The organism is Mycetocola sp. Y442 (assembly GCF_056898615.1).
Genome location: NZ_JBXHBV010000001.1, coordinates 1027802 through 1406594, shown reverse-complemented (window position 1 = coordinate 1406594; position 378793 = coordinate 1027802). Strand labels below are relative to the sequence as shown.

General features: G+C 65.0%; 349 protein-coding genes, 6 tRNA genes, 1 rRNA gene and 1 riboswitch (1 of these 357 only partly in view). Of the genes, 246 read left to right on the top strand and 110 right to left on the bottom strand.

The window, feature by feature from the left end:
- Together rrf and AC1X6S_RS06675 are read left to right on the top strand one after the other, a co-directional pair.
- Positions 1–116: ribosomal RNA gene (rrf, locus tag AC1X6S_RS06680) — 5S ribosomal RNA — on the top strand.
- A 219-nt stretch (positions 117–335) separates the two neighbouring features.
- On the top strand, positions 336–830 hold the full coding sequence (locus tag AC1X6S_RS06675) for an FBP domain-containing protein (protein ID WP_483404948.1): 495 nt from the start codon (positions 336–338) through the stop codon (positions 828–830).
- 7 nt (positions 831–837) lie between these two features.
- Here the strand turns inward: AC1X6S_RS06675 and AC1X6S_RS06670 are convergent, their stop codons facing one another.
- The 3 genes from AC1X6S_RS06670 to AC1X6S_RS06660 form a co-directional block, all read right to left on the bottom strand.
- Positions 838–1614 (bottom strand): DNA-formamidopyrimidine glycosylase family protein, encoded by a 777-nt coding sequence (locus tag AC1X6S_RS06670; protein WP_483404947.1) that lies wholly within the window; start codon positions 1612–1614, stop codon positions 838–840.
- Positions 1607–6376 carry an Lhr family ATP-dependent helicase gene (locus tag AC1X6S_RS06665; RefSeq protein WP_483404946.1) on the bottom strand — a complete coding sequence of 1590 codons (4770 nt, stop codon included), beginning with the start codon at positions 6374–6376 and terminating at the stop codon, positions 1607–1609. Before AC1X6S_RS06665 ends, AC1X6S_RS06670 begins: the two co-directional genes overlap by 8 nt.
- Positions 6377–6438: 62 nt before the next feature.
- Entirely contained in the window at positions 6439–7080 is a 642-nt protein-coding gene (locus AC1X6S_RS06660) for an alpha/beta hydrolase (RefSeq protein ID WP_483404945.1), read from the bottom strand.
- A 67-nt stretch (positions 7081–7147) separates the two neighbouring features.
- Between AC1X6S_RS06660 and AC1X6S_RS06655 the strand changes: the two genes are divergently transcribed.
- Positions 7148–7717 (top strand): NUDIX hydrolase family protein, encoded by a 570-nt coding sequence (locus AC1X6S_RS06655; RefSeq protein ID WP_108391831.1) that lies wholly within the window; start codon positions 7148–7150, stop codon positions 7715–7717.
- Positions 7718–7737: 20 nt separating this feature from the next.
- Here AC1X6S_RS06655 and AC1X6S_RS06650 read toward each other — a convergent pair whose 3' ends face one another.
- From AC1X6S_RS06650 to AC1X6S_RS06640, 3 genes are all read right to left on the bottom strand, one after another.
- Positions 7738–8253: a GNAT family N-acetyltransferase gene (locus AC1X6S_RS06650; RefSeq protein WP_483404944.1), complete on the bottom strand. Its 516-nt coding sequence runs from the start codon at positions 8251–8253 to the stop codon at positions 7738–7740.
- Positions 8254–8441: 188 nt separating this feature from the next.
- Positions 8442–10034, bottom strand: coding sequence for a DEAD/DEAH box helicase (locus AC1X6S_RS06645; RefSeq protein WP_483404943.1), 1593 nt, complete (start codon positions 10032–10034; stop codon positions 8442–8444).
- A gap of 146 nt (positions 10035–10180) precedes the next feature.
- Entirely contained in the window at positions 10181–10780 is a 600-nt protein-coding gene (locus AC1X6S_RS06640; protein WP_483404942.1) for a hypothetical protein, read from the bottom strand.
- 79 nt (positions 10781–10859) lie between these two features.
- Between AC1X6S_RS06640 and AC1X6S_RS06635 the strand changes: the two genes are divergently transcribed.
- From AC1X6S_RS06635 to AC1X6S_RS06625, 3 genes are all read left to right on the top strand, one after another.
- The gene (locus AC1X6S_RS06635; RefSeq protein ID WP_483404941.1) at positions 10860–11318 is read left to right on the top strand and encodes an EVE domain-containing protein; all 459 of its coding nucleotides are present in this window, start codon (positions 10860–10862) and stop codon (positions 11316–11318) included.
- A 50-nt stretch (positions 11319–11368) separates the two neighbouring features.
- A complete protein-coding gene (locus AC1X6S_RS06630) occupies positions 11369–11911 on the top strand; it encodes a 2-phosphosulfolactate phosphatase (protein WP_483404940.1) in 543 nt (180 codons plus the stop codon).
- A 92-nt stretch (positions 11912–12003) separates the two neighbouring features.
- On the top strand, positions 12004–12306 hold the full coding sequence (locus tag AC1X6S_RS06625) for a DUF427 domain-containing protein (RefSeq protein ID WP_483404939.1): 303 nt from the start codon (positions 12004–12006) through the stop codon (positions 12304–12306).
- On the opposite strand, the gene AC1X6S_RS06620 is transcribed toward AC1X6S_RS06625, so the two are convergent.
- From AC1X6S_RS06620 to AC1X6S_RS06610, 3 genes are all read right to left on the bottom strand, one after another.
- Positions 12296–12886 carry a CGNR zinc finger domain-containing protein gene (locus tag AC1X6S_RS06620; RefSeq protein ID WP_483404938.1) on the bottom strand — a complete coding sequence of 197 codons (591 nt, stop codon included), beginning with the start codon at positions 12884–12886 and terminating at the stop codon, positions 12296–12298. The two genes, AC1X6S_RS06625 and AC1X6S_RS06620, sit on opposite strands and share 11 nt — an antisense overlap.
- Before the next feature lie 177 nt (positions 12887–13063).
- Complete coding sequence (locus tag AC1X6S_RS06615) at positions 13064–13720, bottom strand: SAM-dependent methyltransferase (protein ID WP_483404937.1); 657 nt, start codon at positions 13718–13720, stop codon at positions 13064–13066.
- A 5-nt stretch (positions 13721–13725) separates the two neighbouring features.
- Complete coding sequence (locus tag AC1X6S_RS06610) at positions 13726–14793, bottom strand: NAD(P)/FAD-dependent oxidoreductase (RefSeq protein ID WP_483404936.1); 1068 nt, start codon at positions 14791–14793, stop codon at positions 13726–13728.
- Positions 14794–14862: 69 nt separating this feature from the next.
- On the opposite strand from AC1X6S_RS06610, the gene AC1X6S_RS06605 reads away from it, so the two are divergent.
- Positions 14863–15456, top strand: a complete 594-nt coding sequence (locus AC1X6S_RS06605) for a helix-turn-helix domain-containing protein (RefSeq protein ID WP_483404935.1) — start codon at positions 14863–14865, stop codon at positions 15454–15456.
- Between the two features lie 494 nt (positions 15457–15950).
- On the opposite strand, the gene AC1X6S_RS06600 is transcribed toward AC1X6S_RS06605, so the two are convergent.
- The 7 genes from AC1X6S_RS06600 to AC1X6S_RS06570 form a co-directional block, all read right to left on the bottom strand.
- The gene (locus AC1X6S_RS06600; protein ID WP_483404934.1) at positions 15951–17087 is read right to left on the bottom strand and encodes a hypothetical protein; all 1137 of its coding nucleotides are present in this window, start codon (positions 17085–17087) and stop codon (positions 15951–15953) included.
- Positions 17088–17137: 50 nt separating this feature from the next.
- A complete protein-coding gene (locus AC1X6S_RS06595) occupies positions 17138–17695 on the bottom strand; it encodes a DUF1697 domain-containing protein (protein ID WP_483404933.1) in 558 nt (185 codons plus the stop codon).
- A 26-nt stretch (positions 17696–17721) separates the two neighbouring features.
- Complete coding sequence (locus AC1X6S_RS06590; RefSeq protein WP_483404932.1) at positions 17722–18216, bottom strand: SprT-like domain-containing protein; 495 nt, start codon at positions 18214–18216, stop codon at positions 17722–17724.
- Positions 18217–18259: 43 nt separating this feature from the next.
- Positions 18260–18790 (bottom strand): hypothetical protein, encoded by a 531-nt coding sequence (locus tag AC1X6S_RS06585; RefSeq protein WP_483404931.1) that lies wholly within the window; start codon positions 18788–18790, stop codon positions 18260–18262.
- Between the two features lie 48 nt (positions 18791–18838).
- Positions 18839–20008, bottom strand: a complete 1170-nt coding sequence (locus AC1X6S_RS06580) for a PQQ-dependent sugar dehydrogenase (protein ID WP_483404930.1) — start codon at positions 20006–20008, stop codon at positions 18839–18841.
- A gap of 1 nt (position 20009) precedes the next feature.
- Positions 20010–20885 carry a spermidine synthase gene (locus tag AC1X6S_RS06575; protein ID WP_108391820.1) on the bottom strand — a complete coding sequence of 292 codons (876 nt, stop codon included), beginning with the start codon at positions 20883–20885 and terminating at the stop codon, positions 20010–20012.
- 174 nt (positions 20886–21059) lie between these two features.
- Positions 21060–21269 carry a hypothetical protein gene (locus AC1X6S_RS06570; RefSeq protein ID WP_483404929.1) on the bottom strand — a complete coding sequence of 70 codons (210 nt, stop codon included), beginning with the start codon at positions 21267–21269 and terminating at the stop codon, positions 21060–21062.
- 377 nt (positions 21270–21646) lie between these two features.
- Between AC1X6S_RS06570 and rpoB the strand changes: the two genes are divergently transcribed.
- The 71 genes from rpoB (at position 21647) to AC1X6S_RS06215 (ending at position 99824) form a co-directional block, all read left to right on the top strand.
- On the top strand, positions 21647–25138 hold the full coding sequence (rpoB, locus tag AC1X6S_RS06565; protein ID WP_483404928.1) for a DNA-directed RNA polymerase subunit beta: 3492 nt from the start codon (positions 21647–21649) through the stop codon (positions 25136–25138).
- A 45-nt stretch (positions 25139–25183) separates the two neighbouring features.
- Positions 25184–29065 carry a DNA-directed RNA polymerase subunit beta' gene (locus tag AC1X6S_RS06560; RefSeq protein WP_108391817.1) on the top strand — a complete coding sequence of 1294 codons (3882 nt, stop codon included), beginning with the start codon at positions 25184–25186 and terminating at the stop codon, positions 29063–29065.
- A 205-nt stretch (positions 29066–29270) separates the two neighbouring features.
- Positions 29271–29996, top strand: a complete 726-nt coding sequence (locus AC1X6S_RS06555; RefSeq protein WP_483404927.1) for a hypothetical protein — start codon at positions 29271–29273, stop codon at positions 29994–29996.
- A gap of 154 nt (positions 29997–30150) precedes the next feature.
- A complete protein-coding gene (locus AC1X6S_RS06550) occupies positions 30151–31821 on the top strand; it encodes a GspE/PulE family protein (protein ID WP_483404926.1) in 1671 nt (556 codons plus the stop codon).
- A gap of 76 nt (positions 31822–31897) precedes the next feature.
- Positions 31898–33451, top strand: a complete 1554-nt coding sequence (locus AC1X6S_RS06545; RefSeq protein WP_483404925.1) for a type IV pilus twitching motility protein PilT — start codon at positions 31898–31900, stop codon at positions 33449–33451.
- Positions 33452–34681: a type II secretion system F family protein gene (locus tag AC1X6S_RS06540; RefSeq protein WP_483404924.1), complete on the top strand. Its 1230-nt coding sequence runs from the start codon at positions 33452–33454 to the stop codon at positions 34679–34681.
- A 178-nt stretch (positions 34682–34859) separates the two neighbouring features.
- Positions 34860–35363 (top strand): type IV pilin protein, encoded by a 504-nt coding sequence (locus AC1X6S_RS06535; protein ID WP_483404923.1) that lies wholly within the window; start codon positions 34860–34862, stop codon positions 35361–35363.
- 166 nt (positions 35364–35529) lie between these two features.
- A complete protein-coding gene (locus tag AC1X6S_RS06530) occupies positions 35530–36942 on the top strand; it encodes a hypothetical protein (protein WP_483404922.1) in 1413 nt (470 codons plus the stop codon).
- Complete coding sequence (locus tag AC1X6S_RS06525) at positions 36939–37637, top strand: PilW family protein (RefSeq protein ID WP_483404921.1); 699 nt, start codon at positions 36939–36941, stop codon at positions 37635–37637. The genes AC1X6S_RS06530 and AC1X6S_RS06525 overlap by 4 nt, the downstream gene beginning before the upstream one ends.
- Complete coding sequence (locus tag AC1X6S_RS06520; protein ID WP_483404920.1) at positions 37634–39427, top strand: hypothetical protein; 1794 nt, start codon at positions 37634–37636, stop codon at positions 39425–39427. The genes AC1X6S_RS06525 and AC1X6S_RS06520 overlap by 4 nt, the downstream gene beginning before the upstream one ends.
- Positions 39424–40278 (top strand): prepilin peptidase, encoded by an 855-nt coding sequence (locus tag AC1X6S_RS06515; RefSeq protein WP_483404919.1) that lies wholly within the window; start codon positions 39424–39426, stop codon positions 40276–40278. The genes AC1X6S_RS06520 and AC1X6S_RS06515 overlap by 4 nt, the downstream gene beginning before the upstream one ends.
- A 21-nt stretch (positions 40279–40299) precedes the next feature.
- The gene (gene pilM / locus AC1X6S_RS06510; protein WP_483404918.1) at positions 40300–41349 is read left to right on the top strand and encodes a type IV pilus assembly protein PilM; all 1050 of its coding nucleotides are present in this window, start codon (positions 40300–40302) and stop codon (positions 41347–41349) included.
- Positions 41346–42089: a hypothetical protein gene (locus AC1X6S_RS06505; protein WP_483404917.1), complete on the top strand. Its 744-nt coding sequence runs from the start codon at positions 41346–41348 to the stop codon at positions 42087–42089. The genes pilM and AC1X6S_RS06505 overlap by 4 nt, the downstream gene beginning before the upstream one ends.
- A 2-nt stretch (positions 42090–42091) precedes the next feature.
- Positions 42092–42793, top strand: a complete 702-nt coding sequence (locus AC1X6S_RS06500) for a hypothetical protein (RefSeq protein ID WP_483404916.1) — start codon at positions 42092–42094, stop codon at positions 42791–42793.
- Positions 42794–43295: 502 nt separating this feature from the next.
- Positions 43296–44975 carry a DUF222 domain-containing protein gene (locus tag AC1X6S_RS06495; protein ID WP_483404915.1) on the top strand — a complete coding sequence of 560 codons (1680 nt, stop codon included), beginning with the start codon at positions 43296–43298 and terminating at the stop codon, positions 44973–44975.
- Between the two features lie 517 nt (positions 44976–45492).
- Positions 45493–46308, top strand: a complete 816-nt coding sequence (locus AC1X6S_RS06490) for an amino acid ABC transporter substrate-binding protein (protein WP_483404914.1) — start codon at positions 45493–45495, stop codon at positions 46306–46308.
- Between the two features lie 25 nt (positions 46309–46333).
- Positions 46334–47068: an amino acid ABC transporter permease gene (locus AC1X6S_RS06485; RefSeq protein WP_483404913.1), complete on the top strand. Its 735-nt coding sequence runs from the start codon at positions 46334–46336 to the stop codon at positions 47066–47068.
- A complete protein-coding gene (locus AC1X6S_RS06480) occupies positions 47055–47843 on the top strand; it encodes an amino acid ABC transporter ATP-binding protein (RefSeq protein WP_483404912.1) in 789 nt (262 codons plus the stop codon). The genes AC1X6S_RS06485 and AC1X6S_RS06480 overlap by 14 nt, the downstream gene beginning before the upstream one ends.
- A 90-nt stretch (positions 47844–47933) precedes the next feature.
- Entirely contained in the window at positions 47934–49112 is a 1179-nt protein-coding gene (locus AC1X6S_RS06475) for a hypothetical protein (protein WP_483404911.1), read from the top strand.
- A gap of 34 nt (positions 49113–49146) precedes the next feature.
- Positions 49147–49578: a hypothetical protein gene (locus AC1X6S_RS06470; protein WP_483404910.1), complete on the top strand. Its 432-nt coding sequence runs from the start codon at positions 49147–49149 to the stop codon at positions 49576–49578.
- Between the two features lie 65 nt (positions 49579–49643).
- The gene (locus tag AC1X6S_RS06465; protein WP_483404909.1) at positions 49644–54134 is read left to right on the top strand and encodes an FtsK/SpoIIIE domain-containing protein; all 4491 of its coding nucleotides are present in this window, start codon (positions 49644–49646) and stop codon (positions 54132–54134) included.
- Between the two features lie 111 nt (positions 54135–54245).
- On the top strand, positions 54246–54542 hold the full coding sequence (locus AC1X6S_RS06460) for a WXG100 family type VII secretion target (RefSeq protein ID WP_483404908.1): 297 nt from the start codon (positions 54246–54248) through the stop codon (positions 54540–54542).
- 91 nt (positions 54543–54633) lie between these two features.
- A complete protein-coding gene (locus AC1X6S_RS06455) occupies positions 54634–54966 on the top strand; it encodes a hypothetical protein (protein ID WP_483404907.1) in 333 nt (110 codons plus the stop codon).
- 39 nt (positions 54967–55005) lie between these two features.
- The gene (locus tag AC1X6S_RS06450; RefSeq protein WP_483404906.1) at positions 55006–56373 is read left to right on the top strand and encodes a putative T7SS-secreted protein; all 1368 of its coding nucleotides are present in this window, start codon (positions 55006–55008) and stop codon (positions 56371–56373) included.
- A 19-nt stretch (positions 56374–56392) separates the two neighbouring features.
- A complete protein-coding gene (locus AC1X6S_RS06445; protein ID WP_483404905.1) occupies positions 56393–56992 on the top strand; it encodes a hypothetical protein in 600 nt (199 codons plus the stop codon).
- Entirely contained in the window at positions 56989–57612 is a 624-nt protein-coding gene (locus AC1X6S_RS06440; RefSeq protein ID WP_483404904.1) for a hypothetical protein, read from the top strand. The genes AC1X6S_RS06445 and AC1X6S_RS06440 overlap by 4 nt, the downstream gene beginning before the upstream one ends.
- Complete coding sequence (locus tag AC1X6S_RS06435; protein WP_483404903.1) at positions 57605–58459, top strand: hypothetical protein; 855 nt, start codon at positions 57605–57607, stop codon at positions 58457–58459. The genes AC1X6S_RS06440 and AC1X6S_RS06435 overlap by 8 nt, the downstream gene beginning before the upstream one ends.
- Before the next feature lie 93 nt (positions 58460–58552).
- The gene (locus tag AC1X6S_RS06430) at positions 58553–59065 is read left to right on the top strand and encodes a hypothetical protein (RefSeq protein ID WP_483404902.1); all 513 of its coding nucleotides are present in this window, start codon (positions 58553–58555) and stop codon (positions 59063–59065) included.
- A complete protein-coding gene (locus AC1X6S_RS06425) occupies positions 59062–59970 on the top strand; it encodes a hypothetical protein (protein ID WP_483404901.1) in 909 nt (302 codons plus the stop codon). The genes AC1X6S_RS06430 and AC1X6S_RS06425 overlap by 4 nt, the downstream gene beginning before the upstream one ends.
- 1 nt (position 59971) lies before the next feature.
- A complete protein-coding gene (locus AC1X6S_RS06420) occupies positions 59972–61561 on the top strand; it encodes a hypothetical protein (protein WP_483404900.1) in 1590 nt (529 codons plus the stop codon).
- On the top strand, positions 61558–62100 hold the full coding sequence (locus AC1X6S_RS06415; RefSeq protein ID WP_483404899.1) for a hypothetical protein: 543 nt from the start codon (positions 61558–61560) through the stop codon (positions 62098–62100). The genes AC1X6S_RS06420 and AC1X6S_RS06415 overlap by 4 nt, the downstream gene beginning before the upstream one ends.
- Before the next feature lie 97 nt (positions 62101–62197).
- Positions 62198–63031, top strand: a complete 834-nt coding sequence (locus tag AC1X6S_RS06410) for a PP2C family protein-serine/threonine phosphatase (RefSeq protein ID WP_483404898.1) — start codon at positions 62198–62200, stop codon at positions 63029–63031.
- Positions 63032–63038: 7 nt separating this feature from the next.
- Positions 63039–64370 carry an FHA domain-containing protein gene (locus tag AC1X6S_RS06405; protein WP_483404897.1) on the top strand — a complete coding sequence of 444 codons (1332 nt, stop codon included), beginning with the start codon at positions 63039–63041 and terminating at the stop codon, positions 64368–64370.
- A 1-nt stretch (position 64371) separates the two neighbouring features.
- Positions 64372–66021: a protein kinase domain-containing protein gene (locus AC1X6S_RS06400; protein ID WP_483404896.1), complete on the top strand. Its 1650-nt coding sequence runs from the start codon at positions 64372–64374 to the stop codon at positions 66019–66021.
- Positions 66009–66821 (top strand): hypothetical protein, encoded by an 813-nt coding sequence (locus AC1X6S_RS06395; RefSeq protein WP_483404895.1) that lies wholly within the window; start codon positions 66009–66011, stop codon positions 66819–66821. Before AC1X6S_RS06400 ends, AC1X6S_RS06395 begins: the two co-directional genes overlap by 13 nt.
- A 139-nt stretch (positions 66822–66960) precedes the next feature.
- Positions 66961–72195: an Ig-like domain-containing protein gene (locus AC1X6S_RS06390; RefSeq protein WP_483404894.1), complete on the top strand. Its 5235-nt coding sequence runs from the start codon at positions 66961–66963 to the stop codon at positions 72193–72195.
- Positions 72196–72218: 23 nt separating this feature from the next.
- Complete coding sequence (locus tag AC1X6S_RS06385; RefSeq protein WP_483404893.1) at positions 72219–73187, top strand: AAA family ATPase; 969 nt, start codon at positions 72219–72221, stop codon at positions 73185–73187.
- A gap of 14 nt (positions 73188–73201) precedes the next feature.
- On the top strand, positions 73202–74569 hold the full coding sequence (locus AC1X6S_RS06380) for a DUF58 domain-containing protein (protein WP_483404892.1): 1368 nt from the start codon (positions 73202–73204) through the stop codon (positions 74567–74569).
- Positions 74566–77169: a transglutaminase TgpA family protein gene (locus AC1X6S_RS06375; RefSeq protein ID WP_483404891.1), complete on the top strand. Its 2604-nt coding sequence runs from the start codon at positions 74566–74568 to the stop codon at positions 77167–77169. Before AC1X6S_RS06380 ends, AC1X6S_RS06375 begins: the two co-directional genes overlap by 4 nt.
- Positions 77166–77891 carry an FHA domain-containing protein gene (locus tag AC1X6S_RS06370; RefSeq protein ID WP_483404890.1) on the top strand — a complete coding sequence of 242 codons (726 nt, stop codon included), beginning with the start codon at positions 77166–77168 and terminating at the stop codon, positions 77889–77891. The genes AC1X6S_RS06375 and AC1X6S_RS06370 overlap by 4 nt, the downstream gene beginning before the upstream one ends.
- A gap of 60 nt (positions 77892–77951) precedes the next feature.
- On the top strand, positions 77952–78434 hold the full coding sequence (locus tag AC1X6S_RS06365; RefSeq protein WP_483404889.1) for a hypothetical protein: 483 nt from the start codon (positions 77952–77954) through the stop codon (positions 78432–78434).
- Positions 78435–78452: 18 nt separating this feature from the next.
- The gene (locus AC1X6S_RS06360) at positions 78453–79091 is read left to right on the top strand and encodes a spermidine/putrescine ABC transporter substrate-binding protein (RefSeq protein ID WP_483404888.1); all 639 of its coding nucleotides are present in this window, start codon (positions 78453–78455) and stop codon (positions 79089–79091) included.
- A gap of 163 nt (positions 79092–79254) precedes the next feature.
- A complete protein-coding gene (locus tag AC1X6S_RS06355) occupies positions 79255–80769 on the top strand; it encodes a zinc ribbon domain-containing protein (protein WP_483404887.1) in 1515 nt (504 codons plus the stop codon).
- 400 nt (positions 80770–81169) lie between these two features.
- Positions 81170–81544, top strand: a complete 375-nt coding sequence (gene rpsL / locus AC1X6S_RS06350) for a 30S ribosomal protein S12 (RefSeq protein ID WP_108391783.1) — start codon at positions 81170–81172, stop codon at positions 81542–81544.
- Positions 81544–82014, top strand: a complete 471-nt coding sequence (gene rpsG, locus AC1X6S_RS06345) for a 30S ribosomal protein S7 (RefSeq protein WP_108391782.1) — start codon at positions 81544–81546, stop codon at positions 82012–82014. The genes rpsL and rpsG overlap by 1 nt, the downstream gene beginning before the upstream one ends.
- An 84-nt stretch (positions 82015–82098) precedes the next feature.
- Positions 82099–84213: an elongation factor G gene (fusA, locus tag AC1X6S_RS06340; protein WP_483404886.1), complete on the top strand. Its 2115-nt coding sequence runs from the start codon at positions 82099–82101 to the stop codon at positions 84211–84213.
- Between the two features lie 126 nt (positions 84214–84339).
- Positions 84340–85533: an elongation factor Tu gene (gene tuf, locus AC1X6S_RS06335; protein WP_483404885.1), complete on the top strand. Its 1194-nt coding sequence runs from the start codon at positions 84340–84342 to the stop codon at positions 85531–85533.
- A gap of 673 nt (positions 85534–86206) precedes the next feature.
- Positions 86207–86515 carry a 30S ribosomal protein S10 gene (rpsJ, locus tag AC1X6S_RS06330; RefSeq protein ID WP_022895514.1) on the top strand — a complete coding sequence of 103 codons (309 nt, stop codon included), beginning with the start codon at positions 86207–86209 and terminating at the stop codon, positions 86513–86515.
- An 8-nt stretch (positions 86516–86523) separates the two neighbouring features.
- Positions 86524–87180: a 50S ribosomal protein L3 gene (gene rplC / locus AC1X6S_RS06325; RefSeq protein ID WP_108391779.1), complete on the top strand. Its 657-nt coding sequence runs from the start codon at positions 86524–86526 to the stop codon at positions 87178–87180.
- A gap of 4 nt (positions 87181–87184) precedes the next feature.
- Positions 87185–87883 (top strand): 50S ribosomal protein L4, encoded by a 699-nt coding sequence (gene rplD / locus AC1X6S_RS06320; protein WP_483404884.1) that lies wholly within the window; start codon positions 87185–87187, stop codon positions 87881–87883.
- A 2-nt stretch (positions 87884–87885) separates the two neighbouring features.
- The gene (gene rplW / locus AC1X6S_RS06315) at positions 87886–88185 is read left to right on the top strand and encodes a 50S ribosomal protein L23 (RefSeq protein WP_108391777.1); all 300 of its coding nucleotides are present in this window, start codon (positions 87886–87888) and stop codon (positions 88183–88185) included.
- 18 nt (positions 88186–88203) lie between these two features.
- Positions 88204–89043 carry a 50S ribosomal protein L2 gene (rplB, locus tag AC1X6S_RS06310; protein ID WP_416279217.1) on the top strand — a complete coding sequence of 280 codons (840 nt, stop codon included), beginning with the start codon at positions 88204–88206 and terminating at the stop codon, positions 89041–89043.
- Between the two features lie 12 nt (positions 89044–89055).
- Complete coding sequence (gene rpsS, locus AC1X6S_RS06305; protein WP_108391775.1) at positions 89056–89337, top strand: 30S ribosomal protein S19; 282 nt, start codon at positions 89056–89058, stop codon at positions 89335–89337.
- A 25-nt stretch (positions 89338–89362) separates the two neighbouring features.
- Positions 89363–89728: a 50S ribosomal protein L22 gene (rplV, locus tag AC1X6S_RS06300; RefSeq protein ID WP_108391774.1), complete on the top strand. Its 366-nt coding sequence runs from the start codon at positions 89363–89365 to the stop codon at positions 89726–89728.
- Positions 89728–90483, top strand: a complete 756-nt coding sequence (gene rpsC / locus AC1X6S_RS06295; RefSeq protein ID WP_108391773.1) for a 30S ribosomal protein S3 — start codon at positions 89728–89730, stop codon at positions 90481–90483. Before rplV ends, rpsC begins: the two co-directional genes overlap by 1 nt.
- Before the next feature lie 2 nt (positions 90484–90485).
- Positions 90486–90905 carry a 50S ribosomal protein L16 gene (gene rplP, locus AC1X6S_RS06290; RefSeq protein WP_108391772.1) on the top strand — a complete coding sequence of 140 codons (420 nt, stop codon included), beginning with the start codon at positions 90486–90488 and terminating at the stop codon, positions 90903–90905.
- Positions 90905–91231, top strand: a complete 327-nt coding sequence (rpmC, locus tag AC1X6S_RS06285) for a 50S ribosomal protein L29 (RefSeq protein WP_483404883.1) — start codon at positions 90905–90907, stop codon at positions 91229–91231. The genes rplP and rpmC overlap by 1 nt, the downstream gene beginning before the upstream one ends.
- Positions 91231–91536, top strand: a complete 306-nt coding sequence (gene rpsQ, locus AC1X6S_RS06280) for a 30S ribosomal protein S17 (protein ID WP_108391770.1) — start codon at positions 91231–91233, stop codon at positions 91534–91536. The genes rpmC and rpsQ overlap by 1 nt, the downstream gene beginning before the upstream one ends.
- Positions 91537–91571: 35 nt before the next feature.
- Positions 91572–91940, top strand: coding sequence for a 50S ribosomal protein L14 (gene rplN, locus AC1X6S_RS06275; protein WP_108391769.1), 369 nt, complete (start codon positions 91572–91574; stop codon positions 91938–91940).
- 2 nt (positions 91941–91942) lie between these two features.
- Positions 91943–92302 carry a 50S ribosomal protein L24 gene (gene rplX / locus AC1X6S_RS06270; protein WP_108391768.1) on the top strand — a complete coding sequence of 120 codons (360 nt, stop codon included), beginning with the start codon at positions 91943–91945 and terminating at the stop codon, positions 92300–92302.
- Positions 92302–92889: a 50S ribosomal protein L5 gene (gene rplE / locus AC1X6S_RS06265; protein ID WP_108391767.1), complete on the top strand. Its 588-nt coding sequence runs from the start codon at positions 92302–92304 to the stop codon at positions 92887–92889. Before rplX ends, rplE begins: the two co-directional genes overlap by 1 nt.
- Positions 92890–93114: 225 nt before the next feature.
- On the top strand, positions 93115–93513 hold the full coding sequence (gene rpsH, locus AC1X6S_RS06260) for a 30S ribosomal protein S8 (protein ID WP_483404882.1): 399 nt from the start codon (positions 93115–93117) through the stop codon (positions 93511–93513).
- 6 nt (positions 93514–93519) lie between these two features.
- On the top strand, positions 93520–94056 hold the full coding sequence (gene rplF, locus AC1X6S_RS06255; RefSeq protein ID WP_108391765.1) for a 50S ribosomal protein L6: 537 nt from the start codon (positions 93520–93522) through the stop codon (positions 94054–94056).
- Positions 94057–94058: 2 nt separating this feature from the next.
- Positions 94059–94418, top strand: coding sequence for a 50S ribosomal protein L18 (gene rplR, locus AC1X6S_RS06250; protein ID WP_108391764.1), 360 nt, complete (start codon positions 94059–94061; stop codon positions 94416–94418).
- Positions 94415–95131 (top strand): 30S ribosomal protein S5, encoded by a 717-nt coding sequence (gene rpsE / locus AC1X6S_RS06245; protein ID WP_416046393.1) that lies wholly within the window; start codon positions 94415–94417, stop codon positions 95129–95131. The genes rplR and rpsE overlap by 4 nt, the downstream gene beginning before the upstream one ends.
- The gene (gene rpmD / locus AC1X6S_RS06240; RefSeq protein WP_108391763.1) at positions 95131–95313 is read left to right on the top strand and encodes a 50S ribosomal protein L30; all 183 of its coding nucleotides are present in this window, start codon (positions 95131–95133) and stop codon (positions 95311–95313) included. Before rpsE ends, rpmD begins: the two co-directional genes overlap by 1 nt.
- Positions 95313–95981 carry a 50S ribosomal protein L15 gene (rplO, locus tag AC1X6S_RS06235; RefSeq protein WP_483404881.1) on the top strand — a complete coding sequence of 223 codons (669 nt, stop codon included), beginning with the start codon at positions 95313–95315 and terminating at the stop codon, positions 95979–95981. The genes rpmD and rplO overlap by 1 nt, the downstream gene beginning before the upstream one ends.
- Before the next feature lie 160 nt (positions 95982–96141).
- Positions 96142–97464, top strand: a complete 1323-nt coding sequence (gene secY / locus AC1X6S_RS06230) for a preprotein translocase subunit SecY (RefSeq protein WP_483404880.1) — start codon at positions 96142–96144, stop codon at positions 97462–97464.
- Positions 97461–98048 carry an adenylate kinase gene (locus tag AC1X6S_RS06225; protein WP_483404879.1) on the top strand — a complete coding sequence of 196 codons (588 nt, stop codon included), beginning with the start codon at positions 97461–97463 and terminating at the stop codon, positions 98046–98048. The genes secY and AC1X6S_RS06225 overlap by 4 nt, the downstream gene beginning before the upstream one ends.
- Before the next feature lie 41 nt (positions 98049–98089).
- Positions 98090–98917 (top strand): type I methionyl aminopeptidase, encoded by an 828-nt coding sequence (map, locus tag AC1X6S_RS06220; protein WP_483404878.1) that lies wholly within the window; start codon positions 98090–98092, stop codon positions 98915–98917.
- Between the two features lie 28 nt (positions 98918–98945).
- Positions 98946–99824, top strand: coding sequence for an aminodeoxychorismate lyase (locus AC1X6S_RS06215; protein ID WP_483404877.1), 879 nt, complete (start codon positions 98946–98948; stop codon positions 99822–99824).
- Positions 99825–99826: 2 nt separating this feature from the next.
- Here AC1X6S_RS06215 and AC1X6S_RS06210 read toward each other — a convergent pair whose 3' ends face one another.
- Entirely contained in the window at positions 99827–101743 is a 1917-nt protein-coding gene (locus tag AC1X6S_RS06210; protein ID WP_483404876.1) for a BglG family transcription antiterminator, read from the bottom strand.
- 225 nt (positions 101744–101968) lie between these two features.
- Between AC1X6S_RS06210 and AC1X6S_RS06205 the strand changes: the two genes are divergently transcribed.
- The 16 genes from AC1X6S_RS06205 (at position 101969) to glmM (ending at position 114557) form a co-directional block, all read left to right on the top strand.
- Positions 101969–102328: a PTS sugar transporter gene (locus AC1X6S_RS06205; protein ID WP_483404875.1), complete on the top strand. Its 360-nt coding sequence runs from the start codon at positions 101969–101971 to the stop codon at positions 102326–102328.
- On the top strand, positions 102321–102587 hold the full coding sequence (locus tag AC1X6S_RS06200) for an HPr family phosphocarrier protein (protein WP_108391756.1): 267 nt from the start codon (positions 102321–102323) through the stop codon (positions 102585–102587). Before AC1X6S_RS06205 ends, AC1X6S_RS06200 begins: the two co-directional genes overlap by 8 nt.
- A 27-nt stretch (positions 102588–102614) precedes the next feature.
- Positions 102615–104309, top strand: a complete 1695-nt coding sequence (gene ptsP, locus AC1X6S_RS06195) for a phosphoenolpyruvate--protein phosphotransferase (RefSeq protein ID WP_483404874.1) — start codon at positions 102615–102617, stop codon at positions 104307–104309.
- On the top strand, positions 104306–105829 hold the full coding sequence (locus tag AC1X6S_RS06190; protein ID WP_483404873.1) for a PTS mannitol transporter subunit IIBC: 1524 nt from the start codon (positions 104306–104308) through the stop codon (positions 105827–105829). Before ptsP ends, AC1X6S_RS06190 begins: the two co-directional genes overlap by 4 nt.
- A complete protein-coding gene (locus tag AC1X6S_RS06185; RefSeq protein ID WP_483404872.1) occupies positions 105826–106266 on the top strand; it encodes a PTS mannitol transporter subunit IIA in 441 nt (146 codons plus the stop codon). Before AC1X6S_RS06190 ends, AC1X6S_RS06185 begins: the two co-directional genes overlap by 4 nt.
- The gene (locus AC1X6S_RS06180) at positions 106263–107408 is read left to right on the top strand and encodes a mannitol-1-phosphate 5-dehydrogenase (RefSeq protein ID WP_483404871.1); all 1146 of its coding nucleotides are present in this window, start codon (positions 106263–106265) and stop codon (positions 107406–107408) included. Before AC1X6S_RS06185 ends, AC1X6S_RS06180 begins: the two co-directional genes overlap by 4 nt.
- Before the next feature lie 149 nt (positions 107409–107557).
- The gene (gene infA, locus AC1X6S_RS06175; protein WP_108391751.1) at positions 107558–107779 is read left to right on the top strand and encodes a translation initiation factor IF-1; all 222 of its coding nucleotides are present in this window, start codon (positions 107558–107560) and stop codon (positions 107777–107779) included.
- A gap of 93 nt (positions 107780–107872) precedes the next feature.
- A complete protein-coding gene (gene rpmJ / locus AC1X6S_RS06170) occupies positions 107873–107986 on the top strand; it encodes a 50S ribosomal protein L36 (RefSeq protein ID WP_108391750.1) in 114 nt (37 codons plus the stop codon).
- 152 nt (positions 107987–108138) lie between these two features.
- Entirely contained in the window at positions 108139–108513 is a 375-nt protein-coding gene (gene rpsM, locus AC1X6S_RS06165; protein WP_108391749.1) for a 30S ribosomal protein S13, read from the top strand.
- A 44-nt stretch (positions 108514–108557) separates the two neighbouring features.
- Positions 108558–108956, top strand: a complete 399-nt coding sequence (gene rpsK, locus AC1X6S_RS06160) for a 30S ribosomal protein S11 (protein WP_108391748.1) — start codon at positions 108558–108560, stop codon at positions 108954–108956.
- 128 nt (positions 108957–109084) lie between these two features.
- Positions 109085–110077: a DNA-directed RNA polymerase subunit alpha gene (locus AC1X6S_RS06155; protein ID WP_108391747.1), complete on the top strand. Its 993-nt coding sequence runs from the start codon at positions 109085–109087 to the stop codon at positions 110075–110077.
- 47 nt (positions 110078–110124) lie between these two features.
- Entirely contained in the window at positions 110125–110664 is a 540-nt protein-coding gene (rplQ, locus tag AC1X6S_RS06150) for a 50S ribosomal protein L17 (RefSeq protein ID WP_483404870.1), read from the top strand.
- Between the two features lie 479 nt (positions 110665–111143).
- The gene (gene truA / locus AC1X6S_RS06145; protein WP_483404869.1) at positions 111144–112070 is read left to right on the top strand and encodes a tRNA pseudouridine(38-40) synthase TruA; all 927 of its coding nucleotides are present in this window, start codon (positions 111144–111146) and stop codon (positions 112068–112070) included.
- A 135-nt stretch (positions 112071–112205) separates the two neighbouring features.
- On the top strand, positions 112206–112652 hold the full coding sequence (rplM, locus tag AC1X6S_RS06140) for a 50S ribosomal protein L13 (protein WP_108962888.1): 447 nt from the start codon (positions 112206–112208) through the stop codon (positions 112650–112652).
- 30 nt (positions 112653–112682) lie between these two features.
- Entirely contained in the window at positions 112683–113168 is a 486-nt protein-coding gene (gene rpsI, locus AC1X6S_RS06135) for a 30S ribosomal protein S9 (protein ID WP_483404868.1), read from the top strand.
- Between the two features lie 27 nt (positions 113169–113195).
- Positions 113196–114557 (top strand): phosphoglucosamine mutase, encoded by a 1362-nt coding sequence (glmM, locus tag AC1X6S_RS06130; RefSeq protein ID WP_483404867.1) that lies wholly within the window; start codon positions 113196–113198, stop codon positions 114555–114557.
- Positions 114558–114660: 103 nt separating this feature from the next.
- Here glmM and coaA read toward each other — a convergent pair whose 3' ends face one another.
- Complete coding sequence (coaA, locus tag AC1X6S_RS06125; protein WP_483404866.1) at positions 114661–115617, bottom strand: type I pantothenate kinase; 957 nt, start codon at positions 115615–115617, stop codon at positions 114661–114663.
- Between the two features lie 35 nt (positions 115618–115652).
- Here coaA and glmS point away from each other — a divergent pair, with 35 nt between their 5' ends.
- The 10 genes from glmS to AC1X6S_RS06075 are packed head-to-tail and all read left to right on the top strand — an operon-like array spanning position 115653 to position 124260.
- Positions 115653–117503, top strand: a complete 1851-nt coding sequence (gene glmS, locus AC1X6S_RS06120) for a glutamine--fructose-6-phosphate transaminase (isomerizing) (RefSeq protein ID WP_483404865.1) — start codon at positions 115653–115655, stop codon at positions 117501–117503.
- Between the two features lie 53 nt (positions 117504–117556).
- Entirely contained in the window at positions 117557–117970 is a 414-nt protein-coding gene (locus AC1X6S_RS06115; protein ID WP_483404864.1) for a holo-ACP synthase, read from the top strand.
- Positions 117967–119079, top strand: a complete 1113-nt coding sequence (gene alr, locus AC1X6S_RS06110; protein WP_483404863.1) for an alanine racemase — start codon at positions 117967–117969, stop codon at positions 119077–119079. The genes AC1X6S_RS06115 and alr overlap by 4 nt, the downstream gene beginning before the upstream one ends.
- A 41-nt stretch (positions 119080–119120) precedes the next feature.
- Positions 119121–119654 (top strand): tRNA (adenosine(37)-N6)-threonylcarbamoyltransferase complex ATPase subunit type 1 TsaE, encoded by a 534-nt coding sequence (gene tsaE / locus AC1X6S_RS06105; protein WP_483404989.1) that lies wholly within the window; start codon positions 119121–119123, stop codon positions 119652–119654.
- A 9-nt stretch (positions 119655–119663) separates the two neighbouring features.
- Positions 119664–120284: a tRNA (adenosine(37)-N6)-threonylcarbamoyltransferase complex dimerization subunit type 1 TsaB gene (gene tsaB / locus AC1X6S_RS06100; protein WP_483404862.1), complete on the top strand. Its 621-nt coding sequence runs from the start codon at positions 119664–119666 to the stop codon at positions 120282–120284.
- Positions 120281–120775 carry a ribosomal protein S18-alanine N-acetyltransferase gene (rimI, locus tag AC1X6S_RS06095; protein WP_483404861.1) on the top strand — a complete coding sequence of 165 codons (495 nt, stop codon included), beginning with the start codon at positions 120281–120283 and terminating at the stop codon, positions 120773–120775. The genes tsaB and rimI overlap by 4 nt, the downstream gene beginning before the upstream one ends.
- Before the next feature lie 11 nt (positions 120776–120786).
- The gene (gene tsaD / locus AC1X6S_RS06090) at positions 120787–121845 is read left to right on the top strand and encodes a tRNA (adenosine(37)-N6)-threonylcarbamoyltransferase complex transferase subunit TsaD (protein WP_483404860.1); all 1059 of its coding nucleotides are present in this window, start codon (positions 120787–120789) and stop codon (positions 121843–121845) included.
- Between the two features lie 24 nt (positions 121846–121869).
- A complete protein-coding gene (locus AC1X6S_RS06085) occupies positions 121870–123114 on the top strand; it encodes a DUF4190 domain-containing protein (RefSeq protein WP_483404859.1) in 1245 nt (414 codons plus the stop codon).
- Positions 123115–123118: 4 nt separating this feature from the next.
- Positions 123119–123451: a hypothetical protein gene (locus tag AC1X6S_RS06080; protein WP_483404858.1), complete on the top strand. Its 333-nt coding sequence runs from the start codon at positions 123119–123121 to the stop codon at positions 123449–123451.
- Positions 123452–123453: 2 nt separating this feature from the next.
- Positions 123454–124260 carry a nitroreductase family protein gene (locus AC1X6S_RS06075; RefSeq protein ID WP_483404857.1) on the top strand — a complete coding sequence of 269 codons (807 nt, stop codon included), beginning with the start codon at positions 123454–123456 and terminating at the stop codon, positions 124258–124260.
- A 57-nt stretch (positions 124261–124317) separates the two neighbouring features.
- Here AC1X6S_RS06075 and AC1X6S_RS06070 read toward each other — a convergent pair whose 3' ends face one another.
- Both AC1X6S_RS06070 and AC1X6S_RS06065 read right to left on the bottom strand, forming a co-directional pair.
- The gene (locus AC1X6S_RS06070) at positions 124318–124791 is read right to left on the bottom strand and encodes an SRPBCC family protein (RefSeq protein ID WP_483404856.1); all 474 of its coding nucleotides are present in this window, start codon (positions 124789–124791) and stop codon (positions 124318–124320) included.
- A 122-nt stretch (positions 124792–124913) separates the two neighbouring features.
- Positions 124914–126110, bottom strand: a complete 1197-nt coding sequence (locus tag AC1X6S_RS06065; protein WP_483404855.1) for a class I SAM-dependent methyltransferase — start codon at positions 126108–126110, stop codon at positions 124914–124916.
- Between the two features lie 144 nt (positions 126111–126254).
- Here AC1X6S_RS06065 and groES point away from each other — a divergent pair, with 144 nt between their 5' ends.
- From groES to AC1X6S_RS06030, 7 genes are all read left to right on the top strand, one after another.
- Positions 126255–126551: a co-chaperone GroES gene (gene groES / locus AC1X6S_RS06060; protein ID WP_108391728.1), complete on the top strand. Its 297-nt coding sequence runs from the start codon at positions 126255–126257 to the stop codon at positions 126549–126551.
- A gap of 99 nt (positions 126552–126650) precedes the next feature.
- On the top strand, positions 126651–127709 hold the full coding sequence (gene rarD / locus AC1X6S_RS06055; protein ID WP_483404988.1) for an EamA family transporter RarD: 1059 nt from the start codon (positions 126651–126653) through the stop codon (positions 127707–127709).
- A 141-nt stretch (positions 127710–127850) separates the two neighbouring features.
- Entirely contained in the window at positions 127851–129128 is a 1278-nt protein-coding gene (locus tag AC1X6S_RS06050; protein WP_483404854.1) for an ABC transporter substrate-binding protein, read from the top strand.
- 221 nt (positions 129129–129349) lie between these two features.
- Positions 129350–130690, top strand: a complete 1341-nt coding sequence (locus AC1X6S_RS06045) for an ABC transporter substrate-binding protein (protein ID WP_483404853.1) — start codon at positions 129350–129352, stop codon at positions 130688–130690.
- Positions 130687–131628: a carbohydrate ABC transporter permease gene (locus tag AC1X6S_RS06040; protein WP_483404852.1), complete on the top strand. Its 942-nt coding sequence runs from the start codon at positions 130687–130689 to the stop codon at positions 131626–131628. Before AC1X6S_RS06045 ends, AC1X6S_RS06040 begins: the two co-directional genes overlap by 4 nt.
- Entirely contained in the window at positions 131625–132557 is a 933-nt protein-coding gene (locus AC1X6S_RS06035; RefSeq protein ID WP_483404851.1) for a carbohydrate ABC transporter permease, read from the top strand. The genes AC1X6S_RS06040 and AC1X6S_RS06035 overlap by 4 nt, the downstream gene beginning before the upstream one ends.
- Positions 132554–135676 carry a glycoside hydrolase family 2 TIM barrel-domain containing protein gene (locus tag AC1X6S_RS06030; protein WP_483404850.1) on the top strand — a complete coding sequence of 1041 codons (3123 nt, stop codon included), beginning with the start codon at positions 132554–132556 and terminating at the stop codon, positions 135674–135676. Before AC1X6S_RS06035 ends, AC1X6S_RS06030 begins: the two co-directional genes overlap by 4 nt.
- A gap of 78 nt (positions 135677–135754) precedes the next feature.
- Here the strand turns inward: AC1X6S_RS06030 and AC1X6S_RS06025 are convergent, their stop codons facing one another.
- Genes AC1X6S_RS06025 through AC1X6S_RS06010 form a run of 4 tightly spaced genes read right to left on the bottom strand, consistent with a single transcriptional unit; the run spans position 135755 to position 139783 of the window.
- A complete protein-coding gene (locus tag AC1X6S_RS06025; RefSeq protein ID WP_483404987.1) occupies positions 135755–136486 on the bottom strand; it encodes an ABC transporter ATP-binding protein in 732 nt (243 codons plus the stop codon).
- A gap of 8 nt (positions 136487–136494) precedes the next feature.
- Positions 136495–137493 carry an ABC transporter ATP-binding protein gene (locus AC1X6S_RS06020; protein WP_483404849.1) on the bottom strand — a complete coding sequence of 333 codons (999 nt, stop codon included), beginning with the start codon at positions 137491–137493 and terminating at the stop codon, positions 136495–136497.
- Positions 137483–138463: a branched-chain amino acid ABC transporter permease gene (locus AC1X6S_RS06015; protein WP_483404848.1), complete on the bottom strand. Its 981-nt coding sequence runs from the start codon at positions 138461–138463 to the stop codon at positions 137483–137485. The genes AC1X6S_RS06020 and AC1X6S_RS06015 overlap by 11 nt, the downstream gene beginning before the upstream one ends.
- 9 nt (positions 138464–138472) lie before the next feature.
- Positions 138473–139783, bottom strand: coding sequence for a branched-chain amino acid ABC transporter permease (locus AC1X6S_RS06010; protein WP_416046392.1), 1311 nt, complete (start codon positions 139781–139783; stop codon positions 138473–138475).
- A gap of 268 nt (positions 139784–140051) precedes the next feature.
- On the opposite strand from AC1X6S_RS06010, the gene guaB reads away from it, so the two are divergent.
- Positions 140052–141554, top strand: coding sequence for an IMP dehydrogenase (gene guaB, locus AC1X6S_RS06005; RefSeq protein ID WP_483404847.1), 1503 nt, complete (start codon positions 140052–140054; stop codon positions 141552–141554).
- Positions 141555–141733: 179 nt separating this feature from the next.
- The gene (locus AC1X6S_RS06000; protein WP_483404986.1) at positions 141734–142852 is read left to right on the top strand and encodes a GuaB3 family IMP dehydrogenase-related protein; all 1119 of its coding nucleotides are present in this window, start codon (positions 141734–141736) and stop codon (positions 142850–142852) included.
- Between the two features lie 30 nt (positions 142853–142882).
- On the opposite strand, the gene poxB is transcribed toward AC1X6S_RS06000, so the two are convergent.
- Entirely contained in the window at positions 142883–144613 is a 1731-nt protein-coding gene (gene poxB / locus AC1X6S_RS05995; protein ID WP_483404846.1) for a ubiquinone-dependent pyruvate dehydrogenase, read from the bottom strand.
- Between the two features lie 274 nt (positions 144614–144887).
- On the opposite strand from poxB, the gene AC1X6S_RS05990 reads away from it, so the two are divergent.
- From AC1X6S_RS05990 to guaA, 6 genes are all read left to right on the top strand, one after another.
- Positions 144888–146615 (top strand): glycerol-3-phosphate dehydrogenase/oxidase, encoded by a 1728-nt coding sequence (locus AC1X6S_RS05990; protein ID WP_483404845.1) that lies wholly within the window; start codon positions 144888–144890, stop codon positions 146613–146615.
- A 121-nt stretch (positions 146616–146736) separates the two neighbouring features.
- Entirely contained in the window at positions 146737–147267 is a 531-nt protein-coding gene (locus tag AC1X6S_RS05985) for a cation:proton antiporter regulatory subunit (protein ID WP_483404844.1), read from the top strand.
- A 5-nt stretch (positions 147268–147272) separates the two neighbouring features.
- Positions 147273–148652, top strand: coding sequence for a cation:proton antiporter (locus AC1X6S_RS05980; RefSeq protein WP_483404843.1), 1380 nt, complete (start codon positions 147273–147275; stop codon positions 148650–148652).
- Positions 148609–149475, top strand: a complete 867-nt coding sequence (locus AC1X6S_RS05975) for an SURF1 family protein (protein ID WP_483404842.1) — start codon at positions 148609–148611, stop codon at positions 149473–149475. Before AC1X6S_RS05980 ends, AC1X6S_RS05975 begins: the two co-directional genes overlap by 44 nt.
- A 9-nt stretch (positions 149476–149484) precedes the next feature.
- The gene (locus AC1X6S_RS05970; RefSeq protein ID WP_483404841.1) at positions 149485–149952 is read left to right on the top strand and encodes a DUF3817 domain-containing protein; all 468 of its coding nucleotides are present in this window, start codon (positions 149485–149487) and stop codon (positions 149950–149952) included.
- A complete protein-coding gene (gene guaA / locus AC1X6S_RS05965; RefSeq protein WP_483404985.1) occupies positions 149948–151531 on the top strand; it encodes a glutamine-hydrolyzing GMP synthase in 1584 nt (527 codons plus the stop codon). The genes AC1X6S_RS05970 and guaA overlap by 5 nt, the downstream gene beginning before the upstream one ends.
- 392 nt (positions 151532–151923) lie before the next feature.
- Here guaA and AC1X6S_RS05960 read toward each other — a convergent pair whose 3' ends face one another.
- Complete coding sequence (locus AC1X6S_RS05960) at positions 151924–152910, bottom strand: EamA family transporter (RefSeq protein WP_483404840.1); 987 nt, start codon at positions 152908–152910, stop codon at positions 151924–151926.
- Between the two features lie 94 nt (positions 152911–153004).
- On the opposite strand from AC1X6S_RS05960, the gene AC1X6S_RS05955 reads away from it, so the two are divergent.
- Complete coding sequence (locus AC1X6S_RS05955) at positions 153005–153562, top strand: CGNR zinc finger domain-containing protein (RefSeq protein WP_483404839.1); 558 nt, start codon at positions 153005–153007, stop codon at positions 153560–153562.
- A 42-nt stretch (positions 153563–153604) separates the two neighbouring features.
- Here the strand turns inward: AC1X6S_RS05955 and AC1X6S_RS05950 are convergent, their stop codons facing one another.
- A complete protein-coding gene (locus AC1X6S_RS05950) occupies positions 153605–154216 on the bottom strand; it encodes a pentapeptide repeat-containing protein (protein ID WP_483404838.1) in 612 nt (203 codons plus the stop codon).
- A gap of 148 nt (positions 154217–154364) precedes the next feature.
- On the bottom strand, positions 154365–155159 hold the full coding sequence (locus tag AC1X6S_RS05945) for a Bax inhibitor-1/YccA family protein (protein WP_483404837.1): 795 nt from the start codon (positions 155157–155159) through the stop codon (positions 154365–154367).
- Positions 155160–155315: 156 nt separating this feature from the next.
- On the opposite strand from AC1X6S_RS05945, the gene AC1X6S_RS05940 reads away from it, so the two are divergent.
- The 3 genes from AC1X6S_RS05940 to panD are packed head-to-tail and all read left to right on the top strand — an operon-like array spanning position 155316 to position 159226.
- Entirely contained in the window at positions 155316–156368 is a 1053-nt protein-coding gene (locus AC1X6S_RS05940; RefSeq protein ID WP_483404836.1) for a glycerophosphodiester phosphodiesterase family protein, read from the top strand.
- A 48-nt stretch (positions 156369–156416) separates the two neighbouring features.
- Positions 156417–158804 (top strand): ATP-dependent helicase, encoded by a 2388-nt coding sequence (locus AC1X6S_RS05935; protein ID WP_483404835.1) that lies wholly within the window; start codon positions 156417–156419, stop codon positions 158802–158804.
- A 5-nt stretch (positions 158805–158809) separates the two neighbouring features.
- Positions 158810–159226 carry an aspartate 1-decarboxylase gene (gene panD, locus AC1X6S_RS05930; RefSeq protein ID WP_483404834.1) on the top strand — a complete coding sequence of 139 codons (417 nt, stop codon included), beginning with the start codon at positions 158810–158812 and terminating at the stop codon, positions 159224–159226.
- A gap of 313 nt (positions 159227–159539) precedes the next feature.
- Here the strand turns inward: panD and AC1X6S_RS05925 are convergent, their stop codons facing one another.
- Positions 159540–161111, bottom strand: a complete 1572-nt coding sequence (locus tag AC1X6S_RS05925; RefSeq protein WP_483404833.1) for a hypothetical protein — start codon at positions 161109–161111, stop codon at positions 159540–159542.
- Positions 161112–161256: 145 nt separating this feature from the next.
- Positions 161257–162033 (bottom strand): oxygenase MpaB family protein, encoded by a 777-nt coding sequence (locus AC1X6S_RS05920; protein ID WP_483404832.1) that lies wholly within the window; start codon positions 162031–162033, stop codon positions 161257–161259.
- Positions 162034–162196: 163 nt separating this feature from the next.
- On the opposite strand from AC1X6S_RS05920, the gene sucC reads away from it, so the two are divergent.
- The 8 genes from sucC (at position 162197) to AC1X6S_RS05880 (ending at position 173214) form a co-directional block, all read left to right on the top strand.
- Positions 162197–163360, top strand: coding sequence for an ADP-forming succinate--CoA ligase subunit beta (gene sucC / locus AC1X6S_RS05915; RefSeq protein WP_483404831.1), 1164 nt, complete (start codon positions 162197–162199; stop codon positions 163358–163360).
- Between the two features lie 16 nt (positions 163361–163376).
- Entirely contained in the window at positions 163377–164264 is an 888-nt protein-coding gene (gene sucD / locus AC1X6S_RS05910) for a succinate--CoA ligase subunit alpha (RefSeq protein WP_483404830.1), read from the top strand.
- A gap of 106 nt (positions 164265–164370) precedes the next feature.
- Entirely contained in the window at positions 164371–165633 is a 1263-nt protein-coding gene (locus AC1X6S_RS05905) for a cell division protein PerM (RefSeq protein WP_483404829.1), read from the top strand.
- Positions 165634–165673: 40 nt separating this feature from the next.
- Positions 165674–166255: a phosphoribosylglycinamide formyltransferase gene (gene purN / locus AC1X6S_RS05900; RefSeq protein ID WP_483404828.1), complete on the top strand. Its 582-nt coding sequence runs from the start codon at positions 165674–165676 to the stop codon at positions 166253–166255.
- Between the two features lie 50 nt (positions 166256–166305).
- Positions 166306–167898, top strand: coding sequence for a bifunctional phosphoribosylaminoimidazolecarboxamide formyltransferase/IMP cyclohydrolase (purH, locus tag AC1X6S_RS05895; protein WP_483404827.1), 1593 nt, complete (start codon positions 166306–166308; stop codon positions 167896–167898).
- A gap of 56 nt (positions 167899–167954) precedes the next feature.
- The gene (ddaH, locus tag AC1X6S_RS05890) at positions 167955–169166 is read left to right on the top strand and encodes a dimethylargininase (RefSeq protein ID WP_483404826.1); all 1212 of its coding nucleotides are present in this window, start codon (positions 167955–167957) and stop codon (positions 169164–169166) included.
- Positions 169167–169510: 344 nt separating this feature from the next.
- The gene (locus AC1X6S_RS05885; RefSeq protein WP_483404825.1) at positions 169511–171400 is read left to right on the top strand and encodes an ABC transporter ATP-binding protein; all 1890 of its coding nucleotides are present in this window, start codon (positions 169511–169513) and stop codon (positions 171398–171400) included.
- Complete coding sequence (locus AC1X6S_RS05880) at positions 171397–173214, top strand: ABC transporter ATP-binding protein (protein WP_483404824.1); 1818 nt, start codon at positions 171397–171399, stop codon at positions 173212–173214. Before AC1X6S_RS05885 ends, AC1X6S_RS05880 begins: the two co-directional genes overlap by 4 nt.
- Positions 173215–173306: 92 nt before the next feature.
- On the opposite strand, the gene AC1X6S_RS05875 is transcribed toward AC1X6S_RS05880, so the two are convergent.
- The gene (locus AC1X6S_RS05875; protein ID WP_483404823.1) at positions 173307–173618 is read right to left on the bottom strand and encodes an MGMT family protein; all 312 of its coding nucleotides are present in this window, start codon (positions 173616–173618) and stop codon (positions 173307–173309) included.
- 3 nt (positions 173619–173621) lie between these two features.
- Positions 173622–174071, bottom strand: a complete 450-nt coding sequence (locus tag AC1X6S_RS05870) for a GNAT family N-acetyltransferase (protein ID WP_483404822.1) — start codon at positions 174069–174071, stop codon at positions 173622–173624.
- 172 nt (positions 174072–174243) lie between these two features.
- On the opposite strand from AC1X6S_RS05870, the gene AC1X6S_RS05865 reads away from it, so the two are divergent.
- Positions 174244–175428: a PucR family transcriptional regulator gene (locus tag AC1X6S_RS05865; protein WP_483404821.1), complete on the top strand. Its 1185-nt coding sequence runs from the start codon at positions 174244–174246 to the stop codon at positions 175426–175428.
- Between the two features lie 97 nt (positions 175429–175525).
- Positions 175526–176740: an NADP-dependent isocitrate dehydrogenase gene (locus AC1X6S_RS05860; RefSeq protein ID WP_483404820.1), complete on the top strand. Its 1215-nt coding sequence runs from the start codon at positions 175526–175528 to the stop codon at positions 176738–176740.
- 66 nt (positions 176741–176806) lie between these two features.
- Here AC1X6S_RS05860 and AC1X6S_RS05855 read toward each other — a convergent pair whose 3' ends face one another.
- Positions 176807–177226 carry a hypothetical protein gene (locus AC1X6S_RS05855; protein ID WP_483404819.1) on the bottom strand — a complete coding sequence of 140 codons (420 nt, stop codon included), beginning with the start codon at positions 177224–177226 and terminating at the stop codon, positions 176807–176809.
- 172 nt (positions 177227–177398) lie between these two features.
- Here AC1X6S_RS05855 and nagB point away from each other — a divergent pair, with 172 nt between their 5' ends.
- Together nagB and AC1X6S_RS05845 are read left to right on the top strand one after the other, a co-directional pair.
- Positions 177399–178178, top strand: coding sequence for a glucosamine-6-phosphate deaminase (gene nagB / locus AC1X6S_RS05850; protein ID WP_483404818.1), 780 nt, complete (start codon positions 177399–177401; stop codon positions 178176–178178).
- Positions 178163–178969 (top strand): hypothetical protein, encoded by an 807-nt coding sequence (locus AC1X6S_RS05845; protein ID WP_483404817.1) that lies wholly within the window; start codon positions 178163–178165, stop codon positions 178967–178969. The genes nagB and AC1X6S_RS05845 overlap by 16 nt, the downstream gene beginning before the upstream one ends.
- A 162-nt stretch (positions 178970–179131) precedes the next feature.
- Here AC1X6S_RS05845 and AC1X6S_RS05840 read toward each other — a convergent pair whose 3' ends face one another.
- From AC1X6S_RS05840 to purU, 3 genes are read right to left on the bottom strand one after another with little or no spacing between them, the layout of a single operon-like run.
- A complete protein-coding gene (locus AC1X6S_RS05840; protein ID WP_483404816.1) occupies positions 179132–180484 on the bottom strand; it encodes an FAD-binding oxidoreductase in 1353 nt (450 codons plus the stop codon).
- Positions 180481–180834 carry a YrdB family protein gene (locus tag AC1X6S_RS05835; protein WP_108962855.1) on the bottom strand — a complete coding sequence of 118 codons (354 nt, stop codon included), beginning with the start codon at positions 180832–180834 and terminating at the stop codon, positions 180481–180483. The genes AC1X6S_RS05840 and AC1X6S_RS05835 overlap by 4 nt, the downstream gene beginning before the upstream one ends.
- Positions 180835–180886: 52 nt before the next feature.
- Positions 180887–181759, bottom strand: coding sequence for a formyltetrahydrofolate deformylase (gene purU, locus AC1X6S_RS05830; RefSeq protein ID WP_483404984.1), 873 nt, complete (start codon positions 181757–181759; stop codon positions 180887–180889).
- A 190-nt stretch (positions 181760–181949) separates the two neighbouring features.
- Between purU and AC1X6S_RS05825 the strand changes: the two genes are divergently transcribed.
- The 7 genes from AC1X6S_RS05825 to mnhG are packed head-to-tail and all read left to right on the top strand — an operon-like array spanning position 181950 to position 189522.
- Positions 181950–183206, top strand: coding sequence for an MFS transporter (locus AC1X6S_RS05825; RefSeq protein WP_483404815.1), 1257 nt, complete (start codon positions 181950–181952; stop codon positions 183204–183206).
- Positions 183207–183242: 36 nt separating this feature from the next.
- A complete protein-coding gene (locus AC1X6S_RS05820) occupies positions 183243–186161 on the top strand; it encodes a Na+/H+ antiporter subunit A (protein ID WP_483404814.1) in 2919 nt (972 codons plus the stop codon).
- A complete protein-coding gene (locus AC1X6S_RS05815; RefSeq protein ID WP_483404813.1) occupies positions 186158–186691 on the top strand; it encodes a sodium:proton antiporter in 534 nt (177 codons plus the stop codon). The genes AC1X6S_RS05820 and AC1X6S_RS05815 overlap by 4 nt, the downstream gene beginning before the upstream one ends.
- A complete protein-coding gene (locus AC1X6S_RS05810; RefSeq protein ID WP_483404812.1) occupies positions 186688–188250 on the top strand; it encodes a Na+/H+ antiporter subunit D in 1563 nt (520 codons plus the stop codon). Before AC1X6S_RS05815 ends, AC1X6S_RS05810 begins: the two co-directional genes overlap by 4 nt.
- Positions 188247–188828, top strand: coding sequence for a Na+/H+ antiporter subunit E (locus AC1X6S_RS05805; RefSeq protein ID WP_483404811.1), 582 nt, complete (start codon positions 188247–188249; stop codon positions 188826–188828). Before AC1X6S_RS05810 ends, AC1X6S_RS05805 begins: the two co-directional genes overlap by 4 nt.
- The gene (locus tag AC1X6S_RS05800; RefSeq protein ID WP_483404810.1) at positions 188828–189091 is read left to right on the top strand and encodes an MrpF/PhaF family protein; all 264 of its coding nucleotides are present in this window, start codon (positions 188828–188830) and stop codon (positions 189089–189091) included. Before AC1X6S_RS05805 ends, AC1X6S_RS05800 begins: the two co-directional genes overlap by 1 nt.
- Positions 189088–189522, top strand: a complete 435-nt coding sequence (gene mnhG, locus AC1X6S_RS05795; RefSeq protein ID WP_483404809.1) for a monovalent cation/H(+) antiporter subunit G — start codon at positions 189088–189090, stop codon at positions 189520–189522. The genes AC1X6S_RS05800 and mnhG overlap by 4 nt, the downstream gene beginning before the upstream one ends.
- A gap of 54 nt (positions 189523–189576) precedes the next feature.
- Here mnhG and AC1X6S_RS05790 read toward each other — a convergent pair whose 3' ends face one another.
- From AC1X6S_RS05790 to AC1X6S_RS05750, 9 genes are all read right to left on the bottom strand, one after another.
- Positions 189577–190308, bottom strand: coding sequence for a hypothetical protein (locus AC1X6S_RS05790; protein WP_483404808.1), 732 nt, complete (start codon positions 190306–190308; stop codon positions 189577–189579).
- A gap of 80 nt (positions 190309–190388) precedes the next feature.
- Positions 190389–190988, bottom strand: coding sequence for a DinB family protein (locus tag AC1X6S_RS05785; RefSeq protein WP_483404807.1), 600 nt, complete (start codon positions 190986–190988; stop codon positions 190389–190391).
- Between the two features lie 126 nt (positions 190989–191114).
- Positions 191115–192281 carry an N-acetylglucosamine-6-phosphate deacetylase gene (gene nagA / locus AC1X6S_RS05780; protein WP_483404806.1) on the bottom strand — a complete coding sequence of 389 codons (1167 nt, stop codon included), beginning with the start codon at positions 192279–192281 and terminating at the stop codon, positions 191115–191117.
- Complete coding sequence (locus AC1X6S_RS05775; RefSeq protein WP_483404805.1) at positions 192278–193066, bottom strand: DeoR/GlpR family DNA-binding transcription regulator; 789 nt, start codon at positions 193064–193066, stop codon at positions 192278–192280. Before AC1X6S_RS05775 ends, nagA begins: the two co-directional genes overlap by 4 nt.
- Positions 193053–193922: a class II fructose-bisphosphate aldolase gene (locus AC1X6S_RS05770; RefSeq protein ID WP_483404804.1), complete on the bottom strand. Its 870-nt coding sequence runs from the start codon at positions 193920–193922 to the stop codon at positions 193053–193055. The genes AC1X6S_RS05775 and AC1X6S_RS05770 overlap by 14 nt, the downstream gene beginning before the upstream one ends.
- Positions 193919–194881: a 1-phosphofructokinase family hexose kinase gene (locus AC1X6S_RS05765; protein ID WP_483404803.1), complete on the bottom strand. Its 963-nt coding sequence runs from the start codon at positions 194879–194881 to the stop codon at positions 193919–193921. The genes AC1X6S_RS05770 and AC1X6S_RS05765 overlap by 4 nt, the downstream gene beginning before the upstream one ends.
- Positions 194878–195855 (bottom strand): ROK family protein, encoded by a 978-nt coding sequence (locus AC1X6S_RS05760; RefSeq protein WP_483404802.1) that lies wholly within the window; start codon positions 195853–195855, stop codon positions 194878–194880. Before AC1X6S_RS05760 ends, AC1X6S_RS05765 begins: the two co-directional genes overlap by 4 nt.
- A complete protein-coding gene (locus AC1X6S_RS05755; RefSeq protein WP_483404801.1) occupies positions 195852–196748 on the bottom strand; it encodes an SIS domain-containing protein in 897 nt (298 codons plus the stop codon). Before AC1X6S_RS05755 ends, AC1X6S_RS05760 begins: the two co-directional genes overlap by 4 nt.
- Positions 196749–196836: 88 nt before the next feature.
- The gene (locus AC1X6S_RS05750) at positions 196837–198393 is read right to left on the bottom strand and encodes a family 20 glycosylhydrolase (protein WP_483404800.1); all 1557 of its coding nucleotides are present in this window, start codon (positions 198391–198393) and stop codon (positions 196837–196839) included.
- A gap of 136 nt (positions 198394–198529) precedes the next feature.
- Positions 198530–198667: riboswitch (ZMP/ZTP riboswitch) on the top strand.
- A gap of 40 nt (positions 198668–198707) precedes the next feature.
- Here AC1X6S_RS05750 and glyA point away from each other — a divergent pair.
- Both glyA and AC1X6S_RS05740 read left to right on the top strand, forming a co-directional pair.
- Positions 198708–199979 (top strand): serine hydroxymethyltransferase, encoded by a 1272-nt coding sequence (glyA, locus tag AC1X6S_RS05745; protein ID WP_483404799.1) that lies wholly within the window; start codon positions 198708–198710, stop codon positions 199977–199979.
- A gap of 3 nt (positions 199980–199982) precedes the next feature.
- Entirely contained in the window at positions 199983–200864 is an 882-nt protein-coding gene (locus tag AC1X6S_RS05740) for a bifunctional methylenetetrahydrofolate dehydrogenase/methenyltetrahydrofolate cyclohydrolase (RefSeq protein WP_483404798.1), read from the top strand.
- A gap of 104 nt (positions 200865–200968) precedes the next feature.
- Here the strand turns inward: AC1X6S_RS05740 and AC1X6S_RS05735 are convergent, their stop codons facing one another.
- The 3 genes from AC1X6S_RS05735 to galT form a co-directional block, all read right to left on the bottom strand.
- Positions 200969–201424, bottom strand: coding sequence for a hypothetical protein (locus tag AC1X6S_RS05735; protein ID WP_483404797.1), 456 nt, complete (start codon positions 201422–201424; stop codon positions 200969–200971).
- A gap of 154 nt (positions 201425–201578) precedes the next feature.
- Entirely contained in the window at positions 201579–202751 is a 1173-nt protein-coding gene (gene galK, locus AC1X6S_RS05730) for a galactokinase (protein ID WP_483404796.1), read from the bottom strand.
- On the bottom strand, positions 202748–203869 hold the full coding sequence (gene galT, locus AC1X6S_RS05725; RefSeq protein WP_483404795.1) for a galactose-1-phosphate uridylyltransferase: 1122 nt from the start codon (positions 203867–203869) through the stop codon (positions 202748–202750). Before galT ends, galK begins: the two co-directional genes overlap by 4 nt.
- Positions 203870–203971: 102 nt before the next feature.
- Between galT and AC1X6S_RS05720 the strand changes: the two genes are divergently transcribed.
- The gene (locus AC1X6S_RS05720) at positions 203972–204781 is read left to right on the top strand and encodes a DeoR/GlpR family DNA-binding transcription regulator (protein ID WP_483404794.1); all 810 of its coding nucleotides are present in this window, start codon (positions 203972–203974) and stop codon (positions 204779–204781) included.
- Between the two features lie 57 nt (positions 204782–204838).
- Positions 204839–205768: an aldose 1-epimerase family protein gene (locus AC1X6S_RS05715; protein WP_483404793.1), complete on the top strand. Its 930-nt coding sequence runs from the start codon at positions 204839–204841 to the stop codon at positions 205766–205768.
- 25 nt (positions 205769–205793) lie between these two features.
- Here AC1X6S_RS05715 and map (AC1X6S_RS05710) read toward each other — a convergent pair whose 3' ends face one another.
- From map (AC1X6S_RS05710) to AC1X6S_RS05700, 3 genes are all read right to left on the bottom strand, one after another.
- Entirely contained in the window at positions 205794–206573 is a 780-nt protein-coding gene (gene map, locus AC1X6S_RS05710; protein ID WP_483404792.1) for a type I methionyl aminopeptidase, read from the bottom strand.
- A gap of 67 nt (positions 206574–206640) precedes the next feature.
- Positions 206641–207132, bottom strand: a complete 492-nt coding sequence (locus AC1X6S_RS05705) for an FBP domain-containing protein (protein ID WP_483404791.1) — start codon at positions 207130–207132, stop codon at positions 206641–206643.
- Positions 207133–207376: 244 nt separating this feature from the next.
- Positions 207377–208543: a methyltransferase gene (locus AC1X6S_RS05700; RefSeq protein ID WP_483404790.1), complete on the bottom strand. Its 1167-nt coding sequence runs from the start codon at positions 208541–208543 to the stop codon at positions 207377–207379.
- 240 nt (positions 208544–208783) lie between these two features.
- On the opposite strand from AC1X6S_RS05700, the gene AC1X6S_RS05695 reads away from it, so the two are divergent.
- From AC1X6S_RS05695 to AC1X6S_RS05685, 3 genes are read left to right on the top strand one after another with little or no spacing between them, the layout of a single operon-like run.
- Complete coding sequence (locus AC1X6S_RS05695; protein WP_483404789.1) at positions 208784–209521, top strand: hypothetical protein; 738 nt, start codon at positions 208784–208786, stop codon at positions 209519–209521.
- The gene (locus AC1X6S_RS05690) at positions 209518–211086 is read left to right on the top strand and encodes a DNA polymerase Y family protein (protein WP_483404788.1); all 1569 of its coding nucleotides are present in this window, start codon (positions 209518–209520) and stop codon (positions 211084–211086) included. Before AC1X6S_RS05695 ends, AC1X6S_RS05690 begins: the two co-directional genes overlap by 4 nt.
- 23 nt (positions 211087–211109) lie before the next feature.
- Positions 211110–214535 (top strand): error-prone DNA polymerase, encoded by a 3426-nt coding sequence (locus AC1X6S_RS05685; protein ID WP_483404787.1) that lies wholly within the window; start codon positions 211110–211112, stop codon positions 214533–214535.
- Here AC1X6S_RS05685 and AC1X6S_RS05680 read toward each other — a convergent pair.
- A complete protein-coding gene (locus AC1X6S_RS05680; protein WP_483404983.1) occupies positions 214449–215399 on the bottom strand; it encodes an EamA family transporter in 951 nt (316 codons plus the stop codon). The two genes, AC1X6S_RS05685 and AC1X6S_RS05680, sit on opposite strands and share 87 nt — an antisense overlap.
- 83 nt (positions 215400–215482) lie before the next feature.
- Here AC1X6S_RS05680 and AC1X6S_RS05675 point away from each other — a divergent pair, with 83 nt between their 5' ends.
- Positions 215483–215641, top strand: a complete 159-nt coding sequence (locus AC1X6S_RS05675) for a hypothetical protein (protein WP_162924983.1) — start codon at positions 215483–215485, stop codon at positions 215639–215641.
- A 308-nt stretch (positions 215642–215949) separates the two neighbouring features.
- Here the strand turns inward: AC1X6S_RS05675 and AC1X6S_RS05670 are convergent.
- A tRNA-Lys gene (locus AC1X6S_RS05670) sits at positions 215950–216022 on the bottom strand.
- 103 nt (positions 216023–216125) lie between these two features.
- On the opposite strand from AC1X6S_RS05670, the gene AC1X6S_RS05665 reads away from it, so the two are divergent.
- Both AC1X6S_RS05665 and AC1X6S_RS05660 read left to right on the top strand, forming a co-directional pair.
- A complete protein-coding gene (locus AC1X6S_RS05665) occupies positions 216126–216755 on the top strand; it encodes a DNA-directed RNA polymerase subunit beta (RefSeq protein WP_108962910.1) in 630 nt (209 codons plus the stop codon).
- A 60-nt stretch (positions 216756–216815) separates the two neighbouring features.
- On the top strand, positions 216816–218378 hold the full coding sequence (locus AC1X6S_RS05660; protein WP_483404786.1) for a phosphatase PAP2 family protein: 1563 nt from the start codon (positions 216816–216818) through the stop codon (positions 218376–218378).
- A 146-nt stretch (positions 218379–218524) separates the two neighbouring features.
- Here AC1X6S_RS05660 and AC1X6S_RS05655 read toward each other — a convergent pair whose 3' ends face one another.
- Complete coding sequence (locus AC1X6S_RS05655; protein WP_483404785.1) at positions 218525–219181, bottom strand: fasciclin domain-containing protein; 657 nt, start codon at positions 219179–219181, stop codon at positions 218525–218527.
- Between the two features lie 221 nt (positions 219182–219402).
- Here AC1X6S_RS05655 and AC1X6S_RS05650 point away from each other — a divergent pair, with 221 nt between their 5' ends.
- The 3 genes from AC1X6S_RS05650 (at position 219403) to AC1X6S_RS05640 (ending at position 222744) form a co-directional block, all read left to right on the top strand.
- Complete coding sequence (locus tag AC1X6S_RS05650; protein ID WP_483404784.1) at positions 219403–221127, top strand: cytochrome c biogenesis protein DipZ; 1725 nt, start codon at positions 219403–219405, stop codon at positions 221125–221127.
- A gap of 127 nt (positions 221128–221254) precedes the next feature.
- Positions 221255–221842 (top strand): ECF RNA polymerase sigma factor SigK, encoded by a 588-nt coding sequence (gene sigK / locus AC1X6S_RS05645; RefSeq protein ID WP_483404783.1) that lies wholly within the window; start codon positions 221255–221257, stop codon positions 221840–221842.
- The gene (locus tag AC1X6S_RS05640) at positions 221839–222744 is read left to right on the top strand and encodes an anti-sigma factor (protein ID WP_483404782.1); all 906 of its coding nucleotides are present in this window, start codon (positions 221839–221841) and stop codon (positions 222742–222744) included. The genes sigK and AC1X6S_RS05640 overlap by 4 nt, the downstream gene beginning before the upstream one ends.
- Positions 222745–222853: 109 nt before the next feature.
- Here AC1X6S_RS05640 and pstB read toward each other — a convergent pair whose 3' ends face one another.
- From pstB to AC1X6S_RS05600, 8 genes are all read right to left on the bottom strand, one after another.
- Complete coding sequence (pstB, locus tag AC1X6S_RS05635) at positions 222854–223633, bottom strand: phosphate ABC transporter ATP-binding protein PstB (protein ID WP_108391659.1); 780 nt, start codon at positions 223631–223633, stop codon at positions 222854–222856.
- Between the two features lie 20 nt (positions 223634–223653).
- Entirely contained in the window at positions 223654–224712 is a 1059-nt protein-coding gene (gene pstA / locus AC1X6S_RS05630) for a phosphate ABC transporter permease PstA (RefSeq protein ID WP_483404781.1), read from the bottom strand.
- A complete protein-coding gene (gene pstC, locus AC1X6S_RS05625) occupies positions 224712–225707 on the bottom strand; it encodes a phosphate ABC transporter permease subunit PstC (RefSeq protein ID WP_483404780.1) in 996 nt (331 codons plus the stop codon). Before pstC ends, pstA begins: the two co-directional genes overlap by 1 nt.
- 73 nt (positions 225708–225780) lie before the next feature.
- The gene (gene pstS, locus AC1X6S_RS05620) at positions 225781–226869 is read right to left on the bottom strand and encodes a phosphate ABC transporter substrate-binding protein PstS (protein ID WP_483404982.1); all 1089 of its coding nucleotides are present in this window, start codon (positions 226867–226869) and stop codon (positions 225781–225783) included.
- A 130-nt stretch (positions 226870–226999) separates the two neighbouring features.
- Positions 227000–227935: an NUDIX hydrolase gene (locus AC1X6S_RS05615; RefSeq protein WP_483404779.1), complete on the bottom strand. Its 936-nt coding sequence runs from the start codon at positions 227933–227935 to the stop codon at positions 227000–227002.
- Complete coding sequence (locus tag AC1X6S_RS05610) at positions 227932–230106, bottom strand: RNA degradosome polyphosphate kinase (protein WP_483404778.1); 2175 nt, start codon at positions 230104–230106, stop codon at positions 227932–227934. The genes AC1X6S_RS05615 and AC1X6S_RS05610 overlap by 4 nt, the downstream gene beginning before the upstream one ends.
- A gap of 74 nt (positions 230107–230180) precedes the next feature.
- A complete protein-coding gene (gene mshD / locus AC1X6S_RS05605; protein ID WP_483404777.1) occupies positions 230181–231038 on the bottom strand; it encodes a mycothiol synthase in 858 nt (285 codons plus the stop codon).
- Between the two features lie 7 nt (positions 231039–231045).
- A complete protein-coding gene (locus AC1X6S_RS05600; RefSeq protein ID WP_483404776.1) occupies positions 231046–231735 on the bottom strand; it encodes a response regulator transcription factor in 690 nt (229 codons plus the stop codon).
- Between the two features lie 108 nt (positions 231736–231843).
- Between AC1X6S_RS05600 and AC1X6S_RS05595 the strand changes: the two genes are divergently transcribed.
- From AC1X6S_RS05595 to ygfZ, 3 genes are all read left to right on the top strand, one after another.
- Positions 231844–232134, top strand: a complete 291-nt coding sequence (locus AC1X6S_RS05595; protein WP_483404775.1) for a hypothetical protein — start codon at positions 231844–231846, stop codon at positions 232132–232134.
- Positions 232135–232272: 138 nt separating this feature from the next.
- Positions 232273–232872, top strand: a complete 600-nt coding sequence (locus AC1X6S_RS05590; RefSeq protein ID WP_483404774.1) for a nitrobindin family protein — start codon at positions 232273–232275, stop codon at positions 232870–232872.
- The gene (gene ygfZ / locus AC1X6S_RS05585) at positions 232869–233987 is read left to right on the top strand and encodes a CAF17-like 4Fe-4S cluster assembly/insertion protein YgfZ (protein ID WP_483404773.1); all 1119 of its coding nucleotides are present in this window, start codon (positions 232869–232871) and stop codon (positions 233985–233987) included. The genes AC1X6S_RS05590 and ygfZ overlap by 4 nt, the downstream gene beginning before the upstream one ends.
- Positions 233988–234004: 17 nt before the next feature.
- Here ygfZ and AC1X6S_RS05580 read toward each other — a convergent pair whose 3' ends face one another.
- Positions 234005–234814 carry a class I SAM-dependent methyltransferase gene (locus AC1X6S_RS05580; protein WP_483404772.1) on the bottom strand — a complete coding sequence of 270 codons (810 nt, stop codon included), beginning with the start codon at positions 234812–234814 and terminating at the stop codon, positions 234005–234007.
- Between the two features lie 110 nt (positions 234815–234924).
- Between AC1X6S_RS05580 and AC1X6S_RS05575 the strand changes: the two genes are divergently transcribed.
- Positions 234925–235674 carry a phosphoglyceromutase gene (locus AC1X6S_RS05575; RefSeq protein WP_483404771.1) on the top strand — a complete coding sequence of 250 codons (750 nt, stop codon included), beginning with the start codon at positions 234925–234927 and terminating at the stop codon, positions 235672–235674.
- 84 nt (positions 235675–235758) lie between these two features.
- Here AC1X6S_RS05575 and phoU read toward each other — a convergent pair whose 3' ends face one another.
- On the bottom strand, positions 235759–236418 hold the full coding sequence (gene phoU / locus AC1X6S_RS05570) for a phosphate signaling complex protein PhoU (protein ID WP_483404770.1): 660 nt from the start codon (positions 236416–236418) through the stop codon (positions 235759–235761).
- A gap of 198 nt (positions 236419–236616) precedes the next feature.
- Here phoU and AC1X6S_RS05565 point away from each other — a divergent pair, with 198 nt between their 5' ends.
- Positions 236617–237834, top strand: a complete 1218-nt coding sequence (locus AC1X6S_RS05565) for a sensor histidine kinase (protein ID WP_483404769.1) — start codon at positions 236617–236619, stop codon at positions 237832–237834.
- A complete protein-coding gene (locus tag AC1X6S_RS05560; RefSeq protein ID WP_483404768.1) occupies positions 237812–238495 on the top strand; it encodes a response regulator in 684 nt (227 codons plus the stop codon). The genes AC1X6S_RS05565 and AC1X6S_RS05560 overlap by 23 nt, the downstream gene beginning before the upstream one ends.
- A gap of 9 nt (positions 238496–238504) precedes the next feature.
- Here AC1X6S_RS05560 and AC1X6S_RS05555 read toward each other — a convergent pair whose 3' ends face one another.
- Positions 238505–238978: a hypothetical protein gene (locus AC1X6S_RS05555; RefSeq protein WP_483404767.1), complete on the bottom strand. Its 474-nt coding sequence runs from the start codon at positions 238976–238978 to the stop codon at positions 238505–238507.
- A 163-nt stretch (positions 238979–239141) separates the two neighbouring features.
- On the opposite strand from AC1X6S_RS05555, the gene AC1X6S_RS05550 reads away from it, so the two are divergent.
- From AC1X6S_RS05550 to rlmB, 4 genes are all read left to right on the top strand, one after another.
- A complete protein-coding gene (locus AC1X6S_RS05550) occupies positions 239142–239624 on the top strand; it encodes a CarD family transcriptional regulator (protein WP_483404766.1) in 483 nt (160 codons plus the stop codon).
- A gap of 70 nt (positions 239625–239694) precedes the next feature.
- Positions 239695–240903, top strand: a complete 1209-nt coding sequence (gene ispD, locus AC1X6S_RS05545; RefSeq protein WP_483404765.1) for a 2-C-methyl-D-erythritol 4-phosphate cytidylyltransferase — start codon at positions 239695–239697, stop codon at positions 240901–240903.
- Positions 240904–240906: 3 nt separating this feature from the next.
- Positions 240907–242328, top strand: coding sequence for a cysteine--tRNA ligase (gene cysS, locus AC1X6S_RS05540; protein ID WP_483404764.1), 1422 nt, complete (start codon positions 240907–240909; stop codon positions 242326–242328).
- Entirely contained in the window at positions 242315–243340 is a 1026-nt protein-coding gene (gene rlmB / locus AC1X6S_RS05535; protein WP_483404763.1) for a 23S rRNA (guanosine(2251)-2'-O)-methyltransferase RlmB, read from the top strand. The genes cysS and rlmB overlap by 14 nt, the downstream gene beginning before the upstream one ends.
- Positions 243341–243379: 39 nt before the next feature.
- Here the strand turns inward: rlmB and AC1X6S_RS05530 are convergent, their stop codons facing one another.
- Both AC1X6S_RS05530 and AC1X6S_RS05525 read right to left on the bottom strand, forming a co-directional pair.
- Entirely contained in the window at positions 243380–244681 is a 1302-nt protein-coding gene (locus tag AC1X6S_RS05530) for a DUF4032 domain-containing protein (protein WP_483404762.1), read from the bottom strand.
- 60 nt (positions 244682–244741) lie between these two features.
- Entirely contained in the window at positions 244742–245845 is a 1104-nt protein-coding gene (locus AC1X6S_RS05525) for an ABC transporter ATP-binding protein (protein ID WP_483404761.1), read from the bottom strand.
- A 280-nt stretch (positions 245846–246125) separates the two neighbouring features.
- Here AC1X6S_RS05525 and AC1X6S_RS05520 point away from each other — a divergent pair, with 280 nt between their 5' ends.
- On the top strand, positions 246126–247112 hold the full coding sequence (locus tag AC1X6S_RS05520) for a DsbA family protein (RefSeq protein WP_483404760.1): 987 nt from the start codon (positions 246126–246128) through the stop codon (positions 247110–247112).
- Here the strand turns inward: AC1X6S_RS05520 and AC1X6S_RS05515 are convergent.
- Positions 247109–248449, bottom strand: coding sequence for a threonine/serine exporter family protein (locus AC1X6S_RS05515; RefSeq protein WP_483404759.1), 1341 nt, complete (start codon positions 248447–248449; stop codon positions 247109–247111). The genes AC1X6S_RS05520 and AC1X6S_RS05515 overlap by 4 nt on opposite strands.
- 158 nt (positions 248450–248607) lie before the next feature.
- Between AC1X6S_RS05515 and AC1X6S_RS05510 the strand changes: the two genes are divergently transcribed.
- Positions 248608–248681, top strand: a tRNA-Thr gene (locus AC1X6S_RS05510).
- Positions 248682–248736: 55 nt separating this feature from the next.
- Complete coding sequence (locus AC1X6S_RS05505; RefSeq protein WP_483404758.1) at positions 248737–249720, top strand: DMT family transporter; 984 nt, start codon at positions 248737–248739, stop codon at positions 249718–249720.
- Here AC1X6S_RS05505 and AC1X6S_RS05500 read toward each other — a convergent pair.
- Both AC1X6S_RS05500 and msrB read right to left on the bottom strand, forming a co-directional pair.
- The gene (locus tag AC1X6S_RS05500) at positions 249704–250240 is read right to left on the bottom strand and encodes a nitroreductase family protein (protein ID WP_483404757.1); all 537 of its coding nucleotides are present in this window, start codon (positions 250238–250240) and stop codon (positions 249704–249706) included. The genes AC1X6S_RS05505 and AC1X6S_RS05500 overlap by 17 nt on opposite strands.
- 2 nt (positions 250241–250242) lie before the next feature.
- Positions 250243–250644, bottom strand: coding sequence for a peptide-methionine (R)-S-oxide reductase MsrB (gene msrB / locus AC1X6S_RS05495; RefSeq protein WP_483404756.1), 402 nt, complete (start codon positions 250642–250644; stop codon positions 250243–250245).
- A gap of 228 nt (positions 250645–250872) precedes the next feature.
- On the opposite strand from msrB, the gene AC1X6S_RS05490 reads away from it, so the two are divergent.
- The 4 genes from AC1X6S_RS05490 (at position 250873) to groL (ending at position 254360) form a co-directional block, all read left to right on the top strand.
- Positions 250873–251151 carry a DUF3263 domain-containing protein gene (locus tag AC1X6S_RS05490; RefSeq protein WP_483404981.1) on the top strand — a complete coding sequence of 93 codons (279 nt, stop codon included), beginning with the start codon at positions 250873–250875 and terminating at the stop codon, positions 251149–251151.
- A gap of 68 nt (positions 251152–251219) precedes the next feature.
- Positions 251220–251789, top strand: a complete 570-nt coding sequence (locus AC1X6S_RS05485) for a LytR C-terminal domain-containing protein (protein ID WP_483404755.1) — start codon at positions 251220–251222, stop codon at positions 251787–251789.
- 256 nt (positions 251790–252045) lie between these two features.
- Positions 252046–252249 carry a cold-shock protein gene (locus AC1X6S_RS05480; protein WP_108391633.1) on the top strand — a complete coding sequence of 68 codons (204 nt, stop codon included), beginning with the start codon at positions 252046–252048 and terminating at the stop codon, positions 252247–252249.
- A 491-nt stretch (positions 252250–252740) separates the two neighbouring features.
- On the top strand, positions 252741–254360 hold the full coding sequence (groL, locus tag AC1X6S_RS05475; RefSeq protein ID WP_108391632.1) for a chaperonin GroEL: 1620 nt from the start codon (positions 252741–252743) through the stop codon (positions 254358–254360).
- 158 nt (positions 254361–254518) lie between these two features.
- Here the strand turns inward: groL and AC1X6S_RS05470 are convergent, their stop codons facing one another.
- The 3 genes from AC1X6S_RS05470 to AC1X6S_RS05460 form a co-directional block, all read right to left on the bottom strand.
- On the bottom strand, positions 254519–254863 hold the full coding sequence (locus AC1X6S_RS05470) for a WXG100 family type VII secretion target (RefSeq protein ID WP_483404754.1): 345 nt from the start codon (positions 254861–254863) through the stop codon (positions 254519–254521).
- Between the two features lie 87 nt (positions 254864–254950).
- Positions 254951–256675, bottom strand: a complete 1725-nt coding sequence (locus AC1X6S_RS05465; RefSeq protein ID WP_483404753.1) for a sensor histidine kinase — start codon at positions 256673–256675, stop codon at positions 254951–254953.
- Between the two features lie 12 nt (positions 256676–256687).
- A complete protein-coding gene (locus AC1X6S_RS05460; RefSeq protein ID WP_108391630.1) occupies positions 256688–257377 on the bottom strand; it encodes a response regulator transcription factor in 690 nt (229 codons plus the stop codon).
- Between the two features lie 120 nt (positions 257378–257497).
- On the opposite strand from AC1X6S_RS05460, the gene folP reads away from it, so the two are divergent.
- Both folP and AC1X6S_RS05450 read left to right on the top strand, forming a co-directional pair.
- Complete coding sequence (gene folP, locus AC1X6S_RS05455) at positions 257498–258418, top strand: dihydropteroate synthase (RefSeq protein ID WP_483404752.1); 921 nt, start codon at positions 257498–257500, stop codon at positions 258416–258418.
- Positions 258411–259202, top strand: a complete 792-nt coding sequence (locus AC1X6S_RS05450; RefSeq protein ID WP_483404751.1) for a pyrimidine reductase family protein — start codon at positions 258411–258413, stop codon at positions 259200–259202. The genes folP and AC1X6S_RS05450 overlap by 8 nt, the downstream gene beginning before the upstream one ends.
- Positions 259203–259204: 2 nt before the next feature.
- On the opposite strand, the gene AC1X6S_RS05445 is transcribed toward AC1X6S_RS05450, so the two are convergent.
- Genes AC1X6S_RS05445 through AC1X6S_RS05435 form a run of 3 tightly spaced genes read right to left on the bottom strand, consistent with a single transcriptional unit; the run spans position 259205 to position 263034 of the window.
- Complete coding sequence (locus tag AC1X6S_RS05445; protein ID WP_483404750.1) at positions 259205–260845, bottom strand: DNA repair helicase XPB; 1641 nt, start codon at positions 260843–260845, stop codon at positions 259205–259207.
- Between the two features lie 44 nt (positions 260846–260889).
- Entirely contained in the window at positions 260890–262740 is a 1851-nt protein-coding gene (locus tag AC1X6S_RS05440) for a helicase-associated domain-containing protein (protein ID WP_483404749.1), read from the bottom strand.
- Positions 262741–262755: 15 nt separating this feature from the next.
- Positions 262756–263034, bottom strand: a complete 279-nt coding sequence (locus AC1X6S_RS05435; protein WP_483404748.1) for a multidrug ABC transporter ATPase — start codon at positions 263032–263034, stop codon at positions 262756–262758.
- Positions 263035–263201: 167 nt separating this feature from the next.
- Here AC1X6S_RS05435 and AC1X6S_RS05430 point away from each other — a divergent pair, with 167 nt between their 5' ends.
- The gene (locus AC1X6S_RS05430) at positions 263202–263585 is read left to right on the top strand and encodes a cold-shock protein (protein WP_483404747.1); all 384 of its coding nucleotides are present in this window, start codon (positions 263202–263204) and stop codon (positions 263583–263585) included.
- A 47-nt stretch (positions 263586–263632) separates the two neighbouring features.
- Complete coding sequence (locus AC1X6S_RS05425; RefSeq protein WP_483404746.1) at positions 263633–264610, top strand: DUF3027 domain-containing protein; 978 nt, start codon at positions 263633–263635, stop codon at positions 264608–264610.
- A gap of 63 nt (positions 264611–264673) precedes the next feature.
- Here the strand turns inward: AC1X6S_RS05425 and serC are convergent, their stop codons facing one another.
- Complete coding sequence (gene serC / locus AC1X6S_RS05420) at positions 264674–265786, bottom strand: phosphoserine transaminase (RefSeq protein WP_483404745.1); 1113 nt, start codon at positions 265784–265786, stop codon at positions 264674–264676.
- Between the two features lie 119 nt (positions 265787–265905).
- Here serC and AC1X6S_RS05415 point away from each other — a divergent pair, with 119 nt between their 5' ends.
- The 4 genes from AC1X6S_RS05415 (at position 265906) to AC1X6S_RS05400 (ending at position 268719) form a co-directional block, all read left to right on the top strand.
- Entirely contained in the window at positions 265906–266601 is a 696-nt protein-coding gene (locus tag AC1X6S_RS05415) for an iron-dependent transcriptional repressor DtxR (RefSeq protein ID WP_483404744.1), read from the top strand.
- Positions 266602–266875: 274 nt separating this feature from the next.
- A complete protein-coding gene (locus AC1X6S_RS05410; protein WP_483404743.1) occupies positions 266876–267742 on the top strand; it encodes a C40 family peptidase in 867 nt (288 codons plus the stop codon).
- Between the two features lie 329 nt (positions 267743–268071).
- Positions 268072–268572: an HNH endonuclease gene (locus AC1X6S_RS05405; RefSeq protein WP_483404742.1), complete on the top strand. Its 501-nt coding sequence runs from the start codon at positions 268072–268074 to the stop codon at positions 268570–268572.
- Positions 268573–268644: 72 nt separating this feature from the next.
- A tRNA-Arg gene (locus AC1X6S_RS05400) sits at positions 268645–268719 on the top strand.
- Between the two features lie 411 nt (positions 268720–269130).
- Here AC1X6S_RS05400 and AC1X6S_RS05395 read toward each other — a convergent pair.
- Positions 269131–269976 carry a DUF1295 domain-containing protein gene (locus AC1X6S_RS05395; protein ID WP_483404741.1) on the bottom strand — a complete coding sequence of 282 codons (846 nt, stop codon included), beginning with the start codon at positions 269974–269976 and terminating at the stop codon, positions 269131–269133.
- A gap of 179 nt (positions 269977–270155) precedes the next feature.
- The gene (locus AC1X6S_RS05390; protein ID WP_483404740.1) at positions 270156–270449 is read right to left on the bottom strand and encodes a hypothetical protein; all 294 of its coding nucleotides are present in this window, start codon (positions 270447–270449) and stop codon (positions 270156–270158) included.
- A 423-nt stretch (positions 270450–270872) separates the two neighbouring features.
- Here AC1X6S_RS05390 and AC1X6S_RS05385 point away from each other — a divergent pair, with 423 nt between their 5' ends.
- The 3 genes from AC1X6S_RS05385 (at position 270873) to AC1X6S_RS05375 (ending at position 275465) form a co-directional block, all read left to right on the top strand.
- Complete coding sequence (locus AC1X6S_RS05385; RefSeq protein ID WP_483404739.1) at positions 270873–271217, top strand: hypothetical protein; 345 nt, start codon at positions 270873–270875, stop codon at positions 271215–271217.
- 166 nt (positions 271218–271383) lie between these two features.
- A complete protein-coding gene (locus AC1X6S_RS05380; RefSeq protein WP_483404738.1) occupies positions 271384–275184 on the top strand; it encodes an AAA family ATPase in 3801 nt (1266 codons plus the stop codon).
- 5 nt (positions 275185–275189) lie between these two features.
- Complete coding sequence (locus AC1X6S_RS05375) at positions 275190–275465, top strand: hypothetical protein (RefSeq protein ID WP_483404737.1); 276 nt, start codon at positions 275190–275192, stop codon at positions 275463–275465.
- Positions 275466–275496: 31 nt separating this feature from the next.
- Here the strand turns inward: AC1X6S_RS05375 and mscL are convergent, their stop codons facing one another.
- The 3 genes from mscL to AC1X6S_RS05360 are packed head-to-tail and all read right to left on the bottom strand — an operon-like array spanning position 275497 to position 276897.
- Positions 275497–275901 carry a large conductance mechanosensitive channel protein MscL gene (gene mscL, locus AC1X6S_RS05370; RefSeq protein WP_483404736.1) on the bottom strand — a complete coding sequence of 135 codons (405 nt, stop codon included), beginning with the start codon at positions 275899–275901 and terminating at the stop codon, positions 275497–275499.
- Between the two features lie 14 nt (positions 275902–275915).
- Complete coding sequence (locus tag AC1X6S_RS05365; protein ID WP_483404735.1) at positions 275916–276266, bottom strand: FmdB family zinc ribbon protein; 351 nt, start codon at positions 276264–276266, stop codon at positions 275916–275918.
- A 52-nt stretch (positions 276267–276318) separates the two neighbouring features.
- Positions 276319–276897: a 5-formyltetrahydrofolate cyclo-ligase gene (locus AC1X6S_RS05360; RefSeq protein WP_483404734.1), complete on the bottom strand. Its 579-nt coding sequence runs from the start codon at positions 276895–276897 to the stop codon at positions 276319–276321.
- Positions 276898–277030: 133 nt separating this feature from the next.
- Here AC1X6S_RS05360 and galU point away from each other — a divergent pair, with 133 nt between their 5' ends.
- The 5 genes from galU (at position 277031) to AC1X6S_RS05335 (ending at position 280258) form a co-directional block, all read left to right on the top strand.
- The gene (galU, locus tag AC1X6S_RS05355; RefSeq protein ID WP_483404733.1) at positions 277031–277924 is read left to right on the top strand and encodes a UTP--glucose-1-phosphate uridylyltransferase GalU; all 894 of its coding nucleotides are present in this window, start codon (positions 277031–277033) and stop codon (positions 277922–277924) included.
- Positions 277925–277954: 30 nt separating this feature from the next.
- On the top strand, positions 277955–278620 hold the full coding sequence (locus AC1X6S_RS05350) for a GNAT family N-acetyltransferase (RefSeq protein WP_483404732.1): 666 nt from the start codon (positions 277955–277957) through the stop codon (positions 278618–278620).
- 77 nt (positions 278621–278697) lie between these two features.
- Entirely contained in the window at positions 278698–279645 is a 948-nt protein-coding gene (locus tag AC1X6S_RS05345; protein ID WP_483404731.1) for a large exoprotein, read from the top strand.
- A 42-nt stretch (positions 279646–279687) separates the two neighbouring features.
- A tRNA-Ala gene (locus AC1X6S_RS05340) sits at positions 279688–279760 on the top strand.
- A gap of 57 nt (positions 279761–279817) precedes the next feature.
- Positions 279818–280258: a hypothetical protein gene (locus AC1X6S_RS05335; RefSeq protein ID WP_483404730.1), complete on the top strand. Its 441-nt coding sequence runs from the start codon at positions 279818–279820 to the stop codon at positions 280256–280258.
- A gap of 51 nt (positions 280259–280309) precedes the next feature.
- Here AC1X6S_RS05335 and AC1X6S_RS05330 read toward each other — a convergent pair whose 3' ends face one another.
- The 5 genes from AC1X6S_RS05330 to AC1X6S_RS05310 form a co-directional block, all read right to left on the bottom strand.
- A complete protein-coding gene (locus tag AC1X6S_RS05330; RefSeq protein ID WP_483404729.1) occupies positions 280310–282334 on the bottom strand; it encodes a glycosyl hydrolase in 2025 nt (674 codons plus the stop codon).
- 1 nt (position 282335) lies between these two features.
- Positions 282336–283067: an HlyD family secretion protein gene (locus AC1X6S_RS05325; protein WP_483404728.1), complete on the bottom strand. Its 732-nt coding sequence runs from the start codon at positions 283065–283067 to the stop codon at positions 282336–282338.
- A complete protein-coding gene (locus AC1X6S_RS05320) occupies positions 283064–284752 on the bottom strand; it encodes a glycosyltransferase family 2 protein (RefSeq protein WP_483404727.1) in 1689 nt (562 codons plus the stop codon). The genes AC1X6S_RS05325 and AC1X6S_RS05320 overlap by 4 nt, the downstream gene beginning before the upstream one ends.
- 184 nt (positions 284753–284936) lie before the next feature.
- Entirely contained in the window at positions 284937–285362 is a 426-nt protein-coding gene (locus AC1X6S_RS05315) for a DUF1801 domain-containing protein (protein WP_483404726.1), read from the bottom strand.
- Between the two features lie 85 nt (positions 285363–285447).
- Complete coding sequence (locus tag AC1X6S_RS05310) at positions 285448–286713, bottom strand: DUF445 domain-containing protein (RefSeq protein WP_483404725.1); 1266 nt, start codon at positions 286711–286713, stop codon at positions 285448–285450.
- A gap of 250 nt (positions 286714–286963) precedes the next feature.
- On the opposite strand from AC1X6S_RS05310, the gene AC1X6S_RS05305 reads away from it, so the two are divergent.
- Positions 286964–287584 (top strand): NADPH-dependent FMN reductase, encoded by a 621-nt coding sequence (locus tag AC1X6S_RS05305; protein WP_483404724.1) that lies wholly within the window; start codon positions 286964–286966, stop codon positions 287582–287584.
- Positions 287585–287611: 27 nt separating this feature from the next.
- Here AC1X6S_RS05305 and AC1X6S_RS05300 read toward each other — a convergent pair whose 3' ends face one another.
- Positions 287612–288820: an MFS transporter gene (locus AC1X6S_RS05300; protein WP_483404723.1), complete on the bottom strand. Its 1209-nt coding sequence runs from the start codon at positions 288818–288820 to the stop codon at positions 287612–287614.
- 386 nt (positions 288821–289206) lie between these two features.
- Between AC1X6S_RS05300 and nrdH the strand changes: the two genes are divergently transcribed.
- The 4 genes from nrdH to nrdF are packed head-to-tail and all read left to right on the top strand — an operon-like array spanning position 289207 to position 293016.
- Complete coding sequence (gene nrdH / locus AC1X6S_RS05295; RefSeq protein ID WP_108391604.1) at positions 289207–289440, top strand: glutaredoxin-like protein NrdH; 234 nt, start codon at positions 289207–289209, stop codon at positions 289438–289440.
- A gap of 38 nt (positions 289441–289478) precedes the next feature.
- Positions 289479–289880, top strand: a complete 402-nt coding sequence (gene nrdI / locus AC1X6S_RS05290; protein WP_483404722.1) for a class Ib ribonucleoside-diphosphate reductase assembly flavoprotein NrdI — start codon at positions 289479–289481, stop codon at positions 289878–289880.
- A 14-nt stretch (positions 289881–289894) separates the two neighbouring features.
- Positions 289895–292012 (top strand): class 1b ribonucleoside-diphosphate reductase subunit alpha, encoded by a 2118-nt coding sequence (gene nrdE / locus AC1X6S_RS05285; RefSeq protein WP_483404980.1) that lies wholly within the window; start codon positions 289895–289897, stop codon positions 292010–292012.
- 29 nt (positions 292013–292041) lie between these two features.
- Complete coding sequence (nrdF, locus tag AC1X6S_RS05280) at positions 292042–293016, top strand: class 1b ribonucleoside-diphosphate reductase subunit beta (protein WP_108962271.1); 975 nt, start codon at positions 292042–292044, stop codon at positions 293014–293016.
- A gap of 165 nt (positions 293017–293181) precedes the next feature.
- Here the strand turns inward: nrdF and AC1X6S_RS05275 are convergent, their stop codons facing one another.
- Both AC1X6S_RS05275 and AC1X6S_RS05270 read right to left on the bottom strand, forming a co-directional pair.
- Positions 293182–293397, bottom strand: coding sequence for a transcriptional regulator (locus AC1X6S_RS05275; RefSeq protein WP_108391600.1), 216 nt, complete (start codon positions 293395–293397; stop codon positions 293182–293184).
- 86 nt (positions 293398–293483) lie between these two features.
- Complete coding sequence (locus AC1X6S_RS05270; protein ID WP_483404721.1) at positions 293484–294485, bottom strand: serine hydrolase domain-containing protein; 1002 nt, start codon at positions 294483–294485, stop codon at positions 293484–293486.
- Between the two features lie 443 nt (positions 294486–294928).
- Here AC1X6S_RS05270 and AC1X6S_RS05265 point away from each other — a divergent pair, with 443 nt between their 5' ends.
- Positions 294929–295981: a M23 family metallopeptidase gene (locus AC1X6S_RS05265; protein ID WP_483404720.1), complete on the top strand. Its 1053-nt coding sequence runs from the start codon at positions 294929–294931 to the stop codon at positions 295979–295981.
- Between the two features lie 20 nt (positions 295982–296001).
- Here the strand turns inward: AC1X6S_RS05265 and AC1X6S_RS05260 are convergent, their stop codons facing one another.
- Positions 296002–296379, bottom strand: coding sequence for a DUF2255 family protein (locus tag AC1X6S_RS05260; RefSeq protein WP_483404719.1), 378 nt, complete (start codon positions 296377–296379; stop codon positions 296002–296004).
- A 205-nt stretch (positions 296380–296584) separates the two neighbouring features.
- Between AC1X6S_RS05260 and AC1X6S_RS05255 the strand changes: the two genes are divergently transcribed.
- Genes AC1X6S_RS05255 through AC1X6S_RS05245 form a run of 3 tightly spaced genes read left to right on the top strand, consistent with a single transcriptional unit; the run spans position 296585 to position 299201 of the window.
- Positions 296585–297466 carry an ABC transporter substrate-binding protein gene (locus tag AC1X6S_RS05255; RefSeq protein ID WP_108391597.1) on the top strand — a complete coding sequence of 294 codons (882 nt, stop codon included), beginning with the start codon at positions 296585–296587 and terminating at the stop codon, positions 297464–297466.
- Positions 297467–297471: 5 nt separating this feature from the next.
- Positions 297472–298437, top strand: coding sequence for an amino acid ABC transporter permease (locus tag AC1X6S_RS05250; protein ID WP_108962268.1), 966 nt, complete (start codon positions 297472–297474; stop codon positions 298435–298437).
- Positions 298434–299201 carry an amino acid ABC transporter ATP-binding protein gene (locus AC1X6S_RS05245; protein ID WP_483404718.1) on the top strand — a complete coding sequence of 256 codons (768 nt, stop codon included), beginning with the start codon at positions 298434–298436 and terminating at the stop codon, positions 299199–299201. The genes AC1X6S_RS05250 and AC1X6S_RS05245 overlap by 4 nt, the downstream gene beginning before the upstream one ends.
- Before the next feature lie 48 nt (positions 299202–299249).
- Here the strand turns inward: AC1X6S_RS05245 and hrpA are convergent, their stop codons facing one another.
- Positions 299250–303086, bottom strand: coding sequence for an ATP-dependent RNA helicase HrpA (hrpA, locus tag AC1X6S_RS05240; protein WP_483404717.1), 3837 nt, complete (start codon positions 303084–303086; stop codon positions 299250–299252).
- A gap of 134 nt (positions 303087–303220) precedes the next feature.
- On the opposite strand from hrpA, the gene AC1X6S_RS05235 reads away from it, so the two are divergent.
- The 4 genes from AC1X6S_RS05235 to AC1X6S_RS05220 all read left to right on the top strand — a co-directional run bounded on the left by AC1X6S_RS05235 (position 303221) and on the right by AC1X6S_RS05220 (position 307402).
- On the top strand, positions 303221–304060 hold the full coding sequence (locus tag AC1X6S_RS05235) for an aldo/keto reductase (protein ID WP_483404716.1): 840 nt from the start codon (positions 303221–303223) through the stop codon (positions 304058–304060).
- A gap of 14 nt (positions 304061–304074) precedes the next feature.
- Positions 304075–304890 carry a DUF1684 domain-containing protein gene (locus AC1X6S_RS05230; RefSeq protein WP_483404715.1) on the top strand — a complete coding sequence of 272 codons (816 nt, stop codon included), beginning with the start codon at positions 304075–304077 and terminating at the stop codon, positions 304888–304890.
- 63 nt (positions 304891–304953) lie between these two features.
- Positions 304954–305550, top strand: a complete 597-nt coding sequence (gene msuE, locus AC1X6S_RS05225) for an FMN reductase (protein WP_483404714.1) — start codon at positions 304954–304956, stop codon at positions 305548–305550.
- A 49-nt stretch (positions 305551–305599) separates the two neighbouring features.
- Complete coding sequence (locus tag AC1X6S_RS05220; protein ID WP_483404713.1) at positions 305600–307402, top strand: thioredoxin domain-containing protein; 1803 nt, start codon at positions 305600–305602, stop codon at positions 307400–307402.
- Between the two features lie 45 nt (positions 307403–307447).
- On the opposite strand, the gene AC1X6S_RS05215 is transcribed toward AC1X6S_RS05220, so the two are convergent.
- From AC1X6S_RS05215 to AC1X6S_RS05195, 5 genes are all read right to left on the bottom strand, one after another.
- Positions 307448–308812, bottom strand: coding sequence for an L-serine ammonia-lyase (locus AC1X6S_RS05215; protein WP_483404712.1), 1365 nt, complete (start codon positions 308810–308812; stop codon positions 307448–307450).
- Between the two features lie 138 nt (positions 308813–308950).
- Complete coding sequence (locus AC1X6S_RS05210) at positions 308951–309517, bottom strand: CoA-binding protein (protein WP_483404711.1); 567 nt, start codon at positions 309515–309517, stop codon at positions 308951–308953.
- A gap of 3 nt (positions 309518–309520) precedes the next feature.
- On the bottom strand, positions 309521–310810 hold the full coding sequence (locus tag AC1X6S_RS05205) for an O-acetylhomoserine aminocarboxypropyltransferase/cysteine synthase family protein (protein ID WP_483404710.1): 1290 nt from the start codon (positions 310808–310810) through the stop codon (positions 309521–309523).
- A 70-nt stretch (positions 310811–310880) separates the two neighbouring features.
- Complete coding sequence (locus tag AC1X6S_RS05200; protein ID WP_483404709.1) at positions 310881–311912, bottom strand: YeiH family protein; 1032 nt, start codon at positions 311910–311912, stop codon at positions 310881–310883.
- A 4-nt stretch (positions 311913–311916) separates the two neighbouring features.
- Positions 311917–313554, bottom strand: coding sequence for a dolichyl-phosphate-mannose--protein mannosyltransferase (locus AC1X6S_RS05195; protein ID WP_483404708.1), 1638 nt, complete (start codon positions 313552–313554; stop codon positions 311917–311919).
- 170 nt (positions 313555–313724) lie between these two features.
- On the opposite strand from AC1X6S_RS05195, the gene rsmI reads away from it, so the two are divergent.
- The 6 genes from rsmI to AC1X6S_RS05165 all read left to right on the top strand — a co-directional run bounded on the left by rsmI (position 313725) and on the right by AC1X6S_RS05165 (position 320910).
- A complete protein-coding gene (rsmI, locus tag AC1X6S_RS05190; protein WP_483404707.1) occupies positions 313725–314543 on the top strand; it encodes a 16S rRNA (cytidine(1402)-2'-O)-methyltransferase in 819 nt (272 codons plus the stop codon).
- 109 nt (positions 314544–314652) lie between these two features.
- Positions 314653–316248, top strand: a complete 1596-nt coding sequence (gene metG / locus AC1X6S_RS05185; RefSeq protein ID WP_483404706.1) for a methionine--tRNA ligase — start codon at positions 314653–314655, stop codon at positions 316246–316248.
- 45 nt (positions 316249–316293) lie between these two features.
- The gene (locus AC1X6S_RS05180; protein ID WP_483404705.1) at positions 316294–317220 is read left to right on the top strand and encodes a TatD family hydrolase; all 927 of its coding nucleotides are present in this window, start codon (positions 316294–316296) and stop codon (positions 317218–317220) included.
- Entirely contained in the window at positions 317217–318077 is an 861-nt protein-coding gene (gene rsmA, locus AC1X6S_RS05175; RefSeq protein WP_483404704.1) for a 16S rRNA (adenine(1518)-N(6)/adenine(1519)-N(6))-dimethyltransferase RsmA, read from the top strand. Before AC1X6S_RS05180 ends, rsmA begins: the two co-directional genes overlap by 4 nt.
- Before the next feature lie 47 nt (positions 318078–318124).
- The gene (locus AC1X6S_RS05170) at positions 318125–319063 is read left to right on the top strand and encodes a 4-(cytidine 5'-diphospho)-2-C-methyl-D-erythritol kinase (protein WP_483404703.1); all 939 of its coding nucleotides are present in this window, start codon (positions 318125–318127) and stop codon (positions 319061–319063) included.
- 32 nt (positions 319064–319095) lie between these two features.
- Positions 319096–320910 (top strand): ABC-F family ATP-binding cassette domain-containing protein, encoded by a 1815-nt coding sequence (locus tag AC1X6S_RS05165; protein WP_483404702.1) that lies wholly within the window; start codon positions 319096–319098, stop codon positions 320908–320910.
- A 181-nt stretch (positions 320911–321091) separates the two neighbouring features.
- Here the strand turns inward: AC1X6S_RS05165 and AC1X6S_RS05160 are convergent, their stop codons facing one another.
- Complete coding sequence (locus AC1X6S_RS05160) at positions 321092–321295, bottom strand: cold-shock protein (RefSeq protein ID WP_090712708.1); 204 nt, start codon at positions 321293–321295, stop codon at positions 321092–321094.
- 333 nt (positions 321296–321628) lie between these two features.
- Between AC1X6S_RS05160 and AC1X6S_RS05155 the strand changes: the two genes are divergently transcribed.
- The 7 genes from AC1X6S_RS05155 to AC1X6S_RS05125 all read left to right on the top strand — a co-directional run bounded on the left by AC1X6S_RS05155 (position 321629) and on the right by AC1X6S_RS05125 (position 329033).
- Entirely contained in the window at positions 321629–322723 is a 1095-nt protein-coding gene (locus AC1X6S_RS05155) for a fatty acid desaturase family protein (protein ID WP_483404701.1), read from the top strand.
- Positions 322724–322829: 106 nt separating this feature from the next.
- Entirely contained in the window at positions 322830–324173 is a 1344-nt protein-coding gene (locus AC1X6S_RS05150) for an extracellular solute-binding protein (RefSeq protein ID WP_483404700.1), read from the top strand.
- A 56-nt stretch (positions 324174–324229) separates the two neighbouring features.
- Positions 324230–325129, top strand: a complete 900-nt coding sequence (locus tag AC1X6S_RS05145) for a carbohydrate ABC transporter permease (protein WP_483404979.1) — start codon at positions 324230–324232, stop codon at positions 325127–325129.
- Positions 325126–326028 (top strand): carbohydrate ABC transporter permease, encoded by a 903-nt coding sequence (locus AC1X6S_RS05140; protein ID WP_483404699.1) that lies wholly within the window; start codon positions 325126–325128, stop codon positions 326026–326028. Before AC1X6S_RS05145 ends, AC1X6S_RS05140 begins: the two co-directional genes overlap by 4 nt.
- Before the next feature lie 338 nt (positions 326029–326366).
- Positions 326367–327269: a MetQ/NlpA family ABC transporter substrate-binding protein gene (locus tag AC1X6S_RS05135; protein ID WP_483404698.1), complete on the top strand. Its 903-nt coding sequence runs from the start codon at positions 326367–326369 to the stop codon at positions 327267–327269.
- 73 nt (positions 327270–327342) lie between these two features.
- A complete protein-coding gene (locus AC1X6S_RS05130; protein ID WP_483404697.1) occupies positions 327343–328371 on the top strand; it encodes a methionine ABC transporter ATP-binding protein in 1029 nt (342 codons plus the stop codon).
- Between the two features lie 2 nt (positions 328372–328373).
- Entirely contained in the window at positions 328374–329033 is a 660-nt protein-coding gene (locus AC1X6S_RS05125) for a methionine ABC transporter permease (protein ID WP_483404696.1), read from the top strand.
- Here AC1X6S_RS05125 and AC1X6S_RS05120 read toward each other — a convergent pair.
- On the bottom strand, positions 329020–329538 hold the full coding sequence (locus AC1X6S_RS05120; RefSeq protein WP_483404695.1) for a MarR family winged helix-turn-helix transcriptional regulator: 519 nt from the start codon (positions 329536–329538) through the stop codon (positions 329020–329022). The genes AC1X6S_RS05125 and AC1X6S_RS05120 overlap by 14 nt on opposite strands.
- Before the next feature lie 85 nt (positions 329539–329623).
- Here AC1X6S_RS05120 and AC1X6S_RS05115 point away from each other — a divergent pair.
- From AC1X6S_RS05115 to AC1X6S_RS05105, 3 genes are all read left to right on the top strand, one after another.
- Positions 329624–329695 (top strand) — tRNA-Gln (locus tag AC1X6S_RS05115).
- Positions 329696–329776: 81 nt separating this feature from the next.
- Entirely contained in the window at positions 329777–331222 is a 1446-nt protein-coding gene (gene glmU, locus AC1X6S_RS05110) for a bifunctional UDP-N-acetylglucosamine diphosphorylase/glucosamine-1-phosphate N-acetyltransferase GlmU (protein WP_483404694.1), read from the top strand.
- 45 nt (positions 331223–331267) lie between these two features.
- Complete coding sequence (locus tag AC1X6S_RS05105) at positions 331268–332245, top strand: ribose-phosphate diphosphokinase (RefSeq protein WP_108391572.1); 978 nt, start codon at positions 331268–331270, stop codon at positions 332243–332245.
- Positions 332246–332496: 251 nt separating this feature from the next.
- Here AC1X6S_RS05105 and AC1X6S_RS05100 read toward each other — a convergent pair whose 3' ends face one another.
- From AC1X6S_RS05100 to gndA, 3 genes are all read right to left on the bottom strand, one after another.
- Positions 332497–332745 (bottom strand): hypothetical protein, encoded by a 249-nt coding sequence (locus tag AC1X6S_RS05100; RefSeq protein WP_483404693.1) that lies wholly within the window; start codon positions 332743–332745, stop codon positions 332497–332499.
- A gap of 64 nt (positions 332746–332809) precedes the next feature.
- Complete coding sequence (locus AC1X6S_RS05095; RefSeq protein WP_483404692.1) at positions 332810–333637, bottom strand: CPBP family glutamic-type intramembrane protease; 828 nt, start codon at positions 333635–333637, stop codon at positions 332810–332812.
- Positions 333638–333779: 142 nt separating this feature from the next.
- Positions 333780–335228 (bottom strand): NADP-dependent phosphogluconate dehydrogenase, encoded by a 1449-nt coding sequence (gene gndA / locus AC1X6S_RS05090; RefSeq protein WP_483404691.1) that lies wholly within the window; start codon positions 335226–335228, stop codon positions 333780–333782.
- A 394-nt stretch (positions 335229–335622) separates the two neighbouring features.
- Between gndA and AC1X6S_RS05085 the strand changes: the two genes are divergently transcribed.
- From AC1X6S_RS05085 to AC1X6S_RS05070, 4 genes are all read left to right on the top strand, one after another.
- The gene (locus tag AC1X6S_RS05085) at positions 335623–336468 is read left to right on the top strand and encodes a sugar phosphate isomerase/epimerase family protein (RefSeq protein WP_483404690.1); all 846 of its coding nucleotides are present in this window, start codon (positions 335623–335625) and stop codon (positions 336466–336468) included.
- Positions 336465–337508: a Gfo/Idh/MocA family protein gene (locus AC1X6S_RS05080; RefSeq protein ID WP_483404689.1), complete on the top strand. Its 1044-nt coding sequence runs from the start codon at positions 336465–336467 to the stop codon at positions 337506–337508. Before AC1X6S_RS05085 ends, AC1X6S_RS05080 begins: the two co-directional genes overlap by 4 nt.
- Positions 337505–338671 carry a Gfo/Idh/MocA family protein gene (locus AC1X6S_RS05075; protein WP_483404688.1) on the top strand — a complete coding sequence of 389 codons (1167 nt, stop codon included), beginning with the start codon at positions 337505–337507 and terminating at the stop codon, positions 338669–338671. The genes AC1X6S_RS05080 and AC1X6S_RS05075 overlap by 4 nt, the downstream gene beginning before the upstream one ends.
- A 128-nt stretch (positions 338672–338799) precedes the next feature.
- On the top strand, positions 338800–339870 hold the full coding sequence (locus tag AC1X6S_RS05070) for a LacI family DNA-binding transcriptional regulator (RefSeq protein ID WP_483404687.1): 1071 nt from the start codon (positions 338800–338802) through the stop codon (positions 339868–339870).
- A gap of 78 nt (positions 339871–339948) precedes the next feature.
- On the opposite strand, the gene AC1X6S_RS05065 is transcribed toward AC1X6S_RS05070, so the two are convergent.
- Entirely contained in the window at positions 339949–340809 is an 861-nt protein-coding gene (locus AC1X6S_RS05065; RefSeq protein WP_483404686.1) for a sugar phosphate isomerase/epimerase family protein, read from the bottom strand.
- A gap of 165 nt (positions 340810–340974) precedes the next feature.
- On the opposite strand from AC1X6S_RS05065, the gene uxaC reads away from it, so the two are divergent.
- The 12 genes from uxaC (at position 340975) to hisS (ending at position 357383) form a co-directional block, all read left to right on the top strand.
- Positions 340975–342387 (top strand): glucuronate isomerase, encoded by a 1413-nt coding sequence (uxaC, locus tag AC1X6S_RS05060; protein ID WP_483404685.1) that lies wholly within the window; start codon positions 340975–340977, stop codon positions 342385–342387.
- Positions 342384–343808, top strand: a complete 1425-nt coding sequence (locus AC1X6S_RS05055) for a mannitol dehydrogenase family protein (protein ID WP_483404684.1) — start codon at positions 342384–342386, stop codon at positions 343806–343808. Before uxaC ends, AC1X6S_RS05055 begins: the two co-directional genes overlap by 4 nt.
- Before the next feature lie 390 nt (positions 343809–344198).
- The gene (gene uidB / locus AC1X6S_RS05050; protein WP_483404683.1) at positions 344199–345674 is read left to right on the top strand and encodes a glucuronide transporter; all 1476 of its coding nucleotides are present in this window, start codon (positions 344199–344201) and stop codon (positions 345672–345674) included.
- Between the two features lie 57 nt (positions 345675–345731).
- Positions 345732–346970 carry a D-mannonate dehydratase ManD gene (manD, locus tag AC1X6S_RS05045; protein WP_483404682.1) on the top strand — a complete coding sequence of 413 codons (1239 nt, stop codon included), beginning with the start codon at positions 345732–345734 and terminating at the stop codon, positions 346968–346970.
- 16 nt (positions 346971–346986) lie between these two features.
- Positions 346987–347559: a gluconokinase gene (locus tag AC1X6S_RS05040; protein WP_483404681.1), complete on the top strand. Its 573-nt coding sequence runs from the start codon at positions 346987–346989 to the stop codon at positions 347557–347559.
- A gap of 293 nt (positions 347560–347852) precedes the next feature.
- Positions 347853–348455 carry a 50S ribosomal protein L25/general stress protein Ctc gene (locus AC1X6S_RS05035; RefSeq protein ID WP_483404680.1) on the top strand — a complete coding sequence of 201 codons (603 nt, stop codon included), beginning with the start codon at positions 347853–347855 and terminating at the stop codon, positions 348453–348455.
- A gap of 111 nt (positions 348456–348566) precedes the next feature.
- Positions 348567–349181 (top strand): aminoacyl-tRNA hydrolase, encoded by a 615-nt coding sequence (gene pth / locus AC1X6S_RS05030; RefSeq protein ID WP_483404679.1) that lies wholly within the window; start codon positions 348567–348569, stop codon positions 349179–349181.
- Between the two features lie 50 nt (positions 349182–349231).
- A complete protein-coding gene (mfd, locus tag AC1X6S_RS05025; protein WP_483404678.1) occupies positions 349232–352870 on the top strand; it encodes a transcription-repair coupling factor in 3639 nt (1212 codons plus the stop codon).
- Positions 352871–352946: 76 nt separating this feature from the next.
- Positions 352947–353822 (top strand): SDR family NAD(P)-dependent oxidoreductase, encoded by an 876-nt coding sequence (locus AC1X6S_RS05020; protein ID WP_483404677.1) that lies wholly within the window; start codon positions 352947–352949, stop codon positions 353820–353822.
- A complete protein-coding gene (locus tag AC1X6S_RS05015) occupies positions 353819–355249 on the top strand; it encodes an aldehyde dehydrogenase family protein (protein ID WP_483404676.1) in 1431 nt (476 codons plus the stop codon). Before AC1X6S_RS05020 ends, AC1X6S_RS05015 begins: the two co-directional genes overlap by 4 nt.
- Positions 355246–355995 (top strand): nucleoside triphosphate pyrophosphohydrolase, encoded by a 750-nt coding sequence (locus tag AC1X6S_RS05010; RefSeq protein WP_483404675.1) that lies wholly within the window; start codon positions 355246–355248, stop codon positions 355993–355995. The genes AC1X6S_RS05015 and AC1X6S_RS05010 overlap by 4 nt, the downstream gene beginning before the upstream one ends.
- A gap of 71 nt (positions 355996–356066) precedes the next feature.
- Positions 356067–357383, top strand: coding sequence for a histidine--tRNA ligase (gene hisS / locus AC1X6S_RS05005; RefSeq protein WP_483404674.1), 1317 nt, complete (start codon positions 356067–356069; stop codon positions 357381–357383).
- 65 nt (positions 357384–357448) lie between these two features.
- Here hisS and AC1X6S_RS05000 read toward each other — a convergent pair whose 3' ends face one another.
- Complete coding sequence (locus AC1X6S_RS05000) at positions 357449–359404, bottom strand: beta strand repeat-containing protein (RefSeq protein ID WP_483404673.1); 1956 nt, start codon at positions 359402–359404, stop codon at positions 357449–357451.
- Positions 359405–359878: 474 nt separating this feature from the next.
- Between AC1X6S_RS05000 and eno the strand changes: the two genes are divergently transcribed.
- The 9 genes from eno to AC1X6S_RS04955 all read left to right on the top strand — a co-directional run bounded on the left by eno (position 359879) and on the right by AC1X6S_RS04955 (position 367331).
- Positions 359879–361159: a phosphopyruvate hydratase gene (eno, locus tag AC1X6S_RS04995; RefSeq protein WP_483404672.1), complete on the top strand. Its 1281-nt coding sequence runs from the start codon at positions 359879–359881 to the stop codon at positions 361157–361159.
- Positions 361160–361252: 93 nt separating this feature from the next.
- Positions 361253–361768 (top strand): FtsB family cell division protein, encoded by a 516-nt coding sequence (locus tag AC1X6S_RS04990; protein WP_483404671.1) that lies wholly within the window; start codon positions 361253–361255, stop codon positions 361766–361768.
- Positions 361769–361775: 7 nt separating this feature from the next.
- Positions 361776–362306, top strand: coding sequence for a DUF501 domain-containing protein (locus AC1X6S_RS04985; RefSeq protein WP_483404670.1), 531 nt, complete (start codon positions 361776–361778; stop codon positions 362304–362306).
- Between the two features lie 4 nt (positions 362307–362310).
- The gene (locus AC1X6S_RS04980; protein ID WP_483404669.1) at positions 362311–363573 is read left to right on the top strand and encodes a S8 family serine peptidase; all 1263 of its coding nucleotides are present in this window, start codon (positions 362311–362313) and stop codon (positions 363571–363573) included.
- Between the two features lie 45 nt (positions 363574–363618).
- Positions 363619–365031, top strand: coding sequence for an NAD(P)/FAD-dependent oxidoreductase (locus tag AC1X6S_RS04975; RefSeq protein WP_483404668.1), 1413 nt, complete (start codon positions 363619–363621; stop codon positions 365029–365031).
- Between the two features lie 98 nt (positions 365032–365129).
- Positions 365130–365202, top strand: a tRNA-Leu gene (locus tag AC1X6S_RS04970).
- A 70-nt stretch (positions 365203–365272) separates the two neighbouring features.
- Complete coding sequence (locus AC1X6S_RS04965; RefSeq protein ID WP_483404667.1) at positions 365273–365830, top strand: GNAT family N-acetyltransferase; 558 nt, start codon at positions 365273–365275, stop codon at positions 365828–365830.
- A 119-nt stretch (positions 365831–365949) separates the two neighbouring features.
- Positions 365950–366513: a GrpB family protein gene (locus tag AC1X6S_RS04960; protein ID WP_483404666.1), complete on the top strand. Its 564-nt coding sequence runs from the start codon at positions 365950–365952 to the stop codon at positions 366511–366513.
- 257 nt (positions 366514–366770) lie between these two features.
- Complete coding sequence (locus AC1X6S_RS04955) at positions 366771–367331, top strand: dihydrofolate reductase family protein (RefSeq protein WP_483404665.1); 561 nt, start codon at positions 366771–366773, stop codon at positions 367329–367331.
- A 30-nt stretch (positions 367332–367361) separates the two neighbouring features.
- On the opposite strand, the gene AC1X6S_RS04950 is transcribed toward AC1X6S_RS04955, so the two are convergent.
- Entirely contained in the window at positions 367362–368264 is a 903-nt protein-coding gene (locus AC1X6S_RS04950; RefSeq protein ID WP_483404664.1) for an NADP-dependent oxidoreductase, read from the bottom strand.
- 103 nt (positions 368265–368367) lie between these two features.
- On the opposite strand from AC1X6S_RS04950, the gene AC1X6S_RS04945 reads away from it, so the two are divergent.
- On the top strand, positions 368368–368871 hold the full coding sequence (locus AC1X6S_RS04945; RefSeq protein WP_483404663.1) for a MarR family winged helix-turn-helix transcriptional regulator: 504 nt from the start codon (positions 368368–368370) through the stop codon (positions 368869–368871).
- On the opposite strand, the gene AC1X6S_RS04940 is transcribed toward AC1X6S_RS04945, so the two are convergent.
- Together AC1X6S_RS04940 and AC1X6S_RS04935 are read right to left on the bottom strand one after the other, a co-directional pair.
- Positions 368868–369653 (bottom strand): alpha/beta fold hydrolase, encoded by a 786-nt coding sequence (locus tag AC1X6S_RS04940; protein ID WP_483404662.1) that lies wholly within the window; start codon positions 369651–369653, stop codon positions 368868–368870. The two genes, AC1X6S_RS04945 and AC1X6S_RS04940, sit on opposite strands and share 4 nt — an antisense overlap.
- A 46-nt stretch (positions 369654–369699) precedes the next feature.
- Positions 369700–370725, bottom strand: a complete 1026-nt coding sequence (locus AC1X6S_RS04935) for a zinc-dependent alcohol dehydrogenase family protein (protein ID WP_483404661.1) — start codon at positions 370723–370725, stop codon at positions 369700–369702.
- A gap of 202 nt (positions 370726–370927) precedes the next feature.
- Between AC1X6S_RS04935 and AC1X6S_RS04930 the strand changes: the two genes are divergently transcribed.
- A complete protein-coding gene (locus AC1X6S_RS04930) occupies positions 370928–371407 on the top strand; it encodes a nucleotidyltransferase domain-containing protein (protein WP_483404660.1) in 480 nt (159 codons plus the stop codon).
- A 94-nt stretch (positions 371408–371501) separates the two neighbouring features.
- Here AC1X6S_RS04930 and AC1X6S_RS04925 read toward each other — a convergent pair whose 3' ends face one another.
- On the bottom strand, positions 371502–372494 hold the full coding sequence (locus AC1X6S_RS04925) for a CPBP family intramembrane glutamic endopeptidase (RefSeq protein WP_483404659.1): 993 nt from the start codon (positions 372492–372494) through the stop codon (positions 371502–371504).
- 177 nt (positions 372495–372671) lie between these two features.
- Between AC1X6S_RS04925 and nhaA the strand changes: the two genes are divergently transcribed.
- The gene (gene nhaA / locus AC1X6S_RS04920; protein ID WP_483404658.1) at positions 372672–374555 is read left to right on the top strand and encodes a Na+/H+ antiporter NhaA; all 1884 of its coding nucleotides are present in this window, start codon (positions 372672–372674) and stop codon (positions 374553–374555) included.
- A 96-nt stretch (positions 374556–374651) separates the two neighbouring features.
- Positions 374652–375491, top strand: coding sequence for a class I SAM-dependent methyltransferase (locus AC1X6S_RS04915; protein WP_483404657.1), 840 nt, complete (start codon positions 374652–374654; stop codon positions 375489–375491).
- 7 nt (positions 375492–375498) lie between these two features.
- On the opposite strand, the gene AC1X6S_RS04910 is transcribed toward AC1X6S_RS04915, so the two are convergent.
- Positions 375499–377196, bottom strand: coding sequence for a bifunctional 3'-5' exonuclease/DNA polymerase (locus AC1X6S_RS04910; protein WP_483404656.1), 1698 nt, complete (start codon positions 377194–377196; stop codon positions 375499–375501).
- Between the two features lie 63 nt (positions 377197–377259).
- A protein-coding gene (locus AC1X6S_RS04905) for a hypothetical protein (protein WP_483404655.1) crosses the window boundary here: on the bottom strand, positions 377260–378793 show its 3' portion. 611 nt of this gene lie beyond the right edge of the window; 1534 of the gene's 2145 nt are visible here — the last part of the coding sequence; the start codon falls outside the window, past its right edge; its stop codon occupies positions 377260–377262.

Sequence of the window (378793 nt, the reverse complement as noted above, 5' to 3'; positions counted from 1 at the left end):
TCGGCGGCCATAGCAAGAGGGAAACGCCCGGTCACATTCCGAACCCGGAAGCTAAGACTCTTTGCGCCGATGGTACTGCAGGGGGGACCCTGTGGGAGAGTAGGACACCGCCGGACTTAACTTAGAAGAGCCCACCCCTCGGGGTGGGCTTTTCGTCTTTAACCCACCATCTTTATAACCCACCTCCGACGACACACAACGAGCCCGCCCACCAGCGGGCTCTTCGTATTTAACCGACAGAACACGGCCTTCGGGAGCAGGGGATCTCCGCCCGTCGCTTGAGGGCGACGCGGAGTGGCTCGTAGGCTGGAGGGGCGACACTGGGAAGGGGATCCATGCGCGAGCTGAGCGAGATCGACATCCGTACGTCCTTCATGAATTGCTCGAAGGGCGAGGCGTTTCGCATCATGGTCCCTGTCGGGCTGGAACACCTCGACTGGGAGCGCCGCGACTACCTGGGCTGGCAGGACCCCAAGGCCCCGCAGCGCGCGTACCTCGTGACCTGGCGCGGTGATGAGCCCGTTGGCATCGTGCTTCGCCGCGCCGACCCTGTGGCCTCCCGGGCCCGTTTCCAGATGTGCTCGCTCTGCCAGACGCCTCAGCCGGCCGACAACGTCGCCCTGTTTGTCGCTCCGCGCTCGGGCGACGCAGGCCGGAACGGAAACACGATAGGCACCTATCTCTGTGCTGGCCTGAACTGCTCAGCGCACGTCCGGGTCGAGCCACCGGTATCCGAGATCCAGCCCGATCCATCGGCAGTCGTCGCCTCGAAGATCGAGGGGCTGCTGAGCCGACTGGACGGGTTCCTCGCGAAGGTCGACAGCGTCTGACCCAGTCTCAGGACTGGCAGCGGGGGCACCAGTAGGTGTCGCGCAGACTCAGTTCGTCCTGGCCGAGTTTGCCCGCTCGGATACGGGTGCCGCATCGCAAGCATGCTTTGCCGGCGCGGCCGTAGACCCAGACCTTGCGGCCGGGACGGGTGTCTCCCGTCGTGGTTCGTTCGACGCGATCCCTGTTGGCGAGAATGAGCCGGGACGAGAGGGCGACCATCGCCGGAACATCCGTCTCGCCGATGGGGCGGCTGGGCAGAATTCCGCGGAGGAAGCACAGTTCGTTCGCGAAGACGTTTCCGAGGCCCGCCAGATTCCGCTGGTCGAGGAGTGCGACTGCGGCCGGCACCTCGGGGGCAGCCGTGAGGCGAGCGATCGCCTCATCGGAATTCCAGTCTGCGCCGAGGAGGTCGGGGCCGAGGTAACCCACGACGGTCTCTTCCTCTGCCCGGGGAACGAGCTCGACGACGCCCAGATCGAAGCCCACGCTCACCCAGTCCGCGGTGGTGACGACCGCGCGTGCCTGGAACGCCGGGCGCTTCCACGGTGAGCCCGGCCGGTACAGGTGCCACGACCCCTCCATTTTGAGGTGGCTGTGCAGGGTGAAGTCCCCGACCCGGTGGAGCAGGTGTTTGCCGCGGCTGGCGACGCCCTCGATGCGTTCACCGGTGAGGTCGGATGTCGCAAAGGCCGGGACCCGGATGTCCCAGCCGGTCACGGTCGCGCCCTGCAAAGCCTGATTGAGATGGAAGGCTTCGCGGTAGACGGTGTCACCCTCAGGCATGTCGCATCCGGAGGCCCCGTGGCGTCTCGCTGAAGCCAGCCTCGCGCAGCGCGGCAGCGACGGGCGTGCCGAGGAGGAACTCACCGTTCACCTTCTCGATGGCGAGCTTGTCGATCGCGCCGCGCTTCACCAGAGTTCCGACGGATGTCGCCGCCACGGTGAGTGTGTCCTGGTCGTCAGAGAACGCGAGAAGAGTCTTGCCGCCACGCTCGAAGTACAGGACGAGCTCACCATCGACGAGCGTGACCAGCCCGCCCGCTTTCCTGCCCGGCCTGTGCTTGGTGCCGCTGGTCTCGAGCGCCGGCCATGGAAGTGCTGCGCCGTACGGGTTGGCGGGGTCACTCGCGGCGAGGGTGACGACCTCCGACGGTGCGCGCTTGTCGTCGTCGTCGGGCCGAGTGAAGGAGCGGAGGCGGTCGACCGTGCCCGCCAGGGAGAACTGCGCGGCTCCCAGTCCGTCGATGAAGTAACCACGCCGGGCGCGGCCGGAGTCCTCGAACCCGCTCAGCACACGGTAGGTCAGGGCGAATCCGCCGGGCACACCCTCGGCCATAACGGATCCCCGGGTCACGACGCCGTAGCGCTCGAGCAGTATCTCGGCGGTGGCCGCAGCGCGCACCGTGGAATCCTGCTCGGCGAGCGGCAGGATCGACCAGCGGCCGCCGAGGATCGGGGCGCCGACCCTGGTGGCCATCGTCGCGGGGCGGAGCGGCCGCCCGCGGTACATGCGTGACCTGGGCTGAGCACGGGTGGTCCGGTGTGCGCCCTTTCCGTGGCCGGTGAGTGTGCGAAGCGGCGCGAAGGTGTCGTTGGTGATCAGCCCAGCCCAGACCAGTTCCCACAGCGCGGTGACGAGCGACGCATCGTCGCGAGCACCGGTCGCCTCCGCCAGCTGGGGGAAGAAGTACGCGCCACCACCACCCAGGGCGAGGAGTACCTCGCGCTGGAGTTCGTCGGTGTCGGCGTCAGCCGGGATCGGCAGGGTAAGAGGCGCGGTCTCCGCGAGATGCAGGGTGACCCAGCCATCGTTTCCGGGGAGCGAGCCGGCGCCAGCCCAGACGACTTCACCCGTCGCAGTCAGCTCGTCGAGCATCGCCGGCGAATAGTCGGACACTCGTTGCGGCAACACGAGGGATTCCCACGCGGATGCCGGAAGGGAGACACCGGCGAGCTGGTCGATGACCGCGGCAACACCGTCGACGCCCCGGAGTCGGCTTCCGACCTGCTGCCAGACCGGGAGGAACCGGGCGAAAGCGGCCTGCTCGACCGGCTCGACCTCGTGCCGAAGAGCCGCCAGCGAACGCACACGGAGGCGACGGAGGACCTCGCTGTCGCACCACTCGGTGTTATCGCCGATCGCTTCCCTGCCCGTGGCGAGGAACTCACCGCGGACAACTCGGCGAGCGTCGGCAAGCCGGGTGAGGGTGTGCGCCGCGACGGCGCTGCCGAGCCCGAACCTGTCGGCCACCTGCTGGGTGGTGAACGGACCGTGGGTGCGTGCAAAACGGGCGACGAGGTCGCCGACGGGATCGGCCACCGGCTCGATGAACGCGAGCGGGACGCCGATGGGCAGGGGCACGCCGAGAGCATCGCGCAACCGTGCCGAATCCTCGATCGCCGCGAACCAGCTCTTGCCGGCGAACGAGACGGCAATGGCCCGTTTCGTGGCGGTGAGCGTGTCGAGGTGGGCGGCGGCAGCGTCGAGGCGTTCCGCGTCGATGGGCCCCGACGTGCCGTGTGTGTCAGCGGGTGCGGATGCCGGCGCGCCGTCAGCGGCGGCGGATTCGTCTGCTGCGTCGGCAGAGTGGCCGTCGCCAGGGACGTCTCCGGTACCGGCAGCGTCTCCGGTGCCGACCGGCTCCAGCCGCTCCGCGACCTCCTCGACGGTGAGTGGACCGAGCATCCGCAGCAGGTCGGCGACCCCCTCGAGGCCACGAGCCCGGCGGGACTCGGCCAGTCGCTGGAGCTCGGCTTCGGTGCGTGCGATGACGCCCGGGTCGAGCAGCTCGCGGAGCTCCACCTGCCCGAGCAGCTCGGCAAGCAAAGCGCTGTCAATCGTCAGCGCCGCTGCCTTGCGCTCGGCGATCGGGCTGTCGCCCTCGTACATGAAGGCACCGACGTAGCCGAAGAGGAGCGACTTTGCGAAGGGTGACGGCAGATCGGTGGTGGTTTCCACGATGCGGATGGCGCGGCCGGCGAGCTTCTTCGTGATGTCGAGGAGTGCGGGAAGGTCGTACGCGTCCTGAAGGCACTCCCTCACAGTTTCGAGGATGATCGGAAAGCTCGGGTACTTGCGCGCAACGTCGAGCAACTGCGCCGAGCGCTGGCGTTGTTGCCACAACGGTGCCCGTTTTCCGGGGGAATAGTTCGGCAGCAACAGTGCGCGGGCCGCGCACTCGCGGAACCGTGACGCGAACAGCGCCGAGCCGCCGACCTGCTCGGTGACGAGGGCCTCGAGTTCGTCGGCGTCGAAGACGAACAGCTCGGCACCGGGTGGTTCTGCCTCGGTGTCGGGAATCCGCACGATGATGCCGTCATCGCTCGCGACCGACGCGCCGTCGAGGCCGAAGCGCTCCTGAACCCTGGCGCTCACCGCGAGCGCCCACGGTGCGTGAACTTGCATGCCGTATGGGGAATGAAGGATGACCCGCCAGTCACCGAGTTCGTCTCGCGTGCGTTCGACGACGAGCGTCTTGTCTGAGGGGATGTGCCCGGTGGCCGTTCGTTGTTCGGTGAGGTACGCCACGAGGTTCGTTGCCGCGCGCGAATCGAGCCCGGCGCCGCTCAGCCGCGCCGCGGCATCCGCTTCGCTCGCCCCGTCGATCTCACGGCGGAACGCGCCGACCGCTTCACCGAGTTCGGCTGGCCTGCCGAGGCTGTCACCCTTCCAGAACGGGAGTCGGCCCGGCTGGCCGAACGCCGGCGTGACGAGCACACGATCGTGGGTGATCTCCTGGATTTTCCAGCTGGTCGCGCCGAGCGCGAAGACGTCGCCGACACGGGACTCGTAGACCATCTCCTCGTCGAGTTCGCCGACGCGGGACCCCGGCGTCGCGTCGCTCGACACCATGTAGACGGCGAAGAGTCCCCGGTCGGGGATGGTGCCTCCGCTCGTCACCGCCAGCCGCTGCGCACCGGGGCGACCGGTGAGCGTACCGGCGTCACGGTCCCAGACGATGCGCGGGCGCAGCTCCGCGAACTCGTCGCTGGGGTAGCGGCCCGCAAGCAGGTCGAGGGTCGCTTCGTAGGCAGACCTGGGCAGTCTCGAGAACGGGGCGCTGCGCTTCACCTGCTCGAACCACTCCTCGACGCCGATGGGCTCAAGCGCGGTGGCGGCGACGGTCTGCTGGGCGAGGATGTCGAGTGGGTTCGTGGGGACGGCGAGTGACTCGATGCGGCCGGCGACCATGCGTTCGGCTGCCACGGCCGAGTTGACGAGATCGGATCGGTGCTTCGGGAACAGCACGCCGCGCGAGATCTCACCGACCTGGTGGCCGGCGCGGCCGACACGCTGAAGACCGCTCGCGACCGAGGGTGGCGACTCGACCTGCACGACCAGGTCGACCTCACCCATGTCGATGCCGAGTTCGAGGCTCGAGGTGGCGACGACGCAGCGGAGTCGGCCCGACTTGAGGTCATCCTCGATGAACGCGCGTTGTTCTTTGGACACGGACCCGTGGTGTGCCCGGGCGAGCTGTGGTGCATCGGGCGCGGAGCCCTGGGTCTGGCCGCTTCCGCCCATCAGGGTGGCCGGCGGGCGTGCAGGAGAGCCGACGGCAACGGCCGTGCCGACCGGTTGGGCTTCTTCGACGCGGGACTCCGGATTGAGCCGCTCTTCGTAGATCTCGTTGAATCGGGCGGTGAGCCGCTCCGCCAGTCGTCGCGAGTTCGCGAAGACGATGGTGGATCGGTGGTCGAGGATGCGGTCGACAATGGCTTCTTCGACGTGCGGCCAGATCGATCCGGTGCGTTCGCCGTCGAGTGCGCCAGAGGTCGAGCCCTCGGGAATGAACGGGGCGCCCGATGCGAGGTCGGTCATGTCGTCGACGGGGACGATGACGCTGAGGTCGAACCGTTTTGACGCGGGCGGCGCGACGATTTCGACCGGCGAGGAGCCGCCGAGGAAGCGAGCCACTTCTTCGCGCGGTCGAACGGTCGCCGACAGGCCGATGCGCTGTGCCGGTTTCTCGAGCAGTGCATCGAGACGTTCGAGGGAGAGCGCGAGATGTGCGCCGCGCTTGGTCGCGGCAACGGCGTGGACTTCGTCGATGATCACCGTCTCGACCGAGCGGAGGGTGTCTCGCGCGGCCGACGTGAGCATGAGGAAGAGCGATTCAGGCGTCGTGATGAGGATGTCTGGCGGGTTCTTGGCGAGTGACCGGCGGTCGGCGGCGGGGGTGTCGCCGGAGCGGACACCGACCGAGATGTGGGGCGGCTCTGCGCCGAGGCGCAGCGCGGTCTGGGTGATGCCGGTGAGCGGGGCGCGGAGGTTGCGCTCGACGTCGACACCGAGCGCCTTGAGCGGAGAGATGTACAGGACGCGGGTTCCTGTGTCGTCGGTCCGCGGCGTTGCCATCAGCCGGTCGAGTGACCACAGGAATGCCGACAGCGTCTTGCCTGACCCCGTCGGGGCTACGACGAGGGCGTGCGAACCGCGCGAGATGGCGTCCCACGCACCGATCTGGGCGCCGGTGGGCTCGGCAAACGCCCCGCTGAACCACTCACGGGTGGCGGGGGAGAACCTGTCGAGGACATCTCGCACGTTTCCATCCTGCCTGACGCCACCGACAGCATCCGCCCCCGCAGGTTAAATGCCCGGCGGATTTACAACTGGCGTTCGATGAACGCGCGGATGTCGGCGAGTTCCTGTTGCGAGATCGAGTGGTCGAGTCCCTCGTAGATGCGCCCGGCGAGCTTGGAGTGTGTGGGCAGCCAGTCCACGGTCCGGGTGACAGCCGAGAGGGGGATGACCTGGTCATGGGTACCGCGGCCCCAGAACACCGGGGGACGGCGCTCGGCGAGCACCGCGTCACCGGGGACGACGCCAGGTGGCACGTAACCGGAGAGATTGACGGCGTAGGCGAAGCGCTCGGGAGCGTGCCTGAGCAGCTGCATCGCCATCGCTCCGCCCTGCGAGAAGCCGAGCAGGCCGATCGTCGATGGCTGGTTCGGCAGCGAGTCCAGCCACTCGAGCACGGCCTCGGCGGCCAGGTCGACCCCGGACTCGTCCGGCTGGCCCGGTGAGTCGATCGGGTACCAGGAGAAGCCGTCGATGGGCCAGGGGGCGATGAGCGGTGCGCGAAGGGACGCGATCACCGGTTCGAGCGGCAGGTACGGCGCCAGTCCGAAGAGGTCGGCTTCGTTCGAGCCGTAGCCGTGCATCACGATCAAGAGGGACCTGTCGTCCTGATCCTCCCCGGTTGCCGACCAGAGGACGGCGTCGTGGTCAATCATGGGCTTTGTCATCCGGCGGTTCTCTCTCATTCGGGACTTCGATCAAGCCTACAGAGGTGAACGCTGGTAAGAATGGATCATGAGCGTTCGCACTCCCGACCCCGACCAGCCGCAGGAACCGTCATCGAACCCGACCCCGGGCTGGCTCAGCGACGTTGAGCTTGCTGAGGTTCGCCAGAGGCTGCCGCTGCTGTACGTGGAGGCGGTACCGGTTCGTGTCGACGGCCTCGGAATCGTCACCGAGGTGGGAGTGCTGCTCCGCGCGACGTCGACGGGGCAGATGACCCGCACGCTGGTGTCCGGGCGCGTGCTCTACGGCGAGACGCTGCGCGACGCGCTGTTCCGCCACCTCGAGAAAGACCTCGGACCCATGGCGTTCCCGCTGCTCCCAGCGTCGCCGACCCCGTTCCACGTGGCCGAATACTTCCCGATGCCGGGGATCTCCGCGTACACCGATGACAGGCAGCACGCGGTCGCCCTGGCCTACGTCGTCCCCGTCACCGGGACCTGCGACCCGCGTCAGGACGCACTCGAGATCACCTGGATGACCCCTGAGGAAGCGCAGTCGGATGCCGTCAGCGACGAGATGGAAGGCGGACGTGGCACCCTGCTTCGGGTCGCGCTCGCATCGGTGGGACAGCTGAGGTAGCGCTCGCGGCGCTCGAAGCGCTACCGGACGTAGCGGACTTCGTGGATCTCCTCGCCGAGGAACGGCTCCGTGTGCTCGGCGCCATCCGCGATGAACCCGTTCTTCTCGTAGAAGTGGCGCGCGTGGGTGTTCGCCGACGACACCCAGAGGTACGCCGGAGCGTCGCCGATCGCAGCGTCGAAGAGCTTCTGGCCGGTACCCGTGCTTCGGAACTCGGCGAGCATGTTGATGAAGTACAGCTCCCGATGGCGGGGCGCGTCGGCGTCACGGGCGGGGCCTGAACCGGAGAACCCGATGATGTCTCCGTCCAGCACGGCGGCGAACTGAAGGTACTCGGGCCCCTGGTTCATCCAGTGGGTCCAGAGCTCGGCCATGCGGCGGGGGGAGAGGTGCTCGAGCGCTGCTTTCGAGATGATCTCGTCGTACTGCTCGTGCCAGCACTGTGCGTGGACTCGACCGAGTGACTCCGCGTCGACATCGCGGACGGGGCGGACAATAACGTCGCGGATCGGGGTGACGGTGGCTTCGCTGCTCATACCGTGACGATACCCTCTGGTCCCGCTGCCGTGAAATCGGGTGACGGCATCCGCTCATTACCGGTGCATCCGGGTGCCAGGAGGTCAGAAGTCGGCGAGGGCGGATGCCGGGGCAACCGTAAAAACCGGCCGGCCTGCGTTCCAGAAACCTGGAACGCGGACCGGCCGGTATTCAGCTCAGAAGGCTGTTAGCTTCCGCTGGAAACGCGGCGGTTCGTGCGCTGTCCACCGGAGGATGCGCCACCGGAGGATGCCGGACGGGCGGAACGCTCGGGGCGAGCCTGGGCGGGGCGAGCCTGGGCCGGACGGCCCGATGCTGCACCCTCGTGGCGGCGACCCGTTGTTCCTGCCGACGACGTGGAGTAATCGCGTGAACCGGAGCCTGAACGTGTCCGTCCAGCGCCCTGTCCACCCTGGCCGGCGCGCTTGCGCTGGGCGTTGGCGCCCTGTGAGCGTCCACCGCCCTGGGCCTGAACGACGCGGGGGAGCGGCTTGACGTACGCGGCGACCTCACCGACGAGGGCTGCGACCTCGGGGCTCTTCGACGTGACGGCAACCGGGGTCACCTTGATCTCGGCCTTGCGGAGAAGAACGGCGAGGTCCTTCTTCTGGGTCGGGAGGCAGATGGTGACGACGTCACCGGCGCTGCCGGCACGGGCGGTACGGCCCGAACGGTGCAGGTATGCCTTGTGCTCCATGGGCGGGTCGACGTGGATGACGAGTTCGACGTCATCGACGTGCACGCCGCGAGCCGCGACGTCCGTTGCCACGAGAACGCGGGCGGTTCCATCACTGAACGCAGCGAGGTTGCGGTCACGCTGCGGCTGCGAGAGGTTACCGTGCAGGTCGACGGACGGGATGCCCGAGTCGGTGAGCTGCTTGGCGAGCTTCTTCGCGTGGTGCTTGGTGCGCATGAAGAGGATGCGGCGACCGGTGCCCGATGCGAGGGTCTCGATGAGGTCCTTCTTGGCGTCGGGGCCGGAGACCTCGAACACGTGGTGGGTCATCGCGGAGACGTGGCTGGTGGCCTCGTCGACACTGTGCAGGACCTCGTTGTGCAGGAAGCGTCGGACGAGCTTGTCCACTCCGTTGTCGAGCGTTGCCGAGAAGAGCAGGCGCTGTCCGTTGGACGGCGTCTTGTCGAGGATGCGTGTGACAACCGGCAGGAAGCCGAGGTCGGCCATGTGGTCGGCCTCGTCGAGCACGGTGATCTCGACGGCGTCGAGGTTGACGAAGCCCTGCTTCATGAGGTCTTCGAGGCGACCGGGGCAGGCAACGACGATGTCGACGCCGGCCTTGAGCGCCGTGACCTGGCGGGTCTGGTTGACCCCGCCGAAGATGGTGGTGGTGTTGAGGCCGTACGCAGCGGCGAGCGGGGTGAGCACAGCCGAGATCTGGGTGGCGAGTTCACGGGTCGGTGCGAGCACGAGACCGAGCGGACGGCCCGGGCGGCGCTTTCCACCGGCGAGCTTGCCGCCGAGGCGTGCGGCCATCGGGATGCTGAACGCGAGGGTCTTGCCCGAGCCGGTCTTTCCGCGGCCAAGAACGTCGCGGCCACCGAGGGTGTCGGGGAGCGTGTCGACCTGGATCGGGAAGGCGAGGGTCTTGCCGTCTGCGGCGAGAGCCGAGACGAGCGCGGCGGGGACGCCGAGTTCAGCGAAAGTGGTGTCTGGGACAGTTTCTGACAAAGTGGTGCCTTTCGGGGCAAAGCATCCCGTACGGATCTCGACAGGCGAAATCGCTGGAGCGGGAGCAAGTGGCGAAGGTGGCAGAGGCCACATCCGTTCGCCGTATGAAGAGTCATCGACCCGAGTTTCTCGGGGAGAGAGGAAGCGTTCTACGACGCAAGGGGCACGATTATGGGCCCGCAAGTTCCTTCAGTCTAGCGGATGCTCCGAGGTAACGTCTGGCAGGACGCCGTGAGCGCCTACTCCTGGCCGGTTTCTGTGTCGGTTTCCGGGCCGGTTTCTGTGTCGGTTTCCTGGCCGGTTTCTGCGTCGGTTTCCGGGCCGGTCTCTGCGTCCACCGGAGCGTCCGGCTGCACCGGCTGCACCGGTTCGAACGCCCAGTTCGGTGCCATCTGCGTGAGGCGCAGCCCGCGCCACTGCCACATCGTCCATAGCGGCATCCAGAGTGCGACGGCAGCGGGTCCCGTGATGTCGAGCCGGTCGCGGTAGAGGGTCTTGCCGGGCTGGCCAGGGGCCGGCGCGACGGCCATGCGGTGGTGCCAGCTGTCGAGAAGGGCGAGGGGGCCGCTCAGCGGTCGACCGTTGTCGACAAGAATCCGCACGCCGGGCATCCGCTTGAGATCGAAGTCAAGGTCGAGCAGCTGACGCCCGACGGACACGACGCCAACACCCTTCATGGTCACCTGCATCGCGCCCGGTTCCCAGAGCGTCGGCATCGGTGAGTCGGGGGCGAGGGAAAGCAGCGGCCCGTAGAGCTCCTGCAGCACGGTGGGCGAGCGCAGCGCTCGCCACGCGTCGTCGGGCTCGCAGTCGAGGATGAGCTTCAGTTGAACTCGCATATGCCCAGTATGGAGGTGTTTATGCGACGGGACGCCGCGCGCGACCGGTGGAGTCGGCGGAATGCGCTAAACAGGGGGGATGGCGATTCGGTACTGGCTGGCTGTGGCGTCGCGTGACCACGTCCGGAATGCCGTCGATCTCGGGATCGCCCAGGTGAACCACGGGCAACGCGGCGGACTCGACGCGATGGGCGAGGCGGATGGCATCGTCTGGTATTCGCCGAAGACCGAGTATCCCGACGGGGAGCCGTTGCGGGAGTTCACGGCGATCGGTCGAATCGCCTCGGGGACGCCGTACCAGGCGCTGTCGCTTGACCGGCGGCCGTGGCGTCGGCGCGTGGATTACGAGCGGGATGCCGAGCCGGCACCGATCCGTCCGATGCTCGGCATGCTCGATCTGACTCGTGACACACCACAGTGGGGCTACCAGCTGCGCCGCGGGCTGCTTGAGATCTCACGGTATGACTTCCATCTCATCAGGGAGGCCATGCAGCGGCCGAGTGCCGATGATCGCCGCTACCCCGAGCACCGCCGTTAGACGGCGTAACAGTAGAGCCGGCATCCGGATGCCGCAGCTAGCCTTGATGCATGCCTGAACTTGCCACCCGAAACCTGCCGACCACCCAGTCGAAGTACCAGGTGCGGTTCGACGTCGGTATTGACGGCCTCGCGCGAATCGGCGACGCCGACATCGTGGTGTGGGTCGACTCGCTCGCGCTCGCCGGGGCGGACGCTGCGCTCAAGTCGCTGGGGGACTCGACCAGCGCCGTCGCGGCGAACCTCACCAACCGCAGCGCGGTCGCCGCGTGGCTGCTCGAGCAGCAGGTCCAGCGGGGGCGCCGGGTCTCGATCGCTGTGGTTGCTGCGGGGCTGGATGGCGGCTTCGCGAGCAACGACCTGCTCGCGGCCGGGGCTGTCATCGATGCGCTCACCACGCTCGGAATCGACTTCACCTCGCCCGAGGCCGCTGTCGCCTGTGCGGCATTCGGTGGACTGAGGAACGCGGTCGGACACCTGTTCACGGCATCCGTCGCCGGCCAGGAACTGATCGCGGACGGCCACCGCGACCGGGTTGTCGCCGCCGCCCGGCTGGACTCGACGGACTCGGTCGACGTGTTGCGTCTGGTCTGAGCCGGCGCGGGAACGTGCAGGCATCCTGATAGCTCTCTGCGAACTCTCGCAAGCGATGGTTTCGGGCGGATGCCGGGCGTATCGTCGGCCCCATGAAGGCTACGTATCAGGACACAGTAATCGCCGATTCTCCGACCGAAGACCTCGTCAAGATCGAGGGGAACTGGTATTTCCCGCCGTCGAGCATCGCCGAGGGCCTGTTCTCCGAGAGTCCCACTCCCTACACCTGCCCGTGGAAGGGAGCGTGCCAGTACTGGAACGTCACGGTCGACGGCACGGAGAAGAAGGACCTGGCCTGGAGCTACCCGGAGCCGTACCCGACCGCGTTTGACAGGGTCGGAAAGGACTTCTCCGGGTACGTGGCGTTCGACCGCTCGGTGACGATCAGCGAGTAGCCGCCTCCCGCGCCCGGTGGGCGCGAACCTTGTGCCGGTTTCCGCAGCGCTGCATCGAGCACCAGCGGCGGTTGCCGGCGCGCGAGGTGTCGAGGTAAATGAGCGCGCAATTGTCGCCGTCGCACCGGCGGATGCGACCGAGCGTCTCGCCGGAGAAGAGCGCGACGGCGTCGCGGGCCACAGTGGAGAGCGCCTGCCCGGTCCGCGGCTCTGTGCGCCCGGCCTGCACGGTGCCGCCGGCAAGGCGCGGCGGGATATCCGGGGTTGCCGCGTACAGGTTGAGAAGGTCGATGTCCCGGGCCTCCGGATCGCGACCGGCGCTCGCCGCAAGCGCGAGCCTCGCGATGGCCCCGCGGAGCATGTGCGCGTCCTGCAGATCGCGGTCGGTGGCCGGGGCACTGGGCAGCCTGGTCTCGAGCCAGGATGTGAGGTCGTCCGGACGGAGGAGAGTCTCCTCGTCCTCCGCGCTCTCAGATGCAGCATCCACGCCGACGTGACCGGTGTATGCGAAGTCCAGGGCGAGCGAACCCGTGTCAAACCACCAGCGGGTGCCCTCGGAGACGAGCCACTGGCCTGTCATGCCCGCCACAGCTCCGTGGCCCCGAGCATCGTGCATTGCGTTGGTCCGGGGTCCGGGTGGCGTGCTGAGTGCAGAGGGATTCTGCGGCGTGGGGTGCATGTGACCATGGTACTGAGCACCCGGTTGAGCCAGCCCCGGGGCCTGCCGGCGAGCGGGGCTGGTCAGCGGACAGCCCGGCTAGCTCCGCCGCACCCGCAACACGGAGTCGACCAGCGTGAGGCTTGTTCCGTCCGTCCCCGTGACCGGTCTGTCGACGAGCGCACTGGTCTCGACGACCCAGCCGCCAGGCAACTCGAGCGACGCCAACACGGCGTCCGGTGTCGGCAACGGTGGGGCGTCGTGGTTGTCGGCGTGGTCGTGGCTCGCCCCCGGTGGAAAGGCCGCGTGCCCGACAACAAGGAGCCGACCGCCAGGCGCAACCGCGGAGGCCGCGCGACGCAGGATGTCCTCGCGGGGGAGTTCGACGGGCGAGTGGAGGAACGCCGCAGTCACTAGGTCGAACTCGGTTGACGGATGCCACGTGGCGAGGTCAGCCTGTACCCAGCTGATGCGGTCGGCCAGGCCGCTGTCGGCAGCTCTGGCTGCTCCGACGGCCAGCGCGGTCGCCGAGATGTCGACGGCGGCCACGTCCCAGCCGTGTGCGGCGAGCCACAGCGCGTCGCCACCCTCGCCGCTCCCGAGTTCGAGTGCAGTGCCAGGGGTCAGGCCAGACACCTCGTGTTCGACCGTCGCGTTGACGCGACCGCTCCACATCCCTCCGTCGTGGCCGCGATTGGAGACATAGCGAGCCTCCCAGAAAGCGGCCGGATCGGTGATCGGTTTCTCGGAACTCATCGCCGTCACTTTCCGACCGCGTCGGAGATGGACGCGAACTCTCGGCCGACTGGGAAATCATTCGAGGGGTGAGAAGTGAGTGTGGTGACGCGTTCTGTAGCTGCAGCGACGTCCTCGGCCACGAGTTCACCGTTGATGGCGAGGGCGGCGGTCGCGCCTGCCCCGGCAGCGATGGGAACCAGCGCACCCGGGTTGGCAGAGTTGCCGACCGCCCACACGCCCTGGACGCTGGTCTTGCCGAACGCGTCGACCGCTGTCCACGGGCCGAAGGGAGTGTCGCTGCGGTCGGCGCCGAGCTGCCTCAGCGGCTCGTCCAGTGCGATGGGTGTCGGTTCAGCGAACACGACATCAATGGGCGCGACGGTGCCGTCCGCGAGGGCGAGCCCGGTCATCGTCTGTCCCTCAGCGACAACGTGTGTGACGGGGCGATCCTCCAGCCGAATGCCGCGCTGGTGGAGTACGCGCCGGTCGATGTCGGGGATGGGGCCGACGAGTGCAGTGAACACGGTGATATCGCTCGAGTACGACCGCAACATGTGCGCCTTGTGCAGGCCCATTACGGAGCTGGCCAGCACTCCGATAGCCCGACCGGTCGCCTCGTAGCCGTCGCAATACGGGCAGGCCACCACGCCGCGCCCCCATTGTTCCGAGAGGCCGGGGATGTCCGGAAGTTCGTCGCGTGTTCCAGTCGCGACGATGAGGCGGCGCGCGGTCGCACGGACACCGGCGTCGGTGACGAGTTCGAATCCGTCGGGCGTCGCACGACTCTGGGTGACACGGGCGTTCTCGATCACCCCGTCGACAGCGCGCACTTCGCGGTAGCCGTCGGCGACGAGATCGAGCGGTGAGTAGCCGTCTCGACTCAACACGCCGTGCATGTGGGCTGCGAATCGATTGCGGGGCTCCTGCGCGTCGAAGACGAGTACGCGGCGGCGGGCGCGAGCCAGGATGAGAGCGGCGCTGAGTCCGGCGGCGCCGCCACCGATGATGATGACGTCCCAGTGCTCGTTCGAAATCGAGGGGCTCGAGGAGTCGGGGGTGGCTGGGGCGGAGAGGTGGTCGTTGTTCGTCATGCCCCCAGCGTGTCTCCGTGCTAACGTGTTGGCAACTATCGGTGCCAATTTGGCAAGAACGGAGTTCCCGTGCCCGACCACTCTCTCGCCCTCATCGGTCCACGACTCAAGAGCTGGCGCGAAAAGCGCAGTATGACTCTCGCCGAGCTTTCGGAGACCACCGGAATCTCGTCGAGCACACTCTCGCGACTCGAGGCGGGCAAGCGCGCTCCGAACCTGGAGCTTGTGGTGCCAATCGCGCGGGCGCTGAGACTGGGGCTCGATGACATAGTTCCGCGTGCCGCACCCAGCCCCCTGGTAAAGCGAACAACGAAGCGGGTCGGTGAGGTGCAGTTCGAAACGCTCTCGCCGGAGTCGAGTCCTGTGCAGACCTATAAGGTCACATTTCCCGCCAACCCGGCGGGTGTCGCCGCCGTGCCTGAGCCACGAGTGCACGAGGGGCACGAGTGGCTCTACGTGCTCTCGGGGCATTTGCGCCTCGTGCTCGGTGAACAGGACGTGACCCTCGGGCCTGGAGAGGCTGCGGAGTTCGACACGCGCATTCCGCACTGGCTGTCGGCGACCGGCGCCGGCCCCGTCGAGATGCTGTCGATTTTCAGCAAAGAGGGTAAGCGCATCCACCTCCGCGCCCGCCCCTCGACGGGCACGTCCTCGGCGCGCTGACCGCTCGTCATCTCGGGCGGACGATCGTGGGGGTCAGGGCCTCTGCGTGCCTCGGCCCCGGGTTTGTCCTCCCGAAACTCTGCCGTGTGGCAGCCGTGTGTGCTCGGGTCCCTGGTTTTCCCTCCCGAAACTCTGCCCGGTGGTGCCCCTCGCCCGTGCGTGGCCGGACTGTGCTCGGGTGTCGGTTGGTTGGCGCCGCCGGGCGGGACTCTGGTCGCGCCCGTCGTTTCGGGCGGAGGATCGTGGGGGCCAGGGCCCATACGTGTATCGGCCCCGGGTTTTTCCTCCCGAAACTCTGCCCGGTGGTGCCCCTCGCCCGTGCGTGGCCGGGCTGTGCTCGGGTGTCGGTTGGTTGGGGTCGCCGGGCGGACTGTGGTCGTGCCCGTCGTTTCGGGCGGACGATCGTGGGGGCCAGGGTCTCTGCGCGCCTCGGCCCCGTGTTTGTCCTCCCGAAACGCTGCTGTGAGGCACCGATGCGTGAACGTGGGCGCGGACTACCAGCCGTCGACGATCGACATGAACCCGGCGAAAGCGAAAACCCCCGGCACCACATAGAGGAAGGTGAGAAGGGCCAGCCAGCCGGCCGCACGCAGACCCCACCGGGCGCTGTTGGCCCGATCGCGCAGAGCGAGGCGGCGCCCATCGGGTCCGATGCGCGCCTCCCGGGCGACGTACCGCACGTCCGGCGCATCAAGCTCGGCGCGGATGCGCGTGACGAGGCGAGACGTGTCCTGCCCGGGAACGCGTTCGTCGAGATACCGGGCGGCTTTTGCGGTGATGCGGGGCACGACGGTGGTGAGGATGGCGCCGAAGCTGTGCCACGAGGCGGGGTCAGCGAAGTCGGCCCCCGGCCTGGTGAAGAAAATTATTGACGTGTCGCGGATCTCCACGTTGAAGCCCCAGGCGTGGTCGATGAGGTCGGCCATCACATCGGGCGTCAGGACATAGAGGGCCTCCGTGCCGTACTCCGTCGGTGAGTAGACGCGGAACCAGTTGTCGAATTCCCCACCAACCGACAGCCTCTGCTGCTGATCAATACCCTCGGGCAGGTCGCTCGTGAGTCCGTCGTTGACTGTCGCGTCAAGGACGAGGTGGGGCAGCGGCGCGGGAAGTGCCACGCGCAGGTACCGCCACTCGCCGGCCCGCGGGCCATATGGAGTGGCGTTGCCGAACTCGACCCCGGGCGCTTCGAAGCGCGGAAACTGTTCCATCGGACGCCCGTCGGCGCCGAGGAGGGAGGAGAACTGAGCGACCGATCGGGGTCGTGGCTCAAAGCCGTTGGCGAGGGCGGTCAGGTCCTGCCGCCACTGCCGCAGTTGTGCTCGCGGCGTGGGCGGTCTGGCCGCCCACCGCGCCAGCCATACCGTTCCCGCGAGCCAGGCCGCAAAAACGACCATGCTGCCAACGATGTCGAGAACGTCCGTGCCCGTGACCTGACCGCCCTGATACCCATCCACACGGATGCCGAACGTCATGAAGACGATGCAGAGGTACCAGAGCAGGAGGCAGTTGTTCACATGAACGAGAACCTGCCGTTTGTTCGGTACCCAGGCGGGGCGGGAATCACGACGGAGGGCCGCTACGGCGGCACCAACGTCAGCGTCGGATGCGGTTAACCAGCGGATGTCCACAGTTCATTCTGGCGTAGCTGGGCGTCGCCGCTGACCGCGCGCGAGGGCGCTCAGAGCAGCTTGCGCAGCGTCCGCAGATTGCGGGTTGTCGTCACGGCCGTACTCTTCACTTTGGCAGTCCGCTTCGCGAAGGCGCTGTCGGTGGACAGTCCCCGGCTCACCTCCCAGTACAGCACGCCGTCCCCGCGGGCGACGCGCTCCACGGACTCATCGAGCAACTGATGATCAAGGCCGTCGAACACCGCGGGATCACTGGCGAAAATGACGTAGGGGTGCTTGTCGTCGACCTCATCAAACGGATAGGCAGAAGCGACTTTCTCAAGTGTGTCCTGCGCGACGACAATGACCCGTGCTGCATAACCGAACTCATCGGTCAGGGCCTTCTCGATTCGAACTGCCAGCGCCGCAGCGTCCGTCTCGGGCGTCGTGAAGAGCACGTTGCCCGACGCGAGCACCGTCTTCACGTCGTCGAAGCCGAGCGCACGGAAAACTTCGGCGAGAGGCGCAGACTTCACGGTGATGCCGCCGACATTGACGCCACGCAGGAGAGCGACCCAGCGTCGCGGGGCGTCCTTTGGAGTGCCGGAGGTCATCACTGGTCCCGTCACTGTTCGTGGGTTCGTGGGTTCGTGGGTTACGGGGTCGCCGCAGCCGCGCGCCGCCGCATCGACGGCGTGATCTCGCGATGTTGCCACGTGATGGTGAACTTCGGGTCGAAGGTCCGCGAGCACACACCGCAGCTCGTCACGTGCCTGGGCTTGCGGTGGCGATAAAGGGTGTGCCCGCTCGGGCATGCCCCCACCCAGGGTGCGAGCTCGTCGGCGGTCTCGCCGTTGTGAAGCCTCGAGCCGACGTAGCCCAGGTCTTCGGCAACCCGTCGCCAGGCAGGACCATGCCCGGCCCGCTGGCCGGCCAGCGCGTGGGCAACCTCGTGCAGCAGGATCTGGTGGACGTCATCGTCGTCGTATCGAGCAGCGAGGTAACGCGACACGGTGATCCGGTGCGTTGTGAAGTTGCAGAGGCCTGCGCGGCGCTTGGCGTTGTCGAAGCCGAACGACCAGACGGAGGGGTCGAGATGCAACCTGATCAGAGAATCGGCCCACAGCCGAACCTTTACCAAATCTGACATGTCATCACGTTAGCGGCAGCCTCCGACATTCAGGCACTTTCAGTCAAGCCCGCTGACCGACAAAGGACTCGGTGACGGCGACAGCGATGAGCGCCGACTCGATCTGGTCATCGGATGCTCCGAGTTCGGTCCGCAGGGCAACCGCGGCCCTGAAGTCCGCAAGCGCAGGCTTGAACTCGCGCTGGTCGAAGTACACCTTGCCGCGGTGCTGGAGCGCGAGCGCCTCGTGCAGCTTCCACTCGTGAGTGTGTGCTTCGTCGATGAGGGAGGACAGTTCGTGAATTGCCTCGTCGAAAGCGCCACGGAACTGCAGTACCTGTGCGCGAAGCATCCGTGGCTGCATCAGCCCTTTACGGTCGCCCGTGAAGCGCGCGAGCCGCACGCACTGGTTGGCGACGTCGAGTGCGTCGTCGAGCTGTCCGGCGACCTTGTACAGCCACGCCTTCTCGCAGAGGGCGCTGAGGCTGCGCATGTCGCCGAGTTCCTCGAGGCGTTCTCCAACGGCCTTGAGGTCGACTTTTTCGCGCAGTGTTTTGGCGTCATAGCCAAGAATGATGCTCAGGGTGTACTCCAAGGGTGGTGCTGCCCGGTGTCGCCGATTTCCCCGGGGCTACTGTCGACTTTAACCCTCGACGAGCGGGGAGAGCGTGACCTCGACCAGCCTGTCGTCATCCGGGGTCGGATTTCCTCTGCCGTCAGTGTTGTTCGTGATCATCCAGAGCGAGCCGTCGGGGCCGGGCGCCACATCGCGGATGCGCCCGAACTCCCCGTCGAAGAACGGGTGGGCCGAAATAACGCCCTCAAGCCCGACACTGCCCTCGGGGACATGGACGCCGTCGAGGATCGACCAGAGCTTCTCGCCGCGAAGGGCCGCCATGAACAGGGTGTTGTCGACAACGGTGAGCCCGCTCGGGCTCGCATCGCTGGTCGACCACTGGAAGACGGGGTCGACGTAGTCTGCGTTGGCTGCGGCGCCCTCGACGGCCGGCCAGCCGTAGTTCGAACCTGGTTCGATCAGATTGAGTTCGTCCCAGGTGTTCTGCCCGAACTCGCTGGCCCACAGGCGTCCGTCTTCGCTCCACGCGATGCCCTGCGGGTTGCGGTGACCGAGCGAGTACACCGGAGAGCCGGGGAACGGGTTGTCCTGCGGGACCTCGCCGACCGGCGTGAGTCGGAGGATCTTGCCGTTGAGCGAGGCCTGGTCCTGCGCGTTGTCCGGGTCACCCGCGTCGCCGACCGTGACGTACAGCATCCCGTCGGGACCGAAAGCGATGCGGCCGCCATTGTGGTTGCCCGCTTTCTCGAGCCCGGAGATGACGACCTCAGCGGTGCCGAGCGCGAGGGAGCCGGGCGAGCCGTCCAACGGCATCCGTATGACGCGGTTGTCAGAAGCCGTGGTGAGGTAGGCGTAGACCCACCTGGTGTCGCCGACCGTGCGGGAGGCCAGGCCGAGCAATCCGCCCTCTCCCTGGGCTTCGACGTCGGGAAGGACGACGGCCTCGCGGAGGTCTCCGGCGATCGTCAACTCCATGATCTGACCGGTGTCGCGGTAGCTGATCAGGGTGCTGTCGCCGAGGGGCAGGATCGACCACGGTGCCTCGAGGCCGGTGGCGAGTACCGTCGTCTCGCCGGTCGGGCCGACGGGACCGGTGCTCGTCGGAGCGGGAGCCGGGGTGGTCGCTGGCGAACCGGATGGCGCGCCGGGCGCCTCGGGGGCGCTCGCCGTGCATCCCGTGAGAAAAGCCGTCGCGACCAGCGCGATGGCGGTGCCCAGCTGCGTGCGACGTGCCATGTCAGCTCCCGGACTTCACCTGGAAAATACTCTTGGCCGGCGGGGGAGACGGGATCGCTGTCGCGTCGGTCATCACCGGAGCGCCCGCGACGAACTGCTTGAGTTCGCTGCCGTAGACGGCCTTGGCAGGGTGCGGTCCGCCGGCGAGAAGCCGGGGGATGAAGTCCATCGGCAACTCGGCGTTCGAACCGACGAGGACGAGGTTGCCGAAGCGCCTGCCCTTGAGGATCTGCGTCTCGGCGAGCACGGCGACGGAGGACACCGCGGCGTTCAGCGTCGCCACCTGGTTGCGGGCAAAGGCCAGCCCGGGGCCGTCGGCGACGTTGACTACGATGATGCCATCTGGGGCGAGAAGAGCGGATGCTGCGCGATAGAACTCGAGGCTCGTCACGTGGGCCGGGGTGCGGGCACCGGAGAAGATGTCGACAACGACGAGGTCGACGGTGCCGGCGAGTCCACCCGGCAGTCGGCCGAGGACCTCGCGGGCATCGCCGTACCTGACCCGGATCGCGGCCCGCTTGGGCCACGGCAGGTGTTCGCGGACGAAGTCGACGAGGTCCTGTTCGATCTCGATGACCTGCTGGCGGCTGCCAGGGCGGGTGGCCTCGATGTAGCGGGGAAGGGTGAGTGCGCCAGCGCCGAGGTGAACCGCGGTGATCGGCTTGCCAGGATCCCGGAATTCGTCGATGACGTGGCCGATGCGCTGGATGTATTCGAAGAAGAGCTGGCTCGGGTCATCGAGATTGACGTGCGACTGCGGGGTGCCGTCGACGACGAGCTGGAAGCTCCCCGGGTTGAAGCGGTCGGCCTCGATCACAGCCTGGAAACCGCTCAGGGCCAGTTTGATGCTGGGGTTGTCGGTCTCGCGCGATGCCATGGTTCGAGCCTACCTTTGCTCCCTCACGCGAGTTGCTGGGTTTGCACGGGTGCGGCCCGCTCGTTGAGCAGCTCCAGCGCTCGCCGAGGGATCTTGACGCCGCGCTGTCCCGTGCACGCAGAAAAAACCGGCTGACGGCATCCGCAGGTTAACAGCGGCACACAGCTCGCGGTTTCACCGCTGATGAGCCGAGAAGACCTGCCGCCAGTCCGCCGCGGAAACAGGATCGTGAACGGGAGGAGCCGCTGGCGTGCGGATGCCGGAGAACGGGTGCGCGAGGTCGCCTTCGGCCAGCCGTGCCCGGCTGACTCCAAGCGCCCGCGCCTGGGCCACGGTGAATGGGCGACCGGTGAGCTCGTGGGGAAGAGGTTTGCGCGCGGTCATCCGCCCAGCATGGTTGGAGCGTTTTCGGCGGCCGGGGCTGAACAAGTTCTGTGAATCACCGAACCGCCCCTGTGGCCGGTTGAGGACTGTTTCGTCCCCTCAGGGCACGGCTTTCCGGGGTTCCTGGGACGGGGGAGCGGCGGCGGGCGGTCTTTATACCGCAGCAGCGGATGCCAGTCAAGGCGAAGCACTGGACAGGGGAGTTAAGAAGACATATAGTAGACCTTTGCGCTCCCAGACGTTTCCATGCCTTCATATTGCGGTCGGCCCAAGTGTTTCTTTCTCAAGAAAGACGCACCATTTTTGATGGCGTCTGACGAGTTCTCCATTACTACCAGTAACTAGAGCCTGTACGAGGGCCCACGGAGGTTATTTCCTTGGCTGTTGCGCGCAACGCATCCACCAACTCACCCAAGAACGGCCGCGACGCATCGCGTCTGTCGTTCGCGAAGATCACCGACACCCTGACGGTTCCGGATCTGCTTGCTTTGCAGACCGAGAGCTTCGACTGGCTCGTGGGCAACGACGTGTGGAAAGCACGCGTCGATGAAGCCACCAAGGCCGGCCGTCAGGATCTGCCGACTCACTCCGGCCTCGACGAGATCTTCGAGGAGATCTCACCGATCGAGGACCTCGGCGAGACGATGCAGCTGAGCTTCACCAGCCCCTTCCTGGAGCCGGAGAAGTACTCGATCGATGAGTGCAAGGAGCGTGGGAAGACCTACGCTGCTCCGCTCTACGTCGAGGCCGAGTTCATGAACCACCTCACCGGTGAGATCAAGACTCAGACCGTGTTCATGGGCGACTTCCCGCTCATGACCGAAAAGGGCACGTTCATCATCAACGGCACCGAGCGTGTCGTTGTGTCGCAGCTCGTCCGCAGCCCGGGTGTGTACTTCGACCGCAACCAGGAAAAGACATCCGACAAGGACATCTTCTCCGCTCGCATCATCCCGAGCCGCGGTGCATGGCTCGAGTTCGAGATCGACAAGCGCGACCAGGTCGGCGTTCGCATCGACCGCAAGCGCAAGCAGTCGGTCACCGTGTTCCTCAAGGCCCTCGGCCTGACCAGCGAAGACATCCTCGAGCAGTTCAAGGGCTTCGAGTCGATCGAGCTGACCCTCGAGAAGGACACCATCCTCACGAAGGAAGATGCGCTCCGCGACATCTACCGGAAGCTCCGTCCGGGAGAGCAGGTCGCCGCTGAGGCTGCCCGCGCACTCCTCGACAACTTCTACTTCAACTCCAAGCGTTACGACCTCGCCAAGGTCGGTCGTTACAAGATCAACAAGAAACTCGGTCTTGAAGCACCGCTCAGCGACAGTGTGCTGACCGTCGATGACATCGTCGAGACGATCAAGTACCTCGTTCGCCTGCACTCGGGTGAGACCACCTTCACCGGTCTCCGCGATGGCAAGAAGGCGGAGATCCGCCTGGACATCGACGACATCGACAACTTCGGTAACCGTCGTATCCGCGCCGTCGGCGAGCTCATCCAGAACCAGGTCCGCACCGGTCTGTCCCGCATGGAGCGCGTCGTTCGCGAGCGCATGACCACGCAGGACATCGAAGCGATCACCCCGCAGACCCTGATCAACGTGCGCCCCGTCGTCGCCGCGATCAAGGAGTTCTTCGGCACATCGCAGCTCTCGCAGTTCATGGACCAGAACAACCCGCTCGCTGGCCTCACCCACAAGCGTCGCCTTTCGGCGCTTGGCCCCGGTGGTCTGTCGCGTGAGCGTGCAGGTGTCGAGGTTCGAGACGTTCACCCGTCCCACTACGGCCGTATGTGCCCGATTGAGACGCCTGAAGGCCCGAACATCGGTCTGATCGGCTCGCTCGCATCGTTCGCACGCATCAACGCGTTCGGTTTCATCGAGACCCCGTACCGTCGCGTCGTCGACGGACTCGTCACGAAGGACATCGACTACCTCACGGCGATGGAAGAGGACGACTACATCGTCGCCCAGGCCAACGCACCGTTGAACGACGATGGCCGCTTCACCGAGGACCGCGTCCTCGCCCGCCGCAAGGGCGGAGAGGTTGACCTCTTCCCCGCGTCGGAAATCGGCTACATGGATGTTTCGCCTCGCCAGATGGTTTCCGTCGCGACGAGCCTCATCCCGTTCCTCGAGCACGACGATGCAAACCGCGCACTTATGGGTGCCAACATGCAGCGCCAGGCAGTTCCGCTGCTTCGCTCGGAGTCGCCGATCGTCGGAACCGGTATGGAGGGCTACGCAGCCATCGACGCCGGTGACGTGATCACCGCCGAGAAGTCGGGTGTTGTCGCCGAGGTTTCCGCCGAGGTCGTCACCATCCAGCTCGACGAGGGTGGAACCCAGGAGTACTACCTCCGCAAGTTCGACCGCTCCAACCAGGGCACCAGCTTCAACAACCGCGTCATCGTCTCAGCGGGCGACCGCATCGAGGCCGGCGAGGTCATCGCTGATGGTCCCGCAACGGAGAACGGCGAGCTCGCACTCGGAAAGAACCTCCTCGTGGCATTCATGTCATGGGAGGGTCACAACTTCGAGGACGCGATCATCCTGAGCCAGAACCTGGTGAAGGACGACACCCTCTCCTCGATTCACATCGAGGAGTACGAGGTCGACTCTCGCGACACCAAGCTGGGTAAGGAAGAGATCACCCGTGACCTTCCGAACGTCAGCCCGGAGCTGCTGAAGGACCTCGACGAGCGCGGCATCATCCGCATCGGCGCCGAAGTTCGCCCCGGCGACATCCTCGTCGGAAAGGTCACGCCGAAGGGCGAGACCGAGCTTTCCGCCGAAGAGCGTCTGCTCCGTGCGATCTTCAACGAGAAGAGCCGCGAAGTTCGCGACACCTCGCTCAAGGTTCCCCACGGTGAGCGCGGCACGATCATCGCCGTCAAGGAGTTCAACTCCGAAGATGGCGACGACGAGCTCGGCTCGGGTGTCAACCGCCGCGTGGTCGTCTACATCGCCCAGAAGCGCAAGATCACCGAGGGTGACAAGCTCTCCGGTCGTCACGGCAACAAGGGTGTCATCTCGAAGATTCTGCCTGTCGAAGACATGCCGTTCCTCGAAGACGGAACCCCCGTCGACATCATCCTCAACCCGCTCGGTATCCCGGGTCGAATGAACTTCGGCCAGGTCCTCGAGCTTCACCTCGGCTGGATCGCTCAGCAGGGCTGGAAGGTTGAAGGCAAGCCGACGTGGGCGAAGAACCTGCCGGCAGAGGCACACAGTGCTCCCGCCGGAACCAAGGTTGCGACCCCCGTGTTCGACGGTGCTTCCGAGGAAGAGATCGCAGGTCTCCTCGACTCGACGACGGTCACCCGCGATGGCGACCGCCTCATCGGATCAAGCGGTAAGGCCCGCCTGTTCGATGGTCGCTCCGGTGAGCCGTTCCCGATGCCGATCTCGGTTGGCTACATGTACATCCTCAAGCTGCACCACCTCGTCGACGACAAGATCCACGCTCGTTCGACCGGACCGTACTCGATGATCACCCAGCAGCCGCTCGGTGGTAAGGCACAGTTCGGTGGACAGCGCTTCGGTGAGATGGAAGTGTGGGCGCTCGAAGCTTATGGAGCCGCTTACGCGCTCCAGGAGCTGCTGACGATCAAGTCCGATGACATCCTTGGCCGCGTCAAGGTGTACGAGGCCATCGTCAAGGGTGAGAACATCCAGGAGCCCGGCATCCCCGAGTCCTTCAAGGTTCTGATCAAGGAAATGCAGTCTCTCTGCCTGAACGTTGAGGTCCTGTCAGCTGACGGAACTGTCGTCAGCCTTAAAGACACCGACGACGACGCCTTCCGCGCTGCGGAAGAACTCGGCATCAACATTTCCTCCAGGTTCGAGTCCTCGTCAATCGACGAGATCTAAGCCTGGCCAACTGAAGACCTCAGAGAACTTTCTTTAGGAGAGAAATTGCTCGACGTAACAACTTTTGATGCGCTTCGCATTGGCCTGGCTACAGCCGACGACATTCGTCGTTGGTCGTACGGCGAGGTCAAGAAGCCTGAAACAATCAACTACCGCACCCTGAAGCCCGAGAAGGATGGTCTGTTCGGTGAACAGATCTTCGGCCCGAGCCGTGACTGGGAATGCTCCTGTGGCAAGTACAAGCGTGTCCGCTTCAAGGGCATCGTTTGTGAGCGCTGTGGAGTGGAAGTCACCAAGTCGTCCGTGCGCCGTGAGCGCATGGGTCACATTGAGCTCGCTGCCCCCGTCACCCACATCTGGTACTTCAAGGGCGTTCCGTCGCGCTTGGGTTACCTGCTCGACATGGCACCGAAGGACCTCGAAAAGGTCATCTACTTCGCGGCATACATGGTCATCTCCGTTGACGAGGAAGCTCGCCACGAAGACATGCCAGGCCTTGAGAACGAGATCCGTCTCGAAATCAAGACCCTCGGCGACCAGCGCGACACCCGCATTGCGGACCGTCTGAAGAAGCTCGAAGACGACCTCGCTGCCCTCGAGGCAGAAGGCGCCAAGGCTGACCAGAAGCGTCGCACCAAGGACGCCGCTGAGAAGGAGATGAGCCAGGCCCGCAAGTCGTACGACGAGCAGATCGCTCACCTCGAGCGCGTCTGGGATGACTTCCGCAGCCTGAAGGTCGGAGACCTGAAGCCTGAGGATGCCGTCTTCCACGAACTGCAGGACCGTTTCGGCCTGTACTTCGAGGCGTTCATGGGCGCAGAAGCGATCCAGAAGCGACTGCTGAGCTTCGACCTCGCGGCTGAGTCCGAGCTGCTGCACACGCAGATCGCCGAAGGCAAGGGTCAGAAGAAGATCCGCGCCATCAAGCGCCTCCGTGTCGTCAACTCGTTCCTCTCGACCGGCAACTCGCCGGCCGCGATGGTGCTCGAGGTTGTCCCGGTTATCCCGCCGGAACTGCGCCCGATGGTGCAGCTCGACGGTGGCCGCTTCGCGACATCCGACCTCAACGACCTCTACCGTCGTGTGATCAACCGCAACAACCGTCTGCGTCGACTGCTTGACCTCGGTGCCCCCGAGATCATCGTCAACAACGAGAAGCGCATGCTTCAGGAGGCTGTTGACGCTCTGTTCGACAACGGTCGCCGTGGTCGTCCGGTTACAGGAACGGGAAACCGTGCCCTCAAGTCCCTGAGCGACATGCTCAAGGGTAAGCAGGGTCGTTTCCGTCAGAACCTGCTCGGAAAGCGCGTTGACTACTCCGGTCGTTCGGTCATCATCGTTGGACCGCAGCTCAAGCTGCACCAGTGTGGTCTGCCGAAGCAGATGGCTCTCGAGCTGTTCAAGCCGTTCGTGATCAAGCGCCTGATCGACCTGAGCCACGCTCAGAACATCAAGGCAGCAAAGCGCATGGTCGAGCGCAGCCGTCCCGAGGTCTGGGACGTTCTCGAAGAGATCATCCGCGAGCGTCCGGTCATGCTGAACCGTGCACCTACGCTCCACCGCCTCGGAATCCAGGCGTTCGAACCTCAGCTCGTCGAGGGTAAGGCCATCCAGCTTCACCCCCTCGTCTGTGCTGCATTCAACGCTGACTTCGACGGTGACCAGATGGCTGTTCACCTGCCGCTCTCGGTTGAGGCGCAGGCTGAAGCTCGCATCCTGATGCTCGCATCGAACAACATCCTCAAGCCGTCTGACGGACGCCCGGTCACCCTGCCTACGCAGGACATGATCATCGGCCTGCACCACCTGACCACCCTCAAGGAGGGTGTCGCCGGTGAAGGTCGCGCGTTCTCGTCGATCGCGGAAGCAATTCTCGCGTTCGACCAGAAGTCACTCGACCTCAACGCCAAGGTGCGCATTCGTCTTCACGACATCACCTTTGCCAAGGGCGAGGGCCCAGAGGGCTACGAAGGTTCCGGAGTTGTACTCGTCGAGACCACACTCGGTCGCGCGCTGTTCAACGAAGCCCTTCCGGACGACTACCCGTACGTCGAAGCAGTTGCCGACAAGGGCCAGCTCTCCGCGATCGTCAACGACCTCGCAGAGCGCTACCCGAAGACAGTTGTGGCCGCGACCCTTGACAACATCAAGGACGCCGGTTTCCACTGGGCAACCCGCTCAGGCGTCACCGTTGCACTCAGCGACGTTCTCACCCCGCCGAACAAGCGCGAGATCGTCATGGGCTACGAGAAGCTCGCCGCGAAGGTGCAGGGCCAGTTCGACAAGGGTCTGACCACCGACGCCGAGCGTCGTCAGGAGCTCATCAAGATCTGGACCGAGGCGACCGAAAAGGTTGCTGAGGCGATGCGCGCCAACTTCCCCGAGGACAACACGATCAACCGCATGGTGTCGTCTGGTGCTCGTGGTAACTGGCTGCAGATCCGCAACATTGCGGGTATGCGAGGCCTGGTGAACAACCCGAAGGGTGAGATCATCCCTCGCCCGATCATCTCGTCCTACCGCGAGGGACTGTCGGTTGCCGAGTACTTCATCGCAACCCACGGTGCTCGTAAGGGACTTGCTGACACGGCGCTTCGTACGGCCGACTCGGGTTACCTCACACGTCGACTCGTCGACGTGTCGCAGGACGTCATCATCCGTGAAGAAGACTGTGGAACGACCAAGGGCCTCGAGCTCGCGATCGCCGCTGTCGACTCCACCGGAACCCTCGTCCGTGACGCCAACGTTGAGAACTCCGTGTTCGCTCGTTCACTCGCTGCAGACGCCATCGACCCGAAGGGCACCGTTGTTGCGGAGGCCGGTTCGGACGTCGGAGACGTTCTCATCGACAAGCTCGTCGAGGCAGGTGTCGAGAGCATCAAGGTGCGCTCGGTCCTGACTTGTGAGTCCGCTGTCGGTGTCTGTGCAGCCTGCTACGGCCGTTCACTCGCAACCGGAAAGCTCGTCGACATCGGAGAGGCCGTCGGCATCATCGCGGCCCAGTCGATCGGTGAGCCAGGAACGCAGCTCACGATGCGTACGTTCCACACCGGTGGTTCGGCATCAGCAGACGACATCACGCAGGGTCTTCCCCGCGTCCAGGAGCTCTTCGAGGCCCGTACCCCCAAGGGTGCGACGCCGATCGCTGAAGCTGCAGGTCGCGTCAACATCGAAGACACCGACCGTAGCCGCAAGATCATCCTCACGCCGGACAACGGCGACGAGCCAGTGATCTACCCGGTTCTCAAGCGCGCGACCCTCCTCATTGAAGATGGTCAGCACGTTGAGCTCGGTCAGCCTCTGCACCTCGGTGCCGTCGACCCGAAGGAAGTTCTCCGGGTTCTCGGTGTTCGCGAAGTTCAGAAGCACCTCGTTGGTGGCGTCCAGGGCGTTTACCGCTCGCAGGGTGTACCCATCCACGACAAGCACATCGAAGTCATCGTCCGCCAGATGCTCCGCAAGGTGACAGTGGTTGACCACGGTGACACAGGCCTCCTGCCTGGTGAGCTCGTCGACCGGATGAAGTACAACGAGCTGAACCGCGCTGCGCTGACCGAAGGCAAGAAGACGGCATCCGCTCGTCAGGAAGTCATGGGTATCACCAAGGCTTCTCTCGCGACCGAGTCGTGGCTCTCTGCCGCATCGTTCCAGGAGACGACCCGCGTTCTCACGCAGGCCGCCATGGAGGGCAAGAGCGACCCGCTTCTTGGCCTCAAGGAGAACGTCATCATCGGTAAGCTCATCCCGGCCGGAACCGGACTCGGAAAGTACCGCAACGTCACCGTTGAGGCAACTGACGAGGCCAAGGCCGAGCGTTACCCGAACCGTATCTTCGCAACGGATGGTGCATTCGATGAGGCCGACCTCGGCTTCGTTGACTTCGACACCTTCTCGAGTGACGATTTCACCCCCGGTACCTACAACTAGGTAGCAGGCACAGTCGCTTCGGCGGCTGACACGAAAGGCCCCGACTCTTGAGTCGGGGCCTTTCGTCGTTAACGGGTGCCTGCGGCCGCGTTCGCGACGCGCTCGACAGCATCCGTTCGGAGATTGTCCAAATCGTGACCGGATGTTGCGGGATGAGTGGTCGGCAGCGCGGTAGCTTGGGGGCCTGCCTCGCGAAAGGACAGCCATGTCGGACCAGTTCGGAATCCCCGGTGAAGAAACCCCCGTTCCGGCGGACGACGGTCAGCGACGTCGGCGCCTCATCCTGTGGATCTCGGTCGGGCTCGTGGTTGCCGTCGTGATCGCCCTGGTGGTGTTCTGGGCGGTCCGTGATGGTGCGGAGACCGGCGGCGAACCGACGCCGACGCCGACTGCGACGCGGACAACGACCGCCACGCCGACTCCGAGCCTTACGCCGACGCCGACGCCGACGCCGACGCCGACACCGACACCCGAAGACCCCGACGCGATCTCTCTGCCGTCGGAGTGCTCGGCGGTCTACAGCCCCACGTTCTTCGAGGGTCTCAGCGCGTCCGGTATGCCGCTCAATGATGAAACTCTTGCCGGTACTGCGCCAACCAAATCGGAGAGCGCGGAAGCGATCCGCGAGACCCTGCCATCCATCGACTGCGATTGGGGAGTGGCAAGCGAGGTCGGGATCGGGACCGCGGTGAATATCGTCGACGCGGGCCAGATCACTGCGGCGATTGAAGCGCTCACCGCTGACGGTCACAGCTGCGTCGAGTGGATGGGCGGCACGCACTGCACGATCCTGTGGGTCGACGAATCCGGTGAGTACGGGCCGGCCGGGGAGTCCCATTACTTCCGGAGCAACGGGTGGGTGTCCACGCACTGGACCCAGGTGGATTTTGCCGGATACACGGAAGACATTATCGCGACGCTCTGGGGATAGCCTGCCGGGCGGATGCCGTCACGGAGCGGGGAGGCAACGACGCGTCACGTGAATGGGGGCGCCGAATCCCCAACGGGGGACTGTGGCCATCTGGCACCTGGACTGTAGCGTGACAAGGCTGCCAAGCACTGACACGATCCGGGGGGTGATCTTCGTGCCATCCATTATGGAGACACTGATCCTCCAGGGGATCCTCCCGTTCGACCAGCTCGAGCGGGTCAGCCGCAACCAGGCCGATGACGAGGTCGCACTCGGCGCGCTGCTCGAGCAGAAGATGGTCACCCCTGTGCAGCTCGCGCGAGCGCGGGCGACGCAGGCCGGGATCGGCTTCGTCGAGTTGCTCGAGTATCCGGTGGACCGCACGGCTGTCGCGCTCGTGCCTGCCACGCTCTGCCGGCGGCACTCGGTGCTGCCAATCGGGCTCGTCGACGGCGTGCTTCAGCTCGCCATGGTCACGCCGGGTGATGTGTTCGCGATCGACGATGTGCGCGCGGCAACCCACCTGAGGGTTGAGAAGGTGCAGGCGGAGCAGGGCGACCTCCTCGCCGCCATCGATCGGTATCTGCGTGCTGATGACGAGCTCAACGACCTGACGAGCACGCTCGAAGAAGAGTCAACTCCGCAGGATGCCGGACTCGGCATCGCGGACAACAGCGATGACGATGCGCCGATCGTGCGGTTCGTCAACCTTCTCGTGTCGCAGGCGATCCAGGACAGCGCCTCCGACATCCATATCGAACCTGGCGAGCACGAACTCCGGGTGCGATACCGCATTGACGGCGTGCTCCATGAGATGCAGAGCGCGCCCAAGAGCATCCAGAACGGCGTGATCTCGAGGCTCAAGATCATGAGCGATATCGACATCGCCGAGCGGCGTAAACCGCAGGACGGCCGGATGTCGGTGAGCCACGGCGGGCGCAAGATCGACCTGCGCGTGGCGACACTGCCCACCGTGTGGGGCGAGAAGGTCGTCATGCGAATTCTCGACAACTCGAACACGAGCCTCGACCTGCGCGACCTGCAGTTGCTCGATCGCAACTTTGAGGCGTACAAGAAGTCATATACGAAGCCGTACGGCATGATCCTCGTCACCGGTCCGACCGGTTCGGGAAAGTCGACGACCCTCTACACGACCCTCAACACGGTTGCGCGTCCCGAGATCAACGTCATCACGGTCGAAGATCCCGTCGAGTATCGGATGGCGGGCATCAACCAGGTGCAGGTCAATCCGAAAGCGGGGCTCACCTTCGCGAGTGCGCTGAGGTCGATCCTCCGTTCGGACCCCGATGTGGTGCTGCTCGGCGAGATCCGTGACCATGAAACCGCGCAGATCGCGATCGAGGCGTCGCTCACCGGCCACCTCGTGCTGTCGACCCTGCACACGAACGATGCGCCCAGCGCCGTCGTCCGGCTGACGGAGATGGACATCGAACCCTTCCTCGTCGGGTCCGCACTCGACTGCGTCGTCGCCCAGCGTCTCGCGCGGCGCCTTTGTGACCGGTGCAAGGCGCCGGCTGAGCACACGGCCGATGACCTGCTCCGGATGAAGTTTCCGCAGGTGCCGGTTAGCCGCCGGATGCCCGGAATCTTCCGTCCGGTCGGCTGCAACCAGTGCTCGAACACCGGGTACCGCGGCCGGCTCGCGATTCATGAGGTCATGAGTATCTCCGAAGAGATCGAGCGGATGGCCGTTGCCCGCGCATCGAGTGCGGACATCGGAAGGGTGGCTCGTGAGCAGGGGATGCTCACGCTCCGCGAAGACGGGTACACCAAAGCCACCATGGGGCTCACGAGCCTCGAGGAGATTCTGCGGGTCGTCGTCTAACGGCGCTCGCGGCAGGGACGGCAGGTGCCGGACCCGGACATTCACACAGCAGAAAGCACATTTGAGGGAGTGACGCTTGAGCGATCCAATCTATGAGATTCCGATCCTGCCGCCCGGCGCGAACGTTGGCGGCTGGACGCCGGGAATCAAGCCGCGAACGGATGCCGGCACCGGCGTTCCTGCTGCGGACGCACCGGATCCTTTGGTCACCAGCGCGACCTCCGATTCTGACGCCAGGGGCATCGATGTCTTCGACGAGCTCGCGCCGCCGTTCGCGCCGCGTGCCGGGTTGCAGTTCAGCGATGCGTCTCCGTCGATGGCTGCGTCGCCGCCGGTGGCTGCGTCACCGCCCCTGACGACGGCGGTTCCGCAGGCGGCCCCGCCGATGACCCGCAGCGAGGCCAACCGTATGGCCCAGGCCGCTGCGGCGGCACGCGCTGAACGAAACGGGGGTGAGCAGGCCGCGCCGCAGGCAGAAGCCGAGATCTCCCTCGCCGAGGCTCTCTCCGCTGTGGTCGCCCTCGGGGCATCCGACCTGCACGTCACTGCTGACGCTCCGCCGATGATCCGCGTCAACGGTGGGCTGAAACCGATCGACGGCGCAGCGCCCTGGAGCCGCGACAAGGTGACGGCGGAGCTCGCCGCCATCGTGACCGACAAGCAGCGCGAGATGTTCTATGAGCACCTGGAACTCGACTTCGCGCACACCCTCACCGCGGATAGCCGGTTCCGGGTGAACTACTACATGCAGCGCGGGGCGATCGGGGCGGCGTTCCGGTTGATCCCGACCGAGATCAAGCGGCTCAGCGACCTTGGAGTGCCCGACTCTGTGAGTCGATTTGCTGCGCTGCCGCGCGGCCTGGTGCTGGTAACCGGTCCGACCGGTTCGGGAAAGTCGACCACGCTGGCCGGGCTCATCGACCTCGTGAACCGTACCCGCGCCGACCACATCGTGACGGTGGAAGACCCGATCGAGTTCATGCACAAGAACCAGAAGTCGATCGTCAACCAGCGAGAGGTCGGTGCAGACACCCACAGCTTCGCGAACGCACTCAAGCATGTACTGCGTCAGGACCCCGACGTCATCCTCATCGGTGAGCTCCGCGACCTCGAGACGATCTCGGTGGCGCTGACCGCTGCCGAGACCGGTCACCTCGTCTTCGCGACGCTGCACACGCAGGATGCCGCGCAGACGATCGACCGTGTGATCGACGTCTTCCCGTCGCACCAGCAGGACCAGGTGCGCACGCAGCTGTCCGGTGTGCTGCAGGGCGTCGTCTGCCAGACCCTCGTGCCGAAGGCGAGTGGGTCGGGGCGTGTGGTGGCGACCGAGGTGATGGTGATCACGCCGGCGCTGTCGAACCTCATCCGTGAGGGCAAGACCTACCAGATCCTCTCGGCGATGCAGGCGGGTAAGGAACTCGGCATGCACACGATGGATCAGCACCTCGCTGAGCTCGTCAACTCAGGCAGGGTGACCCGCCAGGCCGCGGAGGCGAAAGCCCACGACCCAGAGGGGTTCTCACGGATGCTCAGCGGTGTTCAGTCGCCGACCGAGGCATCGACTCGTGCGATGCAGGCGTCGGAAATCGACTTCGGCGATTCGTTCTCGAACAGGCTGGAGCGGTAAGTGCCAACTACCCTCGCCTATGCCTACAAGGGACGAGACGCAGCGGGCAAGATCGTCAAGGGCAAAGTCGAGGCCTCGAGCGAGTCGGCCGTTGCCACCCGTCTTCGATCGATGGGGCTCTCGCCGGTTTCGATTGAGGCAGCTCCGGATGGCACGGGGCTGAGTAAAGAGATCACGATCCCCGGATTCTCGAAGGGTGTCGGGCTCAAGGACCTGGCGATCATGAGCCGGCAGATGTCGACGATGGCCAGTGCTGGGTTGTCACTCATGAAGACGCTGACGATCCTCGCGGACCAGACCGAGTCCAAGCCTCTCGCGAAGATTCTCGGAACCGTGCGTGACGACGTTGAGACTGGTTCGTCGCTGTCGGATTCCATGCGGAAGCACCACAAGGACTTCCCGCCGATCATGATCAACATGGTTAAGGCGGGGGAGACCGGCGGGTTCCTCGACAAAGCGCTCGACACGGTCGCGACGAACTTCGAGAAGGAAGCGGCGCTCAAGAACAGCATCAAGAGCGCCATGACCTACCCCGTTGTCGTGGTCGGAATGGTCGTCCTTGCGGTAGCCGGAATGCTCATCTTCATCGTGCCGGTGTTCAAGGACATGTTCGAGGGGATGGGTGGCAGCCTGCCGCTGCCGACCCAAATCCTCGTCACGCTCTCCGAGCAAATGATCTGGCTCGGACCACTGATCCTCGTGCTCTCCATTGCCGGAACCGTGTGGTGGAAGTCGCACAAGAACGACGAGAACGTGCGCAAGTTCCTCGACCCGCTGAAGCTCAAGATGCCGGTCTTCGGCCTGCTCATGAAAAAGCTGGCCGTTGCGCGATTCTCGCGCAACTTCGCGGACATGATCGGCGCTGGTGTTCCCATCCTGCAGGCGCTCCAGATCGTGGGCGAGACCTCCGGAAACTACGTCATCGAGGAGGCGCTCAAGAAGGTCGCGGATTCGGTGCGGCAGGGCAAGTCGATCGCAGGGCCGATGGCCGAGGAAGACGTCTTTCCGCCGATGGTCGTGCAGATGGTCTCGGTCGGCGAAGACTCCGGTGCGATGCAGCAGATGCTCGAGAAGATCGCCGAGTTCTACGACCAGGAGGTGCAGACCATGACCGACAGCCTGACCTCGCTGATAGAGCCGCTGCTCATCGCTTTTCTGGGAATCGTCGTCGGCGGCATGATCGTCGCTCTGTACCTGCCGGTCTTCAACATTGCCACATTGATGCAATAGCTGAGATTTACTCACCTTATTGCGCAGCCGCCCCCGCTCTGGGGTGGCGAAATGCCCAAGTCACCCCTGTTTGCGTGTCCAGCCTGAGCCCTTCCTTCGCATACTGTCATAACCCGGTGGGTCCCGTGAGGCCGATCCCGACGCCGGCTAGTACACCTCAATCACAAAGGAAAGCCTCATGGTTTCTCGCATCACTGCCGCGCTCGCGGCTCGCTACAAGGCCATTCAGGAGAAGGAAAAGGGCTTCACCCTGATCGAGCTCCTGGTCGTCGTCATCATCATCGGCGTGCTCGCCGCGATCGCCATCCCGATCTACCTGGGCGTGCAGAACAACGCGAAGGACAGCGCCGTACAGTCCGACCTTTCCAACGTGAAGATCGCCGTCGTAGCCGCGTACACCGACGACTCGACATTCGCTCCGACGGGCACCCTGAGCACGGTCACTCCGGTCGGCACTAAGAAGCTGGCTGACCTTGGTGCGACCGCCAGTGGCAAGTATGGAACTGCCGTGAACGGTGCGTTCGTGGTCAAGGGCAAGGCGACCGGAAGCGGTACAGCGACTGGCGCCGATTTCTGCATCGAAGCCACCAGTAGCGAAACGAATAGCAGCTTCCACATCACGTCAACCGCCGGTGTGAAAAAGGGTCTCTGCTACGGGGCCACGACGCCTGCAGCTGGATAAATGAGAACGAGAAACCCGTAGCCGGCACCACGCGAAATCGGCCGTGGGCGGCACCCCGCGGGTCGCAAGGGTCCTGAGGGCTAATCACTAAGAACGATGTCCGGAGCTCACCGTTAGATTGAGCGCCGGACATCGCCTTTTCGTCGTTCCGGAAGAGGTGACCGCAATGCGAAGCATCCGCGCGGGTGTTGTCCAGGAGGACCGCGAGGGCGGTCTCTCCCTGATCGAACTCGTGATCGCCCTGATGGTCTTCGCAATCATCGTCGTGGGGATCTCGATGTCGATCACGAGTGTTCTCACCATGACCTCGGGGTCGCGCGCTCGAGTCGCTGCCACCAATCTCGCTGCCAGCGACATTGACCTCGTCAGATCGAAAGACGATGTGTTTGACGTGCTGACGACTACGTATGAGCGGGAAATAGACGGCACGGACTTCACCATCAGTCGTGCCACGTCGTGGATTTCGACGGCGGGCACAGATGTGCGGTGCGACAGCGCCGGTGGGGCGCTCCAGTACAAACGTGTCAACGTGACCGTGACTTGGCCGGGGAACAGGGCGACCGAGGTTCGGGCAGACACCATCCTCACTCCGGGAAGCAGGATCAACGACCCCGAGACGGGCACCATCCTCGTCTCGGTGAAAGACGCTTCTGGCGCGGGTAGCCCTGGCGTGAAGATCACGGCAACGTCGACCTCAGACGATGGTGCGATCACTGAAACTCCTCCGCTGACCGACGCTGATGGCTGCAGCTACCTGCTCAAAGTCGTACCAGGAACGTACTCGGTCAAGCTCGAGAAGACGGGCAGTGTCGACAACCTGCACAATCCCAGCCCAGAGAGCGTCGTTACCGTGCTGAAGGGCCAATCGACGTCGGCGTCGTTCGCGTATGACACTGCAGCCAAATACACGGTCGCCTATACCGCAACGCCCGCTCCAGGGGCCCCATTGCCCAATCCCATCAGCGTCCCGTCGAACATGGAAGCTAGCGTGCTCGGCAGTGGCCTCCCCGTGGTTCGCCCGCTTTCATCGACAATGAACCTGTTTCCAGCGGGTGCTGGTTACCAAATGCTCGCGGGCGCGTTCGTTGCCGAGACCATCGCGGAACCAGGGGGAGCGGCGGTGCCGGAGTCTTGTGCTGTCGTAGATCCGACCTCCTGGCTTGACGACGTATCCGTTTCGCCGCCAAGGGTAGGGCAGCTACCCTCCCTCATTGCGGCCGTCCCGCCGAAAAGTGCCGCCATCTCGGTCCCGGTCGGCGTGGTAACAATAAGTGGCGACTCCGACAAACGATGGCTCTTCGCCGAACGGGTCACCACGCCGAAGATATCTCCTACGGGTCAGCCTGCTTGCACCGAAGCCGTAACATACGCCTTCGATAGCGCCGTGGTCCCCCAGGGAGCGAATAAAACGGTCACCGTTGGCCTTCCTTTCGGCACCTGGAAGTTCTATACGAAAGCGAGCCAAAACGGGGGAACAGCAACGGTTCTCGATACGACGCGGGTTACGGTTCGTACGTCTGCGCCACCACCGACCGGCTCTAAGACGTTCACGCTCGATCCGCGCACGGTGCTCCCGTGACGGGAATCGCCAATCGGGCTGCCCGTACCAGAGGAGAGTTCGAACGTGGGCTTACCCTGGTAGAGCTCCTCATCGCGATGCTCCTGTTGTCGATCGTAACAACCATCGTGGCCGCGCTTCTTATCAACATCACCAACGCCGCGACCATGAGTCGCGGAATCGACGCGAGCAGCAAGACGGCATCCAATGCGATGAATGAACTCGCCCTCGTTGTTCGGAACGGCTCGAGCGTTCCCGTGAAGAACAACATCATGCCTCTCGGCGCCTTCGTCGCGGCTAGCCCCGAATCGTTGACGATCCACTCGGTTCTGGGCGGTTCTGGTTTGTCACTCTCTCCGGTGAAAGTGACGTTTACCGTCAACGCGAAGCGCCAGCTCATCGAACAGCGGTGGGCAGCGAAGGTGACCGATGGTTATTTCTCCTGGCCGGCGGCTTCCGCTATGACTTCTCGAAACCTCAGTGGTTCGTTGCTCATTCCGAAAGGCGACGAGCGGCCTCTTTTCACCTACCTCAACGAGGAGAGGAAGCCGATGGATATGGGCGACGGGAACAAGCTGTCGGTCGTGGACCTCGGTAGAGTCCGCTTCGTGTTGATCACGATGCGCGTCGAAGCCGAGGGTGGCGCGAAGGGCCAGATCATCGAACTCGAGAACACCGTCGGCGTTCCTAACCTCGGAGAGGTCAGTGCAGAATGACACACGCCGTCGGTCGATTTCTAAAGCTCAAAGGAGAAGGCGGAGCGGCCCTCGTCATGGTCATCGTCCTGGGAGCGGTGATGGTGATGGTCGCGACGACAGCCGTCACTATCGCCGTCAGTGGCGCGCGAAGTTCCAAGTCGAGCGAAGACTGGAATGCTGCCCTGGCAGCGGCGTATGCGGGGGTCGATGAGTACCAAAACCGACTGGCAAACGACAGCACCTACAGCAAATACGGCAATCCGGAGTCGATTTTTTCGACGGCATCCGGAAGCGCTGTGACGCTTCCGACGAGTCCTGAGAACCCGGCTTTCGGCACAGGAGTCGATGGAGCGTGGGGAACGGTGCCTGGGAGCGACGGTCGAGCCTCGTTCCGATACGAGGTAAACAATGCGAAATACACCGCGAATGGTGTGCTAACCATCCGTTCAACTGGTCGGGTCGGATCGGCGACCCGGACCGTTGTCGCTGATCTCAAACAGAAGGGTTTTATCGACTTCTTGTACTTCACCGACTATGAGGTCAGAGATCCGAGCCAGGGCGGCAAGAACTGCACGCCGACCTACAGCTGGAAGGCAGGGAACTCGTGCGACACCATTCAGTTTTCTTCCACCGACGTCATGGATGGCCCCATGCACTCGAACGATACGCTTCGGCTGTGCGGACGGTTCAAGGGCGAAATAACCACTGCCAACAACAAGACGCCGAAGAACTACGAAAATGCCTGCTCGAATCCCGTATTCGATGCCGGTGCCCCAAAGACCAGCCAGACCATCGGAATGCCGCCCACGAACGCGGAAATGAAACGCGAGACGCGGTCCGACCTGAAGCAGGACGTCCCAAGGCCTGGATGCCTCTACACCGGACCCACCCAGATTTCCCTCAACGGGGCGACGGGGAAGATGACGGTTAAGTCGCCATACACGCAGTTCACGAACACCGCCGGTGACGACTCCGCGGTCGGATCTAACCCGGACCAATGCGGAAGGCCGGGAACGGAACCCGGTGGGCTCGGGTCGGCAACAGGCGCGACGATCGATGTCCTCGATCAGAACCTCCTTTACGTGCAAAGTGTGCCGTCTGTCGACACCGACGAGAACTACACCCAGCCCGGTACCTATCCGGCGAATTTTGTGTGCTCAAACGGCGATTCCAATACAACCAAAGGCGGTTGGGTGTTCTCGTCGGACAGCACCGTCTCCCAGTATCCGATGAAAAACGAGATTGCGCCGGCGGCCGTCAAGCCCGCCCATTATGGGTGCCGCAACGGTGACGTGTACGTGGCCGGGCAGCTCAAAGGAGCAATGACGATCGCTGCGCAGAACTATGCCTACGTCGTGGGCGACCTTACTTATACGGATGCAGGGACAGACATTCTTGGTCTGGTCGCGAACGCGGTCTGGGTTTGGAATCCGATCGAATGCACCCAATATGAAAAAAAGAAGAACGGTCAAACCACTACGACCTGTGAAAAGTCGAAGTTCGCGCTTGGGCAAGATCGGACGATCAATGCTGCACTCCTCGCCGTGACGAACTCGTTCTCTGTTCAGAACTACGACAAGGGCTCAAGTAAGCGCGGCACGCTCACGGTGAATGGCGCCATTGCGCAAGTATTCCGCGGGCCTGTGGCGACAACGGGCAGCACCGGCTATGACAAGAGCTACCACTATGACCGACGACTGCGAACGACGGCGCCACCCAAGTTCCTCTCGCCGACGTCGACGACGTACGGCGTCAGTCAGATCGGAAGTGTTGGCACGGCCTTCAACGCTGACGGGTCGACCCCATGACCCCCGCCGATCTGACCGTCCCGCTGACGTTTCTGACGGTTGTGGTCGGCATCCTCGGCCTCCTCGTCGGCTCCTTCCTCAACGTCGTCGTCTATCGGATGCCGAACGGCATGTCCGTCGTCGCGCCACCGAGCGCATGCCCCGGGTGCGGCTCACAGATCAAGCCGTACGACAACGTGCCTGTGCTGTCCTGGCTCGCGCTCCGCGGTAAGTGCCGAAACTGCAAAGAACCGATCTCGGCGCGGTACCCGCTCGTCGAAGCCGGCGTCGGCGTGTTCTTCGCCGTGGTCGCCGTGTGGTGGTGGCTGGTTTCCGGCGCGTCTGCGACATCGACCAGCGGCATCGTCGCAAACGTGCTCGTGCTCTTCGCGTTTCTCTGGCTTGCGGGGGTCAGCGTTGCTCTCGCGCTGATCGACCTGGATACGCACAAGCTCCCCAACGCGATCGTTCTGCCGAGCTACCTCGTCGGCGGAGTTCTGCTGGCGGCCGCCGGCATCCTGAATTCGGATCCTGATGCTCTGATTCGCGCTGGTGTCGGCATGGGAGCGATGTGGCTCGCGTACTTCCTGATGGCGATGCTGTACCCCGGCGGCATGGGGTTCGGTGACGTCAAACTCGCTGGCGTGCTGGGCCTGTACCTCGGTTTCGTCGGCTGGGGTGCGCTCCTCGTCGGCGCATTCGCTGCCTTCTTTCTTGGCGGGCTGTATGCGATCGGGCTCATGCTCGCACGCAAGGCGGGTCGCAAGAGCGGTATCCCGTTCGGACCCTGGATGCTCATCGGCGCCTGGACCGGCATTTTCTTTGGCACCGCGCTATGGAATTCCTACCTCTCGCTGCTCGGTGTGGCGTAGGCAGAAAGTAAGAGGAGAAGCATGTCAGCAACAATCGTGGGTATCGACATCGGTAGCGTCGCCATCCGCGCCGTCGAGCTGAAGGACGCCGACAAGGCACGCCCAACTCTCCTGCGCTTTCACGAGCTTCCGCTGCCCACAGGTGCGGTGAACCGTGGTGAGGTGATCGAGCCGAGCACCGTGTCATCCGTGCTCAAACGGCTGTGGTCGACCGGCGGGTTTAAGAGCAAGAACGTGGTTATCGGCATGGGCAACCAGCGGGTGCTCGCGCGCGACCTGACCCTTCCGCGGATGTCACAGGAACGTATCCGCGAAGCCCTCCCGTACCAGGTGCAGGAACTGCTTCCTGTTCCGGTGGGCGACGCCATGCTCGACTTCTATCCCGTCTCCGAAGGCCAGTCAGACACGGGCCCGGTTGTGCATGGGCTCCTCATCGCGTCGATCAAGGAAGCGGTGATGGGCAACGTCCGCGCCGTGGAGAAGTCGGGACTGACGACGAAGGAAGTCGACCTCATTCCGTTCGCCCTTGCCAGGGCGCTGCTTCGAGGGGACCAGGCGAACGGGACCGTCGCAATCGTCGACATCGGGGCATCCGCCACCACGATCGTGATCGCAACGAACGGGGTGCCGCAGTTTTTGCGCATCATCCCGGCGGGCGGCGATGACCTGACGACGGCGCTCGCGCAGCGGCTGGAGATCGCCCCCGAGCAGGCAGACGGGCTCAAGCGAGCGCTTGGGCTCCGAACGAGGGTCGATGACCCGAAATACCAGTACCCGATGGAAATCATCAACGAGGTGACGAGTGAGCTGCTCATCAGTGCTCGCAACACGCTGGAGTATTACAGGGAGTCGCGGCCGCAGGCATCCGTCGACCGCATCCTGCTCACCGGCGGAGGAGCCAGCCTCAGCGGGCTGCCTGACGCGCTCGCCGAATTGACGCGCAGGCCCGTGGTTCAGGCCGACCCGTATGCCAGCATCTCGGTCGCCAAATCGTTCAACACCGATGACCTGCGCGCTCGCCAGTCTGCGATTCTCGTGGCTCTCGGACTCGCGCTGGGGAGCAAAGCATGAGCAAGAGTACAGAGACGCTGGTCATCGGCGGGGTGCCGCGGGCGGATCTGCTTCCGCTGGAGATCCGCGCGGTGCACCGGGGCAAGCGCACCCTGCGATCGATGATCTACGCGACGCTCGGCGCTGTGCTGCTCGTGTTTGTCGCGACCGGGGCGTCCTTCTATTACGCCCTCACCGCGCAGATTGCACTGGTCGCGGAGCAGAACCGCACGAGTGAGTTGCTGCTCGAGCAGCAGAAATACGCGGATGTACGCGTCGTGCAGGACGCGCTCGCCACGGTGAAGGCAGGCCAGATGGTCGGGTCGGCGACGGAGGTCGACTGGAAGGCGTACCTCGATCAGGTCCAAGCGAGCCTGCCGGAGAACGTCGAAATCACTGAGGTCACCATCGACGGAGCGTCGCCGCTCGTCGATTACACCCAGCCGAGTGCGCCTCTTCAGGGTATGCGGGTCGCGACACTGACCTTCGGGGCGAAGACTTCTGCGCTGCCCGATACTGATGCGTGGCTCGTTGCGCTGGCGAAACTGCCCGGGTATGCGGACGCGAATCCCGACTCGATCACCCTCGAGGAGGACACCGGTCAGTACACGACGGTCGTGACCATGCATATCGGTGAGGGCGCCTGGTCGCAGCGTTTCGTGCCGGAGGACCAGAAGGTGGATCCGAACGCGGATGCCGATGGCTCGGTTGATGCGGATGCTGATGGCACCGATGCGGCTAACGGAGAGGGAGGCGAGTAGTCATGGATAAGTACAAGCTCTGGGTCCTCGGCCTCGCCGTCGTTATGGTCGGCATCCTCGCGATGGGCTGGTTCGTCGGCGTGGACCCGCAACTGCAGGCGAAGGCCGCGGCCGACGAGCAGCGGATTTCTGTGGAAGCGCAGAACGACGCGACAGTTCTGGCGATCGCCAAGCTCAAGGGTGACTTCGAGAGCATCGACGCGCTGCGAGCCGAGCTTGCGGGGCTGCGCAGCTCGATCCCCGCGAACGGAGACCTGCCCGCCTTCCTGACCCAGCTCGACACCCTGGCGAGCGAGAGCGGCACGACGATCACGGCGCTGACCGTGGCCGAGGCCATCGAATATACGGCTCCGGAAACGTCGGTTGTCGCGCCCCCGGTGGAGGCACCGGCTGAGGAATCCGGTGAGGAACCGACCGAAGGTGACGATGCTGCTGAAACGGATGCCGCGGCATCCGAACCGGAGGGCCCTGAAACTCCCACGGTCATCACCGACGCTCGCATTTCGGCTGAGAATTTTGTCGTGATCCCGATCACGGTGAACGTGCAGGGGGATCACGACGGGGTGTGGTCGTTTGTCGACAAGCTGCAGCACGGGTCCCGGCTGTTCATGGCGACGCAGATGACGAAGATGCCGAATGAGGAAGTGCCCGGGCAATTCGACGCGACGGTGACCGGGTATATCTACACGTTGTTGGAGAAGTAGGGCTGCGGGCTTTGATGGCGTAAATATGTTCGAATTTCTTGCGTAAAACCCTTTTCTAATATCGAATCTCTTGGTATCATGAAGTATGGCAAAGGTGTCCGAGCAGATTCGAGAGGTCGCCCTTCGGGTGTGCGACCAGATCGCTCGGTATGAGGACGCCATCGAGGCCGTTGGTCGTGCGGCGGGGGATGCCGCGGGGCCGGAGCCAGCGTCTGGTCCCGAACCTGCGTCGGGCCCTGAACCGGTATCGGGCCTGCAGGTTTCGGGCAAGGGAGGCTCTTCGTCTGCAGTGTCTTCGCCTGCAGCGGTTTCGACCGGCATCACCAAGTTCGGTGGTGCCGGTTCGTCGTTTAAGCGGCCGCGATTCGTGCCGGTGGAGCCGGAGCCGGAGCCGGAGCCGGAGCCGTTGAGCACTGGGCGTGGTGCTGGTGCGGATGTTGGGGCCGCTGGTACGAGCCCGAGTACGGGCGCGGGCACGGGGGCAACACCTGCAGGTTCCGCCGTGGACACTGGTCTGCCGTTGTCGATGGTGTTGGAGCGGGCGGCGAACGTCGAGCTGGAGGAATTGCTCCGCAACGCGGCGCGAGCAAAGTCCGAGTTGGACGCGGTGATCGCTGCGGGGGCGGGTGTGGCGGCGAAACGGTCGGCGCGTGACCTGGGTTACTCGGGGTGGGCTCAGTCGACCGGAGACCGCACGGCGGTGAACCTGGTGCAGCGGTTGACCGGGTCGACCAAATCCGAGGCGTTCCGTCAGGTGCGGCTCGGTGAAGCGATGGGTGAGGCGGACGCCGCTACCCACCCGACCGGGTTCGCACCGGGCGCCGATGGCCCTGATGAACCGGGTGGCGATGGCGGTGACGACCCGCTGATCGATCTTGACGGCAAGATTCTGGTCGACCCTGACGCTGACCCTGATGCGCGGGTGTCGGTGTTGCGTCCGGTGCCGGTGGTGCCGTGGCATGAACCCATCTCTCGGGCGGCGCGGGAGGGGGTGATCCGGTCCGAGGCGGTGACGATCATCATGCGCGGGCTCGGGCAACCGAACGACCGGGTGGATGTGGAGATGCTGCGGGCCGCGGCGGTGGAGATCATCGCGGACGCTGCCGGGGTGAACGCTGACGAACTCGGGGTTCGGGCGCGGCATTTGCGGGACCGGATCGATCCGGCTGGGGTGCAGTTGAGGTGGGATGAGCGGTATGCGAACCGGAAGTGGCGGTTCGGCCGCAATGAAGACGGCACGAAGACAGCGTATGTGGCCTTCGATGAGGAAGGCGCTGCGTGGGTGGAGTCGATCGTGGGGGCGGCGTTGCGGCCGCGCCGCGGTGGGCCGCGGATGGTGGACCCGGTCGAAGCGGAACGGGCCGAGAAACTCCGGGTGGATGAGCGCAGTAACGACCAGATCGTGTACGACATTCTGATGGGTGCGATGCGGACCGGGGTGCAGGCCGACCCGACAACGACGTATGGGTCACGCCAACCCGGGATCCGGGTGGTGATGACCGAAACCAACCTCGACAACCGTGCCACCGACAGCGAGGGTGCGGAGCACCTGGTCGGTACCGGGTATCTCGAAGACAGTAAAGACGCGGTGCCGGGCAGTGTGATCGAGAAGCAGATCTGTATCTCCGGGATCTCCCCGATCCTGATGGACACCTCCGGCACGATTCTCGACGTGGGCCGGGAACAACGCTTGCACACCCGGAAGCAGCGGGTGGCGATGGCGGTTCGTGACGGTGGCTGTCGGATCGAGGGGTGTGAGTGTCCACCGTCGATGACGGAGGCGCACCACATCAACGAATGGGCCGCCCACGAAGGCTGCACTGATCTCGCGGACGGGATCCTGTTGTGTCCGTATCACCACACTCTGGTGCATACGTTTGGCTATCGGGTGGTCCGGATCGAGGGTGAGTATTACCTGATCCCACCACCGGGGGAGAACGGGGAACGGATCCCGATCCGGATGCCATCGAAGTCACCGTTGGAGAAGGAACGACTCCGCCTGGCCGGGATCAAGGCCGCAACCGACGCCGCGGACGCCGCCGCACGAGCCGCAGCCGCCGGGAACAACGGTGCCGGGGCCGACAGTGCCGATGGCGGCGGTGACCGGTCAGGCAGACGAGGCGGACAGGGTCCAGGGGAGAACTCGGCCCACCCATCGGCCCAACAGACCAGGACCGCGTAGTCGGGGGCCACGGGAGAACTCCGCCTTCCCGTCGGCCCAACAGACCCGGACCGCGTAGTCGGGGGCGAGGGGAACTCCGTTCTCCCTCGGCCGAACAGAGCCGGACCGCGTAGTCGGGGGTTAGTGGAGACCTCAGTCCTCCCACGAACCGACAGACCCGGGCCGCGTAGAGCCCGCTCGGAAAGGGCGCCACGTCCCATTAACAATCGGGAGTCTGAAGGCTCGCATCATGCCGAAGCATCAGCATTGCATCGCCCCTTTTCAGTTGAGTGCAGTTGCGGAATTCGAGCGGGAACCGGAGTTCGAGGCGCGAATATCAAATAAAACAGCTGGCACCGGCATAAATGCGAGCAGTCGTCGGTTCTATTCAAAGTAATAAACAGTCCGTCACGTCAGAGTAATTGTCCGTCACGCGAATTTGCCTGCCGACCGAGGCCATCTAGGGTCGTAAGTCGGGGCATCCGCTGGATTGATTGATCGCGATGCCTCCACAAAGTTGAAAGGTAACACCCACGTCATGAACTCACGCCGTCTCACCACTGTCTTCGCAGCAACCATCATTGCCGGTCTCGCCCTTTCGGGATGCTCCGCAGATGCAGGTGGAGGATCCGCCAAGGAACCCAGCGGAAGTGCACTCGAGCGCGTGACCGAAGCCGGGACTCTCGTGGTCGGAACCGAGGGAACGTACAAGCCGTACAGCTACCACGAGGGTGGAGCGGGTGAGCTCACCGGGTACGACGTGGAGGTTGTAACTGCTGTCGCCGACAAGCTCGACCTCGAGGTGAGCTTCGAGGAGACCCAGTTCGACGGCATTTTCGCCGGTCTCGAGGCTGGCCGTTTTGACATCATCGCCAACCAGGTGTCGATTAGCCCGGAGCGCGAAGAGCAGTACACACTCACCGAGCCGTACACGGTCTCGCCCGGAGTCGTTATCGTCGCGAAGGACAACACCGACATCACCTCGGTCGCGGACCTCAACGGCAAGACCACTGCGCAGTCGCTCACGAGCAACTGGTACACCATCGCTGACGAAGCGGGCGCGAACGTCGAAGCCGTTGAGGGCTGGGCGCAGGCTGTCGAACTGCTTGAGCAGGGCCGCATCGACGCGACGGTGAACGACAAGCTCACCTACATCGACTACGTCGGTGAGCACCCGGACGCCGCTATCAAGGTTGTCGCGGAGACCGATGAGGCTTCACGCAGCGCTTTCGCGCTCAAGAAGGGCAGCGATGACCTCGCGGACGCCATCAACGAGGCGCTCGTTGAACTGAGCGAGGATGGCACCCTGACCGAGCTCTCCGAGAAGTACTTCGGCGAGGACGTCAGCAAGTAGCCGCCGCGGCTGCGATACTGCCCCCATGACCGAGTGGCATTTCTTGAGCCCGTCGCTGTCGGCCGCCGCGCCGACGGCGACGAGTGACGTGGTCACAGAGTCGAGCTGGGACCTATTCGTCAGCTCGTTCTGGCCCCTGGTGTCTGGCGCGATAACTGGCACGATCCCACTCGCGCTGATCTCCTTCGCGATCGGGCTTGTCCTCGCGCTGTTCGTCGCGATCATGCGGCTCTCGCGCAACCGCATCGCGTCGAGCATCGCGCGGATCTACATCTCGATCATCCGAGGGACGCCACTGCTCGTCCAGTTGTTCGTGATTTTCTACGGACTGCCATCAATCGGCCTCACTATCGACCCGTGGCCGAGCGCGATCATCGCCTTCTCGCTCAACGTCGGCGGGTATGCGGCCGAAGTAATTCGGGCAGCGATTCTTTCGGTGCACCAAGGCCAGTGGGAAGCCGCGTACACAATCGGTATGTCACGCGGACGCGCGCTGCGCCGAGTGATCCTGCCACAGGCAGCCCGGGTGTCCGTGCCACCGCTGTCGAACACATTCATCAGCCTGGTGAAGGACACCTCGCTGGCGTCGCTCATTCTCGTCACCGAACTGTTCCGCCAGGCACAGAAGATCGCGGCGTTCACCTCAGAATTTATGCTGCTGTACCTCGAAGCGGCTCTCATCTACTGGCTGATCTGCCTTGTGCTCTCGTCGGGCCAGAGCCTGCTTGAAAAGAGGTTGGACCGCTATGTCGCCCACTAACACCGGCCAGGATGCCCCTCTCCTCGAGGTGACCGGCCTCTGCAAGAAATTCGGCGCACATGAGGTGCTTCGGGGCATCGACCTGTCCGTCGACCGCGGCAAGGTTCTCGTGCTCATCGGGCCATCCGGCTCCGGCAAGACCACAGTGCTTCGCTCTATCAACGGCCTGGAGATCCCGGAGGCCGGTGTCGTCACCGCGGCAGGCGGCATCCGCGTGGACTATGCAGCAAAGCCGGCGAAGAAAGACATTCTCGCGCTCCGCGACCGCACGGCCATGGTGTTCCAGCACTACAACCTGTTCCCGCACATGACGGTGCTCGAGAACATCATCGAAGGCCCGGTTCAGGTCAAGGGTGTCCGGAAGGCGCAGGCGATCAGCGAGGCCGAAGCCCTGCTCGAACGCGTCGGCATGGCGGAGAAACGTGACGTTTACCCGTTCCAGCTGTCTGGGGGCCAGGCGCAACGTGTTGGTATCGTCCGTGCTCTGGCTCTCAAACCCGACCTGCTCCTGTTCGATGAGCCAACGAGCGCTCTCGACCCCGAACTCGTCGGAGACGTACTCGTGGTCATGAAGGAACTCGCCGACGAGGGCTGGACGATGCTCGTCGTCACCCACGAACTCGCTTTCGCGCGACAGGTCGCGGACGAGGTCCTCTTCATGGACGAGGGCGTCATCATTGAGCGTGGCGCGCCGAGCCAGATGTTCTCGGCACCGAGGGAAGAACGAACCAAGCAGTTCCTGCACCGGGTTCTCCACCCGCTGGATGACGACTAACCCCCGCGCGTTAGGGCTTCGCGCGAGCCTCCTCGCGCTACAGTGACCACAAAGGGGGCACTGTACGCCCCGAGCAACGAGGAGCGTCACATGAGCAACACCACCCCGGAACCTGGCCACGAGATCCACGACGGATCGACCCCGGAGTCGCACGCTGCCGACGAGTCGCCTCGCGAGGGTGACACGGCTGTTGCGCCCACTGTCGACCCGGCCGACGACCGCGAGATCGTGATCGACTACGGTTCCGCCGTCGACCCCGACTACGTCGAGCCGGAATATGTCGAGCGCCAGCACGTTGAGCCTGCGTCCGTTGACGCCGCTCACGTCGACGCCGCCAGCCCGGCAGAGTCCGACGCGCGGGTCTCGTCATCGAACGAACCGAGCGTGCTGACCCAGGCCGACCTTCGCGAAGACGAAATCCGTGCCGCCGAGGCGGGAACCGGTGCGGTCCCCGCCGAGCAGACCGTCGCGCAGCGCCTCGCAGCCGAGCGTGAAGCAGCACATGCAGAAGCAGAACGCGCTGAGGCCGCGCGCGCCGAAGCAGAACGCGCGGCAGAACGCACCGCCGCCGCTCGTGCAGAGGCAGAGGCAGAGGCAGAGCGTAAAGCGCAGGCCGACCGCGACCGCTCTGACCGATCCGACCGGGGCTCCAACGACAGCGACGAGCGACACACCGCCACCGCGACCGCCACCGCTCCGGCCACCGCCACGGCCGCCAGCGTTCGCCAGCCGATCTACGTGCAGGCGCCGTCGAAACCGAAGCCCAAGAGCAACCGCGGCTTCGGGATCGCGGTCTCACTCCTCGCGACCGCCGTGTTTGCCGCCCTTTACGCGGGCATCCTCGCCCTGATCCTCATCGCCAACAACGGTTCCGTCGACATCCTCGGCGAGGTTCTGGCCAAGGCGCCGTACTGGGTTCCCGTGATCTTCTTCTTCCTCGCGATGGTCCTGCTGGTCGCGGTCGTCAACCGTGGCGGATGGTGGGCGTACGTGCTCGGCGGTTTCGCCGTCGCTGTGATCGTCTACGCGTCGTACCTCGGTGGAGTGCTCATCGACCAGGCAAACAACATCACCCCAAATCAGGTGTCAGAGACAGTCGGCCAGGCCTTGCTTTCGCCCGCCGCCATCATCTCGTTCCTCGTCGCACGAGAGGTTCCGATCTGGTTCGGTGCGTGGATCGCGTCGCGCGGACGCAAGGTGAGAGAGCGCAACGCTGAGGCTCAGGCCGAGTACGAGCGCATCCTTGAGCAGGGGCCCGTTGTCGCCTGATCGTGAGGCGGATCGCTCGTCATCCGAGGGTTCTGTGGCATCCGCTCCGACGCGTCTTCGCGCAGCTCTCATGTCCGCAGGCGGGCTGACCGTAGCCCTCGCGATCGGCGCCTCGCTGGTCGGTTCCCGTATTTCCCTGACGAACACGGATGCCGCTGGCTGGCTTTTGGTCGCGATGCTCATCGCGTCCGTCGCCGGCTATCTCGGCGTCCTGTTGCGGCTCAGCACCGCATCGGGTCTTGTGGCGACCATCGTCTACCCGACGCTTGGCGCTGTCGCGGCGTTCCTGATCGCCGGGGGAGTCCTGTATGGGCTTGGAACGGGCGACCCTTTCCGCGGCCCCGCCTTCGCGCTCGGCCAGTTCTCGGCCCCCGGCTTATACCTCGTCACGGCACTCGCGGCCTGCGCCGCAGCTGCTTTTCGCATGGGCACTCCTCCACCTCGCACCGGCCCCGACAGCCGGTAGGGTAAGGAATCTCATCGGTCCTGGCGATTCGTCGCCGGGACCGACCTGTGTGAGTAAGGACGAAAATGCGCCTCAAACTGACCCTTGCCCGACCGTCGGGTGCCCGCGACGACATCATTGTCACAACGGATGCCGGTGCCACGATCGCCGAGGTCGCCTCGACAATTGCGCGGGTCGATCCGGCGGAGTCTCTGCCGCGGGACGGTAACTACACGCTTCAGGCAGCGTTGCCAGGGCACTCCGAGTGGCTCGCGCTTCCTCCGGACGCGCCGGTGGGCGAGTCGTGGATCGGTTCCGGGGCCACAGTGCACATTTCGGATGCCGGCAAGTACTTCTCGCAGGCGAAGACCGGTCACGCACCAACGCTCGCGACGATCACAGTCCTCTCTGGGCCGGAGGTGGGTCGCAGCATCCCTCTCACCGCCGGAAGCTACACCGTTGGTCGCGATGAGTCCTGCGAGATCACGCTCGACGACAAGATGGTGTCGAAGAAGCACGCGCGAATCGAGGTCGGCGACGCCGTCGACGTCGTGGACCTGGGCTCGGCGAACGGTGTAGAGGTGGACGGCGGAATCGTTGCCCGCCTCCACGTCACCGAGACCGAGACGGTGCGCCTCGGCGACACCGAGTTGAGAATCGCATTGCACGAGTCCGTCGCCGAAGCCGGCGTCGCCCCCAAGGCCGGCCCGATCTTCTTCAACCGTTCGCCTAAGGTCGAGCAGCGCTACGCCGGCCAGGAGTTCACGGCTCCCGAGGTCCCCGCCGAGAAGGAACCGCAGCCGTTCCCGCTTCTCGCGATGCTGACACCCATGCTCATGGGTGGCGCCCTGTTCATGCTCACGAAGAACCCGATGTCGCTTCTCTTCATCGCGATGACTCCGATGATGCTCATCGGTAACTACATCACGGGCAAGCGTCGGGACAAGAAGGCGCTCAAGAAGGCCATCGCGAAGTTCGACAGCCGACTCGCCGACCTGGACGAGCGGCTGCAGAAGGAGAGCGTCACCGAGCGCATCCTCCGCCTCGCCGAAGCTCCCTCCACCGCTGAAACGCTCGACGGCGCAATGCGCCGTGGGCCGATGCTGTGGACCCGACGCCCCGAGCACTGGTCGTTCCTCAACGTCCGCCTCGGTGTGGGATCGATGACGTCCCGCAACACAATCAAGTCGAGCGAACACGGCGACCTGCTGCCCAAGTTCCAGGAACGGCTCGAGCTGCTCATCGAGAAGAACAAGTACGTTGCCGGTGTTCCGCTTATCGACAACCTCCACGACTCGGGGGCGCTCGGTATTGCGGGATCCCCGTCGGCAGCGATCGGTTCGCTCAACTCAATCCTCGTGCAGCTCACCGCCCTCCACTCCCCGGCTGAACTCACCGTTGCCGCCATGGTGACCCCGCAGTGGTCCGACCAGCTGGCCTGGCTCAAGTGGATTCCGCACACGTCGTCCCCGCACTCGCCGATCGAGGGCATCCACCTCGCCGACAGCGCGGCAAGCGCGGCCAACCTCATGTCTGCCCTCGAAGAGATCATCCACTCGCGCGTTGCCGAGCGGAAGGCGAAACTGCAGCGCCGCGGCGCGATGGCCCAGAAAGCTGCAGCGCTCGAACGCGGTGCCGAGGTCGGCGAATCGAGCGACGAAGGGTTCCAGGCTCCACTTCCTGCGATCGTCGTGCTCATCGCTGACGACGTGTCCGTCGACCGCGCGCGGCTCGTGCAACTTGCTGAGCTCGCTGCGGATGCCGGCGTCTACCCGATCTGGATGGCCCGCGACGTCACGGCGCTCCCGGCGGTCTGCCGCACCTACCTGTCAGTCCCAGACGATGACGGCTTCGCCACCGTCGGATACGTGCGCATCGGCGAGACCATCACCGACGTCGTGACCGAACTCATCGACCCGCAAACCGCGCTCGACTACGCACGCCGGATGGCGCCGATGATCGACGCTGGCGCCCTCGTCTCCGACTCGAGCGACCTGCCCCGGTCGGTGTCGATGGTTGCCCTGCTCGGCCACGACCTCGTCGAGCACAGCGACGCTGTCGTTGACCGCTGGCGCCAGAACACCTCGATTCACGACCGCACGCCCGGTATCGAGCCGAAGAAGCGCCGTGCGGGCAAGCTGCGCGCGACCATCGGTTCGGCGGGTGTCGACGCCATGCACCTTGATCTCCGCACGCAGGGCCCGCACGCACTCGTTGGAGGTACCACCGGTTCCGGGAAGAGCGAGTTCCTCCAGGCCTGGGTGCTCGGAATGGCCGCCGAATACAGCCCCGACCGAGTGACCTTCCTCTTCGTCGATTACAAGGGCGGCTCGGCCTTCGCCGACTGCGTGAGCCTGCCGCACTGCGTTGGCCTCGTCACCGACCTCAGCCCGCACCTCGTGCGCCGTGCGCTGACCAGTCTCCGGGCCGAATTGCACTTCCGTGAGCACCTCCTCAACCGCAAGAAGGCCAAGGACCTGCTCGAGCTCGAGAAGCGAGGCGACCCGGACAGTCCGCCTGCCCTCGTGCTCGTGATCGATGAGTTCGCGGCCCTGGCCGGCGAGGTCCCTGAGTTCGTCGATGGTGTCGTCGACATCGCCCAGCGTGGCCGTTCGCTCGGTATCCATCTCATCATGGCCACACAGCGGCCCGCCGGCGTCATCAAGGACAACCTCCGCGCGAACACCAACCTGCGCATCGCGCTCCGGATGGCGGACGAGTCCGACAGCACCGACGTCGTCGGTGTGAAGGACGCAGCCCATTTCGACCCTGCGATCCCCGGTCGTGGCCTCGCCAAGACCGGCCCCGGCCGCCTGCAGACCTTCCAGTCCGCGTACGCCGGCGGCTGGACCTCCCGAGAGCCCGACCGTCCCGGTATTGACGTGACCGAGCTCCGGTTCGGGGCACAGGCGCGCTGGGAGGAACCCGGTCGCGGTGACATCGATGAGTCCCGTGACCTCGGGCCGACGGACCAGCAGCGGCTCGTGGCATCCATCATTCAGGCGTCAGACGCCGCCCACATCCCTGCCCCGCGGCGACCGTGGCAGGACGAACTTGCGCCCGTGTACGACCTGGGCAAGTTGCGGCAGCGGACAGACGCGCAGCTCTTGCTCGGAGTCAGTGACCTGCCCGAGAAGCAATTGCAGCTTCCCGTTTACTTCAACCCGGATGTCGATGGTCACCTGGTCATCTATGGCACCGGCGGTTCCGGAAAGAGCACAGTTCTCCGGACGCTCGCGACCGCTGCGGCGATCACCCCGCGTGGCGGCCCCGTCGAGGTGTACGGCCTTGACTTTGGCGGTGGAAGCCTGAGGATGCTGCAGGACCTGCCGCACGTCGGGTCGATCATTCACGGCGATGACACCGAGCGGGTCATCCGCCTGATGCGCCAGCTCAAACAGGAACTCGAGTCGCGGGGCCCGCGATACGCGGAAGCGAACGCGTCGTCGATCGTCGACTATCGACGCCTCGCCGACCGGCCCAATGAACGACGCATTCTTCTTCTCATCGACGGATTCCAGAACTTCCGTCAGGAGTTCGAAATCCCGGCCGGACGGTCCCAGTGGTACGGCGTCTTCGCTGACATCATCTCCGGAGGGCGCCAGGTGGGGATGCACGTCGCGTTCACCGCCGACCGCACCGGTTCTGTCCCCAGCTCGATCAGCTCGAGCGTTCAGCGACGCGTCGTGCTTCGCCTCGCTGATGAAACGGCGTACGCGATGGTCGACGTGCCCGGCGACATCCTCTCGACCAGCTCACCCGCCGGCCGCGCGATCGTCGATGGCGAGGAGACCCAGATCGCCGTTCTCGGTGGCTCGGCCTCCCTGTCCGACCAGTCCGTCGCCACGAAGGGGCTTGCCGCCGCGATGACCCGTGCCGGAGTGGTGCCCGCCCAGCCGGTTCGCTCGCTGCCGAAGGAATACCCGGTGGACGAGTTGCCCACGCGGGTCGGCTCGTTCCCCGCCATCGGCATCAGCGACGAGGACCTCGGACCCACGGGCATCGAGTTGGCTGGAACGTTCCTCATCTCGGGACCCCCGGCGAGTGGCCGCACGACAGCGCTTCGCGGTTTCGTGCGCTCCATCGCGCGCTTCGACCCCGAGGTGCGGATGTACTACATCGGGAACAAGCGATCGATCGTGTCGAAGGATCCGCGGTTCGTTTCGGCAGCAGTGACCATCGAGGACGCGGCAACCCTCGCCAAGGAACTCCTCGCCGCCATTGTCGACCCGGACACCGAGGGGACCATCGCTGTCTTCGTCGAGCAAATCGGTGATTTCCTCCAGACCCCTGCCGACAACCCGATCGTGGATATGATCCGGGCCATCAAGCGCAGCGACCACTTCATCCTCGCCGAGGCAGAGTCGAGCTCCTGGTCGAGTTCCTGGCCGCTGCTCGGCGAATTCAAGAACGCACGGAGAGGTCTGTTGTTGCAGCCGGAGACCATCGACGGCGACATCGTCCTCAAAACGAGCCTGCCGCGGATGCAGCGTGCCGAGTTCCCGCAGGGCAGGGGCGTGCTTGTTTCAGGCGGCAAGTTTGCCCGGGTCCAGTTGCCCCTCGTGCTGGGGGAGTAGCAATCGAGCATGGGGAGTGGTCCCCATCGACGTTCTCGTTTGTCCTCCATTAGGTTGTTCACGTGGGGACGATCCAGAAGGGATCTCCGAACCAAGGATTGGATAATCACCATGGCAAACATCAACGTAACCTTCCAGGACCTCAAGACCGCTTCTGGCCAGATCATCACGGGCAAGGGCGCACTTGAAGACAAGATCAACGAGCTGCAGCGCCTCGTGACCGACCTCGTGTCCAGCGGGTTCGTCACCGACCAGGCCTCAGGAGCGTTCCAGGAGTCCTTCACCACGTTCACGCAGGGCGCCACCCAGGCGGTCGGCGGCGCACAGGGCATGGCTGACTACCTGACCAAGGCTGCTGACTCGCTGCAGAGCGCAGACACCGAGCTGGCCAACGCCATCCGCGGCTAAGCTCGCACAGCTTCTCGGGGAGGGTCGGCTTCGGCCGGCCCTCCCCGACACCTGATACCCACCGAACGGCTTTCATCTCTAAGGAGACACAATGGGCGACAAACTGGTTGTCGAGGGCGCTCTGCTCGAACAGACACAGACCAACCTGCAGTCGATTCTGACCGAGTTTGAAGGCGCCGAGACGTTCAGCGAATTCGTGGCTTCGCTCACCGGTCACTCCCGTCTCGAGCACGAGGTTCAAGCGTTCGCGTCCAATTGGAACCTGAAACGCGCCGAGGTCATCGAAGCGGTGACCGCGCTCAAGGCTTCGATCGGTGCCATCAACGACGCTTTCAACAACCTTGACGCCGATCTCGCAAAGGCGCTGTCCGATACAGCCGGGGACGTCTCTGCGATTCCAGCCGGCCTCCCCGCCGCTTCCTAAACACCGCATCCGTCCCGCCGACAGATAGGCACCAACATCATGTCTGACTTCTCTGACCTGTCCGGAGAGCCCGCGTCGCTGAAGACCTACGCGACCCGGTACCTCAATCTTGCGAACGCAATTCAAAGTGCAGCCAGCGCCCTCAAAGCGGTGGGTGAGGGCAGTGACAGCATGATTTCAGCTGCCGTGAATGAGGTGCGAGGCAAAGCAAAAAAGGGCGGCGAGGACATTGGCCAGGCTGAAAGCCGCTACCGGACGACTGCTCAGGCGCTCCTGACCTACGCCGACGCTCTCGAAGATGCACAGACCAAGGCCAAGGAAGCGCGCGACGAGTACGAAAGTGCTCAGGGCAGTCATGCCACAGCCCAGGCGAAAGCCGATGAATTCAATGACAAGGCGCTGGTGCCGGGGGCCGAGCAGGCCGCAGACGCTAAGTCAGCCTCAACGTGGGGGAATGAAGCGTCAGGCTTTGCGTCAGCGATGAGCTCGGCGCAGACCAAGTACAACCAGGCGGTTGCCGACAAGGAAAAGGCGGGTAATACCGCGGCCGACGCCATCCAGAATGTCATCGCAAACGATGGTATCCGCGACAGCTGGTGGGACAAGCTCGTCGACTGGTGCGAGAAGATCGGTGACTGGGTCGCTATTGCCGCCTTGCTGTTGTCGTGGGTCCCGGTCCTTGGCCAGATTCTTCTGGCAGTTGCGGCCATCATCAGCATCATCAAACTCATCGACTCGCTCATCAAATTCGCCAAGGGAGAGATGACACTCGGTGAGGTAGTTGCCGCGGCCGTCGGAGTGATTCTCAGCATTATCGGTGGCAAGGCGATCATGGTGGGGATCAAGGGGTTGAAGTCGCTGCAGGCCGGAAACAAACTGGCACGAGCGACTCGAAAAGCCGATGCCAATACAAGGTCACGATCCGCCCGACAGGCCCAAAACAAGGCCCAGGGCGACAAAGACCAGGCCGTCAAGGACTTCAAGGACGCTTTCAAGCCGAAACTGAACGACATTACCGAGGAGCTCAAAGGGACATTCGTGAGCCCGTTCACGGATCTGCGCGACGCGCTCACCAAACCGGGCGAAGCTTCTGACTTCATCAGGTCGCTTATTCGGGGCAACGAGGGTCTCCTGCCCGCCGCTATGTCCCGCGGCGAGCTACCCGACTATCTCAAGTTGCTTGCGGACTCCACAAGCAATTCCATTTCGTTCGAGGATTTGCCGTTGAGCCTCAAGGTTGAGCTCATTTATGAGGGCTCGAAGGTCTTCGGCGAAGCGTTCGAGACCATCGCCGCCCCGACGATCGGCGAAATACCGTTTACCCCCGAATCGCTGATCGCGAAGGTCACCGAACCGGTGGCTGGCCGAATCGGCGACACGGTTGACGGAACCGTCAACGCCAACTGAGTCGATAGGTTAGACCTCTATGGCTTACACGTCGGACATCTCACGGGTGTCACCGAACCTTCCCACTGACTGGTTTGAGGTTGATCTCGGTGCCGGTCAATCCACAGGGTGGATTGACCGCCTCTCGCTCAATTTCACGGCGACCGCCGATCGGGCAGCGATGGTCCGCGCGATGCAGTCGATTCGGGATGTCTTCGTCGATGACGCTGTTGATCTGGCTGCGCTTTTCCTGCCCCAGCCGAATAACGGTGTGATCGCCGCCGCCATGACCGTCGACATCTGTGGACTTGGCACTGATGACTCACCGGAGAGCTATCTGAAATTCGTCGAGTCGCACCGGGATTTCCGGAGCCCACACCTCGACATCTCAAACCTGTCGTCCTGGCGTTCGGCACACCAGAGCGGAGAACTTATCGGCTACTCACATCTCGCCCTCGTGACGCCCGAACCGGATATGGAGAGCAGCCTCGAGGAGCGCTCGGTCTTCGCCATTTTCCCGCCGGGCGCTTCACAAATGGCGCGGGTCACCTTTCGCACTGCGCGCCTCGGCGCGTTCGGGGATATGGCGACCGAAACCAGTGCGATCGTCGAGGGCATGACGCTTGAGTTGGCGTCATGACGCGCCAGGTGACGCTCACTGCAGCTGACCTCTCGATGGTCTTTCCCGGTTCCTGGGCCGTAATTCCGCTTTCGTCCGCCGAGACTGCGGAGCGTCGTGCATCAGCGCTGATCAAGAAGCAGCTGGGGCGAAACGACAGGCTGGCAGGACTTCGACGTGAACTCCGTGAGGGCATCAACGAGTCTGTGCGCGAGGCGATTGACCTGGGCGCAGTCGGGCTGGCAATTTCGCTCGAGATCCTGCCCGGTATCCCATTTCCGGCCTCGCTTCTGATCCTGCCGCTCGACTGGCCTGCGTCGCCCAACGAGGCCGAAGCATCTGCCGAGCAGCGTCTTCTCGCCGCCTACCCCGGTTCGGTCCTCCTGGAAGAAGGAACCGAGAGGCCGATAGTCCGTCGGCACGAGTTGGTCACGACGACGTACGAGACGGAGTCATCGCAGGACCTCAAGATCAACTACTGGCTCCCCGTTGGTGACGGCAGCCGCATCGTTCGCGTGTACGTCAAAGCGCCGATGGCTCACACGCCACCGCTATGGCTGGAACTCTTTGACACCATCATTGGGTCGGTTGGATGGCTCAACCGGAAGGACGCGATCGAGGAGGAGGCTATTCGTGGTTGACCAGGATTCGTCGACGACGACACGCCCTCCCCGCGCCGATCTCGATGAGCGGGCTGCGAAGCTCCGTCGTGGTGTTGCGATAATCGGAAATGCGATCGGGGCACTCGCCCTTCTCGTCGCGCTCGCCTCCGTCGCCGCCATTCTGTGGTTCACCAACCAGAACGTCTCCATTGGGTCGGTGTTCGAAGATGACCGGGCGGGAACGACGACTATATCGTTTCCGTTTCTGATGGCGATGCTGTCGATGATCGGGTTCTTCTTCGGCCAATTCGCTACCCGCGGGCGTTGGGGCACCGGAGACACCCCGACCGCCATGAGTGCGGGGTCATTCCGCGTCGACCTCCAGCCAATAACCCCCGCGCTGCATCTCGTTCTGTTTCTGCTGGCAGTCTTTGTGTGGGTGCTCGTGGTTCCCGCGCCAGTCACTCTGGAGGCATCCGGGGCTGTCTCCCCATCGCCCGGCTCCTCTGCCGCGGAACAATTCTGGTTCACCGTTGTCGTCTATGCGGTGGTTTCGGGAGCAGTGGCCGCCATCGTCGGTGTCTCGCTCCTGAAGAAGCTCACGTACAACCGCAGCCTGGAGCGTGGACGCACGTCGATCGTCGATGGATCGCCGTCGCAGGTCGCCTGGCGCCGGTTCTCCCACATCTGGCGCGGTGAGCTGATGGTCGCCGCTGTGGCCGGCGGTGCACTCGGCCTCGCGCCGCTCGGTATCCACCTCGACAGCGCGGTATACGGGCTCTCGTTCGCCGCCGTCGGCGTTGTATTGCTTATCGCTGCCGTCATACTCGCGCTCAACTCATGGCGATCGGGCTTGCCCGTGGAACGGGTCGAGTCCTACACCTAGGCGATATAGCGCCCGGTCCCGCCCATGGGGAGCGCTGCCCATTGCCTGCCTTCACTGGCGCTCCTAGGGTGAGTCACGTGACCAACTCCCCGCGTGACCTCCGGCGCCACCGTGTACGGCAACACTGAGCAGATTCGACACCGCGCCAGTGACCTGCGCGGTGTCGCCACCAGCCTGAGAGACCAGGCGACGGTGATGCTCAGTGCCGCCGACGCCGACTGGGTGTCCACGGCCGCCGCGAAGTACGCCGAAGAGGCTCGACAGAAAGCCGTGAAGCTGGGCACCCTCGCCGATGACGCGGATGCTGCAGCCCAGGCGCTCGAGGACCATGCGGCGTCCGTTGATGCGATCAAGAAGTCCATCAGTGAAGCCGCCGACTGGCTCACCGACCGCTGGAACGACGCGAGCAACCTCGTGAGCAACGCCGTGGAGACGCTCAAGGACGGAGCGGGCAAGGTGTTCGAATTCTTCGGCCGAGAGGTGCCCGACGCCCTGGTTGGCAAGGCCAGGGACCTCGTCAGCGGTGTTCCGCGGCTGCCCGAACCCGGTTCGGTCGAGTGGCTCGATGCCGCCGCCCTAACCAGACGAAACGGATGGGCAGAATGAGCGCACCTGCAACCGAAGCGCGACGCACCCGCATCCTCCTCTCCGCCGATGAATGGCACCTGCTCACCTCCCGCCTCGATGCGGTTCAGGTACCGGTCGAGTTCCTGTCGGAATGGGATGGGACGGTGTCGCCGGCTGACCAAGAGAGCCGTGAAGCGGCAGCGCTCCACGCACTACAGCAACGAAAGCTCGTCGCGCCTCAGGCGGACGTGAAGGACACCGACCTCACCGAATTCCTGCACCCCGCCCTCGGAGCAGTGCTCTCCCTCCCGCAGGTTGCGTCGACCGTGATCGACATCGCCGCGTGGGGCCCATCCCGAAGTGTTCTGCAGTCGCTGTCGGTCGCGGGTACCTTCTGCCTCGGCCTCGCGCGAACCCAGCGGGTTCAGGACCAGGACGAGACAACGGATGCCGCGACCCGGGTGCGTGACGAGGATTCCGTCGAGATCACCGCCTGCGGAACAGCCGACCTCATCGACGAGGCTCTTCGGTCGCTCGATCTCGCCGATGATCGATCCTCGACCGGGTCAGGGCCAGTGAGCTCGATATCGCTCTCGGACGCGTCCGCCCTTATGCTTGCGATCCGGACCGGTGACACCGCCGTCATCGACGAAGCTTTTCGCCGGGTCGGACTGGATGAACACGACACCGGATTCGCGGCGATGGCCGCCACCATCACCGGTGGCTTCCTGCTGAGAATGCACGACACCCACACCGGGGATTCGTGGGCGCCCGCCTGGTTCTACTCCGAGTCCGGCTGGATCCGACTCGGTATCGATACCGGCAGCGAAGAAGCGACCGCCCAGGTGCTCACCGAGAACGGGCGGGTGAGCTGTCGACCGGTGTCGCGAACGGCGATCACCGCCGACGTGACCGCGGCACTCCTGACGCGGTTGGGGTACTGAGATGGGCGACATCACGGTCTCCGGCGGTGTCGGCGGTGTCGGCGCCAACCTCGAAGATATGCGGACGCAAGCCGCGAAGCTCCGGCAGCTTGGCGGCCTCCTGGTCGAACAGGGCATCGATTCAGGCCGGGTTCTGCTCGACGGTGACTACCTGGAGTCAGTGATCCTTTCACCGATCACAGCGGCGACGGTCGTCACCAAGGTGGGAGTCGTCACGGGAGGAATCGCTCTTCTCGCGACAGAGACCACCGTCATCGGTGTGTTCCTCGACGGTGCTGTGATCGCCTACGAACTCGTCGACTCCACACTGGCAGCGCTCGCCGAGGATCTCGCGAACGCCGCGACCTTCACCGCCGGGGTGTTCGCCGTTCCGCTCGTGATCATCACCGCGGCCGGAGCCGTGATCTTCGCCGGGGCGGCAGGCGTTGACGCGTTCCTCGACGAATCAGCCAGTGCCCTCGTCGCGGGGCTTGCGGGTACGGCTGCACTTCTTCGGAAGAACCCCTGGCTTGCGGCTGACCCGTCAGCGCTTCTGCGCGCGCTGGCCCTGCAGAGTGCAGCGAATTTCTCCGGTGACGACGTCGCGGCCGATTTCGCCGACACCATGACCGACGCACTGCAGGACCTCAACGAGCTCGCGGGAGATCAGAGCTGGTTCGTCGATGTGATCGCAAACGGCGCGCCAGGACTACTGATCGGACTCACGTTCCCTCTCGCGGCCACGATGGGTCCGGCAAGGGCGAATCGCCTGCTGTCGTCGCTCACCGGAGGTCCGTGGCCGCCTCAATCGTACGAGGAAGCCGTTCGCGCCATCCTCGGCGGCGGGCAGAAGTTCGGACAGTTCGACGACGGCATAGTGACCATGTTCGACCCGGGAACCCCGGGCTCGGCCACCGCTCCCACGAGCATCCAGGATCTCATGCACTCGTCCGACGACATCGATACACGGGATGGCGGCGACACCTACGCGCGAATCCGCATTGTGGACGCGGGCGGCGAACCTCCGCACTGGATCGTGCAAATTCCGAGCACCCAGGCCTGGTCGCCAGAAGCCGGGTCTACTCCCAATGATGTGACGAGCGATCTGCACGCGATGGCGGGCAACCCGACGGCGCTCGCCGAAGCCGTGAAGAACGCCATGGCCGAAGCGGGGATCGCCCCGAACGACCCGGTAATGCTCGAAGGATTCAGCCTCGGCGGCATCACGGCGGGAATGATGGCGGCAGACGACTCCCTCGGGTACAACGTGACCCACGTGGTGACCGCGGGGTCTCCGATCGCCCGGTTCCCGATTGATTCCGACATCCAGGTGCTGTCGCTCGAGCATTCCGAAGACCCCGTGGCGCGGCTCGACGGGCGCGGCAACCCCGTTGGCTCAAACTGGACAACCGTACAAACCGATGCGCCACGGCTGAACGGCGAGGACGCTGACCCCGGAATCGCTGCCGCACACAACGCCGCTCGCTACGCTGAGACAGCCGCCGCCGCCGGCGAACAGGGCGATCCCAGCTACGACCACTTCGTAGACTCGGCATCGCAGTTCCTGAACCCGGACGGCACTGTCACCGATTACGGAGCGCAACGTCCATGACCCCTCGATCTCGTGCGGCCCGCAGCGTCCTCAAGGGCGTCACAGCATTGAGTGTTGCTGGCCTGCTCAGCGCATGCTCATTCGGGGGCGGTGGGGCACCGGCATCCGATACGTCGCGTCCCGGGCGATCCGCCAGTGATGCCACCCAGGCCGTGTCTGAGCTGCCGGGAATCACGTCGGCCGAGATCGCCACATCGGCCGACGGTACCCCGAACCAGGTGCTGCTGCTTGCGAGGGTGTCGGCAGAAACCGGTTACCCCGCCAGCCCCTCAGAGCTTTTCGATTACGTGATCAGGCAGGCGTGGTCGGCGACCGAAAAGAAACCCACAACCACGCTTCGGGTCGAGCTGATCATCGAGGGGCAGGATCTGGATCTCGAAGCTCTCGCAAAGGACGTCGGGCTTACCGGGCACGTCGACCCGGACAACACGTACGACACGAGCGTGCACATCCAGATCGCGGACGTTGCGTCCGTATACGGTAAGTGGCCTGGACCTGTACCGTCGGTGCCGGCCTCCCTCACCGGGTCGAGTCAGTGATGCCTCTCGGCCGCCGCAGCGGCGCCGGTCCGCCGGTGATCGACGGGGACAACTCCCCATCGATCAGGCCCTGTCCAGTCCATAGAATTGCATGAATATGTCTGCCCACGTTGAAACCATCACCACTCCGCGCTCGATTGTGACGGTGACCGTCACCGGCCGGAGTGAAACCGGACACGTCCGGGAGCACAACGAAGACAGCCTGATCGCGGAAGCGCCGATCTTCGCCGTCGCCGACGGGATGGGGGGACACACCCGCGGGGACCTTGCGAGCCAGGCGATGGTGCACCAGCTGTCCCACAGCATCCGCCGCGGGGAACCGACATCGCCCGAGGCGGTCTTCACGGCGATCACCGCCGCCAACTCCCTCATCTCATCGTGGGCCGAGAGCTCGGGAATCGCGGGAACCACCGTGGCGGGGCTCGCGCTCGTATCGCTCTCGAGCCAGGCCGACTGCCACTGGATGGCGTTCAACATCGGCGACTCCCGGGTGTACCTCTGGGATGACCACCAGCTGCGCCAGGTCACCGTTGACCACTCAGCGATCCAGGAACTCATCGACGCGGGAGACATCACGCCGTTCGAGGCGCTGACGCACCCGGAGCGTAACGTCGTCACCCGCGCTGTGGGCGTCGAGACGGATGCCGACCCTGATGTCTGGCTGCTCCCGGCATCCGACCACCAGACGTTCCTCATCTGCTCGGACGGCCTCACACGTGAGGTGTCCACCGAGCAGATCGAAGCCGTGCTGCGTTCCGGTGTCGACGACCCCGCTGACCGCCTGCTGCAACTTGCCCTCGACGCCGGCGCACACGACAACGTGACAATCCTCATCGTCGACTCGCGGAGCGTCGACACGACGCCACCCCGCCCGGGCTATCATGAAAATCGGTCGCTCGGATTCCTCGAGCAGACCCTGCCGAGGATCTGAGGGTGACATGACAGGGTATCTCTACGCCGACGCGCCCGAGCACGACTGGCTCGCCGTCGCGACGACCGGACGCGTTCTCGTGGCCCAGGTCGCGCAGGATGCGGAACGGATCGCCGAGGTCGCATCGGCGATCGACCCCGCTGCATCCGTTCAGAACGTCCTGGAAATGCTCACCGCCAAGGGGCTGTCCAACGTCGGACCGTTCGCCCTCGTGTTCTGGGTAGACGGCGCAATGCGCAGCAAGGGTCTCGGCGTTATCGTGCGCGGGGGAGCGACGGTCAGCGTCGTCACCGACGACGGCACGGTGGTTGTCTCCTCACGTGGAGTCACCACGTGGACCGAGCAGGTCGTGGAGAACGCCGTCACCTTCACCGTCGAGACCGGTGCCAGCTCGTCCGACGCACCACTGCTCCCGCTGACGCAGGGCGCCGCGTGGGTGTCGTCCATTCGGCTCGACAGCGACGCGAGCGAGCTCAGCCGGGAACAGAAAACGGATGCTGCGACCGCAACGCCGTCACGGACCCCCCAGCACGCAGAGCCGGAACGCCAGCCGGAACGCACACCGGAACCAGGATCACCGTCGCTTGCTGAGAGCACCGAAGAGACGCGCGTTTTCCACACCACCACCGGGGTGAAGCCTGAAGCCGAAACCCCCGTCGCCTCGGCAAGCCAGGACGAACCCGATGGCTACGACTATCTCTTCGGGGCAACCGTCTTCCGCACCGTCGGTTCTGCAGCGGTCGAGCAGCCCGGCGACGAGGACGAGGATGCCGGCGCTCCCGCCGCACCGCCGACTCACCAGCAGCCCGCAGCGACATCGGCTTCCTCGACACCCGCCTCCCCGGCGCCAGCTTCCTCGACGGCTCCCTCAACGACACTCGGCGACCACGACGGCAACACCATGCTGGCAGCTGACATCCTCGAGGCGCGGAGGCGAACGCAGGCTCAAGGGACACCGCAGGGCACACCGGTCTCACAGGCCTCTCCCCAGCCTTCGCGACCGACACACGCGTATGTCCTCGAACTGCCCGGCGGCGGAAAGCAGCCGCTGACGGCGCCCGTGATCCTGGGCCGGGCACCGAGCGTCTCGAACGTGCCGGCATCCGTTCTCCCGCACCTCGTCACCCTCACCGGCGACGACATCTCGCGCAGCCACCTCCGCGTTGCCGTCGAGGGTGGAACCGTCGTGGTGACCGACCTGCACTCGAGTAACGGCACCCACGTCATCGCCCCTGGCAAGCCGCCGCAGTTGCTTCGCGGGGGAGAGCCGACCCCGGTCATCATGGGGACGGTCATCGACCTCGGCAGCGACATCGTGCTGCGCATCTCGGAGGCATAGGGTGGCCCCTCGCCAGGTCGCCACTCCTCCGGAACTGCCCGGCCTCCGATATGTCCGGCCGCTCGGCGCCGGCGGATTCAGCGACGTCTACCTCTACGAGCAGGAACTTCCCAAGCGCCAGGTGGCCGTCAAGGTACTCGCATCCGACGAACTCACCGACGCGCTTCGGGCCGCTTTCATCGCCGAAGCGAACCTCATGGCCCAGCTCTCGGCGCACCCGTACATCGTCACGATCTACCACGCCGCGCTTGCGCCGGACGGACGCCCGTACTTCGTCATGGAGTACTGCTCAGGACCGAGCCTCGCGGAGCAGTACAAGCGGGCACGGTTCAGCGTCGCCGATGCGTTGCGCACCGGAGTTCGACTGTCGAGTGCCGTCGCGACGGCGCACGCCGCCGGCATCCTCCACCGGGACATCAAACCCGCGAACGTGCTGACCAACAACTACGGCTGGCCGGCCCTCACCGACTTCGGCATTTCGAGCGCCGTCGACACCGAACTGCCCGTCAACTCGACGACACGGGCAGCGATGAACGCCGAGCCCGGAGCGACGGCCGCCGGTTCCATCGGTATGTCGATCCCGTGGTCGCCGCCAGAGATGTTCGATGACAACCCGCAGCCGGACGTGCGCAGCGACGTGTTCTCGCTCGCCGCAACGCTGTACACCCTGCTCGCCGGCCACACGCCGTTCGAAGTCCCAGGGCGGCCGAACGGCACCGTCGATCTCATCGGCCGGATTGAACGCGGCACCGTGACACCGATGGACCGTGACGACATCCCGCGCTCCCTGACCTCTATCCTCGCGAAGGGGATGTCGGTCCAGGCCGACGACCGTTTCTCCACCGCCGTCGATTTCGCACGGGCGCTGCAGCGCGTCGAGATGGAACTCTCGTACGCGCCGACCGCGATCGATGTTCCCAACCTCACGATTCTCGACCGCCCCGGCGACCGGCCCGAGGACTCCGAAGACAAGACGAGGATCCGCGGCGTCGCCACAGTGCACGCGCAGCCGGTGGTACCTGCCCGCCCGTCGGTATCGCCGCCCTCCCGCCCGCCCGTGTCGTCGCCGGTTCCGACCGGTGCAGATCCCACGGTCATCAGGCGGATGCCGTCGGTCCAGCCCCACGCGCCGGGCGCAGCTGCTCCGGCTGCGGGCGACGCAGCACCCGAGCACACGGTCGTCCGTGAGCGCGTCACGCCAACAGTCGAAGAGGCGCCGGCGCCCGCACCGAAACCACGTCGCCTCCTTCCGATCCTCGCCGGCGCCGGCGCGCTCGTCGTCGTCGCCGGTGGCATTCTCGCGGCCGTGGTGTTCGGCCCTGGCGCTGAGAACCCCAATGCCGCCCCCACGCCGACGGCGACATCCGACATCGTCACGGCGGGGGTGCCCCAGCCGCAACCCGTCTCGGTCTCGCCGGTCGGTGACGGCAGTTCGGTGACCTTCGCCTGGTCGAACCCCGAACCGGAAGACGGTGACACCTTCATCTGGCGCCGGATCGGTGGCGCAGCGGACGAGCAACCCAAAACGGCGAAGGAGCCGACAGTGACGATCGACTCGATCACCCCGGGAAGCCAGGTCTGCATCGAGATCGTCACCAGGCGAAGCTCCGGAAAAGTGTCCGGCGACCCATTGGAGATGTGCACACAGTGAAAGCTCCACGTATCGAGTTCTGCGGCGAGTGGTACGACATCACCCCCGGACAACCGTTCTTCGTCGGGAGGGAGTCCGACCTGATCATCGACGAGAACCCGTTCCTGCACCGCAGGTTCCTGTCGATCAGCGATGAGAACGGACTGTGGTGGCTGGCCAACGTCGGCAACCTGCTCTCCGCGACGGTCACGGACACGACGGGTCAGGTGCAGGCCTGGCTCGCCCCCGGCGCGAGGCTGCCGATCGTCTTCCCCGAGCTGACAGTGATGTTCAGCGCCGGATCGACGACATACGAGTTCACCGTTTACTCCGAGGTCGAGTACTTCGGCACGTCAGCGATGACCGCCATGGCGGCGGGCACAACGACGGTCGGGCCGGTGCACCTGACCAGCAGCCAGCGCCTTCTGATCGTCGCGCTGGCCGAAAATGTCTTGCGACAGGACTTCCCCGGCCGCGGTGAGATCCCGGCATCCGTCGACGCCGCCGCCCGACTCGGCTGGACCCAGACGGCATTCAACCGAAAACTCGACAACGTCTGCGACAAGCTCGACCGCATCGGCGTGAGGGGACTCCGCGGTGGTCGGGGCAAGCTCGCCACCGGGCGTCGTGCCCGCCTCGTCGAGTACGCCGTGTCGTCGCGGCTCGTCGACGCGAGTGACCTCGTGCTCCTCGACAGGGAAAAACTCGAACGCGCCGCAGTTCTTGCCGAAGCGAGCGGAACCAGTGCTACCCCAAAACTGGGGGGCGATGACCCTCTCGAGCCCGACGGGGACAGTCCCCGCGCGCTCACTCGGGCGTAGCTGCCCCGCGTTCATGCGAAAGCATGATCGGAGCGCTCACGCTGCGTGTTAGCGTTGCGTGAGTTTTCTCAGCACGACGATTTCTTCGCGTCGGCGAGGAGCCGCTCGACTGTGTCAAATCTGGGGGGACGAGAGCTTGTTGAAGTGGCTCAAGGGGCGGAAGGTCACGGCCTCCGTCGTCGCACTCTCCATCCTTGTTGCCGTCCCCGTCACCGTCGCCGTCCTGCACGAGGGATTCCCGGTCACCGACGTCGATCTGAGTGCACGGGATGTCTGGGTGACCAACGGCACCGAGCTCATGGCCGGTCGGCTCAACCGTCAGATTGAAGAGCTCAACGCCTCGGTCGCCACTGTTTCCAACGACATCGACGTGCTCCAGAACGGCGAGAACGTTCTGCTTCACGACCGCTCGGGCTCCACCGTCGAGCGCATTGACTCCGCCTTCACCACCCTCGTCCAGCGCGCGGATATGCCGCCGGGGGCCGAGCTGTCCCTCGGTGACACGAAACTCTCCATCGTCGACCCGAAGTCCGGTGAGCTGTGGGTCACGAACACGGCGGGCGAACTGCGGTTCTCGACCGTCGACACCAAGCCGATCGCCAAGCTCGGCAAGAACGCAAAGTCGGTCGTGTCGAGCGATGGCACGGTCTTCGCCGTGTCGCCCGAGAAGAAGAAGCTCTACACCTACTCCAAGGGCGGGGGAGAGCCGACGGTCACCGCGCTGCCGAAGCTCGATGACTACCTCCTGACCGCTGCCGGTGAGCAGGCCGTCATCCTCGATCGTGACAAGAACCGAATACTGACGGATGCCGACAGCTCCATTTCGCTTCCCGACAAGGGCGTCAAGCTGCAGCAGGTGAGCGCGACCGGCGGTGAGGTCATCGTCGCGACCGGATCGTCCCTGCTCCGTGTGCGCCTCAACAACGACAAGCCGCAGACCATCAAGGCCGAGATCACCAACCCGGTGAAGAAGGCCAATGAGATCTCCTCGCCGGTCAACCTCAACGGGTGCGCGCACGGTGCATGGTCAGGCGCGAGCAAGTACCTCGCGGTATGTGGAGACGCCTCACCCTCCCGTCAGGCGATCGAGCCGCTCGCCGAGGGCGCGACCCTCGAGTTCCGCGTGAACAAGAACGTCGTCGCCCTGAACAATCTGCAGACCGGCGATGTCTGGCTCGTCGATGCCAACATGCGGCTCGTGAAGAACTGGGAAGAGGTCACCCCGCCACAGGAGGACGACGGCGAGGAGGGCGACGAGAAAGCATCCACCCAGTCGTTCGAAGACACACTCGCCGACCGGACCGAGCAGAACCGCCCACCGATCGCGCGGGATGACGTCCTCGGTGCGCGTCCGGGCAAGAGCACGATCCTCCCCGTACTCGACAACGACACCGACCCCGACGGCGATGTACTGACCATCGGCGCAAATCTCCAGGGGCTCGCACCGGAGTCAGGGCTCGTCGAGTTCATCGACGGCGGTCGCGCACTTCAGTTCACCCCCAACGCTGAGCAGTCCGCTGGCACGATCTCCTTCCGCTATTCGGTGTCTGATGGCCGCACCGGCGGTGTCGCCGAAGCAACGGTCAGTGTCACCATCATGCCGATGGAGACCAACTCGCCTCCCGTCGAACAGCGCAAGGGGGCGGTAAGCGTCGAGGTCGGGCAGTCCATCTCGTACAACCCGCTCATCGACTGGCGCGACCCGGACGGCGACGACATCTTCCTCCAGTCAGCGGTGTCCAACAACGGTGATCTCGTTCGGTTCTCGCACGAGGGCTTCGTCACCGTCACCCACACGTCAGCGCAGGAGGGCCCGCGAGACATCGTCTACGTCGTCTCTGACGGCTACGAGACGGCATCCGGAACCTTCACCGTCGACGTGAAACCGGCGGGCACCCTCGGGCCGATCGGCACGCCCGACCACGTGCAGACCTTCGTCGGCGAACCGGTCGAGGCGTACCCGCTCGACAACGACCTCTCGACGAACGGCTCCCAGCTCGCTCTCCTCGGTGCTGAGGCGCAGAGCGGCGGGTTGACCGTCACCGTCAAGCCCGACTCCAACTCGATGCAACTCGCGGCGGGCAACGCCGGTGTCTACTACGTTCAGTACACGCTTGGTGCCGGCGCAGCGACGAGCATCGGTATGCTCCGCGTCGATGTCCGGGACGCACCCACAGAGGTGCAGAAGCCGATCGCGGTACACGATACGGGCTACCTTCGCCCCAATGAGCCCACGTCCCTCAACGTGCTGACCAACGACGTATCGCCGAGCGGCAATGTTCTCGCCATCCGTTCGCTCGATATTCCCGACGAGTCGCGGGTGCTCTCCATCGAGGTGCTCAACTCCTCGGTGATCCGGGTGACCTCGTCGAGCGCCGTCACCGACCAGCTGCAGTTCAGCTACACGTTGTCCGACGGGACTCACGAGGCATCAACGACGGTGTCGGTCGTGCCCGTCCCGCCCCTGACCAAACACCAGGCGCCGATCGCCGCCGATGACACGGTCACGGTCCGCGCCGGTGACATCGCGAGCGTTCCCGTGCTCGACAACGACGTTCACCCCGACAACGCGGTGATGACGCTCGCTCCCGACCTCGTCGAGCCCGCAACGGCCGGCCTCGCCTTTGTCGCCGACGGCAACGTGCGCTACCAGGCCCCGCGCGAGCCCGGTGTGTACTCGGCGGTGTACACGGTGACGGATGCCTTCAAGCAGCACGCGGTCGCGAGGGTCACCTTCAATGTCGTCGCTGAGAACAAGGACGACAATGACTCACCAGCGCCCAAGACACTGACCGCCCGGGTCTTTGCCGACTCGTCCGTCGAGGTCAACGTGCCGCTGGATGGACTCGACCCGAATGGTGACTCGCTCGTCTTCGACGGGCTGGCCAGTTCGCCAGCGCTCGGAAGTGTGACCGACTCCACCAGCACGACGTTCGTCTACACCGCAGCGCCAGGCTCGAGCGGCACCGACGTCTTCTCCTACACGCTCAAGGACACCTACGGGGCGACCGCGATCGGGACCGTGCGCATCGGCGTCATCCAGCGGCCTGTGCAGGACTCTCCACCCATCGCCGTCGACGACACCATCGAGGTGCAGCCGGGCCGGGTCGCGACCGTTCCGGTGCTCGCCAATGACTCGGACCCCAACGGGTACGAGATCGAAGTGGTCAAGAAGCTCAAAGAGGTCCCCGAGGGCGTGACCGCGACCGTGTCGAAGAAGCAGTTCGTCGAGATCGAGGCACCGGAGGAGGAGACGACGCTCTCCATCCGTTACGAGATCACCAACAACAACGGAGGGTTCGATACGGCGTTCGTTCAGGTGCGGGTGACGAAGGATGCCACGATCGAACCGCCGACGCTCATCGACCACATCGTTGAGGCGGCCGACGTCGTCGGTCAGAAGACCGTCGATATCGATGTGCTGAAGAACGCCAACAACTCCGGCGGTCGCACCGAGGACCTCGAGGTGTCACTCGAGGGACCGAACGCTGCAAACGCGGAGAACCTCGGCGACGGGATGGTTCGCGTCACCCTCGTCGACAACCGGATGGCGATCACCTACCGCCTGACGAACACCGTCGACGCCCTCAGCTCCGCCGCGTTCATCGTTGTGCCTCCGTTCTCCGACGGCCTGCCGCCACGGATGAAGGATCTCCCGACCCAGTACGTCGACAAGAACGCGACCCGCACCTGGAAGCTCAGCGACATCGCTGAGTCGCCCACCGGCAAGAAGATCCGCATCACGGGAGCGAAAGCGGTCTCGAGCGCGAAGAGCAACGGCGCCCCGAACTTCGTTGACGACCAGACCCTGACCTTCACCCCGGCGCTCGACTACCGCGGGCCCGCGAACATCACATTCGAGGCCACGGACGGCTCGTCGACCGGCGTCGCGACGCTGGTTCTCCCCATCGTCGTTGGCGACCCCGAGATGAAGGACGAGCCGCCCACATTCACCCCGCCAGACATGACGATCGAAGCCAACGGCGAACCGGAGACCTTCGACCTCCGCGCGGCGAGCTTCCACCAGAATCCTGAGGTTCTCGCTGCCCTGACGTACTCAGGCCTCGGGGGCGCTGCTGGCGGAATCCAGGCGTCACTGAGCGGTTCCACCGTCACCGTGTCCGCACCGTTCGGCACGCCCACTGGAACGGCCACCACCCTGACGTTCCAGGTGAAATACCGCGAGTTCGTCATCGATGGCTCGATGAACGTCCGGGTCGTGGCCTCGAGTCGACCCATGCCGTCCACGGTCGACGACTCCGAACCGAACGGACGCAGCAGCAAGGCCGTCACCCTCAACGTCCTGGCCAACGACTACAACCCGTTCCCGGGCCAGGCGCTCACCATCACGTCGACGCAGCTCAATTCAGGCAACGCGACAGTGACCATCTCTGGCTCCAACCTGATCATCACGCCCGGTCCGGAGAAGAGCCAGCAGATCAGCGTGATCTACACGATCCAGGATGCGACGAAGGATGCCTCGAGGCAGGCCCAGGGGCGCGCAGACGTCATAGTCACGAGCGCCCCGGATGCGCCGGCCGCGCCGACGCTCGCGGCGAGCCCCAGGAAAATCACCGTGACGATTGAGCCATCGCCCTCGAACAACGGTGCGGAGATCACGTCGTACACGGTCACGCGCACCGGCGGCGGCGGCTCCGTTGTCCAGACGGGAAAGGCCGGCGCTCGGCTCAGCTTCGCGGGTGAGAACGGGACGCCATACGAATTCAGCGTGCGCGCGACCAATAAGGTCGGGGAGAGTGCGGCATCACCGACGCGATCGGCGACCTCATACGGCACACCGACGGCTCCGACCAATGTGACGATCAGCAATCCGAGCGGCGAGCCAGCGACGACCTCCCTGAGGGCGAACTGGGGTGTGCCGGACGATGACGGCGGCAGTATCACGGGCTACAACTGGAGATTCTCAAACGGGGCGGCCGGTTCGACCACGTCGAGGTCCGCGTCAATCACTGGCGTCGGTGCGGGTGACTACTCGGTAGAAGTTCAGGCCTGCGGTCAGTTCGAGTGTGGCCCATGGGCGAAGTCGGGTGCTGTTCACGTTTCCGATCCGCCACCACCGCCCCCGCCACCACCACCAGCGGAGCCGGAGGACAAGCGCACCCTCTCGCTCAAGAAGGGTCCGTCCGCGGGCGGTGGCAAGTTCTTCTATCACATCACCATGAGGAACTGGGCACCGAATACCACGTACAGCTGGAGCTGTTACGCGGGCGGCAGCTATTTCCGGACTTACGAGTTGACCACGAACGGTAACGGTGGCTTCGACGAGGCGCCGCAGTTGTGTTACTCGGGCTTCGAGGACACCAAGGTCAAGGTCGGCGACAAAGAATCGGGCTACGTGGACTTCCGTCCGTGAGCACAGACAGGAAAGCAGAAACAGTGAGTGTCACTTCAGAACAGGCCGTATGGTTCCAGGGCGCCTTTGACTCCCTCGTCGACAACGTAGGGCAGGCGATTCTCGGCAAGGAGGAGACGATCAAGCTGGTCATCGCCTCGATGCTGAGCGGTGGACACGTGCTGCTCGAGGACTTCCCCGGCACGGGAAAGACTGTGCTCGCGAAGGCGTTGGCGAACACCCTCGAGGGCACGAACTCTCGTATCCAGTTCACCCCTGACCTGCTCCCGTCGGACGTCACCGGCGTCACCATCTACAACCAGGCATCCAACAAGTTCGAGTTCCACAAGGGCCCGATCTTCGCCTCGGTCGTCCTCGCCGACGAGATCAACCGCGCGTCTCCGAAGACCCAGTCGGCACTGCTCGAGGTCATGGAGGAGGGCGTTGTCACCGTCGACGGTGAGAGCTACCCCGTCGGCAAGCCCTTCATGGTGATCGCTACCCAGAACCCGGTGGAGCAGGCAGGAACCTACAAGCTGCCTGAGGCACAGCTCGACCGGTTCCTCGTTAAAACCTCGCTCGGCTACCCGGACCGTGACACCGCCGTGAACCTCCTGCTCGACTCTGCCAACCGATCGCGCTCATCGTCGATTGCCCCGATCATCGGTGCGCCGTCACTGATCGCGATGGCGCAGCTGGCATCCGAAGTGCATGTCGACCGTTCGGTGATGGAATATGTCACAGACATCGTCCACGCGACGCGGTCGCACAAGGACGTGGCACTCGGTTCAAGCATGCGCGGAGGACTCGCGCTCGCCCGCATGATCAAGACCTGGGCGCTCGCGCACGGTCGCATGTACGCAACACCAGACGACGTTCACACGCTCGCGGTGCCTGTGCTCGCACACCGCCTCATCGTCGATGCTGAGAGCGAGTTCGCCGGCGTGAAGGCCGAGGACATCGTCTCCGGCATCCTCGTCGACCTGCCTGTTCCCGCCTACCGCGCAGCGTAGGCGCACTTCTCCCCATGACGACGAGCCTCGACGCACCTCCGGTCGCACCGGCGCACGCACCGGCACCTGACGTGGCCGGTGTCGAGGCGACCCCGGAATTCGTGCTGCCTCCGCAGAAGAAGAAACGGCTCAGCGCCCTCGCACCGGTCGCGGAATCCTTCCGAGCGGGCGCCGGCGCCGTCGGGCGTTTGATCGTGCGACTCGGGCGCGCGAGCTGGCGGCTGATCGCACCGTACCTCGAGGTCGTCTCGGGCCTCGGCGCGCTCGTGCTTCTCTCTGGTGTCGCTGCACTCGTCGCGGGAATCCTGCTCGGCTGGCCGGAGCTGACGTTCATCGGACTCACCCTTCTGGTCGCCGTTGTCGTCGCCCTGTTCTTCCTCATTGGGCGATCCAGCTACTCCATCGACATCGAACTCAACCCGCGCCGCGTGACCGTTGGTGACCGTGCCATCGGCCGTGTGCTCGTGACCAACGTTGGCAAACGTCCGTCGACCGCGACAACGCTCGAAGTGCCGGTGGGGGAGGGACTCGCCGAATTCGCCATCGGCGGTCTCCAGCCCGGCGAGGACACCGAGGAACTCTTCGCGGTGCCGACGAACCGCCGCGCCGTGATTCTCGCCGGTCCCGCGATCTCGGTGCGCGGCGACCAACTCGGACTTTTCCGCAGGGCTGTTCGGTGGACCGATCAGATCGAGTTGTTCGTGCACCCGGTGACCACACGGCTGCACCCGACAGCAGCCGGACTGGTCCGCGACCTCGAGGGCCAGGTCACCAAGAAGATCACGAACAACGACATTTCGTTCCACGCGCTGCGCGCCTACGTCACCGGCGACGACGTCCGCTACGTGCACTGGCGTACCTCCGCCCGCACGGGGCAGCTTATGGTGCGGCAATTCGAAGAATCGCGGCGCAGCCAGCTGACCATCATCACGTCGAGTGACACGCGCTATTACGCGAGCGACGACGAGTTCGAACTCGCGGTGTCGGTGACGGCATCCATTGGCTCACAGGTGATCCGCGACGGCACGCAGATCAGCGTTGTGACGGAAGACCGGATCCTGAAGACGCACTCCGTGACGTCGCTGCTCGACGACACGTGCCGGATCGAGTCGATCGCCGGTTCGACGGCATCCGCGAGGGACTTCGCCAGGGAAGCGACCAAGCGGCTCCCACCACCGAGCGTCGTCGTCATCGTCGCCGGGTCGCTCATGGACGCGACTGACTATCGTGCGATCCAGCGACTGTTCGGCGGCGAGACCAACGTTCTGGCGCTTCGGATTGAAACCGGCGCACGGGCAAGGATCCAAGATGTCGCTGGCCTCGCGATCATTACCATCGGCGCGCTCTCCGACCTGCCCCGAGTGATGGCGAGGGCAGTATGAGCGAGCCCATCGACGACAGGACGTCCCGGCCGGTGACGCCGCCGCCTGCTCCTGCCGGGGACACGGGTGGCAGGCCCGCCAAGGCGCCCAAAGCGTCCAAGCCGGGCAAAACGCCCAAGACAGGCAAAACGCCCAAGGCTGGCAAGGCCGCGACAGCTCCCCGCGAACCCAGGCCACCTCGCGCCCCCCGTCCACCGCTTCCCCGGGGAACCGTGACGAATGCGACGTGGCGCGACCTGGCCGTCGTCACCGTGCTGTCACTGATCGGCATCTGGGGATTCGCCCCGGCGTTCGGTGAACCCGGTTATCTCCTCGCCGGCTTCGGCGGTGTGCTGGTCGGAACGGGCGCCGGCTACCTCGCCCACCGATTCCGGCTCAACGCCTTCGTCACGGCACTCGCCGCCATCGTCGCCTACTTCGTCCTCGGCAGTGCCCTCGCGATGCCGGGATACGCGTTGTTCGGTGTGATCCCCACCCTCACAACGCTCCGCGGGCTCGCGCTCGGCGCCGTCTTCGGCTGGGCTGACATCGTCACCCTCGCCGCACCCGTCGGCGCACCCGACTACATCACAGTTCTGCCCTATGTCGCGGGCTGGCTCGTCGGACTGGTGTCCGCCGTGCTCGTGCTGCGGTGGATGCCGCGGCACGACCGCAGTCCCGGCAGGCTCGCCGTCCTCCTGACCGGCCCGATCGTGCTGTACGTCATGGGCACGCTCATCGGCACCCAGACACCGTTCCTCGCGAACGTTCGCGGCATCGCGTTCGCCGTGATCGCCCTCGTCTGGCTCGGCTGGCGAAAGGGCGCAGCACACAACGCAAGCCTCTCCGAACGCAAGGGACTGAACAAGAACAAGCTCATTGGCACGGCGATCATCGTCGTCGCAGCGACACTCGTCACCGGCCTCGCCGGATCGGCGCTCGTTCCCGCTCCCGAAGCGCGGTTCGTGCTGCGCGAGAAGGTCGTGCCGCCGTTCGACCCCCAGGATTACCCGAGCCCGCTGGCCGGATTCCGCAAGTACACGAAGGACCTCGGCGAGTCCGAGCTGCTCAAGGTCACGGGGCTCACTGCCGCGGACAAGGTCCGTCTCGCCGTCATGGACACCTACGACGGCAGGCTCTGGGACGTGGCCGGCCCCGAAGCCCAGACCGGCGGCTCCGGCTCGTTCAGTCTGGTCGGCGAGAGCATGCCCGAGGCGCCCCTGCTCGTCTCGGAGTCCTCGCGAACGGTCACGGTGTCGGTCGAGGCCTACTCCGGAGTCTGGCTGCCGATGGTGGGATACCCCACCCGGCTGACGCTCCCGACCGAGCCTGAAGACAAGACACAGGATCTCCGCTACAACGCCTCCACAGCCACGACGGTGCTGACCTCGGGGGTCGACAAGGGCTACAGCTACAGCTTCGACGCCGACATTCAGGATGCCTACTCAGACGAGGCGCTGGAAAACGTGCCGACCGCGAACGTCACACTGCCGGCGGTCGACCGCGTCCCCGACGTCGTTGCAGCGAAGGCGGCGGAGTACGTCGGAACGGCGACGGGCCCGATCGGCCAGCTGCGCGAGGTTGAGCGCCAGCTCAAGGTCAACGGGTTCCTCAGCCACGGCCTGGCATCCGACGCCGTCCCCTCCCGCGCCGGGCACGGTGCTGACCGCATCGAGGAGCTGTTCACCCGCAACCAGATGATCGGCGACGAGGAACAGTTCGCGGCGGCATTCGCGCTCATGGCGCGGTCGCTCGGCTATCCCGCGCGCGTGGTGATGGGCTTCGCGCCCGAGAACGTCGAGGACGGTGCCGAGGTCACGATCACCGGTGAAGACATCACGGCGTGGGTTGAGGTGCCGTTCGACGGCGTTGGCTGGATCTCATTCCAGCCGACACCGGACGAGAAGGAAATCCCACAGGACCAGAACCCCAAGCCCAAGACCGAACCGCAGCCGCAGGTGCGGCAACCGCCCCGGGCCGAGAAGCAGGCCGAGGACCTCCTCACCAACGTCGACATCAACGACAGCGACGACGAGAAGAAGGACGATGACGCGTTCGAGCTTCCCGGCTGGCTCGTCGCCATCCTGTGGATCGTCGGCATCCCGCTCGTGCTCTACCTGGTTCCCCTCCTTCTGATCGCCCTGATCAAATCGAGGCGCAGGAAGAGGCGGCGTGAGGCCGCGACGGCCGACGCGCGTGCTGCGGGCGCGTGGGACGAAGCACTCGACAGCTTCACTGAGCTGGGCTTCAGCGTTCCGGCCGTGGGGACCCGCGGCATGCTTGCCAGGGACCTGACCGCACAGGTCGCCTCTGCGACCACGACCCAGGGCGACGCTACGGATGTCGCGGCGAGCCAGGGTGAGGACGCCGGCAGCGTTCTGACCCGTCTCGCGGACGGCGCCGACGAGGCCGTCTTCGCGGGAGTTGACGCGACCGACGAGCATGTGGACGAACTGTGGCAGGCGTCTGGCCAGTCGTCGCTCGCCGCCGCTGCCGCTGTAGGCTGGTGGCGCCGTCAACTCAGCAGGTTCCGCGTGAGTTCGAGGAAAACGGGCTCAGTGCGACCGGCGGCAGTTCAGGGCAGGCCGGGCAGACGCGCGAAGGGGGAGAACCAGAAATGACGAACGGTTCGGAACTCCCCGACCGGTGGAACGGCAATCCCATTCCGCCGAGGCCTCCTCTTCCGCCGATCGACGCCCCTCCCGTGTCCGAAGCCGGTATCCCTGTCGCGCCTCCGGCGCCTCCGGCGCCTCCCGCGCCCGGGGTGCCCGTGCCAGTGGTGCCGGCAGTGCCAGCGCCCGACGCCAGGAACGTCGCCCCCGGTGCGAGCGTTGGGGCAGAACCTGAGCCGGCCAAGTTCAAGATCGGCATGCCCCCCGGCATGAACTTCGACCCTGACACAGTGCCGTCCTCCGACTTCCCGGCCGTCGTTCCCGTCGCCAAGCCGGAGTTCCCTCCAGCACCGACACCACAGGCTGCCGCTCCCGGACCCAACCACGACGAAGAAGCTGGAACTTCCCCGAGTCTGGTGCTCCCCGACGGTACAGTCCTTCCGCTCGCCGGTGGCCTCGTCGTTGGCCGTGATCCGCTGCACCAGGCTGGGTACCCGGCCAGCGTCCTCGCCCGGCTCCACGACGTCGAGCGAAGCGTGTCGAAGACGCATGCGGCGCTCGGGCTCTCAGCGGACGGTGCCTGGGTCGTCGACCTGAACTCAACAAACGGGACATTCCTCGTCGCGGCGGACGGCAGCCTCACTCCGTGCATTCCGGAGGTTCCCACTCCACTGGCGCCCGGCGTCGACATCAGGTTCGGCGAGTACCGGGTCCGGGTGAGACTGGGCTGACCGGTGATGTCAGTTCCAGAGCCACCCGAAGACAGCAGACCGACGCCGTATTCGTACGTATTGTCCGTCTTCGCAACGTTCACGTACTTCGCGCTCGTCGTCTGCGCTTTCGGATTCATCAGCCTGCTGACTGACACCGAGGTCGTCGCCAGGCCCGACGCCGGACCCCTGGTCGGGCCTGCGGCGACCGCGGCGGCCGTCGCTGTTGTCCTCGTCGCCCTTCTCGGTGCTGCCCGGCAGTACGAGGCCGCCGTGCGGCGCTCGGCCGAAGCGTCAGTCGGTGACCCTGTGCGGGTTCCGCTGGGGCGCGCCGTCTCGACCGGGATCTTTGCCTGGGCGGCATACGTGCTCGTTGGCTCGATGCTCTACGCGGCAGCGGCCGATCAGCTGTTCGCCGGGATGCTGTTTGCTGCGGATGCGATCCTGCGGCTTTACGGAGTGGCGGTCGGCGTCCTCGCGGCTGTCGTCTACGTCGCCTTTGCCCTCATCCTGGCTGCCGGTGGTGCTCATCCGGCGCGCCCCCTGTGGCCGTGGGAGAAGTAGGGCGGTAACCTCTGAATCATGGATCGGTCGCTCGACACGAGGGTGAGTCAGGCGGTCGACGCGTGGCTCGAGTGGCTGCCACGATGGCGACCGTCGACCCACCGCGGGCGGACACGACTGTGCCGTCGCTGCTTCGGCTCTCCGGTCATGGCGGCCGTCGGACTCGACCGTGACGTTCCGCACACCGTCCAGCACGGCCTGTCGACCAGGATCAAGGCCATCGTCGACGAGGTCGTCGATGAGTACACGGAGCGTAATCTCCCGCTCCTCCAGCGGGAACTGAAGGCCGCTGAAGAGAGCAAGGCGCGGTCGTACCGGCCGGACCGCGGACTCGAGCCGGAGTACGACGGCCTTCCCGTCGACCCCGACCCGGTACCGGGGGAGCCATACCTGTTCACCCTCGCTGGTCTCGCCGGGCAGGAAGTGCCGGAACCTGAAGCGCTCCCCGCGCCCCTGTCTGAGGAAGAGAAGGCTGCGCTTCGCACAGAAATCCGGCTCGCAGACGAGTGTGCGATCCACGCCGGCAAGCTCGTCTGTCTGGCGATCGAGCCCCATCGCGAGCGGATTCTGGCGGCTGTCGCGCTCTATGTCGAGCCCCAGATCGAGGCTCTCCTCGCCGACCTGACGCTCGAGTTGGACTCGCCGCCCTCCTGGTGACACGGCCGGACGCGCGCCGTTGCGGTTCTCTCAACGCTCCCGTGGCATCCGCCCCGCGAACTCTGTGCGTGACCCCCCTGAAGATGGGGACTTGTGCCCAACGTACCGAGCACGCCCCGTCGATAGGCTTGCGCTGCAGTCGCACGCCATCAATCGGGGAGACATGACAAACGACAACACAGGACAGCAGAATCCGTGGGGCCAGCCCGCTGAGCCGAACCCGTGGGGACAGCCGCAGGCCCCGCAGCCCGGTCAGCAGCCAGCCCAGCCCCATGGGGAGCAGCCGACCCAGCCGCACGCAGGGCAGCAGTCGTCGTACCCGCCGCACGCAGGGCAGCAGCAGCCGTACCCGGCCCAGCAGCCCCCGCAGCAGTTCTCGCAGCAGTTCTCGACCCCGGCCGCTCCCGCACTGCCGGTGCAGCAGCCAGCTCCGCAGCCTGCCTCTCCGCAGCAGCCAGCTCCGCAGCAGCCAACTCCGCAGCCTGGCTCTCCGCAGTTTGGCCAGCAGGGCCAGCCCACGCCGCGCATCGATGACCGAGGCCCGGCGGCTTACCCTCAGCAGGCACCGATCACTGGTGGCCCGACCGGTCAGCCAGCCGGCGGAGCGGGGTACCCCCCACAGCCCCCGACCGCTGCATACCCCGCCGGCGCCCCGTCAAATCCAGCGGTTCCGAAGAAAAAGAAGAGCCTTGTGCCGTGGATCGCGGGAGGCACGGCTGTCGTCCTCCTCGGGGTCGGCGGCATCGTGGCATTCAATGTCGGTGCATCGGCCCACGCACCCGAACTCGAGGTAAAGGCCTACCTCGACGCGCTCAAGAAGGGCGACGTGGCTGGTGCGTTCGAGGTGTCAGACACCAAGGTCGAGAAGACCGATCTTCTGCTCACCAAGAAGGCGTACGCCGAAGCCGACGACCGCATCACCAGGTACACGCTTGGCGAGGTCGCTGTCGAGGGCGACACCGCCACTGTGACGGCGAGCATCACCCAGGCCGGCGAGAAGTACGACCAGGAATTCACGCTGGTCAAGCAGGGCAAGGACGCCGTTTTCTTCGACAACTGGCAGCTCGAGTCCCCGCCGCTCTCGAGCATCGCGGTCGGTATCAACGCACCGGACGACGCGGTCGTCGAGGTCGCAGGGGTCGACGTCTCCGAACTGAAAAAGGATGACGGTGTCTACACGCTTCGCGCGCTCCCCGGCACGTACCCCGTCGCTCTGGGCGGAGACAACGCGTGGTACAGCGCAGAGGACCTGCAGGCATCCGTCGTCGGGTTCGGCGTTGAAGCAGACGCCGCCGAGGCGCCGACGCTCGAGATCGCGCTGACCGAAGAGGGGACGACAGCAGCCACGGACGCTGTCAACGCGTGGCTTGACGCATGCGTCGCCTCGAAGGAGCTTGCCCCGGCCGGGTGCCCGTTCTGGGCGACGAATTCGGAGGGATACGAACTCTCGAACTTCACGTGGACGGTGACCAGGCCAGCGTTCTCCATTGGAGAATTCGCCGATGGCACCTGGCCTGTCTCCACCGACACCGACGGCAGTGCCCAGGCCGGCGCTGACGCGAGGGACCCGTTGTCCGGCGCAACCGGGCGGATCGCAACCGAAACCTTCCCCTTCGACGTCGACGGCTACGTCGAGGCGTTCGGCGAGGACGGACCCACATTCGTCTACGTGCCCTAGATCTGCCTGCCTGAGTGCATCCCGCGCAGCCCGCTGCGCCCCCGAACCGGCCACGACCGCAGTTGCCGAACTGTGGCCGTGGCCGGTTCGTGCGTGGCGCGCCGCCGGCGCGCTCGAGGCCCCGGCGGGGGAGGCCGTTCGCTTGACCGGGGAGCTACCCCCGGGTAGTATTTAGGGGTGTGCGCTTTGTCGCGCTCTTAACTCGAGCCCGAAACGGTCCGCTTGAGGTCAGGCAACTCTCACACACTGGGTCGGATTGCCATAAGCGCCGGCTCCCACGGCATACCCACCACACCAAAAGCAGCGCTCCTCTGCGCTGCCGGTGGGTCCATTGAACTCGCCTCGCGCGAATGCTAGCAACATTGCCGCTGTCACCGTGCAGCACAAACAAGGAGAAGTAGTGCCAACTATTCAGCAGTTGGTCCGTAAGGGTCGCACGCCGAAGGTCACCAAGACCAAGGCTCCCGCTCTTAAGGCCAACCCCCAGCAGCGTGGCGTTTGCACCCGTGTGTACACCACAACCCCGAAGAAGCCGAACTCGGCGATGCGCAAGGTCGCTCGTGTGAAGCTCTCCAACGGCACCGAGGTCACCGCCTACATCCCAGGTGAAGGCCACAACCTCCAGGAGCACTCGATGGTCCTGGTTCGTGGTGGACGTGTGAAGGACCTTCCTGGTGTCCGTTACAAGATCATCCGTGGCGCACTTGACACGCAGGCCGTGAAGAACCGCAAGCAGGCTCGCAGCCGCTACGGCGCAAAGATGGAGAAGAAGTAATGCCTCGTAAGGGACCAGCACCAAAGCGCCCCGTCGTCGCAGACCCCGTCTACGGCGCACCGATCGTCAGCCAGCTCGTCAACAAGATTCTTGTTGACGGCAAGAAGGGCCTCGCAGAGCGCATTGTTTACACCGCGCTCGAAGGCGTTTCGGCAAAGAACGGCCAGGACGCCGTCGTCACACTGAAGAAGGCGCTCGACAACGTTCGTCCGACCCTCGAGGTCCGGTCACGCCGTGTCGGTGGATCGACCTATCAGGTGCCGATCGAAGTCAAGCCGCACCGCGCAAACACCCTCGCTCTCCGCTGGCTCACCAGCTACGCAAAGGGTCGTCGCGAAAAGACAATGACAGAGCGTCTCATGAACGAGATTCTCGACGCATCAAACGGCCTCGGTGCCGCGGTCAAGCGCCGCGAAGACACGCACAAGATGGCCGAGTCGAACAAGGCATTCGCTCACTACCGCTGGTAGTAGCGGCAGGATGCCCCGGCACCTGTGCCGGGGCATCCGCCCGCCTGTTCACCCTCATCTCACCAAACTTCCTGGAGGAACCCAGTGGCACTTGACGTGCTCACCGACCTGAACAAGGTCCGCAACATTGGCATCATGGCCCACATTGATGCTGGTAAAACCACAACTACTGAGCGCATCCTGTTCTACACGGGCGTCAACCACAAGATCGGTGAGACGCACGACGGTGCATCCACGATGGACTGGATGGAGCAGGAGCAGGAGCGTGGCATCACGATCACCTCTGCAGCTACCACCTGTTTCTGGGGTGACAACCAGATCAACATCATCGACACCCCCGGCCACGTTGACTTCACGGTCGAGGTGGAGCGTTCGCTCCGCGTCCTCGACGGTGCTGTCGCGGTGTTCGACGGCAAGGAGGGCGTTGAGCCCCAGTCCGAGACCGTCTGGCGCCAGGCCGACAAGTACGACGTTCCGCGCATTTGCTTCGTCAACAAGATGGACAAGCTCGGTGCAGACTTCTACTTCACGGTAGACACCATCATCAAGCGCCTCGGCGCGAAGCCCCTCGTGATCCAGCTGCCCATCGGCGCTGAGAGCGACTTCGAGGGCGTCGTCGACCTCGTTGAAATGCGCGCGCTCACGTGGCGTGGCGACAGCAAGGGTGACGTCGAGATGGGCGCCAAGTACGCCATCGAAGAGATCCCCGCTGACCTCGTTGAGAAGGCTGCTGAGTACCGCAAGCTCCTCCTCGAGACCGTTGCCGAGACCGATGACGCGCTGCTCGAGAAGTACTTCGGTGGCGAAGAGCTGACCGTTGCCGAGATCAAGGGCGCGATCCGCAAGCTCACCGTCAACAGCGAGATCTACCCGGTCCTCTGTGGCTCGGCGTTCAAGAACCGCGGCGTCCAGCCGATGCTCGACGCTGTCATCGACTACCTGCCGAACCCGCTCGACGTGCCGGCAACCGAGGCTCGCGACCCGCGCGACGAAGAGAAGATCATCCTTCGCCACCCGGACGCTGCTGAGCCGTTCGCTGCTCTCGCCTTCAAGGTTGCTGTTCACCCGTTCTTCGGTCGCCTCACGTACATTCGCGTGTACTCGGGTCGCCTGGACTCCGGTGCCCAGGTCATCAACTCGACCAAGGGCAAGAAGGAGCGCATCGGCAAGATCTTCCAGATGCACGCCAACAAGGAAAACCCCGTGGACTTCGTGACCGCAGGTCACATCTACGCGGTTATCGGCCTCAAGGACACCACAACCGGTGACACCCTGTGCGACCCGAACAACCAGGTCGTGCTCGAGTCGATGACCTTCCCTGAGCCCGTCATCTCGGTCGCAATCGAGCCGAAGACGAAGCAGGACCAGGAGAAGCTGGGAACAGCTATCCAGAAGCTTGCCGAGGAAGACCCGACGTTCCGCGTTGAGCAGAACCAGGAGACCGGCCAGACCGTTATTCACGGAATGGGCGAGCTTCACCTCGACATCCTTGTTGACCGCATGAAGCGTGAATTCAAGGTTGAGGCAAACGTGGGCAAGCCCCAGGTCGCCTACCGCGAGACGATCCGCCGCGCGGTTCCGAAGCACGACTACACGCACAAGAAGCAGACCGGTGGCTCCGGCCAGTTCGCGAAGATCCAGTTCGGCCTCGAGCCGCTCGAGATCACCGCTGACCAGACCTACGAGTTCGACAACAAGGTCACCGGTGGACGTATCCCGCGCGAATACATCCCTTCCATCGATGCTGGTTTCCAGGATGCGCTTCAGGTCGGTATCCTTGCCGGGTACCCGCTCGTCGGCGTCAAGGCAATCCTGCTTGACGGCGCGGCTCACGATGTTGACTCGTCAGAAATGGCGTTCAAGATCGCGGGTTCCATGGGCTTCAAGGAAGCCGCACGCAAGGCTGACCCGGTTCTTCTTGAGCCGCTCATGGCCGTCGAGGTGCGCACTCCCGAGGAGTACATGGGCGACGTCATCGGTGACATCAACTCACGCCGCGGCCAGATCCAGGCAATGGAAGACGCAGCAGGCGTGAAGGTCATCACCGCCAAAGTCCCGCTCTCTGAAATGTTCGGCTACATCGGTGACCTGAGGAGCAAAACCTCCGGTCGTGCCGTGTACTCGATGGCATTCGAGAGCTACGCGGAGGTCCCGAAGGCTGTCGCCGAGGAGATCATCCAGAAGAGCAAGGGCGAGTAATCGCCCTGCGGCTGGGGAGGCATATCCCCAGCCGCGACCTAGTAACATAAAAAACACAAACCCCCGTAGTAAACCGGTTGCAATCCAGTGCCCGGCGTCGCTACATCAGTCCTGAGGAGGACCATAGTGGCTAAGGCCAAGTTCGAGCGGACCAAGCCGCACGTAAACATCGGTACGATCGGTCACGTCGACCACGGCAAGACCACGCTTACCGCTGCCATCTCCAAGGTGCTTGCTGACAAGTTCCCTTCGGCAACGAACGTTCAGCGCGACTTCGCGTCGATCGACTCCGCTCCCGAAGAGCGCCAGCGCGGTATCACGATCAACATTTCGCACGTCGAGTACGAGACGCCCAACCGTCACTACGCTCACGTTGATGCACCCGGCCACGCCGACTACATCAAGAACATGATCACCGGTGCTGCCCAGATGGACGGCGCAATCCTCGTGGTTGCAGCAACCGACGGCCCGATGGCCCAGACGCGTGAGCACGTTCTGCTCGCGAAGCAGGTCGGCGTTCCGTACCTCATGGTCGCACTGAACAAGTCCGACATGGTTGACGACGAAGAAATCCTTGAGCTCGTCGAGCTCGAGGTCCGTGAGCTTCTCTCGAGCCAGGGCTTCCCCGGCGACGACGCTCCCGTTATCCGCGTTTCGGGCCTCAAGGCTCTCGAGGGTGACGAGAAGTGGGTCAACTCGGTTCTCGAGCTCATGGAAGCTGCTGACTCGCACATTCCTGACCCGGTGCGCGACAAGGACAAGCCGTTCCTGATGCCGATCGAGGACGTCTTCACGATCACCGGTCGTGGAACCGTTGTCACGGGCCGCGCCGAGCGTGGAACCCTTGCCCTGAACTCCGAGGTCGAAATCGTTGGCATCCGCCCGACGCAGAAGACCATCGTCACGGGTATCGAAATGTTCCACAAGCAGCTCGACGAGGCATGGGCCGGCGAGAACTGTGGTCTTCTTCTTCGTGGCACCAAGCGCGAAGACGTTGAGCGTGGACAGGTTGTTGTGAAGCCGGGTTCGGTTACCCCTCACACCAACTTCGAGGGCACCGCCTACATCCTTTCCAAGGAAGAGGGTGGACGTCACAACCCGTTCTACGCGAACTACCGCCCGCAGTTCTACTTCCGCACCACGGACGTCACCGGCGTCATCACGCTGCCAGAGGGCACCGAGATGGTCATGCCTGGCGACACCACCGAAATGACCGTTGAGCTGATCCAGCCCATCGCCATGGAAGAGGGCCTCGGCTACGCAATCCGTGAGGGTGGCCGCACCGTCGGTGCTGGTACCGTCACCAAGATCATCAAGTAGTTTTTCACTACTGACGATTCCCTGAAGGGGGTCGGGCCCCTCGGGCCCGGCCCCCTTTTGTGTCGCCGCGAATGGCCGGTCCGCGTGCACTGCCCGGTGGATCCGGATGGCCGTCTGGTCACCCGTACTGGGGTGAGCCATTGCCGCGTGGGGTATATGACGATTCATCATGTTTGGCTAAAGTGGACCCAACCGTGACAGAATCCCCTCGGTCACGTCCACCGGCGGCCCCACCCCCCTCAAGGGGCCGTCGGCTGGGGAGTGCAACTGACGGTTGCGCATCGCAGGGAGGCGCGGGCGCTGGAATTCCGCCACGCCCAACGCGACACGCCCGGGTTGCATAACGGGATCGAATCTGTCAGACTCGTCTAGTTCAACATTTCCGTGCTTTGCGCCGGAATCACTGCCAGGTAGTGCATAGATCACCCTCACTTTGAGAGTAGAGCTAGGCCGCGGGCAGCAGAACATCGACTTGGTCGACAACCCCCAACATTGGCATCGGCCAGAACGTCAGTACACCTGTGCGTTCGGCTTGAGTCAGGGGCGGGGGCCGGCAAAGACTTGACAGAAAAATAGTGGTGCGACAGCAAGTGGTGCCCAGCGTTGCAAAACGCTAAGAAGCGCGTCCAATGCGAAGCAATTCGTAAGACGCAAGACAGAGAGTGAGTCAAACATGGCGGGACAGAAGATCCGCATTCGACTTAAGTCATACGACCACGAGGTCATTGACACCTCGGCGCGCAAGATCGTCGACACAGTAACCCGCGCGGGTGCGACGGTTGTCGGCCCAGTGCCGCTTCCGACCGAGAAGAACGTGGTGGCTGTCATCCGTTCTCCTCACAAGTACAAGGACAGCCGGGAGCACTTCGAAATGCGCACCCACAAGCGTCTGATCGACATCATTGACCCGACGCCGAAGGCCGTCGACTCGCTTATGCGACTCGACCTGCCTGCCGACGTCAACATCGAGATCAAGCTCTAAGGGAACGCATGTCTACGCAGAACAAGACCAGCAAGGGTCTGCTCGGCAAGAAGCTTGGCATGACTCAGGTCTGGGACGAGAACAACAAGCTCGTTCCCGTGACCGTTATCGAGATCACCCCAAACGTTGTGACGCAGATTCGCACGCCAGAGGTCGACGGCTACAACGCGGTTCAGATCGCCTACGGCCAGATCGACCCGCGCAAGGTGAACAAGCCGGACGCCGGACACTTCGACAAGGCAGGCGTCACGCCTCGCCGTCACGTCACCGAGGTCCGCACCGCTGACGCATCCGACTACGCGCTCGGCCAGGAACTCACCGTTGAAGGCACCTTCGAGGCCGGCCAGAAGGTCGACGTCGTCGGAACCAGCAAGGGTAAGGGCTTCGCCGGTGTCATGAAGCGCCACAACTTCAAGGGTGTTTCCGCATCTCACGGTGCACACCGCAACCACCGCAAGCCCGGTTCAATCGGTGCTTCGTCGACCCCGAGCCGTGTCTTCAAGGGCATGCGCATGGCGGGTCGCATGGGTGGAGAGCGCGTCACCGTGCTGAACCTCCACGTCCACTCGGTCGACACCGAGAAGGGCCTGCTGCTCGTCAAGGGTGCCGTTCCCGGCGCTCGTGGCCGCATCGTTTTCGTCCGCAACGCAGTGAAGGGAGCGTAGTCCTATGACTGACGCAACTCGGATCGCTACGGTCGACGTTCTCGACACCAAGGGCAAGAAGACCGGAACGGTCGATCTTCCCGCAGAGGTGTTCGACGTCCAGACCAACATCCCGCTCATCCACCAGGTCGTTGTGGCACAGCTTGCTGCAGCCCGCCAGGGAACCCACAAGACCAAGCGTCGTGGTGAAGTTTCCGGTGCAGGCCGTAAGCCGTTCAAGCAGAAGGGAACAGGTCGCGCTCGTCAGGGCTCGATCCGCGCCCCTCAGATGCGTGGTGGTGGAATCGTTCACGGACCAGTGCCCCGCGACTACTCGCAGCGCACCCCCAAGAAGATGATTGCTGCTGCCCTCCGTGGCGCACTGTCCGACCGCGCACGCGGTGAGCGTATCCACGTCGTGGAGAGCTTCATCGTCGCCGAGGAACGTGTCACCAAGGCAACCACCGAGTACCTGGCACAGGTTGCGAACTCGGAGAACGTCCTCATCGTTCTCGAGCGTGACGACGTGCTCAGCTACAAGGCTGTCCGCAACATCCCAACCGTTCACGTCATCAACTACGACCAGCTGAACGCGTACGACGTTCTCGTCTCGGACGACATCATCTTCACCAAGGCCGCGTTCGACGCTTTCGTCGCCGGTCCGGTCAAGGGCAAGTCGGTCAAGGCTGTTGCTTCGTCTGCTGACGTCACTGAGGAGGCCTAGTCATGTCCAACATTCACAAGGACCCGCGCGACATCATCATCTCGCCGGTGGTCTCCGAGAAGAGCTACGGCCTGATCGACGAGGGTAAGTACACCTTCGTTGTCGACCCGCGTTCGAACAAGACCGAGATCAAGCTCGCGATCGAGAAGATCTTCAAGGTCGAGGTCGCAAGTGTCAACACACTGAACCGCACCGGCAAGACTCGTCGTACCAAGTTCGGTATGGGCAAGCGCAAGGACACCAAGCGCGCGATCGTGACGCTCAAGTCCGGTTCCATCGACATCTTCACGGCTGTCGGCTAAGGGGCGTAAGGAAAAACTATGGCTATTCGCAAATACAAGCCCACGACACCTGGTCGTCGCGGATCGAGCGTTGCTGATTTCGCTGAAATCACCCGCTCGACCCCGGAGAAGTCGCTTCTGCGTCCCCTCTCCAAGACCGGTGGTCGCAACAACCAGGGCCGCATCACGACCCGTCACATCGGTGGTGGCCACAAGCGCCAGTACCGCGTTATCGACTTCCGTCGTAACGACAAAGACGGCGTCAACGCCCGCGTCGCTCACATCGAGTACGACCCCAACCGCACGGCGCGCATCGCGCTCCTGCACTACGTTGACGGCACCAAGCGCTACATTCTCGCTCCCAACAAGCTCGCACAGGGCGACGTTGTTGAGTCGGGCGCAAGCGCTGACATCAAGCCGGGCAACAACCTGCCGCTGAAGAACATCCCAACGGGTACCGTCATCCACGCAATCGAATTGCGTCCGGGTGGAGGCGCCAAGATGGCTCGCTCAGCAGGCGCATCGGTTCGACTCGTCGCCAAGGATGGCCCGTACGCGCAGCTCCGCCTGCCGTCCGGTGAAATCCGCAACGTCGACGCGCGCTGCCGCGCAACCATCGGCGAGGTCGGCAATGCCGAGCAGTCGAACATCAACTGGGGTAAGGCCGGCCGTAGCCGCTGGAAGGGCATCCGCCCGACAGTGCGTGGTGTCGCCATGAACCCGGTCGACCACCCGCACGGTGGTGGTGAGGGCAAGACCTCCGGTGGACGTCACCCGGTCAGCCCGTGGGGTCAGAAAGAAGGCCGCACCCGCCACCCGAACAAGGAAAGCGACAAGCTCATCGTTCGTCGCCGTACCGCCACCAAGAAGCGTAAGTAGGAGTTGTAGAAGATGCCACGCAGTCTTAAGAAGGGCCCCTTCGTTGATGACCACCTGCTCCGCAAGGTGGTTCGCGCGAACGAGGCCAACAGTAAAAACGTCATCAAGACCTGGTCGCGCCGTTCGATGATTGTCCCCAACATGCTTGGGCACACCATCGCGGTGCACGACGGTCGCAAGCACATCCCGGTGTTCATCACCGAGTCGATGGTCGGGCACAAGCTCGGCGAGTTTGCACCCACCCGCACCTTCCGTGGACACGTGAAGGATGACAAGAAGGGTCGTCGCCGCTAACGCGGTGACGAAAAGGAGGAGAGAAATGGTGGAGTCAGTCGCACGAGTGCGTCACATCCGCGTCACCCCCATGAAGGCCCGCCGCGTCGTCAACATGATCCGCGGAAAGCAGGCCACTGAGGCCTTGGCCATTCTGAAGTTCGCACCGCAGGGTGCATCAGAGCCCGTCTACAAGCTGGTTGCTTCTGCCATCGCGAACGCTCGCGTCAAGGCAGACAAGGACAACCAGTTCCTCGACGAGCAGGACCTGTACATTGCCAAGGCATTCGTTGATGAGGGTACGACCCTCAAGCGCTTCCAGCCGCGTGCACAGGGCCGGGCATTCCAGATTCTGAAGCGCACCAGCCACATCACTGTTGTGCTCGCCACTCCTGAGGAGGGTACGAAGTAATGGGTCAGAAAGTAAATCCATACGGCTTCCGCCTCGGCATCACCACCGACCACGTGTCGCGCTGGTTTTCCGACAGCACCAAGCCTGGCCAGCGTTACAGCGACTACGTTGCTGAAGACGTCAAGATCCGTCGACTGCTCGGCACCTCGCTTGACCGCGCCGGTGTTTCGCGCATCGAGATCGAGCGCACCCGTGACCGTGTCCGCGTCGACATCCACACCGCCCGTCCGGGCATTGTGATCGGTCGCCGTGGCGCCGAGGCTGAGCGGATTCGCACAGACCTCGAGAAGCTCACTGGCAAGCAGATCCAGCTGAACATCCTCGAGGTCAAGAACCCCGAGGCTGACGCTCAGCTGGTCGCACAGGGCATCGCCGAGCAGCTCTCCGCACGTGTGGCATTCCGCCGCGCAATGCGTAAGGGACTGCAGGGCGCCCAGCGCGTCTCGACTGTCAAGGGTGTTCGCATCCAGGTCTCCGGCCGCCTCGGCGGCGCCGAGATGAGCCGTTCGGAGTTCTACCGCGAAGGCCGTGTGCCACTGCACACGCTCCGCGCGAACATCGACTACGGCTTCTACGAGGCAAAGACCACCTTCGGCCGCATCGGCGTGAAGGTCTGGATCTACAAGGGCGACATCACCAACAAGGAACTCGCTCGCGAGCAGGCAAACGCTAAGTCGAGCCGCCCGGAGCGCAGTGACCGTCCGCGTCGTGCACCTCGTGCGGACGCTCCGGTTGCAGAAGGGGCTACGGCTTAATCATGCTTATTCCACGTCGTGTCAAGCACCGCAAGCAGCACCGTCCCCACCGCACTGGCCAGGCCACCGGTGGAACCGTTGTCAGCTTCGGCGAGTACGGCATTCAGGCCCTCACCCCCGCTTATGTGACCAACCGTCAGATCGAGTCCGCTCGAATCGCGATGACGCGTCACATCAAGCGTGGTGGAAAGGTCTGGATCAACATCTACCCCGACCGTCCGCTCACCAAGAAGCCTGCTGAAACCCGCATGGGTTCCGGTAAGGGTTCGCCCGAGTGGTGGGTCGCGAACGTCAAGCCCGGCCGTGTGCTCTTCGAGGTTGCTGGTGTCCCCGAGACACTCGCCCGCGAGGCACTGACCCGTGCAATCCACAAGCTGCCTCTCAAGGCACGCATCATCAAGCGCGAGGAGGGCGACGCATAATGGCGATCGGTTCCAAGGAGCTCACCCCCGTTGAGCTCGACACATTTGAAGACGAACGTCTTGTCGACGAGCTGCGCAAGGCCAAGGAAGAGCTGTTCAACCTGCGCTTCCAGTCGGCCACCGGCCAGCTCGAAACCCACGGCCGCCTGCGCGCCGTGAAGCGCGACATCGCTCGCATCTACACGGTCATCCGTGAGCGCGAGCTCGGAATTCGGGCCACCCCGGTTCCGGTTGAAGTCGAGGCTCCGGTCAAGGCTGCGAAGAAGACCAAGAAGAAGGATGCCGTTGAAGCGGCACCCGAAACCGAGACTGAGGAGGCCAAGTAATGGCTAAGTCTGACGCTAAGGGCGCAGCACCCTCGACTGAGGCTGAGGCCGTTGTTCGTGGCTACCGCAAGACGGCACGTGGATACGTCATCAGCGACCGCATGGACAAGACCATCACGGTTGAGGTCGAAGACCGCGTAAAGCACCCGCTTTACGGCAAGGTCATCCGCCGCACCTCCAAGAGGAAGGTGCACGACGAGCTCAACGGCGCCGGCATCGGTGACCTCGTTCTGATCAGCGAGACCCGTCCGCTCAGCGCCACAAAGCGCTGGCGCCTGGTCGAGATCCTCGAGAAGGCCAAGTAAGCCCCCGGGCTTTACTTGTCAGAAGGAGTTAGAAAATGCTTCAGCAGGAATCCAGAGTCAAGGTTGCCGACAACACCGGCGCCAAGGAGCTTCTCACCATTCGTGTTCTCGGCGGATCCGGTCGGCGTTACGCCAGCCTCGGCGACACCATCGTTGCGACCGTCAAGGACGCAATCCCCGGCGGAAACGTCAAGAAGGGTGACGTCGTCAAGGCGGTCATCGTTCGCACCAAGAAGGAAGTCCGTCGTCAGGACGGCTCCTACATCAAGTTCGATGAGAACGCAGCAGTGATTTTGAAGAACGACGGCGACCCCCGCGGTACCCGTATCTTCGGACCGGTCGGTCGCGAGCTTCGCGACAAGAAGTTCATGAAGATCGTCTCGCTGGCACCGGAGGTTATTTAGTCATGGCGAAGATCAAAAAGGGCGACCTCGTCCAGGTCATCTCTGGCGCAACCCAGGCTCGCGGCGGTTCACGCGGCAAGCAGGGTCGTGTCATCCAGGTCCTGGTCGAGAAGAACCGCGTCATCGTTGAGGGCGTCAACTACGTCACCAAGCACGTCCGCCAGGGTCAGACCCAGCGCGGAACGAAGACCGGTGGCGTCGAGACCCACGAGGCTCCGATCCACATCTCGAATGTGGCTCTCGTTGACCCCGAGACCAAGAAGCCGACGCGAGTCGGACACCGCAACGAGCAAGTAACGAAGAACGGCGTCACCAAGACGGTCCGTGTTCGTTACGCCAAGAAGTCAGGTAAGGACCTCTAATGACTGACACGGCAGTGGCGGCTGGCAAAATCCAGCCCCGCCTCAAGGAAAAGTACAAGGCAGAGATCCAGGAGCAGCTGCTCAAGGAACTCGGCCTGACCAACGTGCACCAGATTCCGACGCTCACCAAGATCGTCGTGAACATGGGTGTCGGTGAGGCAGCCCGCGATGGAAAGATCATCGATGGCGCTGTTGCCGACCTGACCAAGATCACCGGTCAGAAGCCACAGGTCACCAAGGCCCGCAAGTCCATCGCACAGTTCAAGCTGCGCGAAGGTCAGCCCATCGGCGCCCACGTCACGCTTCGTGGGGACCGCATGTGGGAGTTCCTGGACCGCCTGCTGAGCCTCGCTCTCCCGCGTATCCGCGACTTCCGCGGCCTCAGCCCGAAGCAGTTCGATGGCACCGGCAACTACACGTTCGGTCTGACCGAGCAGTCGATGTTCCACGAAATCGACCAGGACAAGATCGACCGCGTACGCGGAATGGACATCACCGTTGTTACAACGGCGAAGTCCGACGAGCAGGGTCGCGCGCTCCTCAAGGCGCTCGGATTCCCCTTCACGTCAACAGACAGCGCAAAGTAACTGTAGAGTGGGTCGGTTGCTTGCAGCCGGCCCGCACTGCGGTTGCTCACAACTGAAGATTTCTCTCGCACGGTTGCGCCGGCACCAATTTGTTCGACAAATCGGTGTTCGGCGCACTCGAGCGTGGAGATCAGGGGGGCGGAGCATCCGTTTCTCCCCTAACCACCACAGGTCGTCATTCGTGTAACGGGTGAACGAAACCTGGTGAACCGAAGGAAATAACACATGACAATGACAGATCCGGTCGCAGACATGCTGACCAGACTGCGCAACGCGAACTCGGCGCACCACGACACCGTGTCCATGCCGCACTCGAAGCTCAAGAGCCACATCGCGGAGATCCTCACCTCTGAGGGCTACATCTCCGGATGGGAAGTTTCTGACGCACGCGTCGGACAGACCCTGACGCTGAACCTCAAGTTCGGCCCGAACCGCGAGCGCTCCATTGTGGGCATCAAGCGTGTCTCGAAGCCAGGCCTCCGCGTGTACGCAAAGTCGACGGAGATCCCCAAGGTTCTCGGCGGCCTCGGCGTCGCCATCCTGTCCACCTCCTCTGGTCTGCTTACAGACCGTCAGGCTGAGAAGAAGGGCGTAGGCGGAGAAATTCTCGCTTACGTGTGGTAGCCAGATATGTCGCGTATTGGAAGACTTCCCATTGAGATCCCCGCAGGGGTCACCGTATCGGTCGACGGCTCAGCCGTCACCGTCCAGGGCCCGAAGGGTGAGCTCGCGCTGAACGTCGCCAGCCCCATCGAGGTCAAGGTTGAGGATGGCCAGGTTCTGGTCACTCGCCCCGACGACGAGCGTGAATCACGTTCGCTCCACGGACTCACCCGCACACTCATCAGCAACCAGATCGTCGGCGTCACCCAGGGCTACACCAAGGGCCTTGAGGTTGTCGGAACCGGTTACCGCGTTGCACAGAAGGGCGGCTCTGTTGAGTTCGCTCTCGGCTTCTCGCACCCGGTCCTGATCGACCCGCCTGCCGGCATCACGCTCACCGTTGAGGGCAACAACAAGCTCACGGTGTCTGGTATCGACAAGCAGGCCGTCGGCGAGGCTGCTGCCAACATTCGTAAGATTCGCAAGCCTGAGCCGTACAAGGGCAAGGGTGTGCGTTACGCCGGCGAGATTGTTCGCCGCAAGGCCGGAAAGGCTGGTAAGTAACCATGGCCGTAAAGTCCAAGTCGGCTGCGCGTGACCGTCGTCACGCGCGCCTCCGTAAGAAGATCGCGGGAACAGCGGCTCGACCGCGTCTCGTTGTGACCCGTTCGGCTCGTCACGTATTCGTGCAGGTCGTCGACGACAGCAAGGGCTTCACCCTCGCGTCGGCATCGACCCTCGAAACTGACCTCCGTACCTTTGACGGTGACAAGACCGCAAAGGCCAAGAAGGTCGGCGAGCTCGTTGCAGAGCGTGCGAAGAGCGCCGGCATCGAAGAAGTCGTTTTTGACCGCGGTGGCAACCGTTACGCGGGTCGCGTCGCGGCTATCGCCGAGGGTGCTCGAGAGGGTGGGTTGAACCTGTGAGTGATGTACAGAAGACCGAGGTTGCAGCTGCTGCTGAGCTGCCAGCCGTCGAAAAGCCGGTCGAAACCGCAGCTGGTACCGAGAGCTCGGGTCGCACCGATGCTCGCGACAGCCGCCGTGGCGGTCGTGGCGAGCGTAACCAGGGCCGCGAGCGTAACAGCCGCGACGCTGACAAGAACCAGTTCCTCGAGCGCGTCGTCACCATCAACCGTGTCTCCAAGGTCGTCAAGGGTGGTCGTCGCTTCAGCTTCACCGCTCTCGTCGTCGTCGGAGACGGCAACGGAATGGTCGGCGTCGGCTACGGCAAGGCTCGCGAAGTGCCTCTCGCCATCTCCAAGGGCGTCGAGGAAGCGAAGAAGAACTTCTTCCGCGTTCCCCGCGTCGGCTCGACCATCCCGCACCCCGTCCAGGGTGAGGCAGCCGCAGGTGTTGTTCTCCTGCGTCCGGCCGCTGCGGGTACCGGTGTTATCGCCGGTGGTCCCGTCCGCGCCGTCCTCGAGTGCGCAGGCATCCACGACGTTCTCAGCAAGTCGCTCGGTTCGTCGAACACCATCAACATCGTTCACGCGACAGTTACCGCGTTGAAGATGCTCGAAGAGCCTCGCGCCGTTGCCGCACGCCGTGGCAAGGAGTACTCCGAGATTGCTCCTGCCAAGCTGCTGCAGGTCGAGGCCCAGGCCGCTGCCAAGGCAGCCGCAAAGGTAGGTGCGTAATGGCTTCATTGCGAATCACGCAGATCAAATCCAAAATTAGTGAGAAGCAGAACCAGCGCGACACACTGCGCAGCCTGGGACTGAAGCGCATCGGTGCTGTTGTTGTCCGTGAGGACAACTCGCAGAACCGTGGCTACGTCAACACTGTTGCTCACCTCGTCAAGGTTGAGGAGATCGACTAATGGCTGACAAGAAAGATGTCACCGAGGAGACCGCCAAGAAGGCTCCCGCGAAGAAGGCCGCTGTAAAGACGGCTGACGCAAAGGCGCCCGCTGCCAAGAAGGCTCCAGCGAAGAAGGCGCCTGCCAAGGCGGCTTCCGCCAAGGCCGAGACCGTAGCTGCTGACGCCCCCGTGGCGAAGGCTCCTGCTCGGAAGGCCCCCGCGAAGAAGGCGGAGGAGTCCGCTCCTCGCCCGCAGGTGCTCAAGGTCCACCACCTTCGTCCCGCTGAGGGATCGAAGAAGGACCGCCAGCGCGTTGGCCGTGGTGAAGGCTCCAAGGGTAAGACTGCTGGTCGTGGAACCAAGGGTACGAAGGCTCGTTACTCGGTTCGTCCCGGCTTTGCCGGTGGCCAGCTGCCACTGCACATGCGTGCTCCGAAGCTGCGCGGGTTCAAGAACCCGTTCCGCGTCGAGTACCAGGTTGTCAACCTTGAGCGTCTCGCTGAGCTCTACCCGAAGGGCGGCGACGTCACAGTTGCCGACCTCGTCGCCAAGGGCGCCGTTCGCAAGAACGAGAAGGTCAAGGTCCTCGGAAACGGCGACATCGACGTGAAGCTGAACATTTCGGTAGACAAGGTCTCCGGATCAGCTGAGCAGAAGATCGTTGCTGCTGGCGGCTCTGTAAAGTAAAACAAAAGACGCCGGTCGAGCGCTCACACTAATGAGCAGGTCACCGATTGTTCGACAGGCCCGGTAATCGAGTAGATTCGATTGCCGGGCCTGTTCGATACGGGGCCATCAACCGGCACTAAGAGCCGAATTCTTCGGCTCGAAAACCAGGAGGCCTTTTTTGTTTAGCGCCGTTGCGCGGATCTTCCGCACTCCAGACCTTCGACGGAAGATCGGGTTCACACTGGGCATCATCGCCCTGTATCGCCTTGGTTCATTCGTTCCAGCACCGTTCGTCGACTTCGGCAACGTCCAGGCCTGCCTGGCGCAGAACCAGGGGACCTCCGGCCTCTACGAACTCGTCAATCTCTTCTCCGGTGGAGCCCTGCTCCAGCTCTCGATCTTCGCGCTCGGGATCATGCCGTACATTACGGCGTCGATCATCGTGCAGTTGCTGCGCGTTGTGATCCCGCACTTCGAGACGCTCCACAAAGAGGGCCAGTCCGGCCAGGGCAAGCTGACCCAGTACACCAGGTACCTCACCATCTTCCTCGGCATCCTGCAGTCGACGACGCTCATCACTGTTGCGAGGTCAGGCGCGCTGTTCGGCACGAACGCGAGCGCCGAGTGCAGCCAGCTGCTGACCAACGACACCTGGTACGCCGTTCTTCTCATGGTCATCACCATGACGGCTGGTACGGGGCTCATCATGTGGTTCGGTGAAATGATCACCGAGCGCGGGATCGGCAACGGAATGTCGCTGCTGATCTTCACCTCCATCGCTGCAACCTTCCCCAGCTCGCTCGGGTCGATCTGGGCTGCGAAGGGATTCGAGACGTTCCTGCTCGTCCTCGCCGTCGGAATCGTGATCATGATGCTCGTCGTGTTCGTTGAACAGTCGCAGAGACGCATCCCTGTTCAGTACGCGAAGCGGATGGTGGGACGCCGCACCTACGGTGGCAACAACACCTACATCCCGATCAAGGTCAACATGGCCGGTGTCGTGCCGGTGATCTTTGCATCGTCGCTCCTGTACCTGCCCGCACTGATCGCCCAGTTCAACACGCCGGCCGCTGGCGAAGAGCCGGCCGCGTGGGTCACCTGGGTGACGAACTACCTCGTGCAGGGCGACCACCCGCTGTACATGGCCCTGTACTTCCTGCTCATCGTCGGCTTCACCTATTTCTACGTCGCTATTACCTTCAACCCGGAGGAAGTGGCAGACAACATGAAGAAGTACGGCGGCTTCATCCCCGGTATCCGCGCGGGACGTCCCACCGCCGAGTACCTCGACTACGTGCTCACCCGCGTGACGCTGCCAGGGTCGGTGTACCTCGGCCTCGTGGCACTCATCCCGCTGGTCGCCCTCGCGCTGGTTGGCGCAAACGCCAACTTCCCGTTCGGTGGCGCGTCGATCCTCATCATCGTCGGTGTCGGGCTCGAAACCGTCAAACAAATCGATTCACAGCTGCAACAGCGTCACTACGAAGGACTTCTCCGATGACCCGCCTCTTGATCGTCGGTCCTCCCGGCGCAGGAAAAGGAACCCAGGCCGCCATCATCGCCGAGACGTTCGGGATCCCGGCGATCTCGACCGGCGATATCTTCCGCGCGAACATCAAGGACGGGACCGAGCTCGGGATGAAAATCCAGGAGATCGTGTCGAGCGGTTCGTACGTGCCAGACTCGCTCACCAACGAGATCGTCCGTGATCGGCTTCACCAGGACGACGCGAACGAGGGATTCCTGCTCGACGGCTACCCACGTACCGTCGACCAGGTTCACGAGCTCGACTCGATCCTCGCCGAAACCGGTTCAGAGCTCGACGCCGTCGTGCGCCTGGTCGCCGACCCGGACGAGGTCGTCGCCCGGCTGCTCAAGCGGGCGACAGAGCAGGGACGCGCCGATGACACCGAAGACGTCATCCGGCACCGCCAGGATGTCTACCACGACCAGACCGAGCCCGTGATCGCCGCATACGCGGACCGCGGCCTCGTGATCGATGTCGACGGCCTCGGACCTGTCGACGAGGTCGCCAGGCGCGTCCGGGATGCCCTCGCTGCGCGTGGCATCGCGGTTACCGTCTGACCCTGCTCGCCCGAGCACCAACCAGAAATCCCAGACACACCATGCTGCGCAAGTCCATCTACAAAACCCCTGCCCAGCTTCGCCTCATGGTGGAGCCGGGACTCGCGACCGCCGCATCGCTCGCCGCAGCGCGGCAGGCGATCGCTGTCGGTCGAACCACACTCGAGGTCGACGCGGCTGCGGAAGCCGCGATCATCGCCCTTGGCGGTCAGCCGAACTTCAAGCTCGAGCCGGGCTACAACCACACGATCTGTGCCTCGGTCAACGAGGAAGTAGTGCACGGAATCCCGGGCGGGCGTCGCCTGGAGCCGGGAGACATCCTCTCGGTGGACAGCGGTGCCATCCTGGGCGGCTGGAATGGTGACGCGGCGATCACCGTCGTCCTGCCGGACCCGTCGCGTCCTGAGCTCGTCGCAGAGCGTCAGAAGCTCTCCGACGTCACCGAAGGTTCGCTCTGGGCCGGCATCGCGCGGCTTGCCCGCGCGCGTCACCTCAACGAGGTGGGTGAAGCGGTCCAGGAGTACGTCGAGAAGCACGGAAGCTACGGCATCCTCACCGACTATGTCGGGCACGGAATCGGACGCTCGATGCACGAAGCGCCCCCCGTCTTCAACTACCGGGTTCGTCAGAAGGGCCCAGAGGTGAAACCGGGACTGGTGGTTGCCATCGAGCCGATGGTCGTACTCGGGAGCATTGACACCCACACGCGCGATGACGACTGGACCGTCGCCACCGATGATGGCCTCGCCGCTGCCCACTGGGAGCACAGCGTCGCGGTCCACAAGGACGGAATCTGGGTGCTGACCGCGGAGGACGGGGGAGCGGCCGGCCTCGCTCCGTTCGGCGTGACTCCAACTCCCATCGCCTGAGACCGGTTCTGCGGCTAGTGTCGATGGCATGACTCGACTCGTGCTGCTGATCGATCCGCTCCCGGAGGACCGGGTTGCCACGGCCGCTGAACTCAGCGCCTCGCTGACGTTTGCGGCGGAAGACGAGCCGATTCTCACCGCATTCGACGCCGCCGCTGCGCGCGGCGACGGGGTGTTCGAGACGCTCGGAGCGCACGACGGTCGCGGGCGCGGTATCGACGCCCACCTCGCCAGGCTGACGGCATCCGCTCAGAAGCTCGACTTGCCCGAGCCGAACCACGACCAGTGGCGCCGGGCCATCGCCGAGCTGCTGGACGCGCTCCCCGCCGGGGGACAGGCGTCCATCCGACTCACCATCACCCGCGGGACGGAGTCGGCCGGTCCGACGTGCTGGGCCACAGCGACCGCCATCACCCGTGACTTTCCCGAGCGCGAGAACGGGGTCAGGATTGTCACCCTCAGCCGCGGCTACGCCAACGACGTTGGCGAGACCAGCCCGTGGCTGCTGGTGGGGGCCAAGACCCTGTCGTACGCCATCAACATGGCTGCCATTCGCGAAGCACAGCGTCGTGGTGCAGACGATGTCGTGTTCACGTCAACAGACGGCTTCGCGCTGGAAGGACCGACGTCGACGTTGCTCGTCCGGCAGGGAAACACCATAGTCACCCCGACGATCCAATTCGGCATCCTGGCGGGGACCACGCAGGCCGAGCTTTTCGATCACCTCACGGGTCAGGGCTTCGAGTGCGTGTACCGAACAGTCGACGTAGCCGAATTGCTTCGGTCGGATGCTGTCTGGCTGGTGTCGAGCGTCCGCCTCGCTGTGCCGGTCACCGAGGTGGACGGCACGCCGATCCCCACCGATCGCGAGTTGACCAGACGGCTGAACTCAGCGTTGCTTGCCTGAGGCTAGGAATCCATGGTGCGGACGAGTTCGTCGATGAACGCGGCGAAGTCCGTGGATTTGCGGATGATGCGCTGGACGTCCTCCCGGTCGGAGAAGACCTCGACGAACTGATCGAACACCGTCTGGAAGCTCGCGCGTCCTGCCTCGCTGAACGCGATGAGCGCGACGACGTTCACCCGGCTGTCGCCCCACGGCATGCTGGACTCGTTCACGGCAATAGCTATCGACGTCGTGGTTGCCGTCATCGCCATGGCGTGCGGAACGGCCAGCGAATCGGTGAAGGCGGTCGATGACATCCGTTCTCGCTCGATGGCGCCTTCGATGTAGCTGTCGTCGATGATGCCGCGGTCGCGCATGAGCCCGCCGAGGGTGCGGATCATGGACTCTTCGTCACTGGCCTGGACGTTGCGGAGAAAGAGTGCGCCGTCGAAGTACCGCAGCACGTCGTCCTTGATCAGCGCCCTGCGGCGGACCCGCTTGAGCCTCGCGATCGCCTGGCGCACCCGGTCGGCATCGGCATCGGTGAAGAACGGCTGAACGGTGAGGATCGAGTCGGACGGCACAGGGGGCTCGATGGTCGTGAGCACGATGTCTGCGTCGAGTTCGTTCCACGCGACGTCACTCCGGGTGATGACCTTGACCACCTCGAGCGTGTCGCCGAGGAGGATCATGACCCGATCGCGAAGCATGAGGTGCATGTCGTAGTAGTTCGGGCAGACGATGACGCAGCGCATCAACTCGTCCCGCCTGACCTGCTGCTGAAGGTGGGCGCCAACGTGCATGGCGATGTAGGCGATCTCGTCGTCGTTGATTTCGATGGATCCCTGGCGCTGGAGCCGGCTCGCGATGAACACCGCCAGTTCGTAGATCATCGGGTACGAGGTCTTGATGCTCCGAGCGAGCGGGTTGCGGGAGTAGGAGTGCTCCTGCGCACGGCGAAGCAGGTTCTGGACGTGCAGGGTCAGCCTGGTGATGAAATCCTCATCGCTGAGGTCGACGAGATACTCGTTTCCGGCGGAGAGCACGATCGAGCGCACGGTCTCGAGGTCGGACGAATCCAGGTATCCGGGGTGCGCGTCGGTGCCGTCGACCGCGTCTGTGGCCTGGACGCCCCTCGTCGCGAGGAGATACGCGAGGTACTCGACATCGGTAGCGCCGAGCCTGGTGCCGAGGGATGCCTCGATGAGGGCGCCAAGTCTCTCGGTCAGTTCGGTGGATGCCTCGGCGGGCTGAGGTGCCCCCTCCTGGACCCGCTGGTCCTTCGACACCCTGTCGACGGCGATCGCGATGTGCAGGAGAACATTGTCGATGCCGTAGTCGTTGAGGAGATAACCGAGGTCGGTGAGCATGGCGAGCAGGTCGGTCTTGAACTCGCTGAGATTGTGTGCCGAGAATTCACGCTGGATCGCCTCGAGTTCAATCAGCCCGCGTTCGGTCTCGTCGCGGAACATGCGGCTGAGTAACCGGCGCCTCGCCAGTTCGCTGCCACGGAGCATCACCGTGCTTCCGGACCGGACGAGCGTCAGCTCCGCTTCGGAGAGCAGCAGACGGACGCGCGACAGGTCGGCTTCGATGGTGGACTCCGACACGAACAGCGCTGATGCGAGTTCAAAGACATCGAGTCCGTCAGGGCTGTCGACGAGACGCCGCACGATGGAGTACAGCCGGGCACGGGGCGTCTCAGTCTGCGACTCGAGCGCACCCTGCCTGAACGCCGCCCAGGCGTCGAGGGAAATCCGGTAGCCCTGCGGCCCTCCCGTGATGAGGTCGAGCCCGGCAGCCCGGTCCTTGAGCGCGGTCACGTAATTCCGCACGCTGCGCGTGGTCACGCCGAGCGCGTCTGCCAGTTCGGCGGCGGTGACCCAGGTGTCGGCGCGCGCGAGATACCAGGCGATGCGGTCTTGTTTCTCGCGTGTCACGTGCAACTCCTGTCGAACCCGAGTCCGCGATGGCCGGTCCCGACTCCAGTCAACGTTACCCTCGAGTGGGCCTCGTTCGTCGATTTCACGCCCGAAAGCCGCTCGGGGTTTCCTACCCTGCGGAAGAGAACATGGTGGCAATCACCTTCGGAACTCGTAATGCTTGACAAGCTGGCCATTTTTCGGCGCAGATTTCCATAGCAACAGGTCGACGGAGGCGGATCAATGAAGATCCTCGTAGTGTGCGGCGCGGGAGCGTCCAGTACCTTTGTCGCCCAGCGCGTGAGGAAAGCGGCCATGGCGAGAAAGATCGACGTGTCAGCGACAGCGTGCCCCCTCAACGCCCTCGACGCTCAGAGCGCGGGCGCTGATGTCGTCCTCCTCGGACCCCACCTGACCCCGTACGTTGACAGCATCCGCTCGACCGCTCACTCACGAGGTGTGGCCGTTGCGGTCATGCCCGCTTCAGTCTTCTCGTCGCCGGCTGGCGACGAAGCCCTCGACCTTGCTCTTTCAGCTGCCGGAGCACGGTCCACACGCGAGGGAACACACAGGCAAGCGACGGAGGAAACACTTCATGGCTGAACGCACCGTTCGAATCGGTTCATCTCACGGTCTCCACGCCCGTCCCGCGAAACTGTTCACACAGGCGGCGGCGGCGTCTGGGGCAAATGTCACCATCGCCAAGGGGAGCGGCAAACCGGTCAACGCTTCGAGCATCCTCGGTGTGATCTCGCTCGGTGTCGACTTCGGTGACTACGTCACGCTCACCGCAGACGGCACCAACGCCGATGCTGTGCTCGATCAACTCGTGGAGCTACTTGTGACCGACCATGACGAATAAACGATCAACGAGCCGAGGAGAGCAGTCATGACTGTGACAGGAACACACACAACCCTGCAGGGCACCGGGATCGGACAGGGTGTGGTCGTCGGTGTCGTCGCCCGTATGTCTGAGCCATTGCCTGAGCCGCAGGACACGCCGAGCACGAAGTCCGTTGAGGACGAAGCCGGACGCGCGAGGGCATCGCTCAGCGTTGTCGCGCGCGACCTGGAGGAACGGGGAAAGTCCGCCGGTGGCACCGCCCGCGACGTGCTCGAAGCACAGGCGATGATGGCAGAGGACCCGACACTCTCCGACATCATCGATGAGAGCCTGGCGCGGGGGATCACCGCCGAGCGCGCCGTGTTCGAGGCGTTCGCCAGCTTCCGCGACCAGCTCGCCGCCATGGGCGGTTACCTGGGGGAGCGCGCCGCAGACCTTGACGATGTCTCCCAGCGCGTGATCGCCGACCTCTCCGGTGTGCCCGCTCCTGGCGTACCGAACCCCGACCACCCGTTCGTGCTCGTTGCGCGCGACCTCGCGCCGGCTGACACCGCGCTTCTCGACCTCGACAAGGTCCTCGGCCTCATTACGAGCGATGGCGGACCGACATCACACACGGCAATTCTCGCCCGCGAGAAGTCAATCGTCGCGGTCGTCGGCACGGCGGATGTCTCGGCGCTGGCCGACGGGACGACGGTCATCGTCGACGCTGCGGCAGGCACTGTAACGGCCTCGCCGAGCGAAGACGAGGTTGCCTCGGCCGAACGACGTATCGCCGAGCGCCAGGCTGCAGCGGTCGCCCCGGTGACCCCCGGTGCGCTCAAGGACGGGACCCTGGTCCCTCTGCTCGCCAACCTCGGTTCGTCCGAGGGCGCGCAGGGCGCAGCGGACGCGGGAGCGGAGGGTGTCGGACTGTTCCGCACCGAGTTCCTCTTCCTCGACGCCGGCGGTTCCGCGCCGACAGTCGCCCAGCAGCGTGAGCACTACACGCGACTGCTGCAGGCATTCCCCGGCAAGAAGGTCGTCGTCCGCGTGCTTGACGCCGGAGCTGACAAGCCGTTGCCCTTCCTCAACGATGTGCACGAGGAGAACCCGGCACTCGGCCTGCGGGGGCTGCGCGCCCTTCGGGCCAGCGAGGACATCCTTCGCGAGCAGCTCACCGCTCTCGCCGAAGCCGACAAGGCAACCGAGGCCGACCTGTGGGTCATGGCGCCCATGGTGTCGACGGTCGAAGAGACGAAGTACTTCGTCGCCATCGCCCGTGAGTACGGCATCAAAACCGCCGGTGTGATGGTGGAAGTGCCGTCGCTCGCGCTCCTCGCACCCCAGGTCCTCGCAGCAAGTGACTTCGCGTCGATCGGCACCAACGACCTGACCCAGTACACGCTCGCCGCCGACCGCATGCTCGGCTCGGTCGCAGCGCTCCAGGACCCGTGGCACCCCGCTGTGCTCCGTCTCGTCGGGGAGGTCGGCGCTGCCGGCGCCTCGACCGGCAAGCCGGTCGGAATCTGCGGTGAGGCTGCGGCTGACCCGCTCCTCGCCGTCGTGCTCGTCGGGCTCGGCGCGACCACCCTGTCCATGTCCACCCCGGCGCTCGTCGACGTACGAGCGTCCCTCCTGAAATACACCATCGACGAGGCCCGAAAACTCGCCGAGATCGCCCTGGCCGCCGAAGGCGCGGCCGAAGCCCGTGCAGCGGTTGCCGCCGCTGCACTCACCCTGAAAGAGGAACAATCATGACAACGACGACGTCGTCGACACAGACCAAGAAGGCAGGGGGTGCACGGGTTCGCGTTCAGCGATTCGGCACCTTCCTGTCCGGCATGGTCATGCCGAACATCCCCGCGTTCATCGCGTGGGGGCTGATCACCGCACTCTTCATTGACACCGGTTGGACGCCGAACGCGCAGCTCGCAACCCTCGTTGCTCCCATCCTCTACTTCCTGCTTCCACTTCTGATCGCCAACACCGGCGGCCGGATGATCTACGACCAGCGCGGTGGCGTCGTCGCGACGATCGCGACCATGGGAATCATCACGGCGACCATGGGAGACCCGGTCTTCAGCGGTTCGCCGATGTTCCTCGGCGCCATGATCGCCGGCCCGCTCGCCGCGTGGATCATGAAGAAGGTCGACAGCCTCTGGGAAGGCAAGATCAAGGCCGGCTTCGAGATGCTGGTGAACAACTTCTCGGCCGGCATCCTCGGCGCGATCCTCGCGATCATCGCCTACTTCGGGCTCGCCCCGATCATCCAGGCGATCACAACCGCGCTGGGTACAGCTGTCAACTGGCTGATCGAAGCCGGACTCCTGCCGCTCGCGAGCATCCTCATCGAGCCAGCAAAGGTTCTGTTCCTCAACAACGCCATCAACCACGGCGTCCTCACCCCGCTGGCACTTCAGCAGTCTGAGGAAACCGGAAAGAGCATCCTCTTCCTGCTCGAGGCAAACCCTGGTCCAGGACTCGGACTGCTCCTGGCGTTCAGCATCTTCGGCCTCGGCGCTGCGAAGGCGACCGCACCCGGTGCGATCATCATCCAGTTCTTCGGTGGAATCCACGAGATCTACTTCCCGTACGTTCTCTCGAAGCCGATTCTTCTCCTCGCCGTCATCGCGGGTGGAGCCAGTGGTGTCGCGACCAACGCGATCTTCGGATCCGGTCTCGTCAGTGTCGCGTCTCCCGGCAGCATCTTCGCAATTCTCGCCGTGACCGAACGCAATAGCTTCATCGGTGTCATCCTCTCGGTCCTGATCGCGGCAGCTGTGTCGTTCGTCGTGGCAGCCGTCATCCTGCGGGCATCGCGCAAGCGCGACCTCGCGTCCGGCAACGCCGGGGACATGGGAGCGGCCGTTGCTGCAACCCAGGCCAACAAGGGCAAGCAGAGCTCGGTCCTCGGCGGCCTCGTCACCGAGGGAACCACAGAGACCGGTTCGGCAACAGGAACCGGAACCACGACGCTCGTGAAGAACATCGTCTTCGCGTGCGACGCCGGTATGGGCTCAAGCGCCATGGGAGCATCCGTTCTCCGCAACAAGATCAAGAAGGCCGGCGTTACCGACGTCACCGTGACCAACCAGTCGATCGCGAACCTCAAGGGTGACGCCGATCTCGTCATCACCCACCAGGACCTCACGGACCGGGCACGGGAGAAGTCGCCGAACTCACAGCACATCTCGGTCGACAACTTCATGAACAGCCCGAAATACGATGAGGTCGTCGAACTCGTCAAGCGCAACAACAGCCAGGGAGCCGCCGAATGACCGAATCCATCCTGACACCGGGAAACATCGTCGCCGAGGGATCGGCTACGACGAAGGAAGAAGCGATCCGCGAGGCCGGCGCGCTCCTGGTCGCCGCCGGCGCGGTGAAGCCGGAGTACGTCGACGCGATGCTGGAGCGCGAGGCATCCGTCTCGACCTACATGGGTAACTTCCTCGCGATTCCCCACGGAACGAACGACGCCAAGGATGCCATCGTGCGTTCGGCGCTGTCGCTCGTCCGGTACACGAACCCGATCGACTGGGATGGGGATGAGGTGCGTTTCGCCGTCGGCATCGCCGGGCTCAACAATGAGCACCTCGAGATCCTCTCGAAGATCGCCATTGTGTTCTCGGACGAGGACGAGGTTTCCAAGCTCATCAACGCCGCAGACGCGAACGAACTGTTCGCGCTGCTCGAGGAGGTCAACGCAGAATGAAAGCTGTTCACTTCGGCGCGGGCAACATCGGACGAGGATTCGTCGGCCTGTTGCTCCACGACGCCGGCTATGAAGTTGTCTTCGCCGACGTGAACGCAGAGCTCATCGACGCGTTGAACGCGGCGCCGAGCTACGAGGTGCACGAGGTCGGTGACGGTGGCTCTGATCGCACCGTCACCGGCTACCGTGCCGTCAACAGTGCCACGAACGAAAACGAGCTCATCGCCGAGATTCAGACGGCCGATGTCGTCACGACGGCGGTCGGACCGAACATCCTGAAGTTCGTCGCTCCGGTGATCGCGCGTGCCCTTGCCCTTCGGGACTCGGGTCTTCCTCCGCTCGCCGTGATGGCCTGCGAGAACGCCATCAACGCGACAGATCTGCTCAGGACCGAGATCCAGTCGAGCGTCGCTCCCGAGCAGTGGGAGGCGCTCTCGCCGCGTGCGGTCTTTGCGAACACCGCTGTCGACCGGATCGTGCCAGGCCAGGACCCGGCAGCGGGCATCGACGTCACGGTCGAGGCCTTCTACGAGTGGGTCATCGAGTCTGGACCGTTCGGCGATGCGCTGCCCGAGATCCCCGGTGCGACGTTCGTCGACGCTCTCGGACCGTACATCGAGCGCAAGCTGTTCACCGTCAACACCGGCCACGCCACGGCGGCGTACTACGGTTTCGCCGCCGGCATCGACAAGATCTCCGACGTGCTGGCGAATAGTGACGTTGCGGATGCCGTCCGCCGCGTCCTCGAGGAAACCAGCGCGCTTCTCGTGGTCAAGCACGGGATCGACGCTGAGGTCCAGCGCGAGTACCGGGAGAAGATCCTCACCCGCTTCGCCAACCCGCACCTGCCGGACACCGTGCAGCGCGTCGGCAGGCAGCCGCTGCGCAAGCTCGGCCGCAACGAGCGATTCATCAGCCCGGCAGCGGAACTGGCCGAGCGTGGCTTGGGCCACACCGCGCTGCTCGACGCCATCGGGAAAGCACTTGAGTTCCGGGTGGAAGACGACGAGCAAAGCACCGAAATGCAGGGCCTGCTCTCTGAGCTCAGCGCCGAAGAATTCGTCGAGCGTGTCTCGGGACTTGCGCCGGAGCATCCGCTCTATGCCGGCCTCGTCACGGTCGTGCGGGAGCACCAGAAGTAGCAGCGTCGCCAGTTGGCGAAAAGGCAATAAATACCATAAGATTGTCTGTTGGTGCTTTGCGCACGTTTCTGGCGTGTCATCCACAAGGACTCAGCAGCATCAAAATCCACCGCACGACCAGTGCAACTATTTTTAGCGACAGTGAGGCTATGGCCAAAAAAGACGGTGTCATTGAGATCGAAGGCTCGATCGTTGAAGCTTTGCCCAACGCGATGTTTCGTGTTGAGCTGACCAACGGTCACCGCGTTCTTGCCACGATTAGCGGCAAGATGCGTCAGCACTACATCCGCATCCTCCCCGAGGACCGCGTGATCGTGGAGCTCAGCCCCTACGATCTGACCCGCGGCCGGATCGTTTACCGCTACAAGTAACACGCACTGTAAGTAACGGCCGCTCAGGCTGGTTCGGCACATCTGTGTTCGGACCTGAGGGAGCGGTACGACGACAGCGAGAGAGAGAAACTCATGAAGGTCAAGCCCAGCGTTAAGAAGATCTGCGAAAAGTGCAAGGTCATCCGTCGCAATGGACGCGTCATGGTCATCTGCGAGAACCCGCGCCACAAGCAGCGCCAGGGCTAAATTCTTCGTCTGACGAAGAACAGCAGTACACCAATCGCAGCGCAAGCTGCACAATATCGGCAGTTCCAGAACTCGTTCGAGGGACACCTCGGGTCGGAGGCCCGGGCACAGGAACTGCTCCACACCTCCACTAACTCCTAGGAGAAGCCACCATGGCACGTCTCGCCGGCGTAGACATTCCCCGCGATAAGCGCGTGGAAATCGCACTGACGTACATTTACGGTGTTGGACGCACGAGGGCTCTGAAGACCCTCGTCGACACCGGCATCAGCGGAGACATCCGTGTGAAGGATCTCAGCGACGACCAGTTGGTCCTGCTGCGTGACTACATCGAAGGCAACTACAAGGTAGAGGGTGACCTCCGCCGTGAAGTTCAGGCCGACATCCGCCGCAAGGTTGAGATTGGCAGCTACGAGGGAATTCGTCACCGTCGTGGCCTGCCCGTTCGTGGACAGCGCACCAAGACCAACGCTCGTACCCGCAAGGGCCCGAAGCGCACAGTTGCCGGCAAGAAGAAGGCTCGCTAGGCCCCGGCCTTCGAGCTCTTTGCCGAAAGATTTAGGAGATATTCATGGCTGCACCCAAAACCGCTGCCCGCAAGCCGCGTAAAAAAGAGAAGAAGAACATTGCTGTGGGCCAGGCCCACATCAAGTCGACCTTCAACAACACGATCGTCTCGATCACCGACCCGACTGGTGCTGTCATCAGCTGGGCGTCCTCTGGTGGAGTCGGCTTCAAGGGTTCACGTAAGTCGACCCCGTTCGCCGCTCAGCTCGCTGCAGAGTCTGCTGCCCGCCAGGCACAGGAACACGGCATGAAGAAGGTTGACGTCTTCGTCAAGGGACCCGGTTCAGGCCGCGAGACCGCGATCCGTTCGCTTCAGGCCGCTGGCCTCGAGGTCGGATCGATCAACGACGTTACCCCGCAGGCGCACAACGGTTGCCGCCCGCCGAAGCGCCGCCGCGTTTAAGCACACTTCGATTCTCGACGATTGAGCGGCGCCAGTTCTGGCGCTGCTCAATCGTCGGCTCGGATACAACTTCATACCTCGTCATTGCAAGTGTCATATAGCGGACACTTAGCCGAAAGGAACACATAGTGCTTATTGCACAGCGCCCAACGCTCACCGAAGAGAACATTTCAGAGTTCCGCAGCCGGTTCGTGATTGAGCCCCTGGAGCCTGGCTTCGGATACACCCTCGGCAATTCACTTCGCCGTACCCTTCTGTCTTCCATCCCCGGCGCTGCAGTAACCAGCATCCGCATCGACGGCGTGCTGCACGAGTTCAGCACCATCCCCGGTGTCAAGGAAGACGCGACCGAGATCATCCTGAACATCAAGGGTCTCGTCGTTTCGAGCGAGCACGACGAGCCGATCACCGCTTACCTTCGTAAGACCGGTGCTGGGCAGGTCACCGCCGCTGACATTTCGGCACCGGCCGGCGTCGAGGTCCACAACCCGGACCTCGTCATCGCGACCCTCAATGACAAGGCGAAGTTCGAACTCGAACTCACCATCGAGCGTGGCCGTGGCTACGTGTCAGCAACGCAGAACCGTAACGAGTTCTCCGAAGCCGGCCAGATCCCGATCGACTCGATCTACTCGCCAGTGCTCAAGGTCACCTACCGCGTCGAGGCAACTCGTGCCGGTGAGCGCACTGACTTCGACCGCCTGGTCGTCGATGTCGAGACGAAGCCGGCCATCACGCCGCGCGACGCCATCGCATCAGCGGGCAAGACCCTCGTCGAACTGTTCGGCCTCGCTCGCGAGCTCAACAACGCGGCAGAGGGCATCGAGATCGGCCCGGCACCGGTTGACGCCGTTCTGCCCGGCGAGCTCTCGATTCCGATCGAAGACCTCGACCTTTCGGTTCGTTCGTACAACTGCCTCAAGCGCGAGGGCATCAACACGGTCTCCGAGCTTGTCGCTCTGAGCGAGACCCAGCTGATGAACATCCGCAACTTCGGACAGAAGTCGGTCGATGAGGTTCGCGACAAGCTCGTGGAAATGGGCCTTTCGCTCAAGGACTCGGTTCCCGGGTTCGATGGCGCTCACTTCTACTCGGGCTACGACGACGAGACAAGCAACTAAGGCTCGTCCCCGGACGCCCTTTCATTTTTTGATACTGGAGATACAACATGCCTACGCCCACTAAAGGCCCCCGCCTCGGAGGCGGACCAGCGCACGAGCGTTTGATGCTCGCCAACCTGGCCGCTGCCCTGTTCACCCACAAGAGCATCAAGACCACCGAGACGAAGGCCAAGCGCCTCCGCCCGGTCGCCGAGCGCCTCATCACGTTCGCAAAGCGGGGCGACCTGCACTCCCGTCGTCGCGTCATGCGCACGATCGGTGACACCTCGGTCGTTCACGAGCTCTTCACCGAGATCGCGCCGCTCGTTGCAGAGCGCGAGGGTGGATACACCCGCATCACGAAGCTCGGCTTCCGTAAGGGCGACAACGCCTCGATGGTCCAGATCGAGCTCGTTCTCGAGCCCGTCACCCCCAAGGTGAAGAAGTCGAAGCCGGCTGCCGCACAGGCTGAGACGCCTGTTGTCGCCGAAGAGACTGCTCCCGAGGTTGAGGCTGAAGAGCCCGCAACCGAGGCAGCTCCCGAGGCTGAGGTTGCTGAAACCGAAGCTGAGGTCGTCGAGGCTGAGAAGGCCGACGACACCAAGTAGCACTCGTTTCATTCGAAGCCCCCGTCATCCGTTTGGATGGCGGGGGCTTTGTCGTTGGCGGCGTCGCGCTGGTGCGTATGGCACCCGGGACGTGCAAACTGCGCGAGAACATCAGTTGCGGTCGAGCGCATCAGTTGCGCGGGATGTTCTCGACCGGAAGTGGTGCTCTCGCTGGGCGGCGAGCTCACTCGGCACGGGTGCCGTGTGCGGGGCGACCGGATGCCGCGTTGCCGCGTGCCCGCCGACATCCGTCGCCGTCCGCGTGGGTGCGTGCCGACACCGGGGGAGAGGCACCTGCGGGCGGGCTCAGCGCCGGGACGCGCAAACTGCGCGAGAACATCAGTTGCGGTCGAGCGCATCAGTTGCGCGGGATGTTCTCGACCGGAAGTGATGCGCTCGCGCGGAGGTGCGAGCGCGTGGGTGATGGCGTGCGGATGTGCGCGGGCGGATGCCACCGGTGATGCCGATAAACTTCCGAGGTGGACCCCGCCCCGACCAGCACCAGATTCCGGCTCGACATCGCCTATGACGGCACGCACTTCGCGGGCTGGGCGAAGCAGCCGGGGCTCCGCACCGTGCAGGGCGTGCTCGAGGAAGCCATCACCACCATCCTGGGCAAGCACGGTGACAGGATCCTGGTCGCGGTCGCCGGACGCACCGACACCGGCGTGCACGCGACGGGCCAGGTGGCACACCTCGATCTCGACGAGGAACGCGCTGCTCGCGTTCGCCGGGGGAGACCGGCCAAAGACGGCTTGCATCCGACGGGAAGCGCACTGCGCCGCAAGGTCAACGGCGTCCTCGGCCAGTACCCCGACGTTCTCATCACCAACGCCCGCCCGGCCGCGCCGGGCTTCGATGCACGCTTCTCCGCGATCTGGCGCCGCTACGAGTACCGGATCGCCGACAGCATTTCCTTCCGCAATCCGCTGGAGCGCGCCCAGACGGTATGGCATCCGTCGCCGCTCGATGTCGACCGGATGAACGCGGCAGCCCAATCGCTCGTCGGCCTCCATGACTTTGCGACGTATTGCCGGCCCCGCGAGGGCAGGACCACGATCCGCACGCTTCAGCGTTTCGGCTGGATCAGGGATGCTGAGGGAGTGCTCGTGGCTGATGTGCGAGCGGATGCCTTCTGCCACAGCATGGTTCGCGCGCTCGTCGGTGTCTGCGTTGCTGTGGGTGAGGGGAAGCTGGAAGTGGCTGACGCTGAGCGGCTGCGGAGCGAGGTGACGAGGTCGAACGAGTTCGCTGTGATGCCCGCCCGCGGCCTCACCCTCGCCGAGGTGGGGTATCCAAGCGATGCCCTGCTGGGGCAGCGTGCCGCGCTGACGCGCCAGCGACGGAGCCTCGACGACGGCCGCGACCCCTTTGCCGAGTTTGACGACGATGATGAGGCCGGGTAAGGTTGCTCCTTGGTGTCCATACTCCCTGCAGTGCGGCACCCGAAGTTGAGCCCTCCACCTGCGGCGTTCTCGTCAGAACTCCCAACGGAGCGGGATTCACGACCAACCAACTTACGACAAGAAAGCAGCATTACTGTGACGCGCACTTATTCCCCCAAGGTCTCTGAGATCCAGCGTGACTGGTTCATCATTGACGCCACCGACATCGTGCTTGGCCGTCTGGCCAGCCAGGTCGCCATTCTCCTCCGTGGAAAGCACAAGGCTACCTTTGTGAACCACATGGACACCGGTGACTTCGTCATCATCATCAACGCCGAGAAGGTCGCTCTTACCGGCCAGAAGCTCCTGCAGAAGAAGGCTTACCGCCACTCGGGTTACCCGGGCGGCATCAAGGCTGTCACCTACGCCGAGCTGCTCGAGAAGAACCCGACCCGCGCGGTGGAGAAGGCTGTTCGCGGCATGCTCCCCAAGAACTCCCTCGGTGCTGCGCAGCTGCGCAAGCTGAAGGTATACACCGGTAACGAGCACCCCCACGCTGCGCAGCAGCCCAAGACGTTCACCCTCGACCAGGTCGCCCAGTAAGCGCCCGGAATAGAAATAAGGATTCCTACAGTGGCGAAGATCGCAGATTCCATCGCAGAGACCCCGGAGAGCTTCTCCACCGAAACGCCGGTCGAGGCAGCTCCCAAGGCAGCCCGTCCCGCACTGAGCGTGCCCGGAGCAGCAGTTGGCCGTCGTAAGCAGGCTATTGCCCGCGTTCGGCTCATCCCGGGAACCGGCACCATCACGGTCAACGGCCGTGAGCTTGCCGAGTACTTCCCGAACAAGCTGCACCAGCAGCTCATCAACGACCCGTTCACCATCCTCGACCTGGCTGGCGGCTACGACGTCATCGCTCGCATCTCCGGCGGTGGCCCTTCAGGCCAGGCCGGCGCGCTGCGCCTCGGCATCGCCCGTGCGCTCAACCAGATCGACGAAGAGAACAACCGCGCAACCCTGAAGAAGGCCGGATTCCTCTCGCGTGACGCTCGCGTCAAGGAGCGCAAGAAGGCCGGTCTCAAGAAGGCTCGTAAGGCTCCCCAGTTCTCGAAGCGCTAACCGCGCCTCGGATCAGGACTGCTTTCTATGCCTCGCCTGTTTGGTACTGATGGTGTTCGCGGCCTCGCGAACAAGGACCTGACGGCAGACCTCGCTCTCGGCCTTGCCCAAGCCACCGCTGTGGTGCTTGGGCAGGGCCGAAGTGCTGAGGCCCGTCGTGCTGAAGGTAAAAGGCCCGTCGCCGTGCTCGCACGCGACCCCCGTATCTCCGGAGAGTTCCTGTCGGCGGCCGTTGCCGCAGGATTGGCTTCGAGCGGCGTCGACGTCCTCGACGCCGGGGTTATTCCGACCCCAGCCGCCGCGTTCCTGATCGCAGACATCGACGCCGACTTCGGCGTCATGATCTCGGCGAGCCACAACCCGGCGCCAGACAACGGAATCAAAATCTTCGCTCGCGGAGGCACCAAGCTTCCCGACGCCGTCGAGACGCGCATTGAAGAGCACCTCGACGAACCCAACTGGGCTCCCACCGGCGCCGACGTCGGTCGCATCCGCCGCTTCGCCGACGCGGAAGACCGTTACGTCCTGCACCTGCTCGGCAGTTTGCCCCACAGGCTCGATGGGATCCACGTGGTCCTCGACTGTGCGCACGGCGCAGCTGCCGGAGTGTCACCCGAGGTGTTCCGCGATGCGGGCGCCCGGGTCACCGTCATCGGAAACGATCCCGACGGTATGAACATCAACGATGGCGTCGGCTCGACTCACCTCGACCTGCTGGCCGAAGCTGTGCTCGAGCACGGTGCCGACATCGGTATCGCCCACGACGGCGATGCTGACCGCTGCCTCGCCGTCGACGCGAACGGCAAGGTCATCGACGGAGACCAGATCATGGCGATCCTGGCCGTTTCCATGAAGGAACGCGGCCGGCTGACCGACAACACGCTCGTCGCCACGGTGATGAGCAACCTCGGGCTGCGCATGGCCATGGAGCAGCACGGTATCTCGATGGTGCACACCAAGGTCGGCGACCGTTACGTCCTCGAGGCGATGGACGGCGGCAAATTCGCGCTCGGTGGTGAACAGTCCGGGCACGTCATCATGAGTGAGTTCGCGACGACAGGCGACGGCATCCTCACCGGACTTCACCTGGCGGCTGAGATGGCCCGAACCGGCAAGACCGCTGCAGAGCTCGCGAGCGTGATGACCGTCTACCCACAGATTCTCGTGAACGTGCGGGACGTGGATCGCGAGGGCATCCACAAGGATGAGGTGCTCGCTGACGTCGTCCGCGCCGCCGAAACCGAGCTGGGTGATACCGGTCGGGTGCTGTTGCGTCCAAGCGGAACCGAACAGCTGGTTCGCGTGATGGTCGAGGCTGCTGACCAGCTGACCGCCGACCGCCTGGCTCACCAGATCGCGGACGTGGTCCGGGTACGGCTCGCGGTCTAGGGTCGCCCCTTACCCACCGTTCACCAGGACGCGAGTGTGCGACCCCTCAGGCTCCGCGTTCAGCGCGCCTGGTTATGCCGGCGTCCTGCCTGCCGCAGCGCTCTCACACCTTGCGGAGGAGAACCGAGCTGACCTTGTGGTCTGACGCCTTTCGCAGGACGAGTTTGGCTCGCGCTTTGGTCGGGCGGATGTTGTCAATGAGGTTCGGCTCGTTGACCTCACGCCAGAAGTAGCGTGCCCGTTCGCGCGCTTCATCCTCGGTGAGATCCGCGTACACGTTGAAGTACGAGTTGGGGTTGGTGAAGGCACCGCGCTGCAGTGCCATGAAGCGTTCCTCGTACCAGGTGGCGATATCGCTCGTGCGGGCGTCGACGAAGATGCTGAAGTCGAAGAGGTCAGCAACCGTCAGCCGGTGCCCGTTCCCCGCGGGCTGAAGGACATTGAGGCCCTCGACGATGAGCACATCCGGGCGTCTAACCACAACCTGCGCGTCAGGAACTATGTCGTACTTGAGGTGGGAGTAGAACGGCGCACGTACCTCCGGCGCCCCGCTCTTGACCGCGCTCACGAAGCGGAGCAGCGCCCGGCGGTCGTACGCCTCTGGAAACCCTTTGCGGCCCATGATGCCGCGACGCTCGAGTTCGGCGTTCGGGTAGAGAAACCCGTCGGTCGTGATGAGTTCGACACGCGGGGTGTCCGGCCAGCGGGCCATGAGTTCCCGCAGGAGCCGGGCGACGGTGGACTTGCCGACCGCGACAGACCCGGCCACACCGATCACGAACGGGGTGCGGTCAGTGGTTTCGCCGAGGAACGACATGGTCGAATCGTGCAACCGCTTCGCCGCGGCGACGTACAGGCTCAGCAGCCGGCTGATCGGCAGATACACCTCCGCTACCTCGGTCATGTCCAGTCGGTCGCCGAGGCCCCGAAGCTGCACAACCTCCGCGTCGGTCAGTGGCGACGGTGTGTTCGGGGCGAGTCGTGCCCAGTCCGACCTGTCGATTTCAACGAACGGCGTGCTCTGGGTGCCATTGTGATGGCCGTCTCCGTGGTCAGACATAAGGCTCCCAGTCTATTGCGGCTATTCTTGACCCCATGTGTGGAATCGTGGGATACGTAGGCGGAAATGACAGCATCGATGTACTTGTCGGAGGGCTGAGTCGGCTCGAGTATCGCGGTTACGACTCCGCAGGCGTCGCCGTCATCGACGAGAACGGTGTTCTCCGCACGCGGAAGCGGGCGGGCAAGCTCGCTGTTCTCGCAGACGACCTCAAGTCGGGAGCCATCGAAGTCAGCCGTACAGGCATCGGCCACACCCGCTGGGCGACGCACGGAGCACCGACCGACCAGAACGCGCACCCGCACCTCGGTGACGACGGCAAGCTCGCGCTCATCCACAACGGCATCATCGAAAACTTCTCCCCGCTCAAGCAGGAGCTGCTCGACGAAGGCTTCACTTTCGAGAGCGACACGGACTCCGAGGTCGCCGCTGTGCTGCTCGGCCGTGAGTACCGCAAGACGCAGGACCTCCGCGAGGCATTCCAGAACGTCGTGGCACGGCTCGATGGCGCTTTCACGCTCCTCGCTGTGCACGAAAACGAGCCGGGCATCGTCGTCGGCGCACGCCGCAACTCGCCGCTCGTGATCGGGCTCGGCGATGGTGAGAACTTCCTCGCTTCGGACGTCGCCGCATTCGTTGAATACACCAGGAACGCCCTCGCCATCGGCCAGGACCAGATCGTCTCCATCACGCCGGACAAGGTCGAGGTCACCGACTTCTTCGGTGCTCCCGTCGAGGTCGAGCCCTTCGAGATCCAGTGGGACGCCAGCGCAGCAGACAAGGGCGGCTGGCCGAGCTTCATGGCCAAGGAGATTTCCGAAGAACCGGATGCCGTCGCCAACACCCTGCGCGGCCGCATCGATGCAGACGGCCAGGTCGTCATCCCCGAGCTCAACGGTCTCGATGAACTCTTCGTCGACATCAACCGCATCGTCGTCATCGCCTGCGGAACCGCCGCTTACGCGGGCCAGACCGCCAAATACGCGCTCGAGAAGTGGGCCGGAATCCCGGTCGATGTCGAGCTCAGCCACGAGTTCCGCTACCGCGAGCCGGTCATCACCCCGCAGACACTGGTCGTCTCGATCAGCCAGTCCGGTGAGACCATGGACACCCTCATGGCCGTGAAGTACGCCAGCGAGAAGGGCGCCAAGACGCTCTCGATCTGCAACACGCAGGGAGCAACGATCCCTCGCGAGTCCGACGCCGTCGTGTACACCCACGCCGGCCCCGAGGTTGCTGTCGCGTCGACCAAGGCGTTCGTCGCCCAGATCACCGCGCTTTACCTCTTTGCACTCCACCTCGCCCGCGTCCGTGGCGCTCAGCCCGCAGACGTTCTCGCCGAGCAGTCGGCAGAGCTCCTCGCCGTTCCGGCGAAGATCGCCACGATCCTCGACGAGAGCGGTGTCGTCGAACAGCTGGCGCACTGGATGAGTGACTCCCGGGCAGTGCTGTTCCTGGGCCGCCACGTCGGGTACCCGATCGCTCTCGAGGGCGCCCTCAAGCTCAAGGAGCTCGCCTACATCCACGCCGAAGGGTTCGCCGCCGGTGAGCTCAAGCACGGTCCCATCGCCCTGATCGAACCGGGCCAGCCGGTGTTCGTCGTTGTGCCGAGCCCCCGTGGCTCCGCGATGCTGCACTCCAAAGTTGTGTCCAACATCCAGGAGATCCGCGCTCGTGGGGCCAGGATCATCGCGATCGCAGAAGAGGGCGACGCAGCGGTGCTTCCCTTTGCCGACACGGTCATCCGGATCCCGCTGGCCGCGCCACTCTTCGAGCCGTTGCTCGCCGTCATCCCGCTGCAGATCTTCGCGATGGAACTGGCGATCGCGAAGGGACTCGACGTCGACCAGCCGCGCAACCTCGCCAAGTCGGTGACCGTCGAGTAGCAGCCGCCGCACCCTCCGCGGGTGCACGACGGAAGGCAAGCGAAGGGAGCAGCGTGATCGTCGGTATCGGGGTCGACCTGGTCGACCTTGCCCGCTTCGAACGTGCTGTCGACCGCACGCCTCGCCTGCGTGAGCGCCTGTTCGCTGAGAGCGAACGGTCGCGACCGTTGCGCTCACTCGCCGGCCGGTTTGCCGCGAAGGAAGCACTGATCAAGGCGCTGGGCAGTTCCGACGGCGTGCGCTGGCTCGACATCGTTGTGTCGAACAGTGATGAGGGCGACCCCGGCTTCGAGATCACCGGCGAGACAGCGAAGGTGATCGAAGCCCGCGGCATCGATCGGCTTCACCTCTCGATGAGCCACGATGCCGGAGCGGCGATTGCATTCGTCATTGCCGAGCGAAACGACCCAGACCGGTCGCAGTCGGGTACCGAGGCACAGGCCTCGCAGAAAGAAGAGAAGGCATGATCGGGTTCCGTGAAGCAGTGATCGACACGGATGCCATGACGCACAACATCCGTCACCTGGCTGGTGTCGTCGGGACGGACCACATCATCGCGGTCGTCAAGGCGGACGGCTACGGCCACGGCGCGGTGCAAGCTGCGCGCGCCGCCCTCGCCGGCGGCGCAGACTGGCTGGGAACGGCAGACCTCGTCGAGGCGCTCGAACTCAGGGACGCCGGAATCACGGCGCCGGTCCTGTGCTGGCTGCACGGCCCCGACACTGAATTCACGGCTGCAGGGCACCGCGGCATCGACGTCGGCGTCTCCTCGATCGACCAGTTGGAGAAGGTAGCGGATGCCGCTGGCGACGCGCCCATCGAAATCCACCTCAAGCTGGACACCGGTCTGTCCCGCAATGGACTCGACGCTTCCGACTGGCCCCGGGCATTCTCCCGCGCCGCCGAACTCGAGCGCACCGGACGGATTCACGTGCGCGGCATTTTCTCGCACCTCTCCAATGCCTCCGACGATGACGATCGCCAAGCGGCCAGGGAATTCGACGCGGGTGTCCGGCTGGCAACACAACACGGACTCCGTCCGGAGCTCGTGCACCTCGCTGCCACCGCTGCGGCGATCCGGCTGCCGGAGACGCGCTTCAACACGGTGCGCATCGGTCTCGGGCTCTACGGACTCTCGCCGTTCGACGATGCCGAATCGAGCGACCTCGGACTCATCCCCGCGATGACCCTTCGAGCGTCGGTTGCCGCCATCCGGCGGGTACCGGCGGGAAAGGGCGTCTCGTACAGCTATACCTACCGCGCTCCGGAGGAGACGACCCTCGCCCTTGTCCCGCTCGGCTACGGCGACGGCATCCCCCGCCAGGCATCCAACGCCGGTCGTGTTCTGATCGGCGGGGGAGTGCACCAGATCGCGGGCAGGATCGCTATGGATCAGTTCGTTGTCGCCGTTGGTGACGCCGCTGTGTCGACCGGAGACGATGTGGTGATCTTTGGTGACCCCGCCACCGGCGCGCCGAGCGCGACGGACTGGGCGACGGTAGCGGGGACGGTCAACTACGAAATCGTCACGCGCATCGGAGCCAGGGTGCACCGCGTTTACGGTGCCGGCTCGTGATCGAGCTCCCGTTCGACTCCGTCGTCGCGACGGCCGACGACATGCACGAACTGGGGATCAGCCTCGGCCGGTCCCTCCGAGCGGGGGATCTCCTCGTGCTCACCGGCCCGCTCGGCGCTGGAAAGACGACGCTCACCCGCGGGATCGGTGAGGGACTCGGCGTTCGAGGACCGGTGACGAGTCCCACGTTCGTGCTGGCGCGCACCCACCCGAGCCTGTCGGATGGTCCACCGCTCGTTCACGTGGATGCCTACCGGCTGTCAAGCGCGGTCGAACTCGACGACCTCGACATCGACTTCGCGGGCAGCGTCGTCATCGTCGAGTGGGGACGCGGCATGCTCGACGGCATCGCCTCACGGTGGCTCGACGTGGAGATCGAGCGTCCGACGGGGGCGGGCCAGCAGGTGCATTCTTCGAATGGAATACAGGCGGATGCCGGTGACGGCGAAGACGTGTCAGCTCTCGAGCACGAGGCTGGCGTGAACAAGGCCGACGCGGACGGTGCCGACGTGGACGAGACCGACGAGCCTCGCCGGGTCCGCATCACGATCTCTGAGCCTCCGGTGACCGCGTAGGCTTGATCCGTGCTCCTCGCCATAGATTCATCCACGGGAACCAGCGTCGCTGTGGTCGATCGCGACGGCGGTGTTCTCGCCGAGCGGACCACAGGCGACACGATGAGCCACGCCGAAGTGGTGGGTTCGCTGCTCCGTGAGGTCATGCAGGAGGCCGGTGTCGACGCATCCGCTCTCTCCGGTGTCGTCTGCGGGATGGGCCCAGGCCCGTTCACCGGGCTTCGAATCGGCATCGCTGCGGCCCGCGTGTTCGCACTCGCGGCAGATAAGCCGCTCGTCCCTCTCGTCAGCCACGACGCCATAGCGTTCGACTGGTACCGCTCCGGCAACACCGGCGGGCTGCTCGTGGTCACCGATGCCAGGAGACGCGAGCTGTACTGGTCGGCATACTCCGGCGTCGACGAACACGGAGCGCCCGCCCGGGTGGATGGTCCAGGGCTGGCCAAACCCGACGACCTGGGCCACAGCGATCTTCAGCGGCTCGACGCAACGACGGTGTCTGCAGGTTCACTCGGCATGCTCGGGGAACTGCTCTACTCGACAGGTGGCTCGTTCGCCGCGGACGAGGCGCTCTACCTGCGCTCGCCGGACGCGAAACCGTCGCTCGGCGGAAAACGGGTGACGGCATGACCTGGCAGATTCGGCGCGCCACCGTCGCGGACCTCGCGCATATCCTGGCGATCGAGCAGTCGACCTTCGGGTCCGATGCCTGGTCGGCCGAACTTCTCCGCTCGGAACTCGCGAGCGCAAACACGTACTACATCGTCGCGACACCGGTCGGCGCCCCCGAGATCGTCGAGGGCTACGCGGGACTGATGGTCCCACCGGGCGCCGACGACGCCGATATCCAGACGATCGCTGTTGCCGCAGAGGTCCGCCGCATGGGACTCGGCCGCATCCTCGTTCGCGCCCTGCTCAGCGAGGCGCGAAAGCGCGGCGCGCGGCAGGTGTTCCTCGAGGTGCGGGAGGACAACCCGGCGGCCCAGGCGCTGTACCTCGACCTCGGGTTTGAGGCGATCGCCGTGCGGCCCGGCTACTACCAGCCGGACAATGTCGACGCCATTGTGATGAAGCTCGTCCTTCAGCCCCGCGTTCCAGGGCTCGCGGTGGGCGCGCAGTGAACGAGGACCTGATGAACCGCACCAACCCGCTCGTTCTGGGGATCGAGACGTCCTGCGACGAAACCGGAATCGGTATCGTGCGGGGGACGAGGCTGCTGAGCAACACCATAGCGTCCTCGATGGACGAGCACGCGAGGTACGGCGGCGTCGTTCCCGAGGTAGCGGCACGGGCGCACCTCGAGGAACTCGTTCCCGCCATCCGCCACGCTGTCGCCGAGGCTGCTATCTCCCTCGATGACCTCGACGCCATCGCCGTAACGAGCGGCCCAGGGCTGTCGGGTGCCCTCATGGTCGGCGTCGGCGCGGCCAAGGCGCTCGCGGTCGCGCTGGACAAACCTCTCTACGCGGTCAACCACCTCGTCGGGCACGTCGGTGCCGACATCCTGGACGACTCCGGAACTCCATTCGAGTATCCGACGATCGCTCTGCTGGTTTCCGGTGGGCACACCTCCCTCCTTCTCGTGCGCGATCTCGTGAGCGACGTCGAGCTGCTCGGTGAGACGATCGATGATGCCGCAGGAGAAGCTTTCGACAAGGTTGCACGTATTCTTGGGCTCCCGTACCCCGGTGGCCCCCAGATCGACAGGGTCGCAGCGGCCGGAGACCCGAACGCCATCAGGTTCCCGCGCGGACTCAGCCGACCGAAAGACATGGAGAAGCATCGGTACGACTTCTCGTTCTCCGGTCTCAAAACCGCGGTTGCGCGCTGGGTGGAGCAGAAGCAGGATGCCGGACTCGAGGTGCCAGTAGCGGATGTCGCCGCCGGCTTCCGGGAGGCGGTCGCGGATGTGCTCATCACCAAGGCGCTCGCTGCCTGCGCCGACTTTGGTGTGCCGCGGTTGCTGCTCGGTGGCGGAGTCGTCGCGAACGCCCGGGTCCGGGCGCTCGCCGCGGAACGGTCTGCCGCGGCGGGAGTGGCTCTGCGCATCCCACCGCTGTCCCTGTGCACAGACAACGGCGCGATGATCGCCGAACTGGGCGCGCAGCTCATCATGGCGGGCCACGCACCCTCTACACTCGACTTCTCGGCAGATTCAACACTTCCTGTGACGGATATCCAGGTGCACTAGCACCGCGCGATGAAGGAGACGCCCATGTCAGATCCTCACGGCCCCGACGGAGTTCCCCCGGCGCCACCGGTGCCGCCGACAACTCCGGAGCCGAACGTGCCATCGATCCCGGCTCAACCGACTCCGCCGTCGCCGAGTGAACCGACGCCGTCGCCCACCGAACCGGCTGCACCGACTCCCGCCGAGCCGATCGCCCCCCGACCCGCCGAACCGGCTGTGCCGACACCGGTGGAGCCCACGGTGCCGGCTCCCGTCGAGCCGGGGCCGCCACTGCCGACCGAACCCGAAACACCGGGGCCGGGCGCACCATCCTCGCCCTTCCCGCTGGCTACCGCTGCTCCCCAGGAGCGACCGCGGACGTCGGAGCCGGGTGGGGTCCCGCACCAGTCCTCGCCGGCCACGCCGTACCGTTCCGCGGGAGCGCCACCGGTCAACCCGTTCCCGCAGGTGCAGCCCGTTGCGGCACCGGCTGCCGGTGCCCCGGCACCGTATGGGGCTCCATATCCGGGTCAGCAGCAGCCCCAGCACGCGCCGGGCCAGCAGTCTCAGGCCCAACAGCCACAGGCCCAGCAGTCACAGGCCCAGCAACCGCAGGGTCCACAGCCACAGGCTCCGCACGGTCAGCAGTATCCTGGCCAGCAGCAGCAGCAGCACCCGGCATCCGCCCAGTACCCCGCGTCGCCCCAGTACCCGGCATCCGCCCAGTACCCCGGTCAGGCCCAGTACCCCGCGTCCGGCCAGTACCCCGGTCAGGCGCAGTATCCCGTTCAGCCTCACAATCCCGGTCAGCCGCAGGCTCCCTGGCCGCCTCAGCCTGGCAACCCTCAGCCCGGCAATCCTCAGGCGTTCGCCCCAGCGGGCTATGCGCCGCCATTCGTCCCGTCCCCTCAGGGGCAGCCGCCGGTACAGCAGGCATACGGGTCACCGACTGCGCCGTATCCCGGTCAGCAGGGGTACGCGGGTGCGCCCGGTTATTCCGGTCAGCCGCAGTACCCCACGTCCCCGAAGCCCCTAGCGCCGCCCAAGCCCAAGATGGGCCTGATCGGTCTCATCCTCGGAATCATCGGCGTTATCGGCGGCATCATTTTCGGCTGGACGCTTCCCCTGTCGATAGCCGCGATAGTCCTCGGCCTCGTCGCGCGCAAGAAGGAAGTCGACGCCCCCGGCCGATCCCTCGCCGCCATAGTGACGGGCGTGGTCGGGCTTCTTCTTTCCCTGGGCTGGCTTGCGTACAGCGTGATCACCATTGCGGCCACGACAGCGGGATAGGTTCATGTCCCAACGGGTTCCACCGGTGCTTTTCGCCGTCGCCGCGTCCAGCTACGCGGCCAACTGTGCGCTCGGTGCCGGCGTTGCGACAGGCCGTGTGCACACGGGCAACTTTCGCTGGATTCATCACGCTCTCTACATCACGACAGTGACAACGAGCGTGATCGCGGTCAGTTCCCTGCTGTGGAGCCGCAACCGGGCAGGACTGTTTCTCCTGCCAGCGGCGATCCCCCTTGCGGTGATACCGCGGGCGAGCGCACGGTCGCCCAGGCACGTGCGGACAGCGCTTTCTGCAGCACCGTTTTTCGTACTCAGTGTGATCAAGGCCTGGAGGTAGGCGTGGAGTTTCTCGATGTGGTTCGCCGGCGGAAGACAACGAACGGCCCGTTCCTGCCGGACAGGGTCAGTGAGGAACACCAGCGTCTGCTGATGGAAGTGGCCGGTCGCGCCCCCTCACAGTTGAACAGCCAGCCGTGGCGATTCGTGATTGTCGATGACCCGGACACGATCGACACCATTGCGAGAATCAGTGGCGACAGCATGACCGAGGCGATGTCGAACGGCACTTTCTTCGAGCGCTACAAGCCGTATTTCCGCTTCAGCGCGAGCGAAATGGCCGAAAGACGCGACGGGATGCTGTTCGACAAGCTTCCCGCTGCGTTGCGGCCGTTCACCACACAGGTGTTCACCAAGCGTGGCCAGAAGCTCATGAATGCGATGCGTGTTCCGCAGAAGCTCGGTGAAGAGAACCGCAAGCTCGTCGCCGGCTCACCGTTGCTCATCGGCGTGATGCTTGACCGCTCGGAGTATCGCCCTGGCGAGCTGAGCTCGTTCTATTCGGTGTTCAGCATGGGTGCTGCGATGGAAAACGTCTGGCTGACCACCGTCGAACTCGGCATGGGGATCCAGTTCGTCTCGTTCCCGATGGAAGTCCCGGGCATGTGGGCGAAGATCGAGAACCTGCTCGAGGTGCCCGATTCCCTCGAACTCATGGCTGTGTACCGCCTCGGCTATGTGCCGACGGAACAGCGCCGCCCCGCTATCGACTGGACGAGCCACGAACGCAAGCTGCCGTCGCAGTACGTGTTCCGCGGGACATGCAAAACGCCACAGACCGGCTGGGACCCTCCCGTTTCACACGGGTAGCCCAGCCGGCCTGCGGCGTCGGCCCGACGGCGGTCAACCGCCGACGGGTGCGCTACATCAGCGACCGGTTGCGTCGGGGGAGCGGTCGACCTCGCCGCGCCAGGCTCCGGTCTCGAAGCCGTTCGACTCGATGAGCTTCTTGAACTTCTTGAGGTCGTGACCGATCTGGATGTCGTCGACCTGGAGCAGCGCTCCGGCGTGCTCGAGGATGCCCTGCGGTGACCAGTCGAGCCGCAGCGAGATTCGCGTCTCATCCGCGCTCAAGCGGTGGAACGAAACGACACCGGCGTGATCTTCGCCGTCTGTGCTCGTCCACGCGATGCGGGTGTCGGGGATCTGCTCGGTGATCTCAGCGTCGAATTCGCGTTTGATGCCGGCAATCGACACTTTCCAGTGGGTCTGGGTGTCGCTCGTCTGAGTCACGTCGTCGACGCCGCTGAGGAACTGCGGGAAAGATTCAAACTGAGTCCACTGGTTGTATGCGGTTGACACGGGGACGTGAACGTCGATATCGGCGTTGACAGTTGTCATGAGCGCTCCTTCTGGGTGAGATCCATTGTGTGATCCCAGAGAACCACGGGACGCCTCACAGTGTCGAGGGGTTGCGGGTCGGGCGGGTCTTCGTCAACTTTCTGGAGCGACTGTGCCGCGGGTCAGTTCCGGGGGATCCGCTCGCAGAGGAGCGCGGCGTGCTTGCCGTTCACGCGGGTGAGCACAATCGTCGCGCTCTTGCTGCCGCGGAGCGCCATCCGCTTGCGGAAGACCGCCGGATCGATGTCTGCGCCTCGCTTTTTCACCTCGAGCGTCCCGATATCGCGCCTCGCGAGCTCCCGCTTCAGTGTCCGCTCATCGAGCGGGAACCTCTCGATCACGCGGAACGCCGTGGCGAACGGGGTCCGGGCCTCGGTGTCGCCCGTGAGATAGGCAATGCCGGGGCTGAGCATCCCCGCACCGATCTCGCGCGCAACGTCGCCGATAAGCCTCGCCCGGATGACCGCGCCGTCCGGTTCGAAGAGAAATTCGCCGGGCTCACGCACGTCGACATCCTCACTGTCGGCGGGAGCGGTCAGTTCGTGGGTTCCCGCCGAGTCGAGGACGAGCGCTGACCGGCGCACCCCATCGCGGGCGAGGGCGCCGAACCACAGGCCGAGCTCGACGACCTGCCCATCGACGCTGACCCATTGGGCTTCAGCGTCGTCGGGAATGAGTGATCTGTCGAACCCTGGGCCGAGTTTGACACCGACGGGCTGCGTTGCGGCACGCCCGAAGACCAAATCGAGCGACGGGCTGTAATCCTCCGGCCGGGTCAGCCGAGTGGTGTTCGAGTGCCCGGCGGTGCGTCTGGCCGGATCGAAATAGAGCCCGTCGAATGCGCTCGTGTCGATGTCCTCCGCCTTCGCGTGCCTCACATCGGCGGTGGGGAAGGGGGCGAGGTTGTAGCTGGCGACTGTCGCGGTCACTTCGTCGGCGTCGACGGCGGTAACCTCGAGGTCCATCGCGGCCATCGCCATGGCGTCGCCCCCGATCCCGCAGCCGAGGTCAGCAATCCGGGTGAGTCCCGCCGAGCTGAATCGGCCGGCGTGGAGTGCGGCGACGCGCAACCGGGTGGCCTGTTCGAGGCCAGCCTCGGTGAAGAGCATCCGCGACGCGAACTCGCCGAACTTCCCAACAGCCTTCCGCCGGAGCCTGACCTGCGTCAGCACGGCCGCGACGAGCGCGGGCGAGTGGCCTTCCGCGCGCAGTCGTGACACGGTCCCAACCGGGTCGGTGTCGGCATCCGACCCCCCGACCTGGTCGATGAGGGTGAGCCCATCCGGCGTCAGTAGTTCAACGAGTTCGGCTCTCTCCATCGTGCAAACTTATCAACCCGGATGCTGTGCGCTCGCCCTACGTTGGCACTCACGTTGCGAGAGTGCCAACGGATCCCTACACTGGCATTAGCACTCTCGATGTGAGGGTGCTAACTCAAGTCTTAGTTTAGAAAGAGGTCAACCGTGTCGGTCAGCATCAAGCCGCTCGAGGATCGCATCGTCATCAAGCAGGTCGAGGCAGAGCAGACCACTGCTTCAGGTCTCGTCATTCCTGACACCGCCAAGGAGAAGCCGCAGGAAGGCGTCGTCGAGGCTGTCGGCCCCGGCCGCATCGACGACAACGGCAACCGAGTACCGCTCGACGTCGCCGTCGGCGACAAGGTGATCTACTCCAAGTACGGCGGAACCGAGGTCAAGTTCGACGGCCAGGACTACCTGGTCCTCTCGGCTCGCGACGTGCTCGCGGTTGTGGTTCGATAACTCAAACGAACTGAAGCCCGGACGGTGACTCACTGTCCGGGCTTCTTCGTCTTAACAGGCGGTTGCCCCGCAGGTGCGGAGTAGCATCGATGGGTGCAGATGACCCCAGAGCCGGTTCCGGCCAATAGTGCAGGCCCGACAGGCAATGCAGCTCCGACAGGCAATGCAGGTCCGACAGGCGGTGCGGGCCCCGAAGCGGCGGCCACCGGCGCAGTGGCTTCTCCCGACGCCCCGCTGAGCCGCCCCGGCCTCATTTTCGCCGTGACCGCATACACGCTGTGGGGCGTTCTTCCGCTGTACTTCCTCCTGCTCGCGCCGACGGGCCCGTTCGAGCTTGTCGCGGCCCGCGTGATCTTCTCGCTGGTGTTCTGCATGTTCCTCCTGACGGTGACGCGCGGGTGGGCTCCCTTTCTCCAGCTCGCCAGGAATCCCCGGGTGTCTTTCACCCTCGGTCTCGCTGGCGTCCTCATCTTCGTCAACTGGCAGACGTACGTCTACGGAGTGCTCAACGGGCAGGTCGTCGAGACGGCGCTCGGTTACTTCATCAATCCCATCGTCACTGTTTTTCTCGGCGTGTTCTTTCTGCGCGAGAAGCTTCGCGTCGTGCAGTGGATCTCGGTCGGCATCAGCATTGCCGCGGTGCTCGTGCTCGCGATCGGCGCGCACGGCGTTCCGTGGATTGCCCTGATCCTCGCCTTTTCCTTCGGGCTCTACGGCTACATCAAGAAGCGGGTCGGGGGGACCGTCGACGCCGTCTCGGGGCTCACCCTCGAGACAGCGTGGCTCACGCCCCTCGCCGTCGTCCAACTCATCGTCGTCGGCTCCACCGCCGGACTGACCATCGGACAGGTCAGTGTCTTTCATACGGTGCTGCTCGTCGGTACCGGTGTGATCACGGCGGTGCCCCTGCTCTTCTTCGCCGCTGCGTCGCGTCGGCTTCCGCTCGTCTACATGGGCTTCATCCAGTTCTTCGCCCCCGTGATTCAGTTCCTCGTCGGGGTGCTCGTGCTCCACGAGGCCATGCCGGTGGAGCGGTGGATCGGGTTCATTCTGGTCTGGATTGCTCTCGTCGTCCTAACGGCGGACACGGTCATCAGTGCGCGCGGATCGCTCCGGCGACGCAATAAAGCTGCGTCTGAAGCGCCAGAACAGCTCTGATGCCGCTGAACTGTAACGATTGCGTCGCCGTTACACGTATGTAACGCCCACGTATTGTTCGGTGACGATTGCTCGAATATGTTGGCATCACGACAGTATTTAGCGCTGTCGGTTGGATACACGACACAGCATAGGAGCAACATGGGCGTCTTCACCCGGGCTACGGCCTCCCGCTCACGCACCCGCACGATCACACTGGGTTCTCTCGCAATCCTCGGAGCCAGCGCGCTGGTCCTCACCGGTTGCAGCAGCCCAGGTGGCGGCGAAGGTGACTCAGACCAGCCAGCAGGCGACCTGACACTCAAGATCGGCACGCAGCTGCCGCAGACAGGCAACCTCGCCTTCCTCGGCCCGCCCGAGGAAGCAGGAGTCGGCCTCGCGGCCAAGGAGATCAACGACGCCGACCTCGGGATCGAGATCGACGTTGTCTACGGTGACTCCGGAGACACCGACAACAAGGCATACGCAACCGAGGTGCCGCGACTTCTTCAGGAGGGCGTCTCGGCGATCATTGGCGCAGCCGCCAGTGGTGTGACCAAGCTCTTCATCGACCAGGTGACGGGCGAAGGCGTGATTCAGTTCTCGCCAGCCAACACCTCTGCGGACTTCACAACGTGGGACGACAACGGGCTGTTCTGGCGAACTGCCCCGAGTGACGTGCTGCAGGGTGAGGTCCTCGGAAACCTGATCGCTGAAGACGGCAACGAAACCCTCGGCATTCTCTACCTCAACGACTCGTACGGGACCGGCCTCGCCGAATTCACGACAGAGGCGTTCGAGAACGCGGGCGGCGAAGTCGTCGAACAGCAGTCGTACAACACGGGCGACACCTCGTTCGACGCTCAGGTCAGCGCACTGAAAGCGGCAAACCCCGACGCAATCGCCCTGATCGCGTTCGAGGAGACCAAGACGATCGTTCCCGCGCTCGCCGGGTTCCCGTCCGACAAGCTGTACTTCGTCGACGGCAACCTCGCCGACTACTCAGCCGATTTCCCTGCAGGTACCCTCACGGGCGCCAAGGGTACGCTGCCGGGTCTCGACACCGAGTCCCTCGGTGACTTCACCGACCGCCTGCAGGAGTTCTGGCAGGGCGAGGGCAACGAGGAGCTGAAGGACTACAGCTACGCGGCTGAATCCTACGACGCCGTCGTCCTTCTGGCGCTGGCCGCGATGGCGGCAGGCTCCACCGACGGCGAGGACATCGCAGGGAAACTCCAGGAGGTCTCTGGTGGTTCCGGTGACGGTACCACGTGCACGTCGTTCAGCGAGTGTGCTGAGCTGCTCAACGATGGCGAGACGATCGACTACGACGGAAACTCCGGCCCGGTCACGTTCGACGAGAACGGTGACCCGACCGAGGCAACGATCGGCGTCTTCCAGTACCTCGAAGACAACACCTACGAGCGCATCTCCGAGTAGTTCGTAACCGAAACACAACCGCAGGGCCACGGGAAACCGTGGCCCTGCCGTTCGTTAAGCCCGGCGCCACAGCCTCCCACCGCGCTGCGCTGGAGCGCGTCTCGTCCATTCACGTTCGGCAGACTCTCGTCATCCGGCCGGTGCTGTGTTAGCGTCATGTCACCCATTTGCGGGGAGGCGACCAGCCGCGTGTACCGGCCATCACAACGAAGTGAATGCACATGACACCACTCTCACGGCGCCAATTGCTCGGCGCTGGACTCAGCTCAGCAGCGCTCGCCATGCTTACCGGGTGCGCCACACCCGGGACCACGTCGGTCAACTCCCAACCGGTGATTGCCGCTGCCGGCGGCGGTGAAAAGATCACTCTGACCTACTGGGCCTGGCTCAAGGACCTCCAGAAGGTTGCCGACGTGTGGAACGCCTCGCACCCCGACGTGCAGGTCGAGGCCGTCTGGATCCCCGGCGGAAACGACGGCGGATACCAGCAGCTCTACGCGGCGCTTGCCGCGGGCGGCGGGCCGGACATCGGACAGGTGGAACTCCGATCCATTCCCGAGTTCATGCTCGTGAACGGGCTGGTGGACCTGTCACGGTACGGAGCCGACGACCACGCGGATCTCTATGACAAGACGCTCTGGAGCCAGGTGAGTTACGTGGACGGTGTCTATGGCATCCCGCAGGACTCAGGTCCCATGGCGATGTTCTACCAGCCCGAGGTGTTTGCCAGGGTAGGTGGATCTCCGCCGTCGACCTGGGACGACTGGCTCGGGCTCGCGCGAGAGCTTCGCGGCGCTGGCGCGTACATCGACTGCTTCCCACTCGCTGACGCATCCTTCTTTGCGGCGCTGGCCACCCAAGCCGGTGCGAGCTGGCTGAGGGCCGAGGACGACGGGTGGGTGATCAACATGACCGACGAATCCACCCTGCAGGTCGCGCGGTTCTTCGACGGCGCGATCGACGAGGACCTCGTTGAGAGCGGCTATGCGGCGTACTCGCCCGCCTGGTTCGCCGCAGCGGCCAACGGCGAGATGGCATCCGTCGTCACCGGCAGCTGGGGCGACGCCATTATCGAGGGCGTGAGCAACGGCGCGGGCAAATGGATGGCGGCACCCATGCCGACCTGGGGCGACTCAGGCTTCGGGTCGAGCTACCTGGGCGGCTCCACCGCGGCCGTCTTTGCCAACAGCGCCCACCCGAAGGAAGCCCTCGAGTTTGCGGTGTGGATGACCACCTCGCAGGAGGGCATCGACGCCATGATCGACAACAGCGGCATCGGCTGGTCGCCGGCGCCAGACGTGATCGGCGCGAAACGGGAGCAGCCATCCGAGTTCTTCAGCGGCCAGCGCTACAACGAGGAAGTCTTCGTCCCAGCGACCCTCCAGCAGAACGCCGAGTGGTCGTGGTGGCCCACAACGCAGCAGACCTTCAACATCCTGAGCGACGGCTTCCGGAAGAAAGCATCGGGAACCACGCTCGTCGACTCTCTCGCGACATCCGAGAGGCTCGTGATGAAGTCCTTCGAGAACAAGGGCCTCCGTATCCGCAAGGAGGAGTCGTGACGTCGACAACCGCTAGACCGGCAACCCGCAGTGCACCGGCAAAGCAGAGGGCGAGGGTCGCGGCAACGACCCGGGCCCCGTGGCTGCTTCTCGCGCCGTTCCTGGCGCTTTTCCTGCTCACCTTCATTCTCCCGATCCTGGTGGCGATCGGGTCGAGCTTTACGAGGGTCACGCGCAGGGGGCTGTTCGGTGAAGAGGGGGTGACCACCGAGTTCGCCTGGTTCAGCAACTACGCGCAGGCGCTCGCCGACGGCAACTTCGTCGCATCGATCGGGCGGATGCTGCTCTTCGGCATTGTGCAGGTTCCCATCATGATCGCCCTGTGCACCATTCTTGCGCTCATGCTCGAGTCGGCCTCAGCGAAGTGGCCCGGGTTCTTCCGCGCCGCCTATTTCCTGCCGTATGGCGTTCCCGGTGTGATCGCGACCATCCTGTGGTCGTTCCTCTATGTCCCCGGGCTCTCTCCGCTGTTCGACATCGCCGGACTGTTCGGCCTGACGCCCAACTTCCTCGGTGCCAGCACCGTGCTCTGGTCGATCGCGAATATCGTGACCTGGAGCTACACCGGATACAACATGCTCATCATCGTGGCTCAGCTCAAAGCGATCCCGGTCGAACTGTATGAAGCGGCAAAAGTGGACGGCGCGTCGACGCTCCGGGTCGCAACGAGCATCCAGCTCCCGCTCATTCGGCCGGCGCTGCTGCTCACCGCCGTGTTCTCCATCATCGGCACCCTGCAGCTGTTCGCGGAAGCCCAGGTGCTGCAGTCGGTCTCGCCGGCCATCGACAGCCAGTACACGCCCAACCTCAGCGCATACACGACGGCGTTCGCCTACAACGACTACAACGTCGCCGCTGCCCAGGCTGTGCTCATCGCCGTCGTGGCATTCGCACTCTCCTTTGCTTTCCTGAAGCTGACGAATCGGAAATCATCATGACCACAACGACGACACGTCAGACCGGACAGGCATCCGTTTCATCGTCAGCAACCGACGCGAACACCGCGGCGAAGAAGCGACGCACGCGTTCGAGGCGATCATCGTCGATCATCGTCACGGGGATCCTCACCGTCGTCGCGCTGTACTTCCTCATTCCGGTGTACTGGGTCGTCGTCGCTGCCACGAAGTCGACGGAGGACCTGTTCTCCACCTACGGGTTCTGGTTCGCCCCGACGTTCGCCCTGTGGGAGAACCTCGGCCAGGTGCTGAGCTACGACGGCGGTATCTTCGTGCGCTGGTTCGGCAACTCGGTGCTCTACGCCGGGGTCGGCGCGCTCCTCGCGACCTATTTTGCGGCCGCGGGAGGGTACGCGCTCGCGAAATACGAGTTCAAGGGCCGTGACCTCATCTTCGGCACCATCCTCGGCGGCGTGCTCGTGCCCGGGACGGCGACGGCACTCCCGCTCTTTCTGCTGTTCAGTCAGATGGGCATCGCCAACACCTACTGGAGCGTGCTGCTTCCGTCACTCGTTTCACCGTTCGGGCTGTTCCTGTGCCGCATCTACGCCCAGGCCACCGTCGATTCATCACTCGTCGAGGCCGCCCGCATCGACGGGGCCGGCGAGATCCGGATCTTCCACACCATCGGACTGAGAATCCTCACCCCGGCGCTCGTCACGGTATTTCTGTTCCAGCTGGTCGGCATCTGGAACAACTACTTCCTGCCCCTTGTGATGCTTTCTGACTCCGATCTCTACCCGATCACCCTCGGACTCAACAGTTGGTTGAGCCAGGTCGATAGGCTGCCAGAGTTCTATGAACTCACCACCGGCGGAGTTCTGTTGTCGATCATTCCGCTCGGCATCGCCATGATCGTGTTGCAGCGCTTCTGGCGCGGCGGCCTCACCGAAGGATCAGTCAAGTCGTGACATCCAGCTCCACAGCAGACAATTTCACACTCACCTCGAAAGGCCCGGGATCCGGACGACGATTGCCAGCACGGTCCTGGTTGAATTCGGATGCCGCGTCGCAGTCGCTGAACGGACAGTGGCGGTTCCGCCTGCTGGCAGGCACTCCGGGAACACCGGGCGCCGCTGGAGTGCTGCCCGATGGCGAAGCGGACACCGACGTTGCGACCGAGGAGTTCGACGACTCGGGCTGGGACACCCTCACGGTGCCGTCACACTGGGTCCTGCAGGGCGACGGTAAGTACGGGCTGCCGATCTACACGAACGTGCAGTACCCGTTCCCAGTGGAGCCTCCGCATGTGCCGGATGACAACCCGACGGGGGACTACCGTCGCACCTTTGAGCTCGCCGAGTCCTGGAGCGACGCCGCCCGGGTGGTGCTGCGCTTCGACGGCGTCGAGTCGCACTACCGCGTCTGGGTCAACGGGGCCGAGGTCGGGGTCGGCGTCGGTTCGAGGCTGGCCCAGGAGTTCGACGTCACCCCGGTCGTACGAACGGGCACCAACCTCATTGTGGTCAGGGTCTCCCAGTGGTCGGCCGCGAGCTACCTCGAAGACCAGGACCAGTGGTGGCTGCCCGGGATCTTCCGGGATGTGACTCTTCAGGCGCGTCCGGCCGGAGGCATCGACGACGTCTGGCTGCGCGCCGCGTACGACGGTGATGCCGCCGGCACTGGTGCCGGGACCGTTTCCGCGGAGATCACCGCGTCACCCGACGCGTATCCGGTGACGCTGAGAATCCCCGCCCTCGACGTCGACGTGACCTGGCCGTCGGCCGACGCCGTGGCATCCGTTTCCATCGACGCCGTCGAACCGTGGTCGGCGGAGAGCCCAACGCTCTACGACGCAACAGTGTTTAATCCGGCCGAGACGGTGTCGCTGCGCGTCGGCTTCCGCACCGTTGAGATCGTCGGCGACCGCTTCCTCGTGAACGGGCGCCGTGTCGTGTTCCACGGCATGAACCGACACGAAACCAACCCCGACCGCGGACGGGTGTTCGACGAGGACTCCGCCCGCGAAGATCTCTCGCTCATGAAGCGGTTCAACGTCAATGCCATCCGAACGAGCCACTATCCGCCCCACCCGCGCCTGCTCGACCTCGCCGACGAGCTCGGGTTCTGGGTCGTGCTCGAGTGCGACCTGGAGACCCACGGGTTCGAGGCACACGGCTGGGTCGACAACCCGAGCGACGACCCGACCTGGCGAGAGGCTTACCTCGACCGGATGGAACGCACTGTCGAGCGGGACAAGAACCACCCGTCGATCGTGATGTGGTCGCTCGGCAACGAGGCGGGCACCGGACAGAACCTCGCGGCGATGGCAGCGTGGACCCACGCGCGCGACACCAGCCGACCGGTCCACTACGAGGGCGACTACACCGGGTCATACACCGACGTGTACTCCCGGATGTATTCCTCCGTGCCCGAGACCGAAACGATCGGTCGGGACGATTCGTTCAACCTGTTGCTCGGGTGCTCGGCCGCCGAATCCGCGAGACAGCGTACGAAACCGTTCCTGCTCTGTGAGTACGTGCACGCCATGGGGAACGGACCAGGCGCGATCGACCAGTACGAGGATCTCGTCGATCGGTACCCGAGGCTCCACGGCGGCTTCGTCTGGGAGTGGCGAGACCACGGAATCCGCACGCACACCGCCGACGGCACCGAGTACTTCGGCTACGGCGGTGACTTCGGCGAGGTGGTCCACGACGGCAACTTCGTCATGGACGGCATGGTGCTCTCCGACTCCACGCCCACCCCGGGGCTCTACGAATACAAGCAGGTCGTCGCGCCGATCCGGCTGGGCTTCGACGTGGACGGGGACGGCGACAGGGTCGTCGTGGTGTCGAACCTGCGCCACACGACGGATGCCGCCGACGTTCTGTTCCGGTGGACCGCTGAGCACGACGGCACGACTGTCGCGACCGGGGAGCTCGAGGTCGCTGGTGCGACAGGGCTGGCGCTCGCCGCGGGGGAGTCGGCCACCGTCGCGGTGCCCTCGGTCGAGGTGGGGACCGGCGAAACCTGGTTCACGGTCGAGGCGGTGCTCCGTGAGGCGACGGCCTGGGCGGAGGCCGGTCACCGGATCTCGGCGGCACAGCTCGACCTCACCCCGCACGGTTCCGCCGGCACCAGCGTGCGGCCGCTGGCCTCCGTCTCTGCCGATGCCGGTGTCGGTGCCGACGGCATCCCGGCGTCCCTGGTACCTGCTTCCCTGGCCCTGGGGCCGGCGGTCTTCGAGAATGGACGACTGGCCTCGCTCGCCGGCGTTCCGGTGTCGGGCCCGCGCCTCGAACTGTGGCGGGCACCGACCGACAACGATCGTGGCGACGGACGGGGCTCGTACGATCTCGCCGACCCGACACTGGCGAACGGAAACGGGGCACCCGCACCGTCGTCCGCCGAGGTCTGGCGTGCGGCGGGCCTCGACCGGCTCACCGCACGGGTTGAGCGGGTCGACGTGGGAGCCGACGGCATCCGGATTCGGACCCGGTATTCCGCGGCCGAGCAGCGGAACGCCGTGATCGTCGAGGAGGACTGGCGCGTCGTGGACGGCCAGCTCGCCCTGCGGGCCGACATCGTGCCGAGCGCCGGCTGGAACATGGTGCTGCCGCGCATCGGACTGAGGTTCGACCTGCCCGCGAGCGTTGACCGGGCGTCCTGGTTCGGCGCTGGACCGCGCGAGTCGTACCCGGACTCGACGCGAGCGGCCCTCGTTGGCCGATACTCGGCGACACTCGACGAGCTCACTGTTCCGTACGCGATGCCGCAGGAGAGTGGACACCGGAGTGATCTTCGTGCGCTGACGCTCGGACGCGACGGCGGGGACTGGCTGCGGGTCGATACGGTGCCGGATGCCAGGGGCCGGCGGATCGGCTTCACTCTTGCCGCTCACACCGCGCAGCAGGTGGACGCCGCGAACCACCGGTACGAGCTACCCGAGAGCGAGGCCAGCTACCTCTACCTCGACGCTGCGCAGCACGGGCTCGGATCGCGGGCGTGTGGGCCCGATGTCTGGCCGGACTTCATCCTGCGGCCAGAGGCGCGGACGGTCACCCTGCGGTTCACAGCCATCGAGTAGCGCAGCGCCCCCTCACCCTCTGATCGACGAAACGCCCCGCAGGACTGCGGGGCGTTTCGGTCGTACGGGTGGCGCAGCTCAGTCGTCCTGGCCGAGCGTACCCAGGTAGAGGCCGATCACCTTGTCATCGTTCAGCAGCTCGCGACCGGTCCCGGTGTATGCGTCGGTTCCCTGGTCGAGAACGTAACCGCGGTCACAGATCTGCAGGCAGCGGCGGGCGTTCTGCTCGACCATGATGGTGGTCACACCGGCCTTGTTGATGTCGGAAACACGGATGAACGCATCGTCCTGCCGGACGGGGGAGAGGCCGGCGCTCGGCTCGTCGAGAAGAAGCACCGCGGGGTCCATCATCAACGCCCGCGACATGGCCACCATCTGGCGCTCACCACCGGACAGCGAGCCGGCCCGCTGCTTGAGCCGCTTGCCGAGCTCACCGAAAATCCCGGTGACGAACTCGAGTCGCTCTGCGTAGATTTTGGGCTTCTGGAACAGGCCCATCTGCAGGTTCTCTTCGATGGTGAGGCTCTGGAACACGTTGTTCGTCTGCGGCACGAAGCCGACGCCACGGGCGACGAGCTTGTCGGCCTTGAGCCCGGTGATGTCGTCGCCGTTGAGGCGGATCGATCCCTCACGCACCTTGACCTGGCCGAAGATGGCCTTGAGGAGGGTCGACTTTCCGGCACCGTTGGGTCCGATGATGCCGATGAGCTCACCCTTGGACGCCGTGAGGTTGGCGCTGTTGAGGATGTTGACGCCCGGCAGGTAGCCCGCCGTCACGTTTTCCACGCTGACGACGATCTCCGGAGCCATTGTTGCTGTCACTTGGTGTCCTCGTCCCTCGTCGGCCCAGCGGCGCGCGGATGTTCGATGTCGTGCTCGACGCCGGTTTCGGCGTCGATCTCCTCGAGCAGTTCTTCGACCTCCGGTGTAATCTCACCGGCGATCCTCCCCGTGACAACTCCGAGGTCGACGTCCTGGTGTGAACCGAGGTAGGCGTCGATGACAGCGGGGTTTTGCATCACGAGGTCTGGTGGACCTTCAGCGACGACCCTGCCCTCCGCCATCACCACGACCCAGTCGGCGATGTGGCGAACCATCTGCATGTCGTGTTCGACGAACAGCACACTCATTCCCTGGACCTTGAGGTCGAGGATGTGTTCGAGCAGCGACTGGGTCAGCGCGGGGTTCACGCCGGCCATCGGCTCGTCGAGCATGACGAGCTTGGGCTCGCTCATGAGTGCGCGGGCCATCTCGAGAAGCTTTCGCTGCCCGCCGGAGAGGCTCGCGGCGAAATCGTCCTTCTTGGTGTCGAGCTTGAACCGGGCGAGGATGTCGAGCGCTCGCTCCTCGATCTCCTCTTCCTGCTTCTGCCACAGCGGTTTGATGAGGCTCGAGAAGATCCCCTCGCCCTTCTGCTTCTGCGAGCCGAGTTTCATGTTCTCGAGCACGGTCAGCAGGCCGAGGGCCTTGGTGAGCTGGAACGTACGGACCTGGCCCATTCGTGCGACCTTAAACGCTGGAACACCGTTGAGCTGTGTTCCGTCGAACACCCAGGTCCCGGTGTCCGGCTTGTCGAAGCCGGTGAGCAGGTTGAACAGTGTCGTCTTTCCCGCCCCGTTCGGTCCGATCAGCGCCGTGATGGCGTTCCGGGGGATTTCGAGGTGTTCGACGTCGACGGCCTTGAGCCCGCCGAACTGCCTGGTCACGTTGTCGGCGATGATGATCGGGTCGACCTTCGCGACGCCGGGGACGGCGTCGCCGATGTGAAGTCCCGTGGATTTCACCGGTTTGACGGATGCTGCGTCACTACTTGACAAAGGTCAGCTCCTTCTTATTTCCGAGGATGCCCTGTGGTCGATAAATAACGATCAGCATCAGGGCGAGTCCGACGAGGATGTAGCGGACTGTTGCCGCCTGAGTCGTCGACATGAACGGCAGGATGCCGCTCGACGCGAGCTCGGGGAGGACATTCGACAGGAAGCCCATGATGACCCAGAAGATCACGGCACCCAGCAACGGCCCGAAGACCGTCGCGGCACCGCCCAGCAGGAGGATGGTCCAGATGAAGAACGTCAGGCTCGTCACGTAGACACTCGGCACGACGGCGGAGGGAAGTGCGAACACCACCCCGCCGAGGGCGCCGAACATGCCACCGACGATGAGCGCCTGCATCTTGTAGGCGAAGACGTTCTTACCGAGCGCGCGCACGGCATCCTCGTCTTCACGGATGCCCTTGAGCACCCGTCCCCACGGGCTGCGCATGAGCAGCCAGACGAGGAGCACGGCGACGGCCAGGAGGCAGATGCCGAAGACACGGACCCACCAGCCGTTCTCGTTGTAAGTCCACGGGCCGAAGCCGTAGGTGCCCTCGGGGAAGGGGTTCGCGGCACGGAAGCCCGCGTGGTAGTTGCCGAGCCCGTCTGCCGAGTTGGTGATGTCGTCGAAGACCTGGGTGGTGAAGAGTAGTCGAACGATCTCCGCCGCCGCGATCGTGGTGATCGCGAGGTAGTCGGCGCGCAGTCTCAGTGTCGGGATACCGAGAATGAGGGCGAAGACGACGGATGCCCCACAGCCGACGAGAATTCCGGCCCACCACGGCAGCCCGAAGGTCAGGATGGAAATGGCGTACCCGTATGCGCCGAGCGCCATGAAGGCGGCCATACCGAAGTTGAGCAGTCCGCCGTATCCAAAGTGGACGGCGAGGCCGAGGGCGGCAAGCGCGTACGCGATCGTCTCAGGGCTAATCAGCCAGGAGGCGGTGTTTGAAAGAATTGATCCCCAGTCCATGGCGTCCTCCTATCCAATTCTCTCTTTGCGGCCCAGAAGTCCCTGGGGTTTCACGAGCAGGACGGCGATGAGCACGACCAGTGCACCGACGTACTTGATGTCAGACGGGATCCACAGCGTCGAGACTTCGACGAGGAGGCCGACGATGATCGCACCGATGAGTGCGCCGAACGCTGTACCGAGCCCACCGAGGACTATCGCGCCGAAGACAAGCAGCAGGATCTGCGTACCCATGTCCCACTTGATGCCCGGGCGGAAATAGGCCCAGAGGATACCCGCGAGGCCGGCGAGGGCTGCCGCGAGGATCCAGACGATCCGGATCACCCTGTCGACATCGATGCCGCTCGCTGCGGCGAGGGAGGGGTTGTCCGAGATCGCCCGAGTTGCCTTACCGGTTCGGGTCCGCAGCAACCACCAGGCGACAGCGAGGAGAACGACCGCCGAAACGGCCATGCTCACCATGTCGGTGACGGAGAGTGCGACACTGCCGAACAGTGTGATCCGCTCCTCACCGGAACCGGGCAACTGGTAGGTGCTTCCGCCGATGAAGTAGAGGAAGACGTACCTGATGAGCAGCGAGAGGCCGATGGAGACGATCATCACCTGGACGATGCCGATGCCCTTTCGCCTCAGCGGTCTCCAGAGCCCGGCGTCGAGGGTGAACCCGAAGAGCGCGCTCATCAGGACCGCAGCTGCGAGAGCGCCCCAGAGCGGCCACTGGAGGACGTTGGCGAAGACATAGGCCATCACCGCCCCGAACGTCACCATTTCACCGTGCGCGAAGTTCGACAGTCCGGTCGTTCCGAAGACCAGGGATGCCCCAACGGCAGCGAGTGCGAGCAGGAGCCCGAAGTTGAGTCCGTTGACGATTCGTTCCGCCAACTGGTCCCAGAAGCTCACTGTGACGCGGACTCCCTCGCCGAGGAAGTAGTTCACGATCTTGGAGTTTGTGAGCGCGATCTCGGCTTCGACGGCTGCGGAGCCTTCGGCGACGATCACGCCCTCCGGGAGTGTCTCCTCGACCAGGGTTACCGTGTAGGTGCCTTTCTCCGGCACCCCGATCTTCCACTTGCCGTCCGCGGCGGTGTCAACCTCTGCGTCATAGCCATTGCCTTCGACAGTGATTGTCACGCCCTCGAGCGGTTCGCTGTCGTACTTGACGTTGCCCGCGAAGTAGAAGTCATACTCCGTTCCGACCTCATCGGCCTGCGCCGGCGCCGCAGAAAACGATTGAAACGCAAGCGTCGCAAAAAGAAATCCGAGGAACAGCAACAGGGTGCGCTTGTGGCGCGGGGCGTGGGCTGAATGAGTGAGACTCACTGCACCTCCAGAACGGGACCGCCAGGTCCCTCGAGTGAAGAGACCGCCAGATCTCTTGTGGTTCTTCGCCGAACGGCTCGGTTTGACGATACGACCCGATTATGACCTACATGTTTCGTACATGGGTATTCCTCACATCAATGTCGGAAGTGCCGGGCATAATCGTTACCTTCCAGCGGTTAGCATTAAGTACCGGTGAGATGTGCGCTTGTACGCGGCATCCGTTACCTCACGACACCGGAAAACAGCGCTTCTGTGAAGGGATGCAATGGAAAACTCAGACCCATTTGGCTTCGTCGGTCTCACCTATGATGATGTCCTTCTTCTCCCCGGACACACCGACGTCATTCCAAGTGAGGCCGAGACGTTTTCTCGACTGACCAAACGCATCACTGTGGCTACGCCGCTGCTCTCGAGCGCGATGGACACGGTCACCGAGTCCCGGATGGCCGTCGCGATGGCGAGGCAGGGCGGAATCGGGATCCTGCACCGCAACCTGTCGATCGGCGACCAGGCCGCGCAGGTTGACCTCGTCAAGCGCAGTGAGTCCGGCATGATTACCAACCCCGTCACGACGACGCCGACGGCCACCGTCGCTGAGGTCGACGCCCTGTGCCGTAACTTCCGGGTATCGGGCCTCCCGGTGATCGACACCGACGGAGTGCTCGTCGGAATCATCACCAACCGCGACATGCGATTCGTCGGTGCGCAGGAGAAGGCAACGACACCGGTCAGCGCCGTCATGTCGAAGATGCCGCTCATCACCGCGCCCGTCGGCATCAGCCCCGAAGACGCGATTTCGATCCTTGCCGAGCACCGCATCGAAAAGCTTCCACTCGTCGACGCCGCCGGCAAGCTCAAGGGCCTCATCACTGTCAAGGACTTCGACAAGCGGGAGAAGTACCCGCTCGCGACGAAGGACGACTCCGGGCGCCTCCGCGTCGGTGCAGCCATCGGCTTCTTCGGTGACGCCTGGCAGCGTGCCGGTGCACTGCTCGACGCCGGTGTCGATGTACTCGTCGTCGACACCGCCAACGGCGATTCGGCCGGCGTTCTCGACATCATCCGCAAACTGAAGTCGGACAAGGCGTTCGACGGCGTCGACGTGATCGGCGGAAACGTCGCGACGCGCGACGGAGCAAAGGCGATCGCCGAAGCAGGAGCTGACGCAGTGAAGGTCGGTGTCGGACCCGGCTCGATCTGCACCACTCGCGTCGTCGCCGGTGTCGGCGTTCCGCAGATCACCGCGGTGTACCAGGCATCGCTCGCGGCCCGCGAATACGATGTGCCGGTCATCGCCGATGGAGGCCTGCAGTACTCGGGCGACATCGCCAAGGCGCTCGTCGCCGGTGCAGACACCGTCATGCTCGGCTCGCTTCTCGCCGGCTGCGACGAGAGCCCCGGCGAACTCGTGTTCGTCAACGGCAAACAGTTCAAGATGTACCGCGGAATGGGATCGCTCGGTGCGCTCCAGACCCGCGGCGAGAAGACCTCGTACTCCAAGGACCGGTACTTCCAGTCCGACGTTCCGAGCGACGACAAGCTCATCCCAGAGGGCATCGAGGGTCAGGTTCCGTATCGCGGGCCGCTCTCGTCCGTCGCCTACCAGCTCATCGGCGGCCTGCGCCAGTCGATGTTCTACGTCGGTGCTCGCACCATCGAAGAGCTCAAGGCGAAGGGCAAGTTCGTTCGCATCACCCCGGCCGGACTCAAGGAGTCGCACCCGCACGACGTGCAGATCGTGGTCGAGGCCCCGAACTACAGCCGCTAGACCAATCCTCCGAAAACCCGCACGAGCACACAGCTCGTGCGGGTTTTTGAGTTAAGTCAGCCGCTTCGTCCAGGCATGGGTGGAAGACTCCCACCGCAGTTGCCAGCCCGGCTGCCGCGAGCCACCCCGGCTGCCGCGAGCGACCTGGAAGCTCGAACGGTAGGCTTGGGGACGTGAGTATGGAAACTGAGATCGGCGCTTCCAAGCGCGCACGCCGTGCATATGCCTTCGACGACATCGCGGTGGTACCGTCGCGTCGAACGAGAGACCCCGAAGACGTCTCCGTCGGCTGGTCGATCGACGCATACTCCTTCGACATTCCGTTCCTCGCCGCGCCGATGGACTCGGTCGTCTCACCCGCGACCGCGATCATGATGGGCAAGCTCGGTGGAGTCGGCGTACTCGACCTCGAGGGCCTGTGGACCCGATACGAGGATCCCGAGCCGTTGCTCGCTGAAATCCGTGGGCTGAGCGACGAGCTTTCGACGGCGCGCATGCAGGAGATCTACTCCGAGCCGATCAAGCCCGAGCTCGTCACGGCCCGGCTTGCCGAGATCCGTGCGGCAGGCGTCACCGTTGCCGGCGCGTTGTCGCCACAGCGCACGCAGGAGCTCTACCAGACGGTGGTCGCCGCTGGCGTCGACCTCTTCGTCATCCGCGGCACAACCGTGTCTGCCGAGCACGTCTCCCGCAACCAGGAACCGCTCAACCTCAAGGAGTTCATCTACGAACTCGACGTCCCCGTGATCGTCGGTGGCGCTGCGACCTACACGGCTGCGCTTCACCTCATGCGCACCGGTGCGGCCGGCGTCCTCGTCGGATTCGGCGGGGGAGCCGCGTCAACCACCCGCGCGACCCTCGGCATCCACGCCCCCATGGCGACAGCCGTTGCAGACATCGCCGGCGCCCGGCGTGACTACATGGACGAGTCCGGTGGCCGCTACGTGCACGTCATCGCCGACGGCGGTCTCGGCACCGCCGGCGACATCGTCAAGGCTGTCGCGTGTGGTGCGGATGCCGTCATGCTCGGTACAACCCTCGCTCGGGCAACCGATGCACCCGGTGGCGGTTACCACTGGGGCACAGAGGCGTACCACTCCGAGCTCCCTCGCGGCCGACGCGTCGAAGTCGGCCAGATCGGCACCCTCGAGCAAGTCCTCTACGGACCGGCATCCGTCGCTGACGGCAAGGCCAACCTCGTCGGCGCGCTTCGCCGGTCGATGGCGACCACGGGGTACTCAGACCTCAAGGAGTTCCAGCGGGTCGAGGTCGTTCTCGCCCCGTACCGCACGAACTAAGGCCCCGCACCGCCCGCATAGAGTGGGGCGTCAGCCGCGGATCCTGCGGACCACGTTGGTGTTCGCGAGGTCGATGAGTTCCTCACCACGGCCGGACAGTACTGTGCGGATCGCGTAGAGCGTGAAGCCCTTCGCCTGCTCGGCGGTGATCGACGGCGGCAGGGAGAGTTCCTGCCGCGCGGTCACGACATCGATCAGGGCCGGTCCGTCGTGCGCGAACGCTGCGCTGAGCGCGGCGGCCAGGTCATTCGGCCGCTCGACGCGCTGGCCGTGGATGCCCATCGCGTTCGCGACGTCGGCGAAGTTCGGGTTCACGAGTCCCGTGCCGTAATTCACGAGGCCCGCCGCTTTCATTTCGAGCTCGACGAAATTGAGCGACGAGTTGTTGAAGACGACGATCTTGACGGGCAATCGATTCTGGGCGAGGCTCACGAGTTCCCCCAGCAGCATCGTGAGGCCGCCGTCGCCCGCGAGCGCGACGACCTGGCGCCCGGGGTGGGACGCCTGTGCGCCGATCGACTGCGAGAGAGCGTTGGCCATCGTGCCGTGGGTAAACGAACCGATCAGGCGGCGCCTGCCGTTCATGGTGAGGTAGCGGCAGGCCCAGACCACGGGTGAACCAACATCCGGGATGAACACAGCGTCGTCGTTCGCCGTCTCGTCGACCAGTCTGGCGAGGTACTGCGGATGAATCGGTGCACGATTGCTGTCGTTGGTCGCGAGGTCATCGAGGCCCTTTCGCGCCTTCCGGTAGTGCTTGAGCGACGACTCGAGGTGGTCGCGGTTCGTCTTGTACTGGACAAGACTCTCCAGGGCGCGAGCCGTCTCGCGCACCGTGCCGACGAGGCCGAGATCCAGCGGAGTTCGCCTGCCGAGCTGCTCGCCCCGCACGTCGACCTGAATTTTCACGGCCTTCTCGGGGTAGAACTGCTGGTACGGAAAGTCGGTGCCGAGCATGAGCAGGGCATCGCAGCTCTCCATCGCACGGTATCCCGAACTGAACCCGAGTAGTCCGGTCATGCCGACATCGAACGGGTTGTCGTACTCGATGTGTTCCTTGCCCCTCAGGGCATGCACGATCGGTGCTCCGAGGGCGCGGGCGAGCGCAACGACCTCGACGTGTGCTCCTGCCACGCCCGCGCCGGCGAGAATGGTCACCCGTGGCGCGGCATCCAGCAGTCGAACAGCCTCAGCGAGTCCGTCCGCGTCCGGGAGAACCGTGCTGTGGGTCGGCCGGATCGATACGGTTCTCGGCGCTTCAGCCTTCTGCTGGAGGATGTCACCGGGAATGACGACAACGGCAACACCCCTCTTCTCGATCGCCGTCCGCATCGCGATCTCGAGGATGCGGGGCATCTGCGCCGCCGAACTCACGAGCTCGCAGTACACGCTGCACTCCCGGAAGAGTTCCTCGGGGTGGGTCTCCTGGAAGTACGAGCTGCCGATCTCGGTGCTCGGGAGGTGGGTGGCAAGAGCGAGCACGGGAACCCGCGACCGTTGGGCGTCGAACAGCCCGTTGATGAGATGCAGGTTTCCCGGGCCGGCACTGGCGGCACACACCGCCAGCTGCCCGGTGAGTCCCGCCTCAGCGGACGCGGCGAGAGCCGCGGCTTCTTCGTGCCGGACAAGCACCCAGTCGATCGAGCCGTCAGCGCGGAGAGCCTCCGTGAATCCGTTGACCGAGTCTCCTGGGATGCCGTACACCCGCTTTATCCCGCTCGCCACAAGCGTGTCGACGATGTTCGCTGCGATCGTTGCCATGATCCCTCGGTTCTTCAGACTCGTACGTTCTCAGGCCGGTGCGTTCTCGTGTGGTGCGTGCTCGTCGAGTCCAGCACACGCGGCCGTGATTGTTAAGGGCCGGAGCGCACAGGGCTCGCGTACGCAGCCCACAGGCCATTCCCTGCTTGAGCCTGTTGTCAGGGTCAGAGGCGTGCATTAGCGTCGAGTGGAAGAGGGGTGGCGTAGCCTGTCGGTGCCATCACCAATGAGCGTCCGGCGACCGTGGCAGGCTCGGTTGCCAGGAGAGGCAGTCATGGCCAATTCCAACACAGTGAGTCACTCGACGAAGCTCGGCCCGGTCGAGCGTGCGGCGGCCATTGAAGCGCTGAAATCCAAGGAACTCGATGTGCTCGTCGTCGGCGGCGGCATCGTCGGGGCGGGAAGCGCACTGGATGCCGTCACGCGCGGCCTGTCCACCGGCATCCTGGAGGCACGCGACTGGTCGAGCGGGACATCCAGCCGGTCATCGAAGCTTGTCCACGGCGGCATCCGTTACCTCGAGCAACTCGACTTCCGGCTGGTCCGCGAGGCGCTCATCGAGCGAGGGTTGCTGCTGCAGCGGATCGCGCCTCACCTCGTGAAGCCCGTGCGGTTCCTTTACCCGCTCAACCGACCGCTGTTCGAGCGCCTGTATATCGGTGCCGGCATGCTCCTGTACGACGTGTTCAGCTACACGGGCGGCCGCCCGCCCGGTGTGCCGCACCACCGCCACCTCCTCAAGCGTCAGGTGCAGCGGGCGATTCCTTCGCTCCGCAACAACGCGTTCGTCGGCGGGATCACTTACTACGACGCCCAGGTCGACGACGCGCGCTACAACATGTCGGTCGTCCGCACCGCGTCCTCGTACGGGGCTCACGCGGCGAGTCGGGTTCGGGTCGAGGGTTTCCTCAAGGTGGGCCAGCGGGTCGTCGGGGTGAAGGCACACGATCTTCAGACCGGTGAGCGCTTCGACGTTCGTGCAAAGCAGGTGGTCAACGCAACCGGCGTGTGGACCGACGACACCCAGGCCATGGTTGGTGAGCGTGGCCAGTTCAAGGTCCGCGCGTCGAAGGGCATCCATCTCCTCGTTCCGCGTGACAGGTTCCAGTCGACCATGGGCCTTCTGCTCCGCACCGAGAAGAGCGTTCTGTTCGTCATTCCGTGGGGCAGGCACTGGATCATCGGCACGACGGACACGGACTGGAACCTCGACAAGGCGCACCCAGCGGCTACCGCTGCCGACATCGATTACCTCCTCGAGCACGTGAACAAGATCCTTGCCGTTCCCCTGACTCGTGACGATGTCGAGGGTGTGTACGCGGGGCTCAGGCCGTTGCTCGCCGGCGAGAGTGACCAGACATCAAAGCTGTCCCGCGAGCACCTCGTCGCTCACTCGGTGCCCGGCCTCGTTGTGATCGCCGGTGGCAAGTGGACGACATACCGGGTCATGGCGAAGGACGCGATTGACGCGGCCGCTGACGCCCTCGACGGAAAGGTCCCGGCATCCACAACGGACAACATCGCGCTTCTCGGCGCGGAGGGCTACCAGGCGGCATGGAATAAGCGTGCCAAGATCGCGAGGGCGTTCGGCGTGCACACCGCGCGGATCGAGCACCTGCTCAACCGGTACGGTGTGCTCACCGACGAGTTGCTCGATTTGATCAGGACGAGGCCGGAGCTGGCCGATCCACTGCCGGGAGCTGACGACTACATCGGCGCCGAGGTTGTCTACGCCGCATCGCACGAGGGCGCGCTCCACCTGGACGACGTCCTCGCTCGCCGCACCCGGATCTCGATCGAGTCCTGGGACCGCGGCGTGTCTGCGGCCCCCGTTGCCGCTCAGCTGATGGCCGAGGTGCTCGACTGGGACCAGGAGCGCACGGACCACGAGGTTGCCGTCTACCTCGCGCGGGTGGCCGCGGAGCGGGCGTCGCAGGAACAACCTGATGACGAATCAGCCGACCGAATCCGGCTCGAAGCTCCCGAGATCGTCGCTCCGTAGCTCATCCCGCAGTTCGGTCGACCGCCGCCCGGGGACGGGCGGCGGTCGCGCGCTGCCTCCGGATTGCCGGTAACGCTCGGATAGACTGGGAGGACTTCCCACATACCCTAGGAGTCCGGCCATGGTTGACGTTCGTCGGGTGAAGCTCCCCGGTGTGGGAGTGTTGCACACCTTCATCACCGCTGACGGAGGCAAGGTCGGCGTGATCGCACACCGTTCCGGGCACAGCGATCTCATCACCTTCGCCGACGACGAAGACGGATCCGACGCCAGCAAGGTGTCACTGAGGCTTCGGGAAGACGAGGCGCACACTCTCGCCGAGCTGCTCGGCGGAACCCAGATCACCGAATCGCTGAGCGCTCTCGATCGCATTCCCGGCCTCAGCATCGACTGGTTCACCGTCGACTACGACGACCACATCGCCGGGCAACCACTCGGCGACCCGGCCGACCGCGGAATCGTCGGCCTGACCGTCGTCGCTGTTGTTCGTGGAGAGTCGGCGAACCCGGCGCCGAGCGAGGATTTCCGGGTGTTCCCCGGTGACACGCTCGTGGTGGCCGGAAGCCCTGAGAAGGTGGCGAAGGCGTTCGCGTTCTTCCGCACCGGGGCATCACGCCTCTCCGGTTCTCAAGACAGTCCGCCGGGAGTGTGACGCGGATGATCGCAACCGCAGCAGGAGAAGCCTCCCACCTGGGAACCGATCTCGTCGTTCTCGGGACTCTGCTGGTTGCCGCGTACATTCTGGGACGGCTCGGCAAAACCATCGGGCTTCCCGCCATCCCGATCTACATGATCGTCGGCTTTCTCGCGAGCCCGAACAACGGATGGTTTCCGCTCAACTTTGAGAGCGGGTACATCGAACTCATTGCCGTGTTCGGCCTGATTCTGCTTCTGTTTAACCTCGGGCTCGAGTTCGATCAGGACGAGTTCTTCGGCAACGCCGGGAAGCTGCTGATCTCAGGTGGCTCCTACCTCGTTCTGTTGATGGGAGCCGGCCTCGTCTTCGGCTTCGCGCTCGGCTGGGGTACCAAGGAAGCCCTCATCATCGCCGGGATCATCGGGACGTCATCGAGCGCGATCGTCACCAAGCTGCTCATCGAACTCAATCGCCTCGCGAACCGCGAGACGCCGATGATCCTCGGCGTCACCGTGGTGCAGGACATCTTCCTTGCGATTTACCTTGCGATTGTCTCTGTCGTGCTGAGCGGTGAAAACGAACCATGGCTCGTCGTCGGAAAACTCGCCATTGCGTTCACCTTCCTCGTCGTGATGTTCAGCATCGCGCGGTGGGGAGGAGCGTTCGTTGGGCGGTTGTTCCGCACGAAGGACGATGAGCTGTTCACCATTCTGTTCTTCGGGCTCGCCGTAATGTTCGGCGGGCTCGGAGAGGTGCTCGGTGTCAGCGACGCGATCGGCGCCTTCCTCATCGGTCTCGTGCTCGGCGCGACGCGGTACAGCGCCAAGATCGAGCATGTGTCGGTGCCGCTGCGTGACGTCTTCGGGGCGTTCTTCTTCCTCAACTTCGGCCTCGGCCTCGACCCGACCGAGTTCCCGCTCGTCATCGGGCCGGTAATCATCGCCGTCGTCCTCACGCTCGTGCTCAACGTCGTCGCCGGTCAGTTCATGGCCAGGCTCTACGGCTTCAGCGCACAGGCCGGAATCAACGCGGCAGCAATCCTGATGAACCGTGGTGAGTTCGCCCTCATCCTGGCCATTCTCGCGCTCACGGCCGGGCTCGACCCCCGGCTGCAACCGTTCGCCGGGCTCTACGTGCTCGTCGTCAGCGTGATGGGTCCGCTCCTCGCATCCAACTCCGAACGCATCGGCGCTGCTGTGCTCCGTACCAAGCGCAAAACCCCGGTTCGGCCCCGCGATCCGATGCTCGCCGAAGAGATCGCGCTCGTCGACGCCGCGACGGCGGGCGACTCCGCGCCCGAATCGACCGCGACGGCGCGGGCCATCGACCGAATCGTCGAGCAGGCGATGAACCAGCGTGACACCCCACCCGAAAAGACGAAGCGAGACGACGATTACTAGCAACACCCCGGCACCGGCTGACCCGGCCGAACCCCGCAAGACCCTGTTCCGCACAATGCTCGAGCCACGCTGGATCGCGATGCTCCTGCTCGCACTGCTCGTGTCAGGTGCGTTCGCGTGGCTCGGCCAGTGGCAACTCGAACGCGCGGTGACCTCCACAGAAACCGTCGACCAGCCCACCGAGCGGGTCCGGCCCCTCGCGGACGTCGCCGAGACCGGCGGTCCTCTCCGCGACAGCGTCATCGGCCAGCTGGTCGAGGTCGACGGGGTCCTGGTGCCCGGCGATTACCTCGTCGTGAGCGAGCGCCTGAACCTCGGTGAGACGGGATACTGGGTCACCGGGCACCTCCAGGCGGACGCCGAGCCACAGGCCTCCATCGCCGTCGCGCTCGGCTGGACACCCGACCGGGACGTTGCTGACGACGCTGTCACTGGCCTGAACGCTCGCGCCGAGGCATCCGTCGTCACCGTCACCGGCAGACTCAACGCGTCACAGGCGCCTGAACTGCCGGAGGATGACGCCGACCCGTTCGAAATCACGACGATGTCGATGGCCGCGTTCGTCAACATCTGGAGCGACCTCGGGGACAGGCCCGTCTACAACGGATACGTCGTTGCGGACGAGGCGCCTGAGGGGCTCACCGTCATCGATGCGCCGCCCGTTGAAGAAGGGGTCACGCTCAACTGGCTGAACATCTTCTACGCCGCAGAATGGATCGTCTTCGCCGGTTTCGCGGTCTTCGTCTGGTACCACCTGGTGAAGGATGCCTGGACGCGTCGTGAGGAAGAGGCTGAGCTCGAACGCTCAGAATCGGACACGTAGACTAGAGATATGCCACTTGAACCTCGCGAGAGCGCTTTGCCGCGGATCGCCGGCGCACTGAAGTTCTACCAGATCGCATCGATCATCACGGGAATCATGCTGCTCGCGCTCTGCGCCGAGATGCTGATGAAGTACGCATTCGGGCTCGAACTCGAACTCGGCGGCGCATACGGATTCCTGGCCTTCGTGCCGAGCGGATCCGCACAGGCCATCAACCTCTCGACCGGGATCCTGATCGCGCACGGCTGGTTCTACGTCCTGTACCTGTTCAGCAACTTCCGGCTGTGGAGCCTGATGCGCTGGGAATTCCCCCGGCTGATCATCCTCGCCCTCGGCGGAGTGATCCCGTTCCTGTCGTTCTTCCTCGAATCACGGATTGCCCGCGAGGTGCGCACGTACCTCGCCTCACGTGCCGAGCGCACGGCATCCGTTTCATCTGCTGCACCAAATTCCAACCCTGTGGAGGCATCTCATTAGCGAGCAGGCAACCAACGCCCGCCCCGTTCTCGTCGTCGACTTCGGCGCCCAGTACGCCCAACTCATCGCACGCCGCGTGCGTGAAGCGGGGGTCTATTCCGAAATCGTGCCTCACTCGATCACCGCAGCTGAGGTGGCCGAGAAAAACCCCGTCGGCATCGTCCTGTCCGGTGGACCGTCGAGCGTGTACGAAGACGGCGCCCCCGCTCTCGACTCGCAAATCTTCGACCTCGACGTGCCGACGCTCGGTATTTGCTACGGCTTCCAGGTCATGGCCCGTGCACTCGGCGGCGAGGTGGCGAACACCGGCCTGCGCGAGTACGGATCGACCGACGCATCGCTCTCGACCGACGGTGGCGTCCTGCTCGACGGGCAGCCCGCCGACCAAACCGTGTGGATGAGCCACGGCGACTCGGTCGCGAAGGCGCCGGAGGGCTTCACCGTCCTCGCGTCGACGGCGTCGACCCCTGTCGCCGCGTTCGGCAACGACGAGCGCAAGCTCTACGGTGTGCAGTGGCACCCCGAGGTGAAGCACTCGGCGTATGGCCAGAACGTGCTCGAGAACTTCCTGCACCGTGCCGCCGGCATCCCCTCCGACTGGAACCCCGGCAACGTCATCGCCGAGCAGGTCGAGCGCATTCGCGCCCAGATCGGCACCGGCAAGGTCATCTGCGGCCTCTCCGGGGGAGTCGACTCCGCTGTTGCCGCTGCCCTCGTGCACAAGGCCGTCGGCGACCAGCTCGTCTGCGTCTTCGTCGACCACGGTCTTCTCCGCCAGGACGAGCGCAAACAGGTCGAAGAGGACTACGTCGCGGCAACCGGCGTGCGTCTCATCACCATCGACGCTCGTGAGCAGTTTCTCAACGCCCTCGCCGGTGTCAGCGACCCGGAGACGAAGCGCAAGATCATCGGCCGTGAGTTCATCCGCACCTTCGAGAAGGCACAGGCAGACCTCATTGCTGAGTCGCTCGAGGACGACGGTGACCCCATTGCATTCCTCGTGCAGGGCACCCTGTACCCGGATGTCGTCGAGTCCGGCGGCGGAACCGGAACCGCGAACATCAAGAGCCACCACAACGTCGGCGGCCTTCCCGACGACCTCACTTTCGAGCTCGTCGAACCGCTTCGCACCCTGTTCAAGGACGAGGTCCGCGCGATCGGTCGCGAGCTCGGGCTTCCCGAGGTCATCGTCGGTCGCCAGCCGTTCCCCGGCCCAGGCCTCGGTATCCGCATCGTCGGTGAGGTCACCGCTGAGCGTCTCGAACTGCTGCGCAAGGCGGATGCCATCGCTCGCTTCGAGCTGTCGGCCGCCGGTCTCGACAGCGAAATCTGGCAGTGCCCTGTTGTGCTTCTCGCCGATGTTCGCTCGGTCGGCGTGCAGGGAGACGGACGCACCTACGGGCATCCGATCGTCCTTCGCCCGGTCAGCTCAGAGGACGCCATGACGGCGGACTGGACGCGACTGCCGTACGACGTGCTCGCGAAGATCTCGAACCGGATCACGAACGAGGTGGACGGCGTGAACCGCGTCGTTCTCGACGTCACGTCGAAGCCACCGGGAACTATTGAGTGGGAGTAGGGGTGACGGCGGAAAGCCGATCATTTTCTCCTCAGCTCAGACAATGACGATTCCAGGACCGGCTCGCTGAGCGGTCCTGTTTCGTTCTAACCGCGCCGCCCAGCCGAGAGACGAGCCGGTCCTGAAATCGCCATAACTCGGCACCCCGAAAACGATCGGCTTTCCGCCTGCGTGAGGCTTGAGGGTCGGGATGCGTGTGAGGGCGAAGGCGGGGACTTCCAGGAGATCGCACGGTTATCAGGACGGTATTCGCGAGTTCGTCCTGATTGGCGTGCGATCTCCTGTTAATCGGTTGAGGCTGAGAGAAGGACAAAGGGGCGAGGCAAGGACTGTTACGGGGCCGGCGTCCTTGTGTGGCCGCTATCTCCTTATCTCGGAGGGGCTCGGGTCCCTTATGTCGGAGTGACTCGGCCTCTGCGAGGCGGCGGGGTGTACGTGTCCATGCGCACCAGGACGACACCGGCGAGGATACCGAGCCCGCCGAGGAGCTGCAGGAGGCTGGGCAGTTCGGCGAGCAGGAGCCACGACACGAGCACTGCGAGCACGACCTCGGACAGGCCGACGAAGGAGGCGATCCGCGTGCCGAGGCGAGCGGTCGCAATGATGCCGGTGAGGTAGGCGGCCGCTGTCGAAATCAGCGCGAGCGAGAGGAGGGGCACGTACCAGGGCAGTTCGTGATCGAGCAGGGTCACGTTCGCCGTCGAGAACGCGAGCGGCAGCAGCCCGATCACGCCACAGACCGCGACGGCCACGGTTCCGACAATGAGTCCACCACCGGCGAGCACGAGCGGGGACAGGTCATCGCTGATCTTCGTGCCGAGCACGAAGTAGGTGGCGAGCGACACCGCCGCGAGGAGCGCCCACGCGACACCGATTGGATGGACGGTCTCTGCACCGGTGAGGTCGAGAACGAGCACCATGCCGAGGATGGCGATCACGGTGCCGGCGATGGTGCGGACACCGGGACGGCGACGGGTCTGCGCCCAGACGAGCAGGACAAGGAGAACGGGAGCGAGATACTCGATGAGGAGCGCAACGCCAACCGACAGATACGAGACAGCGTTGAAGAACCCGACCTGGGCCCCCGCGATCGCCACGATGCCGTAGATGGCGATGGTTCTCCCGCTGCGGCGGAGGGTCTTCCATCGGCCCCGCATGAGGACGAGGGTCGGGACAAGCAGCACGAGCGCGGCCCCGCCGATCCTCGCGAGAACCGCAGCACCGGGCGACCATCCCGAGTCCATGAGGGACTTGGCCACCGGGCCGCTGAGCGCGAACATCAGTGCGCTCGCGAGCGCGATGACGATGCCCGACGCTTGACCGCGTGGCGCGGGCCGAACGGCATCCGTCCTCGGGGTCTCGATTCGGGTAGTTGTCATCTGGTTCGCGCGGCCCGCAAGCCGCTCTGCTTTCTGTCAGGAGTAATCTGGGCTATGGTCATGACACTAGACCCGCACCTCGTCAGGAGTCAACATGCTTTTTGCACATGACACCGAAGTCTCCCTGGTGACCACCGCCGCGCTGATCAATACCCTTCCCGGTGCTTCACACAGTGGAGATGACGAGCTGGCGACCACCGAGCAACTCGCCGGGTTCCTTGATCGGTTCGAGTTCACCGGTTACCGCGCAGGGGATGCCCCGGAACTCGAGGAGATGCGCGCTCTCCGCGGGCGGTTGCGGGAGCTCTGGACGCGTGATGAGGACGGTGTCGTCGCGCTCGTCAACGAGCTGCTCCGTGAGGCGAACGCGCTGCCGCAGCTTGTCCGGCACGACAACTGGGAATGGCACATCCACGCGACAGAGTCATCGGCCGCGGTGGCCAGACGCGCGCAGGTCGAGGCTGCGATGGCGGTTGTCGACCTCGTTCGTGCCCAGGAGCTCTCCCGGCTCCACGAGTGCGCCTCCGACGACTGCAGCGCCGTCGTCGTCGACCTGTCACGCAACCGCTCGCGTCGCTACTGCGACGTGGGCAACTGCGGTAACCGGGCCCACGTCGCCGCCTATCGCGCGAGGCAGCGAAGCGCGTCCTGACTGACGGCATCCGTATCGATCAGGCGGATGCTGTCGGCCGGCCTATCCCTCGACCAGGATTCCCAGCTGGGTGGCGAAGAGCGGCGCGAGCTCGCTGAGCTGGTACTCGCTGACCGTCGCGCCCTTCAAGCCTTCGAGACCGTGGATGGCCTGGAACTCGAGTCCGCGCAGGTCGACGTGGGTGAGCGTCGATCGCGTCAGGTCGAGGGTTTGCACCCGGGTGCCGGTGAACGCGACCCTGGTGGCGGTGGCGCCGCCGAGGTCGAGCTCGTCGATGGTGCAATCCTCGAACAGGACGTCGGTGAGCGACGAGCCGCGCAGGTTGACGTAGCCCAGCTTGCTGCCCGAGATGCGGACGGACTGCCAGGTCGCGTCGAACAGCTCGCCGGAGCCGATCCGTGACCGGCTGAGGGTGACGTCGCGCCAGGTCGACCGGCTCGAACGCAGAATTGGGGCGTTGACGCCGGTGAGCACCGACTCGATCAGGCGGGACCCGCGGAGGTTTGCATCGGTGAGGGTGACGTCGTCGAGCGAACATTCCCGGAGCGTGATGCCGGAGAGGTCGCGGTCGGAGAGGTCAACGCCGCTGAACTCCTCGAGCTCGCGGTCGTCGTCGGTGTCGAGCGAGTCGGCATCACCTGGCGTCCGCTCCACGACGCGCAGTGTGTCGAGGCGTGGGGGATGAGTGGATGGGCGACGTGCCATTGATGCCTCGCAGAGTGAAGGTGAAACTGTGGAACCGGGCATGAGAAAGCCCCTGGGTCGCACATCCGGCGGGGACCCAGGGGCATTCTCGATGCTGTTATTCGCGGGTGATGGCGAGCATGCGGAGGATTTCCATGTACAGCCAGATGACCGTGACCATGATTCCGAATGCGCCGGACCAGCCGTACTTGCGCGGTGCGCGGTTCTGCACGCCCCTCTGGATGAAGTCGAAGTCGAGAACGAGGGAGTATGCACCCATGATCACGCACAGCACACCGAGGATGAGGCCGAGGGGGATGCCAGCGATCTCAGCTCCGCGAAGGCCGAATGCGTTGTCGGTCAGGCCGAACATCTGCATTCCGACGTTGACGAGCGAGAAGACGAGGTAACCGACCATGGCGATGAGGAAGATCTTCGTCGCCTTCTTTGACGCGCGGATCTTGCCGCTCGCGAAGAGGGCGAGGGTCACACCGACGACGACGAGCGTCGCGATGACGGCCTGGGCGACGATTCCCGAGTAGCGTGCGTCGAACATGTCGGAGATGCCACCAACGAAGATGCCCTGAACGCCGGCGTAGGCGAGGATCAGCGGAGCGGACGGCTCCTTCTTGAAGGTGTTGACCAGGGCGAGAACGAAGCCGACGATGGCTGCACCGATGGTCAGGAGGGGCATGCCGGCGGCCCAGCCGAGGACAGCGCCGACGAGGAGAACGCCGAACGCGATAGCACTCTTGGTGATCGTGTCTTCGACCGTCATCCGGTCAGCGGATGCTGCGCCCGCGGTTGGACGGTTGTACATGTCCTGCAGTTCGGACGCGCTTGCCGTCTGCACGGCCATTGCGTTTGACCGCGTGAATGCCGGGTTCTTGAACGCCGGATTGTTCGTTGCCATGTCTAAAGTATTTCCTTCTCAGTCGAAACGGCTGGAATGTGGTCGCTCCGCGAAGCGGAACGTCTGTCCAATCTAGTGGTCTTTGCTGTGAAACACAGAGGTTTCCGGGGGTATTCCGATGCTGCCCCTGTGATACGGGCCGCCTAGGCTCGAAGCATGACAGCGTCAGATTCGGCAGGTCCGCTCATCATCGGCCACCGCGGTGCTCCCGGTTACCGCCCCGAGCACACCCGTTCTTCCTATGAGCTGGCCTTCGCGCTCGGCGCTGACGCGGTCGAGCCCGACATCGTCGCTACGAAGGACGGCATTCTCGTTCTGCGGCACGAAAACGAAATCTCCGGGACAACGGATGTCGCGATCCGGCCTGAGTTCGCCGACCGCCGTGTCACGAAGCACATCGACGGGGTCGAACTCACCGGCTGGTTCACCGAGGATTTCACCTGGGCGGAGCTGTCGACGCTTCGAAGCCGCGAGCGCATTCCGGGGCTTCGGCCGGCGAGCGCGAGTTTTGACGGATCCGCCGGCATCCTCCGGTTCTCGGATCTGCTCGAGATCATCGACGAGGCCTCCGAGGCTCAGGGTCGTGCGCTCGGGCTCGTTGCCGAGATCAAGCACGCGACCTACTTCGACAGCGTCGGCCTTCCACTCGACGAGCTGGTGGCATCCGCTCTCTCCGACACCTCGTTTGCGGAGGGGGCCGGTCTCGTCGTCGAGGCCTTTGAGAAGTCGGTGCTCGCCAGGATGCACGCTCGCGGACTCAGGGCCCGTTACGTCTACCTGCTCGAAAAACAGGGCAGCCCGTTCGACGAGATCACCCTGCTCGGGACGAAAGCTCCGACATATGCGGATGTCATCACCGACGTCGGTCTTGATGCACTCGCGGAGGGCTCCGGCGGGTTTACGGTCGACGGCATCAGCGTCGACAAGGCGATGCTCTTCGCCGGGGCACCCGCGGGGCAAACCAACGACCTCGTCGAACGCGCCCACCGGCGCGGGCTCGACGTGTTCACCTGGACGCTTCGACCGGAGAACAAGTTCCTGTCGCGGGCATTCCGGTCGCGCGGTGGGCCGTCGGCATTCGGAAACTGGGAGGGCGAGTTCGACGCGATCCTTGCCACAGGCATCGACGGCGTGTTCTGCGACCACCCCGACCTCGGTGTCGCCGCGCGAGATGCGCGGCGGAGGACCGTCACTCGCGCCGACGGCTGAGAGAACTGGAGCCGGTTGTCAGACGCCCGGCCTAAGCTTGACAGTGATATGGCGAGCACCCCGGAACCCAACCAGCAATCTGCGACTCCCGTGATAGTCGACGGCTGGCACACCGCCAGCATCCCGTCGAGCGATCCGAGTGGGCAGAGCGGTGAAAGCCGGCTGCTCGAGGGTCTCAACCCGCAGCAGCGTGAGGCGGTCCTGTACCGCGGGCAGGCGCTGCTCATCGTTGCCGGTGCCGGATCCGGCAAGACCAGCGTTCTCACCCGGCGCATCGCGAGCCTGCTCGAGAACCGTGAGGCCTGGCCGAGCCAGATCCTCGCGATCACCTTTACGAACAAGGCCGCCGCCGAAATGCGCGAGAGGGTCGGCGCCCTGGTCGGCCAGGTCGCCGAGGGCATGTGGATCTCGACCTTCCACTCCGCGTGCGTGCGTATCCTCCGCCGTGAGGCCGAGAACTTCGGCTTCACCAGAAACTTCACCATCTACGACTCGTCCGACTCCCGAGTGCTCATCAAGCGCATCATCAAGGAGCAGGGTGCCGACGTGCTCGGCTTCACGCCCGCCAACGTCTCCGCGAAGATCTCGAAGCTCAAGAACGAACTCGCCGACGTCGACAGCTACGCGCGAAACGCCAACATGGACGACCCCAACGAGGCGGCGTTCGTCCAGATCTTCCGTGCATACACCCGGGCGCTCACCGCGGCGAATGCATTCGACTTCGATGACCTCATCGGCCAGACCGTGTACCTGTTCCGGGCGTTCCCCCATGTCGCCGCGACCTACCAGAACCGGTTCAAGCACGTGCTCGTCGACGAGTACCAGGACACCAACCACGCGCAGTACTCGCTCATCCGCGAGCTGACGCGCCCGCCGGCACTCGACGACAACGCGCTCATCACCACGTCGCCAGGGGCATCGCTCACCGTCGTCGGTGACTCTGACCAGTCGATCTACGCGTTCCGCGGCGCAGACATCCGGAACATCGTCGAATTCGAGCGTGACTTCCCGGGTGCGAAGGTCATCCTGCTCGAGCAGAACTACCGGTCGACACAGAACATTCTCACCGCGGCCAACTCGGTCATCGCCAACAACTTCGACCGCAAAGACAAGAAGCTGTGGACCGCGGTCGGTGACGGCGAGAAGATCGTGGGTTACACGGGCTACTCGGGTCACGATGAGGCGCAGTTCGTCGCCGACGAAATCGAGAAGCTGCACCGCGAGGGGATGCCGTACAGCTCGATCGCCGTGTTCTACCGCACCAACGCGCAGACCCGTGCACTCGAAGAAATCTTCATCCGGTCGGCGCTGCCGTACCGCATCATGGGCGGCACCAAGTTCTACGAGCGGGCCGAAATCAAGGATGCCATGGGCTACCTCGTTTCGGTCGCGAACCCTCAGGACACCCTCGCGCTCCGCCGCATCCTCAACACCCCGAAGCGGGGGATCGGCCCCGCTACCGAGACTCAGCTGTTCCGGTTCGCCGAAGACAACGGGCTGACGTTCCGTGAGGCGATGCGGGAGGCAGCCGCTCTCGGGCTCGGACCGAAGGTGACGAACGCGATCCTGTCGCTCTCGGCACTGCTCGACGAGGGGGCCGCGCTCGTTGCCGAGGGCAAGGTCGCCGATGTGCTCTCGACGCTCGTGACCAAGAGCGGGCTGATCGAGTCTCTGCGCAGAAGCCACGACCCGCAAGACGAAGCGCGCGCAGAGAACATCGAAGAACTCATCGCCGTCGCCAGGGAGTTCGAGCGCAACAACCCCGATGGAGAACTCGTCGACTTCCTCACCGAGGTTTCGCTCGTCGCAGCTGCCGATGACCTCGACGACTCGAGCGGTACCGTCTCGCTCATGACTCTTCACACGGCGAAGGGGCTCGAGTACGACGCCGTGTTCCTCACCGGTATCGAGGAAGACCTGCTCCCGCACCGGATGAGCGCGTCAGAGCCAGGCGGACCTGCCGAGGAACGTCGTTTGTTCTACGTGGGAATTACGCGTGCGAAAAAGCGGTTGTTCCTCTCGCTGGCCATGACCCGTGCCCAGTACGGTGAGACCGCCGTCGCCATGCCAAGCCGTTACCTCCAGGAGATCCCCGGTGAGCTCATCGAGTGGCGCCAGTCGCCCGGAATGGCGAACTCGCGGGGTGGAACGCAGCCCCGTGCGCTCAACGCCAACCGGACCAAGTGGAACGGCACAGAACTCGCGACCAAGCCGCTCACCGAGAAGCGTGACTGGCCAAACCGCATCACAAACCAGGTTCGTGACAACGGCTCGCTGGAACTCGCCGCCGGTGACCGCATCCGTCACAGTGATTTCGGCGAGGGTCGGGTCCAGACCGTCACCGGCGAAGGCGCCAAGCGAATCGCACACGTCCAGTTCGAATCTGCGGGCTTCAAGAAGCTCCTGATCAAAATCGCACCGATTGAGAAGTTGTAATACCCATGCTGCGCACCATGTTCACCGCGAAGATTCACCGCGCGACAGTCACCCAGGCCGACCTGCACTACGTCGGCTCGGTGACCGTCGACCTCGACCTGCTCGACGCCGCAGACATCCTGCCGGGTGAGCTCGTCTCGATCGTCGACGTGACGAACGGCGCCCGGCTCGAGACGTACACGATCGCCGGCGAGCGGGGGAGCGGCGTGATCGGTATCAACGGCGCGGCCGCACGCCTCGTCTTCCCGGGAGACACCGTCATCCTCATCGCCTATGGGCAGATGACGACCGAAGAGGCGCGACAGTTTGTGCCGAACGTTGTGCACGTCGACTCCGCGAATCGTATTGTCGCGATTGGCAGCGACCCGGCGGAGGCGATCGTCGGCGACGTCGAGACCCCGCCGCACGCACTGCTTCGCTGAGCCGCGCGCCCTCGCGGCGTGACCCGCGTTGGTTTGCCACAGAACGCGGTTCCGGCCCACCGGGAAACGCATTCTGTGACGGATGAGTGATTGCAGCTGGCCCCCCGCGGGGCAGCGATTCGGGTCGTCCGTCGCGTGTGTCGGGTGTGGCGTGCTTGTGTCGACATCTGTGACGGATGAGCGTGCGCGGCGGGGCAGCGATGCGGGTCGTCCGTCGCGTATGTCGGGTGTGGCGTGCTTGTGTCGACATCTGTGACGGATGAGCGTGCGCGGCGGGGCAGCGATACGGGTCTTCCGTCGCGCGTGGCGCGGGTTAGCCGCGCTCTGAGAGAGACGAGTACCGCGGCCTCAGGCACGCAGCTCCCGTTGCAACGAGCGCGAGGGCGATGACGGCGGCGTGCAGGCGCGAGAGGTCGCCACTTCCTGTCTCGGGCAGCGTCGGTGCTTCCGGCGCCGGTGCTACGGGCGCAACGTGGGGCTGGTCAGCGGGCGGAGGGGGAGCCGGAGGCGCATTCACCGTGGTGATTTCTGTTGCGACGCCGAAGGGTGACGTCCACGGCAGGATTCGTTCGCCACCCTCGGTCGGTGTCGTATCCGATGGAGAAATGCTCTCGACCCAGACGTAGTGCCCTGGCCCGGCCAGCGTGCATGAGCGGGTGACGTACTCGCCCGGCCCCGTCGTAACGACGAGGGTCACCTCGCACGCAACCGGGGCATCGGTCGGGGGATGCTCAGCCGGCACGACCTGGTCGGCGAACGGCCCCAGCAGCCTGCTCCGAACGGTCACCGGCACCGGCACGAATGGCCCGCCAGGCGGCCCGGCTACCGGCCACTCGGCGAGTGTCGACGCCGTCGGCTCGACCGCGATGAGCACGGTGTCGGAAATCTCGGCGCCCTCATCCGCGACGGCCGCGCTGGTCCGGGTGGATACCACCGGCTGGAACGGCAGGTCGGACGGCAGGGGAGTGGTCCCGGTGGCCGTGGCGCTCGCCGAGGCGGAGCCAGCCGTAAGCAGATTCTGCGCCGCACCGGAGGACACCGCCATCGTGAGCGCGTTACCGTAGGGGAGCCCGTCGAAGTGGACCGAGGCCGCCACATCGGCAACCGCGGCGGAGGCAGGCACCCGCACCCGAACCGGCACACCGTTGCGCACAGGGGCACTCGTTGATCCGTCGTCGAAGGTCGCCCCGCTGAGCGTGAGAGTTCCCTCGTGGGCGCCAGCGGGCACGGCAACGGGACCGGCTGCGATGCTGTCGGCGGTGAGCGCCGCCGACACCTGTGAACCATCGCCGTCACGGCTGAACTCAAGGACCGCACCGACCGAGCGGGAGGCCGAGCGCTGTGTCTCGTCGAGCATGCGGCGGGCGAGCTCGAGGACGGCTGCCGCGTTCGCACCGGCGTTCGCGGCAAGTTCCTCCTGGCTATGGCGACCCAGCCCGGTGATCGTCCAGGTCGCGATCTGCCCGGCAGCAGCGGTTGTCGGGTCCTGTGTCCCCGCCCAGGTCCGGGAGATGTAGGCCAGCCGTGCGGCGTCGTCGGGGCTGTACCAGCCGAGCGCAGCTCCGTCGGCGTAGGAGAACTCAGCCCCGTTCGGAGTCGCGCGTTCGGTGTTGACGCAAAAGGCGAGGGTTCCGTCGGCGAGGCGCCACGACCCGAGCCAGAATCCACCGTTCTGGGGCGAGTAGTAGCCGAAAGCCCGACCGGTGACCGGTATGGCGGATGCCGGGGGTGCGGAGAAGAACAGCGGAGCAAGCACGACGGCGACGACGGTAAGGACCAGCACCATGATGCTGGCGCGACGGCGACGGCGACGGCGGCCCGGTGCCGGGGCTGCCTGGGCGGGAAGCGCCGCGGCCCGTGTACGAAAGAGGGATGTCGGGGTCATACCCAGAAGTGTGTTGACGCCGGGCGTCCCCGTGAACCGGACCATGACAACTGTGGGCAGCGCCGCCCATCCGATTCACTGGGGAGGACCGGTTGTGCCCACTGCAGGCCCCGAACCGTCGGTCTGGCCATCGAGCGAGGCGCGCCTACCGCGTCGACGCGCGCAGTCTCCGCAGGTAGAAGGAGCACACGGAGAAACGGATGCCGCGGGGCAGCCTCGGCCAGACCATACGCGTCACGCGAATGACGCGGTCGAACCGCCGCTGCTGCTTCGGCGACCACCGGAATCCGTAGTCCGCGCGAAGTCTCTCGTCGAGCAACCCGGCCGTCATCAACCGCGCGAGTGGCATCGCGGCGCGGAGGGGGAGTGGCAGGGACCTCGCCGAGAGCAGCTCCCTGCTGACGGCCCGAGCTTCGGGGGTGACCTCGAGTTTCGCGGACTCTTCGGCGAAGTAGCGGTCAAAGTCGGCCCGGGTCGGCGGCCACAGCTCCGGCGACATCTGAAGCGCGGTGCCGAGCACCGCGTACTCGCGGTAGATCCGCTCGGCGGACTCGGCGTCGAGCGGCCCGTAAACCAGTTCTCGAACGGTGATCGCGGTGTCATAGAGCGTCGCGGCGACCCAGAGCTGAAGGGCAGGGTCGAACGCCGAGTAGCCGGGTGATTCCGGTGTTGGCCCGGCCGAGACCGGCCCGTGCGCCGCATTGACTCGTCTGGCCACTGCGCGCTTGTCGGCATCGGTTCCATACACCTGGGCATAGGCGAAGGTCAACGTTGCGTGCAGCCGGTCGAGCGGGCGCGACGCGAAGTCGCTGTGGGCCGCAACTCCGAGGCCGACACTGGGGTTGGCGATCTGGAGCAGGATCGCGCGACCGCCGCCCGCCACGAGCACCGCGTCCCCGCCGATGTCGTCAAGAGTCGTCACGCGCCAACCGTAGCCCACGCTCGCCGCCGATAACGGTGAGCCGGTACGCTCCAATGAGACGAAGTAGAGTGGTAACGGCATTTCTCTCGGCGTCGAGATACCTGACGCGGGACGGCCAACAACTGCGCACATCAGCAACGCATTAAGCAGAACGGAAATCCACGTGGATCTTTACGAATACCAGGCACGAGACCTGTTCGAAAAATACGACGTCCCGGTCCTGCCGGGGATCGTCGCTGAGACGCCAGAGGAGGTACGCGCTGCGGCCGAGAAGCTGGGCGGTGTCGTCGTGGTCAAGGCTCAGGTCAAGGTGGGCGGACGAGGCAAGGCCGGCGGCGTCAAGGTCGCCAAGACCCCCGACGAGGCATTCGAGGCGGCACAGTCGATTCTCGGCCTCGACATCAAGGGCCACGTCGTCAAGCGCGTCATGGTCGCGGGCGGCGCCCGCATCGCCCAGGAGTTCTACTTCTCGGTGCTGCTCGACCGCGCCAACCGCTCCTACCTGTCGCTCACGAGCGTCGAGGGCGGAATGGAGATCGAGATTCTCGCCGTCGAGAAGCCCGAAGCCCTCGCGCGCATCGAGGTCGACCCGCTCGACGGAATCGACGCCGCCAAGGCCCGCGAGATCGCGGTAGCCGCGAACTTCCCCGCAGAGCTCGTCGACAAGGTCGCCGACGTCTTCGTCAAGCTGTACGACGTCTACAAGGGTGAGGATGCCACGCTCGTCGAGGTCAACCCGCTCGTGCTCACCGAGGAAGGCGACATCGTCGCCCTCGACGGCAAGGTCACGCTCGACGAGAACGCCGGTTTCCGTCACCCGTCGCACGAGGCGCTCGAAGACAAGGATGCCGCTGACCCGCTCGAAGCGAAGGCCAAGGCCAGCGACCTCAACTACGTCAAGCTCGACGGTGAAGTCGGTGTCATCGGAAACGGCGCCGGGCTCGTCATGTCGACACTTGACGTCGTCGCGTACGCCGGTGAGAACCACGGCGGCGTGAAGCCGGCCAACTTCCTCGACATCGGAGGCGGAGCATCCGCCGAGGTTATGGCAGCAGGCCTCGACGTCATCCTCGGTGACCCGCAGGTCAAGAGCGTCTTCGTCAACGTCTTTGGTGGCATCACCGCGTGTGACGCTGTCGCGAAGGGTATCGTCGGCGCTCTCGCCGAACTGGGCTCCACCGCGAACAAGCCCCTCGTCGTTCGCCTCGACGGCAACAACGTCGAGGAAGGCCGCCGCATCCTCAACGAGGCCAACCACCCGCTGGTCACCCTCGCCGCAACCATGGACGAAGGCGCCGACAAGGCCGCCGAGCTGGCTTCGAAGTAAAAGGACGAACGAAACAATGTCAATTTTCCTCAATAAGGATTCCAAGGTCATCGTCCAGGGCATCACCGGCGGCGAAGGCACCAAGCACACCGCACTGATGCTCAAGGCAGGCACCAACGTCGTCGGCGGCGTCAACGCCCGCAAGGCCGGCACCACCGTCGTTCACGGTGACGTCGAACTGCCCGTCTTCGCCACCGTCGCTGAGGCAATGGAGAAGACCGGCGCTGACGTGTCGATCGCCTTCGTGCCGCCGGCGTTCACCAAGGACGCTGTCATCGAAGCCATCGACGCTGAGATCCCGCTGCTCGTCATCATCACCGAGGGTGTCCCCGTCGGTGACTCCGCCGAGTTCTGGGCGTACGCGCAGAAGAAGGGCAACACGACCAGGATCATCGGCCCGAACTGCCCGGGCATCATCACGCCGGGAGAAGCTCTCGTCGGAATCACGCCGGCGAACATCACCGGCAAGGGACCGATCGGCCTCGTCTCGAAGTCGGGCACGCTGACCTACCAGATGATGTACGAGCTGCGCGAGATTGGCTTCTCGACCGCCATCGGCATCGGTGGAGACCCGATCATCGGCACCACCCACATCGACGCACTCGCGGCGTTTGAGGCCGACCCGGAGACCAAGGCCATCGTCATGATCGGTGAGATCGGCGGAGACGCCGAAGAGCGCGCCGCTGACTACATCAAGGCGAACGTCACGAAGCCCGTCGTCGGATACGTTGCCGGGTTCACCGCTCCCGAGGGCAAGACCATGGGCCACGCTGGCGCCATCGTCTCCGGTTCGGCCGGAACCGCTGCCGCGAAGCAGGAGGCTCTCGAAGCCGCCGGCGTCAAGGTGGGCAAGACCCCGTCAGAGGCAGCACGCCTCATGCGCGAGATCATCGCCGGACTGTAAACCGAACAGAAGCACGAACCGAAGGGCGGCAGGAAACTGCCGCCCTTCGTCGTATCTGGCGTGGGAGGACGGCCCGCCGCCCGACGACGGCTAAACTCCAAGTCGAATGAACCGCACAACACTTGCCATGCTCGCCGCGCTCGAGGCGCTCATCACCGTCGCTATCGGAATTGGGGTCACCCTCGTCCCGCTGAGCGTGCTCTGGGCCACCGACTACGGATTCTCGGTCGACTGGCTGGTCTTCTGGCGAGCGTCGGTCGACATCTGGTTGCTCGGAAACGGGGTGGATCTCACCGTCACCCTCCCGAGCGCGCTCGTCGCAGCCATCGGCATCCCCGAGGCATCGGCACCGTTCGTGGTCAGTTTCGTTCCCCTCGCGGTCGCCCTGTTCACCGTGGTCATGGGTGCCCGTACGGGTTCACGCGCCGCGGCAAGCAGGCTCTGGCCGATCGCACTGGTCTCGGCCATCGTCACCTTCGTTGTGATCACGGGGCTGCTCGCCCTCACCGCCGTGGATTCCACGGTGAACCCGTCGCTTCTGCAGAGCTTCCTCGTACCCGGTGCCATCTACGCCCTCGGCCTGATCGTCGGCGCACGACGCGTGCTGTTCCGGGCGGATGCCATGGGCAACGGACGGGTGAAAACCTGGGTCACCGGCATTGTGGACAGGTTCGACGACACGGCGCCCGCGGTGCTCTCCGCAGCCCTCCGTGGTGGATTCGCCGCGGTACTCGGTGTCCTCGCCGTGTCTGGGCTCCTGCTCGCTGTCGCCATCCTCGGTAATTTCGGACTCATCACCAGCCTGTACCAGAGCGCCCAGCTCGGCGTCTCCGGCGGGATCATGGCGACGATCGCGCAGTTGGGCTTCTTGGGAAATATCGTCATCTGGGTCGCGTCCTGGCTGATCGGCCCAGGGTTTGCTCTCGGCGCCGGAAGCTCGATCTCACCGGTGAACACGCTGGTCGGCCCGATCCCGGCATTCCCCATCTTCGGTGCCGTTCCGAACGGCGATCTCCCGCTCGGCTTCCTCGGGCTCCTCGTTCCCTTCATCATTGGCTTCGTCGCAGCGGCTCTCGTTCGCCCGCAACTCGTCCGTGAACTCCGCGGCGGCCCGCTGGCCGCGAGGCTCGCCATTGCCGCCGTCGGGATCGGAGCGGTCGCCGGCCTGGGTCTCGGCCTGCTCGCCTGGTTCTCCGGGGGAGCGATCGGGCCAGGCAGGTTCGAGACCGTCGGCCCGAACCCGTGGCTGGTCGGCGTCTTCACCTCCGCGGAGGTCACGCTCGCTGCTCTCATCGGTATGGCGTCTGGCAAGACCGACTCAGGTCAGCTCGACGTTCCCTCCGGGCGAACAGGTGCCGCCTCACGCTGATCGACTCCGCCGGGAAGCGACGCGACTGTAGGATTGCCCCGTGCTGAATATCGTCGTGCTGATCTCGGGTACGGGATCCAACCTCCGTGCGCTGCTCGAGGCGTCAGCCGACGCTGAGTTCCCCGCTCGTGTGGTCGCCGTCGGAGCAGACCGCGAGGCCGACGGGCTCGCCCACGCCGAGGAATTCGGGATCCCGACGTTCACCGTTCCGTTCAGTTCCTTCGCCAGCCGCGAGGAATGGGGCGTCGCCCTCCTCGAGCAGATCCGGGTATGGAACCCTGACCTCGTCGTGCTGAGCGGGTTCATGCGACTTCTGCCGCGGACCGTGGTCGACGCGCTCGCACCCCACCTCATCAACACACATCCCGCCTATCTCCCCGAGTTTCCGGGGGCACACGGGGTGCGCGACGCCCTCGCCGCCGGAGTCGACGAGACAGGGGCATCCATCATCGTTGTCGACAACGGCGTCGACCAGGGCCCGGTCATCGTCCAGGAACGCGTTCCCGTCCTGCCGGGCGACACCGAGCAGGAACTCCACGAAAGAATCAAACCGGTCGAACGCCGCCTGCTCGTGCAGACGGTTCTCGACATCGCCAACGGTCTCGATCTCGCTTCCCTTTAGCGCGACCGGCCTCTCAACCCCGTTCACTCGGCATTCCCAAGGAGCACACAATGGCCGGCCCAACACACGACAAGAGCCTGTACCGCGACCGTGACGTCGTGCCCATCACACGCGCCCTGATCTCGGTGAGCGACAAGACCGGCCTTATCGACCTGGCCCGCGCGCTCGCGGAGGCCGGCGTCGAGATGGTGTCGACAGGATCGACAGCCCAGGCCATCAGGGACGCCGGCTACGAGGTGACCGACGTCGCGAGTGTCACCGGGTTCCCCGAGTCGCTCGACGGACGGGTGAAGACGCTTCACCCATCGGTGCACGCCGGTCTCCTCGCCGACCTCCGCCTCGAGTCGCACGAGCAGCAGCTCGGCGACCTCGGTGTCGAACCGTTCGAACTCGTCGTCGTGAATCTCTACCCGTTCGTTGAGACCGTTGCGAGCGGCGCCGTCGGCGACGATGTCGTCGAGCAGATCGACATCGGCGGCCCCGCGATGGTGCGAGCCGCGGCAAAGAACCACCCGAACGTCGCGATCGTTGTGTCGCCCGCCAGCTACGGCGAGATCATTGAGGCCGTCGCGCAGGGCGGTACGACCCTCGCCCAGCGTCGCGAACTTGCCGCGCGCGCCTTCTCGCACACCGCGGCGTATGACACCGCGGTCGCAGGCTGGTTCACAGACACGGCCGAGGGCTTCGGTGCATCACTGACGATCCAGGCCGAGCTGGCCCACGTCCTCCGTTACGGCGAGAATTCGCACCAGGAAGCGGCGCTGTACCTGCGCGCCGGCGGTCACGGCATCGCCCAGGCGACGCAGCTCGGCGGCAAGGAGATGAGCTACAACAACTTCGTTGACGCGGATGCCGCGGTGCGCGCCGCGTACGATTTCACTGCTCCCGCCGTGGCCATCATCAAGCACGCCAACCCGTGCGGAATCGCCGTGGCGTCTCCGAAAGCACCGGATGCCATCGCGTCTGCACACGCTCGTGCTCACGCGTGCGACCCGGTCTCAGCGTTCGGCGGTGTCATTGCGGCCAACCGGATGGTGACCCTCAAGATGGCGGAGACCATCAAGGAGATCTTCACCGAGGTCATCGTCGCGCCCGGGTTCGACGACGACGCACTCGACGTGCTTCGCACCAAGAAGAACCTCCGCATTCTCGAGTTGCCAGCAGACTTCGCGCCGGAACCTCTCGAGGCGAAGCAGGTCTCTGGCGGCATCCTCGTGCAGCAGGCAGACCGGTTCCCGACCGAGGGAAGCGTGACGGACACCTGGAGCCTCGCCGCCGGCGATCCCGCCGACGATGAGACCCTCGCTGATCTCGCGTTCGCGTGGACAGCGTGCCGTTCGGTGAAGTCGAACGCGATTCTCCTCGCGAAGAATGGTGCGTCTGTCGGTGTGGGGATGGGCCAGGTCAACCGTGTCGACTCGTGCCACCTCGCGGTCACGCGCGCCGGCGACAGGGCCGCTGGTTCGGTTGCGGCATCCGACGCCTTCTTCCCGTTCGCCGACGGGCTCCAGGTGCTTCTCGACGCGGGCGTTCGTGCCGTCGTGCAGCCGGGCGGTTCGGTTCGGGACGAAGAGGTCGTCCAGGCCGCGAGGGCCGCTGGGATCACGATGTACTTCACGGGGGAGCGCCACTTCTTCCACTAGAAGACCGGCCCTCCAGCTGAACGTTGGCGCTCCGAGTCAGCCACTAGGCTCAAGCCATGACTGTTTCGTGGGGCCGCAGGCTCGTTTCGTCCTTCCTCGCCGCACTGACCACGGTTCTCGTGACCCACGCTGCCAGCGTGTTCGTGTTCTTCGTTTCGCAGCAGTACCAGTCGGCTGTGCTCACGCAGGTCAGCGATTATTACTTCCTCGGCAGTCTCTTCGCCTTCCTGCTCGTCTTTGTCTTCGCCATCGTCGGCGCCCTGAGGCAGTGGTGGACGGCACTTCTGGTCGGCCTGTTCGCCGGGCTCGTCGGTGCGCTGATCGGTACAGGCATCACGACACTCGCCGGTGGGTTCGGCCTCAACGGCGAGGTGATCGAGTACCTCTTCGGCACGCTGGTCAGCATCAACGGCGTCTACGTTGTGGTTGCCACGATCATCGCCCCCACCATCGGCCGGGCCGTCTACACGAGGGCCATCGAGTGGAAGGCGGCAGCGGCCAAGGCTGGCGCGCGGGTCGCACTGGTGAGGATGCCGGCGTCGAACCTCGCCAAGGGGACCGTCACCCACATCGATCGCACGCCCGTCGACACCGAACTCGCCGACACGCAGTGGGACGCATACACGAAGGCCCTGGAGAGCAACGGCTGGACTACCCGCGAGGTCACCTTCGCCGACAAGCTCGCCGACTCAGTCTTCGTAGAGGACACCCTGGTTGTTGTCGGCCCGGTGGCGATCGTGACACGATCCGGGGTCAGCAGCCGCCGTGACGAGGCGGAGGCCGCCGAGGAGACTGCTGAGTCGCTCGGTCTTCGGATCGAACGGATCATGAGCCCAGGCACCCTCGACGGCGGTGACGTGCTGATCGTCGGCAACAGGATCTACGTCGGTCGCGGTGGACGGACCAACGCGGAAGGGGTCCGCCAGTTGCGCGAGATCGCGACGCGCGAAGGCTACAACGTCACAGCGGTCCGCGTCACGAAGGCGCTCCACCTCAAGACCGCGATGACGGCACTCCCCGACGGGACCATCATCGGTCACCCCGACCTCGTCGATAACGCTGCGTTCTTCCCCCACTTCCTTGCGGCGCCGGAGAGAGCGGGCGCCAACGTGATCGCGCTGTCCGAGGACACAGTGATGATGTCAGCGTCGGCGCCGAAGACGGCGAAGCTTGTTGAGGACCTGGGTTACACGGTTGTCAGCGTCGACATCAGCGAGTTCGAGAAGCTCGAGGGTTCGGTGACCTGCCTCTCGGTGCGGGTCGGCTAAACCCGGCAAAAAACTTCTTGCGACGCTGAGCACCACGTTCTAGGCTGAAGGGCTGTACTGCGGCAAGGAGGACGTGATGATGTACCCGATGAAGACACTGGCTCAGAGCCCAGCGGCCTCGGGGGTGCGCCTTTCGCGAGTCCGCCCCTCCCGATCGCACCTCCTGGCCAGGATTTCGTATCCCGCGTCCTGACACCGCCGACGAGCCTTCCGTCGCGGTCGACGGTTCCGTCGCAGCTGTCCCGCCAGGGAATCTGCCGTCTCACACCTTCGTTTCTCCGGGAACATAACGCTTTCCCTCTGCCCGCCCGTCGGGCTCTTTCATGGAAGAGAAGTCTCTCGCTATGGCTCGTCACACCGACGCCAGTACAACCCAGCCAGTATCGAACCACACCTCGACACTGAGCACATTCCGCTCACTCCTGCGGATCTACCCGTACGCGAAGTCCGCGCTGCCGCGGATCTACCTCGGCATGGGCGCTGCGCTCGGCGCCGGTCTCGTTGCCCTCGGCATCCCCCTGGTGCTCGAGGCTCTCGTCGACGGCCCGCTCGCGACGAAGGACACGTCGCAGATCTGGTGGGCGGCTGCGGGTGTGCTCGGACTGGGCATCCTCGAGGCTGTCTTCATCGCCCTGCGGCGCTGGTTCGTGCTGACCCCCGGCACCCACGTCGAGGCCGCAATGCGCAATTCGCTGTATGCCCGGCTTCAGGACCTGCCGGTCGCCTTCCACGACCGCTGGCAGTCCGGACAGTTGCTCTCCCGCGCGATCAGCGACCTCAACCTCATCCGCCGCTGGCTGTCGTTCGGGCTCGTGCTGCTCGTGGTCAACATGGTCACGATCGTGATCGGGGCCGCCGTTCTCTTCTACTGGCACTGGCTTCTCGGCACGATCTTCCTCACCCTCGCGATCCCGGTATGGATTTACGGCTTCGTATTCGAGAAGAAGTACTCGATCATCGCGAGGAGGAGCCAGGACCAGGCCGGTGACCTCGCAACGGCCGTCGAGGAGTCCGTGCACGGCATCCGTGTGCTCAAGGCGTTTGGCCGGGGAAAGTACGCGCTGCGCAACTTCGAGTCGCAGGCGGAGAGCCTGCGGGGGACGGAGATCGAGAAAGCCAAGGCCATCGCTGGCATCTGGCTGTGGCTGCTTCTCTTGCCAGACATCGCATTTGCGCTGTGCCTGTTCACCGGGATCTGGCTGGCGTCGACCGGAGAAATCACCGTCGGCCAGTTGTTCGCGTTCTTCGCGACCGCGACGGTGCTGCGGTTCCCGATCGAATCGATCGGGTTCCTCCTGTCCATGACGTTCGACACCAGGACGGCAACCGACAGGTTCTTCGAGGTGCTCGATACCGCGAATACGATCACCGACCCGGAGAACCCGAAGACGATCCTCGCGCCGGAGGGACGCCTCGTGTTTGAGGATGTCCACTTCAGGTACCCGGATTCGCCCGCCGGTGTCCCTGACCTGATCGACGGCGTCGACCTCAGCCTCGAGCCGGGGGAGACCATGGCCCTCGTCGGCCTGACCGGCTCGGGAAAGTCGACACTGACGGCGTTGCCGGCACGCCTGTACGACGTGACCGGTGGGCGGGTGACGCTGGATGGAATCGACGTGAGGGACCTCAGGCGCGAGGAACTCCGCACCCACATCGCGATGGCCTTCGAGGATGCGACGCTGTTCTCGGCATCCGTTCGTGACAACGTTCTGCTCGGACGAGCTGACCTCGATCCGACAAGCGGTGAAGCGGATGCCGTCATGAACGAGGCTCTCGACATCGCGCAGGCCGGCTTTGTGCGCGACCTGCCCGACGGTGTTGACACGAAGGTCGGCGAAGAGGGACTCAGCCTCTCCGGCGGACAGCGACAGCGGCTGGCTCTCGCCAGGGCGGTCGCGGCGAACCCCGCGGTCCTCGTCCTCGATGACCCGCTCTCTGCGCTCGACGTGGACACCGAGGCTCTCGTGGAGGCGGCCCTCCGGCGCGTGCTCGCCTCGACGACGGCGCTGGTCGTCGCGCACCGGCCGTCCACGGTCATGCTGGCCGACCGGGTGGCCCTGCTCGAGCATGGCAGGATCACCGCCGTCGGACGACACAGCGAGCTGATCAGGACCAACGAGCACTACAAGTTCGTGATCTCGAGCCTCGAGGACGAAGAGAAACGCGAGGCCGCCGAACAGATCGACCGTGCCCTCGCAGAGGAAATTCGGGAACAGGAAGAGGTGAGCAAGTGAGCACCGCAACGGTGGACGGCGTCGAGGGTGAAGAACGCGACGACTTCACGAAGAAGGAGAGCGCGCAGATCCGGCGCAGGTCGCTGAGACTGCTCGGCTCGCTGCTTGCGCCGCTCAAGCTGCGCCTTGTCCTGACGATGCTCGTTGTAACCGTCTCGGTCGCGGCCCAGGTGGCCGGCCCCGCGCTCATCGCATTCGGCATCGACAGGGGCCTGCCGGCCGTTCTCGAGTCGAACGACTGGATGCCGGCGTTCGTCATTGTCGGGCTGTACCTGTTCACCGGTGTGATCGGCGCGATCCTGATGGCCTGGTACACCGTGCTGAGCGCGCGGGTCGGGCAGGCGATCCTCATCGACCTGCGCAAACGGGTGTTCCTCCAGACCCAGAAGCTCAGCCTCGAGTTCCACGAGAGCTACACGTCCGGGCGCATCATCTCGAGGCAGACCAGTGACCTCGACGCGATTCGCGAACTCCTCGATTCGGGTATCAACCAGCTTGTCTCCGGCATCCTGTACATGCTCTTCACCGGAGTGGCGCTGTTCCTGCTCGACGGCATCAGCGGACTGGTTCTGCTGGGCTCGCTTGTGCCGCTCTATTTCCTCACCCGCTGGTTCCAGAAGCGGTCGCAGGCGCTGTTCCGCCAGTCGCGCGTGGCATCCGCGAAGGTCATCGTGCAGTTCGTCGAGACCATGACCGGCATCCGTGCCGTGAAGGCGTTTCGCAAGGAGAAGCGCAACGCCGAGCACTTCGGTGAACTCGTCGAGGACTACCGGAGCGTCAACGCGAGGGTCATCCAGCTGTTCGGCGTCTTCGACCCCGGTCTCGTCTTCATCGGAAACGTCACCGTCGCGATCGTGCTGCTCGTTGGCGGGTTCCGTGTCATCGACGGCTCGCTGGCGATCGGTGCCCTGCTCGCCGTTGTGCTGTACACGCGTCGTTTCTACGACCCGATGGAGGAGATGGCGATGTTCTACAACTCCTACCAGTCAGCCGCGGCCGCGCTCGAGAAGATTTCGGGTGTGCTCGAGGAGAAGCCGACGGTTCCTGACCCGGTGCATCCCGTCGACCTGTGGACGGCGCGCGGACACGTGCACTTCGACGGTGTGCGGTTCGCGTACAAGGACGACAACGTCGTGCTGCCCGACTTCACCCTCGATCTGCCCGCTGGCCAGACGATCGCGCTCGTCGGGTCAACCGGGGCGGGAAAGTCGACTCTCGCCAAGCTGATCTCGCGGTTCTACGATCCGACAGAGGGAACCGTGACCCTGGACGGCGTCGATTTGCGGATGCTGCACCCCAAGGACCTGCGCCGGGCGATCGTCATGGTCACCCAGGAGGCGTACCTGTTCTCGGGTTCCGTTGCCGACAACATCGCGATCGGGAAGCCAGAGGCCAGCCGCGACGAGATCATGGCTGCCGCCCGCGCTGTCGGCGCTGACACCTTCATCGAGTCGCTTCCGAACGGGTACGACACCGACGTCAATAAGCGCGGCGGCCGGGTGTCGGCGGGCCAGCGCCAGTTGATTTCGTTCGCCAGGGCGTTCCTCGCCGACCCTGCGGTGCTCATTCTCGACGAGGCGACGGCATCCCTCGACATCCCGAGCGAGCGGCTCGTGCAGGAGGCGCTGCAGACCCTGCTCGCCGATCGCACGGCGGTGATCATCGCGCACCGGTTGTCGACGGTGGCGATCGCCGACCGCGTGCTCGTGATGGAGCACGGCAAAATCGTGGAGGACGGCAGTCCCTCTGAGCTGATCTCGGGCACCGGCAGGTTTGCCCAGTTGCACGCGGCGTGGCGGGACTCGCTGGTTTAACAGGACATCGCACGGCTGACAGGAAGAAAGCCCGCTTTCTCGCCTGTTAACCGTGCGATTTCCTGTGAACCGGGCGACAGCATCCGCTGTTCTCAGACGAAGGCGGATGCCGCGACGCGGTAGCCGCCGTCTGCGCGCGTCCGCAGCGGGGTCTCCTCGGCCTCGTAGTGAACGAGTGCCTCTTCCTCGTGGGACTGAGGCGGCAGGCCGCCGGCCCGCACGACACGCCACCACGGGACATCGCTGCCGTACAAGGCCATGATGCGACCGACGCCGCGAGCGGATCGCGAACCGAATGTCGCGGCGACCTGCCCGTAACTCATGACGCGACCGGGCGGGATCGACTCGACGATGTCGAGGACTATCGCGACCTCATCCCGTGCTTCCGGCTGGGCTCTCGCCATGTTCTAGAGCTTGCGGACGCCGACCGTCTCGCCGTACTGCGTCTCGCTGACCGGCTCGAATCCGACGTGGCGGAAGAATGCCTCCGGGCCGAGCTCTCCGGGTTCGTAGATGACGTTGACGTGATCGAATCCGCGCTTCGCGGCCTCGGAGCTGAGCGCCTCAACAGCGAAAGTACCGACGCCGCGACCCTGGTCGTCAGCATCGACGTTGATTCGCCACAGGATGGAGCGGAATTCGTCTTCGCCGTCGGGGTCGAAATTGGCCTGGACGAAACCCACGACCTCGTCACCGTCGAGGATCACCCGCTGCCAGGTTGTGGCCGGGTCGAGCACGGCGGCAGCGACGGAATAGGAGACCGGAGCAACAAACTGTTCCTGTCCCGGCTTGAGAGTCAGCGTGTTGACAGCGACGATCGTAGAGGCGGACAGTTCGACGAGTCTCAGTTCAGGCATGCTGCAAGGCTAGCCGGAACCGTCCGATCTCCGGTAGCCGGGAGCGTCACTGACGGTTAAGTTCAGGAACCGTTAACCCGGGGATTCCGCAACGCCCCGAGCGGCAGCCGAGCGCCGATCGGAGTGCCTCCGAGGCCTGTCCGACGCGTACCATCGAGTGCGGAGGTGGGAAATGTCGTCAGTGTCACCGCACTCGAGCCGATCGGACGCCGAGGGGCAAACGCTCACCGGTCGTGAACTGCTTGTTCGGGTTCTGGCGCGGATGGACGGCGAACTCCCCTGGTTCCAAGTGCTCCCCGCCGCGAGGCGGGCGGCCATCGAAGAGATCACGAGGTCGCTCATCGAGGCGTTCGTCTCATACTGCTCGCACCCGGACCCGTCGGCTGTCCCGCGCGTGTTCGGCGAAGCGCCTGCCGAGCTTGTTCGTTCGATCAGCCTCGAGCAGACGCTGCAGCTGATCCGGGTGTCCGTCGCCGCCGTCGAAGACAGCCTCATCGGTCCCGAGGCCGCTGCGTACCGGGAAGCCAGCCTCGACTTCTCCCGCCAGTTGGCGTTCGAAGCGGCCGAGATCTACGCGGTCTCCCGCGCGTCGCCAGGGCTGTGGGACCCGCGACTCGAGCAGCTGGCCATCGATTCGGTTCTCGCCGGCCGAGGGGTCGGCGATCTGGCCGATCGCCTCGGTGCTGTCGGCTGGCGCGGGGGAGGAGCGAGCGTTGTTGTCGTCGGTGCCGTCGGCGATACCGTCGACGAAGACCGGCTGCGCCGCGCGGTCTGGGCCGCTGGCGCCGATGCGCTCGCCGGTGTGCGCAACGGGCGCTTCATCCTCGTTCTGTCGTTACCGGTGGCGGATGCGGGCGAGCACGCGGCCCAGGCCGCGTCGAACGACGTCGCCGTCGCGCTGGCTCAGGTCGAGCAGATAGCACGGGACATCGTCGCGGCGACGCTGTCGGAAACCACCGTTCTCGGGGATGTGGTGGTTTCGATGGCCGATGCGGCCACGAGCGCCCGGGCCGCGGTATTCGGTGCGCGGGTCGCTCACACCTGGCTGCAGGTGCCGACGATCGTCAGCGCCGATCAGCTCTTGCCTGAGCGTGTACTCAACGGTGATGCCGACGCCCGAACGGCGCTCCTGCAACGCGTCCTGGTTCCGCTGCAGGACGGCGCGAGCGACTGGCTCGAAACCATCGCCATCTACCTCGACAGTGGCCGCTCGATCGAGGGCTGTGCGCGAGCGCTCGACGTGCACGCCAACACGATCAGGTACCGGCTGGCCCGGGTGTCCGAGGTGCTGGGCTTCGACGTCACCGCCCCACGGAACGCGTTCACGGTGCAGTGCGCGCTGCGACTCGCGAGCTGATCGCCAACAACCTGAAATCTCTCGATATCAAGATAGTTGCGGCTCTCAGGTAAGCTTGACGACGGTCGGTAAGGCCCCACAAGCTAGGAGCTTTCTATTGTCAAAAATTAAGGTTGAAGGCACAGTCGTCGAGCTCGATGGCGACGAGATGACCCGCATCATCTGGCAGTCCATCAAGGACACCCTGATTCACCCGTACCTCGACGTGAACCTCGAGTACTACGACCTCGGCATCCAGAAGCGTGACGAGACGGATGACCAGATCACCATCGATGCTGCTCACGCCATCCAGAAGCACGGCGTCGGCGTCAAGTGCGCGACGATCACACCCGATGAGGCTCGCGTTGAGGAATTCGGCCTCAAGAAGATGTGGAAGAGCCCCAACGGAACAATCCGTAACATCCTCGGCGGCGTGATCTTCCGCGAGCCGATCATCATCTCCAACATCCCGCGTCTCGTACCGGGCTGGAACAAGCCGATCATCATCGGTCGACACGCTTTCGGTGACCAGTACCGCGCCACCGACTTCCTCTTCAAGGGCAAGGGAACACTCACGGTCGAGTTCACGCCCGAGGACGGTTCCGAGCCGCAGAAGTTCGAGGTCTACCAGGCCCCGAGCGACGGCATCGCCCAGGTTCAGTACAACCTTGACGCGTCAATCCGCGACTTCGCGCGTGCGAGCCTCAACTACGGCCTCACCCGTAACTACCCGGTGTACCTCTCCACGAAGAACACCATCCTCAAGGCATACGACGGCCGGTTCAAGGACATCTTCCAGGAGATCTTCGACGCTGAGTTCAAAGAGCAGTTCGATGCCGCTGGACTGACCTACGAGCACCGCCTCATCGACGACATGGTGGCATCCGCCATGAAGTGGGAGGGCGGATACGTCTGGGCCTGCAAGAACTACGACGGAGACGTGCAGTCTGACACCGTCGCGCAGGGCTTCGGTTCGCTCGGTCTCATGACCAGTGTTCTCGCAACACCGGACGGCAAGGTTGTCGAGGCTGAGGCCGCACACGGAACTGTGACGCGCCACTACCGCATGCACCAGCAGGGCAAGCCGACGTCGACCAACCCGATCGCGTCGATCTTCGCCTGGACCCGCGGGCTCTCGCACCGCGGCAAGCTGGACGGCAACGACGCTCTCATCGAGTTCGCGTCGACCCTCGAGGACGTCGTCATCAAGACCGTCGAGTCGGGCAAGATGACGAAGGACCTCGCGCTCCTCGTCGGACCCGAGCAGCCGTACCAGACCACCGAAGAGTTCCTCGCCGAGATCACGGCGAACCTCAAGGCTCGCCTGGGCTAAAGCCAGCAACAACAAAACGCTCCCCGATCCTGTGGATCGGGGAGCGTTTTCGTTGTGCTGCGGGGGTTAGCCCTGGCAGACCGCCTGCAGGTCGCCGAAGGTGGTCTGGACCTCGGTAATGGCGTCGGTGAGCGCCGTCTGGTCCGCGTTATCGGGGTCAGCGGCCGCGATTTCCATTTGTTCCGCGAAACCGCTGAGCGCCTCTGTGGCTTTCGTGCTTTCCGGCTTGACGTCGTCGTTGGTGATCTTGTCATTCGCCTCCGAGAAGGTCTCCGAGAGCTCGGTCACGGCTTCAGCGCCGGCGACCGGGTCGTTCCCGAACGATGAAACGCTGTCGCTGAGTTCGGCCTGTGCATCCTCGAGTGTTGACTGCACGATGGAGCAGGCCTCCGCCTGCGACTGCCCACTGGCGCACCCGGTGAGGAAAAGGCCAAGAACGGCAATGATGCCGATCGTTGCCGCGCTGGTTGTTCGGTTCCTGGACACAAGTTCCCCCTGAAAGAAAGTGCTGGGTGAGAGCGATGAGTAATCGAATTGACTGTATCAGCGTGAAGATGGGGAACCCCTGCCGCTGCTGGCATCGCCGAAGAAGCGAGGCCGCGCCGCATGGCAGACTGTGAGCAGTTATTACCCCCGCACCAAAGAAGAATGTGAGTCCATGGCTGAAGTTGTGATCGTCGAAAACTCCCGTGCCGCCGGCGACCTGGTGGCTGACGCCATCCTGTCGCTGATCGCGTCGAAGCCCGATGCGGTTCTTGGCCTCGCCACAGGGTCGACGCCATTGCCGGTGTACAAGGCACTCGCGGCGCGAGTGGGAGATATCGACCTCGGCAAGGTGTCAGCCTTCGCCCTTGACGAGTACGTCGGACTGCCGGCGTCCCACCCCGAAAGCTACACATCAGTCATCAACCGCGAGGTCGTCGAACCGCTCGGACTGGTACCGGAGCGGATTCACGTTCCCAACGGAGCGACTGAAACCATCCGGTCGGCCGGTGCGGACTACGAGCGAGCGATCCACGAGGCTGGCGGGGTCGACCTGCAGATCCTCGGCATCGGTTCCGACGGTCACATCGGTTTCAACGAGCCAGGATCGTCGTTCGCCTCCCTCACCCGTGTGAAGACACTCACCGAGCGCACCCGTTCAGACAACGCCAGGTTCTTCGACTCACCCGACCAGGTCCCCATGCACTGCATCACGCAGGGCCTCGGCACCATCCTGCGGGCACGTCACCTCGTGCTGCTCGCGTTCGGTGAAGGCAAAGCGGATGCTGTCGCCGCAGCTGTCGAGGGACCGCTGAGTTCGATGCTTCCCGGTTCGGCGATCCAGCTGCACCCGCACACGACGGTCGTCGTCGACGAAGCGGCCGCGTCGAAACTCAGGCTCGCCGACTATTACCGGTACACGTACGACAACAAGCCCGAGTGGCAGGGGATTTGAGCGACAGGGTGGTCGACCTGCTCTCGCCCGGGCAACTGGCTGCTCGCGCCCGGATGCGCCGTGAACGAGCGATCGGCGACGCCCAGTCGGACTGGTCGATGGTCATCGAGGGCTGGAGCGGTGGCCGCCAGGTCTTCGCTTTCGCGCTGCCCACCCTCGACGCTCTCGCCGGGCCGCTCCTGGTGGCGCGCTCTGCCCTCAACGTCGACACGGTTGTCCTGTTCACCGACTCCCGCGTCTTCGCGCTTGAGCCCGGCGATATCGATGGCCAGCGCACCGCTGAGCGTTACCAGCGCGGTGAGGTCTCCCTTCTCGAGCTCGCGATGGCAGGAGACCCTCGCGTCATCGACCAGCTGGTGATCCTGCCGTTCAGCGTCGAGCGCGGCGTTCTCGACCCCCAGATGATCCGCTACCTCACGCGGTACGAATCCGGCCGGGAGTCGGGTGTTATCTGGGATATCGACGGCGACGAGCCGGTGACCGCGACCATCAGCGGTCCGATTCATGGCGTGCTCACCTGGGCGATGCAGGACAACGCGGTCGGGCCAGACGGACAACTGGCTCAGCCGGGTGAAGCGCTGATGTGGGAAGAGCTCGACGCCCACCTGCTTGGGATCGTCGCTGCCGCGCTCAACACGGCGTCAGAGGGGCGCTTTGTGATCCTCGACGCCCACCCGAAAATCGCCACAGCAGCGGGGTTCGCACCGTTGTCGGCGCCCGGAGGAATCCTCATCGGTGACACAACCCCCGAGAGCGTCGCGCAGCTCGTGGCCTGGGACGTGGCGCGGTAGCCGACTCGCGCGGAGCCGGAGCCGGTGCCCGTCGGGGCGGCCGAGGGTCGAAACCATCAGTTCCGGTCGAAAACACCCGGCGCAACTGATGCGCTCGACCGGAACTGATGTTTTCGAGTGCGGGCCAAGCGTGGCGCAGCTCGTGGCAGGGGAAGCGGCGGGCTAGAAGACCTTGCCCGGGTTGAGGATGCCGTTCGGGTCGAAAACCGCCTTGATGCGGCGCTGGAGCTCGAGCTGGGTCTCGCCCAGTTCATCGCCCAGCCAGCGTTTCTTGAGGATCCCGATGCCGTGTTCACCGGTCAGGGTGCCGCCGAGCTTCAACGCCGCTCCGAACAGCTCGTCGGCCGCGCGCCAGATCAGGTCGGGAACCTCAGGGCCATCGAAGATGAAGTTGGGGTGGAGGTTGCCGTCGCCGGCGTGGGCGACGGTGGGAATCCGGATGCCATATGCCTGCTCGATCCGGACGATCTCCGCGAACATCGCCGGCAGTGCGCTCCGGGGAACAGAGACGTCTTCGATCAGGGTGGTTCCCAGGCGCGCCATCGCGGGGTGCATGGCCCGACGAACGGCCAGGAGCTGCTCGCCGGCGACGGGGTCCGTCGACAGTTCCGCCCGCCCGCCCATCGCGAGAATGATGCCGAGCGCCGCTTCCGCTTCTGCCGCTGCGGCCGGTCCGTCGGTCTGCACGACGAGGTGCGCCTCGCCGGTGGAGACAGTGGGGAGGGCAAGCAGGGTCGCGGTGGCCTCGAGCGACGCCGCGTCCATGATCTCCATCACCGCGGGCTGGATGCCGGCGGCGGTGATCCCAGCGGACGCTGCGGCGGCATCCGTCACCGTCGGGAAATAGGCGGCGATCGTCGCTACGGCACCGGCGACGAGCGGCCGGATGCGCACTGTCGCGCCGGCAATCACACCGAGCAGTCCCTCCGAACCGACGAAGAGCGCGGTCAGGTCGAGCCCGGTGACACCTTTGACACTGCGGTGACCGAGCTCGAGTACCTCGCCGCTCGCGAGCACGACGGTAAGGCCGAGCACCGCATCGCGCGTGACGCCGTACTTGGCGCAGAGCAGCCCGCCAGCGTTGGTCGCGATGTTCCCGCCGACGGTGGAGATCGCCTTTGAGGCGGGGTCCGGTGCGAACCAGAATCCATGCTCGGCGAGGATCTCGTTGAAACGACCATTGAGGATGCCCGACTCGATCACCGCGAGCTGGTCGGCCGGATTGATCTCGAGCACGCGGTCCATGGCGAGCGTTGACAACACGATCTCACCGCCAGACGCGATGGCGCCACCGGCAAGACCGGTGCCGGCGCCGCGAGTCACGACGGGCGTTCCCGTCGCGTTGGCGATGCGCAGCGTTGTGGCGATGTCGGCCACCGACGTCGCGGTGACCACGGCGAGAGGGGCGGATGCCGACACGTGGCCGGACTTGTCGGCCTGCATGAGCGCCAGCGAAGCGGCATCCGTCACAACGGCGGTGCCAAGCTCGGCGACCAGCTGGCCGACGACGTTCATCGGCTGAACTCGCGTCGGCCGTTCACCACGCCGCTGATGACGGCGACGACGCCGAAGACGAGGGCAACGAACGGGACGCCGAGGTCCCACCACGCGAGTGCGGCAGCGCCCATGACGGCGAGTTCGATGAGTGCCTTGCCGTACGGGTCGATGTGGAAGACCGCCTTGGGCGAGCGGAAGAGCCCCCACAGCAGGATGGCGATCACCGGAGCGCCGATGCCGATGACGAAGTTCCACGGCAGCGACCAGGCCAGGAAGCCCCAGATGCCGAGAGACACTATCGCGAAGAGCTCGAGGAAGAGCCTGAGGATGTCGTTGGGTGTTACTGAGGGCTGCGAGGTATCTGACACCCCTCCAGTTTAGGTGGGGCCAGCGCGCCGGGCCGCAGGGCGGTCGTGTGGATTACTTGAAGATGATGGTGCGCGCACCGTCGAGCAGGACCCGGTCTTCAGCGAACCACTTGACCGCCTGGGTAAGCGTGCGGCTCTCTTCGTCCTGGCCGATCGCGACGAGTTCAGACGCGCTGCGCGAGTGATCGACCCGAACCACGTTCTGCTCGATGATCGGTCCCTCGTCGAGGTCGCTCGTCACGAAGTGCGCCGTTGCGCCGATGAGCTTCACACCACGGGCGTGTGCCTGGCGGTACGGGTTCGCTCCCTTGAATCCGGGGAGGAAGGAGTGGTGGATGTTGATGGCCCGGCCGGCGAGGCGCTCGCAGAGTTCGGGGGAGATGATCTGCATGTACCTGGCCAGCACAACGAGCTCGATGTCGAACTCGTCGACCGCGTCGAGAATGCGCCGTTCGAACGCCGCCTTCGACGCGGCATCCGTCACCGGGATCGATTCAAACGGAACGCCGTAGAACGACGCGAGGTCGCGCAGGGTGCCGTGATTTGAGAGCACGAGCGGAATCTCGACGGGGAGCTGTCCAGCCCGCTGCCGGAACAGCAGGTCGTTGACACAGTGCGCCGCTGTCGACGCGAGTACGAGCGTGCGCAGGGGGCGTCCGACCACGTCGAGGCGCCAGGTCATGTCGTAGTTCTCGGTGACGGGGGCTATCGCTGCCTCGAAGTCCTCGCGGCTGCCCGGTGACTCGACCTGCAGGCGCATGAAGAACCGTCCGGTATCCGCGCTCGAGAACTGCTGGCTCTCGGTGATGTTGCCGCGCGCGGCGACGACGGCCCCGCTGATCGCGTGGACGATGCCGGGCTGGTCGCTGCAGACGAAGGTGAGGACCCAGTGGTTCTGAGGTTCGTGGTGTGCGGAAGCTGTGATCACTGTTCAAGGTTAACCGGTGACGGATGCTCTTCCGAGCGTTGGGCGTCCGGGTCGCCTCAGGGAGCGTCGGGTAGACTCAATTCTGGTCGGCGCGTTCCGTCGGCCCTGGGCGCGCACACCAGCGCGTAGACGAACTCGGATCCTGCCGTACGGCCGATCGAGTGAACGCCATCGTTGGATATCCCCGATGACCACATCTTCCGTTTCACACCCGCGCGCCGCCGCGCCTGCCGCCGGTCCGTTCCCCTGGGTCGGCCTGATCGCGCTCGCCGCGACAGTCTTCCTCTCCGTCTCGAGCGAGATGATCCCGACCGGGCTCCTGCCCGAGATGAGCCGCTCCCTCGGCGTCACGCCGTCGCAGGTCGGCCTGCTCGTGACCTTCTTCGCATTCACCGTTGTCGTCTCGAGCGCGCCGCTCACCGCGGCGACCGTTCGCCTGCCGCGACACGCACTCATGGTCGGCATCCTCATCGTGCTCGGTCTCAGTAACCTGCTCACGGCGATTTCGCCCACCTACGAACTCGTCGTCGCGTCGCGGGTGCTCGGTGGCCTTGCGCACGGCCTGTTCTGGGCGCTCGTCCCCGCGTACGCCGCACACCTAGTGCCCAAGGACCAGATCGCGCGTGCCGTATCGATCACGCTCGGCGGCGGAACCCTCGCGTTCGTGCTCGGGGTTCCGCTCGGCACGGTTCTCGGTCAGTCGATCGGGTGGCGCTGGGCGTTTGCGGCGATTGCCATCGCCCTCGGCCTCGGTGCCCTCGCGGTGCTGCGCTGGCTGCCGAAGGTGGAACGGGAAACCATCCCTTCCCGGCTCGAGTCGGAACCGCGGCGAGACCCGACTGTTCTTCCCGTCGCGGCGATCTGTGTCACCGTCGCCATTGTCATGATCGGCCACTACGCGCTCTACACCTTTATCGCGCCGTTCGTCACCGACAGCATGGGCCTCGCGCCGGAGCACCTCAGTGCAGCCCTCTTCATCTACGGGGGAGCGGGCGCGGTCGGCCTCGTGCTCACGAGCACGGTGTTCGCACGGAGAACGTCGATGGGTCTCATCGCGGCGCTCGCAACGACAGCTGTCGCCGTCACTGTGATGGCCATGTCGACGTCGACGCTGTGGCTTTCCGGCCTCGCCCTCATCGTCTGGGGGCTCGCGTTCGGCCTGATCGCCCCGCTCCTGCAAACGAGGATGCTGCACACCGCAAGCCCGAGGATCCGGGACACCGCGAGCGCCTTCTACACCACCGCGTTCAACGCCGGGATCGGCGGGGGAGCGCTGGTCGGCGCGGTCCTCCTGGACTGGCAGGGTGTCGGATTCCTTCCGGTCGCGAATGTCACGCTGACCCTGCTCGGACTCGTGATTATTGTCCTGACCATCCACGTCACCGAGCGCCGGTCACGGTCGCGGGACGAACAACCGGTCGGGGACTCCTCCTCCGTCGGTTAAACTAAAGACCAATCGATCCAAACCCGAGAGACCTCCATGGCGCTTCTCCTGCTGGCCTTCCTCGTGGTTTCGTGCGCCACGAACATCCTCACCAGCTGGTTGTCGACGCGGGTCTTCTACGTCATCTCGCTGCTTCCGTTCGGCGCGTTCGTCTACACCCTGACGCAGACAGGAACCGTTCTCGCGGGCGGTTCCATCGTCGAGACCATCCCGTGGATCCCTCAGCTCGGTATTGCGCTGTCGTTCCGGGTCGATACTCTCGCCTGGCTGCTCGCTCTCATCGTGACCGGTGTCGGCGGGCTCGTCCTCGTCTATTGCGCCAGATATTTCTCCAGCGATGAACCGGGCCTCGGCCGGTTCGCGGCTCTCCTGCTCGCCTTCGCCGGCACGATGTACGGACTCGTGACCGCCGACGACATCATCGTGATGTTCATGTTCTGGGAGATCACGAGCGTGCTGAGCTACCTGCTCATCGGGCACTACGTCGATCGCAAGGAGAGCAGGGGTGCCGCGCTCCAGGCGCTCCTCGTCACAACGTTCGGCGGGCTCGTGATGCTCATCGGCGTTGTGATGATCAGCGTTCAGGCCGGAACGACATCCATCGCCTCGATCGTCGACCAGGGCCTCAGCTCACCGGCAACCACCGTCGCGATCCTCCTGATCCTCGTCGGCGCGCTGTCCAAGTCTGCGATCGTCCCGTTCCACTTCTGGCTCCCGGCCGCGATGGCTGCGCCAACGCCGGTGAGCGCGTATCTCCACGCCGCCGCGATGGTGAAGGCGGGTATCTACCTGGTGGCGCGCCTGGCCCCCGGGTACTCGGATACGCCTGGCTGGGTTGAGGTACTCGTGTCGCTCGGAGTGCTGGCGATGCTCGTCGGCGCCTGGCGGTCGCTGCGCCAGTACGACCTCAAGCTCGTCCTCGCCTATGGCACAGTGAGCCAGCTGGGCTTCCTCATGGTGATCGTCGGCTTCGGTGGATACGACGCGGCAATCGCCGGCGCCGCGCTGCTCGTCGCCCACGCCATCTACAAGGCAGCGCTTTTCCTCGTCGTCGGCATCATCGATCACAGGGCAGGCACCCGCGACTGGCGCAAACTCTCGGGCATCGGCAGGCAGTCGAAGATGCTCGCGGCAATCAGCCTCATCGCTGTTGCATCGATGGCCGGAATCCCGCCCCTCTTCGGTTTCGTGGCGAAGGAAGCCGTCTTCACCGCGTTCCTCGAAGCAGGGCGCGCCGGCGACGTCTGGGGCTGGGTGGCGCTTGTCGGCACAGCCGTCGGCTCCGTGCTGACCGTGGCGTACAGCATCCGCTTCTTCTGGGGCGCGTTCGCGACTCGGCCTGATCGCGCGCCGACAGTCCTGCACTCCGACGGCTGGGGCATTCTCACCGCTCCCGCGATCCTCGCGGCTGCCACGATCGCACTCGGCGTTGGTGCGTCCGCCGTCGACCCCTTCTTCCAGCCGTACGCCGACACCATGCCAGGTCACGGGGAGTACCACCTGGCGCTGTGGCACGGCTTCGAACCCGCACTCGCGGTGTCGGCGGTCGTGGTGCTGCTCGGTGTCGTCCTGTTCATCCGGCGCAAATGGGTGGCCAGGGTCCAGGATGCCGTGTCGCCCATGTTCGATAGCTCACGCGGCTACTGGCTCATCATCCAGTTCATCGACCGGCTGTCCGCCCGCACGACGATCTTCGCCCAGCGCGGCGGACTGCCCCAGTACCTCGGCACGATCCTCGTCGTCTACGTGCTGACCCTCGGGGTTGCGTCCGCCATGAACCGAAGCTGGCCAGACAGCATCCGCTTGTGGGATTACCCGGAGCAGGTCCTCATCGCCGTTGCCGTTGCGACGGCTGCGGTCATGGCGGGCAAGGCGAAGCAGCGGATGAGCGCGGTGCTGCTCGTCGGAACCACAGGTTTCGGAATGGTCGCCCTCTTTGCCCTGCACGGCGCACCCGACCTCGCGCTCACACAGGCCCTCGTCGAAATGGTGACGCTCGTTGTCTTCGTTCTTGTGCTGCGGAGGCTGCCGACCAGAATCGCGCAGCGGAACAAGCCGGTGCGGAGGATTCTTCGAGCCGCGATCGGCGTCGCCGTTGGGGTCACGATGGCTATCGTTGCGATCATCGCGCTCGGTGCGCGGCAGGCCGAGAGCATCGGCGCCGAATGGCCGAGGCTCGCTGTTGAAGGTGCGCACGGCCTCAACATCATCAACGTCGTCCTCGTCGACATTCGCGCGTGGGACACCATGGGGGAGATCTCCGTCCTCGTTGTTGTCGCAACGGGAATCGCGAGCCTCCTGTTCGTCACCGGGAGGACGGGGCCGATTCCGCGGCTCTCCGGATCCAAGCAGCAGCGTCGCGGCCGCAATCGCCGCCGCGTTGTCGTCGACCCGCTCGCACCGGGCCCTGAGGCCAGCTCGAACCGGATGAGCTGGCTGCTCGCCGGCCGGACGCTCGCCCGCGACCACAGGTCAGTCCTGCTCGAGGTCCTGGTGCGTTTGCTCTTCCACCCGGCAATCGTGGTGTCGGTGTACCTGCTCTTTGCCGGGCACAACGCACCGGGAGGAGGGTTCGCCGGCGGACTGCTCGCGGGGCTCGCGCTCGTCGCCCGTTACCTTGCCGGCGGCCGCTACGAGCTCGCCGAGGCGATCCCCGTCGACGCCGGCAAGATCCTCGGACTCGGCCTCGCCCTCGCCGTTGGCACCGCCATCGCCTCGATGTTCTTCGGCGGCGCTGCACTGCAGTCGGTCTACCTTGAGGCGGACGTGCCGATCCTCGGACACCTGTCGTTCGGCTCGTCGACCATCTTCGACTTCGGGGTGTACCTCGTCGTGGTCGGCCTCACGCTCGATATCCTTCGCAGCCTCGGGGCTGAGATCGACCGCCAGCAGGAGGACGCAGACCTGTCGGGCGAAGCGCAGGACGACTTCTCCGAGAGCGAGGCAGTGCGATGACCGCGTCACTGACACTCATCATCCTCATGGCCATTCTCTACGCGGTCGGGATTACCGTCATGCTGGAGCGCTCGCTGACCCGCGTGCTCATCGGCTTCATGCTCGTCGGTAACGCCACCAACCTCCTCATCCTGCTCGTCAGCGGACCGAGCGGCAGCGCGCCGATCGTCACGGGCACGGCATCCGATGAGTCGATGGTCGACCCGGTGCCGCAGGTTCTCATGCTCACCGCCATCGTGATCAACTTCGGGATCACGGCCTTCGTCCTCGCGCTCATCTACCGGTCGTGGTGGCTCGCGCAGCTCGGCGACCAGGGCGACGTTGTACCCGACCAGCACACCGAAGACACCCAGGCGCTGACCGAGGCAACGTTCGATGCCGTCGACCTCGACGACGCGGCAATCCAGCAATTGCTCGCGGCGAGCGACGAGCATCCGGACGACCCGGGCGACGCAGAGGGCCGGGACGATTCTTCCGGCCCGGACCGTTCGGACGACACAGGCAGGAACGAGAAGGGGAGACGCACATGACCGCGATTCTGCCGCTCATCGTCCTGATCCCGCTCTTCGCCGCCGCCCTCGCGCTGGTTCTCAGCGCTTACCGGCGTGCGCAGGTCGCGGTCAGTATTCTCGCGCTCAGCGCGGTCTCCGTGCTGGCGACCATCCTGCTCGTCCACGTCGACAGGCACGGAGCTGTCGTCGTCGATGTCGGTGCGTGGGATGCCCCGTTCGGTATCGTCCTCGTTGCCGACCGGCTCGCGGTCATCATGGTGCTGATCTCCGCGCTGATGCTCCTCGGTGTGCTCATCTTCGCCGCCGGCCAGGGTATCGCCGACGGCGACCGGGATACACCGGTCACGATCTTCCACCCCACCTACCTCGTGCTGTCGGCCGGGTTGTTCGATGCCTTCGTCGCCGGCGACCTGTTCAACATGTATGTCGGGTTCGAGATGCTGCTCTCGGCGAGCTATGTGCTCCTGACGCTCGGTGGAACAGGTGCGCGCATCCGCGCCGGCGTGACCTACATCATCATCAGTCTCACGTCGTCGATCATCTTCCTGGCCTCGATCGCTTTCATCTACGCGGCCACCGGCACGGTCACCATCGCACTCATCGCCGAGCGGGTCAGGGACCTTCCCATGGATGTGCAGCTCATCCTGTGCATCTCGCTCCTCGTCGCATTCTGCGTCAAGGCTGCTGTGTTCCCGATGTCGTTCTGGCTCCCCGACTCGTACCCAACGGCACCGGCACCCGTGACGGCGGTGTTCGCCGGTTTGCTGACCAAGGTCGGCGTCTATGCCATCATCCGGACAGACACCGTGATGTTCACCGACGTCGATATCGACGTTCCGCTCATGATCATCGCCCTGCTCACGCTGCTCATCGGGATCCTCGGCGCCCTGGCGCAGGCCGACATCAAACGGCTGTTGTCGTTCACCCTCGTCAGCCACATCGGCTACATGATCTTCGGTATCGCCATTGGGAGTCAGGCCGCACTGGCGGCGACGATCTTCTACATCATCCACCACATCATCGTGCAGACGACCCTGTTCCTCGCGACCGGACTCGTGGAACGGATCGGCGGCACGACCTCGATCAACCGGCTCGGCGGCATCCTCAAGGCGTCCCCGTTCGTGTCAGTGCTGTTCTTTATCGGCGCGATGAACCTCGGGGGCATCCCGCCGTTCTCCGGATTCCTCGGCAAGATCGGCCTGTTCGAGGCCGGCGTCGAGCTGGGAACGCCGTTGTCCTACCTGCTGATCGCCGCGGGAGCACTCACCTCCCTGCTCACGCTGTACGCGCTCGCGCGAGTATGGAACATGGCTTTCTGGCGGTCGGAGAGCGAGGTCGAGGGTTATTCATCCCCGTTGCTCAAGTCGCTTGCGGAGGGCCCGGAGGACCGGGGCGTCACCGTGATGTCCAAGCGCGTCCCCGCCCTGATGCTCAGTGCAACCACAGGAATGGTTGCGCTGACCGTCTGCCTCACTCTCTTCGCCGGGCCGCTCTTCGCCTTCGCCGAGCGCACGGCATCCGATTTCGAAGTCTCTTCCACCTACGTCGAGGCCGTGTTCCCGGGGGGTGTGCAATGAGTTCAGACTCGGGACACCACATCAGGGCGGTCAGCCAGTTCGCGCTGCTCGGCGGCCTCGTTGTGCTCTGGTGCCTGGTGTGGGGCCAGGTGACGGTGCTTACGGTCCTGACCGGAGTGATTCTCGCCGTTGTGATCTCGCTGATGTTCTACCTGCCGGCGATCGATCTGAGCGGCCGCGTCAACGTCTGGTACCTCCTGGTGTTCTTCGTCCGGCTCATCGTCGACATCGCGCGGGCGTCAATCGACGTGGCCTGGCTGGTCATCAACCCGAGGTACAAGCCGTCGAGCGCTGTTATCGCGATTCCGCTCGACACCCGGTCCGACCTCATCATGACCTTCACCGCCGAAGCCATCTCGCTCGTTCCCGGCTCGATCGTGGTCGATGTCGACCGTCAGGAGTCCGTGCTCTACGTCCACGTCATCAACGTCCGCACCGAGCAGGACCTTGAGGAGTTCCGCGACGAGGTTTTCGCCACGGAGAAACGACTGGTCATGGCCATCGGTTCGAACGACGACGTCTGGCGGGTGCGCCAGCCCAACCACCTGACCAGATCCGACACGGGAGGAGGCTCCTGATGCAGGTTGCGATCATTATCGCCGGTGTGCTCTTCAGTATCGGGGCTGTCGCCGCGCTCTACCGGGTGATCAAGGGGCCGAGCCTGCTCGACCGCGTCATCGCCTCCGACGTCTTCGTTGCCACGGTGATGTGTGTGCTCGGAAGTGAAATGGCTTTCAACCAGCACACCGAGACGCTGCCCGTCATCCTCGTTCTCGCGGCATTCGCATTCCTCGGCTCGGTGAGCTTTGCCCGCTTCATGGCGAAACAGGATGAGACATGATCTGGGACAGCGTTCGCGAAATCATCACCATCACCCTCGTCATGGTTGCCGCGCTGATGTGCGCTGCAGCGGGTATCGGTCTCTTCCGGTTCCCCGACGTGCTGTCCCGGCTCCACGCCGCAACGAAGCCGCAGATCCTCGGCCTCATGTGCGCCTCTGCCGGGGTCGCCGTGAACGACCCGCGGATAGCGACCTTCGCGCTCCTCACGGCCATCATCATCTTCCAGGGGCTGACAGCTCCGATCACCGCGCACATGGTCGCGCGAGCCGCCTACCGGTCGAATCACCTGCGTCGTGACCTGCTGATCCGGGATGAGCTCGCCGACCGGGTCGAGCGGATCGAGCGGGAGAGGGCGGCAGCAGCAACGGGTCCCGACGCCGATACCGGGGCCGCCTACGAACAACGAACCGCGGGCGAACCCGACAAATAACCGGGACGGACAGCTCCACGCGACGTGCTGACGGCATCCGTCTGTCGGGTGGTTTCAGGGTTGTGGCGCTGCACGACTGACGAGGTCGAGGATCGCGTTGGCGACGCCGGCAGGGTCGACGAGCATGTGGAGGTGGCGGCCGTCCAGTTCGATGACAGGCCACCCGCGTGATCGGGCCCGGGAGGCCTCATCGGCGTAGGTCGAGCCGAAGGCGAGGTAACCGGCTGGCGTCGTGTCCCAGCCCGCGTCGATCCTGAGCGCGCCGCGGAGGAAATCGAGGGGAAGCTGGGGTTGCTGCGCTTCGATGTGGAACCTCGTCGCCGGGTCAGGGAAGAGTCTGGCGATGTCTTCCTCGTCGAACCAGTCAGTCCAGACGGGGAGCAGGCCATCCTCGTCGGCGAGGGGTTCGACCCGGTCGAGCACAGCGGCTACCGCGAGCTTCTGGATACCCGACGAGACAGGAACGACCGCGTCGACGAACACCACGCAGGCCACCGTGCGGATGTCGATCAGCGTCGGGACAAAGTTGCCCGCATTGGAATGCGGCACGAGGATGACCGTGCGGTCGGCGGGAACCGCGGTCGCGTAGCCCAGGGCCGCATCGATCGGGGTCACGGGGTCCGGCTCGTCGGCGGGCGGAGCGATGACCACCTCGTGTCCCCGACGGCGTAATTCGCGCTGGACCGGTTCCCAGGCGGCAGGGCCGAGGAGGGCGCTCGCCAGCAGCACGATGACGGGCGCGTCCGGAATGTCCTCTGTCGGGAGAACCGGTTCAGGAGCCTGCATATTCACCTCCGTTCCCGGTACGCTACCGGGTGCCAGCTGCGGACGAGTGCGCACTGCCGAGCCGGGGCCGGGTTGGCGCGTCAGGTCGCCGCGCGATCGGCTGCGGCCACCGCGGTTTGCTCGAGCCGGTTGACGTAGCTCGCCCACCAGCTCTCGTCATCCGTTGGCAGGTTCGACGTGCCGGCCCTGAGCCCGACGGAACCGTCGATGAGTTCACGGACGATATCCGCGTGGCCCGCGTGCCGGTTGGTTTCCTCGACGAGGTGCACGAGGATCCGGTGCAGGGTGGTCTCGCTCTTCTCCCGCGGCCACCAGGGCACCCGCCCGACGGCGCTCAGATCGAGGGCGGCGACAGTGGCATCCGAGTGTTTCCACACGCGCCGGTACAACGCGATGATCGACTCTCGCGATTCGTCTTCCGTTGCCCACATGTCGGCGTTCGGCTCGGCATCGTCGTCCATCCACGGCAGCGGTTCGGGGAACGGCCGGCCAAAGGTCTCGCCGAGGTATCCAGCCTCGACGCCGGCAATGTGCTTGATCAGGCCGAGCAGGTTCGTGCCCGTCGGAACGAGCGGGCGGCGAACGTCGTACTCCGACACCCCGTCGAGCTTCCACAGGAGCGCCTCCCTGGCGCGCTGCAGGTAGATGGCGAGGTCGTCCCTGGGGTCGGTGAGCGGCATGACGACAGCCTTGCACAGAGGGCATCGTTACCGCACGGGTGAATGGTCCGGCAGGCGAGCGCATCACGTGCGGTCGAGCGCATCAGTTGCGCGGGGTGTTTTCGACCGGAACTGATGGTCTCGGCGCTAAGTGACCCGGTCGCCCGCTGCCCACACGCCGACGACGGTGAGGTCGTCGTCGAGAAGCACGGCATCGGCAGCGAAACCGGGCGCGAGCTGCCCGAGGTCGCCAGCGCGCCCGATCGCGCGGGCAGGCGTCGTCGTGAGCGCCGTGACGGCATCCGTGAGTTCGATGCCGACGTCGAACACCGCACGCCGAAGCGCCTCGTCGAGCAGGAGCGTCGATCCGGCGATCGAGTCGCCGTCGGTGAGCCGGGCGACACCGTCCGTCACCGTGACCGACAGCGAACCAAGCTGGTAGACGCCGTCGTCCGAACCGGCTGCAGCCATGGCATCCGTGATCAGGGCGATTCGGCCCGGTGCGGAAGCGAACGCCATCCGAACGACCTCGGGGTGAACGTGGACACCGTCGTTGATGATCTCGAGGGTCACCGATGGTGAGGAGGTCGCGGCTGCGACCGGTCCCGGTTCGCGGTGGTGGATGCCGTTCATCGCGTTGAACGCGTGGGTGAGGATGCTCGCCCCCGCCTCGAACGCCTCGAGGGCGCCGTCGAAGTCGACGCTGGTGTGCCCGACCGCCACTGTGACGCCCGCGTCGGCAAACTGACGGATGGCGTCGAGGCCTCCCGGCAGCTCGGGGGCGAGAGTGACATGCCTGAGCGTGCCGCGAGCCGCTGCGACGAGGCGGTCGATGCTCTCGGGGTCAGGAGCGCGCAGCAGCTCAGGGTTGTGGGCACCCTGCCTGCCAATGTCGAGGAAGGGACCCTCGAGGTGAGAACCGAGGATCGTCGGGTCCGCCTCGGCGAGGTCGGCGATGGTGCCGACGCGGTCGACGAGGTCGTCGACGGTTGCGGTGACGAGCGAGAGCACGGACCGGGTCGTGCCGTGGCTGCGGTGGACCTCGAGGGCCGAGCGGATGCTGTCAGCACCGTCGTCGAATGATCGCGCGTTGCCCCCGTGCCCGTGGATGTCGATGAAGCCGGGAGTGAGGGTGAGGCCTTCCCCGTTCACGGTCTCTGCCGCGCCAAGCTGTGTCCACTCCGGCCCGGAGCCGACCGCAGCAATGACGTCGCCGGACACGGCCACGAACGCCTCGGGCGTGACGTGCCCGCCGGTGACGAGCGTGACCGAGTGAATGACGAGGTCGATGGGCGCTGGAGCGAGTTCAGTCACGATGCAACGATAACGTCGATGCCGTCGGCGGCGAACGCGCTTTTCTGCTCGGCGGTGATCCCGTCGTCGGTGATGAAACTGCCGAAGAGTTCGGCCCCGCCGACCGTCGCGAACGACCGAACACCGATCTTGGTGGAGTCCGCCACCATGAACGCTCGGGCGGCCCTCGATGCCATCAGCCGGTTGACGTGCGCTTCCGACTCGTCGTTGACCGAAGCGCCGTGCTCAGGCACGACGCCGTTGACCCCGATGAAGGCCAGGTCAAGCGCCACCCCCTCGAGGACCATGTCGCTGTACGGTCCGACGAGTTCGTACGATCGCGGGTGCACCACTCCGCCTGTGACGACCACCTTGAACTGCGGACGCATGGCGAGCTGGGCGGCGATGTTCACGGCGTTGGTCACGATCGTGAGGCTCGGCTCCGGGGACGGCTCCGAGAGGTCGGATCGCGTCGACAGAACCGTCGCGATCGCGGTCGCCGTTGTGCCCCCGCACAAACCGACGACGCTGCCGCGGTGAACCAGGGCGCTCGCCGCCTGCGCGATCAGTTGCTTCGCTTCGGCGTTCGATTCGTGCCGGTACCTGATCGGCAGGTCGTATGCGACTGAATTACCGACGGCGCCACCCCTGGTGCGGGTCAGCAACTGCTGCCTCGCGAGGGTGTCGAGGTCACGGCGGGCGGTCGCTGGGGAGACTCCGAGTGACGCGGTCAGGTCGTCGACCTCGACCTGGCCGTTTTCAGCGAGCAGGTCGAGTACGGCGCGCAGTCGCTCATCGCGATTCATCGAGTGCTTCCGTCGTGGCCATCCCGCGCGCGAAGAGTGTCAGGAGTCGTTGTGCCTCCCGGCTCAGGCTTTCCCGGGCGGGGGTGAGGTACTTGCGCGGATCGACGATCGCGTCGTCATTGTCGAGTACCGCGCGCGCGGCGCGGGTGTAGAAGCCGTTGAGGTGGGTCGACACGTTGATCTTGGTCATCCCGGAGCCGATGGCCGCAACGATGTTGGCGTCGGCGACACCCGAGGAGCCGTGCAGCACGAGGGGCACGGTCAGCGCCGACCGCAGCGCTGCGATCAGGTCGAGATCGACGGATGCCACGCGGTTTGTCATCGCGTGTGAGGAGCCGACGGCGACGGCGAGTGCGTCGACCCCGGTGTCGGAGACGAAGGAGACGGCTTCGACGGGATCGGTGCGGACGCCGGGAGCGTGGGCGCCGTCCTTGCCGCCGACCTTGCCCAGCTCGGCCTCGACATACACGCCGGCGTCGTGAGCGGCTTCGACCACCCTCCGGGTCGCCGCGACATTGTCGGCGTACTCGAGCTTCGCCCCGTCGTACATCACCGAACTGAAACCGAGGTCGATGGCCTCCCGTGCGAGCGACTCATCCTCCGCGTGGTCGAGGTGGACCGAGACCGGCGTTGACGCGGCCTCGGCGAGGGCGAGCGTCGCGCGCGCGATCGGTCCGAGCGAGCCGTGGTAACGGGCGCAGTTCTCAGAGATCTGCAGGATGACGCCGAGACCCGCGCGCTCGCTCGCCGAAACGAGACCCTCGGCCGTCTCGAGCGACACCACGTTGAAAGCGCCGATTCCCGTCCCGTTCCTGTACGCGTGGTCGATCAGGGTTCTCGTCGTCTCGAGCGTCATGACTTTCTCTCGTCCGTGGTTGTCGTGGGGTGGCCCTGGTAACGGGAGATGGTGATCTCGCGTTCGAGGTCGGTGATTCGTCCCGGGTCGACGTCGCCGGCGATGGGTTCGAGTACGGCCGCGGCCGACCAGGCTGTCGCCCTGGTGAGGATCGCCCGTGTGTCGAGGTGTGCGCGGGTGTCCCGCGCGAGGAGTGCTGCCACGCCGGCGACGCCCGCGTCGCCGGCGCCCGTCGGGTTGCCGGCGAGGACGCGGCCGAGCCGAGCCGCGAGCACGGGTTCCGCCGGGTCGGCGGGAACAGCGATCATGCCCGCTTCGCCGAGCGACACGAGCACGAGGCCGGCGCCCATCGACTGGAGCGCGCGAGCGCCGGCGACCGGATCTGATTCGCCCGTGGTGTCGAGGAGTTCGCTCGCGTTGGGTTTGAGAACCGTCGCACCGGCAACGGCAGCGTTTCGCAGTTGCGTGCCCGTGGCATCCGCTATGACGGGAATGCCCGCAGCGCGACCGGCGGCGACGAGATCACCGTAGAGAGTGTCAGGGCATCCGGGCGGGACGCTTCCGGAGATGACGAGGCAGGTCGCGTCGGCCAGTCGACCGGTGACGGCAGCGAGAAGCTCGGCCCAGGCCCCTGCGTCGATGGCCACGCCCGTCTCGTTGATGATCGTCGTCCCGTCCGGTTCGACGATGGCGGTCGACTGCCTCACGTTTCCGGGAACCCCGACGAGCGTGGACGGAATACGCCCGAGATCCGAGCCGAACCAGTCCAGGTCGTTTCGTCCGACCGGCGCAACGACGAGCGCGTCTTCACCCATCTTCGTCAGGACCCTCGCGACGTTGAGCCCCTTGCCTCCTGCCCGGCGGATGCCCGGTGCGACCCGGTGGGTGTGCCCAAGGTCCAGGCGGTCGAGGGTGAGGGTGATGTCCACGGCCGGGTTCGGCGTGACCGTGACGATCACGGGGCACCGGCCGATGGGTCGAGGATGCCGCGGGCGCCGAGGGCGGCGCCGACAAGTCCCGCATTTTCGCCGACCGTCGCCGGGAGGAGGACCGGCCGCCTGTGGAAGGTGAGGAAGGAGTTCATCCGCTCGGCGACCGGTTCGAACAGGGCGTCGCCCGCCTGGGCGAGTCCGCCGCCGAGCACGATGGCCTCCGGGGCGAGCAATGCGACGCTCTGGGCGAGCGCCAGGCCGATGGCATCCGTCGCATCCGACCAGACCCGCTGCGCGAGCAGGTCGCCGGACCGGGCCCGCTCGAGCACCTCACGGGCGCCGAGAGGGCCGTCGACGTGGTCGCCCGCCGGCAGACCAGCGCGGTACAGCCGGCTGATCGCGCCCGCCGACCCGATCGCCTCGAGGCAGCCGCGACCGCCGCAGGCGCACGGGGTCCCGCCGGGGCTCACCACCGAGTGCCCGATTTCGCCGGCGTAGCCGTGAGCTGAGTACGGTTTCCCGTCGATGAAGACCGCGCCGGCGATGCCGGTCCCGATCACGACGACGAGCACGTTCGAGTACTGGCCTGCGCTCCCGAGCTGGTACTCAGCGGCCCCCGCTGCCCTGACGTCGTGGGTGAAGTACACGGGAACGCCGAGTCGTTCGGCGGCGAGCGCGCGGAACGGCACGTCCCGCCAGCCGATGTTCTCGGAGAACACGCCGATGCCGAGTTCGTCGTCGACGAGGCCGGGCACGATGAGTCCAGCCGCGCGGATGTCGGTGTCGGGGTGCGCGGCACGGAACCGGAGGGCCAGGGTTTCGACCTGCGCCAGCACGGCGTCCGCGGTGCCGTCGACGGAGTGCGGCGTCGGTACCCGCACCGTGTCGACCAGGCGGCCATCAGTGCCAACCAGTGTTGCCTTGGTATCGGTCCCGCCCACATCGAACGCGAGGACAGCGGGGCCGGTGCCCAGCTGGCCGGGTGGGGCGGTTTCGATCATGCGCCGAGAATGACGGAACGGGTGAGGTTCCGGGGCAGGTCGGGGTTGAGTCCCGCGCGGAGTGAGCGCTCGAGGGCGACACGGTGGGCGCGGACCAGGTCGGCGACGGGATCGAGCGCCGAGTGCTCGAAGTGTGCGTCGGTCACAGCGACGTCGGCGTCGAGGCCAGCTGGCATCTCGCCGAACAGCCAGACAGCGCGTCCGGGGGCGGCGATGGCGAGCGGTCCGTGGCGGTACTCCATCGCCGGGTATGACTCGGTCCAGGCCTGCGATGACTCGCGCATCTTGAGTGCGGCCTCGTGGGCGAGGCCAACCGTCCAGCCGCGACCGAGGTACGTGACCTGCTCTGCTCCGATGAGCTGTTCCGGCAGTTCTTCCGTGAGGGCGGTTTCTGCGTCGGCAATGGACTGTGAGACATCGGCCCCGGTCGATGCGCGGAGGAAGGTCAGCGCCGTTGTCGCGAAGCGGGTCTGGACGACGCTCTTCTCGTCGGCGAACGGCAGGGCGATGATGTCATCGGCCGCGTCGACGAGGGGGCTCGAGGTGTCACCGACGATGCCGATGGTGCGGACCTTGCCGCGGATGCCGCCGAGTAGTTCGAGGACTTCCGACGTGGTTCCCGAGCGAGTGATTGCGACGACGGCGTCATAGTCACGGTCGACGAACGCTTCGGACGCGGCGAAGGCGTCGGTCACTCCGAGGCCGGCGTTCTCGCGCAGGGCGGCGTAGGACTGAGCCATAAACCAGGAGGTGCCGCAACCGACGACCGCGACCTTCGCACCCGCCTGGGGAAGAAGCTTCGGCTCAGCGACCAGGTCGACGGCCTGTGCCCATACCGCTGGCTGGCTTTGGAGTTCTTCGGCCATGTGCGCGCCGGCGGTCTGAGTGTTCACGATTCGTCCGTTTCCGTGTATCGATGATTGGTAGTGATTGATTTATCGCTTTACAATCATTATCAATCGCCGCGACCGCGGATGCAACCTAAGTGGACAGCCCCGGCTCGGTGTCCGTGGCGCTCACGCGAGCCCCAGCTCTGATGCCCAGTGCCTCAAACCGTGGCTGAAGCGCCTCGAGCCGAGCGGCGAAGTCAGCCCAGACCCGCCGGTCTGACTCATCCGGTCGCACCGACCAGGCGATCTCGGCGAGCGCGACGAGCCGGGGGAACGCGAGGTAGTCGATGTCGGCCCTCGATCGAACGGTCTCGGTCCAGAGCGGCGCTTCGATGCCGAGGATGTTCCCGGCGGCGTCGGGAAGGATCGCGGTCGGCTCCCACTCGTACGATTCACGCACAGTCGTGAACCCGTCCGCCCAGGACAGCCCGATCGGGCTCGACTCGTCGTAGGAGATATCGAGGTAGGCGACATCCGCGGGGGAGAGGATCAGTGAACCGCCCTGGCGCACGAACGAGAGTGCCCGATCGGCCGCGTCGTTCTGCGGCGTGAGGAAGCTCCAGTACTGCCCGACGGTCCCTGGGGCGAGGTCGGTGCTGATTCCGGCCTCGTGCCATGCGATCGGGACCTTGCCGTGTGATGCGACCAGCCGGCTCGCGCGCGCAACGAACTCCCGGTACTCGTCGGTCGGTGTGGCGTGGGACTCATCGCCGCCGAAGTGGAGCCACGGGCCAGGGGACTGCTCGGCGACCTCACGGAAGACGTCGTCGAGGAACGCCCAGGTGGCGTCGCTCGTCGTGTCGAGGGTCGAGAAGCCCACCTCTGTGCCGAGGTATGCCGCCGCCGCTGTGCCGCCCGGGTTGAGTTCGGGCAGCGCTGACAGTGCCGCGTTGGTGTGGCCGGGGACGTCGATCTCGGGCACGATCGTCACGAAGCGGGCGCTCGCATACTCGACAATGCGAGCGAAGTCGGCCTTGGTGTAGAAACCGCCGGGGTCGCCGTCCACAGCGGTGGAACCGCCGATCTCGGTGAGTTCCGGCCGAGAGTCGATGCTGATGCGCCAGCCCTGGTCATCGGTGAGGTGGAGGTGCAACACATTGATCTTGAACAGGGTGATCATGTCGATGAACCGGCACACCTCGTCTACGCCGAAGAAGTGCCTGGCCACATCGAGCATGGCGCCCCGGTAGGAATAGCGCGGCCGGTCCGTGATGGTGGTCGCGGGGGCCTCCCACGCAACGGACTGCACCGTGCGGTCTTCGACGTCGCTCGGGAAGAGCTGACGCAGCGACTGGACGCCATAGAACAGCCCCGCAACGGTGGCGGCGGTCAGCTGCACACCGAGTGCAGACGTCTCGAGTGCGTAGCCCTCCTCGCCGAGATTCCTGGTGTCGGCGACGTCGAGGTGCAGTGCAATGTCGTGCGCTGGCGCCGGCTCACCGCCGTCCGGGCCTGCCTCGAACGGTTCGATGATCGGAACGAGAAACCCCGTCGATCGTCGCAGCAGCCCGGCGAGGTACGAGGCGACGGATGCCGCGGCGGTCGTCGCGAGGATCCGGGACGCGGTCGTCAGAACGAAGGGTGCAGCCCCGGGCGGTGTGACCTGCGTTACAGGCTGGGGAACGATGCTGCCGGGGAGGTGTCTCATCTGTGATCCGTTTCTTGAACTGCGGTGTCCGAGCTGCCGAAGGGCCGTGCGCCCGGGGGCGCCGAAGCGCTGCGATTCGGGCGTCTGTCCACTGTAGCCAGCGCTCGGGGAGTGTGGTGATGGCATCCTGATACCATTGCCGTGTCGCAACTGGCGTAAAGGTTCCCTCCACGAACCAGGAGACTTCTCATCTCTCGGTTCCGGATCAGGAATTTGGATGGTCACCATCGGGGAGCGACTGACACGGATTCGGCCGAACGCCTGGGTCGATACGGATTACCTCTCTTGTCCGCCGCTGTCTTAAGGAGCCAGTTTTGTCTTCAACGTTCAATGCACCTCTCTCCGAGGTCGATCCCGAAATTGCCGCCGTTCTCGACAACGAGCTCGGCCGCCAGCGCAACTACCTCGAGATGATCGCGAGCGAGAACTTCGTTCCCGTCTCGATCCTGCAGTCGCAGGGCAGCGTCCTCACCAACAAGTACGCCGAGGGATATCCGGGCCGCCGCTACTACGGCGGCTGCGAATACGTCGACGTCGCCGAGTCGCTCGCCATCGAGCGCGCGAAGAGCCTCTTCGGTGCCGAGTTCGCCAACGTCCAGCCGCACTCGGGTGCGAGCGCCAACGCGGCAGTGCTCTCGGCGATCGCGACCCCTGGCGACACCATTCTTGGACTTGAGCTCGCTCACGGTGGACACCTCACCCACGGCATGAAGCTGAACTTCTCCGGCAAGCTCTACAACGCCGTCTCCTACGGCGTCGACCCGGAGACCTTCCTCGTCGACATGAACGTCGTTCGCGAGAAGGCACTGGAGCACAAGCCCCAGGTCATCATCGCCGGCTGGTCGGCGTACCCGCGTCAGCTGGACTTCGCCGCCTTCCGCGCCATCGCTGACGAGGTCGGCGCGAAGCTCTGGGTCGACATGGCCCACTTCGCGGGACTTGTCGCCGCAGGTCTCCACCCGTCACCGGTTCCGTTCGCGGATGTCGTGTCGTCGACCGTGCACAAGACACTCGCTGGTCCCCGCTCGGGCTTCATCCTCAGCCGTGACATGGAGCTCGCCAAGAAGCTCAACTCGAACGTCTTCCCTGGCCAGCAGGGTGGACCGCTCATGCACGTCATCGCCGCCAAAGCGACGGCGTTTCTCCTCGCATCGCAGCCCGAGTTCAAGGACCGCCAGCAGCGCACCCTCAGTGGTGCACGGATTCTCGCCGAGCGCCTCACCGCTGATGACTCGCGGGCCTCGGGCCTCGACGTCCTCACCGGCGGCACCGATGTGCACCTCGTGCTCGCCGACCTGCGCAACTCGGAGATCAACGGCCAGCAGGCGGAAGACGCCCTCCACGAGGTCGGCATCACCGTCAACCGCAACTCTGTTCCGTTCGACCCGCGCCCGCCGATGGTCACATCGGGACTTCGCATCGGAACGCCCGCGCTGGCCACGCGTGGCTTCGGTGATGCCGAGTTCACCGAGGTTGCCGACGTCATCGCGACGGCGCTTCAGCCCGGCGCCGACATCGAGTCGCTCCGCGCTCGCGTTGCGACTCTGACCGAGGCTTTCCCGCTCTACCCCGGCCTGGTTCAGTAGTCGATGACGGCGCAGATCCTCGACGGTAAGGCCGTCGCATCAGTCATCAAGTCCGAGCTGAAGGAGCGCGTCACAGCGCTTCGGGAACGCGGCATTGTGCCCGGCCTCGGCACCGTCCTCGTGGGTTCTGACCCGGGGTCGCAGTGGTACGTCGCCGGCAAGCACCGCGACTGCGCCGAGGTCGGCATCGAGTCGATCCGACGCGACCTGCCCGAGTCGATCAGCCAGGAAGAGCTCGAGGCTGTGCTCGACGAGCTCAACGCCGACTCGAGCTGCACCGGCTACATCGTGCAGCTGCCGTTGCCTGCCCACCTCGACACCGACGCGATCCTCGAACGGGTCGACCCGGAGAAGGATGCGGACGGGCTGCACCCGACCAACCTCGGGCGGCTCGTCCTCAACGTCAACCGGCCGATACTGACACCGCTGCCGTGCACGCCGCGTGGGGCGATTGAGCTCATGCAGCGGCACGGCATCGAGCTGGCAGGCAAGCACGTCGTGGTCGTCGGCCGCGGTGTCACCGTTGGCCGTGCCATCGGGCCGCTGCTCACCCGTCGTGAGTACAACGCGACGGTCACTCTCACCCACACCGGCACCGTCGGTCTCGACGACCTGCTGCGCACGGCGGACGTCATCGTCGCCGCCGCTGGGGTGCCCGGGATTGTGAAGGCCTCGGCTGTGAAGCCTGGCGCCATCGTCCTGGACGTCGGCGTGAGTCGGGAGACCGACCCGGAGACCGGCAAGAGCCGTGTCGTCGGTGACGTCGACCCGGCCGCCGCTGAGGTCGCGTCCTGGATCTCACCGAACCCCGGTGGCATCGGCCCGATGACGCGCGTGCAGTTGCTCACCAACGTTGTCGACACCGCTGAGCGCCTCAACCCGTAGCCACCAAAGCGCGCCTCGATGTTCGCGGCGGACCCGCGATCGCTACAGTTCCATGCCCGCGCTCGGCGCGCTAACGACGGTGAAGAGTTCCGGTGCGGGACGCGTCACGGGCGCGCGCTAATCGAGCGCGCGATGATGAGGGACGCGGGAATATGCCCGACGCCGAGAAGTACGGCGGAGCCGGCCAGCCAGATGTTATTCAGCCAGCCCGCGGCTGACAGGAACACGATAACCGGCAGGATCGCCATCGGCACCGGTACCCCTAGCCATGGCCGATACAGCGTCGTCCCGTCACGCCCCGTCAACAGATATCGGGCCCACAGCGCGTAGTACCCGACGAGCGCGGCCAGGGTTGGCACCGACCACCAGCCGGCGATGAGTCCGGGTGCCGTGATTGCAGGAACGACCAGACACAGCGCTTGACCCGCGCGTTCGACCCAGTGCAGCAGCAGGGGCACTCGGATATTTGGCAGGGGAACTCGTGGCGGGAACCACAGCACGATGAGGTTGGGTGAGAGCACCATCAGGCCGATAATCAGACCGAGCGGCGAGAAGACCATGACTCACGCTACCGTCCCGCCGGACCGGCAGAGAGTGAACGTCGAGCTCACACGGGTCCTCGCGACCGCCGTCGACGCGACCGGGGCTTAACCGCCGACCCTGGACAGCACGACGGGCCAGGCGCGTGCTGCGCCTGGCCCGTCCGTTCGGTTCCTACTCGACCCGGCTCGCGCCATCCGCCGCGGTGACGGTGAAGAGTTCCGGTTCCGTGAAGGCGGCGTCCGCGAACGCGCGCGTCACGGCATCCGACACCGACGCAAGGTCAGCGCTCTGAACGAGCGCGATGGCCGCGCCGCCGAAGCCGCCGCCGGTCATGCGAGCGCCGATCGCGCCCGCCGCGAGGGCTGTCTCGACGGCGAGGTCGAGTTCGGGCACCGAGATCTCGAAGTCGTCGCGCATCGAGGCGTGGGATGCCACGAGCAGGTCACCGATCGCGGTCGGCCCCTCGAGGCGCAGCGTGCGCACCGTATCGAGCACGCGACGGTTCTCGGTGAGGATGTGGCGCACCCGGCGGAGCGTCTCGTCATCGAGCACCTCGGTCGCCCGTGGCAGGTCGTCGACGTCGAGGTCGCGCAGCGAGGAGACGCCCATCTCGGCGGCCCCGCGTTCGCACGAAGCGCGGCGAGCGGCGTAACCGCCGGTCGCGTGCGCGTGCGACACCCGGGTGTTCATGACGAGCAGCACGAGGTCGGCGGTTTCGAAACCGAGGTCGATCACCTCGGCATCGAGGCTGCGGCAGTCGAGGAACACCGCGGCGTCCTCCTTGCCGAGCAGGGAGGCTGACTGGTCCATGATGCCGGTCGGTGCCCCGACGGCCTTGTTCTCGGCGAGCTGGCCGACCTTCGCGAGGGTCTCGCGGGGAAGCTCGAGCTGCCAGGTGTCGTTGAGGGCAACGGCGATGGCGCACTCGATCGCCGCTGACGACGAGAGGCCGGCACCGATCGGCACGTCCGAGTCGATGAACGCGTCGAAACCGGTGACCCCGGCGAGGTTGGCACCGAATTCGCCGAGCGCCCAGACGACGCCGAGCGGGTACGCCGACCAGTCTGAGAGGGCATCGGGGGTGATCGCGTCGAGCTCGACGGTCACGACCTCGTCGCTGAACGCCGACGTGACCCGCACTGTGCGGTCAGCGCGCGGAGCGAGCGCGACGACCGTCGACCGGTCGATCGCGAACGGGAAGACGAAGCCGTCGTTGTAGTCGGTGTGCTCACCGATGAGGTTCACCCGGCCGGGCGCCTGCCAGATGCCGGCGGGAGCCGCACCATCGAAGCGCGAGGCGAATCCCGCCCTCGCGCGTTCGGCCAGTTCGGTGATGTTCGTCATACGGGGGTCTCCTTGTCGGCGAGAGCAATCGCCTCACGCACTCGTTGTGCTGTCTGCTCGGGCGGGATATCGCCGATCCAGGCTCCCATGGCAGCTTCTGACCCGGCGAGGTACTTGAGTTTGTCGGCGGCACGACGCGGCGACGTCAGCTGCAGCATGAGCCGGATGTCGTCGCGGCCGACGTTCACCGGCGCCTGGTGCCACGCGGCGATGTACGGCGTCTGGGTCTCGTAGAGAGCGTCGATGCCGCGCAGGAGCCGCAGGTACAGCACGGCGAGCTCATCGCGCTCCTCATCGGTGGTGCCCGCGAAGTCGGCGACGGGACGGTGCGGCAGCATGTGCACCTCGATCGGCCACCGTGCGGCGAACGGAACGAACGCCGTCCAGTGCTCGCCCTGGAGCACCACACGGTCGCCAGCCTGCTCGCTCGCGAGGATGTCGGCGAACAGCGTCGGGCCGTAGTTCTCGACGGATGCCATCAGCCGCTGGGTGCGCGGGGTCACGTACGGGTACGAATAGATCTGGCCGTGCGGGTGACGGAGCGTCACGCCGATCTCGATGCCCCGGTTCTCGAACGGGAACACCTGCTCGATGCCGGGCAGGGCGCTGAGCGCCGCGGTACGCGATGCCCAGGCCTCGATCACGGTGCGTGCGCGCGAGCGGCTGAGCGAACCGAACGATCCCTCGTGCTCCGGGCTGAAGCAGACAACCTCGCACCGGCCCACTGACGTGCGGATGCGGCCGATGCCGATCTCGGTGAGGTCATCGAGCCCGCGCGGGGCGTTCTCGTCCTCGAGCAGCGGGCCGAACGACGGCGAGCGGTTCTCGAACACGGCAACGTCATAGTTGCTCGGAACCTCGGACGGGTTCGTCTCGGTCTGCGGTGCAAGCGGGTCGAGGTGCGCTGGCGGCAGAAAGACCCTGCTCTGCCGGGCGGACGCGATCGACACCCATTCGCCGGTGAGCGGGTCCTGCCGCATGCTCGCCGTGGCCGGCCGCTCGGGCAGGTCGCGCGAATCGGGGGAGCGATCGGGACCGAGGGTGGTGTCGGCGTCATCGAAGTAGATGATCTCGCGCCCGTCCGCGAGGACGTCGGAGGTGGAGGTAATCGAGGTCATGGTTCTGGCTGCCTTCCGCACGCCGGGCTTTCACAAGTGGAAGCAATTCTACGTTCCACTCCTCCCATTGACAACTAAACGAAACTAACTGAAGATGAGCGCATGACCGATTCGACCCCTCGCGCTCCGGGCGACATCGTCCCAGCAGTCGTTCGGCGTGAGCGCATGGCCGACCTGATCGCCGCAAGCGGCTTCCTCCGGGTCTCCGACCTCAGCGAAGCCTTCGGGGTGAGCGAGGTCACCGTGCGCAGCGACCTCGCCGCCCTCGATGATGGCAACGCGGTCCGACGGGTGCACGGTGGTGCTGTTCCACGCGGCCAGCGGGCACGCGAAGCGAGTTTCGAAAAGTCGCTCGAGGCATCCGCCCTCGCCAAACAGAAGATCGGCCGCCGCGCCGCCGCGCTCGTCTCGAGTGGGCAGAGCGTCCTTCTCGATGTCGGCACGACGGCGCTCGCCGTGGCCCAGGCGCTCGTGGAACGCGACGACCTCGACGATCTCGTCGTCATCACCAACGGACTCAACATTGCGCTCGAACTCGAATCCGCGATTCCCCGGTTCACCGTCATCGTCACGGGGGGAGCGCTGCGCCCGCTGCAGCATTCCCTCGTGCACCCGCTCGCGCGCACGGTGCTCGAGCAGGTGCACGCCGACATCGCCTTCATCGGCTGCAACGGGGTCGATCCGATCGCCGGCGTGACGAACGTCAACCTCCCCGAGGCCGAGGTGAAGCAGTTGATGGTGTCGTCGGCCGATCGTGTCGTCGTGCTGGCCGACGCGTCCAAGCTCGGGCAGGTCAGCCTCGGCGCAGTTGCCGGCATCGACGCTGTCGACGTGCTCGTGACCAACAACGGTGCGGATGCCGCTGTGCTGGCGGATCTCACCGCCGCCGGAGTCGAGGTCCTCACCGCGTGACCCTTCGGCGGTCTGGCGCTACGCTTTTTTGCACACAACAACGAGGAGCGTGGGTCCATGACCGCAGTCACCGGTGAGCAGTTCGACCTGAGTCTTGACACTGGGTCGGGGGGAAACGTCACAGCGACGATCACCCAGGTGGCTGCAGGCATCCGTCGACTGAATGTGTACGGAATCGATATCGTGCCGCCGTACGACGCCGGCGTGCAGCGTCCGCTGGCCAGCGGGATCGTCCTCGTGCCCTGGCCCAACCGCATTCGTGACGGTCGCTGGCTCCTCGACGGCGTCGAGCAGCAGCTCGCCCTGACCGAGCCGAAGAAGCACAACGCGAGTCATGGTCTGCTGCGATTCAGCCCGTATTCGGTTGCGGCGCGCACCGAATCGACGCTGAGGCTCGAGGCGAGGGTTTTCCCGCAGAGCGGCTATCCGTTCCTGCTCGACACCGCCGTGACGTACCGGCTGGTCGACGCCGGCATCGAGGTCACCCACACGATCACCAATCGGACGGATGCCGCGGCTCCCGTTGCGGTTGGCGCCCACCCGTTCGTCACGATCGGCGACGTCGAACCGGAGGACCTCACGGTCACCGTTCACGCGGCCACCCACATCGACGTCGATGACCGGTCCCTGCCGACGGGAGAGACGCCCGTCGATGGAACGCCGTTCGACCTCCGCGGTGGCGTTCGGCTTGGCGACCTGGACCTCGACGCGGGGTTTGCGGACCCGGTGATCACCGACGGCGTATCCGAGCACTCGATCACGGCACCCGATGGTCGCTCGGTCACGGTGTGGGGCGACGAGAACTTCCGGTTCTGGCAGGCGTTCAGCACAGAGCTCTACCCCGGTCAGTCGAAGGCCGTTGCAATCGAACCGATGACGGCGCCCGCCGATGCCTTCAACTCGGGTCGTAGCATCCGCTGGCTGGAGCCGGGTGAAACCTGGGAAGCCAGCTGGGGAATCCGCGCCGACGGGTTCGCGCCGGTCTAGCGAGACCTCGGGCGCCCGCTTCTCGCTACCGTCGCGCCGTCGGCAGGGTGAGAATTTCGGCCCCGTCGTCGGTGATGGCGATCGTGTGCTCGCTGTGTGCCGTCCGGCATCCGGTCGCACTCTTGAGCGTCCACCCGTCGGCGTCCGTGACGAGCTTGTCGGTGTCCGCCATCACCCAGGGCTCGAGTGCGAGCAGGAGCCCCGGCCGCAGCGTGTAGCCGCGTCCGGCTCGGCCCATGTTGGGCACGTGCGGGTCCTGGTGCATGGTCGAGCCGATGCCGTGGCCGCCGAACTCGGTGTTGACCGGGTAGCCGGCTTCGGTGAGCACCGCGCCGATCGCGGCGGAGATGTCTCCGATCCGTACTCCTGGGCCTGCCGCCGCGATTCCCGCGACCAGTGCCCGTTCGGTCGCGGTGATCAACGCGACGCTGTCCGCGGGCTTCGAGTCGCCCACGATAAAGCTGATGGCGGAGTCCGCAGCGACGCCGTCCTTCAGGACGGCGAGGTCGAGGGTCAGCAGGTCACCGTCGGCGAGCCGGTAATCGTGGGGGAGTCCGTGCAGCACTGCGTCGTTGACGGCGGTGCAGATGTAGTGGCCGAACGGGCCGCGTCCAAAGGATGGCGCGTAGTCGACGTAGCAGGATTCTGCTCCCGCCTCGATGATCATCTTCTGGGTCCAGCGGTCGATGTCGAGAAGATTCGTCCCGACCGTTACCCGGTCTTTCAGCCCATACAGGATGTCAGCGACCAGGGTGCCCGTGACCTTCGCCCTGGTCAGTTCGGTGGGATTCAGAATCTCGATCATGCGGCGCCCTCTCAATGACTGTCCTCGCCATAATATGCTCACCACCTGCGCGGGCAGCGTGAGACGGTTACTCGTCGGCGCCGACCTCGGCGACGAAACCCTGCACCCGCTCGCGCAGCGTGTTGATCTGTTTGTCGCGTGCCGCCTCGACGTCGAAACCCAGGTAGGCAACGGCCGGCAGCTTGCGCGCGTTGCGGGAGCACCCGAAGTCGGCACAGACGAGTGTGCCGATCGTGTTCCCGTTGCGTCCGGCCTTGCCCGCGCGACGTGCCGCGTAGAACACGACGTCGTCCTCCAGGGTGATGTCCTGGCACCACGAGCACTGCGCCCGCGCCCGCGGTTTGGCTTCCGCCCGCTGCAGCAGGATGCCGACCGGGCCGTTGTCGCGCTGCACGATCACAGAGCCGCGGCGCGGCAGTTTGCGGTCGCGCCAGCCGAGGAAGTCGAGGTTGTCCCAGTCGAGCGACTCGAAATCTTCGGGCAGGGTGAGGTCACTGACCTGGCTGCGTGACGCGTTGATGAAGGAGGTGGTGATGTCTTTGTGGGTGAGGGGAAGCATATTTCTGTCCTGGGGTGAGAGAGCCGGAGGCTCGAGAGTGTGCCGGGGTTATGGGCCGGCGCAGGAAGATTGGCGTGTCCCGGCGTGCATTGATGCACAAGCTCAGGGAGAACGCATACTCGCGGAAGAACGAGGAGGGTCAGCGAAGAAGCGTTACCTCGAGCCGGCGCAGTATGCGCCGGTAACCTCCAGTCGCCCCAGGGGCGTTGCGAGAGAAAAATGCATTCGGTAAGTTTAGCGCGCGCTACGCCGGGTTCGCCCTGAGCCGCCAGAGCGAGGTGACCTCTGCGGCGCGCGCGGCGTTGAGCGGGTCAGCCCTGTCGGTTGCACGTGAGTGTGTCGGGCGGGTGTCCATCCGGGCAATCACGGCGAGGCCGGCGTCCTCGATGGCATCGAGCAGGTCGCCGCGCGACCGCAGGCCGAGGCGTTCGGCGATGTCCGAGATCACGAGCCAGCCCTCGCCATCCGGGGTCAGGTGCTCGGCAAGACCGGAAAGGAAGCCGGCCAGCATCCGCCCGCCCTCGTCGTAGACGGCGTAGTCCGTTGCAACCTTCGGGGTGGCCGGGATCCACGGTGGGTTACAGACGACGATGTCGGCGCGGCCGTCGGGAAAGAGATCGGTCTGCTCGACGGTGACGGCGGGACCGAAGCCAAGCTGGTCGAGGTTCTCTGTCGCGCAGGCAAGAGCCCGCGGGTCCTGGTCGGTGGCGACAATGTGACGGATGCCTCGGTGCGCGAGCAGCGCCGCGAGTACGCCGGTGCCTGTTCCGATATCGAAGGCTGTCGTCGCGTTCGGCGGGAGGGGTGCGTTCGCGACCAGGTCGAGGTACTCGCCACGCACGGGGGAGAAGACCCCGTAGTGCGGGTGGATCTTCGCGCCGAGCGCTGGAACGTCGACGCCACGGGTGCGCCATTCCTCGGCGCCGATGACGCCGAGCAGTTCGCGGAGGGAGACGACGGATGCCTCGATGGCGGGACCCCAGGCATGAGCGATGGCCTCGCGGATGTCGGGGGAGCGGCGCAGCGGAATCGTGCCGTCCGCTGACACCGGAACGAGCAGCATCCCGAGCAGTGTCGAACGCCGCAGTGCGTCGACGCGCGAGCGCTGGAATGCGGCGGTGATGTCGTCGTTCCTGGGTGGGGCGGGTGTGCCCAGGCGCTTGCCCATTGCGGCGAGCAACTGTTTGGCGTTGTGGAAGTCGCCGGTCCAGAGGACGGCCGTGCCGGTGGATGCGAGCCGCAGGGCGGTCTCGGCCGTCATTGAGTCGTCTCCGGTCACGACGGATGCCGGTGCAGGCCAGCCGCTCTCGGAGCGCCAGAGAGCTGAGTGTTCGATGCCGTCATCGAGCCACACGAGATGTGGGGGTTCGACGCCGTCACCGGTCATTGGGTCGTTCGTCCGTTCGGGCATCTGTCTCAATTCGCGGCGTCATGCCTGTCGGAGCTTGAATTTCAGTATGACAGGGGGAGCTGTGGGGAAGCGGACAGGACGAGGAGTCGGGCCTTTCGACGCGGCTGGAAGCGCTCGTCGAAGGCTTCTACTTCGCCGTTTTTGTGCGTCGCCCGGCGGGCGTGTGTGCCCTGGAATTCCGACTCTCCCGGGCTGGATTCCCCGATTGACTTTATCGAATATCTGTTCGACTATTAACCCATGTCCCTCGCTGTTGCTTCTGCTCGTCCCCCGGCATTCGCCGCGGGATCGAACGCTGTGGCGAGCCAGGTTGCCGAACTGCAGGCGCGCATCCGGGGGATGCAAACTACCCGGATAGATTCGCACGGACTCCCGACATCGCCCGGTGTCGCCGAACTTCTGCCCGGCGGAGTGCTTCGCGCCGGCACGGCATACTCGGTGCTCGAATCGACGACGCTCGCGCTTGCTCTGCTCGCCGGTCCCAGTGCTGCCGGCGCGTGGTGTGGTGTCGTCGGTGTGCCGTCGCTCGGTGTCGAAGCAGCGGCGGCAGCGGGCATTGATCTTGACCGGCTCGTTCTCGTGCCTGAGCCGGGAGACCAGTGGCTGCAGGTCACGGCTGCGCTCGCAGACGTTGTCACTGTCGTCCTCGCGCGCCCACCGGCATCCGTCTCTGCCGCAGAAGTGTCACGCCTGGGTTCGCGGCTGCGTCAGCGGGGATCGACGCTCGTCGCGCTCGGTGACTGGCCACAGAGCGAGGCGACGCTGCGGGTGACCGACGATCGCTGGACGGGGCTCGGCGACGGCCACGGCTATCTCGCCGCTCGCAGGGTGACCGTCGCTGTGACCGGGCGCACGCTCGCCGGCAAACCGCGTCGCAAGCAGATGTGGCTGCCAGACACCCAGCAGTCGATCCGGTCGGCGGGTCTTGCCGGGGTTCCCTCGGTCCGTCAGCCGCACCACGAAGCGGCGGCATCATGACCGAAGCTCCCATCCGCACCATCCTGCTGTGGTGCCCGGACTGGCCGACAAACGCTGCAGCTGTCGAACATGGGTTCGGCCCGGACGCACCAATCGCCCTCATCGATCGTGGCGTAGTTTTTGCCTGTTCAGCGGCGGCTCGCAGCGAAGGGGTCCGTCGCGGCCTGCGCGTGCGCGAAGCCCAGTCGCGGAGCACGGGGCTGATCGCGCTGCCGTACGATCCCGTGCTCGATCACCGGGCGTTCGAGCCGGTCATCGCCGCCGTCGAACAGATCGTGCCAGGCGTCCAGCTCTCCCGCCCCGGTACCTGCGTCATGCGTGCGCGCGGGCCGAGCCGCTACTACGGCGGCGAACGACAGGCGGCACAGGCACTGCTCGACACCCTCGGCGCCGTCGGAGTGCGTGACGCGCGGGTCGGCATCGCCGACGGGCCCTTCGCCGCGGGGCAGGCAGCGAAGCTCCCGTCATCGAGAGAAACGGATGCCATCCGCATCGTTCCCGCAGGACGCTCGCCCGAGTTCCTTGCCGCGTTCGGTGTCGACATTCTCGAACGGCCCGAGCTTGCCGTCCTGCTACAGCGGCTGGGCATTCGCACCCTCGGCGACTTCGCCGCACTCGACGCCATGCAGGTGCGTGACCGCTTCGGACCGGACGGGGTTCTTGCCCACCGGCTCGCGTCAGGGCTCGACCCGAGCGACGTCGACGCCAGGGTGCCACCGGCCGATCACTCGAGCGTCGTCGAATTCGAGCCGCCGCTTGACCGGGTCGACCAGGTCGCCTTCGCATTTCGTGCAGCAGCTGAGGAGTTCGTGGCACGACTGCAGGTGTCCTCGCTCGTGGCGACGGCCATCCGTATCGAGGTGCGCACCGAGGGAGGCGACGTGCGTTCGCGTACCTGGTTGCACCCTCGGTGGTTCACCGCCGGTGATGTGCTCGACCGCGTCCGCTGGCAGCTGCAGGGTGCGGGGATGGCCGACAGCGGGCTGAGCAGCGCGATCTCGTCGCTCCGGGTCGAACCGGAGAGTGTCGATCCGGCTGGCAACCACGAAGCCGGCCTGTATGGCGGCGCAACAGATGAACGCATCCACTCGGGGCTGTCCCGTGTGCAGGGCATGGTCGGGCACGCTGGTGTGCTCACCGCTCGGATCATTGGTGGTCGCCAGCCGTCCGATCGCCGGGTCCTCGTTCCGTGGGGTGATCTTCCACCAGGGGGCGAAGCATCGGTTCGGGCGTCACAGGAGCTGCCGTGGCCTGGCAAGCTGCCAGGCCCGCCGCCCGCCACAGTATTTCCGGAACGGCAGCGGGTTGTCGTGCACGCCGCAGGTGGGCACGACATCGTTGTCGATGAACGTGGCGAGTTGTCTGCCGTCCCCGCTGGCTTTGCTCCGCACGGACAGGCCGCGGTCGCTGTCAGTGCGTGGGCTGGGCCGTGGCCGGTGGCTGAACGCTGGTGGGATGGTGGCGGAACCCGGCTCAACCGCTTCCAGCTCGTCGACGATACGGGGGCGGCGTGGCTGCTGGTTCTCGACGACTCCGGCTGGTGGGCGGAGGCCCGCTATGACTGAACAGTTCAGGGAGGGCGGTTGTCATGGGCTGGCATAACCCCCCGATCTCCTGGTCGGAGTTTGAACGCTCGCTGAGTGACCTGTCAGGGCCTGACACACCGCCGAATACACCGCCGGTTGGTGCCGACGGCGGTGACAGTCCTGCCTGGTCACGGAAACGGTTGCCATACGTCCCTGTTCCCGTTGAGGCACCGCCCGCTGAGACGATCGTCGGCTACGCCGAGTTGCACACCCACTCCAACTTCAGTTTTCTCGACGGGGCTTCCTCGCCTGAGCACCTGGTCGAGGAAGCCGTTCGGCTGGGTCTGCACGGACTCGCCCTCACCGACCATGACGGCCTCTACGGCATCGTGCACCTCGCCGAAGCGGCCGAGGCACACCCCGAGCTCAAGACGATCTTCGGTGCCGAACTCTCGCTCGGCCTGAGCAAGCCGCAGAACGGCGAAGCAGACCCGGAGGGTACCCACCTCGTCGTCCTCGCACGGAAGGAAGAGGGCTACCACCGGCTCGCCGGCGCGATCACCTCGGCGCAGCTCGCCGCGGGCGCCGAGAAGGGCAAGCCGAGCTACGACATCGAGGACCTCGCCTCAGCGGCAGACGGCACGTGGGTTGTGCTGAGCGGATGCCGCAAGGGCGCCGTTCGGCAGGCTCTCGTTGCCGAGGGCGAAGCCGGCGCGCGACGCGAACTCGATGAACTGGTCAGGCTGTTCGGTGCCGGGAACGTCGTCATTGAGCTCTTCGACCATGGAAATCCACTCGATTCCGCGCACAACGACACCCTTGCCGCGCTCGCTGAGCAACTCGAGCTGCCCGTGGTCGCGACGATGGCCGCGCACTATGCCACCCCCGCCCAGCATCACCTCGCCTCAGCGCTCGCCGCCGTTCGCGCCCGCAGGAGCCTTGACGACCTCGATGGCTGGCTGCCGGCATCCGGTTCACATCATCTGCGGAGCGGTGCCGAGATGGCCCGGCGGTTCGCGAGGTACCCCGGCGCGGTTGCGCGCACCGTTGAGATCGCCGACCAGCTCGCGTTCCGGCTGCGGAGCGTCAAGCCGGGGCTTCCGCTCCAGGAGGTTCCCGACGGTCACACGCCGATGAGCTGGCTGCGCGAGCTGACCTGGCAGGGGGCGGCCAGGCGGTATCCGAACGCCGACGCCGCGGTCACCGAACGGATCGCACGTGAGCTCGACGTGATCGAGCAGAAGGATTTTCCCGGTTACTTTCTCATCGTCTACGAGATCGTTCAGTTCGCCCGCGGTCGCGGCATCCTGTGCCAGGGGCGCGGATCTGCCGCGAACTCCGCTGTCTGCTACCTGCTCGACATCACCGCCGTCGACTCGATCAAGTACGGCCTGCCGTTCGAGCGGTTCCTCTCCAGCATGCGCGAGGAAGAACCCGACATCGACGTCGACTTCGATTCCGACCGCCGTGAGGAGGTGATCCAGCACGTCTACGAGAAATACGGCAGGTTCAACGCCGCCCAGGTGGCGAACGTGATCACCTACCGGCCGAAGTTCGCCGTGCGCGACATGGCCAAAGCGCTCGGCCATAGCCCTGGTCAGCAGGATGCCTGGTCGAAACAGGTGGAACGGTGGGGCGCGCTCACGTCGAGCGACGAGCACGATATTCCGGCGCCCGTTATCGACCTGGCCTCACAGGTGCTGACCTTCCCCCGCCATCTCGGCATCCACTCGGGGGGAATGGTGCTCACCGACCGGCCCGTCGGAGAGGTCTGCCCGATCGAGCACGCGCGGATGGACGGCAGGACCGTTCTGCAGTGGGACAAAGACGACTGCGCCTGGATGGGGCTGGTCAAGTTCGACCTGCTCGGTCTCGGCATGCTCGCCGCGTTGCAGTACTCCTTCGACCTCGTCGATGAACACTGCGGTGAACGGTGGGACCTCCAGTCGATGCCGAAGGAAGAGCAGGGTGTCTATGACCAGCTCTGCCGTGCAGACAGTGTCGGGGTGTTCCAGGTGGAGAGCCGCGCGCAGATGGGCATGCTGCCGCGGCTGAAGCCGAGGAGCTTCTACGACCTCGTGATCCAGATCGCGATGGTCAGGCCCGGCCCGATTCAGGGTGGGGCTGTGCACCCGTACATCCGGAGGCGAACGGGAGTGGAAGAGGTCACCTACCTTCACCCCGACCTCGAGCCTGTGCTCGAGCGCACCCTCGGAGTTCCGCTCTTCCAGGAGCAGCTGATGCAGATGGCCATGGTCGTCGGCGGGTGCACTGGCGAAGACGCCGACCTGCTTCGGCGGGCCATGGGATCGAAGCGTGGGCAGGAAAAGATCGGTTCACTCAAGGAGAAGTTGTACGCGGGAATGGCAGAGAACAACATCACGGGCGCTGACGCAGACACGATCTATTCAAAGATCCAGGCTTTCGCGAGCTTCGGTTTCGCCGAGAGCCACTCGATCAGTTTTGCGCTGCTCGTCTACGCGAGCGCGTGGATGCGCCTGCACTACCCGGCGGCGTTTCTCGCCGCTCTGCTCCGCGCGCAGCCGATGGGGTTCTATTCACCCCAGTCCCTCGTTGCGGATGCTCGCCGTCACGGTGTCGAGACCCGACGGCCCGATATCCAGCTTTCCGGTGTCGAGGCGGAGCTCGAACCCCTCGACGGTGTTCGCGGCGTCGTTCGGACCACCGGTCTCGATCCGTGCATCGAGACCGAACAGCCCACTGTGCAGCCGTTCGACAGGGATGCGCCGTTCGACCCGGGAGATCACCGCCGTGACGGCGCATACGTCGTGCGCCTCGGACTCGCCGAGGTCACCTCGATCGGAAAGCGCAAGGCGAAGCAGATCGCCACCGAACGTGAACGAGGCGGGCCATACCGGGACATGCGTGACCTGGCACGGCGGGTGGGGCTCAACTCTGCCCAGCTCGAGGCGCTTTCAGCAGCCGGAGCGTTCGACAGCATGGGGCTCTCACGACGCGGGGCGCTGTGGGACTCCGCGCAGGCCTCGCAGGAACGACCCGACCAGCTGAACGGCAGTCACATTGCCGTCCAGCCTCCGCTGTTCGCCATGCTCACCGATGAGGAGCAGGTGGTCAACGATCTCTGGTCGACCGGGGTCACTCCCGACGATCACCCGATCCGGCACGTTCGAGCAGCGCTCGCCGAGCGCGGTGTGTTGAGCGCCGGGCAGTTGCAGACGGCGGAATCCGGACGCAGGATCGAGGTCGGCGGTGTCGTCACCCATCGGCAGCGACCGGCGACGGCGAGCGGCATCACCTTCATGAACCTCGAAGACGAGACGGGCCTCGTCAACGTGATCTGCAGTGTCGGCGTCTGGGGGCGTTACCGGCGAACGGCGCGCGAGGCGCCGGCGATGATTGTGCGCGGAATCCTCGAACGCTCACCCGAGGGCATCGTCAACCTGCTTGCCGACCGGATTGAACCGCTTCCGCTCAGCGCGAGCACCCGGTCGCGGGACTTTCAGTGACCCGGAGCCCGTGCCGGTGGTGATCACCGCGGTGGCGAGCCCGGCGAGCATGACAGCACCGCCGAGGATTTCGGTCACCGTGGGCACTTCACCCTGCACCAGCCACGCCGCGACGATACCGATGACGGGCACGAGAAGAGTGAACGGAACCACGGCGCTGGTCGGATACCGTGCCATCAGCGAGTTCCAGATGCCGTACCCGACCAGCGATGCGGCGACCGCCGTGTACAGCGTGCTCAGTATGGAGACCAGCGACAGGTGAGTGAGTGCGTACCCGACGGCATCCGGACCATCGAGCAGAACCGCGAGCGCGGCGCTCGGCAGCGGGACGACCAGCGCTGACCAGACGACGAGCGAGAGCCCGGATGCCACCTTCGCGCGGCGGCTGAGCACGTTACCGATCGCCCACGACAGAGCGGCGCCCATCGTGATGACGAGTGGTACCCAGGGAGCGACGATGCTGTGCCCGACGACAACGATCCCGAGTCCGAGAGTTCCGACGACCACGCCGATCAGCTGGCGTGGGGTCGGCCGTTCGCCGAGGACACCGGCCGCGATCAGGACGGTGAGGATGACCTGGGTCTGGAGGAGCAGCGAGGCGAGGCCCGCCGGCATGCCGAGGTGAAGCGCCAGGTAGAGCAGCGCGAACTGCCCGAAGCTCAGGAAGGAGCCGATGGCGAGGATGTTCCGCCAGCCGATCTGAGGCGGCCGGATGAAGAACACGGCGGGAATGGCGACGAGCACGAAGCGCAGCGCGACGAACAGCAGCGGAGGCATCCCGTCGAGTCCTTCATCGATGACGACGAAGTTGAGTCCCCAGATCAGGGCGACGAGCAGGGCGAGCAGGCTGTGCTTGAGGGTCACGGTCTCCATGGTCCTCGGACTCGCACCCGAGAACAAGCGCGAGCGCGACCAGCGACCGGCAGGAACTTGGCTACACTGGGCACATGGCTTTCGCGTTCTCTATCGTGCTGTTCCTCGTCGGCATCTACCTCTTCGCTCTGGCGTTCACGGTGACGAGCTTCCAGGCCATCATCTTCTTCGCCGGCATCATCGTTGTCTCAATCGCGTTCGCGATCCCGGCCCACGTACTCGCCAAGCGATAAGACTTCCCCCGACTGTCGCCACGGTGTGGCGGGGAGTGGCGCGGGCGACAGCCCAGCGGCTTTGTTGCGTTATCGACGACGCGCGCCGTGGCATCCGCTCGCCTGCACCGCAGGAGATCTCGCCTGCAACGCAGGAAATAGTGCGATTGTCAGGATGACATCGCCGATGTCGTCCCGAAAGGCGTGTGATCCCCTGTTAACCGGGCGTCGTCTTGACCGGGAACCGTCGTGCTGCGATGCGTTCGTCGCCGGGTACCTGAGCGACGCCAGCGACGGGTCGCGGCAATGCCACGAGCATTTCGCGAGGGTGGGCCCCGCCGGGCTCGAACCGGCGACCCGCGGATTAAAAGTCCGATGCTCTACCAACTGAGCTAGAGGCCCCAACAACCCCTCTAATCTACCGGTTCCCGCTGAGTGATTTGACCACTTGGACATACTTTCCGCGGAGTAACGTTGAACCTTGCGATGAGAGAGGCGGATGCAGATGGCTGAAGATTTCCACAAGCCAACCAAGTTTCCCGGGCGGGTTTTCGAATCGTTCGTGGGTGGCATCGATCCTGCCGAGTCGAGCCGGATCGCGCACGAAACCGCGGTGGCACTTTTGTCCCGGGTGCGGGACGACCCCGATCCGGGCGTCATTGACCGGCTCGTCGCGTACACGGAGGAAAACGGCATCGACGCCATAGCCGAGCTGTGGTCGCACGCAACGCCCCGCAGCCTGCCTGGCGCGCTCTGGCGCATCTACCTGCTGCAGCTCATGATCCGCGAGGACCCGCACTCGGCCAGTTTTCTCTTCACGCGGGGGACCGAAGTGATGCAGACCATCGACCCGGTCGTCGCCGGGGCATCCATCCCAACGGGTCCTACGGAGATCGTCACCCTCGCCGATCAGATTCTTCGCGGCTTATTCGAGGGTGACTTCGCCGTTGCGCTCGAACGCGCTGCGGCATTCTGCCGGGTGTCGGCTGCCGGATGTGCGAGCGTCGCCGATGACGCCGACGCAGCCGAACCGATCAGGTCGCTTGACCTCACGACGCGCGCTCTCCGGCTCTCGACACTCGCCCAGGACCTGACGAGCTGCGCCCGCCTGTGGCGCCAGGAATCTCTCGACTGACCGGGTGAAAAGAACTCCCGATCGCGGTTGAAAACGCGCTCGACTCATTACTCTGGACGAATGAGGTCAACTCCAGCCGTGCGGTGGCGGCGAATGATGCTCTTTCCGGCGTGGGTTCGCCGGGGAGATGCCAGGGCGGGGCGACACATCAATTCCCGCAGTGCGCCGCGGGCTGTCGACTCGGCCCTCCGTCATCTGTCCCGATCCGCCGATCGGAGCGTCCTCTGGTTCGCCATCGGGGGAGGGCTCCTGGTTATGGGTCAACGTCGGGCGGCGCTCAGGGGGCTTGCGTCGCTGGCCGTCGCGAGTGCGGTGGCCAACCTCATCGGCAAGAAGCTGTTCGGCGGAGACCGCCCGCTGACAAAGGACATCCCGATCGGCCGTCGCCTTCACCGGTCGCCCGAATCTCCGTCGTTCCCCTCGGGTCACGCAGCCAGCGCGGGCGCGTTCGCCACGGGAATCGCCCTCGAACAGCCGGCGTTCGGCCTCGCCGTCGCACCGGTCGCCGGTGCCGTCGCGTATTCGCGGGTGCACACCGGTGCGCACTGGCTCTCCGACGTGCTCGGCGGTCTGGCGATCGGTGTGGCCGTCGCAGCGGCGGGCAAAGTGCTCGTCCCCGCGCGGGTTCCCACGGCAGTGCGCGAAGGCGGCATCGACATTGCGCTTCCCGCCGCACCGTCGGGTGACGGCGTTTTCATCGTGGCGAATCCGTCGTCGGGCAAAGACGTCGTGGGCAGGACCGATCCCCTCACGCGCATCGGCGAACGGATGCCGCACGCGCGCGTACACATCCTGGCCGACGACGAAACGCCGGATGCGGTGATCACCAAGGCGCTGGCATCCGCGGATCCGCCACGCATCCTCGGGGTCTGCGGAGGCGACGGGACTGTCTCGGCGACCGCTGACAGTGCCAGGAAGGCCGGACTTCCGCTCGTGGTGATCCCCGGCGGTACGTTCAACCACTTTGCCCGCGCGGTGGGAAACGACTCGGTCGACGACGCTCTCGACGCGCTCGCATCCGGGGCGGGCGCCCGCGTCGACGTGGCCGACCTACGGCTCGACGATGACGCACCGATCACCGTGCTCAACGTGGCATCGATCGGGATTTATCCCGAGTTCGTGCTGGAGCGGGAAGGACTCGAGCACCGACTCGGCAAGTGGCTCTCGGCCGTTGTCGCCGCTGTCAAGGTCATTCGCCGGGAGGAACCCGTCACTCTGGAGATCAACGGCGAGCGACGCGACGTCTGGTCGGTGTTCGCCGGCGTCAATCGCAACGAGCCCGCTGTCCCCGCTCCGCTGTCCCGTAAACGCCTGGACGATGGGGTGCTCGACGTTCGAATCCTGCCCGCCGGGTCTCGCGTGCAGGCCGTGGCATCGCTGGCATTCGGTCGCAGGTCGAGCGCGGTTCTTCGGGCGGTCGGCGTGATTCGGTCTGGCGGGGTGGAGTCGTTCACCACGGAATCGCTCTCGGTGACCGTGTGGCCCAAACGCGGCCAGGCCGCGGGCTTTGCACACGACGGCGAAGCGGAGGAAGTGGATCCGGATGCCGCGACTCGTGAGTTCCGGTCGACGGTCAGGCTGGTTGAGGGGGCACTCGACGTGTACTGCCTGCCGGCAGCCTGACCAACCGAGCCATCCCGACCTACCGGGCCAACCGGCATCCGGCACAGGCAGGCGCCGGTGTGCTGCCGAGCACAGGAAAGACCCGCTGCCTCGGGTGAGCAGCGGGTCTTTCGTCTGTGGGTGCGGTCAGAAGACCGCGGATTCGCCTACTCGGCCGGCGGCATCAGGACCGTGTCGATGAGGTACACGGTCGCGTTGGCGGTCTGAACTCCACCGCAAATCACCGATGCGTCATTGACCATGAGCTCGTCGCCCTCGCCGGTGACCTCAACCATTCCGCCCTGCACGGTCTCCCACTCGCCCGCGATCTCGTCGGGAGCGACCTGGCCGGGAACGACGTGGTAGGTCAGGATGGAGGTGAGCATCGCCGAGTCGGTCTTGAGTGTCTCGATGGTTGCCGGGTCGATCATCGCAAAGGCGTCATCGACCGGAGCGAACACCGTGAACTCGTCGCCGTTGAGCGTGTCGACGAGGTTCACATCGGGGTTGAGCTGGCCGGAAACAGCCGCGGTCAGCGTGGTGAGGAGCGGGTTGTTGCCGGCTGCGACGGCGACGGGGTCCTGGCTCATGCCGACGACCGAACCTGCGCCCTCGGGAACCATTTCCGCGTAGTCGGCACAGCCGGCGCCGACGAGGTTCGCCGCTGGATCCATTTCCTCCATCGGCTCGGCCGACTCGCTCGACTCTGATCCGCCAGAGTCGGTGGCCGGCTCCTGCTCCATGCTCGAGGAACAGGCGGTCAGTCCGAAGGCCGTGATGGCCAACAGTGACAGTGCTGCGAGTGTGTTGCGCTTGGTTTTCATGAGTTGGTTCTCCTTCAGTTGTGGCCGAGTGTCCCGACCCCCATGCCACGTGCTGTGCGGCTGTGAAGGTTCATTCGGAGCCGGATGCCCAAAGGGTTTGGAAGATTCCCAAAAAAGTTCCGGGCCGCACTGATTCGGCCCGATCAGCGCCGGTGTCACCGGCCACTCCAATCGGATTCGACCCCCGCTCCGAAGAGCCTTCAACCACTTACGGAGGCACCATGTTCACGCTCGCCCTCATCGGCCTGCTCGGCGGATTGATCACGGGTATTTCGCCCTGCATCCTTCCCGTCCTGCCGGTCATCTTCCTGTCTGGCGGCGTCCAGGGCGCCAGACCGACCGACGAGAAAGGAAAGGTGCTCGCGCGGGCACAGTCCCTCCGTCCCTACCTGGTCATCGCGGGACTCGTTGTCAGTTTCAGCCTCTTCACACTGCTCGGATCGCTCCTGCTCGCGCTCCTCAACCTCCCGCAGGACTTCCTTCGCTGGGCGGGCATCGTCGTCCTCGTGCTCATCGGCGTCGGCCTCATCGTGCCGAAGTTCCAGCACATTCTCGAGAAGCCGTTCTCGAAGATCCCGCAGAAGAACGTGGGAACGGACCGGTCGGGGTTCGGCCTCGGCATCGCCCTTGGTGCCGTTTACGTGCCGTGCGCCGGCCCCGTGCTCGCCGCCATCACCGTCGCAGGGTCAACCGGACAAATCGGTGCGGACACCGTCGTCCTGACCCTCTCGTTCGCGATCGGTGCAGCGATCCCGCTCCTCGTCTTCGCGCTCGCTGGCCGTCGGGTCGGCGAGCGGGTCAAAACCTTCCGCAAGCACCAGTCGGCCATCCGTCTCACCGGCGGCATCGTCATGATCGCCCTGGCGATCGGGCTCGTGTTCAACGTTCCGCAGCTGCTGCAACGTCTCGTTCCCGACTACACGAGCGCCATCCAGAATCAGATCAACGAGTCGGATGAGGTCCAGGAGGCCCTCAACCTCGGCGGCATTGTGACCGACGAGAACCGCGACCTGGATAAGTGCTCGAACGGCGGCGCTGAACTCGAGAGCTGCGGCACAGCCCCCGAGCTCACCGGAATCTCCGAGTGGTTCAACACCAAAGACAACGCGGCCGTTTCACTCGAGCAGTTGAGGGGCAAGGTGGTCCTCGTCGACTTCTGGGCATACTCCTGCATCAACTGCCAGCGTTCCCTGCCCCACGTCACGTCCTGGTACGACGCGTACCGCGAGGCCGGGCTCGAGGTCATCGGCGTCCACGCGCCCGAGTACGCCTTCGAAAAAGAGGTCAACAACGTTCAGGCTGGGGCGAAGAACTTCGGCATCGACTACCCGGTCGCCATCGACAACAACCTGTCGACGTGGACGAACTACCGCAACCGCTATTGGCCAGCCTCCTATCTCATCGATGCGGACGGCACAGTGCGCCACATCAAACTCGGCGAGGGCGGCTATGAAACGACGGAAAAGCACATCAGGGAGCTCCTGACGAGTGCCAACGCGGATGTCACACTGCCGGCGGCAACGGACGTCGCCGATGACACCCCGGACAGCGGTGCGACTACGCCGGAGACGTACCTGGGGTCGACCAAGAAAGTGAACTTCGCCGGTGAGGAGAAGTACACGAAGGGGCAGCGGGAGTATCGGTTCCCGGACGAGCTCCCGAAGGACGCCTTCGCGTTATCCGGTGCGTGGGATGTCGGAACACAGAGTGTCACCCCCACCGGCGCTGACGCCTCGGTGCGGCTGAACTACACGGCGAGTGAGGTGCGGATGGTTCTCGCGGGTGAAGGCAGTGTGACGCTCGACGTGAACGGGAAGACGAAAGTCATCGAGGTCACCGGAACGCCGACCTCGTACCTCCTGGTCGAGACCAGCGACATAGAGACCGGCACCCTCGATGTCAAGGTGGGCGCCGGGATCGAAGCCTTTTCGTTTACCTTTGGGTAGACTGGTGCATGGCCGGGCCGCAGTAACCCCGGGCTCCAATATTCGCCGCTCTGAGCGGCCTCACGCCGAGAGGCGTTCTGCGGCCCGGTCGCTGTCATGTGACAGCCCGTGTGAGAAGCTTGGAAACGTGCCAGAAGAAGCGGAAGTGGTATCGACGGAGATCTCCGGCGATGATCGGTCGACGCTTCTGCTCACCCGCGTCGCCGGCGGGAGCCAGGACGCGTTCTCCCAGCTTTACGATCTGTACGCGCCTCGCGTATTCGGCCTCGTCCAGCGGATCCTGGTTGATCGCGCCCAAGCCGAGGAAGTCACCCAGGAGATCTTTCTCGAGATCTGGCAAACCGCAACCCGTTTCGCTCCGAATAAGGGTGGAGCACGCGGTTGGATCCTGACCATGGCGCACCGCAGGGCTGTCGACCGTGTGCGTGCGTCGCAGGCTGGTCGGGACCGGGATGTCCGAATCGGCATCCGGGATCAGAAGGTTGACTACGACAGCGTCTCAGAGGATGTTGAACTGAAACTCGAATCTGAGCGGGTCGATCGTGCATTGCAGACGCTGAGCGACATTCAGCGCCAGGCGATCAGCCTGGCGTACCACGGAGGCCTGTCGCAGGCCGAAGTGGCTGAGCGGCTCGGCGTTCCGCTGGGAACGGTCAAAACGCGGATACGGGATGGGATGATCAGACTGCGAGAGGAATTGGGGGTGGCACTGTGAACGACGACACGAGTAACAACGACGACCTCACCGTCGACGAGCCGTCCGACGACTCCTCGCTCGCAGCGCTCTACGCCCTTGGCGCGCTCGACGTCGACGACACCGCACGGTTCGAAGAACATCTTGCCTCTTCGGCCGAGACGCAGGCCGATGTCGTCGGATTCGAAGCGACAGTTGACCTGCTCGCGACGGGAGTCGAACCCCCCGCCTCGCTCAAGGCAAGCATCATGGCGAGTATCGCGACTCTGCCGCAGCTGCCGGCGGATGACCGTGCCCCAGCGGTGACGACAGCGCCTGGGCGCGCTGTCGATGCTGACCAGCCGGTTCAGCGACCGGCGTCGACTCCTGCGACTCCGGCGACGAGCACCACCCCGTCGGCGGGTCAGTCCGCGCGACCCTCGAAGGCCGAGCAGAAAGCACGGTCCCGATGGTACTCACGACCCGCTGCCGCTCTCGCAGCTGCCGTTGCCCTCGTCGCGGTCTTCCTCGGCGCCAACGCACTCACGAGCGCCCTCAATAACGGCAACGGTCTGCCAGAAGCGCTCAGGCTCGCGCACATCGAAGCGCAACCCGACGTGGCGCGCGAAACGATCAGGCTCACGAATATCACCGACGAGAAACAGGTCACGGCGACGCTCGTGTGGTCTGGCGCCCTCGCCCAGTCGGTGTTCATCGTCGACGGACTCGCGAGCCTGCCAGAGGACAAAACCTACGAGCTCTGGTACATCGGCGAAGACGGCCCGGTCTCAGCAGGTGTCTTCAACACCCATCGTGCCGGTGAGAGCTGGCGTGTGCTTGAGGGGTCCATGGCCGCGGGGGATGCCGTCGGCGTGACGGTAGAACCGGCGGGCGGCTCAGAGCAGCCGACCACCGACCCGCTCATCGTCATCCACACGACCTGATCCGGGCGCGGTCCGCACCCGCGCGCTACACATCCATGCCCGCGCTGCAGATACTTCTGCAGCGCGGGCATGGAAGTGCAGCTGTCGCGGCCTGGCGGCCGAAAGCCGCCTAGCCGAACCGGCCGGAGACGTAGTCCTCGGTGGCCTGGACGCTCGGCTGGGTGAAGATCGTGTTGGTGTCGTCGTACTCGATGAGCTTGCCCGGCTTGCCGGTACCCGCGATGTTGAAGAACGCGGTCCGGTCGGACACCCGCGACGCCTGCTGCATGTTGTGGGTAACGATGACGATCGTGTACTCGTTCTTGAGTTCCTCGATCAGGTCCTCGATGGCGAGGGTCGAGATCGGGTCGAGCGCCGAGCACGGCTCGTCCATCAGCAGCACGTCCGGCGACACGGCGATGGCGCGGGCGATGCACAACCGCTGCTGCTGCCCGCCAGAGATGCTCGACCCCGGCTTCTCCAGCCGGTCCTTGACCTCGTTCCAGAGGTTCGCACCCCGAAGCGATTTCTCAACGAGGTCGTCGGCATCCGACTTCGAGATCTTCCTGTTGTTGAGCTTCACACCGGCGAGGACGTTGTCGCGAATCGACATCGTCGGGAACGGGTTTGGGCGCTGGAAGACCATGCCCACCTGGCGGCGGACCAGCACGGGATCGACGCCCGGTGCATAGAGGTTGTCGCCGTCGATGAGGACCTCGCCCTCGACGCGGGCGCCGGGGATCACCTCGTGCATCCGGTTGAGGGTGCGCAGGAAGGTCGACTTCCCGCAACCGCTCGGCCCGATGAACGCGGTCACGGTGCGCGGTTCGATCGTCAGTGAGATGTCTTCGACCGCCAGGAAGCTGGAGTAGTAGACCTTGAGGTCCTTGACCTCGATGCGCTTTGACACGGTATTCCTTCGGGTTGAGGCTAGCGGCCCAGTTTGGGCGAGAAGATGTTCGCGACGAGTCTGGCGATGAGGTTGAGCGCCATCACGATCAGGATGAGCGTGAGCGCCCCGGTCCAGGCCCTGTCGATGTAGGCCTGCGCGTCGGTGCCCTGCTGGGCGTACGAGTTGTAGACGAATGTCGGGAGCGCCATCATCCGGCCGTCGAAGAGGTTGTAGTTCATGCTCTGCGTGTACCCGGCGATGATGAGCAGTGGCGCGGTCTCACCGATCACGCGGGCGACCGAGAGCATGACGCCGGTGACGATTCCGGCGAGCGACGTGGGCAGGACCACCTTGAGGATCGTCAGGTACTTGGGCACCCCGAGTGCGTACGACGCCTCACGGAGTTCGTTGGGAACGAGCTTCAGCATTTCTTCGGTGGATCGCACGATGACGGGGATCATCAGCACGCTCAGCGCGATGGCGCCGCCGATGCCGAGGCGCACGCCCTCACCGAAGAAGATGACCAGAAGGGCGTAGGCGAAGAGGCCGGCAACGATCGACGGGATGCCGGTCATCACGTCGACCAGGAAAGTGATCCATTTGGCGAGTTTTCCGCGGCCGTACTCGACGAGGTAGATGGCGGTGAGGATGCCGATCGGCACCGAGATGATGCTCGTCGCGAGCGTGATGAGAAGGGTGCCGACGATCGCGTGGAGCGCGCCGCCGCCTTCGCCGACGACGTTCCGCATCGACATCGTGAAGAAATCGAGGTCGAACCGTGCCGAACCGTTGGTCACCGTTGTGACGGCGACGGAAATCAGGGGGATGAGCGCGATCAGGAAGGCGATGACGACGAGGCTCGTCATCAGCCGGTCCGTTGCCTTCCTGGAGCCTTCGACGAACAGCGAGAGCAGCCAGTAGGTCACGACGAAGATCACCGCGGTGACAATGAGGATGCCGGCGATGTTCGGCGCGCCAAGGATCGCGAAGACAGCGACGGAGATCCCGAGCGCGCCCAGGATGACGTACAGCGGCGTGAACCGGTTGAGCTTGCCCGCCTTGAGAGCGCTCGACATCGGCGCCTGTGTGATGGCCATCAGTTCGCTCCGGAGAATGCCTTGCGACGATCAACGATCGCACGCGAGATGAAGTTGACGACGAAGGTGATCGCGAAGAGGATCAGGCCACTCGCGATGAGGATATTCACGCCGACGCCGTGGGCTTCGGGGAAGTTGAGGGCAATGTTCGCGGCGATCGTTGTCGGGTTCTGCGACTGCAGAAGGACGAGACTGATGATGAGGCTGGGGGAGAGGACCATCGCAACGGCCATGGTCTCGCCGAGCGCTCGCCCGAGGCCGAGCATGGACGCCGAGACGATGCCGGGCCGCCCGAAGGGGAGGACGGCGATGGTGATCATCTCCCAGCGCGTCGCACCCAGCGCGAGTGCGGCTTCCTCGTGGAGTTTCGGCGTCTGAAGGAAGATTTCCCGGGACAGCGACGTGATGATCGGGAGGATCATGACGGCGAGGACGATCCCGACAGTGAGGATCGTGCGACCTGTGCCGGAAACGGGCCCGGCGAAGAGCGGGAACCAGCCCATGTTGGTCACGAGCCAGCTGTACACCGGTTGCACCGCCGGGGCGAGAACCCCGATGCCCCACAGGCCGTAGACGACGCTCGGCACCGCGGCGAGCAGGTCGATGACGTAACCGAGGCTCTGCGCGAGCCGGCGAGGAGCGTAATGGGTAATGAACAACGCGACCATGATCGACAGCGGCACCGCGATGACGAGCGCGAGGAACGCGGCCCAGACGGTGCCGAAGACGAGCGGCCAGACGTAGGACAGGAAGTTGGTGGCGTCGCCCTTGATGTCGTCTTCGCCTGCGGTGAACGCGGGGAGGCTCTGCGCGACGAGGAAGATCGCGACGGCCGCGAGCGTGACAAGAATGACAATTCCTGCCGTGAGTGTTGAGCCGCTGAAGATCCGGTCGCCCCGCCGCTGGACGGGCTTCGGCGGACGGGCCGGGGCTTCGGGCTCACCGGGACTGGCTGGCTTCACCGGTGTTGTCGGTGGCTGCGCTGTAGTGGTCATGTGCCTTCGTCTTTACCTTGCCCGGCCTGTCCGCCATGCCCGGGCGGGCATGGCGGACAGATCAGAGAGCTGTTTACTTGATGGATTCGATGGCCGTCTTGACCTTGTCGCTCAGTTCGCTCGAGAGCGGCGCAGCACCGGCGGCCTCGACGGCGACCTGCTGGCCGTCTTCTCCGGCGATGTACGTGAGGTACTCCTTGACGAGCTCAGCGTCGTCGGGGTCAGCGTACTCCTGGCAGGCGATCGCGTAGCTGACGAGGACGAGCGGGTAGTGGCTCGGGTCCGTCGTCTCGCGGTCGAGCTCGATCGCGATGTCGTTCGCCTCACGGCCCTCGACCATCGGGGATCCCTCGACGACCGCTGCAGCGGCATCCGCTGTGTACTCAACGAATTCGTCGCCGACCTTGATCTTCGCGGTGTCCAGGTCGCCCGCCTTCGACGCGTCCGCGTACCCGATGGTGTTCGATCCGTTTGAGACGGCGTCGACTACACCCGATGTGCCCTGGGCACCCTCACCGGTCTTGAACGGGAAGGTGTCGCTCGGCTCGGCGGTCCATGCCTCTGGCGCCGTCTTGTTGAGGTAGTCGGCGAAGTTCTTTGTCGTGCCAGAGTCATCCGAACGGTGCACCGCTGTGATCGGCGCGGACGGAAGCGTTGCGTCGGGGTTCAGCGCGGCGATTGCCGGGTCATCCCAGCTGGTGATCTCTCCGGAGAAGATTTTCGCGAGTGTGTCTGAATCGAGGTTGAGCTCATCCACTCCGTCGACGTTGAAGATCACGGCGATGGGTGAGATGTACACGGGAAGGTCGATTGCCTTGGTTCCCGGTTCGCAACTCTCGAAGTCTCCCTCAAGCTCCTCATCGCTCAGGAGCGAGTCAGACCCGGCGAAGGCGGCTGCGCCAGAGATGAAGTTCTCCCGGCCGGCGCCGGAGCCCTGCGGGTCGTAGTTGACCGTGACCTCGGGGTGAGCCGTCTGGAAACCCGCGATCCACGCTTCCTGTGCGCTTCCCTGGCTGGAGGCGCCGATACCGACGAGTTCGCCGGAAAGTGTGCTGTCTGAACTGCCTGCGCTGTCAGCCCTTTCATTGGCCGCACAGGATGAAAGGGTGAGAGTTGCCACTGCTGCGATGACCGCGATGCGGCCGACCTTCGAGAACTTCACGGAGATGTGTCCATTCATAGTGATTACGGGACGGGCCCGTCGGGCCCACAGGTGACGTTAGGTGTGTGGCCTTACGAGCGTCCCTCATCGCGGTGAACGGAAGGTTAACGACCGCTTTCCAACCCGGCGCTCATGCGCGGGGTTCGTGTGTTTCGATCGAGATGATTCCCGAGCTCGGGTTACTCGCCGAGAGATGCACGACGCTGAAAGCCCCGGTGGACAGGCCGGCAGCGCTCGAGAGGTATGAACCGGTGACGCTTCCGGTCGCCAGCGCGATTTCGCGGAGGATGTCCGGGAGCACGGGGCCGTGACTGCAGAGCACAGCGGTCTTGCCCGAACGGACCCGCTTGCCGACGACCTTGCGGACGTCAGACTCTCCCGATTCATAGGCATCCTGGCTGATCAGGTCGGTGCGCCGCACCTCGATCCCGGTTGCCGCCGCGAGGGGAGCGACCGTTGTTGCGCAGCGCACCGCAGTGCTCGACACGATGCGCCGTACCCCGAAAGCACGAAGCGTGCCGACGATCTCGTTCGCCTGCTCGACGCCACGTGGGGTGAGCGGGCGGCTGGCATCCGGTCCGTCCCAGGACGATGGCGACACAGCTTTGCCGTGCCTCAGTGCGATCAGCGCGAAGGTTGAGGTCACGCCCTCGTCGACGAGTGTCGCGAAGGTGTCGATGATCTCCACATCGCGGTCGTAACTCAGGTAGTTCCTGGCCCGCCTGATCGTGACCCACTCGAGTGCAGCGACCTCCCCGTTCGGGACGAAGGTCGACGCGAGCACCGCGGCATCCGTCACCTCGCTCGCCCAGTAGTGGACGACTTTCTCCTTGCCGCTCGCGAGCGTGTAAGCGGAGACTCCGAGCGGGACGCCGAGAGTGACGGCGAGGCCGGTCTCCTCGCGGATTTCCCGCACCGCCGTCTGGGGCAGTGACTCGCCAGGGTCGACCTTGCCCTTGGGCAGGGTCACGTCGGCGTACTTCGTGCGGTGAATGACGAGAATGTGGATCCTGCCGTCGATGAGCCGCCAGCACACGGCGCCGGCGGCGTAGACGGCGCTCGTCACCTGCGGCTCCTCTGCCGACGGCGCAGGCTGGTCTTCAGCATCAGTCTGTCCTGCAGGTCGACGAGTGCCTCGCCATTTTCGCCGACACTGTGACGCTCCCACTGACCGTCGGAGTCGAGGTGCCACGATGAGGTCTTGTCGTCCATGGCGACGTCGAACAGTCCCTCGATCTCCGCGAGGTGTGCCGGAGACGTGAGGCGCACCAGTGCCTCGACGCGACGGTCGAGGTTGCGGTGCATCATGTCGGCGCTGCCGATGAAGACGTGGGGATCGCCGTCGTTGACGAACGAGAAGATGCGGGAGTGCTCGAGGAACCGGCCCAGGATGGAGCGAACACGCATGTTCTCGCTCATGCCCGGGTACCCCGGCCGGAGGCTGCAAATGCCGCGCACCCAGATGTCGACGGGAACACCCGCCTGGCTAGCCCGGTAAAGACCATCGATGATGGCCTCGTCCACTATCGAGTTGACCTTGATCCTGATGCCGCTCGGTTTGCCGGCCTCGGCGTTCCTTCGCTCGGCTTCGATGTGCTTGAGCAGTCCCTTGCGCAGGTGAAGGGGAGCGACGAGCAGCCTCTTGAACTTCTTCTCGATCGCGTAGCCCGACAACTCGTTGAACAGGCGGGTGAGGTCCTTGCCGACCTGCGCGTCGGCGGTGAACAGACCGAGGTCCTCATAGATCCGGCTCGTCTTCGGGTTGTAGTTTCCCGTGCCGATGTGGCTGTAGTGCTTGAGCGTTCCCTTTTCTTCACGGATGACGAGGGCGAGTTTGCAGTGCGTCTTGAGTCCGACGAGGCCATAGACCACGTGCACGCCAGCCTTCTCGAGCTTCCGGGCCCAGGAGATGTTGGCCTGTTCATCGAAGCGCGCCTTGATTTCGACGAGCGCGAGAACCTGCTTTCCGGCCTCGGCAGCGTCGATGAGCGCCTCGACGATGGGGGAGTCCCCCGAGGTGCGGTACAGGGTCTGCTTGATGGCGAGAACGTGCGGGTCAGCTGCGGCCTGCTCGAGGAAGGCCTGGACACTCGTGGCGAACGACTCGTACGGGTGGTGCACGAGCACGTCACCGCGGGAGATCGCGCCGAAGATGTCTGCTTTTCCGTTCGGTTCAGCCGGCTGGAATTCGAGCGCAGTGGTCGGTACTCGCGGCGGGTACCTCAGGTCGGGACGGTCGATGCCCGAGAGGCTGAACAGGCCGCCGAGGTCGAGGGGCGCCGGGAGCCGGTACACCTCCTGCTCGGTCACGTCGAGTTCGCGCACAAGCAGGTCGAGTGTGACGTCGTCCATGTCCTCGGTGATCTCGAGGCGGATGGGCGGCCCGAACCGACGGCGGAGCAGCTCCTTCTCGAGGGCCTGGATGAGGTTCTCGGTTTCATCCTCCTCGATCTCCACGTCCTCGTTGCGTGTCACGCGGAACACGTGGTGCTCGACGATCTCCATTCCGGGGAACAGGTCTCCGAGGTGGTTCGCGATGAGGTCTTCGAGCGAAACGAACTGAATGTCGTCGAGTGTGGCTGAGGGGTCGACCCGCACGAAGCGAGGCAGCATCTGAGGCACTTTCAGCCGCGCGAATTCCTGCCGTCCGGTCTTGGTGTTCCGTACCCGGACGGCGAGGTTGAGCGAGAGTCCCGAAATGTAAGGGAACGGGTGCACAGGGTCCACAGCGAGGGGCATGAGCACCGGGAAGATCTGCTGGGAGAAGTAGTCGCTGAGCCCCGCCTTGTCCTTTGCGTTGAGGGCGTCCCAGCTCACGACACTGACGCCCGCAGCCGTGAGATCCGGCTTGACTTGATCGCTCCATACGCGAGCGTGACGTAACTGCAACTCGTGGGCCTTCTCCGAGATGTCTTCGAGGACGTCTGCGGGGGCGCGGCCGATGTTGGTGGGGACAGCGAGACCGGTGAGAACGCGACGCTTGAGTCCCGCAACCCTCACCATGAAGAACTCATCCAGGTTCGACGCGAAGATGGCGAGGAAGTTGGCCCGTTCGAGAGCCGGCACCGAGCGGTCCTCAGCGAGTTCGAGCACCCGCTGGTTGAAGGCGAGCCAGCTGATCTCCCTGTCGAGGTACCGGCCCTCGGGGAGGGCAGGGTCGTCGCGCTCGAAGGCGGGGTCGAAGTCGTCGTCGTCCCAGCCGAGGCCGGAGTCCTGGGCCATGCTGTCTGATGCCATTGCAATATCTTGTCACCTTGAGCAACCACCGTGCACATTGCGGCGAAGAGGCGGCACCGGGTGCGCCCCGTGAGTCAGGATTCCGCGTGGCGAGCCGCGCGCGGCTCGCTCAGCAGGTATTGCACGTCGACCGTATGGTCGGAGAAGCCGAGTGAGCGATACAGGGCGACCGCCGGTGTGTTGTCTGCCTCAACGTAGAGAGCGGCCGTCGTGCACCCACGCGCGCGCATCCGCTCGAGTCCCGCCAGCATGAGCGCCCTGCCGAGGCCGCGACCGGGTGCGTCGACTCCGATGACGTATACCTCGCCGAGGTCCTGCTCGATTTTGAGCCAGTTGTAACCGATCATCGCCCCGGCCTCGTCGCGAGCGATGAGGAAGTCGCCAGGGTCAAACCACTCTTCAGCTTCCCTGGCGCGGAGGTCGTCCACCGAGATGCTGCCCTGTTCGGGATGGTGGGCGAAGATCCTGGCGTTGAGAGCTACCCACTCGTCTTCGTCGGTTCCTGGGCGGAAGGTCTCGAATACTGTGCCGGTCGTCGCTGACTCCTCGAGCGGCATCCGTAACTGCAGCAGGGTCCTGACCGGGGTGAACCCGAACCGCCTGGCCAGCGCCCGAGCGGCAGGATGGTCGCCGTGGGACCAGGCTTTCAGGCCGGCGGGTGCATCGGACAGCAGTTCGGCGACGGCGGCGGTGCCGTACCCCGACCCGCGCCACTCCGGGTCGATCACGAGCTCCAGCTCGGTCTCATCGACGATGGCAGCCCCGACCAGGTGCTCGGCGGCGCTCGGCGATTCCTGCGGCTCCACGATAAAGACCAGTCTCCTGGTGCCCTTCTCGGCATCCACGAGCGCCTGGTCATTGAACGGCGCCTGGCCGTCGACGGCGGCGGCCACCCGAACGAGGCGGTCGAACGCGGCACGGGCCCCTGGCACGGAGAGGCTACGCGTGCGAAGTGCCGGTGGGCGCACTGTCCTCCTCATAGACGTTGAAGCGGTAGCCCACGTTACGGACGGTGCCGATGAGCTGCTCGAGGTCGCCCAGCTTGGCGCGCAAGCGCCGGACGTGGACGTCAACGGTCCTCGTGCCACCGAAGTAGTCGTAGCCCCACACCTCGCTGAGCAACTGCTCGCGGGTGAAGACCCGTGACGGATGCGTGGCCAGGAATCTGAGGAGCTCGAACTCCTTGTAGGTCAGGTCCAGCGGTTTGCCCTGGACCTTGGCGGAGTAACTCGCCTCGTCGATGACGACGCCGGAGGTCTGGATCTTTGTCGAGGTCTGCTCGAGCGCCTGTTTTCCGATGGCCAGCCTGATGCGGGCGTCCACCTCCGCAGGTCCCGCGTTCTCGACGAGGACATCGTCGACGCCCCAGTCGGCGCTTACCGCGCTGAGTCCACCCTCGGTGAGGACGATGAGGAGGGGGACGGTGAGGCCTGTCGTCCGCAGGATCTTGCACAGCGACTTGGCGCCGGCGAGGTCTGTTCGCGCGTCGATCATGATCAGATCGCTCGCGGGCGCGTTGACGAGTTGAGCCGGCTGGGCCGGTATCTGACGTACCCGGTGGGAGAGCAGACCGAGGGAGGGAAGCACGTCATTGTCGACCCGTGAGGTCAGAATCAACAGTTGCGCCACGCAGGACCTCCAGTGATTAGCTGGGTCAATACTAGCGACAGCGCCATGCATGGCGTGATCACCCCCTCCACGGGGGCACGCGGCCGCAGAATCGGGCACAATGGAAGCGTGACCGATACTCCGATGACACCAGCGCGCACCTGGGGCGGAATCGCCGCTGTGTGGCTCGTCGCCCTGGCCGGAGCGGTGGCCGTTGCCCTTCTGCCGTCGGAGAGCTACAGGCTTTCCTGGCTCTGGCTGGCGCTCGCCGCGTGCATGCTCATTGCTTTCGCCATCCAGCTCTCGACCCATCGCAAGGTCGGGTTTATCGACCGCCTCGGGGCGAGCATCGTCGGGGCCCTCGTCATCATCGGCGGCACTGCTGTTGCTCTCAGCGTCGTCGCCGTCTCCGGGGGATAGACTGTCGGCATGGATCTCGTCGCGCTCGAACTCTTCTTTGTCGGTCTTCTCGCCGCAGCAAGCCTGGGCATCGCGTTCACGTCTGTCGTTGTGCTGTGGAACCTGTTTCGGGGCCAGCGGTAACGTTCCCGCTCGATCATGATCGAACTGAATCTCGACCTCCCCGCTGAACTCGTACCCCTTTCCTGGCTGATCGGCGTGTGGGAGGGCACAGGCGTCATCGACTACACGGTCGGCGATGAGTCGGTCAGTCACGAGTTCGGGCAGCGCGTGAGCTTCAGCCACGACGGTCTGCCGTACCTCAATTACAACTCGTACACCTGGTTGCTCGACGATGAGCAGACGCCGCTGGTCGCCGAGTCGGGGTACTGGCGCCTGCACCGACTGCAACAGCCGGGTGACCCTGGGCCGGCGATGCTGCCCGGAATCGGTGAGCGCCCGTATCCCAACGCCGAATCCGTCGAAACACTGCGCAACTCAGACGGCGGCTTCGACATCGAAGCTGCGGTGGTTCACCCGGGTGGCGTGAGCGAGCTCTACCTCGGCCAGGTCAGGGGCCCGCGGATCGACCTCGCCACTGACGCCGTGATGCGCACCGCTGGTGCAAAGGAATATGCGGCGGCAACGAGGATGTACGGCCTCGTCGACAACCACCTGCTCTGGGCGTGGGACATCGCCGCTCTTGGCCAGGACCTGAGAACACACGCCTCCGCCCGCCTGGGCAAGGCTGACTCATGACGGCGTCGCCGTTCTTCGGCATCGACGGTGCCGTCGAGCTTCCCGGAGCCATCGACACCGGTGTCCCCTCTCACTACGGGAACCCGAACATCGAGCAGCGCCGGCTTGCGTCAGGGGCGGCGGTCGTCGACCTCTCGAATCGCGGCGTGATTTCCGTGACGGGTCCTGACCGGCTGACCTGGCTCAACTCCATCACCTCAGCGGAGCTCAGGTTCCTGCAGCCGGGTGAATCGAGCGAGACCCTGTTCCTCGATCCACACGGGCACATCGAATACGCTGCAGGCGTCCTCGACGATGGTGAGACCGCGTGGCTGCTCGTTGACCCGGAATCGGTCGAGCCGCTCGTCGCCTGGCTCAACCGCATGAAGTTCATGCTCAGGGTGGAGATCACCGACCGCACAGCCGAACTCGCACGGATCGGTTTCCTCGCTGACGAGGTCCCCTCCACACTGCCAGTGGCCTCCCGATCAGGGGTTCCGCTGGTGTGGCGTGATCCGTGGTCCGCCGTCGTCGCCGGCGGGCACCAGTACGCGAACGGCGAGCATCCCGGCGCCGAGTGGAACTGGAAGGAAGCCCTCGTGGCCAGGGAGGCGCTCGGCGATGTCGCGAGCTCACACCAGGTCGCAGGTACCCTCGCCGCCGAGGCGCTTCGTGTTGCCGCATGGCGCCCGCGCTTCGCCACTGAGGTCGACGAGAAAACGATCCCGCACGAGCTCGACTGGCTCCGGAGCGCCGTCCATCTCGCCAAGGGCTGCTACCGCGGACAGGAGACCGTCGCGAAGGTGCATAACCTCGGCCACCCGCCACGCCGGCTCGTCATGCTGCACCTCGACGGGTCCGATTCGGTGCTCCCCGCGCACGGAGCGCCGGTCAGGGCGGACCGGGCGGGCGAGCAGGTCGACGTCGGGCGCGTCACAACGGCTGCCATTCATCACGAGCTTGGGCCGATTGCGCTCGCGGTGATCAAACGCTCGGTGAAACCGGATGCCGTCCTCAGCGTCGACGAGGATGGCCAGCTGATCGCGGCAGCGCAGCAGGTCATCGTGCCCGCCGACGCCGGCGCTGTTGCCGATGTGCCGCGGCTGCCGAGACTCGGCGCGGTCCGTCGTCCCTGACCGAACCCTGACCCCGCTCAGTTGGGTGCGACTGCCTCCCACGGAACAGTCAGCTCGCCGAGCCGCCACCTCGAGCGCGTGCCGAGCACTGGCCAGCCGGCGGCCGCCAGGCCGGTAACCGTGGCGATCCAGCGCTGGACCGGCCCGTATGGCGACAGTGGCGCACTGTACTGCCACTGACGATCGAGCTCCGTCATCAGGAGAGCGATCCGCTCTCCGGGAACGTTGCGGTGGATGAGGGCCTTCGGCAGTCGTTCGGCGACGATGGATGGGCGGTCGAGTTCGTCGAGTCGCAGTGAGATCGTGAGGGAGCGGGGGCCGTCCGCGGCCACAGTCACCCAGCTCGAGATCCGCCCGATCTCATCGCAGGTTCCCTCGACCAGGACACCGCCCGACTGGAGGCGAGAGACCATCATGCCCCAGGCATCCGCCACCTGGTCCTCGTCGTATTGCCGCAGTACGTTGAAGGCGCGGATGACGGCGGGGCGTCGCCCGTCGTGCACGGGGACTTCGAACCCGCCCCTGGCGAAGCTCACGCGAGCGTCGGTGGCGAAGCCAGTTTCTCCGCGTCGCACTGACTCGAGCTGGCTGGTCGCCCTGTGTACCCGTTCCTTGTCGATCTCGAGGCCGAGCACCTCGACATCCGGCCGGACCTTGCGAAGGCGCGCGTGCAGTTCGAGGCTCGTGACAGCGCTCGCGCCGTAGCCGAGATCGACGATAAGGGGGTCTGGTGAAGTGCGCACCACGGGGAGAGTCTGCAGGAATCGGTCGACCCGTCGAAGGCGATTCGTGTTCGTCGTCCCTCGGGTGATGGTTCCAATGGGCATTAGATCATTCTCTCAGGAGCACCCCTGACCGTTCGCCGATGGCACCCGGCGGCCGCCTCTGTCTGCCCGTACCGATGGAGCCCATCGCCCCCTGTCGATAGAGTGGGAGCATGTCTCTGCCATACACTCTCATCCTGCTTCGCCACGGAAACAGCGACTGGAACCAGAAGAACCTGTTCACCGGCTGGGTCGACGTTCGCCTGAGCGACCAGGGCGTCGCCGAAGCCACCCGGGCCGGCGAGCTGCTCACCGAGTCCCAGCTCACCCCTGACGTCCTGTACACGTCAGTGCTCACGCGCGCCATCCAGACGGCGAACATCGCTCTCGACGTTGCCGACCGCGCGTGGATCCCGGTCAAGCGCAGCTGGCGCCTGAACGAGCGTCACTACGGCGCTCTCCAGGGCAAGGACAAGGCCCAGACACTCGCCGAGTACGGCGCAGAGCAGTTCCAGGTCTGGCGCCGCTCATTCGACGTTCCGCCGCCCCCGATCGACGACGACAACGAGTACTCGCAGGCGAACGACCCGCGTTACGTCGGCATCGATGGAGAGGTCCCGAAGACGGAATGCCTCAAGGACGTCATCGACCGGATGCTTCCGTACTGGGAATCGGACATCACCGGTGACCTGGCGGCGGGCAAGACCGTGCTCGTCACGGCGCACGGCAACTCGCTTCGCGCCCTGGTCAAGCACCTCGACAACATCTCAGACGACGACATCGCGTCGCTGAACATCCCGACGGGGATCCCTCTCGTCTACAAGCTCGACGAGAACTTCAGGCCCACCCAGCCCGCGGAGTACCTCGACCCCGAGGCCGCCGCTGCCGGCGCAGCGGCCGTTGCCGCCCAGGGCAAAAAGTAGGGCCATCGCCCCAACGACACAGGCTGCGCGTCATTCTCCCCCGAGAGTGACGCGCAGCCTTTGTCGTGGTGCGACCGTTGGCGCTCAGCGCAGGTCGGGATCCGGGATCCACTCACCGGTTGCGAGGTACTGAACCTTCTTGGCGATGGATACCGCGTGGTCGGCGAACCGCTCGTGGTACCGCGACGCGAGCGTCGCATCGACGGTGGCGAGCGGTTTGCCTTTCCAGGTCTCACCGAGAACCTTGTCGAAAACGCTCACGTGCAGCTCATCGATCTTGTCGTCCTCGTTACGGATCTCTTCGGCGAGTCGAACGTCCTGCGTCCGGAGCAGTTCGGTCAGCTTCCTGGCGATCTCAACGTCGAGTCTGCCCATCTCCGCGAAGGTCGAGCGGAGTCCCTTGGGTACCGCGCGTTCGGGGAACCGGTAGCGCGCTAGCTGGGCGATGTGTTCGGCCATGTCGCCCATCCGTTCGAGCGAGGAGCTGATCCGAAGGGCGCTGACCACGATGCGGAGGTCTCTCGCGACGGGCTGCTGCCTCGCGAGGATGTTGATGGCGAGTTCATCGAGGGTGACAGTGAGCTCGTCGATGCGAACATCGTTCTCGATCACCTCTTCGGCGACGCTCACGTCCGATTCGTTGAAGGCGCGCACCGCATTCTCGATGGAAATGGCTACGAGTTCCGAAATGGCGATCAGCCGTTCCTGGACCTCGGCCAGTTCCTGTTGGAATACATCGCGCATGTGCTCTCCGTTCAGTTCAGGTGCGTCGTTCGGTTCATGGTGCGTCAGTGATCGACGCACGGATGCCACGGCGCCCGGATGCAACCATGCCTCGCGCAGGTTAACAATTGGGGGCACTCAGCTGAACGCTCGTCAAAATCCCCTGATCGAGCGTCGCCAGCGGCAAGTGGGCTGGTGTGGTGCATCTAATCTAGTCCTATGTACTCCGCCTGGTTAGTGCTCGCGGCACTGGCACTCGGTCTGATCGTCGGCGCCGGATTCACCCTCGTGCTCTCCGTCGCCGCCAGGCGCGGCCAGCGCGTTGCGAGCGTTGTAACGCCCCGCGTTCCCGACGGTGTCTCGCAGGTGCTCGAGGCTCTGGAGAGCGCGGGAGTGGTTGTCGATCCGTCCGGCAACGTGGTCAAGGCATCGCCAGGTGCCCTCGCACTCGGACTGGTCCGCGACGGACTGCTCGTTAACGAGGAGCTCAGGCAGCTCGCGAACGAGGTCCGCGACAACGGTGACCCCGTTACCCGGGACTTTGACATCAGCAGGGGACCGTTCGGCGGTGCGAGCACGCACCTCAACGTTCGCTGTGCCCGGCTGGGCACGCGCTTTGTGCTCCTGCTCGCGCAGGACCACACCGAGGCGCAGAGGCTTGACGAGGTGCGCCGTGACTTCATCGCCAATATCTCGCACGAACTCAAGACTCCTATTGGGGCGGTCAGCCTGCTCGCCGAAGCGCTCGAACCAGCCGCGGATGATCCGGAGCAGGTCAGGAAGTTCGCCGCCAGGTTGAGTACCGAAGCGGAGAGGCTCGCTCGCATCACCCGCGAGATCATCGACCTGTCGCGGTTGCAGGCGGCTGACGCCCTCGCTTCGCCGGAACTGCTCGACATCGACAGCGTCGTTGCACAGGCCGTCGACCAGAGCCGCGTTGCCGCTGAGGCGACGGGCGTGACACTCACCGCCGGCGGAGACAAGCGCGTCCAGGTGTACGGCGACGAAGCCCTGCTCGTGGTTGCCGTGCAGAACCTGATCTCGAACGCGATCAATTACTCGCCGCCGGGTGGGCGGGTGGGTGTCGGCGTGAACCGCACGGCTGGCGTTGTTTCGATTGCCGTGACGGACCAGGGGGTCGGCATCCCCGAGGAGGACCGTGACCGTGTTTTCGAGCGATTCTTCCGTGTCGACCAGGCCAGGTCGCGCAACACGGGCGGCACAGGACTCGGCCTCTCCATCGTGAAGCACACGGTGCAGAACCACGGAGGCGAAGTCCGGGTGTGGTCGAAGCTCGGCCGCGGTTCCACTTTCACCATCCGCCTGCCGGAGGCGGCCAGGACACCGACCACCGAATCGATTCCGATAGCGGGCACATCAGGACCCGCCGGTTCCCACAGTAAGGACACGCCGCATGACACGCATCCTGCTCGTTGAAGACGAAGAAGCGCTCAGCGAACCGCTGACCTACCTGCTGGAACGAGAGGGACACGACGTGGCTGTCGCTGCTGACGGCCACTCCGCCGTCAGGGCTTTTCACGAAACCGCCCCGGATCTCGTACTCCTCGACCTCATGCTCCCGGGGATCCCGGGGACCGAGGTATGCCGGCAAATCCGGGCGGTCTCACAGACTCCCATCATCATGCTCACCGCGAAGGACTCGGAGGTCGACATCGTCGTCGGGCTCGAACTCGGAGCAGACGACTACGTCACGAAGCCGTACTCGAGTCGCGAGTTGCTCGCCCGGATTCGTGCGGTCACCCGTCGCAGGGCGACAGAGGACGCCGGGCCCGACGAGGCGGTTCTCGAAGCGGGCTCGGTGAGGATGGACGTCGAGCGTCACACCGTCGAGGTCAGGGGAACCGAGACCGCCATGCCGCTCAAGGAATTCGAACTCCTCGAGCTGCTGCTCAGGAACGCGGGCAGGGTGCTCACCCGCGGTCAACTCATCGACCGCGTCTGGGGCAGCGACTACGTCGGAGACACGAAGACGCTCGACGTGCACATCAAGCGGATCAGGTCGCGCATCGAAGAGAGCCCGTCAGAGCCGAGAATGCTGCTGACCGTGCGTGGCCTCGGGTACCGATTCGAGGCTTAGGCGCCGGGGTTACTTGGAGGTCGTCGCCTCGGTGATGAACTCGTCGTAGGGGGCGATCGTGCCGTCGAGCACCGGGACGAAGACTTCCTTGCCCGTCTCGTCGCCGTACTGCACGAACATCGGCATGAACGAACCGGGCTCTGCATCGATGTCCGGGAGGACGAGCGGCTCGCTCTCCCCACCGAACACTGTGCTCACGTTGCCGTCGACGATGGTGCTCACTGTCGTGTCGTCTTCGCCGTACTGGAACGACACCGAGTGAGGTCCACCGGTGTTCACCACGGTGACGATGAGGTTACCGTCGATGCCGTCGTCCGTCAGGACGATGAGGTTACGCAGCCGGAGATCGCCGACATTGACGCTGACGCCGTCGCTCGGGTCGTATTCCTTGGTTGTCGACTGGGGGGAGACCAGGTTGCACCCGCTCGTTCCGAACACGACTGTTGCCGCCAACACTACGGATGCGATCAATCGCGCCTTCACAGGTCCTCCAGGAAAAACTTCGGGCAGGCGGGCGAAAGCGCTCGCGTGCGGGGGTACTTCTTGAGTTTAGCGTAGCCGCCAACCCGGCCGAGGCACGGTCGGGAGCGAAGCATAGTGCATAGCCCCTGTGATAAACTGATGGGCGCTGAAGGGACGGGCATTCATGCTTTTTGAGGTCGGCGAAACAGTCGTATACCCCCACCACGGAGCGGCGACGATCGCCGAAGTGAAGACCCGCATCGTCAAAGGCGAAGAGAAGCTCTACCTCAAGCTCCGTGTCACTCAGGGCGACCTCGTGATCGAGGTGCCCGCGGAGAACGTCGACCTCGTCGGTGTCCGCGACGTCATCGGCGAGGAGGGCCTCGAGCGCGTCTTCGACGTGCTGCGTGCCCCGTTCACCGAGGAACCGACCAACTGGTCCCGCCGGTACAAGGCGAACCTCGAAAAACTGGCATCGGGCGACGTGATCAAGGTCAGCGAGGTGGTTCGCGACCTGTGGCGCCGCGATCAGGACCGCGGACTGAGCGCGGGGGAGAAGCGCATGCTCGCGAAGGCGCGGCAGATCCTCGTCTCCGAACTTGCCCTCGCCGAAAAGACCGACGAAGACAGTGCGTCGACGGTCCTTGACGAGGTCCTCGCCTCCTGAGCCGGATGCCTGCCACGAGACCAGGCTCTCCTCGAGCGGACGGTCGGCGCGTGCTCTACGCTCGAACACTATGAGTTCGAACGCGTCGAGTCCGAAGGCCGGCCCAGATCGGTCGCCCATCGTTGGTGTCATCGTGGTCGCTGCGGGCAGCGGCACGAGACTCGGTGCCGCTCGGCCGAAGGCTTTCGCGCCGCTCGGGAACCGGACCATCCTGGCGCGCTCACTCGATCCCATCTTCAGGATGCAGCGCGAGGCGCAGGTCGTTGTCGTTGCCCCCGCCGACCTGGTCGACGAAGCGCGGTCGATAGTGACGGATGCCGCTGGTCCTGCCGCTCTGTACGCGAGCGTTGTGGCCGGAGGAGCCACGCGGCAGCAGTCAGTTGCCCGCGGCCTCGATGCGCTCGGCGACTCGGTACGGATCGTGCTGGTTCACGACGCGGCCCGGGCTCTCACGCCCGCGAGCGTTTTTGACGCTGTCGTCACCGGGGTCGCGCAGACCGCGGCTGGAATCGTGCCGGGAGTTCCGGTCACGGACACCATCAAGCGGGTCGACGATGACGAGATCGTTGTCGAGACGGTCGACCGGGCAGAACTGCGCGCCGTCCAGACCCCGCAGGCGTTTCCCCGAGCCGCTCTCGCGGCGGCGTACGCTGACGCCGAGCGGGAGCACACCGACGACGCCGCTCTGTTCGCCGCCGCCGGGAATACCGTGTCGATCGTCGAGGGCGACCAGTTGTCGTTCAAGATCACCACTCCCTGGGATCTCCGCAGGGCGGAAGCACTCGAATCGTCAGCGGGCAGCACGGGGCTTCGCACCGGCATCGGCACAGACGTGCACGCGTTCGATGACGACGCCGAGCTGTGGCTCGCCGGACTCCACTGGCCGGGGGAACGGGGCCTGTCGGGGCACAGTGACGGTGACCCGGTGTGCCACGCCATCACCGACGCGCTCCTCTCCGCGGCTGGGCTCGGCGACATCGGCTCGGTGTTCGGCACCTCGGATCCGGAATTCGCCGGCGCGCACGGCGACGTCTTCCTCAGGGCGACCGCCAGGAAACTGGCGGAAGCGGGATTCGTCATCTCCAACGTCTCTGTGCAGATCATCGGGAACAGTCCCCGTTTTTCGCCGCGCCGCAGCGAGGCAGAGCGGCTGCTCACCGGCATCCTCTCCGCTCCGGTCAGCCTTTCGGCGACCACGACAGACGGTCTCGGATTCACCGGACGCGGCGAGGGCATCTGCTCTATTGCAACGGCGATCGTTTCCCGCAAGTACTCTTAAGCCGTGGCATTTCAACTCTACGATTCCCGGGCACAGGCCCTCCGCGACTTCGTCCCGATCGTCCCAGGCGCCGTGGGAATGTACGTGTGCGGGCCAACCGTGCAATCGTCGCCGCACATCGGACACCTGCGGTCTGCGCTCGTCTACGACCAGCTCCGACGCTGGCTCAACTATTCGGGATTCGACGTCACTCTCGTCCGTAACGTCACGGACATCGACGACAAGGTGCTCGCCAACGCGACCTCGACGGAGGAATGGTGGGCGCTCGCCTACCGGATGGAACTGGAATTCACCGCGGGGTACCGGGCTCTCGGCATCCAGGCGCCGACCTACGAACCGCGCGCAACGGCGAGCGTCCAGGAGATGCACCGGCTCATCGCGACGCTCATCGAATCCGGACACGCGTATCCCGCTGACGACGGCTCAGGCGACGTCTACTTCGACGTTCGAAGCTGGCCGGCGTACGGTGCGCTGACCCGCCAGTCCATCGACAGTATGGAAGCCGCGGCGGATGCCGACCCACGGGGCAAGAAGGATCCGCGCGACTTCGCGCTCTGGAAGGGGCACAAGGCCGACGAACCGGAATCCGCGTCGTGGCCGAGCCCGTGGGGCGACGGGCGGCCGGGCTGGCACATCGAGTGCTCAGCCATGGCCTCGCGCTACCTCGGTACGAACTTCGACATTCACGGCGGTGGACTCGACCTGCGCTTCCCGCACCACGAGAACGAACTGGCGCAGTCGACGGCCGCCGGTCACGAGTTCGCCAACTACTGGGTCCACAACGGACTGGTCCACATCAACGGGCAGAAGATGTCCAAGTCTCTCGGCAACTCCGTCTACGCGGCAGATCTTCTCGGCGCCGCTCGGCCCATCGTTGTCCGGTATTACCTGGGGCAGGCCCACTACCGGTCGACGATCGATTTCCACGACGGCGCACTGACGGAGGCGGAAGCTGCGCTCGACAGGATCGAGAGCTTCCTCGAACGGGTGGGCCGCAGGCTCGTCGGAACCCGGTTCGCCGGCACCGGTGTTGTCGAAATTCCGGAAGCGTTCACCGATGCGATGAACGACGATTTGTCGGTCCCGCAGGCACTCGCCGTATTACATGACACAATAAGGCAGGGGAACTCCTGGCTGGACGGGGAAGACCTCGCGCTCGCTGCGAGTGCTCAAGGCCAGGTTCTGGCCATGACAGAGGTCCTCGGAATCAATCCGCTCTCGCCGGAATGGTCCAAAACACAGGATGTGTCGGTGCACGCCGCACTGACAGCGCTCGTCGATCAGTTGCTCGAACGCCGCCAGCAGAAGAGGGCTTCGCGGGACTTCGCGGCAGCCGACCAGATCCGTGACGATCTCGCTCACGCGGGCATCACAATTGAAGACACCCAACAGGGTGCACATTGGAGTATTGATGGCAGCCAGTAAGCAGAACCGCCCCGGGGCGCTCCGCAAGGCCAAGAAGGGCCCAGCCAAGGGCACCGGTGGACTCGGGCGACGCTCGCTCGAGGGCAAGGGTCCGACGCCGAAGGCCGAGGACCGCACGTACCACGCAGCCGGCAAGCGCAAGCTCGCGAAGGATCGTCTCGCAGCGACCCAGGCGAAGACCGGCGGAGGACGCCCCGCATCGACCGGGCCGGCGATCCGCAAGCCCAAGCCCAAGCAGTCAGACGACTTCGAGGTCGTCACCGGCCGGAACTCGGTGCTCGAAGCGCTCAGGGCGAAGATCCCCGCGACAGCGCTCTACATGGCGACTCGAATTGAATTCGACGACCGGGTGAAGGAAGTCCTCGCGCTCGCAACGGCTCGCGGCATCCCGATCCTCGAGGTCATGAGGCCGGAACTCGACCGCCTCGCCGGTTTCGACTCGGTGCACCAGGGCCTCGCGCTCAAGGTCCCGCCGTACGAGTACGCGCACCCCAACGACCTGCTCGAGACGGTCATCTCGCGCGGCCAGACCCCGCTCTTCGTCGCGCTCGACGGCATCACGGACCCCAGGAACCTCGGAGCGATCATCAGGTCGACCGCGGCATTCGGTGGCCACGGCGTCATCGTTCCGCAGCGTCGGTCCGTCGGTCTCACGGCATCCGCCTGGAAGACCAGCGCTGGCGCTGCTGCGCGCACTCCCGTGGCGATGGCACCGAACCTGACCCAGACGCTCAAGGCGTTCAAAGCCGCCGGCGTCTTCGTCATCGGCCTCGACGGCGGGGGAGACACGGAGCTTCCCGGTCTTGAACTCGCTGACCGCCCCGTCGTTATCGTCGTCGGCAGCGAGGGCAAGGGCCTGTCCCGCCTCGTTACCGACACCTGCGACGCCATAGTCTCGATTCCGATCAGCTCGGCGACCGAGTCGCTCAACGCCGGTATCGCAGCCTCGGTGACGCTCTACGAAATCTCGAAGCTTCGTCAGGCAGCAAAGGCGTCGAAGAAGAAGAAGTAGTCGCGTACGACACTACGCACCACGCTGGCGCGATCGGGTTTAGACCCGGTCGCGCCAGTTTGTGTTTGCGCTGTCGCTGTCGTCGTCGTCGACGGCACGCATCGGCAACGTGATCGACTCGGTGACCGGGGCGATCACCGTCGCTTCGTCGCGCCGGTGGCGGAGCACCGTGTTGATGTAGGACGTGAGTGCTTCGGCGAGCGGGATGCTTCGCGCTTCGTTCTGTGACATGAACCAACGGTGTTCGAGGAGCTGGTGGAAGATCTCGGCGGGCTCGAGCTTGCCCCTGAGCTCACGGGGGATCGACTTGATGACGGGCTCGAATACGCGGCTGACCCACTCGTGGGCGACCATTTCTTCGTCGAGGTCGTTCTTCCCGTGCGTAGCCGCGTACGAGTCGAGGTCGTTGAGCAGGCGGCGGGCCTGGTTCTCGCCCGCGTCGAGGCCGGTGAGTCTGAGGAGCCGGCGCTGGTGGTGCCCGGCATCGACAACTTTCGGCTGGATACGGACGGTGGTGCCGTTCTCGTCCGTTCGGATCGCCAGTTCTTCGATGTCGAAGCCGAGCGAGTTCAGTCGCTGGACCCGTTCGCTGATGCGCCAGCGCTCGTCAGAGGAGAAGGATTCGGACCCGGTGAGCTCGCGCCAGAGAGAGCGGTACGCGGCGACGATGCCGTCTGACACGCTGATCGGGTCGAGCTCGTCGTCTACCCGGCCGCCCGCTTCGAGGTCCATCAGCTCACCGGCGATGTTGACCCGCGCGATCTCCAGGTCGTTCTCCCGCTGGCCGTTCGACAGGCCGCCGTCGTAGAGCTGCCCGGTTTCGGCGTCGACCAGGTACGCAGCAAAGGCGCCGGCGTCGCGGCGGAACAGGGTGTTCGAGAGCGAAACGTCGCCCCAGAAGAAGCCGGCGATGTGGAGGCGGACGAGCAGGACGGCTAGGGCGTCGACGAGGCGGTTCGCCGTATCCGGACGGAGCGTCTGCGAGAACAGTGCGCGGTACGGGAGCGAAAATTTGAGGTGCCGGGTGACGAGCACGCTCGGAAGGGAGGCCCCCGAACTCTCGGAGCGGCCGGTGATGACGGCGACGGGGTCAACGCAGGGAATGTCGAGCCGCTGCAGGTTGCGCAGCATGTCGTACTCACCCCTGGCCATCTCGGTGGTCGTCTCCTTCACGGCGACGACATAGCCGGACAGGTAGGCGAAACGAACGAGGTGGCGGGAGATTCCCTTGGGCAGCGACGCGATGGTGTCGCTCGGCCAGTTCTCCAGTGGAAGGTCCCACGGAAGGTCGAGCAGTGCAGGATCGACGGTGGCTGCTGTGATGTTCAGTGACGCGCTCATGGTGTTTAAACAGTAGCGCCGGCTGGCGGGTCTGATGACCCGCCAGCCGGCGCTGTACTGCTAGTTGGCTACGACTGCCTTGTTGCCGAGGCGGAGGCCGGACTCGACGTCGAAGACGTGGACGTGGTGCGCAGCGGGGATCAGGAAGACCTTCTCGCCGGCGTGCGCGTGGATGCGTCCGTCGACGCGGGCGACCAGGTCGGTGCGCTTGCCGTTGACGTCTGCGTGACCGTAGAGGTAGCCGTCTGCACCGAGTTCCTCAACCAGGTCGACCTGTACCTCGAGGCCGTTGCCCGGCTCTGTCGATACTTCGATGTCCTCGGGGCGAACGCCAACGGTGACCTGACGGGCGGTGGTCTCACCGATGATGTCGCGGTCGACCGGGACAACCCGTGCACCGAACTGGATGCCGCCGTCGGCGACGTCCGCGGTGAGCAGGTTCATGGCGGGGGAGCCGATGAAGCCGGCGACGAAAACGTTCTGCGGCTTCTCGTACAGGTCGCGCGGGGTTCCGACCTGCTGCAGGATGCCGTCCTTGAGGACCGCGATGCGGTCACCCATGGTCAGTGCCTCGGTCTGGTCGTGCGTGACGTAAACCGTGGTGACACCGAGGCGGCGCTGGAGCGACGCGATCTGCGTACGGGTCTGAACGCGAAGCTTGGCGTCGAGGTTCGACAGCGGCTCATCCATGAGGAAGACCTGGGGCTGACGGACGATCGCACGGCCCATGGCAACACGCTGACGCTGTCCACCGGAGAGCGCCTTCGGCTTGCGGGTGAGGTACTCCTCCAGGTCGAGCAGCTTGGCTGCCTCGAGGACGCGAGCGGCACGCTCGTCCTTGTTGACGCCGGCGATCTTCAGGGCGAAGCCCATGTTCTCGGCGACCGTCATGTGCGGGTACAGCGCGTAGTTCTGGAACACCATCGCGATGTCGCGGTCCTTCGGCGGCACATCGGTGACGTCGCGGTCACCGATGAGGATGCGACCGTCGTTGACCTCTTCGAGGCCGGCGAGCATACGCAGCGACGTGGACTTACCACAACCGGACGGCCCGACCAGGACGAGGAATTCGCCGTCGGCGACCTCGAGGTTGAGCTTGTCAACGGCGGGGCGTGTACCACCCGGGTACAGGCGGGTGGCGTTGTCGAAGGTTACTGATGACATGGGTACTGCTCCTTCACCGGCAGGTACGTGCCGGACGATCCGAGTGAGGATTCATGCTCCGCATGCTGCATTGCATGCTCCCGGATGCCTTACGGCATTCGAGAGATCATCAGTATGACAGATAGCCGGGGCGGTTGGGCTCCTTGCCGCCGTTTCAGTTTCCAGTCCTCTCATCACGTGCGCCCAGCATCCGTTTGGGTATTTCCCAGTGAGGGCAACTACGATCGATTCGTGTTCGGCGCCTGTAGCGTGCCCACCCGACTACACGAAGCGAGGATCCATGACGAACGGCGGACCTGAGTCCAGTCCGACGAAGAACCAGCGTCGTGAGGCAACCCGCGAAAAGGCGAAGGAGCTTCGTGACGCGCAGCGCAAGCGGGACCTGCGTAACCGGATTTTCCTCCAGGGCGGACTCGTGCTCGTTGTCGTCGCCATCATTGCCGGGATCGCGTTTGTGATCGCCAGCGCGATTCGTCCCCCCGCACCGGGGCCGAAGAACATGGCCTCCGACGGGATCGTTATCGGCCAGGGCCTCAAAGCCGTGACGACGCCGGCCATTGCGGCGGGAGCCAAGCCCGTTGCAACTGAGATCAACGCCAACGTGCCGAACATCAGGGTTTACGTCGACTTCCTGTGCCCGGCGTGTGGTCAATTCGAGAAGGCGAACTCCGAGCAGCTCGCCACCTGGGCCGAAAACGGAACGGCAACTGTTGAGTACCACCCCATCGCCATTCTGACCGGTCGCTCGGCTGGCACCCAGTACTCGCTCCGCGCCGCGAATGCTGCAGCGTGTGTGGCGAACTATGCCCCTGACTCCTTCTTCGTCTTCAGCACCCTGCTCTTCGATGACCAGCCTGCCGAGGGCACTGAGGGGCTGAGCGACGACGAACTCGCTGACGTCGCCAAGACAGCCCTCGCGTCCGCGAACGAGACAGTGGACGAATCGGCGCTCTCGTCGATCTCGAGCTGCATCGACGACGGAACCTTCACCAGCTGGGTGCAGGAAGCCACAGACAGGGCGACCACAGAGCCGATCCCGAACTCGAGCCTCGAGAAGGTCAAGGGAACGCCGACGGTGCTCGTCAACGACAAGCAGTACACGGGGTCCATCACCGACCCGAAGGAGTTCCAGGCCTTCGTGCTCTCCGTGGCGAGCGAGACCTACGCCCAGAAGTCGTCGACGCCGGCACCAAGCGAGACCCCGGCACCGACCGAAACCCCGGCGTCGAGCGAGACCCCCGTGCCGAGCGAGACCCCCGCGGGCTAGATCGTCTCGTCCTGCTTCCGGCTGAGACGAACCTGCACACCCATGAGTGGGCCGACGAAGCGACGCTGGATGCGACGAGCGGGCCCGAGCAGGCTCTGAACGACGTACTGTCCGAGCAGCGCTCCCGCCGCGAGTGCGACAGCGACGCTCGCCGCCTCGATCATGCTGAGCAGCCCGTCGATCGAGCCGGCGCTGAGTTCGAGCAGGCCGCGGAACAGAATAAGCCCTGGCACAAGGGGCACGAGGGCCGTGACGACGAGGGGGAGGGGCGGGACCCGGACCGCTCTCGATGCGAACGCCGAGAGGACGCCGACCGCGACAGCGGCGAACGCGGCGCTCCAGGCGACACCGATCTCCCAGGTGAGGGCCGCTGCGAATACCAGGTAGCCGAGGACGCCAAGTACGATGACAGCCCAGATGGCCCTGGCCGGCACCTCGACACCGAGGGCAAACCCGATGACCACGATGACGCTGCCGATCACTTGCGCGCTGATGCTCTCGAGCGTCGGTGCGACGTATGGCTCGATGTCGAGCAGGATGCCGAAGCGTGACAGCAGCATATTGGTGCCTGCGACCCCGGCAACGAGCCCACCGGTGATGAGAAGCGCTTCGAGCACGCGCGCCGTCCCTGTGACGTAGAAGCCCGAGAGCACGTCCTGCACTGCGCCGAACGAGGTGACGCCGGCCAGGAGCATGATGATGGTCGCGACGACGACGAGCGAGGAACTCGCGGCAGGGTCGATGACGTGGACCACGGCGGCGACGATCGGTCCGACGGCGCCACCCGCGAGGGTCTGGTAGAACACGGAGATCCGCGTTCGCGCGAGCACGCTCGTCAGCAGGTCGACGAAGAAGGTGGCAACGAACGCTGCCAGCACCACGAGCGGTCCACCGCCGAGCAGCAGTGCCGCGCCGGCGCCGACGAGGCTCCAGCCGACGCGACGAACCGCGGTCGGGTAGATGGGCCGTGCCCTGATGATCGCGTCAACGCGTGACCTGGCGTCAGCGACGGCGACGGGGCTGTGGAGCAGCTCCCCGATCAGGGTAGAGGTATTGGTGAGGCGGGTGTAGTCGAGTGTGCGATACCTGACGTTGCGGCTCTTCGAGATCGAATCGTTCGAGTCGGAGTCTTCGTACGTCAGCGTGATCACCGTGTGCGTGACATCCGCTTCACACCCGCGAAGCCCGTATGCCCGGGTGACGGCCAGCATCGAGGCTGTCGCGTCTTCGGCACTCGCTCCCGATGCGAAGATGACCTCGCCACACCGGATGGCGAGGTCAAGAATAGATCGGCTGGCGTTCGCTCCGCCGGCGGGCGCGGAAAACGCAGGTGCCATGAAAATCCTCAAAACTTTGTTACTTCAAGGATGCCATGGCGACGGGCCGTTTATGTCCCGCTGGCGTCGAAGGGAGGGCGGCTTCGGGGTGTGCCCGATGGCAGCGCTTCGACATGGCTCGAATCGGTCCCCGGGTTCGTTATGATTGACAGGTCCATGCCGCCTTAGCTCAGTTGGCCAGAGCAGCGCACTTGTAATGCGCAGGTCGTCGGTTCGAATCCGACAGGCGGCTCTCGTGAATCTTGTCGATGGGCCGGGGCGCTCCCGGTCTCGTCCGCTGTCAGGAGATGAGGCGTCCGGTGGAGACACCTTCCCGGTCCGGTCGGATGCCCTCGTGGCTTGCGGTCACACTCGCGGCCGCGTGCGGTGCAGGTATGGCCGTGCAGACCCGCATCAACGGAGCGCTCGGCGTCGCGATTGGCGACGGCTTCACGGCGGGGACGATTTCGTTCGGATCCGGCCTGCTCATTCTCCTCGTCGTGATGGCCTGTGTGCCGAAGGGACGAACGGGGCTTCGAGTCGTCGTCTCCGACCTCAGGAGCGGCAGCGCGCCGCTCTGGAGCGTGCTTGGGGGTGTAGCCGGAGCATTCTTCGTGTTGTCGCAGGGCATCACCGGTGCCGTCATCGGTGTTGCGCTCTTCAGCGTCGCACTCGTCGCCGGGCAGACCATCTCCGGTCTTGTTCTCGATCGTGTGGGCTTTGGACCTCACGGTCGATCCGGGTTCACCTGGCCGCGGCTCACGGGGGCGGCGCTCGCTGTCATTGCCGTTACCTGGTCGATGTCCGCGCAGCTGTCGCGGGATTTCCCCCTGTGGATGCTGTTGATGCCGGTCGTCGCGGGTTTCGGCAGCGGATGGCAGAGCGCGGTCAACGGGCGCCTGCGTGTGCGTTCGGGGAGTGCGCTGACAGCGACGTTCATCAATTTTCTGGTCGGGACAACAGCGTTGCTCGCCGTGACGGTCATCCGCAATTCGCTGGCGGGCTGGCCCACCAGTCTCCCGGCGGACCCTGCGCTGTACCTCGGCGGGCTCATCGGCTGCGTATTCATCGGGGTCAACGCGTTCCTCGTTGCACACACCGGGGTCCTTCTGCTCGGACTCGGCACCGTGGCAGGGCAGCTCTTCGCCTCGGTCGCGATCGACGCGGTAGCCCCTGGAGACAACCCCCTCGGTGCACCCACGGTCATCGGCGCGGCCCTGGCGCTCGCTGCCGTGTGTATCGCAACGATCAGGGTGCGACCGCGGGCCGCTGGCGTTACCGGAGCCGAGTGAGAAACTCCTCAGGGTCGACGGGTTTGCGGTAGCCCACCTTCGCGCCCTCCGGGATGCCACCGACATACAACCAGCCAAGCAGCTGCTCGTTCTTCTTCAGCTTGTGCATCTTCCGTACGGCTTTCGACCGCGTGTAGTGACCGGTTCGCCAGATGACGCCCCAACCCGCGTCCGCGAGGAGCAGGCTGAGCGTGTGAGCGACCCCGGACGCGACAGCTTCCTGCTCCCACGCCGGCACTTTGCCGCTCTCCTTCTCGCAGACCACGATCGCGAGCAGCAACGGCGCGCGCAGCGGCTTCTGTGACGGTGTGTCGTCATGCTCCGCCTTCGCGATCGCGGCGCCGAGCTTCACCCTGTCGTCGCCGCGCAGCTCGATCAGGCGCCACGGCTTGAGCGCACTGTGATCGGCGACGCGAGCCGATGCAGCGACCAGCGGAAGCAGCTCGTCGTGCGTCGGCGCAACGTCGGTGACACGGGAATACGACCGCCGGTTCTCGACGGCGGTGAGCAGAGCTGACACGCCTAGTCTTGTGCTGTGAAGTTCAGCGCAATCGAGTTCATGCAGTAACGGTCACCGGTCGGTGTCCCGAAACCGTCGTCGAACACGTGGCCGAGGTGGGAGTCGCAGTTCGCGCAACGAACCTCGGTCCGCACCATCCCGAGGCTCTTGTCCTCGATGAGCTTGACCGCCTCTGGCCGGACCGACTCATAGAAGCTCGGCCATCCGCATCCGGAGTCGAACTTCGTCCCGCTTTGGAACAGCTCAGCGCCGCACGCACCGCAGGTGTACACGCCCGCACGTGACTCGTCGAGCAACTCGCCAGTCCACGGGCGCTCGGTGGCAGCCTCACGAAGGACGGCGTACTGCTCATCGGTGAGCTCCTCACGCCACTGGTCGTTGCTCTTCTGAACCTGGTCGGTCATGGTTTTCTCCTTCGGAAAGTCGTCGTACCCCATTAAACCCGCCATGCGGCCGGGATGTTCCCGTGTGACCGAATGCTGGGCAAAGGCTGAACATCTGGTTCGAACGATTGCCGTGTGCCATCGTCAAACGCACAAGTGGGCCGCGTTAGTATTGCGGTCGACGCGCGGGCCGGTGCGCGGGAAGGCAGCAGACCAGTGAGCGAGAACGACGCCCCCCTTCCGACCGGCGTGTCCGGGTCCGTACCGCGTGACGCTGCACTTTCGCAGCGCGACCTCGCCATTCTGGACTTTGAAAACCTGTGGTCACAGCACGCGGGCCAGAAGGAAGAGGCCATCCGCGAGACCTTTCAGCTTTCGCCCACCCGCTACTATCAATTGCTGAGCGCGGTGATCGACAGTCCGGCTGCGCTCCGGCACGATCCCATGCTTGTAAAGCGGCTCCATCGATTGCGGGACGCGAGGCAGGCAACCCGGCGGGCGCGAGCGCGGGGCGCCGCGCAGAACTAGTCGCGGTTGCCCGAGATTCACCCACCAACGCCCTCGCGGGCCGACCCAGAGGACCACACGAGAGCGACATGGCCGAACACTACGCCAAGGACAGGTTCGACGAGATCCCGGACGACCTGAAACGCGTTGGTGCTCACCGTGCGCCGCCCAGGCCGGGCAGGGGATGGGTCGTCTTCCTCTGGGCAGCACTGGCGACGGTTGTGCTCGTCGCGGCAGGCATCCTCGGACTGTTCGTCCTGAGCGACCGGGTCAATTTCACCGACACGTCGACCTCCACTGCCGCTCCGGAGTCGACCGAGACACCGGCAGCGGTCGCGACCATCGACCCGGAGGCGATGGTGACGGTACTCAACGGAACGACGACCAAGGGTCTTGCCACCCGGGCCATCGGACAGCTGAATTCGGCGGGCTGGACCCAGAACATCACCCCGGGCAACGCGAGCGCGACCGACGTGACAACGACCGCCGTCTACTACGAGGATCCCTCGCAGGAAGGCGCAGCCCGCGGGCTCGCCGAAGCGCTCGGTGTCTCCAACATTCAGCTGTCAACGCAGTTCCAGATCCCCGTCGAAGAGGGCGAGGAGCCGGTTCTTCAGCTCACCGTCGTGCTCGGGTCTGACTTCGTCCCCGAGGACTGACCTGCTGCCTCTCCGGGGGTGTGCGTGTTTCGTTCGGGTTTCGCGGGAGTTCGCGCCAGGTAACCATCCGCGTGATTTGCAAAAAAACCTGTTGCTAGTTGTTGCCCGTTCATTAGTATCTGGAACTGGTCGAACATTTTGCTCCACGGTCCGCGCCTCCATAAGGCGGAGAAGGGGTCAGCACAATGGCCGTACGGCGGCAGACCCCAGCCAGCGCAGGCCTGGGTGGAGAGGAACACAGCAACTGGGAGTGACAATGGCGAGTGGAACCGTGAAGTGGTTCAACGCTGAAAAGGGCTACGGATTCATCACCGACGACGGGGAGGGACAGGACGTGTTCGTCCACTACTCCGCGATCGACATGGGTGGCTACAAAGTCCTCGAGGAAGGCCAGAAGGTCGTCTTCGAAGTAGGCACAGGGGCAAAAGGCCCGCAGGCAGAGGCGGTCCGCCCGGTCTGAGTCGGCCGGTCGTCCTCGCATCACACGATGCCGTCCACGGAAGTGGGCGGCATTGCTGTGTCCGGGAGACATCCAGGCATGGTGCCGCGAACGGATGCCGTCGCGCGGGCGGCGTCCTCCTGTGGCTTCGGGCGGCAGATCGGGTGGGTCGTCGGCAATGGCGGCGCAGCGCTGCGGTTTTTCCTCCCGAAACGCGCGGGCCGCCGATGTTTTCCCTCCGGGGGCATGGGCCGACGGTCCGGGTTGTGTTGTGCCGGGCCCGGAGGTGCCGTCGCGCGGGCGGCGTCCGTCGTGTGGTTTCGGGCGGCAGATCGGGTGGGCCGTCGGCAATGGCGGCACGGCCGTGCGGTTTTTCCTCCCGAAGCGCACGGGTCGCCGATCCTGTCTCCACTGGCTTGCACTCGCAGGTGGAGAGTGCCAGAATCGAGTTAGCACTCGCAATCATTGAGTGCTAACTACGTTCATCACGTCCGGGAGGGACGAAAAACCACATGGCAAAAATCATTGCTTTTGACGAGGAAGCCCGCCGCGGCCTCGAGCGCGGCCTGAACATTCTGGCCGACACCGTGAAGGTCACGCTCGGCCCACGCGGTCGCAACGTTGTCCTTGAGAAGAAGTGGGGCGCCCCCACAATCACCAACGATGGTGTATCCATCGCCAAGGAAATCGAACTCGACGACCCGTACGAGAAGATCGGTGCAGAGCTCGTCAAGGAGGTCGCCAAGAAGACTGACGACGTCGCCGGCGACGGAACCACCACCGCCACCGTGCTCGCTCAGGCTCTCGTTCGCGAAGGCCTGCGGAACGTCGCAGCCGGCGCCGACCCGATCTCGCTCAAGCGCGGCATCGAAAAGGCAACCGCTGCTGTCATCGCAGAGCTCGTCACCAACGCCAAAGAGGTCGAGTCGAAGGAAGAGATCGCAGCTACTGCATCCATCTCTGCCGGTGACCCCGAACTCGGTGCCATCATCGCCGAGGCGATCGACAAGGTCGGCAAGGAAGGTGTTGTCACCGTTGAGGAGTCGAACACGTTCGGCACCGAGCTTGAGCTCACCGAGGGTATGCGCTTTGACAAGGGATTCCTGTCCGCGTACTTCGTGACGGACCCCGATCGCCAGGAAACGGTCTTCGAAGACCCGTACATCCTGATCGCCAACTCGAAGATCTCCAACATCAAGGACCTGCTCCCCGTTGTTGACCAGGTCATCCAGTCGGGCAAGCAGCTCCTCATCATCGCCGAGGACGTTGACGGCGAAGCGCTCGCGACCCTCGTCGTGAACAAGATCCGTGGCATCTTCAAGTCTGTCGCCGTCAAGGCTCCTGGCTTCGGAGACCGCCGCAAGGCTCAGCTTCAGGACATCGCCATCCTCACCGGTGGACAGGTCATCTCTGAAGAGGTCGGCCTCAAGCTCGAGAACGCCACGCTCGACCTCCTCGGTCGTGCACGCAAGGTCGTCATCACCAAGGACGAGACCACCATCGTCGACGGTGCCGGCGACGCTGAGCAGATCGCGGGCCGCGTTGCCCAGATCCGCAAGGAGATCGACAACACCGACAGCGACTACGACCGCGAGAAGCTCCAGGAGCGCCTCGCGAAGCTCGCCGGTGGCGTTGCAGTCATCAAGGCGGGTGCAGCGACTGAGGTCGAGCTCAAGGAGCGCAAGCACCGCATCGAAGACGCCGTTCGTAACGCGAAGGCAGCTGTCGAAGAGGGCATCGTCGCCGGTGGTGGCGTTGCGCTCATCCAGGCTGGCAAGACTGCGTTCGAGAAGCTCGAGCTCACGGGTGACGAGGCAACCGGTGCGAACATCGTTCGCGTTGCCATCGACGCTCCGCTCAAGCAGATCGCCCTCAACGCGGGCCTCGAGCCTGGCGTTGTCGCTGACAAGGTGCGTAACCTGCCCGTCGGACACGGCCTCAACGCCGCGACCGGTGAGTACGTTGACATGCTCGCAGCTGGCATCAACGACCCGGTGAAGGTTACCCGCTCGGCCCTGCTCAACGCAGCGTCGATCGCCGGCCTGTTCCTCACCACCGAGGCCGTTGTGGCTGACAAGCCGGAGAAGAACCCGGCTCCGGTCGGCGACCCGACCGGTGGCATGGACTTCTAGTCCGAACCACAGTTCACAGCAACTGGGCGTCTCCTCACGGAGGCGCCCAGTTGTGTTTTAACGGCGGGGTGTTGAGTTGGTGTGTTCGTGCCGGTGTGTCCGAGTCGGGATCAGGACGTGCGCGCTGGATGCCGGTGCGTCGCTCGCGGTGCTCGCGGTCAGCCGATGCGGAACAGGTCCGCGTTCCCGCGCTCGACCTCCTGGTACTGCGTTCCGGCGCGGCCCAGTGCCTGGTTGATGGTCGTGATGCTCTCTTCGACCCGCTGCTGGGTTGCACGCCAGTCGGTGACCACCCCCTGGAACGCCGCTGACGCCTCGCCGGTCCACGTGCTCTGCAACTCGGTGAGCTGGTTCAGGAGACCGGTGACCTCGCTCTGGATGGTGTCAATTGTGCCGCGAACCCTCGCCGTCGTCCCCATGACGATGTCGCTGTCTACCTGGTACCTGGTCACTGTGTCCTCCTCGATGTCGTGGCGAACCTCGCTCGCGGTTCGACCGGACAACCGACGGTACGCGGACACGGCGGCGCGGAACGCCGACCAGGCGCGATGGGGACTCCAGCGCGGGGGAGGGGACCTGTGAAGGGGCGGCTATGCGGCCGGTGCCGCGTCGGCGGTGTTGGCGTCGGCAGCCGAAGCGGGTGTGTACAGCGGAAGAGTAACCCGGAAGGTGGCGCCGCCGCCGGGAGTGTCTGTGACGCTCACCGATCCGTTGTGGGCGTGGACGATCGACGAGACGATAGCGAGACCGAGGCCGGAGCCACCCGTTTCCCGTGCTCGTGAGGAGTCGGCGCGCCAGAAGCGCTGGAAGATCTTCTCCCGGATCTGTGGCGGAACACCCTCACCGTGGTCGATCACAGCGATCGTCGCAGTTTTGTTGATGGGATTCGCGGAGACCGCGATTTCAAGGGGGCTGCCGGCCGGGGTGAACCGGATGGCGTTTCCGACGAGGTTGGTGATCACCTGCCGGAGCTTGTTCTCCTCACCGAGCACGACGGCAGGGACCTCGGGCAGCGGGGATGCCTGGATCGGCGGAAGATCGCCGGTGAGCTTCGGGTCGGTCCCCTCGGCCTTTCGCGGTCGTCGGCGGAGGCGGGCAAGGGTCGCTCCGGCGAACGCTATGGGTCCTGTCGCGGACGTTTCAGCGGTTGCTGGCGGTTTCGTGACGGGCCCGGAAGCCTCGGATTTCGCGTCGGCGACGACGGCGGGCTCGTTCGGCGGCGTATCGACCACGGCCCGGACCACCCGATCAGGCGCTGACGCGCTCGCATCGAGTGCTGCATCGCGGGCGATGGGGGAGAGGTCGACCGGCTCGAACACCATGGGCTTTGTCTCGTCAAGGCGAGCAAGCTCAAGGAGATCCTCCACGAGTCCGCCCATGCGGATGGCTTCCTTCTCGATCCGGTCCATCGCCTTTGCGATGTCCTCGGGCGTCTGAAGCGCCCCCATGCGATAGAGCTCCGCATAACCGCGAACACTGACAAGCGGGGTTCGCAGTTCGTGGCTGGCGTCGCCGACGAAGCGCCGCATCTGGTCGATGGTCCGTGCACGGTCGGAGAACGCCTTGTCGATGCGGTTGAGCATGGTGTTCAGCGAGCGGTTCAGGCGACCGACCTCGGTGTTCGGGGTCGACACCGAGAGCCGCTGGCTGAAGTCGCCGTCAGCGATCGCCGCGGCCGTGTGTTCCACTTCGCGGAGCGGATGAAAGGTGCTCGTGACGAGGACTCTCGTCAGTAGCGCCCCGAGGATGATTACGCCGAGTCCGAACCCGAAGAAAATGGTGAAGAGCGTTGCGATGATGGTGTCCGTCTCACGCATCGACACCGCGACGAGGACGACACCCATGTCGCCCTGGTGGTTCCACTGGTACGGAACGATGACCGCGTGGAACAGTTCCTTCTTGTCCGCCGTGCGGAGTTCGAAGATGCTCTCGCCCTGCTCGAGAGCAGCGGCAAGGGTCACGGTCGTCGGGACCTTGGGGAGGTCCTGCCTGTCGCGGTTCTGCCATGTCGCCGCGCGCAGGCGACCGTCTGCGTCGTAGACAGCCGTGTAGTAGTCGGAGGAGACGGCATCCTGAACCATTTCGCCGGCATCCTCGGCGGCACCGGCGTCAAGGTCGAGGAAGCCGGGCGGCGTCGGAGCCTGGGCAGCGGCGACGAGGTCAGCGTTCACCTTGCCCTCGAGGGCGGGGCGAAGCATGGTCATGGTCCCGACGCCCGCGACGACGAGCCCAAAGGCAAGCACGAGTACCGTCACGCCGGTGATCTTCGTCCGCAGTGAAATCGCGTTCCACCACTCGGCTGCTGAATCGTGCATTACACCGTTCGATTATGCCTTCGCTGTTTTCAGCATGTAGCCGAACCCGCGTTTGGTCTGGATGAGGGGCTCAGTCGAGAACTGGTCAAGCTTCCTGCGGAGGTAGGAGATGTAGCTCTCGACGATGCCGGCATCACCGTTGAAATCGTATTCCCATACGTGATCAAGGATCTGCGCCTTGCTCAACACGCGGTTCGGGTTGAGCATGAGATAACGCAGCAGCTTGAACTCGGTAGGACTGAGTTCGATCGGTGTCTCACCGACGAGAACCTCATGGGTGTCCTGATCCATGGTGAGCTCGCCGGCGCGGATGACGGCATCCTCATCAGCATGCATTGTTCGCCTGAGGATTGCCTTGATGCGGGCGACGATCTCGTCGAGGCTGAACGGCTTCGTCACGTAGTCGTCGCCACCGACGGTGAGGCCCATGATCTTGTCCTCGGTGTCGTCTTTTGCCGTCAGGAACAGGATGGGAGCTGTATAGCCGGCGGAGCGAAGTCGTTTCGTGACGCCGAAGCCGTTCATGTCGGGAAGCATGACGTCGAGGATGATGAGGTCTGGCTCCTCTTCCAGGACGGCGGAGATGGCCTGGGCGCCGTTTCCAACCGCCCGCACAGCGAAGCCGGCGAAACGGAGGCTCGTGGTGAGCAGGTCGCGGATGTTCGGTTCGTCATCGACGATGAGAATTCGTGGTCCAGTCATATTCTCAGTATCTGCGTGTTCCCTGAATTGTTTCTGAACGTTTCGGCTATGGCCATCCCGCTGAGCCCACGCCGGGGTCGGCGGGGGCAACCCGACCCGCCGTGGGGCACGATGGGAGGTATGACCGACTCAGTTCCGGACGCTTCGCGCACGCCTCCCGGTTACCCGTCCGAGCGTCGGGGGAGCAGCAGGGTAATCGACCTCTCACGCCGCGTCCGAGTGATGGCGGTGGTCAACCGCACGCCCGACTCGTTCTACGACCGCGGCAGTACCTTTGCGTTCGACGCGGCCGTCGCTGCCGCGCTCGCCGCGGTCGCTGATGGTGCAGAAATCATTGACATCGGAGGTACCCCGTTCGCGCCGGGGCCGGAGCTCGCGGTCGCAGACGAAGTGGCCCGCGTCGAACCGGTCGTTGCTGCCATTCGCGCGGCATCCGATGTGATGATCTCCGTCGATACCTTCCAGCCGGAGGTCGCGAGGCGCAGCATCGCCGCTGGCGCTGACCTCATCAACGACACGACAGGGCTCCGCAACCCGGAGATGGCGTCCGTCATCGCCGACGGCGGCGCCGGCGTCATCGTCACTCACAGCCTCGCAGCACCGAGGACCGTGTTTCCCCGACCGGTGTACACCGACGTTGTTGCCGAGGTCGTCGACTTCCTGGCCGCGCAGGCCGAGTTCGCACGGGCCGCGGGGATTCCGCCCGACCGCATCATCGTCGACCCGGGGCACGACCTCAACAAGAACACGGTCCATTCGCTCGAACTCACCCGTCGCTTCGGCGAGATCGCGGCGCTGGGATACCCCGCCCTCGCCGCGGTCTCGAACAAGGACTTCGTCGGTGAGACCCTCGGCCGTGACCGTGATGACCGGATAGCCGGTTCGCTCGCCGCCGCTGTGGTCGCGATCATGAACGGAGCACGGATCATCAGGATGCACAACGTCCGTCCCGCCGTCGATGCGGCCCGGATGACCGAAACGATCCTCGGGCTCCGTGAGCCGGCATATCTTCGCCACAATATGGGCGAGAGCAATGACTGAACCGCGGATTGCGCTGCTCCACAGCGCGGATGGCCAGCTCAGTGACGATCTCAGTGACGACGAAATCCTGGCTCTCTATGCGGTGCGCGACAGGTCTGCGTCGTGGCTGCGGGTCAACTTCGTGTCGAGCGTCGACGGTGCCGCCACCTCGGCCGGGCTGTCAGCTGGACTGGGTTCCGCCGCCGATCGCCGGGTATTCGACCTGTTGCGCCGACTCTCCGATGTCGTGGTCGTTGGAGCGGGGACCGTGCGCGCCGAGGGCTATGGACCGATGCGCCTGACTCCGGACGCGGCCGCGTGGAGAGTCGCCAACGGACTGACCGAGCATCCGGTCTTCGCCATCATTTCGGCCAGCCTGAGCCTTGACCCGTCATCACGGATCTTCACCGAGGCTCCGGTGCGCCCGGTCATCGTCACCGTCGAGGATGCACCGGTCGAGAGGGTCGCTGCGTTGTCTGCGGTCGCCGACGTGCTTGTCGCGGGCCGGTCACGGGTCGACACACTACGGATGCTGCCGCTCCTCGCTGCGCGGGGCCTTCGGCAGGTGCACTGCGAGGGCGGTCCAAAACTGCTCGGGGACCTCATCAGGGATGACGCCGTCGACGAACTGTGCCTGACGATCTCACCGATTCTCGAGGGCGCAGGCGCATCGCGTATTGCGACGGGCGTCGCCGGTCACGTCCAGCGGGCTCTCGAACTGGTCCACGTCCTGGGTTCTGACGGGACCCTCCTCCTCAGGTACGTCCGGAAGCACCCGCGAGGCGGGCCAGGGATCAGCAGCTGAGGTCAGGCGGCGAGAGCGCCCGCGTCGAGAATTGTGTAGCTGTAACCCTGCTCGGCGAGGAACCGCTGCCGGTTCTGCGCGAAGTCCTGGTCAACAGTGTCCCGGGCGACGAGCGTGTAGAAATTGGCCGACAGTCCCGACTCCTTCGGTCGGAGGAGCCGCCCGAGCCGCTGCGCTTCTTCCTGCCTCGAACCGAACGAGCCAGACACCTGGATCGCCACGGTCGCCTCGGGAAGGTCGACGGAGAAGTTCGCCACCTTCGACACGACGAGAACCGTGATGTCGCCGGTCCGGAACGCCTGGAACAGCCGTTCGCGTTCGTCGACGGGCGTTGCCCCGGTGAGCTTGGGCGCGCCGAGTTCCTCGGCGAGCTCGTCGATCTGGTCGAGATACTGCCCGATGACGAGAATGCGCTCACCCTCGTGCCGAGCGACTAGGTCACGGACGACGTCAAGCTTTGCCGGGGCCGTCGCAGCGAGGCGGTACCGTTCGTCATCGGCCGCAGCGGCGTAGGTGAGTCGCTCGGACTGCGGGAGGTCGATCCTGACCTCGTAGCAACTCGCCGGTGAGATGTAGCCCTGGGCTTCGATTTCCTTCCAGGGGGCGTCGAACCGCTTCGGGCCGATGAGGCTGAACACGTCGCCCTCCCTGCCGTCCTCTCGGACGAGCGTCGCCGTGAGGCCCAGCCTGCGGCGAGCCTGGAGTTCTGCGGTGAGCTTGAACACCGGGGCGGGCAGGAGGTGGACCTCGTCGTAGACGACCAGTCCCCAGTCCATGGCGTCGAGGAGGGCGAGGTGGGCGTACTCGCCCTTTCGCTTGGCGGTCAGGATCTGGTAGGTGGCGATGGTGACGGGCTTGACCTCTTTGACCTGACCGGAGTACTCACCGATTTCCTCTTCGGTCAGGCTCGTGCGCCGCAGCAGCTCGTCTCTCCACTGCCGGGCAGACACCGTGTTCGTGACGAGAATCAGGGTGTTCGTCTTTGCCGTTGCCATAGCGCCAGCGCCGACCAGGGTCTTTCCCGCGCCGCAGGGAAGCACGACGACGCCGGAACCGCCCTCAAAGAAGTTGTCGATGGCCTTCTGCTGGTAGCCCCGCAGGTGCCAGTCCTCCTCGCGAAGGTCGATCTGGTGCGGCGTGCCGGGGGTGTAGCCCGCCAGGTCCTCAGCGGGCCAGCCGAGTTTCACCAGTTCCTGCTTGAGCTGGCCACGCGCCCACGCGTCGACGAGGTACGTGTCGGGAGACGGATGCCCGACGAGCAGCGGTGAGATCCGTTTGGCGCCGGCAATCTCGGTCAGCACCGCCGCGTCCGTGGAGCGAAGCACCAGCTGGTTGTCGTCATTGCGCTCAATAATGAGCCTCCCGTAGCGCGACACGGTTTCGGCGATGTCGAGGGAGACGGTCTGGGGGATGGCGAACTTCGAGTATTTTTCGAGAGTCGCGAGCATGTCGGAGGAATCGTGCCCGGCTGCACGGGCGTTCCACAATCCCAGCCGGGTGATCCGGTAGGTGTGGATGTGTTCCGGGGCGCGCTCGAGCTCGGCAAAAACCGCGAGGTCGTGTCGTGCGTCCTCGGCAAGGGGATGAGCAACCTCGAGGAGAACCGTGCGGTCGCTCTGGACGATTAGTGGGCCATCAGACATAACTAGCTACCCTATAGCCGAAGGCTGTGAACGGCGCCGGGATCCTATTTCAGTTCAAGGATGCTTGACAGCGGGAGAGTGCGCTCGATATCGGATCGTTTGTCCCGACCGCGAAGCCGGCCACCGGAGACCCCCGTCGGCTCGAGCACGAACTCGAGCGGACCCGAATTGGGCACCTGGACGATCACGGTAACCGTCTGCTTCGCGCGGATCGCGGCGTCGAGCAGACGCGCGACCCAGGCCTGGCGCGAATCCTCCGGCGAACCGAACTGAGCCGAACGAAGACTGGCGATGAGTGCCGAATGGTCGTGAGGTGCCTGGGCGGCAGGCTGTTGCGTTGTTCGCTGTCGCCGCAGGCTGATGAGTTCGCCGTCCGGTGTCTCGGCAGCAACGGGATACCGTGCGTCGCTGAGCGCCCAGAACACGACCTCGAACTCGAATCGGCTCACCAGCCGGTTCTCGCCTGACCGCCTCAGGCCAAGCGGCGTCAGCGCCTGGTCGACGTCGAGCAGGCCGATCAGTGCGCTGTCGCTTGAGCGCACGTAACTGTGTGCGTCCGGGTCGGGTGTGCTGGACGGGATCGTTCCGACCCGGATGGTGCCGAACCGGCCGGCGGCCTGCGAGATGAGGTAGTGCACGGGCTGCGGGATTCCGGTGAGGGAGACGCTCTCGAGGAACGCCAGCATTTGGCGTGCGGTGACTCCCGATGACAGCGCCCGGTTGATGCTCGCCTGGGAGAGCCGGTAGCTGAACGCCTGTGCGCGGTTCTCGAGGTCGGCGAAATTGCGGAGCGTCTGGTCGAGGTCGGGCTGAAGAGGACCCGGAGCGATGATCGACAGGTCGTGCTGAAGATAGACCTGACTGACGTGAGCGGGGAACAGGTGGGCCATCGCTGCTGCCGCTGCAGCGGCATCCGTCGTTAGAAGCACCGCTCCCGGTGTGCTGAGCACCTGAGCCGCGGGTGACGGGCCGCTCGTCACTCCGAGCAACTCCGCGTGGGCAGCGACGCGGGTGACTTCTCCGTGAAGCCACTCGCCGCCCGCCGGGTAGAGCCACCGCGCATAGGAATGCAGCGATTCGCCCCACTCGGTCCTCGCGCCGAGCACCGACCTCACCTCGCCGGGGATCGCCTCGACCCACGCGCGTGCCAGGACGGCCCAGCGGTCAGCGGTGGACGCGGACAGCCACTTCTCACCGGTTACGGTCGGATTCCAGCCACCGGTTTCGTGGGACGCCAGATTGCTGCGTACCGCGAGGTCGAGATAGCTGTCGACCGCTGGCGCTTCGACCTGCATCGCCCGGGCAAGCCGGCGACGTTCGGGAAGGGCGGGGCCACCCTTGCCGAGCTCACGGACCGGGTGCGCGAGGAGTTCGACCACGAGTTCCGCGGTGGCCATGGTGGTCTGGAAGGCGTGGTCGGCCGCACCGAGATCCGTTGACCGGGCGGATGCTGCTGTTGGCGTTGCACCCGCGGCCGGCGGCGGTGACGTTGCGAGGTCCGTGAGGTCGGGAAGGCCGATCTTCGGCCAGTCGGCGAGGACGCCTGACACGGGGCCGAGCGCGGAGTATCCGGTCTCCGTCCTGGTGAGCAGCGCGCTCTCGACGGCGTGAGCGGCGCGGTCATCGACCTGGTCAGGAGTCATGCTCCCGATACGATCCGCGATCTCTGTTGCGGAGAGCGAATCGGCTGTCGCCGCAGCGAGCACCGCGAGCGTGTGCCGGTCGAGACGCTGCAGTGCTGAGCGGATTCCCGCGGGGTCGAGGAGGCTTTCTGCGAGGTCGAAGAAGTCCCTGACCCGTCCTCGCGGTGCGGGTGGGCGGAGCGTCAGGAGGTGTTCGAGTGAGGCGTCGTCCCGCGCGCGAAGGCTGCTTGCGAGGGTCATAATGTCCGTCATGAGCAGCAGGCGGTGTCAGCGCTGAGCGATCGTGCGCTTGTTTTCGCGGGAACGCCGGATCACGCTCGTGATCATCAGCGCGATCAGCAGGACGAATGCGAGAGGGAGGCCGATGTACGGCACCATGACGACGACCGGCCAGATTCCGGCGGCGAAATCGCTTGACCCCATTCCCTGCCAGGTCCCGATGATGATGGCGAGGAAGGTGCCAACGGAGAGGATCACAAGCCCGAGCAGCATGTAGGCGAGGACTCGCTCAAAACGGCTGACGTTCTGCGGATTATTGTCGGTCACATGCTCAGGATATCGCTCCGGGCTGAATCCGGCAGAACTGGTGTGATGCCTGACGCTCTAAGCTTGAGACGCGGGACCAGAACGCCCGCTCGTTGTTCGGCTCCTGCCGCGACGATTGCACCACTCGCCGGTTCGCCGGCGTGTCTATTCACTGCGAGGTTGAGTCCATGCCCACCGGCAAGGTTAAGTTCTACGACGACGAGAAAGGCTTCGGCTTTATCTCGAGCGATGACGGCCAGGAAGTCTTCCTGCACGCATCGGCTCTGCCCGCCGGCGTGACCTCGGTCAAGGCCGGCACCCGACTCGAGTTCGGGATTGCCGACGGCAAGCGCGGAGTTCAGGCGCTCTCGGTTCGCGTCCTCGACGCGCCCCCGAGCCTGGTGAAGCTCAAGCGCAAACCAGCCGATGATATGGCGATCATTGTCGAAGATCTCGTGAAGCTGCTCGACGGCCTCGGCGGAGACCTGCGCAAGGGTCGCTACCCCGACAATGCACACAGCCGCAAGGTCGCACAATTGCTGCGCCGGGTAGCCGACGAACTGGACGCGTGATCGCTGCGCCACGTTGGGCCCGCCGTCTTTTCCCAAGGAGCACTTCGATGAACCCCGCCGAGAACTCCACGACGGAGCAGTCACTCCCACACGGTCAGGACGCAGCGCCCGCTGCAGACGCCGATTCCGGTTTCACCGCCGCACCCGAAACTGCCGCAACTGATTCTCCCGTCGATTCGGTGCAGAGCCGCGAGCGAACGGATGCCGCCCAGGAGACGGCGCCGACGGCCGCCCAGCAGGAACCAACGGCGGATCAGGTCACGACGGATCAGGCGGTGACGGATCAGGCCGCGGCTCAGGCAACGGCGGACGAGACCGCAGCGCCCCACGCTGCCATCTCCGAGGGTGCCGAGTCGAAGCCTGCCGAGTCGAAGCCAGCGCCCGTCGCAGATGACGTGCTCCTCGCCTCTGTCGATGTGGCTCGCGAAGCACTCCTGAAGGTCACACCAGCGTCGACAATCGGTCAACCCACCGGACACATCGTCGAAGACGACAACGTGCTCTCCCTGCTGTTCGCCTCGACTCTTCCCGGTTACCCCGGGTGGAACTGGACAGTGACACTTGCCCGTGTTGGCGACGATGCGCCCACCGTCCTCGAGACCGAGCTGTTGCCGGGGGAGTCCGCGTTGCTCGCGCCCGTCTGGGTGCCGTGGTCTGAGCGTCTCGCCGACTATCACGCATCGCAGGAGGCCGCCGAACAGGAGGCGCGTCTCCTCGCAGAGGCCGCTGCCGAGTTGGAGGACGACGAGGACGACGACGATGATGACGGGTTCAGCATCCTTCACGCCGGCGACGTCGATGGTGTCGACGTCGACGAAATCGACGAGTCTGATGTCACGGGCGATGATGAGTCGGACGATGACGACGAGTCGGATGACGATGACGACGAGTCGGACGATGACGACGAATCGGACGATGACGACGAATCGGACGATGACGACGAATCGGACGAAGACGACGAATCGGACGAAGACGACGAATCGGACGAAGCGTCCGACGATGACGAGGGCGAACGCAGCTACTGACGCGCCGACAGATAACGCCCGCCACTTCACAAGTGGCGGGCGTTATTGCGTGGTCTGTGTGCTCTACAGCGCGTCGACGACAAACTCGATGCTGCGCGTGAGCTGACGGATGTCGTCCGGTTCGATGGCGGTGAAGGTTGCGACGCGGAGCTGGTTGCGACCGAGTTTCCGGTAGGGCTCCGTGTCGACGATTCCATTGGCCCGAAGCGCCTTCGCGACGGCTCCCGCATCAACGGCGTCATCGAAGTCGATCGTTACGACGACCTGTGAACGGTCGGAGGGATCCGTGACGAATGGTGTTGTGTACGCGGTTTTCTCGGCCCACTCATACAGGTACGACGAGGATTCCCTGGTCCTGGAGTCGGCCCAGGCGAGGCCACCGTTCTCTCGGATCCACGAAACCTGGTTGTCGAGCATGACGAGGGTCGCGAGGGCCGGGGTGTTGAGGGTCTGGTTCAGGCGGCTGTTGTCCACCGCGTTCTTCAGGCTGAGGAATTCGGGAATGTAACGGCCGGACGATGCAACTCGCTCAACACGCTCGATGGCAGCAGGTGAGAACAGCGCGAACCACAGGCCGCCATCCGACGCAAAGTTCTTCTGCGGGGCAAAGTAATAGACGTCGGTCTGCGCAGCGTCGATCATGACGCCGCCAGCAGCGCTCGTCGCGTCGATCACCGTGAGCGCGCCGGGGTCCGCCGTCACCCGCGTGACCGGGGCCATGACGCCGGTGGATGTCTCGTTGTGGGTCCAGGCGTAAACGTCGACGCCGTCGACGGGTTCCGCTGTTGCCCGTGAGCCAGCGGGAGCTTTCCGGACATCCGGCGCTTCCAGCCACGGAGCCGCCGCGGCCGCTGCGAACTTCGAACCGAACTCACCGAACGTGAGATTCTGGCTCCGGCGTTCGATCAATCCGAAGGATGCAGCATCCCAGAACGCGGTCGAACCTCCGTTGCCGAGCACAATTTCGTATCCGTCGGGGAGCGAGTACAGCGCACTCAGCCCGTCGCGAACGCGGCCGACCAGGTTCTTCACCGGGGCCTGGCGATGCGAGGTGCCCAGCAGCGACTGGGCCGCTTCCGTCAGCGCGGCCACCTGCTCGGTACGGATCTTGGACGGGCCGCAGCCGAATCGTCCGTCCGCTGGCTTGAGGTCATTCGGGATCACAATGTCAGGCATGTTCCGATTCTAGAAGCGATGCACCGGTCCCCGAACTTCTGTGACGATCGAGGCGCGCCAAAGCGGGGTTCAGCGCACAGTAGGCTTGGGACTATCGCGCTGAACCATGGGAGACGTCAATGACTGACCTGATTGACACCACCGAGATGTACCTTCGTACCATCCTCGAACTCGAGGAAGAGAACATTGTGCCTCTCCGTGCCCGGATCTCCGAGCGGCTGAGCCACTCGGGTCCGACAGTGTCACAGACCGTCGGTCGCATGGAACGCGACGGACTCGTGGTGGTCTCCGGCGACCGCCACCTCGAACTTACGCCGACGGGACGCAGCAAAGCCGTGCACGTCATGCGCAAGCACCGTCTGGCCGAACGACTGCTCAGCGACGTGATCGGGCTTGAGTGGGAGTACGTTCACGAGGAGGCCTGCCGGTGGGAGCACGTCATGAGCGAACAGGTTGAGCGCAAGCTGCTCGCCATGCTCAACCACCCGACCGAATCACCGTATGGCAATCCGATTCCCGGCCTCGAGGAACTCGGCGATACCCCCGCTGGTGCGTTTGCGCACGGAGTGACGAACCTGGTCGAGCTCGTCCGCGGCAGAAGTGAACCGATCACCGCAACGATCCGTCGCCTCGGTGAGCCAGCGCAGGTCGACCCGGAACTCCTTCTGCAGCTGAAGCAGGGCGGCATCATGCCTGGTTCGGTCGGTGTGTTCTCCCCGGCTGGGTCTTATGTTCTGGTTCAGGTTGAAGGTTTTGGGGAAGGTCTTGAACTTCCCAACGAGGTCGCCGGTCACATCTTCGTCGAAACCCCGTAAAACCGGCCTCACTGCGGCTTAATGCCGACTCACGTGCGCGGTTCTGACACCAGAGCCGTTGGGCTCCCGTTACCAATTCGTTAGTTTCCGTGCGAAAAAGGTGACAAATTGGTAACGGTCACGTACGCTCGAACACGTCCGAAGGTCAGAACTGGCCGCAGGAACCCGTTCCGAGGCGCCTCTCCCGCTCGTCTCCTCGGCTGCGGAACCCGAATATTTGTGTAGACGAGACGCCATCCCTAGTGTGGTGTTCGAGGCGCCGGAGGTTCACGCTTTGGCCGTAAACAACAGCCCGTTCGACGGCGAGTCGGAGAAAAGCGACCCGTCGACGTCCCACCGGGTGGCCCTGCGCTCGCCGCGTCCGGTTCGCAGCCAGCCCAGTGCAGTGACACCCGCAGCCCCGGTGGCACGGACCGCGAAGCCCGCTCCGAAAGAGAGTGTGTGGCGCAAGTTCCGGTCGACAGCCATTATGGCGATCGTCGTCCCCGGGCTTTTCGGCACTGTAGCGCTCCCCGCTTATGCCTTCTCGCCGACCGCGACTGACCAGGCGGCGCCTTCGTCCACTCTCCAGACACTCAAGGAGTCAGGGGCGCAGTCACTCTCCGTCGATGAAGGCGTGACCGCCGCGACCGTTGTTCGCGATGGGTATACAGCGACGACGGCCGAGGAACTCGCGAACGCGCGTGCGGTCGCTGAAGCGGCAGAGGCTGCGACCCGTCGCGCCGAATTCGCAACCCAGCAGACGTCGTTCTCCGGACCAACGGCATCCGATCACCTGGCAAGTCCCGCCTACCCCTCGAACTTCAGCCTCGACCAGGTCTTCAACGTCGCGCTGCAGTACCAGGGCGTCCCATACGTCTACGGCGGAGCCACCCCCGCAGGGTTCGACTGCTCGGGGTTCGTGAAGTACGTCTACGCGCAGTTCGGCATTAACATGCCGCACTCCTCGACCGCCCAGGGCAACATGGGTACCCGGATCCCCGTTGCCGACGCCGTTCCTGGCGACCTCGTCGTCAGCGCGGGACACATCGGCTTCTACGCCGGAGACAACAAGATTCTTCACGCCTCACGGCCGGGCACCCCGCTCCGCATCGGCCCGATCTACGCAGACAACTGGTGGATCGTCCGGATCGGAATCTAAGGTCCAGATCAGCCCCGGAATGATATTCCGCTGCGAATGGCGTGCTTCTCTCGGGAAGCACGCCATTTGTGCGTTACATTAAAGCCCTGACCTCAGAAAGAAGCAGCAGGAAGCTCATGACCCGACACGCAGGTATCCACACCACGGATGCTTGTGCGTGCCAGGGTCGCGACCATTCCGGTTCAGCATGTCGCCCCTTCAACGGTGGTGGCGAAAAGGCGCAGTCTGCATAGACTGCGCTTTTTGTTTACCCGGATCCTCTCTTCGGCCTCAGGTCGGAACACCGAATAACCGCGAAGCCGTCGCGGCAATTTGAGAGGAAACGTGACATGCGCACACTCGTGTTGAATGCCGGATACGAACCCCTTGCCATCGTGTCGTTCCGCCGGGCGCTGGTGCTGGTGATGAACGAGAAAGCGGCGATCATCGAGGTGGATGCCGAGAATCCAGTGTGGGGATCTGATGGTGCCCACGAAAGGCCCGCGGTGATCGTTCTCAACCGGTATGTGCGCATTCCCGCTTCCCGTCGCGTTCCCGTGACGCGTCGGGGCGTGCTGCGGCGGGATGCCAACCGGTGCGGGTACTGCGGCAAACTCGCCGCGACCATTGATCACGTCATCCCCCGGTCACGCGGCGGCGAGGACTCGTGGGAGAACCTCGTGGCCTGTTGCCTGCGGTGCAACAACGCCAAGAGCAACCGCACGCCGGCCGAGATGGGCTGGTCCCTGCGGATCAAGCCCCGGATGCCCCACGGTCCGACGTGGGCTGTGCGCGGGGCCGAGAAAGCGATACCGGCGTGGGACCAGTACCTCACGCCTGCCGCTGCGTAGGTCGGGAGCGCGGGGAACAAGCGGGCGGTTGTTCACGTGGGCGGCGTTCTCTCCGCTAAACTTCTGGAGTCAGCCTCTGTAGCTCAACGGAAGAGCACCTCCGTCCTAAGGAGTTGGTTGGGGGTTCGAATCCCTCCAGGGGCACCACAGGAGTTCATTCCACGAGGAAACCCTGGCCGCAGTTCGTCGGCCGCAGTTGTCGCCGGGCGGGGTCATTCCCCACAGCCGCTCGAGCCCTGTTCCGCGGTCGGCGATGGCGGGTCGGTGTATTTTCGGGCGGATGTTCCGGGGCGCCGTCGTCGATACGACGACAGACAGCACGATTGACCGCCCGAAGCAGGGTGCACGTCGGCAACGGTCAGGATCATGGCGGCCGTGGTTCTTGACGGCCCGGGGTGTTCGCCATTGCCGCCTGAGGCCTGTCCCGTTATCGGGCGATGGCGGGTCGGTGTAGTTTCGGGCGGATGTTCCGGGTTGCCGTCGTCGATACGACGACAGACACCGCGATTGACCGCCCGAAGCAGGGTGCACGTCCGCAGCGGTCAGGATCTTCGTCGGTCAGACCGGCTGGGGCTGTCCCTGCGTGTGCTTCGGCGGCCAGGGGATGAGCATTGATGTTGAGCGTCGGTAATTGGCGTACGCCGGGTACTTCGACGCGCTGATGGACTCGGTAAAGAGCGTTGAGCCGATAAAAAGCACGGTCAGCAGCACCGGGCCGATGATCGTCCAGTTGAGGACCCCGCCCAACAGGCCGTGTCCCGCGGAGACCGCTGCCGTCGCCCCGATCGCGTAGAACGTCCACCACTGTGCCTGCTCGAAGAAGTAGTTGGGGTGCCGGCTGAACCGGAAGAGGCCCGAGGTGAGGAAGCCAGGCCCGAGGTCTCCCGCCCTGCGTTTCTTCGCCTCGTGGAAGTTCCACTGTTCCTGGTCTGCGGTGAACTCGCCAACTAGGAACGCGACGAACAGGACGGCGAACACCCCGTCCCATCCGTTCAGCGGAGTGGGGTTCTGCCATGCAACGAGAGCGGGCAGCGTGATGAGCACGAGGAGCGCGTTCTGGTACAGCACGATGAAGAACAGATTGAAGAGCTGGAACTGCCACGGTTTCATCCGCGCGCGGAGGATCCCCCAGCGGTAGTCCTCCATCCCGGTGTACCCGCCCCTCCGCGCAAAGTTGAAAGTGAGGCGCACCGCCCAGGCGGTCACCAGGACCACCATCAGCACCAGTCGCGCGGCGTCCTCGCCTGTACCGATGCCAGCGCCCGCAAAGATCCAGACGTACACCGCCGGAACGACCGACCAGAGCCGGTCGACCCACGAGGTGTCTTTCGTGATCAGGGACGCGATCCAGCAGAACGCGCAGGTGACTGCGAACACGATGAGTACGAGAGTGAGCGGGTTCATGCGCACAGCATACGGACGGTGACGTGCGAGGGGTAGGACCGCAGTGAGGGCGCAGGCCGCAGACGAAGAGTGACCACAAGTGCTCATCAGCGGCTGTTCGAGACAGCGGCTGTCTGAGATGGCGCTCGGGACCGGCAGGGGAGAGTCCGATGCTGGCCCCGAGCTGTGGAGTTCATCCGTTACCTGAACGGTCGCATGGCGAGGAACTGATCGCGCCATTCCTCACGCTGCCGTTGAGCGTCCTCGCCTTCCCGCCGGCCAGCGTCATCGAGTACGGGCGTGAGGTCCGGCCGTGCATTCGGTTTGGCCGTGCGAGGCCGACGGCTCCACGTGACGAGGGCAACCCCGAGGTGGAGCGCCGCTCGGTCGAGCAGTCCGACACGGCGAACCGCTCGTTCCGTCCGAACGGGAACCGTGCTGGGTTGGGGTGGGTGTTCCTGGCGAGCGGGAGCGCTCACAAAGTGGGTATTCATGGGAGATATGTCCTTAAGAGTGGGATCCAGGCACGCCGAAGAGAGCGCTCGGGACCGCCGAAGAGTGGGAACCCGCTGGTGCGGGCAGAGTGCGACGAGCTGCTCGTCACATACGGGGTGATAAGCCTGTTGGCAGGGTGCAGAAGTCTGCGGATGCCGCCTGGCCTGGCTTCGAAACCGTCACCACCGTCTGAACCGGTGGGTGTTCTACTGGTCAGGCAGTGAGGACGCCGACGAAGCCAGCCGTGGGTGAGGCGATTGCAATAATCATTGAGAACACGCTGGACTCCTTTCGTCAATTGGGCGTAGGCATCACGGTAGCGGAGCCCAACAGTGAAGCGCAAGAGCTTTTCCGCACTGCCGCGCCGCGCCGATTCCCAACTGTTCTGCTTCCCGAACAATCGATGCACGATGATGTTGCTCATGGACAATTCGTCGCCGCAACGCCAGAGCCAGCCTTCGCGCGCAGATACCGGTGGCTCCGTCTTCTCGGTGATCTCCGGTGTTTTACTTCTCGCCGGCGGCCTGCTCATCGGCTCGCTCTTCTCGCAGTGGGTCGGCACTCGCGTCTCGATCTGGGGTAGCCCCGTCGTCAGCGACGGTGCTATCCGGAATTACGTGGTGATGGCATCCGTCGCTTTCCTGCTCCTGGCCGGTGCCTGCATCCTCGCTCTCGTGGGCCGGAACCGGAGCCTCGCGTGGGTTTCCGGAATTTTCCTGGCAGCCGATCTGGTGGCGGCCCTGGTCTTTGTGAACCCGCAAGGGTAAAGGGCCCCACGGCCCGGGACACGTCGGTCACCGTCGAACGACCAGCCGTGCTACAGCGGAAGCACGTTCGGCCCTGGGAGTAAGAACTCGGGCGGAATGACCCCAACTCGGCGAATATCCGGTGGTGCTACCGGCGATTGGGCCCGACAGAGCTTAGGGTGTGGATGTGTGGCGGCTAGACAAGAAACCAGAGACTCGCGATTCCGATATCGCTGACGTCGATAATTCCCTTGCGCGTTCGGTCACCAGTCCCACTGGTTTGAGCGTCGGAGACCCGAATTTCACAGTGGGCAACGTGGCGGATGAGACCCGGAAACGGTGGCGTGAGCAACTCGCCACGGCCGGTGGGCGATCCCCGCTGTTGCACTTCGTGGACGACCCGCGCAATCGCATCGAGCTAAGTTCCACGCACCCGGGGGGCCTGCCCCAGTTCATCACCGGGCATTCCACTCTGTTGTCGAACCTCATTCGTGACGAGCTCGCACTCCGCGGCGCGAAAGCCGCGGCGGATCAGATCACCGTCAAGGGTGTCGAACTGCGGACAGTGCGCGGCATCGAATCGGTGCACCTCGCGATCGGGCTCGCCGAGTGGCGCCACGGAGAAGAAGAGTTCTCTGCACCCGTTCTTCTGCGTCCCGTCGCCATCCGCCGCTACGGCCGCGACTTCGAGCTGAAGCTCAAGGGCACCCCGTTCCTCAACCCGGAGCTCGCCAGGGCGCTGCACGAGCAATTCCAGATCACGCTCGACGCCGAGGCGTTCGAGGCGCTCGCCGTCACCAACGGTGCGTTCAAACCGCAGCCCGTCATCGACCGGCTGCGCGGACTCACCCAGCACCTCGAGTGGTTCAGCGTCCAGCCGAGGCTCGTGGTGTCGAGCTTCGCCGAGGTCGGCACAGCGCTCGTTCGCGACGCCAGGGATCTTGACCACCCGGTGCTCAACGCGCTCGCTGGAAACCCCGGGGCGCGCAGGCTCGTTGAAGGTCTGTTCCGGCCGGTGGATGCCATCGGCCAGGACGACAGGCCGCCGACAACGGATACGCTCCTGCTCGACGCCGACACCGAGCAGGAAAACGTGATCGCCCAGATCGCGGCAGGGCACTCCATAGTGGTCACCACCCTTCCTGGCACCGGTGGCACGCAGACGGTGGTCAACGCCATCGGCAGCCTCGTCTCCCAGCACAAGCGTGTTCTCGTCGTGAGCGCAAGGCGTTCCAGCCTCGATGGCATACGTCACCGATTCGGGAAGGTCGGTCTCCCGGGCATTACCGTGTCACCGGCGACCATTCGCCGCGACCTGATCCAGGCGATATCGCGCAATGAGAAGGCTGTCGCACCGAAGGTCTCCGACGTTGACGACGCGCTTGTCCGGTTGCGCAAGGTGCTCCTCGACTACCGCGGCTCCCTCGGCCGGATCGACAGCGGGCTTGGTGTCAGCGTCATCGACACGCTCCAGGCTCTCACCCGCCTCGGCAACCTCCAGGACCAGCCGACGACGACCGCGCGGCTCGACCTCGCCTCTCTCGAGAAGCTCGCAGGCAACCGCGACATCATCGCTCGCAAGCTCGCGACCGCTGCCCAGCTCGGTGAGTTCCAGTACGGCCCGGATGATTCACCCTGGTACGGCGCCCAGTTCGCCAGCACAAAGCAGGCGAAGGCGACGCACGCCCTGGCCAAGAAGCTGCACAGGACAGAGCTGCCGCGCCTGCTCGAGCGCGGATACGAACTGATCGGCCAGACCCGGATGCGTGCGTTCGAGTCCATCGAGGAACTCGGCATCTACCTCCGGCTGCTCCTCGACATTCGCGAGACCCTGGACAAGTTCCAGCCGAGCGTCTTCGACAGGTCACTCGGCGAACTCATCGCCGCGACAAGCGCAAGGCGGGACGCCCCGAGCATGACCGGCGCCAACCGCCGTCGGCTGAAGAAGCTCGCTCGCGAGTATGTGCGGCCGGGCGTGCACGTCACAGACATCAATGCGGCGCTGCGACGGATTCAGCAGCAGCGCACGCTGTGGCAGCGATATGTGGCGGCAGGCGTCAACCCGGAGGTTCCGCTCGGTATTGCCGACGTGCAGGTTGCGTACCAGCGTGTTGTCGAGGATCTCTCCCAGCTCGACGCGCCGCTCAGCCGCACGGCGAAGGCCCAGTCGCTTCTCTCGATGCCCGTCAAGGAGCTCGTCAGGCTCATGTCGGGACTGGCAGCAGACTCCGCGGTGATGGAGAACCTCCAGGAGCGGACCACTCTCATCGCCGAGCTGCGCGAGAAGGGGCTCGCCCCGCTCATCACTGACCTTTCGGTGCGCCATGTCCCCGAGGCGAAGGTTGCGAACGAACTCGAGCTCGCCTGGTGGCAGTCGGTGCTCGAGCACATGCTCACGACCGACCGTGCACTGCTCGGCGCGAACACCAGCGTCATCGACAGGCTCGAAGCAGACTTCCGCCTCGTCGACGAAGCGCATGCCTCGTCGACCGGCGCACTGCTCGGCGCGTTGCTCTCCGAGAACTGGAAGATCGGCCTCGTCGACTACCCGGATGAGGCAACGGCCCTCAAGAAACTACTCCGCACCGAGGGCGCAACGCCGACGAAACTCGAGAACACGGCACCCCACCTGTCCCGCGTGCTGTCCCCGGTGTGGCTCACCTCGGTATATGAGGCCCACCTCATCCCGGAGAGCGTCCGATTCGACACGGTGTTCCTCGTCGACGCCGGGGCAACCACCCTCGCGGAGAACGCCGGGGCGATTCGCCGGGCACGCCAGGTCGTCGCCGTCGGTGACCCGGTCACGCAAAGCCCGACGCCGTTCACCGTCGCCATCGGCGTTCCGACACCGGCCGCCGGCGCCGACGATGTTGACGCCAGGCACGCCGACTCGGCTCTCGCACGACTGTCCGGCCTGCTGCCGACCCTGACCCTCACGCGCAGTTACCGCGCCGGGGGCGAGGACCTGGCCGAGCTGGTCAACCACAGGTTCTACGGTGGCGAGATCGAGTCACTGCCGTGGGCAGGGTCCTTCCTCGGCCACGGAAGCCTCACCCTCGACTACGTTCCGAACGGGCACGGCATGCCCGACCCGGAGACCGGGGGAGTGGAGAGCGTTGACGCCGAGGTGGCCCGCGTCGTCAACCTCGTACTCGAACACGCCATCAACCGGCCGCGCGAATCGCTCATGGTGGTCACCGCGAGCGAGAAGCACGCCACCCGTGTGCACCAGGCGGTCATCTCCGCATTTGCCATGCGCGGCGACCTCTCCGACTTCATCCTCAAGGAACGGCCGGAGCCGTTCTCCGTGCTCACGCTCGAGCAGTCGGTGGCCGAGAGCCGCGACCGGGTCATCTTCTCCCTCGGCTACGGTGTCACCCCGCACGGCCGCGTGTTGTCCAACTTCGGCGCTCTTGCCCGGCCGGGCGGCGACCGCCTGCTCGCGGTCGGTATGACGCGAGCGAGGCGATCCATGGTGATCGTGTCGTGCATCCGTCCAGAAGACATCGACACCGATCGGATGCAGCACGGCATCGGAGCGCTCGCCGAGATCCTCAAGCAACCCGTCCAGCACGTCCCCGCGCCGCCCGCTACCGACGGTGCCGAACCGATGCTCATCGACCTCGCCGAACGGCTGTACCGCCACGGCCTGTCCGTTGAGGTCGGTTATCGCGGCAAGCTCGCCCTGGTCGCGGCGTACGAGGGCAAGGCGATCGCCGTGGAGTCCGACCCCGAGGTCAGCAGCGACTCGCTGCGGGAGTCGTTGCGCCTGCGTCCGGACGTGCTGCGCCGACTGGGCTGGCACTACCTCCGCGTACACAGCTTCGATCTGTTCAGCGACCCCGATGGCGTGACGCGCAAGATCCTGGCGATGCTCGGTGTTCCGTCACGCAACGCCGATGCGAACGCCGGGAACAGCCCTGAAACGGATGTCGCCAGCGATGTCGCGGACGTCTCCGAAGATGACCAGCAGGAGCGCGTACACTGATCGACGTGTCGAACCGCCCAGTGCCCGAAGTCCCTGGATCGCCGCAGCCCGGTGATGCCAGGACACCGGACGCAGAGCGGGTACGCCGGGTCCCAGGTTCGCGACGTGCGGTCCTTCCGCCGATGCCTGGCACTGATCCAACGCCACAGGCCAGCCGGGAGGCGGTTCTCGCATCCGAAGACACGGACCGGTCCTGGGGCGGGCGGCCTGCAGCGCGCCCGGCTGAGGCCGGCCCGAACGACGCGCAGTTGCTCCAGGACGTTCCGCCGCACTGGGGCTAGCCAGGGGGGCCGCTATTCCTTGAGGTTGCTTCTATTCCTTGAGGTTGCTTCTGGCCAGCAGGTCGCGAATCTCGGTGAGGACGTCGATCTCGGTGACCGGGGCCTTCTCTTCGACGATGCCTGCCTTGCGCTTGGCCTCGGCGCGTTCCTTCATTGTGTTGATCGGCAGCACGAAGACGAAGTACACCACGGCCGCGATGATCAGGAAGCTGATAATCGCGCCGAGAACAGCGCCGAACTGCAGCTTCGCATCGCCAACCGACACGATGAGTGCGTTGTCGAGGCTGTCGGCCTGGAACAGTGCCCCGATGAGCGGGTTGAAGATGCGCTCGACTATCGAGTTGACGACAGCGGTGAACGCGGCTCCGATAACAACGGCGACGGCAAGGTCGATGACGTTGCCCCGCATGATGAAGTCTTTGAATCCCTTAAGCAATTTCGCCCCCATGGTCACGAAGCGGCAGCGGCGCTACCGGTACTCGACGAGCCAGCGGAACCGCTGGCAGGCGACGAAGATACCTTCTCCTTCGTGGCGCTGGCAGAGTCCTTCGATCCGGCAGAGTCATTCGAGCCCGCAGAATCCGATTTTCCGCCGGATGACCTGGCACCGGTCGAGGCTGCCGCCGCGCGGGAATCATTGCGGTAGAACCCCGACCCGGTGAACGACACTCCGACCGCGCTGTAGAGCTTGCGAAGCCTTCCGGCGCATTCGGGGCATTCGGTGAGGGAATCGTCGGTGAACGACTGCTGGATGTCAAAAGCCGTGTCACAGGCTGTGCATTTGTATGAGTACGTGGGCATTCGGGTTTCCTGGAACGGTCGCGGCGTTTGTGCCGATGAGGTCGGTGTGTGGCTAAAAGTCGAGAATGCGTGACGGGGTGACGGCGCCGTCGACCCGCTGGTCGTGCTTTTCGAATGGCACGTCGGCCCGGAGTTCGCTGTCGAAGACGATCGCGTAGACCGGCGGGCATTTCTCCATTGAGCCGAGGGTTTTGTCGAAGTACCCGCGGCCCCAGCCCATCCGCATCCCATCGGGGCCTACCGCGGCAGCCGGCACAAAAATGAGGTCTACCTCGTTGATCGCGATGGGACCAAGGAGTTCGCCGACAGGCTCGGGCATTCCGTACAGGCCCTCAACCTCGGACCCCGTTTCTCCGACGGTCCAGTCCAGGAGGCCGTCTTCGCGGCTGATCGGAAACAGGACCCGGACGCCGTTGGCGAGTGCCCAGTTCACAAATGGGCGGGTGTTCGGCTCGTTCGGCGCGGAGAGGTAGCAGGCGATGCTGGTCGCGCCCCGGCGTGTGGCCAGGGCAATGAGGTTGTCGGTGAGGCCGGTGGAAGCATTCTCACGTTCCGACGTGGTCAGGTTCTGACGCCGCTCCCGCAGCTCGGCACGGAGGGCACGTTTCTGATGGTCCACCTGGGTTGGCATAGCCCCATTCTAGGCGGCGATGCCTGAGCGCCGGCATCCGCTGATGAGCGGCTCCTTCAGCCCTGACACGCCCGGCGCCGCGCTACGGCGAGACATCTCCCCGCCGGGGGCGGCATCCCGCTACTGTTAGTAGATGCCTCATCCAGTACGCAAAGTCGTTATTCCCGCAGCAGGTCTCGGTACCCGGTTCCTGCCGGCAACGAAGGCCCTCCCCAAAGAGATGCTGCCCGTCGTCGACAAGCCAGCGATCCAGTACGTCGTCGAGGAGGCCGTCAGTGCCGGGCTCAACGATGTCCTGATGATCATCGGGCGCAACAAAAACGCGCTCGCCAACCACTTCGACCGGGTCACCGAGCTCGAACTGGCACTCGAGGAAAAGGGTGATGCGAAGCGCCTGAACCGCGTCGTTGAGTCGAGTGCTCTCGCCGACATTCACTTCCTGCGGCAGGGCGATCCCAAGGGCCTTGGCCACGCGGTGCTTCGCGCACGCAGGCACGTCGGTGATGAGCCGTTCGCGGTTCTGCTCGGTGACGACCTCATCGACGCCCGCGATCCTTTGCTCACGACGATGATCAAGGAGCAGGAAAGCCGCCAGGCCACGATCATCGCGCTGATGGAGGTCGACCCGGCAACGATCCAGATGTACGGCTGTGCCGCCGTCGAAGCGACCGACAACCCTGACGTCGTGAAGATCACCGACCTGGTCGAGAAGCCGGCCCCCGAAGACGCGCCGTCGAACCTCGCGATCATCGGCCGTTACGTCCTGCGCCCGGAGATCTTCGATGTTCTCGAGACGACGGAGCCGGGCAAGGGTGGCGAAATCCAGCTCACGGATGCCATGCAGGTGCTAGCCGCGGACGACTCGATCGCCGGCGGCGTCTACGGCGTCATCTTCCGTGGCCGACGCTATGACACCGGAGACCGCCTCGATTACATCAAGGCCATCATCCAGCTCGCCTCGGACCGTGAGGACCTGGGAGTGGAGCTCAAGCCCTGGATCAAGGAATTCGCCGCCAAACTCGACTAGTTCGACGTTCTCTATCAAAGGAGACCCGGGTTGGCTCTTCCTGCCACCGTTCTGACCGACGGTCCCATCACCGTACGACTGGTCCGGTTACGCGATGCGCGGGCCATGGAACGCGAGCTCCTCGGTAACCGAAGCTGGCTGCGGCAGTGGGAGGCGACCAGCCCATACGCGCCGCGGTCCTTCGACATGCGCGCGAGCATCCGTTCGCTGCTCTCCAGCGCCAGGGCCGGCACAGGCCTGCCGCTCGTGATGGAGTACGACGGCGAGTTCGCCGGGCAGCTCAACGTGTCGGGGATCACCTACGGCTCACTGTCGTCCGCGACGCTGGGCTACTGGGTGTCCGAACGGTTCGCCGGCAGGAGCGTGACACCGACATCCGTCGCGCTTGCCACCGACCACTGTTTCTCCCAGCTGGGCCTGCACCGGGTGGAGATCTGCATTCGGCCCGAGAACGCGCCGAGCCTGAGAGTCGTCGAAAAGCTCGGGTTCCGGTACGAGGGTCTCCGCAGACGGTACATCCACATCAACGGGGACTGGCGGGACCACTTTTGCTTCGGTCTCGTTCGCGAGGAGGTGCCGGGAGGCGTGCTCCGCCGGTGGAAAGACGGGCAGGTCCCTCCCGATGCTGCGACGGTTCCGGAATCCGACCGGATCGCGGCCCAGACGCCGATTGTGCCTCCCGCAGCGCTCTTTTAAACCTTCAACCTCAACTTGGGGGTGACACACCCTCGCCAATGCGGCGTGGCGTGCCTGTTCCCTCGTACCTTGGAGCCATGGCTGGCAGTGGACTCTTGAGTGGCGGGATCGTTTTCGCGATCGCCGCTGCGCTGTGGATCGTCTACCTGATGCCCACGTGGCTCGCCAGGAACGAGTTCCTCGCCACCGAGCGCAACGCCATTCGACTCCAGCAGACGTTGAGGATCCTCGCCGAAACTGCGGAAACCCCCGCCGAGGTGCGGGTGGAGACCACCGCGCGCGGCGTCGCTGAGCAGCAGAAAATTCTCAAGAAGTACGAGGCCGAGGCTCTCGAACGCGCCAGGCTCGAAGCGCTCGCGCTCGTCGAGGCGCAGCGTGAGGCCGAGAGGGCCAGGCAGACAGAGGAAGTCCGGCGAGCAACCGCTCTTGCAGCAGCTCGGCTCAGGGTCAAGAGAGCACGGCGGCGCGCGCGACTCGCGGCGACGGTTGTGCTCGCGGCATCGCTCGCCACGGTCGGTGTCGGCGGATGGTTGCTGGCAACCGGCGGATCAGTGCTGGTTCTCGCCGCAGGAGTGGCGGCAGCCGTCAGCAGTATCGCTGTGCTCGTTCGCATGGCTCGCGTCTCCGGTCGAACCAGGGTTGCCGCGCCCGTGACCCGGTCCGTTCCCGTCTCCCAGGCCTTCGAGCCGGTGAGCTTTGAAGAGACCGTGTCGGTGCCAAGCACCTGGACGCCGACGCCGCTTCCCCGGCCGCTGCACCTGTCGCAGGGGTCGAGCGCCGCCGGCACCATTGCCCAGGCCGACGCCCACGCCGCGCTGCGGCGTGCCGCTCTCGCGCAGGTCATGGCGGAGCGTGCGGTCGAGCTCGCTCCGACCGTCACGCCGCTGGTCCCGGTTGTCGCAGCTCAGGAAGCGCCAGCGGTCGAACCGGCCAGCCGGTTTGCGGGGATGGGCGTCGTGGACGAGTCCGAGATCGCCCCAACCGACCTGACGGCGCTGCTTCAGCGTCGGCGAGCCGCCAGCTGATGGATTCATCGCGCTCCCCGGCGTGATAATCTTTTTCTATCAGGGCCTATGGCGCAGTTGGTAGCGCGCCTCGTTCGCATCGAGGAGGTCAGGAGTTCGAATCTCCTTAGGTCCACACCATCCCTGTTCCACACTCGAACCCCCAGCGAGAAGTCGCACCGAGGTCCAAGACATGTTCGACAGCATCCCCGGCGGTCAGTGGATTTTCGGCATCTTCGCGATCGTGGCCATCATCGTCGTGCTCGCCCTGTTCGGTAAGCGCCTCGGCGGTGCATTCTCCACGAAAGAGTCCGACAGGTTCGAGACCACCGAGATTCCGCCCGATGACCCCGAGACGCGTGAGTTCATCGTGCGCGACGATCACACCGGCTCGAGGCTTCAGTTCGTCTCGCTTCACACTCGCGGCCGGGTCGTCGAGATCGTGGTTCCAGCCAAACACCGCCGGACCGGCGTCGAGGTCGACCTGTTCGAAGCCGCGTTGCCGTCGGCGCCGAACGTGACGACGTGGACCTGGCCCCCGACAACCCCCGATGGTTACGCCGCGCTCCTGATCATCGCGCGAAGGATGCCGGACGTCACGTTTCTCGACGCACACGGCTCTCGCGTTCTCTGACGACCCGGGTCGGCTCACGCGGCCGCGGCGCGACATCGGTCGAGTGGCCGGTCAGCGCGACAGGATCCACGCCATCAGGTAGGCGCGGCTGTTGCCGTCGTCGATGCGTGATTCCGGCAGCGCGGGCACGGCGTCGCCGGCAGCTGCGGCGGCATCCGCTCCGGCCAGTGCCGAGTACATGAGCAGGTAGTCGCCGAAGAGGACATCGAATCCGTTGGGAGCCGCCTCGTCGATATTCGCTTGAATCCGATCCGCGTCGCCCGCAAGGAAGCCGGAAACCGGACTCATCGGCAGGACAAGAATCCCCAGCATCGCACTCGGCTCAGCGCTGAACCATGTGGCGTAGTCGCGTTTCCCTCCCCAGACGAGAGAGGTGACCGTGTGGTCAAAGCCGGAGTACACGGGGGAGTCGAGTGGGAAGTCGGTCCAGTATTCCCGTGCGGATGCCGCCTCAGCGGACAGCATCCAGGTCGCCTCTGTCAGGAGCGCGGGCTGGTCACTCACCTCGGCCCACAGCGCGAGGCCGTTCCAGGCGGTCACCGCTTCTGAGCTCGACTCCTGATTGTTCCCGTCGCGGAACGGGGCGGTGCCGCTGGCCCAGGAATGCCCGGCGTACGCGTCGAACACCCGCCGCTCCGGGAAGTACTCACTCAACCCACTGGTCGCGAGGTCCGCGGCCACCAGGTTCATCACGGGCGCCCATTTCTCCGTCACGTCGTCCCGGCCGGCCGCGACGACGGCGGCCGCGTACAACAGGTAGCCATAGTGGAAGTGGTGGTCGTTGAACTCGTCCGAGCCGAAGGAGGGCTGAAGTCCGACAAGGCCCCGCGCGGCAGGATCGTAGACGAAACACCGGGCGTCGCGTGTTTCGCAGCCGTCCGGCTCCATCCACGAGTCAATTTCTCGGATCAGGCGGTCTTCCAGACTCGCAGCGCTGTCGTCCGCCCCAAGCTCGCGGGCAATGCTGAGAAGGTTCGCCGCTCGATAGAGCGCTTTGCCGCCGAAATAGGTGTCGGCGGGAAACGCCGGTGTGCCGGCTGCGTCGGCCTCGAGCTGCCTGAGCAGTCGCTCGCGGTCTGCGGTTTCCAGCGAGCCGAGGTCGAGGGTGCCCGACGGTTCCAGGCGGGGGACCGTCCAGCTGAGGGTTTCCGCCCGGCACAGCTGCAGCTGGCCATAGATACTCTCGTAGGTGCCGTGCGTGCACTCGGCATCCGTCGAGGCCTGATGCGGCATCACGGCCATCAGCGCCGGTCCGGTCGCTTCGAGGTTGTACGTCAGAGCGGTGCTCGCCCTTCCATCGGCCAGGGCGTAGGTGAGGCTCGTGCCGGTGAGGCGGTTGCCGGCAGCGGCGGTGAGCTCGTCGCGGTCGCCGCCGTCAGGGACAGCGAACCACGTCACGCTGTTGCCCGCGCTGACGGTGACAGACCCGCTGTCTGTCGCGAGTGGATCATCGGACACGACCCCGTACTCAACACCATCGACGGTGGCAAAGGCCACGCGCTCATCGACAGGGCTGAACGCGGTGCCGAACCGTACTGTGGTGTCCTGCGCTGCCGTGAAGGTGACGAAGGGCGAACCCTGCGCGATCACTGTACGGCCGATCTCCTCGCCGCCGGAGCGCTGTGCCACGGTGACGGATGCCGTGTCATACGCGACGACTTCGTGCTCCTGGGCGCCGACATCCACCGACACCGCCGCTCTGAACCCTCCCATGATCGCCGCAGGCGAGGTGGAGACGGCGGGAAGTCCGAAGTCCATGCCGTTATCGGTCAGCTCGAACGAGAGCGGAAGCGGGAAGACCGGCATCGACGTTTCGCCGAAGACGAGGCCGGAGAACCACCGGTTGGTTGGCGGAATGAGACCAGACGCCAGCCGGGATACCGGAAGCGGCTTGACGGTTCGCTCGGGAACGGCGTTCACGGAGGCGGCGATTTCGTCCGTTGGGTAGATGGGCGTGGTGGCCGACGTGACGTCCAGCTCGCTCGCCGGCTTGGGGGCCCAGGCGCAGCCACCGAGCGACACCGCGACCGCAGCGATCAGGGATGCGGCGAGAAGCCGGGGCAGTTGCTCGCGCATGTCACACCCCGATCTTCCGGAAGAAATCGAAGAGCCCGTCGCTCACACCGGCGAGAATGCCGTCGTTGCGCAATTGCAGAGTCGCCGAGACCGGCGTGCCTCGCGCCATGAGGCCGTTATGCCCCCCGTCGGAAAGCTCGTCGCTGTGAACGAGGACCACCGTACGGGCGATGCCCTCACTCGTCGACACCTGAACCGATGTCACCGATCCCTCTATCCGCTGGTCGTCAGGGAGCAGCAGTGTGACCTCCGCGCCGTTCTCGATACGGCCGTAGTCCCGGCTGGTGAGTTCGTACTCCGCGGTGACGAAGAGCGAACCCGCCCGATCGACGGTGGCAAGTACCTGCCCCGCCTGGACAAATGAACCGCGCTCGGTGGTCACATCGCGCACTGTGCCCGCCACCGCGGCCGTCAGGGTGATGGTGCCATCTGTTGTCACCGCGTATGCGATCGTCTCCGGCTTGAGAAGCCCATCGGCGAGATCCGCCTGGAGACTCGTGCTGAGGACAACGAAGAGCGGATCGCCCTGGGCCACCAGGTCTCCCTCGTCCACCAGGCGATCCACGACGGTTCCGCCGTAGTCGATACCGATCGGGAATCGCTCGGCCTCGATCGAGGCGCTGTCGCTCGCCACCTGCGACTGCCGCTGGGTGAAAACGAGGGTCAGTACGGCAACGATCCCGAGAACGACGACCAGCCCGGACAAGAGCCGCAGCCGGCTCCGCCAGGTCACGACGCCACCGCCACTGCCGTAACGGATGCCGCGGGCTCAGTGGAAAGCGCTCCGGCACGGGCGGGTCTGGCGACCGTTGCATGTTCCCTCACGGCTGTCGCGACGAAGCCGCCGAGGACGAACGTATTCGTGACGTTCCAGGCTGTCGCGAGGGTCAACATGCCGTTGCTGGCATCGCGCCAGATGGCCACGACCGACGTGAGAAGGAGAAATGTGAAGAACAGGATCTGGGGAACTATGACGTTGAACGGTGAACTCACGTGATCCCGATTGCCCGTCGCGGTCCACCGCTGTTCGCGGCCGACCAGAACGTTAAACAGGGCAGCGGTATATATCGGGAAGGACGCCGTGGCGAGCATCAGCGTCTCCCAGCGAAACGATCCCATCGTGTAAAACGCCAGGACGATCTGCAGAACGTAGAAGCCGGCGTAATACAGCACCCAGGTACCGACCGTCGTGGACAGATGCACCGGCCGCAGGTCGAAGTAGATCTCGAGCGGCGGAACCAGCAGGAGCAAGAGGGGTGAAATCCCGGTGAGGTAAAAGGAGCCGGTCACGAGGTATTGCAGCCGCTGATCAAGGGTGAGTTTGCTTCGTCGGCTGAAGATTTTGTGCCGAAGGAGGATCTCAAATCCGCCCGTCGCCCATCTGAGCTGCTGTTTCGTATATGCCTCGATGGTGTCAGGCGCATCACCGACGGCGAGGACGAGGGGGATGTAGACGGTTCGCCACTCCCGCTCATGAAGCATGAGGGAGGTCCAGACGTCTTCCGACTTCGAGTCGGTGTACAGGCCTCCGATGTCGGCAATCGCCGAGCGGCGGAAGATGACGTTGGTACCAACACAAAACGCTGCGTTGAACCTGTTGCGCCCCGGCTGGATGAAGCGATAGAAGACCGACTGCATGTAACCAGCGCCTCGTGAAATGACGTTGTGCAGGTTGCCATAGCTCTGGGGCGTCTGGACGAAAGCCACCTTCTCGTCAGCGAAGAACGGCACGGTTTCAATCAGGAAGTTCTCGTTAGGGACAAAGTCAGCATCGAGGATCATGAAGAAGTCGCCCCTGGTCAGGGCGAGCGCGTGGTTGACGTTGCCCGCCTTCGCGCCGCCCGAGCTGAGCCGGCGTACGTATCGTGCACCGAGTTCGGCGGCCAGTGATTTCACGTCGTCCGACCTGCCGTCGTCGAGAACCCAGGTGACGTGTGCTCCGCTCATGGCGATGGCAGCGTTCACCGTGCGTCGGATCGTGGTGAGGTCTTCTCCGTATGTCGTGATGAACACATCGACGGATACCGGTGTGTCGGCAAGATGCATCACCCAGTGTTCCGGCGAATTACTGAACCCATCGCGCCTGATGTCGCGGGAGCGGAACAGCGATCCGCGTGCCTGGTGGAAGGCGAAGTCCCGGGGGTCGTGCGCCGCGGACAGGATGGTCCACATGGAGAAGAGCGCCTGCAGGATCAGGATGGATTCGGCCGCGACGACCATCAGGTAGGGCAGCCAGTCGCCACGGCTCGCCGGGTTCAGGAGAAAGCCCGCGTACGCCAGGATGCCGATGGCCGCGATGAGCACCAGAAGAACCAGGGAAGGGGACTGGGGCTTGGTGCTCTCGATCGAGCGCGGCGGCAGTACGGGTTCGGCCACCAGTGTCGTCGACGGCCGGGATCGATGCTCGAGGGATGTCATAACGAACTCTTTTCGGGAGACGAGCGAGGAGTTCGAGCAGCGCCCTCGGCACCCGGCGGTTACCGGTGTGGTTCGTCGGTCCCGCATTTCCAATGTAAGAGCGCGAGGTGAACGCGAGAAAGCCTCAGGATTTCAGTCGTGTAAACACTCCCTGACAGCAACCAGGCGCGCAGGGGTCACGTTCTCACGGGTCTGAATGGAGCGAACCATCCGCTTCCGCGAACGCGTGGACGATGAGTTCACGCAGGACATCGAGGTCGATATCGTCGAGTCGCTTGATGTAGACACAGCCCTTGCCGATGGTGAACTTTCCCAGCGAGACCAGAAGATGCTCGCTCCGCATGTGACCCTGCAGTCCGTACAGGGTGAGTGCGTTCTTCCGCGGGGCGAACCCGACCCTCATCGTGTCACCCTCCCGCCCGGTGGCGTAACGGTAGTGAAACGAGCCGAAACCGATGATCGACGGGCCCCAGAGCTGTGGTTGCTCACCCGTTGCATCGGCTATCAGGTGGGTGAGGCGCGCTGCGTCTGCCCGTTTGCGCTCATCTTCGATCGTCTCGATGAGCGCCTGGGGATCCCCGTCACCTGACGGGGTCTTCGGGGCGGTCATGGTCTCATGCTGGCACCGTCGTGTGGCACGGTCAACGGCCTTCTGGGTCTTTCCGCCTGAGCGTTGCCCGGGCGACAAGGGCGGGTCAGCCGCCGAAGACGAGGGTGGCGACCGTGTAGATCGCGAGCCCGGCCAGGGCACCGACCACCGTGCCGTTGATGCGGATGAACTGGAGGTCCCTTCCGACCTGGAGCTCGATTTTCTCGCTCATCTCGCGGGGGTCCCAGCGCTCGACCGTGTCGGTGATGACGCTCGCGATCTCGTGACGGTAGGTGTTAACGAGGTACACCGCTGCATCCGTCACCCAGAGATCGAGCTTGGTGCTGAGGCGCGAATCGGTGGAAATGCGGCTGCCGAGGTCGTTGACCGTGCGCGCCAGCTGCACTCGCAAACCGCTCCCGGGGTCGTCGAGGGAGTCGATGAGGGCCGCCTTTGTGGTGTTCCAGGTCGATGAGGCGAGCTCGCGCACCCGGGGGCTGTCGAAGAGTTCGGATTTCGCGCTCTCGAACCTGGCGATCATGAGCGGGTCGTTCTGCAGGTTGTCGGTGAGCGTCAGCAGGTAGTTGTCGATGGCGCGGCGGGCCGGATCGAGTTCGTCATCCTTCATCCGGCGGACGAATCCGAGCGCTTCGCGGTATAGCCGGTCGTCGACGACGCGGTCAAGGAACGAGGGAACCCACGAGGGAAGGCGGGATGACACGAGTCGAGCGAAGGCCTCCGGGTTGTTCACCAGCCAGTCGTCGATGCCGTCGAGGACGAGTCCAACGGCCGCGTGATGACCGCCGCCAGCCACGACGCTCTCGCCCCACGCACCGACTGACTCGCTCCACGGCTGCTCGATGAGGTGCGTCCGCGCGAGCTTCTCCAGGACGTCGCGCACGTCGTCGTCGTCGAGCAGCGAGAGGATTCCCTTCGCCCCAACCGATACCTCGTCGGCAAGCCTCGTGGCATTCTCCGGGCGCGCGAGCCAGTCCCCGAGCTTCTGGCCGATGTGGGTCGATTCCAGCTTGTGACGGACGACCGGTTCTGAGAGGAAGTTCGACTCGACGAAATCGCCGAGGCTCGCCCCGATCTCATCCTTGCGGCGGGGAATGATCGCCGTGTGCGGAATCGGTAATCCGAGCGGATGCCGGAACAGCGCCGTCACGGCGAACCAGTCGGCGATCGCCCCGACCATGCCGCCCTCACTTGCCGCGCGGACCCAGCCGAGCCACGGGATCTCGTCCTGGAGCGCGAAAGAGACACAGAAGATCACGGCCATCAGGATGAGCAGAGCGGTTGCGGTGCGCTTCATGGATACGAGGCCCCTGCGCCGTTCGAGGTCTTCCGGGGTGAGGAGGGGGATCGTCATTGGGCAATCGTACGTCGGGTTACCGGCCTGCCGTCAGGCGGTTGCGCCCCGGGCTTTGTTGCCTCATACGTCGTCCACGTTCTGGCGGCATCCGTCGGATTCGGTTACGTGGTACCCGCTTGGGGGGCTTGTGCTCTCATCTCACACAGCCAAGCTTGGTAACACACAGAGTGGACTGCCCCGCCGCTCGTGGCCCCGACCCTCGCGAGGACTGCTGCCCCCAGTTGTTCGCCGTTGCAGGAGTTGCCCAATGATGTTTGAAGAACGTATTGCAGTTCCAGAGAGCCGAACCCCGATCAGGCTCATGGTGGTTATCGGAAGTGTGCGACCCGGCCGTTCAGGCCTGGCCGTTGCCCTTTGGGTCCACGAGTGTGCGACAAAATTCGGCGGGTTTGACATCGACTTCGTTGACCTGGCCGAACTGGACCTTCCGTTCATGAATGAGCCGAAGCACCCGAAGCACCAGGAATACCGCCACAGGCACACGATCGCGTGGGGAGAGCGCGTCAGCGCCGCAGATGCGTTCCTGTTCGTGACCCCCGAGTACAACCACAGCTACTCGCCCGCGCTCAAGAACGCGCTCGATTATCTGCACCACGAGTGGTCGGGGAAGCCGGTCGGCCTGGTCAGCTATGGCGGGCTGGCCGGAGGCACCCGTGGTGCGGCAGCACTTCGACCGGTGCTCTCGGCGCTCGCCATGGTTGGCACTGAGTCGAACGTCGAGATTCCCTACGTCTCCCGTCAGATCGACGATGGGTTCTTCGAGCCGACCGACGGGCAGGCAGACAAGCTCACGCTCATGCTGGACGAGTTCGGCCGGCTTTCACCGGCCCTCAGCAGTGTCAGGGGTCGCGGGCTCCTCGCCGTGTAGCTGACGGCCCGGCTCAGGAGGCCCGGTTCAGGAGGTCTGGATCTGGATCGGCTCTGTGTCAGGGATCGGGCCCCCGTCCCGACCCCTGAGGTCGGGGTGCCACCGTTTTCCGAGAAGCGGCACCATGAAGCCGAGGAAGGCGAGGGCGCTCGCGGCCCAGAATGCGCCGATCGCTCCGTTCGAGTCGATGAGAATGCCGGCGACGGCTGAGCCGAGCGCTGCGCCGATGAGCTGCCCGGTTCCCATCCAGCCGTACGCCTCGGCGGTGTCGCTGAACTTCACGCTCGACGACACCATGGCGAAGAGCACGGTGAGCGCCGGGGCGATCCCGATGCCAGCGACGAACAGCACGATCGACAGGGCGACGATGTCTGAGAACAGGGTCGACAGCGCGATGCCGGCGAAGACGATGAACATCCGTCTGGCAAGTGCCCACGGTCCGATGGCGATGTGCCCGAGTGCGAGGCCACCGGCGAGGCTGCCGAGTGAGAGGATGCCGAGGACGATTCCCGCTTCAAGTCCGCTGTGTCCGAAGACTGCGACGACACCGACCTCGAGTGCGGAACAGGCGCCGATGAGGAGGAAGCCGACAACCGTCGCGAGCAGGACGGCCGGTCGTTTCAGGACCTGGCCGATCTTGCGCTTGCTGCGCGGGATGCGAACCCGCCCGACTTCCGGCGAGGCGATGAACCAGGTTCCGCCGATTGCCAGGATGCCAACGGCGGTGAGGATGCCCCACTCGGTGCCGACCTGGGTCGAGATGAACGTCGTGATGACCGGGCCGAGGACCCAGATGATCTCCTGCGCGCTCGCGTCGAGTGAGAACAGCGGGGTGAGCTGCTTGGAGTTGACCATCTTGGGGTAGATGGTGCGAACCGCGGGCTGGACAGGCGGTGTGGACAGACCGGCCAGGAAGGAAAAGGCCATGTACCACGGGACGCTCATCTCGATGAGCGCGACCGCGGTTACCGTTGCTCCGCAGACGATGACGGTCAGCACGAGGACCGGGCGCATGCCCCAGATGCCCATCCACCTGCTCGTCAGCGGGCCGGCGAGTGCCTGGCCGACGCTCGATGCAGCGAGAACGATACCCGCGGCGGCGTACGAGCCGGTGACCTGCTCGACGTGAAGGAGGAACGCGAGCGACAGCATCCCGAACGGGAACCGCGCGACCAGCTGAGCGAGGATGATTCGAGCGACGCCCGTTGTTTTCAAAAGGCTGGAATATGCGCTCATGTGTCAAGTCTATTGACAGCGAGACGCCCCTCCTGTTGCTCCCCGGCGGGAACGGAGATGGGGAACTGCGACACGCCGATGGCCCGAATTGGGGACAGATTTAATGTCGGTGGTGGCCCGTAGCGTTGCAACTGTGGAGAACCACGGATGTGACGCCCGGCACTCGCAGAAATACGGCATTCCGCCCCGGCTCCGGGTGTGGAGAGACCGGTGGATAAATGGTGGATAACGGAAGAAAACGGTGGAATCACTTGTTGATAACTACAGGGGTGTAACTACTAGCTCTAGGGGTGCTCCCCAAAGCGACCAACTATATGTAGTATTGGACCACCGGCAGGCACTGCCGAGAAGATCAGGATTTTTTCCAGGAAAGGGGCCAGAGTCACATGACAATTACGGTCTACACAAAGCCTTCATGCGTGCAGTGCACTGCGACCTACCGTGCCCTCGACAACAAGGGCATCGAGTACAACATCCTCGACCTTTCTGAAGACGAGAATGCGCTTGAGGCTGTCAAGGCGCTCGGCTACCTTCAGGCGCCTGTCGTCATCACGGACGAAGACCACTGGTCCGGATTCCGCCCCGACAAGATCAACGAGCTGGCATCACGCCTGTCCTGATCCCGTCACACCACGATTTCGACTCGGCGGGGCAGAAGATGGCCAAGCTGGTGTATTTCTCCAGCGTCTCCGGTAACACCCAGCGATTCGTTTCGAAGCTCGGTGTCCCCGCCAAACGGATCCCGCTGCACGCGAAAGATCCGCACCTCGCCGTGAGCGATCCGTACATTCTCGTCACCCCGACCTACGGCGGGGGCGACGGCAATGGAGCGGTGCCCAAGCAGGTGATCAGGTTTCTCAACGACGAGAACAACCGCGGCCTGCTTCGGGGGGTCATTGCCGCTGGCAATACCAACTTCGGTGCTGCCTATGGGCTTGCGGGGGATGTCATCTCCGCCAAGTGCAAGGTGCCGCACCTTTATCGATTTGAAGTATTCGGAACACCGGATGACGTGCGTGTCGTCCACGATGGATTGGAATCATTTTGGCTGGAACAGTAGTAACAGAGGTGCCGATGGACACCGGCATGGACTACCACTCGCTCAACGCGATGCTCAACCTGTACGGCCCGAACGGCGAGATCCAGTTCGACAAGGACCGTGAGGCGGCGCGGGAGTTCTTCCTGCAGCACGTCAACCAGAACACCGTGTTCTTCCACTCGCTGCGCGAGCGCCTCGACTACCTCGTCGAGAAGGAGTACTACGAGGCTGCCGTCATCGACGCATACTCGTTCGACTTCATCCAGAGCCTCAACGACCTCGCCTACTCCAAGAAGTTCCGCTTCCAGACCTTCCTCGGTGCGTTCAAGTACTACACGTCGTACACGCTGAAGACGTTCGACGGTAAGCGGTACCTCGAGCGTTTCGAAGACCGCGTCGTCATGACGGCTCTCGGACTCGCCCAGGGCGACGAGAAGCTCGCAGTCGCGCTGGTCGAAGAGATCATTGCCGGCCGGTTCCAGCCCGCGACGCCCACCTTCCTCAACTCGGGCAAGGCCCAGCGCGGCGAACTCGTTTCCTGCTTCCTGCTTCGCATCGAAGACAACATGGAGTCGATCTCCCGCGGCATCAACTCGTCGCTGCAGCTCTCCAAGCGTGGCGGCGGCGTCGCACTCCTCCTCTCGAACATCCGTGAGGCCGGAGCGCCGATCAAGCAGATCGAGAACCAGTCAAGCGGAATCATCCCCGTGATGAAGCTCCTCGAAGACTCCTTCAGCTACGCCAACCAGCTCGGTGCCCGCCAGGGTGCCGGTGCCGTCTACCTGCAGGCGCACCACCCGGACATCATGCGGTTCCTCGACACCAAGCGTGAGAACGCCGACGAGAAGATCCGTATCAAGACGCTCTCCCTCGGTGTCGTTGTTCCCGACATCACCTTCGAGCTCGCGAAGAAGGGCGAGGACATGTACCTGTTCTCGCCGTACGACGTGGAGAAGGTGTACGGAGTGCCGTTCGCCGACATCTCGATCACCGAGAAGTACCACGAGATGGTCGACGACGCGCGGATCAAGAAGACCAAGATCAAGGCGCGTGACTTCTTCCAGACCCTCGCCGAGATCCAGTTCGAGTCCGGTTACCCGTACATCATGTTCGAAGACACGGTGAACAAGGCGAACCCGATCAAGGGTCGCATCAACATGTCGAACCTGTGCTCGGAGATCCTCCAGGTCAACACGCCGACCACATACAACGCCGACCTGTCGTACGACGTGATCGGCAAAGACATCTCCTGCAATCTCGGATCGATGAACATCGCACTGTCGATGGACTCGCCCGACTTCGGCAAGACGGTGGAGACCGCCATCCGCGGCCTCAGCTCGGTGTCAGACCAGAGCCACATCGAGTCAGTGCGTTCGATCGAAGACGGCAACGACAAGTCCCACGCGATCGGCCTCGGCCAGATGAACCTGCACGGCTACCTTGCTCGTGAGCGCATCTACTACGGCTCCGAAGAGGGCATCGACTTCACGAACATCTACTTCTACACGGTGCTCTACCACGCACTGCGCGCATCCAACCGGATCGCGATTGAGCGTGGAATCGCATTCGACGGATTCGCTGACTCGACCTACGCCTCCGGTGAGTTCTTCACCAAGTACACCGACCAGGTGTGGGAGCCGGCAACCGCCCGCGTCGCCGACCTGTTTGCGAACTCGGCCGTTTCGATCCCGACGCAGGCCGACTGGGCAGCGCTGAAGGCATCCGTCATGGAATTCGGGATCTACAACCAGAACCTGCAGGCTGTCCCGCCGACCGGCTCGATCTCGTATATCAACAACTCAACGTCGTCGATCCACCCGATCGCGTCGAAGATCGAGATCCGCAAGGAAGGCAAGCTCGGCCGCGTCTACTACCCGGCGCCGTTCATGACGAACGACAACCTGGACTACTACCAGGACGCGTACGAGATCGGCGCGGAGAAGATCATCGACACCTACGCCGCTGCGACCCAGCACGTCGACCAGGGCCTGTCGCTCACGCTCTTCTTCAAGGACACCGCGACGACCCGCGACATCAACAAGGCGCAGATCTACGCATGGCGCAAGGGCATCAAGACGATCTACTACATCCGCCTGCGCCAGCTTGCGCTCGAGGGCACCGAGGTTGACGGCTGCGTCAGCTGCATGCTCTGATCTCGATCTTCGACTACTAAGGAACAACAATGATTGAGAAGCTCAAGCTGGTCGACCACGTCCAGGCGATCAACTGGAACAAGATCGAAGACGAGAAGGATGTCGAGGTCTGGAACCGGCTCGTCAACAACTTCTGGCTGCCGGAGAAGGTCCCGCTGTCGAACGACATCCAGTCGTGGAACACGCTCACCCCTGAGGAGCAGCAGCTCACGATGCGCGTGTTCACGGGGCTCACGCTTCTTGACACCATTCAGGGCACCGTCGGCGCTGTTTCCTTGATTCCGGATGCCGTCACGCCGCACGAAGAAGCGGTGTACACCAATATCGCGTTCATGGAGTCGGTGCACGCCAAGAGCTACTCGTCGATCTTCTCGACGCTGTGCTCGACGAAGGAAATCGACGAAGCGTTCCGGTGGTCGGTCGAGAACGAGAACCTTCAGAAGAAGGCCGCGATCGTCATGGATTACTACACCGGTGACGACCCCCTGAAGCGCAAGGTCGCCTCGACGCTGCTCGAGTCGTTCCTGTTCTACTCGGGCTTCTACCTGCCGATGTACTGGTCATCCCGTGCAAAGCTCACCAACACCGCAGACCTGATCCGCCTCATCATCCGTGACGAGGCAGTTCACGGTTACTACATCGGCTACAAGTTCCAGAAGGGTCTCGAGAAGGAGACCGAGGAGCGCCGCCAGGAGATCAAGGACTACACGTTCAACCTCCTGTTCGAGCTCTACGACAACGAGGTGCAGTACACGCAGGACCTCTACGACGGAGTCGGCCTGACCGAAGACGTCAAGAAGTTCCTGCACTACAACGCCAACAAGGCCCTCATGAACCTCGGCTACGAGCCGATGTTCCCGAAGACCGTCACCGACGTGAACCCGGCGATCCTCTCGGCGCTCTCGCCGAACGCCGACGAGAACCACGACTTCTTCTCGGGGTCGGGCTCGTCGTACGTCATCGGCAAGGCAGTTGTCACCGAAGACGAGGACTGGGACTTCTAGCGCCCCAGATGATGCCGGCCCGTAAAGGGCAGCTCAAAGGCCCGGACCCGCAGGATTCTGCGGGTCCGGGCCTCTTTTGTGCCTGCTCTCGTTGGACAACCGGAATCCGATGCGTCGAGTCGTGGCGCGAAATCGCCGCCAGGCAGAGCGTCGAGCGCCCGTCCGCTATCGTTTGCCGTACTTCCGGTGGACCGCCTGCTTGCTCACGCCGAGCCCCTGGGCAATGGCCTCCCACGATAACCCGGCCTGGCGAGCGCTTCGGACCAGGCCTGCCTCTGTGCGAGCTACTTCCCGATGCAGCTCAGCGACGACTCGCAAGGCCTCGACTGGCCCCTTGCCGTCCATTGATCCAACAAGGGTCTTCATCCTCTCGGTCTCCATCCGTCAAGGGTAGTTGACGAGCGACGTCGCCGGTAGGCACTGCAATCTTCGGAGTCTGCGAATGCCGCTGGGGATACGCCCGATCATCATGCTGATCCGCCCGTGATCGCGGGTGGCGGGGGCACCGTTCCGGGTGTTGTGAACTCCGTAAGCAGCCGAAACCCCTGTCTGTCCACGGAGCGGTGAGCCGCTGAGAGCACAACGACTCCGGTGCCGGCGTCTCGGTCGACCCCTATCCAGCTGCTAAACCCGCCGGTGCTGCCGTTGTGCCACGTGATGTCGCGGTCCTTGTACCTGAGCGTGATCCACCCCGCGCCAATACTGACGCGGGGCGTGAATTCCGCGACCGGGTCGAGTGCGGTTAGACCCCGAGTTGTCCCGTCGAGGACCGCGCGAAGAAAGTCCCGCATGGTAGTTATGCTGGCGCGGATGCCACCCGCCGGAGCGAGGGCTTCACCCACCCATGCGGGCACGGGACGTCCGAATCGGCTGGATCCCCTCAGGTCCATGGGTCCCAGGTCGTCGGCGTTTGCTGGAGTGGAGAACCCAGCACCCATGACGTCGCGCAGAAGTCGTCCGTAGGTACCTCCGGCTGCGTTCGCCACAGCGTGCCCGAGCAACTGGAAACCGAGGTTCGAGTATCTGGTCCGAGGGGTGCCAAGGCGCACGTCGCGGGTCTGCTCGAGCAACTCCGTTAGAGAATCGCCGTAAGGGTTGTCTCCGCGGGTGAGGAATCGAATATTTCGGCGAAGGGGATGCATCCCTGGGGGCAAGCCAGGAAGGCCGGAGCGGTGAATGGCCAGGGAGCTGAGCGTTACGGAGCCGACTTCTCCGTGGCCATCGAGTGGCAGCAGATCACGCAGGACGGTCGACGGCGAAATAAGGCCTGACTCTGTCGCATCCCGGTACAGCATGCCCGTGAGCGCCTTGGAGATCGAGCCAATCTCGAAGGACGAGTAAAGGTCGGAGCCCACCGTCGCGATCATCTCGCGATGAGGGGCAACAACCGCCACGGCTACCGCAGAGGAGCGAAACGCTCCATCCACAGCGTCCACAAGCTCGGCATCCCCCGTCCATTTCGTGGTCACGATTGATCTCCTCTCTCAATATCCTGACCGCCTGCGATTGCCCACAAGATGCGATTCAAGGGGTCGGATACGTCAACACTCGCTGACGGCGTCTTTGGTCAACTCTAGGCGACGAGAACCGGAAGCGTCAATAATTGTTGACGCGAATCTGCATGGTCGACGGGCTCGCCAGACAGCCAGGCATAGAGGCGATGGACCCGGTGCCCGCCGTCTCTTTTTGCACTCGGACGCGTTTCTGGCAGTGAAAATGTGAATACCTGCTGAGATCACGGCAGAGGGGTGACGCCGCAGGGAAGTTGACATAGTCTCAGGGCAGCTGGACACGTCAGTGCATGGTGGAGGATGTTCCTCGTTCACGGGCGATCCCCGGGGCGCGACCCCGCGGGCGTGAGACTGACGACCTGCCCGGCAGGCGGGGTGTCGACGATGCGAGCGCAGCGCGGATGAGCAGGCGGGCCGATCGCGTGATGCGCGCGGACCAGGACCAGGGAACGAACCAGTCGCTCCCGGAACCGGAGCGCCACCGGTCCATCTTCAGGTCGCACCCACACCGGGCAGCCCACGCCCTGCCTCGAGCGAGCGAGCACCAGCAGGCGCGCCAGCTGCAGAACCGCGGCAAGGCACGGCATGCCAGGCCCGGGAGAGCCCACGGCGGCGGACTCCGAACGGCGTTCGCCGTGATGCTCGCCCTGCCCGGTCTTTTCCTCACCGCCGCTCTTCCGTACCAGGGGGCCTCGCCGGCAGCCGCAGGCGGAACCGACGTCCTGAGCGAAACCGGACTGCAGTCCTTCACCGTTTCCGTGGGCACGCAGCCGGATGTCGAGCGCGATCTCTACTCAGCCACGAGTATGGAAGAACTGATCGCGGCTCGTGCGGCCGCTGCGGCCGCGCTTGCCGCGGCGGAAGCGGAGGCCGAGGCAGTGGAAGCTGAAGCTGCGGCGGTGGCGGCCCTCGCGGCGCGGGAGAAATTCAACGACGACGCCGAATGGTCCGGCTCGGATTCGCGCCCGTCTGACTCCTCCGACACGTACTTCGACCTCGACGACGGTGAACTGAGTGAGTTTCTCGTTGGCAGGTCGGGATCATGGGTGCGACCCGTCGAGGCGCCGGTCTCCTCGCCGTATGGGCCCCGTCACATCATCTGCAACGCCGCGGGGTGTTCCAACTCCTTTCACGACGGTGTCGACTTCGGTGCGAGCTGCGGAACCCCGGTGGAGGCCGTCTCGGCCGGTCGGGTGGTGTTCGTCGGCGCCGCCGGTGCCTATGGGAACCGGGTTATTGTCGACCACGGCGGCGGCATCGAGTCGATTTACGGACACCTCAGCGACGGGTCGTACGCGGTCGAGGTGGGCGACCTGATCGAGGCGGGCACTGTTGTCGCGGAGGTGGGAGCGACCGGGGTCGTCTCAGGTTGTCACCTCGACCTCAAGATTCGGGTCGAGGGTGAATACGGCTCGCCCGTGGCTTATCTCTCCGCGCGCGGAGTGACGGTGTAACCACGGATGCGGGACGTCACTCAGTCAGCGGGCAGCACTTCGAGCGTGGTCTCCGGAGCCTCGGGCCCGACGACCGTGTTCACGATGCGTGGCCCGTACCTGTCGTACTTGGCGTGATAGGCGGCATCAACGTCAGGGGCGACAGACCGGTCGGCAGGCACGAAGCGAACATCCTTCTCCAGCTCACCGGCGCGGATCCGACCCGAACCGCTCGCCTTCGCCCGCACGTACCAGGGGTTCGTCGAGCCATAAGCCGAACGCACATAGACGCTGTCGCCGGAGCGAACCACCCAGATCGTCACGTACGGTCGGAGTGTGCCGTCAGCGCGCGTCGACGAGATCTGAAGTTCGTCGGCAGCCGCCAGCGTGGCCAATTCGTCCGCGGTCCATGCAGTCATCGCTGTCGCCCTTTCTCGAATGGGTCTCAACGCTACGCCTGACCGCCGAAGATGGGGAGGCCCGCCCCCAGTGCGACCCGGATTCGCAACCCGGTGTCGACGTATCGACCGGGTTGTGCCGTACGGGCGATTCCAGTGCCGAAGCGCCGGTGAAGTAGTCTCGATATGTCGTCCCGGTCGACGAAGCGAATTTAAGGAAATCACCATGCGCACTCAATCCCTTGTCGCACCCCTGGCACTCGCGGCATCCGTCGCGCTTGTGCTCACCGGTTGCGTGAATAACGAAGAAGCGCCGAGCGGTGAGTCGACCGCCGGCAGTTCCGTCACCGCCGATGAAGCGCTCGTCGCTCTCGTGCCCGAAGATATTGCCTCCGCGGGAGTCCTGACCATCGGCGTTGACGCCAGCTACGCGCCCAACGAATTCGAAGCAGACGACGGGTCGGTCACCGGCTGGGACGCCCAGCTGGCCGAAGCTGTCGCGGCAAAGCTTGGCCTCGAGGTCGAGTGGGAGAAGTCCCTCTTCGACGCCATCCTGCCCAAGGTCGCCGGCGGTACGCTCGATCTCGGCTGGTCAAGCTTCACCGACAATGCCGAGCGCCAGGCACAGGTCGACTTCGTCGACTACTACAACGCGGGCCTCCAGTTCGCGAAGACTCCGGATGCCGCTGACGTTACCGAATTCTGCGGCGTCACCGTCGCCATCCAGGCCTCGACGACATCGGAGCAGTTCCTCCAGGATGCCAGCGACGCGTGCGTCGCCGACGGTAAGGAACCCGTTGACATGCTGAAGTCCGACAACCAGGACGAGGCGACAAACAACGCTGTCCTCGGTCGGGCCGACTACCTCCTCGGTGACTCACCGATCGTGCAGTACGGTGTTGCCCAGTCGGACGACAAGCTCGTGCTGAGCGGAGACGTCTTCGACGCTGCCCCATACGGCGTCGTCATCGAAAAGGGCGGCGACCTCGTCGAGCCGATCCAGGCCGCGATGCAGTCGCTCATGGATGACGGCACCTACCTCGAGATCCTCACCGAGTGGGGCGTCGAAGACGGCGCCATCTCCGAGGCAACGATCAACGCAGGCTGATGCCCATGGATTCTGATACCGAACCAATCAAAGCGGTCAAGCTTCGCCACCCGATTCGGACGACGTTCGCCGTCCTGATCCTGCTGTTGCTCGCTGCGTTCATCTGGGATGCCGCGAACCGGGAGGCCTACCAGTGGCCGCTCGTCGGGCAGTACCTGTTTGATCGCCGCATCAGCCAGGCTGCTCTCATCACGCTCGCCCTGACCATCCTGTCGATGATCCTCGCGATCGTGATGGGACTCGTCCTCGCCGTCATGCGGTTGAGCGAGAACCCCGTGCTCAAAGCTGTCTCGTGGGTCTACCTGTGGCTGTTCCGCGGTACCCCGGTCTACGTGCAGCTCGTGTTCTGGGGACTCCTCGGCACCATTTACCGATCGGTGACCATCGGCGTCCCCTTCACCGACATCGAGTTCTTCACCGTTTCCCCGTTCTCGGCGATCGACCTGTTCTGGCTCGCCGTTCTCGGCCTCGCCTTCAACGAAGCCGCGTACATGGCTGAAATCGTGCGCGGCGGCATCCTGAGCGTCCCTCGCGGCCAGGACGAGGCGGCGCGTGCGCTCGGAATGAGCTGGCGTCAGACCATGCTCAGGATCGTCGTCCCGCAGTCGATGCGCGTCATCATCCCGCCGACGGGCAACGAGGTGATCTCGATGCTGAAGACGACCTCGCTCGTGACAGCGCTCGGGTTCTCGCTCGAGCTGTACGCTCGCACCCGCGCCATCTCGGCACAGATCTATGCGACGGTCCCGCTGCTCATCGTTGCGAGCATCTGGTACCTGCTCGTGACGAGCATCCTCATGGTTGGCCAGCACTACCTGGAGAAGTACTACGGCCGGGGTGTCGCGCCGCAACGCGCCCAGGATGCGGATCCGACCGATCCTGACGCCTCAGCCGGTCCGGGTGCGGACGACGCCGTCGATGGGCGGGCGAACGCCGACCAAGTTCCGCCACCGAAGAGAGAACACCTATGACCGATCTCCCCATGGTCCAGGCGGATCACATCGTCAAGAGCTTCGGCTCGCACGAGGTCCTCAAAGACATCTCGGTCACCGTCAACCGTGGTGAGGTCGCGTGCCTCATCGGCCCGAGCGGATCGGGTAAGTCGACCTTCCTGCGCTGCATCAATCACCTCGAGTCCATCAACGGTGGGCGCCTCTGGGTCGACGGCGAGCTCATGGGCTACCGCCAGCGTGGCGACAAGCTCTACGAGATGTCGCCGGCCGAGGTTTCGAAGCAGCGCGCCGACATCGGCATGGTGTTCCAGTCGTTCAACCTGTTCCCGCACATGACCGTGCTCGAGAACATCATCGAGGCACCGACGCGGGTGAAGCGCGTCAAGAAAGCGGATGCCGTCGCAACCGCGTATGAGCTCCTCGATCGCGTCGGTCTCGCCCAGAAGGCCAAGGCTTATCCTGCGCACCTCTCAGGCGGGCAGCAGCAGCGTGTCGCGATAGCGAGGGCGCTCGCAATGAGTCCCAAGCTGATGCTGTTCGACGAGCCGACAAGCGCGCTCGATCCCGAGCTCGTCGGCGAGGTGCTCGATGTGATGAAGGAACTCGCGACCTCAGGCATGACCATGATCGTCGTGACGCACGAGATCGGCTTCGCCCGTGAGGTCGGTGATTCCCTGTTCTTCATGGACGAGGGCGTCATCGTCGAGTCCGGAGACCCGCGCGAGGTGCTCGCGAACCCGAAGCACGAGCGCACCCAGTCGTTCCTGTCCAAGGTTCTCTAGCCGGGGCATCCGCCGGGGCATCCGCCGGGGTCGCCGTTGTGACGGCGACTACCCGGCGAGGACCTTCCGGATGCGCTGAAGCGAGACTGTCTCGTTCGCGCCGATGTTCTGGGCGAACAGGCTGAGCCTCAGTTCCTCGATCATCCAGCGCGCCTTGACGATGTGCGGTGGTGCGAATCGGGCTGGTGGCAGCGTTCCGCCGGCGGCCTCGTACAGTTCGATCGCCGCCTGTACCTCGTTCATCCACACGCGGTCCCGATTGGGGTTGTCGGCGAGTTTCTCGATCCTGTGGGTGATGCCGGCGAGATACCGGGGCACCTGTGCGAGGCGGAGCATGCCGGTCCTCGACACGAAGCCCGGGTAGATGAGTGCGGACAACTGCTGGGTAGCGTCGCTGAGCGCGGGCAGAAGCGCGAGGCTTGTGGCCTTCTTGAGCGCCTTGTCGGCGGTGCGGGATGCCGTCAGCACCTTCGCAACGAGCGAGACGGTGTCGAACATCGTGTTCATCATCGCCCCGGAGATGCGGTCGCGAACCGTCTCGAACTCGGCGCGCATGAAGATTGCACCGTCGGGCTTGACCCGGTACAGCACATCGTCGACGCACGCGGCGAGGCAGTCGTCGAACAACGCCTGTGTCGATGGATACGGACTCGTGGCCAGGGAGAGCTTCTCGGCGCCGGTGAGATGCTGCTGCACGTAGGACACGGGGGAGGGGAGAGCGAGGAGGAGCAGCCGGCGAACGCCATCCGGCATCGACTGGGCCTGGTCCTTTTCGGTCGCCATGATTCGAATGGACACGGAGCTGCCCTCGTCGACGAGGGCGGGATAACCCCGGATCATGTTGCCGCCCTGCCGGGTGTCGACGAATCGCGGCAACTCGTCGAAGTCCCAGCGGGTGATCCTCGAACGCTCGAGCGCGTTGGGTGTCGCCTCGGCGATCTGCGCGACACTCTGGCGGGTCCGGGCCTTGAGCCGTTCCTGAAGCTCCACGAGGTCTTTGCCGCTCGCGACCGGGCGGCCTTTCTCGTCGACGACGCGGAACGTGACCTTGAGGTGGTCCGGCACACGCGAGAGGTCGAAATCGCCCGGTTCGATCTGCATGTACGACAGCCGTTTGATCGCCATCGCGAGGTGCGCCGTCAGAGTGTCGGCGTTGGTCGATTCCGGCTCGGGCGGCCCGGCGGGCAGTTCAGCCATGAGGCGCCTCGCCCAGTCGGCGGCCGGCACGATGTTGCGCCTGATCGCCTTGGGCAGGGATTTGATCAGTGCTGTGACCAGCTCGTGTCTCAGCCCGGGAACCTGCCAGTCGAAACCGGCAGGGGAGAGACGGGCGAGGAGAGCAAGCGGCACCTGCACGGTGACCCCGTCGTCGTCTGAACCCGGTTCGAACCGATAGCGCAGGCTCAGTTTCTGGTCGCCCTGGCGCCAGACCGGCGGGAACTCGGCCTCGTCCACGTCGGGAGCATCGTCGGGAAGCAGGTCTTCCTGTTTGATCGTGAGCAGGTCAGGCGTCTTCTGTTTTGCCGTGCGCCACCAGCCCTCGAACGTCCTGGTGGAGAAGACGTCGGCGGGAATCCGCGAATTGTAGAAGTCGAAGACGGCTTCGTCGTCGAAGAGGATGTCGCGTCGACGCGTGCGTTCCTCGAGCTCGGCGAGCTCTTTCCGGAGCTTCCGGTTGGCGCGGTCGAATGCCTGGGGCGAATCCCACTCACCCTCGACGAGGGCGTGCCGGATGAAGAGTTCGCGGGACAGCTCGGGGTCGATCTTCGAGTACTGCACCCGACGCCTCGGGATGATGGCGAGCCCGTAGAGCATGACCTTCTCCCACGCGACGACAGCGCCCTGCTGCTTCTCCCAGTGCGGCTCAGAGTAGGAGCGCTTGACCAGGTCACCGGCGATCGCTTCCGCCCAGGCGGGGTCGATGGCCGCGTTGGTGCGCGCGAACAGGCGGGAAGTTTCAACCAGCTCGGCCGCCATGATGGCGTTCGGCTGCTTCTTCGCGAGGGCCGACCCGGGGAAGATGACGAACCGCGACTGCCGAGCGCCGATGTAGTCGCCCTTCTTCGCCGGACCGGGGCGCCCCGGCTGCTTGCCGCGCGCGGAGTTCGCCGCCGCTGCCGCGGCATCCTTCAGTCCGATGTGCGAGAGCAGTCCGGCGAGCAGTGACTTGTGGATGCCGTCGGGGTTGGTCGTTCGGTCGGCCATCGTGAGGCCGAGCGGCTTCGACAGCTGGCGAAGCTGGCGGAAAACGTCCTGCCACTCGCGCACGCGCAGGTAGTTGAGGAACTCGTTCTTGCACAGCCGACGGAAGGCGCTCGAGCCCAGTTCCTTTTGCTTCTCCTCGATGTAGTTCCAGAGGTTGAGCAGTGAGAGGAAATCGCTCGTCGGGTCGGTGAACCGCGCGTGCTTCTCATCGGCCTGCTGGCGTTTCTCGAGTGGGCGCTCGCGCGGGTCCTGGATGGTGAGCGCGGCGACGATCGCCATGACCTCCCGCGAGACGTTGTGCTTCTTCGACTCGACGACCATCCGCGCGAAACGGGGATCGATCGGGAGCCGGGCGAGGTCGCGGCCCACACGCGTCAGTCGCGGAGTGCCTGTCGCCTTGCTGTCGATCGCCCCGAGTTCGCTCAGCAGGTCGAGGCCATCCTTGATCCCGCGGGAATCCGGCGGCTGCAGGAACGGGAACGCCTGGATGTCGCCGAGCCCGAGCGAGACCATCTGCAGAATGACCGCGGCGAGGTTCGTGCGCAGAATCTCCGGCTCGGTGTATTCGGGCCTGGCGAGGAAATCCTCTTCCGAGTACAGGCGGATGGCGATGCCGTCGCTCGTGCGGCCCGATCGGCCGGAACGCTGGTTGGCCGAGGCCTGCGAGATGGCCTCGATCGGCAGCCGCTGAACTTTGGAGCGCACGCTGTACCGCGAGATACGGGCGGTCCCAGCGTCGATGACGTACTTGATCCCGGGAACCGTGAGGCTGGTCTCGGCGACGTTGGTCGCGAGCACGATCCGCCGGCGAACCCCGGCTTTCGCACTCGGCTGGAATACCTTGTGCTGGTCGGCGGAGCTGAGGCGGCCGTACAGGGGGAGCACCTCGGTGACGCCTGCACCTCCCTGCGAGTATCGGGCGTTGAGCGCGTCGGCGGTGTCGCGAATCTCGGTTTCGCCGCTGAGGAAGACGAGAACGTCGCCCATCGACTCACCCGCCAGTTCATCGAGCGCCGCGGTGATGCCGTCGATCGGATCGAGGTCCGGCTCGTCGGGCTCGTCGTCGGCATCGGTGTCATCGGTCGCCTTGTCAGCGACGAGCGGCCGGTACCTGATCTCGACCGGGAACGTGCGCCCGGAGACCTCGATGATCGGTGCGTCGTCGAAGTGGCGCGAAAAACTCTGCGGATCGATGGTCGCCGACGTGATGATGACCTTGAGGTCCGGGCGCTTCGGCAGCAGCTGCTTGAGGTATCCGAGCAGGAAGTCGATGTTGAGGCTGCGTTCGTGTGCCTCGTCGATGATGATTGTGTCGTATGCCCGCAGCATCCGATCGCGGTGAATCGCGTTCAGCAGGATGCCATCGGTCATCAGTTTGACCTTGGTCTCCGGGCCGGCCTGGTCGGTGAACCGCACCTGGTACCCCACGAGTCCGCCGAGGTCGACGCCGAGCTCCTCGGCGATACGCTCGGCGATGGTGCGGGCCGCCAGTCGCCTCGGCTGGGTGTGGGCGATCGACTCGCGGCCGAGCTCGAGGAGGATCTTCGGCAACTGGGTCGTTTTGCCCGACCCGGTGGCACCGGCGACGATGACGACCTGCGAATCGCGGATGGCGTCGGCGATCTCGCCCCGCATCTGGCTGACCGGCAGCTCGGGAGGGAAGGAGATCGTAAAAGACATAGCCATCCATCGTACGACGGACGGCACGTGTACGAGCGGGATTCGCACGGTGACCCCGGCGATCGATTCCGCTGACGGCGAAGAGGCTGCCCCGAGGGTTGGTCGTCGCCGGGCGCGGGTGGTTAGCTGGTGCGATGACGACAACGTGGACCGGTCCGGTACTTCCCCTCAATTCAGGCGCAACCATCCCGCAGCTGGGCTTCGGCGTGTTCAAGGTCGACCCCGCCGAAACCGAGCGCATCGTGACGGATGCACTCGAACTCGGCTACCGCCACATCGACACCGCAGCCATCTACGGCAACGAGGAAGGTGTCGGGCGCGCCATCGCGAAGAGCGGCATCCCGCGCGAGGACCTCTTCATCACCACGAAGCTGTGGAACGACGACCAGGGCACCAAGTCCGCATTCGACGCGATCGACCGGAGCCTCGAGAAGCTCGGCCTGGATTCGGTCGACCTGTACCTCATCCACTGGCCGACTCCGAAACGCGACCTCTACCGCGAAAGCTGGAAGGCGTTGCAGCAGATCCAGGCCGACGGCAAGGCCACCTCGATCGGCGTCTCGAATTTCCTCGTCGAGCACCTCGAGAACCTCCTCGCCGACGGCGGAGCTGTGCCGTCCGTCAACCAGATCGAACTCCACCCGGCGCTGCAGCAGCGTGAGGTCGTCGAGTTCTCCCGCGAACACGGCATCCAGATCGAGGCCTGGGGGCCGCTCGGGCAGGGCAAGTACCCGCTCTTCGAAGAGTCCAGCGTTGCCGACGCCGCCGCGGCGCACGACAAGACCCCGGCTCAGGTGGTGCTCCGGTGGCACCTGCAGAACGGGTTCATCGTCTTCCCGAAGTCGAACAGTCGCGAACGGATCGCCGAGAACCTCGATCTCTTCGACTTCGAACTCACGGATGCCGAGATGGCCGCGATTTCCGCGCTCGAACGGGACGGTCGCGTCGGCGCCCACCCGAGCGACGTCAACTGAGCGAGGATCGAGCCATGGCATTACCAGACACCTTCGCGTCGAGCACCGACAGTGTGTCGTCAGACTGGGCCACCTGGCACGAGGCGCGAGAGCGGTCGACGTCGTCGCCGTTCGGTCTCGCGTCGCTCGCTGCGACCCACTGGCTGACCACGGTACCGGAACAGCTGGATTCCGTGCCGGGCCTGTGGCACGCAGGACTCGACGGGATCGTCGGTGAGGGTTCCGAGCTCGACGGGCTGACCATTCTCCAGGGCGGCCGGCCGGTCGGGGTCGTCACGGACGACACGGTGACGCTGATGAGTGGCCAGGACATCGAGTGGGGCGACCGGCGGCTGCGCTTCTTCGAACGCGATGGCGCGCTCGCCCTTCGCGTGCTCGACCCCGAAGCACCGACCAGGACGCGGCTTCGCGGGATCGACGTCTTCGAGCCCGACCCTGCCCTTGTGCTCGAGGGGAGTTTCAGCCCGGCCGCGCCCAATTCACGGGTGGAGATCACGGCCATCGATGGGCACGTCTCGGAAGACCTGCCCGCCGGGGTTATCGCCGTGCCCTTCCCGGACGGCGCAATCGAGACGTTGACCGTCGTCGCCGAACGAGGCGGTCTGCACGCCGTCTTCGGCGATGAAACCAACGGCACAGAAACGTACGGGTTCCGCTTCATCGACATGCCGGCACCGGATGCCGATGGCCACGTCACCGTGGACTTCAACCGCGCGTACCTTCCCCCGTGTGCATTCGCCGACTTCTACGTGTGCCCGCTGCCCCCGGCCGGCAACCGGCTCAGCCGTCCGATCCGCGCCGGAGAAAAGAACGTCAGACTCGAGCAGTAGCGCCCGTTACGTCGTGTTGCGCCCAGCGCCCGCTCGGGCAGCGAATCGGCGTAGCGTCGCAGCATGGTCGAGATCGCAGCACAACAGCCACTTCGGGTCGTCGCCGTGTCGGGGAGCCTGCACACCCCGTCGAAGACGAGCGCGCTCATCGACGCCATCCTCGATCGCGTCGCCAGGGAGCATCCGATCGAAGCGCACGTCATCGAGCTCACGGCGATCGGCCCTGAATTCGCCGGTGCGCTCGCCCGGGAGCAGCTTCCTCCGACCGTTGAGAGCGAGCTGGTCAGGATCGAGAACGCCGACCTGCTGATCGTGGCCAGCCCGGTGTACCGCGGTTCGTTCACCGGGTTGTTCAAGCACCTGTTCGACTTCGTCGGCCAGTACTCTCTCGTCGACAAGCCGGTCCTCGTCGCAGCGACGGGGGGCGGCGACCGGCACGCGCTCATCCTCGAGCACCAGTTCCGGCCGCTGTTCGGATTCTTCCAGGCACTGACCCTGCCAATCGGCGTCTACGCCTCGAACTCCGACTTCACCGACTATGCGCTCACGAGCCGTGCTGTCCAGGAACGGATCGACCTCGCAGTGCTCCGCGGGCTGCCGTTCGTCCGCAACCGTGTGAGGGACGCCAGCTCGGTGTCCGACTACGTGGGCGCGTGGTAGATCGCCGCTGAGCGTAGGCTGAAGTATGGTCAATCGCCTCGCTTCAGCCATGAGTCCCTACCTTCGTTCGCACCGAGACAACCCGGTCGACTGGCGGGAATGGGGACAGGACGCCTTCGACGAGGCCGCGGCGCGCGACGTTCCCGTCTTCATCTCGATCGGCTATGCCACCTGCCACTGGTGCCACGTGATGGCGCGAGAGTCGTTCAGCGATCCGGCCATCGCCGAGTACCTCAACGAGCACATGGTGAGCATCAAGGTCGACCGCGAGGAACACCCGGCCGTCGACGCCAGCTACCTGGCCCAGGCCAGTGCGTTCACGTCACAGCTCGGCTGGCCGCTCAGCGTCTTCGCCACTCCCGACGGCGCCGCATTCTTTGCCGGAACCTACTTCCCGCCGGTGCCGATCTCCGGGCATCCGTCGTTTCTCCAGGTCCTGCACGCCGTGACGGATGCCTGGACCAATCGACGCGAGGCCGTCACCGCGAACTCCACAGCGCTCGCCGCAGCAATCGCGGCGACGGCGGTCCAGGACCAGGCTGCCGGGCTTCCCGACCTCGCGGGGATTGATGCAGCCGTGTCGACGCTCGAATCTCACGAGGACCGTGAGTACGGCGGGTTCGGCGCAGCACCCAAGTTTCCGGTCGCCCCCGTTCTCCGTTTCCTGCTCTCGAGGCCAGCCGGCATCCCGCTCGCTGCGCGCACGCTCCAGGCGCTCGTGACTTCCCCGCTTCGCGACGCTGTCGATGGCGGCTTCTTCCGGTACGCGACCAAGCGGGACTGGAGCGAACCGCACTACGAGCGGATGCTGTACGACAACGCGCTCCTGCTCGATGCCTACAGTCGCGCGTTCAGCCAGGACGCGTCCCGCACGTGGGCGAGAACAGCGGCGGAGGGCATCGCACAGTTCCTTCTGGGAACACTCCAGCTGCCGACGGGGGGATTCGCCAGCGGGCAGGACTCGGAGTCGATGATCGACGGCGAGCGGTCGGAGGGTGGGTACTACCTGCGCGACGCCGCTGGCCGGGCCGGGCTGACCCCACCCGCCCTCGATGAGAAGGTCCTCACCGGCTGGAACGGACTGGCGATTGAGGCGTTGACGCGTGCCAGCGTGGTGTTCGATCGTGCGGACTTTCTGGAGTCGGCACGCTGGGCCGCCGACTACCTGCTCGAAAACCACAGGAATGCCGACGACACGCTGGTTCGAGCGTCCGTCGCCGAGCGCCGGTCGACTGCGCGAGCGACTCTCGAGGACTACGGGATGCTCGCCGGGGCACTCCTGGAGCTGTCCCTTGCGACCGGCGAGTTGCCGTATGCGCAGGCGGCCAGGTCACTGATCGATCAGACCATCGCGGCGGGAACGCCCGACCTGGTGTTCGGCGAACCCGGCGGAGGGGACCCCGTCCTCGCCGCCAAGGGCATCGCGCTCGCGGGCGACCCGTCAGAGGGGGCGTACCCGTCCGGCATCAGCGCGACGGCGACGGCGGCGTGGAAGCTGTATCTCGTCACCGCCGATCGGCGCTACGCCGACGCTGCCCAGTCGGCGATGGCTCCCCTCGGTGATGTCGCCGTTGCCAACCCGATTTCGTTCGGCGCCTCGCTCGAGCTGATGGCGGCGATGGCCGTCGGGCCGCGACAGCTCGTGGTCGTCAGTCCGGACGGCAACGTCGATCCGCTGCCGGAGAGCGTGCGCCACGACTCTTCCGACGTCGTTGCGGTTGTGACGGAGCAGCAGGCGCGAGAGCTCGCGGCCGCCGGCTTCGAGCTGTTCGAGGCGAGGCTCCCGGTCAACGGTCGCCGGGTCGCGTACGCCTGTGAAGCGTTCACCTGCCGGATGCCGGCGCCCGTGTAACCCGGCGCCGGTTCAGTGCGGTGAGGGCGGTCAGCCGTGAGGGACTCAGCACTCGACGACGTTGACCGCGAGTCCGCCCTCGCTCGTTTCCTTGTACTTGCTCGACATGTCGACGCCGGTCTGCCGCATGGTCTCGATGACGGCGTCGAGCGACACGAGGTGGCTGCCGTCACCGTGGAGGGCCAGCCGTGCGGCGCTCACGGCCGTCGACGACGCTATGGCATTCCGTTCGATGCACGGGACCTGAACCAGACCACCCACCGGATCGCACGTGAGTCCGAGGTGGTGCTCCATCGCGATCTCTGCGGCGTTCTCGACCTGCGCCGGCGTGCCTCCAAGCACGCCGCAGAGCGCGCCGGCGGCCATCGCGCAGGCCGAACCGACCTCGGCCTGGCAGCCACCGACCGCCCCGGAAATCGAGGCGTTCGCCTTGAACAGCGAACCGATGGCCGTCGCCGTCAGAAGAAAGCGCCGGATGCCGTCGGCTGACGCTCCCGGGACGAAGCGCAGGTAGTACGACGCAACCGCGGGAATGATGCCGGCCGCACCATTGGTCGGCGCGGTGACCACTCGCCCGCCGGCGGCGTTCTCCTCGTTGACGGCGAGCGCGAACGAGTGCAGCCACTCGGACGGCAGTTCACGGCCGCCCTCAGCCTCGGCGATTTCGAGGTGTTCCCTGACCGCCGCCGCGCGACGCTTGACCTGGAGGCCGCCGGGCAGAACTCCGGGCGTAGCGAGCCCGTTCGCGACAGACTCGGCCATGGCAGCCCAGATGGCGTCGAGGCCGCGGTCCACGTCGTCCGGGCTGCGCACCGCTTCCTCGTTCCGGCGGGCAACCTCGTCGATCCTGAGCCCTTCGCTCGTGCACAGGTCGAGCAACACGGCGGCGGTCGGGAACGGCAGGGGATAGCGGACGACGGGACGGTCGCCGTCGCCCTCGCCGTCGCGGCGGATGAAGCCCCCGCCAACCGAGTAGTAGGTGTCGGTCACCAGCGGCACACCGGCACTCCAGGCAGTCAGGGTCAGCGCGTTGGGATGCCCAGGAAGCCGGGTACGGGGCTCGAACGTGATGTCTCCCTGCTCGAACGCGATCGGGCGCTCGCCGGCAAGTAAGAGTGTCGAACCGGGCCTGAGGCCGGACCACGCTCCGCGAACCACGGTGGGGTCGCAGGTGTCCGGTCGCAGTCCGGCGAGCCCCGCCACGACGGCATCCGGGGTTCCATGACCGATGCCTGTCGACCCCAGCGACCCGAACAGTGCGCAGGTGACCCGCTCGACGGCGCCGAGAAGACCGGCGCCGGTGAGGCGCGTCGCGAAGTCGAGAGCCGCGCGCATCGGCCCGACCGTGTGCGAACTCGACGGGCCGATACCGATCGAAAAGAGTTCGAACGCCGAAACGTAGGCCGTCATGGGTGCTCCTCGCAGAAGTGCTGTCCTGCCACTATAGGCAGACCGAGCGTGGGCACAGGCGGGCGCCGCAGATCGGCGAACCGCGCCGCAACGTTCGTGCGAAATTTCCCGGCTAGGGCACGTTAACTGCGGAAAAACTCAGGTGAGCTGCTTCCGGGAGGAGATCTGGCCCGTGTCGAAGCCGAACAGGTTGAGGCCGCCGTGGAACCGCGCGTGCTCGACCTTGATGCACCGGTCCATGACCACGGTGAGGCCGTTCTCCTCGCCGTAACGTGCGGCTTCCTCGTTCCAGATCCCGAGCTGAACCCACACGGTCTTCGCTCCGACCGCGAGTACATCGTTCATGACCTCGGGGATATCGCTCGCCTTGCGGAACACGTCGACGATGTCGGGCACCTCGGGCAGGGACGCGAGGTCGGGGTACGCCTGGTGTCCGAGGATCTCACCCGCATTCGGGTTCACGAAGTAGACGCGGTAGTTGCTCGACTGGAGCAGGTAGGTGCCAACGAAGTAACTGGCCCGCGTCGGATTCGCTGACGCACCGACGATGGCAACCGATTTCGCGGTGCGGAGGATGCTGAGCCGCTGTTTCGCGTCAGGGCCGACCCACGTGCGCTGGGACTTCAGCAGCTTCGCGAGCGGTGAGGCAGCGGGAAGCGAGCAGGTGAGACCGTTCTGCAGCTGGGTGGTAACGAGATCCGACATGGTTTATGCCTCCACTGCCCGGGTGAGCGCCTGGTCAAGATCATAAATTATGTCGTCGGCATCCTCGATACCCACGCTGAGCCTGAGGACGCCGGGAAGCACGCCGGCGTCGATGAGCTGCTGCTCGGTCAGCTGGGCGTGCGTCGTTGATGCGGGGTGGATGATGAGCGTCTTGGTGTCGCCGATGTTCGCGACGTGGCTCGCGAGCTCCACGGATTCGATCAGTTTCTGACCGACCGCCCTTCCGCCCTTGACCACGAAGCTGAAGACGCTGCCCGCGCCCCTCGGCAGGTACTTCTCGGCGCGAGCGTGGTGCGGGTGCGACTCGAGGCCCGCCCAGTAGACGGCCTCGATCCGCGGGTCCTGCTCGAGCCAGGTCGCCACGGTCCTGGCGTTGTCCACGTGCGCCTGCATCCGGTAGGACAGCGTTTCGATGCCCTGGGCGAGGGTGGCGGCCGAGGTTGCCGAGAGCGCTGGGCCGATGTCCCGCAGTTGCTCGGCGCGGAGCCTGGTGAGGAACGCGTATTCGCCGAAGTTGCCCGACCATTCGAGGCCGCCGTAACTCGGTACCTTCTGGCCGAACAGCGGGAACTTGTCGCTGTGCCAGTCGAACCGCCCGCTCTCGACGACCACTCCGCCGAGCGTCGTCCCGTGGCCACCGAGGAACTTCGTCGCCGAGTGTGTGACGATGTCTGCGCCCCACTCGATCGGGCGGTTGAGGTACGGCGTGGCGATGGTCGAGTCGATCACGAGCGGGATGCCGTGTGCGTGCGCGACATCGGCGAGGCCCTCGATATCTGCGACCTCACCCGACGGGTTGGCGATGGTCTCGGCGAAGATGAGCTTCGTTTTGTCCGTAATCGCGGCGGCGTAGTCCGCCGGTGTCGACGACTGCACGAAGGTGGTCTCCACTCCGAATCGCCGGAGCGTGACGTCGAGCTGGGTGATCGACCCGCCGTACAGGTTCGCTGACGCGACGATGTGGTCACCTGCGCCGACCAGGCTCGCGAAGGTGATGTACTGCGCTGAGAGGCCGGATGCCGTCGCGACGGCGCCGAGTCCACCCTCGAGGCTCGCGACCCTCTCCTCGAAGCTCGCGACAGTCGGGTTGGCCAGCCTTGAATAGATGTTGCCGTATTTCTGCAGCGCGAAGCGGGCGGCGGCATCCGACGTGTCATCGAAGACGAATGCGGTCGACTGATAGATCGGAAGCGCGCGCGCCCCTGTTACCGGGTCAGGAATGTTGCCAGCGTGAATTGCACGCGTGCGGAAGCCATACTCGCGATCTGCCATGGGCACACGCTACCCGAGGCAGGCACGCCACTCGGCTGTCGCCGTAACAGAGCGACACGAAGCCCACCGATCAGGAGAACAGGTGTATTGCGGCGAGCGCGAGAGCGGCGATGAGTGCCCAGGAGAGCAGGCCGACGACGAGCGTGCGCCACCCCGTCGTCACCAGTTTCTTCACGTCGACAGCGGCACCGAGACCGAAGAGCGCCATGGCGAGAAGTGCGGTCTGTGCCGTGTCGGCGGTGGCGAGCACGACGTCGGGAATGTCGAGAAAGGTGCGGGCCAGGATCGCTGCGATGAACCCAACGACGAACAGGGGCACGAGCGGCGGCCGCGTCGACTCGGGATTGGCCCGAAAGCGGCGGCGTTCCACAACGCCGGCAACGGCCACGATCGGCGCGAGCATGACCACGCGAGTGAGCTTGACGACGAGAGCGACAGCCAGGGCGCCTCCGCCGGCGACCTGGGCCGTCGCGACGACCTGGCCGACGTCGTGCACGCTCGCTCCGACCCAGTGCCCGAACTGCAGGTTGTCGAGGCCGAGCGGATGCCACAGGGCGGGCAGGACGGCGATGGCGAGGGTTCCGCAGAGGGTGACGAGCGCGACGGGCTGCGCCTGCTCCGAGTTCTTTGCCCTCACGACGCCGGACATGGCCCCGATGGCGCTCGCCCCGCAGATGGCGAAGCCTGTCGCGATGAGCAGGGGCTCGTGCCCTGGCAGGCGGAATGCACGACCGAGCAGCCAGGTGCCGCCAAACGTGATCAGCACGATGGCCACCGTTGAAAGGAACACGCCCCAGCCGAGCGACGCGACATCGAAGAGGCTGAGCTTGAGCCCGAGCAGGACGACGCCGATGCGCATGAGCCGCCTCGCCGACAGGGCGAGCCCGGGCGCGAGCGTCCCGCGGACCATCGGCTTCGCGGCGGGCAGCTGGGCGACGAGGATCCCGAGCACGACGGCGGCCGTCAGGAGCGGCACCGCGGGAATGAGCGTCGACAGCGCCCACGCGATGACAGCCGCCAGCGCGGCGACCGCCAGCCCCGGGAGCCACACCGGCCGTTTCTCGGTGGTCGTCATCGCCATGTCGTTCCCCGTGTTTCCCATGTCGTCATACCCATGTCGAGAGCCAGGAGTGAAGTTGCCAGAACCAGAACGGCACGGTCGTCGCGGACCAGAGCGGGTACCAGAAGGCGCTGAGGAGTGCGGCGAGAGCGAGGAACACTCCCGTCACACCGAGTCCCCTCGTGCGCTCATACCGCGGATCGTTCCTCGACCCGATGATGAGGCCGATCACGAAGGTGAGGCCGAGGAGGAGGTACGGCTCGAACGCGATCGTGTAGAACTGGAACACCGTGCGTTCGGTGTACATGAGCCACGGCAGGTATCCCGCCGCAGCACCGGTGAGGATGAGGCCAACCGTCCACTCCCGCCGCCGGATCAGACGGTAGACGAGGTACAGGGTCGCGGCCGCCGCAGCCCACCAGATCAGAGGGTTGGCGATGGATGTGATCGCCTGCGAACACGGGGCGAGCTCGCAGCCGTCGACCCCGGTGGCGGGCGAGGCGTACCACATGCTCGTCGGGCGGATCATGGCGAGCCAGCCGAGAGGATTCGCTGAATACGGATGGGGAGCGGCCAGGCCGACATGGAAGTTGTAGATCGACTGCTGGTAGAAGAGGAAGCTCTGCCAGACCGATGGCACCCAGGAGAAGGCGCCGGTCCAGGCGTTGCCCGGCTGTTCGGCCCAGTGCCGGTAGTACCCATTGTCTGTGACGAACCAGCCGATCCAGCTGGAGAGGTAGGTGAGCAGTGAAATCGGTACGAGCAGCAGGAACGTCGCTGGCCCCTGGGTGAGCACGGATGCCGAAAACCACGCGGGCAGGCCGAGTCGGCGGCGGGCGAGCGCGTCGACGACGATGAGGTAGAGGCCGAACGCGGCGAGGAAGTAGAAGCCCGACCACTTCACACCGGCCGCGAGCCCGAACGCGACACCCGCGGCAACGAGCCAGGGCCGCCACCAGATCACCGGGCCCCACTCGGGCGCGGCTCCGGCCGAACGCCGTTCGGCTGTGCGGGCGGTGAGCCTGGACTCATGCCAGCCGCGATCCGCGAGGATAAAACCGAAGCCGAGCAGCGCGAAGAACATGAGCGAGTTGTCGAGGATCGCTACCCGCGACATGACTATGGCGTGCCCGTCGATGGCGAAGAGGAAGCCGGCGACCACGGCGAGGAGCGTGGATGCGAACAGTTTCCGCGCGATGAGGGTGAGCAGGAGGACGGCGAGCGTGCCGAGGAGAGCGGTCGAGATCCGCCAGCCGACGCTGTCTGCCGCTCCGAACACGGCGAGACCGAGCGCGATGATCCACTTCCCGAGCGGGGGATGAACGACGTATGACGGGTCGGTGAGGAACCCGTCCACCCTGCCTGCGTTGAAGTCGGTGTCGGCCTCGGGCGGCCACGCTGACTCGTAGCCGTGGTGCAGCAGGGTCCAGGCGTCCTTCACGTAGAAGGTCTCGTCGAAGACCAGGGCGTGCGGGGTCCCGAGGTTCCACAGTCGGAGGACCGCGGCGAGGAGAGTGACCAGGATCGGCCCGCCCCAGTACCACAGCCGTCGTCGGCCGGGCGTGGACAGGAGCCGACCCCACCAGTCGTCGAGCCGGGATCCGCGGGGCTCGACCAGGTCGGTCGGTCCGGTCGCCGCGCCACTCACAAGGTGGGAGAAGGACTCACGGGAGGGGACGGACACCCTGCAATGGTAGCGACCCGGTTTGCTCTGCGGCCGGGACCGCACCGGTCGCGCCGAGAGCATCAGTTGCGGTCGAGAACATCCGGCGCAACTGGTGCTCTCGCCCGCAACTGATGCTTTCGACAGCCACGGAACGCGGCCGGGTTCTGGCGGGGTGGGAGACTTAAGCCATGATCATCCTCGCAGCGACCCCGATCGGAAACCTCGGGGATGCGTCCAAACGACTCGTCGACGCCCTCAGCACCGCTGAGGTGGTCGCTGCCGAAGACACCCGCACCACGATCAAGCTTCTCAAGGGGCTCGGCATCGCGCACAAGCCGCGCCTCGTCAGCCTCCATGAGCACAACGAGCGGGAGAAGTCGACGGAACTCGTCGAGTTCGCCCGCAACGCCGACCTCCTCGTGCTCAGCGACGCCGGAATGCCAACGGTCTCCGACCCCGGCTACCACCTCGTGGTCGCTGCCGTCGACGCCGGGGTCGGTGTCACCGTCATCCCCGGGCCGAGCGCCGTCATCACGGCGCTCGCCGTCTCCGGGCTTCCGACGGACCGGTTCAGCTTCGAGGGTTTCCTCCCGCGCAAGCAGGGCGACCGCCTGACGACACTGCGTGCGCTCGAGCACGAGCGCCGCACCATGGTGTTCTTCGAGTCGCCGAACCGGCTGGCGGCCTCGCTCGCTGACGTGGCATCCGTTTTCGGCTCTGACCGACGCACGGTTGTGTGCCGGGAACTGACGAAGATGTTCGAGGAGGTCAAGCGCGGAACGGCCGCCGAGCTCGCCGAATGGGCAACGGCCGGGGTGCGCGGCGAGATCTGCATCGTGATCGCTGGGGCCGAGAAACGGGAGTTCAGCCTGCACGACGGCGTCGTCGAGGTGCTCGAGCGCGTGAGCGCGGGGGAGCGGTTGAAGGATGCCGCCGGCTCGGTGTCCGAGGCAACCGGAATCAGCAAGCGCGAGCTGTACCAGGCGGCCCTCGCCGTGAAGAACTGACCTCCTGGACCCGCGGCAGCGCCACGCGAAGCCGTGTCGCCGCCCGATCGTCGCGCGCCCACGTGTAACGCGGCCCGAGGGGGCTCGTATCGGCCATAAGATTGACAGTATGGCCAGCGGTAATTCCTTCTACATCACAACGCCCATCTTCTATGTGAACGATGCGCCCCACATCGGGCACGCATACACCGAGGTGGCCGCTGACGTGGTTGCGCGCTGGCACAGGCAGGCCGGCGATGACACCTGGTCGCTGACCGGGACCGACGAGCACGGCGAGAAGATTCTCCGCACGGCTACCGCAAACGGAACGACGCCCCAGAAGTGGGCGGACAAGCTCGTTACCGAAGCGTGGAAGCCGCTGCTCGAGACGATCGACATCCGGAACGACGACTTCATCCGCACCACAGAGGAACGCCACGAGTCGAGTGTGCAGCTCTTCCTGCAGCGGCTCTACGACGACGGCTACATCTACTCGGGCGAGTATGAGGCGCTGTACTGCGTCGGCTGTGAGGAGTTCAAGCCGCAGTCCGAAATCGTCAACGGCACTGGCCCGTTCGAAGGCCAGAAGGTGTGCGCGATTCACTCGAAGCCGCTCGAGCTGCTCAAGGAGAAGAACTACTTCTTCCGGATGAGCGACTTCACCGAGCGGCTGCTTGCCCTCTACGAGGAGCGGCCGGACTTCGTCCAGCCCGAGTCGGCGCGCAACGAGGTCATCCAGTTCGTCCGGCAGGGACTGAGCGACCTGTCGATCTCCCGCTCGAGCTTCGACTGGGGTGTGAAGGTCCCGTGGGACGACAGCCACGTCGTCTACGTCTGGTTCGATGCCCTGCTCAACTACATCACCGCCGTCGGCTATGGGCAGGATGACGCCACCTTCGACCGGCGCTGGCCGGCAACCCACATCGTCGGCAAGGACATACTCCGCTTCCACGCGGTGATCTGGCCGGCAATGCTCATGGCTGCCGGGCTCGAGGTGCCGAAGCAGGTCTTCGGCCACGGCTGGCTGCTCGTCGGCGGCGAGAAGATGTCGAAGTCGAAGCTCACGGGCATCGCACCGACCGAGATCACCGACACGTTCGGTTCGGATGCTTTCCGGTACTACTTCCTCCGCGCCATCGCTTTCGGCCAGGACGGCTCCTTCAGCTGGGAAGACCTCTCAGCCAGGTACCAGGCCGAGCTGGCCAACGGGTTCGGAAACCTCGCGTCGCGCATCGTCGCGATGGTCACCAAATACTTCGACGGTGTCGTTCCCGCGCCCGCCGACTACACCGACGTCGACCTGGCCATCCAGGAGGTCGTGAAGACGGCATCCGCTGACGCTGACCGCGCCATCGACGCGCTCGCCATTCACGATGCGCTCGCGTCCATCTGGACCATCGTCGATGAGCTCAACGGCTACATCACCGATTCAGAGCCGTGGGCACTCGCCAAGGACCCGGCGAACCGCGCTCGACTCGGCACAGTTCTCTACACGGCTGTCGACGGCTTGCGCGCGCTCGCCGTGCTGCTCTCCCCGGTGCTGCCGAAGGCAAGCGGGAAGCTGTGGGAGGCGCTCGGCGCACCCGAGGCGCTCGGTGCTCTCGACGACCAGCCCATTCGTGAGGCCGGGCGTTTCGGTCAGCTGCCCGAAGGCAGCACGGTCTCTCCGCTCCAGCCGCTCTTTCCCCGGATCGAGCCCGCTGTCGTTGAGCCCACTGTCGCGTAGCCGGGATCGAAGGCGCTCTGGCGCGGGGTGGGGTACCGTCGAGATATGACCGATCCAGTGCACGTACGCACGCGCGACGCTGGCGAGCGGCGGGACAGAAGCTTCCCACCGCTTCCCGAGAGCCTCGCGGTTGGGGTCTACGATAACCACACTCACCTTGAGATCGCCGACGGCGATGTCGCCCTCGATTACCGCGAGCACCTCGACCGCGCATCGAGCGTCGGAGTGCGCGGTGTCGTGCAGGTGGGCACCGATGTTGCGACGTCGATCTGGAGCGCCGAAACCGCGGCGATCGAGCCACGCATGCTCGCTGCTGTCGCTATCCACCCCAATGAGGCTCCCGTGCTCGACGAAGCCGGCACCCTCCATGACGCTCTCGCCGTCATCGCCGAGCTGGCCACCCGGCCGCGCGTGCGGGCAATCGGGGAGACCGGGCTCGATTTCTACAGGACCGCTGAGCCTGGACGCGCCGCCCAGTACGCCTCGTTCGAGGCGCACATCCAGATGGCGAAAGAGAACGACCTCGCGCTCCAGATCCACGACCGCGACGCACACGCCGAGGTGATTGCGACTCTCAAGCGGGTCGGCGCTCCCGCACGCACGGTGTTCCACTGCTTCTCCGGCGATCGTGAACTCGCCCAGATCTGCACGGAGAACGGCTGGCACATGTCATTCGCCGGAACCGCGACGTTCAAGAACGCCGCGAACCTCCGGGATGCCCTCGAGGTCGCCCCGCGCAGCCTGCTGCTCATCGAGACGGATGCGCCCTACCTGACCCCGATGCCGTATCGCGGGCGGCCGAACGCGCCGTACCTCATCCCGCACACGCTGCGGTCAATCGCCGCAACGCTGGGTACCGACCCCTCGATGCTCGCAGCGCAGATTTCGTCGAACACGGAATACGTGTACGGCCACTGGGACGACGAGCCCGTCGTCTCCCCGCCAAACCCCTATGAGGATGTACCCGTATGACGCTTCTTGGCCCCGCCGAGATCCGCGACCTCGCTGAACTTCTCGATGTTCAGCCCACCAAGAAGCTCGGTCAGAACTTCGTCGTCGATGCCAACACCGTCCGTCGCATCGTCAAGGTCGCGAAAGTGGCCGCCGGGGAGCACGTCGTCGAGGTCGGCCCCGGTCTCGGTTCACTCACCCTCGGCCTCCTCGAAGTTGGCGCGAGCGTCGTCGCCGTCGAGATTGACTCCCGCCTCGCCGGTCAGCTGCCCCGCACCGTTGAGCTGCTGCAGCCAGGCGCTGACCTCACGGTCATCAGTGCCGATGCCATGCGCATCACGGAGCTTCCCGGCGACCCGACCCGGCTCGTCGCCAACCTGCCGTACAACATCTCGGTTCCTGTGCTGCTGCACCTGCTCGAGCACTTCGCATCGATCACCGCCGGTGTCGTCATGGTGCAGGCAGAAGTCGGTCACCGGCTCGCTGCTGAACCCGGGTCGAAGGTCTACGGCAGCCCGAGCGTGAAGGCATCGTGGTACGGCCACTGGCGAACCGCGGGCAACGTCTCACGCCAGGTGTTCTGGCCGGTTCCCAACGTTGACTCGGTGCTCGTCGCCTTTGAGCGGCGAACGGATGCCATCGGCACCGAAGAAGAGCGGCTCATGACCTTCCAGCTCGTCGACGCCGCCTTCCAGCAGAGGCGCAAAATGCTGCGCCAGTCGCTCGGGCAGGTGCTCGGCAGTTCGCAGGCTGCGACGGATGCCATGGTGGCAGCCGGCATCGCGCCGACGGCGCGCGGCGAGGAGCTCACCGTTCACGATTTCCTCGCGATCGCGAGGAACGCGCGCACCGACGCTCCGGACGAGGCGGCTCACTAGGGACCTTTGGCGCTCAGGCAGCGCTCCCAAGGGTTTAGGTTGGAGATATGACGGATCCGGTAGCCCTCCATTTCGCCCACGCCAGGGCACCGGGGAAGATCAACCTCTTTCTGAAGGTCGGGCAGCTGCAGGACGACGGGTACCACGAGCTCGCGACGGCCTTCCAGGCGGTTTCGCTCTACGAAGAAGTGCGGGCGTACCCGGCTGACGACTTCTCCGTCTCGTTCACCGGCACTGTCGATACGACCGGGCTCTCCACTGACGGATCGAACCTGGCGATCAAGGCTGCCCGCCTGCTGGCCCGCAAGACCGGGTACACCGGCGGAGTTCGGCTCGAGATCGAGAAGAACGTCCCGATCGCGGGCGGGATGGGTGGGGGCTCAGCGGATGCAGCGGCGACTCTCGTCGCGTGCGACGCGCTGTGGGGAACCGAAGCGTCGCGCGACGAGCTTGTAGCCATGGCGGCGAAACTCGGAGCCGACGTCCCGTTTGCCCTCACCGGTGGAACCGCGATCGGCACAGGGCGCGGTGACCAGCTCAGCCCGGCGCTCGCGAAGGGCCGTTTTCACTGGGTGCTCGCTCTCGCGGAGTTCGGCATGTCGACGCCGGACGTTTACACCGCGCTCGACCGTCACCGGGAGAAACACGCTCAGGACATCTCTCCGGCGTCACTGCAGCCCACGGTCGACGCCGATGTTCTCCAGGCTCTCCGCGCCGGCGACCCGCGACAGCTCGCCGAGGCACTCCGAAACGATCTGCAGGCGCCGGCTCTCGGGCTCGCGCCCGGGCTTGCCGGCATTCTTGAACTGGGCGAACGAATGGGCGCACTCGCCGGTATCGTTTCCGGATCGGGTCCGACCCTCGCTTTTCTCGTGCCGGATGCCGACACCGCCCTGGAACTGCAGGTCGAGCTCAGTGCGTCCGGCCTGCACGCGCTTCGGGTCACTGGCCCGGTTCATGGAGCGCGGCTCGTCCAGGAGTGGTGATCGCCCCTCGCTCCGGCGCATAGTCTTGATGGGTGGCCCATCTACTCGGAGCTGAACAGCTCCACCTTGAATACCCAACCCGCGTGATCTTCGACTCTGTCACTGCCGGGGTGAACGAAGGCGACAGGATCGGCGTCGTCGGACGCAACGGCGACGGCAAGTCGACCCTGCTCTCGCTGCTCGCCGGACGCCTCGAGCCCGACGGCGGACGGGTGACGCGTCGCAGGGGAATCACCGTCGGCGTCCTCGACCAGCGTGACGAGCAACCCGACGATCTCACCGTCTCCGCTGCGATCGTCGGCACGATCGAGGAACACGAGTGGGCCGGTTCCTCCCGGGTCCGCGATGTGATCGCCGGGCTCGTCCAGGACATCCCCTGGCACGCCACAATCGGGTCGTTGTCGGGCGGACAGCGCCGCCGCGTCGCACTCGCTGCCCTCCTCGTCGGTGACTGGGACGTTATCTTCCTCGATGAGCCCACGAACCACCTCGATGTCGAGGGAATCGCCTGGCTTGCCGGACACCTCAAGAAGCGGTGGGCGGCGAATGCCGGCGGCCTCATCGTCGTCACCCACGACCGGTGGTTCCTCGACGAGGTGTGCACCCAAACGTGGGAGGTCCACGACCAGATCATCGAACCGTTCGAGGGCGGCTACGCCGCGTACATCCTCCAGCGCGTCGAGCGCGACCGCATGGCCGCGGCATCCGAATCACGCAGGCAGAACCTCATGCGGAAGGAACTGGCCTGGCTGCGCCGCGGTGCTCCCGCCAGGACCACGAAGCCCAAGTTCCGGATGGATGCCGCCGCCGACCTGATCGCCGACGAACCACCGCCCCGCAATACTGTCGCGCTCACCCAGCTCGCCACGTCTCGTCTTGGCAAGGACGTCGTCGACCTGATCGACGCCGGCGTCGTCTATCCGGACCCCGAATCCGAATCCGGCTGGAGGACCGTGCTCAAGGACATCGAGTGGCGGATCGCTCCGGGGGAGCGCACCGGCATCCTTGGTGTCAATGGAGCGGGCAAGTCGACCCTGCTCGGACTGGTCACCGGCGACGTGAAGCCGACGTCGGGAACCGTGAAGCGGGGCAAGACGGTGCGCATTGCGAGCCTCACCCAGCAGCTCGATGAACTGAAGGAAATCGAGCACGAACGGGTTTCAACAGTCGTTGGTATGCAGAAGGCGGCATATGTCGCCGGCGACAAGGAACTCACGCCGGGCCAGTTGCTCGAACGGATGGGATTCACGAGCGCGCAGCTCTCTACACCGGTCAAGGACCTCTCCGGAGGCCAGCGCCGCCGGCTTCAGTTGCTCCTGATCCTGCTCGATGAGCCCAACGTCCTGATCCTCGATGAGCCGACGAACGACCTGGACACGGACATGTTGGCCGCGATCGAGGACCTCCTCGACTCGTGGCCAGGGACGCTTCTTGTCGTGTCCCACGACCGGTACCTGCTTGAGCGGGTCACCGACCAGCAATATGCCGTGCTCAACGGACACCTCCGGCACCTGCCGGGTGGTGTTGACGAGTACCTCGCGCTCAGGTCAGGACAGGCGGCGGCCCCGCTGATCGCACCGCTCGCCGGTGAGGCGGCTCCCGCAGCGGGCGGGGCGCCCAAACTCGGGGGAGCGGACCTCCGAAACGCGCAAAAGGAGATCGCGTCGATCGAGCGCAAACTCCAGAAGGCCAGGCAGAAGGTCGTCGATACCCATGAGCTTCTGGCGAACGCCGACCAGACCGACTACGCGGCGCTGGGGGCACTGACCGATACGGTCAGTGCGCTCGAGACGACGATCGTCGATCTCGAGACCCGCTGGCTCGAACTGTCCGAGCTGCTCGAGTAACACACACACCACGGCAACGCCCTCCCCGGTTCCCGGGGAGGGCGTTGTGTTGTGAGAGGGATGCGTGGTGGCACAAAAAAATCACCGGCTCCGACAGACCAGCCTTTTCAGGTGGTCCGGCGGAGCCGGTGATCAAAGAATTACGGTGGCGGCCTTACGGTCGCTTACGCAATAGTTTTAGTTAGAGCGGGCGGATGTTCTCAGCCTGCAGGCCCTTGGGGCCCGTTGCGGTTTCGAATTCAACCTTCTGGTTCTCTTCGAGCGAGCGGAAGCCGCTGGAAGCGATGGCCGAGAAGTGCGCGAACACGTCGGCGCTTCCGTCGTCCGGAGCGATGAATCCGAAGCCTTTTTCTGCGTTAAACCACTTGACGGTTCCTGTTGCCATGATGATCTCCTTAGGAGTCTTGCGTGAGTGACGACTGTCGTCACCCCAAATGCGGCGTACCTGTCCGCTCCTACAAGAAACGGCGGCTCTTCAGATGAAGGAACCGCCGTAAATCAATCACTGCGTAACACTACTACTGCGTTTACAACCGTAGCCCAAGGTCGGCGGGAATGCAACACGAAGTTCTCTCGGACTGTGTATATACCGAAACTCGCCGTATTTTCCGTTAGCGGCATGCGCCCTCCCGTAGTCTCAGGAACATTCCGGGCATAAGCCCGAACCTCACACACCACGGCTGGGAAGTCTGGACTCGATAATTCTTTTGGAGGCGCCATGACCGCTCCCGCCACCCTTGGCCCTGTTCGTCGCACGACCACGCGTATCGATGGGATGGAGAATCCCACCAATACGTTCTCTGCGCTGCTGAAGACGGTTCGCGAAGCTGGGCTGCTTCAGCGCAGGCGCGGCTTCTACATCGCCAACCTCGCCGTCCTCACTCTTGCGCTCGTCGGACTCGGCGTCGGCTTCGTTCTTCTCGGCGACTCCTGGTACCAGCTGCTGATCGCGGCAGGGCTCGGGATCGTGCTGACCCAGTTCGCTTTCGTGGCGCACGAGGCGTCACACCGCCAGGTATTCGAATCAGGGCCGGCCAACGACCGGCTCGGGCGCATCCTCGCCGACGCCGTCGTCGGCATCAGCTACGCCTGGTGGATGACCAAGCACACGCGTCACCACGCCAACCCCAACACTGTTGGCAAGGACCCGGACATCGAGATCGACACGATCTCGTTCATCGAAGAGGATGCCGCCAAGGCGAAGGGCGTGCTCGGCTTCATCACCCGCAGGCAGGGATACCTGTTCTTCCCGCTGCTGACGCTCGAGGGCCTCAACCTCCACTTCCGCTCGATCGTGACGCTGTTCACGGCAGAGAAGGTCGACAAGCGCTGGCTCGAGCTGACGCTCATCGCTCTCCGCCTCGGTATCTACATCGCGATCCTCTTCACGTTCCTTCCCGTCGGAATGGCTTTCGCCTTCTTCGGGGTCCAGATGGCGGTCTTCGGCGTGTACATGGGTGCGTCGTTTGCTCCGAACCACAAGGGGATGCCGCTGATCCAGGAAGGCGCGAAGGTCGACTTCCTGTCAAAGCAGGTTCTCACCAGCCGCAACATTCGTGGATTCGGCATGAGCTACTTCATGGGTGGCCTCAACTACCAGATCGAACACCACCTCTTCCCGAGCATGCCGAGGCCGCACCTCAAGCACGCACGGGACATCGTGATCGAGCACTGCAGGAACCTCGGCGTCCCGTACACCGAGACGTCCCTTGTGCGCTCGTATGCGATCGTCATCGACTACCTCAACCGGGTGGGACTCTCGGCACGCGACCCGTTCGACTGCCCCATGGTCAACCAGTTCCGCCGTCCCTAAACCGGTCGGCACCGTCCAATACCCCCGCGGGTGATCGTGATCCGCGGGGGTATTGCTCTATCTCTACATCGATGTAAAGCTGTAATCCCTCACGAAGGAGTGTTGGATGCCAGGCAATGTATTTCCATCGATTCCGTCCCTTTCTCGTCGATCAGTACTGCTTGGCGGTGCAGCCGCCCTCGGCGGCGCGGCTCTTCTGCCGGGGCTGTCCGGGTGCGCGCAGGCGGGTGCCGCAGGGAGTTACCCGCTGAAGTTCTGGCATCTGCTCTCTGGCGGTGACGGGATCGTCATGGCGGGGCTCGTCGATGCGGCGAACCAGGCAAACCCCGAGTTCTACGCGTCCCAGACCGTGCTCGCCTGGGGTACGCCCTATTACACGAAGCTTGCAATGGCATCCGTTGGCGGCAGGGCACCAGACGTTGCCATCATGCACGCATCGCGCCTCCCGGGGTACGCCCCCGGTGGCCTGCTCGACCCCTGGGACACGGAGCTTCTCGCCGAGTTCGGAGTGACCGAGGAGGACTTCCCGCCGCGCGTGTGGGAGAAGGGGATCATCGACGGCAAGCTGTACTCGGTCGCCCTCGACGCCCACCCCTTCATCCTGATGTACAACACGGAGATCGCCGAGCAGGCCGGGGCGCTCGGCCCCGACGGGCAGCTGGTCGAAATCACCTCGCCCGAGCAGTTCCTCGAAGTAGCCAGGGCCATGCAGGCGGTCACGGGTAAGCACGGGCTGTCATACGGCTACCTCGGTGATGGTGCCCAGATGTGGCGCCTGTTCTACACGTTCTACAAGCAGCTCGGCGCCGACATGGTCCTCGAGAACGGAAAAGAAGCACAGATCGACGAAGAAGCGGCTGTCACGTCGCTCTCGTTCATCCAGCAGTTGCTCGACGGCACCATTGCCACGAAGAGCGGCGACTATGCCAGCGCTGTCGCGGAGTTCGTCAACGGGGAGAGCGGCATGTTCTTCACCGGGGTGTGGGAGCTGCCGACGGCGCAGAACGCGGGTTTTGCCTTCGACGCTCAGCCCATCCCGACACTGTTCGGGACGCCGGCAGCGCACGCCGACTCCCACGCCTTCGTGCTCCCTCACCAGTCGACGCCGGATGAGAACAAGCGGCGCGAGGTGTACCGCTTTGTGTCCGAGCTGTTCAAGGGTTCGATCGACTGGGCAGGAGCCGGCCACATCCCGGGTTACCTGCCGGTGATCCAGAGCGACGAATACGCGAAGCTCATGCCACAGGCTCACTACGCTGCTGCGGCAGAGGTGCTCAATTACGACCCCTCTGCCTGGTTCACCGGCTCGGGGTCCGATTTCCAGACCTACTTCGCGGAGAACGTTCAGGGTGTGTTCCTCTCCGGCAGTGACCCCGCTGAAGGTATCAGGGGGTTCGCCAGCCGATTGAATGCGCTGCTCGCCAAACCCAACCCGGTCGCCGGGTCCTGAGAGAGGAGCCTGACGTGACGACATCGGCAGTAAGCAACCGCGCACAAGCCGCCACAGTGGCACGGGGCGACACGAAGAACGCGCGAAAGCGCAAAGACAATCTCGCCGGCTGGGCGTTCATCGCCCCGTTCGGAGTGTTCTTCGTCCTCTTCCTCGTCTGGCCGATCGTCTTCGGCCTGTATCTCAGTTTCACAGGAACGACGCTCACCGGCGCCGGCGGGGAGTTCGTCGGCTTCGCCAACTACGCCGAGGCACTCGTTGACCCCGACATGTGGCGGGCCATGCTCAACACGCTGTGGTTCACGGTCCTCTCGACGATTCCGCTCGTGCTCATCGCGCTCGTCATGGCGTTGCTCGTCGACCTCGGCCTGCCGGGCCAGTGGCTATGGCGGCTCTCCTTCTTCATGCCGTTCCTCCTGGCGTCGACTGTCGTCTCCCTGATCTGGGTGTGGCTGTTCAACCCGCAGCTCGGCCTCATCAACGAGATGCTCAAGCCGTTCGGTGTCGAGCCCATCGCGTGGCTGCAGGATCCGAAGTGGGCGATGCTCGGGGTGGTGATAGCCACGGTCTGGTGGACCGTCGGCTTCAACTTCCTGCTGTACCTCGCCGCCCTGCAGAACATTCCCGAACAGCAGTACGAGGCAGCGGCTCTCGACGGTGCGGGCAAGTGGAGGCAGCTCTTCTCCATCACCGTCCCGCAGCTCGCGCCGACAACGGGCCTCATCATCATTCTTCAGGTCCTCGCGTCGCTCAAGGTGTTCGATCAGATATTCCAGATGACCCAGGGCGGCCCGGCCGGCACGACCCGCTCTGCCGTCGTCTATATCTTCGACCTCGGCTTTACCGGGTACCGCTTCGGATACTCCGCCGCTGTGTCCTTCATCTTCTTCGCGGTGATCATCCTGGTCTCGCTGGTCCAGCTGAGAATCACGTCTCGAAAGGGAGCGCGGTCATGACCACTCTCGAACTTCCCAAGGAAGCCAGAGTCGCGGAGCCGCGGCCCAAGGCGCCGCGCCGCCCCGGAGAGAAGCCCTTTGGGGTTGGCCGGATCGTCGCCCTCGTCATCCTCGCTCTCATGGCCATCTCGTGGCTCCTTCCGTTTGCCTGGGCCCTCGTTACGTCCCTGAAGACAGAAGCGGATGCCGGTGCGACGCCGGTCAGCTGGCTCGCGCCCAACGGATTCACTCTCGAGGCGTACGCGAGCGTGCTTGAAGAAGGAAATATCCCGGTCTGGGCGATCAACAGCCTGCTCAGTTCGGCGATCATCACGGTGCTGACCGTCGCAACGAGTGCACTCGCGGCGTACGCGTTCTCCCGCCTGGACTTCACCGGCCGCAAGTGGCTCTTCTTCGTGATCATCGCGTCGATCATCATCCCGCCGCAGGTGCTCATCATCCCGCTGTTCTACGAGATGCTCGCGTTCAACATGGTCGACACCTACTGGGGCCTCATCCTGCCGCAGGTCGTCGCCCCGCCGATGGTGTACATCCTCAAGAAGTTCTTCGACCAGATTCCGATCGAGCTCGAAGACGCGGCGCGGGTCGACGGAGCGAGCCGGCTCAGGCTCTTCTGGTCGATCGTGTTGCCGTTGTCACGTCCGATCCTCGCGGCGGTGTCGATCTTCGTGTTCATCGCGGCGTGGAACAACTTCCTCTGGCCGTTCATCGTCATCAACGACACGTCACTGATGACGCTCCCTGTTGGACTGCAAACCGTGAAGAGCGCATACGGAGTTCAGTACGCCCAGAACATGGCGATGGCGCTTCTCGCGGCCCTCCCGCTCATCATCATCTTCCTCTTCTTCCAGCGCCAGATCATTAAGGGCATAGCCACGACAGGGTTCGGCGGGCAGTAGTCCCGGTCAGAGAAGGGGACCAGGCGCATCGGTGCGTAACCAGGGCCTGAACGGAATTCATGCAAAGTCGATTGGGTGCCGGGTCGGCACCTCGATCTTGCCGCCACAGGCCGTGGATGTGAAGATAATTTCACGGGCGGTCATCCCGTCGGATTTTCTGTTACGAACGGTGACGGTTCATCTCGCGTTTGGCAGAAAATACAGCTAACTTAAACGCTGTGCCCCGGAGTTGGGAGCGCAGATACTCCATCCCAGAACGCCTCGCACTGCGTGGCGTCAGTTTCTGTGCCCTGCATTCAATGGCCGGATGACGCACGACACAGCGAAGAGGACACACAGTGAAGAAATCCCCCCTGAAGAGCGCACTCGCCACCCTGGCGATCCTGCCCATCGCTGCCCTGCTCGCCGGCTGCGCCGGAAACGCCGGCTCCGGCGATGGCGGCAGCGAGAACGAGACAGTCAAGATCGGCGTTGTTGGCGCGAGTGACCCGTACTGGGAAACCTACGTCGACGCCGCAGCCGACGAGGGCATCACCGTCGAACTCGTCGATTTCTCCGACTACAACCAGCCCAACCCTGCGCTTGCCGAGGGCGAGATCGACCTCAACCAGTTCCAGCACATCGTCTACCTCGCCCAGTACAACGAATCAAACGGTCAGGACCTCATTCCGGTTGGTTCGACGGCGATTTACCCGCTCGGCCTGTACTCCACTCAGTACGAGTCCGTCGAGGACATCCCGGAGGGCGCGACGATCGCCGTGCCGAACGACCCAAGCAACCTCGCACGTGCTCTCCTCGTGCTCCAGTCCGCGGATCTCCTCACGCTCGAGGGCGGCGGAGACAGCTACTCAACGGTCGCGGACATCGATGAATCGAAGTCACGCGTGACGGTCACCGAGCTCGACCCCGCACTCACGGCTACGTCGCTTCCCGACGTCGCCGCGGCGATCATCAATAACGAATTCATCCTGGACTCGGGCCTCGAGGCCACCGATGCCATCGCCCAGGACGACCCGTCAGACCCGAACTCCATCCCGTACGTCAACATCTTCGCGGCTCGCGCGGAGGACAAGGACAACGAGACGTTCGCGAAGCTCGTGGAGATCTACCAGGACACGACGGCCGTCACGGACGGTGTCGTTGACAACTCGGGAGGAACGGCTCTCATCGTCAAGACCCCGGTTGAGGAGCTGGTCGAATCGCTGAAGACCGAGCAGAAGCAGATCGCGGAACAGGGCTAGCCCTGCCACAGCTCGATCCCCGGCGCCGGAGCAACTGCTCCGGCGCCGGTTCGCGTCACCGAGAGGAACACCAATGAGCATCGTCAGCATGACGGATGTCGTCAAGTCCTATCCGCCAGCCCAAAAAGGTGGCGCGCCGGTCGTCGCCATCGACGGCGTGAGCATCGAGGTTGAACCCGGTGACGTCTACGGGATCATCGGATACTCGGGAGCGGGGAAATCCACGCTCGTGCGCCTCGTGAACGGGCTCGAGAAGGCCACGTCGGGAAGCATCGTCGTCAACGGCACCGAGATCACCTCGCTGCCCGAGCGCTCAATGCGCGCTGTTCGCGGCGACATCGGCATGATCTTCCAGCAGTTCAACCTTTTCAACTCCAAAACCGTCGCGAAGAACGTGGCGTATCCGCTCGAGGTGGCTGGCCGTCCGTCGGCCGAAATCACCGCCCGAGTGGCCGAGATGCTCCGGTTCGTCGGCTTGAGTGACAAGGCGAAGAACTACCCGGATCAGCTGTCCGGAGGTCAGAAGCAGCGCGTCGGAATCGCGCGCGCCCTCGCGACCTCGCCCTCGTTGCTGCTGGCAGACGAAGCGACGAGCGCGCTCGACCCGGAGACGACGAGCGAGGTCCTCTCACTCCTCGACCGGGTCAACCGGGAACTCGGCGTCACGATCATCCTCATCACCCATGAGATGGACGTCATCCGCAGCCTCGCCACCAAGGTGGCGGTGATGGACGGAGGCCGGATCGTCGAGCGGGGAGATGTCTTCGACGTTTTCTCCTCGCCGCAGAACGCGGCATCCGCCCGGTTCGTGTCCACCGTCGTCCAGGGCGTCCCGTCACCGGTTGAGGTCGCGACGCTCCGCGCTCGCCACGAAGGACGGATCGTCACCTTCTCCTTCCGGGATGGCAGCGACTCGCAAGCGCAGGTCTTCCTTGACCTCGCGTCAGCCGGCATCCGCTTCGAACTCGTCTATGGCGGGATCAACGACATTCGCGGCCGGGCCTTCGGCCACCTGACGCTCGCCCTTCAGGGCGATGACGCCGCACTCGACGCCGCACTGGCGCAGATCGAAACCCACTCTGAAGTGACGGAGGTGCGCTGAGCATGGACAAACTGATCGATCTTCTTCCCCAGCTGGGTGAGGCGGCATGGGAGACGCTCTACATCGTCGCGGTGAGCCTGGTGTTCGGCGGTATCGCCGGCCTCGTGATCGGACTCGGGCTTTACGTGACGCGAGCGGGCTCGATTCTCGAGAACCGGGTCGCGTTCACGGTGATCAACGTTCTCGTCAACATTTTCCGGCCCATCCCGTTCATTATCTTCATTGCGGCCATCCAACCGGTCGCGCGGCTCGTGCTCGGTACCGGAATCGGCAACGGGGCGCTGATCTTCGCGATCTCCATCGGTGCCGCGTTCGGTATCAGTCGCATCGTCGAACAGAACCTGCTCACGGTGTCGCCCGGTGTCATTGAGGCCGCCCGCGCCGCCGGCGCCAGCCCGCTGTACATTGTCCGGACCGTGCTGCTGCCAGAAGCGCTCGGGCCGCTCATCCTCGGCTACACCTTTGTCTTCATCGTGCTCGTCGACATGAGCGCGGTTGGCGGATACATCGGAGGTGGCGGCATCGGAAACTTCGCGATCCAGTACGGCTACCGGCAGTTCAACCCGATCGTCACCTGGGCGGCAGTGCTCGTGGTGATCCTCTTCGTTCAGCTGATCCAGTTCTTCGGCAACGCGCTCGCGCGCAAAATCATGCGTCGCTAGTCGGGGCAGCCTCGTCGAAGTCGAGGCTCAGTTTGCGCAGCAGCCCCGCGAGCCGGTGCTGATCGGAGGGCGACAGCGACGCCAGGATCTCCGATTCGGCATCGACGAGCCTCGTGATGGCCGCGTCAACGCGGGTGAGTCCGGTCGGGGTCATCACCACGAGGATGCCGCGGCCGTCTCCGGGGTCTGCTTTGCGTTCGACGAGACCGGATGCCACAAGCCGGTCGATCCGGTTGGTCATGGTCCCGCTCGAGACGAGGGTCTGCTGCAGGAGCTGCTTCGGGCTGAGGGTGTATGGCCGGCCCGCGCGGCGCAGGGCGCTCAGTACGTCGAATTCCCACGACTCGAGCTTCGAGCGGGCGAACGCGGTGCGCCTGGCGCGATCGAGGTGCCTCGTGAGTCGCGATACCCGCGAGAGCACCTGGAGAGGAGCGAAGTTCAGGTCGGGCCGCTCGCGCTCCCACGCCTCGACAATCCTGTCGACTTCGTCACTGGTTTCGGCCATTTCTCCATTATCGTGCCTCGGACCGGACGGGTCGGCGGCCATTATCTGGCAGACTTGACTCTTGCGGAGGCTCCGGCCTGCGTGGTCCGCCTTAGTGTAATGGCAGCACGGCAACCTTTGGAGTTGTTCGGTCCAGGTTCGAGTCCTGGAGGCGGAGCGGAACGAGCGGCTCCGTGCCGGCACAACAGCAACGGTCCACCTGAAACCTGGCCCAATCGACACTTCGGGGGATATACCTGTGGCAGACACCAAACTCGCAATCGTCATTCTGGCCGCTGGCCAGGGCACTCGAATGAAGTCAGCTACCCCGAAACTCCTGCACCCGCTCGCGGGAGTGCCCATGGTCAGCCATGTGCTGGCAACGGCACGGGCTCTCGACGCCGCACACGTGGTCGCGGTGGTCAGGCACGAGCGCGACAGCCTCGTCGAGGTCATCACCGCCGAACTGCCGGGGAGCATCATCGTCGACCAGGACGAGGTTCCCGGAACCGGACGCGCGGTTGAGCAGGCCGTTGCGGCCCTTCCCGACACCTTCGAGGGAGACGTTCTCGTCATCAACGGTGACGTGCCGCTTCTCGACGCCGACACCCTCACCTCCCTGGTCTCGCGGCACAGGGCGGATGGCGCCGCTGCGACACTGCTGTCGGCGGTTCTCGCCGACGCGACGGGCTATGGGCGCATCATCCGCACGGCCGACGGCGCCGTCGACTACATCGTGGAGCAGAAGGACGCGACCGACGCGGAACGCGCGGTGTCCGAGATCAATGCTGGTGTCTACGTCTTTGCCCTGTCGATGCTCCGCACCGAGCTCGCAAAACTCACCACTGACAACGCGCAGGGGGAGAAGTACCTGACGGATGTCGTCGGCCTGCTCCGGGCGGACGGCCTCGAGGTCTCGGCCATCCCCGTCGCTGAGCCCTGGCTCGTCGAGGGAGTGAACGATCGCGCCCAGCTGAGCGCCCAGGCGGCACGACTCAATGCGATGATCATCCGCGGCTGGCAGCTCTCCGGCGTCACCATTCAGGACCCGTCATCCACGTGGATCGATGTGCAGGTGACGCTCGCGCCCGATGTCACAGTCAAGCCAGGGACCCAGCTGCTCAGGGCGACAGACGTTGCCACCGGCGCGATCATCGGCCCAGATACGACACTTGTCGACTGCGAGGTCGGTGCGAACGCTGAGGTGAAGCGCACAGACGCGACCCTCGCCGTGATCGGTGCGGGAGCATCCGTTGGCCCGTTCTCCTTCCTCCGCCCTGGCACGGTCCTCGGCGCCGACGGCAAGATCGGTGCGTTCGTCGAGACGAAGAACGCGAAGATCGGCACCGGCAGCAAGGTGCCCCACCTCTCCTACGTCGGTGACGCCGAGATCGGCGAGCAGTCGAACATCGGCGCCGGCAGCATCTTCGCCAACTATGACGGAGTAAAGAAGCACTCATCGGTTGTCGGGTCGCACGTGCGGACCGGCTCGCACGGCGTGTTCGTCGCGCCGGTTACAATTGGAGACGGCGCGTACACAGGTGCAGGCACCGTCGTCCGCAAGGACGTGCCCGCAGGCGCGCTCGCGATCACCGTCGCTCCGCAGCGCAACATGGCGGGCTGGGTCGAGACTCATCGGGCTGGCACAGCGGCCGCCACCGCGGCTGCGGCGGCGTCCGGACAGACCACAAACCCCCACGAATAAAACTAAGCGGTACAACGCCGGCTCGGCCGGCAGGAAGCGGGCCATGTGTCTGGCATCAAAATGAGCGGAGAGAAACGACTCGTCCTCGTATCGGGTCGTGCTCACCCACAACTGGCTGTCGACATTGCAGCCGAACTTGGCTCCGAACTCGTTCCGACCGACGCGCGCACGTTCGCCAACGGTGAGCTGTATGCACGTTTCGACGAGAGCGTTCGCGGGTCGGATGCCTTCGTGATCCAGTCGCACACGGCTCCCATCAACGAGTGGTTGATGGAACAGCTCATCATGGTCGACGCGCTCAAGCGCGCCTCGGCCAAGCGCATCACCGTCGTCGCACCGTTCTACCCCTATGCCCGTCAGGACAAGAAGGGCCGGGGCCGCGAACCTATTTCCGCGCGGCTCGTCGCCGACCTGTTCAAGGTCGCAGGCGCGGACCGGATCATGTCGGTCGACCTGCACGCGGCGCAGATCCAGGGTTTCTTCGACGGTCCTGTGGACCACCTGTTCGCCATGCCCGTGCTGCTCAACCACTTCCGTGAGAAGCTCGACCCTGAAACGCTTACCGTGGTGTCGCCCGACATGGGCCGCGTCCGCGTCGCCGACATCTGGAGCGACAAGCTCGGGGTGCCGCTCGCCATCATCCACAAGCGCCGCGATCCGCTGGTTCCCAACCAGGTCTCCGTCCACGAGATCGTCGGGCAGGTGGAGGGCAGGGTCTGCCTCCTCGTTGATGACCTCATCGACACCGGTCGGACCATCGTTCGGGCAGCGGAAGCTCTCAAGGCCGCCGGTGCGATCGGCGTTGTCGTCGCTGCCACACACGCGGTCTTCAGCGACCCGGCCACAGAGATCCTGCAGAGCGATTTCATCGACTCGGTCGTCGTGACCGACACGCTCCCCATTCCGGACGAGAAGCGGTTCGAACGCTTGACCGTCCTGCCCATCGCTCCGCTGCTGGCCCGTGCCATTCACGAGGTCTTCGAAGACGGTTCAGTGACGAGCATGTTCGACGGGGCGGCGTAGCCCCAAAGCCTGACTGAGTGGCGCCGGACTGCCGGTGCCACTCAGGGTAGAGGACGGGATATCCCGATTACCCCGTCCTCCAAGACCCTCGGTGATGGTCCGGCGTCCGGGTGCTCTCACTAGCGCCTAAGCGGGCCATTTTCGGGGAGGATCTTCTACCGAAATGGTAGGTAATCCTTCGCCAGAATGGAAGAGTCTAAAGATTTCCGGGTGGCCGGTTTCTCACGAAGCGAGGAACGGCGCGAGGCCGTCTAGCCTGAGAAGCCGTGAAGGTCCGACCGGGCGATGCGGGCGGCGCTCTCAAGCAGGTCGTCCTCGGCGATGGCGATGCCCGCGTCGGCGAACCGCTCGCGCAGTGCTTCGAGAACCTCTGCTTCATCGTGCCCGGCGAGGTCGGCTTCCTCCTGAATGAGGATGCCGGCGATCTTGTCGTCGATCAGCTGCTGGTGCTGGTCCTGCACCGGCGCTGTTGTGTCCCGTGCGATTTCTGAATCCGACATGTGGCCTCCCTGGTGTTCTTCCCATTCTGCAGGCAGCGCATGGCGCGACCAAACTGTCGTGCGGCTAGTAGAGGAAGATTGCCAGCCAGTCCCGGTTGTGGGCGTGGAGCAGGACGAGGAACAGGATGAAGTCGAAGAGCAGGTGGACGCTGACGATGTAGCTCAGTGACTTCGTCTGGCGGAAGATCCATCCCTGCAGCACCGCAAACGGGTAGATGATGAACGGGCCCCACGCGTGGAATCCCAGTTCCCACAGGAACGACGTGAAGAGGACCGCCTGCAACAGGTTCGCCTGCCAGTCCGGGAAGTGTCGCCGAAGCAGCGCGAACGTCGTGCAGATGAAGAACAGCTCGTCCCAGATCCCGAGCGCGTTGGTTCCGAGGAAAAGCCGCGCGATACTTCCGGGGTCGGATGCCGCTGGCCAGTTCTCGTAGACGCCCGTCGGAATCATGTAGACCGGCAGCAGGAACCAGCCGAGAATCACGACGGCAATGAGGTAGCCGAACTCGATCCTGGTCCAGCGCTTTCCGGTCAGAACGGGGAACCTGATGGCGTGGTCGCGGTAGACGAACCGCGACACGAGGTAGGGGATGAGCACCGCCGCAGCAAGGGCAGCACCCATGAGGAGCATGTGCTCCCACTCGATGTCGGTGTTGATGGGAACGAGGCTGAGCGCGAGCAGCCCGACAGCGATGAGCACGAGGTCACGGGCCAGACGCCGGTCAATGAGCACCGCCGCGAGAAGCGTGACGGCGAGGGCGATGTAGCCGGCCGGGCGCTCATCGAGTCCGAAGATGAGGAATCCCGACAGTGCGAGCAGGATGCCTGGCAGGAGCTTCCAGCTCACCGCTGGACGGGTTTCTGTCGCGACGAGCGTTGGGGTGTTGGTCATGTCAGGGATCCTCGGTGAGCCGGGCTGTGAATCTCGAGCGTACAGGGATTTCGGAGCCGGCCGCTGGTGTGCCGCGCGCAAAGAGAACGGGCCCCCCGCTGTGCGGGGAGCCCGTAATCTGAGGAGTTCTGTTAGACGGAGATCAGTGCGTGTCTGCCGCTTCGATCTCTGACCGATCTCCCGACCACAGCGTGTGGAAGGTGCCCTCGGTGTCGACCCGACGGTAGGTGTGCGCGCCGAAGAAGTCCCGCTGGCCCTGGATGAGGGCGGCGGGGAGCCGGTCGGCGCGAAGACCGTCGTAGTACGACAGTGACGACGCAAAGGCGGGGGATGGGATGCCGGCCTGCGCTGCCGCAACGACGACCCGGCGCCATGCGTCCTGTGTGCGCGAAACGGCGTCGGTGAAGTACGGTGCCGTCACGAGTGCGACAAGTCCCGGGTCCTGGTCGTATGCCTCGGTGATTCGGTTCAGGAACTGGGCACGGATGATGCAACCGCCGCGCCAGATCTTGGCGATGTCGCCCTTCTTGATGTCCCAGTTGTACTGCTCTGCACCCGCGACGATCTCGTCGAAGCCCTGGCTGTACGCGATGATTTTCGACGCGTAGAGCGCCTGGCGCACGTCTTCGACGAATGCGTCTGCATCGTCGACCGTCCACGGCGTCGACGGTCCCGGCAGGTGCGCCGCGGCCCGGCGCTGGTCCGGCTTGGACGACAGCGACCGTGCGAACACGGCTTCGGCGATGCCGGAAACGGGGATGCCGAGGTCGAGCGCCGTCTGGACGGTCCACGCTCCGGTTCCCTTGGCGCCCGCCTGGTCGACGATGACGTCGACGAGGGGCCGTCCGGTTGTGGCGTCGACCTGACGGAGGACCTCGGCGGTGATCTCGATGAGGTAGCTCTCGAGCTCGCCCTTGTTCCACTCGGTGAAGATATCGGCGATCTCGGCGGGGGATTTGCCCGTGCCGCGGCGGATGAGGTCGTATGCCTCTGCGATGAGCTGCATATCGGCGTACTCGATGCCGTTGTGGATCATCTTGACGAAGTGGCCGGCACCATCGGTGCCCACGTGCGTGACGCAGGGCTCGCCTTCGGCGACAGCGGCGATCGACTTCAGGATCGGTCCGAGGGTCTCCCACGCTTCCGCCGAGCCGCCTGGCATGATGCTCGGTCCCTTGAGTGCGCCTTCTTCGCCGCCGGAGATCCCGGCACCCACGAAGTTGATCCCGGTCTCGCGAACTGCCTTCTCGCGGCGGATCGTGTCGGTAAACAGTGCGTTGCCGCCGTCGACGATGATGTCGCCCGGTTCAAAGACCGCGGTCAGCTGGTTGATGACAGCGTCGGTGCCAGCGCCAGCCTTCACCATGATGATCGCGGTCCGCGGCTTCGAGAGCGACGCCGCGAATTCCTCGATCGTCTCCGCCGCGACGAAACCGGCCTCGGGGAACTCAGCAACGACGGCGCGCGTCTTCTCGGGGGACCTGTTGTAGATCGCAACAGTGTTGCCCTCACGGCTCGCCAGGTTTCGAGCGAGGTTCGATCCCATCACCGCCATCCCGATCACGCCGATGTTTGCCTGTGCGTTGGCCATGAAGGTCTCCTCTAGATGTGATGCAGTGGAAATAGTGTGAACGGATGTCGCCGGCGGGAGAATCTGGAGCGCCACAGTGGTGCCGGTCAGGGTCAACGCTAGCAAACTGAGCGCTCCCGCCCCGAGAGATGACCGGTCTGCCGTGACCGTACGGTGTGGTCGGAGCCGCGCCAAATGTGTCGAGACCCCGGCCCCCTGAGACAGGGTCTCGGCGGGGTGTCCCTGCGCTCGGAAATGGCGAACGGGTACCTGTCGCTACCTCCATCAGACACGGGAGCGGATTTTTTGTCAACCGGTTGCCAAAACCCCAATGGGCCCCTAGAGTTGGCCCATGGCCCGCGGATTTGTCCCGCTGGTTCCCAACGACGCGAACACGTAAGGCGGAGACGACGCAATGACCGACACTGTCACCTGGACCCTCTCCGGCTTTGGCGACGAAATCGACCCGGACCCGCGGATCCAGAGCGCCGTCCTCAAGGCCCTCGGCAGCGAACACATCGAGGTGCGCAGTGCGTGGGGGACCAACGTCGTCGACCTCGACGATGATCAGCTCGCCGATCTCACGATGCTTCTCTCCGCCGAAGGCATGCGGGCGTCAGCCGTCGCATCGCCCATCGGAAAGGTCGACGTCTCGCTCGATGCCGACCTGGAGGTGCAGAGGCTGCGCCGCGTCATCCGCGTCGCTCACGCACTCGACACTCCCAACATCAGGATTTTCTCCTTCTTCCGCGCCGACGGTGTCGAGGTAGAAGACATCCGTGACGACGTGCTCGTGCGTATGCGTCTGCTCGCCGATGAGGCCGAGCGTGAGGGCATCACCCTTCTCCACGAGAACGAGAAGGACATCTACGGCGACACTCCCGAGCGCGTACTCGATCTCGTTGAGTCCGTGTCCTCGAGCGCTCTTCGGCTCGCCTGGGACAGCGCGAACTTCGTGCAGGTCGGCGTCGCCAATCCCCACGATGCCGGCTACGCGATGCTGAGGCCGTACCTCGACTACCTCCAGGTCAAGGACGCGGATGCCGCGACCGGCTCCGTCGTTCCCGCTGGCCAGGGAGACGGGCAGGTGCTGGCAACCCTCACCGCGCTGCGCAACGACGGCTACACGGGCTTCGCCTCGCTCGAGCCTCATCTCGACGCGGCACACACCCTCGGCGGGTTTTCGGGACCGAGCGCATTCGGCCAGGCCGCTCGTGCATTCGACGGTCTACTCCGCAGCATCGGTGTGTCGACGAAGTGACCGGTCTCACCCGTGCCGCGGTCATTGGCTGCGGAGACATCTCAGCGCTTCACTTCGCCGCGATCGCCGCCCTCGACAATGCTGCCGTCGTTGCCGTGTGCGACACCGATCCTGGCAGGCTCGCCACGGCATCCGCCGCTCTCAACGTCCCGGGTTTCGACGATCACGTGCGGCTGTTCGACGAGGTTCGGCCTGACGTCGTCCATATCTGCACACCGCATCACACGCACGCGGTGATCGCGGTCGACGCGCTCGAGCGGGGGATCTCGGTTGTGCTCGAAAAGCCTCTCGCCCACACCCGGGCGGAAGCAACACGGTTGACCGAGGCAGCGTCACAGAGCGGCGCCAGAATCGCCGTGTGCTTCCAGAACCGGTACAACGCCCCGGTGCAGGCGGGCAGGGAGCTTCTGGCCTCCGGCAGGACAGGGGCGATCATCGGGGCATCCGCAACGGTGCTCTGGCAGCGTGGCGCCGAGTATTACGAAGATCGTCCGTGGCGTGGCCGGTGGGCGACCGGCGGGGGAGGTCTGCTCATGAACCAGGCGATCCACACCGTCGACCTGGTGCAGTGGCTCGTTGGGCCGGTCGCCTCGGTGCGCGGCAGCGCCAGTACCCGGCTGCTCGACGAGGTGATCGAGGTCGAGGACACCGCCGAGATGGTGCTTACCCACACAAACGGCGCTCGAACCGTCTTCTACGCGACGCTCGCCAACGTCGCCAACGCCCCGGTCGCCATCGACATCGTCACCGAGAAGGCGACGCTCAGCCTCCGCGGTGCCCTGACCGTGACGTGGGTAGACGGCCGGGTGGAGACCGTATCCGAGCGGACGCTCGCTGCTGGCGAGCGTTCGTATTGGGGTGTGTCCCACGAGCTGCTCATTCGTGACTTCTATTCGGCGCTCGATACCGGCGTTCGGTTCTGGATCGATCCGGCCGAGGCGCGCAAATCATTCGACATCATTCAGGACGTCTACGACCAGTCTTACCCGGAACGAGCCGGGTGGACGCAGGAAACCACAGAACGGAAAACTCTTTCATGACGCAGAAAGTTCGACTCGGAATCATCGGTTTCGGTACGCAGGGATCGATGTACGCGAAGTTCATCGCCGACGGCATGGTCCCGAACATGGTCGTAACGGCCATCGCTGACATCGACCCTGCCAAAGCGGATGTCGTTCGAGCGGCCTATCCGGACACCGCGTTCTACGACGACTACATCGCGCTGCTCGAGAGCGGCGACGTCGATGCCGTCGTCACGACGGTTCCACACTTCCTGCACCCGCAAATGGGGATCGACGCGCTGTCGCGTGGCATCCACGCGCTCGTCGAGAAGCCCGCGGGTGTCTACACCAAACAGGTCAGCGAACTGCTTGCGTTCGCCGAGACGGTGCCTGACCTGAGCTTCGGCATCATGTTCAATCAGCGCAACAACCCGCTCTACCGCCGGCTCAAGGAGATCGTCGACGCCGGGGAGATCGGCGAGATCCGCCGGAGTAACTGGATCATCACGACCTGGTGGCGCCCGCAGGGGTACTACAACCAGAGCGAGTGGCGCGCCACCTGGGGCGGAGAGGGCGGCGGAGTGCTCGTCAACCAGGCACCGCACCAACTCGACCTCTGGCAGTGGATCTGTGGAGTCCCGGAGAAGGTCTTCTCCAAGGTCGCCTACGGGTTCCGCCGCGACATTGCCGTCGAAGACGAAGTGACCGCTGTCGTGGACTACGGCGACGGACGCACCGGCGTGTTTGTCACGGCGACCCACGATCTCATCGGCACCGACCGGTTCGAAATCCTGGGAGACGCGGGCAAGATCGTCGTCGAGAACAGCAAGACAGCGACCGTGACCCGCTTGACGAAACCGGAACGGGAACTCTCCGAGAGTATGAGCATGCAGGATGTCGCCAAGCTCTTCATGGGGCAGCTCGACCCGACCGAGTTCTACACGACGGAGACGATCGAGTTCGAGTCCGCGTGGGGCGACCAGCACGCCGGTGTGCTCGAAAACTTCGCGGCGAACATCCTCGACGGCACGCCGTTGCTGGCGCCCGGGTCCGACGGCATTCGGGGTGTTCGCCTCGCGAACGCCATCCACCTCTCCAGCTGGACCGGCAAGGAAGTCCCGCTCGACTTCGACGAGAGCGAGTACCTCGCGGAACTCAACAAGCGCATCGCGGACGAGGGCAAGTTTCCCGTCCGGTCGTAAGAAGTGATCGAACCCCGCGGCCGGAGCGCCGCGGGGTTCGCCCGCTGGGTGACGAGCCGTGCGCTACCGTAGAACTTTCGAGAAGGCCCGCCGGGCAGCGTGCATTGTGCACGTCCAAAGGAGTAGCCGTGCCGAGTGAGATCGCCGAGAACGACCCCATCGCAGGGGCTCCCAAAGCGCGCTCGCGCGCGGCGCGACCGGGGAAGAACGCGCCGACGATCTACGACGTCGCCGAGCTCGCCGGTGTAAATCCGTCGACGGTGTCGCGTGCCCTCAGCCAGCCGGGCCGGATCAACATCAAGACCGAGGAGCGAATCCACGCCGCGGCGAAGGAACTCAACTATCGGCTCAACCCGATGGCCCGCGCGCTCCCGACCGGGCGGACGAGCACGCTGGGCCTCCTCCTGGCCGACATCACGAACCCGATGATCTTCGGCATCGTGCGCGGAGCAGAACACGCGGCAGCCGAGCAGGGCTACACGCTCGTCATCGCCGAGTCCCAGGAGTCGGGGGAGCGCGAAGCGACCACCGCCGAGCGGATCCAGCCGTCGGTTGACGGGCTGATCCTTGGAACCACCCGGCTCAGTGACGAACAGATCCAGCGCCTCGCTGCCCACAAGCCCCTCGTTCTCATCAACAGGGAGGTCGCCGGAGTGTCGAGCGTGCTCCCCGATGTCGACCCCGGCATCGATGGAGCGCTCGAGCACCTCGAGTCGCTCGGTCACAAGTCGATTGCCTACCTTTCCGGCCCCGCCAACTCGTGGATGAGCTCGACCCGCTGGACGAGCCTCCTCGACAAAGCTGTCGCGCGCGGAATGAACGTCGTCGAGATCGGTCCAGGCGTTCCGACTCTCGACGGGGGCCGCGCTGCCCTCACCCGGATCCTCGCGTCCGGCGTGACCGGCGTCGTCGCATACAACGACCTCATGGCGATCGGCCTGCTCCGCGCGGCGAGCGATGAGGGTATATCGGTGCCAGAGCGCTTCAGCATCGTCGGCTTCGATGACATCTTCGGTTCGGACTTCACAACCCCGTCGCTGACCACGATTCGCACCCCGCTCGACCGGGCCGGTGCGCGTGCCGTCCGGCGTGCCCTGGCGCTCGTGGCCGGAGGGGCCGGCGACGATGGCAGCGAGTCGGAGGAGAAGATCGAGACCGAGCTCGTCATCCGTCAATCGACGGGCCCCGCTGCGTCCTGAGCGCTCCGGCAGGTGTCACAACGGATGCCGTCCCGCGTGATCGCGAGGCGGCATCCGTTTTCCGTCGGGAGCGAGTTTCTAGAACAGGTCGCCGTAGCCGAGTCCGACGAGGTTGTCGTGTGAGGTCTGCAGGCAGTCGAAGACGTCCCTGCCGTAAAGATCATCCTGCTCGACCAGGAGATACTGCACCTCGCTCGCGAGGCTCTCCTCGATGATGGCGCGGAAGTCCAGGTTGCCCTCGCCGACCTCGGCGAACTGGACGACGCCGGTGAACGCGGCCATGAACGTCGGGAAGTCGCCGGTGGCCAGTGCCGCGAACGCCTCGTCCGGGATGTTCCCGATCCGGTAGTCCTTGAGGTGCACCATGGCGACGCGGTCGCGGTACTTGCGGATCGTACCGACCGGGTCGAGGCCGCCGCGCTGTACCCAGTGCACGTCGATCTCGAGCCCCATGTCTGGCGCGCGGTCGGCGATGATGTCGAGGAGGTGCTTGCCCTCGTACTTCGCGAACTCGATGTGGTGGTTGTGGTAGTACAGGCTGATGCCCTCGTCGGCCAGTCGGCGGGCAATGGCATTGGTCTCGTCGCAGAACTCGAGGACCTTATCGAGCGACACCATGGCATCGAATGGCAGCATCCCGATGCGCAGCATCGTCGTGTCGAGTGCGCGGCAATCCGCAACGATCTTGTCGAAGTCAGTCGACAGCGATTCGCCCGGCATGCCGGGGGCGACCCGGAGCGAGGCTGAGAGTGACGCAATATTCATGCCGAGCTCGTCCCGCGCGCGGGCCAGCTCGGAAACGTTCTCGGCCGTCATCGGCACCTGAGACACTTCGACGGCGTGATAGCCGATGTCGGTGATCCTGCGGAGCGTCTCGAACGTGCCGTTCTGGGCGAAACTGTCTTTGAGCATCATTGCCTGGACGCCGATTGTGGCCACGTGGGTTCCTCCATTGGATTCGTCGCTTCCCTCGTTGGAAGCCGATTGCCGCAGCGGCCGAAAGGCCGCTGTCTTCCGCTCAGTCTGTCATGGGGTTAGGATGTTTGGCAACCGGTTGACACTCCCCGCTGGTTGGGCGAAATTTATTCAGATGAAGGTGTATCAATGAAGCTGCAACTCGACCCGGACCGGTTGTTTCCCGCCGACCCCGCAACCCGCGCCGTCGCCAGGACACTGTTCGAGCACGTCGAGAGCCTCCCGATCATCTCGCCGCACGGCCACGTCGATCCGGCGATCCTCGTCGAGGACAAGCCGTTCCCCGACCCGGCCGAGCTGTTCATCCGCTATGACCACTATGTGACGCGGCTGATGCACGCCGCCGGCATCGACCTCAGCGAGCTGGGCGTCCCGAACCGGGCGTCAGGCGAGGCTGTCGCTTCACCCCGTGAGGTGTGGCGCACGTTCAGTGAGAACTGGCACCTCTACGCCGGCACGGCATCCGGATACTGGCTGCAGTCGACGTTTTCGCAGATCTTCGGCATCGACGTACAGCCGAGTACCGAGACCGCTGATGCTATTTACGACGAGATCCAGGCGGCACTCGACACCGACGACTTCCGGCCACGCGCGCTCTTCTCCCGGTTCAACATCGAGGTGCTCGCGACGACGGACGATCCGATGGATTCGCTCGCGCCGCACAGGGCGCTCGCCGCGGACCCGGGCTTCACCGGCAGGGTGCTGCCGACGTTCCGCCCTGACGCGTACCTCAACCCGGCGACGCCAGGCTGGACGGACCGTGTCGCTGCGCTCGCCGAGTGGAACGGATCCGCCGTCGGTAGCTTCGCCGGCTACCTCGACGCGCTCGCTGGCCGCAGGCGATACTTCGTCGAGAACGGCGCGGTGTCTGCTGACCATGGCGTACTCGAACCGCTCACCGTCGACCTCGATACCGCCGAGGCCGGTGCTCTGTTCGAGAAGGGACTCGCCGGAAAATTGACGCCAGCTGAATCCCGGGTGTTCGCGGGCAACATGCTGCTCCAGAGTGCGCGCATGAGCTGTGACGACGGCCTCGTGATGACCGTGCACCCCGGTGTCTACCGCAACCACTCAAGTGAGACCTTCGCGGCGTTCGGCCCCGACACGGGCCACGACATCCCCGTGACGACAACCTACGTCGAGAACCTGCGTCCCCTGCTCGAAAAGTACGGCAACAACGCCGACTTCCACCTGGTTCTGTTCAGCGTCGATGAGACCGTCTACTCCCGCGAGGTCGCCCCACTCGCCGGTTTCTATCCGAGCGTCTACATCGGTGCACCGTGGTGGTTCCTCGACGCCCCGGACTCCGTGCTCCGCTTCCGTTCGGCGGTGACCGAGACCGCCGGCTTCTATCGCAGCTCAGGGTTCATTGACGACACCCGCGCCTTCCTCTCCATCCCCGCCCGGCACGACATGGCACGCAGACTCGACTCGGCATTCCTCGCCCGCCTCGTGCGCGAGGGCCGGATCGACGAAGCGACAGCGGGTCGGATTATCGTCGACCTCGTCGACTCACTGCCTCGAAAGGTCTTCAAACTGTGACGAACGCTCAAGCTCCACGCCTCACGCGCGCCTCCCTCGGCCTGGAAACCGGACGAGCGGATGCCGCACCCCGCGTTCGCATCGTTCACATGGGCCTCGGCGCATTCTCCCGCGCACACCAGGCCTGGTACACCGACGTCTCCGATCCGGCAGGGGAATGGGGGATCGCCGCCTTCACCGGCCGAAGCCGAACGGCGGCCGACGAGCTCGCGCCGCAGGACGGGCTATACACACTCATCGAACGCTCCGCCGAAAAGGACACCGCGATCACGGTCTCGAGCATCGTCGAGGCTCATGATGGTGCAGACCTGGATCGATTCGTCGAACTGGTTGCCGCGCCGGAGACCGCACTGGTCACGCTCACGGTGACCGAGGCCGGTTACCGCCTCACCTCCGACGGTCGGCCGAACCGTGACGACGCTGCGGTTCAGGATGACATCGACTGGCTGACAGCGGCGCTGTCTGGCGCGTTGCCGTCCTCATATGACGACGGCCCTGTCACAACCCTGGGCCGGCTCCTGCTCGGCCTGCATGCGCGGCGCGTCGCCGGGGGAGGGCCGATCGCCATCGTCCCCTGCGACAACATGCCAGACAACGGATCGTTCGTGAGACAGGGCGTGCTCGCTCTCGCCGAACTCGTCGACACGGCGACCGCCGAGTGGATCGCGAAGGACGTGTCGTTCGTCTCGACCTCGGTCGATCGGATCACCCCGAAAACCACCCCGCGAGATCTCGAGACAGCGACGACCCTGACCGGCTTCCGTGACAACGCTCCTGTTGTCACCGAACCGTTCAGGGACTGGGTCCTCTCCGGCGGATTTCCGGCCGGCCGCCCCGACTGGGAAAAGGCGGGCGCGCGTTTTGTCGAGAACATCGAGCCGTTCGAGAGACGTAAACTCTGGCTGCTCAACGGGGCGCACAGCCTGCTTGCGTACGCGGGCAGGCTGCGTGGCCATGAGACCGTCGCATCGGCCGTGGCCGATCCCGAGTGTCGTGCCTGGGTGATCGAGTTCTGGGACGAGGCGACCGAGCACCTCGGCGACGGTCTCGATCTCGACGCCTACCGTTCCGCGCTCCTTGACCGCTTCGAGAACGCCCGCATCGAACACCGGCTGGCTCAGATCAGCACGGACGGCGTCACAAAACTCCGGGTGCGAGCCGCCCCGATCATCCTCGCGGAGAGGGCAGCGGGTCGGAGTGGTCATGCGGCTATCCGTGCTGTTGGAACCTGGGTGGCGCTTGTGCTCTCAGGCGCGGATCTCCCGGACGCGTCGTCGGCCGATGTCACCGCGGCGCTCGGCTCAGACGGTGACGCGCTCACCGAGCTGGTGCGCGTCATCGACCAGCGGCTTGTGGACGATGCTGCGGTGCTCGACGGCATCCGTTCCGTCGCCGAACACGCAGTTCCGACGCGCTCCTGACCCGACAAACCCGCCGATAAGCACACTTGCGCCACGATGCTTGGCAACCGCTTGCCAATTGGTGGTAATCGTGCTTGACTTGTCGTCATCACGGTTTCAGGAACCATCACCTGCAGCACACATTTCTCGCAAGGATGCGGTCCGCAACGGCGCGCTAAGGAGGGCATCATGTCGGCATCGTTCGCTCGTGAACCCGCCGCCGTGTCCGTCTTCCGTGCTGTGACCCGGCGCGTATCTCGCGCCCCAATTCTCGGCAACCTCACCACCATGGCGAGCACCAGAAACGGTGAGGTTGCCGATACTCACGAACGGGTACTGAACGCACGTGCCCCCCTCGCAGTCGGATCATCGGACGCGCGGTAACAACTGCCCGTCGGGTAAAGGAGCCCCATGACATCCACGACCACCCCGCCACCCACACCGGTCTCACACGCTTCGCCGGCAACGGGCGCGCTGTCGAAGATCAGCATCATCGGCTATGGCGCTGGAGACGCGGCGAACAACCTGGCGTTCACGACAGCCACGATGTTCCTCCTGATCTACTACACGGATGTCGCGGGGATCTCCGCCGCCGCTGCAGGAACGCTGCTCCTCGTTGTGCGCGTCTTCGATGCATTTGCCGACCTTTTCGCCGGCCGAATCGTCGACCGCACCTACAGCAAGCGGTTCGGCAAGTTCCGTCCGTTTCTCATGTTCGGGTCGGTTCCGCTCCTCCTGCTCAGCGTCGCGACCTTCTCTATTCCACAAATTGGTGAGACCGGCGTTCTCGTCTACGCGTACCTCACATACGCGGCTCTGGGACTGGCGTACAGCCTCGTCAACATCCCATACGGCTCGCTTGCCGGTGCGATGACTCAGGACCCCGGGGAGAGGGCCAAGCTGGCGAGCGCTCGAACCGTCGGAGCCATGATCGTCGGCGCAGCGCTCGGTATCTTCGTCGCACCGTTGATCACCCCTGAAAACGACCTGCAGTCGATTTTCACCTTCATGACGCTCGGCTTCGTTGTCGTCGGCACCGCCCTCTACTTCTTCACGGCGTTTACGGCAAGGGAGCGTGTGAAGCGCGATGTGCCCCACGTCACGATGAAGCAGAGCTTCGCGATTCTTCGCAACAACAAGCCGCTCGTGCTCCTCTGCATCAGTTCATTCGTCTTCCTCACCGGCATGCTCGCTCTCAGCACCGTGCAGCTGTACTACCTGCGCGACGTGCTCAACGCCCTGCCCCTCTACGCACTCTTCTCGGTCATCCAGCTCGTCATGGTCTTCGGCCTCGCCGGATTCGTGCCGAAGATCGTCCGCGTCTTCGGCAAGCGCACCGCGTACATGACCGGCGGCGCTGTCATGGGCGTCGGCGGAGCCATCGTCTTCCTCGCGCCGCCGAGCATGGTCTGGCTCGGTTTCTCCGGACTCGTCGTCTGCCAGCTCGGAATCGTCCTCGTCAACATGCTGGTGTGGGCACTCGAGGCCGACACTGTCGAGTACGGCGAGTGGAAGACCGGCGTTCGCGCGGAGGGCATCGTCTACGCACTGTTTTCATTCACCAGGAAGGCGGGCCAGGCGGTCGGCGGCGCACTCGCCGCATACGCCCTGGCCTGGGGTGGGTACGTCGCGAACGCGGCCGCCCAGTCAGAACCGGCTGTGTGGGGCATCCGCGCCGGAGCCGGACTCATCCCGGTTGTCGCGAGCATCATCGCCATCGCCATTATGTACTTCTACCCGCTGACCGACGCGAAGCATAAAGAAATCGTTGCCGAGATCGCCGAGCGCCGTGACCGGCACGGTGCGGCAACTCCGATCGACCCCTCGCTGTCAACAGCCGCGTTCACAGTGAACCGCGGCCAGCACACGACGCCACCCACCGACTGACCACCACCGATACGCTCGGCGTAGATCCGTTCGCCGTCGCAACGCAGAAGGAAATCAATGAAGATCGAAAAAGCCGACGTCATCGTCACAAGTCCTGACCGCAACTTCGTCACGCTCAAGCTCACGACAGAGGACGGGGTCACCGGCCTGGGTGACGCGACACTCAACGGTCGCGAACTCGCCGTTGTCTCGTACCTGACCGAGCATGTCGTGCCTCTCCTCATCGGCCGCGAAGCCCACAACATCGAGGACACCTGGCAGTTCCTCTACCGCAGTGCGTACTGGCGCCGCGGGCCGGTCACCATGGCGGCCATCGCCGCTGTCGACGTCGCGCTGTGGGACATCAAGGCGAAGGTCGCCGGGATGCCGCTGTACCAGCTGCTCGGCGGCGCATCGCGCACGGGGCTGATGGCATACGGCCACGCCTCGGGCAAGACCCTCCCCGAACTCTTCGACAGCGTGCGCGAGCACCAGGAGCAGGGCTACAAATCGATCCGGATCCAGACAGGGGTCCCCGGGCTGAAGTCGATCTACGGCATCGCGTCAAACGCGACATTCGAGGCGAACAAGGGCGTCCGCTACGACCACGAGCCGGCCCAGCGCGGCGCGCTGCCCAACGAGGAGGACTGGGACACCCGCAGCTACCTGCGGCACGTTCCGACAGTGTTCGAGGCCGTGCGCAACGAGTTCGGCCCGGAGATCCCGCTGCTCCACGACGGCCACCACCGGATGACGCCCATCCAGGCCGCGACGCTGGGGAAGTCGCTCGAGCCGTACGACCTGTTCTGGCTCGAGGACTGCACGCCGGCCGAGAACCCCGAGGCCCTGCGCCTCGTGCGCCAGCACACCACGACACCGCTTGCGATCGGTGAGATCTTCAACACTGTCTGGGACTACCAGCAGATCATCCGGGAACAGCTCATCGACTACGTGCGCAGCGCTGTCACCCACACCGGTGGAATTTCGCACCTCAAGAAGGTCCTCGATTATGCGGCGCAGTACCAGATCAAGTCGGGCATGCACGGGCCGACGGACATCTCGCCCGTCGGGATGGCCGCGGCCATGCACCTCGGCATGTCGATTCACAACTTCGGTATCCAGGAGTACATGCAGCACGGTGAGAAGACCAACAGTGTCTTTGAGCAGTCATTCACCTGGAACGACGGAATGCTGCACCCGGGCAATAAGCCGGGCATCGGGGTGGAACTCAACGTCGACGAGGCAGGCAAGTACCCCTACGAAACCGCATACCTGCCGTACAACCGTCTCGCCGACGGTACAGTTCACGACTGGTAGACGGTAGATTCGGCAAATGTCAGAGCAGACCACGCCCCACATGCAGATCATTGTGATGGGGGTGTCCGGATCGGGAAAGAGCACGATCGGCGCCCTCATCGCCGGTGCCCTCGGGGTGCCGTTCGTCGACGGAGATGCCCTGCACCCGCAGTCCAACATCGAGAAGATGGCTGCCGGGCATCCTCTCGACGATTCCGATCGCTGGCCGTGGCTCGCCCTGGTCGGTCGGACGCTGGCCGATGCCGGCGGCGCCGGCGGGATGGTCATCGCCTGCTCCGCGCTGCGGCGCGCGTACCGCAAGGCGATTCTCGAGAGCGCGCCACAGGCGAGGTTCGTCCACCTGGACGGCAGCCGTGACGTGCTCGCCTCCCGGATCGAGGGCAGGAGCGGACACTTCATGCCGCCGAGCCTGCTCGACTCGCAGTTCGCGATCCTGGAACCGCTCGCCGACGACGAGCCGGGCATCGTCGTCGACATCGACAGGCCGGTCGCGGCCATCGTCGATGATGCCGTCGCGAGGATCCGGGCGGGAGAGGGCGTCCGGGAGGGCGAGGAGGCGCGAGCGGACGAGGGCGCGGCTGGCGCCTGACGCAGCGGGGCGCCCGACGGCGCGGCTGGCGCCTGACGCAGCGGGGCGCCCGACGGATGCTGTAGACTTGGCGACTGAACTTCGGCGAGGGATGCTGTGCGCTCACGGGCACCGCGGCATCCGTTATCGACGCGGTGGGCAAGGCACTTACTTTTCTTACCCAAGAACTGGCTTTTCCTCACGCTGACATGCGTTCGAGTTGAACCGAGGCCGGTCCGCCGCCCTCGCACCAGACCCACGGAGCATAGCTCCGGTAAGCGAAGAGCTGTAAGGCTCACCAAAGGAGAATCACCATGGCTGACGACAACAAAGTAGTCGCAGAAACCCGCACCAAGTTCGGCAAGGGTGCTGCCCGCAAGCTCCGCGCTTCAGGCAAGATCCCCGCCGTCATGTTCGGCCGCGGCACCGAGCCCAAGCACCTGGCCCTCCCGGCGCACCAGATCGGCCTCATCATCCGCAAGTCGAACGCGCTCCTCGAGCTCGACATCGACGGCGTCGAGAGCCTGGCCCTCGTCAAGGACGTCCAGAAGGACCCCGTGCTCCGCATCATCGAGCACCTCGACCTCATCGTCGTCATCAAGGGCGAGAAGGTTGTCGTCGACATCCCCGTCCACATCGAAGGCGAGCCCGCACCGGGCTCGGCTATCAACCGCGACGCGACCACCCTGTCGATCGAGGCTGAGGCGACACACATCCCCGAGTACCTCGTCGTGTCGATCGAGGGCCTCGAGGTCGGCGCTCAGATCCTCGCGAAGGACGTCACGCTGCCGAGCGGTTCCAGCCTGCTCAGCGACCCCGACCTGCTCGTCGTTGCCATCGCAGAGCCTGAAGAGACCGAAGAAGAGGCCGAGGCTGCAGCAGAAGCCGAAGCCGAAGGCGAGTCCGCCGCCGAGTAACCTCGGTCGATAGCCTGACGAGCCTGCCGGTGCGCGATTTTCGAATTGTGGACCGGCAGGTTCGTCGCCTTAACGAAGGCACAGACTCGCTGTCGAAGGAAGGATTCACCGATGTGGTGGAACAGGAAGAGGGAGCCGATCGTGGCTGAGAACACCTGGCTGGTCGTCGGACTCGGCAACCCGGGCCCGGCCTACGCAGGCAACCGCCACAACGTCGGTCAGATGGTCGTCGATGAACTGGCCACGAGAATCGGCACCAAATTCACCAGGCACAAGACGCCGGCGGTCGTCGCCGAAGGTTTCCTCGCCCCCGGCGGACCGAAGCTCATCCTCGCCAAACCCAACAGCTACATGAACCTCTCCGGCGGCCCCGTCGCCGCGCTCCTCAAGTTCTACTCCCTCGACCCGTCGCAGCTCATCGTCGTGCACGACGAGCTCGACATTCCGTTCGACACCCTCAAGCTCAAGTCCGGCGGTGGACACGGCGGCCACAACGGCCTCCGCGACATCGCCAAAGCCGCAGGCACCCCCGACTTCATTCGTGTTCGCGTGGGCATCGGCAGGCCCCCCGGCCGCCAGGACCCGGCGGACTTCGTGCTCAAGGACTTCGGCGCGTCCGAGCGTGCCGCCCTTGGGACACTCCTGTCCGATGCCGCAGACGCCGTGGAACTCATTGCCACAGACGGCCTCGCCGCTGCCCAGCTGAAGGTGCACTCGCCGGCGTGAGGCACCCGGCGGCTCGGCGTGCTGTCAGTGAGCGCGCGTAGACTGATCCGGTGATCCTTTCGGGCTTAATCGCAGCACTTTCGCGCGCCTCCACCTTTGACAACGCACTTTCCTACGCGACCCGTGACGCCGATTTCTCGGTCACCGACGGGTTACGCGCGCCCCTGCTCGCCGGTCTCATCGACGCCAGGAGAAAGTCCGAACGACCGGCATCCCTGTTTGTCGTCACCCCGACCGGTCGTGACTCCGAGTTGCTTCGGGCGGCCATCGGCGATGTTGTTCCGGATGCCACGATCGTCGACTTCCCGGCGTGGGAGACGCTCCCGCACGAGCGGCTGAGCCCGAGCGCCGAGATCGTCGGCAAACGGCTCGCTGCCTTGCGCACCATGAAGCTGTGGCAGGGCGACACCCCGCTGGTCGTCGTCGCGTCGGTACGCGCGGCTCTCCAGCCCGTCGCCGACAACCTCACCGACATCGCACCGATCGAGCTGATCGCGGGTTCCCGGGGCCACGACCTCGCAGCGCTCGCTGTGCAGCTGGTCGATCTCGCTTACGTTCGGGTCGACATGGTGTCCCGCCGGGGTGAGTTCGCGGTGCGCGGCGGCATCCTCGACGTGTTCCCCGCGACAGCGCAGCACCCCTATCGAGTCGAGTTCTTCGGCGACGAGGTGGAGCAGATCAGGGAATTCTCGGTCGCGGACCAGCGGTCGACTCCCGAGGTCATCGAGCGCATCGAGCTGCCGCCGAGCCGCGAACTGCTTCTCTCCGACTCGGTGCGCCAGCGGGCCAGGGAAATGCAGCACGAGTTCCCGAGCATGTCCGGAATGCTCGAGAAGATCGCCAACGGCATCCCCGTCGAAGGGATGGAGTCCCTGGCGCCCGCCCTCCTCGACCGGCTCGTCCCGGTCAGCCACTATTTCCCCGCGGGGACCGCGGTCGCCGTGATCTCACCCGAACGCGTCGCGTCTCGTGCGATCAGCCTGGCCGAGACCAACCGGGAGTTCCTCGCCGCCGCGTGGAGCGCAGCAACGGCGGGAGCGCAGGCGCCCATCGACCTCGCGAGCGGCGAGTTCATCACCCTCGGCGACCTGAGGGACGCCACGAAGTTCACGAGGCCGGGCGAGCCAGCATCTGACCATCCCTGGTGGACGTTCAGCACCTTCCAGCAGGGCCCTGGCGACGTGCTGCCCGAAGAGCGTGAGCTGGACGAACTGCTCACCGTGCGGGTCGAGGCCGAGACCGTCCCCAGTTTCTCCGGCAACGTGGACGGAGCGATCGCCCACGTGGCCGAGCGGCTGCGCGAAGGTTGGACGGTCGCCATCACGGCGCGGGGTGTCGGGCTGGTCGAGCGCGCCGTCGACGTGCTCGCCGAGCACGAGGTCGCCGCCCGCCGGGTGGACGAGTTCCCCGAGTCCCCTGAGCCCGGAGTCGCGTATCTGCTGCAGGCGACGACCGAGTCCGGCTTCGAGCTTCCCGAGATCAAACTCGCGCTGCTCGGTGAGAACGAGTTCTATGGGCGCACCATCGGCTACGACTCGCGGCAGGTCAAGAAGCTCGCATCGAGGCGCAAGAACGTCGTCGACCCGCTGCAACTCAAAGCGGGCGACTACGTCGTCCACCAGACACACGGCATCGGCAAGTTCGTCGAACTCACCCAGCGTGAGGTGTCAAGCGGCGGACGCAACGCGACCAAGACCCGCCGCGAATACCTGACGATCGAGTACGCGCCGTCCAAGCGCGGGTACCCGGGCGACAAGCTGCTCGTGCCAACCGACCAGCTCGACCTGCTCAGCCGCTACGTCGGCGGTGAAGCACCGCAACTGTCGAAGATGGGCGGGAGCGACTGGTCCCAGGCCAAGGGCCGTGCCCGCAAGGCGGTCCGCGACATTGCCGTCGACCTCGTCAAGCTGTACTCGGCGCGCATGGCGTCGAAGGGATTCGCGTTCAGCCCGGACACCCCGTGGCAGCGCGAACTCGAGGAGGCCTTCCCGTTCGCGGAGACGCCAGACCAGCTGACCACCATCGACGAGGTCAAAGCCGACATGGAGCGGCCCATCCCGATGGACCGGTTGCTGTCGGGCGACGTCGGCTTCGGAAAGACCGAGGTCGCAATTCGCGCGGCATTCAAAGCGGTCCAGGACGGCAAACAGGTCGCGATGCTCGTGCCGACGACCCTGCTCGTCAAGCAGCACTTCGAGACATTCTCCGAGCGATTCGCCGGGTTCCCCGTGCATCTCCGGGCACTCAGCCGGTTCCAGACCGCCAAGGAAGCCAAGGAAACGCGTGATGGTCTTGAGCGTGGAACCGTCGACGTCGTCATCGGGACCCACCGGTTGCTCAGCGAGGGCATGAAGTTCAAGGACCTTGGCCTCGTCATCATCGATGAGGAGCAGCGATTCGGAGTCGAGCACAAAGACGCACTCAAGAAGCTCAAGAAGAACGTCGACATTCTCGCCATGAGCGCGACCCCGATTCCGCGCACCCTCGAAATGGCGGTCACCGGCATCCGCGAAATGTCAACGCTCGCCACGCCGCCGGAGGAACGGCATCCGATTCTCAGCTTTGTCGGTCCGTACAGCGACAAGCAGGTCGGAGCCGCCATCCGCCGGGAGCTGCTGCGGGAAGGCCAGGTCTTCTTCGTGCACAACCGGGTCTCGAGCATCAACAGGATCGCTGCTCAACTCGCCGAGATCGTGCCGGAAGCCCGCATCGCCGTCGCTCACGGCCAGTTGTCTGAGGCGACGCTCGAGCGCGTCGTGGTCGACTTCTGGGAGCGCAAGTTCGATGTGCTCGTCTGCACGACCATTATCGAGACCGGTCTCGACATCCAGAACGCCAACACCATCATCATCGACCGTGCCGACAAGTACGGGCTCAGCCAGCTGCACCAGCTCCGTGGCCGGGTCGGCCGCGGACGCGAGCGTGCGTATGCCTACTTCCTCTATGACGAGAACAAGCCGTTGTCGGAGACCGCCCTCGACCGGCTCTCGACCATCGCGGCGAACAACGAACTCGGCAGCGGAATCCAGGTCGCCATGAAAGACCTCGAGATCCGCGGAGCGGGTAACCTGCTCGGAGGCGAGCAAGCGGGGCACATCGCCGGCGTCGGATTCGATCTGTATCTCCGGATGATCGGGGAGGCCGTGAGCGAGTTCCGCGGCGACGTGGCCGAGGGGCAGACCGAGCTTCGGCTTGAGCTGCCCGTCGACGCCCACATTCCCGAGGACTACGTCGACAGCGAGCGGCTGCGGCTCGAGGCGTATCAAAAGCTGTCGGCCGCGAGCGCGCCCGCCGCGGCGGACGACCAGATCGCCCTCGTCATCGACGAGCTGACCGACAGGTACGGCGAGCCTCCGGCGCAGGTACAAAACCTCATCGCCGTGTCGCGCCTGCGCCAGCGTGCCCAGCGCGCCGGACTCAGCGAGCTCGTTGCGATGGGATCGAACCTTCGGGCAGCGCCGGCCAACCTGCCCGATTCGCTGCAGGCACGTCTCAGGCGGATGTATCCGGGTGGCAAGTACCTCGCCCAGGCCAACGCCCTGATCGTGCCGATGCCAGACAAGCACGGCGAGAAGCTCGGCGACGCCGAGCTGATCGCCTGGGTCACGCAGTTCCTCGACGCACTCTTCCCCGTCGCCGATGCGTCGAAGAACGGCGTTGCGACACAGGATGCCGCGGCGACAGCCTGATCGATCACGGTCAGCGAACCAGCAATTTCAGGCACAGATCAGTAGTCTGGCTTTGAGTAGCCAACGGAGGTTCTACATGGCATTTTCAGTCGCGAACGCGAGGGTCCTGGTCACCGGCGGTGCGTCGGGAATGGGCAGGCTGTACGCGGAACGAGCCATCCGCGAGGGCGCCGGATCGGTCACCCTCTGGGACATCGATGCGCTCGCCCTCGACACAACCGCGAGCGAGCTTTCCGGCTACGGCACGCTCGTGCACACCAGGGTGGTCGACGTCTCAAAGCTCGACGATGTTCGGGATGCCGCCCGTCACGAACTCGGGGCGGGCCGGGTACCCGACGTGCTCATCAACAACGCAGGAATCGTGCGGGGAAACGACTATTTCTGGAACACCGACCCGGAGCGCGACACCGAAGCGACGATGCGCATCAACGCGCTCGCCCCGATGCACGTCACGAGGGAGTTCCTGCCGGCGATGATCACCGAGGCCGCGCGTGAGAAGCGCGTTCTCAACGTCGCATCCGCAGCGGGAACACTGTCCAACCCGCGAATGAGCGTGTACGCGGCCTCGAAGTGGGCGCTGATCGGCTGGAGCGACTCCGTGCGCCTCGAGCTCGAGCGCTCCGGAAACCGCCACGTCAAAATCACGACCTTCTGCCCGTCCTACGTTGCCACCGGCATGTTCGAGGGGGCTCGTGGCCCCCTGATGACGCCTGTCCTGCTGCCGGACGTCGCGGTCTCCCGGGCCTGGCAGGCAATGCTCTCCGGCAAGCCGTTCCGGCTGACGCCGTGGACGGTGTCGCTCGCGCGCGGCCTCAAGGGTGTCCTTCCGACCGCGGTCTGGGACCAGGTCGCAGACCGGGTGTTCCACGTGTACTCGAGCATGGACGCATTCACCGGTCACGCCGCGACCCCGGCTACCGCCACCACACCAGCGAAGGAGTCGAGGGCGTGACGCTGACCGAGGCCACCGCATCCGTTTACCGCACAGAGATCCAGACGACCGTCGTGGATCTCCGCCGAACCTTCGACAGCGGGACAACGAAGCCGCTGGCCTGGCGCGTACAGCAACTCCGCGCGCTGCGGCGCATGCTCGTCGAGCGGGGGACAGAGCTCGAGGACGCACTCGGTGCCGACCTGGCCAAGAACCCGACCGAGGCCCAGCTGGCCGAACTCGGACTCGTGATCGGTGAGATCGATTACACCCTCCGTCACCTGCGGTCATGGCTTCGGCCCTCACGCGTGACGGTTCCGGTGAGCGTCGCCCCGGCGTTCGCGAAGGTGATCCGGGAACCCCTCGGAGTCGTTCTCGTCATCGGACCGTGGAACTATCCGGTACAGCTCACACTCGTCCCGCTGATCGGCGCACTCGCCGCGGGCAACGCCGTACTCGTGAAGCCGAGTGAACTCGCTCCGGCGACATCGGCGCTGCTGGCCGAACTTCTTCCGCGGTACGTCGATCCGTCCGCTGTCAGGGTCGTCGAGGGCGGGGTGGACGAGACCACCGAACTGCTCAAGGAGAAGTTCGACCACATCTTCTACACCGGAAACGGGCAGGTGGGGCGTATCGTGGCGCGCGCCGCCGCGGAGCACCTCACCCCGGTCACCCTCGAGCTCGGCGGTAAATCGCCGGTGTTCGTCGACGACGACGCCGACCTGGCCGGAGCGGCACGACGGATCGTCTACGGCAAGATGCTCAACGCCGGTCAGACCTGCGTTGCGCCCGACTATCTGCTGGCGACGAAGGCAACGGCCGCCGCGCTTCTGCCCCACCTGAAGAACGCGATCACCGAGTTCTATGGAACTCGGCCCGAGGAGAGTGTCGATCTCGGCCGAATCGTCAACGGCCGCCACTTCGAGCGCCTCGCCGCTCTGATCGCCGACCGTCCGATCGCCATCGGCGGTGACGTCGACACTCAGTCGCGGTACATAGCGCCAACCGTGGTCGACGGTGTCACGGCGGATGACGCGCTGATGACCGACGAGATCTTCGGCCCCATCCTTCCGATCGTGCACGTCTCCGGTGTCAGCGAGGCAATCGCCTTCATCACCGGGCGCGACAAGCCGCTCGCGCTGTACGTCTTCACCGGGCGCAAGTCGGTCGAACGCCGGTTCCTCAGGGAGACCTCGTCTGGTGCTGTCGGCCTGAACATCCCCGCTGCGCACCTCCTCGTCCCGCGGCTCCCGTTCGGTGGCGTCGGCCCGAGCGGCAGCGGGCGCTACCACGGCAAGTATTCGATCGACACGTTCAGCCACCAGAAGGCCGTGCTCTCGAAGCCGTTGAAGCCGGACACCCTCAGGCTCATCTACCCGCCGTTCACAGACCTGCGCGATCTGCTTGTCCGCACAGTGGTCGCGCGAACCGGACGCTCCCGCCGGTGACCGTCGACAGGGACGCAGCGGGGGGCCACACGCCGGAGGCGCCCGACGGTGACGGATCTGTTGCGCAGATGGCCGCGCTCGCCGCCTCGATGAGCACCGTGCTCGACCGGTGTGTGTGGAGCCAGTCGATGACCCACGAGTCGCTCGTCACCTACCTCGTCGAGGAGAGTTACGAGCTCATCGACGCCGTCGAAGCCGGTGGCAGGGACGATCTGCTCGAAGAGCTCGGCGATGTCCTCCTGCAGGTGGTCTTCCACGCCGAGATCGCGCGTCGCACGCCCGGGGAGGAATTCAGTCTCGACGACGTTGCCCGTGTCGCGAACGAGAAAATGGTTCGCCGGCATCCGCATGTCTTCGGCGACGAAGTCGCCCTCACCGTTGACGACGTCTACCGGGTCTGGCGTGCCGCGAAAGCGCGCGAGAAAGCGACGCGGACGAGCATCCTCGAGGGCATACCCCAGTCGATGCCGGCGCTCGCGCTCGCGGACAAGGTGCTCGGACGCGCGAAGCAGGCCGGGCTGCGCCCGCGGCAAACGGATGCCGTCGAATCGTCTGTTTTTGACGACGAACGAGAACTCGGTGAGCTGCTGTTGTCGATAGCGTCGCGTGCGCAGGAGCAGGGCCTCGACCCTGAGCGCGCCCTGCGCGCGACCTTGCGTGACGTGCAGGATGACCTTCGGCGGGCTGGAGCTGGGAAACCCGCCACGATGGACTCGCCCGACAGCAAGATGCCCGACGCCGACTGACGCCGGCTGACTCTGGGACAGCGCTCAGCCGTGCGGCGGGCCACGGCTTCGGTGCATGCCAGAATTGATGCATGGCTCCTGGCGTAACTCCTCCCCGCGGCATGAGGGATTTCCTCCCGGCAGAGAAGGCGCGGCGAGAACACGCACTCGGCGTCATCCGCCGGGTGTATTCGAACTTCGGTTTCGACGAGATCGAGACGCCGGTTGTCGAGGACTATGCGCGGCTGCACTCCGGCCTCGGCGGCGACAACGAGAAACTGGCCTTCAACGTACAGAAGCGCGGCCTCACGCCGGACGACCTGGCCCAGGCCGTGGACACAGGGGACCTGTCCTCGTTGACCGACCTCGGACTTCGCTTCGACCTCACCGTGCCGCTGGCCCGCTTCTACGCGACGCACCGCGCGGAGCTGCCCCCGGTGTTCCGGTCGATCCAGATCGCTCCGGTGTGGCGGGCGGAACGCCCGCAGAAGGGCCGCTACCGCCAGTTCGTGCAGTGCGACATCGACATCATCGGAGAGGCCGGTCCGCTCGCCGAGATCGAGCTGCTCACCGCAACCGCAGCTGCGCTCCGCGAGCTCGGGCTGACGGGCTGCCGCGTGCGCATCAACGACAGGCGACTGCTCACCGGCATGCTCGACGTGTTCGGTTTTGAGTCCGCCGAGCGGTCACAGGTGCTCATCACGATCGACAAGCTCGACAAGGTCGGCGTCGGGGGAGTGCTCGAGGAACTGCGAAGCCGCGGCGCGACATCCGCCGCCGTTGACGCACTCGAGCTCTTCCTCACCCGGGTCGCCCCCGAGAACCCCGGGCCATTCGGCGAAGCGCAGATTCGTGCCCAGCTGCCCGACGGCATCGACGACGCGGTCATCGCTGAACTGGCGTCCATCGGCGTCGCAGCCGAGCAGGCCGACGCGGCCGCGACCGGCCGCGAGGTTGGGGACGCACCGTTCGTCGTCTTCGACCCGTTCCTGGTGCGCGGCATGGGGTACTACACCGGCCCGATTTTCGAGATCGAGCACCCGGAACTGGGCTATTCACTCGGTGGCGGAGGGCGTTACGACGGCATGATCGGCCGCTTCCTCGGCTCCGACGTTCCGGCTACCGGGTTTTCCATTGGTTTCGAGCGGATTGTGGACCTCATCGAGCTGCCAGAGGCATCCGCCGCTGATTCGCTCGTCCTCGTCTACGAGAAGTCGGTTCCGCCGGTGCGGCTCGTCTCGTTGAAAGCCGAACTGGTGGCCGAGGGGCGCCGGGTACGGCTTGAGCCGCGCGTCAAGAATCTCAAGGCATTGCTCGCCCGGGTCGAGACCGCGGGATTCAGCTCGTTCGCCTTCGTCACCGAGCAAACGGCATCCGTCAGCGATCTGGAGATCAAGCCGCTGGGCTGACACCGAGGAAACGAAGAGGCCGCCGGCCCGGGTGTATCCGGTCCGGCGGCCTCTCTTCGTGTGGCTTACGCCTCCTGCTGGTTGGCAGCGATCATGCGGCGGATGATGAGCGCCGCGGCACCGAGGGCGAGGATCGAGAGGAGCACGATCCAGATCAGCGGTGAACCCACAAGGTTGGCGAGGCTGAATGTCGCGGCCCCGCTGTGCAGCTCGGCGCTGCCATCGTCGATCTGCGTGTTGCCTGCGGCGAGGGATGCTGCTCCGTCGGCGAGGGTTCCCGTGCCGTCGTTGAGCGTCACTGCCCCGTCCGCCAGCTTCGACGTGCCGTCGGCGAGGCTGGTGGAGCCCGCCGACAGTGCCGCCAGGCCCGTGTTGAGCGTGGCGGACCCGGTGGCGAGTGCGTCTGTGCCCGTCGACAGGGTCGCAGCGCCCGTTGCCAGCTTGTCGTTGCCCGCGGAGAGCGTGGATGCACCGGTCTGCAGGGCCGCGAGTCCCGCATTGAGGGTTGTTGCGCCGGTGAAGAGCTTGTTCACGCCGGCGGAGAGCGATGCCGCCCCCGCAGAGAGCGTGACGCTTCCGTCGCGGAGCTTGACCATTCCGGGGAGGACTTCGTTGTTGATGCCCGCGTTGAGCACATCAGCGCCCGCGGTCAGAGCCGGGAGGTTGGTCGCGTAGAGCAGCCCGCCGGACTCGAGGCCCGCCGTTGGAGCTGTTGTTCCGAGACCGGCTGCGATCTGGCCGGCGCCCGTTGCGAGCGCATTCGCGCCGTACAGCAGCCCTCCCGGCGCTTCAGGATCCGGCTGACCATCGGCCTTGAGCGTCGGCGGAGTGTCGCTGAGTCCTCCGGCGATCTGAGCTGCACCACCGCTCAAGGTGGGGAGGCTATGGAGCAGTCCTCCGCGCGGGAGGGTGTCGTACACTCCGGGTGGTGTCGCTCCGAGACCGGCAGCGATGCTGATTGCTCCGGCATCAACCGCGGGGAACTGCGCCATGCCGGCTGCCGCGGGTGCGAGGGCGGTGAGACCATCCGAAACTTTCTTGGCTCCTGCGGAGACACCGTCGGCACCCTTTGCGATTCCCTCCAGAGACAGAATGAGCGCCGGGTCCGCGCCCGGATTCGTCTTCAGTTGCGCGATGAGTCCGTTGAGGTTGGCCGCGACGGATTGCGCACCGGCCGTAACCGAGCCGGCTCCAAGCGTGAGAGTTGGCACGTTTTCGTTCAACGCCGCGGCAGCGGGTGCGAGCAACGCCGTACCCGCTTTGAGGTTATCGGCACCCTTGCTCGCGTCCTCGACGCCCTTGTGGACCGCAGCGACTCCATTCGCAACGTCTACCGCTCCGGGATGTAGCTTCGTTTCGATCGCCGTTTTGATCCGGCCGGCACCGGTCGCGACCTCGACAGCACCCGGGTGGAGCTTCGCCTCGATTGCGTCCTTGATCTTCGCGGCGCCCGCGGAGAGCTGGGTCGCGCCAGGCGCCACCTTGGTGGACAGCCCGTTGTAGAGGGCCTGCGCGCCGGCGTTCAGTGACGTGGAGCCATCGGCGACCTGGCTGGCACCGCCGGATGCGGTGGCGGTTCCTGCGGCGAGTGTCTTACCACCGTCTGCGGCCTTGGTTGCTCCGGTCGAGAGCTTCGCGGCACCGTCAGCCGCCGTCGTCGCGCCATTCGACAGGGTCACGGCGCCATCGGCGGCACTCTGCGCCCCCGTCGCCAGCTTCGCGGCTCCGTCGGCAGCGGTCTGGGCCCCGGTTTCCAGCGTGACAGCGCCGTCAGCAGCGCTCTGCGCGCCCGTTGCGAGCGTCGTCGCTCCGTCATCGAGGTCGCCAGCGCCGTCAGAAAGCTGCGTCGCGCCATCCGCTGCCTTGGACGCTCCTGCTGTCAGCTGCGCGGCCCCGTCGGTGATCTTCTGCGTGAAGTAAAAGAAGAACACGAGGGCGGCAAGCATCAGCGCGGCAAGGACCGCTGTCGAAATCTTCCAGGCAAGCACTGGTGCTTCACCTGACGGGGTTGTTCTGCTCACGAAGGAAACTCCTGTCTGCGGGCGCGCCTCGAAGGCATCGGACAGGGTTCCCGTGTGTAGGGCGGAACTCGAGCTGTCTTCGTTGACGTACCGTCAGTTCGGGTGCCGGAAGAACCGGCGGGGCTGGGCAAGGGCTGTGCAAGGGTCACGCACTGCCAGGCATGGTTTGTGACCGGCTCTCGGGTGGCTCGCATCGACAATGATGCGCGCCCGAGGACGTGGCCCTGGCAGCAGGGCCGAAGCTAACAGTGTTATCGAGGCACGTACATGATGGCGAACATTTGTTGAGGAACTCTACAAAGCATGTGACAGAGCGCGGTCGTATGTTGTGCACGGCCTGCAATTATGACGCCTATGCATGGGCTCGTCGGCAGCAACAGCCCCCGCCGCGGACGAACGCGCATGGCTAGACTGGCAGCGGGTCAACGTCGCTCCACACAATCCACTGGCACCACCTTGAACAGGAGAAATACTGTGGCACTCATTGAGGCTGTAGGCGCTCGCGAAATTCTTGACTCCCGGGGCAACCCGACCGTCGAGGTCGAAGTTCTGCTTGACGACGGAACCGTCCAGAGGGCGGCTGTCCCGTCCGGCGCGTCCACCGGAGCATTCGAAGCGTACGAATTGCGTGACGGCGACGCAGACCGTTACCAGGGCAAGGGCGTCCTCAAGGCCGTGGACGCTGTCCTCGACGAGATCAGCCCGGCGGTGGAAGGTCTCGAAGCAGATGACCAGCGCCTCCTCGACAAGATCCTGATCGAACTTGACGGCACCGATAACAAGGAGCGCATCGGCGCGAACGCCATCCTCGGTGTCAGCCTCGCCGTCGCGAAGGCTGCAGCGGATGCCGCTGACCTTCCGCTCTACCGTTACCTCGGTGGACCCAACGCGCACGTTCTTCCCGTGCCGCTGCTCAACATCATCAACGGTGGCTCGCACGCCGACAACGACGTTGACATCCAGGAATTCATGATCGTCCCGCTGGGCGCCGAGAGCTTCTCCGAGGGCCTCCGCTGGGGCGTCGAGACCTACCACGCGCTCAAGGCGCTGCTCAAGTCAAAGGGACTCGCAACCGGCCTCGGTGACGAGGGCGGTTTCGCTCCCAACCTGCCGAGCAACCGGGCAGCGCTCGACCTCATCGTCGAAGCGATCACCAACGCCGGCTACACCCCGGGTAAAGACATCGCGCTTGCGCTCGACGTCGCAGCGACCGAGTTCTTCAAGGACGGCTCATACACGTTCGAGGGCAAGCAGCTTTCCGCCCAGGAACTGAGCGCGTACTACTCAGAGCTCGTTGCCGCGTACCCGCTGGTCTCCATCGAAGACCCGCTGGAGGAAGAGGACTGGGAGGGCTACCAGCACCTGACCGCCGAGCTCGGCGACAAGGTCCAGATCGTCGGAGACGACCTCTTCGTCACCAACCCCACGCGCCTCGGCAAGGGCATCGACCTCAAGGTCGGGAACTCGATCCTGGTCAAGGTCAACCAGATCGGTACCCTCACCGAGACTCTCGACGCCGTTGCCCTCGCGCAGCGCTCGAGCTACACGGCGATCCTGTCGCACCGCTCAGGTGAGACCGAAGACACGACGATCGCCGACCTCGCGGTCGCGACGAACGCGGGTCAGATCAAGACCGGTGCGCCTGCTCGTTCGGAGCGCGTTGCTAAGTACAATCAGTTGCTGAGGATCGAAGAAGAGCTGGGTGAGTCGGCGGTCTACGCAGGCCGCAGCGCTTTCCCGCGCTTCACGGCGTAATTTTCGGCACTCCCGGTGGCGCAGTGCGCCACCGGGAGTGCTCGTTTTTTCAGCAGGAACAGTACGACAACGCACACGAAAGGCACCGGAACAGTGGCAAAGCGTCCCCACCCGAGCGGCACTCGTGCCGGTCGTACGGCCCGCGCGCCACAGCCCGGTGTGCCGGTGCCCCAGAGCGAAACAGGGAACTGGCTTCGCGGCATCCGTTTTTCAGGGTTCTCCCTCTTGATGATGGGGGTTGTCGTCCTCGGCGTCATCGTCGTCGGGCCGAACCTCAAGGCGTACATCGAACAACGCCAGCAGATTGCGGCTCTCCAGGAATCCGTCGACCAGAACGAGGCCGAGATCGCCGAGATCCGCGATGAGCGCGAGCGCTGGAACGACAGCACCTACGTGATGACCCAGGCGAGGGACCGCCTGTACTACGTCAACCCGGGTGAGATCAGTTTCATTGTGATCAACGACGTCGATGCCGGACTGTTCGGCGACGACGAACCGCAAGTGACCGACAGCCTCACCGAGACCAAGGTGGACTGGGCCCAGTCCATGTTGAGCTCGCTCGTGAGCGCCGGGTACGCGGACGTTGTCTCCGGTTCCGGACAGGGATAATGGAGAGATGACTACTCCGCCTTTCGGGCCCGTTTCGGACGAAGACATCCGGATCGTTTCCGCACAGCTCGGGCGCCAGGCGCGAAACGTCGTCGGAATCGCCGCGCGGTGCGTGTGCGGTGCTCCTACAGTCGTTTCGACCGCGCCGCGACTCGACGACGGCACGCCGTTCCCCACTTTCTATTACCTCAGCCACCCGGCAGCGACCGCTGCAGTGTCGACCCTCGAGGCGACCCAGGTGATGGGCGAGTACAACGAACTGCTCGCGTCGGACGAGGGCGTCCGCGAAGAGTACGCCGCTGCCCATGATGCCTACATCGCCGATCGGGAGAGCATCGCTGTTGTCCCTGAAATCGCCGGGATCTCCGCGGGCGGAATGCCGGTCAGGGTGAAGTGTCTCCACGCGCTCGTCGGGCATGCGCTCGCTGCGGGGCCCGGGGTGAACCCGATCGGAGATCGTGCTCTTGACCGTGCCGAGTGGAGCCCTGACGTCTGCCAGTGCGTCGACTACTCCGTCGAGGTCGCAACCGGAAGGTAATGCTGTGCCGTCGAAGAACCGTGTTCTGCCCGCCGCGCTCGCGGCGCTGTTCGTGTTCGGCTCAGTCACGGCGGGAGTGACGCCCGCTCAAGCGGATCCGGTCAGGGACGCCGAATACTGGCTCGCGAACTACGGCGTCACTGAGGCGTGGAATACCACGCGGGGTGCTGGTACCACGATCGCGGTGATCGACACAGGGATCGCGAACGGACCGGCCGAGTTCAACGGCGCGGTTGTCGCCGGGCATGACGCTTCGGGAGTCGGCAGCCCTGACGGTCGGACCCCCGTCGGTGGCGCTGACGAGAACCCACACGGCAGCTGGGTCGCATCACTCGCCGCCGGCCGCGGCAACGGAGAGGGTAACGGTGTCATCGGCACTGCGCCGGAGGCCAACCTCATTTCGATCTCGGTCGGCTTCCAGTCGAGTGGCTCGACAGTCCCGTTCGCGGACCAGATTGCGGATGCCGTTCGATTCGCTGTCGACAATGGCGCTGATGTCATCAACATGTCGTTGACAACGAACACCCTGGACTGGCCAGAAAGCTGGGACGAAGCGTTCAGCTACGCCAATGAGAACAATGTTGTGGTCGTCGCGGCCGCTGGCAACCGGGGGAGCGGTACCGAGCAGATCGGCGCGCCAGCCACCATCCCGGGTGTCCTCGTGGTCGCTGGAGTCGATCCGTCCGGCGCTGCCAGCTGGAACGCGTCAAGCCAGGGAATCACCCTCGCTGTCGCGGCGCCCAGTGAGGAACTCGTCGGGGTCTCGCCCGATGGATCGTACGTGTCCTGGGCGGGAACCAGCGGGGCGTCGCCCATCGTCGCCGGCATCGCCGCTCTCGTGCGTTCCAAGTACCCGGATATGGATGCCGCCAACGTCATCCAGCGGCTGATCGCCACAGCGACGCCGGCGGCCGACCAGGGCGACGTGCCCAGCCCGATCTACGGATACGGATACGTCAACGCGGCGCGGGCTGTGACGGCGGAGGTGCAACCGGTGGATGCGAATCCGATGGGCGACCTCGCGGCCTGGATCACGCAGCACCGAAAGGCCGAGGCTGAGCCGCCCGAAATCCCCACCGATAAGGGAAGCGTGCCTGCGCTGCCCCCGATCGAAAAGGTGGCGGACGCACACAATCCGTTCCTGCCCACCACCGAATCCCTGCTGTACGTGAGCATTCCGCTCGCCGTCTTCCTCGGAACTGCTACCCTAGTAGTGCTCGGTGCCATAGGCGCCACCCGGCAATTCAAGCGGGTGGCTCGCAGGTAGTAGCCTGTTTGAGTCCTTGCGACCCTCAGTAGGAGAATTCTCACCGTGCCAAAAATCCTTATCGTCGGCGGCGGCTACGCCGGTTTCTATACAGCGTGGAAGCTCGAGAAGTGGCTTCGCCGCGGCGAAGCAGAGGTCACGGTCGTTGACCCGCTTCCGTACATGACCTACCAGCCGTTCCTTCCCGAGGTCGCCGCTGGTTCCATCGAGGCTCGGCACGCGGTTGTTGCCCAGCGTCGTCACCTCAAGAAGACCACGGTCGTCACCGCGAAGGTGACGAACATCAACCACGCCGAGAAGAAGGCGACCATCACGCCGGCCGTCGGCGAGCCGTGGGAATTCGACTACGACGTCGTTGTCGTGACCGGTGGCGCTGTGTCCCGCACCTTCCCCATCCCCGGAGTGGCCGACCAGGCCATCGGGCTCAAGACCATCGAGGAAGCCGTTGCCATCCGCGACCGCGTTCTCGCCAACTTTGACAAGGCCGCGAGCCTCCCGGCCGGGCCGGAGCGGGCGCGACTGCTCAACTTCGTTGTCGTCGGCGGCGGTTTCGCCGGTATCGAGGTCTTCGCCGAACTGCGTTCGTTCGCCAGCTCGCTGCTGAAGTTCTACCCGCAGCTGTCGTTCGACGATGTCGAGTTCCACCTCATCGAGGCGATGGGCCGCATCATGCCCGAGGTCAGCCTCAAGACCAGCCACTGGGTCCTGAAGAACCTCGCGGAGCGGGGCGCACTCGTCCACCTCGACACCCAGCTTCAGTCCGCTGTCGACGGCAAGATCCAGCTCTCCACCGGCGAGACCTTCGAGTCAGACCTCATCGTCTGGACAGCCGGTGTCATGGCGAACCCGCAGATCGTTCGCAACACCGACCTTCCGATTGAAGAGCGCGGTCGTCTCGTCGTCCGTCCCGACCTCCGCGTCGGTACCGCAGACGACATCATCCCCGATGCATGGGGTGCTGGCGACATCAGCGCCGTTCCTGACCTTTCCGGTGGCGGAGTCGGTGGCTTCTGCGTACCGAACGCTCAGCACGCTGTGCGCCAGGGCAAGCTCATGGCCAAGAACATCGTCGCGGTTCTCCGCGGAGAAGAGCCCAAGGAATACCTGCACAAGAACCTCGGAGCGGTTGCCGGTCTCGGCATCGGAATCGGTGTCTTCCAGTCGGGCAAGATCGCGATCAAGGGCCTGCCTGCCTGGGTTGCCCACCGTGGCTATCACGGACTGGCCATGCCGAGCTGGGAGCGCAAGCTCCGGGTTGTCGGCGGCTGGGTCGCCAACGTCTTCCTCGGCCGCGACATCGTTGGTATCTCCGCTGTGGAGCGGCCACGGGCGGCGTTCGAGGAGTTCGCTTCCCGTCCGAAGCCGGCGGCCAAGCCCGCGGACGAGGCTCCCGTTGTCGCTCCCGCGGCACCTGCGGCCGCAAAGCCTGAGCAGGAAGCCGTAGCGGCGTCCAAGTAAGTTCTCTGTCGAAGAGCCCGATCCGTGTCTGGATCGGGCTCTTCGTGGTTAACCCCTGTTCTCGGCGCACCTGCGCTCCCCATAAGCTGGATGGGTACGCCCCCGTAGTCCAATGGCAGAGACAGGCGACTTAAAATCGCTCCAGTGTGGGTTCGAGTCCCACCGGGGGTACTTATTCAACGCCGTTCACATCCGGGCATCCTCGGTTTTCGGCTCGTCGGTCCATGGCAGACTGCTGGAAATGACGATTACAAGTTCCCCTTGGGTGCACCCCGAGGCCAGCCAATCGCAACTCCACCTCGACGCCGTACCCGAGGACGTCCTGCACGCGTTGGCAGCAGGCGAATCCGCCCCGTTCGATTCTCGCTTCGTGTCGCCGTATCTGGCGGGTCCTGAGTGCCGGAGCCTGTGGCGCATGCGGAGCAAACAGATCGCAGATACGCCGACGGATGCCCCGTGGATTAGCCGATTGATGGTCGACCCTCGTGTCACATCGCCGGTAGGTGTAGCGGGCTTCCACGGCGCACCCGACGAGGCGGGCATGGTGGAGGTCGGCTATCGAGTCGACCCTCTACTGCGTCGACGAGGCTATGCGAGGCGTTCGCTGGAGACGCTGCTTGCTGTTGCGCAGGGCCATCCTGAGGTGCGTACGGTCCGTGCCAGCATCAGTCCGGAGAACACTGCCTCGCGAGCCCTTGTCAGCAGCTACGGGTTCGTTGAGACGGGGGAGCAGTGGGACGAGGAAGACGGACTGGAGATCGTCTTCGAGCTCTCTGCGTCAGCCGCGCGGCCGTCGTAAGAACCGTCCGGTGCGTGTCTACATGGCACGTTCTTGCACGTGGTAGCTGTGCTGGGTTATGTTTGCGGGCTGCCCTCTTCGACCGAAAGGGGTACAGCCGAAGGCTCGGAGAACACCTGATGAAAATCGAGAACAAATCGATCCGGGAGGATGTCAGGTCCCTGGAACTCGTCGGCGGCCCTGAACCACTCCACGTCGAGCTGCGCGACTACGACCCGCTGTGGGCTTCGGACTATCTCACGCATCGTGCAAACATCCTTCAAGCGCTGGCAGGGGAAGACATTGATGTCGAGCACATCGGGTCAACGTCGGTCCCTGGCCTCGCAGCGAAGCCGATCATCGACATCGTCGTCGTGGTCACCGACATCACCGCCGAAGAGAACTATCTCGACCAACTGGTGGCGGCGGGTTACGAGTTGCGCACCCGAGAGCCGGGCCATCGCCTCGTCCGCACCCCCGGTCGTGACGTGCACGTGCACATCTACGAACGGGGCGCCGTCGCGGTATCTGAATATCTACTTCTGCGCGATCACCTCCGGTCTGACGCTGAGGATCGAGCCCTGTACGCCGACGTCAAGCAAAGCCTGATGACCCGGCGGTGGAACGATTCGAACGACTACGCCGCGGCGAAATCCGACGTCATCGCGGCGATCAAGGATCGTGCGAGGGCTGCGCGAGCGTGAGCCCGGAGACCCCAACGGCCCCTCTGTGGGACGGCCACAGCGTCAGCGACGTCCTCGACCGATTGCGCGCGCATCTCGAGATTTCAAGCGACGTCTCCACTTAATCCGGCGGCCCGTGGCCACGTGGGATCCGTGCGCTGACACTGCCGTTAAACGGCGGGCTCGATTATCCTCGGCGATGAGCAGTTCAAGCAAAAACTGGTCTGGCTGAGCGTCGGTCCGGCGAAGCATGCAGCGCATCAATGGAGAGCAACGAGATGAGACCGCTTCGATACTCGATCAACGTCACACTCGATGGCTGCTGCCATCACGAGGCAGGGCTCCCGCCGGACGAGGAGTCGATGCGCTACTGGACCACTGAGATGGAGCGAGCCGACGCCCTGCTGTTCGGCCGGGTGACCTACGAAATGATGGAGTCGGCGTGGCGGAAGCCGGCCACTGGCATGTGGCCTGACTGGATGGATGACTGGGAGAAGCCATTCGCCGAGACCATGGACCGGGCGAAGAAGTACGTCGTGTCGAGCACGCTGAGCGGAGTCGATTGGAATGCTGAGCTGGTGCAAGGCGACCTGGCACAAGAGGTTCAGCGGCTCAAGCAAGAGCCAGGCGAGGGCTTGTGGGTTGGTGGCGTGACACTTCCCTTGGCATTGGCAGACCTGGGGTTGATCGACGAGTACGAGTTCCTGGTGCAACCGGTCCTTGCCGGCCACGGCCCGACGCTGCTCGCCGGTCTGCGCGAGCACATCCAGCTCGAGCTCGTAAATCGCCACGAGTTCCGCTCGGGGGCGGTCGCCCTTCGATTCCGACCACGCGAGTAATTCGCCCGTCGGGCCGAGACATCCGGCCGCTCAGGGCAGTGTGACAACGACCTTGCCCGTGCCGCTCTCGGCCTGCGTGTGCGCCGCGACGACGTCAGCGAGGGAGAATTCGTGGTCGACGCGGGGCATGTACAACCCGTCTTGCCCGAGCGCGGCTGCGTATCGCAGGAGGGCCGAGTCGTTGCGGGCGTCGATTTTCCTGAGGCCGAGTTGCGCGGCCCCCTGGTCGTCGATGACGGTCACGACCTGCGAGGTGTCGCCGACGATGCTCAGCAGATCCGACAGTGAGTCGGACGGGGCTGAATGCAGGACTGCGTCCACGCCGTCTGGCGCGAGGGCGGCGACGCGCTCAGCGAGACCCGGGCCATACGTCGTCGGGGTAACACCGAGCGACTCCAGGAACGGATGGTTGCTCTCGCTCCCCGTGCCGATGACGGTGGCGCCGGCGGCGAGGGCGAATGCTGCGGCTGCGCTGCCCACGGCGCCTGAAGCGCCCTCGATGAGGAACGTCTTACCGTTCAGGTCGCCCAAAGCGTCCATAACGCCCGCGGCGGTGGCGGACGCGAGCCCCGCGGCGGCGGCCTGCGCCGTCGACCAACTGTCAGGGACGGCGCTCCAGGCAGTCAGGACCGCAAACTCGGCGGTGGTGTCGCTGACTCCGCCAAGGCCGAACACGACGTCACCGACCTGTGTGCCCGTTACACCCGGACCGATTTCGTCGACGACACCTGCGGCGTCCCTGCCAGGGATCGCGGGCAGGGACAGGGGCAGGAACGGCGCGAGATGACCGGCCCGCAGGAGAACGTCGATGGGATTAACGCTCGTGGCGTGCACTCTGATTCGAACCGAGCCCTCGGCGGCATGAGGTTCCGGCGCGTCCTCGACGGCGAGAACGCTGGGGGCTCCGTACGAGTGGAAACGGGCAGCGCGCATAGGAGTTCTGCTTTCTGGTGGGAACGATGCAGCAGATACTTGCTGCGGAAAGGAACTCTATACCGGAATTACTTTCCGTGGCAAGCAAAGGTAGTATGTGATCATGTCTGAAGCAGATCACCTCTCTCCGCAGCAGGACCGAACGTGGTCGCTTTTGGTGGGCGTCATGATGTGGTTGCCGGCGGAGCTGGATACCTATCTGGAGCGGTCCGCGCAACTCAGCCACGCTGAGTACGGGGTGCTGCGCTGCTTGTCAGTCAGCGAGGACCGCGAAGTCCACATGAGCCGCCTGGCTGCCACCGCCAGCGTGACACCGTCGCACCTGTCCCGGATCGTCGGCCGGTTGGAGAAACGCAACCTCCTCACCCGCAGCGCGGACCCGGTGGACGCGCGCAAGACCCGTGCACGGTTGACGCAGTCAGGGGCGCGCCTTGTCACCGAGGTGGAGCCCGGATACGCCGCGGAAGTCCGTGCCCGGGTGTTCGAGCTTCTCGAGAACCGGCAGACCGAGCAACTGGAGGACCTCGCCGAAGCGATCCTCACGCCGCTCCGACCGGAGTGCGTGGATCTCCTGCCGCCTCGATCAGCGCGCTCAGAGTCCCGCTAGCTATCCCGCCGGATTCTTGTGAGCCAGTCCGCGACGAGGGCCGAACACAGGTCGCGCTGTTCCAGAAGGATGTTGTGACCTGCGGCATCGAGCGTGGCGAACGACGCACGCGGGTAGTGATCGAGCCGGTTCCAGGCATCCGTATAACCGACCACGTCGTCCTGCCGGCCGGTGATGTGCAACGTGGGCTGGACGAAGGGTTCGGGGTGGGCGTCTTCGGGTTCGCGGTCGAAAGAGTAGTGTTCCGCAATGCGATCGAGGGCACGATGATCGGCGCCGTCGAGGCCGGGCAAAATGTGCTGCAGGAACGCTCGTGCGTCATCCGTCGATTCGACGACGGCGTCCTCCCGGTACTGGTCCAGCGCTCGACCGAGAAGCGGCACGATGCGGGGGTCCTCTGTCAGCACCGTTCGCGGCGGCACGGTTCGTTCGCCGCGCTGTGCGATGAAGACGCCCGCTATGGTGGCCAGTCCGAGAACCTGCTGCCGGAGTTCGTGAGCGACGTAGCGGGCGATCATCCCTCCGAATGAGTTCCCCAGGATGGCAAACGGCTCATCTCCGACGCGGGCACGGATTTCCTCGGTCACCGCGGCCGCGACGTCCTGGGAGCTGCGCACCGCCCCCGCCGGCGACCGGGTTGCGCCGGGGAGATCGAGGTACAGGCGCTGCCACTGTCCGGAGCGCTCGAACGTCGGCTCCAGTGGAAGTAAGGATCGATGATCCAGACCGAATCCGTGGAGGAGCACTACCGGGTTGCCGGTACCTGTCTCATGAGCAAACACGACTCGACACTAGCGGTGAACGCTCGGGTTGCAGCACCCGGAGCCGTCAGAAGGTGAGAAGGACTTTGGTCGCTCGGCGTTCGTCCATCGCCCGGTAGCCCTCGGCCGCATCTTCGATCGGGAGCGTGAGATCGAACACCTTCCCCGGGTCGATGCTGCGGTCCCAGATCAGCTGGATGAGGTCGGGAAGGTAGTGGCGAACCGGGGCCGGACCACCGTGCAGATGAACGCTGCTGAAGAACAGTTGTAAGCCGTCGAGCTCGACTCCGTGCGAGACACCGACGTATCCGACGTAGCCTCCCGGGCGCGTACTGTGAATCGCCTGCCACATTGATTCCTGGGTCCCAACCGCCTCTGCCGTGCCATGGGCGCCATAACCTTCGGTGAGTTCCTTGACCCTGGCCGCACCGGCGTCGCCCCGTTCTTCCACGATGTCGGTTGCACCGAAGGCGGTGGCCAGGTTCTGACGGTCGGGATGACGGCTGAACGCGATGATCCGCTCCGCTCCGAGCAGTTTCGCCGCGAGGATCGCCGAAAGGCCAACCGCACCGTCACCGACCACGGCAATGCTCCTGCCGGGTCCGGCACCAGCCGCGGTCGCGGCATACCAACCGGTGCCAAGCACGTCCGACGCGGCCAGCAGCGACGGGATGAGGTCACCGTCCGGCTGGCCAGGGGTGGCGACCAGGGTTCCATCGGCCAGCGGAATGCGCGCGAGTTCGGCCTGGGTGCCGATTGATCCCATCATCACGTTGTGTATGCATCTCGACTGGTACCCGGCCAGGCAGATGTCACAGGTGTTGTCGGATGCCACGAACGAACCGACGACGAAGTCACCGACCCTGACGTTTTTCACGGCCGACCCGATCTGCTCGACGACGCCAACGTATTCGTGCCCCATCGCCTGGGGAGTGGTGAAAAGGGGCTCCTCGCCGCGGTATGGCCAGAGGTCGGAACCGCAGATGCACGTAGCGGACAATCGGATGACTGCGTCGGTTGGCTCAATAATCCGGGGTGGCTCGCGCTCTTCGGTTCGAACATCTCCTGGTCCATACATCATTACGCCACGCATACCGTCTCCTCTGTTCCAACGAGTCGTGGCCTCAGTAAAAGGCGCGACCCGCTTGTGGGGAAGGGCCCTTTGTGAGGTCGATGGGAGCGCGGAGTCCGGCGGCCGCGCCTCGCTGCGTGACACCGTGACGCCGCACCACTCGCCTTCCGGATCCGTTGCCGGTAGACCTGTGGGCAGGAGTGTCGACAGATGGGGCGAGGTAATGCGCGGTAACGACGTCGTCGCACTCTTCCAATCGGTCGCGCAGGCGGGGATCAGCGTGTGGGCTGCAGGGGGCTGGGCGGTCGATGCGGCAGTGGGTCGGCAGACCCGCGAGCACGGCGATCTGGACCTCGCTGTCGATGCCCGCCACCTTCGCGCGCTTCTCTCGCTCCTCACCGGCGAGGGTTTCGTCACGACCGTCGACTGGTTACCCTCACGACTCGAGCTCACCGCAGTCGACGGAAGACGAGTGGACCTGCATCCTGTCGAGTTCGCGCCCGACAACAGCGGGGTCCAGAGGGGGCTCGCGGGCACGAGCTTTGTGTACACCGCGGACGGATTCACGACGGGAACCGTCGAAGGGGTCACTGTGCCGTGTCTCTCCGTCGAGCAGCAGTTGCGTTTCCGTCAGGGGTACCAGCCGCGACAGGTTGACGTGCACGACTTGAGGATTCTCAACGAGCTGAAATCTGAGCGCTGAATCGCTCGGCGAGCGACACACGCCCGTTACATTGAGCACATGGAGATCATTTTCGTTGGGATCGTACTGGTAATCGTCGGTACGGCGATCAGCGTCACCGGTTCCTTGCGACGGATAGCGGATGCGACGGAGAAGACGGCAACGGATGTGGAGACACTGCTGTCGGAGTTCCGAAGAGCCGATCAGCGTCGCTGAGGGTTGTGGCCTGGCGTCGGTGCCTAAAGCTCGTCACTGATCCGCCCCCTGCGCACCCGATCGAGAATCCCGCGACAACCGGGGCCAACGCGAACGGGACGACGCCGAGCGCGGCGATTGCGAACCAGCCGCTGACGTCGGTGACGGTGAGCGTGGCCCATTGCTCGCCGAGCGCCCACTGGGCACACAGTTGAAACATCGCGTGGAACCCGATGGTGGCGAAGACAGTCCCCGTGACGTGGCGCAGGTAGCCCAGCGTCAGTGAGAAGACAAAGAACAGCAGCACGCGGTCGAGAGTCGGCGCCGCACCGACGATGATGCCGGCTACGCAGAACAGTACGGCCTGAACGACGATCGTCAGCGAGATCGGCAGGCGCTCGGACAACACCCGGAACAGGTATCCGCGAAAAATCAACTCTTCGGGAATTGCTTCGTAAAGGATCACGAGCGCCAGAATGACCAGCCCCTGGCCGAGCACCATGAGCGGGGTTCCGGTCACCTCCAGTTGGGCGAGATTGAATCCGACTACGACGGATGTGGCGAGGGCGAACGGGACGAGATAGCTGAGCGCCCCGACCGACAGAGCCCAGAGTGCCCCTTTCCGGTAGCCCAGCTCGTAGTCCGAGGGCTGTGTTCGCTCCCAACGCAACAGCGCGGCGAGTCCTACGACGACCAGGACGAGGGTGAGTCCCGCACGAACGATGTGCGAGAAAAACGAATATTCCGGCCCGAACAGTGCGTCAGCGGCGATCCTGACTGACAGCCAGGCCAGGCACGCCAACAGGAACCCCGCGGTGATCCGCGCCCACCAGGGCCTGGGTGACAGCGTCGGAGGCCTGTCGCTGCCTTCCGCGGAATGGGGCGACAGCGGGGATGCACGCTCGGTGGGCATATTCTCGTATCCTTCGTCGTTGCGCCCATCATGACGGAACAGAAAGGGCCTCGGAAAGGGTTCTTTCCTGGTCGCCACAACACGGGTCGCAGTTGCGCGCCCGTTCAGTCGGGTCTATAACTGGGCACATCGTCACCAAAGTCGCACCCAGCCCGTCTTGTCGGAAGGGATATGGCTATGTCGAACCTGACAATAATCGAACAGTCTCCGGATCCCGAACAAAGCAAACTTGACGGGCGGCGACCTTCGATAGCGGAACGCATCCGCTCCATGGGGCAAGTCAGGGTCGGCGCGTTCCTGCTCCTCGGCGCGACGGTCGCCGCTCTCGCGTGGGCCAACCTCTCACACGGGTCTTACGACGGATTCTGGGACACGCACCTTACGCTGAGCGTCGGGGATCTTCAGCTGGACTTCACGCTTCACGCGCTTGTCAACGACGCCCTGATGGCGATTTTCTTTTTCTCGGTCGGCCTCGAGGTGCGGCGGGAATTCACGATCGGCGAATTGACAACGTGGTCGCGTGCCGTTGTGCCCGTGGTGGCGGCGCTCGCCGGTTTGACGCTGCCGGCGCTCCTGTTCGTGCTGGTGAGCGCGGGATCGGGGTACGAGCAGGCCTGGGGAATCGTGATCTCCACAGACACCGCTTTCCTCGTCGGTGCGCTCGCGCTGATCGGTCCGAAGGCACCGGGACGATTGAGGGTTTTCCTGCTGGCGCTGGCCGTCGTCGACGACATTGGAGCGCTCAGCATCATCGCCCTCGTCTACACGGATAATTTCAACCCGGTGCCGCTCCTGATCGCCGCGGTCGGTCTCACGGCGGTCTACTTCACCAGATACCTGCAGAGTGCCCGCGGCCTCGTCTATGGTTCACTCGCCATCGCCGTGTGGTTGGCGTTCCTCGCTTCGGGCGTGCATCCCACTCTCGCCGGGGTCGCGATCGCGCTCCTGGTACCGGTGTACCGGCCGGACCGCCGCGAAGTGGAGCACGCGCTTGATCTCGCACGAACCTTCCGGCAGTCACCCAGCTCGGAGTACGCGAGGGCCGCTGCCAACAGCCTGCGCGAGTCGATCTCGATCAACGAGAGACTTCAGTCGAGCACCGCGCCGTACATCGCGTACGTCGTCCTTCCACTCTTCGCCCTGGCGAACGCCGGTGTGCAGCTGAACCCGGAGATCCTTGCTGCAGCTGCCATGTCGCAGGTGACGTGGGGCATCATCATCGGGCTTGTCGTGGGGAAAATGGTCGGCGTCTTCGGTTCGACCGCCCTCATGCGTCTTCTTCGGGTCGGCGAGTTCGGCCCAGGACTGACCCTCGACCGCCTGGCGGGAGGCGGTGCCCTCAGCGGGATCGGTTTTACCATCTCTCTCTTCATCGTCGCCCTCGCGATCGACGAAGAGGCCGTGCAAAACGAAGCTCGTGTCGGCGTGCTTACGGCATCCGTTATCGCTTTTATTCTCGGCGCCTTGATTTTCCGGATCTCTGATCGTCTCCACCCGTCGGAAGAGATCGGTCGCACGCTGGTGCGCCCGGTCGACCCCAGGCGTGACCACATCTTCGGTCCCGCAGATGCACCCTTCACGCTGGTCGAGTACGGTGACTTCCAGTGCGGGTTCTGCCTTAAGGCCACGGGCTCAGTTGAAGAGGTGCATCGCGAACTTGAAGGCCGCTTTCGCTACGTATGGCGTCACGCTCCCTTGACCCGTTACCACCCGAACGCCCTGGCTGCGGCGGAAGCGGCCGAGGCGGCCGGGCTGCAGGGGAAGTTCTTCGAGTTTGAGCGGAGCCTGTTCAGCGATCAGGAAAACCAGCTTCCGTCACACATCATCCGGCGTGCCCAGGAGCTCGGCCTGGACGTCGAGCGGTTCGAAAGGGACCTGCGGTCCCCGGCGGTCGCTGCCCGGGTTCGTGACGACATGCTCGACGCCGAGGCGATGGACATTACCGCCGTCCCCACCTTCTTCGTCAACGGTCGTCGCCACACCGGCCCGTACGACGCCCAATCCCTCATCCGGGCCCTCGAGCAGAGCGCTCAGGAACCGCAGCCTGGCTCCCTGGGCTAACCGACCCTGGCCTCTCCAGAAACTGGTATTTGCGACCCGTGCGGACCGGTGGTGCCCGGCGTAGACTCACGCGCACCAGATCGTGAGGAGGCGAGCGTGGACATCGAAGCGGCGGTAGCGGGGCACTACAGTTCGGGCCAGCTCGAGGATGTCATTCTCGAGGCGCTCCGTGAAGCCGGCTTCGATCCCGACCACTTGGATCCCGGTGACCTGTTTCCGGTCGACGAGCTGCACGTCGGGGGCGCCGTAGCGGCGCACGAGCTCGCGGAGGCTGCCGGTATCGCCCGAGGTATGAGCGTGCTCGATGTCGGGTGCGGCATCGGCGGGCCAGCCCGGCTCTTCGCCTCGCAGTTCGGGGCGGAGGTGGTCGGGGTAGATGTCACCGACGAATTCATCCGAACGGCGATCTCGTTGACCGAGCGCTGCGGGCTCGGCGACGCAGTGACCTTCATGACGGCAAGCGCGCTCGCCCTTCCATTCGAGGCGGAGGTCTTCGACCGCGCCACCCTCCTTCACGTTGGGATGAACATCGACGACAAAGCCCGGCTCTTCGCTGAGGCGTTCCGTGTGCTGAAGCGCGGGGGCGTGTTCGCTGTCTTCGATGTGATGCGCATGAGCGAGGGCGATGTCACTTATCCGCAGCCCTGGGCGTCGGATGCCGTCATCTCGTTCCTCGCGACACCGGTGTCGTACGGCGAATTGGGGGTCGCCGCCGGGTTCAGCGTGGGGGCCAGCCGGGACCGGCGTGAACTCGGCATCGAGTTCCTGACGAAGATGCAGAGGGCCGCAGCCCAGGGCGCGGACGCACCGGGGCCGCCCCGGCTCGGGCTCCCGCTCGTGCTCGGACCGGATGCCGGGAGGCGGGTGGGAAACTTGCTTACCGCCGTGCAGGCTGGTGTGCTCGCGCCGGTGGAGATCCTGTTCAGGAAGTCGTGAATGACGGCTATTTCGCCTGGTCGTAGCTCGAGACCGCAACGACGGTCAGCGCGAAGTTCACCGGAAAGCTGCCGAAGAGGAGACGGCCGGCGTCGTCCGCGGCCGAGGTAACGGCCTCCGCAACCGCGTCAGCCAGGTGTGCCGGGCTGTGCACGATCACTTCGTCGTGGAGGAAGAACGCGAGGTGAGGCTCGCCCCTTTCGTCGGCGAGTGCCCGAAGACGGATGCGAAGCCCTGCCATCCAGCAAAGCGCCCACTCCGCGGCCGTGCCCTGGGCGACGAAGTTGCGGGTGAACCTGCCCCAGTCTCTCGCCAGCTGCCGGGCGCGCCGCTCGTCGGCCGCGCCGGACTCGGACCCGGTCGCTGCGCGCTGTGCCGCCTGCCAGTCGGCACCGGGGTGTGGGGAGCTGCGGCCGAGCCACGTGCTCACCTGGTCGCCGCGTTCGCCTGACCGGGCGGCCTGTTCCACCAGTCCGATCGCCAGCGGATAGGCCCGCATGAGCTTCGGCATCAACCGCGCGCTCTCGCCCGTGGTCGCGCCGTAGAGCGCACCGAGCATCGCGAGCTTCGCATTCGCCCTCGTGTCGACGACCCCGGCGTCGACGAGTCCCTGGTAGAGGTCGCCCTGACGGCCAGCCGCAGCCATCTTCTCGTCGCGCGACATCGCGGCGATGATTCGCGGTTCCAGTTGCGCGGCATCCGCAACCACGAGGGTCCACCCCTCGTCGGCCATCACCGCGCCGCGGACCTGTGCCGGCAGCTGCAGTGCACCGCCGCCCCGGGTCGCCCAGCGGCCTGTAACGACACCACCGACCACGTACTCGGGGTGGAACCGTCCATTCCGCACCCAGGTGTCCATCCACGCCCATCCGTTGGCGGAGTTCAACCGTGAGAGCTTCTTGTATTCGAGCAGGGGTTCGACGACCGGATGCGTCTGCGAGCGAAGTTCCCATTTACTCGTGCTCGTGACCGAAAGGCCCGCACGTTTGAGGGCGCGCAGGAGGTCCTGCTGCGAGTCGGGGTTGAGCCCGGGGGATTCCAGGAGCGCGCGGATGGTGTCGGAGAGAGCCTCGAGCTTCTCAGGGCGCCCACCAAACAGAGGACGGGGTCCGAGAAGTTCCGTCAGCGCCCGGTCGTGGACATCGGCACGCCACGGCAACCCCCGTGCCCTCATCTCCTCTGCAATCAGTGCGCCGCTCGATTCCGCGGCGAGGAGGAGCTGCAGCCTGGCCGCCGCTGCCGGCTCGGTCTCGGCTATGACATCGAGGGTCGCACGCTGGAGCGCGTACTCCGCCACAGGGTCGCGACCCCTCGAGTCCCCGGGCTCGTCTGACGCGTCGGCGAGGTCGGTCATGTCGTCAAAGAGCATCGTTCCGACGGCGACCTGTTCGGCCGGTGAGTCGTCCCACGCATTGAGTGCTGCCCGGGCGAGGCCGGTATCGCGCGCCGCCTCGGCACGGCGGAGGATGCCGTGACACAACCGGAGGTCGTGGCAGCGCTCAACGGTGATCCCCGCGTTCAGCAGCACCGGATACCAGAGCGCGGTATCCTCCCACACCCAGCGGGGCCGGCTCTTTTCTCGCCGCGCAACTTCGGGAATGAACTCGTCGCGGGATAACGTCACTGCGCTCACCGTTGTACCCGACGAATCGACTTCGGTGAGGGTCACCCGGCCGGTGGGGGACCCGCCGAGCACGATGAACATGATCTCATTCTGCCGGTACCCGCCGACGCCGGTCGCCAGAGGGCGTTCGGGCGCGCGAGAGGGTCAGCCGGCGGAGAGATTCGGTGTGACGACCCGTCGCCACAGCCAGAGCGAGATTCCGACGGCCCCGAAGGTGAGGAGAACGACGAGGACAGCGATTGCCGCGACCTGCTCCTGCCATGCATCGAGCGTCGGACTGAGGAACGCGAAAAGCACGGTGAACACAACGAGGGCACTCGTGAACCAGGCTGGCCGCGACCAGTTGAGGACGGCCCGGCCACTCAAATCGCTGAGCGGAACCATCATGATCGCCGCCGAACCGAGGGCTGTCATCGCAACGATGTTGACCAGTTCAGCTGCGAACGAGCCCGCAAAACCAACGGGTGTTCCGATCAGTGTGGTTGCCAGCCAGGCCCCGAGACCGATCGCGAAAACCGCACCGATCCGGGCAAGGCCCAGCTGTCCGCGGTCCCGGCGGCTTCCGTTCTGCAACCCGACGACGAACAGCAGGCCGAACAGGAACGCTGGCTGGAGTTCCGCCACCCTGGAAACCAGAGCGAGAGCGGCGACGACCGGAAACGCGAGCAGCGACAGTCGCTGGGAGGGACTGCCGAGCCGGCGCCAGGCGGCAAATCGGATGGGGACCCAGGTGGCAGCAGCGTTGACGATGACCAGTGCCACCACGGATGCAACGAACACACGAAGGTAGACCGGCTGCCCGTCTACCGGGCGGGCAAAGAGCACGATTGCGCCGGCGACGCTGAGGGCAACGATGGTTCTGACCCTGGCGCCCGGCGATCCCAGGAGGGGATCGGGATCGTCGTGGGTTGGCGTGCGATTTCGTCCGGTGAGCGGAGCTCGGGCCGCGCCGTTCGCGCGCGGCCGCCCCTTCGTCAGCGTCGTCGCGAGCATGCGCGCGGGAACCAGCAGGAGGCCGATGGCCAGGATGGCGAGGAGAACGGCGCGGAGCCACGTGAGGTCGGTTCCCGGTCCGATCGCGCTCTTCACCGCTGTTGTGAATGGCGTCTTGTCTGCCCACAGTCCTTCGGGCGCTGGCGGCTGGGCAGGAATTGCGCCGGATTCAGTCGGCGCAGCGGATGGGACGGGCACCACCGGTGCGGGCGCCGGGCTCTGCGCGGGCGCGGTTGCCGGCGGACGCGAAGTCGATGGCGTCGACGCCGCTTGCCCGAATGAGATTTTCAGCGGAGGCGACCCGACGCCCGTGTTCGATGCGGCATCGCGTTGGTATGCCGTGATTGTCGCGTTCCCCGCAGGCATCGCCGCGCCAGTGCAACTCCACTGCCCGGCAGACACGAGCACGTCGGCGCAGAGCACGATATCGGCTCCGGATGCCGTCACCGCGAACACTGTGACTGTCGCCCCGGTTTCGCCGGTACCCGCGTACGCGGCCGGGCCGGCGGGAAGAGTTGCACCCGCCTCCGGCGTGGTTATTACGGGAGCGGGGGGTGGATCACGATCGAGCGTGACTCGCACCGGCTCGCTCGCCGCAGACCCGCCGGGGCCGCTGAACGGGGTGGACTGGGTAGCGCTCAGCCGCAGCACGCCGCTGGGGATCTCCGCCGGAAGCATGTATGCC

Coding starts and splice junctions, on each gene's coding strand:
- AC1X6S_RS06675 (WP_483404948.1), top strand. CDS start 336: ATGCGCGAGCTGAGCGAGATCGACATCCGTACGTCCTTCATGAATTGC.
- AC1X6S_RS06670 (WP_483404947.1), bottom strand. CDS start 1,614: ATGCCTGAGGGTGACACCGTCTACCGCGAAGCCTTCCATCTCAATCAG.
- AC1X6S_RS06660 (WP_483404945.1), bottom strand. CDS start 7,080: ATGACAAAGCCCATGATTGACCACGACGCCGTCCTCTGGTCGGCAACC.
- AC1X6S_RS06655 (WP_108391831.1), top strand. CDS start 7,148: ATGAGCGTTCGCACTCCCGACCCCGACCAGCCGCAGGAACCGTCATCG.
- AC1X6S_RS06650 (WP_483404944.1), bottom strand. CDS start 8,253: ATGAGCAGCGAAGCCACCGTCACCCCGATCCGCGACGTTATTGTCCGC.
- AC1X6S_RS06645 (WP_483404943.1), bottom strand. CDS start 10,034: ATGTGGCCTCTGCCACCTTCGCCACTTGCTCCCGCTCCAGCGATTTCG.
- AC1X6S_RS06640 (WP_483404942.1), bottom strand. CDS start 10,780: ATGCGAGTTCAACTGAAGCTCATCCTCGACTGCGAGCCCGACGACGCG.
- AC1X6S_RS06635 (WP_483404941.1), top strand. CDS start 10,860: ATGGCGATTCGGTACTGGCTGGCTGTGGCGTCGCGTGACCACGTCCGG.
- AC1X6S_RS06630 (WP_483404940.1), top strand. CDS start 11,369: ATGCCTGAACTTGCCACCCGAAACCTGCCGACCACCCAGTCGAAGTAC.
- AC1X6S_RS06625 (WP_483404939.1), top strand. CDS start 12,004: ATGAAGGCTACGTATCAGGACACAGTAATCGCCGATTCTCCGACCGAA.
- AC1X6S_RS06620 (WP_483404938.1), bottom strand. CDS start 12,886: ATGACAGGCCAGTGGCTCGTCTCCGAGGGCACCCGCTGGTGGTTTGAC.
- AC1X6S_RS06615 (WP_483404937.1), bottom strand. CDS start 13,720: ATGAGTTCCGAGAAACCGATCACCGATCCGGCCGCTTTCTGGGAGGCT.
- AC1X6S_RS06610 (WP_483404936.1), bottom strand. CDS start 14,793: ATGACGAACAACGACCACCTCTCCGCCCCAGCCACCCCCGACTCCTCG.
- AC1X6S_RS06590 (WP_483404932.1), bottom strand. CDS start 18,216: ATGTCAGATTTGGTAAAGGTTCGGCTGTGGGCCGATTCTCTGATCAGG.
- AC1X6S_RS06580 (WP_483404930.1), bottom strand. CDS start 20,008: ATGGCACGTCGCACGCAGCTGGGCACCGCCATCGCGCTGGTCGCGACG.
- AC1X6S_RS06575 (WP_108391820.1), bottom strand. CDS start 20,885: ATGGCATCGCGCGAGACCGACAACCCCAGCATCAAACTGGCCCTGAGC.
- AC1X6S_RS06570 (WP_483404929.1), bottom strand. CDS start 21,269: ATGACCGCGCGCAAACCTCTTCCCCACGAGCTCACCGGTCGCCCATTC.
- AC1X6S_RS06555 (WP_483404927.1), top strand. CDS start 29,271: ATGTCGGACCAGTTCGGAATCCCCGGTGAAGAAACCCCCGTTCCGGCG.
- AC1X6S_RS06535 (WP_483404923.1), top strand. CDS start 34,860: ATGGTTTCTCGCATCACTGCCGCGCTCGCGGCTCGCTACAAGGCCATT.
- AC1X6S_RS06530 (WP_483404922.1), top strand. CDS start 35,530: ATGCGAAGCATCCGCGCGGGTGTTGTCCAGGAGGACCGCGAGGGCGGT.
- AC1X6S_RS06520 (WP_483404920.1), top strand. CDS start 37,634: ATGACACACGCCGTCGGTCGATTTCTAAAGCTCAAAGGAGAAGGCGGA.
- AC1X6S_RS06515 (WP_483404919.1), top strand. CDS start 39,424: ATGACCCCCGCCGATCTGACCGTCCCGCTGACGTTTCTGACGGTTGTG.
- pilM (WP_483404918.1), top strand. CDS start 40,300: ATGTCAGCAACAATCGTGGGTATCGACATCGGTAGCGTCGCCATCCGC.
- AC1X6S_RS06505 (WP_483404917.1), top strand. CDS start 41,346: ATGAGCAAGAGTACAGAGACGCTGGTCATCGGCGGGGTGCCGCGGGCG.
- AC1X6S_RS06500 (WP_483404916.1), top strand. CDS start 42,092: ATGGATAAGTACAAGCTCTGGGTCCTCGGCCTCGCCGTCGTTATGGTC.
- AC1X6S_RS06490 (WP_483404914.1), top strand. CDS start 45,493: ATGAACTCACGCCGTCTCACCACTGTCTTCGCAGCAACCATCATTGCC.
- AC1X6S_RS06485 (WP_483404913.1), top strand. CDS start 46,334: ATGACCGAGTGGCATTTCTTGAGCCCGTCGCTGTCGGCCGCCGCGCCG.
- AC1X6S_RS06480 (WP_483404912.1), top strand. CDS start 47,055: ATGTCGCCCACTAACACCGGCCAGGATGCCCCTCTCCTCGAGGTGACC.
- AC1X6S_RS06475 (WP_483404911.1), top strand. CDS start 47,934: ATGAGCAACACCACCCCGGAACCTGGCCACGAGATCCACGACGGATCG.
- AC1X6S_RS06465 (WP_483404909.1), top strand. CDS start 49,644: ATGCGCCTCAAACTGACCCTTGCCCGACCGTCGGGTGCCCGCGACGAC.
- AC1X6S_RS06460 (WP_483404908.1), top strand. CDS start 54,246: ATGGCAAACATCAACGTAACCTTCCAGGACCTCAAGACCGCTTCTGGC.
- AC1X6S_RS06455 (WP_483404907.1), top strand. CDS start 54,634: ATGGGCGACAAACTGGTTGTCGAGGGCGCTCTGCTCGAACAGACACAG.
- AC1X6S_RS06450 (WP_483404906.1), top strand. CDS start 55,006: ATGTCTGACTTCTCTGACCTGTCCGGAGAGCCCGCGTCGCTGAAGACC.
- AC1X6S_RS06445 (WP_483404905.1), top strand. CDS start 56,393: ATGGCTTACACGTCGGACATCTCACGGGTGTCACCGAACCTTCCCACT.
- AC1X6S_RS06440 (WP_483404904.1), top strand. CDS start 56,989: ATGACGCGCCAGGTGACGCTCACTGCAGCTGACCTCTCGATGGTCTTT.
- AC1X6S_RS06425 (WP_483404901.1), top strand. CDS start 59,062: ATGAGCGCACCTGCAACCGAAGCGCGACGCACCCGCATCCTCCTCTCC.
- AC1X6S_RS06420 (WP_483404900.1), top strand. CDS start 59,972: ATGGGCGACATCACGGTCTCCGGCGGTGTCGGCGGTGTCGGCGCCAAC.
- AC1X6S_RS06415 (WP_483404899.1), top strand. CDS start 61,558: ATGACCCCTCGATCTCGTGCGGCCCGCAGCGTCCTCAAGGGCGTCACA.
- AC1X6S_RS06410 (WP_483404898.1), top strand. CDS start 62,198: ATGTCTGCCCACGTTGAAACCATCACCACTCCGCGCTCGATTGTGACG.
- AC1X6S_RS06405 (WP_483404897.1), top strand. CDS start 63,039: ATGACAGGGTATCTCTACGCCGACGCGCCCGAGCACGACTGGCTCGCC.
- AC1X6S_RS06380 (WP_483404892.1), top strand. CDS start 73,202: ATGACGACGAGCCTCGACGCACCTCCGGTCGCACCGGCGCACGCACCG.
- AC1X6S_RS06375 (WP_483404891.1), top strand. CDS start 74,566: ATGAGCGAGCCCATCGACGACAGGACGTCCCGGCCGGTGACGCCGCCG.
- AC1X6S_RS06370 (WP_483404890.1), top strand. CDS start 77,166: ATGACGAACGGTTCGGAACTCCCCGACCGGTGGAACGGCAATCCCATT.
- AC1X6S_RS06360 (WP_483404888.1), top strand. CDS start 78,453: ATGGATCGGTCGCTCGACACGAGGGTGAGTCAGGCGGTCGACGCGTGG.
- AC1X6S_RS06355 (WP_483404887.1), top strand. CDS start 79,255: ATGACAAACGACAACACAGGACAGCAGAATCCGTGGGGCCAGCCCGCT.
- rpsG (WP_108391782.1), top strand. CDS start 81,544: ATGCCTCGTAAGGGACCAGCACCAAAGCGCCCCGTCGTCGCAGACCCC.
- rpsJ (WP_022895514.1), top strand. CDS start 86,207: ATGGCGGGACAGAAGATCCGCATTCGACTTAAGTCATACGACCACGAG.
- rplC (WP_108391779.1), top strand. CDS start 86,524: ATGTCTACGCAGAACAAGACCAGCAAGGGTCTGCTCGGCAAGAAGCTT.
- rplD (WP_483404884.1), top strand. CDS start 87,185: ATGACTGACGCAACTCGGATCGCTACGGTCGACGTTCTCGACACCAAG.
- rplW (WP_108391777.1), top strand. CDS start 87,886: ATGTCCAACATTCACAAGGACCCGCGCGACATCATCATCTCGCCGGTG.
- rplB (WP_416279217.1), top strand. CDS start 88,204: ATGGCTATTCGCAAATACAAGCCCACGACACCTGGTCGTCGCGGATCG.
- rpsS (WP_108391775.1), top strand. CDS start 89,056: ATGCCACGCAGTCTTAAGAAGGGCCCCTTCGTTGATGACCACCTGCTC.
- rplV (WP_108391774.1), top strand. CDS start 89,363: ATGGTGGAGTCAGTCGCACGAGTGCGTCACATCCGCGTCACCCCCATG.
- rpsC (WP_108391773.1), top strand. CDS start 89,728: ATGGGTCAGAAAGTAAATCCATACGGCTTCCGCCTCGGCATCACCACC.
- rplP (WP_108391772.1), top strand. CDS start 90,486: ATGCTTATTCCACGTCGTGTCAAGCACCGCAAGCAGCACCGTCCCCAC.
- rpmC (WP_483404883.1), top strand. CDS start 90,905: ATGGCGATCGGTTCCAAGGAGCTCACCCCCGTTGAGCTCGACACATTT.
- rpsQ (WP_108391770.1), top strand. CDS start 91,231: ATGGCTAAGTCTGACGCTAAGGGCGCAGCACCCTCGACTGAGGCTGAG.
- rplN (WP_108391769.1), top strand. CDS start 91,572: ATGCTTCAGCAGGAATCCAGAGTCAAGGTTGCCGACAACACCGGCGCC.
- rplX (WP_108391768.1), top strand. CDS start 91,943: ATGGCGAAGATCAAAAAGGGCGACCTCGTCCAGGTCATCTCTGGCGCA.
- rplE (WP_108391767.1), top strand. CDS start 92,302: ATGACTGACACGGCAGTGGCGGCTGGCAAAATCCAGCCCCGCCTCAAG.
- rpsH (WP_483404882.1), top strand. CDS start 93,115: ATGACAATGACAGATCCGGTCGCAGACATGCTGACCAGACTGCGCAAC.
- rplF (WP_108391765.1), top strand. CDS start 93,520: ATGTCGCGTATTGGAAGACTTCCCATTGAGATCCCCGCAGGGGTCACC.
- rplR (WP_108391764.1), top strand. CDS start 94,059: ATGGCCGTAAAGTCCAAGTCGGCTGCGCGTGACCGTCGTCACGCGCGC.
- rpmD (WP_108391763.1), top strand. CDS start 95,131: ATGGCTTCATTGCGAATCACGCAGATCAAATCCAAAATTAGTGAGAAG.
- rplO (WP_483404881.1), top strand. CDS start 95,313: ATGGCTGACAAGAAAGATGTCACCGAGGAGACCGCCAAGAAGGCTCCC.
- AC1X6S_RS06225 (WP_483404879.1), top strand. CDS start 97,461: ATGACCCGCCTCTTGATCGTCGGTCCTCCCGGCGCAGGAAAAGGAACC.
- map (WP_483404878.1), top strand. CDS start 98,090: ATGCTGCGCAAGTCCATCTACAAAACCCCTGCCCAGCTTCGCCTCATG.
- AC1X6S_RS06215 (WP_483404877.1), top strand. CDS start 98,946: ATGACTCGACTCGTGCTGCTGATCGATCCGCTCCCGGAGGACCGGGTT.
- AC1X6S_RS06205 (WP_483404875.1), top strand. CDS start 101,969: ATGAAGATCCTCGTAGTGTGCGGCGCGGGAGCGTCCAGTACCTTTGTC.
- AC1X6S_RS06200 (WP_108391756.1), top strand. CDS start 102,321: ATGGCTGAACGCACCGTTCGAATCGGTTCATCTCACGGTCTCCACGCC.
- ptsP (WP_483404874.1), top strand. CDS start 102,615: ATGACTGTGACAGGAACACACACAACCCTGCAGGGCACCGGGATCGGA.
- AC1X6S_RS06190 (WP_483404873.1), top strand. CDS start 104,306: ATGACAACGACGACGTCGTCGACACAGACCAAGAAGGCAGGGGGTGCA.
- AC1X6S_RS06185 (WP_483404872.1), top strand. CDS start 105,826: ATGACCGAATCCATCCTGACACCGGGAAACATCGTCGCCGAGGGATCG.
- AC1X6S_RS06180 (WP_483404871.1), top strand. CDS start 106,263: ATGAAAGCTGTTCACTTCGGCGCGGGCAACATCGGACGAGGATTCGTC.
- infA (WP_108391751.1), top strand. CDS start 107,558: ATGGCCAAAAAAGACGGTGTCATTGAGATCGAAGGCTCGATCGTTGAA.
- rpmJ (WP_108391750.1), top strand. CDS start 107,873: ATGAAGGTCAAGCCCAGCGTTAAGAAGATCTGCGAAAAGTGCAAGGTC.
- rpsM (WP_108391749.1), top strand. CDS start 108,139: ATGGCACGTCTCGCCGGCGTAGACATTCCCCGCGATAAGCGCGTGGAA.
- rpsK (WP_108391748.1), top strand. CDS start 108,558: ATGGCTGCACCCAAAACCGCTGCCCGCAAGCCGCGTAAAAAAGAGAAG.
- rplQ (WP_483404870.1), top strand. CDS start 110,125: ATGCCTACGCCCACTAAAGGCCCCCGCCTCGGAGGCGGACCAGCGCAC.
- glmM (WP_483404867.1), top strand. CDS start 113,196: ATGCCTCGCCTGTTTGGTACTGATGGTGTTCGCGGCCTCGCGAACAAG.
- coaA (WP_483404866.1), bottom strand. CDS start 115,617: ATGTCTGACCACGGAGACGGCCATCACAATGGCACCCAGAGCACGCCG.
- glmS (WP_483404865.1), top strand. CDS start 115,653: ATGTGTGGAATCGTGGGATACGTAGGCGGAAATGACAGCATCGATGTA.
- alr (WP_483404863.1), top strand. CDS start 117,967: ATGATCGGGTTCCGTGAAGCAGTGATCGACACGGATGCCATGACGCAC.
- tsaE (WP_483404989.1), top strand. CDS start 119,121: ATGCACGAACTGGGGATCAGCCTCGGCCGGTCCCTCCGAGCGGGGGAT.
- rimI (WP_483404861.1), top strand. CDS start 120,281: ATGACCTGGCAGATTCGGCGCGCCACCGTCGCGGACCTCGCGCATATC.
- tsaD (WP_483404860.1), top strand. CDS start 120,787: ATGAACCGCACCAACCCGCTCGTTCTGGGGATCGAGACGTCCTGCGAC.
- AC1X6S_RS06085 (WP_483404859.1), top strand. CDS start 121,870: ATGTCAGATCCTCACGGCCCCGACGGAGTTCCCCCGGCGCCACCGGTG.
- AC1X6S_RS06080 (WP_483404858.1), top strand. CDS start 123,119: ATGTCCCAACGGGTTCCACCGGTGCTTTTCGCCGTCGCCGCGTCCAGC.
- AC1X6S_RS06070 (WP_483404856.1), bottom strand. CDS start 124,791: ATGACAACTGTCAACGCCGATATCGACGTTCACGTCCCCGTGTCAACC.
- AC1X6S_RS06065 (WP_483404855.1), bottom strand. CDS start 126,110: ATGGAGAGAGCCGAACTCGTTGAACTACTGACGCCGGATGGGCTCACC.
- rarD (WP_483404988.1), top strand. CDS start 126,651: ATGACCCCAGAGCCGGTTCCGGCCAATAGTGCAGGCCCGACAGGCAAT.
- AC1X6S_RS06050 (WP_483404854.1), top strand. CDS start 127,851: ATGGGCGTCTTCACCCGGGCTACGGCCTCCCGCTCACGCACCCGCACG.
- AC1X6S_RS06045 (WP_483404853.1), top strand. CDS start 129,350: ATGACACCACTCTCACGGCGCCAATTGCTCGGCGCTGGACTCAGCTCA.
- AC1X6S_RS06035 (WP_483404851.1), top strand. CDS start 131,625: ATGACCACAACGACGACACGTCAGACCGGACAGGCATCCGTTTCATCG.
- AC1X6S_RS06025 (WP_483404987.1), bottom strand. CDS start 136,486: ATGGCTCCGGAGATCGTCGTCAGCGTGGAAAACGTGACGGCGGGCTAC.
- AC1X6S_RS06015 (WP_483404848.1), bottom strand. CDS start 138,463: ATGGACTGGGGATCAATTCTTTCAAACACCGCCTCCTGGCTGATTAGC.
- guaB (WP_483404847.1), top strand. CDS start 140,052: ATGGAAAACTCAGACCCATTTGGCTTCGTCGGTCTCACCTATGATGAT.
- AC1X6S_RS06000 (WP_483404986.1), top strand. CDS start 141,734: ATGGAAACTGAGATCGGCGCTTCCAAGCGCGCACGCCGTGCATATGCC.
- poxB (WP_483404846.1), bottom strand. CDS start 144,613: ATGGCAACGATCGCAGCGAACATCGTCGACACGCTTGTGGCGAGCGGG.
- AC1X6S_RS05990 (WP_483404845.1), top strand. CDS start 144,888: ATGGCCAATTCCAACACAGTGAGTCACTCGACGAAGCTCGGCCCGGTC.
- AC1X6S_RS05985 (WP_483404844.1), top strand. CDS start 146,737: ATGGTTGACGTTCGTCGGGTGAAGCTCCCCGGTGTGGGAGTGTTGCAC.
- AC1X6S_RS05980 (WP_483404843.1), top strand. CDS start 147,273: ATGATCGCAACCGCAGCAGGAGAAGCCTCCCACCTGGGAACCGATCTC.
- AC1X6S_RS05970 (WP_483404841.1), top strand. CDS start 149,485: ATGCCACTTGAACCTCGCGAGAGCGCTTTGCCGCGGATCGCCGGCGCA.
- AC1X6S_RS05960 (WP_483404840.1), bottom strand. CDS start 152,910: ATGACAACTACCCGAATCGAGACCCCGAGGACGGATGCCGTTCGGCCC.
- AC1X6S_RS05955 (WP_483404839.1), top strand. CDS start 153,005: ATGCTTTTTGCACATGACACCGAAGTCTCCCTGGTGACCACCGCCGCG.
- AC1X6S_RS05945 (WP_483404837.1), bottom strand. CDS start 155,159: ATGGCAACGAACAATCCGGCGTTCAAGAACCCGGCATTCACGCGGTCA.
- AC1X6S_RS05940 (WP_483404836.1), top strand. CDS start 155,316: ATGACAGCGTCAGATTCGGCAGGTCCGCTCATCATCGGCCACCGCGGT.
- AC1X6S_RS05935 (WP_483404835.1), top strand. CDS start 156,417: ATGGCGAGCACCCCGGAACCCAACCAGCAATCTGCGACTCCCGTGATA.
- panD (WP_483404834.1), top strand. CDS start 158,810: ATGCTGCGCACCATGTTCACCGCGAAGATTCACCGCGCGACAGTCACC.
- AC1X6S_RS05925 (WP_483404833.1), bottom strand. CDS start 161,111: ATGACCCCGACATCCCTCTTTCGTACACGGGCCGCGGCGCTTCCCGCC.
- sucD (WP_483404830.1), top strand. CDS start 163,377: ATGTCAATTTTCCTCAATAAGGATTCCAAGGTCATCGTCCAGGGCATC.
- AC1X6S_RS05905 (WP_483404829.1), top strand. CDS start 164,371: ATGAACCGCACAACACTTGCCATGCTCGCCGCGCTCGAGGCGCTCATC.
- purH (WP_483404827.1), top strand. CDS start 166,306: ATGGCCGGCCCAACACACGACAAGAGCCTGTACCGCGACCGTGACGTC.
- ddaH (WP_483404826.1), top strand. CDS start 167,955: ATGACTGTTTCGTGGGGCCGCAGGCTCGTTTCGTCCTTCCTCGCCGCA.
- AC1X6S_RS05885 (WP_483404825.1), top strand. CDS start 169,511: ATGGCTCGTCACACCGACGCCAGTACAACCCAGCCAGTATCGAACCAC.
- AC1X6S_RS05875 (WP_483404823.1), bottom strand. CDS start 173,618: ATGGCGAGAGCCCAGCCGGAAGCACGGGATGAGGTCGCGATAGTCCTC.
- AC1X6S_RS05870 (WP_483404822.1), bottom strand. CDS start 174,071: ATGCCTGAACTGAGACTCGTCGAACTGTCCGCCTCTACGATCGTCGCT.
- AC1X6S_RS05865 (WP_483404821.1), top strand. CDS start 174,244: ATGTCGTCAGTGTCACCGCACTCGAGCCGATCGGACGCCGAGGGGCAA.
- nagB (WP_483404818.1), top strand. CDS start 177,399: ATGGCTGAAGTTGTGATCGTCGAAAACTCCCGTGCCGCCGGCGACCTG.
- AC1X6S_RS05840 (WP_483404816.1), bottom strand. CDS start 180,484: ATGAACGTCGTCGGCCAGCTGGTCGCCGAGCTTGGCACCGCCGTTGTG.
- AC1X6S_RS05825 (WP_483404815.1), top strand. CDS start 181,950: ATGACCACATCTTCCGTTTCACACCCGCGCGCCGCCGCGCCTGCCGCC.
- AC1X6S_RS05820 (WP_483404814.1), top strand. CDS start 183,243: ATGGCGCTTCTCCTGCTGGCCTTCCTCGTGGTTTCGTGCGCCACGAAC.
- AC1X6S_RS05815 (WP_483404813.1), top strand. CDS start 186,158: ATGACCGCGTCACTGACACTCATCATCCTCATGGCCATTCTCTACGCG.
- AC1X6S_RS05810 (WP_483404812.1), top strand. CDS start 186,688: ATGACCGCGATTCTGCCGCTCATCGTCCTGATCCCGCTCTTCGCCGCC.
- AC1X6S_RS05805 (WP_483404811.1), top strand. CDS start 188,247: ATGAGTTCAGACTCGGGACACCACATCAGGGCGGTCAGCCAGTTCGCG.
- AC1X6S_RS05800 (WP_483404810.1), top strand. CDS start 188,828: ATGCAGGTTGCGATCATTATCGCCGGTGTGCTCTTCAGTATCGGGGCT.
- mnhG (WP_483404809.1), top strand. CDS start 189,088: ATGATCTGGGACAGCGTTCGCGAAATCATCACCATCACCCTCGTCATG.
- AC1X6S_RS05790 (WP_483404808.1), bottom strand. CDS start 190,308: ATGCAGGCTCCTGAACCGGTTCTCCCGACAGAGGACATTCCGGACGCG.
- AC1X6S_RS05785 (WP_483404807.1), bottom strand. CDS start 190,988: ATGCCGCTCACCGACCCCAGGGACGACCTCGCCATCTACCTGCAGCGC.
- AC1X6S_RS05775 (WP_483404805.1), bottom strand. CDS start 193,066: ATGAATCGCGATGAGCGACTGCGCGCCGTACTCGACCTGCTCGCTGAA.
- AC1X6S_RS05770 (WP_483404804.1), bottom strand. CDS start 193,922: ATGACGCTCGAGACGACGAGAACCCTGATCGACCACGCGTACAGGAAC.
- AC1X6S_RS05760 (WP_483404802.1), bottom strand. CDS start 195,855: ATGATCGAAACCGCCCCACCCGGCCAGCTGGGCACCGGCCCCGCTGTC.
- AC1X6S_RS05750 (WP_483404800.1), bottom strand. CDS start 198,393: ATGAGACACCTCCCCGGCAGCATCGTTCCCCAGCCTGTAACGCAGGTC.
- AC1X6S_RS05740 (WP_483404798.1), top strand. CDS start 199,983: ATGACGGCGCAGATCCTCGACGGTAAGGCCGTCGCATCAGTCATCAAG.
- AC1X6S_RS05735 (WP_483404797.1), bottom strand. CDS start 201,424: ATGGTCTTCTCGCCGCTCGGTCTGATTATCGGCCTGATGGTGCTCTCA.
- galK (WP_483404796.1), bottom strand. CDS start 202,751: ATGACGAACATCACCGAACTGGCCGAACGCGCGAGGGCGGGATTCGCC.
- galT (WP_483404795.1), bottom strand. CDS start 203,869: ATGACCTCGATTACCTCCACCTCCGACGTCCTCGCGGACGGGCGCGAG.
- AC1X6S_RS05720 (WP_483404794.1), top strand. CDS start 203,972: ATGACCGATTCGACCCCTCGCGCTCCGGGCGACATCGTCCCAGCAGTC.
- AC1X6S_RS05715 (WP_483404793.1), top strand. CDS start 204,839: ATGACCGCAGTCACCGGTGAGCAGTTCGACCTGAGTCTTGACACTGGG.
- map (WP_483404792.1), bottom strand. CDS start 206,573: ATGATCGAGATTCTGAATCCCACCGAACTGACCAGGGCGAAGGTCACG.
- AC1X6S_RS05705 (WP_483404791.1), bottom strand. CDS start 207,132: ATGCTTCCCCTCACCCACAAAGACATCACCACCTCCTTCATCAACGCG.
- AC1X6S_RS05700 (WP_483404790.1), bottom strand. CDS start 208,543: ATGCCCGAACGGACGAACGACCCAATGACCGGTGACGGCGTCGAACCC.
- AC1X6S_RS05695 (WP_483404789.1), top strand. CDS start 208,784: ATGTCCCTCGCTGTTGCTTCTGCTCGTCCCCCGGCATTCGCCGCGGGA.
- AC1X6S_RS05690 (WP_483404788.1), top strand. CDS start 209,518: ATGACCGAAGCTCCCATCCGCACCATCCTGCTGTGGTGCCCGGACTGG.
- AC1X6S_RS05685 (WP_483404787.1), top strand. CDS start 211,110: ATGGGCTGGCATAACCCCCCGATCTCCTGGTCGGAGTTTGAACGCTCG.
- AC1X6S_RS05675 (WP_162924983.1), top strand. CDS start 215,483: ATGGCTTTCGCGTTCTCTATCGTGCTGTTCCTCGTCGGCATCTACCTC.
- AC1X6S_RS05665 (WP_108962910.1), top strand. CDS start 216,126: ATGGCTGAAGATTTCCACAAGCCAACCAAGTTTCCCGGGCGGGTTTTC.
- AC1X6S_RS05660 (WP_483404786.1), top strand. CDS start 216,816: ATGAGGTCAACTCCAGCCGTGCGGTGGCGGCGAATGATGCTCTTTCCG.
- AC1X6S_RS05655 (WP_483404785.1), bottom strand. CDS start 219,181: ATGAAAACCAAGCGCAACACACTCGCAGCACTGTCACTGTTGGCCATC.
- AC1X6S_RS05650 (WP_483404784.1), top strand. CDS start 219,403: ATGTTCACGCTCGCCCTCATCGGCCTGCTCGGCGGATTGATCACGGGT.
- pstA (WP_483404781.1), bottom strand. CDS start 224,712: ATGGCCATCACACAGGCGCCGATGTCGAGCGCTCTCAAGGCGGGCAAG.
- pstC (WP_483404780.1), bottom strand. CDS start 225,707: ATGACCACTACAGCGCAGCCACCGACAACACCGGTGAAGCCAGCCAGT.
- AC1X6S_RS05610 (WP_483404778.1), bottom strand. CDS start 230,106: ATGGCATCAGACAGCATGGCCCAGGACTCCGGCCTCGGCTGGGACGAC.
- AC1X6S_RS05590 (WP_483404774.1), top strand. CDS start 232,273: ATGATCGAACTGAATCTCGACCTCCCCGCTGAACTCGTACCCCTTTCC.
- ygfZ (WP_483404773.1), top strand. CDS start 232,869: ATGACGGCGTCGCCGTTCTTCGGCATCGACGGTGCCGTCGAGCTTCCC.
- AC1X6S_RS05580 (WP_483404772.1), bottom strand. CDS start 234,814: ATGCCCATTGGAACCATCACCCGAGGGACGACGAACACGAATCGCCTT.
- AC1X6S_RS05575 (WP_483404771.1), top strand. CDS start 234,925: ATGTCTCTGCCATACACTCTCATCCTGCTTCGCCACGGAAACAGCGAC.
- phoU (WP_483404770.1), bottom strand. CDS start 236,418: ATGCGCGATGTATTCCAACAGGAACTGGCCGAGGTCCAGGAACGGCTG.
- AC1X6S_RS05565 (WP_483404769.1), top strand. CDS start 236,617: ATGTACTCCGCCTGGTTAGTGCTCGCGGCACTGGCACTCGGTCTGATC.
- AC1X6S_RS05560 (WP_483404768.1), top strand. CDS start 237,812: ATGACACGCATCCTGCTCGTTGAAGACGAAGAAGCGCTCAGCGAACCG.
- AC1X6S_RS05550 (WP_483404766.1), top strand. CDS start 239,142: ATGCTTTTTGAGGTCGGCGAAACAGTCGTATACCCCCACCACGGAGCG.
- ispD (WP_483404765.1), top strand. CDS start 239,695: ATGAGTTCGAACGCGTCGAGTCCGAAGGCCGGCCCAGATCGGTCGCCC.
- rlmB (WP_483404763.1), top strand. CDS start 242,315: ATGGCAGCCAGTAAGCAGAACCGCCCCGGGGCGCTCCGCAAGGCCAAG.
- AC1X6S_RS05530 (WP_483404762.1), bottom strand. CDS start 244,681: ATGAGCGCGTCACTGAACATCACAGCAGCCACCGTCGATCCTGCACTG.
- AC1X6S_RS05525 (WP_483404761.1), bottom strand. CDS start 245,845: ATGTCATCAGTAACCTTCGACAACGCCACCCGCCTGTACCCGGGTGGT.
- AC1X6S_RS05520 (WP_483404760.1), top strand. CDS start 246,126: ATGACGAACGGCGGACCTGAGTCCAGTCCGACGAAGAACCAGCGTCGT.
- AC1X6S_RS05515 (WP_483404759.1), bottom strand. CDS start 248,449: ATGGCACCTGCGTTTTCCGCGCCCGCCGGCGGAGCGAACGCCAGCCGA.
- AC1X6S_RS05505 (WP_483404758.1), top strand. CDS start 248,737: ATGAGGCGTCCGGTGGAGACACCTTCCCGGTCCGGTCGGATGCCCTCG.
- msrB (WP_483404756.1), bottom strand. CDS start 250,644: ATGACCGACCAGGTTCAGAAGAGCAACGACCAGTGGCGTGAGGAGCTC.
- AC1X6S_RS05485 (WP_483404755.1), top strand. CDS start 251,220: ATGGCCGAACACTACGCCAAGGACAGGTTCGACGAGATCCCGGACGAC.
- AC1X6S_RS05480 (WP_108391633.1), top strand. CDS start 252,046: ATGGCGAGTGGAACCGTGAAGTGGTTCAACGCTGAAAAGGGCTACGGA.
- groL (WP_108391632.1), top strand. CDS start 252,741: ATGGCAAAAATCATTGCTTTTGACGAGGAAGCCCGCCGCGGCCTCGAG.
- AC1X6S_RS05465 (WP_483404753.1), bottom strand. CDS start 256,675: ATGCACGATTCAGCAGCCGAGTGGTGGAACGCGATTTCACTGCGGACG.
- AC1X6S_RS05460 (WP_108391630.1), bottom strand. CDS start 257,377: ATGACTGGACCACGAATTCTCATCGTCGATGACGAACCGAACATCCGC.
- folP (WP_483404752.1), top strand. CDS start 257,498: ATGACCGACTCAGTTCCGGACGCTTCGCGCACGCCTCCCGGTTACCCG.
- AC1X6S_RS05450 (WP_483404751.1), top strand. CDS start 258,411: ATGACTGAACCGCGGATTGCGCTGCTCCACAGCGCGGATGGCCAGCTC.
- AC1X6S_RS05445 (WP_483404750.1), bottom strand. CDS start 260,845: ATGTCTGATGGCCCACTAATCGTCCAGAGCGACCGCACGGTTCTCCTC.
- AC1X6S_RS05440 (WP_483404749.1), bottom strand. CDS start 262,740: ATGACGGACATTATGACCCTCGCAAGCAGCCTTCGCGCGCGGGACGAC.
- AC1X6S_RS05430 (WP_483404747.1), top strand. CDS start 263,202: ATGCCCACCGGCAAGGTTAAGTTCTACGACGACGAGAAAGGCTTCGGC.
- AC1X6S_RS05425 (WP_483404746.1), top strand. CDS start 263,633: ATGAACCCCGCCGAGAACTCCACGACGGAGCAGTCACTCCCACACGGT.
- serC (WP_483404745.1), bottom strand. CDS start 265,786: ATGCCTGACATTGTGATCCCGAATGACCTCAAGCCAGCGGACGGACGA.
- AC1X6S_RS05415 (WP_483404744.1), top strand. CDS start 265,906: ATGACTGACCTGATTGACACCACCGAGATGTACCTTCGTACCATCCTC.
- AC1X6S_RS05405 (WP_483404742.1), top strand. CDS start 268,072: ATGCGCACACTCGTGTTGAATGCCGGATACGAACCCCTTGCCATCGTG.
- AC1X6S_RS05395 (WP_483404741.1), bottom strand. CDS start 269,976: ATGAACCCGCTCACTCTCGTACTCATCGTGTTCGCAGTCACCTGCGCG.
- AC1X6S_RS05390 (WP_483404740.1), bottom strand. CDS start 270,449: ATGAATACCCACTTTGTGAGCGCTCCCGCTCGCCAGGAACACCCACCC.
- AC1X6S_RS05385 (WP_483404739.1), top strand. CDS start 270,873: ATGGACAATTCGTCGCCGCAACGCCAGAGCCAGCCTTCGCGCGCAGAT.
- AC1X6S_RS05365 (WP_483404735.1), bottom strand. CDS start 276,266: ATGCCCACGTACTCATACAAATGCACAGCCTGTGACACGGCTTTTGAC.
- AC1X6S_RS05360 (WP_483404734.1), bottom strand. CDS start 276,897: ATGCCAACCCAGGTGGACCATCAGAAACGTGCCCTCCGTGCCGAGCTG.
- galU (WP_483404733.1), top strand. CDS start 277,031: ATGCCTCATCCAGTACGCAAAGTCGTTATTCCCGCAGCAGGTCTCGGT.
- AC1X6S_RS05345 (WP_483404731.1), top strand. CDS start 278,698: ATGGCTGGCAGTGGACTCTTGAGTGGCGGGATCGTTTTCGCGATCGCC.
- AC1X6S_RS05335 (WP_483404730.1), top strand. CDS start 279,818: ATGTTCGACAGCATCCCCGGCGGTCAGTGGATTTTCGGCATCTTCGCG.
- AC1X6S_RS05330 (WP_483404729.1), bottom strand. CDS start 282,334: ATGCGCGAGCAACTGCCCCGGCTTCTCGCCGCATCCCTGATCGCTGCG.
- AC1X6S_RS05320 (WP_483404727.1), bottom strand. CDS start 284,752: ATGACATCCCTCGAGCATCGATCCCGGCCGTCGACGACACTGGTGGCC.
- AC1X6S_RS05315 (WP_483404726.1), bottom strand. CDS start 285,362: ATGACCGCCCCGAAGACCCCGTCAGGTGACGGGGATCCCCAGGCGCTC.
- AC1X6S_RS05310 (WP_483404725.1), bottom strand. CDS start 286,713: ATGACGATCCCCCTCCTCACCCCGGAAGACCTCGAACGGCGCAGGGGC.
- AC1X6S_RS05305 (WP_483404724.1), top strand. CDS start 286,964: ATGATGTTTGAAGAACGTATTGCAGTTCCAGAGAGCCGAACCCCGATC.
- AC1X6S_RS05300 (WP_483404723.1), bottom strand. CDS start 288,820: ATGAGCGCATATTCCAGCCTTTTGAAAACAACGGGCGTCGCTCGAATC.
- nrdH (WP_108391604.1), top strand. CDS start 289,207: ATGACAATTACGGTCTACACAAAGCCTTCATGCGTGCAGTGCACTGCG.
- nrdI (WP_483404722.1), top strand. CDS start 289,479: ATGGCCAAGCTGGTGTATTTCTCCAGCGTCTCCGGTAACACCCAGCGA.
- nrdE (WP_483404980.1), top strand. CDS start 289,895: ATGGACACCGGCATGGACTACCACTCGCTCAACGCGATGCTCAACCTG.
- nrdF (WP_108962271.1), top strand. CDS start 292,042: ATGATTGAGAAGCTCAAGCTGGTCGACCACGTCCAGGCGATCAACTGG.
- AC1X6S_RS05275 (WP_108391600.1), bottom strand. CDS start 293,397: ATGGAGACCGAGAGGATGAAGACCCTTGTTGGATCAATGGACGGCAAG.
- AC1X6S_RS05265 (WP_483404720.1), top strand. CDS start 294,929: ATGAGCAGGCGGGCCGATCGCGTGATGCGCGCGGACCAGGACCAGGGA.
- AC1X6S_RS05260 (WP_483404719.1), bottom strand. CDS start 296,379: ATGACTGCATGGACCGCGGACGAATTGGCCACGCTGGCGGCTGCCGAC.
- AC1X6S_RS05255 (WP_108391597.1), top strand. CDS start 296,585: ATGCGCACTCAATCCCTTGTCGCACCCCTGGCACTCGCGGCATCCGTC.
- AC1X6S_RS05250 (WP_108962268.1), top strand. CDS start 297,472: ATGGATTCTGATACCGAACCAATCAAAGCGGTCAAGCTTCGCCACCCG.
- AC1X6S_RS05245 (WP_483404718.1), top strand. CDS start 298,434: ATGACCGATCTCCCCATGGTCCAGGCGGATCACATCGTCAAGAGCTTC.
- hrpA (WP_483404717.1), bottom strand. CDS start 303,086: ATGTCTTTTACGATCTCCTTCCCTCCCGAGCTGCCGGTCAGCCAGATG.
- AC1X6S_RS05235 (WP_483404716.1), top strand. CDS start 303,221: ATGACGACAACGTGGACCGGTCCGGTACTTCCCCTCAATTCAGGCGCA.
- AC1X6S_RS05230 (WP_483404715.1), top strand. CDS start 304,075: ATGGCATTACCAGACACCTTCGCGTCGAGCACCGACAGTGTGTCGTCA.
- msuE (WP_483404714.1), top strand. CDS start 304,954: ATGGTCGAGATCGCAGCACAACAGCCACTTCGGGTCGTCGCCGTGTCG.
- AC1X6S_RS05220 (WP_483404713.1), top strand. CDS start 305,600: ATGAGTCCCTACCTTCGTTCGCACCGAGACAACCCGGTCGACTGGCGG.
- AC1X6S_RS05215 (WP_483404712.1), bottom strand. CDS start 308,812: ATGACGGCCTACGTTTCGGCGTTCGAACTCTTTTCGATCGGTATCGGC.
- AC1X6S_RS05210 (WP_483404711.1), bottom strand. CDS start 309,517: ATGTCGGATCTCGTTACCACCCAGCTGCAGAACGGTCTCACCTGCTCG.
- AC1X6S_RS05205 (WP_483404710.1), bottom strand. CDS start 310,810: ATGGCAGATCGCGAGTATGGCTTCCGCACGCGTGCAATTCACGCTGGC.
- AC1X6S_RS05200 (WP_483404709.1), bottom strand. CDS start 311,912: ATGGGAAACACGGGGAACGACATGGCGATGACGACCACCGAGAAACGG.
- rsmI (WP_483404707.1), top strand. CDS start 313,725: ATGATCATCCTCGCAGCGACCCCGATCGGAAACCTCGGGGATGCGTCC.
- metG (WP_483404706.1), top strand. CDS start 314,653: ATGGCCAGCGGTAATTCCTTCTACATCACAACGCCCATCTTCTATGTG.
- AC1X6S_RS05180 (WP_483404705.1), top strand. CDS start 316,294: ATGACCGATCCAGTGCACGTACGCACGCGCGACGCTGGCGAGCGGCGG.
- rsmA (WP_483404704.1), top strand. CDS start 317,217: ATGACGCTTCTTGGCCCCGCCGAGATCCGCGACCTCGCTGAACTTCTC.
- AC1X6S_RS05170 (WP_483404703.1), top strand. CDS start 318,125: ATGACGGATCCGGTAGCCCTCCATTTCGCCCACGCCAGGGCACCGGGG.
- AC1X6S_RS05160 (WP_090712708.1), bottom strand. CDS start 321,295: ATGGCAACAGGAACCGTCAAGTGGTTTAACGCAGAAAAAGGCTTCGGA.
- AC1X6S_RS05155 (WP_483404701.1), top strand. CDS start 321,629: ATGACCGCTCCCGCCACCCTTGGCCCTGTTCGTCGCACGACCACGCGT.
- AC1X6S_RS05150 (WP_483404700.1), top strand. CDS start 322,830: ATGCCAGGCAATGTATTTCCATCGATTCCGTCCCTTTCTCGTCGATCA.
- AC1X6S_RS05140 (WP_483404699.1), top strand. CDS start 325,126: ATGACCACTCTCGAACTTCCCAAGGAAGCCAGAGTCGCGGAGCCGCGG.
- AC1X6S_RS05130 (WP_483404697.1), top strand. CDS start 327,343: ATGAGCATCGTCAGCATGACGGATGTCGTCAAGTCCTATCCGCCAGCC.
- AC1X6S_RS05125 (WP_483404696.1), top strand. CDS start 328,374: ATGGACAAACTGATCGATCTTCTTCCCCAGCTGGGTGAGGCGGCATGG.
- AC1X6S_RS05120 (WP_483404695.1), bottom strand. CDS start 329,538: ATGGCCGAAACCAGTGACGAAGTCGACAGGATTGTCGAGGCGTGGGAG.
- AC1X6S_RS05100 (WP_483404693.1), bottom strand. CDS start 332,745: ATGTCGGATTCAGAAATCGCACGGGACACAACAGCGCCGGTGCAGGAC.
- AC1X6S_RS05095 (WP_483404692.1), bottom strand. CDS start 333,637: ATGACCAACACCCCAACGCTCGTCGCGACAGAAACCCGTCCAGCGGTG.
- gndA (WP_483404691.1), bottom strand. CDS start 335,228: ATGGCCAACGCACAGGCAAACATCGGCGTGATCGGGATGGCGGTGATG.
- AC1X6S_RS05085 (WP_483404690.1), top strand. CDS start 335,623: ATGACCGACACTGTCACCTGGACCCTCTCCGGCTTTGGCGACGAAATC.
- AC1X6S_RS05075 (WP_483404688.1), top strand. CDS start 337,505: ATGACGCAGAAAGTTCGACTCGGAATCATCGGTTTCGGTACGCAGGGA.
- uxaC (WP_483404685.1), top strand. CDS start 340,975: ATGAAGCTGCAACTCGACCCGGACCGGTTGTTTCCCGCCGACCCCGCA.
- uidB (WP_483404683.1), top strand. CDS start 344,199: ATGACATCCACGACCACCCCGCCACCCACACCGGTCTCACACGCTTCG.
- manD (WP_483404682.1), top strand. CDS start 345,732: ATGAAGATCGAAAAAGCCGACGTCATCGTCACAAGTCCTGACCGCAAC.
- AC1X6S_RS05040 (WP_483404681.1), top strand. CDS start 346,987: ATGTCAGAGCAGACCACGCCCCACATGCAGATCATTGTGATGGGGGTG.
- AC1X6S_RS05035 (WP_483404680.1), top strand. CDS start 347,853: ATGGCTGACGACAACAAAGTAGTCGCAGAAACCCGCACCAAGTTCGGC.
- pth (WP_483404679.1), top strand. CDS start 348,567: ATGTGGTGGAACAGGAAGAGGGAGCCGATCGTGGCTGAGAACACCTGG.
- AC1X6S_RS05020 (WP_483404677.1), top strand. CDS start 352,947: ATGGCATTTTCAGTCGCGAACGCGAGGGTCCTGGTCACCGGCGGTGCG.
- hisS (WP_483404674.1), top strand. CDS start 356,067: ATGGCTCCTGGCGTAACTCCTCCCCGCGGCATGAGGGATTTCCTCCCG.
- AC1X6S_RS04985 (WP_483404670.1), top strand. CDS start 361,776: ATGACTACTCCGCCTTTCGGGCCCGTTTCGGACGAAGACATCCGGATC.
- AC1X6S_RS04965 (WP_483404667.1), top strand. CDS start 365,273: ATGACGATTACAAGTTCCCCTTGGGTGCACCCCGAGGCCAGCCAATCG.
- AC1X6S_RS04960 (WP_483404666.1), top strand. CDS start 365,950: ATGAAAATCGAGAACAAATCGATCCGGGAGGATGTCAGGTCCCTGGAA.
- AC1X6S_RS04955 (WP_483404665.1), top strand. CDS start 366,771: ATGAGACCGCTTCGATACTCGATCAACGTCACACTCGATGGCTGCTGC.
- AC1X6S_RS04950 (WP_483404664.1), bottom strand. CDS start 368,264: ATGCGCGCTGCCCGTTTCCACTCGTACGGAGCCCCCAGCGTTCTCGCC.
- AC1X6S_RS04945 (WP_483404663.1), top strand. CDS start 368,368: ATGTCTGAAGCAGATCACCTCTCTCCGCAGCAGGACCGAACGTGGTCG.
- AC1X6S_RS04935 (WP_483404661.1), bottom strand. CDS start 370,725: ATGCGTGGCGTAATGATGTATGGACCAGGAGATGTTCGAACCGAAGAG.
- AC1X6S_RS04930 (WP_483404660.1), top strand. CDS start 370,928: ATGCGCGGTAACGACGTCGTCGCACTCTTCCAATCGGTCGCGCAGGCG.
- AC1X6S_RS04925 (WP_483404659.1), bottom strand. CDS start 372,494: ATGCCCACCGAGCGTGCATCCCCGCTGTCGCCCCATTCCGCGGAAGGC.
- nhaA (WP_483404658.1), top strand. CDS start 372,672: ATGTCGAACCTGACAATAATCGAACAGTCTCCGGATCCCGAACAAAGC.
- AC1X6S_RS04910 (WP_483404656.1), bottom strand. CDS start 377,196: ATGTTCATCGTGCTCGGCGGGTCCCCCACCGGCCGGGTGACCCTCACC.